The 447145-nt window shown below is 57.9% G+C and carries 342 protein-coding genes and 84 pseudogenes; 195 read left to right on the top strand and 231 right to left on the bottom strand.

The window, feature by feature from the left end; translation table 11 throughout:
* The 3 genes from repC to repA form a co-directional block, all read right to left on the bottom strand.
* Positions 1–1209, bottom strand: a complete 1209-nt coding sequence (gene repC, locus AMK05_RS27610; protein WP_064842837.1) for a plasmid replication protein RepC — start codon at positions 1207–1209, stop codon at positions 1–3.
* A gap of 155 nt (positions 1210–1364) precedes the next feature.
* Entirely contained in the window at positions 1365–2390 is a 1026-nt protein-coding gene (gene repB / locus AMK05_RS27605; protein ID WP_064842834.1) for a plasmid partitioning protein RepB, read from the bottom strand.
* Positions 2387–3601, bottom strand: a complete 1215-nt coding sequence (gene repA / locus AMK05_RS27600; protein WP_008534005.1) for a plasmid partitioning protein RepA — start codon at positions 3599–3601, stop codon at positions 2387–2389. The genes repB and repA overlap by 4 nt, the downstream gene beginning before the upstream one ends.
* Positions 3602–4029: 428 nt before the next feature.
* On the opposite strand from repA, the pseudogene AMK05_RS34115 reads away from it, so the two are divergent.
* A pseudogene (locus AMK05_RS34115) lies at positions 4030–4648 on the top strand (acyl-homoserine-lactone synthase).
* Positions 4649–5001: 353 nt separating this feature from the next.
* Positions 5002–6093, top strand: a complete 1092-nt coding sequence (locus tag AMK05_RS36025) for a zinc-dependent alcohol dehydrogenase (RefSeq protein ID WP_335725712.1) — start codon at positions 5002–5004, stop codon at positions 6091–6093.
* Positions 6094–6099: 6 nt separating this feature from the next.
* Here the strand turns inward: AMK05_RS36025 and prs are convergent, their stop codons facing one another.
* From prs to AMK05_RS27555, 7 genes are all read right to left on the bottom strand, one after another.
* Positions 6100–7041 (bottom strand): ribose-phosphate diphosphokinase, encoded by a 942-nt coding sequence (gene prs, locus AMK05_RS27590; protein WP_081278605.1) that lies wholly within the window; start codon positions 7039–7041, stop codon positions 6100–6102.
* Between the two features lie 2 nt (positions 7042–7043).
* On the bottom strand, positions 7044–8159 hold the full coding sequence (locus tag AMK05_RS27585; RefSeq protein WP_064842832.1) for a nucleotidyltransferase family protein: 1116 nt from the start codon (positions 8157–8159) through the stop codon (positions 7044–7046).
* A 29-nt stretch (positions 8160–8188) separates the two neighbouring features.
* Entirely contained in the window at positions 8189–8518 is a 330-nt protein-coding gene (locus tag AMK05_RS27580; RefSeq protein ID WP_064842829.1) for a hypothetical protein, read from the bottom strand.
* Between the two features lie 5 nt (positions 8519–8523).
* Positions 8524–9018 carry a hypothetical protein gene (locus AMK05_RS27575; protein WP_064842827.1) on the bottom strand — a complete coding sequence of 165 codons (495 nt, stop codon included), beginning with the start codon at positions 9016–9018 and terminating at the stop codon, positions 8524–8526.
* 80 nt (positions 9019–9098) lie between these two features.
* A complete protein-coding gene (locus AMK05_RS27570; protein WP_064842825.1) occupies positions 9099–10367 on the bottom strand; it encodes a radical SAM/SPASM domain-containing protein in 1269 nt (422 codons plus the stop codon).
* A 31-nt stretch (positions 10368–10398) separates the two neighbouring features.
* Positions 10399–10953 carry an adenine phosphoribosyltransferase gene (locus AMK05_RS27565; protein WP_004672710.1) on the bottom strand — a complete coding sequence of 185 codons (555 nt, stop codon included), beginning with the start codon at positions 10951–10953 and terminating at the stop codon, positions 10399–10401.
* 290 nt (positions 10954–11243) lie between these two features.
* On the bottom strand, positions 11244–11699 hold the full coding sequence (locus AMK05_RS27555) for a phasin (protein ID WP_064842820.1): 456 nt from the start codon (positions 11697–11699) through the stop codon (positions 11244–11246).
* Between the two features lie 898 nt (positions 11700–12597).
* Between AMK05_RS27555 and AMK05_RS27550 the strand changes: the two genes are divergently transcribed.
* Positions 12598–13371, top strand: coding sequence for an aquaporin (locus AMK05_RS27550; protein WP_064842817.1), 774 nt, complete (start codon positions 12598–12600; stop codon positions 13369–13371).
* Between the two features lie 873 nt (positions 13372–14244).
* Positions 14245–15357 carry a nodulation factor fucose acetyltransferase NolL gene (gene nolL, locus AMK05_RS27540; protein WP_335723780.1) on the top strand — a complete coding sequence of 371 codons (1113 nt, stop codon included), beginning with the start codon at positions 14245–14247 and terminating at the stop codon, positions 15355–15357.
* A 645-nt stretch (positions 15358–16002) separates the two neighbouring features.
* Here the strand turns inward: nolL and istB (AMK05_RS27535) are convergent.
* The gene (istB, locus tag AMK05_RS27535; protein ID WP_064842772.1) at positions 16003–16899 is read right to left on the bottom strand and encodes an IS21-like element helper ATPase IstB; all 897 of its coding nucleotides are present in this window, start codon (positions 16897–16899) and stop codon (positions 16003–16005) included.
* Positions 16896–18411: pseudogene (istA, locus tag AMK05_RS27530) on the bottom strand (IS21 family transposase). Before istA (AMK05_RS27530) ends, istB (AMK05_RS27535) begins: the two are co-directional and overlap by 4 nt.
* Before the next feature lie 848 nt (positions 18412–19259).
* Here istA (AMK05_RS27530) and nifH (AMK05_RS34915) point away from each other — a divergent pair.
* The 4 genes and pseudogenes from nifH (AMK05_RS34915) to AMK05_RS27515 all read left to right on the top strand — a co-directional run.
* Positions 19260–19429: pseudogene (gene nifH / locus AMK05_RS34915) on the top strand (nitrogenase reductase); the annotation flags it as partial.
* A gap of 257 nt (positions 19430–19686) precedes the next feature.
* Positions 19687–20172, top strand: coding sequence for a NifX-associated nitrogen fixation protein (locus tag AMK05_RS27525; protein WP_004677039.1), 486 nt, complete (start codon positions 19687–19689; stop codon positions 20170–20172).
* Positions 20173–20972: 800 nt separating this feature from the next.
* Positions 20973–21170 carry a hypothetical protein gene (locus tag AMK05_RS27520; RefSeq protein WP_064842794.1) on the top strand — a complete coding sequence of 66 codons (198 nt, stop codon included), beginning with the start codon at positions 20973–20975 and terminating at the stop codon, positions 21168–21170.
* On the top strand, positions 21160–23223 hold the full coding sequence (locus tag AMK05_RS27515; protein WP_064842796.1) for a recombinase family protein: 2064 nt from the start codon (positions 21160–21162) through the stop codon (positions 23221–23223). Before AMK05_RS27520 ends, AMK05_RS27515 begins: the two co-directional genes overlap by 11 nt.
* 23 nt (positions 23224–23246) lie before the next feature.
* On the opposite strand, the pseudogene AMK05_RS27510 reads toward AMK05_RS27515, so the two are convergent.
* The 4 genes and pseudogenes from AMK05_RS27510 to AMK05_RS36020 all read right to left on the bottom strand — a co-directional run.
* Positions 23247–23644: pseudogene (locus AMK05_RS27510) on the bottom strand (DDE-type integrase/transposase/recombinase); the annotation flags it as partial.
* A 108-nt stretch (positions 23645–23752) separates the two neighbouring features.
* A complete protein-coding gene (locus tag AMK05_RS27505) occupies positions 23753–25900 on the bottom strand; it encodes a peptidase domain-containing ABC transporter (RefSeq protein ID WP_064842809.1) in 2148 nt (715 codons plus the stop codon).
* Positions 25901–25927: 27 nt separating this feature from the next.
* Entirely contained in the window at positions 25928–27013 is a 1086-nt protein-coding gene (locus AMK05_RS27500; RefSeq protein WP_008533948.1) for an HlyD family secretion protein, read from the bottom strand.
* Between the two features lie 114 nt (positions 27014–27127).
* Positions 27128–27253 (bottom strand): hypothetical protein, encoded by a 126-nt coding sequence (locus tag AMK05_RS36020; RefSeq protein ID WP_004676277.1) that lies wholly within the window; start codon positions 27251–27253, stop codon positions 27128–27130.
* 730 nt (positions 27254–27983) lie between these two features.
* Between AMK05_RS36020 and AMK05_RS36285 the strand changes: the two are divergent.
* Together AMK05_RS36285 and AMK05_RS27485 are read left to right on the top strand one after the other, a co-directional pair.
* Positions 27984–28345 (top strand): annotated as a pseudogene (locus tag AMK05_RS36285) (Tn3 family transposase); the annotation flags it as partial.
* A 454-nt stretch (positions 28346–28799) separates the two neighbouring features.
* Positions 28800–29817: pseudogene (locus AMK05_RS27485) on the top strand (IS3-like element ISRel21 family transposase); the annotation flags it as partial.
* A 23-nt stretch (positions 29818–29840) separates the two neighbouring features.
* On the opposite strand, the gene AMK05_RS27480 reads toward AMK05_RS27485, so the two are convergent.
* The 3 genes from AMK05_RS27480 to AMK05_RS35410 all read right to left on the bottom strand — a co-directional run bounded on the left by AMK05_RS27480 (position 29841) and on the right by AMK05_RS35410 (position 33463).
* Complete coding sequence (locus AMK05_RS27480; protein ID WP_064842796.1) at positions 29841–31904, bottom strand: recombinase family protein; 2064 nt, start codon at positions 31902–31904, stop codon at positions 29841–29843.
* Positions 31894–32091, bottom strand: a complete 198-nt coding sequence (locus tag AMK05_RS27475; RefSeq protein ID WP_064842794.1) for a hypothetical protein — start codon at positions 32089–32091, stop codon at positions 31894–31896. Before AMK05_RS27475 ends, AMK05_RS27480 begins: the two co-directional genes overlap by 11 nt.
* A gap of 829 nt (positions 32092–32920) precedes the next feature.
* Positions 32921–33463 carry a hypothetical protein gene (locus AMK05_RS35410; protein WP_064842878.1) on the bottom strand — a complete coding sequence of 181 codons (543 nt, stop codon included), beginning with the start codon at positions 33461–33463 and terminating at the stop codon, positions 32921–32923.
* Between the two features lie 353 nt (positions 33464–33816).
* Between AMK05_RS35410 and AMK05_RS27465 the strand changes: the two genes are divergently transcribed.
* A complete protein-coding gene (locus tag AMK05_RS27465) occupies positions 33817–34512 on the top strand; it encodes a DUF6875 domain-containing protein (RefSeq protein WP_064842807.1) in 696 nt (231 codons plus the stop codon).
* An 85-nt stretch (positions 34513–34597) separates the two neighbouring features.
* A complete protein-coding gene (locus AMK05_RS27460) occupies positions 34598–35119 on the top strand; it encodes an aminoacyl-tRNA deacylase (RefSeq protein WP_004677747.1) in 522 nt (173 codons plus the stop codon).
* Between the two features lie 155 nt (positions 35120–35274).
* On the opposite strand, the pseudogene AMK05_RS34085 reads toward AMK05_RS27460, so the two are convergent.
* Positions 35275–36019: pseudogene (locus AMK05_RS34085) on the bottom strand (transposase); the annotation flags it as partial.
* 486 nt (positions 36020–36505) lie between these two features.
* On the opposite strand from AMK05_RS34085, the gene AMK05_RS27445 reads away from it, so the two are divergent.
* The 3 genes from AMK05_RS27445 (at position 36506) to nodD3 (ending at position 39005) form a co-directional block, all read left to right on the top strand.
* Complete coding sequence (locus AMK05_RS27445) at positions 36506–36823, top strand: hypothetical protein (RefSeq protein WP_064842800.1); 318 nt, start codon at positions 36506–36508, stop codon at positions 36821–36823.
* Positions 36824–36919: 96 nt separating this feature from the next.
* Positions 36920–37945: an LLM class flavin-dependent oxidoreductase gene (locus AMK05_RS27440; RefSeq protein WP_064842798.1), complete on the top strand. Its 1026-nt coding sequence runs from the start codon at positions 36920–36922 to the stop codon at positions 37943–37945.
* A 151-nt stretch (positions 37946–38096) separates the two neighbouring features.
* The gene (nodD3, locus tag AMK05_RS27435; protein WP_004677763.1) at positions 38097–39005 is read left to right on the top strand and encodes a transcriptional regulator NodD3; all 909 of its coding nucleotides are present in this window, start codon (positions 38097–38099) and stop codon (positions 39003–39005) included.
* A 408-nt stretch (positions 39006–39413) separates the two neighbouring features.
* On the opposite strand, the gene nodD2 is transcribed toward nodD3, so the two are convergent.
* Both nodD2 and AMK05_RS27425 read right to left on the bottom strand, forming a co-directional pair.
* Complete coding sequence (gene nodD2, locus AMK05_RS27430) at positions 39414–40370, bottom strand: transcriptional regulator NodD2 (protein ID WP_004677768.1); 957 nt, start codon at positions 40368–40370, stop codon at positions 39414–39416.
* 343 nt (positions 40371–40713) lie between these two features.
* Positions 40714–41700 (bottom strand): SidA/IucD/PvdA family monooxygenase, encoded by a 987-nt coding sequence (locus AMK05_RS27425; protein WP_225881187.1) that lies wholly within the window; start codon positions 41698–41700, stop codon positions 40714–40716.
* Between the two features lie 763 nt (positions 41701–42463).
* Here AMK05_RS27425 and AMK05_RS27415 point away from each other — a divergent pair.
* A pseudogene (locus tag AMK05_RS27415) lies at positions 42464–43481 on the top strand (IS3-like element ISRel21 family transposase); the annotation flags it as partial.
* 23 nt (positions 43482–43504) lie between these two features.
* Here AMK05_RS27415 and AMK05_RS27410 read toward each other — a convergent pair.
* From AMK05_RS27410 to AMK05_RS27400, 3 genes are all read right to left on the bottom strand, one after another.
* Complete coding sequence (locus tag AMK05_RS27410; RefSeq protein ID WP_064842796.1) at positions 43505–45568, bottom strand: recombinase family protein; 2064 nt, start codon at positions 45566–45568, stop codon at positions 43505–43507.
* Positions 45558–45755, bottom strand: coding sequence for a hypothetical protein (locus AMK05_RS27405; protein WP_064842794.1), 198 nt, complete (start codon positions 45753–45755; stop codon positions 45558–45560). Before AMK05_RS27405 ends, AMK05_RS27410 begins: the two co-directional genes overlap by 11 nt.
* A 732-nt stretch (positions 45756–46487) precedes the next feature.
* Positions 46488–47402, bottom strand: coding sequence for a hypothetical protein (locus AMK05_RS27400; RefSeq protein WP_064842791.1), 915 nt, complete (start codon positions 47400–47402; stop codon positions 46488–46490).
* A 937-nt stretch (positions 47403–48339) separates the two neighbouring features.
* On the opposite strand from AMK05_RS27400, the gene nodA reads away from it, so the two are divergent.
* Entirely contained in the window at positions 48340–48927 is a 588-nt protein-coding gene (gene nodA, locus AMK05_RS27395; protein ID WP_004679687.1) for a nodulation N-acyltransferase NodA, read from the top strand.
* A 410-nt stretch (positions 48928–49337) separates the two neighbouring features.
* Here nodA and AMK05_RS35405 read toward each other — a convergent pair.
* A pseudogene (locus AMK05_RS35405) lies at positions 49338–49796 on the bottom strand (GDP-mannose 4,6-dehydratase).
* Between the two features lie 231 nt (positions 49797–50027).
* On the opposite strand from AMK05_RS35405, the pseudogene AMK05_RS34045 reads away from it, so the two are divergent.
* The 10 genes and pseudogenes from AMK05_RS34045 (at position 50028) to AMK05_RS27330 (ending at position 58998) form a co-directional block, all read left to right on the top strand.
* Positions 50028–50970: pseudogene (locus AMK05_RS34045) on the top strand (IS630 family transposase).
* Between the two features lie 250 nt (positions 50971–51220).
* The gene (nifH, locus tag AMK05_RS27375) at positions 51221–52114 is read left to right on the top strand and encodes a nitrogenase iron protein (RefSeq protein ID WP_004675840.1); all 894 of its coding nucleotides are present in this window, start codon (positions 51221–51223) and stop codon (positions 52112–52114) included.
* 106 nt (positions 52115–52220) lie between these two features.
* Positions 52221–53723 (top strand): nitrogenase molybdenum-iron protein alpha chain, encoded by a 1503-nt coding sequence (nifD, locus tag AMK05_RS27370; RefSeq protein WP_010023084.1) that lies wholly within the window; start codon positions 52221–52223, stop codon positions 53721–53723.
* Between the two features lie 123 nt (positions 53724–53846).
* A complete protein-coding gene (gene nifK, locus AMK05_RS27365; RefSeq protein ID WP_004677342.1) occupies positions 53847–55388 on the top strand; it encodes a nitrogenase molybdenum-iron protein subunit beta in 1542 nt (513 codons plus the stop codon).
* 58 nt (positions 55389–55446) lie between these two features.
* A pseudogene (locus AMK05_RS27360) lies at positions 55447–55725 on the top strand (nitrogenase component 1); the annotation flags it as partial.
* 57 nt (positions 55726–55782) lie between these two features.
* Complete coding sequence (locus tag AMK05_RS27355) at positions 55783–56268, top strand: NifX-associated nitrogen fixation protein (RefSeq protein ID WP_064842782.1); 486 nt, start codon at positions 55783–55785, stop codon at positions 56266–56268.
* A 24-nt stretch (positions 56269–56292) separates the two neighbouring features.
* Entirely contained in the window at positions 56293–56496 is a 204-nt protein-coding gene (locus tag AMK05_RS27350; RefSeq protein ID WP_009991124.1) for a CCE_0567 family metalloprotein, read from the top strand.
* On the top strand, positions 56493–56810 hold the full coding sequence (fdxB, locus tag AMK05_RS27345) for a ferredoxin III, nif-specific (RefSeq protein WP_040111886.1): 318 nt from the start codon (positions 56493–56495) through the stop codon (positions 56808–56810). The genes AMK05_RS27350 and fdxB overlap by 4 nt, the downstream gene beginning before the upstream one ends.
* A gap of 194 nt (positions 56811–57004) precedes the next feature.
* Positions 57005–58194, top strand: a protein-coding gene (locus AMK05_RS27335; protein WP_089152671.1) for an IS3 family transposase whose coding sequence is annotated in 2 segments (ribosomal slippage) — positions 57005–57254 and positions 57254–58194 — 1191 coding nt in all. Because the reading frame shifts where the segments join, the coding sequence is not laid out codon by codon here.
* Positions 58195–58542: 348 nt separating this feature from the next.
* The gene (locus AMK05_RS27330; RefSeq protein ID WP_010024976.1) at positions 58543–58998 is read left to right on the top strand and encodes a phasin; all 456 of its coding nucleotides are present in this window, start codon (positions 58543–58545) and stop codon (positions 58996–58998) included.
* Between the two features lie 13 nt (positions 58999–59011).
* Here the strand turns inward: AMK05_RS27330 and AMK05_RS27325 are convergent, their stop codons facing one another.
* Positions 59012–59242 carry an NAD(P) transhydrogenase subunit alpha gene (locus tag AMK05_RS27325; protein WP_257784968.1) on the bottom strand — a complete coding sequence of 77 codons (231 nt, stop codon included), beginning with the start codon at positions 59240–59242 and terminating at the stop codon, positions 59012–59014.
* A gap of 478 nt (positions 59243–59720) precedes the next feature.
* On the opposite strand from AMK05_RS27325, the gene hemN (AMK05_RS27320) reads away from it, so the two are divergent.
* A complete protein-coding gene (gene hemN / locus AMK05_RS27320; RefSeq protein ID WP_064842780.1) occupies positions 59721–61073 on the top strand; it encodes an oxygen-independent coproporphyrinogen III oxidase in 1353 nt (450 codons plus the stop codon).
* 963 nt (positions 61074–62036) lie between these two features.
* Here hemN (AMK05_RS27320) and AMK05_RS27315 read toward each other — a convergent pair.
* Together AMK05_RS27315 and AMK05_RS34020 are read right to left on the bottom strand one after the other, a co-directional pair.
* Entirely contained in the window at positions 62037–62480 is a 444-nt protein-coding gene (locus AMK05_RS27315) for a pseudoazurin (protein ID WP_064842777.1), read from the bottom strand.
* 306 nt (positions 62481–62786) lie between these two features.
* A pseudogene (locus AMK05_RS34020) lies at positions 62787–63095 on the bottom strand (helix-turn-helix domain-containing protein); the annotation flags it as partial.
* 183 nt (positions 63096–63278) lie between these two features.
* Between AMK05_RS34020 and istA (AMK05_RS27305) the strand changes: the two are divergent.
* The 12 genes and pseudogenes from istA (AMK05_RS27305) (at position 63279) to AMK05_RS27250 (ending at position 75324) form a co-directional block, all read left to right on the top strand.
* Positions 63279–64794: pseudogene (gene istA, locus AMK05_RS27305) on the top strand (IS21 family transposase).
* A complete protein-coding gene (gene istB, locus AMK05_RS27300; protein ID WP_064842772.1) occupies positions 64791–65687 on the top strand; it encodes an IS21-like element helper ATPase IstB in 897 nt (298 codons plus the stop codon). Before istA (AMK05_RS27305) ends, istB (AMK05_RS27300) begins: the two are co-directional and overlap by 4 nt.
* Before the next feature lie 705 nt (positions 65688–66392).
* Positions 66393–68015: a cytochrome-c oxidase, cbb3-type subunit I gene (gene ccoN, locus AMK05_RS27295; RefSeq protein ID WP_064842770.1), complete on the top strand. Its 1623-nt coding sequence runs from the start codon at positions 66393–66395 to the stop codon at positions 68013–68015.
* 8 nt (positions 68016–68023) lie between these two features.
* Positions 68024–68758 (top strand): cytochrome-c oxidase, cbb3-type subunit II, encoded by a 735-nt coding sequence (ccoO, locus tag AMK05_RS27290; protein WP_037145525.1) that lies wholly within the window; start codon positions 68024–68026, stop codon positions 68756–68758.
* Positions 68759–68766: 8 nt separating this feature from the next.
* Positions 68767–68919: a CcoQ/FixQ family Cbb3-type cytochrome c oxidase assembly chaperone gene (locus AMK05_RS27285; RefSeq protein WP_037145527.1), complete on the top strand. Its 153-nt coding sequence runs from the start codon at positions 68767–68769 to the stop codon at positions 68917–68919.
* 1 nt (position 68920) lies between these two features.
* On the top strand, positions 68921–69784 hold the full coding sequence (ccoP, locus tag AMK05_RS27280; RefSeq protein ID WP_037145529.1) for a cytochrome-c oxidase, cbb3-type subunit III: 864 nt from the start codon (positions 68921–68923) through the stop codon (positions 69782–69784).
* Positions 69785–69795: 11 nt separating this feature from the next.
* On the top strand, positions 69796–69981 hold the full coding sequence (locus AMK05_RS27275) for a hypothetical protein (RefSeq protein WP_008536470.1): 186 nt from the start codon (positions 69796–69798) through the stop codon (positions 69979–69981).
* A gap of 167 nt (positions 69982–70148) precedes the next feature.
* Entirely contained in the window at positions 70149–71723 is a 1575-nt protein-coding gene (gene ccoG / locus AMK05_RS27270; RefSeq protein ID WP_037145532.1) for a cytochrome c oxidase accessory protein CcoG, read from the top strand.
* On the top strand, positions 71720–72205 hold the full coding sequence (locus AMK05_RS27265) for a FixH family protein (RefSeq protein WP_064842767.1): 486 nt from the start codon (positions 71720–71722) through the stop codon (positions 72203–72205). The genes ccoG and AMK05_RS27265 overlap by 4 nt, the downstream gene beginning before the upstream one ends.
* Positions 72202–74472: a cation-translocating P-type ATPase gene (locus tag AMK05_RS27260; RefSeq protein WP_064842764.1), complete on the top strand. Its 2271-nt coding sequence runs from the start codon at positions 72202–72204 to the stop codon at positions 74470–74472. Before AMK05_RS27265 ends, AMK05_RS27260 begins: the two co-directional genes overlap by 4 nt.
* Complete coding sequence (gene ccoS, locus AMK05_RS27255; protein ID WP_064842761.1) at positions 74469–74627, top strand: cbb3-type cytochrome oxidase assembly protein CcoS; 159 nt, start codon at positions 74469–74471, stop codon at positions 74625–74627. The genes AMK05_RS27260 and ccoS overlap by 4 nt, the downstream gene beginning before the upstream one ends.
* A 31-nt stretch (positions 74628–74658) precedes the next feature.
* Positions 74659–75324 (top strand): Crp/Fnr family transcriptional regulator, encoded by a 666-nt coding sequence (locus tag AMK05_RS27250; protein ID WP_008536475.1) that lies wholly within the window; start codon positions 74659–74661, stop codon positions 75322–75324.
* Positions 75325–75585: 261 nt separating this feature from the next.
* Here AMK05_RS27250 and AMK05_RS27245 read toward each other — a convergent pair whose 3' ends face one another.
* The 3 genes from AMK05_RS27245 to AMK05_RS27235 all read right to left on the bottom strand — a co-directional run bounded on the left by AMK05_RS27245 (position 75586) and on the right by AMK05_RS27235 (position 77465).
* Positions 75586–75789, bottom strand: coding sequence for a hypothetical protein (locus tag AMK05_RS27245; RefSeq protein WP_008536476.1), 204 nt, complete (start codon positions 75787–75789; stop codon positions 75586–75588).
* A 214-nt stretch (positions 75790–76003) separates the two neighbouring features.
* Positions 76004–76294, bottom strand: coding sequence for a hypothetical protein (locus tag AMK05_RS27240; RefSeq protein WP_237352249.1), 291 nt, complete (start codon positions 76292–76294; stop codon positions 76004–76006).
* A 184-nt stretch (positions 76295–76478) separates the two neighbouring features.
* Entirely contained in the window at positions 76479–77465 is a 987-nt protein-coding gene (locus AMK05_RS27235) for a nodulation protein NodZ (RefSeq protein ID WP_064842756.1), read from the bottom strand.
* 1617 nt (positions 77466–79082) lie between these two features.
* On the opposite strand from AMK05_RS27235, the gene nodB reads away from it, so the two are divergent.
* The 7 genes from nodB (at position 79083) to AMK05_RS27200 (ending at position 84799) form a co-directional block, all read left to right on the top strand.
* The gene (gene nodB / locus AMK05_RS27230; RefSeq protein WP_011053465.1) at positions 79083–79742 is read left to right on the top strand and encodes a chitooligosaccharide deacetylase NodB; all 660 of its coding nucleotides are present in this window, start codon (positions 79083–79085) and stop codon (positions 79740–79742) included.
* 7 nt (positions 79743–79749) lie between these two features.
* Entirely contained in the window at positions 79750–81081 is a 1332-nt protein-coding gene (nodC, locus tag AMK05_RS27225; RefSeq protein WP_064842753.1) for a chitooligosaccharide synthase NodC, read from the top strand.
* 15 nt (positions 81082–81096) lie between these two features.
* Positions 81097–81714 carry a nodulation methyltransferase NodS gene (gene nodS / locus AMK05_RS27220; protein WP_064842751.1) on the top strand — a complete coding sequence of 206 codons (618 nt, stop codon included), beginning with the start codon at positions 81097–81099 and terminating at the stop codon, positions 81712–81714.
* Positions 81715–81749: 35 nt separating this feature from the next.
* Complete coding sequence (locus tag AMK05_RS27215) at positions 81750–82010, top strand: carbamoyltransferase N-terminal domain-containing protein (protein ID WP_016737486.1); 261 nt, start codon at positions 81750–81752, stop codon at positions 82008–82010.
* Positions 82011–82433: 423 nt separating this feature from the next.
* Positions 82434–83384 (top strand): nodulation factor ABC transporter ATP-binding protein NodI, encoded by a 951-nt coding sequence (nodI, locus tag AMK05_RS27210; protein ID WP_074063728.1) that lies wholly within the window; start codon positions 82434–82436, stop codon positions 83382–83384.
* A 3-nt stretch (positions 83385–83387) separates the two neighbouring features.
* On the top strand, positions 83388–84176 hold the full coding sequence (locus AMK05_RS27205) for an ABC transporter permease (RefSeq protein ID WP_064842748.1): 789 nt from the start codon (positions 83388–83390) through the stop codon (positions 84174–84176).
* Between the two features lie 206 nt (positions 84177–84382).
* Positions 84383–84799: a cupin domain-containing protein gene (locus tag AMK05_RS27200; protein ID WP_064842746.1), complete on the top strand. Its 417-nt coding sequence runs from the start codon at positions 84383–84385 to the stop codon at positions 84797–84799.
* Between the two features lie 351 nt (positions 84800–85150).
* Here the strand turns inward: AMK05_RS27200 and nodD1 are convergent, their stop codons facing one another.
* The 6 genes and pseudogenes from nodD1 to AMK05_RS27175 all read right to left on the bottom strand — a co-directional run bounded on the left by nodD1 (position 85151) and on the right by AMK05_RS27175 (position 90940).
* Positions 85151–86089, bottom strand: coding sequence for a transcriptional regulator NodD1 (gene nodD1 / locus AMK05_RS27195; protein ID WP_029532439.1), 939 nt, complete (start codon positions 86087–86089; stop codon positions 85151–85153).
* A 166-nt stretch (positions 86090–86255) separates the two neighbouring features.
* On the bottom strand, positions 86256–86588 hold the full coding sequence (locus AMK05_RS27190) for a hypothetical protein (protein ID WP_064842744.1): 333 nt from the start codon (positions 86586–86588) through the stop codon (positions 86256–86258).
* Between the two features lie 393 nt (positions 86589–86981).
* A pseudogene (gene istB / locus AMK05_RS27185) lies at positions 86982–87675 on the bottom strand (IS21-like element helper ATPase IstB); the annotation flags it as partial.
* Positions 87662–87956 (bottom strand): annotated as a pseudogene (locus AMK05_RS33995) (transposase); the annotation flags it as partial. The pseudogenes AMK05_RS33995 and istB (AMK05_RS27185), both read right to left, overlap by 14 nt.
* Before the next feature lie 75 nt (positions 87957–88031).
* Positions 88032–88688, bottom strand: coding sequence for an FkbM family methyltransferase (locus AMK05_RS27180; protein ID WP_064842741.1), 657 nt, complete (start codon positions 88686–88688; stop codon positions 88032–88034).
* 194 nt (positions 88689–88882) lie between these two features.
* The gene (locus tag AMK05_RS27175; RefSeq protein WP_064842738.1) at positions 88883–90940 is read right to left on the bottom strand and encodes a carbamoyltransferase family protein; all 2058 of its coding nucleotides are present in this window, start codon (positions 90938–90940) and stop codon (positions 88883–88885) included.
* Between the two features lie 1351 nt (positions 90941–92291).
* Between AMK05_RS27175 and AMK05_RS27165 the strand changes: the two genes are divergently transcribed.
* The 3 genes from AMK05_RS27165 (at position 92292) to AMK05_RS35400 (ending at position 94092) form a co-directional block, all read left to right on the top strand.
* A complete protein-coding gene (locus AMK05_RS27165) occupies positions 92292–92966 on the top strand; it encodes a hypothetical protein (protein WP_064842875.1) in 675 nt (224 codons plus the stop codon).
* A gap of 128 nt (positions 92967–93094) precedes the next feature.
* Entirely contained in the window at positions 93095–93634 is a 540-nt protein-coding gene (locus AMK05_RS27160) for a hypothetical protein (protein ID WP_004679185.1), read from the top strand.
* Between the two features lie 173 nt (positions 93635–93807).
* Entirely contained in the window at positions 93808–94092 is a 285-nt protein-coding gene (locus AMK05_RS35400) for a hypothetical protein (RefSeq protein WP_171899866.1), read from the top strand.
* 91 nt (positions 94093–94183) lie between these two features.
* On the opposite strand, the gene hemN (AMK05_RS27155) is transcribed toward AMK05_RS35400, so the two are convergent.
* The 3 genes and pseudogenes from hemN (AMK05_RS27155) to nifH (AMK05_RS27145) form a co-directional block, all read right to left on the bottom strand.
* A complete protein-coding gene (hemN, locus tag AMK05_RS27155; RefSeq protein WP_082935765.1) occupies positions 94184–95530 on the bottom strand; it encodes an oxygen-independent coproporphyrinogen III oxidase in 1347 nt (448 codons plus the stop codon).
* An 88-nt stretch (positions 95531–95618) separates the two neighbouring features.
* Positions 95619–95816, bottom strand: a pseudogene (locus AMK05_RS27150) (hypothetical protein); the annotation flags it as partial.
* A gap of 106 nt (positions 95817–95922) precedes the next feature.
* Positions 95923–96816 carry a nitrogenase iron protein gene (gene nifH / locus AMK05_RS27145; RefSeq protein WP_004675840.1) on the bottom strand — a complete coding sequence of 298 codons (894 nt, stop codon included), beginning with the start codon at positions 96814–96816 and terminating at the stop codon, positions 95923–95925.
* Positions 96817–97339: 523 nt separating this feature from the next.
* On the opposite strand from nifH (AMK05_RS27145), the gene AMK05_RS34900 reads away from it, so the two are divergent.
* From AMK05_RS34900 to AMK05_RS27135, 3 genes and pseudogenes are all read left to right on the top strand, one after another.
* Positions 97340–97690 carry a transposase gene (locus AMK05_RS34900; protein ID WP_082935752.1) on the top strand — a complete coding sequence of 117 codons (351 nt, stop codon included), beginning with the start codon at positions 97340–97342 and terminating at the stop codon, positions 97688–97690.
* Positions 97687–98030: pseudogene (gene tnpB, locus AMK05_RS36280) on the top strand (IS66 family insertion sequence element accessory protein TnpB). Before AMK05_RS34900 ends, tnpB (AMK05_RS36280) begins: the two are co-directional and overlap by 4 nt.
* Positions 98031–98104: 74 nt before the next feature.
* On the top strand, positions 98105–99697 hold the full coding sequence (locus AMK05_RS27135; protein ID WP_064842498.1) for an IS66-like element ISRle3 family transposase: 1593 nt from the start codon (positions 98105–98107) through the stop codon (positions 99695–99697).
* Between the two features lie 513 nt (positions 99698–100210).
* Here AMK05_RS27135 and AMK05_RS27130 read toward each other — a convergent pair.
* Entirely contained in the window at positions 100211–100915 is a 705-nt protein-coding gene (locus tag AMK05_RS27130) for a nitrogen fixation protein NifQ (RefSeq protein WP_064842735.1), read from the bottom strand.
* Positions 100916–102207: 1292 nt separating this feature from the next.
* On the opposite strand from AMK05_RS27130, the gene AMK05_RS27125 reads away from it, so the two are divergent.
* The 9 genes from AMK05_RS27125 to fni all read left to right on the top strand — a co-directional run bounded on the left by AMK05_RS27125 (position 102208) and on the right by fni (position 114127).
* Entirely contained in the window at positions 102208–102645 is a 438-nt protein-coding gene (locus tag AMK05_RS27125; RefSeq protein WP_004673815.1) for a DUF3846 domain-containing protein, read from the top strand.
* A gap of 1813 nt (positions 102646–104458) precedes the next feature.
* Positions 104459–104638: a hypothetical protein gene (locus AMK05_RS35815; protein WP_064842870.1), complete on the top strand. Its 180-nt coding sequence runs from the start codon at positions 104459–104461 to the stop codon at positions 104636–104638.
* A 68-nt stretch (positions 104639–104706) separates the two neighbouring features.
* Entirely contained in the window at positions 104707–105987 is a 1281-nt protein-coding gene (locus AMK05_RS27115; protein ID WP_004673818.1) for a cytochrome P450, read from the top strand.
* Positions 105988–105992: 5 nt separating this feature from the next.
* Positions 105993–107594 carry a cytochrome P450 gene (locus tag AMK05_RS27110; protein WP_004673819.1) on the top strand — a complete coding sequence of 534 codons (1602 nt, stop codon included), beginning with the start codon at positions 105993–105995 and terminating at the stop codon, positions 107592–107594.
* Entirely contained in the window at positions 107581–108423 is an 843-nt protein-coding gene (locus AMK05_RS27105) for an SDR family oxidoreductase (protein WP_018247209.1), read from the top strand. The genes AMK05_RS27110 and AMK05_RS27105 overlap by 14 nt, the downstream gene beginning before the upstream one ends.
* On the top strand, positions 108423–109766 hold the full coding sequence (locus tag AMK05_RS27100; protein WP_018247208.1) for a cytochrome P450: 1344 nt from the start codon (positions 108423–108425) through the stop codon (positions 109764–109766). Before AMK05_RS27105 ends, AMK05_RS27100 begins: the two co-directional genes overlap by 1 nt.
* Before the next feature lie 773 nt (positions 109767–110539).
* Positions 110540–112093, top strand: coding sequence for a hypothetical protein (locus tag AMK05_RS27090; protein ID WP_064842730.1), 1554 nt, complete (start codon positions 110540–110542; stop codon positions 112091–112093).
* Complete coding sequence (locus AMK05_RS27085) at positions 112090–112992, top strand: terpene synthase family protein (RefSeq protein ID WP_004671966.1); 903 nt, start codon at positions 112090–112092, stop codon at positions 112990–112992. The genes AMK05_RS27090 and AMK05_RS27085 overlap by 4 nt, the downstream gene beginning before the upstream one ends.
* A 100-nt stretch (positions 112993–113092) precedes the next feature.
* Positions 113093–114127: a type 2 isopentenyl-diphosphate Delta-isomerase gene (gene fni, locus AMK05_RS27080; RefSeq protein ID WP_064842866.1), complete on the top strand. Its 1035-nt coding sequence runs from the start codon at positions 113093–113095 to the stop codon at positions 114125–114127.
* A gap of 188 nt (positions 114128–114315) precedes the next feature.
* Here the strand turns inward: fni and AMK05_RS27075 are convergent, their stop codons facing one another.
* The 4 genes and pseudogenes from AMK05_RS27075 to AMK05_RS35395 form a co-directional block, all read right to left on the bottom strand.
* The gene (locus AMK05_RS27075) at positions 114316–115245 is read right to left on the bottom strand and encodes a polyprenyl synthetase family protein (RefSeq protein WP_008536525.1); all 930 of its coding nucleotides are present in this window, start codon (positions 115243–115245) and stop codon (positions 114316–114318) included.
* 830 nt (positions 115246–116075) lie between these two features.
* Positions 116076–116224, bottom strand: a pseudogene (locus AMK05_RS35805) (IS5/IS1182 family transposase); the annotation flags it as partial.
* Positions 116225–116310: 86 nt separating this feature from the next.
* Positions 116311–116418, bottom strand: coding sequence for a transposase (locus AMK05_RS34895; RefSeq protein WP_237352247.1), 108 nt, complete (start codon positions 116416–116418; stop codon positions 116311–116313).
* 41 nt (positions 116419–116459) lie between these two features.
* Positions 116460–116792 (bottom strand): hypothetical protein, encoded by a 333-nt coding sequence (locus tag AMK05_RS35395; RefSeq protein WP_171899864.1) that lies wholly within the window; start codon positions 116790–116792, stop codon positions 116460–116462.
* Between the two features lie 1553 nt (positions 116793–118345).
* Here AMK05_RS35395 and AMK05_RS27060 point away from each other — a divergent pair.
* Positions 118346–118849, top strand: a complete 504-nt coding sequence (locus AMK05_RS27060; RefSeq protein WP_010007249.1) for a helix-turn-helix transcriptional regulator — start codon at positions 118346–118348, stop codon at positions 118847–118849.
* Positions 118850–119259: 410 nt separating this feature from the next.
* Here AMK05_RS27060 and AMK05_RS27055 read toward each other — a convergent pair.
* Positions 119260–119718: pseudogene (locus tag AMK05_RS27055) on the bottom strand (DDE-type integrase/transposase/recombinase); the annotation flags it as partial.
* Between the two features lie 63 nt (positions 119719–119781).
* Here AMK05_RS27055 and tnpA (AMK05_RS33935) point away from each other — a divergent pair.
* The 4 genes and pseudogenes from tnpA (AMK05_RS33935) to hisC all read left to right on the top strand — a co-directional run bounded on the left by tnpA (AMK05_RS33935) (position 119782) and on the right by hisC (position 123589).
* Positions 119782–120156 (top strand): IS66-like element accessory protein TnpA, encoded by a 375-nt coding sequence (gene tnpA / locus AMK05_RS33935; protein ID WP_082935783.1) that lies wholly within the window; start codon positions 119782–119784, stop codon positions 120154–120156.
* A 454-nt stretch (positions 120157–120610) separates the two neighbouring features.
* A complete protein-coding gene (locus AMK05_RS33930; RefSeq protein WP_004671987.1) occupies positions 120611–121117 on the top strand; it encodes a helix-turn-helix domain-containing protein in 507 nt (168 codons plus the stop codon).
* Positions 121118–121564: 447 nt separating this feature from the next.
* Positions 121565–122327: pseudogene (locus AMK05_RS36055) on the top strand (adenylyl-sulfate kinase).
* Between the two features lie 158 nt (positions 122328–122485).
* The gene (gene hisC, locus AMK05_RS27035; protein ID WP_064842723.1) at positions 122486–123589 is read left to right on the top strand and encodes a histidinol-phosphate transaminase; all 1104 of its coding nucleotides are present in this window, start codon (positions 122486–122488) and stop codon (positions 123587–123589) included.
* A 441-nt stretch (positions 123590–124030) separates the two neighbouring features.
* Here the strand turns inward: hisC and AMK05_RS27030 are convergent, their stop codons facing one another.
* From AMK05_RS27030 to AMK05_RS26960, 15 genes are all read right to left on the bottom strand, one after another.
* The gene (locus AMK05_RS27030) at positions 124031–124969 is read right to left on the bottom strand and encodes an SIR2 family NAD-dependent protein deacylase (protein WP_064842720.1); all 939 of its coding nucleotides are present in this window, start codon (positions 124967–124969) and stop codon (positions 124031–124033) included.
* Positions 124970–124999: 30 nt separating this feature from the next.
* Complete coding sequence (nifT, locus tag AMK05_RS27025; RefSeq protein WP_004678514.1) at positions 125000–125212, bottom strand: putative nitrogen fixation protein NifT; 213 nt, start codon at positions 125210–125212, stop codon at positions 125000–125002.
* Positions 125213–125216: 4 nt separating this feature from the next.
* Complete coding sequence (locus AMK05_RS27020; protein ID WP_064823790.1) at positions 125217–125534, bottom strand: nitrogen fixation protein NifZ; 318 nt, start codon at positions 125532–125534, stop codon at positions 125217–125219.
* Positions 125535–125598: 64 nt separating this feature from the next.
* Positions 125599–125805 carry a 4Fe-4S binding protein gene (locus AMK05_RS27015; protein ID WP_008536545.1) on the bottom strand — a complete coding sequence of 69 codons (207 nt, stop codon included), beginning with the start codon at positions 125803–125805 and terminating at the stop codon, positions 125599–125601.
* A 34-nt stretch (positions 125806–125839) separates the two neighbouring features.
* Positions 125840–127318, bottom strand: a complete 1479-nt coding sequence (gene nifB / locus AMK05_RS27010) for a nitrogenase cofactor biosynthesis protein NifB (protein WP_064842718.1) — start codon at positions 127316–127318, stop codon at positions 125840–125842.
* Between the two features lie 213 nt (positions 127319–127531).
* Entirely contained in the window at positions 127532–129220 is a 1689-nt protein-coding gene (gene nifA / locus AMK05_RS27005; RefSeq protein ID WP_082935760.1) for a nif-specific transcriptional activator NifA, read from the bottom strand.
* Between the two features lie 220 nt (positions 129221–129440).
* Entirely contained in the window at positions 129441–129740 is a 300-nt protein-coding gene (locus tag AMK05_RS27000; RefSeq protein WP_004678523.1) for a ferredoxin family protein, read from the bottom strand.
* Positions 129741–129752: 12 nt separating this feature from the next.
* The gene (locus AMK05_RS26995; RefSeq protein WP_064842713.1) at positions 129753–131060 is read right to left on the bottom strand and encodes an FAD-binding protein; all 1308 of its coding nucleotides are present in this window, start codon (positions 131058–131060) and stop codon (positions 129753–129755) included.
* A 9-nt stretch (positions 131061–131069) separates the two neighbouring features.
* A complete protein-coding gene (locus tag AMK05_RS26990; protein ID WP_064842711.1) occupies positions 131070–132179 on the bottom strand; it encodes an electron transfer flavoprotein subunit alpha/FixB family protein in 1110 nt (369 codons plus the stop codon).
* A 15-nt stretch (positions 132180–132194) separates the two neighbouring features.
* Positions 132195–133043: an electron transfer flavoprotein subunit beta/FixA family protein gene (locus AMK05_RS26985; protein ID WP_004678528.1), complete on the bottom strand. Its 849-nt coding sequence runs from the start codon at positions 133041–133043 to the stop codon at positions 132195–132197.
* Positions 133044–133219: 176 nt separating this feature from the next.
* The gene (gene nifW / locus AMK05_RS26980; RefSeq protein WP_008536550.1) at positions 133220–133603 is read right to left on the bottom strand and encodes a nitrogenase stabilizing/protective protein NifW; all 384 of its coding nucleotides are present in this window, start codon (positions 133601–133603) and stop codon (positions 133220–133222) included.
* Positions 133604–133942: 339 nt separating this feature from the next.
* Positions 133943–135139: a cysteine desulfurase NifS gene (nifS, locus tag AMK05_RS26975; protein WP_010009901.1), complete on the bottom strand. Its 1197-nt coding sequence runs from the start codon at positions 135137–135139 to the stop codon at positions 133943–133945.
* Positions 135140–136108: 969 nt separating this feature from the next.
* The gene (locus AMK05_RS26970; protein ID WP_009995752.1) at positions 136109–136426 is read right to left on the bottom strand and encodes a HesB/IscA family protein; all 318 of its coding nucleotides are present in this window, start codon (positions 136424–136426) and stop codon (positions 136109–136111) included.
* 528 nt (positions 136427–136954) lie between these two features.
* The gene (gene rpoN, locus AMK05_RS26965) at positions 136955–138406 is read right to left on the bottom strand and encodes an RNA polymerase factor sigma-54 (RefSeq protein WP_010009903.1); all 1452 of its coding nucleotides are present in this window, start codon (positions 138404–138406) and stop codon (positions 136955–136957) included.
* A gap of 75 nt (positions 138407–138481) precedes the next feature.
* Positions 138482–139021 (bottom strand): peroxiredoxin, encoded by a 540-nt coding sequence (locus tag AMK05_RS26960; RefSeq protein ID WP_004678566.1) that lies wholly within the window; start codon positions 139019–139021, stop codon positions 138482–138484.
* An 803-nt stretch (positions 139022–139824) separates the two neighbouring features.
* On the opposite strand from AMK05_RS26960, the pseudogene AMK05_RS34885 reads away from it, so the two are divergent.
* Positions 139825–139914: pseudogene (locus AMK05_RS34885) on the top strand (L,D-transpeptidase); the annotation flags it as partial.
* Here AMK05_RS34885 and AMK05_RS26955 read toward each other — a convergent pair.
* A complete protein-coding gene (locus AMK05_RS26955; RefSeq protein ID WP_064842863.1) occupies positions 139904–140620 on the bottom strand; it encodes a Crp/Fnr family transcriptional regulator in 717 nt (238 codons plus the stop codon). The pseudogene AMK05_RS34885 and the gene AMK05_RS26955 sit on opposite strands and share 11 nt — an antisense overlap.
* Before the next feature lie 574 nt (positions 140621–141194).
* The gene (locus AMK05_RS26950; RefSeq protein ID WP_064842708.1) at positions 141195–141389 is read right to left on the bottom strand and encodes a hypothetical protein; all 195 of its coding nucleotides are present in this window, start codon (positions 141387–141389) and stop codon (positions 141195–141197) included.
* Between the two features lie 306 nt (positions 141390–141695).
* Between AMK05_RS26950 and AMK05_RS26945 the strand changes: the two genes are divergently transcribed.
* The 5 genes and pseudogenes from AMK05_RS26945 to AMK05_RS36130 all read left to right on the top strand — a co-directional run bounded on the left by AMK05_RS26945 (position 141696) and on the right by AMK05_RS36130 (position 145091).
* Positions 141696–142874, top strand: coding sequence for a cytochrome P450 (locus tag AMK05_RS26945; RefSeq protein WP_064842706.1), 1179 nt, complete (start codon positions 141696–141698; stop codon positions 142872–142874).
* A gap of 20 nt (positions 142875–142894) precedes the next feature.
* Entirely contained in the window at positions 142895–143149 is a 255-nt protein-coding gene (locus AMK05_RS26940) for a ferredoxin (protein ID WP_004678571.1), read from the top strand.
* Positions 143150–143353: 204 nt separating this feature from the next.
* On the top strand, positions 143354–143905 hold the full coding sequence (locus AMK05_RS26935; protein ID WP_064842703.1) for a nuclear transport factor 2 family protein: 552 nt from the start codon (positions 143354–143356) through the stop codon (positions 143903–143905).
* A gap of 48 nt (positions 143906–143953) precedes the next feature.
* Positions 143954–144300 (top strand): annotated as a pseudogene (locus AMK05_RS35790) (SDR family oxidoreductase); the annotation flags it as partial.
* 455 nt (positions 144301–144755) lie between these two features.
* Positions 144756–145091, top strand: a complete 336-nt coding sequence (locus AMK05_RS36130; RefSeq protein WP_082935782.1) for a hypothetical protein — start codon at positions 144756–144758, stop codon at positions 145089–145091.
* Between the two features lie 140 nt (positions 145092–145231).
* On the opposite strand, the pseudogene AMK05_RS26930 reads toward AMK05_RS36130, so the two are convergent.
* The 3 genes and pseudogenes from AMK05_RS26930 to speD all read right to left on the bottom strand — a co-directional run.
* Positions 145232–145519, bottom strand: a pseudogene (locus tag AMK05_RS26930) (reverse transcriptase domain-containing protein); the annotation flags it as partial.
* Between the two features lie 138 nt (positions 145520–145657).
* A pseudogene (locus AMK05_RS36275) lies at positions 145658–145756 on the bottom strand (IS630 family transposase); the annotation flags it as partial.
* A gap of 173 nt (positions 145757–145929) precedes the next feature.
* Complete coding sequence (gene speD, locus AMK05_RS26925; RefSeq protein WP_018247191.1) at positions 145930–146415, bottom strand: adenosylmethionine decarboxylase; 486 nt, start codon at positions 146413–146415, stop codon at positions 145930–145932.
* A 54-nt stretch (positions 146416–146469) separates the two neighbouring features.
* On the opposite strand from speD, the pseudogene AMK05_RS26920 reads away from it, so the two are divergent.
* A pseudogene (locus tag AMK05_RS26920) lies at positions 146470–147649 on the top strand (IS256 family transposase).
* Between the two features lie 31 nt (positions 147650–147680).
* Here the strand turns inward: AMK05_RS26920 and AMK05_RS26910 are convergent.
* A complete protein-coding gene (locus AMK05_RS26910) occupies positions 147681–149015 on the bottom strand; it encodes a radical SAM protein (RefSeq protein ID WP_237352246.1) in 1335 nt (444 codons plus the stop codon).
* 559 nt (positions 149016–149574) lie between these two features.
* Here AMK05_RS26910 and AMK05_RS26905 point away from each other — a divergent pair.
* The 12 genes and pseudogenes from AMK05_RS26905 (at position 149575) to AMK05_RS26845 (ending at position 163208) form a co-directional block, all read left to right on the top strand.
* Positions 149575–150278 (top strand): annotated as a pseudogene (locus tag AMK05_RS26905) (transposase).
* Positions 150279–150296: 18 nt separating this feature from the next.
* Positions 150297–150970: pseudogene (locus tag AMK05_RS33895) on the top strand (IS3 family transposase); the annotation flags it as partial.
* Positions 150971–151389: 419 nt separating this feature from the next.
* Positions 151390–152283: a nitrogenase iron protein gene (gene nifH / locus AMK05_RS26895; protein ID WP_004675840.1), complete on the top strand. Its 894-nt coding sequence runs from the start codon at positions 151390–151392 to the stop codon at positions 152281–152283.
* A gap of 106 nt (positions 152284–152389) precedes the next feature.
* Positions 152390–153892, top strand: coding sequence for a nitrogenase molybdenum-iron protein alpha chain (gene nifD / locus AMK05_RS26890; RefSeq protein ID WP_010023084.1), 1503 nt, complete (start codon positions 152390–152392; stop codon positions 153890–153892).
* Between the two features lie 123 nt (positions 153893–154015).
* Positions 154016–155557 carry a nitrogenase molybdenum-iron protein subunit beta gene (gene nifK / locus AMK05_RS26885; protein WP_004677342.1) on the top strand — a complete coding sequence of 514 codons (1542 nt, stop codon included), beginning with the start codon at positions 154016–154018 and terminating at the stop codon, positions 155555–155557.
* A gap of 58 nt (positions 155558–155615) precedes the next feature.
* Entirely contained in the window at positions 155616–157106 is a 1491-nt protein-coding gene (gene nifE / locus AMK05_RS26880) for a nitrogenase iron-molybdenum cofactor biosynthesis protein NifE (protein ID WP_064842698.1), read from the top strand.
* 9 nt (positions 157107–157115) lie between these two features.
* Positions 157116–158471 (top strand): nitrogenase iron-molybdenum cofactor biosynthesis protein NifN, encoded by a 1356-nt coding sequence (gene nifN, locus AMK05_RS26875; RefSeq protein ID WP_064842695.1) that lies wholly within the window; start codon positions 157116–157118, stop codon positions 158469–158471.
* Positions 158468–158962 carry a nitrogen fixation protein NifX gene (gene nifX, locus AMK05_RS26870; protein ID WP_008536565.1) on the top strand — a complete coding sequence of 165 codons (495 nt, stop codon included), beginning with the start codon at positions 158468–158470 and terminating at the stop codon, positions 158960–158962. Before nifN ends, nifX begins: the two co-directional genes overlap by 4 nt.
* Before the next feature lie 3 nt (positions 158963–158965).
* Positions 158966–159454, top strand: coding sequence for a NifX-associated nitrogen fixation protein (locus AMK05_RS26865; protein WP_064842693.1), 489 nt, complete (start codon positions 158966–158968; stop codon positions 159452–159454).
* Positions 159455–160117: 663 nt separating this feature from the next.
* On the top strand, positions 160118–160270 hold the full coding sequence (locus tag AMK05_RS36125) for an IS66 family transposase zinc-finger binding domain-containing protein (RefSeq protein WP_196411598.1): 153 nt from the start codon (positions 160118–160120) through the stop codon (positions 160268–160270).
* A 227-nt stretch (positions 160271–160497) separates the two neighbouring features.
* Entirely contained in the window at positions 160498–161430 is a 933-nt protein-coding gene (locus AMK05_RS26855) for a cation diffusion facilitator family transporter (RefSeq protein ID WP_004675922.1), read from the top strand.
* Between the two features lie 588 nt (positions 161431–162018).
* A protein-coding gene (locus tag AMK05_RS26845) for an IS3 family transposase (RefSeq protein WP_094447650.1) occupies positions 162019–163208 on the top strand; the annotation gives its coding sequence in 2 pieces (ribosomal slippage) (positions 162019–162268 and positions 162268–163208; 1191 coding nt in all).
* A 92-nt stretch (positions 163209–163300) separates the two neighbouring features.
* On the opposite strand, the gene AMK05_RS26840 is transcribed toward AMK05_RS26845, so the two are convergent.
* Positions 163301–164029 carry a carbonic anhydrase gene (locus AMK05_RS26840; protein ID WP_064842862.1) on the bottom strand — a complete coding sequence of 243 codons (729 nt, stop codon included), beginning with the start codon at positions 164027–164029 and terminating at the stop codon, positions 163301–163303.
* A 628-nt stretch (positions 164030–164657) separates the two neighbouring features.
* Between AMK05_RS26840 and AMK05_RS26835 the strand changes: the two are divergent.
* Positions 164658–164858 (top strand): annotated as a pseudogene (locus tag AMK05_RS26835) (biotin/lipoyl-containing protein); the annotation flags it as partial.
* Between the two features lie 222 nt (positions 164859–165080).
* Positions 165081–166502 (top strand): ISNCY-like element ISRel10 family transposase, encoded by a 1422-nt coding sequence (locus tag AMK05_RS26830; protein ID WP_064838507.1) that lies wholly within the window; start codon positions 165081–165083, stop codon positions 166500–166502.
* Positions 166503–166508: 6 nt separating this feature from the next.
* Here AMK05_RS26830 and AMK05_RS26825 read toward each other — a convergent pair.
* Positions 166509–167245 (bottom strand): annotated as a pseudogene (locus AMK05_RS26825) (hypothetical protein).
* A gap of 310 nt (positions 167246–167555) precedes the next feature.
* On the opposite strand from AMK05_RS26825, the pseudogene AMK05_RS26820 reads away from it, so the two are divergent.
* Positions 167556–168923 (top strand): annotated as a pseudogene (locus AMK05_RS26820) (ISNCY family transposase).
* Between the two features lie 229 nt (positions 168924–169152).
* Here AMK05_RS26820 and AMK05_RS26815 read toward each other — a convergent pair.
* From AMK05_RS26815 to AMK05_RS26805, 3 genes and pseudogenes are all read right to left on the bottom strand, one after another.
* On the bottom strand, positions 169153–172233 hold the full coding sequence (locus tag AMK05_RS26815; protein ID WP_064842688.1) for a Ulp1 family isopeptidase: 3081 nt from the start codon (positions 172231–172233) through the stop codon (positions 169153–169155).
* Between the two features lie 444 nt (positions 172234–172677).
* Positions 172678–172899 (bottom strand): annotated as a pseudogene (locus AMK05_RS34865) (hypothetical protein); the annotation flags it as partial.
* Between the two features lie 460 nt (positions 172900–173359).
* The gene (locus AMK05_RS26805; protein WP_237352244.1) at positions 173360–175795 is read right to left on the bottom strand and encodes a Ulp1 family isopeptidase; all 2436 of its coding nucleotides are present in this window, start codon (positions 175793–175795) and stop codon (positions 173360–173362) included.
* Positions 175796–176362: 567 nt separating this feature from the next.
* Between AMK05_RS26805 and AMK05_RS26800 the strand changes: the two are divergent.
* The 4 genes and pseudogenes from AMK05_RS26800 to AMK05_RS26780 form a co-directional block, all read left to right on the top strand.
* A pseudogene (locus AMK05_RS26800) lies at positions 176363–177521 on the top strand (IS256 family transposase).
* Between the two features lie 605 nt (positions 177522–178126).
* Positions 178127–179014 (top strand): hypothetical protein, encoded by an 888-nt coding sequence (locus AMK05_RS26795; RefSeq protein ID WP_040111827.1) that lies wholly within the window; start codon positions 178127–178129, stop codon positions 179012–179014.
* A gap of 111 nt (positions 179015–179125) precedes the next feature.
* The gene (locus AMK05_RS26790; RefSeq protein WP_064842684.1) at positions 179126–180457 is read left to right on the top strand and encodes an IS1182 family transposase; all 1332 of its coding nucleotides are present in this window, start codon (positions 179126–179128) and stop codon (positions 180455–180457) included.
* Between the two features lie 2339 nt (positions 180458–182796).
* A pseudogene (locus AMK05_RS26780) lies at positions 182797–183354 on the top strand (radical SAM protein); the annotation flags it as partial.
* Positions 183355–183556: 202 nt separating this feature from the next.
* On the opposite strand, the gene AMK05_RS26775 reads toward AMK05_RS26780, so the two are convergent.
* The 10 genes and pseudogenes from AMK05_RS26775 to AMK05_RS26740 all read right to left on the bottom strand — a co-directional run bounded on the left by AMK05_RS26775 (position 183557) and on the right by AMK05_RS26740 (position 197094).
* Entirely contained in the window at positions 183557–184567 is a 1011-nt protein-coding gene (locus AMK05_RS26775) for a LysR substrate-binding domain-containing protein (RefSeq protein WP_040111826.1), read from the bottom strand.
* Positions 184564–184707: a hypothetical protein gene (locus AMK05_RS33865; RefSeq protein ID WP_004678808.1), complete on the bottom strand. Its 144-nt coding sequence runs from the start codon at positions 184705–184707 to the stop codon at positions 184564–184566. The genes AMK05_RS26775 and AMK05_RS33865 overlap by 4 nt, the downstream gene beginning before the upstream one ends.
* Positions 184708–184759: 52 nt before the next feature.
* Positions 184760–185086, bottom strand: a pseudogene (locus AMK05_RS33860) (carbamoyltransferase N-terminal domain-containing protein); the annotation flags it as partial.
* An 827-nt stretch (positions 185087–185913) separates the two neighbouring features.
* Positions 185914–186160, bottom strand: a pseudogene (locus tag AMK05_RS35775) (SIR2 family protein); the annotation flags it as partial.
* Positions 186161–186260: 100 nt separating this feature from the next.
* Positions 186261–187877 carry a hypothetical protein gene (locus AMK05_RS26770; RefSeq protein ID WP_064842681.1) on the bottom strand — a complete coding sequence of 539 codons (1617 nt, stop codon included), beginning with the start codon at positions 187875–187877 and terminating at the stop codon, positions 186261–186263.
* Positions 187878–188173: 296 nt separating this feature from the next.
* Entirely contained in the window at positions 188174–191779 is a 3606-nt protein-coding gene (gene tssM / locus AMK05_RS26760; RefSeq protein ID WP_064842679.1) for a type VI secretion system membrane subunit TssM, read from the bottom strand.
* Between the two features lie 9 nt (positions 191780–191788).
* On the bottom strand, positions 191789–193078 hold the full coding sequence (icmH, locus tag AMK05_RS26755) for a type IVB secretion system protein IcmH/DotU (protein WP_012489524.1): 1290 nt from the start codon (positions 193076–193078) through the stop codon (positions 191789–191791).
* Complete coding sequence (locus tag AMK05_RS26750; RefSeq protein ID WP_210293546.1) at positions 193078–194298, bottom strand: type VI secretion system-associated FHA domain protein; 1221 nt, start codon at positions 194296–194298, stop codon at positions 193078–193080. Before AMK05_RS26750 ends, icmH begins: the two co-directional genes overlap by 1 nt.
* A 7-nt stretch (positions 194299–194305) precedes the next feature.
* Entirely contained in the window at positions 194306–195661 is a 1356-nt protein-coding gene (tssK, locus tag AMK05_RS26745; RefSeq protein ID WP_064842673.1) for a type VI secretion system baseplate subunit TssK, read from the bottom strand.
* Between the two features lie 483 nt (positions 195662–196144).
* Positions 196145–197094 (bottom strand): annotated as a pseudogene (locus AMK05_RS26740) (IS481 family transposase).
* Positions 197095–197322: 228 nt separating this feature from the next.
* Between AMK05_RS26740 and AMK05_RS33845 the strand changes: the two are divergent.
* Both AMK05_RS33845 and AMK05_RS26730 read left to right on the top strand, forming a co-directional pair.
* Positions 197323–197870 (top strand): annotated as a pseudogene (locus AMK05_RS33845) (transposase); the annotation flags it as partial.
* 1354 nt (positions 197871–199224) lie between these two features.
* Positions 199225–201504: a hypothetical protein gene (locus tag AMK05_RS26730; RefSeq protein ID WP_064842859.1), complete on the top strand. Its 2280-nt coding sequence runs from the start codon at positions 199225–199227 to the stop codon at positions 201502–201504.
* A gap of 1291 nt (positions 201505–202795) precedes the next feature.
* On the opposite strand, the pseudogene AMK05_RS35770 reads toward AMK05_RS26730, so the two are convergent.
* Positions 202796–203181 (bottom strand): annotated as a pseudogene (locus tag AMK05_RS35770) (IS3 family transposase); the annotation flags it as partial.
* Positions 203182–203274: 93 nt separating this feature from the next.
* On the opposite strand from AMK05_RS35770, the gene tssA reads away from it, so the two are divergent.
* The 7 genes and pseudogenes from tssA to tssG form a co-directional block, all read left to right on the top strand.
* Positions 203275–204267 carry a type VI secretion system protein TssA gene (gene tssA / locus AMK05_RS26725; RefSeq protein WP_064842670.1) on the top strand — a complete coding sequence of 331 codons (993 nt, stop codon included), beginning with the start codon at positions 203275–203277 and terminating at the stop codon, positions 204265–204267.
* Between the two features lie 35 nt (positions 204268–204302).
* Entirely contained in the window at positions 204303–204857 is a 555-nt protein-coding gene (tssB, locus tag AMK05_RS26720) for a type VI secretion system contractile sheath small subunit (protein WP_064842668.1), read from the top strand.
* Between the two features lie 2 nt (positions 204858–204859).
* A complete protein-coding gene (gene tssC / locus AMK05_RS26715) occupies positions 204860–206347 on the top strand; it encodes a type VI secretion system contractile sheath large subunit (RefSeq protein WP_064842666.1) in 1488 nt (495 codons plus the stop codon).
* Between the two features lie 114 nt (positions 206348–206461).
* Positions 206462–206995: an Hcp family type VI secretion system effector gene (locus AMK05_RS26710; protein ID WP_064842664.1), complete on the top strand. Its 534-nt coding sequence runs from the start codon at positions 206462–206464 to the stop codon at positions 206993–206995.
* A gap of 86 nt (positions 206996–207081) precedes the next feature.
* On the top strand, positions 207082–207585 hold the full coding sequence (gene tssE / locus AMK05_RS26705) for a type VI secretion system baseplate subunit TssE (protein ID WP_064842662.1): 504 nt from the start codon (positions 207082–207084) through the stop codon (positions 207583–207585).
* Positions 207585–209471, top strand: a complete 1887-nt coding sequence (gene tssF / locus AMK05_RS26700) for a type VI secretion system baseplate subunit TssF (RefSeq protein WP_064842660.1) — start codon at positions 207585–207587, stop codon at positions 209469–209471. Before tssE ends, tssF begins: the two co-directional genes overlap by 1 nt.
* Positions 209435–210406: pseudogene (tssG, locus tag AMK05_RS26695) on the top strand (type VI secretion system baseplate subunit TssG); the annotation flags it as partial. The gene tssF and the pseudogene tssG, both read left to right, overlap by 37 nt.
* Before the next feature lie 105 nt (positions 210407–210511).
* On the opposite strand, the pseudogene AMK05_RS36115 reads toward tssG, so the two are convergent.
* Positions 210512–210649 (bottom strand): annotated as a pseudogene (locus tag AMK05_RS36115) (CoA ester lyase); the annotation flags it as partial.
* Positions 210650–211198: 549 nt separating this feature from the next.
* On the opposite strand from AMK05_RS36115, the gene AMK05_RS26685 reads away from it, so the two are divergent.
* Positions 211199–213226: a type VI secretion system Vgr family protein gene (locus tag AMK05_RS26685; RefSeq protein WP_064842654.1), complete on the top strand. Its 2028-nt coding sequence runs from the start codon at positions 211199–211201 to the stop codon at positions 213224–213226.
* A 473-nt stretch (positions 213227–213699) separates the two neighbouring features.
* Here AMK05_RS26685 and AMK05_RS36015 read toward each other — a convergent pair whose 3' ends face one another.
* Positions 213700–213828 carry a hypothetical protein gene (locus AMK05_RS36015; protein ID WP_010068000.1) on the bottom strand — a complete coding sequence of 43 codons (129 nt, stop codon included), beginning with the start codon at positions 213826–213828 and terminating at the stop codon, positions 213700–213702.
* A 130-nt stretch (positions 213829–213958) separates the two neighbouring features.
* Here AMK05_RS36015 and AMK05_RS26680 point away from each other — a divergent pair, with 130 nt between their 5' ends.
* The 3 genes from AMK05_RS26680 to AMK05_RS26670 all read left to right on the top strand — a co-directional run bounded on the left by AMK05_RS26680 (position 213959) and on the right by AMK05_RS26670 (position 216049).
* The gene (locus tag AMK05_RS26680; RefSeq protein ID WP_064842651.1) at positions 213959–214930 is read left to right on the top strand and encodes a hypothetical protein; all 972 of its coding nucleotides are present in this window, start codon (positions 213959–213961) and stop codon (positions 214928–214930) included.
* A 525-nt stretch (positions 214931–215455) separates the two neighbouring features.
* Positions 215456–215761 carry a hypothetical protein gene (locus AMK05_RS26675; RefSeq protein ID WP_004680432.1) on the top strand — a complete coding sequence of 102 codons (306 nt, stop codon included), beginning with the start codon at positions 215456–215458 and terminating at the stop codon, positions 215759–215761.
* Between the two features lie 69 nt (positions 215762–215830).
* Entirely contained in the window at positions 215831–216049 is a 219-nt protein-coding gene (locus tag AMK05_RS26670) for a hypothetical protein (protein WP_237352243.1), read from the top strand.
* Positions 216050–216947: 898 nt separating this feature from the next.
* Here the strand turns inward: AMK05_RS26670 and AMK05_RS26660 are convergent.
* The 4 genes and pseudogenes from AMK05_RS26660 to AMK05_RS35760 all read right to left on the bottom strand — a co-directional run.
* Positions 216948–217403 carry a phasin gene (locus tag AMK05_RS26660; protein ID WP_064842643.1) on the bottom strand — a complete coding sequence of 152 codons (456 nt, stop codon included), beginning with the start codon at positions 217401–217403 and terminating at the stop codon, positions 216948–216950.
* The gene (locus AMK05_RS35765) at positions 217400–218161 is read right to left on the bottom strand and encodes a helix-turn-helix domain-containing protein (RefSeq protein ID WP_225881192.1); all 762 of its coding nucleotides are present in this window, start codon (positions 218159–218161) and stop codon (positions 217400–217402) included. Before AMK05_RS35765 ends, AMK05_RS26660 begins: the two co-directional genes overlap by 4 nt.
* Before the next feature lie 91 nt (positions 218162–218252).
* Complete coding sequence (locus AMK05_RS26650) at positions 218253–218711, bottom strand: hypothetical protein (protein WP_011053402.1); 459 nt, start codon at positions 218709–218711, stop codon at positions 218253–218255.
* 136 nt (positions 218712–218847) lie between these two features.
* Positions 218848–218988, bottom strand: a pseudogene (locus tag AMK05_RS35760) (hypothetical protein); the annotation flags it as partial.
* A 37-nt stretch (positions 218989–219025) separates the two neighbouring features.
* Between AMK05_RS35760 and AMK05_RS26640 the strand changes: the two are divergent.
* From AMK05_RS26640 to AMK05_RS34850, 3 genes and pseudogenes are all read left to right on the top strand, one after another.
* Positions 219026–220215 (top strand): IS3 family transposase gene (locus AMK05_RS26640; protein WP_094447650.1). Its coding sequence is split into 2 segments (ribosomal slippage): positions 219026–219275 and positions 219275–220215, totalling 1191 coding nucleotides; the frame shifts between segments, so codons are not numbered across the junction.
* A 475-nt stretch (positions 220216–220690) separates the two neighbouring features.
* The gene (locus AMK05_RS33825; RefSeq protein WP_010068053.1) at positions 220691–220885 is read left to right on the top strand and encodes a hypothetical protein; all 195 of its coding nucleotides are present in this window, start codon (positions 220691–220693) and stop codon (positions 220883–220885) included.
* A gap of 58 nt (positions 220886–220943) precedes the next feature.
* Positions 220944–221054, top strand: a pseudogene (locus tag AMK05_RS34850) (IS630 family transposase); the annotation flags it as partial.
* 209 nt (positions 221055–221263) lie between these two features.
* Here the strand turns inward: AMK05_RS34850 and AMK05_RS35755 are convergent.
* Both AMK05_RS35755 and AMK05_RS26630 read right to left on the bottom strand, forming a co-directional pair.
* Positions 221264–221441: pseudogene (locus tag AMK05_RS35755) on the bottom strand (IS630 family transposase); the annotation flags it as partial.
* A 173-nt stretch (positions 221442–221614) separates the two neighbouring features.
* Positions 221615–222526, bottom strand: a complete 912-nt coding sequence (locus tag AMK05_RS26630; protein WP_064842637.1) for a LysR family transcriptional regulator — start codon at positions 222524–222526, stop codon at positions 221615–221617.
* 242 nt (positions 222527–222768) lie between these two features.
* On the opposite strand from AMK05_RS26630, the gene AMK05_RS26625 reads away from it, so the two are divergent.
* From AMK05_RS26625 to AMK05_RS26610, 4 genes are all read left to right on the top strand, one after another.
* Complete coding sequence (locus AMK05_RS26625) at positions 222769–223434, top strand: ABC transporter permease subunit (protein ID WP_016737469.1); 666 nt, start codon at positions 222769–222771, stop codon at positions 223432–223434.
* 4 nt (positions 223435–223438) lie between these two features.
* Positions 223439–224188, top strand: coding sequence for an ABC transporter permease (locus tag AMK05_RS26620; RefSeq protein WP_016737468.1), 750 nt, complete (start codon positions 223439–223441; stop codon positions 224186–224188).
* 57 nt (positions 224189–224245) lie between these two features.
* Complete coding sequence (locus AMK05_RS26615) at positions 224246–225088, top strand: transporter substrate-binding domain-containing protein (protein ID WP_064842634.1); 843 nt, start codon at positions 224246–224248, stop codon at positions 225086–225088.
* 80 nt (positions 225089–225168) lie between these two features.
* Complete coding sequence (locus tag AMK05_RS26610; RefSeq protein WP_064842632.1) at positions 225169–226404, top strand: CapA family protein; 1236 nt, start codon at positions 225169–225171, stop codon at positions 226402–226404.
* A gap of 79 nt (positions 226405–226483) precedes the next feature.
* Here the strand turns inward: AMK05_RS26610 and AMK05_RS26605 are convergent, their stop codons facing one another.
* The 5 genes from AMK05_RS26605 to AMK05_RS26585 form a co-directional block, all read right to left on the bottom strand.
* Positions 226484–226969 (bottom strand): helix-turn-helix domain-containing protein, encoded by a 486-nt coding sequence (locus AMK05_RS26605; protein ID WP_064842629.1) that lies wholly within the window; start codon positions 226967–226969, stop codon positions 226484–226486.
* Between the two features lie 380 nt (positions 226970–227349).
* Positions 227350–228756: a hypothetical protein gene (locus AMK05_RS26600; protein WP_064842626.1), complete on the bottom strand. Its 1407-nt coding sequence runs from the start codon at positions 228754–228756 to the stop codon at positions 227350–227352.
* A gap of 2 nt (positions 228757–228758) precedes the next feature.
* On the bottom strand, positions 228759–230015 hold the full coding sequence (locus AMK05_RS26595) for an MFS transporter (RefSeq protein WP_064842624.1): 1257 nt from the start codon (positions 230013–230015) through the stop codon (positions 228759–228761).
* A gap of 70 nt (positions 230016–230085) precedes the next feature.
* On the bottom strand, positions 230086–230937 hold the full coding sequence (locus AMK05_RS26590) for a helix-turn-helix domain-containing protein (protein WP_237352260.1): 852 nt from the start codon (positions 230935–230937) through the stop codon (positions 230086–230088).
* Positions 230934–231227 (bottom strand): hypothetical protein, encoded by a 294-nt coding sequence (locus AMK05_RS26585; RefSeq protein ID WP_054185335.1) that lies wholly within the window; start codon positions 231225–231227, stop codon positions 230934–230936. Before AMK05_RS26585 ends, AMK05_RS26590 begins: the two co-directional genes overlap by 4 nt.
* Between AMK05_RS26585 and AMK05_RS26580 the strand changes: the two genes are divergently transcribed.
* Together AMK05_RS26580 and rctB are read left to right on the top strand one after the other, a co-directional pair.
* Complete coding sequence (locus AMK05_RS26580) at positions 231226–232239, top strand: class I SAM-dependent methyltransferase (protein ID WP_064842619.1); 1014 nt, start codon at positions 231226–231228, stop codon at positions 232237–232239. The genes AMK05_RS26585 and AMK05_RS26580 overlap by 2 nt on opposite strands.
* 338 nt (positions 232240–232577) lie before the next feature.
* Positions 232578–232874 (top strand): SMa0974 family conjugal transfer regulator, encoded by a 297-nt coding sequence (gene rctB / locus AMK05_RS36270; protein ID WP_425349963.1) that lies wholly within the window; start codon positions 232578–232580, stop codon positions 232872–232874.
* Positions 232875–232979: 105 nt separating this feature from the next.
* On the opposite strand, the gene traA is transcribed toward rctB, so the two are convergent.
* The gene (traA, locus tag AMK05_RS26570; RefSeq protein WP_064842617.1) at positions 232980–237656 is read right to left on the bottom strand and encodes a Ti-type conjugative transfer relaxase TraA; all 4677 of its coding nucleotides are present in this window, start codon (positions 237654–237656) and stop codon (positions 232980–232982) included.
* A gap of 177 nt (positions 237657–237833) precedes the next feature.
* Here traA and AMK05_RS33820 point away from each other — a divergent pair, with 177 nt between their 5' ends.
* The 3 genes from AMK05_RS33820 to traG are packed head-to-tail and all read left to right on the top strand — an operon-like array spanning position 237834 to position 240260.
* Positions 237834–238121, top strand: coding sequence for a TraC family protein (locus AMK05_RS33820; protein ID WP_082935780.1), 288 nt, complete (start codon positions 237834–237836; stop codon positions 238119–238121).
* Positions 238111–238350 carry a conjugal transfer protein TraD gene (locus AMK05_RS26560; protein WP_064842612.1) on the top strand — a complete coding sequence of 80 codons (240 nt, stop codon included), beginning with the start codon at positions 238111–238113 and terminating at the stop codon, positions 238348–238350. The genes AMK05_RS33820 and AMK05_RS26560 overlap by 11 nt, the downstream gene beginning before the upstream one ends.
* On the top strand, positions 238341–240260 hold the full coding sequence (gene traG / locus AMK05_RS26555) for a Ti-type conjugative transfer system protein TraG (protein WP_064842610.1): 1920 nt from the start codon (positions 238341–238343) through the stop codon (positions 240258–240260). Before AMK05_RS26560 ends, traG begins: the two co-directional genes overlap by 10 nt.
* A gap of 8 nt (positions 240261–240268) precedes the next feature.
* On the opposite strand, the gene AMK05_RS26550 is transcribed toward traG, so the two are convergent.
* Together AMK05_RS26550 and AMK05_RS26545 are read right to left on the bottom strand one after the other, a co-directional pair.
* Positions 240269–240538 (bottom strand): type II toxin-antitoxin system prevent-host-death family antitoxin, encoded by a 270-nt coding sequence (locus AMK05_RS26550; RefSeq protein ID WP_008536018.1) that lies wholly within the window; start codon positions 240536–240538, stop codon positions 240269–240271.
* 154 nt (positions 240539–240692) lie between these two features.
* Positions 240693–241175: a hypothetical protein gene (locus AMK05_RS26545; RefSeq protein ID WP_064842608.1), complete on the bottom strand. Its 483-nt coding sequence runs from the start codon at positions 241173–241175 to the stop codon at positions 240693–240695.
* A gap of 503 nt (positions 241176–241678) precedes the next feature.
* On the opposite strand from AMK05_RS26545, the gene AMK05_RS26540 reads away from it, so the two are divergent.
* Complete coding sequence (locus AMK05_RS26540; RefSeq protein ID WP_012489498.1) at positions 241679–241984, top strand: WGR domain-containing protein; 306 nt, start codon at positions 241679–241681, stop codon at positions 241982–241984.
* 81 nt (positions 241985–242065) lie between these two features.
* On the opposite strand, the gene AMK05_RS35380 is transcribed toward AMK05_RS26540, so the two are convergent.
* The 4 genes and pseudogenes from AMK05_RS35380 to AMK05_RS26520 form a co-directional block, all read right to left on the bottom strand.
* Positions 242066–242233 carry a hypothetical protein gene (locus AMK05_RS35380; protein ID WP_004676096.1) on the bottom strand — a complete coding sequence of 56 codons (168 nt, stop codon included), beginning with the start codon at positions 242231–242233 and terminating at the stop codon, positions 242066–242068.
* Positions 242234–242578: 345 nt separating this feature from the next.
* Positions 242579–242902, bottom strand: a complete 324-nt coding sequence (locus tag AMK05_RS26535; protein WP_004676095.1) for a DUF736 domain-containing protein — start codon at positions 242900–242902, stop codon at positions 242579–242581.
* A 607-nt stretch (positions 242903–243509) separates the two neighbouring features.
* Positions 243510–243908 (bottom strand): annotated as a pseudogene (locus AMK05_RS26530) (type II toxin-antitoxin system VapC family toxin).
* Positions 243905–244171, bottom strand: a complete 267-nt coding sequence (locus AMK05_RS26520) for a type II toxin-antitoxin system Phd/YefM family antitoxin (protein WP_004676093.1) — start codon at positions 244169–244171, stop codon at positions 243905–243907. Before AMK05_RS26520 ends, AMK05_RS26530 begins: the two are co-directional and overlap by 4 nt.
* Between AMK05_RS26520 and AMK05_RS34845 the strand changes: the two genes are divergently transcribed.
* Complete coding sequence (locus AMK05_RS34845) at positions 244170–244448, top strand: hypothetical protein (protein ID WP_143535762.1); 279 nt, start codon at positions 244170–244172, stop codon at positions 244446–244448. The two genes, AMK05_RS26520 and AMK05_RS34845, sit on opposite strands and share 2 nt — an antisense overlap.
* Positions 244449–244555: 107 nt before the next feature.
* Here the strand turns inward: AMK05_RS34845 and AMK05_RS35750 are convergent.
* Positions 244556–244815 (bottom strand): annotated as a pseudogene (locus tag AMK05_RS35750) (toprim domain-containing protein); the annotation flags it as partial.
* Positions 244816–245125: 310 nt separating this feature from the next.
* Between AMK05_RS35750 and AMK05_RS26515 the strand changes: the two are divergent.
* The 3 genes from AMK05_RS26515 to AMK05_RS26505 all read left to right on the top strand — a co-directional run bounded on the left by AMK05_RS26515 (position 245126) and on the right by AMK05_RS26505 (position 247769).
* Positions 245126–246316, top strand: coding sequence for a DUF1173 domain-containing protein (locus AMK05_RS26515; RefSeq protein ID WP_064842601.1), 1191 nt, complete (start codon positions 245126–245128; stop codon positions 246314–246316).
* A gap of 510 nt (positions 246317–246826) precedes the next feature.
* Positions 246827–247273: an excisionase gene (locus AMK05_RS26510; RefSeq protein WP_007636161.1), complete on the top strand. Its 447-nt coding sequence runs from the start codon at positions 246827–246829 to the stop codon at positions 247271–247273.
* Positions 247263–247769: a PIN domain-containing protein gene (locus AMK05_RS26505; RefSeq protein ID WP_237352259.1), complete on the top strand. Its 507-nt coding sequence runs from the start codon at positions 247263–247265 to the stop codon at positions 247767–247769. The genes AMK05_RS26510 and AMK05_RS26505 overlap by 11 nt, the downstream gene beginning before the upstream one ends.
* A 113-nt stretch (positions 247770–247882) precedes the next feature.
* On the opposite strand, the gene virB11 is transcribed toward AMK05_RS26505, so the two are convergent.
* The 13 genes and pseudogenes from virB11 to AMK05_RS26445 form a co-directional block, all read right to left on the bottom strand.
* Positions 247883–248911, bottom strand: a complete 1029-nt coding sequence (gene virB11 / locus AMK05_RS26500; RefSeq protein WP_064842596.1) for a P-type DNA transfer ATPase VirB11 — start codon at positions 248909–248911, stop codon at positions 247883–247885.
* 8 nt (positions 248912–248919) lie between these two features.
* Positions 248920–250092 (bottom strand): type IV secretion system protein VirB10, encoded by a 1173-nt coding sequence (virB10, locus tag AMK05_RS26495; protein ID WP_064842594.1) that lies wholly within the window; start codon positions 250090–250092, stop codon positions 248920–248922.
* Positions 250093–250100: 8 nt separating this feature from the next.
* Positions 250101–250958, bottom strand: coding sequence for a P-type conjugative transfer protein VirB9 (virB9, locus tag AMK05_RS26490; protein ID WP_064842592.1), 858 nt, complete (start codon positions 250956–250958; stop codon positions 250101–250103).
* Positions 250955–251626 carry a virB8 family protein gene (locus AMK05_RS26485; RefSeq protein WP_064842590.1) on the bottom strand — a complete coding sequence of 224 codons (672 nt, stop codon included), beginning with the start codon at positions 251624–251626 and terminating at the stop codon, positions 250955–250957. Before AMK05_RS26485 ends, virB9 begins: the two co-directional genes overlap by 4 nt.
* Position 251627: 1 nt before the next feature.
* Positions 251628–251917: pseudogene (locus AMK05_RS35745) on the bottom strand (hypothetical protein).
* Between the two features lie 39 nt (positions 251918–251956).
* Complete coding sequence (locus AMK05_RS26480) at positions 251957–252889, bottom strand: type IV secretion system protein (RefSeq protein WP_064842587.1); 933 nt, start codon at positions 252887–252889, stop codon at positions 251957–251959.
* 2 nt (positions 252890–252891) lie between these two features.
* Positions 252892–253125 carry an EexN family lipoprotein gene (locus tag AMK05_RS26475; RefSeq protein WP_064842585.1) on the bottom strand — a complete coding sequence of 78 codons (234 nt, stop codon included), beginning with the start codon at positions 253123–253125 and terminating at the stop codon, positions 252892–252894.
* Positions 253122–253823, bottom strand: a complete 702-nt coding sequence (gene virB5 / locus AMK05_RS26470; RefSeq protein ID WP_064842582.1) for a P-type DNA transfer protein VirB5 — start codon at positions 253821–253823, stop codon at positions 253122–253124. The genes AMK05_RS26475 and virB5 overlap by 4 nt, the downstream gene beginning before the upstream one ends.
* Entirely contained in the window at positions 253820–256186 is a 2367-nt protein-coding gene (locus tag AMK05_RS26465; RefSeq protein WP_064842580.1) for a VirB4 family type IV secretion/conjugal transfer ATPase, read from the bottom strand. Before AMK05_RS26465 ends, virB5 begins: the two co-directional genes overlap by 4 nt.
* Entirely contained in the window at positions 256179–256517 is a 339-nt protein-coding gene (locus tag AMK05_RS26460) for a type IV secretion system protein VirB3 (RefSeq protein WP_064842577.1), read from the bottom strand. Before AMK05_RS26460 ends, AMK05_RS26465 begins: the two co-directional genes overlap by 8 nt.
* A gap of 5 nt (positions 256518–256522) precedes the next feature.
* The gene (locus AMK05_RS26455; RefSeq protein WP_040111788.1) at positions 256523–256822 is read right to left on the bottom strand and encodes a TrbC/VirB2 family protein; all 300 of its coding nucleotides are present in this window, start codon (positions 256820–256822) and stop codon (positions 256523–256525) included.
* Positions 256819–257487 carry a lytic transglycosylase domain-containing protein gene (locus tag AMK05_RS26450; RefSeq protein ID WP_064842574.1) on the bottom strand — a complete coding sequence of 223 codons (669 nt, stop codon included), beginning with the start codon at positions 257485–257487 and terminating at the stop codon, positions 256819–256821. Before AMK05_RS26450 ends, AMK05_RS26455 begins: the two co-directional genes overlap by 4 nt.
* A gap of 3 nt (positions 257488–257490) precedes the next feature.
* Positions 257491–258027: a hypothetical protein gene (locus tag AMK05_RS26445; protein ID WP_040111786.1), complete on the bottom strand. Its 537-nt coding sequence runs from the start codon at positions 258025–258027 to the stop codon at positions 257491–257493.
* Positions 258028–258125: 98 nt separating this feature from the next.
* On the opposite strand from AMK05_RS26445, the gene AMK05_RS26440 reads away from it, so the two are divergent.
* Entirely contained in the window at positions 258126–258497 is a 372-nt protein-coding gene (locus AMK05_RS26440; RefSeq protein WP_064842572.1) for a hypothetical protein, read from the top strand.
* Positions 258498–259267: 770 nt separating this feature from the next.
* Entirely contained in the window at positions 259268–259450 is a 183-nt protein-coding gene (locus AMK05_RS26435; protein WP_016737443.1) for a hypothetical protein, read from the top strand.
* Between the two features lie 110 nt (positions 259451–259560).
* Here AMK05_RS26435 and AMK05_RS26430 read toward each other — a convergent pair whose 3' ends face one another.
* On the bottom strand, positions 259561–260481 hold the full coding sequence (locus AMK05_RS26430; protein WP_064842570.1) for an ArdC family protein: 921 nt from the start codon (positions 260479–260481) through the stop codon (positions 259561–259563).
* A 294-nt stretch (positions 260482–260775) separates the two neighbouring features.
* Here AMK05_RS26430 and groEL point away from each other — a divergent pair.
* A pseudogene (gene groEL / locus AMK05_RS35740) lies at positions 260776–260999 on the top strand (chaperonin GroEL); the annotation flags it as partial.
* Positions 261000–261745: 746 nt separating this feature from the next.
* On the opposite strand, the gene AMK05_RS26420 reads toward groEL, so the two are convergent.
* The 10 genes from AMK05_RS26420 to AMK05_RS26375 form a co-directional block, all read right to left on the bottom strand.
* Positions 261746–264544 carry a sensor domain-containing protein gene (locus AMK05_RS26420; protein WP_064842564.1) on the bottom strand — a complete coding sequence of 933 codons (2799 nt, stop codon included), beginning with the start codon at positions 264542–264544 and terminating at the stop codon, positions 261746–261748.
* A 175-nt stretch (positions 264545–264719) separates the two neighbouring features.
* Positions 264720–266981, bottom strand: coding sequence for a methyl-accepting chemotaxis protein (locus AMK05_RS26415; RefSeq protein WP_064842562.1), 2262 nt, complete (start codon positions 266979–266981; stop codon positions 264720–264722).
* A 292-nt stretch (positions 266982–267273) separates the two neighbouring features.
* Positions 267274–268239, bottom strand: coding sequence for a helix-turn-helix transcriptional regulator (locus AMK05_RS26410; RefSeq protein ID WP_008534397.1), 966 nt, complete (start codon positions 268237–268239; stop codon positions 267274–267276).
* Positions 268240–268535: 296 nt separating this feature from the next.
* Positions 268536–269801, bottom strand: coding sequence for an NAD(P)/FAD-dependent oxidoreductase (locus AMK05_RS26405; RefSeq protein ID WP_004671504.1), 1266 nt, complete (start codon positions 269799–269801; stop codon positions 268536–268538).
* A 63-nt stretch (positions 269802–269864) separates the two neighbouring features.
* Positions 269865–270176 (bottom strand): putative quinol monooxygenase, encoded by a 312-nt coding sequence (locus tag AMK05_RS26400; protein WP_064842559.1) that lies wholly within the window; start codon positions 270174–270176, stop codon positions 269865–269867.
* Between the two features lie 12 nt (positions 270177–270188).
* Positions 270189–271292, bottom strand: a complete 1104-nt coding sequence (locus AMK05_RS26395; protein ID WP_004671507.1) for an NAD(P)-dependent alcohol dehydrogenase — start codon at positions 271290–271292, stop codon at positions 270189–270191.
* Positions 271293–271350: 58 nt separating this feature from the next.
* Positions 271351–272349 carry an ABC transporter permease gene (locus AMK05_RS26390; RefSeq protein WP_026188838.1) on the bottom strand — a complete coding sequence of 333 codons (999 nt, stop codon included), beginning with the start codon at positions 272347–272349 and terminating at the stop codon, positions 271351–271353.
* A 5-nt stretch (positions 272350–272354) separates the two neighbouring features.
* A complete protein-coding gene (locus AMK05_RS26385; protein ID WP_004671512.1) occupies positions 272355–273296 on the bottom strand; it encodes an ABC transporter permease in 942 nt (313 codons plus the stop codon).
* 12 nt (positions 273297–273308) lie between these two features.
* Entirely contained in the window at positions 273309–274838 is a 1530-nt protein-coding gene (locus AMK05_RS26380; protein WP_170964873.1) for a sugar ABC transporter ATP-binding protein, read from the bottom strand.
* 55 nt (positions 274839–274893) lie between these two features.
* Positions 274894–275982 carry a substrate-binding domain-containing protein gene (locus AMK05_RS26375; protein WP_004671515.1) on the bottom strand — a complete coding sequence of 363 codons (1089 nt, stop codon included), beginning with the start codon at positions 275980–275982 and terminating at the stop codon, positions 274894–274896.
* Between the two features lie 255 nt (positions 275983–276237).
* On the opposite strand from AMK05_RS26375, the gene AMK05_RS26370 reads away from it, so the two are divergent.
* Positions 276238–276867: a 2,3-bisphosphoglycerate-dependent phosphoglycerate mutase gene (locus tag AMK05_RS26370; protein WP_064842555.1), complete on the top strand. Its 630-nt coding sequence runs from the start codon at positions 276238–276240 to the stop codon at positions 276865–276867.
* A gap of 363 nt (positions 276868–277230) precedes the next feature.
* The gene (locus AMK05_RS26365) at positions 277231–278337 is read left to right on the top strand and encodes an NAD(P)-dependent alcohol dehydrogenase (RefSeq protein ID WP_064842553.1); all 1107 of its coding nucleotides are present in this window, start codon (positions 277231–277233) and stop codon (positions 278335–278337) included.
* 235 nt (positions 278338–278572) lie between these two features.
* Here the strand turns inward: AMK05_RS26365 and AMK05_RS26360 are convergent, their stop codons facing one another.
* From AMK05_RS26360 to AMK05_RS26330, 8 genes are all read right to left on the bottom strand, one after another.
* The gene (locus tag AMK05_RS26360) at positions 278573–279853 is read right to left on the bottom strand and encodes a bifunctional 3,4-dihydroxy-2-butanone-4-phosphate synthase/GTP cyclohydrolase II (RefSeq protein WP_082935757.1); all 1281 of its coding nucleotides are present in this window, start codon (positions 279851–279853) and stop codon (positions 278573–278575) included.
* Between the two features lie 16 nt (positions 279854–279869).
* Entirely contained in the window at positions 279870–280388 is a 519-nt protein-coding gene (locus AMK05_RS26355) for an NAD(P)H-dependent oxidoreductase (protein WP_064842551.1), read from the bottom strand.
* Between the two features lie 359 nt (positions 280389–280747).
* On the bottom strand, positions 280748–281146 hold the full coding sequence (locus AMK05_RS33805; RefSeq protein ID WP_008534386.1) for a GFA family protein: 399 nt from the start codon (positions 281144–281146) through the stop codon (positions 280748–280750).
* 11 nt (positions 281147–281157) lie between these two features.
* Positions 281158–282453 carry a pyridoxal phosphate-dependent aminotransferase gene (locus AMK05_RS26350; protein WP_442966271.1) on the bottom strand — a complete coding sequence of 432 codons (1296 nt, stop codon included), beginning with the start codon at positions 282451–282453 and terminating at the stop codon, positions 281158–281160.
* Entirely contained in the window at positions 282453–283622 is a 1170-nt protein-coding gene (locus AMK05_RS26345; RefSeq protein ID WP_008534383.1) for an ABC transporter substrate-binding protein, read from the bottom strand. The genes AMK05_RS26350 and AMK05_RS26345 overlap by 1 nt, the downstream gene beginning before the upstream one ends.
* A gap of 123 nt (positions 283623–283745) precedes the next feature.
* Positions 283746–284867: an LLM class flavin-dependent oxidoreductase gene (locus tag AMK05_RS26340; protein WP_011053356.1), complete on the bottom strand. Its 1122-nt coding sequence runs from the start codon at positions 284865–284867 to the stop codon at positions 283746–283748.
* A 60-nt stretch (positions 284868–284927) separates the two neighbouring features.
* Positions 284928–285335 (bottom strand): carboxymuconolactone decarboxylase family protein, encoded by a 408-nt coding sequence (locus AMK05_RS26335; protein ID WP_008534380.1) that lies wholly within the window; start codon positions 285333–285335, stop codon positions 284928–284930.
* Between the two features lie 72 nt (positions 285336–285407).
* Entirely contained in the window at positions 285408–285917 is a 510-nt protein-coding gene (locus tag AMK05_RS26330) for a flavin reductase family protein (protein ID WP_008534378.1), read from the bottom strand.
* Positions 285918–286050: 133 nt separating this feature from the next.
* Between AMK05_RS26330 and AMK05_RS26325 the strand changes: the two genes are divergently transcribed.
* The gene (locus tag AMK05_RS26325; RefSeq protein ID WP_064842546.1) at positions 286051–286818 is read left to right on the top strand and encodes an SDR family oxidoreductase; all 768 of its coding nucleotides are present in this window, start codon (positions 286051–286053) and stop codon (positions 286816–286818) included.
* Between the two features lie 271 nt (positions 286819–287089).
* Here AMK05_RS26325 and AMK05_RS26320 read toward each other — a convergent pair.
* From AMK05_RS26320 to AMK05_RS26275, 10 genes and pseudogenes are all read right to left on the bottom strand, one after another.
* Positions 287090–288384: pseudogene (locus AMK05_RS26320) on the bottom strand (IS256 family transposase).
* 203 nt (positions 288385–288587) lie between these two features.
* Positions 288588–289817, bottom strand: a complete 1230-nt coding sequence (locus tag AMK05_RS26315; protein WP_064842544.1) for an alpha/beta fold hydrolase — start codon at positions 289815–289817, stop codon at positions 288588–288590.
* Between the two features lie 129 nt (positions 289818–289946).
* Positions 289947–290636, bottom strand: a complete 690-nt coding sequence (locus AMK05_RS26310; RefSeq protein WP_064842542.1) for a GntR family transcriptional regulator — start codon at positions 290634–290636, stop codon at positions 289947–289949.
* Positions 290637–290756: 120 nt separating this feature from the next.
* On the bottom strand, positions 290757–291551 hold the full coding sequence (locus AMK05_RS26305) for an N-acyl homoserine lactonase family protein (RefSeq protein ID WP_082935756.1): 795 nt from the start codon (positions 291549–291551) through the stop codon (positions 290757–290759).
* Entirely contained in the window at positions 291551–292678 is a 1128-nt protein-coding gene (locus tag AMK05_RS26300) for a zinc-dependent alcohol dehydrogenase family protein (RefSeq protein ID WP_064842540.1), read from the bottom strand. The genes AMK05_RS26305 and AMK05_RS26300 overlap by 1 nt, the downstream gene beginning before the upstream one ends.
* A gap of 12 nt (positions 292679–292690) precedes the next feature.
* Complete coding sequence (locus AMK05_RS26295; RefSeq protein WP_064842538.1) at positions 292691–293575, bottom strand: MBL fold metallo-hydrolase; 885 nt, start codon at positions 293573–293575, stop codon at positions 292691–292693.
* Between the two features lie 351 nt (positions 293576–293926).
* On the bottom strand, positions 293927–296485 hold the full coding sequence (locus AMK05_RS26290; protein ID WP_064842536.1) for a sensor domain-containing protein: 2559 nt from the start codon (positions 296483–296485) through the stop codon (positions 293927–293929).
* 432 nt (positions 296486–296917) lie between these two features.
* On the bottom strand, positions 296918–298117 hold the full coding sequence (locus tag AMK05_RS26285) for an ABC transporter substrate-binding protein (RefSeq protein WP_064842533.1): 1200 nt from the start codon (positions 298115–298117) through the stop codon (positions 296918–296920).
* Positions 298118–298300: 183 nt separating this feature from the next.
* Positions 298301–300814, bottom strand: a complete 2514-nt coding sequence (locus tag AMK05_RS26280; RefSeq protein WP_064842531.1) for a methyl-accepting chemotaxis protein — start codon at positions 300812–300814, stop codon at positions 298301–298303.
* Between the two features lie 211 nt (positions 300815–301025).
* Complete coding sequence (locus AMK05_RS26275; protein ID WP_225881153.1) at positions 301026–301667, bottom strand: SDR family oxidoreductase; 642 nt, start codon at positions 301665–301667, stop codon at positions 301026–301028.
* Between the two features lie 1302 nt (positions 301668–302969).
* Here AMK05_RS26275 and AMK05_RS33800 point away from each other — a divergent pair.
* A complete protein-coding gene (locus tag AMK05_RS33800) occupies positions 302970–303998 on the top strand; it encodes an AraC family transcriptional regulator (RefSeq protein ID WP_082935755.1) in 1029 nt (342 codons plus the stop codon).
* Positions 303999–304068: 70 nt separating this feature from the next.
* Here AMK05_RS33800 and AMK05_RS26265 read toward each other — a convergent pair whose 3' ends face one another.
* Positions 304069–304254, bottom strand: a complete 186-nt coding sequence (locus AMK05_RS26265) for a hypothetical protein (protein WP_004673279.1) — start codon at positions 304252–304254, stop codon at positions 304069–304071.
* Between the two features lie 521 nt (positions 304255–304775).
* A complete protein-coding gene (locus AMK05_RS26260) occupies positions 304776–306785 on the bottom strand; it encodes a HAMP domain-containing methyl-accepting chemotaxis protein (RefSeq protein ID WP_064842524.1) in 2010 nt (669 codons plus the stop codon).
* Between the two features lie 403 nt (positions 306786–307188).
* On the opposite strand from AMK05_RS26260, the pseudogene AMK05_RS26255 reads away from it, so the two are divergent.
* The 3 genes and pseudogenes from AMK05_RS26255 to AMK05_RS35735 form a co-directional block, all read left to right on the top strand.
* A pseudogene (locus AMK05_RS26255) lies at positions 307189–307649 on the top strand (helix-turn-helix domain-containing protein); the annotation flags it as partial.
* A 276-nt stretch (positions 307650–307925) separates the two neighbouring features.
* A protein-coding gene (locus AMK05_RS26245) for an IS3 family transposase (RefSeq protein ID WP_089152671.1) occupies positions 307926–309115 on the top strand; the annotation gives its coding sequence in 2 pieces (ribosomal slippage) (positions 307926–308175 and positions 308175–309115; 1191 coding nt in all).
* A 121-nt stretch (positions 309116–309236) separates the two neighbouring features.
* Positions 309237–309397, top strand: a pseudogene (locus AMK05_RS35735) (group II intron reverse transcriptase/maturase); the annotation flags it as partial.
* Positions 309398–309465: 68 nt separating this feature from the next.
* Here the strand turns inward: AMK05_RS35735 and AMK05_RS26240 are convergent.
* The 11 genes from AMK05_RS26240 to AMK05_RS26190 all read right to left on the bottom strand — a co-directional run bounded on the left by AMK05_RS26240 (position 309466) and on the right by AMK05_RS26190 (position 320024).
* Positions 309466–309651, bottom strand: coding sequence for a hypothetical protein (locus tag AMK05_RS26240; protein WP_064842519.1), 186 nt, complete (start codon positions 309649–309651; stop codon positions 309466–309468).
* 284 nt (positions 309652–309935) lie between these two features.
* The gene (locus tag AMK05_RS26235; RefSeq protein ID WP_064842517.1) at positions 309936–311423 is read right to left on the bottom strand and encodes an NAD-dependent succinate-semialdehyde dehydrogenase; all 1488 of its coding nucleotides are present in this window, start codon (positions 311421–311423) and stop codon (positions 309936–309938) included.
* Positions 311424–311446: 23 nt separating this feature from the next.
* The gene (locus AMK05_RS26230) at positions 311447–312466 is read right to left on the bottom strand and encodes an ABC transporter permease (protein ID WP_004668632.1); all 1020 of its coding nucleotides are present in this window, start codon (positions 312464–312466) and stop codon (positions 311447–311449) included.
* An 11-nt stretch (positions 312467–312477) separates the two neighbouring features.
* A complete protein-coding gene (locus AMK05_RS26225; protein WP_008534336.1) occupies positions 312478–313452 on the bottom strand; it encodes an ABC transporter permease in 975 nt (324 codons plus the stop codon).
* The gene (locus tag AMK05_RS26220; protein ID WP_064842514.1) at positions 313449–315002 is read right to left on the bottom strand and encodes a sugar ABC transporter ATP-binding protein; all 1554 of its coding nucleotides are present in this window, start codon (positions 315000–315002) and stop codon (positions 313449–313451) included. The genes AMK05_RS26225 and AMK05_RS26220 overlap by 4 nt, the downstream gene beginning before the upstream one ends.
* Before the next feature lie 91 nt (positions 315003–315093).
* Positions 315094–316260 (bottom strand): ABC transporter substrate-binding protein, encoded by a 1167-nt coding sequence (locus AMK05_RS26215; RefSeq protein ID WP_064842512.1) that lies wholly within the window; start codon positions 316258–316260, stop codon positions 315094–315096.
* A gap of 25 nt (positions 316261–316285) precedes the next feature.
* Positions 316286–317182, bottom strand: a complete 897-nt coding sequence (locus tag AMK05_RS26210) for an alpha/beta fold hydrolase (protein ID WP_004668623.1) — start codon at positions 317180–317182, stop codon at positions 316286–316288.
* Complete coding sequence (locus AMK05_RS26205) at positions 317179–317562, bottom strand: hypothetical protein (RefSeq protein ID WP_004668622.1); 384 nt, start codon at positions 317560–317562, stop codon at positions 317179–317181. The genes AMK05_RS26210 and AMK05_RS26205 overlap by 4 nt, the downstream gene beginning before the upstream one ends.
* Before the next feature lie 77 nt (positions 317563–317639).
* Positions 317640–318068, bottom strand: a complete 429-nt coding sequence (locus AMK05_RS26200; RefSeq protein ID WP_004668619.1) for a carboxymuconolactone decarboxylase family protein — start codon at positions 318066–318068, stop codon at positions 317640–317642.
* Positions 318069–318145: 77 nt separating this feature from the next.
* Positions 318146–319030: an NAD(P)-dependent oxidoreductase gene (locus AMK05_RS26195; RefSeq protein WP_011053340.1), complete on the bottom strand. Its 885-nt coding sequence runs from the start codon at positions 319028–319030 to the stop codon at positions 318146–318148.
* A 313-nt stretch (positions 319031–319343) separates the two neighbouring features.
* Positions 319344–320024 carry a GntR family transcriptional regulator gene (locus AMK05_RS26190; protein WP_004668612.1) on the bottom strand — a complete coding sequence of 227 codons (681 nt, stop codon included), beginning with the start codon at positions 320022–320024 and terminating at the stop codon, positions 319344–319346.
* Positions 320025–320620: 596 nt separating this feature from the next.
* On the opposite strand from AMK05_RS26190, the pseudogene AMK05_RS26185 reads away from it, so the two are divergent.
* Together AMK05_RS26185 and AMK05_RS35730 are read left to right on the top strand one after the other, a co-directional pair.
* Positions 320621–320954, top strand: a pseudogene (locus tag AMK05_RS26185) (helix-turn-helix domain-containing protein).
* Positions 320947–321113 (top strand): annotated as a pseudogene (locus tag AMK05_RS35730) (type II toxin-antitoxin system HipA family toxin); the annotation flags it as partial. The pseudogenes AMK05_RS26185 and AMK05_RS35730, both read left to right, overlap by 8 nt.
* A gap of 301 nt (positions 321114–321414) precedes the next feature.
* Here AMK05_RS35730 and tnpC read toward each other — a convergent pair.
* The 6 genes and pseudogenes from tnpC to AMK05_RS26160 all read right to left on the bottom strand — a co-directional run bounded on the left by tnpC (position 321415) and on the right by AMK05_RS26160 (position 326356).
* Positions 321415–323070 carry an IS66 family transposase gene (tnpC, locus tag AMK05_RS26180; protein ID WP_064842507.1) on the bottom strand — a complete coding sequence of 552 codons (1656 nt, stop codon included), beginning with the start codon at positions 323068–323070 and terminating at the stop codon, positions 321415–321417.
* A gap of 44 nt (positions 323071–323114) precedes the next feature.
* Positions 323115–323462, bottom strand: a complete 348-nt coding sequence (tnpB, locus tag AMK05_RS26175) for an IS66 family insertion sequence element accessory protein TnpB (protein ID WP_064842504.1) — start codon at positions 323460–323462, stop codon at positions 323115–323117.
* The gene (tnpA, locus tag AMK05_RS26170; RefSeq protein ID WP_064842501.1) at positions 323459–323869 is read right to left on the bottom strand and encodes an IS66-like element accessory protein TnpA; all 411 of its coding nucleotides are present in this window, start codon (positions 323867–323869) and stop codon (positions 323459–323461) included. Before tnpA (AMK05_RS26170) ends, tnpB (AMK05_RS26175) begins: the two co-directional genes overlap by 4 nt.
* 129 nt (positions 323870–323998) lie before the next feature.
* Positions 323999–325591 (bottom strand): IS66-like element ISRle3 family transposase, encoded by a 1593-nt coding sequence (locus AMK05_RS26165; RefSeq protein WP_064842498.1) that lies wholly within the window; start codon positions 325589–325591, stop codon positions 323999–324001.
* A gap of 74 nt (positions 325592–325665) precedes the next feature.
* Positions 325666–326009: pseudogene (gene tnpB / locus AMK05_RS33780) on the bottom strand (IS66 family insertion sequence element accessory protein TnpB).
* Positions 326006–326356: a transposase gene (locus AMK05_RS26160; RefSeq protein WP_082935752.1), complete on the bottom strand. Its 351-nt coding sequence runs from the start codon at positions 326354–326356 to the stop codon at positions 326006–326008. Before AMK05_RS26160 ends, tnpB (AMK05_RS33780) begins: the two are co-directional and overlap by 4 nt.
* A gap of 114 nt (positions 326357–326470) precedes the next feature.
* On the opposite strand from AMK05_RS26160, the pseudogene AMK05_RS33775 reads away from it, so the two are divergent.
* Positions 326471–326781, top strand: a pseudogene (locus AMK05_RS33775) (type II toxin-antitoxin system HipA family toxin); the annotation flags it as partial.
* A gap of 223 nt (positions 326782–327004) precedes the next feature.
* Here AMK05_RS33775 and AMK05_RS26155 read toward each other — a convergent pair.
* The 6 genes and pseudogenes from AMK05_RS26155 to AMK05_RS26140 form a co-directional block, all read right to left on the bottom strand.
* Complete coding sequence (locus AMK05_RS26155; RefSeq protein WP_064842496.1) at positions 327005–329395, bottom strand: DUF3141 domain-containing protein; 2391 nt, start codon at positions 329393–329395, stop codon at positions 327005–327007.
* A gap of 402 nt (positions 329396–329797) precedes the next feature.
* Positions 329798–329994, bottom strand: a pseudogene (locus AMK05_RS35725) (IS21 family transposase); the annotation flags it as partial.
* A gap of 65 nt (positions 329995–330059) precedes the next feature.
* A complete protein-coding gene (locus AMK05_RS26150) occupies positions 330060–331589 on the bottom strand; it encodes a hypothetical protein (protein ID WP_064842853.1) in 1530 nt (509 codons plus the stop codon).
* Between the two features lie 482 nt (positions 331590–332071).
* On the bottom strand, positions 332072–332527 hold the full coding sequence (locus AMK05_RS33765) for a hypothetical protein (RefSeq protein ID WP_082935751.1): 456 nt from the start codon (positions 332525–332527) through the stop codon (positions 332072–332074).
* A gap of 31 nt (positions 332528–332558) precedes the next feature.
* Positions 332559–334070, bottom strand: coding sequence for a tyrosinase family protein (locus AMK05_RS26145; RefSeq protein WP_064842494.1), 1512 nt, complete (start codon positions 334068–334070; stop codon positions 332559–332561).
* A gap of 767 nt (positions 334071–334837) precedes the next feature.
* Positions 334838–336096, bottom strand: a pseudogene (locus AMK05_RS26140) (IS256 family transposase).
* A gap of 266 nt (positions 336097–336362) precedes the next feature.
* On the opposite strand from AMK05_RS26140, the pseudogene AMK05_RS35720 reads away from it, so the two are divergent.
* From AMK05_RS35720 to AMK05_RS26120, 4 genes and pseudogenes are all read left to right on the top strand, one after another.
* Positions 336363–336487: pseudogene (locus AMK05_RS35720) on the top strand (IS481 family transposase); the annotation flags it as partial.
* Between the two features lie 878 nt (positions 336488–337365).
* Complete coding sequence (locus AMK05_RS35715; RefSeq protein WP_011053330.1) at positions 337366–338499, top strand: phosphoribosyltransferase domain-containing protein; 1134 nt, start codon at positions 337366–337368, stop codon at positions 338497–338499.
* Positions 338500–338613: 114 nt separating this feature from the next.
* Positions 338614–339714: a cysteine protease StiP domain-containing protein gene (locus tag AMK05_RS26125; protein WP_064842491.1), complete on the top strand. Its 1101-nt coding sequence runs from the start codon at positions 338614–338616 to the stop codon at positions 339712–339714.
* 158 nt (positions 339715–339872) lie between these two features.
* Complete coding sequence (locus AMK05_RS26120; RefSeq protein ID WP_064842488.1) at positions 339873–340622, top strand: hypothetical protein; 750 nt, start codon at positions 339873–339875, stop codon at positions 340620–340622.
* Positions 340623–340691: 69 nt separating this feature from the next.
* On the opposite strand, the gene AMK05_RS35710 is transcribed toward AMK05_RS26120, so the two are convergent.
* Together AMK05_RS35710 and AMK05_RS35705 are read right to left on the bottom strand one after the other, a co-directional pair.
* Positions 340692–340841 carry a hypothetical protein gene (locus AMK05_RS35710; protein WP_010025771.1) on the bottom strand — a complete coding sequence of 50 codons (150 nt, stop codon included), beginning with the start codon at positions 340839–340841 and terminating at the stop codon, positions 340692–340694.
* 51 nt (positions 340842–340892) lie between these two features.
* A pseudogene (locus AMK05_RS35705) lies at positions 340893–340982 on the bottom strand (DUF4334 domain-containing protein); the annotation flags it as partial.
* On the opposite strand from AMK05_RS35705, the gene AMK05_RS33755 reads away from it, so the two are divergent.
* Positions 340944–341168 carry a hypothetical protein gene (locus AMK05_RS33755; protein ID WP_237352263.1) on the top strand — a complete coding sequence of 75 codons (225 nt, stop codon included), beginning with the start codon at positions 340944–340946 and terminating at the stop codon, positions 341166–341168. The pseudogene AMK05_RS35705 and the gene AMK05_RS33755 overlap by 39 nt on opposite strands.
* On the opposite strand, the gene AMK05_RS26110 is transcribed toward AMK05_RS33755, so the two are convergent.
* Complete coding sequence (locus tag AMK05_RS26110; RefSeq protein ID WP_237352256.1) at positions 341165–341548, bottom strand: hypothetical protein; 384 nt, start codon at positions 341546–341548, stop codon at positions 341165–341167. The genes AMK05_RS33755 and AMK05_RS26110 overlap by 4 nt on opposite strands.
* Before the next feature lie 459 nt (positions 341549–342007).
* Here AMK05_RS26110 and AMK05_RS26105 point away from each other — a divergent pair, with 459 nt between their 5' ends.
* A complete protein-coding gene (locus AMK05_RS26105; protein ID WP_064842850.1) occupies positions 342008–342505 on the top strand; it encodes a helix-turn-helix domain-containing protein in 498 nt (165 codons plus the stop codon).
* 4 nt (positions 342506–342509) lie between these two features.
* On the opposite strand, the gene AMK05_RS26100 is transcribed toward AMK05_RS26105, so the two are convergent.
* Both AMK05_RS26100 and AMK05_RS26095 read right to left on the bottom strand, forming a co-directional pair.
* Positions 342510–342923 (bottom strand): hypothetical protein, encoded by a 414-nt coding sequence (locus AMK05_RS26100; RefSeq protein WP_064842484.1) that lies wholly within the window; start codon positions 342921–342923, stop codon positions 342510–342512.
* Between the two features lie 9 nt (positions 342924–342932).
* Positions 342933–343481 (bottom strand): hypothetical protein, encoded by a 549-nt coding sequence (locus AMK05_RS26095; RefSeq protein ID WP_008534289.1) that lies wholly within the window; start codon positions 343479–343481, stop codon positions 342933–342935.
* A 254-nt stretch (positions 343482–343735) separates the two neighbouring features.
* On the opposite strand from AMK05_RS26095, the gene AMK05_RS35370 reads away from it, so the two are divergent.
* The 4 genes from AMK05_RS35370 (at position 343736) to AMK05_RS26080 (ending at position 347872) form a co-directional block, all read left to right on the top strand.
* Entirely contained in the window at positions 343736–343903 is a 168-nt protein-coding gene (locus AMK05_RS35370; protein ID WP_007636000.1) for a hypothetical protein, read from the top strand.
* An 88-nt stretch (positions 343904–343991) separates the two neighbouring features.
* Positions 343992–344960: a SctD/MshK family protein gene (locus AMK05_RS26090; protein WP_064842482.1), complete on the top strand. Its 969-nt coding sequence runs from the start codon at positions 343992–343994 to the stop codon at positions 344958–344960.
* A 23-nt stretch (positions 344961–344983) separates the two neighbouring features.
* Positions 344984–346915 carry a flagellar biosynthesis protein FlhA gene (locus AMK05_RS26085; RefSeq protein ID WP_064842480.1) on the top strand — a complete coding sequence of 644 codons (1932 nt, stop codon included), beginning with the start codon at positions 344984–344986 and terminating at the stop codon, positions 346913–346915.
* A gap of 42 nt (positions 346916–346957) precedes the next feature.
* Complete coding sequence (locus AMK05_RS26080; protein ID WP_064842478.1) at positions 346958–347872, top strand: pectate lyase; 915 nt, start codon at positions 346958–346960, stop codon at positions 347870–347872.
* A gap of 60 nt (positions 347873–347932) precedes the next feature.
* Here AMK05_RS26080 and AMK05_RS26075 read toward each other — a convergent pair whose 3' ends face one another.
* The 12 genes from AMK05_RS26075 to AMK05_RS26020 all read right to left on the bottom strand — a co-directional run bounded on the left by AMK05_RS26075 (position 347933) and on the right by AMK05_RS26020 (position 358501).
* Positions 347933–348730 carry an EscU/YscU/HrcU family type III secretion system export apparatus switch protein gene (locus AMK05_RS26075; protein ID WP_064842476.1) on the bottom strand — a complete coding sequence of 266 codons (798 nt, stop codon included), beginning with the start codon at positions 348728–348730 and terminating at the stop codon, positions 347933–347935.
* Entirely contained in the window at positions 348717–349526 is an 810-nt protein-coding gene (locus AMK05_RS26070) for an EscT/YscT/HrcT family type III secretion system export apparatus protein (protein ID WP_064842474.1), read from the bottom strand. Before AMK05_RS26070 ends, AMK05_RS26075 begins: the two co-directional genes overlap by 14 nt.
* Positions 349527–349536: 10 nt before the next feature.
* Entirely contained in the window at positions 349537–349806 is a 270-nt protein-coding gene (locus AMK05_RS26065) for a flagellar biosynthetic protein FliQ (RefSeq protein ID WP_004672590.1), read from the bottom strand.
* Positions 349807–349871: 65 nt separating this feature from the next.
* Entirely contained in the window at positions 349872–350525 is a 654-nt protein-coding gene (sctR, locus tag AMK05_RS26060) for a type III secretion system export apparatus subunit SctR (protein ID WP_064842471.1), read from the bottom strand.
* Positions 350525–351544: a type III secretion system cytoplasmic ring protein SctQ gene (gene sctQ, locus AMK05_RS26055; protein ID WP_064842469.1), complete on the bottom strand. Its 1020-nt coding sequence runs from the start codon at positions 351542–351544 to the stop codon at positions 350525–350527. Before sctQ ends, sctR begins: the two co-directional genes overlap by 1 nt.
* On the bottom strand, positions 351541–352860 hold the full coding sequence (locus AMK05_RS26050) for a FliI/YscN family ATPase (RefSeq protein ID WP_064842467.1): 1320 nt from the start codon (positions 352858–352860) through the stop codon (positions 351541–351543). Before AMK05_RS26050 ends, sctQ begins: the two co-directional genes overlap by 4 nt.
* Positions 352853–353416: a type III secretion system stator protein SctL gene (gene sctL / locus AMK05_RS26045; protein WP_064842465.1), complete on the bottom strand. Its 564-nt coding sequence runs from the start codon at positions 353414–353416 to the stop codon at positions 352853–352855. Before sctL ends, AMK05_RS26050 begins: the two co-directional genes overlap by 8 nt.
* Complete coding sequence (locus AMK05_RS26040; protein ID WP_064842463.1) at positions 353413–354042, bottom strand: hypothetical protein; 630 nt, start codon at positions 354040–354042, stop codon at positions 353413–353415. The genes sctL and AMK05_RS26040 overlap by 4 nt, the downstream gene beginning before the upstream one ends.
* Before the next feature lie 2 nt (positions 354043–354044).
* Entirely contained in the window at positions 354045–354875 is an 831-nt protein-coding gene (gene sctJ / locus AMK05_RS26035) for a type III secretion system inner membrane ring lipoprotein SctJ (protein ID WP_064842460.1), read from the bottom strand.
* Positions 354872–355348, bottom strand: a complete 477-nt coding sequence (locus AMK05_RS26030; protein ID WP_064842458.1) for a hypothetical protein — start codon at positions 355346–355348, stop codon at positions 354872–354874. Before AMK05_RS26030 ends, sctJ begins: the two co-directional genes overlap by 4 nt.
* Positions 355349–355398: 50 nt before the next feature.
* Positions 355399–355656, bottom strand: coding sequence for a hypothetical protein (locus tag AMK05_RS26025; RefSeq protein ID WP_064823761.1), 258 nt, complete (start codon positions 355654–355656; stop codon positions 355399–355401).
* Positions 355657–355960: 304 nt separating this feature from the next.
* Complete coding sequence (locus AMK05_RS26020; protein ID WP_225880281.1) at positions 355961–358501, bottom strand: hypothetical protein; 2541 nt, start codon at positions 358499–358501, stop codon at positions 355961–355963.
* Between the two features lie 25 nt (positions 358502–358526).
* On the opposite strand from AMK05_RS26020, the gene AMK05_RS35700 reads away from it, so the two are divergent.
* Complete coding sequence (locus AMK05_RS35700; RefSeq protein WP_004672580.1) at positions 358527–358817, top strand: hypothetical protein; 291 nt, start codon at positions 358527–358529, stop codon at positions 358815–358817.
* Positions 358818–359025: 208 nt separating this feature from the next.
* Here the strand turns inward: AMK05_RS35700 and AMK05_RS26015 are convergent, their stop codons facing one another.
* The gene (locus AMK05_RS26015) at positions 359026–361635 is read right to left on the bottom strand and encodes a hypothetical protein (protein WP_064842453.1); all 2610 of its coding nucleotides are present in this window, start codon (positions 361633–361635) and stop codon (positions 359026–359028) included.
* 323 nt (positions 361636–361958) lie between these two features.
* On the opposite strand from AMK05_RS26015, the gene AMK05_RS26010 reads away from it, so the two are divergent.
* From AMK05_RS26010 to AMK05_RS36010, 4 genes and pseudogenes are all read left to right on the top strand, one after another.
* The gene (locus AMK05_RS26010; protein ID WP_064842451.1) at positions 361959–362168 is read left to right on the top strand and encodes a hypothetical protein; all 210 of its coding nucleotides are present in this window, start codon (positions 361959–361961) and stop codon (positions 362166–362168) included.
* A gap of 121 nt (positions 362169–362289) precedes the next feature.
* On the top strand, positions 362290–362883 hold the full coding sequence (locus AMK05_RS26005; protein ID WP_064842448.1) for a DUF6088 family protein: 594 nt from the start codon (positions 362290–362292) through the stop codon (positions 362881–362883).
* A pseudogene (locus tag AMK05_RS26000) lies at positions 362876–363893 on the top strand (nucleotidyl transferase AbiEii/AbiGii toxin family protein). The gene AMK05_RS26005 and the pseudogene AMK05_RS26000 overlap by 8 nt, the downstream one beginning before the upstream one ends.
* Positions 363894–363986: 93 nt before the next feature.
* The gene (locus tag AMK05_RS36010) at positions 363987–364112 is read left to right on the top strand and encodes a hypothetical protein (RefSeq protein WP_257784634.1); all 126 of its coding nucleotides are present in this window, start codon (positions 363987–363989) and stop codon (positions 364110–364112) included.
* 181 nt (positions 364113–364293) lie between these two features.
* Here AMK05_RS36010 and AMK05_RS25995 read toward each other — a convergent pair whose 3' ends face one another.
* Positions 364294–364623 carry a hypothetical protein gene (locus AMK05_RS25995; protein ID WP_010068837.1) on the bottom strand — a complete coding sequence of 110 codons (330 nt, stop codon included), beginning with the start codon at positions 364621–364623 and terminating at the stop codon, positions 364294–364296.
* Between the two features lie 962 nt (positions 364624–365585).
* Here AMK05_RS25995 and istA (AMK05_RS25990) point away from each other — a divergent pair.
* From istA (AMK05_RS25990) to AMK05_RS36265, 5 genes and pseudogenes are all read left to right on the top strand, one after another.
* Positions 365586–367091, top strand: coding sequence for an IS21-like element ISRel5 family transposase (istA, locus tag AMK05_RS25990; RefSeq protein WP_064842446.1), 1506 nt, complete (start codon positions 365586–365588; stop codon positions 367089–367091).
* Positions 367088–367317 (top strand): annotated as a pseudogene (gene istB / locus AMK05_RS25985) (IS21-like element ISRel5 family helper ATPase IstB); the annotation flags it as partial. The gene istA (AMK05_RS25990) and the pseudogene istB (AMK05_RS25985), both read left to right, overlap by 4 nt.
* A gap of 58 nt (positions 367318–367375) precedes the next feature.
* A pseudogene (locus AMK05_RS34815) lies at positions 367376–368325 on the top strand (IS481 family transposase).
* Positions 368316–368987 (top strand): annotated as a pseudogene (gene istB, locus AMK05_RS34810) (IS21-like element ISRel5 family helper ATPase IstB); the annotation flags it as partial. The pseudogenes AMK05_RS34815 and istB (AMK05_RS34810), both read left to right, overlap by 10 nt.
* Positions 368988–369433: 446 nt before the next feature.
* Positions 369434–369511, top strand: coding sequence for an integrase core domain-containing protein (locus tag AMK05_RS36265; protein ID WP_125460997.1), 78 nt, complete (start codon positions 369434–369436; stop codon positions 369509–369511).
* 283 nt (positions 369512–369794) lie between these two features.
* Here the strand turns inward: AMK05_RS36265 and AMK05_RS25970 are convergent, their stop codons facing one another.
* Entirely contained in the window at positions 369795–372239 is a 2445-nt protein-coding gene (locus tag AMK05_RS25970; RefSeq protein ID WP_064842440.1) for a beta-glucosidase, read from the bottom strand.
* Positions 372240–372707: 468 nt separating this feature from the next.
* Here AMK05_RS25970 and AMK05_RS36260 point away from each other — a divergent pair.
* Positions 372708–372891, top strand: a pseudogene (locus AMK05_RS36260) (hypothetical protein); the annotation flags it as partial.
* Positions 372892–373294: 403 nt separating this feature from the next.
* On the opposite strand, the gene AMK05_RS25965 reads toward AMK05_RS36260, so the two are convergent.
* From AMK05_RS25965 to AMK05_RS25950, 5 genes and pseudogenes are all read right to left on the bottom strand, one after another.
* Complete coding sequence (locus AMK05_RS25965) at positions 373295–374161, bottom strand: ISAs1 family transposase (RefSeq protein ID WP_237352255.1); 867 nt, start codon at positions 374159–374161, stop codon at positions 373295–373297.
* 59 nt (positions 374162–374220) lie between these two features.
* Positions 374221–374265, bottom strand: a pseudogene (locus tag AMK05_RS36255) (hypothetical protein); the annotation flags it as partial.
* A gap of 183 nt (positions 374266–374448) precedes the next feature.
* On the bottom strand, positions 374449–375354 hold the full coding sequence (locus tag AMK05_RS25960; RefSeq protein ID WP_064842438.1) for a LysR family transcriptional regulator: 906 nt from the start codon (positions 375352–375354) through the stop codon (positions 374449–374451).
* Positions 375355–375690: 336 nt separating this feature from the next.
* A pseudogene (locus tag AMK05_RS25955) lies at positions 375691–376433 on the bottom strand (SDR family oxidoreductase).
* Between the two features lie 11 nt (positions 376434–376444).
* Complete coding sequence (locus AMK05_RS25950) at positions 376445–377227, bottom strand: SDR family NAD(P)-dependent oxidoreductase (RefSeq protein ID WP_184345398.1); 783 nt, start codon at positions 377225–377227, stop codon at positions 376445–376447.
* Positions 377228–377694: 467 nt separating this feature from the next.
* On the opposite strand from AMK05_RS25950, the gene AMK05_RS25945 reads away from it, so the two are divergent.
* From AMK05_RS25945 to AMK05_RS25930, 5 genes are all read left to right on the top strand, one after another.
* On the top strand, positions 377695–378546 hold the full coding sequence (locus AMK05_RS25945) for an SDR family NAD(P)-dependent oxidoreductase (protein ID WP_064842431.1): 852 nt from the start codon (positions 377695–377697) through the stop codon (positions 378544–378546).
* Between the two features lie 31 nt (positions 378547–378577).
* Positions 378578–379279 (top strand): RibD family protein, encoded by a 702-nt coding sequence (locus tag AMK05_RS25940; protein ID WP_004674381.1) that lies wholly within the window; start codon positions 378578–378580, stop codon positions 379277–379279.
* Positions 379280–379301: 22 nt separating this feature from the next.
* Positions 379302–379424, top strand: coding sequence for a hypothetical protein (locus AMK05_RS36005; RefSeq protein ID WP_009982859.1), 123 nt, complete (start codon positions 379302–379304; stop codon positions 379422–379424).
* A 480-nt stretch (positions 379425–379904) separates the two neighbouring features.
* Entirely contained in the window at positions 379905–381854 is a 1950-nt protein-coding gene (locus tag AMK05_RS25935; RefSeq protein WP_064842429.1) for a multicopper oxidase family protein, read from the top strand.
* Positions 381855–381880: 26 nt separating this feature from the next.
* Positions 381881–382273, top strand: coding sequence for a hypothetical protein (locus tag AMK05_RS25930; RefSeq protein ID WP_064842427.1), 393 nt, complete (start codon positions 381881–381883; stop codon positions 382271–382273).
* 42 nt (positions 382274–382315) lie between these two features.
* Here the strand turns inward: AMK05_RS25930 and AMK05_RS33725 are convergent.
* The 4 genes and pseudogenes from AMK05_RS33725 to AMK05_RS25915 form a co-directional block, all read right to left on the bottom strand.
* Positions 382316–383018, bottom strand: a pseudogene (locus AMK05_RS33725) (IS66 family transposase zinc-finger binding domain-containing protein); the annotation flags it as partial.
* A 47-nt stretch (positions 383019–383065) separates the two neighbouring features.
* Positions 383066–383500 (bottom strand): hypothetical protein, encoded by a 435-nt coding sequence (locus AMK05_RS25920; protein WP_225881160.1) that lies wholly within the window; start codon positions 383498–383500, stop codon positions 383066–383068.
* A gap of 179 nt (positions 383501–383679) precedes the next feature.
* Positions 383680–383907: pseudogene (tnpB, locus tag AMK05_RS36000) on the bottom strand (IS66 family insertion sequence element accessory protein TnpB); the annotation flags it as partial.
* 224 nt (positions 383908–384131) lie between these two features.
* On the bottom strand, positions 384132–384599 hold the full coding sequence (locus tag AMK05_RS25915) for an avidin/streptavidin family protein (RefSeq protein WP_064842422.1): 468 nt from the start codon (positions 384597–384599) through the stop codon (positions 384132–384134).
* Between the two features lie 195 nt (positions 384600–384794).
* Between AMK05_RS25915 and AMK05_RS36250 the strand changes: the two are divergent.
* From AMK05_RS36250 to AMK05_RS33705, 6 genes and pseudogenes are all read left to right on the top strand, one after another.
* Positions 384795–384968: pseudogene (locus AMK05_RS36250) on the top strand (transposase domain-containing protein); the annotation flags it as partial.
* A 169-nt stretch (positions 384969–385137) separates the two neighbouring features.
* Positions 385138–385806 carry an FAD binding domain-containing protein gene (locus AMK05_RS25910; RefSeq protein WP_237352254.1) on the top strand — a complete coding sequence of 223 codons (669 nt, stop codon included), beginning with the start codon at positions 385138–385140 and terminating at the stop codon, positions 385804–385806.
* Positions 385803–386276 (top strand): annotated as a pseudogene (locus tag AMK05_RS35685) ((2Fe-2S)-binding protein). Before AMK05_RS25910 ends, AMK05_RS35685 begins: the two are co-directional and overlap by 4 nt.
* The gene (locus AMK05_RS25905; protein ID WP_064842420.1) at positions 386273–387034 is read left to right on the top strand and encodes an N-acyl homoserine lactonase family protein; all 762 of its coding nucleotides are present in this window, start codon (positions 386273–386275) and stop codon (positions 387032–387034) included. Before AMK05_RS35685 ends, AMK05_RS25905 begins: the two are co-directional and overlap by 4 nt.
* Positions 387031–387355 (top strand): annotated as a pseudogene (locus tag AMK05_RS33710) (xanthine dehydrogenase family protein molybdopterin-binding subunit); the annotation flags it as partial. The gene AMK05_RS25905 and the pseudogene AMK05_RS33710, both read left to right, overlap by 4 nt.
* Positions 387356–387572: 217 nt before the next feature.
* Positions 387573–387978 (top strand): annotated as a pseudogene (locus tag AMK05_RS33705) (transposase); the annotation flags it as partial.
* A 761-nt stretch (positions 387979–388739) separates the two neighbouring features.
* On the opposite strand, the gene AMK05_RS25890 reads toward AMK05_RS33705, so the two are convergent.
* A complete protein-coding gene (locus AMK05_RS25890; RefSeq protein WP_064842414.1) occupies positions 388740–388994 on the bottom strand; it encodes a BON domain-containing protein in 255 nt (84 codons plus the stop codon).
* Between the two features lie 154 nt (positions 388995–389148).
* A complete protein-coding gene (locus tag AMK05_RS25885; RefSeq protein ID WP_008534154.1) occupies positions 389149–389358 on the bottom strand; it encodes a CBS domain-containing protein in 210 nt (69 codons plus the stop codon).
* A 270-nt stretch (positions 389359–389628) separates the two neighbouring features.
* On the opposite strand from AMK05_RS25885, the gene AMK05_RS25880 reads away from it, so the two are divergent.
* On the top strand, positions 389629–390681 hold the full coding sequence (locus AMK05_RS25880; RefSeq protein ID WP_064842412.1) for a type III polyketide synthase: 1053 nt from the start codon (positions 389629–389631) through the stop codon (positions 390679–390681).
* Between the two features lie 220 nt (positions 390682–390901).
* Here AMK05_RS25880 and AMK05_RS35360 read toward each other — a convergent pair.
* Both AMK05_RS35360 and AMK05_RS25875 read right to left on the bottom strand, forming a co-directional pair.
* Positions 390902–391048 (bottom strand): annotated as a pseudogene (locus AMK05_RS35360) (hypothetical protein); the annotation flags it as partial.
* 627 nt (positions 391049–391675) lie between these two features.
* A protein-coding gene (locus tag AMK05_RS25875; protein WP_089152671.1) for an IS3 family transposase occupies positions 391676–392865 on the bottom strand; the annotation gives its coding sequence in 2 pieces (ribosomal slippage) (positions 391676–392616 and positions 392616–392865; 1191 coding nt in all).
* A gap of 37 nt (positions 392866–392902) precedes the next feature.
* Between AMK05_RS25875 and AMK05_RS25865 the strand changes: the two genes are divergently transcribed.
* Positions 392903–393805: a response regulator gene (locus AMK05_RS25865; RefSeq protein ID WP_064842410.1), complete on the top strand. Its 903-nt coding sequence runs from the start codon at positions 392903–392905 to the stop codon at positions 393803–393805.
* Here the strand turns inward: AMK05_RS25865 and AMK05_RS25860 are convergent.
* From AMK05_RS25860 to AMK05_RS25850, 3 genes and pseudogenes are all read right to left on the bottom strand, one after another.
* Positions 393771–394454 carry a BON domain-containing protein gene (locus AMK05_RS25860; RefSeq protein WP_064842844.1) on the bottom strand — a complete coding sequence of 228 codons (684 nt, stop codon included), beginning with the start codon at positions 394452–394454 and terminating at the stop codon, positions 393771–393773. The genes AMK05_RS25865 and AMK05_RS25860 overlap by 35 nt on opposite strands.
* A gap of 83 nt (positions 394455–394537) precedes the next feature.
* Entirely contained in the window at positions 394538–395893 is a 1356-nt protein-coding gene (locus AMK05_RS25855; RefSeq protein ID WP_064842408.1) for a trypsin-like peptidase domain-containing protein, read from the bottom strand.
* Positions 395894–396001: 108 nt separating this feature from the next.
* A pseudogene (locus AMK05_RS25850) lies at positions 396002–396884 on the bottom strand (zinc-binding alcohol dehydrogenase family protein); the annotation flags it as partial.
* A 136-nt stretch (positions 396885–397020) separates the two neighbouring features.
* Between AMK05_RS25850 and AMK05_RS25845 the strand changes: the two are divergent.
* On the top strand, positions 397021–397320 hold the full coding sequence (locus tag AMK05_RS25845) for a hypothetical protein (protein ID WP_029875516.1): 300 nt from the start codon (positions 397021–397023) through the stop codon (positions 397318–397320).
* Positions 397321–397613: 293 nt separating this feature from the next.
* Entirely contained in the window at positions 397614–397724 is a 111-nt protein-coding gene (locus tag AMK05_RS35680; protein ID WP_237352252.1) for a hypothetical protein, read from the top strand.
* Between the two features lie 426 nt (positions 397725–398150).
* Here AMK05_RS35680 and AMK05_RS25830 read toward each other — a convergent pair.
* Positions 398151–398605 (bottom strand): annotated as a pseudogene (locus AMK05_RS25830) (pyridoxamine 5'-phosphate oxidase family protein).
* A gap of 129 nt (positions 398606–398734) precedes the next feature.
* On the opposite strand from AMK05_RS25830, the gene AMK05_RS25825 reads away from it, so the two are divergent.
* Positions 398735–399556, top strand: a complete 822-nt coding sequence (locus tag AMK05_RS25825; protein WP_064842404.1) for a universal stress protein — start codon at positions 398735–398737, stop codon at positions 399554–399556.
* Here the strand turns inward: AMK05_RS25825 and AMK05_RS25820 are convergent.
* The 4 genes and pseudogenes from AMK05_RS25820 to AMK05_RS25805 all read right to left on the bottom strand — a co-directional run bounded on the left by AMK05_RS25820 (position 399553) and on the right by AMK05_RS25805 (position 403253).
* Entirely contained in the window at positions 399553–400476 is a 924-nt protein-coding gene (locus AMK05_RS25820; protein WP_237352251.1) for a P-type ATPase, read from the bottom strand. The two genes, AMK05_RS25825 and AMK05_RS25820, sit on opposite strands and share 4 nt — an antisense overlap.
* 191 nt (positions 400477–400667) lie before the next feature.
* Complete coding sequence (locus tag AMK05_RS25815) at positions 400668–401762, bottom strand: nucleotidyltransferase family protein (RefSeq protein WP_012489416.1); 1095 nt, start codon at positions 401760–401762, stop codon at positions 400668–400670.
* Between the two features lie 135 nt (positions 401763–401897).
* Positions 401898–402451: pseudogene (locus tag AMK05_RS25810) on the bottom strand (hypothetical protein).
* Between the two features lie 127 nt (positions 402452–402578).
* Positions 402579–403253: a hypothetical protein gene (locus AMK05_RS25805; RefSeq protein ID WP_064842402.1), complete on the bottom strand. Its 675-nt coding sequence runs from the start codon at positions 403251–403253 to the stop codon at positions 402579–402581.
* A gap of 690 nt (positions 403254–403943) precedes the next feature.
* Here AMK05_RS25805 and AMK05_RS35675 point away from each other — a divergent pair.
* The 3 genes and pseudogenes from AMK05_RS35675 to AMK05_RS25800 all read left to right on the top strand — a co-directional run.
* Positions 403944–404036, top strand: a pseudogene (locus AMK05_RS35675) (hypothetical protein); the annotation flags it as partial.
* 369 nt (positions 404037–404405) lie between these two features.
* Positions 404406–404588, top strand: a pseudogene (locus AMK05_RS35670) (non-homologous end-joining DNA ligase); the annotation flags it as partial.
* Positions 404589–405093: 505 nt separating this feature from the next.
* A complete protein-coding gene (locus AMK05_RS25800) occupies positions 405094–405567 on the top strand; it encodes a helix-turn-helix domain-containing protein (protein WP_064842841.1) in 474 nt (157 codons plus the stop codon).
* A 269-nt stretch (positions 405568–405836) separates the two neighbouring features.
* Here AMK05_RS25800 and AMK05_RS25795 read toward each other — a convergent pair whose 3' ends face one another.
* From AMK05_RS25795 to AMK05_RS35660, 3 genes and pseudogenes are all read right to left on the bottom strand, one after another.
* Entirely contained in the window at positions 405837–406184 is a 348-nt protein-coding gene (locus AMK05_RS25795) for a hypothetical protein (RefSeq protein ID WP_064842400.1), read from the bottom strand.
* 101 nt (positions 406185–406285) lie between these two features.
* A pseudogene (locus AMK05_RS35665) lies at positions 406286–406378 on the bottom strand (exodeoxyribonuclease III); the annotation flags it as partial.
* A pseudogene (locus tag AMK05_RS35660) lies at positions 406371–406524 on the bottom strand (DUF3606 domain-containing protein); the annotation flags it as partial. The pseudogenes AMK05_RS35660 and AMK05_RS35665, both read right to left, overlap by 8 nt.
* A gap of 116 nt (positions 406525–406640) precedes the next feature.
* On the opposite strand from AMK05_RS35660, the gene AMK05_RS35995 reads away from it, so the two are divergent.
* Positions 406641–406766: a hypothetical protein gene (locus AMK05_RS35995; protein WP_257784967.1), complete on the top strand. Its 126-nt coding sequence runs from the start codon at positions 406641–406643 to the stop codon at positions 406764–406766.
* Here AMK05_RS35995 and AMK05_RS25790 read toward each other — a convergent pair.
* From AMK05_RS25790 to AMK05_RS25775, 4 genes and pseudogenes are all read right to left on the bottom strand, one after another.
* On the bottom strand, positions 406760–406993 hold the full coding sequence (locus tag AMK05_RS25790) for a hypothetical protein (RefSeq protein WP_064842398.1): 234 nt from the start codon (positions 406991–406993) through the stop codon (positions 406760–406762). The two genes, AMK05_RS35995 and AMK05_RS25790, sit on opposite strands and share 7 nt — an antisense overlap.
* Positions 406994–407114: 121 nt before the next feature.
* Complete coding sequence (locus tag AMK05_RS25785; protein ID WP_064842396.1) at positions 407115–407588, bottom strand: hypothetical protein; 474 nt, start codon at positions 407586–407588, stop codon at positions 407115–407117.
* Between the two features lie 50 nt (positions 407589–407638).
* A complete protein-coding gene (locus tag AMK05_RS25780; RefSeq protein WP_064842394.1) occupies positions 407639–408067 on the bottom strand; it encodes a hypothetical protein in 429 nt (142 codons plus the stop codon).
* A 166-nt stretch (positions 408068–408233) separates the two neighbouring features.
* A pseudogene (locus AMK05_RS25775) lies at positions 408234–408544 on the bottom strand (response regulator).
* 316 nt (positions 408545–408860) lie between these two features.
* Here AMK05_RS25775 and AMK05_RS33655 point away from each other — a divergent pair.
* Positions 408861–409077: pseudogene (locus AMK05_RS33655) on the top strand (hypothetical protein); the annotation flags it as partial.
* Positions 409078–409760: 683 nt separating this feature from the next.
* Here the strand turns inward: AMK05_RS33655 and AMK05_RS25765 are convergent.
* From AMK05_RS25765 to AMK05_RS25755, 3 genes are all read right to left on the bottom strand, one after another.
* Entirely contained in the window at positions 409761–410060 is a 300-nt protein-coding gene (locus tag AMK05_RS25765; RefSeq protein ID WP_064842839.1) for a DUF982 domain-containing protein, read from the bottom strand.
* Positions 410061–411502: 1442 nt separating this feature from the next.
* A complete protein-coding gene (locus tag AMK05_RS35990) occupies positions 411503–411631 on the bottom strand; it encodes a hypothetical protein (RefSeq protein ID WP_257784983.1) in 129 nt (42 codons plus the stop codon).
* Complete coding sequence (locus tag AMK05_RS25755; RefSeq protein ID WP_335725714.1) at positions 411628–413349, bottom strand: PAS domain S-box protein; 1722 nt, start codon at positions 413347–413349, stop codon at positions 411628–411630. The genes AMK05_RS35990 and AMK05_RS25755 overlap by 4 nt, the downstream gene beginning before the upstream one ends.
* A 929-nt stretch (positions 413350–414278) precedes the next feature.
* On the opposite strand from AMK05_RS25755, the gene AMK05_RS25750 reads away from it, so the two are divergent.
* Positions 414279–414584, top strand: a complete 306-nt coding sequence (locus AMK05_RS25750) for a response regulator transcription factor (protein ID WP_064842389.1) — start codon at positions 414279–414281, stop codon at positions 414582–414584.
* Positions 414585–414671: 87 nt separating this feature from the next.
* On the opposite strand, the gene AMK05_RS25745 is transcribed toward AMK05_RS25750, so the two are convergent.
* Positions 414672–415088, bottom strand: a complete 417-nt coding sequence (locus tag AMK05_RS25745) for a response regulator (RefSeq protein ID WP_064842387.1) — start codon at positions 415086–415088, stop codon at positions 414672–414674.
* A 1077-nt stretch (positions 415089–416165) separates the two neighbouring features.
* On the opposite strand from AMK05_RS25745, the gene AMK05_RS25735 reads away from it, so the two are divergent.
* The 11 genes from AMK05_RS25735 (at position 416166) to AMK05_RS25685 (ending at position 432429) form a co-directional block, all read left to right on the top strand.
* Positions 416166–417554, top strand: coding sequence for a hypothetical protein (locus AMK05_RS25735; RefSeq protein WP_064842382.1), 1389 nt, complete (start codon positions 416166–416168; stop codon positions 417552–417554).
* 24 nt (positions 417555–417578) lie between these two features.
* Positions 417579–420314 carry a UvrD-helicase domain-containing protein gene (locus tag AMK05_RS25730; protein ID WP_064842380.1) on the top strand — a complete coding sequence of 912 codons (2736 nt, stop codon included), beginning with the start codon at positions 417579–417581 and terminating at the stop codon, positions 420312–420314.
* Positions 420315–420553: 239 nt separating this feature from the next.
* A complete protein-coding gene (locus AMK05_RS25725; RefSeq protein ID WP_237352250.1) occupies positions 420554–424075 on the top strand; it encodes an AAA domain-containing protein in 3522 nt (1173 codons plus the stop codon).
* A complete protein-coding gene (locus tag AMK05_RS25720; RefSeq protein ID WP_064842375.1) occupies positions 424072–425895 on the top strand; it encodes a phospholipase D-like domain-containing protein in 1824 nt (607 codons plus the stop codon). Before AMK05_RS25725 ends, AMK05_RS25720 begins: the two co-directional genes overlap by 4 nt.
* A 182-nt stretch (positions 425896–426077) precedes the next feature.
* Positions 426078–427019, top strand: a complete 942-nt coding sequence (locus AMK05_RS33635) for an HNH endonuclease (protein ID WP_082935744.1) — start codon at positions 426078–426080, stop codon at positions 427017–427019.
* 286 nt (positions 427020–427305) lie between these two features.
* Complete coding sequence (locus AMK05_RS25710) at positions 427306–427836, top strand: helix-turn-helix domain-containing protein (protein WP_064842371.1); 531 nt, start codon at positions 427306–427308, stop codon at positions 427834–427836.
* Positions 427833–428696 carry a DUF3800 domain-containing protein gene (locus tag AMK05_RS25705; protein WP_064842369.1) on the top strand — a complete coding sequence of 288 codons (864 nt, stop codon included), beginning with the start codon at positions 427833–427835 and terminating at the stop codon, positions 428694–428696. Before AMK05_RS25710 ends, AMK05_RS25705 begins: the two co-directional genes overlap by 4 nt.
* 226 nt (positions 428697–428922) lie before the next feature.
* The gene (locus tag AMK05_RS25700) at positions 428923–429489 is read left to right on the top strand and encodes a hypothetical protein (protein WP_064842367.1); all 567 of its coding nucleotides are present in this window, start codon (positions 428923–428925) and stop codon (positions 429487–429489) included.
* 417 nt (positions 429490–429906) lie between these two features.
* Positions 429907–430803: a hypothetical protein gene (locus tag AMK05_RS25695; protein WP_335725713.1), complete on the top strand. Its 897-nt coding sequence runs from the start codon at positions 429907–429909 to the stop codon at positions 430801–430803.
* A gap of 15 nt (positions 430804–430818) precedes the next feature.
* Complete coding sequence (locus AMK05_RS25690; RefSeq protein ID WP_225881156.1) at positions 430819–432033, top strand: phospholipase D family protein; 1215 nt, start codon at positions 430819–430821, stop codon at positions 432031–432033.
* Positions 432034–432036: 3 nt separating this feature from the next.
* Positions 432037–432429: a hypothetical protein gene (locus tag AMK05_RS25685; protein WP_064842361.1), complete on the top strand. Its 393-nt coding sequence runs from the start codon at positions 432037–432039 to the stop codon at positions 432427–432429.
* 207 nt (positions 432430–432636) lie between these two features.
* On the opposite strand, the gene AMK05_RS25680 is transcribed toward AMK05_RS25685, so the two are convergent.
* The 3 genes from AMK05_RS25680 to AMK05_RS25670 form a co-directional block, all read right to left on the bottom strand.
* Positions 432637–434442, bottom strand: coding sequence for a UvrD-helicase domain-containing protein (locus AMK05_RS25680; RefSeq protein ID WP_064842358.1), 1806 nt, complete (start codon positions 434440–434442; stop codon positions 432637–432639).
* Positions 434442–436577: an ATP-dependent nuclease gene (locus AMK05_RS25675; RefSeq protein WP_064842356.1), complete on the bottom strand. Its 2136-nt coding sequence runs from the start codon at positions 436575–436577 to the stop codon at positions 434442–434444. Before AMK05_RS25675 ends, AMK05_RS25680 begins: the two co-directional genes overlap by 1 nt.
* Positions 436578–436709: 132 nt before the next feature.
* Complete coding sequence (locus tag AMK05_RS25670; RefSeq protein ID WP_064842354.1) at positions 436710–437495, bottom strand: AbiJ-NTD4 domain-containing protein; 786 nt, start codon at positions 437493–437495, stop codon at positions 436710–436712.
* 109 nt (positions 437496–437604) lie between these two features.
* Here AMK05_RS25670 and AMK05_RS25665 point away from each other — a divergent pair, with 109 nt between their 5' ends.
* A complete protein-coding gene (locus AMK05_RS25665) occupies positions 437605–439023 on the top strand; it encodes a DUF6035 family protein (protein WP_064842352.1) in 1419 nt (472 codons plus the stop codon).
* Positions 439024–439168: 145 nt separating this feature from the next.
* On the opposite strand, the gene AMK05_RS25660 is transcribed toward AMK05_RS25665, so the two are convergent.
* Positions 439169–439831, bottom strand: a complete 663-nt coding sequence (locus AMK05_RS25660) for a hypothetical protein (protein WP_064842350.1) — start codon at positions 439829–439831, stop codon at positions 439169–439171.
* Positions 439832–440161: 330 nt separating this feature from the next.
* Here AMK05_RS25660 and AMK05_RS25655 point away from each other — a divergent pair, with 330 nt between their 5' ends.
* Positions 440162–441028 carry a hypothetical protein gene (locus AMK05_RS25655; protein ID WP_064842348.1) on the top strand — a complete coding sequence of 289 codons (867 nt, stop codon included), beginning with the start codon at positions 440162–440164 and terminating at the stop codon, positions 441026–441028.
* A 35-nt stretch (positions 441029–441063) separates the two neighbouring features.
* Here the strand turns inward: AMK05_RS25655 and AMK05_RS25650 are convergent, their stop codons facing one another.
* Complete coding sequence (locus AMK05_RS25650) at positions 441064–441303, bottom strand: hypothetical protein (protein WP_064842346.1); 240 nt, start codon at positions 441301–441303, stop codon at positions 441064–441066.
* Between the two features lie 17 nt (positions 441304–441320).
* Positions 441321–442457: an RHE_PE00001 family protein gene (locus AMK05_RS25645; protein ID WP_064842344.1), complete on the bottom strand. Its 1137-nt coding sequence runs from the start codon at positions 442455–442457 to the stop codon at positions 441321–441323.
* Positions 442458–442976: 519 nt separating this feature from the next.
* Between AMK05_RS25645 and AMK05_RS25640 the strand changes: the two genes are divergently transcribed.
* Positions 442977–443894, top strand: a complete 918-nt coding sequence (locus AMK05_RS25640) for a recombinase family protein (RefSeq protein ID WP_064842342.1) — start codon at positions 442977–442979, stop codon at positions 443892–443894.
* Between the two features lie 856 nt (positions 443895–444750).
* Here AMK05_RS25640 and AMK05_RS25635 read toward each other — a convergent pair.
* A pseudogene (locus tag AMK05_RS25635) lies at positions 444751–445520 on the bottom strand (integrase core domain-containing protein); the annotation flags it as partial.
* 319 nt (positions 445521–445839) lie between these two features.
* Between AMK05_RS25635 and AMK05_RS35655 the strand changes: the two are divergent.
* Together AMK05_RS35655 and AMK05_RS34750 are read left to right on the top strand one after the other, a co-directional pair.
* Positions 445840–445968, top strand: a pseudogene (locus AMK05_RS35655) (transposase); the annotation flags it as partial.
* A gap of 504 nt (positions 445969–446472) precedes the next feature.
* Positions 446473–446691: pseudogene (locus AMK05_RS34750) on the top strand (DDE-type integrase/transposase/recombinase); the annotation flags it as partial.
* Between the last annotated feature and the right edge of the window lie 454 nt (positions 446692–447145).

Raw genomic sequence — 447145 nt, 5'->3', positions numbered from 1 at the left:
TTACCCAGCCCTCAAACCACCTTGCCCGTTGGCCTTCAACAACGCCATTATCATCGGACCAAGCGAGAATTCACCGCGCTCACTTCGGCGCGTTAGATCCCGCAGATAGCCTCCAGGAGAGTTGATGAAGTTAGCCCTTTCCAGGATGCACGCAATTGCCACCGCAGCATTCTCCGGTCCTAGCGCCTCGCAGGCATCCTGGTAGGCGGAAGGGCTTACCCCCAGCATAGATCGAACCACCACAGCGGCAGACATCAGATCTCGCCAGCTCCCCACGCCGCGCGGTGCATAGTCGCTGATCATCGGGCACGCCTTGAGCACCAATCTCAACGGGAACGCCCTTTGCGATTCATTCTTCGGCTGATGGCTCAAGCTCGCCTTTGCCCCCTGCTCCTTTTCGGAGCGTGGTTCAGATTCATTATCGGATTCGGGTTTTGAATTCTGTATGTGCTGCTCGATATGAGCAGCATTGGTGCTAATTTTTTCAGCATTCTCGAGGTTTTCCAAACGATTAAGCACTTCCTCACGGAGCATCTCCATTTCATTGAGAACGCTAATGACCCCTTCAAGGGTCGGAACGCGCGGAATTCTGCTCGCGAGCGCAATGTAGATGTCCTCGGTCGTCTTCCAATCGCCGTCGGCGCCCTCGACCATTGCAGCAGTAATAAGTTTGCGAACATCCCGCCGGCAAATTGTAAGGCTCTCTTTGGCTTTCCTGAGCGAGGCTCTCTCGGCCGCCACTCTTTGCGCCAACATCGCCAACTCTTCCGATCGCGCCAGGAGGGGCGACAGGTCGAAGCCAAAAGCATTCTCGATCTGGCCATCGTCGCCCTTGCGGGCGAACCGCTTGCCATTGGCGCTATCCTTACGGACGATCAACCCCGACTCCACCAGAATGGCAATATGCCGCCGCAACGTTGCGCCCGCCATTGCATGCGCCCGAAGCGCCAGTTGGGCATTCGAGGGGAAGACAATCAATTGTGCATCCTGACGCAACTCATTGTCAGGATAAAAGCTCAAAAGTGCGTCAAGAACAGCCAGACTGTTCGACTGGATCCCGAGCAGTTCCATCGCGGCGGAAGCGTCTCTCAACACTTTCCACTTATCGGCAGCTTTTCCAGGCTTGATTTCCATTGCCGCCTGGCGCCGCACGAGCGCAAGCGTCATTGGCCGCCGCCCGAACGGCGTCGCTACATTCCCCGACTGCATTGTCTCTCACCTTTCAGCAGGCAAAGGAAATCCGCTCACCAAAACGGCGCCAAAGACTCTTGACGAGGATTCGAGGAAATGCGATTCTGTTCTTGCTACAGAGACAGAAGGGCTTCCACGACGGCGACGTTGAGGGAGCTCTTTTCTTTTGCGGGTTACACTCCCTGTTTCCGTTGATGCTTTGCGCGATGCTCCTGGTAAAGCGCCGGCAAATGCTCGAGTACGAAAGCCGCGAAATCCGGCGTGGCTTTCCTGTCAATGGTAATTTCGAGCTTGCTCTTGCTCTGCGTGACCTGCGCAAGCCTGTCGCCATCGGGGGTCGACAGGACGTCTGGCAACCCGCGCGCAGTCCGACGCGGTTTCAGATGGTCGATCACTGCCTTGAACCGTTCCGACGACGGCAGCGCCTGCACCTCCTCCGAGGCAGCATATTTCGCAGCGCCTGCCGGAGGCGATGCTTTCTCAACCAGCTCTGCCAATTGCTGCCAACTTGGGCGTCCAACGCCTGGAGCGGCGCCGATGGCATCGATCAATTCAGAGGGGAGGGCGTCAACAAGCAGGAGCATCTTCGACAAGTTGCTTTTATCGATTGACATAGCCGCGATGACGATTTCTCGTGGAAACTGCTTGTTTAGCTTGTGTGCGAAACGTGCCTTTTCGATGAAGGTGAGGTCTTCGCGCTCATTGTTTTCCTGACCCTGTGCGACAACCAACTGCTCGTCCGTCAAGTCTCGAACAACCGCCTTGACCGGCAGTCCTAGCTCCGAAACGGCGCGCAGCCGGCGGTGTCCAAAGGCAACTTGGTAGTGCGCGGGTTTAACGGGATGAGGTCTCACAAGGATTGGGACCTGCTGTCCTTGCTCGCGGATGGATGCAAGAAGTCCTTCGATATCACCTTGCATGCGATCCTGAACGAAGGACGGCTCGATTGACGACGCGTTCAGTTCAACCACGGCCTGACCTTCGGCGAGACGCCGCTCGATCTCCTCTGCACGACCAAGACGATCATTTTGCTCGCGCAACGCGTTACCGATGTTTGCAGTCAGCTTCGTCGCTGGATCTCGTTCTTTTCTGGTCACGCCGAGAAGCGGCATGGAGCGAGTCTTTGCCGCTCTGTGTTCAGCAGCTGATGAGCTGTCGGGCGCGTCCGGGGTGACGTCAAGGAGGTGCTTCCGACTCATGTGGTTCTACCCCATGCTTTTTTGATTAGAGTTTCGATCTCGTCGTTGACGGCGTTCATCGCCTCTAAGGCCCGATCATAGGTCGAGCGCGTGAACTGTCCGCGCTCAACCTCAAAGAGGGTTTGATTCGTCAGGCCAGCGTCCGAAACGGCGGTCGTCTTGAGCATCGGAAAATTGAGAACATTTTCGCCGAAGATCGAACGCAGATAGCCCACCATCTGGTTCTGCGGGCCATCGCTCGGTTCAAAACGAGTGACGAGGTAGCGCATCCAATTGAACTTGAACTGGGCGCCTGCGTTCTCGATTTCCCGAAGGAGATTCGAGGTCATCGCCAGAAACTGGTTCATCGACATTACATCCAACATCTGGGGATGGACGGTGACGAGGATCGAGGTTGCGGCGGTCAGAGCTGAAAGCGTGAGATAGCCAAGTTGGGGAGGGCAATCGATAACGACGACATCGTAGTTGTCCGCGATGTCTTCGATGACCTGACTGATCCGACCGTAAAAAAGCGTGTCACCTTCCTTCCGGTTCATAAGCGCGCGCGGGGTATCGTGCTCGAACTCCATCAGTTCAAGATTGCCAGGAATTAGATGAAGATCCGGGATGTACGTTCCTCGGACAACCTGCTCGATTGGGACCTGCTCGTCATCATACCGGATGGCGCCATAGAGTGTTTCGTTCGGACCAACGTCAGTTTCTGGCTGACTGCCGAAGAGTGCGGAAAGGCTTGCTTGGGGATCAAGATCAATCGCGAGAATCCGGTAGCCACGCATTGCCAGGTACTGTGCCAGATGCGCGGCTGTCGTCGTCTTGCCCGAGCCGCCTTTGAAATTCATCACCGAGACGACTTGAAGCTGCTCCCCCGTGCGACGATGGGGCAGGTAGCGCCGGTTCCCGCGGCCAATCAGGTCCAGGTGCTTACGGATTGAATGAATATCTTCGATCGTGAACGTGCGTCGACCGCCAGGGCTCATACTAACGTGCAGTTCAGGCATTTCCGAAGCAGTTTGTCTAAGATAAGACTCACCGATGCCAAGCAATTTTGAGGCTTCTGACGGTGCAAAGGATCGAATGCCCTTTTCGGACGTCGGCGGGAAGACCTTGAGATGATGTGCTTGAAGTTGGCTGGAGAGAGCGTCAGCATGACGCTCCATCAATGCGGTCAACCCTTCGACGACCGGCGCTGTTTTTGCTGCGGTTTTCGCCATCTCAAAATCCATTTCCTGCAAGTGGCGGAACTTTTCGCGAAACCGCTAAAGTTCCGCCACTAGCTATTAGAGCCGATTCTGCATTTTGAGCAAGGGGTTTTAGGTTAACGAAAGGCTAACGTGGATAAACCCGGAACGTAGAGTAAATGGATTTTTCCGTTTATATCCTGCAGCTTAGCAAGACCGCGGCACCGATTGGTCATGGTGTGTTTTATTGTGAATCCTACAAATGTGCCCCGGCGATTTAGACGAAAAGCAGAAGACCTCGGCAAAGTCGGTGATCCCCTTGCCGCCTCGCACAAAACCGTAAGCATTCGACAACGGACGCCCGATTCCAATTCGTGCAGAGTTCCCGGCGCCTAACGGCGGCGGAGAAATTCATGCAGGTATTCGCGATCTCGACACCAAAAATTTACTACGAAGCGTAGCTGTTTCAGGACGATCATAGGCTACGTGCGAGGATCTTTTCCACTCGCATTTGGGATGTAGAAGTAGTCGACGAGTGCGAGGCAGATGGGGTTGACGCTCTCGCCCCGACTGCCATCCTGGATGTCACCGCGGCTGGACCACTTGCAGGATGTGCACGCGATTTGTCTGCGATGGGACCGACCATGCTGGTAGACGTATTTCCGTCTCTGCTCCCGAAGGGCCGCCTGAACGCCAATCCCCTGATGGTCTAGAGTTCTCGCTTTTGCGTCGACACCTCGAAGAGGGGAGGGGAGGGGAGATGGTTCCGTTCACGAGGCAACGCTGACCTTGTTCGCCGGCATCGTAGAATGGTGCCTGGGAGGTGGTCTCAGCGAAGTCGTTGCGGTAACGGATATCAGGTTCGAGCGAACTCTTGCTAGCGTCGAATGGCCTCTCCCGCGCTTGGGGCAGCCAGAGAAGATCGTTGCCACCACCGCCATCGCAGGCACGCGTCCAGCAAACGCTGAGACCTTTCTGATGTTGCGGCCGCCCAATTACCGATCTAGTTGCCGTCATCCTTCTCGGTGCGACTCGGATTGTTGGTCTGTTCGGTTCGAACCGGTGCGCCACGAAGGATGAAGCTTTGGACGATGTGGCGATAGGCTCTCAGGAGGGTTCGCGCGGGCAGATGAGGGAAGGCGACATGGCATCTTCGCAGAGATGAGGATGCATCGAAGAACGGGCTGGTAAACCGCGGCTCGTGTTTGAGGCTGGTGGCATTGACGCGGCCCAAGCGCTCCACTCTACCTTCAATAGTTTCGTCGCTCCTTGCGCAAGGGAACACTTCTGCCGCTTGAAACGTCCTTTGCCGTTTGCGCCGACGATATCTCCGAGAAGCTTGTCAAGACCCAGGACATAAGCAAGCCCGCCAGCAAGGCACGTGATTTCATCAGCTTTCTGACTGCCGCCTGTGGTTGTTGGCTAGATTCTGGATGCAAGTAAGTGTACATATTAGGACAGTCGGTGTGTCGGGGAGCGAGAGGTCTCGTATGGAGGTTCGTGGACTCGTAATTACTTGCCCCCGCAAGGTTGAAGAATGGACATTGTCGGTTCCACTCGCCGTATCGTCCGAAGTCGGTGTGCGGATAGAGTTGTGTGGACTCTGCACACCGGAGCAACGCGTTTATCGGGGCGCCAAGCCGACTTACCCCTATTGGGGCGGGCACGAGTTGTCAGGCACGATCGTGTTTCTGCCGGACGATGTACCGGATGGCCTGCGCGTAGGAGACCGCGTTGCGGTGCTTTTAATGCGCAGATGCGGCCAATGTCGTGCCTGCCGCCTCGGACTGGACAACCACTGTGCATATTTAAATCCTAAAGCGAGAGGAGGGGTGCCGCAGGGGCCGGGGGGATTGGCCAATTTTGTGGGCGTACCCGCCTATCAGGTTTTTTCCGTACCTTCCTTTTTGGCTCCCGAGCGTGCCGCGTTAGTTGAACCTGTCGCCTGCGTGGCACGCGGCATAAATAGGGCGCGTGCAAAGGCTGGAGACACTGTGGCCGTCATCGGCGGAGGCACGATGGGCCTTCTCCATTCGATACTTCTGACAACCAAAGGATGCGACGTTTACCTTTTCGATGACGACGTGGCAACGCATGGGCCTGTGATGTCGACCGGCGCCCATGCAACGGGGTCAGTTCATTCTCTGTCTGATCCGAAACTCGTCGAGAAATTAACGGATGGCTGGGGCTTCGACTGCATCTTTTGCACGCGCTTCGGTGTCAGAGGCATTCAGGGGGCCATAGCTGCGGCGTCACGCGGTGCCAGGATTGTACTCTACCAATCGATTCCGACGTCCGATTTGTTATCGGTAGGCGCTAACTTTCTGCATTACCGGGAAATTGAACTGATCGGCACCATAGCCCAAAGCGCGGACGACGTGAGAAATGCCATCCGAACCATCGTTGAACACGCCGCACGCTTCGACGTGCTGCAGGTCAATCTTTGGCCCTCGTCAAACGCCCAAGAGGCATTCGAGCAGGCGCTCGATCCACGTGTTAATCGCGTGATGCTAGATTTCAGGTAATGCTTCTCAGCGTGCCTGCAGCGCGCCTGCAATTTCGTTGCCGATCGAGACTACTTCGACACTGTCGGGGAAATTGTCGGTACGTCCGACGCTGTCGGTCACAACGATGCGGTCGATCTGAGACCGTCCCCAGTTTTCGTTCAGCGACGGCGTGAATATGGCATGGGCTGCGGCAAGGGTTATCTTGCGAGCGCCTGCCGCTTTGAGATGTGCGGCGGCTGAAAAAGCCGTCTGACCACTGTTGATTTCGTCGTCAATCAGGATGATCGTCCGGCCAGCAACGTCCCCCAGAATCTCGACGCTCTCCCGAAAGTCATCATCGTCTCTGCGGTGCTTGCGCATGACAGCGAATGGGCAGCCGAGCAGGGCCGCCAAGTGCTCAGCTCGCTTCGCTCCGCCGAAGTCCGGTGAAACGACCATGTCGCCATCGACGGCCGCAGAACCGAGATGGCGAACTAGGGCGGGAGCGAACTGAAGATTGACGACAGGACAGGCAAATGCGGCGCACAGCTGAGGAACATGGAGTTCGAAAGTTATCAGCCGATCTATACCGAGCGTTTCGATAATCCCCGCAAGGATTCGCACCGGTACAGGTCCGCCGTCGAAGGCAGGGCGATCCGAACGCGAATATGGGAGGTAGGGAAGAACAGCGGTAATCGTGCGGGGACCCCGCGCCCGCACGGCACCAAGCGCTAGGAACAACTCGAAAAGACGATCATGAACGCTGTCAGGAAATGTTTGCACGACCACCACATCTCCGCCAAGCCCGCCGTCGCGCGGAGTGACAGCCATCTGGCCATTGCTGAACACCTGCGTGTTTAGGATCGTTATTCCTGACCGCGTGAGGGCCCGATGGACTGTTGACGCAAACTTTGCAGAGGTTTCGGTTGCTGCGATACGAAGGTCGTTCGCCGCAGGATCTGTACGATATGGTGACTCGGGCGCCATATTTACGCCAGCTCAAGATCGTTAACAGTGGGAATAGACAGCAGTTTGGGCAACACGTCGCCCCAATCATGTTGAAGTGGTACCTCGGTTTGATCAGGTCGAATGAGCTCTAGGAACTCGGACGGTATGTCTATCCCACAGATGCGCTTCATCTGCGTCAGGACGAAATATAACGCCGGCCTCATCTCGTATTTGTAACCTATCGCAGCGACCTCCGCCCAGCTAATATTCGCCATTTCTTTGTGTAGAACCGCATGAAGATCGCCGAACATCAATAGTCGAAGCGAATTATAAAGGAAGGCCTCGTGATAAAGCCTGGCCGAAAGGAACCAGACGGCGCCAGTCGCGGATTGGACCTGCAATATGCGGCCTAGACCGTTTGCAAGACGCACGCCTGACCATATGTCTTCGACATCGATGCCGACGGAGAGATTTACATGCATATCAATGAAGATGGGCATGTGCAGCTTCTTCGCGGAATCGATGTATCCCTTTACGTGGCGGTAGCGCAGCTGGCGTGGCACCGCGGGACCAGGGAACGGAGATTCAACGGATTCTATCCTTACAAACACCGGCAAGGAATAGCTTTCGCGGAAGGTTTCGTCATCGAGTTCCTTTCGTTCCGGATGCCAGTTGCCATTTGAAGGGTCGAAAATACCGTGCCGGTAGCCGAGATCGAACATGAGCCGCTGCACGCGCTGCGCGTCAGCGGGCTTGACCATGATGTCGAGATCGGTCATCGGCCGTAGGAGTGGATCGGGATAATGGAGAAGCGCGAGATCTGGTCCCTTCACCAGGAACCAGGCGATGCCGGCCCGATCCAGCGCATCCATGATTTCTGGCAGATTGCGAAATTCGAGTGCGGACCTGACCTTTGACATGACAGTCCAGCACTGAACGTAATGCGCCGCCTCAGTGGGCAATAGTGTCAACAAATCGAGGCGGCGCAAGTGCTTCTCAAGCAGCGGCACCGTCCGATTATGCTCGGCGCGCCATACCACATAGGGCCAGTTGACAGGCTCCTTGCAGAGACGGACCAAACGCTCTTCATCCTCGGGTCGTAGGTAGGCCCGGCAGGTGATCAGCAAAATAGAGTCTTCTGGTGACAACCGAAGCATCGCGGAGACTCCTGATACGGCTGCGTGATTTATTTCGAACTTTCCGAGCTGCTGAATTCGGCTAGTGTCTGCCTCAGGTCGGCGAACTGTTGTTCGAAGGAAGCGAAACTCTGGTCGACGTTTTGTCCAAGCAACTGTTCAAGGCTGACCGTTTCTTCAGCGCGTTCCTCTTGTCCAGACATAAGCTTGTAAACCGAACTTACCGGCAGCAATCGCGACAAGAGTTCACCACCGCGGCCCGTCTGGGCGCTGTCCCGAATTTGCCGGATGCAACTTTCGGCAAGCAATCCGTCAATCACGATTACCAGCTTGCCATCCTCTTCGTCAACGGCGTAGCCAAACAGTCGGGAACTAGCCATTGCCGCTACCTCTGAACCTTCTTGAGGTCTTCCACTTCACTGCGTATCTGCAGCAATTGTGCCTGAGCCGAGAGAAGTTTGGCGAATGCGGCGGTAACCGCCTTTGCCGATTGTGTGTCGGAACCAGTCATCCTAACCGGTCCTCGCCCAATGCGGCGTCCTACAAGACCTGAATCGGCGGCGCGCGGCCAATTGGCTTTGCCAAATTTCTTCGAGGCGGTTATATCAACGTAGTAGTCTTGTAGTTCGCCGTTAGCAGCGAGTGAGCCGGATTTCGACCGTTGCGATCTGCGTGACACCTTTAGCGATTGCTCTAATTTTACAAGGCCAGCCGTCAATTGCTGAGCTTGGTCATCCAAACCCGCCTGCAGCCGGGCGAGTCCTTCCGCGAGACGAGAAATCACCTGGGCTTGCTGGGCGGCTGCTTTGTTGCCGGATAGTATCGCGTTGTTCGCAAGTGTGTGCGCCACACCCGCCGCACCTCGGAAAGCTCTGCTCATCCCCAATCCTCCACGTTATTTTTGTTGACCTGGTTAAATTACGTCGTCGACACAGCAATTATTACGTCGCGCCTCCTGCGTTAGTGAGTGTGTTGCGCAGCAGCCGCGATTTCCTCAGAGAAGTTATAGACAGGAGCTTCGGCGGCGGGCCGACGCTCTTTCGCTATAACTCCGCGGCGGTAGGTGGAATCTTTCGTCGGGTCCACCAGGGCGTACTCCGGAAAACCTCCGTTATTGTAAAGTTCCTGGCACAGCGGATAGGGCGCGTCCTTTTCACCATAGTGCGACCAGCTACTCATCTTGCAGACGCCGCGACAGACTGGATAAAACACGCAGTTGCCGCAGACGCCCTTAACCTCGCCACTCACCACCTCGCGTAGCTCATGGAAGAACGGGCTGTTGCGCCAGATTTCCATCAAGGGCATTTCGAAGGCATTGCCGGCGATCATTTCCGGATCATCGTAGGAGGCACTGCACATCGAAACTTGTCCGTTCGACAGTATGCCCAGTACGTTGTCGCCCCAACCGCAAGTATGCACGCCGTTCAGATACTTGAGAGGCATCAGAGCCGGCGGCAGAGTCATGTATGCAGCGCCACTCTCAAAATGGGGAGATTTCAAAAGATCGCCTATCAGTAGCTCGCATTCCTCCAAGCTTATCGCATTGTCCTCATGGCTGCGCGCGTTGCCCATCGGATGTATGTTGAGCAGCGTCCGATGCTTCTTGATGCCCCAGCCGAGCACCAAATCTATAATCGAAATCACCTTGTCATAGTTGTTGCGATAGGCAGTCGTCGTTACCACTGTAGAGATGTCAGTTTTTCCAAGCCGCTGCAGGACAATCGCAGTCTTGGCGAACGCACCCGATTTTGCTCTGAAAGCGTCGTGCGCCTCTGGGTCGAAATGGTCGAGGCTGATGAAGACCGTCAAATTGGGGAGCCTACTTAGCTGCTCGATCGTGAACTCGTCAAAGAGGGTTCCATTCGTCTCGAAAACCAGCTCCTTCAGCCCACAGGATGCGAGATATTCCATGACTGCCATGAATTCCTTGTGAACCATCGGTTCACCCCCGGAAACCTTAACCTTGCGCAGCCCATTGGGTAGTGCTTGCTCGATCAGTCCTTGGATCGTCTCCAGGTTGAAATCAATGCCCTTGGCCTTGGACCCGACGCCTGCGATGTAACAGTGGTGGCATCCCAAATTGCACTTGCGTGTTAGAAACAGATAGATCGTTTTAATTTCGTTTTCCGAGACGACTCGTTTCGAAAGTTCACTTGTGACGAGGGCCTGTAGCGTCTGACTGGTTACATGCACGTCCTGCGGTGTCGAAAGCCAATCAGGGGTATTCATGCGCTTGCCTCCTCACGTCTATGCTGCTGCGCTAGCACGTCATCGCACTGATCACTGGTGCGTCGTCCAATTGACGCCTGCCTTTCAAAACTTCGATTTCGAGTATGAATGCGTATCCGGCGATCTCTCCGCCTTGGGACTTGACAAAATTCCCAGTCGCCCGAGCAGTGCCACCCGTCGCTAGAAGGTCATCAGCAATCAGGCATCGCAGGCCGTCACCGATGAGGCCGGCAGTTACCTCCAGGGTTCCGGAGCAGTATTCACAGCTGTATTCAAATGAGAGGACGTCCCCCGGCAGTTTACCGGGTTTCCTTACCATGATGAAACCGCAACCAAGCCTATCAGCCAATGAGGCGCCCAAGATGAAACCACGCGCATCAACCGCCAAAATGGCATCGATTTCTGTTCCCGACACTTGGCTTGCGACGGTAGAAACGACTTCGCCCAATGCACCTCTACCAGCCAGCATAGGCGCTATATCCTTGAACAAGATCCCGCCTATCGGAAAGTTGGGAAATTCTCGTAATGCTTCTACACCGGATTGGTTAATCCGTGACGCCCCGCTATTTGGAACAGCTACAATCATTTTACTATCCCCCACATGTAACCATCTAAGAGCCTCGTAAGGTGCGATGGCCTCGCGCACTTTGTGGCCAGCCACCAGATGCCATGGGCCCTGGCAAGCTTATCAGCGGCGGCGGCCGCCGCGCCTACCACGTTCCTCCGGGCCGGCACGGGTCCGCTCTCTGACCAGATCACGCCGAAATTCGCCAGCGCCGCGAACAGATGAAACATCAGTCGGCCGCATAATGTTGTCTCCTCGAAAGAAGCTCCGATCATGATTCGTCCAGCCCTGATCTTAGTGCCGAGTCAACTTTACGTCGCTTTGGGGTTCGTCAGGACCTTGTCAAAAGCATCCTTGACCGGCTTTGAGATTTCCTCCACCGCCCTGCTTGAGAGCACCCGGACTTCCTTGGCGTACTGCAAACTTGTCTCAACCCGCTTGCTAAGGAAGGTCGACTGCAGTTCGAGGATCTGCGACGGCGAATTCGCGCCCAGCAAAGCTTGCAAATGTGAGAAGCTGGCCTCGGCGTCGGCCTGCAGTGCAGCGATCGTCTTCCACCACAATTCGTTGCCGAATAGACTTGTCGTTTCGAGGATCGGAGGCAGCATTTTCTGTGTCGCTTCAGCGCCGGACGCAAATTTCAAAAAAGCCTCTGTCACCTTCTTGTTCCCCTTTTCAACAGATGCGCCGAACTGATCTGGCACCTTGAGCGGCGATGACGCCGGGTTTTCGATCGTTTCAAAGGATCTTTCGGAAATCTTGGTCATTGCATTTTCCTTCTCTTTGAGTTGGTTGCAAGCTGTGACATCGGGATTGACCCCTTCCGCCGGCGGACTATGCATGGCCGCTTGGTAGAACGCGGATCCGATGACGAACGGTCAGGTGACCTCCGTTCCGTTCGTTTCATGAACCGGCATAATGCAGACTGCTTTCTGCCGCTGTAACCAGGGATCAGCAAACACCATGCCAACTGCTCCGACGCGCCAAGAAGATCATTTCGTTTATCGATGGGCGGGTTGAGGGCAGGTTGATGTGTATTTGACGGAGAGACCGGCGAACAAAACGTTCCAATCACGACAAACCTGACAAAAGTGGCGGATGCCCGACATTTGCGAGAAATGTCGACGGTTGCGCTGGGGACAAGGGAATTCACGTGGACTTCAAATCGCGCCAAGGATCATGTGCCTGTTCGTGGCTAAGGGGCGTTACCCGGATTCTCGTGAACGTCCCTGGCGGTCTTATCAACCCTTGTCCTGGTTCCTGCTTTGCACCACCTTCCGCTTGGAGCCATGAAGAGGGTCTTTGTTTCGATAATTTGAGGATGGGCTGCTTGGCGATTTGTTCGTAGCCCAGCTCGGGTCCATACGTCTCGGTACGGTTCGCCTGCCTATCCTGTTCACGGCACTTTCGAACATAAAGACCGAACGTCACCAGAGCGATCGCTGTGATGCGCAACATATTTCATTTGGTACGACGTTTGCTGGTGATCGGTGACGCTGGTTGACCATAGGCTCTGATGCCGATCTCGTCGGACAAGGACGCAATTGAAGTCAACTACGGAGGTTTTCGGGACCTGACACGATGATTGGTTCGGTGCATGCGGAACGCTTGGCGGCACGAGGATGACACCGAAAAGTACGTGGGGTCTAATCAATGGAGTGAAAAATGAAAAAGTATGTTTGCGAATTCTTCGGGACCTTCACACTTGTCTTCCTCGGCTGCGGCACATTGCTTTATATGCGTCAAGAGGTGGGCCTGTTGGGTGTCGCTTTAGCCTTCGGGACGACCGTGGTTGCAATGGCCTACACGATTGGCCCAGTCTCGGGCGCGCATCTCAATCCGGCGGTCAGCCTGGGTTTCCTCGTGTCGCGCCGATTGAGAGTGTGGGACTTTCTCGCGTATGTCTCCGCCCAATGTGCAGGAGCTATCGCGGCGGCAGGCACGCTCTACCTTATCGCTATGAACAAGGTCGGCGGTTACGATATCACCCTAGAAGGTTTCGCCCAAACCGGCTGGGTAGTCTACGGATGGAGAGCTGCGTTCCTATTCGAGTTTATCGCCACGTTCCTGTTCGTAACTGTATTCCTCAAATGCACGGCTGGACGCGGCGCTGTTGCACGATTGGCGATTGGACTTGCCTTAGTTGCGATCCACCTTGGCGGTATCACCGTTTCGGGTTCTTCTGTGAATCCAGCACGATCGATCGGCCCAGCACTTTTCGCAGGAGGGGCGGCACTCTCTCAACTCTGGCTTTATATATGCGCGCCAATGCTCGGCGCTATTGCGGCCGGCCTTCTTCAGCTCAGGGGGATCCTCGCGTCAAGCGAGCCGCAAAGTCTGCGCCAATTTGAATCGCGCGATATGACCAGCGACATATCCAGCCCGGTTTCATTCTTTCGCCACCGAAGGAGAGGTATCCCAAAAAGGGAAAGCCACTGATCGAGGAGGGGGTCTCGACCTTAGCAGGGGAGCGCATCCTCAGACATTGGCCGTTGCATCCCGCATATTTTGACGCTTACTGCGATCTTCCAACGGATTGGGACCACGGTCGTCTCTGACGTATCGACAAACGTCGCATACGGATCGACAATCGCAGCCCAACGTCCAGCGATCATTCGCGGCGATCCAAAACGGCGGCGATCGCGGCCAAAGCCTCGTGTATCGCGATACTCACCGACCTTCCGCTCAAGGTTGTCAAGGGTCCGCGATACTCATCCATACCGCAGATGCGTGTCATTAGGAGCATGAATTTTACAATGGTGAGGCTGCCATATAGGACACGTTGGGCGGCGGATCTAATGGAGCAAATCTCCAGCGTCTGGGGGGTTGCGCTGGGGTGCCGATCCACACCCAAGCGCCGGTAGGTGATAGACGATATCCACAGCGGCTAGGAGCCATTGAATCGGCAATATGTTCTTTTGATACGGTGTCGCGTAAGTTTGGTATGGAGAATCATATGCAATCGCAACAATAGCCGAGTGCAGAGTCAAGCAGCGCTACTTGCATACGCGCAAATGTCCGTGAGAAGATTTCGACGACGTGGCAGCCCAAGCAGTTGCGCGGCAGCGAGTTTAGGCGGGGCGTAGGTTGCGGCGAAAAACAGCCAATGGACACGCCGAAAACGGCTACTGGGCCTAAGTCGCCACGGTCGCCCTGTGAACTTGGAACCCAGGCAAATTGTATGACCGTTGGCCGTCGTTCAGCATGCCGAAGTCGGAGCGCTGATCGGAAGCTGGATTAGCCTGCATGATGAACGAGAGGTTGGGAAATGCCGCTTTCAAAGGCTCCCGTAGGCATCGTGAGATGGTGAGAATGCGAGCAAGAATTGTAGGTGGAAAGACAGTGCCTGAGGCGCCAGAGGCCGACGATCGCGATCTAGCTTTAGACTTCGCCAAAGGAATACTCATCGTCTTGGTGATTTTCGGTCACCTGATACAATATATCTTTTACGAGGGTGATGGCTTCTGGGATTCGGCATGCTTCAAATCGATCTACATGTTTCACATGCCTCTCTTTATGGCGATAAGCGGATATCTCTCTAGATCAGGGCTACTAGGTAAATCGTTCAGGCAAGCCATCGGTGATCGCGCGCTGCAGCTCCTGGTGCCGACGCTGTTCTGGTGCACCCTTTTGGAGGCAGTCAAATTGCTTATGTTTCCCCGGCCGCCGGACGCACCTGGCAACCTTTTGCAATTCATGCACGATTTCGTCGGCACATACTGGTTCATCTGGGCTGCGTTTGCTTCTTTGCTTTTGGTCAAACTTATTTCGATCTTCAACTCCGGGTCGGCACGCTCTTTGCTTGTCTCATCCATACTGGTCGCAGTTGCCCCCGTGACGTTTTCTATATTCCCTCTCATAAAGTACACCTATCCCTTTTTCTGCATGGGATTTTCATTTGCGCAGTCGAGAGATTGGTGGACGAGCATAATGCGGTATCATAAGCCACGCCTGATGATGTCCGCCTCTATCGCGGCTAGCTTGTGCTTTATGGCGTGGCGCGAGGACACCTATGTCTACAACAATCTCGCCTTAATCCAGGATCTGCAGTCGGCAAAAGATATCCTTCTGATGTTTTTTGGCTCGACAGTGGCCTCTGCAGTGATGATCGAGATTCTGCTTCAATCCTGGAAAATTGGACGCTCGAACCGGGTGGTTCGCTTTATCGCCGTGGAAGTGGGGCAGAGCACGCTCGTGTTGTACCTGGTGCAGGCTACGGTATTCCGTCTCATGGATTTGATACAATACGGAGAACAATGGGCTCCCACAATGAGGTCTGGCGCGGCGGGAATTCTCGGGACGATGATCATTGCCGTAGCACTAGCAGTTCGCTGGAGCGTGCGCGACATTCCCTATCTGTCCCAGATCATGCTTGGAACGCCACCCCGCCTCGTTCGTTTGCCGAGCAATCCTGCGAATAACTAGCGGTGTTCAATTCTCAACCTAAACTTCGTCAGCAAGCAACATGCCAAGGCACGCGTTAAGGGGCCCATTTTTAAAGGATCCTTTTGCACGAAGATTGGCTGAGGTCCGACTGATGTGCCAATCACGTATCGAGAATCCGCAAACCCCTCCGCGCCCGATGCTCCGCGACGACGCGGGCGCTTGACCGCCAGGGTATCGACTCCACCCTCTTTGAGGTTGCCAAAGATTCGGTTTGCTTCGCACTTGTTCGGGGTCCGCTGCCGCCAGGTCCCGTTGTCCCTGCTAAAGTCGCAAGCGTTCGCTAAGGTACTAGAAACGCTTTTCCGGCCTGTGCCAAGCAATATGACCGGAAACAGCGAGCATCGCCTCAGCGGTCACACCGAGGCAGCACTGCTCCATGACGGCCGCTGCCACAGTCATCCTCTTGCCGGCGCCGACGGTACCGGCCAGCTAGGTCGTGCCAGCAGCATGATCCCCCGGGGGCCGTGTTCTGGTGCGGATAGAGAGTGAACGCGGCCGACGCACGCCGGCAACTTAAGATACACGCCGCCGAGGCGCCCAGGGGCTGGTTGTTGAAACGGTCCTAAAACCTTGTTATAGCGCGACGATCAGGATGAGACGGCGGCGACAATCTGGATGAGACTCTTATGTCGCGGTCGGCATGAAGGTATCATGCTGATTGTCGCTGGCAAGGGTCGGATCGGATTCTGATTGCCGCTCCGCGACAAACGGGGAAGAGCTTTTGATTGTCGCGAAGGCGGCAGGTCTGCCGCGCTGGCGTTTGGCTTCCATGGCGGAACGTCGCCGGTAGCTTTCGACGTTCATTTCGAAGATCGTTGCGTGATGAACAAGTCGGTCCACCGCGGCAAGCGTCATAGCCGGGTCCGGAAAGACGCGGTTCCATTCTCCAAAGGGCTGATTGGCGGTGATCATGATGGAACGCCGCTCATATCTTGCGGAGATGAGTTCGAAGAGCACGCTGGTCTCGGCCTGGTCCTTGGTGACGTAGGCCAGATCGTCGAGGACAAGCAGATCGAACTTGTCGAGCTTTGTGATGGCGGACTCGAGCTGGAGTTCACGCCGTGCGACCTGAAGCTTCTGGACGAGGTCGGTCGTGCGCGTGAACAGCACCCGCCAACCGTTCTCGATCAGCGCGAGGCCGATGGCGGCAGCGAGATGGCTCTTTCCGCCGCCGGGCGGACCGAACATGAGGATATTGGCACCTTTGGCGAGCCAGCTATCGCCGGCGGCAATGGCCATGACCTGGGCCTTGGAGACCATGGGCACGGCGTCGAAAGCGAAGCTGTCGAGCGTCTTTCCAGGCGGCAGATGCGCCTCGGCGAGATGACGTTCGATCCTGCGATGCGCCCGTTCAGCCAGTTCATGCTCGGCGATAGTCGAGAGGAAGCGAGCCGCAGGCCACCCTTCACGATCGGCCTGTTCGGCAAATTGCGGCCACAGCGTTTTGATCGTCGGCAACCGGAGCTCATTCAGCATGATGCCGAGGCGGGCTTCGTCGATGGTGTTGTGGACGTTCTTCATGCCGCTTCTCCCGAATAGGCAGACTCCATCAGGGCTTCATAGCTATTGAGCGATGCGAGTTGCACATGAACGATCGGCAACTGATCCGGATCCGGGCCGAAGATCGCTCTCAAGGCCACCAGGTCGGGCAGTTTGTGGGCGTCGAGCGTTCTGGCAAGCTCCTCGGCCAGTTCACGCTCGCAACCGCGATCATGAGCCATGGGCCAGCAATTCGACGGTGATCTTGCAAGCCTGCCGGTCAGGCAATTGCTCGAGGAGAGCGTCGAAAGCCCTTCGATATTCCGAACGGGGGAAGAGCTTGTCGCGATAGACCAGGTTGAGAAGCGCCATGGGCTTTTTGCGCAGAGAGTGGATCACGTGGTGATAGTTGACGACCTGATCGTGCTTGCCACTCGCGTGGGCGCGACCCCGCGGCAACGTCAGCAGATGCGTGCCGCCGATGAAGACGTCGAGGCGATCGTCAAACAAACGCACACGCAGCCGGTGGCCAATCAAACGGGAGGGAACCGTGTAGAAGACCTTGCGCAAGGCGAAGCCGCCGGTGCGCGACACGGTGACGACCACCTCTTCGAAGTCGGTGGTGCGGCGATCGGGAAGCGCCTGCAGATGCGGGCGCTCGGCATCTATGCGCTTGCCGTGCGCGGCATTGCGACGGCTGACGATCTCATCGATGAAGGCGCGGTAGGAGCCCAGATCGTCGAAGTCTCGGGTGCCGCGCATCAGGAGTGCATCGCGGACCGCGTTCTTGAGATGGCCGTGAGAACTTTCGATTGAGCCGTTCTCGTGGGCGACGCCCTTGTTGTTGCGAGTTGGCGTCATCCGGTAATGAGCGCACAGGTCCTCATAGCGGTTTGTGAGATCGACCTTGGCATCGGCATCGAGGTTGCGGAAGGCAGCCGACAGGCTGTCGCTGCGATGATAGAGCGGCGAGCCGCCAATGGACCAAAGCGCGTTCTGAAGTCCCTCCGCTAAGGCGACGAAGCTTTCGCCGCCAAGAATGACATGGGCGTGCTCAAAGCCCGACCAGACCAGCCGGAAGTGATAGAGCAGATGGTCGAGCGGCTGACTGGCAATCGTAACGCCGAGGCTGCCCATGTCGGTAAAATCCGACAGCCCTAGCCGGCCAGGTTCATGCGTCTGGCGGAAGATCACCTCCTTTGCCTCACCGTGAACGGCCCGCCATGACCGTATGCGCCGCTCAAGTGTGCGGCGAATGCCCTCGGGCAGTTCCGGATGACGCCGCAGCATCTCGCCGTAAACGGCGACCGCGCGGATGCCGGGAGCCGCCTCAAGGAGTGGAACGACCTCCGCATCAAAAACATGCTCAAGCGGATCGGGGCGACGCCGACCACGCGGCGGCTTGTTCTGCGACGGAAGGCGCTGCTCCTTCTCGATACGGAATGCCGTCGCCCGGCTGATCGACGCCTTCGCGGCGGCGACCTCAACAGAATGCGTTTGTCGATACTTCATGAATAATCTCGTCTGATGATCGGTTACATGGCGACCCGGCACAAAGGTGATTCTCCATTCCAGAAAACCACCACCGTAGCGGGCCGACCGCGATCATGAGACGCCTAAAAATTGCGCCGCGGCGGGGGTGTAACTCCGGTCGGGCTACGCCCTCCCTTCGTCACACCCCCGCCGCCGAGTCTCATCCTGATTGACGCTGAGTCTCACCTTGATTGCCGCCGCGCACCTTGCAGCCGGTCGATCCGGTGGGCATCGGAACCAGGACCCGGCCCTGAAGGGCCATCTGATCTTCGTGAGCTTCCCCTTTGCCGGCTTACGTCTAACAGCCGTTCACTGTGGAAATTCAGAGCGTTGTTGAGCTGTCGCCGGCGTCGCGGGGGCCGATGCCGCATTCCATTTGCCCGCGGCATTCCCCCCAAACGACGGCGCTAACTGTCGAGGAAGGGAGCTCCAGCCAGTGATGCATGCGGGTCTCGGAGTCCATCACTGGGAGGCGCTGTGATCGCCAAGCAAAGAAGATCGACCGGCTGCACCTCGGCAAGCGGCCGGACATTGCGCCCAATCTGCGAATTGAGAGCGGAGCGGCTTCGGCGGGTGTTATTTGTTGCTGACGTGGCCGGAGATAGGCTTCCGCCGCTGCACCGGGATGGCATTTCTTCGATCCCCACCGCGTCTTGTCCGGTTCACGACAACGTTGTCCTCGATCAATTCTTCATGGGCTAGCTAAGAAGCTGGAAACAATACAGATGCCGTGTTCCGGACCTCAGCGGAGGAGACTGGCATGAGTCTTGAACTCCCAGAACTACGCGGCGGGCAATCGCCTGGTGGAACGTGTGGCGTCCGGTCGAAGTCGATTTGAACCTTGAAGGGAAAATACATGGCAGGTCTGCATCAGTTCGCACGGAAAAGGGGGTATCGGCAAGTACACGGCCTCTCAAGATACTCTCACTGCCCTTGTCGACCTCGAAAAGCTGATTCCACCCCCCGCCTGATCCTCAATTCGAAAGCCCGAGACACGGTTTTACACCTGGCGGCGAATAGGTTGCTTGAGGGTGGAGTTCGCGGCGAAACCTACCGCCACTGGACTATCGCGACGGGAATCTCGCTTGTGAAGCGCTTTTCGTCAAGCCCGCCAGCGTTGCCCGCCGCTTGCCGTTGTTGTTGCGGCCGCCCCGTTTCGAGGGGCCATGTCATTCGTCCGGGCCAAGTTGCGTCGCCACAGGTCCCATCTGCCGCACCATTTTAAGGGATGGTGTTACCGGAAGCGGGTGTGGCCCTTAGTCAAACCGCATCCAACACTCAGGAGGATTTTAACTGATGTCAAACGTCACCCCTGTCCCCAACAATGCTCGATTAGATGAGAAAGATGCTCTCGCCACGCCTTTCATTAAGTGCCTCTTGCGTCTGATGCGTGCTCAAGACACCTTTGAATTGTGGCAAGAGAAATCGGACACCGATTTGCTCTGTGATTTCATCGTGACGAGGCAGCAGCGTAGGGCGATTCCTCTCATCGGGGGACCTGACCTAGAGGTGCAGTGGCGGCTTGAGATCTTCTATGCCGCCGTAGCACTTGCTATAGAGGAGCAGTCCGGACTGATGGCGTCACCGGTGTTGACTGTGAACCATGAGGGATTCGGTCGGATATTACTCACGGCGGGGCGGCTCGTAGTACTCTCGAAGACGCTCCGCGACGTACATCGATTTGGCTTCGACAACCTCCAAAAGCTCGCCGAGGCGGGAACTGGCCTGGTCGATAATGGCTTAACAACAATTAAGACCTATTCAGATGTAGCGCGCGTTTAAGTGCGGTTGAAACGGCTCATATAGGGCGGAATTCTTCGCTAATCTGCCCAGCAATCAAGCAATCCGGGGGTGTGCCCTAGCGTTCTTGGCGCGGGGGGGGGGGCGACATGGAGGAACCTGCATGACAGTGCGTTCACTACTCACTACGGCTCCTCTTTGGCTCCGGCGTATCTCACAAGCACTGATCAAGCGACGTGTATTGGCTGCGCCCCTTGTTTTCTGGTCTGCCAGTGTTCGGCAGGATGGTAGGTGGTTGGCCTTCAAATGACCTGCCACTGAATTTTCATCCGGCGTCTGACCTGCCACTGAGAATTTCTGAACCGCTCCCAAACGTTGGACCACCGGATGCTAGAGTTTTCCGGCTTCATTCAGGGAGGCGGGCTGGTTGCGCCTCCCGAATTCACCAACGAGATCGGCACCTTGTTGCCGATCGCACCATGAGGTCTTTCCTCATTGTACAACAGGGCGACGGAACACCCACGGGACCGAGGTTCGCGAGCTTTTATATCCGTGGCATCCCTGGTCTGGGCGGCTTATCCATATCCATGGATTGGTGGACAAGGGGTCTGCTGTGTTCCGCTGCAGCCTTTCGGGTTCGACGTCATGTCGGTTGCTTGAGGTCCCGGTGTGGATGTTTGACCGAACACTGAGTGCGCGGTGGTTGGCCTTACCAATTGCGTATGCCGATTTAGCTTGCCTGCTTGCTTTGGCAAAGTTGCTGGAAGAGGCAGGCACTCCCTCACAGGGCGCGGATATGAGCGCAGCATTGATCTCTCACGAAACGAGTCGGGGAGATGTCCATGCCACGCCAGTTTACGACATATCAGTTCGATCTGTTCTCGAGTGCCCACAGCGGGAAGACGCCAGCGATGCCGCAATGGCAGACGTTGCCGGAAGGAACACAACAGGCGTTGACGGCGCTCATCGTGCGGCTGCTCGTCGACCACTCAAACGGCGAGAGCGCCTCCCAGTCGAAGGAGGCCAATCATGATGCATGAGAAGATCAGCGCCCACCATCTTGAACGCAAGGCCATTCTGTACGTCCGACAATCGTCGGCTCATCAGGTTCTGCACAATCGCGAAAGTAGCGCGCTTCAATACGCCATGCGCGACCGCTTGAAAGCACTTGGCTGGGCGCAGATCGAAACAGTCGATGAAGATCTAGGCCGTTCGGCCGCCGGAGGCGTAACCCGCGCCGGTTTCGACCGGATGGTTGCCGAGGTCTGCCTTGGAAAGGTTGGAGCGGTTGCAGCACGAGAGGTATCGCGCTTTGCCCGCAACAGCCGGGATTGGCAACAGCTCATTGAGATGTGCCGCGTCGTCGACACCGTTCTGATCGACCAGGAAGCGGTCTATGCACCGCGCCAGGGTAATGACCGCCTGCTTTTGGGGCTGAAGGGTAGCCTCAACGAGTATGAGCTGGATCTCTTGCGCCAACGCTCCCTTTCCGCCCGCTATGAGAAGGCGCGCCGCGGTGAGCTTGTCGTTACTGTCCCGATTGGATTCTTGAAGGCCGGCGACAGGATCGAGAAGGATCCCGACCGGCGCATCCAGGAGGCCATTGCGCTCGTCTTCAACAAGGTTGCCGAACTCGGCAGTGCCAGGCAGGCGCTACTATGGTTCCTCGAGCAAGGCCTGGACCTGCCGGTCAGGCGCGCCAACGGCGAGGTCACCTGGCGCAGGCCCAATTACGCAACCATCCATCGGATGATTGATAATCCGATCTACGGAGGCGCGTATGCTTATGGTAAGAGTCGCTCCATGCCGGGATACGATGGCCGATCCGGAATTCGCCGCAAGGCGCGCGCTGAATGGCTGGCCTTGATCCCGGATGCCCACGAAGGCTACGTCAGTTGGGAACGGGCGGAGGAGATCCGCAAAATGGTCAGCAATAATGTGCCTGCCAGCCGACATCACGGGGCGCCGAAGCATGGCGACGCTCTGCTTGCCGGCCTTTTCCGTTGTAAGAGGTGCGGGCGGAAGCTGACGGTCCGCTACACTGGAAACAATCATAACATTCCGCGCTATTCCTGCTGGCGTGGCCTGCTCGACAACGGTGAGCCTCGCTGCATCGCCTTCGGTGGCCTGCGGGTCGACGATGCGATCGAGGAGATGCTTCTTGGCGTCGTTGAACCAGGAGCCATTGCTGCTAGCGCTGAAGCAGAACGCAACATAGCCAACCGTCGTGATCAAGTTCACGACGCCCTTCAGCGAGATCTCGAGGCGGCGAGCTTTGCGGCCGACCGGGCATTCCGGCAATATGACACTGCTGATCCCGAGAACCGGCTGGTGGCATCGGAGCTCGAGGCGCGCTGGAACAAGGCTCTCATTCGCGTTGGCGAGATCGAGAATAAGATTGCCAGCCACAAAGCCGCGATACCGCAAGTGTCGTCGTATTCCATGTTGGATATAGCTGCTCTTGCCGGGGACCTTCGTGCCGTCTGGTCGGCGCCAACAACCGATACCAGGCTTAAAAAACGGATCGTGCGCACGGTCATTCATGAAGTGATCGCCGATCTCGACGATGTGGCTTCAGAGATCGTCCTCGTCATCCATTGGGCTGGTGGAGTTCACACCGAACTGCGACTGCCGAAACGACGTCGTGGACAAAGAAACGCGACCCCCGACGACCTCATTGAGGCAGTACGGCAGCTCGTGCTCATTGCCAATGACGACCTTATTGCCGGGATACTCAATCGCAATGGATTGGCCACCGGCAATGGCAATCGCTGGACAAGGGAACGTGTCACAGCACTCCGGTCGTACCGCAAGATCCCGGTCTACCGGCCGCAGTCAGACGGGATAGAGCCTTGGCTCAACCTGGGAAAGGCGGCGAAGCTACTTGGCGTTACGCCAAAAACATTGAGAATCGCCGCCGAAACAGGTGAGATCGAGGGCGTGCATCCCTTGCCGGCAGGCCCATGGATCTTTAGTCGCTCAAAGCTTGAACTCCCGCAAGCAAAACAGCTCGTCGATCGAGTACGACAGAACCCCAGACACCCCGCGGGATCGCCTCAAAATCAAGGAAACCTATTTACTTCAACAACATAGAAAGATGGGCGTTATGAAACAGGATTGTAGTATCTACGCCAATCCTCCATCTTTTCGCGGGCATCCGCAAGGGTCAGGAACCAATCCTGGTTCAGGCATTCTGCACGGAAGCGGCCATTGAACGCTTCGATGAAAGCATTATCAGTCGGCTTGCCGGGGCGTGAGAAGTCCAACGTCACACCCTTGGAATAGGCCCACAGGTCCAAGTCGCGCGACACGAACTCGGTCCCTTGGTCGACACGGATCGTTTTCGGATAGCCGGCTTTTTGGCACACCGTTCAAGGGTTTGCACAACGTCTTCGCCTCTATAGCTATGACGCGGATCAAGCACCGGCACGTAGCGCGAGAAGGTGTCGACCACCGTCAGCACGCGCAGTTTCTTACCCGTTGCGAGTTGGTCGTGAACGAAGTCCATCGCCCACGTTCCGATCACCGCCGCTTCAAGTTCACAGCCGACAATGTTGCCATGCTGCTTAACCGTGACGTTCACAACCGTTTTCAATCCTCGAGCCGACAGGGCCTACACGGATCACGACCTTGGCGCCCGCCATAATCGAGCGTAAGGGCCATCAGTTCTCACTAGGTCAGCGTGCTTTCCCTCCTCAATGACCCGCCCCTTGTCCAGGACCACAATATTGTCCGCCCCACGAACGGTGCTCAACCGATGAGTGATGACTATGATGGTCTTCCCAGCGCGAGACAGATCCTCAACAACCCGCAGCACAAATTCTTCGGCTGCTGAGTCCAGAGAGGAGGTCGCTTCGTCAAGGATTAGAACGTCGGGATCCCGGTACAGGGCCCGAGCCAATGCGAGGCGCTGCTTCTCACCTCCGGAGAGGCGAACCCCGTTCTCGCCCAGATGGGCCTGGAACCGCCCGGGCCAGCGCTCGATGCACTCCCGCAGTCCTATTCGATCACAGATGCGTACGATCTTATCGAACTCCGGTTCGAACTCGCCCAGGGCGATGTTCTCGATCACGGAACCGGAGAAGACGTCTATCGATTGCGGTACTGCAGCCATGACCTTGTGCAGTGATGCGCTCGAGAAATCCTGGAGGGCATATTGGCCGATCCGAATGCATCCATCCTCAAGCTGGTAGACATTCTGCAGCAGAGCCGCAAGGGTGCTTTTGCCCGAGCCGCTCTCACCCACGACGGCCGTCAACTCTCCTTGGCGAAAGGAGACGCTTAGATCGCTGAAAACCTCCGCCTGCGCGCCATAGCGGAATGTGACGTTCTCCAGGCGAATATCTCCGAGATCGGTCTTCGTAGCATCGATGCCGCTGCTGCTTGCCGACTCCAGTTCAAAGATCTCGAAAAGTCTATCCGCCGCGATAAACGCGTCTTGAACGATCCGGTTGGTCTGGATCAGGCGGGCGACCGGCCGGGTGATATAGCCAAGCAACGTATAGCAGGACAGCAATTCGCCGGGCGTGACGGCCTGTTCGAGCGCAAGCGTGGTTCCAAACCACATCAGCACGATGGTGAACAGGACCGACAGCAACGCCGAGGCGTTGTCGCCGCAGATTGAGATCAGCCCGGAGCTGTAGACGGAATGCAGCATCTTTACGAAGCGGGTCTCCATTTTGAAGTTTGCGAAGCTCTCGACGCCGGAAGTCTTAATGGTGGAGACAGCTCCGAGTGATTCTACCAGTTGCGCCTCGAGTTTGGCGTCATTTTCCATGATGACTCGTTGGAGATTTCGATTCATCCGATTGATGGCCCAATATACCAGGATGTACATTGGAATGGCGAGCGCCACGATCAAAGCAATATTCCAGGAATAGATGAACATCATTCCGAACGAGAACAGTATCATTAAAATGTCAACAAACATGTTTATCGAAACGTCGTTCAGGAAGCTCCTGATTTTCACAGCGTCGTTCATGCGCGACACGATTTCTCCCATGCGCATGCTATCGAAGAACTTCTGGGGCAGGGCCAGGATGTGATTGTAATAACCGAGGATCAAGCATACGTCGATCTTCTGCCCCGTCTGCAGGACGAGTCGGCCTCTTAGGAGGTTGATCAGGATCTGTATCGCTAGGATCAGCAGCATTGCGATGCTCATCAAGTTGAGCAGGTTGCGGTTTCCCGCTGGGATCACGTGATCAACGATCTTCTGAACGTAGATCGCCGTCGAGAGACTGAGGACGGTCGTCACAAGAGCGCCGACGAGAGCCTGCGCCATCACCGTGCGGTGTGGCGCGAGTAGGCGGGCGAATCGGGCGAGGGGCGACGTGGTCTCGTCTCGACGATTGAATGTGTCTGCCGGAACCAGCAAAACCAGAACGCCGGTCCATTGCTCCATGAATTCCTGATGCGGCACTTTGCAGATTTCGCCCAAGGCCGGGTCCATGACGATGACCCACTTGGCGTCGATCGCATGGACCACTACGAAATGGTGCAGGTCCTCCTTGACGACGTGCGCGATAGCGGGCTTGGGGATCTTGTACAGGCTGTCGAAGCCACCTTTGACGCCTTTCGCGATGAAGCCCAGCTTCTGCGCCGCTTCCGTGAGCCCCAGCACACTCGTACCGGAGCGGTCGGTCGACGCATACTGGCGGATGCGCGCCAATGGCAACTTGTAGCCATAGAAGGCTGCGACAGATGCGAGGCTGGCGGCGCCGCAATCCGTGATGTCACGCTGTTTGAACTTAATGGCCTTACTCGACATGGAGGCTCGCTGGCTGTTGGGACAATATTAGCGCCCCGCCAGCATCGGGTTGAGCCAATCGTCTGCCTCGTCGTAGAGCAGTTGCAGGAGAGTGCGATTGGCCAACAGAAAGCGAGCCCGCACGGTCATGCCTTTCTTCAGGTGGCCGATGGCCCCGCTTTTCAGCGCGAGTTCGCTGCGAGAGAGCGCGCACTGGACCTTGAAGACCGGGTTCCCGTCATGCAGAGTGAAGTCCTGCGCCACCTCGACCACCCTTGCTTTGATGACACCCCATTGGTTGTAGTTAAAGGCATCCACTTGGAGCCGCACCGGCTGACCAGGCTGCACAAAGCCAATGTCGTTGGGGGAGACGTAGATTTCCGCCACCAGATCGTCGTTCGGCGAGATCCAACCAACGGTTTGCCCGCTCTGCACGTAGCTTCCGTGCGCGAGGCCGGAGAACTGCTCGAGAGCACCCGATACTGGGGCGCGGATGCGGTGCAGGTCCCGTTCGTGCTCGAGCTGATGCAAGGTGGCCGTGAGTTCCTTTAAGCGCAGGTTAGCATCAAGGAGCTTCTGGTTCCAATCAGCGGTTTTGCGTCGCACGAGGATCTCGCCTTGGACCTCGATATTTTGGAGAGCGAAAGCCTTCTCGTCAACGGTCTTCGCCGGCGCCGCAGCAGCCGAGACAAGTCGCTTTGCGCGGTCGAGTTCCGCCGCGGCGTTACTGCGCGCATTTTGGTTCTCGCGCAGCAAGTTGAGAAAATGCACCCTTTCAGCCGTCGCGGATTCGGTTTGGAGGGGGGGCGAGACGCTGAGCCTTGCGCCGGAAGAAATGAGCGTTTGGAAGTCATGGGCAAGATCGCTCTTGGCATGAATGTCGGCTAAAACCCCGCTGAGCTTTTCCTCGATTACATGATCGTCAAAGGCGATTATTTCCTTCCCCTTAGCAACGACATCGTTCTCAAAGGCAAGGACACGGGAGATGCGTCCGGAGACGGGCGCTATCAGGGGCGTCTTCTCCACGATCGGGCGAATAGTACCGACACTCTGCATGGAGACCGGTATGGTAACGAGTGGCAGTGAGCCAAATGCCGCGGCGACGAAGAGCAAGATCGCCCTATAAATGCTCAAGGATCGTCCTGATCGTCGCGCCAGTATGCTTTCTGCGGTGCAGCTGGCCGTTTCAGCAGAAAGGGGAACTGCTAGTCTGTAGTCACTAGGAGCCATCGAGAGCCAGCTCGCTTATCAACCAAACAAGTGTCCGTAACGTCGCAAAAACAAGTAAACCCAAAAATACCAACCTCCGGAGGTTTCAGCTGCTTCTTGAGGGGTTAATTCGGTTACACGATAGGCTGCCATGTTGTTCATCATTGGTGTCTCCGTTCAGAGCTGGATTGAGAAGATGCCAAGGCCCCCGTTGGGAGCTCCTAGCGGCGCGCAACAAAAAGGTTCAAGATTCGTGCCAATGCAGAAGGAGCGAAAAGCATCAGAAAACTGTTCTGTATGTTATTCAATGGCTGCCCTAGAGCGCCGAGACGTGCCAAACCGCACATCACGCTGTCGCAAGCACGACAAACCGAGTAGGGTTCTGAATGAACGTCCTGAACAGGATCGACAGCTCCAAAGTTCGGTGGCGACGGTACAGTTGAGACTCGGCGCTCAGTAAGCGCGCCCCCATCCGCGTAGCCCCCATCGAGTTTGCCGTCGATTTTTGTTGCTGCTGATGCACTCTGAAACCTGGTGAATTGTTAGTGGCCCTCCGCACGTTAGTGGGCGCGGATGCGCCGCTTGGTGCCGCGGGCCTTGTCCCTATTGGCAGATGCTATGGCCGGATGTGTCAAGTAAAAGATCCACCGGATGCGAAAAGAAACACGAGACACCTATTGGGCAATGCTTGGGCGGGTCCCGACGCTATGGCGATCTCAGACCTGCACTTGTTCCGGCCCAGGCTGTGGCCGACAGCGATCGTCTCGCGGGGCCGTTGCGACAGGAGGATAGCTGGCAAATCTCAAGCTCACCTCGACATCCGGTTACGCGAGCTTGGCCGCGCCAGCTCGGGCTGTTACGATTCCGGGCGGCTCGATTGCGAAGGCGACGTCCAGACGTGGATGCTGCGACTGGCTTCTGCGAAGCATTCAGTCATCTGCGTACAGGAGCGCCCTGCGATGAACGTCATCCTCGCAGAAGAGACTAGCTTTGGCCTGCGCATGATGGCCGATGCCACAGACACCCACACCTTGTGGGTGTTAATCCGTGTTCGACAGTGGCATGTCGAGAGCGAAGCCTACGACCGGGCGCTAGCCAGGGTGGTCGAGGCGCAGGCGGGGTTACCGATCCATGGGCACTCCGGCTTCGAGCGACGGCCTATTATTTGCCGCCACAGCGCAAGGCGACGCCCTGGTAAACGTGAAATACGGCAGGATGCTAGGCCTTCAGGCCTACAGCCAGGTCTCGGATCGATACGGGTCGATCCGTCTGTCGTCCTCGTCGATCAGACGCTTGAGCCATTCCAGCGCCGCGATGGCGGACCCGATGTGCTGCATTGTTCCGGAATTCGAGCAGGCTCAGCAGCCTCGGCAACATGCGTGGATAATGAAATGCCGTAGGAGGAACGTGGCACCGCCTGGGCTCGCTGCTTAGGAACCGCCAGTCTTGTATTTGCGGACCAGAGCCGAAAGTATCGCCTGTTCGGCAATTTCGGCACCGCTCCGTCGAGGGCCTTGATCGCGGACCCGGCGATGCGAGCCAAAAGGCGCTCCTCGCTGGCCCCTTTTCAATTTCTTGGCGATCGAGGCGACGACCCTACGTTCCCATTCGCCACCATCTTGTGCACTTTGATCTGAACCCTTCAAACTGGACCAGTTTTGGTTAGAGTTTTCCGGTGCATTTTCCTGGCTGGGAAAGGGACCAGAAGACGATGAAAGCATCGCAGTTTTCGGACGCCCAGAAGGCGTTCATTCTGAAGCAAGGTGATGAAGGCGTGTCGGTTGCTGAAATCTGCAGGAAGGCGGGGATCAGCCAGGCGACTTATTTCAACTGGAAGAAAAAATACGCGGGCATGCTGCCACCGGAGATGAAGAGGCTGAAACAGCTCGAGGACGAGAATTCGCGCCTGAAGAAGATCGTCGCGGATCTGACGCTGGACCGCGAGATGTTGCAGGATGTCATCCGCCGAAAGCTCTAAGGCCTGCTCGGAAGCGGGAGATGGTGAAAGGCATGTGCTGCGATTGGGCGATCTCGATCCGACGTGCTTGTGGAGCGTTGAACTTCGATCGATCAACTCACCACTATACCTCTCGCCGCGCTGATCAGGCCGGTCTGGAACGTCGTATTCGCGAGATCTGCGAGATCCGTGTGCGGTACGGCTATCGCCGCGTGCATGTGCTGTTGGAACGCGAGGGTTGGGGCACCAACATCAAGCGAACCTACCGCATTTACAGGGACTTGGGGCTACCGTTGCGGAACAAGACACCGAAGCGGAGGGTAAAGGCCAAGCTTCGCGAGGATCGGCACATGGCCGTCGGACCCAACGACGTCTGGGCGATGGACTTCGTTCACGACCAACTCGCAACGGGTAAGAAACTGCGCGTGCTGACGGTGGTCGACACCTTCTCGCGCTACGTGCCGGTGCTTGATCCGCGTCATAGCTATAGAGGCGAAGACGTTGTGCAAACCCTTGAACGGTGTGCCAAAAAGCCGGCTATCCGAAAACGATCCGTGTCGACCAAGGGACCGAGTTCGTGTCGCGCGACTTGGACCTGTGGGCCTATTCCAAGGGTGTGACGTTGGACTTCTCACGCCCCGGCAAGCCGACTGATAATGCTTTCATCGAAGCGTTCAATGGCCGCTTCCGTGCAGAATGCCTGAACCAGGATTGGTTCCTGACCCTTGCGGATGCCCGCGAAAAGATGGAGGATTGGCGTAGATACTACAATCCTGTTTCATAACGCCCATCTTTCTATGTTGTTGAAGTAAATAGGTTTCCTTGATTTTGAGGCGATCCCGCGGGGTGTCTGGGGTTCTGTCGTACTCGATCGACGAGCTGTTTTGCTTGCGGGAGTTCAAGCTTTGAGCGACTAAAGATCCATGGGCCTGCCGGCAAGGGATGCACGCCCTCGATCTCACCTGTTTCGGCGGCGATTCTCAATGTTTTTGGCGTAACGCCAAGTAGCTTCGCCGCCTTTCCCAGGTTGAGCCAAGGCTCTATCCCGTCTGACTGCGGCCGGTAGACCGGGATCTTGCGGTACGACCGGAGTGCTGTGACACGTTCCCTTGTCCAGCGATTGCCATTGCCGGTGGCCAATCCATTGCGATTGAGTATCCCGGCAATAAGGTCGTCATTGGCAATGAGCACGAGCTGCCGTACTGCCTCAATGAGGTCGTCGGGGGTCGCGTTTCTTTGTCCACGACGTCGTTTCGGCAGTCGCAGTTCGGTGTGAACTCCACCAGCCCAATGGATGACGAGGACGATCTCTGAAGCCACATCGTCGAGATCGGCGATCACTTCATGAATGACCGTGCGCACGATCCGTTTTTTAAGCCTGGTATCGGTTGTTGGCGCCGACCAGACGGCACGAAGGTCCCCGGCAAGAGCAGCTATATCCAACATGGAATACGACGACACTTGCGGTATCGCGGCTTTGTGGCTGGCAATCTTATTCTCGATCTCGCCAACGCGAATGAGAGCCTTGTTCCAGCGCGCCTCGAGCTCCGATGCCACCAGCCGGTTCTCGGGATCAGCAGTGTCATATTGCCGGAATGCCCGGTCGGCCGCAAAGCTCGCCGCCTCGAGATCTCGCTGAAGGGCGTCGTGAACTTGATCACGACGGTTGGCTATGTTGCGTTCTGCTTCAGCGCTAGCAGCAATGGCTCCTGGTTCAACGACGCCAAGAAGCATCTCCTCGATCGCATCGTCGACCCGCAGGCCACCGAAGGCGATGCAGCGAGGCTCACCGTTGTCGAGCAGGCCACGCCAGCAGGAATAGCGCGGAATGTTATGATTGTTTCCAGTGTAGCGGACCGTCAGCTTCCGCCCGCACCTCTTACAACGGAAAAGGCCGGCAAGCAGAGCGTCGCCATGCTTCGGCGCCCCGTGATGTCGGCTGGCAGGCACATTATTGCTGACCATTTTGCGGATCTCCTCCGCCCGTTCCCAACTGACGTAGCCTTCGTGGGCATCCGGGATCAAGGCCAGCCATTCAGCGCGCGCCTTGCGGCGAATTCCGGATCGGCCATCGTATCCCGGCATGGAGCGACTCTTACCATAAGCATACGCGCCTCCGTAGATCGGATTATCAATCATCCGATGGATGGTTGCGTAATTGGGCCTGCGCCAGGTGACCTCGCCGTTGGCGCGCCTGACCGGCAGGTCCAGGCCTTGCTCGAGGAACCATAGTAGCGCCTGCCTGGCACTGCCGAGTTCGGCAACCTTGTTGAAGACGAGCGCAATGGCCTCCTGGATGCGCCGGTCGGGATCCTTCTCGATCCTGTCGCCGGCCTTCAAGAATCCAATCGGGACAGTAACGACAAGCTCACCGCGGCGCGCCTTCTCATAGCGGGCGGAAAGGGAGCGTTGGCGCAAGAGATCCAGCTCATACTCGTTGAGGCTACCCTTCAGCCCCAAAAGCAGGCGGTCATTACCCTGGCGCGGTGCATAGACCGCTTCCTGGTCGATCAGAACGGTGTCGACGACGCGGCACATCTCAATGAGCTGTTGCCAATCCCGGCTGTTGCGGGCAAAGCGCGATACCTCTCGTGCTGCAACCGCTCCAACCTTTCCAAGGCAGACCTCGGCAACCATCCGGTCGAAACCGGCGCGGGTTACGCCTCCGGCGGCCGAACGGCCTAGATCTTCATCGACTGTTTCGATCTGCGCCCAGCCAAGTGCTTTCAAGCGGTCGCGCATGGCGTATTGAAGCGCGCTACTTTCGCGATTGTGCAGAACCTGATGAGCCGACGATTGTCGGACGTACAGAATGGCCTTGCGTTCAAGATGGTGGGCGCTGATCTTCTCATGCATCATGATTGGCCTCCTTCGACTGGGAGGCGCTCTCGCCGTTTGAGTGGTCGACGAGCAGCCGCACGATGAGCGCCGTCAACGCCTGTTGTGTTCCTTCCGGCAACGTCTGCCATTGCGGCATCGCTGGCGTCTTCCCGCTGTGGGCACTCGAGAACAGATCGAACTGATATGTCGTAAACTGGCGTGGCATGGACATCTCCCCGACTCGTTTCGTGAGAGATCAATGCTGCGCTCATATCCGCGCCCTGTGAGGGAGTGCCTGCCTCTTCCAGCAACTTTGCCAAAGCAAGCAGGCAAGCTAAATCGGCATACGCAATTGGTAAGGCCAACCACCGCGCACTCAGTGTTCGGTCAAACATCCACACCGGGACCTCAAGCAACCGACATGACGTCGAACCCGAAAGGCTGCAGCGGAACACAGCAGACCCCTTGTCCACCAATCCATGGATATGGATAAGCCGCCCAGACCAGGGATGCCACGGATATAAAAGCTCGCGAACCTCGGTCCCGTGGGTGTTCCGTCGCCCTGTTGTACAATGAGGAAAGACCTCATGGTGCGATCGGCAACAAGGTGCCGATCTCGTTGGTGAATTCGGGAGGCGCAACCAGCCCGCCTCCCTGAATGAAGCCGGAAAACTCTAGCATCCGGTGGTCCAACGTTTGGGAGCGGTTCAGAAATTCTCAGTGGCAGGTCAGACGCCGGATGAAAATTCAGTGGCAGGTCACACTGTCTCGACCAAGAGATGGAGGACCGCGTCAGCGGTTTCCGCCTCGCCTAAAAAGATAGCGTAAATGCCAAGGTGATAAGGCTGAGGATGCCGCCGAACTTCCCGCGCAGTTTCTTGGCCGAAACGACGATACAGCCGCTCCCCCTAGCAGCGCCTGCACCGGCCGTCAGGCCGGTTAAGCGAAGCGGGTTACCTCGATGAAGCTTGTTTACGGATGAAACATTTGATTGATGAAAGGATAAACGCGCGCGAGACCGGCTTCTTACTTTTGCTTTCCCACAATAAAACTCGCTAAAATTTCCTGGCTTTTCGATCGACTCTCTTTTGAGAGGAACCCACAGGTGCCCCAGAAGACGCTGGCGATTTATCAATAGATGAAGAACTTGCCGTTGCCATCCCTTCCTCAGGAAGCGTAGCTACTTGAGCGGCACTGTCAATCGCTCTACGGCAGTCATCAAGGAAGTCAGCTATATATTCATTGACATAGACAACCAACGGCTCCTTTGGAACAACAATCAGACGCCGTTTGTCCGTTTTATCCCGAGTGATGTCGATGAACCCACGCAAATGCGCTGCCTCGACATACTTTTGGCAAACAGTCTGGTTTTTGAAAGGCAGATAGCGACACGCCTGCATCTTCGTCATGGGTTTGTTATTGGCGTCCATATGATATACTTTAAGCATCAATCCAAGAATATTCCTCAGGAATAGTTCTTCTTCGGAATTTTCGCTAAAGAGATCTGACAAAAACGAGTCAATTTTCTCAAGCTTATGCTTTACGCCGACGTCGATCTGTTCTGGCGTATATATTTCTCTTCGTGTTGTCTTCGCCACGGCCACGCCTCTGCGCAATGGGTCGTTCTGTTTTCACCCAAAGCCTGTTACCGGATCCCATCGCGGCGACATTTATCATATGTATGTCTTCATAACTACGACGAATATAAGAATTTGCGGGCGGTCGTGAGACTAACCTTCATCGTGCACGAGCCCCCGCTCTTGTTTTCACATCCATTTAAAAAAACAGTTACACAAGTGTAACTACGAGTGCTACCAAAATTCGGGAGCTTCGCTTCCGATGGAAGGTCGGCCTCTTGATTGGCCCCCGACCAGCTCGCCCGCCGCCCGAGCTGGCATGCAAGAGCCCGACCTTCCGTTTTGCACGTGGCTTTTCGAACCAGGGATCCGAAATGAATAAAGAGATTTGGAAAGATTACAGCCAACCTTTCGGGACGATTGGTCCATTGATGACAGTGGGCGAAATTCTGGAAAAGAATATTGATGCGGGATACAACGCCTATGATGAGTATGCAAACGCAGCTCTTCAGAAATTTGCTCGGTATGCCTCAGAATTCCTCTCCAATCCACATCCTCATTTAGGTCGGGACGGGAGCGTTTGCCCTTTCGTTCCCGAGGCTCTGACGAAGGGGCTTTTACGGGTTGCCGCGTCGCAAGCTGTTGCAGTTGACGAAATCGAAAACGATTTGGCGCGTATGCTCGCCGTCTTCAGCCAGATGAAACCCGTAAAGTCCTTCAACGATCGAACGGGCGACTGGATCTATAAGGCCATTATCATTGCCCTTCCTGGAATACAGGATGAAGGAGAGATCATCAGGATTGGTCAACTGCAAAAACGGCTGAAGCCCGACTTCATTCAGGAAGGTTACATGATCGGTGAATTTTATCCAGGTTGCCCGGAGCCCGGTTTGCACAACAGGATGTTTCGACCGCTCGACACAACGGTTCCAGCCTTGGCTATTCGGCATATCACCAAATATGATGCTCCTTTCATGCTCGATAGCGATAAGTGCCTGGAGGCTTACTTCAGTATTTTTGGGAACGAGGGTCGCCGCCGCATTAGGCAGCTTTTGGAGCGAACCGCCTGAAACTTACTCGCAAGAGGGCTGTACTCGCAGTCGCTGAAACAGCTATCCTCGATCGTCCTACCAGGTGAACCGGAAGGAAACGACTATGTTGGACGTTCATCCGAACGTACTTGCTGAACTGCACCAGATCGGAGCTTCGACGGTACGATTGTGGCGCTATAGTGAGTTCGCCACCCCTATTACATCTCCTTCCGATTTAGCCTCCGCTATCGGCGTTCCCGTGGGGCGCGTTGCAAAGACGATGATTATTGCCGAGCAGAAAGCGAACGATGTGATGCGCCGGTCTCATCCTGCGCGCCACCTTTGTGCCGTTTTGCTGCCATCACCTTCAAAGATTGACATGAAAGCGGTTGCTGGCACGTATGGATGGAAACGAGCCGAGCTTGCTCAGAAAGAACAGGTACTCGATCTCTTCGGCTACCCGTCAGGAAGCGTATCACCATTCGGTCTCCAGAAGATCGCTGTACTGATCGACACCGCCCTTTTTTCTTATCCTACCGTAGTCACAGGTGCGGGCAAGGTTGGAGTCGAGCTTGAGATCGACACAAGCATGCTTTGGAAGATCGGGCAGCCGTTACAGACGCGTGGACGGGCCAGTCAAACCTAACGCCTCGTCACCTTTCATAGAGATGCCGTGAGGTAGGTTATTTCTTCGGGAAAGGAAATGCGGTTCCACGTAACGGCGCCTCGATTAGAGAATGAGGGTTCAATACGTATGTTGCGTAATCGGACTCATAGTGCGCACTATAACGAAAATCGTCACACCCGTCCCAACGTCTGCACGACATCTTCACCTCGATAGCTGTGAGGCGGATCAAGCGCGGGAACATAGCGTGAGAAGGTGGCGACCACCGTCAGGACCCGCAGTTTCTTTCCGGTTGCGAGCTGGTCGTGCACGAAGTCCATCGCCCACACGTCATTTGGTCCGACAGCCATTTGCCGATCCTCGCGAAGTTTCGCCTTAACACGGCGCTTCCGAGTCTTATTCCGCAGCTGCAGTCCCAAGTCCCTGTAAATGCGATAGGTTCGCTTGATGTTGGTGCCCCAACCCTCGCGTTCCAAAAGCACAGGCACGCGACGATAGCCGTAGCGCACCCGCGCTCACAGGTCTAGACCGGCCTCGGCGCGGCGAGAGATGTAGTGATCGGTCGACCGATCGAAGTTCAACGCGCCACAGGCACGCCGGATCGAGATCGCCCAATCGCGGCACATGACACCACCTCCCGCTACCCCTCAGGCCTTAGAGCTTTCGGCGGATGGCGTCCTGCAGCATCTCACGGTCCAACGTCAGATCCGCGACGATCTTCTTCAATCGCGAATTCCCGTCCTCAAGCTGCTTGCGCCTCTTCATCTCTGGCGGCAACATGCCGGCGTACTTTTTCTTCCAGTTGAAGTAAGTCGTCTGACTGATCCCCGCCTTCCTGCAGATTTCAGCAACCGACACGCCTTCATCACCCTGCTTCAAAATGAACGCCTTCTGAGCGTCCGAAAACTGCGATGCCTTCATCGTGTTCCGTTCCTTTTCCCAGCCAGGAAAATGCACCGGAAAACTCTAACCAAAATTGGTCCAGTTTGAAGGGTTGAGAGCAATTTCCCTATCGTAAAACCTGTGATCCTATGAAGTTAAGATGGGGAATGTTAAGGACATATAACAGCGTGCACGAAAGACGCGGAAGCCAACTGCGTCACATCTATTTCTGGTATCGGCGCTGTTGCGCTGCGGCCAAAACCGCACTGGCTCCTGATTCTTCCACCTTCGGAAGGGGCCGTGATCTCGCCTGGGTCGACCGTATGCTAGTTCGATCAGCAACCCTTTGACGGTGAAGATTCCTGGTTATTCACCTGGTGGATCAATGCCATACAAACAATCAATTTTACGAAGCCATGGGATGTTATTAAACACCTCGATTATGAATTGGGGACCCCATGATGTTGCTCCACCGAGAGCAGCCGAGGGCAAGGTCACAGACCTGGCCGGTAAATGGAGACGAACATGGCCAACGTGGAACTGCAGAAGGCGCTCTCGTCTGCCAATCAAGCGCCGAGACATAGCTCTGGGTCCTTTCTTCGCCTACTGCAGGAGCCTCGTCGCATTAAACCGAATACCAGCTTTAACACATTTGGGTCGCCACAAAAGCTGAACAACCACTATCCGATCTTGCCAATCCTTGGCTTCTCAAAAGTGAACGGAGCTGTGGGTATGCGAGATGGGGTGTTACCCACCGCGAAGTCATACATGAATACGAATGATTCAATGTCATTTCAACGTGAGCATTATGATCAGCTCATCGGCGTCAGCATCGTTTTTTAGAACCAGCAGCTTTTCGATGATTCCTGGCGAAAGACATCGGGGCCACCCTCCGGTCTTGGTCACCGAAAATTCGCCGCCAAACTTGGAGACATTTAAATGAAAAACTCTCTTCCCGCAAAGCTGATGGTTGGTATCTTCGACCATTTGGACGAAGACGGAAGGGAGATTGCGCACCAGTATGAAGATCGGATGAAGTTGGCAGAGGTCTGCGATCGCCTTGGCTTTTATGGATATCACGTCGCAGAGCACCACTGTACTCCCCACGGCAGAGGACCTTCGCCGAATCTATTTCTAGCAAGCGTAGCTCAGCGCACGCAGCATCTTCGTCTCGGTCCTTTGGTTATGCTGTTGAACCTTTATCATCCGTTACGTGCGTTTGAAGAAATTTGCATGCTGGATCATCTGAGCGGTGGCAGGCTCGAGTTGGGCATGGGGCGCGGCTCCTTACCAATCGAATGGAGCTTTTTCGGTATTGATGAGGAGGTGGCGACATCGCGCTATCTCGAAGCCAGCGAGATCGTCATCCAAGCGATGAAGGAAGGAGCTCAGGCTCTTTCCTACAAAGGCGAACACTTTGAACTAGACAAAGTCCCGTTGATGTTGCGGCCACACCAACGTCCTCAGCCTCCGACATGGATTACAACCAGTCGTCCTGAGGTTGCGCGCTGGGCGGCTGAGAACGATACAAATCTTGCCTGCGGGGGCCCTGCTTCTGCTGTTCGCCAGATCACTGATGCCTACCGAGCACACGAGAGACGTACCGCCGGGGGCAGGAAACGGGCGCCGTTCCTTGGGTTGGTCCGAATGGTGGTGGCCGGCAGCACGACGAAGCATGCCATTTCGCTCGCGGCCCCGGCTTATCAACGGTGGCTTCGGAGCTTTAGGTTTCTGTACGAGATTAACGGGATACAGACTCCTCAGAACCTCCCGCCGGATTTTGATGCAGCAGTAGACTGTCAGTTGTGCGTAGTTGGTACTGCTGCTTCAGTTAGGCAAGATCTTCTCGATCATGTCGAGGAAGCAGGTGCTAATTATCTTCTTTGCCAGCTGGCGTTTGGTGATTTGCCATTGGAGGCTTCCTATTACACTGCAACGAGCGTTCACTCTGGAGTTATGGCTTAATCTGGACTGGCCTCAGGTTGCTTTCCGATCACAGAGATTAAGTCTCTGTGGCCGCGCCCTCAAATCGATTGAGGAGCGCCAAGGCGAATTCAGCCATCGCCGTAGGAACAGCCATTGTGGAATGGGCTGCACTATTGGATAGTTAAAAGATATGCGATTTAAGGGCCTCGATCTAAATCTCCTTGTCGCGCTCGATGCACTAATGATTGAGCGCAACCTTACTGCGGCGGCACGTAGCATTAATCTGAGCCAGCCCGCAATGAGTGCAGCCGTCCGCCGGCTCCGCTCCTATTTCCGCGATGAACTATTTACGATGCGTGGTCGTGAGTTCGTTCCAACTCCGCGTGCGGAAGACCTCGCGCCTGCGATTCGTGAGGCTTTACAGCATATTCGGCTCAATATCATACCCTGGGATAAATTTACTCCTGATCAATCAGATCGTCATTTCCGAGTAAGCTTATGCGATTTCGTTACAGTTGTTCTTTTTCAGAAGATACTGGAGCGTCTTGCGCGGGAAGCACCCGGCATTAGTTTTGACTTGCTGCCTCTTACTGACAATCCAGACGAGCTATTGCGACGCGGCGACGTAGACTTCCTTATTAGCCCACCGCTATTCATGTCGAGCGCGCACCCTAAGATAGATCTATTTCAGGAACGACTGACTTGCGTCGGCTGCAGTAATAACAAACAACTTGAGGAAGCCCTTACTGCCGAGGAGTATTCTTCAATGGGGCACGCGGTAGTTAGGTTCGGTCGGACGCAGCAGCCTACCATAGAAGATTGCTTCTTGCAGGAGCATGGCCTCAAGAGGCGGGTCGAAGTCGTTGTTTCAAGCTTTAGCATGATCCCCGCCGCCCTAATGGGCACCGATCGCATCGCAACCGTTCCGTTACGACTAGTTGGGCTTTTTGAGGACACGATACCATTGCGGATGACTGCGCCCCCGATAGCGCTGCCGACATTCACCGAGGCAGTCCAATGGCCGGTACTTCACGACAAAGATCCGGCAAATATCTGGATGCGGGATATAATGGTTCAGGAGGCAGCGCGATTGCCGTGACCATCCTGAAACCTAGGAAGCTGGGCTGCATTGGGAGCGACGACCCGCGACGCGGCCGATTAGCTGAAGACGGCACCACCTGTGAGTGACCCGCAGGCCATTTTATCGACGAAGCTGAGCGCTACGTCCGTCGCCGATCGGCCGCCCTTCGGACGATTGCGCGACGTGCTGTCTAGCACCTTCGGCGGCAAATCGAAGGGTGCTGGGGGACCACAATTGCTCCGCACCGCAACCCGCCGCTACCGCCGCAAATACAGCAACCCAAAACCGTCGGAGCGAACTCAAAACTGGATAAAACTTGGGAGCAAGGTCAGCGGCCTTCCCCGGATGGATACCTTTGAAAAGCCTCTTTGGTGGCTGTTGAACTTATTCGGGCTCGGGCGGATCTTACTCAAGCAGGAACCTTGGTCAGGAACCGGATTGTTGTAGCAACCCATGTATTTTAGGTGCGTTGGAGGACATCATACGGGAAGCTTCCTCAACCAATATCTCCCTGAACCAGATGCTCCCTGGATCGGCATTATGGAGCGCTGGCCATTGAACAGCTTCTGTGAAGACGGGGAGCGGTAACGGAAGGTTGATGATCCGCAAAGGGAAAGTACTTTCGTAATGCTCGACTAAGCGAAGCGGTAGGTTAGCTATGCGGTTCGTGCCACGCAGGACTGGTGGTATTAAGCTAAACCCTTGCACGACGACCTCCACCCGCCTCTGAATACCATTCTCGAGCAAGAACCAGCCCTCGACCGATGGCTTCAAAAAGCGCCCAAACGCGGCAGCGACGTGTCCCGTGGAGACATATTGCTCGATCGTCAGCGCTGAAGGTAGGTCCACATTTGTCGAACAGGCTACACATACAAACTTCTCTGTGAACAGTTTTGCGCTCGGGTGTGCGCCCGAGAGAAAAAATTCAGGCACGATGAGGAAGTCGACGTCACCGCGGCTAAGCATCTCGTACGGATCACTATCCAAAGGCAGCAACTCAAAGCTGACTGCGGGCGCTTCTCGAGCAACTCGCTCAATGATTTTATTGAAGTATATCAGCATCATGAAATCGGACAGAACTATTCTAAAGCATCTGTCAGACTTCGACGGGTTAAACGGCTCCCAAGAGATGATTGAGCATTGTACCTGCAAGAGAGTTTCACGCACTGCCGAGGCAAGTCCTTCGGCACGGGGCGTCAGCCGAAGTTCTCGACCATTCATTGTAAACAATTCGTCGCGGAAATAGTCCCGAAGCCTACCAATGGCGGCACTCATTGCTGGTTGACTTAGATTGATACTACGTGCGGCAGCCGTTAGGTTGCGCTCGGTCGTGAGCGCATCCAATGCAACGAGCAGGTTTAGATCAAGGCCCTTGAAACGCATCTTTAGTCACATCCAAACAACGGATATTTTATATCCAAACAATCGATTTTTCCAGTACAGAACCTTCCAGCATAGATCCAATGAAGGTTCGTCAAAAAGGCTTAGGTTAGTTTGGTGACCAATTAAGTAGGCCGCATAGTTACGATAGACGTTATAGTTGCAGATAATCCACTTTAAATATCGAATGGCACCTTAGCAATAGGCGATGTGGAGCGGCGTCACCGAGCGACATGAAATGCTAGTGAACGGATGGGCGGAAGTAGGTTCATCATATCGCGATACCGGAGAGGCTTTGCCGTACGCTGGCTATCGACTGGCGGGCTCCTTCTGTTTGGAAGCATGTTCAAGATATTGGTGGCGTGCCAGTAATTTGTGATGAAAAGATCAACGCGCCTGAAGGCGCTTGAGGAAGAGAACGCCACACTGAAGAGACTGCTCGCCGAGCAGATCCTGGATACATGACGACTGCGGGTAGCAGTTGAATGACATCGTCAATATTGCCAGTCGCGCTGCGGTGATAGATAGTTTCGTAAATGCGGTTGCTCAATTCTGCTGAAATGCCGTCACTGGTGAGTTTTTCGTCGTCGACAATAGTGCGACGTTTTTTAAGTGGCAGCGAATGAAAGCGCTGGCTGTAAGACGGCGTGTATGACACGTTGATAAAAGAGCTGTCATCCCTCGTGAACAGGTTCCCGCGTGACGTCACCCATGTAATTTTACCGATACCCGGACTGCCCAATAGGTGTTCAACAACCTCCGCACCGCTCTGCCCCCCACCAACGACTAATACGCGTTCACCGATGTCGATTTGTGGCCGATCCAGATAGCTCGCCACATGGTAGACCTTCTCGCCCAGCCAAGGTTTGGCGCATTCGGGAATTGTTGCAACGACACCGACGCCAATCGCAACTGAGCGTGCATGGTAGTGATCTCGAGTCGTCGTCACGCGGTAACCCTCGTCTAATCTGGTTACGTCGGTAACCTCCTCCCCAAACCGGAGTTGTGGCAACTGATGCGCAACCCATTGGAAATACTGTGTGAACTCTCTTCGCGACGTGGTCGCGTCGCACCGGTTTACGAAGCTGTACAGCCGTCCATGCACCGCGAGGTAGTTGAGAAACGAAAACGGACTGGTCGGATCTGCAAGTGTCACACAGTCCTTCAGCGGAGATACCTGCAGGCGACTGTTGGGCAGCAGCAGCCCAGGATGCCAATCGAAGCCGCTTTCCTTTTCGAAAAAGGCAGTGCGCAGCGGCGTCGGACACGCGAGTGCTGCAAGACTAAGATTAAAGGGTCCGATGCCTATACCGATGAGATCCAGCACTTGCATAAACACACTTCCTTTGGTTGGGCGGGCACGTGGGCAGCGATACGGAAATCATTATCGAAGGACGTCTGTCTCCTACACCGCCCTCCACAATGTCTGACTGGCGATTGCGATGTTGAGAGCGACCAGACCCGCCATCACGAGCATGGCAACGTCGATGCCATAAACAGCAATTAATGTGCCACCGAGATACGGGAATTCGAACGAACCCACGAAAATAAGCGAGTGTAAAGACTTGGGAGGCCGTTGAGATTGACAGACTACGTTCGCCAGCGAGGTTCACCACCATCGCATTCAAGGTCGAATAAGTGAGACCGTAGCCTGTCGCAAAGAGAACGGTGGCGACGACGTACAGCAGCTCGCTTCCCGGGTTCAAAACCAAAAGTCCGATCCCAATCAGTGTCGTCACGAAGAGGGTGAGTGCTAGGCGCCCAAGCGGCAACTTACCGATCATACCCGCGACGGAGAATCGCAATGTGACAGTCGTGACGGTGAATGTCAGAAAGAAGACATTCGGTGAGAGTCCGCGCGTTTCGGCATATATGCTTTGAAACGTGGACAGGCCTGCGAACGTACAAGCACCGATCGCCAACATGACCACCGGCAACACCGTTCTCCCCCACAAAATAGACATGGTCGTCGGATCGGATAAGCGACGGCGCTGGTAGAAAGTTGCGGCTGATGCTGATCTGAACCCTTCAAACTGGACCAATTTTGGTTAGAGTTTTCCGGTGCATTTTCCTGGCTGGGAAAGGACCAGAAGACGATGAAAGCATCGCAGTTTTCGGACGCCCAGAAGGCGTTCATTCTGAAGCAAGGTGATGAAGGCGTGTCGGTTGCTGAAATCTGCAGGAAGGCAGGGATCAGCCAGGCGACCTATTTCAACTGGAAGAAAAAATACGCGGGCATGCTGCCGCCGGAGATGAAACGGTTGAAGCAGCTCGAGGACGAGAATTCGCGCCTGAAGAAGATCGTCGCGGATCTGACGCTGGACCGCGAGATGTTGCAGGATGTCATCCGCCGAAAGCTCTAAGGCCTGCTCGGAAGCGGGAGATGGTGAAAGGCATGTGCTGCGATTGGGCGATCTCGATCCGACGTGCTTGTGGAGCGTTGAACTTCGATCGATCAACTCACCACTATACCTCTCGCCGCGCTGATCAGGCCGGTCTGGAACGTCGTATTCGCGAGATCTGCGAGATCCGTGTGCGGTACGGCTATCGCCGCGTGCATGTGCTGTTGGAACGCGAGGGTTGGGGCACCAACATCAAGCGAACCTACCGCATTTACAGGGACTTGGGGCTACCGTTGCGGAACAAGACACCGAAGCGGAGGGTAAAGGCCAAGCTTCGCGAGGATCGGCACATGGCCGTCGGACCCAACGACGTCTGGGCGATGGACTTCGTTCACGACCAACTCGCAACGGGTAAGAAACTGCGCGTGCTGACGGTGGTCGACACCTTCTCGCGCTACGTGCCGGTGCTTGATCCGCGTCATAGCTATAGAGGCGAAGACGTTGTGCAAACCCTTGAACGGTGTGCCAAAAAGCCGGCTATCCGAAAACGATCCGTGTCGACCAAGGGACCGAGTTCGTGTCGCGCGACTTGGACCTGTGGGCCTATTCCAAGGGTGTGACGTTGGACTTCTCACGCCCCGGCAAGCCGACTGATAATGCTTTCATCGAAGCGTTCAATGGCCGCTTCCGTGCAGAATGCCTGAACCAGGATTGGTTCCTGACCCTTGCGGATGCCCGCGAAAAGATGGAGGATTGGCGTAGATACTACAATCCTGTTTCATAACGCCCATCTTTCTATGTTGTTGAAGTAAATAGGTTTCCTTGATTTTGAGGCGATCCCGCGGGGTGTCTGGGGTTCTGTCGTACTCGATCGACGAGCTGTTTTGCTTGCGGGAGTTCAAGCTTTGAGCGACTAAAGATCCATGGGCCTGCCGGCAAGGGATGCACGCCCTCGATCTCACCTGTTTCGGCGGCGATTCTCAATGTTTTTGGCGTAACGCCAAGTAGCTTCGCCGCCTTTCCCAGGTTGAGCCAAGGCTCTATCCCGTCTGACTGCGGCCGGTAGACCGGGATCTTGCGGTACGACCGGAGTGCTGTGACACGTTCCCTTGTCCAGCGATTGCCATTGCCGGTGGCCAATCCATTGCGATTGAGTATCCCGGCAATAAGGTCGTCATTGGCAATGAGCACGAGCTGCCGTACTGCCTCAATGAGGTCGTCGGGGGTCGCGTTTCTTTGTCCACGACGTCGTTTCGGCAGTCGCAGTTCGGTGTGAACTCCACCAGCCCAATGGATGACGAGGACGATCTCTGAAGCCACATCGTCGAGATCGGCGATCACTTCATGAATGACCGTGCGCACGATCCGTTTTTTAAGCCTGGTATCGGTTGTTGGCGCCGACCAGACGGCACGAAGGTCCCCGGCAAGAGCAGCTATATCCAACATGGAATACGACGACACTTGCGGTATCGCGGCTTTGTGGCTGGCAATCTTATTCTCGATCTCGCCAACGCGAATGAGAGCCTTGTTCCAGCGCGCCTCGAGCTCCGATGCCACCAGCCGGTTCTCGGGATCAGCAGTGTCATATTGCCGGAATGCCCGGTCGGCCGCAAAGCTCGCCGCCTCGAGATCTCGCTGAAGGGCGTCGTGAACTTGATCACGACGGTTGGCTATGTTGCGTTCTGCTTCAGCGCTAGCAGCAATGGCTCCTGGTTCAACGACGCCAAGAAGCATCTCCTCGATCGCATCGTCGACCCGCAGGCCACCGAAGGCGATGCAGCGAGGCTCACCGTTGTCGAGCAGGCCACGCCAGCAGGAATAGCGCGGAATGTTATGATTGTTTCCAGTGTAGCGGACCGTCAGCTTCCGCCCGCACCTCTTACAACGGAAAAGGCCGGCAAGCAGAGCGTCGCCATGCTTCGGCGCCCCGTGATGTCGGCTGGCAGGCACATTATTGCTGACCATTTTGCGGATCTCCTCCGCCCGTTCCCAACTGACGTAGCCTTCGTGGGCATCCGGGATCAAGGCCAGCCATTCAGCGCGCGCCTTGCGGCGAATTCCGGATCGGCCATCGTATCCCGGCATGGAGCGACTCTTACCATAAGCATACGCGCCTCCGTAGATCGGATTATCAATCATCCGATGGATGGTTGCGTAATTGGGCCTGCGCCAGGTGACCTCGCCGTTGGCGCGCCTGACCGGCAGGTCCAGGCCTTGCTCGAGGAACCATAGTAGCGCCTGCCTGGCACTGCCGAGTTCGGCAACCTTGTTGAAGACGAGCGCAATGGCCTCCTGGATGCGCCGGTCGGGATCCTTCTCGATCCTGTCGCCGGCCTTCAAGAATCCAATCGGGACAGTAACGACAAGCTCACCGCGGCGCGCCTTCTCATAGCGGGCGGAAAGGGAGCGTTGGCGCAAGAGATCCAGCTCATACTCGTTGAGGCTACCCTTCAGCCCCAAAAGCAGGCGGTCATTACCCTGGCGCGGTGCATAGACCGCTTCCTGGTCGATCAGAACGGTGTCGACGACGCGGCACATCTCAATGAGCTGTTGCCAATCCCGGCTGTTGCGGGCAAAGCGCGATACCTCTCGTGCTGCAACCGCTCCAACCTTTCCAAGGCAGACCTCGGCAACCATCCGGTCGAAACCGGCGCGGGTTACGCCTCCGGCGGCCGAACGGCCTAGATCTTCATCGACTGTTTCGATCTGCGCCCAGCCAAGTGCTTTCAAGCGGTCGCGCATGGCGTATTGAAGCGCGCTACTTTCGCGATTGTGCAGAACCTGATGAGCCGACGATTGTCGGACGTACAGAATGGCCTTGCGTTCAAGATGGTGGGCGCTGATCTTCTCATGCATCATGATTGGCCTCCTTCGACTGGGAGGCGCTCTCGCCGTTTGAGTGGTCGACGAGCAGCCGCACGATGAGCGCCGTCAACGCCTGTTGTGTTCCTTCCGGCAACGTCTGCCATTGCGGCATCGCTGGCGTCTTCCCGCTGTGGGCACTCGAGAACAGATCGAACTGATATGTCGTAAACTGGCGTGGCATGGACATCTCCCCGACTCGTTTCGTGAGAGATCAATGCTGCGCTCATATCCGCGCCCTGTGAGGGAGTGCCTGCCTCTTCCAGCAACTTTGCCAAAGCAAGCAGGCAAGCTAAATCGGCATACGCAATTGGTAAGGCCAACCACCGCGCACTCAGTGTTCGGTCAAACATCCACACCGGGACCTCAAGCAACCGACATGACGTCGAACCCGAAAGGCTGCAGCGGAACACAGCAGACCCCTTGTCCACCAATCCATGGATATGGATAAGCCGCCCAGACCAGGGATGCCACGGATATAAAAGCTCGCGAACCTCGGTCCCGTGGGTGTTCCGTCGCCCTGTTGTACAATGAGGAAAGACCTCATGGTGCGATCGGCAACAAGGTGCCGATCTCGTTGGTGAATTCGGGAGGCGCAACCAGCCCGCCTCCCTGAATGAAGCCGGAAAACTCTAGCATCCGGTGGTCCAACGTTTGGGAGCGGTTCAAGACCGCCGAGGCTCTAATCGCCGCCGGATGAAAATTCAGTGGCAGGTCATTTGGTCTCGATGTTGCACAAGGAGCCAATTCCAGCGGCCACGAAGTACTTGGTATGCACCCGTGGGAACAACATGGGCGCTTCAATTGAACGGAAACTCAAATTTATGGCTGGCTCTGACAAATTACGGACGATCAGCGATAGTTCGGGTCTCCAGCGGGATTGCAGCATGAGGCCGGCAGTCAATACCAAAGGACATTACTGCGACTTCGCCGAATGCCGGTAATAGACATCCGCCAGAATGTGGTGGTCATGGCGGTAGACTTCGGCCATGATATTATAGAGGCTTGGATCGTGAGCCTCGAAATCTTCTGATGTGGCAATGGTGAGATTGCCTCGGCTGTAAGCCAAGTTCGTATTGAACCAAAATCGCGTGCCCTCGGCCCAATACTCATCGACGTTGTTCTCCATATAGGAACACGCCCAGAAGCCTTTCTCGTAGGCGTGCGAATAGGCACGTTCAACTCGTGCAACGAGATCAGGATCTACCGTGCGCAGCGCGTTGAAAATATTATGTGAGAATTCGTGAACAAGAATGTTCCCGCCGTAATACCGCGTGCCCGGCACGCCCATCAAATTCTCCACAGCTCCCGTCGTGTAGAGCCCGCCCATGCCGCGCGCCCTTTGTGCCCAGTAGTCTCGGGCAGTCATCTTGCCGATCGTGTTGGCGTAATCCCGCCGCTCGTCAGGGGTGAGACGTGGATCATCGGGAAGAGGCTTCTTCCAATCCCGCTGCTCGGGAATATCAGTCGTCGTCTCGTCAATTGCCATGACGCCCACCCGCGCTCCAGCCTGGATTAAAGCATCGCGGACATCACGGCGTTCTGACAACATGTAGAGGACAATGTCACGTGAGATCAATAGTGCCGTGTCTGGAACCTTGTTTGACGAAATAATAGGTATGCCCGCTGCGTCAGCATATTTGGCATAAAATGGATCCAGATTGAGTGATGTCGGTGGGCTGCGAACTATGAAAGTCTCGAAACTCGATACATCAGCCGCGGACAAAGGCGAGTCAGATAAGACATTCTCAGCGCCGCCGAGTCTGCCTGCGGATGCAGCAAGAAGGTACCCACCGCACAACACCATCCCCATCGAGCATACATCCATCATCGTGACCTCTCGTTAACGGCTGTCTTTCGTGAGACGACGCAACAACCGTGCCAGTCACTAAGTATTTCCTCGGGGGCTCATCGGCGCCGCCGGCTCTGTACCAGACCATGTGCGTGACGATCGGCATCCGGTGACCAGGGTATGACGATCACCTCATACCGTTATCTAGGAGAAAATTGCGATCTCGCGGCCGCCTCGCCAGTCCTGGGAGACGTTTGCTGTGTCCGGGGTCCTAAAAGCTTGCACCGGAAACGCACTGATCTGCGAATCCATTCCTGTACCCATCATCTTCTCCCGAGGTCGGGATCGCCAGGCAAGTATGTCCTCTGGCAATCTTCGCCGATACCCAGCGTGCCGGTCCATGGGCTGCGATAGCCAAAGCGAACCAGGGCGTTTTGCGAGGGGAACCCCTTTCAGATTCAACAGGAGAATGCTGCTGCCTATCGCCGCGTCCCATTTTGTGTGGAATCAGACGGGCGCAAACCGAACATTCCGAAAAAACCCCTCCGCCAGGTCGGGTCGTTCGACGACTTTCGACGCCGGGATAGACCAGCCCGGTTCCGCCGAGGGTTCTAATGTGATCTCGACAATTTGCCTGATTATCGCCGAAAACGTCTTTGGCTTGCTTCTGCCTGAGTAGCGAGCCTCTCAGTCATGGTCAACTTTTCAGTTCAATGTCCTGGATGCCTGATCAAGATGATCCAGCATGATGGACAAGGCGGCATGTTCACGAAGAAGTTGGAGCCCGGCCGCTTCATCTGGCGTCGGCAGCCGATGGCAGGCCGATTGATTGGAACGCATCCATTGGACGGATGAGTTCCATCCAAACAAATGATTTCACCAGCTTATACCAGTGCCATTAGAAGCGCCCCAACGAGTGCGTATCAAGTAGTTGCTCTGTCGACGCCTGGACAGAGTATTAAGTGGAGGTTTAGGTATGAGCCCTCAGGTGCGGTGGAAAGTGTGCTGGGAAAACGAGTTGGAGCTCTCTGACCACACGGAGCTCGCAGATTTCTTTCGGAAGACCTATGGGCCAACTGGAGCTTACAACGCCCTTCCATTCGAAGGTGCTCGTAGTTGGTCAGGAGCTAGGCCCGAGCTTCGCGTAATAGGCTATGATGCGCACGGTGTGGCCGCTCACATGGGGTTGTTGCGTCGTTTCGTTCGGGTTGGCGAGGTCGATCTACTCGTATGCGAGCTTGGATTGTGGGGCGTGCGTCCAGATCTTGAGGGGTACGGCATTAATTCGATGCGCATTGTTTACCCAGTGCTGCAGCAACTTGGCGTTCGGTTTGCGTTCGGCGGTGTTCGGCAGGCGTTGCGCAACCTTGTTCTCAGGCTCTGCCGAAATGGTCTTGCGACGGTTTTGGAAGGGGTACGCGTGCGATCCACCCTTGCCGATGTTTATCTCAACCTCCCGCCGACGCGCTGTGAAAACGTAATTTTGGTAGTATTCCCAATAGGATGCTCAATGAGTGATTGGCCATCGGGGACCTTGATCGAGCGGAATGGCCCTGAGCTATGAAAGAGCATGGTCCCATAGCTGAAGTTATCCGAAGAGACGGTGGCGGCCCAGTGATCGGTGCGTCTATTTAACCCTCGATGACGGACCGACCCACACGATGACACATCCCGCACCTTTCGATCTGCGAACGCTTAGACGTCAAGCGTGAGATATTCGAGACAAGCAGGACCATCAGGAACATATGCCCCGAAGCCTCGGTACCGCAATCCGGGCACCTGGTGGAAGTATGAACATCATCGGCTAATGCCGTATTTTTGCGCGCTCGCGGGTTCACGATCCGCGCTCCTCGTTCGACCCGCTAACTGACGCCACTGCCGCAGAGCACGGCATCGGAGCCTGCGCACAAGCGCACTGCCGACCATACTGCGATGGCCGACAACCCAGATCTTCTTGTTGGACAAGTCGTACACTCAGAGCTCTTCCCGGCTGTTCAGGGCCTTCCAGTGCTTGACATCCTCGCGCACCATCTCGGCGACGAGCTCCTGAACCGGGGCCTTGTGTTGCCAGCCCAGCTTCTGGCGGGCCTTGGTCGGATCACCGGCAGAAGATCAACTTCCGTCGGGCGGAGGTATCGAGGATCGACTTCAACAAGGCAGGCACCGGACGCGGAGTCGTAGCCAGTCGACGTCGGACGCCTTCCATTCCAAAGTAATGTTCACGTCGGCAAAAGCCCGCTCGAGAAATTGGCCGACACTCGTCGTCTCGCCGGTCGCCAAGACGTGGCCATCCGGTTTGTCCTGCTGCAGCATGCGCGACATGCCCTCGACATACTCACGTGCGTGGCCCCAGTCGTAGCTCCTGGCGCTGTTTTTGGCCAGCTGTCGGGCGCGGCGGGCCTGCGCGATCGAAGTTGGCTTGTTCAGCCACAAGGCGAAGCTCTATCACCTGGGCGCTCGCAGCGTCTCCCGTGCGATACGCCATTTCTCTCTTGGCTACAGGGATGTGCGATTGTCTCCTGTTTTCAAAGCTCTTTGTCCTGCTGATAGTCGCGGTCGCGCTGGCGCGCGGTCGACCTAGACATGTCCTGCGATTGATGAATCGATTGTGAGGTGACGGGGCCGGTCGAAGCTGATTCAACATCCACAGCGGAGAGGTGGATGATGGGACAGGCCCTGAGCGATGATCTCCTAATACGGGTTTTGAAAGCGTCTGCGGCGGGCATGTCGGCTCGACAGGCTGCGGACGTTTCGGAGTTGGGATTTCGACGGCGATCCGCTGGATTGCAAGAGCGAAAGAGGGTGAGTTAACTGCTCTGCCACAGAGCTGGAGACGACCTTCGGCAGTGGATGCACACGAGGAATTCGTTGTCGCGTTGATCGACGAGCGTAGGGATGTGACGCTCGATGAGATGGTTGAGCGCTTGTCCGTCGAGCGGCAGGTGAAGATCAGCCGCAGCGCACTTGGCGCCTGGCTTCGAGGCCGTGGGTGGACCTTTAAAAAAAGACCGCACACGCACTGGAGCAGGACCGACCGGACGTCCTGAAGCGCCGGCGCGCCTGGTTCGATGGTCAATTGGACCTCGATCCGGAGAAACTGATCTTCATCGACGAAACCGGCCTCTCGACCAAGATGTCACGTCTGCGCGGACGTGCATTGCGAGGTGAGCGTTGCCGTGCCGGCGTGCCGCACGGCCATTGGAAAACAACGACTTTCACCGGTGCGTTGCGCCTCAGCGGAATGACCGCACCATTCGTCTACGATGGCGCGATGAACGGCAACGTCTTCCTTGCTTATGTCGAACAGGTGCTGGTGCCGACCCTGGAGATCGGCGACGTCGTCATTATGGATAACCTGCCTGCACACAAGATAGCCGGTGTCCGCGATGCCATCGAACGTGCCGGCGCCAAGCTCATGTTCCTGCCGCCCTATAGTCCGGACTTCAATCCCATCGAGAACGCATTCTCGAAGCTGAAAGCCATGTTGCGAGGCCGAGCCGAGCGAAAGATCGATGCTCTATGGGATGCGGTCGGGGCCTTGATACCTCGCTTCACTGCGGCAGAATGCGCAAACTACCTTAAGGCCGCTGGATATGACCCAGATTGAGCAGGATTTGCTCTAGCGGTGCAAGTGATGCCATCACGACACCGTCTGTCGGCTTTGTCTGATCGGCGACATTAGGTTTGTTTGGCAGTTTCCTGTGGTGGTTCGGAGTAACTTTCTGAAACCCAACAAAAAGATCTTTCCTTTGGCTCGATCGGCCCACATGGCACGGGTTTTGAAGATTGCCATGCGAGGCGGCGCGAGCTGCCTGCCTTTTACTCAGCGATGGATGGAACGAAAGAAGGAAGGCGATATGTCAGATTTGCGTCAAATCGCATTTTACGGCAAAGGGGGGATCGGCAAGTCCACCACCTCCCAAAATACGCTCGCAGCGCTTGTCGACCTCGGGCAGAAGATCCTGATCGTCGGATGCGACCCGAAAGCCGACTCCACCCGGCTGATCCTGAACGCCAAAGCACAGGACACGGTTCTGCATCTGGCAGCGCAGGAAGGTTCGGTGGAAGACCTTGAGCTCGAGGACGTGCTCAAGGCCGGCTACAAAGGCATCAAGTGCGTGGAGTCCGGCGGTCCGGAACCGGGCGTCGGCTGCGCCGGGCGCGGCGTCATCACCTCGATCAATTTCCTTGAAGAGAACGGTGCATATGACGATGTCGACTACGTCTCCTATGACGTGCTCGGCGATGTGGTGTGCGGTGGCTTTGCGATGCCGATCCGTGAGAACAAGGCCCAGGAGATCTACATCGTGATGTCCGGCGAGATGATGGCGCTCTATGCCGCCAACAACATCGCCAAGGGCATTCTGAAATATGCCCATTCCGGCGGCGTGCGGCTCGGCGGCCTGATCTGTAACGAGCGCCAGACGGACCGCGAGCTCGACCTCTCCGAGGCGCTGGCTGCCAGGCTCAATTCCAAGCTCATCCACTTTGTGCCGCGTGACAACATCGTTCAGCACGCCGAGCTCAGGAAGATGACGGTGATCCAGTACGCGCCGGACTCCAAGCAGGCCGGGGAATATCGGGCGCTAGCCGAGAAGATCCATGCCAATTCGGGCCAAGGGACCATTCCGACCCCGATTACCATGGAAGAGCTCGAAGACATGCTGCTCGACTTCGGCATCATGAAGAGCGACGAGCAGATGCTGGCCGAACTACAGGCCAAGGAGTCAGCGGTGGTTGCGGCTCAATAACTGCCGCTGTCGACAGGACGCGCTGGCCCTTGCGCCAGCGCGTCCTTCCAAGAAAGCCGCTTCGGCGACGACGACCTAACCCGAACCTTGAAAGGGGCAGGGGCCCATGAGCCTTGATTACGAGAATGACAGCGTTTTGCATGAACAGCTCATTGCGGAAGTGTTAGCGCAATATCCAGACAAGGCGGCGAAGCGCCGCAAGAAGCACCTCAGCGTCGCAACGAGCGGCGACGAGCCTGGCGATGAGCCGAAGGCCCTTTCCGAATGCGACGTCAAATCGAACATCAAGTCCATTCCGGGCGTGATGACGATCCGCGGCTGCGCCTATGCCGGTTCCAAAGGCGTGGTATGGGGGCCGGTCAAGGACATGGTCCACATCTCGCACGGGCCGGTCGGTTGCGGTCATTATTCCTGGTCGCAACGCCGCAACTACTACGTCGGCCTGACGGGCATCGACACGTTCGTGACGCTGCAGTTCACCTCAGACTTCCAGGAAAAGGACATCGTGTTCGGCGGCGACAAGAAGCTTGAACAGGTCATCGACGAGATCGAGGAGCTTTTCCCCCTCAACAACGGCATCAGCGTGCAGTCGGAATGCCCGATCGGGCTGATTGGCGACGACATTGAGGCGGTGTCGCGCAAGAAGGCCAAGGAGCACGAAAAGACGATCGTGCCGGTGCGCTGCGAGGGCTTCCGCGGCGTCTCGCAATCGCTCGGCCACCACATCGCCAACGACGCCATCCGTGACTGGGTTTTCGACAAGAACGAAGTCGAGTTTGAGACCGGCCCTTACGATGTCAACGTCGTCGGCGACTACAATATCGGTGGCGACGCGTGGGCTACGCGCATTCTATTGGAGGAGGTGGGGCTGCGCGTGGTCGGCAACTGGTCGGGTGATGCCACGCTCGCTGAGGTCGAGCGCGCGCCAAAGGCCAAGCTGAACCTCATCCACTGCTACCGCTCGATGAACTACATCTGTCGGCACATGGAGGAAAAATACGGCATCCCGTGGATGGAATACAATTTCTTTGGTCCGTCCCAGATCGAAACCTCCCTGCGCGAAATAGCCAAGCACTTCGGTCCGGAAATCGTCGACAAGACCGAGGCTGTCATCACCAAGTACCGGCCCCTGGTCGATGCTGTCGTCGACAAGTACCGGCCGCGCCTCGAAGGCAAGACGGTGATGCTCTATGTCGGCGGCCTGCGTCCTCGCCACGTCATCACGGCCTATGAGGACCTCGGCATGCGGATCGTCGGCACCGGCTACGAGTTCGCCCACAACGACGACTATCAGCGCACCGGCCATTATGTGAACAAGGGTACGCTGATCTATGACGACGTGACCGGTTACGAGCTGGAAAAGTTCATCGAAGGCATCCGCCCCGACCTTGTTGGGTCCGGCATTAAAGAGAAGTATCCGGTGCAGAAGATGGGCATCCCCTTCCGCCAGATGCACTCCTGGGATTATTCCGGCCCGTATCACGGCTATGACGGCTTCGCCATATTCGCCCGCGACATGGATCTGGCCATCAATAATCCGGTGTGGGATCTCTACGACGTCCCCTGGAAAAAAGAGGCCGCGCCAGCTGAGGCGGTTGCGGCCGAATGAGAGCCTGGCCTGTCTTGGGAAGGGGCAGGCCAGGCTCTTCCCATCGGACTTGATCCGCACTCGTGACAGATGACATCCCATTGCCGCCACCGGTGCGGCGCGATGAAAAGAAAGGTGCTTACTATGCCGCAGTCGGCGGAAAAAGTTCTTGACCATGCTCCCCTGTTCCGCGAGCCGGAATACAGGCAGATGCTCGCCGAGAAGAAAGCCAATTTCGAATGCCCCCACCCGGATCAGGTCGTTGCCGATCAAAACGACTTCACGAAGACCTGGGAGTATCGCGAAAAGAACCTGGGCCGCGAAGCCCTGGTCGTGAACCCGGCCAAAGCCTGCCAGCCGCTCGGTGCCGTCTTCGCAGCCGCAGGCTTTGAGCAAACGATGTCCTTCGTCCATGGCAGCCAGGGCTGCGTCGCTTATTACCGTTCGCATCTGTCGCGTCACTTCAAGGAGCCTTCATCGGCGGTCTCGTCCTCGATGACGGAGGACGCGGCAGTGTTCGGCGGGTTGAAGAACATGGTCGACGGGCTCGCCAATACATACAAGCTCTACGATCCAAAGATGATCGCCGTCTCGACCACCTGCATGGCCGAAGTCATTGGAGACGACCTCCACGGCTTCATCGAAAACGCAAAGAACGAAGGGTCGGTCCCGCACGACTTCGATGTTCCTTTCGCCCACACGCCTGCCTTCGTCGGCAGCCACGTCGATGGCTATGACGGCATGATCAAGGGCATTCTGGAGAACTTCTGGAAAGGCAACGAGCGGAAGGAGGTTGCTCAAGCCATCAACATCATTCCCGGCTTCGACGGCTTCTGCGTCGGCAACAACCGCGAACTGAAGCGCCTGCTCGACATGATGGGCGTATCCTACATCTTCATCCAGGATGCCTCCGACCAGTTCGACACGCCGTCTGACGGTACGTACCGCATGTATGACGGCGGCACGAAGATCGAGGACTTGAAAACGGCGTTGAATGCCGAAGCGACCCTGTCGCTGCAGCACTATAACACGCGCAAAACGCTGGAATATTGCAAGGAGGTCGGTCAGGTTACGGCTTCGTTCCATTATCCGCTGGGTGTTCAGGCGACCGACGAATTCCTGATGAAGGTCTCGGAGATTACCGGCAAGGAAATTCCTCCGGCAATCGGCCTGGAACGCGGCCGTCTCGTCGACGCTATGGCAGATAGCCAAGCCTGGCTGCACGGGAAGAAATACGCGATCTACGGCGATCCTGACTTCGTCTACGCCGTTGCCCGGTTCGTCTTGGAAACCGGCGGTGAGCCGACCCACTGCCTTGCTACCAACGGCACGTCGGCCTGGGAAGCCGAGATGAAGGCGTTGCTCGCATCCTCGCCCTTCGGCAAGGATGCCCAGGTCTGGGCGGGCAAGGACCTGTGGGCGTTGCGCTCGCTGCTCTTTACCGAGCCGGTTGATCTTATGATCGGCAATTCCTATGGCAAGTATCTCGAGCGCGACACCGGCACCCCATTGATCCGGCTGACCTTTCCGATATTCGACCGGCACCATCACCACCGTTTCCCGCTCATGGGCTACCAGGGCGGCCTGCGCGTCCTGACGACGATCCTCGACAAGATCTTCGACAAGCTCGATCGCGAGACGAGCGAGCCGGGTGTGACGGACTATTCTTACGACCTGACCCGCTAGGAGCGGCGGCGGTCGGCCTTGCTAGGCCGGCCGCCTTCATCTGAACTTGGAGACCGCAATGCCCTTGCTCAATGCTAAAGTCCAGGATGTCTTTGACGAGCCTGCCTGCGAGAAGAACCGCAGCAAGGATTCCAAGGCGCGCAAAAACGGCTGTTCGAAGCCGCTGATCCCCGGGGCGGCAGCCGGCGGATGCGCTTTCGATGGCGCCAAGATCGTGCTGCAGCCGATCACCGACGTCGCGCACCTGATCCATGGGCCTCTCGGCTGTGAGGGCAATTCCTGGGACAACCGCGGATCGGCTTCCTCAGGTCCAACGCTCTGGCGCACGAGCTTCACGGCGCTGACCGACGCAGGCGCCATTGAAAAGAAGCCTTTCGATGAGGAGGACTAGGACATGGGTACATTGACAGGAAGTACGAATGGCCCTGCTGTCAACGAAGGGGATCTCGCCACCCCTTTTCTCAGATGCCTGATAAGGCTCATCCGCGCTCAGGATGCCCATGGGGCGTGGGAAGGCAAATCGGACGCTGACCTGCTGGCCGACTTCATCCTCACCAAGGAGCAGCGCCGTAAGATCCCGATCATAGGCGACCCGGATCCTGATGTGCTGTGGAGGCTACAGAATTTTTACAGTTGCGTGGGGCTTGTGATCGAAGAGTGCACAGGCCTGTTGGCATCGCCGATCATGACGATCGGCCATGAGGGCTTCGGCCGCTTGCTTTTGACGACTGGACGGTTGGTCGTTCTGTCGAAGACCCTGCGCGATGTCCACCGGTTCGGCTTTGAGACGCTAGGCAAGCTCGCCGAGACCGGCACGAAAATGGTCGATGACGCTATTGAAGTTATCGAAACCTATCCCGACGTGGCGCGGGCATCATGAAATCAATTTTCGAGGAAAGAGATCATGTCAGACATTGTGGAGCAGCTGAAGAAGGTCCGCAAGCTGCAGTCCCGCGCCGCCGCTGCGAAGATGGAGTTGCACGATCTTGCCGAGGACCTTCCGATTAATTGGGCTAGAATCAAGACCATTGCAGGAGAGACGTTCGACGCCTTCGCCGAGTTGAACGCTGCGAAGGAAGAGCTCGCTGCATTGGAGAATTCACGATGACTGGCCCTTTCGTCACGCGCGACGGCTCCAGCTGGGTGCCGGAGTACCTGACCTGCATCGATGCTACAACCTGCATCGGCTGTGGCCGATGCTTCAAAGCCTGCTCTCGCGAAGTCATGCACCTCTATGGCGTCGGTGAAGCGGGTGAAATCCTCGGCATCTGCGACGACGAGGAGGAAGACTTCGATGGCGAGCTCAATCGTATGATCATGGTTGTCGATGAGGCCGGCCGCTGCATTGGTTGCGGCGCCTGCGCGCGCGTCTGCCCGAAGAACTGTCAGATCCATGTCGCGGCAGACAAGGTTACTGCGTGATCTCGCGAACAAGTCAACGCTGTTACCTTCAGATCGTTTGTTGTCTCCTGCTGCTCGTCGTCTGCGCAAACGAACGAACGTAGTTACTTCGTGTGGCATTCCATCCACAAAGTTAGCGCTGCGATGGTGGTGACCTTGCCCCGTCGAGATAATCCATTTTGAAGTAAGCTCTGGCCCATTGAGAGGACCAGAGAATGAAGCGCAACCGTTTCACAGACGAACAGATCATCGGGATTCTGAAGGAGCACGAGGCTGGCACGCCGGTCTTGGAGCTTTGCCGCAAACACGGTGTCAGCGATGCCAGCATCTATAAATGGAAAGCGAAGTTCGGCGGCATGGAAGTGTCGGAAGCCAAACGGCTGAAGACGCTGGAGGACGAAAACACAAAGCTGAAGCGGCTTCTGGCAGATGCCATGCTCGACAATGCCGCTTTGAAAGACCTTTTGGGAAAGAAGTGGTGACGCCCGCAGCAAAGCGGCGAGCTGTCGCGCATCTGGTTGATCAACATCAGATGAGCGAACGGCGGGCGTGTAAAGCCATCGGCTATTGTCGGATGACGATCCGTTACGAAACCAGGCGCGGTGACGACCATGACCTTCGCGATCGGATGAAGGCGCTGGCCCATGAACGCCGCCGCTTTGGCTATCGACGTCTTCATGTGCTGCTCAGACGTGAGGGACATCTTGTGAACCACAAGCGGCTCTTCCGGCTCTATCGAGAGGAAAAGCTGGCCGTGCGCAAGCGCGGCGGCCGCAAGCGAGCGATAGGCACACGAGCGCCGATGCTGATCCCGATGGCAGCCAATGATCGCTGGTCGTTGGACTTCGTGTCGGATCAGTTCACCGATGGGCGCAGGTTCCGAGTGCTGACCGTGGTCGATGATTGCACCAGGGAGTGCCTGGCGCTCGTCGCCGATACGTCCCTTTCCGGCCTGCGGGTTGCTCGTGAGTTGGACCGGATCATCGAGGGGCGAGGCAAACCGAAGATGATCGTCAGCGACAATGGCAGTGAGTTCACCAGCAACGCGATCCTGCAATGGACGGATCGGACCAAGGTGGAATGGCACTACATCGCGCCCGGCAAGCCGATCCAGAACGCCTTCATCGAAAGCTTCAATGGGCGGCTGCGAGACGAGTTCCTGAATGAAACGCTCTTCTCGTCACTGGCGTATGCTCGGTCAGCGCTTTCAAACTGGTGCAGCGATTACAACGATCATCGACCGCATTCCGGCCTCGGCTGGCTGACACCGGCCGAGTTCGCCCAGACCATCAACCCGCGACGTGATGCGGTGCTGCGCAGCCGGAATGGCTCCGCACCGCAACCCGCCGCTACCGCCGCAAATACAGCAACCCAAAACCGTCGGAGCGAACTCAAAACTGGATAAAACTTGGGGGCAAGGTCACCGCCACTTTTGTCAGGTTTGTCGTGATTGGAACGTTTTGTTCGCCGGTCTCCGTCAAATACACATCAACCTGCCCTCAACCCGCCCATTGATAAAAGAAAATCATCTTCTTGGCGCGTCGGAGCAGTTGGCATGGTGTTTGCTGATCCCTGGTTACAAGCGGCAGAAAGCAGTCTGCATTATGCCGGTTCATGAAACGAACGGAACGGAGGCCACCTGACCGTTCGTCATCGGATCCGCGTTCTACCAAGCGGCCATGCATAGTCCGCCGGCGGAAGGGTCAATCCCGATGTCACAGCTTGCAACCAACTCAAAGAGAAGGAAAATGCAATGACCAAGATTTCCGAAAGATCCTTTGAAACGATCGAAAACCCGGGGTCATCGTCGCTCAAGGTGCCAGATCAGTTCGGCGCATCTGTTGAAAAGGGGAACAAGAAGGTGACAGAGGCTTTTTTGAAATTTGCGTCCGGCGCTGAAGCGACACAGAAAATGCTGCCTCCGATCCTCGAAACGACAAGTCTATTCGGCAACGAATTGTGGTGGAAGACGATCGCTGCACTGCAGGCCGACGCCGAGGCCAGCTTCTCACATTTGCAAGCTTTGCTGGGCGCGAATTCGCCGTCGCAGATCCTCGAACAGCAGTCGACCTTTTTCCGCAAGCGCGTTGAGACAAGTTTGCAGCACGCCAAGGAAGTCCGGGTGCTCTCAAGCAGGGCGGTGGAGGAAATCTCAAAGCCGGTCAAGGATGCTTTTGACAAGGTCCTGACGGACCTCAAGGCGACGTAAAACTGAGGAGACCCTAGAAATACCGCGCGGTGATCTGCCCGGTGAAGAAACACCTGAAGTTCGCACTCGCTTCGATGACCGCCCGGTAACCCCGATCTTTCCCATTCATCTTCTGTGCACGGCTGATGCGCGGGACCATGTCTATGGCGCTTATATTCGCGCCCGAATGCAGAGCCCGCTTGAGCAACTCATTGTTGGCTGCGGGATAGAAGAAAGCGACTAGCGTCTTTTCAGGCGACAGCAGGGCGACCTCATTGATCGAGGCGCACCTTGACGATCACGTCGGCGGCCGCGGCGAGGGCCTGTGGAATTGGAAAACGACCACGACTTCCGCGTTTCGGTAGGCTTCGCTCGAGATTCCCGCCGTTAGGCCGGCACCAGTTCCACTGGCGATCAACAAACTATCGCCGGGGGCCAGCGCATGGAGCGAGCCGAAACCGTGGGATGGCTCGACCGGCGACAGCACGCGGACACCAATTTGTTTCACCCGTTTTGCGTATCAGTCATTCTTGCTCATTTCCTTGTGGCACGTCTCTTCGAACAGCCGGGACCGCGGCTCGACCCATGTCAGAACGAGATGTTAGGCGGGTTCGAAAGTGCCGACTTTCACAGCGGACAAAGATCCGGCTGATTCTGGCCTGAGACGTCATCATTGATTTGGGACAAGGAAGCCGGCGCGGCCGGAGGTCATAAAGCATCCTGTTTTGAAAAGGGATGCGAAAATGTCTGATGATCTGATCGCCAAATACGGCGATGCGCGGGTTCCGCGTTATACGAGTTACCCGACGGCGGCGGCTTTTTCTGCAGCCGTGGGGCCGGATGAATATGCCGGCAATCTCGCCCATATCGCCGCGGCTGGCCCAGTTTCGGTTTATCTCCACGTCCCGTTCTGCCGTTCGATATGCTGGTACTGCGGCTGCCACACGACCATCACCCGGCAAGACGCTCCGGTCGCCGACTATCTCGACGTGATGAAGGAAGAGATCGAGCTCGTCTCTTTTGCGGCCGGAAACGACGTGCCCGTCAAGTACGTGCATTTCGGCGGCGGCACGCCGTCGGTCATGAAGCCGCAGGAATTTTCGGCTCTAATGGCAAAGCTCAGGAGTGCCTTCACGTTTGAAGCGAAAGCCGGCGTCGCAGTCGAGATCGACCCTCGCACATTGGTCGCCCCCATGATCGATGCGCTCGCCGAAAACGGCGTCGACCGCGCAAGCCTCGGCGTCCAGAGCTTCGATCCGATCGTGCAGGCCGGTATCAAGCGGCTGCAATCCTTTGAGCAGACGGAAAGGGCGGTCGCCGGGTTGCGCTCAGCAGGCGTCAGCAGCATCAACTTCGACCTAATTTATGGCCTTCCAAAACAGACTGTCCAATCTTGCATCGAGACGGTCCGGCTGGCTGCAGAACTGCGTCCCGAACGTTTCGCCGTTTTCGGTTACGCTCACATACCCGCTTTTAAGAAACATCAGCGCCTGATCGACGAAGCATCGCTGCCGGACGCAAAACAGCGGAACGAGCAGGCGGAAGTGATCGCCGAGGAGCTCCAGAAGGCCGGATATCTGCGCATTGGGCTCGATCATTTTGCACTGCCGAACGATCAGTTGGCGCTCGCCGCGCGCAACAGAGCGCTGAGGAGAAACTTCCAGGGCTATACCACGGATGATTGCGATAGCCTGATCGGCCTCGGCGCATCTGCGATCGGGCGGCTGCCGGCCGGCTATATGCAGAACCACGTGCCTCTCGGCCTCTATGCCGAGCGAATTGCCTTCGGGGTGCTGCCGACCGCCAAGGGATATCTTCTCAGCGAGGAGGACAAGCTTCGGGCGAGGGTCATCGAGAGGCTGATGTGCGATTTCGAAGCCGATCTCGGCCAGTTGAGCAGCGGATCGGGTTTCGACACCGGCTTCCTTGTCGAGCGCAACGACCGTCTCGACGAGCTTATGGCCGACGGCGTCGTGACGATCAGCGGTGAGCGGATTGTCGTATGCGAGGAGGCGCGCTTCATGGTCCGTGCAGTCGCGGCGGCATTCGACGCCTATTTTAGCTCGCACGGGCACACGCACAGCAAGGCAGCCTAGTACTTGTCGCCGGAAGTGTGCATCGGTTCCGGCGACACGAAACGCATCAAAGCCGCGCGAGAAGACATCGAGTTCCCGTTTCTCGATCGAGGACCCTGCAGTTATCTTCCCAGGAGTCCCGTCGACAACGGCACGTCGAGGAGGATCGACGTCGCAAGTTCGTGTGAAGCAGGGCGGGCGCACTCACAAATACGGTCATCGGGCCGCCCTGTCACAAGTAGATGGGCGCCCGTATCACCGCCTGGACGTCGAGGTCGTTATCGTCGAGCTTTTCGGCTCATTCAAATACAGCTCGATCTCGGCAGGCCCCGGCCCAGGGTATCGTTGGCGACTGACGTCGAACCTTTAAGGTGGCGTGGGCAAGCGCCGGTCCGCAGAGTTGTGCCCATCGCGATTATGGCGGCCGCGCAGGCGCCTGAAGGAGCCTTGTCGCGAGGTGAGCTACCGAGCGCCACTGATCGACGGCTCTCGCCCTCTCACGAACGCGGTTGTTCGAGCACGTCGAAGGACGAGGCAGGGGTCTCGTAGTTGTAGGACTTGCCTGCCGCGGGGATTTCGATCAAACGTTCGACTGCGCCTTCCGTGCAATTCTTGGGTAACCAGAACGAGACCCCGGGTTTTGGCTGGCATCTCCTTCACGACTGCCGCGCAAAAAAACGACCTCGTTATATTCGTCGTCAGCGAGATTGCCGCCGGGCTAGTGATCTTGCCCACGCGTTCCTTCACAGGTCTGCCGTGCAGATCATAGCTCTTTTCACAGGCCACATTCACTTTCTCGACGGTCCCACCAGGTTTCGGCATCGGCTTTGCCGACAACCGTGTCCGACCACTGCCTTGGACGTCTTGCCTGACAGCGCCTGGCTGTGCTCGATGCTCACTGAGCATCAGCTGCTCCTGGCGAGGCAAACAGCTGCCACGAAAGCCATCGTCATGGGCTGCGCGGTCATCCGCACCTGCTGTGTCTCACTGGGTGATGTTTGTGAGGTCGGCATCGAGCCGCTTGCGCACCATGTTCGGCACCTTTGCGGTCTTGATCGCTTCGAGATTGGGCGGACTGTCACCCACCTGGATCAGGGCAACCATGCCCATGCCGGAATGTGGGGTGCATTTCAGGACATAGACGCCTGGAACATCGAATCTCGCGCGATATTGCTCATTCGGCTTTGACTTGAAGTCGGCAACGCCATCCGGAATGAGGCCTTTGAAGGTTTCGACGTTGTGGCCCTTGTCGGTGGGGATGAAGGTGACGGTGTCGCCTGGGGCGATCTTCAGGAAGCCAGGCTCGAACACCATCGCGCCTTCCGTGCCTTTGTTGAGCATCCGAACCTGGTGATCGGCCGCCATCAACGGCGCTGCCGAAACAATCAAGGCTGCCGCTGCAGCGATCAGACCGAATTTTAACCGCATTTGCAAGCTCCTGTTCTGCGAGACCCAATCAGCCTCATGAATGTGTCTTAGCAGATGCCGGAATTGGGCTCTTTGACGCCCGTCAAATTCGAGGAAAAAAGGCAGAAGGTCCCAATTTTTGCCTGCTTGCCCAGCGCCCTTGCGAGGGACATGGCAGCCTGCAAGCGATGTAGGAATCACCGAAGGACAAGCACGCTCGGCGAACATCGGCGCTGCTGAACAGCTTGGGATTGCCGTGACTGAGCTCATATCGCGTCGAGAAGTTCGCGGAGGGCATGAATGTCGATCCCGCGGCTTGTCGCGTGTGTTGAGGTTTACCCTCTGACAGAAATCCTCGGAAAAATCATCAGTGTCGCCCGATAACCGTACCAGCGGACAAGATTGACGTTCCGCAGGTCGTGCCTGCCCTCGGGAATAACGATGTTGCGCGACGCAAGTTTCGTAACGGTGTGGGCCAGGGTCTCAATGGTCAGGCCGAGATGATCCGCAATGTCTTGACGATTCATGGAAACGCGCAACGGACCTTGGCGGACGCGGGTTGCGCCGGAATGCAAGCTTCACGATGAAGCTGCAGGGGCGCTCCTCGGCGTTCTTCTTCGGCAACAGCACCATCTGTGCGCGGCGGCAATCAAGGTGAGACTCAGCGTCAATCAGGATGAGACTCGGCGGCGGGGGTGTGACGAAGGGAGGGCGTAGCCCGACCGGAGTTACACCCCCGCCGCGGCGCAATTTTTAGGCGTCTCATGATCGCGGTCGGCCCGCTACGGTGGTGGTTTTCTGGAATGGAGAATCACCTTTGTGCCGGGTCGCCATGTAACCGATCATCAGACGAGATTATTCATGAAGTATCGACAAACGCATTCTGTTGAGGTCGCCGCCGCGAAGGCGTCGATCAGCCGGGCGACGGCATTCCGTATCGAGAAGGAGCAGCGCCTTCCGTCGCAGAACAAGCCGCCGCGTGGTCGGCGTCGCCCCGATCCGCTTGAGCATGTTTTTGATGCGGAGGTCGTTCCACTCCTTGAGGCGGCTCCCGGCATCCGCGCGGTCGCCGTTTACGGCGAGATGCTGCGGCGTCATCCGGAACTGCCCGAGGGCATTCGCCGCACACTTGAGCGGCGCATACGGTCATGGCGGGCCGTTCACGGTGAGGCAAAGGAGGTGATCTTCCGCCAGACGCATGAACCTGGCCGGCTAGGGCTGTCGGATTTTACCGACATGGGCAGCCTCGGCGTTACGATTGCCAGTCAGCCGCTCGACCATCTGCTCTATCACTTCCGGCTGGTCTGGTCGGGCTTTGAGCACGCCCATGTCATTCTTGGCGGCGAAAGCTTCGTCGCCTTAGCGGAGGGACTTCAGAACGCGCTTTGGTCCATTGGCGGCTCGCCGCTCTATCATCGCAGCGACAGCCTGTCGGCTGCCTTCCGCAACCTCGATGCCGATGCCAAGGTCGATCTCACAAACCGCTATGAGGACCTGTGCGCTCATTACCGGATGACGCCAACTCGCAACAACAAGGGCGTCGCCCACGAGAACGGCTCAATCGAAAGTTCTCACGGCCATCTCAAGAACGCGGTCCGCGATGCACTCCTGATGCGCGGCACCCGAGACTTCGACGATCTGGGCTCCTACCGCGCCTTCATCGATGAGATCGTCAGCCGTCGCAATGCCGCGCACGGCAAGCGCATAGATGCCGAGCGCCCGCATCTGCAGGCGCTTCCCGATCGCCGCACCACCGACTTCGAAGAGGTGGTCGTCACCGTGTCGCGCACCGGCGGCTTCGCCTTGCGCAAGGTCTTCTACACGGTTCCCTCCCGTTTGATTGGCCACCGGCTGCGTGTGCGTTTGTTTGACGATCGCCTCGACGTCTTCATCGGCGGCACGCATCTGCTGACGTTGCCGCGGGGTCGCGCCCACGCGAGTGGCAAGCACGATCAGGTCGTCAACTATCACCACGTGATCCACTCTCTGCGCAAAAAGCCCATGGCGCTTCTCAACCTGGTCTATCGCGACAAGCTCTTCCCCCGTTCGGAATATCGAAGGGCTTTCGACGCTCTCCTCGAGCAATTGCCTGACCGGCAGGCTTGCAAGATCACCGTCGAATTGCTGGCCCATGGCTCATGATCGCGGTTGCGAGCGTGAACTGGCCGAGGAGCTTGCCAGAACGCTCGACGCCCACAAACTGCCCGACCTGGTGGCCTTGAGAGCGATCTTCGGCCCGGATCCGGATCAGTTGCCGATCGTTCATGTGCAACTCGCATCGCTCAATAGCTATGAAGCCCTGATGGAGTCTGCCTATTCGGGAGAAGCGGCATGAAGAACGTCCACAACACCATCGACGAAGCCCGCCTCGGCATCATGCTGAATGAGCTCCGGTTGCCGACGATCAAAACGCTGTGGCCGCAATTTGCCGAACAGGCCGATCGTGAAGGGTGGCCTGCGGCTCGCTTCCTCTCGACTATCGCCGAGCATGAACTGGCTGAACGGGCGCATCGCAGGATCGAACGTCATCTCGCCGAGGCGCATCTGCCGCCTGGAAAGACGCTCGACAGCTTCGCTTTCGACGCCGTGCCCATGGTCTCCAAGGCCCAGGTCATGGCCATTGCCGCCGGCGATAGCTGGCTCGCCAAAGGTGCCAATATCCTCATGTTCGGTCCGCCCGGCGGCGGAAAGAGCCATCTCGCTGCCGCCATCGGCCTCGCGCTGATCGAGAACGGTTGGCGGGTGCTGTTCACGCGCACGACCGACCTCGTCCAGAAGCTTCAGGTCGCACGGCGTGAACTCCAGCTCGAGTCCGCCATCACAAAGCTCGACAAGTTCGATCTGCTTGTCCTCGACGATCTGGCCTACGTCACCAAGGACCAGGCCGAGACCAGCGTGCTCTTCGAACTCATCTCCGCAAGATATGAGCGGCGTTCCATCATGATCACCGCCAATCAGCCCTTTGGAGAATGGAACCGCGTCTTTCCGGACCCGGCTATGACGCTTGCCGCGGTGGACCGACTTGTTCATCACGCAACGATCTTCGAAATGAACGTCGAAAGCTACCGGCGACGTTCCGCCATGGAAGCCAAACGCCAGCGCGGCAGACCTGCCGCCTTCGCGACAATCAAAAGCTCTTCCCCGTTTGTCGCGGAGCGGCAATCAGAATCCGATCCGACCCTTGCCAGCGACAATCAGCATGATACCTTCATGCCGACCGCGACATAAGAGTCTCATCCAGATTGTCGCCGCCGTCTCATCCTGATCGTCGCGCTATAACCATCTGTTCATGCGAAGCGGCCGCCTCCTGCCAGAGCAACGAGAGCTAGGTCGAGCGAGCGCATTAGGCCGAGCGACTTCGCCGTGGACACTCATGTGCGATATCCGGCGGATCTTGCATTCGTGACGGCCTCAGACGTAAAAAGGAAATCGTTTTGCAGCGACGCGCCGTCGAGATTGCCGGCGAATTGAAGCGATTATCACGCGACGATCTTCGCCGATGATACGAAGCAGGCGCACGACACCTTCTTCCACCTGGACAAGATGGTTGCTTATCACCCTCCCACCAAATCGCCTTACCGGCTGCGACGGCCTCGGCCGCCGAGCCTACGAACAGCGAAGAGAGGGATTGGCCGGCATGTATGGCTTCGCGCCCCTTCTCGCCATTATCAAACGCGTGGTTGTTCTGCACAGCATCTTCATCGCCCCTTGTGGCAGTGGGTGCGGTAGAAAGCAGCTGCGTCACACGGGAATAAGCGGGCGGTGCCAAAGGGGGGAAGTTTGCAACAGAGTGTAACAACGCCGGTTCGTCCACCGCTTCCAGTCCGCTTGTTGATGTAGATCAAGGAGCCGTTCCCGTCTTCGTGACAGTCCTGCCTCGAAATCCGAGAAAGCCGGCCGCGAGGCGGTCGTCTGCGCACTGGAGACGACATCATGAATTACACGACAGAAACGATGGTGATCGCGGTCGCAGCGTTTCTGGCGCTGCTCGCGGCCGCATTCGCGCACGATCATCTGTTTGCGGTCCATATGGGTATACTTTGCCTCTGCCTGGTTGCGGGAACGCTGCTGCTTGTCAGAAACGCAGAGTTTTCGCCGACGGGCCAACAGCGCAAAACAGAGCTTACGGGCTATTGCGACGAGGTAATCCGCTACGGCCTGATCGCTACGGTGTTCTGGGGCGTCGTCGGCTTCCTCGTCGGCGTGATCATCGCGCTGCAGCTCGCCTTTCCCGACCTCAACATCGCGCCCTATTGGAATTTCGGAAGATTGCGGCCGGTTCACACATCGGCGGTGATCTTCGCCTTCGGCGGCAACGCGCTGATCATGACATCCTTCTATGTGGTGCAACGCACCTGTCGCGCGCGTCTCTTCGGAGGAACACTCGCCTGGTTCGTCTTCTGGGGCTACCAGCTGTTCATCGTGATGGCTGCCACCGGCTACGTGATCGGCATCAATCAGTCGCGCGAATATGCCGAGCCCGAATGGTACGTCGACCTGTGGCTTACCATCGTCTGGGTCGCCTATCTGGCCGTCTATCTCGGAACGATCCTGAAGCGCAAAGAGCCGCATATTTACGTGGCAAACTGGTTCTATCTCAGCTTCATAGTCACCATTGCGATGCTGCATGTGGTCAACAACCTCGCTGTTCCGGCGTCGTTCCTCGGCTCCAAGAGCTATTCTCTCTTCTCCGGCGTCCAGGATGCACTCACCCAATGGTGGTACGGCCACAACGCCGTCGGCTTCTTCCTCACCGCCGGCTTCCTGGGGATGATGTACTATTTTGTGCCGAAGCAGGCCAACCGGCCGGTTTATTCCTACCGGCTGTCGATCATCCACTTCTGGGCCCTGATCTTCATGTATATCTGGGCCGGCCCGCATCATCTGCATTACACGGCGCTGCCTGACTGGGCGCAGACGCTCGGAATGGTCTTCTCCGTCATGCTCTGGATGCCCTCCTGGGGCGGCATGATCAACGGTTTGATGACCCTTTCGGGCGCTTGGGACAAAATTCGCACCGACCCGATCATCCGGATGATGATCGTCGCCATCGCATTTTATGGGATGTCGACCTTCGAAGGCCCGATCATGTCGATAAAGGCGGTCAATTCGCTCAGCCACTATACCGAATGGACGATCGGTCACGTGCATTCCGGAGCACTTGGCTGGGTGGGTATGATCACCTTCGGGGCGATATACTACCTGACGCCGAAACTGTGGGGGCGCGAGCGCCTCTACAGCCTGCGGATGGTCAACTGGCACTTCTGGCTTGCGACGCTCGGGATCGTGATCTACGCCGCGGTGCTCTGGGTCGCGGGCATCCAGCAGGGACTGATGTGGCGAGAATACAATTCCCAGGGCTTCCTCGTCTATTCCTTCGCTGAAACGGTCGCGGCGATGATCCCCTATTACGTGCTGCGTGCCGTCGGCGGAGCACTCTACCTAGCGGGTGGCCTCGTCATGGCCTGGAACGTGTTTATGACGATCCGCGGCCACCTGCGCGACGAAGCGCCAATCCCGACCAGTTTGTTGCCCCAGGCACAGCCTGCCGAGTGAGGTGAGACATGGCATCGTTACTTGATAAACATAAGACCCTCGAGAAAAACGCGACGCTTCTTCTGGTCGGCTCGCTGCTGGTCGTCAGCATTGGCGGCATCGTTGAAATCGCACCGCTGTTCTACCTGCAGAACACGATCGAAAAAGTCGAAGGCATGCGGCCCTACACGCCGCTAGAGCTCGCCGGACGGAACATCTACATCCGTGAAGGCTGCTATCTCTGCCACAGCCAGATGATCCGGCCGTTCCGTGATGAGGTCGAACGTTACGGCCATTATTCGCTCGCCGCGGAATCGATGTACGACCACCCGTTCCAATGGGGATCCAAGCGGACAGGGCCCGATCTGGCCCGCGTCGGGGGGCGTTACTCGAACGAATGGCACGTCCAGCATCTCGCAAATCCGCGGGCCGTGGTGCCGGAATCAATCATGCCGAGCTACGCCTTCCTCGAAGAGAAGGAGGTGACGGTCAGGAGTGTCGGAGAGGACCTCAAGGCCAATGAGGACGTGGGCGTGCCTTACAGCGACGACATGCTGGCGAATGCCGAGACCGACATGAGAGCCCAGGCCGATCCGAACGCGGACACGGCGGCTCTACTCAAGCGCTACCCAAATGCGAATGTCGGCGATCTCGACGGCGATCCAACCCGGCTGACCGAGATGGACGCGCTGGTGTCCTACCTGCAGATGCTCGGAACGCTGGTTAATTTCTCGACCTATGACGACGCGACCGGCTACCGGTGAGGTGATCCATGGAAACTTACACTGCAATGAGACACTTCTCCGACAGCTGGGGCCTCCTGGCAATGGCCGCATTCTTCGTCGGCGCGGTCATGCTCACCCTTCGCCCAGGTAGCAAGCAGACGGCCAAAGATGCCGCCGTTATTCCCTTGAAGGACGATTGAGATGTCGCAAAAGCATATCGATGAACTGAGCGGCGTCGAAACGACGGGTCATGAATGGGACGGCATCCAAGAGCTCAACAATCCCATGCCGCGCTGGTGGATCTGGACCTTCTACGTGACGATCCTCTGGGCGATCGGCTACGCCATCGCTTACCCGGCCATCCCGATGATCACTTCCGCCACTTACGGCTATCTCGGTTATTCAACGCGCGCCGAGCTGCAGCAGGACCTCAATCTCGCTAAGTCATCGCAGACGGAGTTCCATGACCTGATCGCTGCCAAGACAGTGGAGGAGATCGACGCGGATCCTGCTCTTCGTAAATTCGCGATCGCTGGCGGCGCATCCGCTTTCAAGATGAACTGCGCGCCCTGCCATGGATCGGGAGCGAGCGGCGGTCCGGGGTTTCCGAATCTCAACGACGACGACTGGCTGTGGGGCGGGGATCTGAATGCCATCCAGGCCACGATCTCGCATGGCATCCGCTTCGACGGCGATACGGATAGCCATTCCTCCGAAATGCCGCCCTTTGCCGGTGTTCTGGAGCCCATCCAGATGAAGCAGGTCGCCGCCTTTGTCTGGGGGCTGACCAATACGCCCTCGGATGTCGGTCTGGCGGCGGCCGGAAAACAGGTTTTCTTAGACAATTGCGCCCCATGTCACGGCGAGGACGCCAAAGGAAAGGTGGAAATGGGTGCGCCGGATCTCGCCGACGCAATCTGGCTGAAGTCGCGGGGTGAAGACGCCATCCTTCGTCAGGTTGCCTCTCCCAAACATGGCGTAATGCCTGCCTGGGCAGCGCGCCTGGGGGACACAACGGTCAACGAGCTTACTATTTTCGTTCATGCGCTCGGCGGCGGCATGTAAGGAGAAAAGACATGACAGCCCACGACCGCAATCCGATCCTCCGTCTCTACGGCGCGCCGCGTGCTGTTATCCGATCGCGTGTCTCAGCCCGCGCCCAACAGATGCCTGCGTCTTCGGAGCAGGACGACCCGGCAAAAATCGGCAATTCGATGGTGAGTTTGATCTGCCTCAAAGACCACAAGCAGACGAGCCGATAGTTTCAGCTCCTGTGGAGGACGTCCCAGCGGTTTCTCCGCCGCTGTCCTCCGGCCACGCCCTTACTCTGGGGCGTGGCCTTTTCGCTTCTGCACGGTCGTTCTTGATCTGCATCAAGGAACGGATGCGCCACGGCTGGGAAAAGAGTGGTGAAAATCGGACAGGTCCTATGAATCTCTATACCCGCCCTAATCTAAATGACATTGACCACGTTCGCGTCGAACCGGTCAACGCCCGGCGCAACCGCCAGCCTCTCTATGCGCCGCGCAAGAAGATCTTTCCGAAACGAGCCGAAGGGCCCTTTCGCCGGTTCAAATGGGTCTTGATGCTGCTCACGCTTGGCACCTATTACCTCGCGCCGTGGATTCGCTGGGACCGCGGTCCCTATGCGCCCAATCAGGCAATCCTCGTCGACCTCGCCTCGCGGCGCTTCTTCTTTTTCTTCATCGAGATCTGGCCGCAGGAATTCTACTATGTGGCGGGCCTGCTCGTCATGGCGGGCTTCGGCCTCTTTCTCCTCACCGCCGCTGTCGGCCGCGCCTGGTGTGGCTATGCCTGTCCGCAGACCGTCTGGGTCGATCTCTTTCTCGTCGTCGAACGCGCTGTCGAAGGCGACCGAAACGCTCGGATGAAGCTCGATGCCGACCCCTTCACTTTCGACAAGCTCAGGAAGCGGGTGATCAAGCACGCGATCTGGCTGCTGATCGCCGTCGCCACGGGCGGAGCATGGATCTTCTATTTTGCCGACGCGCCGAGCCTGGCGGCTTCACTGTTTGACGGCAGCGCTCCTGCCGCTGCGTATGCCACGATCGCCACCCTGACCGCGACGACCTATGTGCTTGGCGGCCTCATGCGCGAACAGACATGCACCTATATGTGTCCGTGGCCGCGCATTCAGGGCGCGATGCTGGATGAGAATTCGCTTGTTGTCACCTACAACGACTGGCGGGGCGAGCAGCGGTCGCGCCATGGCAAGAAGGCTCAGGGTCTGCCGGTGGGCGATTGCGTGGACTGCAATGCCTGCGTCGCCGTCTGCCCGATGGGGATCGACATCCGCGACGGCCAGCAGATGGAATGCATCACATGCGCCCTCTGCATCGACGCCTGTGGCGGCGTCATGGACAAGCTCGGAAAGCCACACGGCCTGATCGCCTATGCGACGCTCAAGGAATATTCGAGCAACATGTCGCTTGCTACTGACGGAGGACGGACAGCCATCCAGCCCTCCAATGTCCGAAACGACGACGGAAGCTTCATGCCAGCTGTCCGGAATTTCGACTGGCGCATCATCTTCCGCCGAAGAATCGTCTTCTACGGTGTCGTCTGGGCATCGATCGGCATCGCCATGGTCGTCCATCTCACCTTCCGCGATCGGCTCAGGCTCAACGTTATCCACGACCGGAACCCTCAATATGTTCTGGAAAGCGACGGCTCCATCCGAAACGGCTACACGCTGCGTGTCCTCAACATGGTGCCGAAGCCGCGGGACGTGACCATCACCCTCGTCGGGCTGGAGGGGGGCACAATGCGCATTCCCGAGTTCGGCAGGCAGGATGCCCGCAGCTTCACCGCTCACGTCGAACCCGACGCCGCCACGACGCTCAAGGTCTTCGTTACGCGCGCCCCAGACGGGGCAGAGATCAACGAATTCCTCTTCGTCATCGAAGATATAGGTCAAGACGCAGGTCAAGCCGACCGGGCGAGCTATCGCGCGGCGTTCAACGCGCCGGGAGACGTGAAATGAAGACTTCTACTCAGGGCTTTACCGGCTTGCACGTGCTGCTTGCCACCTCGGCATTCTTCGCCGTAGTGATCGCCGTAAACGCCACCATGGCCTTCTATGCTGCGTCCAGCTGGAGTGGCATCGTCGTGGAAAACACCTATGTGGCCAGCCAGGAATTCAACACCAGGGCGGCAGCGATGAAGGCAATGGCCGCCTCCGGCGTCGAGGGCGCGCTCGTCGTTAAGGGCAGCCAAATCCGTTACGACATCCACGACAAGGCCGGCACGCCTGCGATCATCGATGATGTCACGCTGAACTTCAAACGGCCCGTCGGCGATCATGAGGATTTCCGCGTGACGCTCCGGAAGACGGGCGAAGGGCGGTTCGAAGCCGATCACCAGGTTGTCGCCGGCGACTGGATCGTCGAGGCCATATCGAGAATGAAAGGGGCGGTCGTCATGCATGAGGCCAAACGCTTCGACACCACGGAGTTCCGCCAATGACCTGCTGCTCGATGGATGCGGAAAGCGTTCTCGGCCTCAGCGCGACATCCGCCAGCGCCGAGGAGGTATGCCTTGCAAGCCACCCGCTCGGGGCTGGGTTACGCCAAGTCGACCTCAGCGTGCCCGACGTCCACTGTGGCGGCTGCATATTGACCCTCGAAAAAGCGCTGTCGGCGCTTGCGTTCGTCAGGAAAGCCCGGGTCAATCTCACCGCCAGGCGTGTCACCTGCGTCTATCAGGAAGAGATCGAGGCGAAGGCGACCGATCCCTCCGAAATCCTCGCCGCGATCACCTTGGCCGGATACCGCGCCCATCTCATCACGTCGACAGCACCCGAAACCGACAGGATCCGGAACCAGCTACTGCTAGCGATTGGAGTTTCCGGCTTTGCGGCCGCCAACATCATGATGCTCTCGGTGTCGGTATGGTCGGGCGCCGATGCGGCCACGCGCGACATGTTTCACTGGATCTCGGCGATGATCGCGGCGCCGGCGCTGGTTTATGGTGGACGCTTCTTCTTCAAATCGGCCTGGAGCGGGCTCAAGCGTAGGCGCACCAACATGGATGTTCCGATCTCGCTTGCAGTGACGCTGTCCTATGCGGTTTCCCTATGGGAAACCATGCACCATGGCGAACATGCCTGGTTCGACGCGTCGGTGTCTCTGCTGTTCTTCCTGCTGATCGGCAGAACCCTCGATCATGTAATGCGGGAAAAAGCCCGCGCCGCGATCAACGGGCTTGCCAGACTGGCGCCGCGCGGGGCGCAGCTGATGATGCCGGACGGGTCGCGGCACTACATCCCGGTCGAAGAGATCGCCGTCGGGGATAACATCGCGATTGCCGCCGGCCGACGCATTCCCGTCGATGGCATGATCGTCAGCGGCGAGAGCGATGTTGACCTCTCCATCGTCACCGGTGAAAGCAGCACGGTCGCCGTCGCCGCAGGCAGCGCGCTGAATTCGGGTGCGATGAACCTGACCGGTTCGCTCGTCCTGCGGGCGACCAAAGTGGCAAGGGATTCGCTTCTTTCCGAGATCATCGGCCTGATGGAAGCGGCCGAGGGCGGCAGGGCTCGTTATCGCCGGGTCGCCGATCGCGCCGCAGCACTTTATTCTCCCGCCGTGCACCTGTTGGCGCTGGCCTCCTTTCTCGCCTGGGGCTTGCTTGGGGGCGATTGGAAACAGGCCATGCTGGTCGCGGTCGCGGTGCTGATCATCACATGCCCCTGCGCATTGGGCCTTGCTGTACCGGTGGTCCAGGTGGTCGCCGCCGGCGAACTTTTCCGCAGGGGCATCGTGGTGAAGGACGGTTCGGCGCTCGAAAGACTGGCCGACGCGGACATGGTGGCCTTCGACAAGACCGGCACCCTGACGATGGGCCGGCCCCGCCTCGTCCGAAGCGACGCGATCGCGGGCAACAGCGCCATCGTTTGCGCAATGGCGGCGAATTCACGGCATCCGCTTTCCCAGGGTCTGGTGCGGGACATAGACATCTCTTACCCCTTCGCCTTCGACAGGGTCACGGAAATCGCCGGCGGGGGGCTGGAAGCCTGGAAAGGAGCGGACTTCTATCGGCTCGGCAACCGGGCCTTTGCCTGCGGAACCGGGCTCACGCCCGCGGGCGATACTCCGTTTTCGGAGGTGGTCCTGTCGAAAAACGGCGTCGATCTCGCCCGTTTCCTGTTTGACGACACGCTTCGTCCGGGCGCCGCGGAGGCTTTCCGCCAGCTCGCTGCAGCCGGTATCGAAACGCTGATAGTATCCGGCGACAGGCAGGCCGTCGTCGACAACACAGCGCGGGCTCTCGGTATCGGCAAAGCTCTGGGCGACCTGGGGCCGAAACAGAAGGTCGAGGAACTCCAGAGGCTGGGGGCCGAGGGCTATCGCGTGCTCATGGTCGGCGACGGGATCAACGACGCACCGGCGCTGGCCGCCGCGCAGGTCTCGATGGCGCCCGCAACCGCATCCGACGTCGGCAGGCAAGCCGCCGACCTTATCTTCTTCAACGATCGTCTCGATGCCGTTCCTGAGGCAATCGCCGTTGCACGAAGATCCGCCAGCCTCATTCGCCAGAACTTAGCTCTCGCCATCGGTTACAACGTGCTTGCGGTACCGATCGCAATCGCCGGCGGGGCAACGCCGCTGATAGCGGCGGTGGCCATGTCGACTTCGTCGATCATCGTCGTGACGAATGCGCTGCGATTAAATGCCTTCGGCCTATGGAGCGAGCCGCTTGCCGGCGGACGTGCGGAAGTTGAAACCACATGAACATGCTGATCTATCTGATGCCGATCGCAATGCTGATGGGGGGAATGGGTCTCCTGGCGTTCCTCTGGTCGCTGTCGAACCGCCAGTACGACGACCTTGAAGGAGCAGCTTGGCGAATCCTCGTCGAGGACGAAACCGATTGCAAAAGACCTTGAACCGCTCACGGCCGAAACGAAAGGAAGATCGATGCTATCGAGACATCCCATACTTTTGCGATCTGACCTGTTTCACGGCCTGGACAAAGCAAGGATAGAAGAACTGGCCGACACGGCTCAGTTCCAGAGCTTCGCACCGGACGAGCGGATCATCGCCGAGGGCCAGCAGGCGTCGTTCGTCTATTGCGTGATGCGCGGCTTCGTGCGACTTTCGAAGTCGGAATCCGCGGGGCGCCAGGCAGATATCTGCATCTGCGAACCGGGCGAGACGTTCGGTGAATATCTCCTGTCGGGAGGCGGCTCCTACACCTACAGCGCATGGTCCGCCGACGGCGCAGAGGTCGCGTTGTTCGACCTTGTGGAGTTGCGGGCGCTTGCCGACCGGGACCCCGTCATGCGTCGCAACGTCATGCGCATCATGGCCCGGCATCTGCTCGGTGCCATGGATTGCATAGCGGGAGACCGGCTGCACACGGCTGCACAGCGTGTTGCGAATTACCTCGTCAGCCGCTGCCCGGCCTCAGCATCGCAGGCCACCTTTCGCCTGCCTTACCGGAAGAGAATTCTGGCCGGCAAACTCGGGGTTGCGCCCGAAGCCCTTTCGCGGGCTTTCGCTGCCCTCGGTCCTGCAGGGGTCGAAGTCAGAGGCAGGGTCGTCGTGGTCGACAGCGTCGATCTGCTGCGGAAGGCGTGCTGACCTCGGGGCAGGGCGATAACCGCGCCGGAATTCGACAACCGTCAATATGGCGATCGCTTGCTCCGTTATGGCCAGGCGCAAAAATGCTCTAGGACGGATTGTTTTTGTCATCTCGACTGTCTTCATCGCTTGCTTCAGGCCTTGTCCGCATCAACGGTGGCGCTGACGACACATGCGGATACCGTCGGACTGGCGGGCTTATAGGGAAGTGCAGACGAACGGGCGCAACGAGCACCAACATGCGACGGAGAGCGTCTGGCGCTATTCTTCGAGGAGCAGGGCCGTCGCGAGGTAACCCATGCTGATGGTGCTTGCGAAGAGGTAGATGAACAGGCCCTGCGCGAGATAATCCTCAAGCGTGCCTGCCGCGGCAAATCCATTTTGCCGAACGAAGAAGCCCACGGCGGATCCAATTGCGAACCCCGTCGCCAACCGCGTGAGCATGAACCTGATCATGCGAGGCATGGCACCACCTCAGACTTAATCATTACAAATGGCCGGGCAACGGGAATGATGGCTGGCCAATTGAGTTTTGTCAACGACTGGCGCAAGCCGTCATCCAAGCAGCGGCGGGAGCCGGAGACTACAGCAGTGCGTCTTCTGTCTTTCGCAGCCGGCGTTATCACGCCTGCGAATGCGTCGAGGCTGAGTGAGTTGCGAGTTGCAAGGACGATGCGCGCTAAGGACCTAGCGCGGCGGCGGCTTCTATGGTCGCGCGGTTTGCCAGACGTGTCGGGATGCGGGAATAAAGAACGGCACCGGCCACGCCCACGACCGCATAGCGCACGAACATCAGCTTGATGGCGATCTGTCGACCAAGCCCGACGAACGCCCTCGCATCAGGCAGGGCGTCGGCTAAGGCGCCGATGAGGCTGTGGCGCGCGAACGTCCTCGTCCCATCGGAATCGCCAAAGTGCGAGCTTGCTATGCCAATGATGCGGGTCGAGCGCGCGGTGCCGTTTCCATTCACCGAAGGCGCCCAATACCTACCCTTCACAACAATGATTCGGCAAGCCTTTGGACGCGCGAGACGCTAGGAGAAGATGCGCCCCGACCTTGTCTCGTCGGGTGCTGCGCCCACGTCGCGATCCAGTGAACACCTCTCCTCAATCCTGCGAGGGCGCCGAGAATTTGTTCAGCGGAGTGCCGGTCCATCAAGCCAGCTCATGCTCGGACGATTCATCAGTCAAGATCAAGCGAGTCGGATTTTTCAAGTCGAACTCAATAACACGTGGCACGAAGAGACGGGCATAGCGCGTAAAGGCGCTGGTCGGCGGAAAGCGAATTACCGTATCGCATCGGGCGAGAAGGTACATCTCTGTAAGAGCAGAGATACCACCTTCCACTCCCAGCGATGCACTGTGTAATGGCCCGGCCTGGGCCGCCTGGAAGCATTTCGGGATAGTGATTAGATCGGGAAACACATCGAGCAAATGGTCCCGTACCTGCGCGCTGTCCGTACACAAGAAAACCATCACAGGGCGTCGATGCGGTAGCGCTTTGGCCTTCTCGATGGCAGTGAACACCTGGCGTAAGGCCAACTCCGGATCGGCCCAGTAGGGCGTGTGGTCCATTATATCTTCGCCATTGCCATGCCGTACGTGCACACCGATGATACTGCGCCCCTTGAAGTGCTCCTGATAGATGGCGTGAATACGAGCCCGAATTTCAGGTCTAAGCTTGAGGCTCTGAAATATCTGGCGTTCGGCAGCTTGGTCGCACCGCCACATTAAACAGGCATCACAGACTACCGTGTTGGCATCAGTATCGTCCTGGGCTTGAAGAAGCTCGGTCAGTTCGTCACGTTCCCGGAAAATTTGCTCATCGGGGCGGTAAACGCTCTCGATTGAGGGCTTGTTCCACCATGATGGGAAGAACGGTCCCGGAAATGAGAACTGGTTGATCTGGTCATCGCAAATAACCCGTACGCCAGCAATATCTTGAATCGGCTCGAAGAACACCGTAAAAGCGTTCGTAAAGGGTTGATTGAGATAGCAGGAGCCACGCCAATCGATGGCCAGCGTCCGCCCCGTTCGCTGTGCATAGCGCCAAGCTGCCGCCAGCGACCAGAGACAATCACCGAAACCAGTCCGCCGTCGAGAAACAACATACCGATCCCTCTTCAGGTCGCCAGCGAGCATGTTCGTTGCCTTGTTCTGGAAAAGCGCATCGGCTTAAATTCTGCTGAAATTTTGCATATCAATTCCCGGACCTGCATCAGCGCTCGTGATTCTCGCCAATTTTATGCATGACCCTTCGTCGCACAGATTTACCATTTTACGCCAGACTGGAAGTTGCGGCGCCATACGCCTTTTCAGTCCGGGCATTGAAGCCGCCGCATAGCCCTCCGTCATCGTTCAGTCGTTTATCTCGCACCCGATCCAACCCATCGGCATCGCACTTGGCTCGGAGCGAGAGGCCGGAGCTTACGTTGCGGTACGGCTCATGTTGGCGCGCTTCGCCGATTGATCGAGGGTGGCGCCGATCTAGCCAATTCCCGTCCTTTCCCGCTACCTGATCTCTATTTCATGCGTCTTCTGGAGCATCCTGGGGAATCCGTAAAATCGATTGTTTGGATAATCTCCATCCGCTTGATGGATAAGTGTGGCCACCATTGCGTCACAGCTGCCACCGTGGCGATGCTGGCGAGTCTCACAACTGCTGCTCGCTGGACAAGCAGTCGATGATCGTGCCGCGGCCCAGGTTGTTGATTCAGACGAGCTCGGTTACCTCCACTTGGAGGCCCATCGCGCCCGTTTGTTTTCCAAATGTGTCCCGCGCTACGACAACAGCTCGATCCATAGTCGGGTGGTCGTCACAGCATTGTTGGACCGCCTGCTTTCACCTCTCGACGGTGGTCACCATCCGGGCGACAGTTATCGGCTTAGCCAAAAGCGACGCTCCGACCGTCTGCGGAAGATTGGGGCCAGTGCTCGGATCTAACGAAACGCAAACCGATGGGGTCCGTTCTTCGATTCGGCAAGTGGGACTAGTTCCTCGAGTCGTTTGACAGCCATAGCCGACCAATTCTATCCGGCGCTTTCAGGCTTCCGGATGGTTTCAATCTGCTCCGGAGCTTTACCCAGAGTAGGTTAGAAAGCCGCCAATGCCGAGCCATGATAAGTTCGTCAAGGGAGCGACGACGGAAATCCGGCGTCAGCCACGACAACAGGGCTCGGTCCGTTAGCAGGAACTGTGGAGCTCGAATTTTATCTATGGCGTGGATGGGTATCATCCAAACAATCGATTTTACGAATTGAATGGCATGATCCATTAGACGAGCATCTTGACGGAAATCAAGTCGTCGATGGCGCGCCAGTGGTGTAGAGGGGTCAAATGTGTGGCTTTGGAATGTAATGCTAGCATAAGCGTTCGATCAGCCCATTGTCTTTGCCGATTTGCCAAAACGTTCGATCTTGCGATCAAAGTGACGATTGGTCGCGAACCCCGACCTGTCGACGATTGCAAGATGATGCGGTCGGAGTTGCGATTCCTTTTTCGCAACGGTTCCCAACGCACGTTAAATCGCATGCCATGTCGAGGGAATTTACATTCGCACTCGGTACAGTCCGCAACGAGCCGCGGTATTGACAGATTCAAACGAGGCGGTCTGGTGACCGCTATTTTGGGAAACGGCGTACGCTACACGCTGCCACACGCGCGTTTCGACCTGCGTCCACGCGCGGCGTCATCATCCTACCTTGGGCGCCCGGTCTCCGAATGGCCACCAGGATAATTTACCGGAAAGGACGAGAGCAATGACGCACCTCGATTGCTCGTGCGAAGTGCACGGTGAGCGCGATGACGGCACTGGTCGTCACAGCGTTTATTTGACGTTCGACGACGGTCCGCATCCATTTTGTACACCGGAGATTCTCGATATTCTGGCTGAACACCGGGTGCCGGCAACATTCTTCGTCATCGGCGAGTTCCTGGCCGATCAATCGAAATTGATCCAGCGAATGATTGCAGAGGGGCATGAAGTCGCCAACCACACAATGACGCATCCAGACCTGTCTGACTGCGAACCCGACGAGGTGCAACGTCAGATACTCGAGACAAACAGAGCCATAAAAATGGCGTCGCCTCAGGCGGTGGTGCGGCACATCCGAGCTCCTTACGGCATCTGGACCGAAGAAGTGCTCAAGGCTTCGGCGAATGCGGAACTCACTGCCGTGCACTGGTCGGTAGATCCGCGAGACTGGTCTCTTCCCGGGGCCGACGCCATTGTTAATGATGTGCTGCAGTCTGTCCGGCCGGGGTCAATCGTGCTCTTGCACGACGGTTGTCCCTCCAGTGAAATGCAGCAAGGAGCTGACCACAGTCTGCGCCACCAGACTATCATGGCGTTATCTAGCATAATTCCAGCTTTGCATGATCGCGGCTTTGTATTTCGCTCGCTTCCTCGGGAGTTCTGAAGATCCGATGGATATGCTTGACACAACCAGCACTGTCGCCGTCTCGCTTTATGCACTTCTATCGACTGCATATAAAAGCATGCAGGCCGTTTATTCTCTGCCGACCGATGTTTCATTGGCGTCCCACGGCTTGGGCGGCTTTGACGAGCTGCCCAGCGTAGATGTCATCGTGCCAAGCTTCAACGAGGATCCCCGCACGCTTTCGGAGTGCCTAGCTTCTATTGCGGGTCAGGAATACGGGGGAAGGCTGCAGGTGTACCTAGTTGATGACGGTTCCGAAAATCGCGAGGCTTTGCAACTTGTGCACGAGGCCTTCGCACGAGACCCCAGATTCAATATTCTCGTGCTTCCCCAGAATGTCGGCAAACGGAAGGCACAGATCGCTGCGATACGCCGCTCTGCTGGAGATATGGTGTTAAACGTCGACTCCGACACAATCCTCGCATCTGATGTCATCAGGAAGCTCGTGCCTAAAATGCAAGATGCGGCTGTCGGCGCGGCCATGGGACAGTTGACGGCCCGCAACCGAAACGACAGTTGGCTGACCCGTTTGATCGACATGGAGTACTGGCTGGCTTGCAACGAGGAGCGTGCGGCACAAGCTCGCTTCGGTGCCGTTATGTGCTGCTGCGGTCCATGTGTTATGTACCGTCGCTCTGCCCTCGCTTCGCTGCTTGACCAGTACGAGTCACAGTATTTTCGGGGAAAGCCAAGCGATTTCGGTGAGGATCGGCATCTCACCATTCTCATGCTGAAGGCAGGCTTTCGAACGGAGTACGTGCCGAGCGCCATCGCAGCGACAGTCGTTCCGAACAAGCTAGGACCGTATCTGCGCCAACAACTACGCTGGGCGCGGAGCACGTTCCGGGACACGTTGCTTGGGCTGCGCCTGCTGCCCAACCTCAATCGCTTCCTTACGCTCGACGTCGTCGGACAGAACCTCGGACCGCTGCTTCTGGCACTATCAGTGCTGACGGGACTCGCACAGCTTGCATTGACGGGCACCGCGCCTTGGTTGGCAGCCCTGATGATTGTGGCCATGACGATGATCCGCTGCAGCGTTGTAGCGCTTCGGGCCCGCCAACTACGGTTCCTCGGGTTCTCTTTGCATACATTCATCAATATTTTTCTGCTACTGCCCTTGAAAGCCTACGCGCTGTGCACGCTGAGCAATAGCGACTGGCTGTCGCGCAGCTCTGCTGGCAACTCGAATCAACATCCGACGACTGATGCACGCACTACAGAATGTTCTGGACATGCGACAGCGCCTCGAAGGCTCAAGCCCGCCCGCCATCCTGCCAGGCGAGCGACGTCTGACTGCATGTGCAGCGACGAGTAAGATCTATTTACCGAGGTGAACGAGTTGACACAGAGCGACAATTATCAATTGCTGAATCGGGAACTGGCTGCACCCGATCCATGGGGACTCGACGCCAATCCATTCGAGCGTGAGCGTCACACGCAAATGCTCCGCTTGGCGCTTGCCCAGGGATCCATCTCAAGTGCGCTCGAAGTGGGATGCGCTGCCGGCGCATTTACGGTGCAGCTAGCCCCCCACTGCAAACGGCTCACCGTGATCGATGTTGTGCCTCAGGCTATAGAAAGATCGCGTCGACGCATAAGGGATTCTCCGCACATCAGCTGGATAGTCTCTGATGTTCAACAGTTTTCACCTGACGAGAGGTTTGATCTGATCGTTGTGGCGGAAGTGCTCTACTACATCGGAGGAATAGCCGAGATGAGAGGGGCTGTTCGGAATTTAGTGCGGATGCTTGCGCCAGATGGATATCTGGTTTTCGGATCGGCGCGCGACGCCAACTGTCGTCGCTGGGGCCACGTTGCTGGTGCTGAGACGATCCTCGGCATGCTGAACGAAACTTTGCTCGAGGTAGAGCGGCTTGAGTGTCGGGGTGAGTCGGTCAACGAAGATTGCTTGCTCGCCTGTTTCCGAAATCCGTTTTCTGCCTCCTAACGGCTCAACCCTCGACGTTCAGACATGGAGACACTATGCGCATCTGTGGTATCAAATTGACCCATGACGGAGCGGACGCGCTTGTCGAGGATGGGTGGCTCGCCTTCTGCGTCGAGCAGGAGAAGCGGGGCAGCAACCCGCGATATGAAACTGTCGACAATCTCGACGCGATTGGCGCCGCTTTGGCGCAACACGGTCCGGATCCACGCGTTCTTGATCAAATCATCATCGACGGCTGGGGTGCAATGCTGAAAGTTCTCTCGAATCCGTCGAGGGCTCCGGTCTCGTTCCAATGACAGGGCATTTCCCTGCAAGAACTATCCTCGTGACAGGTGCCGCGCGGCCACCGCAGCCCGTGGCTCGGCCTCGTGGCGCCGATCTGCCTGGAGGACCCGTGCGCCTTATATAGTCAGCCCTCGAACTCCGGATTGCGAAATGTTGTTTAAGCATCAGACGCGGATGAGATGCCAGGACAGAATTCCGGCTGTTGTCCATCTCGATGAATCTGCACGATTGCAGACCATCCCAGGCACTCTCTCCGTGAAGTCGCCGAGCTACTCTTCGAATGTAACAAGCTCAGGGACATTCGGCTGCTCTGCAACACGAGTGCCAATTACCACGGACGAGGCGTTTTCCCGGATGCTGCTGCGGCCCTTTAATGGAGACGCAATGAACACATACGGTGCGATGGACCAAGAAGAACACAACCAACCGAAGAAATGCCAGTCAACGGCGCCCGACGGTCAGATGAGCGCATGTTCATGTCCGCAATAGATTTTTCCGATGTAAGCAAGACATATGGCGACAAGGCCGTGGTCAACGCGCTATCGTTCCGCGTTTCTCCGGGGCAATGCTTCGGGCTGCTTGGACCGAACGGCGCGGGCAAGAGCACGATCGCACGCATGATCCTTGGCATGACAGCCCCTGATGCGGGGAAGATTACTGTGCTCGGCGTGCCGGTGCCTGCCCAGGCTCGCTTGGCGCGAAAGGGTATCGGTGTGGTGCCGCAATTCGACAACCTTGAGCCTGAATTCACTGTGCGCGAGAATCTGCTGGTCTACGGCCGCTACTTCGGCATGAATACACGCAAAGTCGAGGCGGTCATGCCGTCGCTCCTTGAGTTTGCACGCCTAGAGAGCAAGGTGAATGCGCGTGTGTCTGAACTTTCAGGCGGCATGAAGCGGCGCCTGACGCTAGCGCGTGCGTTGATCAATGACCCGCAACTACTTGTCATGGACGAGCCGACCACCGGTCTCGACCCGCACGCGCGCCACCTGATCTGGGAGCGCCTGCGTTCCCTCCTTACGCGCGGCAAAACGATCATCTTGACCACCCATTTCATGGAAGAGGCCGAACGGCTATGCGATCGACTCTGCGTACTCGAAAGAGGTCGCAGCATTGCCGAAGGGCGTCCGCATGACCTGATCGATGAACTGATCGGGTGCGAAGTCATTGAGATCTACGGCGGCGATCCGCATGAATTGGAATCGCTGGTCGGGCCATATGCCGATCGCGTCGAAATTAGCGGCGAGACCCTTTTTTGCTATGTGTCCGACCCGGAGCAGGTGCGTGTGCGGTTGCGGGAGCGCGCGGGCTTGCGCATTCTGCAGCGTCCGCCGAATCTTGAGGATGTGTTTTTGCGGTTGACCGGGCGCGAGATGGAGAAGTGAACGATGGGTGAAGGTTGTGCCGCGGCTCTGCCCGCCAACGCTTTTAACTGGATTGCGATATGGCGACGCAACTATCTGGCATGGAAGAAAGTAGCACTTGCGTCAATTGTTGGAAGTCTGGCCGATCCTATGATCTACCTTTTTGGCCTCGGCCTTGGCCTCGGAATTATTGTGGGTCGCGTTGACGGCACAACTTACGTTGCGTTCTTGGCGGGCGGCATGGTGGCGACAAGCGCGATGACCTCTGCGACGTTCGAGACGATTTACGCGGCCTTTACGCGAATGCACGCCCAACGCACCTGGGAAGCCATGCTCTACACGCAAATGACACTTGGGGACATCATCCTGGGTGAGTTGGCATGGGCAGCGAGCAAGGCATTTCTTGCCGGTACGGGAATCATAATCGTCGCCACCGTGCTAGGCTATGCGACGTGGCCATCAGTCGTCTATGTGCTGCCAATTATCATGCTCACTGGATTTGCATTCGCGAGCCTTGCGATGGTAGTCACGGCGCTTGCGCCCAGTTACGAGTATTTCATTTTTTACCAGACGCTCGTCCTCACACCAATGCTGTTCTTGTGCGGCGCGGTATTTCCAATCACGCAACTGCCCCAGACTTTTCAGCAGGTAGCGCAGTTCTTGCCTCTAGCGCATGCGATCGACCTCATACGCCCGGCAATGCTTGGGCGCCCCGCGAGCAGCATGGGCCTGCATATAGGCGCGCTTTGCATCTACGCGCTTTTGCCGTTCTTCCTGTCGGCAGCGCTGTTGCGTCGGCGCCTGATGTCTTGACGCCACTCGCCACCACGCCAGGAGGGGTATTGCGATGCAGTGTCTTGAAAGGACCCGCAGAGCTCTGAAGATAATCATCATAGTCCGGGAACAAACGAACCCATGTCGGCGCCGGCGAGACGATGCAGGTTTTTCGCTCTGCAACTGGCCGAACTCGGAAGCAAACACCCTTCAGGAAGATCCGGCGTGTATCAGGAGAAAAGCAAATGAAGGTCATCTCAATCGCTACGGCGCTCTTTGCTCTGGCGTGTCCCGCGAACGCGTTCGAAAACAAAGCGGTCGCGGCTACGCTTATCTTAAGGACCGATCGTACGATTGCCGGTCAGCCCATCATCGTTCCACGGAAATACGTCGAGGTCATCGCTTCGATTTATGAGATTGCGCCCGGTGCGACGTTGCCAATTCATCAGCATCGCTATCAGCGCTATGGCTATGTGCTTTCGGGGGAGATCACGGTCACCAATACAGAATCTGGGAAAGAAAGCATTTTCACGGCAGGGGATTTTATCGTCGAGTCCTGGGGCATATGGCATAAAGGGGCGAACAACGGCACCGAGCCGGTAAAGCTGCTCGTGATCGATCAGGTGGAAAAGGGCAGTGAGAATGTTCTGCCGCAAAAATAAAGACGTTGAGGTGTTACCGGAGGGCAATCTGGCGCCACGGCTCGGATGTGGTGAACCCGTCCCATATTAGGGTTGGTTTGCCGCTCCTTGCCAATGTCGATTGGAGCTGCGTGAACCTTCGACTTGCGTCGTCGACAAACTGTCGAGGAGGTTGTTTCATCGGTCGGTTGAACGGCGGGCGTAAGAGAGCATCTGTCCAGTTCCTCCATACTTGGTCGTCAGTCAGCGCGGCTGTTGGGCCAGCGGCGACAGGATGATCGATCATCCGTGAGACTGTAGCGGCGGCGTTTCAAAGAGGCTCCTCATTCCGACGCCATGAATCACGCCGAACGACAAAACCACGAAAGAATGCTAGGAAATCCTGAGACGTCTCATTACCTCATGGGGCGAAGGCATGCGGGATGCTTCCTGGCATAGCACGTCCCGCATCCAGAGGCTTGCCTGATCACTATTGTGAAGCGCGGGCCATTGGAGGGCCTGTGTGAACGCGGGCAAAGGTAGCGGAAGGTCAGCGATCCGCAGGGGTATTGTCTTTTCGAGCTGCTTGACCAGGCGTAAGGGCATTGTCGCTATGCGCTCGGTCCCTGAAAGCATGAACGGAACCATGCTGAAGCCCTGCACGACTACTTCGACATGTCTCTTAAGCCCGTGCCCAAGCAAACACCATTCCTCGATGGAAGCAGCGTTCCCAAACTTCACCACAACGTGTCCCATCGACATATACCTCTCGAGTGTAAGTTGCTCCGAGAGTAGCTTGTTCGAGCGGCAGCCCACGCACACGAGGGTCTCCTCGAATAACGCCACCTTAGGATGTGCGCGCGACATGAGCAATTCCGGAAAGATGAGAAAATCGGCGTCACCGCGCCTCAAGTAATCATCGTAGTTATCGGCGATCGGCAGCAACTCGAAGCTGACGGCGGGCGCTTCTCGGGCGACACGCGTCACGACCTTTTCAAAAAAAACGAGTGCGGCGTAATCGGAAAGAATGACTCTGAAGCAGCGATCCGATTGAGCAGGGCAAAACGGATCCCAGGATATGATCGAAACCTGGATGTGAAGCAGAGCCTCGCGGACCGAAGGCGCGAGCCGCTCCGCACGCGGGGTTGGAACGAGTTCGCGACCGACCATGGTAAAAAGGTCGTCATTGAAATAGGTGCGTAACCTGCCGACGGCCGCGCTCATGGCCGGTTGGCTCAAGTTGATGCTGCGCGCTGCCGCCGTGAGATTACGCTCGGTCATCAAGGCGTCGAGTGCGACGAGGAGATTCAGATCAAGGCCCTTGAACCGCATGTCTTCATCCATAGCGAGGTGGCGAGATAAAAGGTGAAAAGGCTTGGTCTCGCAGTGCGGCGCCACGAGAGATCAGCAAGCAAAGGGTCGCCTAAAATTGAGAAAGTATCGATGTTCCAGCCGCCGTGGCTTTGATGGTCTTACTGCTACCTTCAACCGACACGATTCAGTGGTGCCTGTTCATTCTGGCGAGTAGCAGTGTTTTCCGCGGATAAAGGTTTCGGTCTGCGACGTCGATCACTTCGGCGCCTTCAATATGTACTTCGGGGGGTAAGACGCACTCGTAGCACTCACCTTCTTCGGCAGGAGTATCTTGGCAATTGAAGTCTTGAGTGTGCTCCGCTGAATTGGCTTTGTCAGCACCATTCAGGTTTGCGCGGGGGTCACTTGCCGCCGGGCCGCAATCTTGGTTACGATCATCTGCTGCAAGTGACGGCCCGGCCCGCAATGTCAATGCGAGCAACGCTGCAACGATGACGTAGTAACCAATAACCTTCATGAGACGTTTCCTTTCTTCGGCTAAGGCCAGGCGATACCAGGTAGGATTGATGCCATTCCCGCCGCCAGTGCTTCGGGGCTACAGGCGTTGTTGGATTGGTTGAGAGCCTTTCAACGGATCATACCCGGTGGAGTGGAGACGGCCGTCTATGGAGCATCCGCGAAAATTGGTGAAATCTATTGTTTAAATGCGAGTCATCCATTTGATGCATGTAGACGACGTCTTGCCTGCCCGAACCAACAAGTGTCGCCAAACCCACTGTTTTCAGGGGCGCCTTTTCACCCAGTCCTTCTATCCTCAGTGGGCTTGCGCATGTCGTTGCCGCCATCCCCTTCATCCGGGATAGCAAAGGGCGCCGCGTGCGGGAGGGACACCCCTGCGTCTCCCGTCAGGCTACGACATTTTGTTCGATCGGCTGCCTTGTATGGAGAAAGACCGGATTCCTGACGTTTCAGTGTCATCGTTTTGCAATGAGATAGAGGTAATGGCCGCAAGCCGGCTGGGTCGACCACGTTTGGCTTCCATCGCGGAACGTCGCCATTAGCTTTCGACGTTCATTTCGAATGATCGTAGCGTGATGAACAAGTCGGTCCACCGCGGCAAGCGTCATGGCCGGGTCCGGAAAGACGCGGTTCCATTCTCCAAAGGGCTGATTGGCGGTGATGATGATGGAGCGCCGCTCATATCTTGGGAGATGAGTTCGAAGAGCACGCGGGTTTCGGCCTGGTCCTAGTGACGTAGGCCAGGTCGTCGAGGATAAGCAGATCGAACTTGTCGAGCTTTGCGACGGCGGATTCGATCTGGAGTTCACGCCGTGCGACCTGCAGTTTCTGGACGAGGTCGGTCGTGCGAGTGAACAGCACCCGCAACCGTTCTCGATCAGCGCGAGGTCGAGGGCCGCGGCGGGATGGCTCTTTCCGCCGCCCGGCGAACCGAACATGAGGATATTGGCACCTTTCGCGACCCAGCTGTCGCCAGCGGCAATGGCCATGACCTGGGCCTTGGAGACCATAGGGACTGCATTAAAATCAAAGCTGTCGAGCGTCTTTTCCGGTGGCAGGTTTCGCCTGGGCAAAATACGCCGACGCTTTGCGCAGAATCTCGTTGGCCTGACGAAGCTCGCGGCTCTCCCGCTCAAGAGCCTTCATAATCTCGGCGACATCGTTCGGCCGGCCTGCTCGCTTACCGCTATCGACCTCGGTCTTCTTCACCCATTCGTGCAGCGTGCGTGGCCGGCGAGCAGCCGATCTTGGCCGCGATAGATGAAACGGCAGCCCACCGCGCGGGGTGCTCGGCTTCGTGATCCAGCACCATGCGGATGGCACGCTCACGGACTTCAGGCGAGAATTTGTTCGTTGTCTTGCTCATATCGGCTCCAATCTCTCATGAGTTGAAGCCTCCGGCAAACTCGGCGCGGTTCTTGAATCTCAAAAAGGGAACCGGCTATAGGCTTGTGTTTTTAAGCAAAACGTCACCCTCCACTCCTCGGGGATACTCAACTACCATCTGGAAGGAAGGTAAGAGCTCAAGAATGGCGCGCAGGGGAAGCTGGCCTTCATAGAGCTCATGATCACTATACTCAGTATATATGTAACGCGTTCTCATCAGGATCTGATTGCCACCGGCAATAACGTCGGCCTCGGCTCCCTGCACATCCATCCAGATGAGATCTATGTTCTCTAGGCCAGCTTCGCTGCACCAGTCATCCAGCCTCCTAGTCTCAACCGAAATCGGAGGGTCAAACCGAACCCACTCGTACTCAGAAAGATGGTTCTTGGGACGGCGTATCGAGCCCGAGAGATCCCATTCCTTAGCGCTGTCATTGCCATTGCTGGGATGAAACTCGATCATCCCGTTCCGGTCGCTGATCGCAACCTCGGATAGCCTCATCCGATCCCGATCAGAACCCATTTTCTCCTTGAAGCGTGCAGCGGCTCTGGGGTCTGGCTCAAAGCAATAGAGCTGGGCGCTCGGAAGAAGGCGCAGAAAGCGTTGAGCATCGCTTCCGTCATTGCACCCAATGTCAAAGACTACAGGGTTAGGCTTATCGAGAAGCGAAACGATCTGTCGATGTACGTTTAACTCACACACCGGATCCATCACAGTCTCCTTAACTTTTCGAAGTGCCCCTGCTGAACGAGCTCGGGCAGGATATCACTGAAATACCGAGCCATTTGGCCCTTCTTTCGACATGGTTGTTGACGCGTCGCCGTGCGATTAGGTGGGCACGGCGCATTGTCGGTCGCGGGCTTTGTTATTCGCGAGTTTGTTTGGCGTAACGAAGCGACCCCAAGCTATGCTGAAAGCCCACTAGTCACCGAGGCCTCAGCGGGGACGGATAACTGTGATTTGCGGCCACGTACCGGGCTTAAGCATATGCAACGCTGCTCCCAAATCTGCCGAAGTTCATTTAGGAAAGTCTCACGACTACCTGAAACAGGCGCGATTCCATCCAAAATGTCGCCAACCAGGGCTTCTCCCTCAATCCTAATTAGCTGTTCAAACAACTCCGGTGAAATACGCACGGCCTGCAGGCTGGAGGCGCCTGTGCGGATCTCACATACAGTCTCTTGCCGATCCAGGGTGGAATATGCACGCGCCTGATGGAGACTTGCGTAAGGTGGCAAGGAAACTGCTAGTTTATTCCACTCCTCCATCGTTGAGATTCGCTTCTTGACGAGAAATGGACCGATCACAAGTGCATCCAGGTCGGTCGTCAAAAAAGTCGTTACGGCATCCCTAACCGAATCCACTACCGGCTCGGCGTTGTTGTTAAACGACGTGTTGAGCAAGATCGGAACGCCGGTTCGCTTCCCGAAAGCATTGATTAGCTCCCAATATGCGGGATTTGTCTCGCGTGACACTGTCTGCAAACGAGCCGTACCATCTACGTGCGTGATGGCGCCTAGCGAACCACGCTTGGGTTCGCGCACAGATACTACGAAATTCATAAAAGGAAATTTGCGCAAGGTACCTGGCAGATCAAAAAATTCCACGGCGTCCTCCTCCAATACCGAGGGAGCAAATGGGCGGTAGCCTTCCCGCTTCTTGACCATCATATTAATTCGATCCTTGTTTGACGCCGGCCTCGGATCAGCAAGAATACTCCGGTTGCCTAGCGCCCGTGGACCGAACTCCGAACGCCCCTGCACCCAGGCGATCACGGCGCCATCCGCAATCCATTCGGCTGCTTTGCCTGTCACGTCATCACTCCGTTCAATTTCGAGATGCTGGCCCCAAGCAAAAAGTTCCTCCTCCACGCTTCCTTCGCTCTCCAGGTCGGGTCCCCAATAGACGTTTTGCAAACGCTCACGAGGTGCCGGATGCCCCAGATCAAGAGACGCCATCAATGCGGCGCCTAGTGCGCAGCCAGCGTCATGGGCAGCCGGTTGCACGAAGATGTCGTCAAACATCCCCGAGTACAGCAGCTTGCCATTCAAAGTGCAGTTGTGAGCCACTCCTCCGGCCAAACACAGTCGTTCGATGCCCGTAACCTTGGTGTAATGCCGTAGGACGTGGAACACGATCCGTTCCAGTGCTTCCTGCAGTGAAGCACTCACATCTTTATGCTGCTGCGTGAACGGCGTGCCTTTCTGGCGTATTTGAATGTTACTGAGCAACGTAGGACCAACTCGGTCGAGATGGACCCGATAACCACCGTCGTCTAGGAGTTCGTAAAATTGTTCGAAGACCTCGCGGTACGAAGCGGGATTGCCGTAAGGTGCCAGACCCATGATCTTATATTCATCGAACGCGCCATAACCTAGGTAGCGGATCGTTTCCAAGTATAGCAGCCCTAGAGAATCATTCTCCGGAAATGTCACGAGTGGCTCAATCTCCGTGCTGGAACCAATCGCCAAAAGCCCCGAAAGAAAGTCTCCACCGCCGTCAATTGAGAGGACCAAACTTCGCTCGAAGCCCGACATGAAAAACGAGCTCACCGCGTGCGACATATGGTGGCTCACGAACGACACGCGTGAGGGATCAATTTCGGCACCAAATTCTTGCCCGAGTAATCCGCACAACAACAGTCTCGCATCCGGTATTGGGGTGCTTGGGTGAGAGAGGCGCACGCGCTCGAGCACAGCGTTGCAATAGGCCTCGGTCGCATAATACGCGATGCGGTCGATGTCGCTCAGGTGAACACCTGCAGATGCGAGGCAATATTGAATCGAACGCGTTGGTAACTTGTTGGAGTGCTTGATCCGGTTAAGGCGCTCCTCCTCGACCGCCGCTATCACTCGCCCGTCGCGAACGAGAACCGCAGCCCCATCGTGCATAAAGGTGTTCGGTAGATCGAACGAATTTTCGTAGACTCTGCTTAGACCGCCACTGAGCCCTAGACACAGCATGTTGCTCTCCAGTTCGTTTCGAAAGGTAGGTCGCTCTGGTCTGGCCACCGGCTTTCGTAGTTTCATAGGGTGGCGCTTGACAGTGCAGCTAGAGCTCACGGGTCGAAGCCGAAATCAGATCGTGACCGGATCGGTGAGATTGCGGACAATCGGCGCTAACAGAGCCCCAGACCGAAGCATTTGCGGCAGTAACGCCGCGTAACGTATCCACATTACCCAGTCCTTCATCTTTCCGCCCGACAGCCACAACGACGTTTGGTGGTCGCTGCAAAGGTCGCAGACCGTATCCTTGCAGCGGCGAGTGCGCCTGCGTTGGCTCCGAGGCATAGCACACAGAATTCCGCCGCCGGCCTCCGTCATTCGCATATGCGCCAGTACCGAACTCAGCTCCCACGCGGTGGGGCCGCCATTGATAATCATGTCGAACGGCGCCCACGGCGTGAGAACCGATCTGCAACAACGCTAGAAGGGGAAGCAGTAGAAAGATGACCAGCGCGCGGTGAAGACGAATAGGAGGCGGCATCGACCGGGGCAAAAGTGCGTCCCGTGAGAGCCCACTGAAACGTCGAGAAGCAACGACCAAGATTCTACCCGATCAAGTCGAGCGCAAGATAACGATCGAGACCAGGCAGCAGACCGACTGCCTCATCTCGTTTTCCCAGCACAGTCTCCACGGCACCCGAGGACCCATTTTAAGAACTCCGAATTACGGCTTTTACAAAACGCTTCTTCAGCGTCTTCTAATGGCAACCGTTTCGATCAGTAAAATCGATTGTTTGGATGGAACGCATTCACGAAAACGATGGCGTGACTCAGCAGTGAAGCGAGCGGCTACCCCATCCTTCTCTCTATGGCGGCCGTGTGCAAGGCAGATCCGCCTATGACATTCGACCGACAAACTCCTCGTGTCTTGTCATAAAAGCAACACTCCTTCGCTACTCTTGTTTCAGCCGACAAAGCCAAGCCGCATGTTCGTCTCGGCACATCAATGAGCCTAATGGCGGCGCTAGCTGCAAGGAAACTGCGTTCGGTCTTGGTCAGCACCGCCGCTGCGAGTGCCGCGAAACGTGGGCCAAGCGCTTCAACATTTTCCCCGGCGTAAGTGCGCAGCATCTGGTCTTTGAAGCGCCAGCCGACGAAGGAGAAGCCTGGGTTGGTGCGCGGCTCCTTCACCACTTTAGGGACCGGGACGATAAATCGGCAGAGGCCGCGGTAACTCCAAAAAATAACGCGGCGCTAAAAAATTGGCCTCAGGCTAGACCGTGGGTATAGACTGGTAGTCCGGTAGGCGCTATTCGTGCTGTTCCAGCATAACATCAGCCACCCCGTGGATTCTCCAAGGCCTCTTATATTGAAAAAAGTGCAACGCAGTTTTGCCGTCGAGTACAAGAACGGCAGGCGAAAACTTGATGCCAGATCGAACTCGATCTGGGGCAATGTGGATCTAAAGTCAGTCGCGCGCGATCTAGAGGAAGAGGCATTGCCTTTTCTGTCAGGTAGCTCTCAGAGTGGCAAACCCGACAGCGAAATGTCTTTGCCGGAACAAGATCAGGCCGAGCAGTTGTTGACAGCGCCTCTCGGGCCGTCGACAACTGCATCAGATACACAGGAGATGAGCATGGCCGACGAGACTAATACGACAACCAAGGTCGATGGACAGACCGTTGTCGAAACGCCTAATGCGCCGAAGAAACAGCGCAAACCGCGCGCCAAAAAAGTCGCGGCACTCGCGACCGCGTTAGCTGACGCTACGGCAGAGCCGGCAGCTGCGCTGGCCGGGGACGGTGGTGTGAAGAGGAGAGGGCGCAAGACAAAGGCTATCGAAGCCACGGCGAGCGCCAAACGCGCACCTGTGCGCCGTGCTCCAAAGGCTGTGCAGGCAGCGCCGGCTGCCCCGATGACGGCGAGCGATGAAATGGCAGACCTTTTGCAGTTGGAAGAGGAAAATCAGCGGCTGCGCAAGCTTCTTGCTGAAAAACTTCGCGCTGAAAATGAAGATCTGCGCAAACGGCTCAAGCTCGATTGATATAAGCAACCGGTCAATAAGCGACCGTATCTACATTCTTATCGAGACAAACAATTCGGCAACGGTAATGCTGTTGCCGGACCCCAAACTCACTGCCTGCTTGCGGGATAAAACGCGAGGTCGGATAGATGGCGTCTCCCTGGAAACTTCTTGCCCGACTGATCTCACCGGGTCGCGAACAAAAGCGAGAAAACGGCTCGGACCAGAAGGTTACGCCGGACACATTGGCCATTGCCGGTCCGACCGAAACGCCTGCCGAGAAGAGCCTGATAAGCGCCGTTCGACCGGCAAGCGAGGGGCCTCCCCGTCACGGCCATTCTCCTGCAATTTCCACCGAGTTTGTTGTTTCTAAGGAAGTCGGAATCGGTGGCCACGATCAGGTCGAAGGCCAAGATGCCAAAAACGTTGAGGCGGCCGATCCACCTCCATTCGGCGGGCTTAGTACCGACATCGCCGCTGGGCACGATGCTACGAGGCTCGAGCGAACTCTCGAGGTCGCCCCGCGTAAGAAGGCATCAGCCGCGATTGCAAACGCTGCCCCGGCAGTTCACACTGCGGACCAGATGAGCCTCGACGAAGACATCAGGGTGCTCAGGAGGCAGCTAGCCAGAAAGCTAAGGCTGCAAAACGCGCAGTTGAGAACAATGCTGGAGCGGTTTGAACGGTGACCTGTCGCAGTGCAACAACCTGTCGCCCTGGGCATGTAGTGGGGCCAGCGGCAGCATCACTTGTGTACGGCAAGGACAAAAATTGGGGTCCGAACACGGTCCCATTTCGTCGAGATCAACGACAAGAGTGTTTAGGCCATGTTCTAGGCATTTAACCGCGCTCGATCGCCACCGTGAACATCGAGCCTGCCGCAGGTTTCCTGGATGCGCGTCTCCGCCGCCTGCGCAATCGAAGCCGCATTGGTGGCGTCAAGCTGAACTGTCCGGGCGTCTGGTCCGTTTTGAACGAAGGTGTCGCCTGCTTCAAGTTGGCGCGCGCAACCGAGCCGGTGAAGCCGTGCTGCGCCAGACCTTTCACGATATTTGACGGCGGATTTCTTTACCAGTGGCGAGAGCTGAACTGTGACGCGATCGAGACCGACACATGCCATGGACTGCGAATTCAGCGATCGATTTAAAATCGAGCAATTGGGGGCTTGCCTCCTGCCTAACATCTCGACGAACTCGAGCTCGATTAAGTGATCACTCCAAGGCCCTCCGTTTGCCAGTCTAGATCGGCTGGCGGCCAAGATAAGCATCGAACGCGGCAGCGACATGGCGAAGGGCAGAGCGACGTTCGTGCCGCACACGGACTAAACCGTTGTCAAACTCAACGATCCCATCCTCAGCCAGAATCTCTAGCTGCTTAGCTGAACTCACTAGATGGGTTTGATCAAATCCCTGAGCCGTACAGATTGCTGATATGTCCGCCTCCAAGTAGCACATGAGCTGTTCGATGATTGCAGCTCTTACGCGATCCTCGGTAGTTAAACGGTAGCCCCTTGAGATCGCCAAGCGGCCGGATGCTATGTGCCGGTTATAACAGCTTTGCGTGAGATCGTTTTGAGCGTAACCGTCGCCGCAACGACCAATGGCGGACGCGCCCAAACCGATGACAGTTGAGCAGGTTTCGGCAGAGTAACCAAGCGAATTTCGGCGCAGACGACCAGCTCTCTGTGCTATTGCAAGCTCGTCATCCGGCAAAGCAAAATGGTCGAGACCAATTTGCAGATAGCCTGCTGCAACTAACGTATCGGCCATGGCTGAGGCCTGCTCAGCTCGCGCGGCTATATCGGGCAGTGCTGCTGTGTCAATCAAGCGCTGATTTTTTCGAAAAGATGGAACGTGGGAATAACCGAAAACCGCGAGGCGGTCGGGACGCATCGCAATAGCTAACATAGCGCTCTCGAGACAGGACTGGACGGTTTGGTTCGGCAAACCGAACATCAAGTCGAAATTGATACGCCTGACCCCATGCAGGCGGAGGTTTTCGACGGCAGTCGTCACTTGCGCCTCGCTCTGAATCCGGTTGATCGCTTTTTGTACGACGGGATCGAAGCTCTGCACACCGACGCTTGCGCGATTCACACCGGTTCTTTCTAGGGCTTCGGCCATATCGGTGGTGAACGTGCGCGGGTCGACCTCAACGGCAATGGTTGCACCTCGCTCAAGCGCAAAACGGCCGCGCAGGAGTTCCATTAGCGACAGGAAGTCTGCCGATGGCATAATGGTCGGGGATCCGCCGCCAAAGTGCACGTCACCCACGGAGAGTGCCTGCGGCACTTGCTCGGCGACCAGGCGGATTTCCTCGCGCAGCATTGCTAGATAATCGGTTATCAAAGTGTCCCGACGAGTGATGCTAGTCGGAAAACCACAATACCAGCACATCGAGCGGCAGAATGGAATGTGGAGATAGAGCGAGACAGCGTCATCAGTTCCCTGGCTTCTCAGCCATTGCTCATAAGTGTGGGCGCCGATTTCTGGAGAAAACTCCTGTATTGTTGGGTAGATAGTATACCAAGGCAACTGCACTCCGCTTTTTGTGTTCGGAACGAAAATCGACGACGGTGCGCGCAAAGACTTTCGCCTGCAGTCCGTGTCACGTTCACATACAATATTTGACACGTTTTTTTCCTTCGAAAGCTTGGTCCTATTGGGCACATGCCACGCCCGGAATGGACTTGATGTTCGATTTGACGTCGCATTCGGAAAGGGCCTTCGGCTCATCGCCAGGCTCGTCGCCGCTCGTTGCGACGCTGAGGTGCTTCTTGCGGCGCTTCGCCGCCTTGTCTGGATATTGCGCTAACACTTCCGCAATGAGCTGTTCATGCAAAACGCTGTCATTCTCGTAATCAAGGCTCATGGGCCCCTGCCCCTTTCAAGGTTCGGGTTAGGTCGTCGTCGCCGAAGCGGCTTTCTTGGAAGGACGCGCTGGCGCAAGGGCCAGCGCGTCCTGTCGACAGCGGCAGTTATTGAGCCGCAACCACCGCTGACTCCTTGGCCTGTAGTTCGGCCAGCATCTGCTCGTCGCTCTTCATGATGCCGAAGTCGAGCAGCATGTCTTCGAGCTCTTCCATGGTAATCGGGGTCGGAATGGTCCCTTGGCCCGAATTGGCATGGATCTTCTCGGCTAGCGCCCGATATTCCCCGGCCTGCTTGGAGTCCGGCGCGTACTGGATCACCGTCATCTTCCTGAGCTCGGCGTGCTGAACGATGTTGTCACGCGGCACAAAGTGGATGAGCTTGGAATTGAGCCTGGCAGCCAGCGCCTCGGAGAGGTCGAGCTCGCGGTCCGTCTGGCGCTCGTTACAGATCAGGCCGCCGAGCCGCACGCCGCCGGAATGGGCATATTTCAGAATGCCCTTGGCGATGTTGTTGGCGGCATAGAGCGCCATCATCTCGCCGGACATCACGATGTAGATCTCCTGGGCCTTGTTCTCACGGATCGGCATCGCAAAGCCACCGCACACCACATCGCCGAGCACGTCATAGGAGACGTAGTCGACATCGTCATATGCACCGTTCTCTTCAAGGAAATTGATCGAGGTGATGACGCCGCGCCCGGCGCAGCCGACGCCCGGTTCCGGACCGCCGGACTCCACGCACTTGATGCCTTTGTAGCCGGCCTTGAGCACGTCCTCGAGCTCAAGGTCTTCCACCGAACCTTCCTGCGCTGCCAGATGCAGAACCGTGTCCTGTGCTTTGGCGTTCAGGATCAGCCGGGTGGAGTCGGCTTTCGGGTCGCATCCGACGATCAGGATCTTCTGCCCGAGGTCGACAAGCGCTGCGAGCGTATTTTGGGAGGTGGTGGACTTGCCGATCCCCCCTTTGCCGTAAAATGCGATTTGACGCAAATCTGACATATCGCCTTCCTTCTTTCGTTCCATCCATCGCTGAGTAAAAGGCAGGCAGCTCGCGCCGCCTCGCATGGCAATCTTCAAAACCCGTGCCATGTGGGCAGCAGCATATAAAACAGTTGTTTTGCTGATCTTCAGCTATTTAATTCCAAACTTTCGAAGGCAGGATCGACAAACTCTTGTCTCGAAACCGCCAAACTGGATGAAGCGGCTGCGAGGTCTTGTCGGTTGGAAATCGCTTGCGTCAAAGATCAACAAATCTCGTCCGTATCCTTACATCTCAGGCGAGGGACAGAAGTAGTGTGGCAAGTCGTAGAGCCAAACAGATCGGTACCGCATTGACGGCCAATCGGCTTCGCACCGCGCGTCGGAATTAAGGCCGGATGATCAGCAGAACGCATATGAAGGCAGTAAGCGACAAGCTGACCCCATCTGGCGTCAGTAGCGTTGGCCGCTGTATTGCGGACAGACGATTCACAAACTGTGAGCTTCTATGTCTGCGCCTAGCTCTGGAACTAGAAACTTCCATATGATCGAGGCTGTTCCGGAACGGCTTGAGGGCGCCCCACGGCAATTTCGGCGCCGCTGGTCCGATGATTTTAAAGCGCGGGCTGTGGCTGAGGCAATGGAGCCCGGCGCAAGCGTCTCAGCCATCGCGCATCGCATCGGCATACATCCCTCGCAGCTATTTGGCTGGCGTCGTGATGCTCGTGACGGACAACGATCCTCCTCGCAAGATCGGGCTGGTCAGACGGAGACTGGGACGATTGGCACACGTGCGATGATCGAGCTTATCATCGGCGACGTCGTTATCCGGGCCGACGCAGATATCGGCGAAGCACACCTGCAGCGGGTGATCCGAGCGGTGCGGTCGGCATGATCCCGTCCGGCGTGAAGGTCTTTCTTGCGAGCCATCCCATCGACTTCCGAAAGGGGCCGGACAGCTTGCTTTCGCTGGTACGGGATGCTGGCAGTGATCCGTTCAACGGTGCACTTTATGTCTTTCGGGCCAAGAGAGCAGACCGAGTCAGATCGTGTGGTGGGATGGTTCCGGCGTTTGCCTCTATGCGAAGCGGCTGGAAAAAGCACAGTTCTGTTGGCCACGCATCGGCCATCATCGCGTCCAGCTCAATCATGCCCAGCTTCTGGCTTTAGTCGACGGAATGGACTGGAAGCGGGTTCGATCCACGCCGGTGAAGCCTCCCGAGATTGTTGGGTAAAACCGCTGCGGCGAAGTGAATCAGGTCCCTGAAACCATGGGCGGATCGCGGCAAAATATGCTCTGATCATACCCATGACGCGACCCGATATCGAGCTCCCGGATGATGTAGAGGCTCTGAAAGCCATGGTTCTTGCCATGGCCGCAAAAGCAGCCCGCGTCGAGGCTTTGGAGAAGCAGGTTGACGATCTAGAGGCCCGCAACGCGGACGCCAATGAGCGCATCGAGCGGCTGACGCAGATCCTGAAGGCTTTCGATCGCGCCCGATTTGGCCGACGCTCGGAAAGGCTTGCATCATCCACCGTCGATGACGAGCAGCATGCCTTTGTCTTCGAAGAGATCGAGACCGGCATTGCGACGATCAAGGCTCAGGTCACGAAAGGCCGCGGTAGCGCGGACAGCAAACGCGCTCCGCGGCCACGCAAGGGCTTTGCGCCTCATCTTGAGCGCGTCGAGGTCGTGATCGAACCGGAAGAGCTTCCAGAACATGCAGGTAAGACCAAAATCCTGATTGGAGAAGACGTCTCCGAGCGGCTGGATGTCGTGGCAGCGAAGTTCCGTGTCATCGTCACCCGCCGGCCGAAGTATGCCTTTAGGAACGAGGATGGTGTCGTCCAGGCGGCGGCTCCGGCACATATCATCGAAGGTGGCATTCCGACGGAAGCACTTCTGGCCCAGATCGCCGTTTCCAAATATGCCGACGGGCTGCCACTCTATCGCCAGGAAGCCATCTACGCACGCGACAAGGTCGAACTCGACCGCAAGCTGATGGCTCAATGGATGGGCAAGCTGGGGTTCGAGCTCAATATCCTCGCCGACTACATCCTCGATGAGATCAAGAAGGCCGAACGGATCTTTGCCGACGAAACGACCTTGCCCACACTTGCACCTGGTTCCGGATCAGCGAAGACGGCATGGCTATGGGCGTATGCCAGGGATGACCGGACTTTTGGGGGCAGCGGTCCACCGATGGTAGCCTATCGCTTCGAGGACAGTCGAGCCACCGAGTGTGTCGCACGACACCTGAGCGGCTATCGTGGAATCCTGCAGGTCGACGGATATGCCGCTTATAACAAGCTCGTCCGGAAAGATGGAGGCAATGACAGCGCCATCCTGGCCGGCTGTTGGTCGCACAGCCGGAGAAAGTTCTACGAGTTGCATGTCGCAAAGAGCTCGAAGGTCGCTACAGACACCGTCGAGCGTATGGCGAGGTTATGGGAGATCGAGGAGCGTGTGCGCGGCCAAAGCCCTGAAGCTCGTGTCGCTGCACGCCAGGAGATCTCCGCAGCGATCGTCCGTGACCTCTTCACTCTCTGGCAGGCGACCCTGCCACGGGTCTCTGGAAAATCCAAACTCGCCGAAGCTCTGCGGTATGCCATCTCGCGTCGAGACATCTTCGAGCGCTTCCTGACCGACGGCCGCATCGAACTCGACTCCAACATAGTCGAGCGAGCAATCAGACCCCAAGCGATCACGAGGAAAAATAGTCTATTCGCTGGAAGCGACGGTGGCGGCCGGACTTGGGCGACCATCGCGACGCTCCTGCAAACGGCAAAGATGAATGCAGTCGATCCGCAAGCTTGGTTGACCCAGACGCTTGAGCGCCTTGCGAATGGATGGCCCAGCAGTGAAATCGACGCGCTCATGCCATGGAACTACGCCGCCTGAACGGCCACGGCTTGTCGCTTACTGAAGGCACAGTAGAGATTGTCGCTTACAACAAGCTCGCTGTTATGCTGTCTCCATGAACAAATAGGAGGAATGCCGACAGCTTGGCAGCTGAAGTCTTGCAGGCCCGGATTGTTCCGCCATTGGCGAGATTGACAACGGAGCCGGTTTCGATTGTCAGCGGGCCAAATTCTGGAGGAAATGCTCGAAGGCTACAGCAAAGATCGTGAGCAAGCTATCAAGTTAAAGCGCTAGTCGCGGATGCTTTTTTCCGGCCGCACGCTCAGCTCCGACAAATTGTAGATCGCGTAGTCGAATATGGCGAAGAGCTTAAGGCAATTTTAGTAGGCGCTATAGAATGGACCGATGATCATTATCCGACGACGACATCACCGCTCATATTTAGGAAAGTGACATTTGCGCGTGCCCGCACAGTCGCAACATCGGGAGCAATAATCCCCCGTATCGGTTCAACGTCGCCGGACAAGCCCGCCAAGATTGCATCTGTGGCCTTTACGTTTTCAAGATCTCGCGCCCGACGAACTCTGCCGCTCCAGAAAGACTTCCGCTTTCCTCAGGGAGAAAGCATTCATTAAAATCGCCGCATTCCTTGCAGCTGGGAGCGCTACAAAGGGAAAAGCCTTCAGCTTCGCAAATCTTGCGGTAGAAATATTTTTTCCACCTCATGTTGCTGGTGTTGCCTGCCGCCAGCGCCGGAAAATGCGCGAACAGCAATCTCCTAAGTTCGGCTTTGTCATGCAAGCCGAGATCCCGCCAGAGGTGGTCTTCACGCATGGAACGTCGCGCAATGATCTTAGCAAAACGCACGCCCTCAGGGTCGCCTGGCCGCACATGCGCTAGGAGCATGTCGCGCAACAGTTGCTCCTCCGCATCAGGCACGCAATCACTCGCCTCTTGCAGGGCAAAGGCGCGGATAAGCCTTGCCGGGAAACTGCGGGTTGTATCCCGCAGCTCCCTAAGCGAAAGGCCGGTTGCCTCGGTCGCGGTGGCAATCCCCATCTCAATTTCTTCAAGTGCGCGCGAAAAAAAGCGGAAGAGCACATAGTCATCAAATAACTTGAGACCCATCTGGCATGGTCGGCTGAAATAGAGTGTTTGGCAATCGTCGCAGTGGTCGACGGCTATGCCGGTTTGACGTGCGGCGTCCACAGTTGGTACCGCTACCGTCAAGACCCCGATGTGATGCACATTTGGCATGCGCTTCGTCGCTTTCTCCAATAATCGAATTCAGTTGGCTGCTTTGGTCCCCGGAAGGCGAACATTCAAAGGTTGTGCCAACTTGAGCAAGTGACAATTGAAGCCGGCTTTTCAATCACTCGATCGCCTGTGCAGCGGGAGGCGATCCCGCCTCCCGCTGTCGTCAAACGGACAAACGCAGGCTTTCAATCTGCGGCGCCGATTGAGCAGTCTGAGTGCGGCAATCTGAGGGAAGATCGAAGATCAACTGCTGCGCAACGACGCCTTAGCCGTCGATGAGAGTTATCATATGTCTCTTCGATAGTCCTCAGAGTAGTTGGAGACCGGGCCTGTTCGCCACACTCCGAGGGCCGCCGCCATAGCGAGCAACATGGCGGCGGCAGTATCTCTCCGGGATACGCAATAAAATCTGCCGCTTCCTATCTATTGCATTTTTTTACGTTCTCCGCTGACGTCGCGATCACCTTGTTTGGTTAGACGCTTTGATCATGCACCAAGGTCGCTAATCAGGAAAAATAGATTGATTGGATGCCGTCATCCGCGTTTTGAATAGCACTAAAAACGCGGCACCAAAAACGCCTGGGGACCGAGCGCGAACTCGCGACCGCGGCACTCAGCACACTTTAAGTAAGCCAACAGTGAGCGCGGCTGTTGCCCCGGTTGCGCTAGCCAAATGTCGTGATGCTCGGATGGAACTTGCCGATTGCAAATTTTCTTTCTGCTTTCAGCGTCGCAAGGGGTGCCTTGATAGAAGCTCCACTCGTCAGCTTCTCGCGTCTGCAGCATGAGAGATGATTTCCAATTCTGCCGGGGTATTCGTACAGCGTACAGCTCTCGTCAAACTTGGAACACGCACCCGTTTGCATAGCCTGCCCAAGGTCGGGATCCCGTTCCGCAAATTTGGGACAAATGTCGAGCCATACGAGCGGCGACGCCGATGGCCGCCACGTTCGATTGCTGAACTCGCCTTAGTCCACTGCGCGGCTGCTGGTATGGTCCAACATCGTCGCGTATATGTTTGGCGCGGAATTGGTATGGGGGCGCGCCGGAATAAAACCACGCGTATTCAAATATCTAAATAAAGTCAACGAGATGGGTGACATTGGAGCGACACGTCCGGAGCGTGACTTGAATTGAACCGAACCGAATTGGCGCAGGACCATTTACACAGCACGCTGAAATCTGCATATTGCCGCGCGTTGTCGCTATCCCGAGTTGATGCACGAGTCGCTTTCGCTCCCGTCAAAAGCAGCTGGGCACGGGCTCTTTTCAAGAATTTAGAAGGCAAGGATATGGAAAATTTTGTGTATCTGTTGGAGCCGGAAAGTGCGATCTTTCGCGCCGCTGAGCTCCCTGATCGCAACAGCATTGCATCGATCTCCGGTTTAATTGGCAGTGATCTTATTCAGATGATCCGCTTCGACGACATGCACTCGCTATTTGTTGGGGAAGAAGCTTTGCGAGTTGGGTTAACCGCCTTCACGATCTTTGACGGGTACCCGATCCCTCTTGCCGGGCAGATAGCGCTTTTGGGAGGCGACGGTAGTAAACCTTATCGTTCACCGTCAATAACGATGACGGAAGCCGCGCGACGTTTTGAATGTTGCCGGCCGGTGCTTGATCCTGTGTTTGCTCCGATGGACCGAGTGGCGAACAAGGGCCTCATCGTTGCGGGCGCACTGGAAAGCCTGCAAGTGCGTATTGATCGCCGCTCCCCGGTGCTCCTATGAGCGCAATGACGAATGATAGGATCCAGGTCGCGCCGATTCGCTCAGAGTCCGCGAGCGTGCCGACATGGGCTCGAGAAACGGAAGCTGACGCCTCAAAGCGGCGTTCATTACGGTGCCGAAGGCCTCCCGTTCAACTGGACAAAGGTCAACACTGAAGGGCGGAAGACGTTCAGTGCATTTGCCGAGTTGGAAGCCGCGAAGGAAAAAGTCGCCATTTTGGCGTGTTCGCGCTGACCCGGCTTTTGGCAACCTATGGCACCAGCTGAATGCCGAAGTAGTTGATCGCTGTCGACGGCGCAGCCCGCTTTGCTTGCAGACGCTGTTTCAACGCCTGCTCTCGGCGAAGTCATGCACGTTCATGGCGTAGACGAACCGGGCGAAATCGTCGGCGTCGACGCAGTTGAAACATTGGACGAACGAACGGGAGCAAGACCTTGCCCTTTAGAACCTTTTTTTGCATCCTGCTGCTGGTCACGTGCACCAGCGCTGTTTCGGCCTACGCCGCCTCGCTTTCCATCTTCAAAGCGTTCGCCGTAACCTTAGCGGCTTCGGTTTTCCTTCAGGTCGTTTATTTCTTGAGCCTGCTATTTAGGTCCTTCCGGCCCACGCGCGAGAGCGACAGATCGATACATTCAGGAACTCGGCAGGCAGACCAGCCACAAAATCGTGATCGCGATAAAACAGAGCAGTCCAACGTCCCCAAGCTTGACCCAAGGCGTAAACGGCGCACCCCTTAGCGGTGTAGGTATTGACCGAATTCATCAGGCGTAAGCTCAATTCGATGTCATGGAACTATTCAACAACCTCCAGCAACCGAGGACCGCTTTCTTCACCACGGTGCGGCGGTCCATGAGATGCTGCATTGGTCTCCCGATTGCTTCATCTTCGGCATGGATCGGGCATCGTCTGGTTTAGAAGGCCTCCTACTAAGGCGACTGCTGCCGACCGCCGCTTCTGATTAGATGACATGTTTCCGGAAGAGAACATGCCTCGAAATTTGATCGTTTCCCGTTGCCTTTTGGACCTACGCCGATCGAGAAGCTCGACCGTCTCGGTAAGCGCGGGGGTGGAAAAATTGAGAACAACGTCAACGAGATGACTGCAAGCTCGGAACTTGCATCTGGCGGAAATAAGCTCCGCAAACTTTATTACCGGAGGGTCGAGGCGGGTCCAGTCAGATTTGCCCAAAGCCGGCGCTTTTAACGCGGCCGCGCAGTCGACGACGTTCCCGCCCATGGGACGAAAACTGGCGGGGCAACTTCGACGTCGAAGATGGCGCGGATTGTTGCACGATAGCTCGCCTCGGGGCATCCCATGCAGGTCGCCGACTGTCGGACGCAGACCGGCGTTAGAGCAGGCTTTTGTCAGACATGTACTCCGCGGTTGTCGGCATTGAGACTGAATGGCGGGAGCTTGACACTACGCGCTGCTACGAAATGCCTGCTGAGCCCACGAATTCACTTCGGCACGCGATTTGCTCTGGTCACGATATGTCGCCAATCGCAGCGCGATGGTCTTCGGGCGGCGCGTCGCTGTTCGCGTCCCGTGAGGTCCGATGGTTTGCTGTGGCAATGATAGTGGCTCGGTTGTGCGCCGGGAAAATGTGAGGAGTGTTGGATGCGATCTAGAGTTCTTCGTTTGCGAGCCACACACGTCGCGAGCGGTACAGCCAAAGCGGCGGACCTTGAGCCAGGCGGGAAGCCGGGCGTGTGGGACTGGTTTGGAAGTTATGTTTGCGGACGGGTCGGTGGGCGGGTGGGGTCGAACCTGCTGCGCGAATTCCTACGGTCGGCCGACCTGTGGCGTTACCGACATGTTCGATTTCAACCGGCTGCAAAACCCGCACCTGCCCCTCGGCCAGGGGCCGCATCTGTGCGTGGGCGCTGCGCTGGCGCGCCTGAAATTGGGGAGTGCCTTCCCCCCGCCGTTCGTGCGGCCGGAGGATCTGGCGGTGGCAATCGCCGCGGAGGACGTCGTCTACACGCTGTCTTAACTCATTTGCTGCCCGCAGTCTGCCCGTCATCTTCCGCCCCTTCCGGGCTTAGAGAGTGAAGCGTCACCATGTCCGAACAATCCTTGCCGACGCTGCCGATGTGGCGGGTCGATCACATCGAGCCCTCGCCCGAGATGTTGGCGCTACGCGCCAAAGGTCCGATCCACCGCGTGCGTCTTCCGTCCGGGCACGAATGCTGGTGGGTGACAGGCTATGACGAGGCCAAGGCGGTGCTGTCTGACGCGGCATTCCGGCCCGCGGGAATGCCTCCGGCGGATTTCACCCCAGATTCGGTCATTCTCGGTTCGCCGGGATGGCTGGTCTCGCACGAAGGGGACGAGCATGCTCGGTTACGCACGATCGTGGCGCCGGCCTTCAGCAACAGCAGGGTGAAGCTGCTTACGCAGCAGGTCGAGGCGATCACCGTGCAGTTGTTCGATACGCTGGCGGTTCAGCCCCAGCCCGCAGACTTGCGACGCCATCTCTCCTTTCCGCTTCCGGCCAAGGTAATCAGCGCGCTGATGGGCGTGCCCTTCGAGGAACACGCCTTTTTCGCAGGGCTCTCCGACGAGGTGATGACGCACCAGCATGAAAGCGGCCCGCGCAGCGCGTCCGGCCTGGCCTGGGAAGAGCTCCGCGCCTACATCCACGGCAAAATACGGGGCAAGCGACAGGATCCGGGCGATAACCTGCTGACGGATCTGCTAGCCGCGGTCGACCAGGGCAAAGCGACCGAGGAAGAGGCGATCGGCCTCGCGGCGGGTGTGCTGGTGGCGGGGCACGAGAGCACCGTCGCGCAGATCGAATTTGGCCTGCTGGCCATGTTTCGCCATCCGCAACAGCGCGAACGCCTGGTCCGCGATCCTTCCCTGGTGGACAAGGCGGTGGAAGAAATACTGCGCATGTATTCGCCTGGCGCGGGGTGGGACGGCATCATGCGTTATCCCCGGACCGACGTTAACATCGCGGGCGTGCATATACCCGCGGAGAGCAAAGTACTGGTCGGCCTGCCGGCGACTTCGTTTGATCCGCGCCATTTCAAAGACCCGGAAGTCTTCGACATCGGACGCGACGCAAATCCCCACCTGGCGTTCTCCTACGGGCAGCACAATTGCATCGGGGCGGCGCTGGCGAGGCTGGAACTGAAGGCCATATTCGGTTCGATCTTCCAGCGCTTTCCCGCGTTGCGCCTGGCCGTGGCGCCCGAAGAACTGAAGTTGCGCAAGGAGATCATCACCGGCGGGTTCGAGGAGATGCCGGTGCTCTGGTGCGGACGCCCCCCGGCATCGCAATCTTCTCATTTGGCGGCGCCTGGCGCGCACCGGTCAGATCAGCCACTCGACAGGTAATCAAGATGGACGTGCAAGACACCACGGCAGCATGCCACGACGCCTTCGCCGAGCTGGCGTCGCCAGCATGCATCCAAGACCCGTACCCGTTCATGCGGTGGTTGCGAGAGCACGATCCGGTGCACCGCGCGGCGTCGGGCCTCTTTCTGTTGAGCCGCCACGCCGACATCTACTGGGCGTTCAAGGCTACGGGCGATGCGTTTCGGGGGCCGGCGCCATCCGAACTGGCGCGCTATTTCCCGCGTGCGGCGAGCAGCCTGTCGCTCAATCTGCTGGCGTCTACGCTAGCCATGAAGGAACCACCGACGCATACGCGTCTGCGCCGGCTGATTTCGCGCGATTTCACCGTGGGCCAGATCGACAACCTGCGGCCGAGCATCGCGCGCATCGTCGCAGCTCGCCTGGATGGCATGGCGCCCGCACTGGAGCGAGGAGAGGCGGTGGACCTGCATCGGGAATTCGCACTGGCCTTGCCCATGCTTGTCTTCGCTGAATTGTTCGGCATGCCCCAAGACGACGTTTTCGAGCTCTCAGCGATCGTCAGCGCCATTCTAGAAGGCCTGAGCCCGCACGCCAGCGATCCACACCTCGCCGCGGCGGACGTGGCCAGCGCCAGGGTGAAGGCCTATTTCGGCGACCTCATACTGCGCAAGCGCGCCGATCCCCGCCGCGACATCGTGTCGACACTGGTCGGCGCACACACCGACGACGCCGATACGCTCTCGGACGCGGAGTTGATCAGCATGCTGTGGGGCATGTTGCTGGGCGGCTTCGCCACCACTGCTGCGACTATCGACCATGCGGTGCTGGCGATGCTGGCCTACCCCGAGGAGCGGCACTGGCTGCAGGGAGACGCCGCAGGGGTGGAGGCATTTGTAGAAGAAGTACTGCGCTGCGAGGCGCCGGCCATGTTCAGCTCCATTCCGCGTATCGCCCAGCGCGACATCGAACTGCATGGCGTGGTGATCCCGAAGGACGCGGACGTGCGCGTGCTGATCGCGGCCGGCAATCGCGACCCGGACGCTTTCGCTGATCCCGACCGCTTCGATCCGGTGCGGTTCTACGGCACCAGGCCTGGCATGTCGAGCGACGGAAAGATTATGCTGAGCTTCGGCCACGGCATCCACTTCTGCCTAGGTGCTCAACTCGCCAGGGTGCAACTGGCCGAGAGCCTGCCGCAGATCCAGGCTCGCTTCCCCACGTTGGCCTTGGCCGAGCAGCCGACCCGGGAGCCCTCAGCGTTCCTTAGGACGTTCCGCGCGCTGCCGGTGCGGCTGCACGCGCAGGCGGCGGCTGAGGTTCGCGTCGTGGTCGACCAGGACCTGTGCGGAACCACTGGTCAGTGCGTGTTGACGCTGCCGGGCACCTTTCGTCAGCGCGAGCCGGACGGCGTGGCGGAAGTGTGCATGGCGACGGTCCCGCAGGCGCTGCACGCCGCCGTGCGCCTAGCAGCCAGCCAGTGCCCGGTCGCGGCCATTCGGGTGATCGAAAGCGAAGCCGGCGATGACCATTGCACCAACCCCGGCCCTACGCCCTCTCCGGCAGACGCTGAGCGACATGCAGCGAAAGACCTACGCAATCCAGGAGAACATGATGGAACGATTTAAAGGCAAGGTGGCCGTGGTGACCGGCGCCGGCGCCGGGATCGGCAAGGCATGCGCCCTCGCCATCGCGCGCGAGGGCGGCAGAGTGGTGGTGGCCGACATTGATGGCCCCGCTGCCATCGCCTGCACCGCACAGATCGCAGCCGAAGCGGGCCAAGCGCTGGCCGTGGCCATGGACATCGCAGATGCGCAGGCGGTGGCAGAGCTGTTCAAAACGGCGAAGCGGCGCTTCGGTGGGGTCGACGTGCTTGTGAACAATGCGAGCGCCATGCATTTGACTCCGCACGACCGCGCGATCCTCGACCTGGACGTGGCGGTCTGGGACCAGACCATGGCGACCAATTTGCGCGGCACGCTCCTTTGCTGCCGGCAGGCCATCCCACAAATGATCGGCCGTGGTGGTGGCGCGATCGTGAACATGTCATCGTGCCAAGGGCTCAGCGGCGACACCGCACTGACGTCATACGCCGCGTCGAAGGCCGCAATGAACATGCTGTCGGCCTCGCTTGCCACCCAATACGGACACGCGAAGATCCGCTGCAACGCGGTTGCGCCAGGTCTTGTCATGACTGAACGTCTCTTCGCCAAGCTGGACGAGTGCATGCAACGGCATCTACACCGGCACCAGCTCCTGCCGCACGTCGGCCGCCCCGAGGACGTAGCCGCGCTGGTCGCGTTCCTGCTCTCGGAGGAGGCTGCGTTCATTACCGGCCAGGTGGTGTGCATCGACGGCGGCATGTTGGCGCATGTTCCAACCTACGCCGACGGTGGCAACAGCGCGGCTCGGCCGGCCGGTGACGCCGCCGAAGCAACCGCAGCGTCGCATTGGTGATGGACATGCTGCTCAACCCGCTGAACCGCTGGCGCCGGCTACGGGACGACATCCCGGTCATGCCTGGCGCTTTCCCCCTGGTCGGGCATCTCCCCGCCATCGTCTGCGATCTGCCGCGCCTGCTGCGGCGCGCGGAAAGGACCCTAGGCAGCCACTTCTGGCTGGACTTCGGCCCGGCCGGACACCTGATGACATGCCTGGATCCAGATGCGCTCGCATTGCTCCGGCACAAGGAAGTGTCCTCGGCACTGATCGAAGAGATGGCGCCCGACATCCTTGGCGGAACGTTGGTCACTTTGGACGGTAGCGCGCACCGGCAGGCGCGCGATGGGATAAAAGCGGCGTTTCTGCCGAGGGGTCTGACCGAGGCCGGCATTGGCGAGCTGTTCGAACCAATTATTAGGGCTCAGGTCAAGGCGTGGCGCGACCGCGGTGAAGTCGCTATCCTGCCAGACACACGCAACCTGATGCTCAAACTCACCTTCAGTCTCATGGGCATCCCCGCTCAAGACCTGTCGGAGTGGCATCGCAAGTACCGGCAACTGCTGCAATTGATGGTCGCGCCCCCGATCGACCTGCCGGGGATGCCCTTGCGACGCGGCCGCGCCGCCCGCGATTGGATCGACGCGCAGTCGCGCCAGTTCATCCGGGACGCGCGCGCGCGCGCCGCGCGCACCGGGTTGATCAACGACATGGTGAGCGCCTTCGATTGCAGCGATGGCGCGCTCTCCGATGACGTCCTGGTCGCCAATATCCGCTTGCTGCTGCTTGCCGGCCACGAGACCTCCGCCTCGACGATAGCCTGGATGGTGATCGAGCTGGCGCAGCATCCAGAGCTGTGGGACGCCCTGGTCGAAGAGGCGCAACGCGTGGGCGCGGTGCCGACCGGGCACGAGGACCTGGCGCAATGTCCGGTCGCAGAGGCGCTGTTTCGGGAGACGCTACGAATGCATCCGGCTTCCTCGCTCGTACCGCGTCGCGCGATGCAGGAATTACAACTCGGCCAGCGGCGCATTCCTGCGGGCACTCATTTATGCATCCCACTACTGCATTTCTCGACCTCGCCGCTGCTGCACGAAGCGCCCGATCAGTTCCGTCTGGGGCGGTGGCTGCAACGCACGGAGCCGATCCGGCCGGTGGACATGCTGCAGTTCGGTGCCGGCCCACACGTCTGCATGGGCTATCACCTTGTATGGCTGGAGCTGGTGCAGTTCAGCATCGCCTTGGCATTGACCATGCAGGAGGCCGGGGTGCGGCCGCGATTGATGAGCGGCGTCGAAAAAGGCCGGCGCTATTACCCGACCGCACATCCGTCCATGACAGTCCGCATCGGATTCTCATGAGCTGGGATCCTCTGCCCCGTGTCAAGAGGCAGCGGCGAAGACGATGGGCGGCATTGCTGCATTCGGCGCGCGCGCGCGGTGCGACGCCGGCAGCACCGCGGCGGCTCGCCGCTCGCCGCGGCATTCTCTGTCAGGTAGAAGGAGATGAACAACATGCAGAAGGGTTCCACGCTAAACGGCGACCGAACTGGCGTTTCCCCGTTCGGCGGATCGGGCGCGCAGGCGTGCGGCGGATTGCCGGTGCGCGCGTCCATAGGCATGGGCGCGCTATGCGCCGTCGCGGAGGATGCCGCGCGTTACGCTGTACCGCGCACTGGATCGCTATCGCGCCTGTTTCGGCCTTGTATTGTAGGTGGTCGAGGATGACATGCCAGCGGATGACGCGACGCTGGGCAAGCCGCCGGCAAGCATGCGGCGGAGAAGAAAGCAACCGGCGTGCCGATCACCAAGCTGCATGCAGCGCCCCAGTCAGTGCCGGGCCTATGGCCAGAGGCCGAGGAAGCCATCACCTCGATGCGCCCGCGTGCGGAGCGGTTGGCGCAGGCCGTGCAGCGGGCCAAAAGGGTATCTGTTCAAGCACGCGCCGTGCGCATTGGCGCCGGTCCGCACGGAGGCGCCGCCGTAGCGCTGCGATCGGCCGGCGGCACCGCTAGATGCTACATTGTGTTCGATTCCACGGCGCAGATCGGAGCGGTTGCCCACCGCGGACCGCCGCCAGCATAGGTGCGCTTCGCCGCGCTTCTCGTCAACTGCCTGCAGAGGGAACATCCCGCATGAGTGCGCTGTCCGAACAGATCCTTTCTGAATTGCGCCACTTGCTGAACGAGACGCGCGATGGCGGCAGCGTGAGTCCGTCCGTTTACGACACGGCGCGCGTTTTGCAGTTCAGCGGCAACGTCACCGGTCGGCAGAACGGATACGCGTGGCTCATGGCGCAGCAACAGGCCGATGGCGGATGGGGAAGTGCTGACTTCCCACTGTTCCGCCATGTACCCACGTGGGCGGCGTTGCTTGCATTGCGGCGTGCCGATCCTCTTCCCGGCGCTGCGGACGCAGTTCAGGCTGCAACGCGGTTCCTCGAGCGCCAGCCGGATCCCTACGCGGATGCGGTGCCGGAAGACGCGCCGGTAGGCGCGGAGCTGATCCTGCCGCAGATCTCCGGCGAGGCCACATCCTTGGTGGGCGACGTGGTGTTTCCGCGCTACCCGGCGCTGTTGCCGTTGCGGCAAGCGTGCCTGGTTAAGTTGGGGACGGTGGGACCGCTGCCGAGCGGCCATCCGTTGTTGCACTCCTGGGAAGCCTGGGGGACGTCGCCGACCAGGGCATGCCTGGACGACGATGGCAGCATCGGCATCAGCCCGGCGGCAACCGCCGCGTGGCGTGCGCACGCCCTCACACAGGCGAGCGCGCCACAGGTCGAGCGTGCCGACAGGTATCTTCAGGCCGCATCGCGCGCGGCGCGCAGCGGCATCGAAGGTGTCGTTCCCAGCGTCTGGCCGATCAACGTGTTCGAGCCATGCTGGTCGCTGTACACTCTGCATCTGGCCGGGTTGTTTTCGCATCCCGCGCTCGCCGAGGCGGTGCGCGTGATCGTCGCGCAGCTCGATGCCTGTCTGGGCGTGCGCGGTCTGGGTCCGGCCTTGCACTTCGCGGCCGATGCGGACGACACTGCTGTTGCGTTGTGCATCCTGCGCCTAGCAGGACGCAACCCGGCTGCCGACGCGTTGCGCCACTTCGAAATCGGCGGGCTGTTCGTTACCTTCCCCGGCGAGCGCAATGCCTCGGTGTCGACCAACATCCACGCCCTGCATGCGTTCAGACTGTTGGGAAAGCCCACCGCCGGTACCAGCGCTTACCTTGAGGCCAATCGCAACGCGGATGGTCTATGGGACAATGACAAATGGCATGTTTCGTGGCTGTATCCCACCGCGCATGCAATCGCTGCGCTCGCGCAAGGCGCGCCCCAGTGGCGCGACGAGCGCGCGCTGGCGGCGCTGTTGCAGGCGCAGCGCGATGACGGCGGCTGGGGCGCGGGTCGCGCGTCAACATTTGAGGAAACCGCCTATGCGCTGTTCGCGTTGCACGTGATGGATGGGCGCGAAGAGCCGACAGGGCGCGCCCGCATCGCGCTGGCGGTCGCGCACGCGCTGGAGTGGATGCTCGCTCGCCATGAGGCGCATGAATTGCCGCAGACGCCGCTGTGGATCGGCAAGGAATTGTATTGCCCGACCCGGGTCGTGCGCGTGATCGAACTCGCCGGCTTGTGGCTGGCTCTTCGTTGGGGGCGGCGCATCCCGACCGAGGGAGCAGGAGGAATAGCGCAATGATCCCGACCGAAAGCGCGCTGCAGCAAGTACTGGAGTGGGGGCGTTCCCTGACCGGATTCGCCGACGAGCATGCCGTAGAAGCAGTTAGGGGCGGACAGTACATCCTGCAGTGTATCCAACCGAGCTTGCACGATATCAGCGCCCGCACCGGCCGAGATCCGCAGGACGAAAAGCTGATCGTGGCGTTTTATTGCGAGTTGGCGCTACTGTTTTGGCTCGACGATTGCAACGACCTTGGCCTGATCGCGCCGGAGCAGCTGGCCGCGGTGGAGCAGGCGCTGGGGCAGGGCGTGCCATGCGCGGTCCCCGGTTTCGAGGGCTGCGCTGTGCTGCGCGCTTCCCTGGCCGCGCTCGCCTACGATAGGCGCGACTATACTGAGCTTCTAAACGATACCCGGTGCTACTGCGCGGCGCTGCGCGCCGGACACGCGCAGGCGGCGGGGGCTGAACGCTGGTCGTACGCCGAATACTTGCACAATTCCATCGATTCGATCGCCTACGCGAACGTGTTCTGTTGCCTGTCGTTGCTATGGGGGCTGGACATGGCGACCCTGCGCGCGCGTCCGGCGTTTCGCCAGGTGCTGCGGCTCATCTCCACGATAGGGCGCCTGCAGAACGATCTGCATGGATGCGCCAAGGATAGGGCGGCGGGAGAAGCCGACAACGCTGCCATCCTGCTCCTGCAGCGTTATCCGGCTATGCCTGTGGAGGATTTCCTCAACGACGAGCTGGTCGGCCATGCGCGCATGCTGCACCGAGTGATGGTGAAAGAACGCTTTCCTGCACCATGGGGACCGTTAATCGAGGCCATGGCGGTCATTCGCGCGAAGTACTACCAGACCTCGATCAGCCGCTACGGCAACGATGCGGCGGGGGGAGGCCAGCGTGCGCCGGCGTGAACGCGCGGGAGGCGGCGGCGTGCGCGCGGCGCCCTCGGTCCGATCCGACGCAACGCCAACGCCCAATACGGCGGATCGAGCGAGCGGGTGCGACGACGCCCTGACCCGGCGCAAGGACGACCATCTGGACCTCGTGCTGGATCGGCGAACGGCGCCAGCCACGGTCGCTGCCGGCTGGGAGCAAATCCGGTTCGAACACTGCGCACTGCCCGAGCTGGACCTGACGCAGATCGAACTGCGCACATCGCTGTTAGGCAAGCCCATGCGTGCGCCGCTGCTGATCAGTTCCATGACCGGCGGAATGCCACGCGCAGAGGCCATCAATCGGCACCTGAGCGAGGCGGCGCAAGCCTTGGGGATCGCCATGTGCGTCGGTTCGCAGCGCGTGAGCCTGCAATCGCGCAATTCCCAGGGGCTGACGCGCGCCCTACGCCGCCTGGCGCCTGACATTCCCTTGCTGGCCAATATCGGCGCTGCGCAACTGCGCGAGGCCGACGGCCTTGATCTGGCGCGCCGGGCTGTCGATGCGCTGGAGGCTGATGGGCTGATCGTCCATCTCAATCCGCTGCAGGAAGTGCTACAGCCGGATGGCGACCGCGACTGGCACGGCGTACTGGCGCAGGTGGCTCGCGCCGCGCGTAGCGTGGGCGTGCCGATCGTGGCCAAAGAAGTCGGGTGGGGCCTGTCCGCCTCGGTGGCCTGCGCGCTCGTCGAGGCGGGTGTTGAGGTGATTGATGTCGCCGGAGCCGGCGGCACCAGTTGGGCCGCGGTGGAGGGCGAGCGCGCCCGCGATGCCGCCGGCCGTGCAGTGGCGATGGCGTTTGCCGATTGGGGGATCCCGACACCGGCCAGCTTGCAGGCGGTCCGTCGGGCACTGCCAACGGTGAAGCTTATCGCGTCCGGCGGGATCCGCGACGGCGTCGACGTGGCCAAGGCCATTCGCCTCGGAGCGGACATTGCCGGGCAGGCAGCCGGCGTGCTGCCGGCGGCTACGGTATCGACCGAAGCGGTCGTTGCGCATTTCGAGGTCGTCATCCGCCAGTTGGCCGTCGCCTGCTTTTGCACCGGCTCACCTGATCTGGCGACGTTGCGGCAGGCGCGCTTGTTGCCCTCCGCGCATCCGCCAGTCGGATGATGCCGGCGTCGCCCGCTCTGTCGGCCGGCCCTCCAAGCTGGTTGCAAAAACCGTTAACGCTAAAGCTAGACCTCTAATCCACCTTGGCCCAGCGGTTCGATGCAGGGAACGAAGTGTTCATGAAGCAGCTGTTGACGATGAAGCGGTAATGATGCCGCCGGCTAGGTTATGCGTACCGTAACTCGGGCTTACAAAGGCGCGCAATCCAGCGCCGTTTGTTGAATCAGACCGGCTTTTCCCGGTCCAGCCACGCCTTTGCAAAGTGCATGATTAAGCCAGTCAACGAAGGACCGTTTTTGAGGGCTGGCAGGAATGGTGTCACCTATCTGTTCGAGATACGCATAAAATCTGGCGGCTGCGCTGTCCAATCCTTGGCCGCGAACGATACTGGGTCGATTCAGCTGCGTGTCCACGGCAGGCAATTTGCCAAGCACTTCTGCGCGGCCGACTGTATCTGCGATGTCGTCGGCGATCTGATACGCGTGCCCGAGCAATTCCCCCACCTTAGACCATGGGGCCGGATCTGCACCACTTGCCAGGGCACCGCAAGTGGCCGCCGCGACAAAGAGGGAGCCGGTCTTGTAATGGTGATAGCGGTCGATTGGGACGTGCGTCATTGCCTCCATCGACTGTCCGGCGATCAGTCCGTGACTGGGGCCGACCGCCTCCGCAACCACCTCGATCATGCGCGCGCCCAACTCAGGTGTTAGCGCAGCCTGCAAGCTGAGGTATTTGAAAGCCATCACAATCAAGGCATCGCCGGTCAAAACGGCGATAGGCTCTCCGAAAAGCCGGTGCACCGTTGGTCTGCCGCGGCGTAGCGCCGCGTTATCGAAGCAAGGCAAGTCGTCATGCACCAACGAGGCACAGTGCAGCAATTCAATTGCTGCCGCGGCTCTTGTCGCCAGCTCAGGATCTTTTTCGCCGCACACATAGGAGACTTTCAAGCAGAGCTTGGGGCGCATCCGGGAGCCCCCTGGAAACACTGCCGCGTCCAGCGCTCCACGCAGGTGAGCCGGCGCAGCCGGACTTAGAGCAGTATCCATGGCAGCTCGCAGTGCTTGCTCGATGAGCTTGTCGCTATCGCCAACCACGTCGGCTTGGTGATTCGAAATCATATCGCATCTCCACTTTTGAGACGAAAACGAAAACGGGCCTAGTCCAACCGGTGCCAAACAAAAGGCCGATTTAGCTGTGTCTCTTCAGGTTCTAGGGCACCGTTAAGTTTAGCGGATTGCGGCGGCCAACATGCGGCACCGGCGTGACCAATGAAACCGTGTGCCAGTGGGAGCCTTAACTCGGCAAGGCGATCTCCCACTGGAATCCCTTGAAGCAGTCTCATTCGCGGCGACATGACATCTGAACGTCGGTTACTTCGATCGCGCGCGAAGAACATTGGCTCCGGCGGCGCTGTCGGCCAGAATGGCATCGCTCTCAACGTCTTGATCCAAAGCTGAAGAGGCTCCCGCGCTGAGCAGTGGCTGGTGACAAAGCTCTTTGGATCGGCTGCACGCCGCTGCGCGTGATGATCGCTGACGAGCTCCGTTCGTACGGTACGACATGCGCGAAGATGGGCCTTACATCTAAAGGTGTTGGTCATCGTCGATAGTAGCCACTGGAGCTTGGACCGGAACCATTGCCGGCAGAGATCTGGGCTCCTACAAGCAATTGGTGTGCCACCAGATCATTGTTAGTGAATGTTTCAATGGCGACAGAAGGCGCCTTCCGGTGCTCACCGTGTGTCGGGAGTCGCGGATTGTGCCACTCCGCCTAGTATTTGAACAGCGTCAACCTTGCGAGCGATCCGTCCGAAGGCCAACCCAGCATTGGAGTGATTTGGGTTGAGGTCACAATGCACGTCGGCGCTTGCATCATGCCAGCCTGTCAATGTGCGCGATCGCACACGACTGTCAGCTTTGCGTCAATTACGATCGAACCGATGCTTTTGACGTTTCACGAGGTTACGCTGCCGATAGACCCCGCGTGAGAAGACGACTGAGCCCTTCCAGTTGTTCTTCGGCGCGATGTTGCCGAAGCCTTACACTCGACCGGCTTGGCGAGGATTTCAGCGCTGCCGTAGCCCTTGTCGGCCGGCAGGAAACCGCTTCGAGAAGTCGGTCCCCTACCGCCTTTTGCTAGCGGACTAAAAGGGCGGAGCAGGTGGATCTTTACAGCGCTTTCTTTCAAAGCCCTGGTTGCGCCTTGTGTTCGTCAGCGATCAGGAGCGCCTTCGGCTCGACATGCTTGGCCACGGCCGCCCATGCATCCTTGCCGTTCTCGTCCAGGATCACCCGCGTCACCGTTCTGTTCGGTGCATGGCGGTTGGCCTCCCTCAGCGCCAGAACTCACATGCGCTTGCCGTTCTGATTTTCCTTCTTGCGCCCGTCCTTGCGCTCTTCCTTCTTGTCACCTTGCGGAGGACGCCGCCCACATACTTGCCGTCGATCTGCACCGTACCGTGCAGCTTGATCGCATCACGGCGAAGGTCGGCTGCCTCCCGGAGCTTCTGCAGCAGGAAGTAGGCGGTCTTGTACTGGACGTTGACCTTGCGGCTCAGATGAGTGCCGCCATGCCCTTGGCGGCCGTGATCTCCTCCCAGATTGCCATGATGATCTTCTTGAATGAAAGCTTGCGGTTGGCGAAAACCGAAAATTCGGCGCGGCATTCCGGCTCCGAGCATCAGAACGACGACGCCGTACGGCTCCAGGCAGCCACAGCGAGGGCAATATGGCTTCCCGACGTTCTTGGGCCAACGGAAGTCGACGAACAGGCCGTAGGTGTCGTCCTCGGCTGCCCGAAGCCTCTCTCGGGTCAGGCCAGGCGCACTGGTCGTATTTCGAACCTCCGGTCTCCTGCGGAGAAGGCGTCGTAGGAATTCGGTCTCAGGATGGGAATTCGCTCCTGCAGCATGTTCAGGCTTCCGGTCGATACGCGAGACATAAGCAGACAACTCCGTCGTAAGGACGGAAGCGAAAGGTCAGTGCTCTATTCGTATCGATTTGAACATGAAAGGACCCTTACCAGGAGAACGAAACCACGTTCAGGGGTTAGCACTTTCGTAAGGTTGTCAAACCCGTGCCCTTATATCGGGAGAAAATTCAATGTCTCAGAGCCAGACTACCCAGCGCAATCTATAATCCAGTTCAGTGAATGGGTCCAGATCGTGAGAGCTGTCTTCGGGTGACCGCGCCTCATGACGACTATTAACGACTCGTTCCCAACAATCGAACATCCGCAAGGTAGATTCACGTTCGAGCATCTTGTGCCTACCTCTGTATGCCTTACTGGGCAGGTAACCTTGCCGTTTCAGGCACTGTCCTGACCTCTGGCCTTAATAATCTTGTTGTTTATTACCTTTTCCCGAGCAGATCAGACGAACACAACGTAGAACTGGTGGTAAAAAGCGCTGATCAGAAAGAAATTAATTTCAGCCGCATCAAGCGAAGGTGTAGCGTCTGCCAACTCGTAAAAAAGGCTCATTTCCAGCAAATAAGGGTGCCCTAGAAACAAAAAAGGCCCCCTAAAGGAGCCTTCCCATGGCGTTTCCGCCGAACGCGTGTGCCTTACCGTGGTGTACCGACCTCTAAGGGTGCACCTGCAACAGCGACCTTTCGGGAGCCTCGTTGTCTGCTGCTTACAATGATGTAACCCTCACGGTCGACTATTTCAAGCCCTTTGTGTGGATGCGATAAGGTGGCGGCTTCGTTTAGCAAAGTTCACGTTTGTGGCACTTGCTCCATGATGCCGGAATTTTCAGAGAGCATCGAACCTACACGCTAGCGGGAGCGGTAACCGATATGGGTTCTTGGCTGAGGGATTTCCAGCACGGCGGAGCTTTCCCAGCTAGCCAAATGGGATATCGTGGGACGGGGAAATGGATCGGTTTTCGAGGATTATGTCTCGTCCTCAACGAAGACCGCTTAGAAGATGTTGAGCATTGAATGTGAATTTTCGCTCAAATTCGACGCAACCTAGATGATTCAGTGGCGGGTGCGGCCATAGCCGACTCATCTTTCATGGAACTGGGCCACCGGTCTAGCGAGACTGTTTTGAATGCATTCATGAAGCAATTTGGCTAAACTCTCAAATATTTGCTATAACGCAAAAAATGCCCAAAATGGGTATTTAAAACGGTTGTAGTGTGGCGATGACAAGTGGTTCAAATCGGTTCAGGTTGGCTCAAGCCTACAACGAGTGGCAGGAAAACAGGGACGTGCGGTGACGGAAGATCTAGCAAGCTACAGAAGTTCGAGAGGCCTCGTCAGCACCGCCGATCCGGAGGTTGACAAGGCGATCTATCGAAAGCCAGGTTTCGGCGGCGAAATTACATCGTTGGGTCACATGGAGGAATTGATCAGCGCGTTCCTGAAAAAGACACGCGAAGCGCAGGGCCTGTCTCGCGCAGACGTTGCTCCAATGCTTGGTCTGTCCATCCCTGTATACGGACGCTACGAGCGGGCATTTTCCAAAATGACTGTTACTCGGATGATCCATCTGTGTGAGATTCTTGGCTTCATGCCTATCGATATGATCTTTGAAGCTGCGCCACATCTTTGGGGCCGCACATCGGAGGAGGCCGAGGATTGTCTCACACTGGCGAGGATTCTTAGGAGACTTCCGAACGGCACGACGCGCGATCTTATTCGGCTCCTGCAGCGAATGATCCCCGATGACGACGAGAGCGACAGAGATATCAGTGATGTAGCGGAGCCCGTGAAGTGAGCTGGGTTTGTCTATGACGCCCCCAGTAGTTAGCAGTATTGGTGATAGCTGTCGCAGCCGACGCGCTGTCGTCGGTGTGCAGACACCCGCAATCTCACAACTAAGTTTTTCACTCGAATTTCCGTCTGATCAACAATACGCGCCGATTGCGCAATTTTTCGATCTATGGTTGGCGTTGATCTCGCTCGATGCTCGAGCGATTCGTCGGCGAGCGACGCCAAGTCTATTTGCATGCGCTTTGCTTCGACAGTAGGGTCTGTGTTAAACTCCCTCGTTGGGTTTTCCCGCTCAATGCCATGTGGGTATTCGAGCCGCCGGCGCGCATGCTTTGATTTCGATTGCTGAATCTAAGCCCGTCCTCTCCGCGCCTCCGTTCCATCGCGCCGATCCTTTTTGCCATTCGGCTCGGTCATCCGTTCGACCTGTCCGTTGGTCCAGGGATGCTTCACCTTGGTCAGGCGATGCTCGATGCTGTGATCGTCGCAGACCCAATCGAAGATGTGCTGGAAGGCATTTCGATCACAAGCTCGGTTGGTGAACTGAATGCCATTGTCGGTCAAAACGGTGTGAATGGTGTAGGGCACTGCCGTGATCAGATTGCGCAAGAACTGAGCGGCATTCATCTTGCCGGCTTTGGTGTAGAGTTCCGCGAACGCGAACTTGGATGTTCGGTCAATTGCGACAAAGAGATAGAGCTTGCCCTCGGCCGTCTGCACCTCGTCAATATCGATGTGGAAGTAGCCGATCGGATAGCTTTTGAACTTCTTCTTCGGCTCCTTGTCGCCTCTGACCTCCGGCAGACGTGAAATGCCGTGGCGCTGCAAACACCTGTGCAACGACGAACGCGTCAGATATGAAATGGTCGGCTGATGGTACCCATCCGGCGAAGGCCGTCTGTCCTGACTTGCTGATTGGCTTTAAGGCCATGCCTTATGCCATGCGCTACAATCATTTCCCCCATTGAGGTCTTGTCCGTCGACGATCTTGGTCGCCGACGGGATTGGTCGGATGAAGAGAAGGTTCGGATCGTCGAGGAAAGTCTACAAGGCTTTCGGAAAGGCTCGGTGACGGCGCGGCGATATGGATTGTCACGGTCATTGTTGACCCGTTGGCGTCGGGAATACCGTAGTGGTCTTCTGAGCAGTTCCGCTACAACGGGCTTCGTGCCACTTACGATTTCGCCACCGGCGGCGGCATCTTGCGAGGTAGCCTCACGGCCGCGATTTGGAGACGACATGACGATCGAGATCGGCCTGCCGAATGGCCGACGGCTGGATTGCCTCTGTCGTCGTGGCGCTCCCGTGTAGAACACGGCCCATAGTGCTTCCCTCCATGCCAAGGAAAATATTGCACCATCAAATGCCGGAACCAAACACCAGAGCAGCCAGCGCGCGGAGCCGTGATTGGTTTGCCGTGAACCGAGAGCTCCGCGTGCAGGACAAAAGGCCACCATGCCCGCACACGACGTCCCGGGAGCTAGACGAGGAAATGAAGCGACCGTTATCACCAAAATCACTGAGGGTCATAGCCAATTTGGCGCAAGTGGATAATCCTTGCGTGAAGCGATTTCGGTGTGATCTATGTCTATGTACTTGCAATCACTGATATATTTTGGTGAGCGATAGCTATCGGGCGAGGTCCGCGTGGCCCACAATGCGCCAAATGAGATCGAAACGAAACATTGGTGGTTCCAAGCACATCACTTTCCGTATAAAGAGCTTCGGCGCATTTACCTCAGTCGGAGCAATGTCAGGACCACCATTGAAGCAATGGATTAATGAACTCGGTTTGCAACAAGTCGATGATCCAGGCATAGACAAGCCGGTCTATCGAAAACCTTTTGACGGACGGATTGCACTTAGCGCCGAACTCGAAAACTTGATCAGCATCAGCCTTCGCGAAGCCCGCGATAAGCGAAAACTCCCGCGCTCGAAACTGGCGCCCTTGCTTGGCATCACTAAGCAGGTCTACGGCCGGTACGAAAATGGAGTATCCCGCTTGACCGTGAGCCGACTGATTCATCTGTGTGAGGTTTTGGATGCCACTCCGGAAGAGATTATCGCCCCGGCGGCACCTTATCTTTGGGGCGAAACGGAAACCAAAGCGGTTCTGCTGCTGGCTACTATCGTGAAGTTGCGGACTTTCGATGAAGAGATCTTGCAAGATATTTTCAGCTTACTAAGCCGCATAGACGAGACCGGTAGCGATAGCGGCGATCGTGCCATGAAAGTCGCGTCTACCAGCGCCACTGCAGACGATCGCGAATAGGACGTAGATCGCTAGCTTCAATAAACAGAACGTGCGTCCCTGATGAAGTTCCATCAGAAACCGCGACCAACCGCTCGCGCCGTTGCAGGTTGCCGAAGCGAGCTTTGCGCAGGCGGTTAGGACTAGCTGGCGACCGTTCATCGCCACTCCGGGACATAGGTGGGTAAACCGGGGAGGGCGCAGTTGGGTCAACTGGTCCAACGCATCCCTGCTTTCGGCCGCTGGAGGGGACGCGCGGTCGTCTTTACGCCGCGAGTGCCAGGGAGGTCACGTCAAAGTCTAAGAAACCCGTATATTCGACATACAAAGCATCGATAATTCCATTCATACAATCCATTTTACCAATCTCCCGTGATGATGCATTAGGAATGATCTCAGACGCGAGTGACGGCGAAACATTTGACGATCCGGACTGGCTATAGCGCGAACCCGAGCAACGGCGCCGACATGCATCGGGGTGGCCACTGCTTCGATCGCACAGTGCGTGCTTCAAAAACAGCAGCAGGAAATACCCGAGGAGGTCTTTGCATGCGTTCTGAGGTGCGGTGGAAGCTGTGCTGGGAAAACGAGCTGGAACTCATCGACCACGTCGATCCTCCCGAGCTCTTTCGCAAAGCCCAAGGGCCGACCGGGGTCTTCAATTTCAGTGGCAGCCAAAGCTGGGCAAGGCGCGCCGACAACCTGCATTGGCAGGCGACCGACGCTGACAAGGGCGCGCGCGGCGATGAAGAGTCAGCAGCCAGCCGTCCTTTATGCACTGGACTTTCCGGCTCCGGCAAGTCGACAATCGCCAATGCGCTCGACCGGCTGCTGCATGCCCACGGGAAGCACACCTACATCCTCGACGGCGACAACGTGCGCCACGGGCTCAATCGCGACCTGGCTTCAATCAACCCGATCGCGTCGAAAACATCCGCCGCGTTGCCGAGGTCGCCGAGCTGATGGAGGAGGGGAGCTTATTGAAATCCTCGTCGACACGCCGCTTGAGGAATGCGCGCGACGCGATCCGAAGGGGCTTTATCGGAAGGCGCTCGCCGGCAAGATCGCCAATTTCACCGGCGTTTCCTCGCCGTACGAAATCCCTGAGGGCGCTGAATTACATCTCGAAGCGGTTGGCCACGACCCTGCGGCGTTGGCGTTTGAGATCGAACAGTTCCTCGAAAGGCGAATGGAGCAAGTGACGCATGAGTGTGAGAGTGGGGAGGCTTGACCATTGGCGGCTTGAAGCGGCCGCGGCGGTCCCTGGCCTATTAACTACGCGGCGACCGTAGCAGCCCGCAGGCGGGCCGCGCCAACGTCCGATGTGGCTTCAACAGGAGACAGCCGATCACGCGCTCACGACTCGGCTTACTGAAACGGAGAAAAGATATGGCTGATGCAAAGCTGCAAGCCGTGCTTTCGGCTCTTTCGCCGATGGCGAGACAGCTAAATGCGCTACCCTCCAATCAACCGGGGCGAGATGCGAACTGCGTTAAACTAAACACGAATGAGAATCCGTTTCCGTTGCCGATGATGGTGATGCAAAGTGCGCTGGCGGCCCTCGAACGGCATTATCTGTATCCCGAAGATGACAATCTGAGCTTGCGCGACGCAGCCGCCAGCGCGTATGGCCTCTCCCAGGATCAGGTGGTCGCCGGGAACGGCTCGTCGGAGCTGCTTGGGCTCATCTACAGAGCATTCCTCGACCCGGGAGATAGCGTTGCGATGATATCGCCAGGTTTTTCCTTTAACCGCAAACTGGCCAAGTTGCAGGGTGCCAGATTTCTCGAAATCGAATGGGGCGAGTCTTATTCTCTGCCAATCGAGCAGCTGCTTCTTGGTCCAGCAAAAGATGCAAAATTCATACTGCTGGCCAATCCGAACAATCCAACGGGAACATTCGTTCCGGTGGCTGAAATCGACCGCCTCGTCGCGCAATCGGACCAGTTGATAGTGGTGGATGAAGCGTATGTCGACTTTGCACCCGATGATGCCCTGCGCCTTGTTGATCGTCATCCAAACCTTCTAGTATTGAGAACACTTTCGAAAGGCTTTGCAGCCGCGGGAATTCGCGTCGGTTTCGGCTTTGGTCATCCTGAACTTATTGGGAGGCTACGCAACCTGCAAAATGTCTTTAACATGAACGTGATCGGCCATGCGGTGGGCATTAGTATCCTTTCGCACCGCGCCGACTACGACGAGAACCACAGATATATTAAACATGAAAGACACAGAACGACCACTGCCTTGTCTCAATTGGGCTTTTCTGTCATCCCCTCCCACACAAACTTTTTGCTAGCTCGGGTGCCACCCGGACGAGATGGCAAATGGTGGCAAGCGTCTTTGGATAGGCAGAACATACTTGTAGCCGTCTTTCCCGATGCCGGTTTGGAAAATTTTATCCGCGTCAGCATCGGCACCAGAACCCAAATGGACGCGTTCCTTTCAGCCGCCAGGGACATCATTTCTGGAAGTATGAAGACGCAGAGCTAGGCGGTTAGAATTATTGGCCACACTGCTTGTCACTTGGAAACACCAAGTATCGAAGTCCATATTGGGATAAAGATCACAAATAAGCGCAAGACCGTAAAGCGTGTGCCGTCTCGATCCCGTTGATTACGCGTGTTATTGGCGCACGAGTGGCACCCGGTGGCCGATGCGAGGCTTATTTCTGGCGATTCCGGCCGCGGCTCTGCCGCTGTATTGGGAATGGTTTAGGTTTCTTCATAATCGGTCCTTCGCATTGACATTGAGCGAACAGTAACCTGCGGTCGTCGCCGATCTTCCGTCGATCACCTGCGACAGAACCTCGATCCGCTAAAGATCACGCTCGCTCATCGCCATTGATCCCACCCGCAATCCCCTACGCCAGCAAACGTGGGCAGTATGGCATTCGAACTTGGCAGAAACAGAACGTTTTCAATCTGCGGCACTCTAGCCGCTACAGAGATTCGAAGCGGAAGCCGTGCGGCCATGGTCACCATCCGCCTTGCTACCAAATGGTACAAGCAGAGCCGCGGCTTCGCCGATCGGCAGGTCGACCACCGTGATTCCGCTTGCTGCAAGGAAACGGCGCTCGTTTTTGGTAAGGCCTTCCGCATCAAGTACTGCAAAGTGGGGGCCGTGAGAGCGCTTGATGATCTGTCGAGCGTAGATCCGGAGCATCTGATCGTTGAAGCGGCAGCCAATGAAAAGAAAACCGCGATCTATACGCCGTTCTTTCACCATTCCAGGTATTGGCGTCTGGATATCGATTTCGGTTAGGACTTCCACGTAATCGGAATCGGACACCAGAAAGTTCGAAGCTGGTATAACACTGCCGTACGGCGCATAGAGGACCGTCTTTGGCGCTGAGACGCATTCGACGTCTCTCCCGGCCAGATCGTAAGTTTTTGTCCAAATGTCGCCGCCGCCGTTTGCACGCGTGACGCCCTGAATCTCGACGACATCCGTTCGACCGGTCTTCGCGAAAGCCGCACGCATTGTCCCGTCGTACCAACCGTCGACGATAAGGGAGAGCGGCAGCGTTGCGAGCCAGTCGTGGAGGGCGGTCGGCGCCACGGGTGCTCCAAATATTTCTGCCATCCAGGCCTGAAGCGTCCGGCGATGCCGTCGCTGTTCAATAAACTGCGCGACTGACCACATATTGCTGCGTATCCTGGAAGGGGCAGGTGTGCGTTCGTTGAGTGCCGCGGAGACGGCTTCCGGGGTGTCCGGTACAGGTGGTTCCGTGGATTGCAGCCGAAGGAGATCCGGACCGAGATAGGGAACGATCCGATCCGCAGCGAGCGCTTCCTGAAGCAGCCTAAGTCTTTTTTCGGCGTCACCGTTGCGAATGATCAGGAGACGGTCCGAGGTCAAAATTTTATTCATGCTGTTTTCTCTTACCTCTCGTTTGCAGCATCAGTCCTCGTCAGGAATCTTCCTTGCGTGGACGGTGATCGGCAGAGGCGTATCCCGCGATAGCTTGGGCAAGACGAGTCTCCAGCCGTTCCTGAGAGTGATCGTGCCGCCCCACATGTCATCAGCCTCGACATCTACGATCGGCTCTTCGAGATCTTTCTTTGGTACGTAAGCCGACAAGCCGGCGCTCGTTCTCCGAATCATTATCTTCATGTCGCTATTCCTTCGTTGGGGGCCCCGCGATTTCAGCAGCGCCGCAAGCAGCGGCGTTGTCTAGACTCGTCAGTTCACGGGCACGCATGCCGACGATAGTGCCACGTTCGACCCATTCGACGGCATAGATGTAAAACTGCTGGAGAAAGGTGCCGATGTCGCGCACATAGCCTTCGTCGCCCTTCCGCACCAAATTTTCGCCAATTTTTTTGCCAGCATAGGTGCCGTCATTCTTTACGTGAAGTCTGGCCCGCACCCGCTCGCCGGGTGTAAATCGTGGAGGCCTGTGGATTTCGACCTCCTGTTCACGTCCAAGGCCCATGGGCATTCCTCCTTGCAGGATATCATTGAAGGCTTCTCCGCAGGAGCCCCGACCATGCTGAAGGTCAAATCGCAGGTGCGGCGGGGACGCAGGTCTTCGGCACGGGGCAAACCTCCGCGCATTGCTGCGTTTCGAAGGTACCCTTGCATTCGGTGCATTTTTCCGGATCGATAACGTAGATCTCACCTTTGAACCTGATCGCACCGGAGGGGCATTCGAACTCGCAGGCACCGCACTGGGTGCATTGGGACGCTATGATCCTGAAGGCCATTTTTAAACTCCTGAAGATGTTGGATTAAGAGCGCTCACGCCGTCGCCGCTTGTGGTTCGACGCCAAACTTGTCGGCGTAGAGGGTGCCGATGGCGGTCTCGATGTAGTCATAGCAATAAGCATCCGTTGCCCGAACCCCGGCCTCCATGAGCTTAGTCTTAGGGCACTCCCCGATCTTGGCGCATAGCACGACGTCAATACCGACCAGCGCAGTTATGATGCCGTCGAGGGTGGCTTCCTCGCCCCTGCCTCCGAGGCAATACTGTTCGATCTTGCGATGCCCGACGTAGGTGATGCCTCTCGACGAAGCTTCGTATACTTGGAACTCCTTCGCATGGCCGAAGTGCTCGTTGATGCGACCGCCACCCTTTGTCGCGACCGCGACGTGGAGGGACCCATCGCCGGCTGCTTTGACTGTCTCGATTGCCTCGCTCTTGGCGGTCGCGTGATCGCCGCGTTCGCGGGCGATCACTTCCCGATAGGCCTCGCGCTTACGGGCGTCATAGGTGATCTCTCCGGGAAGCTGGTCGAGTGCGAACTCCTGGCCCCGATCATCCCCAAGCAGGCCGACGGCATCGGCCCTACACTGCCGGCAATGGCGCATTAGCTTTGCGCCGCCTTCGAGACGATCCTGGAGCGCCTTCAATTCGAGCGCCCGCGGGCCGCGCTGTCCGGTCAAGCCGTAGTAGGTGCCATGGGCCGGATCGGAAATAAGCGGCATGACGTTGTGCAGGAACGCCCCCCGCTCCTTGACCCATTTATTTACCTCGACCAGGTGTTCGTCGTTGACACCAGGAATCATCACCGAATTGACTTTGGTGATGATGCCGCACGCGGTCAGCATCTCCAGGCCCACCATTTGCCGCTCGTGCAGAATTCTCGCAGCTTCGATGCCGCTGTAACGACGGTTGCGGTAAAAGATCCAGGGATAGATCTTTGCGCCGATTTCAGGGTCAACCATGTTGATCGTAATTGTCACGTGATCGACATTCATGTCGACAAGTTCGGCGACGTGATCCGGCAGCGCAAGCCCGTTGGTGGAGATGCACAGCTTGATGTCGTCGATCTCCCCCGCAACTCGTTCGAACGTTTCCTTTGTCTTCTTCCAGTCGTAACAGGCATCGCCCGGTCCGGCGACACCCAGCACGGAAAGCTGCGGCACTTCGTTGGCGACGGCAATGACCTTGCGCAGCGCCTGGTCTGGCGTCAACTTTTCCGAGACGACCCCAGGGCGGCTTTCGTTGGCGCAGTCATATTTACGATTGCAATAGTTGCACTGGATATTGCAGGCTGGTGCGACCGCGACATGCATGCGCGCGAAATAATGGTGAGCCTCTTCTGAATAGCAGGGGTGGTTTTTGATCTTCGCCCAGATAGCCTGGTCCACGTCGGCCGGTTTTGTGGACACGCCACATGACGAGGATGTGCAGCCACTCGGTTTCGCGGTCGCCAGCAATTGATCCAAGGATGTCGTGCTGGTCGCACTTTCAAGCGAAATCATCGGTGCGGACATTGAGTGCTCCGTTGCTAGTTGACGTCGCCTTTCAAAACGCAAAAGCCATGCCATCCCAAGGACGGGATTTGCTTTAAGAATTTGCATTTATTGCCCGATTCCGACCGGGTTCGGACACAGACTTGTCAAGCTTCCGACAGTCGACAAAAGAGTTGTCCGTAAGCCACCAAACCAGGCATTGGAGATCGAGAAGGTCCAACATCACCCAGGCGCTTAAAGCTTTTTCACCTCGATGCGATGCTGGCGTAGAGCATAGCCGACCTGACGAGGCGTAAGGCCGAGAATACGAGCCGCTTTGGCCTGAACCCACCCGGCCTTTTCCATCGCCTCGATCAACCGGTCCCGTTGCGTGAGGCGCGACTCCATTGCGGGACAACCGGAACCGTGCGGATCACAAGCCTTGACGGAAGATACCTCGTCCGACGCACCGATGCTCCCGCCCGAGCGCGGCGATGAAGTCGGCATCACATTGCTCCGGGCATGCCCATCGACGGTGATGCCGCCGGGCGACCCGTCGGTTTTCCAGAGGAGCGACGAAAGGCACTGGCTGTTCTTGCAGGCAAAATCAGACGAAACGATCGAGCTTGAACGCGCAAGGGTGGCAGTCCTTCGCACGCAGTTTTCGAGTTCCCGGACGTTACCTGGGAAATAGCATTGCGACATCACCTCGATCGCCGACGACGAAAACGTCAGCTCGCGTTGGTTCTCCTTGTTGAATCGGTCAAGAAGAGCGTTCGCAAGGCGTGGAATATCGCCGGGTCGCTCTCGAAGCGGCGGCAGGACAATTGGAACTACGCTGATGCGGTAATACAGGTCGGCCCTGAATTCGGCGTTTGCAACAGCCATCTCGAGGTTCTTATTCGTGGCGCATATGAGCCGGACGTCGACCGCAAGCGTCTTGGTTCCGCCCACCCTCTCCAGTTCGCCTTCCTGCAGGACGCGCAGCAGTTTGGCTTGAAAGGCGGGCGAAATCTCGCCAATCTCGTCAAGCAGAAGCGTTCCGCCATTTGCCAGTTCGAAGCGTCCGGCGCGCTGCGCGATGGCCCCGGTGAAAGCCCCTTTTTCATGCCCAAACAGCTCCGATTCCAGGACGCCTTCGGGCAGCGCGGCGCAGTTCAATTTGACGAACGGCTTGTTTTTACGAGGGGAAAGTTCATGGATCGCCTGTGCAAAAAATTCCTTGCCGGTGCCGCTTTCGCCCCGCAGAAGCACGGTGGAATTCGTCCTCGCCACCACCGAGACGGTTTCAACCACCTGCTGGAGAGCCGGGCTATCCCCGATAATCCCGTCGATTTTGACGGGTGGATGTCGGCCTGGCGCGCCCCTTTGCGCGATGATCGGCTTCTCCGGTCTCTCTTGTTCGCCGATAGGTCGCCGACCCTCCAGGTTCAGGAAACGATGAAGCCTGATCGTCCGACTGACCAGATTGGCGACCATGGTCAGAAAGCGAACGTCCTCGTCGGCGGGGAAGGGGGCGGCGTCGTTCCTGACGCGATCGATCGATATTGTGCCAAGTATTTTATTATCGGCTTTTACCGGAACGCCAATAAAAGAAATTGGGACGGTGCCGCTGCTCCAAGGCGGTTGCGGCTCAGCCTGAAATAATTCGGACTTGCTGACATCCTTTACGATTAAGGGCATACCGGTCGTCGCGATATGGTCGATTACGGCCTTAGGTATAACGCCTCGAGCGGCTGATTGAGAGGATGGGGGGATGTCGCCAGTTGCGGCAATGTCGGGCTGACCTTCAGCGTCTAGAACAACGATTGCTCCGCATCGAATCTGCAGAAAGGAAGAGAGGACGTTCACGACGTTGGCAAGCGTAATCTCTAGCCGGGCGGGGGCAGTCAGTACCTTTGATATCTCGTAGATTCCGCTGCGCTGCGTGCCTGCTTGGCGCATAGGTCCAGCAGGTAGCGCAGATAGGGGTTCCGCTCCATCGACCGGTCGGGCGGGCATGTGGGTCATTATATGGCCTTGGGTTGTCTAACGTTTCTTATAACCCTTGCTTGCATGTATATATAGTAATTTCTAATGCCAATCTGCAACGCGCACCTCTGCAAGTTTCCGATGCGCCCGTCTGCAAACCCAAGTTGATTCTGAATCGTGGAGTTGCAAACCTTTATCCGAACTTGAAGAGAACGCCGAAACCGCCTCTCGGATAGTTCCACTCGATATCTCCACTTGCCTCGCAGAGTACGCGGCACGTGCCGCACTCCATGCACCCGTCGGCGATAACCTCCACTTGGCCCTGGTCATTCAATTCGTAGCACTTGGCCGGACAGACACTTGTGAGGGCATACAGATTTACGCTTGGCCAATCGTGTGGACGCACCCTAATATGCGGGCGTCCGGCATCGACCACGTATCGATTTTGGTAAAGCTTGTCCTCTACGCGTATGTTCGTCACTGCAACCGTCATCTCATCTCTCCTTTATCGCCACGCGCGCGCCAAGCGAACCGCGTCACCAAACAGCCCCCAGCGGGAGCGTGCCTTGATGAAGGTGTCCGTGGTCGCCCGTTCCTTGTCGATCTTCGGGGTGCCATCGACTCGCACAAAGTTCTGTGCGGCCTGCGACAGCAACCTTGGATAAGTCGTGAAGAAATTGCGGGAATTGGTGTGCAGCAGGGCAGGCATGTCCTTGTATTTCCGCAAGTCTTTGATAACGAACGACTTTTCAAGCATCGACTTGTAAAGGGAGAGGTTCTCCTTGACCATCGGCTTTTTGCGATTCTTGATCTGGACGATTGCTTCGCCGGCGATGCGCCCCGACGTCATGGCGAGGTTGGACCCCTCGCGGTGCACCGCATTATTAAGTTGTGCCGCGTCGCCGACGACGACCCAGCCGTCACCAAAAAGCTGCGGAATTGCCTTGTAACCACCTTCTGGAATGAGATGCGCCGCATATTCCTTGACTTCCGCTCCTGCGATCAGCGGCTTTACCGACGGATGGCTTTTGAATTTTTCGAGCAGATCATAAGGACTTTCCATTGTTGCCGCGAATTCGGAGACAAGGCAGCCAATGCCGATCGAGATCGATTCTTTGTTGGTGTAGAGGAAGGCAAGCCCGGCCATGTTGCGAGAGATCGTGCCAACTGCCTCGATGACGCAGCCTTCATTGGCCTTGAGGCCGAACCGCTGGTCAATTACCTCTTCGGCCAGGAAATGCATTTCCTTGACGGCGAGCGCGACAGTTTCCGGTTTCGGCGTGTCACGCAATCCAGCACGCGTGCCGAGCAGCCCATTGACGCCCTCTGCGAGAACGACCACGTCAGCAAGAATCACGTCGCCGGCGCGGTCGGTGCGAACGCCAATCACCTTGCCCTTTGGATCACGAACGAGTTCCGTCACGGTCGTCTCGCATAGAAGCGTCGCTCCGGCCTCGCGCACCTTGCGTGAAAACCATTTGTCGAATTGGGCGCGAATGACCGTGTAGCGATTGTGTCTCGACTCGTTGAAGTCGTCCGACCGGTATTGCATACCGATGTGGGACGAGTCGTCCATCATCCAGAAGCGCTGCTCGACTAAGTGCCGCTCCAGAGGCGCATCATCCCGGAAATCCGGCAGGATTTTCTCCAGCATGTCCGCGTACATGATGGCGCCCTGCACATTCTTGGAGCCCGGATACTCGCCACGCTCCAACTGCAGCACCTTCATGCCGCGGTTCGACATCGTGTACGCAGCTGCGTTTCCGGCCATGCCGGCCCCGATAACTATGGCGTCGAAGTTTTCCTCAGTCATGGGGCGCCCTCAGTTTGCAAGCTTATCGCGACTGTGCGGCGACAGTCGATGGGTGAAGAGTTCCGTTAATGACGGCAGTAAACGGATCGCATCGGTGACGACGCCGAGGTGGGCGAAATCAAAAATCGGCGCGTTAGGATCGGTGTTAATGGCTAAAATAAGATCAGCTCCCTCGACGCCAACGCGATGCTGGATGGCGCCGGAAATGCCGGCTGCTATGTAAAGCTTCGGCCGGATAGTTTTGCCAGTTTGGCCGATCTGCCGATCAGCAGGCATCCAGCCCTTTTGGACGAGGGGGCGCGAACAGCCATAATCGGCCCCGATCGTCCGCGCGAGTTTCTTCATAAGCTTCACGTTCTCCACCGCGCCGAGACCGAGGCCTCCAGCAACCACGACGTCCGCATAGGCGAGATTCGCCGTCGCCGACTGGCCATCGGACAAGAAACCGAGGACCTTAGTGACGATCTCTTCCTCGATCATCGACACTTTGTGTTGAATGACGCGTCCGATCTTATTATTCCCGCGCGGAGGCATGGCCATGACCCTCGGCCGGACCGTTGCCATCTGCGGCCGGCAGTTGAGCGTGTAGATCGTGCAAAGCAAGGAGCCGCCGAAAGTCGGCCGGGTCGCCGCAAGCGAGCCGTCCGCATCCACATCAAGTTCGGTGCAATCCGCCGTGAGCCCTGTCAACAAGGTCGTCGCCACGGAACCGGCAAGGTCGCGCCCGAGCGTCGTTGCCCCTAAAAGAAGGATTTCCGGTTTGTAGTTAGTAACCAGATCCGTCAATGCTTTGGTGAAAGGCTCATTTCGGTAGTCGGCGAGCAGTGGGGCCTCGACGATGTAGGCCAGGTCGGCGCCATAAGCAAAAGCCTCGGCGATGGCAAACCACGTGGCCTCTCCCGGTGGTCCGAGAACGACGCCGGCAAGCTGGACGCCCAGCTTGTCGGCGAGCTTGCGGCCTTCGCCGAGCAGCTCGAAGGAGACGGGATGCACCTGATCGCGCTCCAGCTCGATGAAGACCCAAACGTGCCGATGGTCCTTAAACTGATCGGGCAGCTCTTTCTTCATGGCGGCACGGCCAGCGGCTGGAGGAGGGCTCTCTCGATTCGTGCTCAACATCGTCGCTCCTTGCCTTCATTCGCCGTCAAAGGCGAGTTCGCTTTCGAGCGCCGGCTGGCGCAAAAAGATCCCAGCGATCAACTCCTCCGCGAGATCGCGCGGTGTTTTTTCCGCGGTGTCGATCTGCTCCGCCTTTTCCGCCCGCTCAGGAGGGGCAAAGACCCTCTTAACGACGGTTGGCGAGCCACGCAGGCCGCACTTGGTGAGGTCCTCTATGCCAGCGTCGGCCGCATTCCACTTCACGATCTGGCTGCGCGCGGCCCGTAGCGCGTCATCGAGCGAGCCGCGGCGGATTTCGTTTGTGCCTTCGAGCATTGTAATTAGGCAAGGGAGCTTGCTCATCAGCGTCTGCGTGCCCCCTTCCGAGCGGCGCTCCACCGTAATCTCGCGCCCATTGATGTCGACAGAGACGATTTTGGCAACGTAGGTGAGCTGCAGGAGGTCGAGGCGCTTGGCGATGCCAGGCCCAACCTGGGCGGTATCGCCGTCGATGGTCTGTTTGCCCGTAAAGACGATATCGGGCGTACCGAAGGCCTCTCCGATCTTCGCGATGGCTCGCGAAAGAGCAAACGAGGTCGCCAGAGTGTCGGAGCCGGCAAAATGACGGTCGGTCAAGAGTACGGCGCGGTCGGCGCCGTAGGTGAGCGCCTTGCGCAACGCGTCCTCTGCCATGGGCGGCCCCATGGTGAGCACGGTCACCTCGCCGCCATGGCGGTCGCGCAACTGGAGCGCCTCTTCAAGGGCGAACAGATCATAGGGGTTGATGATGGTTGGCACCCCCTGACGCATGATTGTGTTCGTCACCGGATGCACTCGTATTTGTGCGGAGTCCGGTACCTGTTTGATACAGATAACTATGTGCATGGCGGTTTCTTACTCCCTCCCTCTATGGGTGGCGGGCTTGTCAGTACACATGCTTGCGTGCATCATTCGTGCCAACCGTTTGGCGTTCTCTATCACATTGAAATGGCTTCGATTCCGACGTTGCTAGCATATGACTGAATTGTAAGCTTCCCGACATTGTCGTGTCGCAACCGTGCTCATTTCTTTTCGAACGGCTTCAGGAAAGAGTCTAACGGGACAACGGTGCGGCCGGGTGTGACAGGTCTGTTCGGATTGTGGTCCTTGAGCACCTTGAAGACCCGGTGCGAGAGCGGCGCGGAGGTCGCGAAATCACAGTAGGCCCTTTCCAGTATGGCACGGGCACGAGCAGCGATTACCCGGTCTGGGAGATGGGAGAAGTCCTCTGCCGCGAGGTATTGGCCCATACGCTTCATGATATGGAGTCGTGAGACATCGAGAACCTTCGGGTCATAGGGGACCCCTAGGGCTGCGAAGAACTCCTCCGCAGCCGAGAGAGATTTCAGCCGATTGAGGATGTCTTTGACATCGACGGGACTGCTGTCAGCGGAGCAACGGCACATAAGATTCCCCCTGGTCGTGAGCGGTGATCGCGAGATCGTTCTCCCGTAGCTTAAGCTGCAACGTACGGAATGCGTGGTTCGACGCGGCTAGGCGCAAGGCAGTCGCGTTGCAACTGGAGTCGGCATAGGCTGGTGGTCGGATGCGATCCACCGATGGTGTCGAGAGATTGATTAAGATGATATGGCGCTGGGCCCCCTCCATGAACACGCATGGGCGGTGAACCGGCGATCTATGTGACTGAGAGCCCCGGCTTTTACCTGATCGTTCATACGATGCCGGTGCCGTCATGCAGGTCGTATCGGTGAAAAGGAATTGCCGTTTCATGAGCGTGCCTGCTCCTACTCCCCTGAACGAACCCGGCTGCTCGTGTCGGCCACGTGGCCGGAACGGGATTGGCTCCGGAGCCTTTCAACGATGCCCGGTAAAACTTCGAGCACCCGGTCGACATCCTCGTCACAGTTATCGCGCGAGAACGAGAAGCGGATTGTTCCGTGCGCCATAGCATGAGGGATATCCATTGCCCTCAAGACATGGCTCGGCTCCAGCGAACCGGAGGAGCAAGCAGAGCCGGAAGAGCAGGCGATGCCATAGCGGTTGAGAAGAAGGAGCATACTGTCTCCTTCGACACGTTGAAAGGCGATGTTCGCCGTGTTCGGCAACCTCTTAAGCCTATCGCCGGTTACGAAGGCGCCTGGAACACGCTGGATAATGCCGTTCTCCAATCGATCTCGGAGCGACTTTAATCGGGTCCTCTCGTCGTCTATTGATTTCAGGGCGAGTTCGGCAGCCTTGCCTAAACCGACAATCCCGGCCGTATTTTCTGTCCCTGCGCGTCGGTCGCGCTCCTGATGACCTCCCTTGATCAGTGAGGAGAAAGATAAGCCCCGCCTGAGATAGAGTGCACCAATGCCTTTTGGTCCATGGAATTTGTGTCCGGACAACGAAAGCATGTCGATTGCAGTAGGTTGGAGGTCCATTGGAACCTTGCCGACCGCCTGGACCGCGTCGGTGTGGAAAAGTGCACCGATTCTCTTGGCCATCTCGGCAAGCTTAGCGACCGGGAAAATGGTTCCCGTCTCGTTGTTCGCCCACATGATCGAAGCAATCGCTACACGATGAGTGAGGGCGGTCTCATAGGCGTCAAGATCGAGACGTCCATGTCGATCCACTGGGATCCTGTGTACCTTAATGCCGCGCGTCTTCTCCAGATGGCCGCAGAGTGTCAGCACCGCTGAATGCTCGACTGCGGAAGTCACGATCTCTGTGCGCTCAGGCATCACCTCCAGCGCCGAAAGGATCGCCGCATTGTCGCTTTCCGTCCCCCCCGAGGTGAACACGATCTCATGATCGAACTCGGCGCCGATCAGCGCTTGCAATTGCCGGCGCGCCTTCCTCACCGCCTCGCGGATGGAGGAGCCAAAAGCGTGCGTCGACGAAGGGTTTCCAAACTGATCCGCAAAGAACGGCAGCATGGCTTCAACCACTTCAGGATGGACTCTGGTCGTTGCATTATTGTCGAGATAGATCGCTCTCATGGGTGGATCTCGACTGAGGGGAAGCGGTGACAATGCTGCGGCGTCTTGCACATGCTGTTGTTTGCTAGCCTCGGGCAAGCAGCGCGGGGTGGAGTCGTGCGATGGCGCGTCACGCGATCTTGTTGGCATCGATAACGTCGCATAGCCGCCATCAGTAGGAAGGGAAGAACGTTGTGCGCTCGCGCCTTTTCCAACGGTTGGATTCGCCGCGGCTGCTTAACTAGATGGGTCGCCAGCTTAGCTTGTCGCTGAGAACTGAACTGTTGCAGGCTGCGGCGATTTTTAGACCCTGTCCTACGCGATTGCCGGCTACAACATCGATTTCGACCCTGCCAATTTCTCCAGGCCTCAGATTTCTGTTGTGACGGTCTGATCGTCCTCCTCTGCCGGAACGAGGCTTTCGACGACCAGTACTGTATAAACCGCTGACACGTCTTCGACGGCTTGAACGAGTGTCGTCCGTCTACTGCCAGATCTAGCGAAGTGAGCGACTTGGTCATGAAATCAAGCCTCTTGACACGCACGCGTCTTCGCTCACCTTTCCTCGGCGCGGAACTGCTTGCAGAGGGGGCGTCTCCTTTGGAATCCTGGCCCGGATGCCCGCCAAAAAATTTTGCTGCCTCAGGATAATCCGTTGATGAGCAGACCTTTTTCTCCGGCAGCAAACCGCTTAAAAAGCCTGCTGTCTCCTGACGGACGGTTTGAGGCGCTTCGGCGGGCTTTAGGGTTATGAGTTCGGCCAGCGCTGGCGAGAAGGCGGTCGCTGGGTTGGAACGCAAGGACGACGGCGTCACCAGAAACGCTTCCACCGTTGGATCGACTCCAATTATCAATTCAGGCCCTCTACCGTAGGAAACTGCCCCGGTCTCGCTGAGGGGATTTTCCTGCACGCCGTCGTTCTTCGGATTGAAAAAGGAAACCATGACCTTTTCGCAATAATTCCGCATGGCTCTCTCGCTTTCTCGGTGATCAGCCGAAGGATTTGCCGCAAGTGCAGTTCTGGTGCGCATTGGGATTGTCGAAGACAAAACCGGAGGTTTCTGGTCCCGTCACGAAGTCGATCGTCATGCCGTTGATGTGTGCTTGGGAGTCTGCGTCAACGAACACCTTGACCCCATTTGTTTCGATCACCGCGTCGCCCTGGCCCTGGACGCTTTCTAGCCCCACCAGGTATTTGTAGCCGGCGCATCCACCTGCCTCGACCGCGATGCGAAAGCCTTCCGCCTGCTCGGCTCGGGAAAGCGTTACGTTCATGATGGCGGCGGCATTCTCTGTGAGCTTGATCATGGGATGATTCCTTTTTGTTCGATGGCGCATTTTCGGATTACCGTGCATGCGTCGTGCCAAGCGGTGAGGAAGGCCAAGAGTTCGATCAGCCCGCGTGTTGTATTCCTGCGTCGTCGAACATCGGAGATCTCGAAAGCGCGCCAACTCCAGAACGTCTGCCCGCGTATCTCCGTCTATCATTTTCGGTTGAGGCTCTCGTTGCCGCCGCACCGAAATCCCAGCGGTTCGGCGAAAATGAATGGGAGGCGACAACTGCTTCTAGATTTGTCGCTTGCGCGACATAAAAATTCTGCACGAGTTTCGTGATTAACTGCTTAGCCCCTAAGCGCTTGGGCTATGGAACAGACATCTAATCTTTTCTGGAACGTCAGCTTAAGCGGCCGGAACAACTTTTGAAGCTCCCGTGACGAGGCTGCGGTCGCCAGCCCATATGAAGTCGATCCTCCATGGAGAGGACTAAGCACAATGTCACATGTGCCTCAGTTCCGCGGTTTTTGGGAAAAGGGCATCACCTACGGTACAAAGGACTTATCCCTCCGCGGCCGCCAGTACAAACCGTTTCTCCCGCCGGCGTTGCGCGGACGAGGGGATGTTCATCGCCTCGCGATATTTGGCGACTGTGCGGCGAGCAATGTCGACGCCTGTTTCCTTGAGCTTGGCAACGATGCCATCGTCGGACAGCACATCATGGAGCGTCTCTGCGGCAATAAGTGCCCTTATCTGATGGCGCACAGCTTCGGCCGAGTGCGCGTCACCGCCTTGTGAGGACGGGATCGCGACGGTGAAAAAATACTTGAGCTCGAACACGCCGCGGGGCGTGAGAATGTATTTGTTCGACGTTACCCGACTTACAGTGGACTCGTGCATGTCGATCGCGTCAGCGATGGTCTTAAGATTGAGAGGGCGAAGATGAGCAATGCCATCTTCCAAAAAGACATCCTGGTGGCGCACGATTTCGGTCGCCACCTTAAGGATCGTCGTGGCGCGCTGATCGAGACTCCGAACCAACCAGCTCGCGCTCTGGAAGCATTCGTTGAGGAATGACTGATCTTTCGAGCTTTGGGCGGTTAGGCGAGTAACTTGCGCAAAATAGGTTTGGTTGATCAGTACCTTGGGCAAAATCTCCCGATTAAGCTCGACGTGCCATCCGCCTCCCGGCGAGGGTAGGACGAAGACGTCGGGTATGATGGATTCCGACCTTGCGGACTGGAACTGGTTTCCAGGCTTTGGGTCAAGTGCACGAATTTCGTTCAACATATCGAGAAGGTCGTCTTCATCGACCCGGCAACGTCGCTTCAGTGCTCGAAAATCGCGTCGCGCAAGCAACTCGAGATTTGCGACCAGAGCTGCCATGGCCGGGTCGAACCGGTCTCGTTGGCGCAACTGAATCTCGAGGCATTCGCCCAGACTTCGCGCAAATATGCCCGGCGGGTCAAATAGCTGCAAAGCCTCAAGAACCCGCTTCACTCCAGCCTCAGGGCTATTTAGCCTCTCTGCTAGCTCCTGAAGGTTCACTTGCAGATACCCAGTGTCATCCAGATGGTCGGCAAGCGCGCCAGCAATCAGCCGCTCCTGGGGTGTGAAGGCAGTGAGGGCGATCTGATGGGCGACATGTTCGTGCAATGTCTCAGTTGAGGCGGCGAACTCATCCAGGGAAGGCCTTTCCCCCGGCGAAAGGTTGCCTGTGTCACGGATTGATTTCCAGGGACTAGACAGCTCAGGCATGTCCGTCCTGGCCGGTCCATCAACGTGGTCTTCGCGTGCGCTGATATTTGGATCATCCCCCGCAGTTGGCGATACGCCAGAAGCCCCGCCGTCATTCGACGCCAGGTCGAGAAATGGGTTCTTCTCGATTTCCTGTTCCACGAACTGATTCAGTTCGGTGTGCGCCAGCTGCAGCAAGCGAATAGACGCGATGAGCTGGGGCGTAATAACCAGCGATTGCTGCTGACGCTGATGAAGGCTTGTAAAGGACTTCATGGTTCGAGCAAAACTCCTATCATTCGGCGCAGGTGTGCACGACAAGTCGTAGCTGCTGGTCGTTGGCTTCAATGCTCATACGAAGGCTGGGGCCTTAAGGCATTTCAAAATGTTTTGCGGCGAAGAAACGCCATACGGATCGGTCGCGCAGTTGTCGCCAAAGCCTTCTTCCTCGAACCACCCCTCCACGACGCCATTATTGATCACGGCAGCGTAGCGCCAGGAGCGCAGACCGAAACCGAGATTGTCCTTGGCGACGAGCATACCCATTTTCCGAGTGAATTCTCCCGAACCGTCCGGGATAAGCTTGACATTTTTCAACCCCTGAGACTTGCCCCAAGCATTCATGACGAAGGCATCGTTGACGGAGAGACAGTAGATGTCGTCAATGCCATTCTTCTTAAACTCGACATAAAGACTTTCGAAATCAGGCAGTTGGAAGGTGGAGCAGATTGGCGTGAAGGCGCCCGGCAGCGAAAAAAGGATTACCCGCTTACCGCTGAAATAGTCGTCGGTCGTCTTGTCTTCCCAGCGGTAGGGGTTGGGACCGGATATAGACTCGTCGCGAACCCGCGTGCGAAAGGTGACAATAGGGACCTGCTTTTCCATCGTCATCAATGAAGCTCCTCCAGGAAAATTTATTTGCGGCCTCTCAGTCACGGCTAACACGAATCCGACCTCGGCCCACACGCCAGGGCAAGCAAGCGTCATGCCATTTGGCCTGAAGGAGATGGACTTGCGGTCAGCACAGGGCCTTCGTCGCCGCACCCGTGCGCTGCTCGTGCGGGCGAGCGAATTGTGAAGCCGTTGTGCCGCGCTGACGGCCGGGCGCTGTTTCGGCTACTTCCGACCGCATCTCGATCAAGGTTTCTCTGCCGCCTTTTAGAACCTTAGCATACTGCCCGCCAGTCCGGTCGCGGCGGGAAGGCGCGGGTCACGGGGTTTGAGGTTCTGCTCGTGCGTATGTCTACCCGCGCACGTTTTCTTGTTTGAAACTGCACAAGAAAGTTTGAGGTCCGACAAAAAGGGGGCGCCAGGCTCGGACCGCGCATCGAAAAATGGTGAAACGCAAACGGCTCCGATAATTTCGTCACAGAAGACGACGATGGCGGATATCCGCAGGTTGGGGGCGTGAAGAGCTCGCAGCCGCCAATATCGATCGGCTGATGCCGACCGGCACCCGGGTCGCGCTATGTAGCCTTTGGCCTACGAGCATTTGTTGCTCGGCTGACGTCGCCGCGGAGCTGATATTTTGTTCCTCTCACCACTCACCGCTCAGCTCGCTGGCGACGTGCTGGGCGCCCGGCGCCGATGGCGACGCCACCCACCTGCCCGGCGGCTATCCCGAGCTGCAAGCCGGCGGCTCCGGGACTAGAAGTTTTCTCGCCCGGAATGCTCGATGTGGTAGCGCCCGGCACGTCCGTCTGCATCCCGACAATGCCGCCTAGTTCTTTACGCTGGCGCGCCAGGCTGGCCTTTCCAATACGCGGGTGGTAATTACCCGCTGATTTTCTTTGCGAGCGCATCCATGTCGGGCACGGTGATATGCCGGATGTTCTCGATGCGGATGACGCCCTCTTTGCGAAGCCGGGTCAACTGGCGGCTGACGGTTTCGATCGTCAGCCCGAGAAAGTCGGCAATCTCGGCACGCGATAGCGGCAGATCGAAGGCAGTGCTCGTCGCCGTCTCGGCGTGGGCGGCAATGAGGTGGAGCAGGCTTGCGACCTTCTCCTCGGCGGTCCGCCGGCCGAGCGTCAGCATCCATTCGCGCGCGGCATCCAGCTCGTTCAGCGCCTGAGCGTGCAGGCTACGCTGCAATTCCCTAGTCTCCAATATCATGCGTTCGAGCAAATTGCGGGGGAACACGCAGATCTCCGCATCGGTCGCGGCCTCGGCCGACAGCGTGCTTTCGCGCACGAAGGGGCGGCCGACGAAATCGGGGGCGAATTGCAGGCCAACGATCTGCTGGCGCCCGTCCGACATCACCTTGCAGAGCTTCACCACGCCGCGCGTGATGTTCGAATAGAAAGAGTTTTCCGATCCTTGTGCAATGATCTCGCAGCCTGCGTCGACCTTGCGGCGCAGCGAGTGGCGGCCAAGTTCGCTAAGCTGGCCAGCCGACAAGGCGCCGCAAACGACGCCGTGCCGCGCCTGGCAGGAACGGCAAGCGACGGAAGTGCTAATCACGAGAACCTCACTGCGTGCGACGTCCATGTCCTGATCCCTTCGAAAACCGCCTATGCCGGACATGCCCGAGACGACCACGCGGCCGTTGCGACTTCGGCTATCCCTATTTCTTCCAGCGCGTCTTTGATGGCTATCAATTTCATCGGGATTGCGATTTGATCCAGATCAAATCTCCGTACCCACGCTCTTGCCGTGCCAGGCAGGGCAGTTTTGTGGATTTGTTTCGGACGGCATTTTCGGCCCGCCGCTTGAGCGGGCTTTCTGCGGCCATCGCCTTCCGTCTCGGCGGACGGTAGGCCACCATATCCATTGCTGTCAGGCAACACCCAATCGGCAGATTGCCGCCGACTCTTAGGGTGGTGTCGTCGGGCCGGTAGAACTGACATTCAGGACAAAGGAGTAGCACGCTTCGAGCTGTTCCCGGAATTCCGCCGCTAGCTCGATGCCACAATTCAAAGCTACCCACCCTCAAGCTATCCCACTGCATCGCAGTACATCAGGACATTCGTTACTCGTCGCGCTGTCTCTGGCCCCCGGCTGTGGTGGCTGGAAAAAAGTCGCACCTGAATAGATGGCATCCGGCACCTGATGTCGGGTTTTGTTAGATACGCGACACGGCCTTGATCAGCCAATCTTTGTTCTGCCTTGAGCCAAAGCGCTGAAAGGCAATTGAAAATTTCTTTCCGGCCAAATCAATCAAATTGGCATGAACTTTGAAGTTCTTCTTGCGGGGCGGCAAGGACTGTCGGCCGGTTTCTTTGGTGACCGCCATGGAGCGGAGGAAATCAAAATGCATCTGTGCTCAGAACGCATTTACCGGAAGAGAGGTACCCGTGAAAATCCGATGTCGACCGGAAGGGCGGGCGAGGCATCCAAGAAATTTCGACTTCGGCCAACAAAGCAGCGTGGATTTCGAGCCGCACGGCGATCTGATCGCTGCATCGCATGTCATTGGCGCCTCGCGCTGCTGAGATTGGAAATCTGGCGCTCAACGATTTTGCTCGCTCCCTCTCCGAGGAGAATTCGTTCTCGGCGAAGGGGCTTTGATGACAGGAGAAAAGCAGTGGCTACCATTAGGGTTCCAGAACATGTCCCTCCCGAAATGGTGAAGGACTTCAGCCTGTTCACGTCGCCCGGCATGGAGCGCATGCCAAATGGGGATCCGCACGCAGCTGTCGCTTGCCTCCATAATGGACCGAGAATCTTTTATTCTCCCTGCAATACGCGCGATGGCCGAGGTACCTGGGTCATCGTTCGCGCTCAGGACCAACGCAAATTGCTGCAGGACACCGGAACCTTTTCCAGCCATCGGAGCCTTTTCGCCTCGGCGCTTGGCGAAAACTGGCCGCTGATCCCGCTTGAACTCGACCCCCCGGCTCACAGCGTGTTTCGCTCACTTCTCAATCCGCTGCTTTCGCCCAGGCGGATAATGGAGCTTGAACCGGCGGTCCGTGATGGGGCGATTGCGTTGATTTCCAAGATTTCCGCGTCGAGCACAAGCTGCGACATCTTGACGGACTTCGCCTTTCCTTTTGCGGTTAGTATCTTCCTCCGTTTGCTCGGCTTATCCGATGAGCGCCTCAATACATTCGTGGGCTGGGGGAAGGACCTGCTCCACGGCGACGGCATCAGACGAACCGCAGCCGCCCGAACAATTTTGGCGTTCATCGATGAACTTGCAGCGATGCGCCGCAAAGAACCGGCCGACGATTTCATGACCTTCGTCGTGCAGGCAAAGGTCGACGGCCGCCTGTTGAGAGACCAGGAAATCCATGGAATAGGCGTGCTTCTATTCGTCGCGGGACTGGACACCGTGGCAACGGCGATCGGCTTTGACCTGGCCTATCTCGCGCGCAATCCGACAGAACAGGAATTGCTGCGGAGCAAACCGGATCGAATTGTGCTCGCAGCCGAAGAACTGCTTCGCGCCTATTCGACCGTGCAGATGATCCGTGTGGCGACGAAAGATATCAATTTCGAAGGCGCGCCGATCCGTAAGGGGGACTACATTTCCTGCGCCACGATGATTGCCAATCGTGATCCGGTGGAATTCGAAAATCCGAACACGATCGATTTGGCACGAGAAGACAATCGCCACACCGCTTTTGCGTACGGTCCCCATCGCTGTCTTGGATCACACCTTGCCCGGCGAGAGATCGTCATCGGCCTGGAGGAGTGGCTGTCGCGCATCCCTGACTTCCGTATCAAGGATGGTACGGCGCCCATCACCTATGGGGGCCACGTGTTTGGAATGGAGAATCTGATCCTGGACTGGTCCTGATAATTGAGAGGAGGAAAGACATGGAGTACCGTATGCGCGTCATAGTGCACACTTCCAAATGCCAAGGTCATGCAAGATGCTGGGCCCAAGCGCCCGAAATATTCAATCTTGACGACGAGGGATACATACTGCCCGGTGCAATCGATGTCGAGGAGAGGGACGAACTGTTCGCGTCGCGAGGCGCTCGATCCTGCCCTGAACGTGCGCTGGAGATAGATTGCGTTTCGGATGCGTTGCTCGATCGCCTTTTGTTCAACCAACATTGTGGGGGTTGAAACGCAACGCAACTGGTGCATGACGGCGCCGTCGCTGTCCAAACACCTTACCCGCAGCTCTCCCATTGGTGTCTACTTCTAAGGGCAGTTGTTTACATGCATGCCTAAGCAGAGGGAGGGTTTTTCCTTACGTCAGCCGAGCAGTTGAAAGCTGGCTGCGTCACTGGATGGGTAAGCGCCCCGATATCAGATGTGCGACAAGCGATGAAACACAAAAAAATTACCGAATTGCTCGACCGCGAGGCGCTCCGCGACTGCCTCTATCGGTATTGCCGCGGGATAGACCGCGCCGATGAAAGGGCGCTGCGCAGTTCCTACTGGCCCGATGCACGTGACAATCACGGGACCTATTCCGGTTCGGCCGAGGGCTTCATCGAGTTCGCCCTTGGTGTCTTCAAGACGGGACCGCGCAACATCCATCAAATCACGAACATTCTGATCGAGTTCAGCAGCCCGGAAAAAGCCGCCGTCGAAAGTTACTTCGCCGCACTGCAACGCGCACCGAACAAGGCCGGAACGCTAAGTCAGGCCCTGATCTGCGGCCGCTATTGCGATCTGTTCCTGAAAAAGGGAGGGGATTGGAGAATTGCCGAACGGACGGTGGTCTATGATCTAGTCGAGGAGCAGATCTTGGCCGCGGCATCCGAGACTGAGCAGTTCGGCCACCGGCAGCCGATCGGAGCATCATGTCCCGATGACCCCGTCTACGCATTTAGGAAGACTGCATTCCTTCAAGAGGATGAAAGTGAGACTTGATCGATCAGGATTCAGCCTCGAGATCGTCAACGTTGGTCAGGGAACTTTTACGTGCGCATGCCGATGGTTTCGGAACTTGAACGCGCGGGCAAGATAGACCTCATCGCGGTGCGCAGCCGGGTGCCAATGGGTCGCGTGGCGCGTCCAGACGAAATTGCCCGAGCGGTGCGCTTTCTCGCCAGCGCGCAAGCGTCACCGGGTCTGTGGTGACCGTCGACGGTGGCTGGAGATCGTTTAATAACCGGGGTAGGCGCACCCGCCATGCCCGGGACGCCACGAGCCGAACTCTTCCCTCCTGCCGAGCACTCCACCGCGCGCATTGCGCTTGTCATGGCGGGGCGGACTGCATAGGCGCTGCCGTTGTGCGCCGCTTTGCGGAAAACGGCGACGCGCTTACCAGAACACTGCCGGAGCTGCTCGGAGTTTTCTCCCTCGTCTGCGGTTGATTGGCGCGCATGCGGCGCTGCCGATTTGTTGAAACGCGACGCGATATTGTTCGGGCGCTGTTGATGCAGTTGCATTTAGGCTCCGAGCAAATAGGAAAACTTTTCCTAGGCTCTTTTTGCAGCTGGCACGATTTTTGGATCTACCACATGCCGAGAGATTGGAGTTTTGTTTATCAGCAATGGGCGCCGAGTCGACCGTAATGGTGAAGTGGGGCTTCATACGACCGTATGGGCCTCCCGAAGCCGCCTTATACTTCTTGACAAGCTGGAAAACCGCCAGCGATGGGTTGGGCCAAATGAAAGGCTCGAAGAGGAGGAAAAGAGCATGAACGGCGTTATGTTTCGGACCGTCCACCGCGGTTCTGCCATTGGCGAAGAAGACGTCAAACTGCAACAAGGGCGACGTGTGTCTGTCCTGGCTGCAAATTCAGGTGCGATGTCGCCCCTCGTACCGAGTGAGGTCGCTCGTGCACTACTTTAAGCCGTTATTAAAGCGTTCTCATCAGGTGTTTGTAGCCGACGACGGGAGTATCTGGATCGGGAAGGAATCCCAGAAATCAAGAAAGATCATCCAATCTCCTCCGCCTTGGGTCGCCGGTTTGGTTTCGAAACTGGACGGCGAGCATACACTACCAAGGATACTGAGCGAGCTTAAATCAGAACGGTATGACGTCACCAAATGCGACGTTCACGATTTCGTCTCTGCCCTTGCTAGCTGTGGCCTCATTGAAGAGAGCTGAGCCACTTAAGTTGGAGACTGGCGTCAATCGGGCAATGGTTGCCCCATGTCCGGCCGCGGCGTTGGAACTGGCTAAAAGGGTTTCTCATCAAGGGCGATCACGCAACGAGCGTTCGACGACAAAATGGGGTTTCGATGAAAGAGATCATGCGGAAGATTGTCGAACAGCCCTTTGATGTCGAATTCCAGAACCCAATCGTACTTCCAGCACCGCTGACGCGTTACCCCAACGGCATCCAAAGCCGACTTCATCGGCCTGTAGCCATAGGAGTCTGGCAAGAAGAGCGGCTCTAAATCCGGCTCAATCATCTGCTTGACCACCATCTGCGCGATCCGATCACTGACCGTCGGCACACCCAAAACCCTTTCGCCTCCGGTCTTCTTTGGAATGGAGACGACGCGCACCGGCGGCGGAAAGTAAGCCCCAGCCACCACGGCTCTTTATCGCAGCAGTTCGGACTGGTTTGAGACCCGCTCCTGAAAGCCGATCCCGGAGGGCCATCCTCCATCATTCACGCAGCTTCACGTTACGGGGTTAGCTCATACTGAACTCCTTCCGTGCCTCTGCAGCACACTTTCGTCGATGAAGATCAGCTGTTCTGGATCGAGATTCAGTTGGCCGTCGAACCAGACACGCCGGCGCTTTAGGACATCCGGCTGGTTCCGCAAAGCCAATTTTTTCGCCGATACCAAGCTCGACGAATACCTCAAAGCCCTTTTCTGTGTAGTACGGCACTTCATTCGGCACGATCATAGTGCGGAATTCAGAAGGGTATTTTTCGCGCACGAAAACGATTTGTCTAGACATGTTCCGCCTCGATTTCGGAGAATACTTTCGGTTAAAGCGCTTCCACAATATTTGGATGCGTTATTCTTGTTCCAAGAAGACGCTTGTGCTCGCTAATATCGATCCGGGATGGACGAAATACGTCGCGCAACGCGGTGATACTCGCGTACGGGTCTAGCGAACCACAAAAAAATACGTCTATCGCGACCATGCGTTCTTCGTGCCAGGTATTTACGCAAATGTGCGATTCAGCGAGAATTGCGAAGCCCGTGACGCCCCCATCTTCGCTATATTTTCTATAACTCGATTCCAACATCGTTGCGCGGCAGTCATGAACGGCTTGCGCTACCGCCGCCTCAATCGCTTCAGCATTTCCCGTATTTTCTGCATCCCACATATCGATAAAGAGATGGGTTCCGGCGCATACTCGGTCTGAGCTAGGGTAATTTATTCCGCCTTTAGGCGCTCCGTTCAGCATATATATGCTCCGCTTCTTGATCGTGTCCAATGGAGTGGTGTAGCTGGATTTCATAGCCATCGGTGATTTCCGGTAGGGTCGGGTTGCTTAGAGCCAACCTGAGGGACACCACCGATGACCGACGACATGATGAACCTGCGCTCACTCGTTCAGAAGAGCGCCGATGCCGATTTGCTGCGCGAGATGATCGGCTTTACTGCCGAGAAGCTGATGGCGCTGGAGGTCGGCACGAAGACCGGCGCGGGCTATGGCGAGAAGAATGGCTTCCGACTGGCCCAGCGTAACGGCTATCGCGACCGGGATTGGGAGACACGGGCGGGCACCGTCGAGCTGCGCATTCCCAAGCTTCGCACAGGCAGCTATTTCCCGAGCTTTCTCGAACCACGCCGGATGGCCGAGAAGGCCCTGACGGCGGTCATCGAAGAAGCCTATATCCAAGGCGTTTCGACCCGATCCGTCGATGACCTCGTCAAGGCCATGGGCATGAGCGGCATCTCCAAAAGCCAGGTATCCCGGCTGTGCGAAGAAATCGATGAGAAGGTGAAGGTCTTCCTCGACAGGCCCATCGAAGGAGAATGGCCCTACCTGTGGATCGATGCGACCTCCCTCAAGGTTCGGCGCGGTGGTCGTATTGTCTCCGTCGCCGTAATCATCGCCGTCGGCGTCAACACCGACGGTCGACGCGAGGTGCTCGGCACGTCCGAGGCCGAGGCGACCTGGACGGAGTTTCTTCGAAAGCTGACCAGGCGGGGTCTGCGTGGCGTGAAGCTCGTTGTCTCCGATGCGCATGAGGGCATCAAGGCCGCAGTATCGAAGGTGCTCTCCGCCACCTGGCAGCGCTGCAGGGTCCACTTCATGCGCAATGCCTTGGCCCATGCTGGAAAGAGCGGACGCCGAGTTTTCTCCGCCTTCATTGCCACGGCCTTCGCTCAGGACACGCCGGAGGCGGCAAGCACTCAGTGGCGCAACGTCGCCGACCAGATCAGGCCAAAGGTACCGAAGCTCGCCAGTCTTATGGACAGCGCCGAGCAAGACGTGCTCGCCTACATGTCCCAAGCAGCATTGGGCCAAACTTCACTCGACCAACCCGATTGAGCGATTGAACGGCGAGATCAAGCGGCGGACAGAGGTCGTCGGCATCTTCCCCAACGACGACGCCATCGTGCGCCTGGTCGGTGCGCTGCTGCTCGAACAGAACGATGAATGGGCCGTCCAGCGATCCCGCTACATGACACTTGAGACAATCGCCACAATGAGCGATGATCCCCTCATCAGCCTGCCAGCAGCAAGCTGACACTCATCCGGCTGGGATGAGCCGTGGTCGTCTAAGCTACACCACGTCCTGGGACATGATCCGCTTCTTGCTTTTGCATTGGGTGTGCAGGCGGCATAGCCATGATCTCCGTGGTGGCTTGGAGAATATCCTTTACGGAGGCTTCGTCTGGGCTTGTACCGCCGGCAATTGGATAGATCTCAGAGGACTCGCCAAAATTCCTTAACAACGACAGCATGGGACCGGGCGACACCGCCCAATCCAAATAGGTATATTCATTCCCCTGAACCGTGTTTCTCAAAGGGTGTTGGACGGCCCAGTTCATGCTGATTGTGATCAGAGAGCCCGTTTTCCGCCAGCTTTCTAAGGCCGAAAACAATTGCTGCCTTTCAGCAGCTCCCTCGCCCATGCCAAATAGGAGGGATACCCCAACCTTGATTCCGGCTTCGGACAAGATCTCAACTGCTTTGTCCGCGCGTTCCATCCACGAACCCTTCTTGGTGGCGATGTTCTTGTGAAGACCTCCAACAAGTTCTGGGCGCGGTGTCTCGACCCCGATGAAAAGATATTCCAGGCCCATGCGGCCTAGTCTTCGTGCAAGGGCTGGGTTATTGACAATTTGGTCAATGGTCGCTTGTCCGCCAAGCCGCACAGGATTTTCGAGTGGGTCGAATACCTTTTCAAACTGGGCTACGAGGGCCGAATTCCATCCAAGAAGAGTTGAGTCTTCAATGAACGCCGAGACAGGAAAGTTTTCGCCGTAATCTGCCTTGACTACGCGGCGGGCTGCTGCGAGTTGGCCGCATAACCGGTGGGGGCTTATCTTGAACTGTCGAGGAGGCCCGACAACGCTGATCCTCTCACTGCAGAAGATACAATCATAGATACATCCACGCCCGATGTCGCTGAAGACGTGCGCGGTAGGCGCGCCACCAAACACGTCAAAGCTAGTTGTAATTCCGAACATTTCGGCTGGGGATGGCATCCCATTATAATCGAGCGGCATGCCCGAAGAGCACACAGTGTGGACCTGATCGTCCATGATTGTGCCGGCGATCCAGTGCCCCGGGGTGGTCGTCAGGTGGCCCAATGAGAATTTCGCCTCCCTTGGCGAAAAACCTCTTGCTTCCAAGGAAGCTACGACGCACCCAATTTCCGCCATAAAGTGTTCACCATCTCCGGAGAGCACGATGTCGAAACAGCTGGAAACTTTTCCGTCAGCAATTAGCCGCAGAGGGGACGCTAGATGATGTCTTACACGATTTTCGTCATCCCGATATATTGTTTCGGTGGCGTGGCGACCGCCAAGAACGATACAAACGTCATCGCCTAGAAACTCTCTGATGTATTTCGCTGTCTCAATCGCACCACGGAAGCATATCGACATCGCTCCTATGAGAACTAAATTGGGCCGGACCCGGACTAATAGCGGCGTTAGCCTTCGCTGCACATCGTCCATGTCAGATAGCAGAAGCGTTGATTGTCGCCTGTCACTCCTGGTGCCGCGCCAATTGCTTTCGCCCCATGCACCTTCCGCCTTGGATGCCAGTGACGCAGCATATCTGCAGGCATTGTAGAGGCTTGCCGGATCGGCGCTTGATAATGCCATTTCGCCCGCCTCGCCGTGAGAAAACTGGGGAGCAGAACACGCGATTACACGTAAGCCCACGGGCTTCCTCCACTATCTGTAATATTTTTTGAAATGATTCGGGCGGTTAAGCGATCTTTTCTCCGGTATTAGACTCGGTCGTATCCGATGGCATAAGTATTGATACAACAATAGGGCTAGTATAACCGCGAAGCACGCAGAATACACCAAGTGGTAATGCCCGGTATATTTGATAATCCGTCCTCCGCCGAAATTGCCTAAGAGCCCGATTTAAAAGAAGTTGAGCGATAACAGGCAGTTGTGATTCCCTATTGGTGCTGCATCAAATGGGGTTTCGATGAGCTGGACTGCTATCGCTCGCCGTGAGCATAACCGAGACGTGCTTCGTTTTCCAAGTGATTTGAAGGACCGGGAATGGGCGTTGATCAAACCGCTGATCCCGCCAGCGCGTCGTGGCGGGCGGCGTCGGACGACGAATATGCGCTCGGTCGTGGAGGCAATCCTCTATATCGCCTCGAGCGGCTGCCAATGGCGCATGCTGCCGGGCGATTTTCCGCCGGTTTCGACAGTGCGCGGTTATTTTTATGCTTGGCGCGCGATCGGACTGTGGCAGAGCATCAACCAGCTTCTGGTGATGGCGGCGCGGGAAATCGAGGGACGGGAGGCGCAACCGACGGCAGGGATTATCGACAGCCAAAGCGTTGCGACGGCGCACCCCATGTCCTCAAGGCGATCCGCCGCCGTTTTCCGTGGCTGCGCCACATCTTCGCCGATGGTGGCTACGCCGGAGCCAAGTTGAGGCGAGCAATGTGCGGCCATGGTGACTGGACGATCGAAATGGTCAAGCGTTCGGATCACGCCAAGGGCTTCGTCGTCCTGCCCAAGAGATGGGTGGTGGAAAGAACTTTCGCCTGGCTTGGACGCTGCCGCCGTCTCGCCAAGGATTGGGAGAAATCGATCGAAAGCGCAACCGCATGGGCGCAAATCGCTTCAATCAGAATGCTCACAAGGCGCATCGCAAGATATTGGATATACGAATGAACTTTTGAATCGGGCTCTGAGACGCGGGTGCGCTACGGCTATCGTCGCGTGCATGTGCTTTTGGAACGCGAGGGTTGGGGCACCAACATCAAGCGAACCTACCGCATTTACAGGGACTTGGGGCTACAGTTGCGGAACAAGACACCGAAGCGGAGGGTAAAAGCCAAGCTTCACGAGGATCGGCACATGGCCGTCGGACCCAACGACGTCTGGGCGATGGACTTCGTTCACGACCAACTCGCAACGGGTAAGAAACTGCGCGTGCTGACGGTGGTCGACACCTTCTCGCGCTACGTGCCGGTGCTTGATCCGCGTCATAGCTATAGAGGCGAAGACGTTGTGCAAACCCTTGAACGGTGTGCCAAAAAGCCGGCTATCCGAAAACGATCCGTGTCGACCAAGGGACCGAGTTCGTGTCGCGCGACTTGGACCTGTGGGCCTATTCCAAGGGTGTGACGTTGGACTTCTCACGCCCCGGCAAGCCGACTGATAATGCTTTCATCGAAGCGTTCAATGGCCGCTTCCGTGCAGAATGCCTGAACCAGGATTGGTTCCTGACCCTTGCGGATGCCCGCGAAAAGATGGAGGATTGGCGTAGATACTACAATGAGGAAAGACCTCATGGTGCGATCGGCAACAAGGTGCCGATCTCGTTGGTGAATTCGGGAGGCGCAACCAGCCCGCCTCCCTGAATGAAGCCGGAAAACTCTAGCATCCGGTGGTCCAACGTTTGGGAGCGGTTCAAGACCGCCGAGGCTCTAATCGCCGTCAGTGGCAGGTCAGGATCGAAAGCTTCAACATTTTTCGATTGGGAGCTGGGTGCGATTGTCTCCAGTTTTCGGATCCGTTGTCCTGCTGATAGTCGCGGTCGACCTAGCGGTGCAAGTGATGCCATCACGACACCGTCTGTCGGCTTTGTCTGATCGGCGACATTAGGTTTGTTTGGCAGTTTCCTGTGGTGGTTCGGAGTAACTTTCTGAAACCCAACAAAAAGATCTTTCCTTTGGCTCGATCGGCCCACATGGCACGGGTTTTGAAGATTGCCATGCGAGGCGGCGCGAGCTGCCTGCCTTTTACTCAGCGATGGATGGAACGAAAGAAGGAAGGCGATATGTCAGATTTGCGTCAAATCGCATTTTACGGCAAAGGGGGGATCGGCAAGTCCACCACCTCCCAAAATACGCTCGCAGCGCTTGTCGACCTCGGGCAGAAGATCCTGATCGTCGGATGCGACCCGAAAGCCGACTCCACCCGGCTGATCCTGAACGCCAAAGCACAGGACACGGTTCTGCATCTGGCAGCGCAGGAAGGTTCGGTGGAAGACCTTGAGCTCGAGGACGTGCTCAAGGCCGGCTACAAAGGCATCAAGTGCGTGGAGTCCGGCGGTCCGGAACCGGGCGTCGGCTGCGCCGGGCGCGGCGTCATCACCTCGATCAATTTCCTTGAAGAGAACGGTGCATATGACGATGTCGACTACGTCTCCTATGACGTGCTCGGCGATGTGGTGTGCGGTGGCTTTGCGATGCCGATCCGTGAGAACAAGGCCCAGGAGATCTACATCGTGATGTCCGGCGAGATGATGGCGCTCTATGCCGCCAACAACATCGCCAAGGGCATTCTGAAATATGCCCATTCCGGCGGCGTGCGGCTCGGCGGCCTGATCTGTAACGAGCGCCAGACGGACCGCGAGCTCGACCTCTCCGAGGCGCTGGCTGCCAGGCTCAATTCCAAGCTCATCCACTTTGTGCCGCGTGACAACATCGTTCAGCACGCCGAGCTCAGGAAGATGACGGTGATCCAGTACGCGCCGGACTCCAAGCAGGCCGGGGAATATCGGGCGCTAGCCGAGAAGATCCATGCCAATTCGGGCCAAGGGACCATTCCGACCCCGATTACCATGGAAGAGCTCGAAGACATGCTGCTCGACTTCGGCATCATGAAGAGCGACGAGCAGATGCTGGCCGAACTACAGGCCAAGGAGTCAGCGGTGGTTGCGGCTCAATAACTGCCGCTGTCGACAGGACGCGCTGGCCCTTGCGCCAGCGCGTCCTTCCAAGAAAGCCGCTTCGGCGACGACGACCTAACCCGAACCTTGAAAGGGGCAGGGGCCCATGAGCCTTGATTACGAGAATGACAGCGTTTTGCATGAACAGCTCATTGCGGAAGTGTTAGCGCAATATCCAGACAAGGCGGCGAAGCGCCGCAAGAAGCACCTCAGCGTCGCAACGAGCGGCGACGAGCCTGGCGATGAGCCGAAGGCCCTTTCCGAATGCGACGTCAAATCGAACATCAAGTCCATTCCGGGCGTGATGACGATCCGCGGCTGCGCCTATGCCGGTTCCAAAGGCGTGGTATGGGGGCCGGTCAAGGACATGGTCCACATCTCGCACGGGCCGGTCGGTTGCGGTCATTATTCCTGGTCGCAACGCCGCAACTACTACGTCGGCCTGACGGGCATCGACACGTTCGTGACGCTGCAGTTCACCTCAGACTTCCAGGAAAAGGACATCGTGTTCGGCGGCGACAAGAAGCTTGAACAGGTCATCGACGAGATCGAGGAGCTTTTCCCCCTCAACAACGGCATCAGCGTGCAGTCGGAATGCCCGATCGGGCTGATTGGCGACGACATTGAGGCGGTGTCGCGCAAGAAGGCCAAGGAGCACGAAAAGACGATCGTGCCGGTGCGCTGCGAGGGCTTCCGCGGCGTCTCGCAATCGCTCGGCCACCACATCGCCAACGACGCCATCCGTGACTGGGTTTTCGACAAGAACGAAGTCGAGTTTGAGACCGGCCCTTACGATGTCAACGTCGTCGGCGACTACAATATCGGTGGCGACGCGTGGGCTACGCGCATTCTATTGGAGGAGGTGGGGCTGCGCGTGGTCGGCAACTGGTCGGGTGATGCCACGCTCGCTGAGGTCGAGCGCGCGCCAAAGGCCAAGCTGAACCTCATCCACTGCTACCGCTCGATGAACTACATCTGTCGGCACATGGAGGAAAAATACGGCATCCCGTGGATGGAATACAATTTCTTTGGTCCGTCCCAGATCGAAACCTCCCTGCGCGAAATAGCCAAGCACTTCGGTCCGGAAATCGTCGACAAGACCGAGGCTGTCATCACCAAGTACCGGCCCCTGGTCGATGCTGTCGTCGACAAGTACCGGCCGCGCCTCGAAGGCAAGACGGTGATGCTCTATGTCGGCGGCCTGCGTCCTCGCCACGTCATCACGGCCTATGAGGACCTCGGCATGCGGATCGTCGGCACCGGCTACGAGTTCGCCCACAACGACGACTATCAGCGCACCGGCCATTATGTGAACAAGGGTACGCTGATCTATGACGACGTGACCGGTTACGAGCTGGAAAAGTTCATCGAAGGCATCCGCCCCGACCTTGTTGGGTCCGGCATTAAAGAGAAGTATCCGGTGCAGAAGATGGGCATCCCCTTCCGCCAGATGCACTCCTGGGATTATTCCGGCCCGTATCACGGCTATGACGGCTTCGCCATATTCGCCCGCGACATGGATCTGGCCATCAATAATCCGGTGTGGGATCTCTACGACGTCCCCTGGAAAAAAGAGGCCGCGCCAGCTGAGGCGGTTGCGGCCGAATGAGAGCCTGGCCTGTCTTGGGAAGGGGCAGGCCAGGCTCTTCCCATCGGACTTGATCCGCACTCGTGACAGATGACATCCCATTGCCGCCACCGGTGCGGCGCGATGAAAAGAAAGGTGCTTACTATGCCGCAGTCGGCGGAAAAAGTTCTTGACCATGCTCCCCTGTTCCGCGAGCCGGAATACAGGCAGATGCTCGCCGAGAAGAAAGCCAATTTCGAATGCCCCCACCCGGATCAGGTCGTTGCCGATCAAAACGACTTCACGAAGACCTGGGAGTATCGCGAAAAGAACCTGGGCCGCGAAGCCCTGGTCGTGAACCCGGCCAAAGCCTGCCAGCCGCTCGGTGCCGTCTTCGCAGCCGCAGGCTTTGAGCAAACGATGTCCTTCGTCCATGGCAGCCAGGGCTGCGTCGCTTATTACCGTTCGCATCTGTCGCGTCACTTCAAGGAGCCTTCATCGGCGGTCTCGTCCTCGATGACGGAGGACGCGGCAGTGTTCGGCGGGTTGAAGAACATGGTCGACGGGCTCGCCAATACATACAAGCTCTACGATCCAAAGATGATCGCCGTCTCGACCACCTGCATGGCCGAAGTCATTGGAGACGACCTCCACGGCTTCATCGAAAACGCAAAGAACGAAGGGTCGGTCCCGCACGACTTCGATGTTCCTTTCGCCCACACGCCTGCCTTCGTCGGCAGCCACGTCGATGGCTATGACGGCATGATCAAGGGCATTCTGGAGAACTTCTGGAAAGGCAACGAGCGGAAGGAGGTTGCTCAAGCCATCAACATCATTCCCGGCTTCGACGGCTTCTGCGTCGGCAACAACCGCGAACTGAAGCGCCTGCTCGACATGATGGGCGTATCCTACATCTTCATCCAGGATGCCTCCGACCAGTTCGACACGCCGTCTGACGGTACGTACCGCATGTATGACGGCGGCACGAAGATCGAGGACTTGAAAACGGCGTTGAATGCCGAAGCGACCCTGTCGCTGCAGCACTATAACACGCGCAAAACGCTGGAATATTGCAAGGAGGTCGGTCAGGTTACGGCTTCGTTCCATTATCCGCTGGGTGTTCAGGCGACCGACGAATTCCTGATGAAGGTCTCGGAGATTACCGGCAAGGAAATTCCTCCGGCAATCGGCCTGGAACGCGGCCGTCTCGTCGACGCTATGGCAGATAGCCAAGCCTGGCTGCACGGGAAGAAATACGCGATCTACGGCGATCCTGACTTCGTCTACGCCGTTGCCCGGTTCGTCTTGGAAACCGGCGGTGAGCCGACCCACTGCCTTGCTACCAACGGCACGTCGGCCTGGGAAGCCGAGATGAAGGCGTTGCTCGCATCCTCGCCCTTCGGCAAGGATGCCCAGGTCTGGGCGGGCAAGGACCTGTGGGCGTTGCGCTCGCTGCTCTTTACCGAGCCGGTTGATCTTATGATCGGCAATTCCTATGGCAAGTATCTCGAGCGCGACACCGGCACCCCATTGATCCGGCTGACCTTTCCGATATTCGACCGGCACCATCACCACCGTTTCCCGCTCATGGGCTACCAGGGCGGCCTGCGCGTCCTGACGACGATCCTCGACAAGATCTTCGACAAGCTCGATCGCGAGACGAGCGAGCCGGGTGTGACGGACTATTCTTACGACCTGACCCGCTAGGAGCGGCGGCGGTCGGCCTTGCTAGGCCGGCCGCCTTCATCTGAACTTGGAGACCGCAATGCCCTTGCTCAATGCTAAAGTCCAGGATGTCTTTGACGAGCCTGCCTGCGAGAAGAACCGCAGCAAGGATTCCAAGGCGCGCAAAAACGGCTGTTCGAAGCCGCTGATCCCCGGGGCGGCAGCCGGCGGATGCGCTTTCGATGGCGCCAAGATCGTGCTGCAGCCGATCACCGACGTCGCGCACCTGATCCATGGGCCTCTCGGCTGTGAGGGCAATTCCTGGGACAACCGCGGATCGGCTTCCTCAGGTCCAACGCTCTGGCGCACGAGCTTCACGACCGACCTCACTGAAACCGAAGTGGTGATGGGGCACGGCGAGCGGAAACTTTTTAAAGCAATCCGCGAGATCAAGGAGGCCTATGCTCCACCGGCGATTTTCGTCTATTCGACCTGTGTGACAGCATTGATCGGCGACGACATCGAGGCCGTCTGCAAGCGGGCCGCGGAAAAATTCGGCCTTCCGGTGGTGCCGGTCAACGCACCGGGCTTTGCCGGCTCCAAGAACCTTGGCAATAAGCTCGCCGGTGAAGCGTTGCTCGATCATGTGATCGGCAGCGTAGAGCCGAACGACGTGACCGCCTACGACATCAATATCATTGGTGAGTTCAACCTATCCGGCGAGTTTTGGCTGGTAAAGCCGCTTCTTGACCGGCTGGGGATCAGAGTAAGGGCCTGCATTCCAGGAGACGCCCGATATCTTGACATTGCTTCTGCGCATCGCGCCAAGGCGTCCATGTTGGTGTGCTCGACAGCACTCATCAACCTCGCCCGCAAAATGGAGGAGCTCTGGGATATCCCGTTCTTCGAAGGCTCCTTTTACGGAATTACCGACACCTCGGAAGCACTCAGACAGATAGCCAAGCTGCTCGTGATGCAGGGGGCGGATCCCGAAATCCTCGAGCGCACCGAGGCATTGATCGCGGAGGAGGAGGCGATTGCCTGGATGAAACTCGCAGCATATCGACCAAGGCTTGAAGGCAAGCGCGTGTTGCTCAACACCGGCGGCGTCAAGTCCTGGTCGGTTGTCCATGCGCTGATGGAGGTGGGCATCGAGATCGTGGGCACCTCGGTCAAGAAATCCACGCCTGAAGACAAGGAACGTATCAAGCAACTCCTGAAAGACGAAAACCACCTGTTCGAGTCGATGGCGCCGCGCGAGCTTTATAACATGCTCGCCGACGGTAAAGCCGACATCATGTTGTCTGGCGGGCGCACGCAATTCATCGCGCTGAAGGCCAAGACACCTTGGCTCGATATCAACCAGGAACGCCACCACCCCTATGCCGGCTATGACGGCATGGTGGAGCTCGTTCGCCAGATCGATCTTGCTATTCACAATCCGATCTGGATGGAGGTGCGGGAGCCGGCACCGTGGGAATGCCAGCATGCGGTGGAAGAAGAACTGACGAATACCAAGAGCGAGAACGAGACTGGGTACGTCTTGCAAAACTTTGTCGGCGCGGTCGCCGGCAGCTTCGGCAAGCGTTGAGGAAAGCCGATGGTTCAAGTCTTTCCCCAGACCAAATCAGCTGCGGTCAATCCGCTGAAATCGTCGCAGCCGCTCGGCGCCGCGCTCGCCTTTCTTGGCGTCGAGCGTGCCGTGCCGCTGTTCCACGGCAGCCAGGGCTGCACCAGCTTGGCGCTGGTACTTTTAGTCCGGCACTTTAAGGAAGCCATTCCCTTGCAGACAACGGCATTGAACGCAGTGGCGACGATTCTTGGCGGCGCAGGCAATCTGGAAGAGGCGATCCTAAATCTCAAGAGGCGCGCAAAACCCAAGCTGATCGGAATTTGCACGACAGCCCTGGTGGAAACCCGCGGCGAAGATTTCGCAGGCGATCTCGCCAACATCAAGCGGGATCGTGCCGATGAGCTCGCGGGTACGGAGGTTGTGCTGGCGAATACCCCGGATTTCGAGGGAGCGATCGAAGAGGGATGGGCGAAGGCCGTCATCTCTATGGTCGAGCGCATCACCACTCCAGGCGAGCAGAGCCGCCACCAAAAGAAGATTGCGATCCTACCAGGATGGCATCTGACAGTCGCTGACATCGAGCTTCTGCGCGAAACGGCCGAAAGCTTCGGTCTGAAGCCGGTGATCCTGCCGGACATTTCCGGCTCTCTCGACGGCACGGTGCCCGGCGATCGTTGGGTTCCGACCACCTATGGCGGTACTCCCGTCGACGAGATACAAGAGCTTGGCACGGCGGCGCAATGTATCGCGATCGGCGAGCATATGCGCCGCCCCGCAGAGCTACTGCGGACCCGGACGGGAGTCCCTTACGCATTGTTCCAGTCGCTGACAGGATTGAAACGAGCCGACCGGTTCGTCTCGTTTCTTTCTGAGATTTCTGGTGCGCCGGTGCCAGCAAACATCCGCCGTCGCCGAGCACAGCTGCAGGACGCCCTGCTCGACGGACATTTCCATTTCGGAGGCAAGAAGATCGCAATTGCTGTGGAGCCGGACCAGCTCTACCAATTCGCTACCTTCTTCACCGGCATGGGCGCCGAAATCGCGGCAGCGGTCACCACGACCGGCACCTCAAAAATACTCGCGGAAATGCCGGCCGAATCGCTCCAGGTCGGTGATCTTGGCGATCTCGAAGAACTTGCCGTCGGCGCTGATCTTCTCGTCACGCATTCGCATGGACGACAAGCGGCGGAGCGCCTTGGGATTCCGCTCATGCGGGTGGGCTTCCCGATATTCGACCGACTCGGCAGCCAGCATAAGCTCACAAGTCTCTATCAGGGAACGCGCGACCTGATCTTCGATGTTTCCAACATCTTCCAGGCCAATCAGCGCGCGCCGTGTCCTGGATCGCTTGATCCCTCCCGCAAAGGAGAACTGCCTAGATGATCGCCGCTCGTCGCCTTTCCCTCGTCCCTGACGGGGTTCACTCGTCAGCTCCAAAACGGAAGGCTGGCGCGTTGCGCGTCGCAATCGCCACTCAAGATATGAAATCTCTCGACGCCCATTTCGGATCGGCAAAACGTTTCGTCGTCTATGATGTGAGTCCCGACGACTGGAAACTGGTGGAAGTCCTGGACTTCGAAGACGTTTCCGACCAGAGCGGAAAGCATCGGAACGAGGACGTCGATCGTATTAACCCGAAGGTGAAGGCGTTGGAAGGTTGTCACCTATTGTTCTGTCTGGCGATCGGTGGGCCATCGGCAGCCCGAGTTGTTTCGGCCAAAATCCACCCAATTAAAGTATCCGATCCTCAACTGATCGAAGATGTTTTGTCGCGAACTCGGGCGATGCTCAGGACTACTCCGCCACCCTGGTTACGCAAGGTGCTAACCGAAGCAGGCGCCATTGAAAAGAAGCCTTTCGATGAGGAGGACTAAGAAATGGGTACATTGACAGGAAGTACGGATGGCCCTGCTGTCAACGAGGATGGGGATCTCGCCACCCCTTTTCTCAGATGCCTGATAAGGCTCATTCGCGCTCAGGATGCCCATGGGGCGTGGGAAGGCAAATCGGACGCTGACCTGCTGGCCGACTTCATCCTCACCAAGGAGCAGCGCCGTAAGATCCCGATCATAGGCGATCCGGATCCGTACGTGCTGTGGAGGCTACAGAATTTTTACAGTTGCGTGGGGCTTGTGATCGAAGAGTGCACAGGCCTGTTGGCATCGCCGATCATGACGATCGGCCATGAGGGCTTCGGCCGCTTGCTTTTGACGACTGGACGGTTGGTCGTTCTGTCGAAGACCCTGCGCGATGTCCACCGGTTCGGCTTTGAGACGCTAGGCAAGCTCGCCGAGACCGGCACGAAAATGGTCGATGACGCTATTGAAGTTATCGAAACCTATCCCGACGTGGCGCGGGCATCATGAAATCAATTTTCGAGGAAAGAGATCATGTCAGACATTGTGGAGCAACTGAAGAAGGTCCGCAAGCTGCAGTCCCGCGCCGCCGCTGCCAAAATCTCAGCATTTGCAATGGCCAGAACGAGAGTTCGATGGTGAGCTCACTGGCATGATCATGGCTCTCAACCACGCGGCGGTTGCCGCCTGAAGAACTGCCAGACTCTCGTTGCCGCAGACGACATTGCTGCGCAATCTCGCGAACAAATCAGGAGAACGGTGTTGCGTTTCACAATCTTTTGCGGCCTCCTGCTGCTCGTCGTCTGGGCGAAGGCACTAACGAGTTACTTCGTCTGGCATTCCATCCACGAAGTCATCGTTGCAATGGTGGCTAGTTTGTTGCTTCTTCAGTGGGCGTATATCGCAAGCCTGCTCTTTTCCATCTGGCAATCCAGCCGTAATTACAGGAGTCGCCAAAGGGCTAGACGATCCGATCATCGCTAGACTAGAACGTGGTCAGCCACAGCCTATCATGAGGGCGAAAACCTCGGCGTTCTTTGGAACGCCTCTCATCAAATCAGATCCAACCATGAGTCAACGGAATTCGAACCTGCCGGATGACGTGGATGCGTCGAGAGCCCTATCGCCGCGCAAGCTCTGCAACCTCGGCCGTGCCATGATGACGTGTAACAGGTGGCCTGCTCATGCCCTATCTGTGGTGGCTCCGACTTCATTCGCGGCGGCGAGACCGTCAGCGAAGTGCTGGACTATGTTCATGCGTCCTTCCGTGTCGTGCATCATGTCCAGCCCCGCTTTACCTGCAAAGCAAAATTGGCCCTTGTTTAGATAGTCGAGGCCGCACTGCCAGAACACAGCGAGGCGATTTTGTCTTGTGGCCAGGTATGTGAAAGACGCTCATGCGAGCCAGCAGCACTGGACAGGAGAGGTCAGCATTTGAATTTAAAAAGGGTACCTTGATCCAAAAGTGGATGTGCTCGCTTCAGTAGCTGAATTGGATGGTCTGTACCGCGTCCAGAGGACCATAAAGAAACGTAAGTTATAAGGCTGAGCCTATGAATTTCATGAGAACGGAGCAGGGGCTTCTCTGCGTTTCAATTGCCGTTACCATCCTCCTTGCCTGCATCGGCATTTTGTTCGGGATCATTTCAGGTTCGTTCGCAATCATATTCGATGGTGTCTACGCATTGACGGACGCTGCTATGACTGTCGTAGCTCTGCTTGTTACAAAGCTCATCGCGTCATCCGAAGCGCCCTCCAGCAAAGGAAAACTTATCGAGCATTTCACGATGGGGTTCTGGCATCTTGAGCCCATAGTCTTGGCTCTCAACGGCATTCTCATAACCGGGTCGGCTGTTTACGCACTTGTCAACGCAATCGGCAGCATATTGCATGGGGGACGTCCGCTCAACTTTAGTCAAGCGATCGTCTACGCCGTCGTAACACTCGGTGTGACAGCCACCATGGGGGTTATTGGTGATCGAGCTAATCGTAAGATCAAATCTGATTTCGTTGCCCTGGATACGAAAGCTTGGCTGATGTCCGCCGGGCTAACGATCGGGTTACTCGTCGCGTTTGCCATCGGATATTTCATTCAGGGGTCTTCTTACGAATGGATCTCGCCGTTTATTGACCCGGTCGCGCTGGCATTAATCTGCATTGTGATCATTCCCATTCCGGCGGGCACGGTTCGGCGAGCGCTCGCCGACATACTGCTTGTTACGCCATTAGATCTCAAACAACAAGTTGACGCGGTCGCCAAAACAATCATCGAACGACATGGATTCATATCCCACCGGGCTTATGTGGCCCGGGTCGGCCGAGGCCGGCAAATCGAGCTACATTTCGTTGTCTCAGAGGACCTCCCGGCGAGGAAATTGCAGGAATGGGATAAGATCCGTGACGAAATCGGGCTCGCGATTGGTAACGAGGGTCCGAGTCGTCGGCTCACCATCGCCTTTACAACCGATCCTGAGTGGGCGGATTAGGATTTTGAACCGAATTTGGAGCCCTGTATCGCAGGCATTCCATAACGGGCGTGATCCTCGAACCGGATGCATAGCTCGGCGTTTTTTCCAGCCACCATGCGTCAATTTCACGGTTCGTACCAATCTTCGATCAATGCGGCCAGTTTCGATGCCGTAGTTTTCCGTTATGCCTCCAGGCGCGATACTCGATTCAGCGAATAGGGTTGGCTGAACCCAGATCGCGCCTTTGCGTTCAAGCTCCACAGGCGGTTTCGCCGTCTTGATCTTGTTGAGATCCTGCCGGAGGCCGATTGTCTCGCGTTCTTTGAAACGAGCGACGCCTATGTCCTTGTACTGGCTCAGGAGGGCGCGGCCCAGTTGCCCAGGTTCCGATAGATGTCATCGCGCAGCTGTCGGACCTGTCGATTGAGCTCACCAAGTTGCGCAGGCGTATGGTCGGAAATTTCCAGAAGAGCGTCGCCCAGGCAGCCAGCTCGCGACCTCAGCTCCGGCCCGCGTAACCCGCCGGGTGATGCTGCGGGCGGTGACCTTGCCCCGTCGAAATAATCCATTTTGAAGTAAGCTCTGGCCCATTGAGAGGACCAGAGAATGAAGCGCAACCGTTTCACAGACGAACAGATCATCGGGATTCTGAAGGAGCACGAGACTGGCACGCCGGTCTTGGAGCTTTGCCGCAAACACGGTGTCAGCGATGCCAGCATCTATAAATGGAAAGCGAAGTTCGGCGGCATGGAAGTGTCGGAAGCCAAACGGCTGAAGACGCTGGAGGACGAAAACACAAAGCTGAAGCGGCTTCTGGCAGATGCCATGCTCGACAATGCCGCTTTGAAAGACCTTTTGGGAAAGAAGTGGTGACGCCCGCAGCAAAGCGGCGAGCTGTCGCGCATCTGGTTGATCAACATCAGATGAGCGAACGGCGGGCGTGTAAAGCCATCGGCTATTGTCGGATGACGATCCGTTACGAAACCAGGCGCGGTGACGACCATGACCTTCGCGATCGGATGAAGGCGCTGGCCCATGAACGCCGCCGCTTTGGCTATCGACGTCTTCATGTGCTGCTCAGACGTGAGGGACATCTTGTGAACCACAAGCGGCTCTTCCGGCTCTATCGAGAGGAAAAGCTGGCCGTGCGCAAGCGCGGCGGCCGCAAGCGAGCGATAGGCACACGAGCGCCGATGCTGATCCCGATGGCAGCCAATGATCGCTGGTCGTTGGACTTCGTGTCGGATCAGTTCACCGATGGGCGCAGGTTCCGAGTGCTGACCGTGGTCGATGATTGCACCAGGGAGTGCCTGGCGCTCGTCGCCGATACGTCCCTTTCCGGCCTGCGGGTTGCTCGTGAGTTGGACCGGATCATCGAGGGGCGAGGCAAACCGAAGATGATCGTCAGCGACAATGGCAGTGAGTTCACCAGCAACGCGATCCTGCAATGGACGGATCGGACCAAGGTGGAATGGCACTACATCGCGCCCGGCAAGCCGATCCAGAACGCCTTCATCGAAAGCTTCAATGGGCGGCTGCGAGACGAGTTCCTGAATGAAACGCTCTTCTCGTCACTGGCGTATGCTCGGTCAGCGCTTTCAAACTGGTGCAGCGATTACAACGATCATCGACCGCATTCCGGCCTCGGCTGGCTGACACCGGCCGAGTTCGCCCAGACCATCAACCCGCGACGTGATGCGGTGCTGCGCAGCCGGAATGGCTCCGCACCGCAACCCGCCGCTACCGCCGCAAATACAGCAACCCAAAACCGTCGGAGCGAACTCAAAACTGGATAAAACTTGGGGGCAGGGTCATCAGCGACTATGGTTCCGCGAACGCGACGAGGCGCCCGCGGATAGCCGTCGGCAACATGAAGTCGCCTCGTAGGTCAGACCTTGTGCAGAAAATCGACCACGCCGGTATCGAGATCATAATAGGCGGGCACGATCTTCACCTTGCCTTCCTCGACCAGGCGAGAAACAATCGCACTTTCGGTGAGGATGCGCTCGGCGCCGTTGAAGGCATTGGCATGGACGGTCTTGTCGACAAAATTGTCGCCGCGATCGGTCTCCGCCAAAGCCACGGGCAGGATCGGCTGGGTCATCTTGCCGATTGAGCCATCGAGCTTGGTGCCCTTGGACACGACCTCGCAGGCGGCGGAGACCGCCCCGCAACGCTTGTGGCCCATGACGACGATCAGCGGCGCATGCAGATGTTCGGTGCCATATTCGATCGTGCCGAGCACATCGGTGTCGACCACGTTTCCGGCATTGCGGGCGACGAAGAGTTCGCCGAGCGTCACGCCGCCGAATACAAGTTCCGGCACGACACGGCTGTCGGAACAGGTCAGCACGATCGCCCAAGGTGCCTGGCTCTTGGCGACGTCCTGCCGGCGCTTGGAAATATTGGCGGCGCAGGCTTCCGTGTCGGCGACGAATTTCTTGTTGCCTTCCTGGAGTTTTGCCAGTGCTTCATCCGGCAGGAGGGCGGGAGCGTTCGAGGCGAATGCCGGCATGGTGATGTCAAAGCCTGCAGTCATGACGGCCACGCCTCCGATGCCGGCAAATTTCAGCAGGGAGCGACGGCTGAGTGGGGAGGAATTGCATTCAAAGCACATGGTATCGGTCCTTTTGCAATATCCGGGATGGCTGCGGAGAAATGGCACCTGCTCCAAGTCATGTCCGGCAATTCTCCGGGAATCGGAGAATGGCCGATTGGTTATGCCTTGATATGGCACTCATCAAGCGGAATTTTGACGCATCGGAGGAGCTAAGCCAATCCTGGAGTATTGCCCCGGCCGTACGGTAGATCAACCCGGCCCTGACGGGTTCTGGCGAGGGATGCTCATGCGCGGCATATTGGGTTGCAAGGGACCCTTTGGGCGCTGCCTTCTGCTTCTTTAGTGGCTCCGCTGCCGCCGGCGGGATCGCATTCATTAACTCACTCGGGAACCTAGGAGCATTTGTGGGGCCGTTCGTTATAGGGTATCTCCGTAGTCAGCCCGGAGGTTTTCCACAGGCCTATACGCTTTGGCAATCATGGGCCTAGCCGCGACAGTCATGTTGATTTTCCTCCTGCGCCTCCTGCGCCTCCTGCGCCAAACTCGATAGAAACAACCAGATGTTCTTGTGTTTGTTGTCACGTGAACCGAGCCGGTTAGGTGCACAACGAGATGCGGCTCGGGTCCGCGAGGAACCAACAGCAAGAGCTCGCAAAATTCCTCAGCGTCACCGGCCGCCGTCTTCGCACCCAAGGCCGAACCCGGCAATGCCGCTCATGTCGGCGCACCGATGCCGGGCGCCATCTCGCGCGTCTTTGTGTCGCCCGGACAGGCGATCAATGCCGACGATGTGCTGGTGTCGACCGAAGCGATGAAGGTGGAAACGGCAATTCACGCCGAGGAGAACGGCACGATCGCCGAAGTTCTCGTCAAAGCCGGCGACTAGATCGATGCCAAGGACCTGCTTGTAACTATCGCGGCCGGTTCAGCGTAAAGTTCCATAACGTGCATTATGCTATTTGGTGCTGTAGCGGCTATTTAGTAATGCGACAGTTGGGCCAGTTAGAGATGCGACAGTCTCGCCTCTCGACGCACTGGTCAAAGCCAACGTTGGGAGCAAGGATGACGATCTTCAGCCTGGTCGAGACCATGAGCGGTCGGAGTCGTCATGTCCTTTATGATCACTATGTCGCAGAAAGAATTGCATCGCCTCGAACTCATCCAGAAGATCCGTGACGAACGCCTGAGCGTTGTGCAGGCCGCCGAACGGCTCGACCTCAGTCGAAGTCAGGTCCATCGGCTGCTGCAGGCCTATGACCGGGATGGTCCGGCCGGGCTTGTTTCCAAGAAGCGATCGCGACCGAGCAACCGGCGCCATAGCGAGGAGTTTCGCAATGCGGCGCTGAATCTGATCCGTGAACGCTATCTGGATTTCGGTCCGACGCTGGCGCGTGAGAAGCTGATCGAGCTGCACCGGATCTCGGTCGCCAAGGAGACCCTGCGGCAATGGATGACCGAGGCCGGCATCTGGGTCTCGCGTCGGGAACGCAAGAAGCGGGTTTTCCAGCCACGCGGCCGACGTGATTGCTTTGGCGAACTGGTACAGATCGATGGCTCGCATCACTGGTGGTTCGAGAACCGTGGGCCCAAATGCGCCCTGCTCGTCTATATCGACGACGCCACCGGCAAGCTGCTGCATCTACGGTTTGCCGGCTCGGAGAACACCTTCGACTATCTGCACGCGACCAAGGCCTATCTGCAGCAATGGGGCAAACCGCTGGCCTTCTACAGTGACAAGCACGGCGTCTTTCGTTCGACCCATGCGTCGGAGAAGGACCGGACGAGCGGCCTGACACAATTCGGCCGCGCGCTTTATGAGCTGAACATCGACATCATCTGTGCCAATACCCCGCAGGCCAAAGGCCGCGTCGAACGTGCGAACCAGACACTGCAGGATCGGCTGGTCAAGGAAATGCGGCTGCGCGGCATCGACACGATCGAGGAAGCCAACGCCTATGCGCCTGAGTTCATTGCGGATTTCAACGCGCGTTTTGGCAAACAGCCGCGTAATCCGAAGGACATGCACCGGCCGTTGGCCGACCACGAGAACCTCGATGGCGCCATGTGCCGCAAGGAAGTTCGCACGCTGTCGCAGGCTTTGACGCTGCGCTATGACAAGGTGCTGTTCATCCTTGATCCGACAGATCTTTCCAGGTCCCTGGCGGGTAAGAAGGTCGTCGTTTGCGACTATCCGGACGGGCGCCTCGAGATCATGCACGAGAGCTTTGCCCTGCCCTACCGAACCTTTGACACGTTACGCTCCGTGCATCGCGCCGAGGTCGTCGATAACAAGCGGTTGGACGACATGCTGTCTGTTGTCGCCGAGCTGCAGGCTGGGCGGGAGCAGCAGCGCAGCAAGGGCGGACCACGGCGAACTGGGCAGACGGACCATATGTTCGGCATTCGCGATGGCAGCACGGGGAACGGCTACCAGAAGCGTGGACGCAAGCCGAGAACGGATTACATGAACGATCCGGCGGTGATCGCACGGCGGGAGAAAGCGTTATTGAGGCAGCCGGCTGCGGAATAAAGGGCGTCAATTCACGCCGATATCGCTTTGCGTATCTGACTCCAATTGCAGGCAGGCGGACCAAAGCGCGTCTTGTGGAAGGCTCCGTCTTGAAGAAGCGTGAGCCCTTCTCGTGCCTCATAAAGCAGGCCCAGCCAGCACAGGCGCCGCAGGACGCCATATTGGAGATCGGATTTGAGCTCCCAGGCTTCCAGGGTCATTTCGGTGGCGGACAGAGGTGCCGTGTCTGGATAGAGGATCTTCACGACGTCCAAAGGCGTACAGCCTTCTCTCGCCTTGATATTGAGAAGATTGAGGAACATGCGCCACCAGCGTAGGCGCGCTTGCACCTCAGCTTCCCGCTCGGTGGCATGGACATACGAGTAGAGATAGTCTGTGGCCACGAGATCGAAGAAGGCTTGCGGGTTCACCAGAAACTCCCGGCCGCGTCTGGTTGGCAGCAGCACATCCTTTTTCCGGCGAAGAAGCTTCAGATGGCGGGTCATGTCCCGCACGACCCAGAGCGGCGGCATGTCGCTTTCGTTCAGCACTTTGTTCATGCTGTAAAGGTCTTCAGCTGTGAAGTCGGGCCACAGGAAGTTCACAGCGGCCCAATGTACGAATTTGCGGTTCATAGCACCGGTCGCGGTCAATCCTATGCCACCCTCACCGTCAGCATAGGCAACGGACAGAAGCATGCCGCGAAGAAGAGGTGACAGCGCGGCGACATCGACGTCACCCTGCAGCTTGATTTCCGGAAGCATCGTGCAGCTTTGATCCCTACCCGCTCAATTCAGATAAAAGCGAGTATCAGCCGGCGACTGAACAATTGCTATTGAGAAAGCTAAAGCCGAAGAGGTGTTCTTTCACCCGCCCCCGCTCCGCCCTTTCAACCCGGCCCAGCCGGTCGGATCGGGGGCTGATCATCGGTGCCAGTGTCGCGTTTCTAACTGGCTGACAATGTCGCAGCCCTATTCGGCTTTGACAACTACTGTAGCCGCAAAGTTGAAGTGTCCTGTTTCTGCAAAGTTGGAATGTCACACTCCCCGCATTTGCTGACGTGGGAGATTGCGGATGGGATTGATTGCGATGAGCGAGCGTGATCTGCAGCGGATCGAGGTTCTGTCGAAGGTGATCGCTGGCCGGATGACGATGGCGTCGGCGGCGCATGTGCTTGCTCTCAGCGAGCGCCAAGTGCGGCGGCTGTTGGATCGCATCAGCACCGACGGCGCGGCGTCGATCCGCCATAAGGCGATTGGTCGGCCGTCGAACAACCGGATCAGCGACGGGGTTCGGGATTATGCGGTGACGCTGGTTCGTGAACGTTATGCGGATTTCGGTCCGACGCTGGCGGCCGAGAAGCTTGCCGAGCGCGATGGCTTGCGTGTGTCGCGCGAGACGTTGCGCGGCTGGATGACGCAGGCCGGATTGTGGCTGTCACGCAAGCAGCGGCGGACGTTTCATCAACCGCGGTTGCGGCGCGAAGCCTATGGCGATCTGGTACAGATCGACGGGTCCGAGCATCGCTGGTTCGAAGATCGTGGAGATCCGTGCTCGCTGTTGGTGTTCGTCGATGATGCGACGGGCCGGTTGATGCAGCTGCGCTTCGTGCGCTCGGAAAGCGCCTTCAGCTATTTCGACGCACTTGAGCTTTATCTGAAGCAGCACGGGGCGCCGATCGCCTTTTATTCCGACAAGCACTCGGTGTTCCGGGTGACGAAGAAGGATGCCAAGGGTGGCCAGGGCATGACCCAGTTCGGGCGGGCACTCTCGGAGCTAAATATCGAGATTCTCTGTGCAAACTCCAGCCAGGCCAAAGGCCGTGTCGAGCGGATGAACCGGACGCTGCAGGATCGTCTGGTCAAGGAATTGCGACTGGCAGGCATCGACACCATGGAGGCAGGCAATGCGTTTCTGCCGGGCTTCATGGTGGACTACAATGGGCGGTTTGCGATTGTCCCTGCCCGATCCGATGACCTGCACCGGCCGGTAAATCTTGCACCGGATCGGTTGAAGGAGATCCTGTGCAAACGCGAGCAGCGCTATGTCGGGTCGCAGCTGACGTTTTCGTTTGAGCGCAAGCGGATCATGCTGGCGGAGAGCGACGTGACGCGCGGATTGGCTGGTCGCTATGTCGAGACCTATGCCTATGCCGACGGCCGGCTCGATGTGCGGTGGAAGGGACACTCCCTGCCCTAATTCGACAAGGACCAGCGGGTGACGCATGCGGCGATCGTCGAGAACAAGCGGCTCGGCGATGTTCTGGCCTATATCAAGGAGCGGCAGGAGCAGCAATCGAAGCCTGTGGTAAAGAGCAATAGCGAGAAGAACGGCTATGTGCGACGGGCTCACGGTCCGGGACGGCGGAAGGATTTTACGAACGATCCGGCCGTCATCGAACGCCGTAAAGCTGCGCTGGCAAAGCGCGATGCTGCCGAGTGAGGCGTCGATCGCATCGTCTTAAAGCTAAAGCCGATGGGTGCCCCTCACCCGCCCCCGCTCCGCCCTTTCAACCCGGCCCAGCCGGTCGGATCGGGGCTGATCATCAGAGCCAGCGTCGCGTTTGTAACTGGCTGACAATGTCGCCCCTCTAATCAGCTTTGACAGCAATTGTAACCGCAAAGTTAGAATGTAAGAACGACTGGCATCTATTGCTCGATCCATCTCCACCCTATTGCAGGAAAAGGTAAATGTCGCTCTGCATGCCTGATGGCCCCAGAGTGGCCGTGTAGGGCACACCATGGATACTGAAGTTGGTGGGTTTGTCCGCGCTCGGCAGCAAGTCAAACAAGTACATTGCAGGCAGAAGGTCATCTGGTACCGGTTGATTGCCGTGTTGCCAGCTCGGAGGGACAAATCCTCCCAAGTCGTCCACAGGCAGCGTGTACTGTGGGGTGCCGAAGATCGATGCCCCCAAGCTTTGCTCCCATGGTGCGTCTGGCGGATTGACGCTTTGCACCGGTGAATAGGCGGCTAACGGCAAATCCTGCCGGAAGGTTGCTGTATTCCAGCTATCGGGAAGCTGGCCTGGTTGAGCCACTCCATGCCAAAACTCTGCGGGATCGGCGATCTGTGTGGAGGACTCCGGTCCAGCCGCCGCAGCCCCCGCTCGATCACCGTTGGGCGCGGTGCTCAGACGTCGTTGGAGTTGCTCCCGATCGGCGACGAGGTTGTCGAGGTGCAGCACGGCTGGCCGGTCTCTTCGTGCCAGTCGTCTAACGAGCGCCCGCGTGCCGTCAACCACGAAGACTCCGCAATCATAGTCGTTGCGCTGTTGGGTCATGCGGACGGGCTCCAGACGGGTACCCAACCTTTGTGCGAGCATTGCTGCAAACTCGTTGTTCTGGCCCCGGAAGGAGTCATAGTGATAGGCAGCCGGCCCCTCGCGGTTGCGACGGTCAACGAGTAGCAGCGACCAATGGGTGCCGCGGTGATCAGGATCCGAAGCACTGGCATCGCTCACTGGAAGGAACAGGAAGTCGGCTGTATCTCTTCCATTCTGATCATTAACGATGCGCTGGAAAGCGCTCAGCGCGGTGCTCTCATCGCCCAGGCGCAGATGATAATGGGCTATAAGGGGATCGATAAGCCGCGTCCTGGCGGCGAGATCCGGATCGTTTCGCTGCAAGTCCTGCATTAGCAGCTCATAATCCGTCTGGATATGCTGGTCGCCCAGCCATTCGGTATGGTCGAGCGACAATCCGCTGCGGCTTTCGATCGGTGGATCAACCTGCTGCAGCGGCGAAGTTGATCTGAACTCGGCACGTGGATCCGAACGGCCGTCCAGACCGGCCGGTTCCCGGCCACTTGCCTGCTCAGGGGACAACCCCGACGCTGCGTTCGCCTCAACGACTTGCTGGTACTGCCGAAGCCGCTTGAAAGAGATAGTGTGTTTTCCCATGGCTTCGGTGAAGTCTTGGTAATCTTTTTTCAACGACCATTGCTGCTGATCACTGCCGTTGAGCCGGCTCGCTATGCTCTCCCTACCCTTGGTTTGCAGCCAATTACTAAACTTTCGTTGATTGCTGGCCAGTCTCCAGACGACTCTCCTCTGCGAAGTCGAGTCCGATCCGAGCTTGCTCAGCTCTTCGTTGGCCAAGGCATCAATCATGAGGGCGTCGTCGGGATAAGGATGATGCTGTTTCAACTGCGACTCAGCGCCTAGATACTGCCGCAGCCGATCGAGACTCACGTTTATTTTTACTTCAACGTTAATAGTAAATTCCCTAAAATCGTCCTTCAACGACCGTTGCTGCTCATCACTGCCAGTCAGGCGACTGCTTATGCTCCCCCGACCATTCTTTCGGAGCCAATTACCAAACCTCCGTTGATTGCTGGCCAGATTCAAGACGCCTTTCCTCTTGGAAGTCGACTCCGGTCCGAGCTTGCTCAGCTCTTCTTTGGTGAAGCTATCAATCATGCGGGTGTCGTCGGGATAAGGATGATGCTGTTTCAACTGCGACTCGGCGCCTAGATACTGCCGCAGCCGATTGAAACCCACGCTTATTTTTACTTCAACGTTAGTAGTAAATTCCCTAAAATCGTCCTTTAACGACCGTTGCTGCTCATCACTGCCAGTCAGGCGACTGCTTATGCTCCCCCGACCATTCTTTTGGAGCCAATTACTAAACCTCCGTTGATTTATCGCCATATTCTGGACAACTTTCCTCTTGGAAGTCGAGTCCGGTCCGAGCTTGCTCAGCTCTTCGTTGGCCAAGCCATCAATCATGAGGGCGTCGTCGGGATAAGGATTATGCTGTTTCAACTGGGACTCGGCGCCTAGATACTGCCGCAGCCGATCTAAACTCACGACCACTTTTCCCTCGGCCTCGGTAAATTTCCTAAAATCCTCCTGCAACGACCGTTGCTGCTGATCAGTACCCGTGAGTCGGCTGACTATGCTCCCCCTACCCTCCCTTTTGAGCCAATCGCTAAACTTTCGTTGGTTACTGGCATTTTTCTGAGAAATCGAGACCGGTCCGAGCTTACTCAGCTCTTCCTTGGCCAAGGCATCAATGACGCGGGCGTCATCGGGATAGGGATCATGAATTCGGCGGCCCATCAGGCGCGGCCCAGCTCCAACGGCTTGGAGTTCTTGCCCCTCAGGTCCGAGCCTCCTGAAATGAGACAGCGCTGAGTTAAGACGGTTCTGATCGTCCTCACCGCTTGCCCAATAATCCGCGATATCAACGGCTAGTGAATCTGGATCGTTTAAAAACCGAGAAGCCATCGAATCTCTGTTTGCTGCTCGGAGCCAACGAGCGAACCTCCTAAGAATCCCTAAATTGTTCTCGACGGTAGCCTCGGGAACCCTTCCGTCCCCTCGGCCGATGCTACCGTCGGGTAGAATTTCATAGCCTCGGACTGCTTCCGCGAACTGGTTGATGCGGGTCTCGTCATCGGGATGCATGTCCCGGTCGGCGGGGCGACCACGCTTTCGAACCTTAGTTGAGACCACGTGAGTCTCCGTTGCGGCATCGACGTCTTGCTGCCCCGAACCCCTCTCCGGCGCCAGCGACTGCGGCGTCACTCGCATCGAACCGCCCACGGATCTGCGACGCGGCACACGGTCGCCGGCGTCACTATCGTGCGAACCGAGGCGCAAGTCGCTCGGATCCTGTTCCAGGTCTCGGCTCTCTGAATAGTAGTCGTCGATCCAGGCGTCCGTATCGAAAGCTCCGGTCACGCCTTCGATCCACCCACTTACTTCGCGAGAATCGTCATCGCGCGGCTGGTTCCGTCTTGGGTACATCGATGCCGGTCCTCCGGAAATCAAATTTGGAACCTCGATCCTAATGCCTGCCGACCGCCGCCCAGCATGCTAAAGCCAGATCCAATCATGCCCTCAAGGCATGGCCGAACACCATATGGCGACGGCTTGCCGACAACTGCACTCGACCATCAGGCCGGCACATGGCTTGAGAGGCTCGCCAGCTTGCCGCTTGCCATGCGGAGCCCGCTAGAATTGGCCTTCATTTAAGCAGTTCGAGTGATGTGTTGGACATGCAGCGTGAAGGGTGCCGTCAGGATTTCCGGTTCCAACCAATCCATCCGCCGGCCTTTCTGATTTCGCCGCCTCAGGCAACGGAACCATATGCGGTGTAGCTGCTGACAGAACCCGTTGCGCGCTTGATAGTTATGCGACCTATGGCGCGGCGATCAGGATGAGACGCGCGCGACAATCTGGATGAGATTCTTATGTCGCGGTCGGGATGAAGTTATCATGTTGATTGTCGCTGGCAAGAGCTTCATCGTGGTCTGATTGCCGCTCCGCGACAAACTGTGCGGTGCCTTTGATTGTCGCGAATGAGGCTGGCCTGCCGCGCTGGCGTTTGGCCTCCATGGCGGAACGTCGTCGATAGCTTTCGACGTTCATTTCGAAGATCGTTGCGTGATGAACAAGTCGGTCCACCGCGGCACCCGCCCGCAGGCATAGTTTGATAGTTGCAGGATACGGGGTCGGCATCGAGCACCCAACTCACACGTTGGTTCATGATCGCCGTATGAAATGCATCCGGCGCCATGGGCGGGTTTCGTCCGGGCCTGAAGCCATAGTAGAACCCGCAAAGGATAGGCCGTCATAGACGGCACTAAGCACTTCAGCGACCGCGCCAGCATCCTTCGCCCCCGAGGCTCTTCCCGCATCCGTATCTGTCTACACTTCAGATGCGACAGCCGTCGCCTCTTGGGATGCTGGCCAAACGTCAACGTTTTGAAGGAAGACTGGCGACGTGCACATTCGATGTTGCCCCGGGCACTGGGGATCGTCTCATCTGGGTTGGCGCGCTGCACGTGGCCGCGTAAAAACGGATTCTCCCTCAACGGTTTGGGTGTTTTTTCAAGAACGACTGGCATCTATTGCTCGATCCATCTCCACCCTATTGCAGGAAAAGGTAAATGTCGCTCTGCATGCCTGATGGCCCCAGAGTGGCCGTGTAGGGCACACCATGGATACTGAAGTTGGTGGGTTTGTCCGCGCTCGGCAGCAAGTCAAACAAGTACATTGCAGGCAGAAGGTCATCTGGTACCGGTTGATTGCCGTGTTGCCAGCTCGGAGGGACAAATCCTCCCAAGTCGTCCACAGGCAGCGTGTACTGTGGGGTGCCGAAGATCGATGCCCCCAAGCTTTGCTCCCATGGTGCGTCTGGCGGATTGACGCTTTGCACCGGTGAATAGGCGGCTAACGGCAAATCCTGCCGGAAGGTTGCTGTATTCCAGCTATCGGGAAGCTGGCCTGGTTGAGCCACTCCATGCCAAAACTCTGCGGGATCGGCGATCTGTGTGGAGGACTCCGGTCCAGCCGCCGCAGCCCCCGCTCGATCACCGTTGGGCGCGGTGCTCAGACGTCGTTGGAGTTGCTCCCGATCGGCGACGAGGTTGTCGAGGTGCAGCACGGCTGGCCGGTCTCTTCGTGCCAGTCGTCTAACGAGCGCCCGCGTGCCGTCAACCACGAAGACTCCGCAATCATAGTCGTTGCGCTGTTGGGTCATGCGGACGGGCTCCAGACGGGTACCCAACCTTTGTGCGAGCATTGCTGCAAACTCGTTGTTCTGGCCCCGGAAGGAGTCATAGTGATAGGCAGCCGGCCCCTCGCGGTTGCGACGGTCAACGAGTAGCAGCGACCAATGGGTGCCGCGGTGATCAGGATCCGAAGCACTGGCATCGCTCACTGGAAGGAACAGGAAGTCGGCTGTATCTCTTCCATTCTGATCATTAACGATGCGCTGGAAAGCGCTCAGCGCGGTGCTCTCATCGCCCAGGCGCAGATGATAATGGGCTATAAGGGGATCGATAAGCCGCGTCCTGGCGGCGAGATCCGGATCGTTTCGCTGCAAGTCCTGCATTAGCAGCTCATAATCCGTCTGGATATGCTGGTCGCCCAGCCATTCGGTATGGTCGAGCGACAATCCGCTGCGGCCTTCGATCGATGGATCAACCTGCTGCAGCGGCGAAGTTGATCTGAACTCGGCACGTGAATCCGAACGGCCGTCCAGACCGGCCGGTTCGCGGCCACTTGCCGGCTCAGGGGACAACCCCGACGCTGCGTTCGCCTCAACGACTTGCTGGTACTGCCGAAGCCGCTTGAAAGAGATAGTGTGTTTTCCCATGTCTTCGGTGAAGTCTTGGTAATCTTTTTTCAACGACCATTGCTGCTGATCACTGCCGTTGAGCCGGCTCGCTATGCTCTCCCTACCCCTGGTTTGCAGCCAATCACTAAACTTTCGTTGATTGCTGGCCACATTCCGGGCAACTTGCCTCTTGGAAGTCGAGGCCGATCCGAGCTTGCTCAGCTCTTCGTTGGCCAAGGCATCAATAATGAGGGCGTCGTCGGGATAAGGATGATGCTGTTTCAACTGCGACTCGGCGCCTAGATACTGCCGCAGCCGATCGAGACCCACGCCGCCCGTTTTTCCTTCATCGCTGGTAAAGGCCCTAAAATCGTCCTTTAACGACTGTTGCTGCTGATCAGTACCCGTGAGTCGGCTGACTATGCTCTCCCTGCCCGTCCTTTGGAGCCAAGCGCTAAACTTTCGTTGGTTACTGGTATTTTTCTGAGAATTCGGGACTGATCCGAGCTTGCTCCGCTCTTCGTTGGCCAAGGCATCAATAATGAGGGCGTCGTCGGGATAAGGATCATGTATCTGGCGCCCCATCAGGCGCGGCCCAGGTCCAACGGCTTGGAGTTCTTGCCCCTCAGGCGCGAGCCTCCTGAAATGAGACAGTGCTGACTTAAGACGGTCCTGACCATCCCCACCGCTTGCCCAAAAATCCGCGATATCAACGGCTAGTGAATCTGGATCGTTTAAAAACCGAGAAGCCATCGAATCTCTGTTTTCTGCTCGGAGCCAACGAGCGAACCTCGTAAGAATCTTTAAATTGTTCCTGAGGGTACCCTCGGGAACCCTTCCGTCCCCTCGGCCGATGCTACCGTCGGGTAGAATTTCGTAGTTTCGGACTGCTTCCGCGAACTGGTTGATGCGGGACTCGTCATCGGGATGCATGTCCCGGTCGGCGGGGCGACCACGCTTGGCGTAATCGACGCGAACCTTGGTTGAGACCACGTGAGTCTCCGTTGCGGCATCGACGTCTTGCTGCCCCGAACTCCGCGACGACGTCTTGCCGCTGCTCAATCCGAACGCCTTCTTGAACCCTGACGCCATGCGCGACGTAAATCCGCGGCGTTTGCCCTGCGGCGCCGCGGCGACTTCGCCCGCCTCCGCCATATTGCTCGATGTCTTGCTCCCCGAGCCGCCGAATCGCAAGCTGCTGGAGCCCGCCCGAGAGACGTCTATGCTGTGGCGGGCGCCGCTCAACGAGTTCTCCGGCGCCAACGACTGCGGCGTCACTCGCATCGAACCGCCCACGGATCTGCGACGCGGCACACGCTCGCCGGCGTCACTGTCGTGCGAACCGAGGCGCAAGTCGCTCAGATCCTGTTCCACGTCTCGTCTCTGTGAATAGTAGTCCCGGATCCAGGCGTCCGTATCGAAAGCTCCGGTCACGCCTTCGATCCACTCACTTACTTCGCGAGAATCGTCATCGCGCGGTTGGTTCCGTCTTGGGTACATCGATGCCGGTCCTCCGGAAATCAAATTTGGAACCTCGATCCTAATGCCTGCCGGCCGCCGCCCAGCATGCTAAAGCCAGATCCAATCATGCCCTCAAGGCATGGCCGAACGCTATATGCGACGGCTTGCCGACAATCGTCTGCACTCGACCAGATCGTGTCCCAGTACGTGGCGTAGGTGACGGTAGGGAGTAAAGCCGAGTGCCCGCGCGCTTCTCGTTGCGCTGTAGCGGGTGATCGGCTTTGCGGGCGGCCATCAGTGTTTTCCGCTAGGGTCGGGTTGTTCAAGACCAACCTGACGGAAAGACCACCGATGACCAATGACATGATGAACGTGCGCTCCCTTGTTGAGAAGAGTGCCGATGCAGATTTGTTGCGTGAGATGATCGGCCTTGCCGCCGAGCGGCTGATGGAGCTGGAAGTAGGCTCGGCTACGGGTGCAGCCTTCGGTGTGAAGAACTCGATGCGGCTCACTCAACGCAATGGCTACCGTGACCGCGATTGGGAGACGCGGGCTGGCACCGTCGAGCTTCGCATTCCGAAGCTGCGCAAAGGCAGCTACTTTCCGAGCTTCCTTGAACCGCGCCGGATGGCAGAGAAAGCTCTGACGGCCGTTATCCAGGAAGCGTATATCCAGGGAATCTCGACCCGTTCTGTCGACGACCTGGTCAAGGCCATGGGTATGAGCGGCATCTCCAAAAGCTAGGTGAGCCGTCTATGTGAAGAGATCGACGTCAAAGTGAAGGCGTTCCTCGACAGGCCGATTGAAGGTGAGTGGCGGTACGTCTGGGTGGACGCGACCTATCTCAAGGTCCGGCGTGGCGGCCGCATCGTCTCAGTCGCCGTCATTATCGCGGTCGGCGTCAATAACGACGGTCGGCGCGAGGTCCTGGGTATGGAAGTTGGCACCTCGGAGGCCGAACCGATCTGGACGGAATTCTTGCGCAGGCTGACACGTCGAGGATTACGTGGTGTGAACCTTGTTGTCTCTGATGCACATGAGGGCATCAAGGCTGCCGTTTCCAAGGTTCTCAATGCCACTTGGCAAAGGTGCCGGGTTCACTTCATGAGGAACGTGCTCGCGCATGCTGGAAAGAGCGGCAGGCGGGTCGTATCCGCCTTCATCGCGACGGCCTTTGCCCAGGAGACCCCGGAGGCAGCAAGCCGCACAATGGCGCAGTGTCGCCGATCAAATCAGGGCGAAAGTGCCGAAGCTTGCCACCATCATGGACGACGCTGAAGAGGACGTGCTCGCCTACATGACCTTCCCGAAAGAGTACCGGGCAAAGCTGCACTCGACGAATCCAATTGAGCGTCTCAACGGCGAAATCAAGCGACGCACCGAGGTCGTCGGCATCTTTCCGAACGACGAAGCCATCGTCCGTCTCGTCGGCGCACTGCTGCTCGAACAGAATGATGAATGGGCCGTCCAGCGTGCCAGGTATCTGACACTTGAGACCATGGCCAAATGAGATGAGCCCCAAATCAGCCTGCCCGCTGTGGCACGCTGATATCCCCTCCGACCCGACCTCGGAAAGCACGGCAATCAGCCGTCAGCTACCCCACTCCCATGGACACGATCGAAAAAACACTGATGCCCACCTACTCCTCAGAACCTTCACCACCTAAGGGGTCTACGTGGCTCCGCTTTTCCAAAGCATTTTAGAATATCGATTTTGCATGATGGCGACCAGTCCGGTTGCACTAGCATATGCGTAATCTGCAATTGGAGACCAACAACGGTGAAAACAGAACAGGCCCGCGGGGCGGTAAAATTTTCCGAGACGCCTCTAACATTCAAGCTAATCTTAGCCCTGCCGCGGCGCAGACACCTCCGACGGACTGTCAGCCGATTCGACGATGGTCTGGCGAAGGGAGCCACGCTTTCGCGGATCCTCGAGGCTTGGGCTGAGGTAAAGGGATCAGGAGCGGCGCATGCAACGCGCACCGCCCGCTTCATCGAGTCTAGCAGTCACGTATCCGCTTTATAGGCCGGACATGTGAGCGCACCGTTCCCATGTGAAGCGACTGAAAAGAATGCGCTTCATCACACCTTTCACTCTCAGGAGAGACCGCCATGGATAACTCAGAACGATCGCTGTGCTACAACATTTCCGAGGAAGATGATCGCACCCGGGCCATGGCGGGGTGGATCGAGAATATGACCGGGGCACAAACGCTTACGGGCATGCCGTCCCGATCAACGCCAGATCCCCATGCTCTTTCGCCTTCGTCGCCAACGCGACCATACTCGCTCTCTTCCGAACCTCCAATTAAGGTGCTCGACAGATCGACATTTGCCAGAAAAGTAAGGGAATTTTACGGTGATGAAATCAAGCACATTTCCGTCAATCCACAAGAGTACTCGCCCTTCGTGTCCTCTAAAGCCCTGCGTACGGCTACCATCGCTCGACTCTACGGCGGCACCGACAATGATACGCCCAGCGCGCGATATTTCAGCTATGATCTGGGAGAACGAAGCGTTGGGCTTTTAAGAACAGAGGATGGATTTAGCATCGAAAACGAGCCGTGGCGGGAACTATTTCCCGGTCGAAAAAGAATCACGTCGATTGTAGACCTTCGCGTTACTCATCCGCTTGTCGAGAACGCAGGCGATATTCTGCTCGAACATCAACTTCAACTCGACGGCGAACAGCCGTTGATCATGTCACGTCCCGCTACGCCGGAGATGGGAACCCGTCTAGAGCAGATGGGTTTCGTTGATGTGGGTGAAAATCGCTGGGTGCTCGACCCTACGCAACATCCCGACAAGTGGACAAAGAATAGCAAGGGTGGATGGCAGCGCGCCGACAAACCTTGGAGTTATCTCTCTAAAACCGTGGAGTATCTTAGCGACGATGAAGCAGGTGTCGAGGAGCATTCGAGTGACGCCAGTGTCGAGACAGATTCATCCGATGATGACCCGTCTTGGTACTTCGAACACCTCAATTTGAACCGCGGCTAAAAGCTTGCCTCATCGTGAGGACTTTTTGCGCCGCCGGCTGAGAGCCTGTGAATGTTTGGTGGCGGAGGCGATTGGATTGTGATTCTGTTGGGTCGTTGATTTGCTTGGAGGATGATGGTGGGCGACGACCTGTTCGAAGGATTGCCGGTGCATGGAGCGCGGCGAAGTGCTCAGGTGGGGCGCGGGGCGGCGCGCATGCGTGAGCCGGTGCGCGATCAGGTCGAGTTGCGTGCCGTCGATATCGACAGCTTGATCGGCCAGGATCACGCGGTGCGGGTCATTTGGAGCTATGTCGAGGGGCTGGATCTGAGCACGCTCGAAGATCGGATCAAAGCGCGTGAGCACCGGCCAGGCCATCCACCGATTTCGCCACGGCTTTTGCTGGCGCTGTGGCTCTATGCCAGCAGCGACGGCGTCGGCAGCGCGCGGGCGCTGGAACGGCAGTGCGGGAGCCACGACGTCTATCGCTGGCTGTGCGGCGGTGTCTCGGTGAACTATCACACACTGTCGGATTTTCGGGTTGGTTGCGCCGATTTGCTCGACCGGCTGCTTGCCGAGCATCTGGCGGCGCTTGCCGGTGCCGGCCTCGTCACTCTCGATTGTCTGGCGCAGGATGGCGTGCGGGTCCGGGCAAGCGCGGGTGCGGCCTCGTTCGGCCGCAAAGCGACGCTTGATCGGCATCTTTCCATTGCCGAGGCGGTTGTGGATCAGCTCAAGCACGAGGTCGATGCGCGTTCGGATGCCAGCACTCGGCGCATCGAGGCGGCCAGGGAGCGGGCGGCGCGCGAGCGCGGCGAGCGGCTCAGAGCAGCCCAGGTCGCTCTTGACGAGATCGAGCGCCATCGCCAGGCGCGCGAAGAAAAGCGCGGCAATGGCAAAAAGCCGAAGGAGCCGCGCGCCTCCAGCACGGATGCACAGGCGCGGGTGATGAAGATGGCCGACGGCGGCTTCCGCCCGGGTTATAATGTGCAGGTTGCGAGCACGGCCGGTGAGCAGTTCGTGGTCGGGCTCGAGGTGACCAATGCCGGCTCCGATCGCGGCCTCATGCGGCCGATGCTGGAGCGGTTGCGCGCGCTAAGCGGCCATCTGCCGCGGCGCTATCTCGCCGATGGCGGCTTTGGCAGCGCTGAAGATATCGAGTGGGCGCACGGCGAAGGGGTTGAGGTCTTTTGTCCGCCCACTCAGTCCAAGCACGGAACCGATCCCTTCTTGCCGCGGCGCGGCGACGGTCCGGGTGTGTCGGCCTGGCGAGCCCGCATGGCAAGCGAGACCGGCAAGGCTCAGTACAAACCCCGCTCGATCTGCGAATGCATCCATGCCCGCTGGCGCAACTGGAATCTGCGACAATTGACGGTGCGCGGCATCGAAAAGGTCCAGGCCGTCGTGCTCTGCTACGCACTCACCAACAATATCTTGCAAGGCCATCGGCTCGCCAACGGCTAAGCCAAGGCCATCACCCAGCGCCCACACGCGACCATCCGAACGCAGCGCGCAATCGTCTGACGCTCGACTGCATCGGCCAGCCAAGACCGGCCAAAACCGCACCATCTCAAAAGCTTCACAAGCTCTGAGTTGATACGCCCTTGTATTACGGGAGGACGCAGGCGAAGATTAGAGACTGCAATAATTGCTGCGACTCTCTGCGACGGCCCGCCTCATGCTGCACTCCGATCCTGCCGCGATGCAGATTGGCGGGGCTGGCTTCTGGGTGGTCCGCAACGATATCGCCGTTGGGGGTATCTTCTGATAATGGCCGTCGGGTTCGAAAACCTTCTGGTTGAGCCCGTAAAAGATCACCCAGGTACTCCCCAGGCGCCTCATGAATAACGACACCGAAGCGCTTGAACTCGAATCGCTCGTATCCGGACCCGTCGCCAAGCCCAAGGCGACCGTCCGACACGATGTCGATGAATGATCAACGTGCGAGCTGACCGGAAACCGCACGGTCCGGTCGACATCATCGGGACGCGCCCATGGGCCCCATCGGCACGCGTCGGCGAATAGCGGCGAGATCCGTCTCGTCGGCGCGTTCCAGTTCTCGACCATCGGCGTGCGCACATAGCCGAGCTCTTATGGCCGTCAGGCCCACTCGACGCGACGCCAACTCGCATGCCAAACTTTTCGTGATCAAGATCAGGCCCCTTCCAGGCAGCGTAGCCGTTGCGTCTGGGATCGCCCAGCAACCCGCCCAGCGAGGCCACATTGAAGATCACAGGGCCGCGCGGCAACGCCGCACCGCACCGTTCCGCTTCCAGGAAGATCCACGGCAACGACAATGTCGCCGTTTGTCGCAAAGGCATCGACCAGAGCGCGGCCAATCCCGCCTGCAGCGCGTGTAATGACGGCGGGTGTCTGCTTGCTTCATGGATTAGCTTCTCCTGCTCCGGCGTATGCGATCTAACGCTAAAGGAGCCAGATGACAGCAAGTTAGCACCACGTCCCGGAAAAGAAGAGTTCGGCACCAGCTGAACGCGCCGCTATTCCGCCTCGGCTTTCATGCTCTTTGCCGCTTCCGAGCGTATAGACCGGGTCGTTAGAATGCGATGTTCCGATCGGCTGCCTGAAACCGAACCGCTCAATCTCTGGCGACGCCGCCTGCTGTGTCTGCTCCTCGAGCCAATCATAGACCACTGTGCGGTCGGCAATTCTCCACTCCCCTTCCCTTTTCTGAAAATGGTCGCAATATCGACCACATAGGAGAAACCTGGCAACGTATGATCCGGCCGCAGTCCGGCCCTCGTTGGAGCGCAGTGAAGTAGCTCTCGACAGCTGCTTCAGTCGGGCTGATAAACTCAATCAGAACGTTGGTGATCTGGTGGATGTTGCGCGGTTCGGTCTTGAAGACACCAAGCGTGAACTCAATGAATCCCTCGGCGGAGCCCGTATACGCTCCGTGAACGTCCTGCGCATCAGGCCAGAAGGAGCTGCGCAGCCCCGCCTCGTCCGCCCGTCTATCCCGCGGCAATACCGATAGGACAGTCGCGGATCGTTTCGCGATCATGCAATTCGACCCATTTTCGTGGTCCATGGCCCGTCGCAAGTCTGGTCTTGAGTTGAAAATGGCGTTCTATGCATCTGCGAACGGACATTCGCGCCGTCGGCGCTTGACTTGGTCTCGCAATGCCACTTCCCAGGGAACGTCTGTGAACTCAAACAGCGTGCGTAGGACAGCAACTCCCGCGCAATCAAGGACCATTGGTGCGTTGGATTTTGTCTGCAAGAACAGCCAGGGCCTCTCTGCGCTTGTGTGGAAGGTAGCTAACGGTCCATTCGGCGACAATGCGATCGACGAGTTCGCCAGAAAGAGCCCAATGTCGACTGGATCCCCGTTTGCGGCCGCCGGGGCTGCCGGTGCCTGTCTCGGCGAAGTCTCCTTCAAAGCCTGTGATCCGAACGATCCTGCCTGGCTCCCAATCGGGCTCGTCTGACCGAGCGGGAGCGGCTGATCGACGCGAGGGAGAAATCTGGGGCCAGGCGGCTCGCCTCTCGGCGTCACCCCACGTTAGGCTGGTTATGCCATCCGCGGGCATCAAATCGGGGTGAAAGAAAGTTCTAAGCCTGGTGTGGTCGAGCGGCCCGACCTGCCCTCCTCAACTCAAGCACTCGAGGCGAGCCGCCATTTTACCGGTGTAGGTCTATTGTCGAATGCCTGACAACCCTATGTCGGGTCGCAAATGGAGGGAACCGGACAAAAAACGCTAACCAATTGAAAACCTAAGCAATTTTCATTGGCATGGCCCTTGCTTCTTAAACCGCGACGTTAAGCAGCAACGGAGCCTTTAATGCCCCCACCAATGATTTCGCTCAAGAACCTGACCAGCACGACAACTATGAACCAACTGCTGGCCACAGCGAAGTCCACTGCTTGCGCCGCGTCATTGTGCGGTTCGTCCGCAAAGCCGCACCACGTCGAGCCGGCTGTCTGGGAGAAAATCACGGACCTTTCCTGCTATTTAGAAAAAGCGCACTACTATTTCGCGCGCATGCACGTCGTAGCCGCACCAGCTTGCAATATCCAGTGCAACTACTGCAATCGTAAATACTGCGCCAACGAAAGCCGGCCTACGCCTGACCAGGCGCTGCGAAAGGTCGTTGCGGTCGCCAATGAAGTCCCTCAGCTTTCCGTGCTCTTTATCGCCGGACCAAGCGATGCCTGTTATGACCGGAAGAAGACAAAGGCGACATTTGCACGCGGAGCCACAGAGGTCCCCGATATCAAGCTGTGTCTTTCAACCAACGGTCCGGCAGTGCCAGACCGTGTCGGCGAGCCTGCTGACATAAATGTTGATCACTTGACGATCACCATCAAAATGGTCGATCCGAGAGCCGGCGCGAAGATATCCGCGCCACTGCAGGGCCGAGCCGCAGCTCAGCAGAAGCCCGGATACAAGCAGACCCCGCGAGCACTCCAAGTCTCGATATTCGTCCAACATGCCTGGCACTCACGGGCGCAGCAGCGCTGAGCCCCTGGTCATCTCCCCGCGCAAAATCCCGTTTGCTCTCTTTGATGCTTCGGGAGCATCCCGATCACCGCTTCTTGTGTCAGTCTGCTCCCGTCTCCAACGCTGCGGCGACCTCCTTGCGCAGCCATTTATGCTGCGGGTCGTGATGGCACCGCTCGTGCCAGATGAGCATGACCTTGTACGGTGCCGGCTCGAGGGGTGGATCAACAACCCTAAGCGGCAGCATCGCGGAAACTTGGGTCGCAACGCGGCGCGGGACGAGCAATACCAAATCCGTCCCCGAAGCCACCACCGCTGCCGTGAGAACGCTGGAAAAAAGTATGGGACTACGATCCTCTCGCAAGTTGGGCAAGTGGTCGTAGATCGGGCCGAAATGGTCGGGGGAGTCCGTACTGATGGCAGCGTGACGCAAGGTCGCGAAGTTGTCGATCGTCCATTCCTGCGCCAGCGCGGGATGGTCGTGGCGCAACAAACACGCGAAGCGGTCTGTATAGAGACTGCGCCGAAAATAGCCAGGCAGTTGCACGTCAATATGCCCAACGGCCAAATCAATATCACCTTGCTCAAGCCCCCGCACGGCACGATCAAACGGCAAACAGGCGAGTGTGTCGAGATGAGGGGCACGCTCGCGTAACCACGGCAGGAGGCGCGGTAGTACAGCCAAAGCTTGATGATCGGGGATCGCCAGCGTTGCCCCCCTCCCCCATTCTTTTGAGATTACGCTGCGGCTTGTCACCATCTCTCGGATCGTACGCAGTGCCGACGGCAACCTTTGAGCCAAATGTTCGCCTTGCGGCGTTGGGATCAAACCCGTTGAAGACCGCACCAGGAGATCATCATTGAACAAGCCGCGCAGCCTTCCCAGTGCCCGGCTCATCGCCGGTTGACTCCGCCCGATGTGCTGGCCCGCGTGCGTCACGTTCCGGTATTCGAGCAGAGCCTCGAGCGCCACCAGGAGGTTGAGGTCTATTGATGCTAGGTTTATCTGGTGTCCAGTGAGGCGCTCTCCTCTCCAATCTTGCAACATCTTTCGCCTATAAGCGAGTTGATCCGTCACCTCTTTTTCTACATTGCGTTTCATGAAGTTCATTCCTCAACAATCAATTCCGGGTCCAACGTTTTCGAGTTCATCTCGGCGGTGGAGCGCGGGTGACAACCTCCATGGCATTGTGCCATCACGCGTCCAATGGGCGGCCAGATCTGTGTGACGATGGCGATCACATGGAACATCGGGGTGTCCCACAGGAATATAGAGCCCGTGTCGACCTCCCCGAGCCCGTTGCAACAGCCTCGCATCCGATACTGGGGTGCTTGGGTGAGAGAGGCGCACGCGCTCGAGCACAGCGTTGCAATAGGCCTCGGTTGCATAATACGCGATGCGGTCGATGTCGCTAAGCTGAACACCTGCAGATGCGAGGCAATATTGAATCGAACGAATTGGTAGCGTGTTGGAGTGCTTGATTCGGTTAGGCCGTTCCTCTTCGACTGCCGCTATCACTCGGCCGTCGCGAACGCGAACCGCAGCCCCATTGTGCAAAAAGCTGTTCGGTAGATCGAACGAATTTTCGTAGACTCTGCTTAGACGCCCACTCAGCCCTAGACACAGCATGTTGCTCTCCAGTTCGTTTCGAAAGGTAGGTCGCTCTGGCCCGACCGCCGGCTTTCGTAAGTTCAAAGCTTGTGTTTGACGTGTCAGATAGAGCTCACAGGCGAAGCCGATACTAATAGCGACCGGCTCGGCGACATTGCCGACAATCGATGCCGCGCAACCTTCTTGATGCTATAGTTGCGACGCCGCACGGAAACCCTGACCGAAGCATTTGCAGCAGAACTGCCACGTAACCTATCCACATTACTCAGTCCTTCATATTTCGGCCCGACAGCCGCAAGAAAATCACGAGGTTTGGTGTTCCTGCAAAAGGCGCAGATCATGTCCTTGCGGCTGCGAGCGCGCCTGCTCTGGCTTCTAGTCATTGTGAGGGATGCACTCACAGATTTAGTCGACCAGGCAACAGTGCTTCTTGTGAGAGCCCATTAGCACTGAAACGGCAGAAGCAACGGCCAAGATTTGGCCGATCACGTCCAACGTGATAACAATCGAGGCCAGGCAACTGACAGAGTGCTCCAACTCGTTTTCCAGCACAGTCTCTACCGAACCTGAGGACCCATTTTTAGAACTCCACACAATCGTTCTGCACAGCGCTCTTCAGCGTTTTTTCTAAGGGCAATTGTTTTGACCAGTAAAATTGTTTGTTTGGATGGAATGCGTGCAAAAAAAGGATGGGTGGATTCATAGCAAGGCGAGCGGCACTTTCAAACAGCGGCCGTGATGATCAACGTTTACGGCAAATCCGCCTCCGACGTCGGTGCCGACGACCGACCTCCGAAATCCTCGTGTATCGTCGTACCCGCAACACTCCTTCTCTACTCTGGTTTTCAGCCGATAAGCCTAGCCGCAGCTTCGCCAGTCGGCACGTCGATAAGCGTGATCGGGCTTGCTGCAAGGAAACGGCGTTGGTTGTTGGTCGGCGCTGCCGCATCCAGCACCGCAAAACGTGGTGCGTTGGATCGCGTCATGATCTGTCGGGCGTAGGTGCGCAGCATCTGGTCGTTGAAGCGGCAGCCGATGAAGAAGAGCCGAAGAGCCTCTGTTGGTGCGCCGCTCCTTCACCGCTTCGCTGACCCACCTGAGCGGCGGAACTCCTTCCGTCGCTGATGAGGCCGTTGATGGCCTGCTCGCCCGGCCTTCCGGTGGGTCGGCCGGCATCGAGAACAGGCGATTATTACGCGGCGGGCGCGGCGCGTGAGGTTTCGATGCGCTTCAGTCCATCGGTGATGGCCGCGAGCCCTTCCCGCAGCGTCTGCCCTATAGTGCCCGGACCGATGTCGATTGGAGGATTGTCAAGCATGGCTACAATGTCGCTGCCGTTGAGATAATCGAGCTTCTTCTGGACTGTGGTTCGGACACGCTCGGTCGCGCTCGACAGTGCCTCACCGTTGCGTTCGGTGATGGCGGAGAGCTGATCTGAAAGCTCTCCTCCGAACTGCAGGAAGATGTCGTCGACATACCTCCACGTTCCGCCGCGGGCTTCCACATCGACCATCTGGTTGATCTTGCTCTTTACCTCATCCCGCAGCGTCAAGGCAGTGTCGAGATGAGCCTGCCATATAGCTATGATACTTTCGACCGAGTTCTCGATGGATTTGGTCCGTTCGGGCTGGTCTGCGATGCCAAGAAGGACCAGAAGTTGATCATCGTTACCGGGCCGCGGGACCACCGCTGCGATCAGACGCTCCACAACCGCGCGCCTACGGGCTGCATCGCCTAGTTCCTTCGGCCATTGCGACGACACTATCTTCGCAATCCTCTCAGAATTCGCGTTCTCTAGCGGATAAGAAAGCTGTCGCTCCTGAGCCTTTGCCTTGATCAGACGGAACAAGGACTCTACTACCTCGTCTTGATCGAGAGCGCCCGTTGGAACTCTGTTCAGATCGATCCCATTCACCACGACCTCTTCGCGGCGGTCGCCGTTTGTCTCGCCCTGCCCCGCCCCATCGGGCATGTCATCCACATATTGAAGATTTCGCAGATTCTCAGGATAGGCCAGCATCAACAGAAGTCGGCCGGCGAAGTTGTGCAGCGTTGCCTCCTGCTCTTCCGGAGGCGTCGCAGCCAGCACACGTTGCAGCCAATCCGCGATCTTCGTGGTCAGATGGGACAACTCTGCGGTCTGTCCCGCGCCAATTTGCGCGCTGAGACTTACTGCGTGATTGGAAATGGTCGCGGCCGCGGCGGCAATGCCCTCCTTCACTTCCGGGAGAAGCTGCTCCAGGAGCTCAGCCCCGCCTTCACGCTTGCTTCTCTCTTCAGTTTCTTCAACACTCCCTGCAGAGTTCCCTTCCGCGCTATCGAGCGCCGTCATCGGCCGATTGAATTCTTCAGAGTCGTCGGGTGGAAGAAATTGGGAGTTCTCCTCGGCGTTCATCTCAAACTGCTGAATGTCTTCTTCAGTTAAGATTCCTGCTTCCTGCATGTCAGGCAACCTCATGCGGAAGTTCACGAAATACTTCTTCATCACCTTTTGGACCTGCGGGAACCCGGCCTTTCCACCATCAGCCAACTTGACGAGGATAACGCCGTTTTCGTTCATCCTGCCCGTGCCTCTCCGCAGAAGCGAAAAGTTCTCCTTACTACTATCCTCATCATCTTCAAAAGGCATGTTTTTCAAAGTTTGTGCCAATCCATTGAGCTTTTTCTTACTCACCAGGACAGCAGGCTTCCGCAGATCGCCAACCGTGCCAACCGCAAAGCAGAACTCCAAATCCGCTCTGTTCTTCGTCTGGTCGATCAACTGCAGAAATTTCTTCGCTCTTGTCCTATTGTGCTTCATTCCGGCCATTATATCTCTCCAGTTTCCTGTTCTAGATCAGTGTACGTCGGTTGATAGGGTGGGACAGGATCTGATCACCCAACTTCCCGAAGATCTGCCTGATGGAGGTGACCGCGCTCTCCAGCGGTCTAGTCGAGCGGGAAAGCGGCGCGCCGAGATCAAGCGACGATCGCCGCCAGTCGCAGCCGTGACCGCCTCCGATCCGGCCGGCAACCGACATGCCGAACTCTCCCGCCGCAGACCTGCGTGGGCGTCTCGTGACCCCATAGGGCTTTCCCAGCGCCAGTCGGATGCTATCCCGGCGTTCATAAGAAATCTGGACATCGGAATTCTGACAGCAGATTGCGGGACAACGGGCTCATCACGCTGTCAGGCTGGAGGTTAAAAACCGCCCAATGGCGACCGGACACCAGTCGTACCTGAATAAGGTCCCCTCCTCCCAATGGCTGCTTATCCGCCTCATTTAAGAGGCGAAACAGCGCCCAATGGCCGCTCTTGGAGAGGGTGGCGCCTTGAAAACCGATGAAAGCGACGGAAGCGCCGCCGACGCCGCCGGCCGTAGGCCAATGGAAATGCATGGCCGCGGCGGCCGTTCCTTGTCGATGTTCGAGGCGCTGGCCGTCGATGTCTACCACCACCTGGTCTGTCAACGGATCGGTCTCGGCGACGGTGAGCAGGAATCCAACTGACACCTGGCCGGCATCATCGAACATGGTGTCGCGGATCGTGGCTGCCCGTTGGAACTGGGCCAAGGTATTGCGGCCGATAGGGAAATCGAAACCGCTCGTTGGCCGAAACTGCCACGAACCTTTGGATTTGTCGACGAATGGGGAAAGGTTCTCGGCGAAGAAAGTGTCGATCTCCGCCTTGCGGCCGAACAGCCGGGCGAAATCGCTCAAAGGGATATCCCGGCGGGATCCGCTCGCGAAGGGATACCGTCCTTCGGTAGCCCGTCGGCACAAATCGCCGGGGCCGCCCGCCCAACCGCTCGCCAACCCGCGCCTCATGCCGCTGACGGTTAGGTCCGAGCTGTGGCGGCTGAGGCCGAGGATCCATTGCCGGATGGGTTCGGGCAGATCGGCCGCCCCCGCCTCGATCTGTTGGATGGCGACGCCCGCCTGCCCGTTGTGTTCCAAGATGTTCGAACCCGCCAGCCCCTGCGCCTGGCTGAGGGAGCGATACAGTTCGCCGAGATCCCGGAGAGCACTGTCGATCGGCGCCTGCGCGCCCGCTTGGCTGTTCGACGGCACTTCGACCAGCTGGTGCAGCCACCGGAAATGATCGCCCATATAGAGCTGGACGTGAGCTTCAGGCGTGTCCGCGGCCGGTTGAGACCGGAAGAGTGCCTCGAGCTCGCTTGGCAACACCTCGCCCTGGGGGACACTGTCACCTTTAGTCAAGCCGTCCTCGGGAGCCGGTGGTTGCTTGAGCTTTAGCTCCTGCGCCGCCGCGAAAAGGAACAGGCGCATTGGTGACGTCGGCGCGGACAGCGTGTTCAAGGTGCGCAGCGCGTCATCGATACCCCCAGACGGGCGGATGGACATATCGCCAATGAGCTGGTCCCAGTGCAACGCGAACTCCTGAGCGTAGAGATCCGCCGCCGAACGCCGCAGCTTCTGGCTCACATCACCGGCTGCAATCGGCGCGACTACCTGTGAGTCGAGAACCCAGCCTTCTGCAGCGACAGCGTCAGCCACTTGCGGCAGCAATCGCAGGAAGGTTCCGTAAAACCCCGCCCTCGTGTAGATGCCAGGAACCCCCTCGCTGAGCGGCTGTCCCGATTTGCGAGCCAAGACGCCCTGCGCCAGCGGCCCGGCATGGTCGGCCAGACGCCAGGTTGGCGCCCGCGAGGCTTCGGGACTGGTCGCGATGATGTCGAGGACGCGGCGCGCCATCGAGACGGTCTGGAGCTTCGCGCGGCTCCTCTCGATCAGTTCGCCATTAAGCTCACTATGGGGCAGCGGCCCTTCCATGAGTGCATCCAGGTGATCAGCGAGCGCGCTGCGCAGGCCGGCATCGGCTTCGGCCGGAAACATCACTCGCCAGTCGGCAGCCATCCAGTTTTTGACGACCGCGCGCTGGAGCGGACCCTGCTGACCCAGCATCAGGTAAACCTTTAACGCCTGGTAGACGAACTGATCATCGTCGTGCCGCTCGACCAATAAGGTTTCCAACCGGAACATCAGCCGCGGCAGCAGGATGGTGTTCACGGCGCGGCGGTACGCCGCGAGCGTCTGAACCTTGATTTTCTTACTCTGGTCGAGACCCGAACTTGATAGGCGGCCGCCCGCGCTGTCGCCGTTGGCATCACGCAGCCGCTGAAGCAGTGGCAGGATGGGTCGAAGATCGCCACTCTCAACCCGGTCGAGCTTCAGCTTTTCGGCCCCTCTAGCATAGCTGCCAGCCATTAGGCGAACGCTCTCGATCAGCTGAACATTCCGAATATAGCTGAACGTCCATAAGACGCTGGCGGTAACAATGACCGCCGCTATCATCGTGTAGGCGCCATACCGGATCCGCCGCTGGCGCCGATCGAAGCGGTGATTGGCATCGACGAGCCCAGCTTCGGCGAAAACGACTTCGCGCAGCAGCCGGCTGATGAAATAATTACGGCCCGGGCCACGAAGCGCTGTACAGGGCGGCTGAGCGATCTCGAAGGTCTGAGATCTGGCGTTCGCAACTCGATCGAAGGGCATGCCAATTTGCGTGCCGCTTAAGAAGTAGACGCCGCGGAGCATAAGCGGTTCCTGGAACGAATTCCCGCCAAAGGCTTCCTTCAAGAACTGTTGCGTCAGGTGCTTGAGGCTAGCGACCTGCTGTGGGAAGCCGAACATGAGCGCGCGACGCTGGAGGTTGCTTTCGTGCTGCATTCGTTCAAGCAGCCTTTCGTTTAGGCGGCCAACAAGCGCATCGTATGCTGCGGCAAACGCCATCGGATCGCCTTCGTCCTCCGACGCCTCTTGCGCATAGGTGAACCCCCACACCGCCTCCCGCCCCTCGCGACCCAGATCGTCGAAGAATTCAACAAATCCCGCCAGCAGATCGCTCTTAGTGAAAAGCACATAAATCGGCAGTTGCAGGCGAAGCTCCCTGTACACTTCGAGGAGCCGCTCACGGATACAGCGCGCGCGATCGGCGAGCACTTCCTCGGATGTAGAATTCAGCTCGCTGATTGCGATCGTGACTAAGACACCGTTCAGCGGCTGCCGTGGCCGGGAGCGTCTGAGCATATGAAGCAAGCCACGCCAAACCGCTTTGTCCCGGTCTGCATCACCCTCCTGTATCGTGTAGCGCCCAGCAGTGTCGACGAACACCGCGTCATCGGTGATCCACCAGTCGCAGTTTTCCGTACCCGCTAACCCACCGGCGGCTCTCAGACCGGACCTCGCCGCCATCGGAAAGCTGAGCCCGGAATTGACTATTGCTGTGGTCTTCCCCGAGTTGGGCGGACCGATCATCACATACCAGGGCCGCTGATAGAGCCACCGCCTGCTGATACCTCCTGCGTAGCGGCGCCCCTTGAGTGTGGTAAGGGTCTCGCGGAAACGATGACGAATCGCCTCCAGCTCTCTTTCAGCAAGCGTGCTGGCTTGCCCCACACTTCGGTCGGAAGGCCTTGGGTCTCCCTTCTTCTGCTCGGCCCCACCCGCGTCCAGCGCTCCCGACACTCGTGATTGGACGAGGTCTTCAAAATAGGCCTGAACCTTGTAAAGCTGGGACTGGATCAAGTAGATCACGGTGTATCCGACCGGAATCAGCATCGATGCCGCGATCTGGCTGCGAAGGCTGTCAAGCGGCGCAAATCCTCCGACCGAGATATGCGGTCCGAGCGTGAAGATTAAGGCACATACGATCGCCGCCCCGCCGACACGGAGCCATTGCCACCTAAGCGCTTTCTTGATTGACTGCATGGCTTGTCTTCATTGTGTCTTTGTGATGATGATTTGAATCCGACGGTTCCGCGCGCGGCCCTCGGGCGTGTGGTTCGAAGCGACCGGTTCTCCGCTCCCTCTGCCCTCTTCTCGCACGCGGCCTGGGTCATCCATCATGGATTTGATAATCTCGGCAGCTGCGCTCGCACGCGCGAGCGAAAGGGAATCGTTTGAAGGGAAGGCGAGTGATTGCACCGGAATGGCGTCGGTGTGCCCGGTCAGGAGGACCGATCCCGACTCACCGTTCAGAGAACGACCAATTCGTAAAAGAAGCGGCAGGAACATTTTCTTCACTTCCGGACTAGCAGAATCGAACATCCCGGAGGCGCGAATGATAACGACGATCTGCTGTGGGTCCTCGGACACAGTGACAAGCCCTTCGCGGATTTCGGGCTCGAGGAAGTTACGCAGTCGGTCGCTGCTCATAACAACCTTTGGTGGCAATGCGATTCTCGCCGATCTGACAACGCCGTTCGGCGGCAATGTCGCGATATCGTTGAAGACAGCGTCGGCGCGGGCATTTAATGCATGCAGGAGTCCGGTATAGATCGAGAGGAGTAATCCTGCCCCAAACGCTACGACGGCCCAGATTGGAACGATTGTGCGGCGTGGCTTCGGATTATTTGAGTTCCTCCGCCAGTGCGGGGATAGTTCGCGCTCGAAGTCACCACGGGCTGCTCGGATCAGGCGGTAGACGTCTTCGCACAGCACACTGAGCTCTGCGGCTCCTCCCGCAGTGACGCGGTAGCGGCCTTCGAAGCCCAACCTCATGCAGTAGTAGAGCAGCTCCAGCAGTTCTATATTGATGGCCGGTTCATTTTTCAATTGCGTCAGCAGATCGAAGAAGCGCTCGCCGCCCCAGGTATCGCTGAACAGCGATCCCACCAAGCTGCGCGTCGTCCAGACGCTGTTGCTGCCCCAGGCTGTGTTCAGAACGATGTCATCGATGGTCGCGCAGAGGGCGTATTTGCAGACCTTGATCGCTCGCGAGGGCAATCCGAGCGGCGTGATCCGACGCTCAAAAGCATCGATCTCCCGCAGCACCCTAAGGCGCAGTGCTTCAACGTCGATATGGCTAGCACTGCTCTTGAGCTGAGCGCTGAGACCCAGCAGCGCCGCCGCGGCCGCGACCAGTGGATTAAGTCGGTCGAGCGCAAGCATCTCCCAGGTAAGTTCGTCCGCCACTGGCGATGACGGCGAAGGGACAGCCAACTGCTCCTCGGCGTGAAGGAGGACGAGTGGCTGGGATTTTGGCATCGTTTCCTCAATCACCATCATCAACCCGCCCACTTCCCTTCGGAGCGGACGCTCTCATCGTGGGATCGGCGGGCGGGTCGACTACGCTCTCGCACTGGGCGCGCGAAGTCGGCGCCGAAGCTCCGGAGCAAATCGGTTTCGATGCTCGATACGACGTCATTGAAGACGCGCACGTACGCGCTCCGGTTTCGCGCCTTATGGTTGCGGTGCAAAAGGGAACGGGGCCGCCCCATCGCCTTCTCGATCCCTGCTAGGGACAAGCGTGCACGAACGCTGGACAGAGCCTTCTGCACAGCCGCGAATGACGCGTCATGCGTCCCACGGTCGGTGAAGGCTTGCTCAACGGCCAGGTCTCCGCGGAGGAACCCGCTGGAGTCATTGCACAGAACTGCGAGCAACGCCTCACCGACATCGGGAACGAGACTCAGGGTTTTTTCGTCGGAACTCTTATTTCTGAATAATTGTTCGCCAGCTCTCGCTCGGAGAGTATGCTGTGCAGCGCGGCGGAATACAGAAGCATTTTCCCTGCACGATCCAGCACGCTTACGATGCCGGCATTCCGGACATCTGCCAATGATAAGCCGCAGGCGGCAAGGAAAGCCGTGACCGCCGCTCGATGATTCTTGGCGAGATGATTGCTCCACCTTGGGTTGCGTCAAGATGGGGGCCCGATCTGGCACACTGTCTGCGTAGATATCCCACGGACTTCTCATCATGCCCGCCAGCGCGTCTAAACGAGTGCCTAAGAACGGCAATGGTAGGAACTCGCCGTCCCTCAGGTCCAGCAGCGCTTCTTCACCCCGGGTGCAATTGCCCGCCAGGAGCGACGAGGCCGTTTCGAGGGGGCCAAGAAGACTCAACTCCTCACTTGTCGCTGCAAGTTGTCCCTCCGGTTCGGCGGCACTCTCCGCAATGGATATCGAAGGCGACACCGCGACGACATCGGTCCTATAGGCGCCGATCTGAATAACATCGCTGGTTTTCCGGGCGACCGGCGCCTCTGACGGAAGCGGCACCGCCTCGTCATTTTGACATGTGTCGTCGCGGCCTCGGTCGATCAGTACGTATCGCCGTGCCATGCACTCGATTGAGCAGTGGGATTTCGAGACCATCTGTTGATCATCCGGCAGAACCAGGCTGTTGCCTGCTCGGCTGGTAGTCAGTCCACCAGCCGCGTCGCCCGGCACGAGATATTCCGGAAAACTACATCTATTGCTGTGTACACGTAGCGTGAGGGGCATTGGTGGGCTAACTCAAATGTGGGTTCTGTCCGGCTCGGATGGCCCAGAGAGCCATTTCGAGATTTGGGAAGTCGCCAGCAACGTGCAGCGCCAAGCCGGCGGATTGGGGCATCTCCTTCCAGAAGCGGCTATTTTGATCGATCTCGAAATAGCTGAATCCAACATGGAACGGGATCTGACGCGGCGCGACCGGTAGGGGATTGATGATAATGCCGGGCAGTGCGACATTGACGAGTTCCGTGATTTTCTCCGCCGGGCCGATCTTAATCTGAGACGGGAACTCGCGCCGGAGGCGCTCGACCTCAATATCAGCCCGAGCAGCCAGCACGAAGCTCGAGGTCGTAAAGAGAGAGCGGTCGGCCACCTCAGCCACATGGACACCGTATTTTTGCCGCTGCAGCGGTACGGGGACCGCAGTCTGCTCAATCACTGCACCCAGCGAAGCCCGGATCGACTGCATCACTGGCAAAAACGCCTCCGCGAGAGAGTCGTGCTTGTAAACACCAAGGGTCGGGGCACGTTTATCGACGCGGGCGAACGTGGCTAGTTCACCCGCCAACTGGAGCATGACAACATACAGCGATTCCGGATTTACAACGGCGGCCTTGGACAGGTGGCAGAAGTACGGCTCGTACCGATTGATCGCCTGCAGCAGAAGGAAGTCCGCGAGCTCTGCAACCCGGTTCGTTCCCGACTGAGAGACCCGAGTGGCCAGAGCTTCACCACGATGGTGAAGCAGGCCGGTGATCTCAGTGATGTAGTTCGAGAGGACCCGGGAGCTGGCGCAGTCGGGGGTTGGCGGCACGTGCGTTTCGTCCAGAATGATCTGTCGGTCGGCCCGGACCTCTATGATACGGGCGATTGGGATGCAAGTGTAGCCAGACCGGTCTGCCGCGTCCGGCAGCAATCGAAAATCCAGCCTCGCTACGTCGATGGAGGCGCTGCCTCGCTCGCCAGCGTTGGTGTCGACAACATCCTCAGTGGAGACTGCGAAGCGGATAGGTACGTCAATTCCCGCTTGCGCGTCGGTTTCAAGAGCGCCGGGTTGATAAAACGGTACCGCCAAGTGAATAAGCGAATCTCGAAAATCCGGCGGAACGTCGTAGGGAGTTGGCTGGTTGGCTTCGTCAGGAATACTGAAGGGCATCCCGTCCTCCAAGACGCCGCGAGCCGCTTCGATGGCGATCTTACCGAGACCAAGCAGCTCTCGATTGAGCCGCAGCTCGCTGATACCCCACCCGTACCCATGCAAAACCGCCGTCCTGCTGCGCACCAGCTGTTCGACGTGACGATCGGCCTGCTGAAAATGCTGCGGGCGGAGGAACAAGCCCTCCGACCAGACGACCCTATTATTCCACGACATTCAAGACTCGCCTCGCGTCCACCTGACAGAACGGCTTTCTCCGTAAAAGTAGCAGAGCTTCACTGCCCCCTTGCATGCACATCTGATATCCAACAATGCGCTGGTAGAAGGGCATCGCGTGTCGGGACAGCTCAGATATGCAAGCGCCGAAGCTCATCAGGATTGGTCATGAGCCCCCTTGCAGCGCGACAAGCAAGGGGTCTCATCTAGACTGTCGCTCAGTAGCCCGTTGCCCTCAGAGCCTTATTGGTCGTTCATGTTCACACTGACCTACAACGCGCCAATTCGCCTGTCCTGTCACTCGTACGGGATGAATCTCGCAAATGACCGCCCGGAAGCCTTGAGAGCCGGCGCCGCAAGTACGGGGCCAAAAGAGCAGCGCAACAGGCAAGGTGACACGTGATGCGCATTGCCTCGTCGAAAATGTTCCTGAATACGCTGAGGCAGTGCCGCCGCCAACATCGTCTTCACGCGCCGCCGCCCCTAGGTGTTTAGTCCCGGCATTTGATGGATGGGGTCGATGATGAATCGATCCGGCTCCAAAGTCCATTGTCTGCAGATGAACTCGTAAGGCGTAAGGCCCTTTAGCGTCTTGAGCCGGCGCCCGAAATTGTAGGCGTCGATAAAGTCAGCCAGATGCTTTTTCAATTGCGCATGATCGTCGTAGTGGAAGCGCTTGACGGTCGCCTCCTTGATCGTTCGGTTCATCCGTTCGACCTGTCCGTTGGTCCAGGGATGCTTCACCTTGGTCAGGCGATGCTCGATGCTGTGATCGTCGCAGACCCAATCGAAGATGTGCTGGAAGGCATTTCGATCACAAGCTCGGTTGGTGAACTGAATGCCATTGTCGGTCAAAACGGTGTGAATGGTGTAGGGCACTGCCGTGATCAGATTGCGCAAGAACTGAGCGGCATTCATCTTGCCGGCTTTGGTGTAGAGTTCCGCGAACGCGAACTTGGATGTTCGGTCAATTGCGACAAAGAGATAGAGCTTGCCCTCGGCCGTCTGCACCTCGTCAATATCGATGTGGAAGTAGCCGATCGGATAGCTTTTGAACTTCTTCTTCGGCTCCTTGTCGCCTCTGACCTCCGGCAGACGTGAAATGCCGTGGCGCTGCAAACACCTGTGCAACGACGAACGCGTCAGATATGAAATGGTCGGCTGAAGAGCGTAGAGGCAATCATCGAGCGGCAGCAACGTGTGCCGGCGGAAGGCGACGATAACGGCTCTTCTTCGAGGGAAAGGGTCGTCGAGTGCGGGTCCTTTGGGCCTGTAGGAAGGTCGACCAACGATGTCCGCTTCTTCCATTTCGCCACGGTTTTCTGGTTGATCCCGTATCGCTTCGAAAGCGTTCTCAGGCTCTCTTCACTATTTTGTATTGCTCGACGGATTGCCTCTGTCGTCGTGGCGCTCCCGTGTAGAACCTGGCCCATAGTGCTTCCCTCCATGCCAAGGAAAATATTGCACCATCAAATGCCGGGACTAAACACCTAAAGCGCCTTGACGACCAGCTTAGCGATTAGACAACCACCTCCTGGACACGATCCACGAACCGGTTGCAGTCCCGGTTCGCGCCAGGTGCGGGATAGCAGCCCTGGCGGCATGGATCATTCATGCGGCGAAGATAGGCATTTCCACATTTGGTGATGCCCAATAGCTAGCGAATGGGATATGCGCTGCGCCTCATGTTGGCGCGCGAGCACATGCTAGATGGCACGGTGGAGATCGACCGTTTTCATCTCGGTGAGCGACCGAGAATGGATCCGGACGGTCTACCGCCTGGACGGGGCCGAAAAGGCCTTTCGATACATGCAGGGCGCGCGACGGCGAAAGGGATCGAACCGCAACCTGCCTGATGGGCGGTGAGGCGTTCATGGCGATTGGCAAGAGCTTTGCTACGCATGAGAACGTAAAGCATTCGAGCCGCGAATTCGTCCAAGTCGCCGTCCACTCGGTGGGAGGTTTCAAGGCCCGGGTCCGCCGCACCATTGCCGGCGTCTTTCATCATATCAGCCCGCAGCATGCCTTGTCTTTCCACGAGATCGGCTTCCGCTGGTCACAGCGCATTGTTACGGGCCAGGCAGTGCGGATACTAGTCACGGCTGCCGCCGGCGCTGCGATTGCTGCAAGTCTTTCGCGCTATTACCGGCCGGCAATGCGCAGAAGTCCGGATGCCGGGATCATCGTTAAATCTCCCAGCCTTTTGTGATAAGGCCGCGTTGTTTAGCGGAAGCCAGCAAGGAGTTCGAAGACGAAGGCCGACCTCACTGGCGCCGCAATTGGCGACAGTGCCACTACCCAGGTATCGGTGGGCCAATCCCACCATAGAAGAGATCATGTCGATGTTTCGTCGTAACCGGCTTGCGCGGCACCGGCGGCCGTCAGCGTTGATAGCAATCCGTGCCGATCGCCACATCAAGCGCGGACCTCCGGTCTGGAGAACGGGTCGTCGCTGCATCTCTCGAAGGATCGCCGCTGTTGTTATGGGTTCACGCAGGAGCTGCGCCATAGCCGTTCACTAACCGGATGCGAGCATATCACCTGTGCATGCAACCCAATACCGGGACTGCGCTAGTTTGAATCGCGGGCTCTTCTCCGTGGTTTTCGAGGTTCTGCTGCAATGATGCGTTTACGCTACCAGTTATCAACGGCCTGGCCATGTCTTCGGGATCTGCCGGCCTCCCGTCACCTGAGCTCGATTCCGCAGAGCCGCCCCATGCCACAACAGCAAAAAACGGGACCCACGGTGATTAAGCGGCGTCCGAACGAGGCTCGGCAAGCTGGAGCGGTCGATGGTCGCAGTCGCGCCCCTTGCACTCTGGTTAAGTCGCTTGAGCCCCTGATAAATTCTGACCTTCCGTCAGCAGTCGGTGCTCGACAGCTGACCCCTTGTTTCCTGAAGGCCATATCCCAGGGGGGTGAGCATGGTTGACAGGGGGCCTCGGACTAAGGGGCAGTGCTCTTCGCGGCCGGATGAGGGCCGGCACCCAGCGGATCAAAAAGCGCAGTCTTCAGTGGCGCGTGTCGATCAAGTGGCCGACAACTTCAATTCGGACGACATCTGGCAAGAGAATTCTGTATTGCGTTACGTGGAAAGGCTAAGCGTCGACCAGCCAAGCCCGCCGACCGAGCTTCAAAGCCCTGAAGAACAAACCCCGCAAATGATGGCTGACATGACGGAACTGACGAGAGTTCCGGTCGTCCCGGCAGAGACCGCGTTCAACCTCACGAGGACAACAGATGAATACAATAATGCCGATCGCACTATTCACCTCGTCGAGGGCCAGCCGCTGGAGACTGGCCCTCAGCGCGGGGGGCTGCATGGCCTTGGGAATTTAGAAGCCTCAGCGGTTGCCGGGCCCACCGAGGTGCCGGGTGGAAGAGAGGAGCATTCGGCCATGTCCGAGGTGCCCGCGGAGCCCAGCGATCCGACCGGTGGCGGGCGCAAGAGGCGGACTACTGAGAAGGACGCAGATCCCAGGCCCAGCCGCAGGCAGACGTTATATGCTCAAAGGCCGCAGGCGTTGGCGCCTGATCTCAGCGCCGCGAATGCCGGCATAATCGTGGGGGCCTCAACGGGCGATCTCGTCAATCGAGCGGCGTTCCGGACGGTGTCGGCCCAGGACCAGGCGAGGCTGGACGAAATCGCCAGGCAGACACCGCGGCAGTCGAGGCAGAGCAAGGGGGCGTGGGCGGACGCGCTGAAGGCGGCCCATCCCGATCTCAGCGCCGCCGATGCCGCCGTAATCGTGGGCGTCGTAAAGCGGGTTATCGCCAGGAGGGCGGCGTATCGAACGGTGTCGGCCCAGGACCGGGCGAGGCTTGACGAGATCAAGGCGGCGACACCGCAGCTGCCGGGGCAGAGCAAGGGGGCGTGGGCGGACGCGCTGAAGGCGGCCCATCCCGATCTCAGCGCCGCCGATGCCGCCATAACCGTGGGCTCTTTTAAGGACGATATTGCAAGGAGGACGGCGTTCCGGACGGTGTCGGCCCAGGACCAGGCGAGGCTGGACGAAATCGCTAGGCAGACACCGCAGCTGCCGGGGCAGAGCAAGGGGGCGTGGGCGGACGCGCTGAAGGCGGCCCATCCCGATCTCAGCGCCGCCGATGCCGCCATAATCGTGGGTGCCGTAAAGCAGGATATTGCTAAAAGGGCCGCGTTCCAGACGGTGTCGGCCCAGGACCAGGCGAGACTGGACGAAATGGCGGCGGTGACACCGCGGCTGCCGGGGCAGAGCAAGGGGGCGTGGGCGGACGCGCTGAAGGCGGCCCATCCCGATCTCAGCGCCGCCGATGCCGCCATAATCGTGAATGCCGTAAAGCAGGATATTGCTAAAAGGACAGCGTTCCAGACGGTGTCGGCCCAGGACCACGCGAGGCTGGACGAAATCGCCAGGCAGACACCGCAGCTACCGGGGCAGAGCAAGGGGGCGTGGGCGGACGCACTGAAGGCGGCCCATCGCGATCTCAGCGCCGCCGATGCCGCCGCCATCGTGGGCGCCGTAAAGCGGGTTATCGCCAGGAGGGCGGCTTTCCAGACGGTGTCGGCCCAGGATCAGGCGAGGCTGGACGAAATCGCTAGGCAGACACCGCGGCTGCCGGGGCAGAGCAAGGGGGCGTGGGCGGACGCGCTGAAGGCGGCCCATCCCGATCTCAGCGCCGCCGATGCCGCCATAATTGTGGGTTCCGTAAAGCATAATATTGCTAAAAGGGCGGCGTTCCGGACGGTGTCGGCTCAGGACCAGGCGAGGCTGGACGAAATCGCTAGGCAGACACCGCAGCTGCCGGGGCAGAGCAAGGGGGCGTGGGCGGACGCGCTGAAGGCGGCCCATCCCGATCTCAGCGCCGCCGATGCCGCCACAATCGTGGGCGCCTTAAAGGACGATATCGCCGTGAGGGCAGCGTTCCGGACGGTGTCGGCCCAGGACCAGGCGAGGCTGGACGAAATCGCGGCGGTGACACCGCGGCAGGGGCGGAGCAATGCGGCCTGGGCGGACGCGCTGAAGGCGGCCCATCCCGATCTCAGCGCCGCCGATGCCGCCACCATCGTGGGCGCCGCAAAGGACGAAATCGCCAGGAGGGCGGCGTTCCGGACGGTGTCGGCCCAGGACCAGGCGAGGCTGGACGAACTCGCTAGGCAGACACCGCAGCTGCCGGGGCAGAGCAAGGCGGCCTGGGCGGACGCGCTGAAGGCGGCCCATCCCGATCTCAGCGCCGCCGATGCCGCCGTAATCGTGGGTGCCATAAAGCAGGATATTGCTAAAAGGGCGGCGTTCCGGACGGTGTCGGCCCAGGACCAGGCGAGGCTGGACGAAATCGCGGCGGCAACACCGCGGCAGGGGGGGAGCAATGCGGCCTGGGCCGATGCGCTGAAGGCGGCCCATCCCGATCTCAGCGCCGCCGATGCCGCCACCATCGTGGGCACCTTTAGGGACGATATCGTCAGGAGGGCGGCGTTCCGGACGGTGTCGGCCCAGGATCAGGCGAGGCTGGACGAGATCAAGGCGGCGACACCGCAGCTGCCGGGGCAGAGCAAGGGGGCGTGGGCGGACGCGCTGAAGGCGGCCCATCCCGATCTCAGCGCCGCCGATGCCGCCATAGTCGTGGGTGCCGTAAGGCGCGATATCGCCGTGAGGACGGCGTTCCAGACGGTGTCGGCCCAGGACCAGGCGAGGCTGGACGAAATCGCTAGGCAGACACCGCAGCTGCCGGGGCAGAGCAAGGGGGCGTGGGCAGACGCACTGAAGGCGGCCCATCCCGATCTCAGCGCCGCCGATGCCGCCATAATCGTGGGTGCCTCGAAGAAACGGATAGCCAGGAGGGCAGCGTTCAAGGTGATATAGGACGGCTCACGACTCATCACCACATTCCCTAGGAACTGCACCATCATGTGCGTTGGTTGTCCACCACGGGATTGCATGAGCATGTGAGAGCGCCGAATTTTTCTTCAGTCTGGAGGCCAATACCTGGCTCGAGATCGATATTTAGGGGCACGACGGCCGGCGCATTCCGGCTGACTAACACGCCGAGAGCGACCTCGTCTTCGACGGTCGGGATCGCAGAATGTCGGCTCGCATGCCGCTGCGACCATCAGCCCGCTCCTCGCAAGATTGGCGCCAAGGCCGCCGTCGAACGATGGCGAGGAGGCAAGTTTTTCCAAAACTTTCTTTAGCATAGAGGTAGAAGGATCGCTACAGCGGGGTTGCAGTGCGCGGGCGGCTAGGGTGACTAAGTGCGTGCACTCCACGACCGTCAAACGGGGTCGGTGTCCGTCAATTCGAAATCGTAGGGATCTGCACGAGAGACCGCGTGGTTGCCCTGCACGACTAATGGAAGCAGGGTCGACAGTCACGTTGGGATGCGGTAGGTGCGCGATAGAACGGGAGATTGGCGGCGGGACTCGATTCTTTTTAGAAGATCACGCAAAGCCGCATCACACCCATTGTCAAAAGTAAATACCGCGACGATGGTTATTAAACTTCGACTTCCGTCGAAAACGGCAATGGCGCTCACGAAGGATGCCGGCCGCTGCGAAACCCCGCCATCTCCGCACCCCACTCCTTCGCTCCAACTGGGAGCAAAATGAATGAGGCAACGTGCGAATCTCGGGGAGCATCGTTACATGCGGTCAATACGGATCTCATCCAGATTGTCGCCCTATATGCCTCGTGCGGCGGTCCGGCGGAGCGCAGGAGATATATGCCGTTGAAGTGCTCGAGCCGTTCTACCACTGACGCCGGGGTCGCTGCACGCGCGATGGACCCGCCGGCTGGCCGCTCGTTCGATGAGGGTCCGCGCGCCGACACCCCCAAGAGCGATCGCCGAGGACGCCATCCACCTTATGCAGCAACTGGCGCGGAGGCGGCCGCGCGAAGACTTTGTAGTTGGAGGCCTTCAGGCTCACGTTTCCAACGGTACTTCGCAGGTTGCCCTTTGCAACGACTGCCCGACGATGTCAATTCAATCTGGCTGAGCTTGTACCGTCAAGTTTATCCAGTTTGGGGTTCGCTCCAGCGGTGGGTTGCGCATCTGCGGCGGCATCGGCGGATTTAGGTGCGGAGACCATTCCGGCTGCGCAGCACTGCATCACGTCGCGGGTTGACGATCTGGGCGAACTCTGCAGGGTTAGTCAGCCGAGGCCAGAGTGCTTGGCTTGCCACGCTCCTCGATAACCCGATCCAGTCCACAGGCGACCGCAGGCCGGAGAGCGAAGTATCGGCGACGAGAGTCCGGCTTTCCTCACGACCATCAGAAGCCTGAACCCGCGCTATAGGTGAGTTGATCCGACACGAAGTCCAGCGACCAACGATCATTGGCAGCCAGCTGGATCAACACCAACGCTTGCCTTTCGCTTGTTTCCGGCCACGGCGCTTGCGCATCGTGAGCTTCTCCTCCCGATGGACCCGGAAGAGCTTCTTGTTGTTCACAAGGTGTCCCTCGCGCCTGAGCAGCACATAGCTGCGTCAAGATCCGAAGCGGCGGCATTCACGCCCCAAGCATTCACGACATATACGAATGTCGATTGTGCATGAGCAATCGCGTCTGCTCATTGCTAAACATTGAGAAACAGAGGCGCGACGATCTTTTATGTCGGGAAAACTGGGATTTGGGTCATGCTCGATGCGGATCATCTATTAAAACCGATCAGCGACGGCAACGCATGCGGGGATGCTCTCGATTACGATTTGAGCTTCCTGGAGCTGGAGATAGCGTCGCATGGCAAGCCGCACCAGCAGATAGGCGACTCCATCGCCACCGGGGAGGCTCCCGATTGGACAGAGGTGTGGCGGCTTGGCCTCGACCTTTCTGCCCGCACTAAGGATCTAAGAGTCGGCATCTTGCTCACACGATCCGCCCTCAGTCAGTTCGGCTTCTCTGGTCTAAGTCGGGGGCTTGAGCTGCTCGCGGCCTATGTCGAGCTCTACTGGTCAGAGCTACATCCGCGACCGGATCCAGAAGATGACGAAGATCAGACCGTTCGCCTCAACGCTCTAGCGAGCCTCTGCGATCTCTCCGGGCTCTTGGCAGAAATACGCCAAGTTCCACTCACCTCCTCCAGGCAATTCGGGACTTTTACGCTCCGCGATTGGGCTGGTGCGCTACGGTCCCAATCTACGGAAATTGATCGTTCGACCATCGAGCACGCCTTCATCGACACCGATCCACTGCAGCTCGAGCAGATCAGCACTGGTCTCCACGCCAGCCTGGCAGCCGCCACCCATCTAGACGCGAGTGTTCGGCAGCACGTCGCGAGTGACGAGGCCGTTCGATTCGACCCTCTGATAGTGCTACTCACCCAGGCCAAGGATCTGGTCGACGCCCATCGGAAAAGGGCCCAGCCTGCAGCCCCGGCATCTCCATTGCCAGACTCTAGCGAGGCCTCTTACCCCGAAGTGATCCGCAACCGCGATGACGTTGTCGAAATTCTTGGCCGCATTTGCCACTGGTACCAGGTGAATGAGCCCGCGAGCCCGCTGCCAGCCCTCCTGGAGCGCGCGCAGCGACTTGTCTCGAAGGACTTCATGGCTCTTATCAAAGAGTTGGCGCCAGAAGGGGTTGCCCAATACCGTTCGATTGCCGGTCTGGCGGTCGGCGAGGGCACGTGACGTGCGCAATCTTCCCTATCAGGAGAGTGGAACACATGACAAAGGCGAGTAGTCAAAAGTTCATCGCGCGGGTTCGTCCGCCTCGCGTACAGATCGAATACGACGTCGAGACCTATGGCTCTCAGAAGAAGGTTCAGCTTCCCTTCGTGGTCGGCGTGATGTCCGACCTCGCCGGCAATGCTGCCGAGCCGCTTGCCCCTGTCGCGGAGCGCAAGATGATGGAGATCGATATCGACAATTTCGATGATCGGCTCAGATCGCTGAGGCCCAGGGTGGTGATGCGGGTGCCGAACCTATTGACTGGAGAAGGCCAACTCGCTGTCGACTTGACGTTCGAGCGGCTCGAAGATTTCTCGCCGGCGGCCGTGGCGCGCAAGGTCGACAGCCTTAGCAGGCTGCTCGAGGCGCGAACGGAGCTCTCCAATCTGCTGGCCTATATGGACGGGAAGAACGGTGCCGAAGAGTTGCTCACCCACTTCCTCGCGGATTCGGCACTGCTAAGCGCCCTCGGCAATGGCATGGAGACTGAGAAGCCTGATGCAGTGGTTGCCGCTCCGCCATTGGCATCCCCAGACACAGAGGAGAACTGATCATGATGCCTGCAGATGCCACAGATGTACAGGTCGCCACCGTTGATCTCGGCGATTTCACCCGCATGCTTCGATTCGAGTTCAAGATCCGCTCGGACCACTCCCGTGACTTGGTGGAGAGTGCCGTCCGAACACTGGCCGAGCAGGCACTTCAAAACACGTCGCTGATCAGCGACGATGTCGTCACGACTATCCAAGCAATGATTGCTTCGATCGACCAGAAGCTTTCTGCACAACTCAACGAGATCCTCCATCACGAAAATTTCCAGCGCGTGGAATCAGCTTGGCGGGGCTTGCATCACCTTGCCAGCAACACCGAAACCGATGAAACGTTGAAGATTCGCGTTCTCCCAGTTTCAAAGGTGGAGATGTCCCGAACTCTGCGGAAATATAAGGGTGTCACCTGGGATCAGAGTCCGCTATTCAAAAAAATTTACGAAGACGAATACGGCCAAATCGGCGGTGAACCCTATGGCTGCCTGATTGCCGACTACTATTTCGACCATACCCCACCGGACGTTGAGTTGCTTTCGGGACTGGCGCAGATCGCGGCGGCGAGCCACTCACCGCTTATATCTGCCGTCTCACCACATCTGCTGCAGATGGATTCTTGGCGTGAGCTTGCGAACCCGCGTGACATCACAAAAATCTTCCTCACGCCCGAACATGCCCCTTGGCGAGCGTTCCGCGAGAGCGAGAACTCTCGATACGTGGCCCTGACCTTACCACGCACCCTTGGCCGGCTGCCCTACGGGGCCAAAACCAACCCGGTCGATGAATTCGCCTTCGAGGAGGACACAGACGGCGGCGACAGCGAGAAATACCTTTGGACGAACGCAGCCTACGCCATGGGCGTAAATATCACGCGCTCGTTCAAGCTCTATGGCTGGCTCTCCAGAATTCGTGGCGTCGAATCCGGCGGCCTGGTCGAGGGTCTGCCGGTACATACCTTCCGCAGCGACGACGGTGGCGTCGACCTAAAATGCCCCACTGAGATCGCGATCAGCGACCGCCGTGAGGCCGAACTGTCCAAAAACGGTCTTCTACCGCTGTTGCACCGCAAAAACACGGACCTCGGCGTATTTATTGGCGCTCAAACTATTAACAAGCCGGTCAAATACGAAGACCCCGACGCGTCAGCGAACGCCGAACTCAGTGCCCGGCTACCCTACATCTTCGCAACCTGCCGCTTCGCACATTATTTGAAGTGTATGGTCCGGGACAAGATTGGCACGTTCAAGGAGCGCCACGAGGTCGAGGAGTGGCTCAACCAATGGATTCAGGGCTATGTCCACCCCTCGCCCGAGCTTGGGAGCGAAGAGAGTAAGGCACAGCAGCCGCTCTCCTCAGCCGAGGTCAAGGTGGAAGAGGTCGAAGATAATCCCGGATATTACGTTGCGAGATTTTACATGCGGCCACACTACCAGCTCGAAGGCCTAACCATCTCTTTGAGACTGGTCTCGCGCCTGCCATCCGCCCGCAAGGACTGAGAAAACCCGCAGATGATTGTGCTCCGTTCTCGGCGCCAAACTCCAGAATAGCTGCCCTGGGCTGGCCGATGCAATCCAGGCCCAATCAGATCAACGAGAAAAGGAAAGTCCATCATGGCGTTCGACGCGGTTATAAAATTCACGCAAGCGTCCAAGGACGGCATTTTGCCCAAGGGCGAATCTATCATTCTAAAGGACGGTATCACCCTAGCGGACGAATGGAGCTTTTCACTCGAAAACAAGCTGAACATTGGGCCTCATACCGCCGGGGCGGGCGCGGGCAAGGCCGAATTCGAGGTCTTCACTATCAAGAAGCAGGTGGATACGTCATCGCCCTCTCTGTACGTTGCCTGTGGTCGCGGCGCCCACTTCAATAGCGTCGAACTGAAACTTTTCAAAGCGACGGGGAGCGGACAAGCTACATCAGAATCGAACCTGTTCTTGCACTGGAGTTTCAACATGCTGGTAGTCGAGAAGGTCGAGTGGTCCTATGCGGAAGACGCCCCCGAGGAGACGATCACATTCCGGTTCGGCGCCTGCAAGGTCATTTATTACAGGCAGGATGAAAAAGGCGCTCTTACCAAAGCTGGCGAGGGCATCTGGAACCAAATCGCGAACAGCACCGACTTTAATAGGCTCGTCGGCTGATGGGGCCATCGGCAACCCGGGAATATTCGGGGCTGCGCGCGAAAACGACGGATCGACTCGTCGCTATTGCACCTGGAGATTGTAACATGGGCAGAGATGTTAAGCGGGATCTCGTGCAACCATCCCTCCTGGACCGGCTTACGGACGATGAGCCGCGCAGCTCGTGTGAAGCGCAGGACAAGCGCAGCTTCTCTGTTCGCCAACTGGAAGAGGTGATTCTACGCGATGTTTCCTGGTTGTTGAACACCAATCAATTGGGTGCAACCGTAGATCTACAAGCGTACCCTCACGTAGCGGCCAGTGCACTTAATTATGGTGCCTGGCCTCTCAGCGGACAAATTCGCGAAGGCATGGATAAGAGCGCATTGCGCGAAGCGATAATCGAGAGCCTTCAGCGCTTTGAGCCGCGTCTCTTACCGGACACCCTGAAGGTCACGGTCCTGGACGATGGTCAGGGTTGCGGCACTTTTCGCTTTAGGATCGAAGCCGATCTGTGGGCGCAGCCATTGCCGGTGCGAATGGTGATGCGTACGGAGGTAGATTCCGAGCTCGAATCCGCCCGCGTTCATCTCGGTACAGTGATAAGCTGATGGATCCCCGGCTCCTGCGACTGTACAACGACGAACTTGCTTATATGCGCGAGATGGGGGCCGAGTTCGCCCGCGCATTCCCGAAGGTCGCCGCCCGGCTCGGGATGGAATCAGCGGAGGTCGCCGACCCCTACGTCGAGCGGCTTCTGGAAGGCTTCGCTTTCATGGCGGCGCGGGTGCAATTGAAGCTTCAGTCTCGCTTTCCGGAATTCACCCAGCACCTCCTGGAGATGGTCTATCCGCATTTTCTACCGCCGCTCCCCTCGATGACGATCGTCCGTTTCGAGCCCGACCAGGATGCCGGACGACTTGAAAATGGATACCTCGTGCCGCGGGGAACCAAGCTTTTGGGCCGTCTTGCTCCGGGCGCCGTCACACATTGCGAGTTCCGCACGGCCCATGATGTGCATCTCTGGCCAATTGTGGTGAGCGCTGCCGATTATTTTTCGACGCCGGGGCAGATCGCCGCACTGGATCTTCCGGCCCGGCAAGATGCGAAGGCTGCTTTGCGACTACGCCTTCGCACCACCAATGGCATGCCGTTCAATAAACTCGGACTAGAGGCTCTCACACTGCACCTAACAGGCCCCGGTGGCATCGGCGCCGCACTCGCCGAACAGCTTCTCGGTGACGCATGCAATATCATAGCCCGTCCGGTCGGCCGGCCTATCCCTTGGCAGGAAAAGATTCCGGTTCATGCGCTGCAGCAACGCGGTTTGGAGCCGAGCTGTGCTCTCCTGCCCGAGGTGCCACGCTCTTTCGACGGGTACCGTCTCCTACAGGAGTATTTCGCCCTCGCGGAGCGGACGTTGTTCGTCGAGGTTAGCGGGCTGGCAGACGCAGTAGCCCTGTCAACTGCCGAGACCCTTGAGATCGTCTTCGCACTCAGACGTGTCGAGCCACGGCTGGAACGACAGCTCGGACCCCAAAATATCGTTCTCTTCGCAACGCCCGCGATTAATCTCTTCGAACGCCAGGCAGATCTCGTCCACGTGAGCGACAAGAACACCGAGCATCATGTGATTGTTGACAGGATGAGGCCGCTCGACTTTGAGGTCCACTCGATCCTCGAGATGAGCGGAGACGGGGCGAAAAACGAAGCGGCTCCCGTGAGGTTCTACCCGTTCTATAGCATCAGCGCGCACGGTCAGGAGGAGCAGCATTCCAGATACTACGCGATCCGCCGGGAGCAGCGCCTCATGTCGGAGCACCAGCGTCTAAATGGCGCGCGGACTGGCTACATCGGCAGCGAAACGTTCGTTTCTCTAGTTGATCGCCAGGCGGCTCCTTATTCGGCGGAACTCCGGCATTTGTCTGTAAACTGCCTGTGCTCGAACCGGGATCTGGCGCTGCTGCTGCCGATCGGCCGGGACAAGACAGACTTCACCCTGGAAATCGGCGCTCCAGTTACCGCCACCCGGTGCGTATCGCCCCCGAGCCGACCGCGCCACTCCTTCGCCAATGGCGATATCACCTGGCGATTAATTAGCCATCTTTCACTGAACTACCTCTCGATCAGCAATTCCGATAGGAACGACCACCGGGGCGCAGAAGCGCTGCGTGAACTCCTCCGCCTCTACGTCGATCCAGTCAATGCCTTCGCCTCACGGCAGATCGACGGGATCCGGGAGATTCGGTCCAGGCCTGCGGTCAGGCGATTGTCCAGCGGTGGACAAGCCGCCGTAGCACGTGGGATTGAGGTTGGTATCATCCTGGACGAAGCGGCCTTCGAAGGCGTTGGCATCTTTCCGCTCGCCTCCGTGCTCAACCAGTTCTTCGCGAAATACGTATCCATCAACAGCTTCACCGAGATGGTCGTCTCGACGCTACAGCGCGGGGAGGTAATGCGATGGCCGACGATGGCCGGCCGCCGGGCGATCCTTTGATTTCGGGGGCACTCGGCGACTTCCTAAGCTCGCTCAGGGCCGAACCGCATGCCTGCGACTTCTTCCAGGCTCTGCGGCGGATCGATGCAATCTGCTCAGATCGGCCTCGGCTGGGAGAATCGAGCGGTCCCAGCCTGGATCGCGTGCGGATCGCCCAGCAGCCCTCCCTTGCATTTCCGCCTCGATCGATCGCGGGCGTGACTGCGCACGAGCAGAACGACCCCGTAATCTCCACCTACGCCTTCGGCTTGTTTGGACCCCACGGTCCCCTCCCATTGCATCTGACGGAGTACGCCCTTCTCCGGCAGCACAACGCCGCGGATGAGACGCTGATCCGATTTGCTGATACCTTTCATCATCGAATGGCCTCGTTCTTCTTCCGCGCATGGGCGGAGGGCGAACCGACCGTGAGCTATGACAGGCCACAAGAAGATCGATTTGCCCTTCAGCTCGGCGCGCTAGCCGGCTTCGGGATGACCTCCCTGCGCGCGCGGGATGCTATGCCTGATCTGGCCAAACTCCACTTCACCGGCCGTCTCGCCTCACACACCCGCAACGCCGAGGGGCTCGCTGCCATCCTCGCCAGCTTCGTCGAGGCGCCGGTTGATATCCGTGAATTTGTCCCAAAATGGGTGGATCTGCCCCGCATATCGCTCTGCCTCCTGGGCCGCGACCCGGCCACGGGCACGCTGAACAGCAACGCTATTGCAGGTGCGAGGGTCAGAGTGTGGCACCATCGGTTCCGACTCATTGTGGGTCCCCTCAGCCTGGCTCATTACGAATCGCTTCTGCCCGCAGCTCCCGGCCTTAAGTCGATAGCGGAGATCATCTGCAACTACCTTGGAGATGAACTTGACTGGGAGATTAACCTCGTTCTCCGTCAGGAGCAGGTCCCGGAAGTGCAGTTGGGTCGCTGCGGCAGACTCGGATGGTCCAGTTGGATGGGCAAGCGGAAAACGCGCCAGCACGCCGATGACTTGACGACTACCCCGACTGACCGGGGCCCACCGGCTCCCGCATGGCACTCTCCTGAAACGGACATCCATGATGCGGCGGGCCCGCTCGACCTTCTTTTCGGGCGGGGAGAAGATCTCCTTGGCGAGATCGATCTGGAACGGATGAATGGCCCACGTAACCTCGATACCAAGTGCGGCGGCACGGCGGGCGGCGGCTTGGAAGGCCCGTTATGACAAGCATCGGAAGCTCGACTCTCTTCAGTAAGCTCAACGCAAACTGCAATGGGACCGCCAAGGCCCTTTGCAAAATTCGCCGTGACGCCTCTTTGGAACGTTCTCGCCATTTTGACGCCCTTGAGGCTTCAGCAGCGGAGAGGCCGATCGAGCCGACGATCGCGGCGAAACTCGACCACCGTGGTTGTCCGCTCGGGCGCTGCGCCCTGGGCCTGGTTGAATCTTCCAGGAGACACGTCGTCGCTAGCACCGCCGGAATCCGCCGACTCATCGATGTTACAAGGCCGCATGGCGAGATTTGGGTGGGACTGAGCGTGGGTGAGTTCCAAGAGACCCACACGCTTTCTTCGCCCCGCCCTCCCCCGCTTGGCTCTGACGATGCGGGCCAGCAAGACATCTTGGCTGAGCAACGGTCGGCGATTTCGATGCACGAAATAAACGCTTTTCTGCATCTTCGCCGATGGCTTCGGCAGCATCCTACTCACGCCATCGGGCGCAACCGCGCCTTCTCATCAAATCTGCGGAACACACACCACCATGGTCGAGTCAAGAATCGAGAGTCTCTTAAGGCACAATCGTTTTGTTGCGGTCACTTCGGCCGCGTCCGAGTTGAATGAAATCTCTCTCCGACGGCTCAGTGGCACCGAGCGACTGGGGGAACCTTTCCTCTACGAGGTGAAGCTCGCCAGCCGCGATCCAGTTCAGAACTTTGCTACGATCCCCGGTCAAAGCCTGACAATCGGCCTTAAGCTCAAGGACTCGCAAACGCGCTTCTTCAACGGTGTTGTTACGCGCTTCCAATATCTCGGCCTCGACGATACCGAGCACCTCAACTACATGGCGCAGGTGCGGCCGTGGATTTCATTGCTCGAGCATCGCTCTAACAGTCGGGTCTTTCAGAACAAGACGAGCATCGAGATCATCACCACGATTTTTCGAGAACATAAAGGCAATTTCAAGAATCAGACCGCCCGACGGTTCCCACAGCGCCCATATTGCGTCCAGTACGATGAAACGGATCTGGCCTTCGTCAGCCGCCTCATGGAGCAGGACGGCATCTACTACTATTTTGAACATGCTGAGGACCAACATGACCTGGTGCTGGTCGACAACGCCGCGAGTCACATGGCCTGCACGCCTGAGATCGTAGAGACCCACCACAATCTCAGGCCTGCCCGAAGTCTTTACCAAGAAGATGTCATCCTGCATTGGGACGAGGTCGTATCGCTACAGCCGAACAAGGTCGTTCTCGGGGACTATGACCATGAGAAGCCGATGGCAGAACTGACGTCTGTCGCGCGTGTTCCTCCCGTGAGGACAGGCGGCATTCCGCCATGCAAGCTCACGGGAAGCGCCATCACCCGACCGCGGGAGAGCGTGGCGGTCAGAACGGGCGAGACCTCGTCGGCAAGCAGCGGCTGCACGGCAATGCGGGAGGTCTTCGAGTATCCAGGCCAGTATACAAAAAAAAGCGATGGCGATTTCTACGCCACCATCCGTGCCGAGGAACTCGCCTGCAACGCTTATCGCGCGCGGATCGAAAGCACTGCGCGCCAGATAACGACCGGGTCATTATTCAAGGCCGCAAATCCCTTCTACTACGGCCAGATCGGTTCCCGGCCGAAACCCACCGATCGCTTTCTGGCAGTCGGACAGGACTTCACTGTCATCGGTGAGGTGGGGGACGATCTCACTGCGGACACCGTGGGGGGGAAGGGCGAGCGGTTCCTCTATCACAGCAACGTGGAGATTATCCCCGCGACCACCCAGTACCGCCCGAGGCGCCGCACACCGGCGCGGTTGATTCACGGACCGCAGACGGCCGTCGTCGTGGGCCCCGAGGGCGAGTCGATCGCGACGGATAAGTACGGCCGTGTGAAGGTTCAGTTCTTCTGGGACCGAGAAGGCGGAAAGAACGAGAACAGCTCCTGCTGGATTCGGGTGGCCCAGAACTTCGCTGGTAAGGGTTTTGGCAACCTGGTCGTCCCACGGATCGGCCATGAGGTCGTGGTTGATTTCATCCACGGCAATCCCGACACGCCCCTGGTGACCGGCGTCGTATACAATGGCTCAAATCTGCCGCCTGAAACCCTGCCGACTGACAAAACGCGGTCGACCTTCCGGACGCATACCGATGGCGGCGCCGCTAATGCCTACAATGAACTGCGCTTTGAGGACAAGCAGGGCCGTGAGGAGGTCTATTTGAAGGCCCAGAAGAATCATACCGTCGAGGTCGGGAACATCTACAGCATCGACGTCAAGAGACACTTCCTCCTGACCTCGGGCGGCGCCGCGCCCGACTCCCCTGCCGCAGCGGCCTTAGGTAGCCGCGTCGAGGTAACACCCGACAAGATCCGCCTTGTAGTATCGGGCAGAACCGGCCCGCAGGCCATCGAAATCAGCGGCGATGGGATCGCCATTATCGGCACGATGATTGGCGTTATGGCAACGCCTCCGCGGCTCGGGTCTATCGTCTCCATGCCGCCGCCGACACCGGGTCCACCCACGCCGTCGATAATGAAGCTTATTGCGACACTCGGGCTGCCGCCTGTTACGCCAGAGTGACACGATGTCAAGGTGAACTGGTTCTCGGCCTCGGCTGTCCGGAAGTCGTTGCCTTTAAGTCGGCAGGGCCCTGCAGGCGTAGAGAAAAAGCGTAACGGCGTCGGCGTCGTAAGCTGACCTACCAAATCAACGTGACACTGCGAGATTGCCCGAAAATGAGGAAAGGTTATCGCGCGTGAGCGTTTGTTCCGGGAACTTGCGCCTCAGTTAGATGGAATTGCCACGCGAAATCGGCCGAAAGCGGCTCCAAATGCGTCTGGTTTAGGTCTCCACCAAGCGGGAACTAGTGTATAGCCCATCGATGGGGATGAAATACCTTTATCACTCGGCGTCACGAAATTGCGATCAGGGCGCGGGCGGCGCAAAAATCAGCGTTCTCGATCTTGGCGTTACAGCGCTGCTTTGCAGGGCGGGCTCTCGCCTCGAAGCGCTTCTGGCGGAGCGTGGCCGCCTCGAGCAGCAGTCGAAGCCTTTCACCATGCTCGAAGGTGTCTCGCTTCTATTTGCGTTTCGAGTTCCTGATAGGCGCTGGCCATGCCTGTCAGGCCGAGTTTGCGCAGCATGTCAATGGTGGGATTGTTCAACGTCGCGATAAAAATCATGCGCTGTCCAGCTCGAGGAAGGACGCTGGCCATGCCCCCGAAGCATAACGGGATACGAATTTGGCATTGGAAGGAAAGGTCGCGACGGAAGTAACATCAGCAGTGACGCAACGACCTAAGGAACGACGCAATGTACGGCAGAAGGCAGGGGCGTGTTGGCAATAGTTCCGAACAAGGCGGTGAAGACACCTTTAACTGGGTTGAAGGCTTGACTGGCTCCTCGTCCAGCGAAGCGGCACTGAAAGAAATTTTACTGGCCTGGGCGGAAGACGGGCAGCAGGAGCAGGACGAGGACCGGCACGAGGCAATGGCACGGATCGAGGCCTGGACGGAAACCCGCAATTTTCGTGCCCCCCTGAACTTAACATCGCTGTCCCTAACGGCACTGCCCCCCACCTTACCGGCCGGCCTCCAGCGGCTCAACGCCAATGACAACCGGTTGGGCAGGCTGCCCAACAACCTCCCGCCCGGTCTGCGAAAGCTCTCTGCCTGCGACAACCAGCTGACCACGCTGCCTGAGGTTCTTCCGGACATGCTCGAGACGCTCTACGTCGACGGCAACCGGCTGACCAGATTGCCGAACGAGCTTCCTTCCGGACTAAAGTATCTCTACGTCAACCACAACCGGCTGACCAGTTTGCCCGATAACCTGCCGCCTGAGCTCAGGGAGCTTCATGTCACCCGCAACGAAATCGCGCACCTGCCGGAGAATCTCCCCCTCGAATTGACGGATCTCCGCGCCGAACTCAATAATATAATTCGCCTGCCCGAGCGCCTTCCTGCAAAGCTCACGAGGCTCGAAGTCCCTCACAATGAACTGACTAGCCTACCCGAGGACCTCCCGGCCACCCTAAAGTGGCTCAGCACCGACAGTAATGAACTGACCCACCTGCCCCCTAACCTGCCGAGGGGGCTGGAGGAGCTTAGCGTTCGTGGAAACAACCTGAGAGGACTTGGCGACGGGCGAACTGCACTGCCGTACATTCTGTCGCAGCTTCCGCCTCATTGCAAAGTGTACCTGAATAACAATCCGCTGCCAGATCGACTGCGGGCGCACCTGAGCGCGCAAAGCGGGACGAGCCTTCCGCAGATCTTTTTGTGATGCTGCCTGACAAACGGGCCAAACTAGGTCCCTGCGTTTTGAGTAAAAGGCCTTTTGCCGAAGCCATGGCGGTGGGGTGCAGGCCAGGTATGACGCGTGCGGATCAAAAACAATGAGTTTGCAGGTTTATGCCGCTCGCCGGAATGTGTTGAGTTGTGGAAGCAACAGACGTCTCACTGAAGACTATGGCCGGAAAGCCCAGGCTCGGCACTTGTGTCCTTCGGGCGACCTTGCATGCGAGCCAGTTCGTACAAAGGATTACCCGCTATCGCGTACCAGGAGGTGCGACGCTTACGGCCTAGAGGCATTGCCGCCGGTTGGAACGTTCGGAAGCTGGACCCAGATTTCAACAGGCCTCAAGCGCATCCACCATTTCCACATGGTCCACCCCCAGCATCGCGTATTCGTTGATCTAACTACCCGAGACTCCAGCCTACGGGCCTATTTGCATTCGTCGGCGATCGACGACTCTGTCGCCTATTAGTTGAAATAGGGTTTCGTGGCGAGCCAGCAGAGGAACAGCCCATGGATGAGAAAAACAGCCCCATTGTTTGCATCTCGGGTGTAGACGAACGAAAGCTCGGCGCCGCTCTAATCGCGGTCCAATCGGCATTTAGTGTCGCGATTGCGGAACTATCGAAGCTTCACAAAGGGAACAGTCCTCAGTGGTTCGAAGACCTGGAGGAGGTGGTAATCGCTAACGCAAAAGGCACAGTCACCGAGGGCATCTCGCTGGATGTCGAGGTGGAAAGCCTCAAATTCGGCATCGACGTCCTTCGGGCGATCTTAGATGTCAGCCGCGTTGAGCTAGGCTTTGCAGCAAAGGAATAACCTTTCGCCCAAACGAGGTCTCGATGCTATTTGGCGCCGGAGATGTTCGATGCACACTCGAACCTTCGCATGAGTACCGCGCTCGTCGCCAAAGTCGCCCGCATCGTCACCAAATGGTACGGTCGTCGGACAAACCAGGAGGTCTTGCCGCAGATGATCGACGATACGACCTATGCATGGCGCACCGGCGTTTTTGAGGCAACGCGCGTTTTCCATGCGGAAGACCCGGGCGGACCAACCTTCATCGGGGGCAATTTGCGCAAGCCGGACTCCCATGGAAGACAATAACTTGTCGGACGCTGGGCGCACGAGACTGAGGGACTCAGCGTTGAAGATGCTGCCGACAAGCTCGGCATTAGCGATGCACCCTGTATAGCGGGCAGCGACCGCCTTGCCATGCTTGAAGATGCCCTGAGCCGACACGCCCACAGTTGATAAAGATGTTGACTCAGTACCGCCGGCCGCTCCTCACCTTCTACCTTGCTGAGCCGCCAGCCATTGCGGCTCGTGGCAAGGATTTTTCGGACTCTTCCCGAGAATATGCACAACGCGACGCAGCGCTTGTCGACCCGCTGTTTCGTGAAGTTCGCGCTCGCCAGGAAATGGTGCGTGCTGAGCCCTTTGTAAGAGTCACCCTTGCGCCGGCAGTCCGAGACCTCCCCGTTCATCTGGTTCGTCGTTTGGAATCGCAATCGATCGATGATCGACCTCCGCCCCTTCGTCGCAGGGATACACATCAAGTGGATTTGACCTGGACAGCGACCGCTCGCGCTGGAGCGCCGAATACCGGCGGCGCATTTCACCGGACGCAATCGACCCTGCCGTCCAAAGAGCGACCGGTTCCATGAAACCCGGGTCTTCATCGATCCGGATTCTTCGCGCCTTCCAACGCGCGATGACCCGCTCGGCTATGTCCCTGTGTGAATCCATTACCACTTCCCTGCCGCCTGCCGCCTACGTGGTTAGATACCAAGCTGGTGGGTTCTTCGCCAGTTCAAACCGTCCAATATGTCACGCCGGCCGCCCGCGATCCGTTTTCAGGAGCTTGTTAGCTGGAGCTACCGAGATCGCAGGACACACTTTCCAGCTCTCTCCCGACCTGATGGTCCCCGTCACCATCTTTTCCGTCCATGAATAAGGTAGGCCGCCCCCGATCAGTCCAGGCGATTTAAGTGCGAGTCCGCTTTTACGTCGCCTTGAGGTCCGTCAGCACCTTGTCAAAAGCATCCTTGACCGGCTTTGAGATTTCCTCCACCGCCCTGCTTGAGAGCACCCGGACTTCCTTGGCGTGCTGCAAACTTGTCTCAACCCGCTTGCGGAAAAAGGTCGACTGCTGTTCGAGGATCTGCGACGGCGAATTCGCGCCCAGCAAAGCTTGCAAATGTGAGAAGCCGGCCTCGGCGTCGGCTTGCAGTGCAGCGATCGTCTTCCACCACAATTCGTTGCCGAACAGACTTGTCGTTTCGAGGATCGGAGGCAGCATTTTCTGTGTCGCTTCAGCGCCGGACGCAAATTTCAAAAAAGCCTCTGTCACCTTCTTGTTCCCCTTTTCAACAGATGCGCCGAACTGATCTGGCACCTTGAGCGGCGATGACGCCGGGTTTTCGATCGTTTCAAAGGATCTTTCGGAAATCTTGGTCATTGCATTTTCCTTCTCTTTGAGTTGGTTGCAAGCTGTGACATCGGGATTGACCCCTTCCGCCGGCGGACTATGCATGGCCGCTTGGTAGAACGCGGATCCGATGACGAACGGTCAGGTGACCTCCGTTCCGTTCGTTTCATGAACCGGCATAATGCAGACTGCTTTCTGCCGCTGTAACCAGGGATCAGCAAACACCATGCCAACTGCTCCGACGCGCCAAGAAGATCATTTCGTTTATCGATGGGCGGGTTGAGGGCAGGTTGATGTGTATTTGACGGAGAGACCGGCGAACAAAACGTTCCAATCACGACAAACCTGACAAAAGTGGCGGATGCCCGACATTTGCGAGAAATGTAAAGCTGGATGATCCACGGCGCTCCGGTGCATAACTGGCGAGCGGGAAGGACACCGCTGCTGACCATCCGGTAGGCGGTAGCTCGACTCACCTTTAGAATGTCGGCGGCCTCGTCGAGGGTTCTCTCACCGCGTTCGGCCCGTTCACCTTCTCGATAGACGGAGATGCCGTGGATGTTGCGAAGACTGCAGACGTGGCTTCGCGTCCAGCTGGCGCCATGCCCTGTCCGCTTGCCGGATCGATTCAAGATCGCTGCGATCGACAAATCGGGCAACTGCCTCGCCAAGTTGCGAACGAGATCGACAACATCAGCCTTAACTGCCCAGCGGGTCTGGCCGATCTTGTTTTTCTTCACCGTCATCCGGGTGTGATCGCCACCCTGCCAATGAATGACGAGCGCCAATGTGTCGTCAACGGTATCGACAATGATTTCTTTGATCAGCAGCCGAATGATCTTTTCGCGTTAGACGCGTCGGGACCTGTCCCATGCCTTACTATAGATCGCTACCGAGCATCATCAATCTTGTACGGTCGTCGGCCGATAAAGCAGGCGTGTTACGGTCGGTCGAGAGCATCTCGAACTGGACCTCGAGATCACGCAATAGGATCAGCTTCTCATTCCAGCGCCGCTCCAGTTCGCCGGCGACCAACCGATTGCCCGGATCGACAGCATCATACTGGCGGCGCGCCCTGGCAGCCTCGTATTGTGCTTGCTTGATTAAGTTCTCGAGTTGCTGTTGATTGTCGCTATGACGCTGCGTGTGCGCCTCCATTGCCCGCAAGGCCGCCTCGATTCCCAGAGGTTGCAATCGCTCGAGCACCTCCTGCGCCACGGCCCGATCGACCCGCATGCCGCCGAACCCGATACAGTTGCCGACCGCCATGGCGCCGAACGTGCCGCGACAAACATATCGCTGCGTATTGCCGCCTTTCCCGGAGTATTGAATGTGCAATCGGCGACCGCAGCGACCGCAACGGAATAGTCAGGCAACAAAGCTTGGCGCGCAGTTCAACGAGTTTGGTTGCCGAAAGGCGCGGCGCAGCTACGATCTCGATCGAACTTGCCGCAGGATCAAACATCCATGCCGGAATTTGAAATGAACCACCGTGTGCCAGAATGAGCAGATAGTGAACGCCTTCGTGCTCATGGCTGCCGGTTACCAAGACGGTTTGGTCAACCAGTGGATGGAAGGGATAGGTGACTGACCGTGCCCCGTCGAAATAATCCATTTTGAAGTAAGCTCTGGCCCATTGAGAGGACCAGAGAATGAAGCGCAACCGTTTCACAGACGAACAGATCATCGGGATTCTGAAGGAGCACGAGACTGGCACGCCGGTCTTGGAGCTTTGCCGCAAACACGGTGTCAGCGATGCCAGCATCTATAAATGGAAAGCGAAGTTCGGCGGCATGGAAGTGTCGGAAGCCAAACGGCTGAAGACGCTGGAGGACGAAAACACAAAGCTGAAGCGGCTTCTGGCAGATGCCATGCTCGACAATGCCGCTTTGAAAGACCTTTTGGGAAAGAAGTGGTGACGCCCGCAGCAAAGCGGCGAGCTGTCGCGCATCTGGTTGATCAACATCAGATGAGCGAACGGCGGGCGTGTAAAGCCATCGGCTATTGTCGGATGACGATCCGTTACGAAACCAGGCGCGGTGACGACCATGACCTTCGCGATCGGATGAAGGCGCTGGCCCATGAACGCCGCCGCTTTGGCTATCGACGTCTTCATGTGCTGCTCAGACGTGAGGGACATCTTGTGAACCACAAGCGGCTCTTCCGGCTCTATCGAGAGGAAAAGCTGGCCGTGCGCAAGCGCGGCGGCCGCAAGCGAGCGATAGGCACACGAGCGCCGATGCTGATCCCGATGGCAGCCAATGATCGCTGGTCGTTGGACTTCGTGTCGGATCAGTTCACCGATGGGCGCAGGTTCCGAGTGCTGACCGTGGTCGATGATTGCACCAGGGAGTGCCTGGCGCTCGTCGCCGATACGTCCCTTTCCGGCCTGCGGGTTGCTCGTGAGTTGGACCGGATCATCGAGGGGCGAGGCAAACCGAAGATGATCGTCAGCGACAATGGCAGTGAGTTCACCAGCAACGCGATCCTGCAATGGACGGATCGGACCAAGGTGGAATGGCACTACATCGCGCCCGGCAAGCCGATCCAGAACGCCTTCATCGAAAGCTTCAATGGGCGGCTGCGAGACGAGTTCCTGAATGAAACGCTCTTCTCGTCACTGGCGTATGCTCGGTCAGCGCTTTCAAACTGGTGCAGCGATTACAACGATCATCGACCGCATTCCGGCCTCGGCTGGCTGACACCGGCCGAGTTCGCCCAGACCATCAACCCGCGACGTGATGCGGTGCTGCGCAGCCGGAATGGCTCCGCACCGCAACCCGCCGCTACCGCCGCAAATACAGCAACCCAAAACCGTCGGAGCGAACTCAAAACTGGATAAAACTTGGGGGCAAGGTCAGTCGGTCCTTACGAACGGGCGCCGATTCAATAAGTTCCGGCCTCCGTTATGGTGAGGCGCGCTTCGGCGATGTCGCGGACGCGCTGCACATGGCCTCGGGCGAGATGGTTCACTTCGACGATGAGATCGCGCAAGGCATATCTGCGACCGCAGTTAATCAGTAGCGGACAATTCTTCCCAGGCAGTTGGTACGGCTCGTCGTGTGCCTATGAGCAAACCCATGGATTGATTGTCATAGAAAGCAGGACTAGAACAACAGCGCTAATGCAGGAGCGCTCGGCATCCGAACGCAGAACAAGATCGCGGCGGAAGCCACGCAAGAGCGTCGTCTGCGAAGAGAAACCAAGCGGCTCGGCAGGTTGCGGCTAACCTCTGACCGAGTCGGCACCACGAAGGAGCCAACCCATCGGGGACAGATCCCCCTCAGCCGCTACATCAACGTGATTTGGAGTTTGGAATGGATCAATTTGCTACCGCCGACAACACCTCCGCAGCCGCTCGTCGCCGCGAAGCCAGGATTGCGAAGGGCTACAGCCTTGAGGACCTGGCCATCGCCACCGGACTTACGGTCGAGGAAATCGCAGCGGCCGAGGAACCCCTTCAGATCGTGCCTCAGCACCACCTCGAGCGCATTGAGCATGTGATCTCATAGCTTCCGTCGCCACCGGCACGCGGTCCCGGTTTAGGGGCCGCAGTCAACCACGGAGGGCGCGGAACGAAAGATCGATGCTCTATGGGACGTCCTAGGCGCATTGATGCTCCGCTTCACGCCGACAGAATGCGCAAACTACTTCAGGGCTGCTGGATATGACCCGGATTGAACAGGATTTGCTCTAGTCGATATTGCGTCCAATTGAAGTGTCATCCGCCATTTTAAGATAACTGCAGAATCACTTAAAGAGAACATGGCACCAATGATCGCACAAACAACCGGTCCGCTTCTGCCAACCGACGCAGTTCCGATTGTCGCGATGTTCTTCTACGATATGGCGCAACTATCTGCTCGGTGGCTTAGGTAAGCCACCGCCGTTCGCGGCTTGTGGCTACTCATCCTGCCGGGCTGCGCTGTCCGTCGCGTCACGCGCCGCACCCAATCGATCGCGATGCTGATGCCAATGCGGAAGCGCTTGGACGCCGCCCGGCACCACACCCCTCCTGTATCACCGCTTCTACAACTTCTCGCGGTTATTCGAAACAGGTCGCGCCATCCAGCTCAGCCTCCTGACCGGCCAGAAGGATGAATCTGATTTGCGTCATAGGGAATCCTTCTCACGGGTCTACCTAAAATCATCCCGCTCTAAGCTTACGCGCACAACTCGCGGTTCAGCATGAACTCGCAACATCTGTTTTCCGGTACGAGGGTCATACCTCGATGCGATCGTCAAGCAGCCCGATCTGTCAAAGCCGCGACTATCTCTTCCAATGCAAATCTTAGGCTATCACTCAGCTTTCGATCTTTTTGCCAAACGACGACGTAGTGATATGTTGCCCCTGGCTGAAATTCGCGGAATGCAACGTCGAATTCAGCATATTCGCTCGCAATAATCTCGTTCGTAATCGAGACGCCGATCCCTGCCATGACATAGCCAATGTCATTGCCATTGGCGTCATATTCCACGGCGATGTCAGGAGCGGTTCCCATATACCGAAGGGCATTGACGCTCATTTGGTGAGAGGCAAATTGCGGGTCGATGTCGATGATCGCCTCACCGGCAAGATCTTCGGCAGTAACAAGCTGCTGTGCCGCAAATCGATGGTTGACCGGGAAAAGACATACGTTGGTGGCTGAGCCGACCGGCATCCAATCAAGAATGCGCTCATCAAGAGGCAATCGGGAGATGCCAAGATCCGAGCGGCCGTTTAACACATGATCTGCAATTTGCTGATAGGTTCCTGTTTTCACCTGAACGGCGTAAGAGCGGCTTCTCTCCCGAAGCCTTTTGACCACTTTCGGCAAGGTCGCGAAGGAGAAAGCGCTTGGCGCCGCGATGCCGATCATTCGCGTATCGTTGCTCCGCAGGAAGTCGATTGACGGTCCGATCCGATCAAGTCCGGCAAACGCCGCGTCGATTGTGCGTAGAAATTCCCATGCCTTGACGGTGGGGATCAACCTGTTGTTTTCCCGGCGGAAGAGTGCGAAGCCGACAGTCTCCTCTAGCTGCTTGATGTTTTGGCTGACCGCCGGCTGGGTTATTCGCAACATCTGCGCTGCGAGCCTTTCCGAGCCGGCGCGCATAACCTCCCGCAATATTTGAAGGTGGCGGATCTTCACTCCGGAGTCGGTGATTTCCATGGCCGGGAATCTCAATCGTGGTCGAGCGACGCGCCTCATAAGTTGCGCTTATTAAAACTTCCTGAATCTTATAAATTGACGGCGGCAAGTCAAAGTATATTTTTGACATACGCCAAACTTATAGCGCTGGTTAAGCTAATAAATCCAATCTACCCTCGGTTAAATCTCGGCAAGCTCTTAGTATACGTCGGGAGAATACCTTTCCGATTTCGGTGCGCTCGCAAGAATATTGGAGACTTGCATTGTACGCATTTGTAGATCAATTTTTATCTGGATTGAAGAACACACTTTTAGTGTTTGCCTTGAGCTGCGCTTTCGGGACCCTATTAGGTTTGCTTATTGCCGTTCTCCGCAACTCGACCCGCAAGTCGGTTTCATCGTGCATGCGGGCCTACACGGGCATCATCCGGGGTGTTCCGGAACTTCTGATCATCCTCCTAACGTATTTCGGCGGAACCGCCCTTTTGAGCGCGATTGCCGGTGGTTACATCGAGATTAATGCATTTGCGGCCGGTGTCGCGGCACTGACCGTCGTGTTCAGTGGGTACGCCGCGGAAATATTCCGTGGTGCGATCAACGCGGTTGCACCAGGCCAACGAGAGGCTGCAGCGGCGCTCGGGCTTTCGAACGCGCAGATTTGGTTTCTGATCATCATTCCCCAGATGATCCCGATCGCTCTGCCGGCATTCTGTAACCTCTGCATCTCCTTGATAAAGGATACATCGCTGATTTCCGTCGTCGGGCTGACGGATGTCATGCGCGTCGCCTATATAGGCGCAGGCTCACTGCGCGCTCCACTCCCCTTCTATCTCGCAGCGTCTGCAATCTACCTCGCCCTCACAAGCCTGTCGCTTCTTTCGTTCCGGTTATTGGAGCGCCGCTATTCGCTCCCGGCGATGAAAGGTTGAGGCAATGAGCATGACCATCGCGCTTGAAGCGTTTCTCACCCTTCCCCGCGGCCTTCTTCTCACTCTGGTTCTGACATTCGCATCGCTTGCCGCAGGCTTCGCCGTCTCGGTCCCGCTCGCCTTCCTACGGGCATCATCAAATCCGTGGGCTTCCGCGCCCGTGCTGGCATATACCTATGCGTTCCGCGGCACGCCACTTCTGGTTCAGCTTTTCCTGATTTACTACGGGATTGGCCAGCTTCCCCTCGTCCGCCAAAGCTTTCTATGGGCCGTGATGCGAGAGCCATTCTGGTGCGCCTTCATTGCTTTCACCCTGAACAGCGCCGCCCATACGACAGAAGTTCTGCGCGGCGGGATCCAGGCGGTCCCGCGTGGGCAGATTGAAGCGGCCAAAGCCTTGGGCCTTTCCCGTTTCCACACTGCCCGTCTTATCGTGTTCCCTTTGACCCTCAGGATCGCTCTTCCCGCCTATGCAAATGAGGTGGTTGGAATGCTGAAGGCAAGCTCCCTTGCAAGCACCATCACGCTGCTTGAGGTGACCGGGCTCGCCCGACAGCTGGTGTCGGAGACATTCGCCCCATACGAGGTCTTCATTGCCGCGGGGGCTTTCTATCTGCTGCTTACCCTCTTGATCACGCAAGGTTTCCAGATGCTGGAGACGCGTTGGACGCCGACGGCAAACCGTCCACCGCCGGCGCAACCTGTACCTCGAAGAGCGAACGGAAAGCCGCCTCTCGCCTCGGCTGAAACTTGACGCCGGCCCACATCCCGGACGCCAACAATCAAACTCAGCAATGAAAGGAACATCGTCGTGAAACGAACACTTCTGCTTGCCCTGTCTCTTGTCGTCTGCGCCAACAACGCGGGAGCAATAGACAGGAAGACACTGAAAATCGCCTCTGAAGGTGCTTCGCCGCCCTGGAATGCCATCACCCCCGAAGGGGAGCTCGCCGGCTTTGACATCGACGTCGGCCGCGATCTTTGCCAGAGGATGAAGTTCGAATGCACTTTCGTGCCTCAGGACTGGGACGGAATCATACCGGCGCTCACAGTTGGGAAGTTCGATGCCATCCTGTCCGGCATGGCGATAACTGAGAAGCGGAAGAAATCGATCGCTTTTTCCAAGCCCTACGCCGGAGGTTTCAACCAACTCGTCATGCGCAAAGATCTCAATCTTCCGCCGACGGATACGTCGGCCGAGCTCGATCTCACAACCATCGACCCTGAAAAGCAGGCAAAGATCGAGGAGCTTCGAGCCGCTCTCAACGGCAGAACTCTAGGCGTATTGCGATCATCGAATTCGGAAGCGGTGCTCAATGAACTGTTCGGAAAGGTCGCGACGATCAGGAGCTACGATTCCCAGGACAACATGCATCTCGATCTCGTAGCTGAGCGCATCGATGGCGGCCTTGCCGACTATTTCACCTGGAAAGCCTTCCTCGACAGCACGGATGGCGGGATTGCAACGCTCTACGGCCCGCAGCTCTCCGGTGGCCTGTGGGGCCCGGGTGTCGGCGTCGGGCTTCGGCAAGACGACGGCGAATTGGTTGCGGCATTCGATAGCGCCATCGAGGCCGCCACGACCGACGGAACCCTGAAGCGGCTGAGCGAGCAATGGTTCAAGATCGATGTTTCGCCGCAGACATCGCACTAGACACTGGCTCTACGACACGCATTCCCCCGAAGCCATAGCGCGTGAGCAGTCGGCAGTCCCAAAGATCGAAGGTAGACCACATGTCCGCACCCTTTTCCATTGCTGTCACCGGCCAGTCGCTCATCCGTCATGATCTTCGAGCGATCGGCGATCCACGGCTCGCTGAGATCGCCGAGATCCTCAAAGCAAGCGATGTTGCCTTCACCAATCTCGAGACGACTATCTATGGTCGTCATGGTGGATGGCCGCTCAAAGGCAGCTATTTCGGCGCTGCAACGCCGGATGTCTTGGCCGCGTTGAAGGAGCTTGGTTTCAATAGCCTGGCTCTGGCAAACAACCATGCTTTCGATCTTGGACCGCCGGGGATCCTCTCGACGCTGGAGGAGGTTGCGGCACACAATTTCCTGCATGCCGGCATCGGCCACAACAAGCATCACGCTTCCACGGCACAGAAAATGACGTTCGGATCCCGAAATGTTGCGCTGATTGCCATGGACGCTGGGCCAGGCCCGTCTTTCATGTACGCCGAGGACGCAACTGAGGGCAGGATAGCAAGGCCCGGCATCAATAGGCTGAAGGTCTCCAGGGTATTCGACCTGGAAACGGGAACATTCAACCTGCTTCGCTCCATTCAAGAGCGTCTTCTAAGTTCGCCCTTGGAGCGCGCGAACTATGCCCAGCCGGAGAATCCGCCTGATCTTCATGGCCAAGACGAAATTGATTTCTATGGAACCGTGTTTCGCAGATCAGATGAGACGGCTCGCCGCATCGTCGTGGACCGGCACAGCGCCTGGGCTCACCTTTCGGCGATCGCGGAAGAAGCGGGCCGCGACACACTCGTCATCGTGTATTTGCATCATCACCATTGGGAGCCGAACTGGCAGCAAGTCCCCGCCTGGGTGCGAGAATTTGCGCACGATTGCGTGAACGCGGGCGCAGGCCTCTTTGTCAGCCATGGCGCTCCGGTCCTTCAAGCGGTCGAGATATATCGGAATACGCCAATTTTCTACGGCCTTGGCAACTTCCTCTTCCATACGGAAAAGGACGAACAGGAATGGAGCCCGCCGGAGGTGTGGAGAAGCGTCATCGCGACCTGCAATTTTGAATCTAGCGGACGGCTGGAGAATATCCGCTTGCGCCCGATTGTGATCGGGGGAACCGAGGCATTATCCAATCCTGCACGCGATCGCCTCCCCTTCCCTGTGCTTGCCGATGGCAGAACGGCGGCAGATATCCTTGACGATCTTGCCGACCGCAGTACCGGTTTTGGCACTGTGCTTGACCGAGAGAAGAACGTCGGCCAGATCGTTTTTTAGATGCGGAATAAACCTGCAGTGCGCGACGAGAACTTTACGAACCGCTGGCCAATTTGCGGCCGCGCTCTTGTTGGTCTTTTCATGGGGAAACGTCCTTGTGTTCTCCCATCTCTTCATCGACAATCGAGCTGACGAGGGCAACGACCCGGCTGCGCACACGCGGAGAAAGGAGCAAAACGTCGTCTATCAGACGCCGTCCCTCCGCCGTGGAAATGTAGGCAATCTTCTCATCGATCTCTGTTATGATTTGCTGGCCCTGAGTGGTTTCGGGATCTGGAAGACCTTCGAAAAACCTCGAAACAGGGATCTTGAGGCAATTGGCAAGCTCGTAGAGCATCGAAGCGCTGACGCGGTTCTTACCGCTTTCATATTTTTGTACCTGCTGCAAACTGACCCCGATGCCGGCGCCGAGATCCCCTAGGGATACATTCGACTGCATTCGGCGGATACGGATTTGCTGTCCGACATGCCGATCAACTGGATGCACCAACTCGCCCGCTAAATTCGACTGTTCGGCTTGCGCAGGCCTCGAAGTCCGGACCTGTGCTGCTGCATAGCGCTTCATGGTGGACACCCCGATGGAGAGTTTCACGCGGTGCGCCCCCGCGGAATAACTCGCTCAACCCACTGATCGGGGAGTTAGAACACCGTGCTAGACGGCCCTGTGGCCTTTAGTTCCGAGGAACCTGGACATACGCCACAGGCTCCTCGACCGAAGGTCAAGGAGTGTGGTGCCGAATCGGCCGACACCAACCGCTAACAGGGGGTTCTACTCCCCAAGGCAGCGCGTACTGCCTCGCTGCCAAAGTTAGTTGAAATCCGCCCGCCGCGCAACCGAATTCTTTACAAGATTCAATAGCTTCGCTTTACGCGCGGACACTTGTCTCAAAAGCGAGAGGTCACGCTTCGGGCGGTAAAGTGGTCAGAAAACCAAAGGAGGTGCGATCAGCGGAACGCCGATTGCGAGGATTGTCTGCCCACTCTCCCGGAGGAATAGGCTACCGCAAGCTCCGCCCATAGGGGGTCCTGGGTGAAGCTGGAAAGGGGCCCGCAAGCGTCGATAATGCTCATCTTGCCGAACTGCCCGAGAAGCGTTTCAATTCCCCCACGGCTAAAAGCATTCAACAGCGAAAATGGCTCGCACGGCGAGGAGATGATGCGATGGCCCCAAACCCCCGGCCGTTCGTCCTTTGACAGTGCGTTGAGAAGCTGTGTGTCACGATGGTTGTTCCTCAACGCCTCGCAGAATGCCCAGCGCATCAACGGATAATAGATCGTATGCCGACTTCCCCCCAGGACACGCACGCCAGGCAGGATCGACGTAACGATGAACATCAGCAGAAGGTTCGGAACGATCCGGCCAGTTCTCAGGGCCTCCACAAGACTTGGCGGCGAGAATTCAACACAGACATCATCTGTCTCCTTCGACCGGAGGACCCTGCCATCCAGCCAAAGTGGAAAAAGCCGCCCTTCAATGCAGCCCCAGAAAAAATGCGTCGAGTTTTTCAGCCAGCCTCGCCAAGCCGTGTCAGCGAGTTGATCGATGAAATGGATGAGGCGCATCGCGAATGCTCGGTCCTCGATCAACGAGGCTCGCAGCCAGGACCGGCCATCGGAAAGGTGGTCCGCGACCAGATCGGCAACGTCGCTATCATCAAGCTGAAGAAAGTCCACCTGGCTCTCAGAATACCGCTTCCAGAGGCAAAGATTTGCCGCTTTGATCGCCTCTGCCGCCGACTGGAATTCGCCAAGAGGCAAAAGGTCTCGCAAGTAGGAAATTGCCTCCGAGTCATCACCGGGCCTGTCGACGTTTTGAAGATGGAATCTGTAGCAGCCGTTTCTGCCAAGAATGCTGTAGGGGATCATTTTGCTGCGCGACAGGCCGAAGACATTGACTGCATCGCCATCGACGTGGAGCCAGGCCGGACCCTTGCGACCGCGTTCTACGAACTTCACTGTCGAGCAAGCGTAGGAGATATAGGATGTCCTGCCATGCGCGCGAAGTCCCATCAGGGAGAACAGATGGGTGTAAAATGCGTCAGGCTCGATCAACAGGTGGAGGTGGGGGCCACACTGCAGCACCGGAGCGACTTCGATTTCGGTTTGAAAGCGCGTCACGGCCCCTGCTGAATAACCCTGACGTTGCGCGACGGCCGCCACGCGTGACCGCAATAGAGACATTGCCTGGCTTCGCGCGACGCACCCCGATTGATCCGATCCAACCGAGAAAGCCGCCTTTGCGTAGTCGTTCAGCGATGCCTGCTCAAACTGACGCAACCAAGGGAATAATTCAAAAATGAGGGCCAACACCTCACCTTTTGAAACCAGGTCGCTATTGGGCGACGTCTCCATCCTCAGACGAACCGGCTTTCCGCCGGCGCTCCCCGATCCATGTTAAAGTAAAAGAAGAGCGCGACGGTCACCATCAGCGCCCCGAAGAGGCCGAAAATCCCCGAAGGTGGAATTGCGTCTCCGATCGTCCCGATGATGCCATACGCAAGAAGCCCTATCGAAACACAGATCGTGTGGATCTGGCTTCGCGCCCGCCCCAACATGTCAATTGAAACGGTCGATTGAACCCGTACATCGATCAGGATCCGCGTGACATTGTAGCAGAAGCCAAGCAACACCAGTTGAACGAGCCCGGACAAAAAGCTCTGGAAAACAGGAAAACCCAACAGAACAATGCCAGCGAGCGCCGACTGGAAGAGGATGCTTTGTCGTCGCGAACGCGCCCTTCTGAGAAGAAGGGTTGAACAGCCCGCAATCGAACCGAGGGCCCAACCTGCCTCGAGATAACCGAACTCTAGCGCCGACCCCTTGAGTTCGCGGGTGACATATGCGGCGCCCAATACACTCACGAGCATGCCCATCGCATAGGTCAACGCATACATGACGGCGATGGTCTTCAGTGGGTGAACGACGAAGGTCGTCGGCAACAGATCCATCCGACGAATGCTCTTTGCCTGCAAATCCGATGGAGAACGAGAAGGCGGCTGGCGGCCGAGCAGTGCCGGCAGCCCCAACAGTGATAGGGCGAAAAAGGCGCCAGGCAAGACCGACGTCAGATTCATCCCGATGGCGTTTAAGCTGTAACCGGTGACGATGGCGGCGATGAGATTGCCCGCCTGCATCGCAATATAAGACGCCGAATTGAATGAAGTGAGGTTCTTAGGACGCACGATGTCTGGAATGATGGCCTGCAGCGCAGTCGAATAGGTTCTGTCGATGAACGCGAAGATGGTCCACGACAGGCAAAGAACACCAAGTGGGTCACCGAACGAGAGACCAATGCCCGTTGAAAATATGAGGATCAACCTGGATAAATCGCAAGCGATACAGACGAAGCGACGATCAAATCGATCAACTAGAACCCCACCAACATTGCTGGTGAGCAACTCAGCGGCACTGCCGAGCGCCAAAAGGATGGCGAGAGCGCTCGTGCTCTTGCTGACATCTGTCGCAACCCATGCCGCCAGCACAAAGTAGACATTGCGGCCGGTGGCCGACGCCAGAACACAGAAGAGATAGATGCCGCGAGAGGCATAATACCCTATGCCGCTGCTTTCTGTCGCGCCCACTTCATCCACACTCCCTACTGGCAGGTTCATGGGGACATGCTATTCTTCTGAACAGCTGGCGGCTTTCATGAATTTGATATTATCTCTCGTCCAGAACCAGCTACTCTTTCCAGAGCGCCCGGTACTCGGCAGGGGAAAATCCCGTCTCTCGGCGAAATCTGGTCGAGAGGTGGCTCCCGCTGGAGTAGCCACAGGCGATGGCGATCTCGGTCACACTGATCGCAGTCGTGCGGAGAAGGTCGGTCACGCGTTCAAGGCGGCGCTGGTTATAGAAGCCATAGGGCGTCGAGCCTTGCGACTGCTTGAAAGCGCGGGAAAAATGCTCGTAGGTCAATCCCGCCTCTTCAGCCAGAGCGCGCACGCTCGGAGGTCGATCGATGTGAGCTTCAATTCGCCCTATCACCCGCTTGAGAACCGTAGGAGACAATCCTCCTCGAGACAATCTGCCAGATGTGCCGGAGCGGCGCTGCAGAAGTCCGAAGATAGCCGCTAGGTGCCCTTCAACGATAAGACTCCCTACGGAATCGTCGTGTGAAAGTTCCCCGGCGATCTGCCGCGCCAAGCATTGGATTGGCAGATCTCTAAATCCAAGCTCCGGACGTAAGGTGCCTACGCGCGGGAGCTTGGTCGTGAGGTTGGAAAAAAAATCCTGCGTCACGGTTATCATAAGATAACAACCCTCAGCATCGCCTTCATCCCAACCGCTCCAATGGCAACCGGGCGGAATGTAAACAAGCGAGCCGTCTGGACGCGGACTGAACTCGACTCTTCGTCCGTCCACAAAATTTTCGCCGGATGCCGCCGTACCCCTTATGTTGAGGAAGATCAGGTGGTCATCCGCGACAACGTCGATAACCTGTCGCCCGAGACTGCGCCGGCGAATGACATCTGCGCGGGCATGGCTCCAATGGCCTTGCTGGTGAAGGGTGATCTCCCCTTGTGACTTCTTCATCCTCTCGGGGTGAATTGATGGAATGATCCCCACTCGACAGCTGCTCCCTTGAAAAACCGGCGTGGTAGCGACCCTACCTCACCCCAAGTTGTCAACAAGCCAGGCTTTAACCTCAGGTCGAATTTCATGTCAATTTCATGAAAACCAATCAAAATCGTGGATGCGAAAACATGATGTTCGCGATCATCTTCTGCCGACATCATCGCTGACGGCACAATCTTTTCGGGATGCGCGATTTCCTCCTGAATCCCAAAAACGCGATGGTGCGAGAGAAAGGCAGGCTTTCGCATGCGTGAATTTGCCGACTTCATTGAGGAGTGCGACCGCGCCCCTCGTCTTAACGAGCTTACTGAGTTTTTTTCGACGACCGCATCCGGTGGGGCCGGAATGCCTATCCGTCCGCCTGAGCTCGATCGCCGCTTGTTCCCAGTGGACATGACGTTCAGGCGCTTTTCAGCCCTTCATCCGCTGCGCCAAGGTCCGTTTGATAAGCACTACTTGAGCAGCATACCCTACCGGCTCGAAGAAGAGTGCCGTTTAGGCAGCGCGATCCTCAAATACGCGCGGGCCAGAAAGGGTCAACTGCAGCTCTACACGCTAGGTACAGCCGAAGGGACGATGGCTCGTGTGATCGGCGAACTTGGTAATGGCAGGATAGAAACACTGTCCTGCAGTCCCAACGTCGAGAACCTCAGAAGCTTCTATGCCTATGGCGTTCCTCCTCACGCCATGTTTTTTCACGGACCATTTCATCATTTGACATCGCAAAGGGTCCAAGAAGACGTGGAGCTCCGAAAGTTTGGCAGCGGTTTCGATATCATCCTCGAGGACACGACTTTCCAGATGTATTCGCCAAATCGCTTCGATCAGATCCGTTTCGTCTCGCAGCATCTCAAGACCAACGGGCTCTTCATGTTCGTCGAGAAGTTCAGGCATGAAGACGACGAGGAATATCGGCGGCGGGAACGCCAGAAGGACCATAGCTTCAAAGCTCGCTTCTTCAGCGCGTCAGATATTCGCGCGAAGGAAGACACGGTGCTGACGCGAATGGATCGAAACGAAGTCACCCTTTCGGAGATGAGCGCAACACTACGCCGGTTCTTTGGACACTCATTCGTCACCTGGAACAGCGGCAATTTCTACACCCTTGTCTCCAGCAACAGTCAGCAGAATCTCGACCTGTTCCTATCGAAGCTGTCCCCACCCGCGATTCCGGCAGAATATGTCTATGCGGACCTTCCTTACCGCCTTTACCCGGAATCCGAAGCAAGGCGGCTATCGGGGCGATCCTGGACCCTTTAGCGGCTCCTCATCTTCACCGTCGCGTGAGCGCAACTGCGTCACGTCTTCACGAGCCTCAACTGGAACAACGTTCGTGTCAGCAGAAAGCGCTCCATCACGTTGAGCAGCCCTCAGCGCTTTGCCATCTCGAAAAAGCCTTTTTTCTCCAAACAGGCAGGAACAGCATGAAGAAATCGATTGGCGAAGTCCGTCACTTCGTTGAGCTGAGCCCGCCGGGCAACGCGCATCTGGTCCTGCCACGAGCGCCATCATTCGCGGGTGAGGAAGATGTTCCAAAGTGCGTACACGTCGCCGAAGCGTGTGTCGCTATCTCGCGCACGCAGCACGTTGCCGACAAGATCTGCACGCAAATCGAGGACTTCTACCAATCCCTCGTCTCCGTGGGACCTGACAGGTTTCTAGCTTTCGAAGGTGGAGGCGCGATCATAAGGCCGACTAGTGAAAGCTTGTTCTTCAGGGTCTCAGCGCGAGACCACGTCACCTTCTGTGGCATCCGCGCGCTGTTGGAAGCAGGCTTGTTTCTGGCCACGTCCGTGTCCGAGGGGGCTATAGAGTGGCGTCACGCAGACGACACGCGATCTGGTGAGACCTGCAATCGCCTCCACAACGACCGCTGCGGAAGCGACGAACAATAGCTTCGTCCAACTTCGCCACCCAAAGGAAAATCGATCTCGGGACAATCAGGTCGTAATGCTTTTCCAATCTACCAACCATTTCGTCACCCCGCTTTTCTTCGAGTCTCAGAGGTTGATGCCGCGAGCGCGGCTAGCAGCCCTTTGGCGCCGCTCCGCTATGATCTGCTCACTGCTCTGCAGACGGACAGTCTGCTGCAGGACCTTCAACCGCTCCTGCATCGCCGCGAAAGCTCGGCGCTGCGGTGGCGGCACGCGGTTGACAAGATCCTTGTCACCTCGGACGAGGGCATTGCGACCAAAGCGCTCGTCGAGCGCCCGGCTGACGGCCGCAAACTCCCGGCCAATGCCCGGATCGAGGGACGCGGCGGAGACGCCGAGCCTTCTGCTGTCCTTCCTCGCCTCGGCCGTCAGGCGCACCAGCGCCTCTTCCGCAGCTTTCGAAAGAGCTGGAATGGCAACCGCCATGCGCCGCCGTTCGTCCGTGATAGCCTGGTGTTCGGAATCGAGGGCATTGAGGTAGGCCGCACCGAGCGCGCGCAGACGCGCTGCAGCTTCCGGCACGGTCCGCGTCGCCTCTTTCCGCTCTCGGCCAGAGGCCAGCATCCGGTCTACGAGACGGTCGGAACCGCGCAAGGCCGCGTAGGCCGCCGGGTCATTGGCCACAGCGGCAGCGATGCGATCGGCGGCAAAACCTTTCCCGAGCAAATCTTCGACCTTATCGACGAAGTCGGCGGGATCGGGCCATATCATTCGTGCCGCCACGGCCAGCGCGGCGCGCTGCTGGCGATAGAGAGGCGAAGCAAGAGAACGAGATCGCGCCTCGTCGTCGACGGGAACCTTGAACTCGGTGACGGCGGCAAACATGGGCGCCATGGTGACATTCTCCTTTCCTGGCTCTTTCCTCAAATCGGCGCTCGCGCCGGCGACGACTTTCGAACGATCCCGACGCTCGGCGAGGTGCTGCTCCTCGGCAAAGCGCCGCACGGCTTTGAACAAGCGGGTCAGCTTTCCGCGCCGTTCATCCGTGAGGTCCTCCGGCATGCGCTCGGCGATATTGCGTTCAGCGATCGCATCCGCCTTCGCGCTAAATGCGCTCCAGCCAAAGCGGTCCGTCAAAGCTTCGCTCACCGCCTTGATCTCCTGCACCACCGACCGATCTTTGGCGGCGAGCGCGAAGGCCGTCTTATAAGCATCGTCCCCGCCCTGGCGGCGCACCGCCTCGATTTCCATAAGACGCGCCATGGCGCGTTCGGAGAGCGCCGGGATCGACAATGACATATGCGCGCGGCGCTTCTGCTCGCGCAGTTCGAACCGTTCGGCGTTCCTGCGGAACTCGGTCGCATGGGCGCGGGCCATCGGAAGCAGTTCCTTCACGGCCGCCACAGCGAGATTGCGCTCTTCACGCGCCGCGCGTCCGTCGACGATCAGCTCGGAGCCACGCAGCCGGCCAAGCCGATCAGGGGCTGCGGCAAGATCGTCGGCGAGCCTGCGAGGTTCGACCCCGATATCCGACGCCAGTGCATTCAGCGAGACGAGCGCTGCATCCGGATCCCTGTAGATCGTCTCCAGCAGCGGCCGCAGGATCGCCTCCCGCTCGATCCAAGCCGGCGACGCAAGCTGCGCCAGCCGCGCATCCTCCTCGGCGCTGCTGCCGAAGAACGTGGCCGGCGGCATCAGATAGCGTGTTTCATCAGCGCTTGCGCCCGAGACGGAGTGGGATGCAGTTCGCGCGTCACTGGATGTCGCTTCGACCATCGTTTGGCTCCGTTCTTCATTGTAGGCGACCCGCCGTTCCCGCTCGATGGCAAAGCCGAGCGCCACGCTTGCCCTCTCCCAGAGCTTTTCCACCTGCTCCCGTTTCGCGGCAATCCACGCCCAGCGCTGGGTAAGGTTTTCCTCCAGCTCGGCTGCGGCAAGGGAGAGATGATTGAGCCCGCGGCGCCGGGCGAAGTCTTGCGCCTGGGCGCGATAGCCGGCCTCTCTTTCAAAATCGAGCGTCGTCGTCTTGGCACCGGAGCGCGACAAGCGTTCGACAAGCTGCTTGAACACATCCGGCCGATGACTTTCCCGCGCGATGCGCTCCTGTCGCGCTCTCGCGTTCTCGACCTGTTGCGCCGTCCAGACGTTGCGATCGACCTCCCTCTCCTCGTAACGCTTGTGACCTGTCGCCTCGTCGACAACGGCAATCCGGACCTTGACCCGCTCGACGCCATCCTTTCTGAGCGTCACCGTGTCGGCTTCCTGGATGCCGGCCTCCTCGAGTGCCTTCGGCAGGCTCACGCCCCAAAGCCGATGGACGGTTCCGTCGTCCGCCCTGACGTCGGCATAAGGGCTGTCGTCGGCATCCTCGTCATCAGGCCGGAATTTGGCTTCGCCGGTTTCGACAAGCTCGCCGGTCACACCCGCGGCATGATCGACACGCGGCTTGCGTCCCCATTCAGGTTTTGCCGCAAAATCTTCTTTGGCCGCATAAAGATCGACGCGGTCGCGATGCCTCGTCATCGACACATAGGTCAGATGCTGGTCCATCATGCCGGTTGCCAGCACGAAGGTGCGATCGACGGTAGCGCCCTGCGATTTGTGGATCGTTGCGGCATAGCCGTGGTCGACATTGCGATAGCTGTCCTCGCTGAAGACGACCTTGCTGCCATTGTCCAGACGCACCGACAGCAGAACCTCGCCTCGCTCGTCGCCAGTGGAAACGACCGTGCCGAGCATGCCGTTCTTCGTATATTGCGGGCCGAGACGCTGGGCGCGCGGCTCGATGAAACGCGCATTTTCGAGGAAGATGATGCGGTCGCCGGCGGCAAACTCCCGTGCGCCCCGCTCGGTTCGGAAAGTGCGGCTCTCGCCAAGCGCGCCCTCACCCGTCATCACCGATCGCAGCGCTTCGTTCAGACGTTTGACGTCCGCGTTGGTATGGGCGAGCACGAGCAGCTCATCGCCGCGAAGACTACCGTCCCTGCCCTCGGAAACAGATCGACCGATCGCCTCTCTGCGCGCACCGCTCCAATCGGCAACGATGCGATCGACGATCTCCTGGCGCGTTTCCGCCTCGACCAGATGGTCATGCCGGGCATAGGCATCGAGCCCCTTCTCGACCTCCCCGCGGGCAAACAGATGCGAGGCACCGCGTGCCCAGGCCTCACGCTGGCGGCGCACGCCCGCAAGCTCGGCAAAACCGATCCGTTCGGTAATTGCCCGGAAGGCAGCACCGGCCTGGATCGGCTGCAGCTGCATCGCATCGCCGACCAGCACGACCTTTACCTCAGCCTCCTCGGCAATCTTCAGCACACGGGCCATCTGCTGCGAGGCCACCATGCCGGCCTCGTCGATCACCAGCACATCACCGCGATGGAGCGTATCGCGCCCATTGGCCCAGGCCAGTTCCCAGGAGGCAAGCGTCCGCGACTTGATGCCGGAACTGTCTTGCAGCCCTTCCGCGGCCTTGCCGGCAAGGGCTGCACCGATCACCCGGTGTCCCTCGCTCTCCCAGGCAAGACGTGCGGCAGCAAGCAGCGTCGATTTGCCGGCGCCGGCAAGGCCTACAATAGCGGCAATGCCACCATCACCGGTGACATGACGGACAGCATCGACCTGCTCTGCATCGAGCCGAAACGGATTCTTTGGATCGCCGCTCTCCACGCGTTCGATCGCCACCGTCACATTCCGCTCGGAAACACCGAAGCCGCGGCGCTCCGACAAAACCCGCGCCGACTGCGCCATGTCGTATTCGATGCGCAGCATCTCCCGCGTCGTAAACATCGCGGGCTCCGACACCTTTCCTGTCTCTGCCTCGATCTCCTGCGGCCTCAGTATGACCAGCTGGTCCGACGCCATCAGCCTGGCGCGGATGTTGGCAAAATCGGTGGGATCGTCGACATAACGATGCAGCGCCCTGGCGATGTCGCGCTCGTCGAAGGTAGAGCGTTCATTGCCGAGCTGCTTCAGCAAAAGCTCGGGCTCGGCCAGCAGCCGATCGGCCATCTCCTGGCGGCGGGCAAGATCGGAGGGGGCGAAGTGGAACTCCCTGCCCTTTCGCGCGAGCGCCGCCTTCTCCGGCCCGAGATGTTTTTGCGCAATACCGTCGAGGCCCTGTTCGGCATACGAGCGACCATCGAGGCGGATGTCATGTCCGGCCAGCGCCAGATGCCGGTTGGCAGCTTCCGCCCAGGCGATCTTCCACGCCTTCATCGTTTCCTTGTCGCCCGCCCAGACCTTATAGACGATCTTGCCGTTCGGACGATCGGGCGTGACGACACGCAGCGGCTTGCCATCCTCTCCCAGAACGGCGACTTTCTTCGGCCCGAACCCCTCCTCCGTCAGCGGCCGAAGCGTCGTCATCAGATGGATGTGCGGGTTACCGTCCTTGTCGTGATAGACCCAATCGGCGACCATTCCTTTCGAGGTGAGATTGTCGCGGACAAATTCGCGCACCAGCGCGATGTTCTCGGCGCGCGTCAGTTCTTCCGGCAATGCAATAATCAGCTCACGGGCGAGCTGCGCATCAGCCCGCGTCTCGAAGGCATCGACGGCATTCCAAAGCGCCTCGCTGGCGCCGGCGACCGAATGGCCGTCGATCGCATTGTGCAGCCAGGCGGGGATCTGTTCCGGCAGCGCCAGTTCCTCATGCGTCAGTTCACCCGCTCCGCCGCGATAGCTGAACGACGTTCCCGCCTGCTCGTCCATCATCCGGGCCCGGTGACGATAGGCAGCCGCCGAGACGATGCTGCGTCCCGCTCCCCTGCTGATCACCTGCGCTCTGACGAACATGATCGCCACTGGCGTCTCCAGACTGGCCCAAGCACGTCGCGACAGCGACGTATATTGCGCCCTCAAACCGATCGGACCGTAGGGCCGATGCCGTTTTTCCGGTTGCACGCTAACGCATTTTACTATTTTATTCTAGTTAGTATAATGGCATCGGTGCGATTATCTGAAAACGGAAAGGAACTGGCGGTGGCTGTAAAATCATCGATTTCCGATCTCGACGCCCAGATCGAAAAGCTGCGCGAACGCAAACGATTGTTGATAGTTAAATCGGCCGAGCGGTTTGCCCGCGCCGCGACCAGAACCGGGCTTGCGGAGATGGAGATCGCCGACGAGGAGGTCGATCGGATCATCGAGGAGATCGCCGCGCGATTTCGAAAGGGGGAAAGGAAAGGCGCCGCTGGCCCCGCTCCTCAAGCGCGTCGATCTGGAGATAGCGGCGCTGGAGCGCAGGGGCAGGTGCCAAATGACGGCTGAGCGCAAGCGCGACGCGCGCGAGAAGTTCCTGCTCGGCGGAATCGTCGTCAAAGCCGGGCTGTCGAAAGCCGATCGGGCATTCCTGCTCGGCGGCCTCATAGAACTGGCAAAGCTCGTCCCAGGCTCCATCGAGCATCGGCGGCTGCGCAATATCGGCGAAGAGGCTTTCAAGGCCCCCTCGCTGAGGAACGGTTCATTGCATCTCGAGGAGAAGGTGAGATGGGCCTAAGAGGGAAACCGCATCCGAGCCTGTTACTGGTTTTGGTGCCGATCGCCGTCACCACGATCACAATCTACATTGTTGGCTGGCGGTGGCCGGGACTCGCCGCCGGCATGTCGGGAAGGATGGAATATTGGTTCCTGCGAGCAGCACCTGTGCCGCCTCTACTGTTCGGACCTCTTGCCGGGCTTCTGACCGTGTGGGCCTTGCCGCTGCATTGGCGAAGGCCGGTCGCCATGGCAAGTCTTTTGTGTTTTCTCGGCGTTGCCGCCTTCTATGCGCTGCGCGAATTCGGCCGGCTTGCACCGACTGTGCAGGCCCGGGTCGTTCCGTGGGATCGAGCGCTGTCCTATCTTGATATGGTCGCAGTCATCGCCGCCGTCGCCGGCTTCATGGCAGTAGCGGTGTCCGCCCGCATCTCCGTCGTCGTGCCAGATGAAATCAAGCGTGCCCGGCGGGGAATATTCGGAGATGCCGATTGGCTGCCGATGGCGGCAGCAGGAAAATTGTTTCCGCCGGATGGGGAAATCGTCGTCGGCGAGCGCTATCGGGTCGACAAGGAAATCGTCCGTGCGCTTCCCTTCGATGCAAACGATCGTAGCACCTGGGGACAGGGCGGGAAGGCGCCATTGCTCACCTACAGACAGGACTTCGATTCCACCCATATGCTGTTTTTCGCGGGATCGGGCGGATACAAGACCACCAGCAACGTCGTCCCGACGGCGCTGCGCTATAGCGGGCCGTTGATCTGCCTCGATCCCTCCACCGAGGTCGCACCAATGGTGGCCGAACACCGAGCCCGCGCCCTCAAGCGCGAGGTCATGGTGCTCGATCCGACGAACCCGATCATGGGCTTCAACGTGCTCGACGGGATCGAAGCATCCAAGCAAAAGGAAGAGGACATCGTCGGCATTGCCCATATGCTGCTGTCGGAAAGCCTTCGCTTCGAAAGCTCGACGGGATCCTACTTCCAGAACCAGGCGCACAACCTCCTGACCGGTCTGCTCGCCCATGTGATGCTCTCGCCCGAATATGACGGCCGGCGAAGCTTGCGCAGTCTCCGCCAGATCGTTTCCGAACCGGAGCCCTCGGTGCTCGCTATGCTGCGCGACATTCAGGAGCATTCCGGTTCGGCCTTCATCCGCGAAACGCTCGGCGTCTTCACCAACATGACCGAGCAGACGTTTTCGGGCGTCTATTCCACAGCATCGAAGGATACCCAGTGGCTGTCGCTCGACAGCTATGCCGCGCTCGTCTGCGGCAATGCCTTCAAATCGAGTGATATCGTTTCGGGCAAGAAGGACGTCTTCCTCAACATCTCCGCATCGATCCTGCGCTCCTATCCGGGCATCGCTCGTGTGATCATCGGCTCGCTCATCAACGCCATGGTGCAGGCCGACGGCGCCTTCCAGCGCCGGGCGCTGTTCATGCTCGATGAGGTCGATCTTCTTGGCTACATGCGCGTGCTCGAGGAGGCGCGCGACCGCGGCCGCAAGTACGGCATCTCGATGATGTTGATGTACCAATCGGTCGGGCAGTTGGAGCGGCATTTCGGGAAGGATGGCGCGACGTCATGGATCGATGGCTGCGCGTTCGCCTCTTACGCAGCGATCAAGGCGCTCGACACGGCGCGCAACGTCTCTGCGCAATGTGGCGAGATGACGGTGGAGGTGAAGGGCAGTTCCCGCAACATCGGCTGGGACACGAAGAACAATGCATCCAGGAGATCCGAGAACGTCAACTTCCAGCGCCGGCCGCTGATCATGCCGCACGAGATCACCCAGTCGATGAGGAAGGACGAGCAGATCATCATCGTCCAGGGGCATAGTCCGATCCGCTGCGGCCGGGCGATCTACTTCCGGCGAAAGGAGATGGATCAGGCAGCTAAGGTCAATCGTTTCGTCAAACCGGTGCTATGATCGTGGTTTTATGAGCGGCCCACCTCGTCCTCGCCGGCATAGGCGTCGACGGCGTTTTCGAGTTCGGCAAAAAGCTCATCGGGCATCGTTTCGATAGTGCCGACGGTGCGTCGGTCTGCCTGCCTGATCAGTTGCTGATAATCTTCGATATTGAGGAGAACCAGCCGGGGTTTGTTCCGCTGGGTGATCGTCACCGGATGACGCAGCGCCTCGGCGATGATGTCGCCGGATTTACGTGAGAGGTCACTGGTTGAATACGTCCCGCTTGGCTTCGGCATTGGGCTTCCTTGCTATCGCTGGAATTTACAGCATTTACAACATTACTGCGATTGTTGTGAAACTTCGCAGCCGTCCTTCCTCTGCTCACTTGAGGGCCATCGGCAACTGAGAGGCAACCTCGTCTGTCGCCTCTCAGTATGTGAGATGGTGCTGCTACCACCATGACCAAACGGCGCGCCCCGCATAGACCGGGATGCGAGTTGCCAACGTGATATCCTTGATGATCGGCGCCAGCGAGCCGAGTTCGTCCGCAATCAGCGCAACGAGCTCAGGATAGTTGATATCGACGCCAGTGTCGTCGGCAGCCCAAGCGCTCATCCAATCGCCGCCGTTGACGCGGAATTCATGCGTGTCGTAATCAAATTCGAGTTCGTCCAGCAGATTGATAGTGAAGCGCCCGAAAATCTCGATCTCGCCCTCCAGCTGATATTCGGCGAATTCATCCTCCCCGATGAGAACACTTCTTTCCAATTCCATGATGACGCGGATCCGATCGATTGCCGCGTCGAGCCCCTCAACCAGGCGATCGTGAAGCTCTCGTGAAAAATCGCTGTCGCAGCCGAAGCGGTTTGCCAGGACGACGAGCCGGAAGCCGGCAAGCTTGGTGTAGAGCATGAGGTTCTGATCGGTTGTCATAATGTGATCTCCTTCATCTTGATGACGGAGATCGGCCACTCTGTTGCAAAGAGGGGTCAAGGACCGCGGAACGCGGCTCGCAAGCGGGGGAACCGATTTTTCCAGAGCGCAGTGAAACGCAGCAGCGGAAAAATTGGGGGAGACGCGCCGTCCTTGACGCCGGATTTGCTGGAGTAAAATTGGACGTCAGAGAGAGAAGAGACCCGCGGACCCGAAGGGGACGCGACCGTTTCCGGCGTGAGCCGGCAGCAGGTATCGAGGATAGAACCCCGCCCTGCGGCTGGGCAATTCGCTCACGTCATTCCGCGAGAGGGGGCGTGACCGGAGGCGCAGACGGTGTTCGGGCTCCGTGAGCGGAGCGAATAGCACCCGGCCGGCGATTGGCCGGCTCGCCCAAATTTATGATCTTCGGCTTCGACGATCATCACAAAAATGAATCGGTGTGGGCCGACCGATTCATAAGTGTCGTTAGACGCAAAGGCTGGAAGAGGCGACTCTCCGTCATGCTCACTCAACCCTATCAGCTCTACATCGAACGCACGGACGCGACGAAAAACATGGCGCGCTTCTACGCGCTCGCAATCGAACCGACGTTGTTCGGCACACCTTGCCTGACGCGGCGATGGGGACGCATCGGAACGATCGGACAAGCCATGGTGCATCACTTCGACAGAGAGGAGGATGCAGTCCGTATGTTCCTCGAACTTCTCCGATCAAAACGTGCGCGCGGCTATAGGCCGAACACAAATGCCGGGCGGGAACCCATGGTCCGGGCTGTCCGCGGAAGTCTTCCTGGTCCTTGCCGGTAATTATCGGCGTGAAGCGTAGCTTCGGGTCGACGCGCCGGTCGATCCGGCGCGCCGGCCCAGGCGAGGAGGCACACGCCGCCCTCAGAAGGGTGGCGCGGCGTCGATGGCGCCCTCCTGCTCGGCGATCGCTACCCTCAGTTCGGCCCGAGCGATCTCCAGCTCCGCTTCGATCTGGCGGCGCTCAGCCGGATCGGCGTTCCTGAGCTCGGCCCGCAGTTCCTCAACCTGAATTTCGAGTGCAATCGTCATCGTCGTCATCTCCTGAAATGTGAAAGATGACGCCCGGGGTCGTGAGGATCGGGCCGGGTCAAGGATCGCGTCAGCGACCGGCGGAGCCGGCGAGCGGAGGAACCGATTTTCTGACGGTGCCCTTCAGGGCGTCGGCTGAAAATTGGAGGGGCCGCGAAGTCCTTGAGGCGGCACGAGCCTCACGGCAGACTTCAAGTATCTGATCAGACAGTGTCCTTGGTCTCGTGTGGCACGACAGGAGGATTGAAAGCGGGCTCGATGCCCGCTTTCAATCCCGCTATTGCGCGCAAAACCTGAGATACGGCGAAGCCGGCCCCGATTGCTCGGGGCCGCTCGCTTTGTTCTTCAGTTCGGGCTGTTCCAGAGGATCACCTTCTTGCTAGGATCGCCGCCGGGTGCCGGTGCGAGATTGCCGAAGATCACACCGATCTCGGGAGCCTCAAGCTTCACTGAGAGGTATTCCTCGCCGGTCTGCCGCGCGATGCGGTTCCAGGCGGCGCCGATCTCGAAGCCCGTCTTGCGGTGGATGACGCGGTAGTCGGGCGCTTCTTCGCTTGCCTTGCTGGCATTTGGGACGATGGCGATCGGGGCGTTGACCCGGATCGTGGCGAAGACGCCTTCGAGGATGCCGTCGGTCTTCTGCGTGAGCGTTGCGATCGTGGTGGCCATGGTTGTTGTCTCTTCGGTTGCTCGGGACCATTCCCGATGGCGCACGAAGAGACGGCCGACCTGCTGCGGTCAGCTCGCCTGAAAATTTTGCAAAATTCTATTTTCCACCAGGACAAGCGAACCGAAATCGAATTTTGCAAAAATTTCGGGCGAGTCTTACCCCTTCAGGGGTTGGCCGCAAAAGCAGGCGGTCGTCTATATGAGCGACATAAAACGGGAATGGTTCGGGGCAATCGAAGGCTGCGACAAACCATCATGGCCCCCCGGTCCAAGCACTGGGGGATATTGGCCGCGCACTCCACGGACGCTTCGCCCGCATGTCGATCAACATAATCCCTCGCCCGCTCCCGGCTGCGGCAGGCTGTGAGCACCTCGATAGCATTTCTGCCGATCGGCGAGGTCGCCGCGGCACCGCATTGCCGTCTGCAGACCGTGCTCCAATCCCGGGTGAAGCTGTTCACGCGGGTGTCGAATGAGTGATCTTCCCCAAACGTGCCCGCTCCCAAGCACCTGAGCCGCCGATGGGTCGCCAGGTACATCGCCATTGGCAAACACGCAACCGGAACGATCTGAGCCGGCTTCATCCGCGGAGCCAAGCTCGGTGAGATCACAAGGCAACAGGATCGGAGCAAGTCACAAACGGAATGCCATAAAGCGCGGCATTTTGATCGTCCGAAACCAAATACGCTCCCCCCGCCACGGCTTGCGCCATGAGCAGATGATCGAAAGGATCGCGGTGATGAAGTGGAAGAGCAGCGAGAGCGATAAGATGCGCGTCCGAGATATCCAGCCGGTCGAAACCTTGATCCGGCAAAATCGCAACAATCTCTTCGATATCGGCATCAAGTTTGCCGATGCGCAGCTTCACAGTGATTTCCCAAAGCGAGACAGCACTGACGAGGACATCATTCTAGGGATCGCCGATAAGGCGACGCGCATGGTTCCCTAGCTTCTCGTCGTCGTTCAGCCACCACAGCAAGGCATGTGTATCGAACAGCAGCCTCACGTCCCGTCTTCCATGGACTTCAAAACATCCGCCGGCAGACCATCGAAGTCATCGGCAACTTTGATCTTTCCGCGCAGCGCGCCTGGTTTCCGCATGACGACGCCGGCTGACGGCGGGCCGATTTCGGCGACAACCTTGTGATGCGACGTCAGGACGAACCGCTGGCCGTCTTCGACCTGCTTGAGGAAAGACGTCAGGTTGCCGCGAAATTCCCGCACGCCGACACGGCGGGGAGATGGTATTTGCTGCCGAGATTGGGTCATGGCGAAGCTCCGTTTCAACGGCAAATGTGTACACAATTTTTACGAAATGCAAGCATCTCCTTCAGCCGTATGGACAGATGGCTTACGCGCCATCTCCCGCCGCTTGCCAAACGGAGATGCCAAGTCGGCGGGCCTTGTCGGCCAGATTGCCGGTAATGCCGGAGCCGGGGAACATGACGACGCCAGCCGGCATGACCGAGAGCATGTCGTCATTGCGGCGGGAAGCCAGGGGAAGAAACCTGAGCGACCCGCTGAAGGCCCGCCCGCCGCATGGTAAGGGTCGCCTCTCGGCAGGCCCGCGGGCGGGCGCCTACCCGTGCGGCGACCGGCAGAGACCGGCCATCCTGTAGGCCCTCACGCCCTCACCTTCCCCGTCCGGCTCGATCATGCGGGCAGAAAGGCCAGAGCGTTTTCCAGAACGAGCTGCGCCCTGAGATTAGCGATGAGCCGTTCCGGGCTGAGCCGGCGCAGATCCTCGTTGAAGTCGCCGAGCTCCGGGGCAAGCACTAGCGGCAGGATCCCCAGCGCCTGGGCGCGGCAGCTCAATCCCTCGATACGTGCCGGCCGGCCGCATCGGCGTCAGCTGCGATGTAGAGACGCCGGCAGCCATCGGGCAGTCCGAAGGCGGCAAGGTGATTGGCGGTTCAGCGCCGGCCGGCTCGAAGGGCTGGGTAGCCCGCGATTAGAACTCACTTTATGCTGGCGCAGCCTCTACATTTTGACGGGCTGACGTCTAATCAACGCACCGTTGACTTCTAATTATCATGATCGTTAATTTTAATTTTTGGAGGCTGGAATGCACGTATCTTCTTTCCTGCCTATGGCGTTGAAATCGGCCCCAGCGGCCGTAACATTTATATACTAACTAATTTGCGCTAGTAAAGTCCGCGAAGCTCATGCTACGCCTTCCTTTTACGGCTCGATCAGCCTTTGGTCAGGCAAGGGAGGAACGACGTGCGACAGTTTTTGATCGGCAACCAGGCGTTCGACGACAGTTCTCCAGAGTTTCTGCCGCAGCTCGAACGCGCTTACGAACAGAAGCTCAGGCCATTTTGCCCGTGTCGGCAACCGCCGGTGCCGATGTACATTGCCCGGATGGATGGCCAATTCCTGATCAAACGCATGCCGCTCTCAGGCCGGCAGCATGATCCCGGCTGCTCGTCTTACGACCCGCCGTATGAGCTATCCGGCCTCGGGCCGTTGATCGGCAACGCCATCCAAATCGACGCGGCGACCGGTGCGGCAACGCTGAAACTCGATTTTTCGCTGTCGAAACGAGGGGGCCGATCGACGTCGACATCGCCTTCGGAGCCGTCGGAGACTGTGCGAAGCGAGCCCAAGAAGCTCTCGCTCAGGGCGATGCTCCATTATCTCTGGGACATGGGGGAGCTGACGGAATGGACCTCGCTATGGGCCGGGAAACGCGGCTGGGGGCGCGTGCGCAGCAGTCTGGTGAACGCGGCAAAGCAGATGATCGTCCGCGGTGGCCCTCTCAGCGATATCTTGTTTGTCCCGGAAGTGTTTCATCAGGACGACAAAGAGGGGATTTCAGCGCGGCGTGCGGCTATGTTGGCCGGTGCCCAGTTAACCGGTCCCGGTCCGCGGAAACTGATGATGACCGTCGGAGAGGTAAAGGAATTTTCCTCAGCGCGCGATGGCCAGAAGATGCTGGTGCGCCACCTGCCTTTCCCCTTCATGCTCGATGAGGGTGCGTGGAAACGGTTGAATGCCCGATATGAAACCGAACTGGAACTGTGGCGATCCAACGAGGGGTTTCATCTCATCGTCATCGCCACCTTCGGCATTTCGGGAGCGGGGATAGCTTCGGTCGAGGAAGTGGCGCTGATGGTGGTCAACGAGAACTGGATCCCGTTCGAAACCATTCATGAACAGCGTCTCCTGGAGCGGCTCTCAAGCCTGAAGCGAAGGAGCGTGAAAGGACTCCGGTTCGATCTTTCGCGCAACCAACCGATTGCCTCCGTGACCTTACCGGAGGCAAGGCCAGCGCCGATCGCCATGTTCATTGTTCCGACAACGGCCGACGAAGACTATGAGGTTGCACTGAATGAGATGATCGCCGCGAGAGCCGAGATGACGCCGTGGATCTGGCGTGTGGCCGACGGCGAAATGCCGCGGCCGCCATGATCCACACCAGCCTCCTTGGTCAGCGACGTAGGCGCCCCAAAAGGAAGGAATCGCGGGCGATCCCGACTGCGTGTAGCTATATCCCGGTCAAATAGGCCCAGAGAACCCTCTGCCATTTCTGCATAGCTGCACTGCACAAAAAATGTTTTACCAAGCGGTCAAAATATGAGCATATTGCCTCCAGTTGATGCAGTCGATGGATTTCCTCCCAGTGCCATCGCATCAGCTGTTCCCCTCTGAAGGTTATTGACCTTCGCACCTTAAAGGGCCCTGGTTTTCCAGCGGCCCTATTTTTCTGCATAGTTGGTGAGGCGGTCCCTTTGCATTGCACGATCACATCGAAAGCGGAGCGCTTGCCGTTGGCGGTAACCCACGCTTCAAGTTGGCGGCTCGAGCTCGTTCGCCGCGCGCTCCTATGGCACCCAGAAATCGGAGATGGAAAGCGGAGGATATTTCAGTTATCGCAGTTATGAGCGACTTGCCCTATATACATGGTCAGAGGTGTTCGCCATGACCAGCCATGTTCTTCAATTTACCAAATTGTCGGATCGCGACCGCAAGGCCGTCGCGCCTATGCCAAATCTGGCGGAGGGCGACCAACTGGAACTACGGATTCGCCGTGAAGGTGGACAACTTCAAACCCTTTCTCTCCCAGCCTCGGCTCTCGCACCTGTCGAAGCACTCCTCGATCATCTGTTGCGCGGCAAGCGTGTTGCCGTGCTCACGGAAGATCAGGAATTGAGCCCGACCGACGCCTCCACCATCCTCGGCATCTCACGTCCTCTCGTGGTGCTGCGCATGGATCGCGGCGATCTGCCCTTCCGCTATGTCGGCAAGCACCGCCGAGCAAAGTTGAAGGATGTTCTCGCGCTCAAGGCCAAGCTCGATGCTCGCCAGAAAAGCCTCGACGCGCTGGCCGAGGACACAGAGGATCTGATCGTCAATCATGGCCTCTAAGCCGCCTGTCGCGGTCTATGATGCCTGCGTCCTCTACCCTTTCCATTTGCGTAATGTCTTGGTCCAGTATGCTTTCGACGGTCTCGTCGACGCACGCTGGACCGACGACATCCACGCCGAGTGGATTCGCAATCTGGCCATCGGCTCACCCGAGATACCCTTCTCCCGTCTGGAAGCGACCCGTGATCGGATCAAGGAAGTTTTGCCCGATGCCGATGTCGGCAACCACCGAATTCTCATCCCCGACCTCTCGCTACCGGATCCGGATGATCGTCATGTTTTAGCTGCAGCCATCGCCGGAAAGGCTTCTGTGATTGTCACGTGGAATCTCAAGGATTTCCCAGCCGCGGACCTTCGGCCTCATGGGGTGGCCTGCGCATCGCCAGACAATTTCCTCGTGGGCCTCCATTCCACCTTTTCGAGCGCATTGATCGACAGCATCAGGCGCCCGGTTGAATTTACGGAAGACGGTGCCGGCGGTTCACGAATTCATTGATGCACTGGACCATCAGGGGCTCCGCGCGTTTTCAGTGGTCCTGCGTGAGAAGGCCGCACAATTGGACTGACGGTCGAGACCGACAGAATTGTTAGAGGCCCGGACGCAACCCGTTAAGCTCGATCCGACGAAGAGCGGCCGAGGTCAGTCGCGGCGTCTCGATAGTAGATCTCGCTCACCCGAAACCGGCCGTCGATCCGCTTGCATTGGATGATGATGTCGACCGCGATCGTCAACATCTCGCGGATGTCGTGCCGTTCGAGGTCCCCACCACCCTCCGACTCCTTGACCAGCAAAGTCAGCTGCTCAAAGGCGAGGCGGGCCGAGTCGGCATGGACCGTGGTGATGGAGCCAGGATGGCCGGAGTTGACATTGCGGATGTAGTAGAATGCCGTCCCGTCCCGCAGTTCCTGCAGCAAAATGCGGTCGGGCCGCATGCGCAGGCAGGATTCGAGCAGGTCCTTCGCGCCGACCTTGGCGAGCCCCTGCCCGCCTTTGGAATAGAAGAGCCGAACATGATTGGGCTGCGGGACGACCAGCTCCGGTGTGTCCTCGATGGAAATAATCCGCTCATTTTGCGGAATGTGGCGGATCAGCGCTTTCGATAGAGTTGTTTTTCCCGACCCGGTTGCGCCGGAGATGATGATGTTCTTTCTGGCGAACACCGCCTCCCGGAGAAACGCCTTGTAGGCGCCGATGCGATAGTATTCCAACAGCCTGTGGTCTGATCGTCGCCCGTCGTCTTGGGCCGGCAAGACATCGGCGAACAATCCTCCATGATCGAGATCCTCCAGGGTCAGCGACACGGAGGACGGCTTGCGGATGGTAATGCTGACGGTTCCCTTCGTCGTTGCCGGCGGGATGACGATCTGGATCCGCTCATCATCCGGCAGGGTCGCCGACAGGATCGGCCGCGTCTCGTCGATCGATTGATCGGAGAAGCTCGCGACGGCGCGGGCGAGACGCATCAGCCGGTCGAACGAAAGTTCGGGCATCTCATAGGTCTGCCATCCGTCCCTACCCTCCGTGACGACCTGTCCCGGCCGGTTGACGATGACCTCATAGAGCGTCTTGTCGCGTAGGAAGCGTGATAGTGGCGAAAGCAGTTCGCGCACGACGCCGGAGTCGGCAGCTTCAGTCATTGTCGAACCTATTTTGTCACGAGCTTCGAGGAGGGGCTGAAATCCCCGAGGACAGCACGGTCATAGACACGATTGCGGGGCTCGGTCACACGAAGCCGGTAGACGCTTGAGAAATCGAGGTCGCGTGCGACGAAGATCGAAACGAGCTCGCCCTGATGTTTCATCAGGGTCGGGGGAATGTTGATTGACTGCTCGACGGCGATCGCCGCTGCCTGCTGACCGGCGCTGGTGGTATTTTGCGCTTCGACGTCGCTGTCCTGCAGCCGGCTGCTGGCATAGGAACTGGCATCACCGACGATCGACAAGAGCATTGCGCTGCCGAACCGCTCCCACCAATGGGTGTCCACATAGCCGTCGATGCCCGCCCGGCCAAGCGCATCGGTTGCCGGCGATGCCAGAGTGATGATCACGCCTTTCGGCGTCTTCGCCCGGTTCCAGAGGACAAACAGGCGCTTTTGCCCGCGGCGAATGCCGCCGCGATATTCGCCGACGACCTGCGTACCTTTTTCCATCAGCACCACGCGGCCGTTATCTGAGAGAACGTCCCGGTTGATGACGCAGCTCGTGAACCCCGGCTGATCGGAGGAGAGAGCCGTTTCCAGAACGCATGGGATAGATGTCCCCATCGCGACGATAAAATCGCGGTTGCCAAGCGTGCCGGCGCGCGATCCCTGCAACGGCGTCGGCGTCAGCAAGCGGTTGAAGCGCTGATCTTCGTTTTCGCCCTGCGATCCGAGGGCTGCTTGATTGTTGCCGAGCGACACATAGCTCGAAGCCTGATCCGCCGCCGCATTCTGATCCTGGCGCCGTTTCGCCGGCGATTTCTCGCCGCCATAGGCAATGACCGGCGCACGGCGGCCAGCATCGAGCAGCTTGTCATCGTCGGTCGGCGCCTGCTCGGCGGCGACAGGCGTCGGGAGCTGGACCTGCGGCGGCGGCGCCACCGGCTGTGGCTCCTTCGCCGGTTCGAAATCCGATGTCTGCCGGATGACGACCCGCTCCTGCTGGGCACCGTCTGACGGTTTGTCCTGCCCTCGCATTGACCAGAGAGCAAAGGCGACAAAGACGACGATCGCCAAGGCGACAGCGCCGCGTTTGAGGATCGGGTTATTGTCGAGCCGGCCACCGGCCGACGTCTCGGCGCGCTCGCCCGGGATCTGGGTCATCTCTTCCTCGGCCATGTCACCTCCTATTGCGCCGCGCCGGGCGGCACTTTGACGACGCGCTCGACCGATGGTGACGTCGTGTTGGTCTCGGGATTGATGCCGACGCGATCGTAGGCTTCGTTGAAGACGCAAAGCACGTCGCCGCCCCGGCGCAGTATGAACTTGCGGCTGATCGCGTGAACGAGGACGAGATTGCCGTCGACGGACTTCGGAACCAGGCTTTCGCTGCCGTCGGAGTTTTCCATATAGATCGCCGGCATTTCCTGGTTGCCGGCAAAGGCGAAGGTGGTGACCTTGCCGTTGTCATAGACCGCTTGCGGTTCGAGCGCCTGGGATCCCTGCACCGAATAACGCCAGTTGCGCGGTCCATAGGTTTCGTGAAGGGCAAGCACGCGATCGGCCTCGCCGGCCTGTGCCGCCTGCGCGCGCGCAGCTGCTTCCTGGCGGCGCCGCTCCGCCTCATCAGCGGGATAGCGGTATTTCACATAGAAATAGGTGTTCTGACCGGCTTCGACGCTGCCGTCACGGACGGTGAGTTCCATCTGATAGCTGCGGGTCGATCCGTCCCGTCGCGTCGTCACCACCGAGATATTCGTCACCGGCTGGTTTTCCCTGGGCTTCAGGAACAGGATGTTGCCGGCCGGCGCCACTTCCCAGGCGACGCTGTTGCCGAGAGCGACATGGGCGATTTCCTCCTCGGCTGCGAACTCGATCTGCACCAAAGACCGGAGCGTGCCGACGACTTTGGTGATGTCATAGGGTTGGTAATCGACGAAGCGGATGCGGCTGTCCTGCGCGGCGCCGCGTGGCGTTTCGAGGGCAAGCGCCGCCGAGGAAAAGCCGACAGCCAGAATGAGCGGAAGGAGAAAGTGCGGTCTCAATTGATGGCCTCCGGATCGGCGCGATATTCGCTGACGACGAAGCCGAGCGGATTGATCAGCCGATCGGTCGAGGACATCGGAGCGTTGGCATAGGAGAAGGTCAGGGTCGCAACCCAGTGCGTGGTGCGCACCTCGTCACCACGGGTCACGGTTCTCATATAGCGGACTGACGCCACATTGGCGTTGATCAGCGAGATGGAAACGATGTTGATCCGCGAGGTGGCGCTGCGGCCATAGATGTTCTGCGGGGATTCCGGATTGCTGCCGCGATAGACCGCTGCAAACCGCGTCTGTTCCGGCTGTGTCGACAGCAAGGCGACGCTGCGGAAATTCTCCTCGCCCTCGCTCCAGACATAACCTTCGCGGGCGCGGACATATTTGGCGGCAAAATACTTTGTGACCGCCTCGTCGTAGGTGCCGGCGGTCGATGTCAGCGCCGAGACCACATCGACGATGCCGGTGGAATTATCGACCCGCACGACGAAAGGTTCGACGGTTTTCAGAGGCGTGAGGCCGGCGACCGCAAATATCGAGACGCCGGCAAGGACGCTGGCGCAAACCGCGACGAACCAGGCAATGCGGGCGGAGCGTTCAACTTGGATCATCCGGTCCTGATCGAACCGGCGGGCCTTATCGAAGTAACTTTTGAGGCTGTCCGTAGTCACCATGTCACCTGCCCTCGCATGGATGGTAGGAGCCAGCGACATCGAAATGGCCGAAGGCGGCCGACATCGCCGGGGGCGGCTCCTGCACATAGGCGCCGGCGTGACTGGTCGGCTCCGTGGCAACAGCACCGGTGGTCGGCTGCTTTGTTGCCCCACTATCCGGTCTTGCCACTGCCACATCGGCCGGTTCAACGGCCGGCGGGAATAGCCATCACATTTGGGCAGCGGGTGGGAAATCGAACCGCAGCCTACGAGACCGGCGGTCAGCAAAAACGACAAAACGATACGAAGCATCGAAAAAACCTGTTCAATTGTCTGAAGCGTTGGTGACCGTCATTCGGTCCGGCCTGGCGTCAGGCGGCGGCCGACGGAACGCGCGCCGCGGCCGACCGCTCTTACTGTGTGGGATGTCGCCCAGGCGAGCGTGCTTTCGTGCGCATCGCGGGCGGCGCCGTAGCCGTAGGTGAGCGACGCCCCGCCCGCCGCAAGAGCCGAAGCAATGCCGGGCAGTTGGTAGAAGACGTAGAGGGCGGCAACGCAAATAGCGCAGAGCGCGATCGGCCGCATCAGCACGTCGCTATAGTTTTCGATCGCCGTAAACGTCGTATCGATGCAGGTGATCAGCAGCGAGCCGATGGCAACGACCAGGACCTGAAGGATGACGAAATTGACGAGCTGGCCGATCCAGGATTCCGTGAACCGGCGGGTCGACTGGAACATGGCGAGCGCGATGAAGATCGGACCTATTGCCAGCACGATGGCAAGCGCCAGCCGGGCATAGAGCGAAACTATATAACCGATCGCCGCGACAAGAAAGCTTGCGCCGATAACCAGTAGGCCGCCCACGCCGGTGACGATATCGATAGGCCAGGAGCCCCGCGACCATATCTCTTTGGCGCATTTCTGGCCCTTATCGAGCAGGCTGTCGAAGGTCGACGCGCTCGGCGCCGTGCCCGAATTCAGCGCCTGCGAGATTTCGCGCGGCAGCGCATCGAAGAAGATATTGGTGACGTAGGTCTGATAGTCGCCGGCGTTCCTCACCAGCATGACGATGATGGCGAGCTTCATCGCCCGGAAGGCGAATTCGAGGATCGGTTCCTGCACGGAGCCGCGCAGAACGAGATAGCCGTAGAGCACGACATAGAGGGTGAGTGCCGCCGTCAGCGGGCCGCTGACCCAGCTGGCGATATTTGAGGTGCCGGAGGAAATGAAGTTTTCCAGCGGTGTCTTGAACTGTCCGTCGACGAAGCTGAAGACCTGATACATCGTCAGCCTCCCAACGATTTGCCCATCCGCTCCAGCCGCAGCTTGCCGTCGGCTGCCTCGGCGTTGCGGCAATTGGGCGTATCGCGGAGTTCTCCGGGATTGTTACGGCATTCGCCGATAATCCTAGCGAGCAGACCATCGTCCGTCATGAGCTCATCGACGGTGTAAATCTTATCCGCCTGTGGGGAGCAGGCCGCCAGTAAAAGCATGGCTGCGCTAGAAAGAAGCCACTTCATTTCAGCGCCGCTCCCATCGTGTCCATTCGCTTGCGCCAGTCCTCAGCCTTGCGTTGGTCATCGACCTGCACCTGAGCCTGCTGGACCATCTGCAGGCCCTGCATGCGCAGGACGTCGGTTTGCAAGAAGGCGGTCTCGGCCTGGAGGCGGGCCTGCAGATCGGCGATGTCCTTGGCGTCGGCAGCACTTGAGATTTTCTGGCGAAGCTCATCGATGCCGTCGATGCGCTTGGTCGCCGCATCGTAGATCTGCTGGCCGAGGCTCATCTGCCCGGCGTTCTGGTTCTGGATGCGCGACAGCTCCTGGGCATAGAAATCGTCGGCATCTGTGCGATAGCTGGAATTATCCTGGCGGAATTTCGAGGCGGAACTGCCGAAGACACCGCTGCCGGAACCTTTGAGCAGCCCCTCGATCGCGTTGAAGTCCTGTGGAAGCGCCTCGCGGATCGACGGATCGTTCAACAGGTTGGCGACGTCGGCCATGTTGGTGATCTTGTTCAGCGAGCCGTAGAGCTGCTGGGCTTGTTGGAGCTGCTGGTTCAAGGCGTCGAGCTGGGACTTCAGCTGTGTGATGCTCTCGATTTGCTTGGCGATCGATGTCTGATCGATGACGGGGATGCCCTGCGCCCATGCTAGCATCGCCGACGCCAAAAGAGCGGCCGATACAAACAATGGCCGCATCGTTCCTGTTCGGATCATGCTGTCTTCCTCCTCTGATGAAACACGGCAAGCCAGTCCTCCCGTCCCTCGCCGATCTCCAAACGGATAGCATCGGCAAGCTCGACATTGGCGGTCCGGCCGGAGAGGATGGCAAGTTCGTCATCGAAGCCGTTGAGGTTCAGCTCGGCGACAACGCTGTTGTGCCCCTGCTTGACGATGAACCGGCGGCTCTCGACGGAGAGTTCGCGCGAGACGAGCTCGAATTCGCGCTCCGTCAGCTTGAAGCCGTCGACATAGTCGGCGCGGTCGCCGCGCGGGTTCGGAAGAAAGATCTGTGTGGGGCACTGCTCGATGATTGTGTGGGCGATCGGAGATACGATTGCGTCGCGCGGGCTCTGTGTCGCAAACAGCATAAGACCGTTCTGCTTGCGGATCGTCTTGAGCTTGTTCTGGGCGAGATCACGAAAACCATCGTCCTGCAGCGCCTTCCAGAACTCGTCGATGACCATGATGATGCGCCGACCGTCGATCAGCTGCTCGATCCGATAGAACAGGTACGCCATCAACGGCGTGCGGATCTCCTCGTTGTCAAGGAAATCGGTCATGTCGTAGCCGATGAACCTGGCGCCGATGCCAATATCGTCGGCTTCGTTGTCGAAGACCCAACCAAGCGGCCCGCCCTTCTCCCATCGCCTGAGACGTGCGGCAATGCCCTCGGGATCGGTGTTGTTGAGGAAGGTGCGCAGGGCGCCGATGGAGCGACGCTCCACCGGCAGGTCCGCCACCCCGTCGACCGCCGAGGCGATATCGCGCAACTCGGTGATCGATAGTTCGCCAGATCCGGACCGGACCAGCTTGGCGATCCAACCGGTGAGGAATATTTTGTTTTCCGCAGTGAATTCCAGTGCTTTCAACGGCGCGCAGCCGGTGGCGACACCATTCCTCAGCGGCAGATAAGTACCGCCGGCCGCGCGTACGAAGAGATCCGCGCCGCGGTCCTTGTCGAAAAAGACCATATGCGGATCGTGCTTTTCGAGCTGCGACAGCATGAAGTTCAACAGCACCGTCTTGCCCGCACCCGACGGGCCGCAGACGAAAGTGTTGCCGAGGTCGCCGTGGTGAAAGTTGAAATAGAAGGGTGAGCCGGACGCGGTCTTGAGCATGGCGACGGCCGGTCCCCACTCGTTGCCGTCCTTCTGACCTGTCGGATAGGAATGATAGGGAGCAAGGGCTGCGAAGTTGCGCGACGTGATCGCTCCCGAGCGCGCGCGATAGCGGAAATTGCCCGGCAATTGCGCCCACCAGGCAGCCTCGAGCCCGAGATCCTCGCGGGCGACGACGGCGCCGCCGCTGGTGAGGTAGGTGCGCGCCTTGGCCATGTGATCGGTCAGCTCCTTGACCGAGGGCGCGAAGACGGCAAGTGCAAGGTGATGCTCTCCGAGGACGAAGCGATTGGATTCGAGATCGTCCATCGCCTCGCCGAGTTCCTCGATCTGCGAAGCCGCCTTGTCGCCGGCGCTGACCATCTGGTTCTGCTTGCGGCCCATGATTGTGCGGGCATCGGCCTTTGAGGTGAAAGCGAAGGACTGCGTCAGGATGAGCTCGAAAGGTGCGGTCAAGATAGCGTCGAGCATGCCGCTGCGCGTCGTCGCCGGATATTCCTTGAAGCCGAACATGCCGGCATAGCGGCTGTCGGCCTCGTGACGGATTTCAATGGTCTCGCGCCCGAAAATGACCCGGTCGGAATAGATCGCCGAGGAAATTCGTCCCTCCGTCAACGGGATCGGTTCCCGCCGGCCGCCGACGATCTGGTGGAGCACTTCGCTCGGCTCGGAGAACAGAATGCCGTCCTGCTCGTGAAGGGTGAGCAGCCGCGGCTCGAAGCGCTGAAGGCCGGCGACGACATCAGCCACGCGGTCACGCAGATGCTTCAGGGCCTGCCCGTCGAGCTCGGTTTCGGATCGGCGGGCCTTGCGCAGCCGGGAGAGAAGCTTGGCCGCCTTTTCGGCAGGATCCCGGCCGGGATGCCAGACAAGGGTGAGGTAAAGATCGTTGCGAAACAGATCTTCCCTCACCATGCGCTCGCGGTATCGCGCGTTCAGACCGTCGGAGAAGGGATTGGCGAAGCGTCCCTCGGGATAAGCATTGTCGCGGCGGCGCACCACATGCGTCCAGAGCGCCAGCCGCTCGTCAGCGATATTGCGATAGAGCGTGTTCAGGCTGCGGTGCAGGCCGTTGAGGTCCCTGACGTCTGATGTCTCGAAGGAAACGCCGTCGAGAGCGATCATCGTCATCAACGCTCGGGATTCGAGCGCAATGGTCGTCTCGTCGACATGCCTGACATAGGGGATGAAGGTTTCGGGCCCGAGCTCGCGCGACCGGAGCGTTGCAATGTTAGACAAAGCTGAGATCCCTTTCGTCATAACGTCGGATGAGCGCCAGGGGCGAGAGCGTGGCCCCGCCCCAATAGGCGGCATTGCGGGAGCGGCCGCGGGTTTCGATCCACGCAATGAGGATCCGAAACATGTTGTGGTCGTGCTTGACGAGCGCGCGAAACAGGACATGGAAAACGATACCGACCAGCGCGTAGGCGATTGATCCCGCAGTGATATAAAGGATGGTCGTCAGCATGATGTTGACGCCCATCGCCTCCATCGTCACGCCAGCGATCATTGCCGGGCGCGTGCAGGCGAGAAACAACGTGTCGTCTTCGAGACTCGGAATGCTCGCCATAGCGCTCAATTCCCCACGATGGTATTGACCAGCTCGGTGGCGCCGAAAATGCCGCCGATCCCGATGATCCAGAAGCCGGCCCGCCTCAAATCCATGTAGCCAAACATCCAGGCAATGCAGATGATGATGACGGCGATAACGGCCAGCAGACGGGCGATATTGCCGGTCAGCATGTCGACAATATTCTGCAGCACGGTTTCGATGCCGGCGGCCTGGGCGAAGGCTGGCTCGACCAGGCAGATGACAATGGCGGCCGCCATGAGCGTGGATGCGGCAAGGGGGCGAAGTCTGGCTTTGAAGATCATTCACTTTGCTCCGATCGATCATTTTGGAAAACGAGAACCGAGGATTGCCGCCTTGAGCTGAACACGTCCCAGGATGGGGCCTCGACGGCTTGGGAGGGTTGTAAAGGTGGTTCGGGAAGTGCTGGTACCACCTCATCCTGTGGCTGTCCGCCCGACCCGGCCTGGTCAGCGCGTTCGCCAATGGTGAGCGAGGCAAGCGTTGGCGATAACTGCTTTGCTTCCTGGCGTACCTGCTCGTCATATTTGGCCATGGCGCCGAGGGATGGATCATCGCGGCCATAATAGGACTGGAGCATCACCCTTTCGGCCTGAGCCGGATCCCCCGCGCGTAATGCGGCGCGGTAGTATCCGTCGAGAAGCGTGGCCGTGGCCTTGAGGTTCCGGCAGGGATCGAAGGCGTCGGCGACGGATAGCTTTAGTTTCTGAAGGTGCTCGATGCCAAGGCCGCCAAGGCCGATCTGGATATCCTGGCGATCGGCAATCAGGGACGTGGCAACCTCGATCGCCTCCGCCTTCGATACGGGTTGAGCGGCCAGCGGCGGGCCCGTGTTGATGCGGATGGCGAAGGGCTGAAACCGGCTCTCGAGGCTGACAATGCCGGCCAGCGTCTCGACCTGAACCATCGGCGCACAGGTTTGCGCGATTTCGACGAATGCAACACCCATCGGTCAATACCAAACGCGCTGTTTACCGGCGCCGTCGATGGTGACATCGACATAGTGCGGCTGCGATCGCACATTCGGACGACTTATCGGATAGCCCATGCACTGGCGGTGCCCGTCCACGCGCTGCCAATGTGGCGACAGGACCGAATTGTCGCGGGAAGTATAGTCGTTCCCATCCCAGCAGAGGCTGTTGCTCACCGGCTGCGGCGATGTCGACACGCAGGTTGCTTGCCGACCGCCGCGACCGCTATCAGTCGTGAGCTTGTACCCCGCATCGCAATAATAGGGTTCATAGCCCGGCCGCGAACTCTGAAAACCGACGCCGCTACAGGTCGGGAATAAGTGCCCCTCGGCAAGCTCCCGCCACAGCTTCTGGATCGGCGGCCGGCATTCGGCATATTGCGTCGGCCCGCCGGGATTGGAAAGGCATAGGATAACCTGGCATCCCCAATCCTCGGCCCGCGCGTTACTGCCGAAAATAAGATAGGGTGGCGCAACGAAGCAGACCGTAAGCAGTGAATTCAGGAGAAGGCTTTTCATGAACAGGATCCTTCGAGACGATGGCGCCCTATTGCGTTTCGGGAGACTCAATCTGCCTGCCCGCGTTTATACTGTCGTATATAACATAGTTAAATGACATGACAAGCGCGATTAAAACGCAATGGCACAACCTTGCCTTCTCGGGACTCATTCTCCATGAGATCCTCGACCATCCGCTGGAGGACGAGACCCCGCAGGCGAGGCTGAAGCAGATCGGCATGATGACGATCCTCTATACGATGACCCAGGCCCATCAGAAGCTAACCCTCTCTAATATAATTGAGATTACCGAACTGACACGCAGCGGCGTGAAGGAGACGGTCGACCTTTTGGTCAAGCGGGGAATGCTTTTGGAGACGATGGGGAAGAACTCCATGGGCCGGGGAACGGCGCGGCAATTCGAGATCTCGCAGGACCTCCTGAGCAAGCTGAGTTCTTTCCGCACCAGCCAGGATGCGGGGTTAAACTGACTGATTTTCGATGATTGATGAGGCGAGATGGCGAATCACTCACAACTCCCGATCGCATGGCTGCCGGCAGCCATCAGGGACGATCGGGCAACCCGCCCGCAGGCGGGTTCAATCAAACAATGAAGAGTATCGGAGAAATCAGCATAGCGGCGCCGTCAGGCGGATTTCGGGAATTCTCGCCACGCTAAGGGCGGAACAAGGGCAGCCGCAGGAGCCTCAGCATAGCGGCCGTCAAGGGAGGCGGGACCGACTGCCCCCGCCCGTGCGTTCCCTATCTCCGTCGCCGCTCAGCATATGGAGCGCGTTGCGCACCGGCGAACTCGGCTGGAACATGACCTACCGGTGAGGGCGCCGATGGTTGGCTCTCCAGTGTCTATCCGGCATTACGCGCCAAGCGAAAACAGATTTCATGAACGGGTCCAACGCGTTTGGACGGAGAGATCGCTAATCCCAGGCAGGATCTGACGAAACAGGAAAGACGTTGTTTGCAGCTTTTATCCGACGGCGATAGTGACGGTGCTATCCATAGGAGACTGAAACTTATCCATTCAAACCGTCCGCCTCCATCTTTCCAATGCGCGCCAGCGGCTGCAGGCACCCGCTCGTGTTGAGGCCGCGGCCAAAGCTGTCAGCGCAAATTTATCAAAGCAATATTTTTTGCTAGTTCCAAATAGATCATCCGACGACCCGCTGTCATCAACGCTTCTCTCGATGCTACGCACGACGACTCGTTCGCGCGGGACATCGTTCTCGTTCGCCCTCGGCGGACGATGGCTTCCGCCATCGCGATGCTAAGGGAGGATCTGCCGGAGGAGGTTGCAAGCCTGCACAGTCGCGTGATTTTCAGCATCGACGGTCGAGGGGATGCGCTGGTTCTCACCACGGGCCGCATGACGACGCCGTCGGAATACTTCGCGCGTCACTTCAATATGCCGGTGAACACGCCCCACTAGCTGCGCGAGGTCAATGCCTGACGATTTTAGACGCTGGTTCGCGGGATAGGAGCTTGCGGCCGTCGGGTCGCGGCAGTGGGCGGCGTCCGGGTGGCTAAGAAGGAGACGGCTCACGCCGCCTCCTCCTCGTTGAGGTCCGGCTGCAAGTCATGCAGATAGTCGACCGCGCGCTGGGCATGAGCTGCCGCTGAAAAGATGGCACGCTTGTCGCTGCCGAGAACCTTGAGCCAGTCATCGAGATAGCTTGCATGGTCGGGGCGTGGTTCGAGCTCGGGGACGATACCAAGATCGGCGCAGAGAAAGCAGCTGCCGAGTTCGGCAATGAGCTCTTCGCGGGCGCGTTCGCTCCTGTCTTTCGCATAACGGCTGAGATCCCGATCGAGCCTTCGCGGTGCAGCGGTCCAGTGCGTCATCTCGTGACTGAGAACGGCGACATAGGATGCATCGTCCCGGAAGGCGTCGAAGCACGGCATCTGGATGTAGTCACGGGCAGCAGCATAATAGGCCGCCGATCCTCCATGGCGGATCAGGGCGCCGGTATTGGCAAAGAAGCGGCCGGCAGCACCGATGCGGCTCATCCAATCCTGGTCAGGCGCGATGGAATGGGCAAGGCCATCAAGGCCGGTGATCTGGTCGGTGTTGAACACGGTGTAGGTTTTGAGGAAGGGGATGTCGCGTTCGATTTCGGCGCCTGTCTCCGTCGTCTCGGCGCGGATGAAAGAGCTGGCGAAGACGACGGTCGTGCCGGTTTCGCCCCTGCGGACGGCGCCGCCGAGCTCGATTGCCTGGCGAAACGTCATCCACCTTGGTGATGCAAAGCCGCGGGCGATGGCTTCAGACCAGAGGAGCAGAGCATTGATGCCGGTGTAGGGTTGGCCATTGTGGCGCAGTGGCCGGCTGACCTCGGCTGTCCAGCCTCCCGTCGTCCATGGCTTGGTCCATGGACGGACGCCCTGTTCGAGATCGGCGATGATCTTGGTGGTGATGCGGCTGTAGATATCGGATCGTTGATTGGATTGCTGCCTGTTCATCTCTGAACCTCCGTTCGAGGTCGCGGCCATCGCGACCTGCTACGGCGGTCCAAAAGCCAGGCTGCAAGTGCGGCCAGCACCCGCAGGGCCGCAACGAAGTGAAGGACGGCAAAGCCGTTGCGGGCAGCGCGAGCCTGGCAGGACCAAAAGCCGGGGCAGGACGGGATGCAGCAACACCACGGCGAGACAGGTTTGAAACCCAGGCAGAAATGAAAAATCCAGTCTATTACGCAAGGCGGGAGCGTCCGGGATGAATCGATGGACCCGAAGCGTGGCATCGACCTTGCGCGGCCGTTCCTCGTCGACGCAATGGAGAAGGTTAGCAACGAGAGTGCCATTTCGTCGAGGAAGCCAAGACCGCCGAGACCAAACTCGTAGTCTTCGCGCGCATGCAATTCGACCCGCACCTCAGCCCCTACTTCGTCGCCAACCAGGACAAGATGCGGGTAGAGTTCGAGGATCCGTATATCCTCATCCACGAAAAGAAGCTATCGAACCTGCAGTCCTTGCTGCCGGTAAGTTGAGGACTGATGGAGCATTCGAATCGGCCGACCGCCTTCAGCAAATAGGCAGAACCATTACGAAATCACGGCGCAATCGCTGGCGTTTTTTTCCGCCACCCGTTCAAATGGCCGAAAGTTTCGAGTTGATCGAATTGAAGCTCCCGTGTTCGGGAAGTGGTGGGATCCGGGAACGTTTGGCAAGATTCAACGAACCACTGGCCGCCACGCCCAGAGAGGGTCATAGGGAATACGATGACAAGCGCGGACGCTCAGTCGTTCAGTCAGGTTGCGAGCACGTATCAGCTTGGGATCGGTATGACTCACATAGCGCCTCCAACTGATTTACGGCACTAGCCAAATCGTGAAGTTCCGATTTCAGCGATTGGATGATGTCGAAATGTCCGGAGCCATTCGAATTCGCAGTTGAACTTTTCAAATCCGCAGAATTTCTATTCGGATGGGGAAATGGGATGAGCTTTTGCACGGTTATGCTTTTGACGATATTGACGCAGAATAGTAGATTGTACTGGGCAAGTCTTTGCAATGGCAATCGAAAGCGAAAACACGTCAACGTATGTTTCGTCGCGCAATTCGGTACAGGGCCTGCATATTTCGGAACATCAAAGCACCTGAAGTTTTAAGTAGTTCCTATTGGTCCGCGTTTTATCCAATCGCCCAGAGTATTTGGGCTTCCGTTGGATGAGTGCGGTATAAACAGCGCCGCAGGTGGCGTGGATCCTGCGCGCTGTTAGCCGTAGGCTTCACGCGGTTCGGGTCCCAACAGATGCGGGAGGCAAGCGCATGAGTGCCACCCCTTCCTCTGCGGGCATCGGCGTAAGATGGGAATCACCGCGAGAGAACTCGGGCACTGCGTTTGCAGCGAGAAGTTCGGACTTCGGGATGGGCTTGCTATAGTAGAACCCCTGTGCCACAGCGCAGCCGCTTTCAGCCAAGAATTTTTCTTGATCGACCGTCTCCACGCCCTCAGCGACTACATTTTGCCCTAGGCAGCGCGCAATTGAGAGAATTGCCTTGACCAGTTCTCTACTTCGCTTGTCGGATCGATTGATGAATGACCGGTCAATTTTGAGGGTATCAATGGGAAAGTTAGCCAAATAGCTCAGAGATGAGTAGCCGGTGCCGAAATCATCGATCGCTATGGAAATTCCGCTCGCATGCAATTGAGAGAGTGTCGTCGAAACGCCCTCGCAGTTATGGAGCAGGAGACTCTCAGTTATTTCAACCTCGATCCACTCCGCACGACAACCGGTTTCCTGCAATACGTCCGCCACCGTTTGCGACAAACGCGGGCATTGAAACTGCTTAGGAGACAAATTTATCGCAATCTTGTGCGGGGGCAGTCCATCTGCATTCATGACGGCAGCCGTGCAACACGCCTCATGCAGCACCCATCGTCCAAGATCGATGATCAATCCCGTTTCCTCGGCGACACCTATGAATTCTCCCGGAGGGATCATTCCCATCTTCGGATGATGCCATCGTAGCAGTGCTTCTGAACCGATCACCTTTCCGTTGTCCAATAGGACCTTTGGCTGATAATGGAGTTCAAGTTGCTCATGTTTCAAAGCTAGGCGTAGGTCTGATTCTAGCGCTAGGCGCTTTTCAGCCCCAATCGTGAGATCCTTTGAGTAGAAGCGGAAGTTGCCACGCCCCGAGCGCTTCGCCAAATACATCGCAGAATCCGCATATTTCACCAAATCGTCGGGAGCGTCGCCGTCATTTGGAAATACCGATATCCCGATGCTGCAGGATACAAAGATCTCCCTGTCGGAAAGCATGAAGCGTTCGCCGAATGCGGCAAGCATTCTGCTGGCAATTTGAGCCAAATCGTCATTGTCCTGAACATTGGGCAGCAAGACTGCAAATTCATCTCCACCGAGTCTCGCCACGGTGTCGCTGGCACGGACGCCTTTTTTCATGCGTGTCGCCACCTGCCGCAGCAACTCGTCACCGACGGGATGTCCCATAGTGTCATTGATCGCTTTGAAATGGTCCATGTCGATCAGCATCACCCCGGCTCGCTGGCCCGCCGAAGCCGCGTCCCCGATCATCTCGCGTAGCCGTTCATTGAAAAGTGTCCGGTTAGGCAGGCCGGTCAGAGAATCGTAGAATGCCATCTGATGGATTTTCTTACGGGACGTGTCCAGTTCGGTGATATCGCGGGCGACGCCGAGGATCCCCATCAGCTTTCCCCCCGTGAATACCGGAACCTTACGAGTCTCCAAAAGCGTTGATCGACCGTCCTCGTGAGCGGTAAACCGTTCCTCATTGATGAGAATACGGCCGGCTTGCATGGCCTCCTCATCCTTGTCACGAAAAAACTGGGCGAGTTCGGGAGTAAACAGGTCATAATCCGTTTTCCCGACGATTTCCGCTTCTGCCTTGCCGACCAATTCTTCGAAGGCATGATTGCACAACAGATATTTGCCTGTTACGTCTTTCAGCCATACCATATCCGGAATGGTCTGCAGGACACTTAGGAGGCGAGCCCGAGCTTCAATAGTCGTGCCCTCGGCGTGCTTTCGTTCGGTAATATCGCGAGATAACACCAGAAAAGTGACGGTTGAGTGATTGCTGCTTGGTCGCCTTGCGACCGACAGTTCAAACCAACGGGATTCGCCGTTTGGTAGGGCTATACGGACACAACGACCGTAGGAGGCGCCGGTTTCATCGGCTTCTTCAAGAGCCAGCATAGCGATGTCGGCCTGATCTGGAGGGAGCACATCGCGGACAAGCTTGCCGAGCAGCACTTCTTTTCGCTGCGCCAGGATCTCCTGATTCCTTGCCCAGACCTGCAGGTAGCGACCGTCCGCATTTACCTCGAACAGAACGTCAGGAATGGCGGCAATAATTCCCTCTGCGAATTCAAGAGCCTCTTTGAGATCATGCTCCGCACGTTTTCGCTCTGTGATGTCCAACATCGCGCCAACCAAGCCGATCCTGTTACCAGCGATATCAGTGATTGCGGTCTTGCTGAGTAAAAGATCAACGACACCACCATTCTCGGTGGTGGCCTTTGCTTCATATTGCTGAACACCGCCATTTGCAAAAAGCGCCTCGTCCAACGCGGCATACGTCTCGGCTATGGGTGCGGGCACCAAATCGAAAACGGTTTTTCCGATAATATCTCCCTTTGAGCGGCCGGAGAAGCTTTCGAAGGCCCTGTTGCAACCAAGGTGTATCCCATCTCTGTTTTTGAAGAAGACGGGTAACGGGATCGCGTCGAGTACGACGGCACTGGACATCTCTTCGGCGTTGAATGGCAAGTCGACGTTTGTCGCAGGATGCCGGGGATTCGCCCGGAAAGCCTTCTCAAACGGTTGCTTCAGACTTGCGACATCTGCGTCGTGACCGTGCGATGGCCGGACAACGGAGGCTTCCGAAAATGGCGGGGCCGTGCCCGTGGCAAGCGGAGGGCTGGCATTGACCGCGTTGCGGAAGGCTCCACGCCCCTGGTCGATTTGAGCATCAGTCAACATCTGCACTTCCACAGGCTGTTCGGGGCGGGATGTGCGTTCCGATTGACGTACGTGTTTCATGTGCCTGTCCTGCTTTGTCACGTGGCTGAGCAATCATGCGTCAAGCCAGCATTTTGTTAGGACCGCACAAGTCATTTGGCGGAGTACCATGCCGCTACCCCACCGGGATATCGCTCTCATTCAGAATCATCAAAGACGTGTATTTGCATGTGGTCGGCGACGCCGCCCATATCATTTAGAACGCTTGCCAATCATCATTCGAAGGCGCGAGCACCAGGTTACCACGGCGCATCGGATAGTCTCCGCGGTCAACCATTGTCTGACCGGGCGGGAAGCTCTTCCCAAGTTCGCCCGTGACCTTCTGTGGCTTCCCGCTCTCGTCTTTGAAGTGGAAATGTTTCAACAGTGCGGCTAGGCTTTGGCTCTCTTGAGCGAGGTGCGATCCTGCAGTATTCATCTCCGCGACCATGCTCGCATTTTCTTGAGTGGCATGGTCCATATGGTTAACCGCGCCGTTGATCTCGCGCAGGCCCGACGATTGTTCCTGGGAGGCCGTTGCGATTGCGTCCATATGAAGATTTACATCCTGCACAAGCTCTTCAATCGTTCTCAGGCCCGATCCGGTTTCACTCACGAGCTTTACGCCTTCGTCGACGGCAAGAGCTGAATTGCCGATGAGATCCTTGATTTCTTTTGCCGCTGTCGCTGAGCGCTGTGCAAGCTCCCTGACCTCCTGGGCAACAACCGCAAAGCCTTTTCCCGCGTCGCCAGCACGCGCTGCTTCGACGCCGGCGTTCAGCGCCAGGAGGTTCGTTTGGAAGGCGATCGCGTCGATGACGCTGATGATCTGGGAAATCTGCTTGGAGGAGTTTTCAATGCGATTCATGGCGCCGATAGCATCGCGTACAACCCGACCGGACATTTCCGCATGATCTCGCATCTGTTGGACGGCTCCGCGCGCCTCAGCCGTCCTCTTCGTGGTCGATGCAACGTTGACGGTTATCTCCTCCAACGCCGCTGCAGTTTCCTCGAGCGAAGCCGCCTGCTGCTCCGTGCGTCTTGAAAGATTTTCAGATGCGGCCGAGACGCCCGAGCTGCCATTCGTGACCGTTTCGACTGAATGGCCGACGGTAACAAGCACGTCCCGGAGCTGACGAATGGAAGCGTTGAAATCCCTGCGCAAACTTTCAAACTGTGGCGCTAACGGCTCCTCAATCTCATAAATCAAGTCTCCATCCGCCATCCGCTTCAACCCGGTTGCCAATGCCGTCGTCGCTCGGATGAGGCGCTCTTCTGCTTCTTTTTCCGCCCTTACCTGAATATCCAGCTTCTCTTGGTCAGAACGAATGCGCTCAGCTTCCGCGGATGTCTCCAGGTTACTTTTCTGTATGGCCGCGCCGCGGAAAAACTCAAGGCAACGCGCCATGTCCCCGATCTCGTCGCGTCGGATCGTCAAGGGCACCGGCGCCGACGTATCGCCTTCTGCGAGTGCCTTCATTCGGCTTGTCAGAGTCCGAATGGAGCTTGAAATTCTCTGAACGACCGAAATGCACAAAATGAGTACCGTAGACATGATCAGAAGCGTGGCGCCGGAGTAGCCGATAAAGGCATTGCGAAGATCGGCGTAACGCTGAAATGCCATCTCGTCCAACTCGTCGCCGGTGCGCATAATGAGTGCGGTCAACAAAGCAGCCCGCTGTTGGGTGATTTCATTCCATCGATCCAACGTCTCGGGGGGGAAGGAAACGCCCGGCTGGTTTGCATACATCTGATCGCGAACGCCCGCGATGAACTTGCCTGCGGCGCTGGCCTCGAAGTCGTCATAAGATTTGACGAGATCGGCGGGGAGAAATTCCTGCATCGCAGGCACATAAAGCTGCTTTAGATTTTTTGACTGTAAGAGGGACGAAAATAGATCGACGGACATGGCTGAATTTTTGACGTAGGCTCGGCCGGGCCTGATCTCCAGCAAACTAGCTTCCGTGATCTGCATGAGCGCGTGAAAACCGGTAATTTGGCGTGCTAAATCCAAATCATTGACAGTCGCCCCAGTGCGACGGACGAGCTCCAAGCCCGCAAGGGCAGCTGGGCGCAAAGCAACAGCTCCCTCCGCCTCGCTAGCCGTTCCGTCATCGACGCGCCGGCGGAAGCTATCGATATTGTCCCGCCTTTCACGAATGATCTGTACCGCCCGTTCTATGGCCGGATCGTCGAATGCCTTTTTCCAAGAGTCGTAAGCGGAAAAGACCGCTGTAAAAGCCCTGTCCGATGCAGCTTGCTTTGCCCGACGCACGTCGGCGCCTGCAAACGCTTCCGCCGCTATAGCTTGGGCGAGGAATCCGCCTTCCCGCCCAAGTCGCTGCGTTGTTTGTGCGCTGCGGAAGGTAGAGTATTCTCGGTAATATCCCAGTGATGTTGATACTCCGATGATTACGAACGCCGTCAACGGGATAATTGCCAAAATCATTAAAAGTAGAGATAGCGGCAGTCTCGACATATGTTCCTCATAGACGACTATAAATTACACCGGCTTCCATTAGCGACGCGGTCCAGAACATTGCGACATTGACCGCTATGTGTGAGATGACCTCGGCATAATTACTATAAGATTAACCCCTGTAGTGGTCTTGAACTGCGTTGCGCAGATCGGAACATCGTCGCGTTCAGGGGATCATCTGCAAGACAGATCTTGGGCCGAGGCAGTCGGCTTTTCTGGAGAGTGCTGTTGCTACAAGCCTTGAGGACGGTCGAGCGTGCCGGCTGATCGTAGCTCGGTCGGCGCAATCTGCTTATGATATACGCAATGTTTCCGAGGGAAGTACCCCATAGCGCTTGCGATAGTCCGCAGAAAATCTGCCTCTATGCACGAAGCCCCATTTCAGAGCGACCTGCGTGACCGAGAGGCCAGGTTCGCCTGTCATCAGTTCCTGATGCACTAATTCCAACCGTAGGTGCTGCAGGAATGCCAGAGGGGTCGTATTCCGAAAGTTGCGAAAACCGCTTTGAAGAGTGCGTCGGCTTACGCCACAAGCCGTTGCGATTTCCTCAAGAGATAGCGGCCGAGTAATATTGGCACGCATATAGTCGACCGCCCGCTTAACGGCCTTGGGTAAGGGTGATTCAGCAACGCGGCATAACTCAGATGAGTAGCGATGCTGCGCAGCTTCGATCAAAAGCTCCATCGTCGTTTCAGTGAGGTGATGAAGTGCTATCGGTGATTGAAGGAGGGTTCCGTCTCGTAATCCAGCATACAGCACTGGTACCAGTTGAACCAAAAGGGAGCCGAACCCGACCGATAGGTCGATTTCTGGCGAAAAATCGAGGCTGCCTCTTATTGGCGTATTGAGCCGACATCCCAAACGGCGCGTCAGCTCATCATGGGCGATCCTAAGCCCCAAATGTTTCCTGGGCCCAATGAATTGGGTCGTACTCGCCGACATACTGTTCACGAAAACGCCCCGCGTTCCCTCTGACGGGATTTGTCTGCCGTCAACGGTAACGACCGATCGCCCATGTAGTGGAAGCATGATGATGTTTGCCTCCGCCGGTCCCCGGTGCTGGACCGTTAGGTCGCCCTCGTAGTGCGCGGCAATAACTGCAATCGGACCATTGGTAATCGCATGTACATCGTAGGCGATCGTCTTATCGCCATGTACATGCGCTTCAGATTGCGGGGAAAGCCTCGAAAGCGCTGCCGCGAGTTCCTCGCTGCAGGTACCTTTGAGCGAGAAATGGTCAATCTTAGAGGGGGACACTCTCAACTCTCCACATCATCACTTCCTTCCCGAAACGGTATTCAAGCATGAGGCCCGCCTATCGCTAACGACAGGCGGACAGGGCAATTGACTTGTCGCGGCCAGTCCTCGCCGTGAATTCGACGCAGTCGAAGTCGCCTAAGTTGATAGTGCGAAGATCAATCATTGTTATATATGGAACTCCGACAGAATTGTTACCTGCTGCCAACCATCGCTTCGCAACCGATTCCCAAATGTCTGGCCTTTGATGGTCTCCATTCACGGCCCAGCAGACTCGGGCGTGCTCGCGCTAGCGACTAAACCTCATCCTTTAAGGTTTCTTTTTGCGTGATCAAACGTGCGGAGTGATGGCCGGAAACAAAGATCCATAGCCAGCTTAGTCCAACTGCCAATCTGCTCCTCGTACCTATCAGGAAGTAGATATGGGCAAGCCCCCAAATCCACCATGCAATTCCGCCCTTGAGCCGGATCTTCCCGAAGTCGATAACAGCCGAATTCGGCCCGATGGTAGCCAGGTTTCCCAGATGCCTATATCTGAACGCACTTGGAGTGGGTGTACCCAGACGTCGTGCTTCAATTACCGAAGCGACATATTTGCCTTGCTGTTTGGCGGCGGGAGCCACTCCGGGGACGGGTGTTCCATCAGCGGCCTTCACGGAGGCAGTATCTCCAATAATAAAAATCTCGGGCTTACCGCCAACAGTCAGATCTGGCTGCACGACCGCCCTACCCGCCCTGTCCTTTTCAGCACCGACCCAGGCGGCGGCGTTCGACGCTTGCACCCCCGCAGCCCAGATGACGGTCCGGCTTGAAACGAACTCATCTCCGATCGCGATGCCGTTCTCGTTGCATGCCGTCACGGGAATGCCTGTTCTCACTTCGACGCCCATCTTGATTAGCGACTGCTCGGCATATCTCGAAAGTGCTTCCGGGAACACGGGTAGGACACGTGGACCTGCCTCGATGAGAAGGATGCGCGCCGATCTGGTGTCGATGCTACGGAACTCCTCAACAAGGGTTCGTTGGGCCAGTTGCGCTATAATCCCAGCCATCTCCACGCCTGTCGGGCCTGCTCCGATTATGCTGAACGTGAGCATTGCCTTCCGCCGTTCGGGATCAGCCTCCAATTCGGCCTTCTCAAACGCGAGAAGAAGCCGCCGCCGGATGGTCGTCGCGTCTTCGAGTGCCTTTAGCCCGGGCGCAAACGGCTCCCACTCGTCCCGGCCAAAATAGGCGTGCCTTGCACCTGTCGCGAGAACGAGCGTGTCATAGGGAATAGCATTCCCATCCTTGAGCGATACTACGCGTGCCTCGGTATCAACGCCAACAACCTCGCCCAGCAGCGTCGATACATCCTTTCGTCCTCTGAACAATGCTCTGATGGGCCAAGCTATCTCCGAGGTTGCCAATACAGTCGTGGCAACTTGGTAGAGGAGCGGTTGAAAGAGGTGATGGTTGCGCCTGTCGACGATCGTTATGGAAGTGTCGGGACACTTGAGGTCCTTCGCTAACTGGAGTCCGGCAAAGCCACCGCCGACTACGACAACTCGATGCGTATCCATTTCGTCTCCCTCAAACCTGCGCGCTCGGGGCGCGCGCCTCGTAGAAATGGCCATTGCGCCCGATCAGTCGCTGATACGGGTATTTACATTAATCGACGGTGGACTCACCAACAGTGGAATAAGAGGCTCCAGCACCCGCTTGACATTAGGATGTTCGCCATGGCCAACGACAGCCGCCTCATTCTGCCAGCCGTCTAAGATGATGAAAGTGTTCGGATCGTCCGACCGCTGGTAGAGGTCGTAGTAGAGACAACCAGACTCTTCGCGGGCGGGTCCAATGAATTCCTGAAGGAGTTCTTTTACGCGGTTTCGATTTTGGGACGTGGTTTTGAATTCCACGACAAGGTGCTGTTCCTCTGACTTCTTCGATGTCATTTGCGCTGGCTCCTAGTTGAAAACGACGACCGGCTTGATCACTCGCCCGGCTTCGGCGTCCGCGATCGCTTCGTTGATCTTCTCGAAGGGATACTTGGTGATCAATTTTTGGAAGGGGAAAAGCCCAGCCTGATTAAGATCCATCATCTGCGGAATGAACAGCTGTGGAATCTGATCACCAAGGATCGCACCCTGGATCTTGCGATTGAACACCATTAGATCGAGGGGGATGGGAATGTCGTTACCGAGCGCGTCGAGGCCGAGCAAGACAACGTGCCCGCCGGCACGGGTGCACTTGATCGAGTTCAGAATAACCGGAATGATGCCAACTGCGTCGATCGCGAAGTCGGCACCGCCGCCCGTCAGCGCATGGATCTGGTTGACTACGTCGGGATCTTTGCCGTTGATCGCATGTGTGGCACCAAGCCCCATGGCCATGTCTAGCCTCTGCTGATTCAGATCTATGATGATAATCTTGCTGCACCGACGAACTTTGGCGGCCATCACGGCGGCCATGCCGACAGCACCTGCGCCGAAAACGGCTATCGTCGACCCTATTTCCGGCTTCATCGCGTTTATCACTGTTCCTGCACCCGTTGCCATGCCGCACCCGAGTGGCGCAGCGTCGGTAAGGTCGAGGTCTGTTTTCGGCAAAAGCGCTGCATTGTTTTCAGTCGCAAGGATATGCGTCGCAAAGGACGACTGGCCCACGAAATTGCTGCCAATGCCAACTTCATCGCAGAGCAATGCCTTCTTACCATTCGGACGAAGCCCCGTAAGATTGTACTGGGTATAGTTTTGGCAGTTCATTGGGTGAGAACGGCGGCAGTCGGCGCAGAATCCGCATGAGCTCTGGCTCAGTGCGACGTGATCACCCACTTTGAGGCTCTGAACTTCCGGTCCGACCGCCTCGACGACGCCGACGCCTTCGTGCCCCGGGATCACCGGTGCCGGCGGGCCAAAAATACCGTCGCGAAGCAGCAAGTCCGTGTGGCAGATCCCGCTCGCAACCGTGCGAACCAGGATCTCGTTGCCTTCGGGGTCAGCCAGTTCGAGTTCACGGAATTCCAGCGGGCTCTTTGGCTTCACGGCGACAGCCGCAGTGATCTTCACCATTATATTCTCCTGCGTTCTCCCGCAATTGCTACGGGAATGACTTGATCGGTCCGACGGACTAGACGCGACCCGCGCGCGCACCGTAGATGATTGCGGCAAATGCAATGATCACGCCCTGGACGATAAGCTTGCCCGGCTCCTGGATGCCGAAGACGGTCAGCATCGCGAACAGGAAGCTGAAGGCAACGACGGCAACGAACGGCCCGGCGACGCCGCCCCGGTCGACGCCGAACGTCACACCGCCGAGGATCGTGGCGGCGAGCGCATTCATGAAGGTGTCGAAGCCTGGCTTGATGGTGCCGACCGCCAACGCGGATACCTGGACCAGGGCCGCGATGCCTGTCAGGGCGCCCGCGAGCGTGTGCGAGACAAAAATCGTACGTGCCAACGGAATTCCTGTAGTTTCCGCCGCCCTCGGATTGTCGCCGACGGCCCTGAAGTAACGCCCGACGATGAGAAAGCGAAATGCGATAGAAATCAGGGCGGCGATGACGATCCACAGGACCACGGAATAGGAAAGGCCGTGGATATTGCCGCTCGTAAGTATTCGAAGCCAGCTTGGCGTTGAACCGGGCGCGCGGCCGGCGCTCATGTATTGGACGATCCCAATCAGAATGGCCGAAACACTTAGTGTGGAGATAACGGCAGAAGCGCGCACGTATGCTACGAGTATTCCGTTTACACCCCCCACAGCTAGCCCAATCACAACAGGCATGAGGACGGTCATTAGCGGTGGATAGTTGTTGAGCTGGCCCGAGCTGGCCAGATAAATCGCGAAGGCGAAAATACCGCTGACAGAGAGATCGATGGATCGCACCCGCATGACAAGCGACTGGGCGAGCACCGCGATCCCGAGCGGCGCTGACTGCTTGAGGATTACAAACCAGTAGTTGGGATTTATGAGCGTGGCGCTCACTGCTGGAGCAACCGCAACCAGGATTGCGAGCACATAGTATGCGGGCGGTAGCCCGAGTATCCACGAAATGGCGCTCTTACCCCTCAATGAGCGAGATGGTGCTTCAGTTTTCGAGTCTGATGTGGTCATCGAGAAGTCCATCTCTTTCAAAGTCCGATTGTTTTGCGTCGCTGCGAAACGACGAGTACGAGAAGCAACACACCCTTGACGACCGACTGAAGAAATGCAGAGACGTTGGCCAGATTCATCACATTATTCACTGTCCCGAGGATCGCCGCGCCAACGACGGTTCCCACAATGCTTCCGATGCCCCCGGCGAGGTGGACCCCACCCAATGCTGCAGCCGTTACAGACTCAATCCCGAATGAAGCGCCGCCCTTAGGATCACCCGATGCAAGGCGACCTGCAAGAAACATCCCCGCAGCGCATGCGAATAGAGCGGAAAGAACATACGCTTTGATGATGGTGCGCTCGACGGGAACACCGTTCATCCGTGCGTTGAAGTCATTGCCGCCGGAAGCGAAGAGGTAGAGGCCGAAGGGACGACGATAGAGAATCCAGGATGCGAAGAGCGATGCCGTGATCAACCAAAACAATGAGTTAGGTACGGGGCCGATGGATCCGGCTACCGAGCCGGAAAGCCACTCCGGAACGCGCCCACCTGGGATTGGCAAAATGATCAACGCGATACCTTGGCCGATGCCCATTGTTGTCAGCGTCATGATGATTGGATGTACATTGAGGCGCGCGACACCGTAACCGTTCGCTACTCCGAACCCCATCGCCACCGCGATGCAGATAAGCACGCGGGTTATCTCAGGAAGATCAAGCGTCATGATCGTCGTCGTTAGACTGATGACGGACCCAACCGACACGTCGAGGCCGCCAGTGAGAATGACGAACGTCTGACCGAGAGCCGAGATGACGAGCACCGTCGATTGCGCCAGGAGATTAGACAAATTCTCCGGATCCATGAAGTCCGGCAATAATATTACCGAGGCGACAACCATCACCAGGAGCGTTCCAATGGAAAGCCCGATCGCTCCCGCGCGATAAGGGAGCTTCAGGCGACTGGCAAATGAATTCATAAGTTATCCTCCTCAATGCACCGCAGCACGGGGATCCGGTGACGCACTCGCCCCCAGCGCAGTCTCGAGGATTCTTTCCTCGGTCGCCCCCTCTGCGGACATCTGCCCGACGATCTTCCTGTCATGAACGACCAAAATGCTGTCGCAGAGCCCTATAAGCTCAGCGTGCTCGCGCGACGAAACCACGACCGCACCGCCACGATCACTGAAGTCCCGCAGCAATCTGTAAATCTCTGCCTTTGCACCGACGTCGACGCCGCGCGTGGGCTCCTCAATAACGAGGATGTCCACTCCGGAGAGCAACCAGCGGCCCAGCAGCACCTTCTGCTGATTCCCGCCCGAGAGTTTACCTACGGGCGCATTGGGATCGGCGGCCGCAACTCGTAGCGACTTGATCACCTCGCGGACCCTCGACACCGATCGCCACGCAACGCTTGCCATATTCCGATTGAGCTGTTTTCCCAGCGCGATGTTGTCGTAGATAGGCAGGCGCAGGAACAGCCCTTCCTGCTTCCTGTCTTCAGGGATAAAACCGATTCCTGATGCGACCGCGCGAGCGAACCCTGACCCTACATTCACCACGTGCATGCTGTTGTCGAGGCCGGCACGCCACACGGCGATGGCCTTTGGCGATTCAACGCCCACAATGGCACGCATTATCTCTCGCTGGCCCTGTCCTTCGAGCCCTGCCAGCCCGATGATTTCACCTTTTCTGACAACGAAAGTGACTGTCGAGCTGCTGTCGTCGAGGCGCAAGTCCGAAACCTCCAGCATTGCCGCTCCGGTGGCCTGCGAGCGCGGCGGAAAGAAGTTCTGAAGTTCGCGACCAACCATTGTCGCTACCAGCGTTTGCAAGTTGAAGTCCTGCGCTCTTGCAGTCCTTACCCAAGCGCCATCTTTCATGACGGTGATGGTGTCGCATAGTTCGAAGACTTCATTCATGCGATGAGAGATGTAGACGACAGCCTTATGTTGAGCCTTAAGGTCGCGGATAACCTTGAAAAGATGCGCGACATCGGTCGAGTTCAACGCCGCCGTTGGCTCGTCGAAGATGAATACGTCCGCGTTCGACGTAAGTCCCTTCGCGATCTCTACTGCCTGCTGCTGCGCGACAGTCAGTGTCTCGACGATCGCGGTTGCGTCGAGCTGTGGAAATACGTCAGCCAGCAAAGCGCGAGCGCGTTTCACTACCTCGACGCTATCGATCGAACCGTCAATGCGACGAGGTTCGTGGCCCAGGAACATGTTCTCAGCAACGGTGAGATTGGGGATCAGGGTAAACTCCTGAAACACCGTCGACACTCCCGCCAACCGTGCCTCCTTAGGGGAACGGAAATTGACTTCCTCCCCGCGGAGCCGAACACTTCCTGCGCCCGGCTGATATACCCCCGCCAGAATACGCATCAGGGTGGACTTCCCCGCGCCGTTTTCCCCCATCAGAGCGTGCACGGAGCCACGTTCCAGGGAAAAGCGAACGTCCGAAAGGACTTTCGTGAAACCAAACGATTTGTTGATGCCGACCATCTCGACAAGCGTGCTCATGGGAATTTCCATCTTCGACAGGGATACGGGCACGAGTGATCGTGCCCGTAGTTCATCAAGCCTTGAAATAATCAAGGAGCTTTTCGTTCGGCATTTCGGTCGGCGCCCAGTACGCATCAGTGAGATCTGCGCGATAGAACTGGGAGAGCGTCTCGTCGGTGATCGGCTTGGGGCGGTTCGTCCAGTTACGCTGAATCGGCTTCCCATCAAGCAAGGCGAAGGCGGCCCGTAGCGCGGCAGTAGACAGAGCGGGTGGGCAAATCGGACCGATCGAGGAAAGTTTTTCGTCATTCCAACGACGCATCCAGCCGTTAAGTGCTTCGCCCGTGATTGGCGGGATCGTTGAGGCGCCAGCCTCCTGCAAGGCATCCAAAACGCCAAGAGACATGTTGGCTCCATCGGTCCAGATGCCCGCGACATCGGGGTCGGAGAGATACAGGCTTTCGGCGATCTTCTTTGAGTCCTCATAAGACCAGCTTCCGTGCTGGGTCGACGTGATCTGAAGTCCAGACTTGCTGAAGACTTCCATGGCGCCTGCATAACGATCTGCATCGATGGGATGCCCGGCGACGCCACGCAGAACCCATACCTTGCCCTTGTTGCCAAGCTTGTCGACGAGGAACTGAGCCATCACGCGCCCGAAATAGAAGTCGTCGCCCTGGACCTGAACCGTAAACTCCTCGGTGTCGACGCGTCCGAGATAGACTACGGTTGGAATGCCAGCAGCCTTTGCCTTCTTGATGCCCTCGACGGCGGAACCGGTGGTTAGCGGTGCGATGATGATCGCATCGACCTTCTGGGCGATCAGATCCTCGATATCGGCAACTTGTTTGGAGGCATTGAGATCAGCGCTCCGGAACTGGTAATCAGCGATCCGATCCTTGTTCTTTTTTATTTCATATTCGGCTTCAAACGCCGTCTGGTAGGTATGCGTTGAACCAGCGAGGCCGTAGTGGCTGTGTCCGATCTTCCACGGGCCTGACTTCTTGAACTTACCCGCGTCGACAATTGGGTTGGCGCCTTCGGAGGGCCAAGTGTCAGGTAGGAGACTGATCGCGTCGTCGGCGCGAAGAATCCCCGGCATTCCGAACGTGCCGGCTACAGCAATTGCCCCGCTCGCTTGTAGAAATGTACGTCTCTTCATGAAAATTCCTCCTCCGGCCGCTCTGGGCGGCATTGTCTGTTAAGGCGAGAGCCTTGCCTTCCCAAGCCGTGCCGGACTCTCCTCAATACGGCGGAGTGCATTGGTATGAGCTATCAGACAATCTGTCAATAAATATAAACTTCGACGTTTATTTTTTCGGCATCGTTTTGTTTTCACTTGCACATAGTCGCACTTGACGGATTGTCCGATAGTGCGACAATATTCGTGTTCGCTAAATCGATGGGAGGGTTATGAATGTCCACTCTGGTGATTGTCCGGCATGGCCAAAGCGAAGGGAACGCGCGCGGGGAGTTCTCGGGTACGAGCGACGTTCCGCTCACACAGGAGGGCTGGTCTGAGAGCAGGCGAGCCGGCTCACTGCTCGCGAACCTCGGCATCTCGTTCGATATTGCGTTTAGCTCTGCCCTCTTGCGCACAGTTGACACTTGCAGAGCGATTTTGAACGAAACCAACGGCGATCTGCTGGAGCCAATCAGGAGAACCGAGTTGAACGAACGCGACTACGGACAGCTCACCGGCATCAACAAGAACGTGGCACGTGAGCGGTGGGGCCAGGATGTTGTCCAGGTTTGGCGCCGCTCGTACAGCACTCCACCACCTGGGGGAGAAAGCATACGGGACATAAGCGCGAGGGTTCTGCCCTTTTTGATAAGCGAAGTGTTCCCCCCCTTGTTGAGAGGGAAATCGGTTCTTGTGGTGGCCCACGGGAATACGATCAGGTCACTAAAGCAGGGCATCGAACGCCTCACTATCCAGGATACGCTCGCTATTGAGTCACCGACCGCCGCGCCAACTGTATACCGGATTGCGTCGGACCTCTCGATCATCGAGAAGACTAACGTCCTGGTTGGTACTGTCTGTTAAGCCTGGCTGGCACTAGCATCGTTTGTAGTCGGTTAAACTTGGCAATACCGGTGTCTCGAAGCTGTCGATAGCCTTCAGAACCGGCTCGACGTCGGCAAGCGACGCCATCCGGCTCGCCTCACACGTTGCTACTAAATTTTCGTCTGCCGATCTTTCAGCCCAAAGCGGGACAAGACGCATGCTCCCTTTCGAACATGCACGGAACCCTTTGATCACTTCAAATCAGCGTTCACTCGTGACTTTGCAAAAATGCAGCCCTGCTCCGGTTGAACTGATCTAATTTAACAGAGTAATTATTGACTGATTGTCTGACGATGAGTACGTTCGCGCGAATTGCGTTGTGAGCCTTGGAGGAACAGTTACATGAAGCAGGCATATGCGGCGGTCTCGCGCGAAAAGGCGAAGCCCTTGATCTTGGAGTGCATAGGGATTGAGGAACCTCGTGCAGACGAGATTTTGGTCCGCATCGTCGCATCGGGGGTATGTCATACCGACCTGGTGGTCAGGGACCAGGGATATGACGTACCTCAACCTGTTGTGTTGGGACACGAAGGCTCTGGCGTCGTCGAGGCCGTCGGGAGCGCAGTTAAAGATCTTGTGCCAGGTGATCACGTTGCTTTGAGCTACGCCTATTGCGGCAAGTGCGAAAACTGCCTTTCCGGTACACCTTTCTACTGCGAGGACTTCTTCGGTCGCAATTTCCGCGGCACTCGTCCGGATGGCACCTGCCCGATCCATGATTCTCACGGGAAACAGATTAGTGGCTGCTTCTTCGAGCAGTCGTCATTTGCAACCTACGCCATCGCCAGCGAACGAAACGCCGTGAAGGTTGCAAAGGATGTTCCACTCGAGTTGATTGGACCGCTCGGGTGCGGGCTTCAGACCGGTGCTGGCGCGGTACTGAATTGCCTCAAGCCGAAGCCCGGCTCGTCAATAGCAGTGTTCGGTGCTGGTGCGGTTGGCATGGCGGCTACGATGGCCGCGAAAATCGCCGGATGCGCGACCATCATCGTGATCGACTTGAACGATGAACGGCTGGAACTTTCGCGCGAACTCGGGGCGACGCACACGATAAATGCCCGCAAATTGGACAGCGTTGCCGCGATCAGGAAGATCGTCCCCGCAGGCGTTGATTTCAGCTTGGAATGCACGAGTTCGCCACGAGTTTTCCGTCAGGCAGTCGACTGCCTTGGTACGCCGGGAACATGCGGTCTCGTTGGCTCGTCCGCTCTCGGCACTGAAGGCACGATCGATATCGGGAACTTCCTTTTCGGCCGCACATTGATCGGCGTTGTCGAAGGACAAAGCATTCCGTCCGAGTTCGTCCCGCAGTTGATCGAGTATTGGCAGCAGGGACTTTTCCCGTTCGACAAACTGGTTCAGTTCTATGACCTCGACCAGATCAACGAGGCGATGGCTGATTCCGAGAGCGGCAAAGTCATTAAGCCGATCCTTCGCATGAAGCATTAGTTTGCGAGACTTTTCGAAAGACAAGACGGACCGCGATTAAATGCGATCCGTCGGAACAGCCGTGCTCAAGACGAGATATGGTCGAACGCTGCTTTCGATGCAATCGCGGGCCACATCACTCCGATACGCCTGCACGAATGATGTGCTGGCAGGGCCCACGCAAAAGCTCTAGGACTCTGCCGGTCAAAGGCGGCCCCCTACAATCGCCGGCAGGTAAGTGGCGAGGGCGGCTCCGCTACCCAAGGGGTCCAGAGAACACCTGCGCGCCAAACACTGAAAAGACGTTGTTCCGGCCGACGTGTTCAGCTGACGTGTCCTGGTCCAACAGGTGGCCAAACCGATCGCGCTTTGTCTTAAGATAAGTGATGTTGGACGCGCTAGATGCGGCGATCAGACTCTGGCGAGACGACACGATGACGCCTGACGTTCGCAGCGCCTCTATTTTTGCAAGATTGTTGGTCAGAAGCCGAACGCTGCCGATACCGAGGTCGCGGATGATATCCGCCGCTGCGTTATATTCGCGGGAATCAGATGCGAAGCCGAGTTCCCGATTTGCCTCAAGAGTATCACGACCATGATCCTGCAGGCCGTAAGCCGCAATTTTGTTTCCTAAGCCAATGCCACGCCCCTCTTGCCCACGCATGTAGATCACGCAACCAGCGCCCGCTAACTGGACCGCCCGAAGAGCCATTTCGAGCTGTTGACCGCAGTCGCATCGCATGGACCGGAACGCCTCACCTGTCAGACATTCAGAATGCACCCGTACCAGAACGTCTTCCTTCTCGCACAACTCGCCAAGTGTCAAAGCTAAGTGTTCCGTTCCCGTCAAACTATCGCGATAAGCAATTGCCTTGAAATCCCCAAACCGCGTTGGCATAAAGGACTGCGCGTAACGCTTTACCCTCGTATCACGACTCCTGCAGTACTCAATCAAAGCGTCGATCGTTACTATATGCAGGCCATGTTCGATTGCGAACTTCTCGAGATCTGGCAGTCGAGACATGGTTCCGTCGTCATTGGCGATCTCGCAGATTACGCCAGCCGGCGCCAGGCCGGCCAGTCGTGCAAGATCCACGGCAGCTTCGGTGTGGCCAGGACGGCCCAGGACACCGAGACGATTTGCACGCAAAGGAAAAATGTGACCCGGCCGCGATAGGTCTTCCGGCCGCGTCTGCGGATCGATGAGCGACTTGACGGTTGCTGCTCGATCTTCGGCTGAAATCCCTGTCGTTGTGCCGTGTTTGCAATCGACGGAAACGGTAAATGCCGTCTGCAGTGAGTCCGAATTACGTGTGACCATCAGGGGGATCTCGAGTTTGTCGAGACGTTCGGCTGGAAGTGGCACGCAGATAAGGCCTCTCGCATATTTCATCATGAAAGCGATGTGCTCAGCTGTTATTTTTTCGGCAGCAACGACTAGGTCGCCTTCATTCTCCCGATTTTCGTCGTCGACCACGATAACCATCTCGCCCGCTTCGATCGCCTCGATCGCCTCATCTATGCTCGAAAAAGACATGGAATCCTCCTCCTTATTATGGGCTGACGGCGCGACGCGCGGAATCGAGCTCTCTGTCGACAAGCGCGCGCAGGTTCTCAGAAAGAGCATCGTTCTGAAAATCTTCATCGAGAGCGAAAATGAAACGGCTATGTATTTGCGCTTCGAAAAAGTCGAATAAGGCTTCCATCGAGGCTTCGACGAGCGGCTTGTGACTCGATGCTTTACCGGTTGCAAAAGGGATCACATAGCGGCCCTTAAGCGCTTTCATGTCGACAAGGTCGAATAAATGCTTCAGCAACCCAGTGTAAGATGCTTTGTAGACCGGACTACCAACAACTAGCACGTCACTAGCCAAAATATCGTTGAGTGCCGCTTTAACAATCTCAGCGGCGCTGGAGGGCAACACTGTTGCCCCAAGGTGCGGATGAAGGTCGACAAGGTCCCAGCAGCTTGCTTCGTTGCCGGACGCGCGCACCCGATCCACCATGAAGTCTGCTACGGCCCGGGTTTTCGAGGGGCGCGATAAATTCCCCGTTATTACAACAACTTTCATGTCACAGGACTCCCAACATTCTCGCATAAGACAATCTTACAATTTTCACTCACACCGCAATGGAGGTCGTTGAGGACCCGTGGGGGCAAAAATAGTCCTGCGGTGTCCTGAGCCCTCACAACCCGTAATTTCCGAACCTCGAAGGCTGGATTGCTTCGCAGAAGTCTTCTGTCTCGTACGACTTTATTCTCTCAATGGGTGGGCTCGCCGTGCAAGCGAACCTATTGTCTCCAATCCCTGCCGCTTTTACCGACCCAGCACGTTTGCGTTAGAACCTCCTGGACAGGAATGAGGCGTTGCCGCTTGATATACGGTCGCCGTGGCTCCACCTCAGTTACGACAGGTAGTATCCCGGTCACTTACGGGAACTCTGGTGAGCTTGCCTTCGATGGATCATGGGCGAGCCAAGGTTTCGCATGCGATACCCATACGTTTGACATCGGCACACTTCCAGGATCGGTATCGAACGTGCCGGCTCTAACGACTTTGAGCTCCGGGCTGGCCGGCCGCTCCGCATAAACGTGCGAGCCACATACCGAACAAAACCACCGCAGCTTTCCAGGCGTCGATTCGAAGCTATGAAGCGTATCTTGGCCTGTAAGGATCTTGAAGTGCTCGCTTTTCACCTTCGCAGCGGTATTGTGATCAGCGGCGTGGGACTTCCGGCATGTTTGACAGAAGCAATTCCACATGGGTCCATCAATTTCCTGAACCTGGTACGTAACGGCTTTGCATTGGCATGATCCGAAGATTGGCATCGGGTATCCTTTCACTGATTCATTACGTTGATTTCAAATTTCTCGTCGCCGCTAAGCCAGCGTTTGATGTTGCGCGCAGCCTGGCGGATGCGGTGTTCGTTCTCGACCAGCGCCAGACGGACGTAGTCGTCGCCCATTTCGCCGAAGCCGATACCCGGGGCAACGGCGACGTCGGCCTTCTCGACCAGCAGCTTGGAAAATTCAAGCGAACCGAGGTGACGGAACTTTTCCGGGATCTTCGCCCAGGCGAACATGGTGGCAGCCGGCGGCGGCACCTCGAAGCCAGCCTTGCCGAAGCTTTCGACCATGACGTCGCGGCGACGCTTGTAGACGTTGCGAACCTCCGCAATGTCGGAACCGTCGCCGTTCAGCGCATGGGTCGCGGCCACCTGGATCGGCGTGAAGGCGCCGTAGTCGAGATAGGACTTGACGCGGGTGAGCGCCGCGATCAGCCGCTCGTTGCCGACGGCAAAGCCCATGCGCCAGCCGGGCATGGAAAAGGTCTTCGACATCGAGGTGAATTCGACGGTCACATCCATTGCACCAGGCACTTCGAGAACCGATGGCGGCGGAGCGCCGTCAAAGTAGATCTCGGAATAGGCAAGGTCGGAAAGCACGATGATGTCATGCTTCTTGGCGAAGGCGACGACGTCCTTATAGAAATCGAGCGTCGCGACGAGGGCCGTCGGGTTCGACGGATAGTTGAGGATCAGCGCCAGGGGCTTCGGGATCGAATGCCGGACCGCCCGCTCCAGCGGCGGGAAAAAGCTTTCGTCCGGCTCCACCGACATGGAGCGGATCACGCTGCCGGCCATCAGGAAGCCGAAGGCGTGGATCGGATAGGTCGGGTTCGGGCAGAGGATCACGTCGCCGGGCGCCGTGATCGCCTGTGCCATGTTGGCGAAGCCTTCCTTGGAGCCCAAGGTGGCGACCACCTGGGTATCCGGGTTGAGCTTGACGCCGAAGCGGCGGGCATAATAGGCGGCCTGGGCGCGGCGCAGCCCCGGAATGCCCTTGGAGGAGGAATAACGGTGGGTGCGCGGATCCTGCACGACCTCGCACAGCTTGTCGACGATCGATTGGGGAGTCGGAAGGTCGGGGTTTCCCATGCCGAGATCAATGATATCGGCGCCGCCCGCTCGCGCGCTTGCTTTCAAACGGTTGACCTGTTCGAAAACATAAGGCGGCAAACGTTGAATTCTGTGAAAGTCCAGCACACTATTTCCAATCAAATCGCAGATACCTCCCGCGCCGATTATAGAAACCGACGCGGGAGGCTGGGAGGTCTCCTTCCGGAGAACATTCATTACTTCTTCGGCCGCCAAGCTAACGGATCTTCAGGACGTTCGAAGTAGTTTGCAGCGACGTCTGCAGGCCACCAGCCGTTGTTCTTCGGCTCGATCCAATCCGTAGAATTGGGATCGCAATCTTCCTTCAGCACTTCCTTCACGTCATCAATGGTGTAAGGAAGCGCAGGACGAAGAATCGACTGGATCTTTGGTCCCTGGCCTTCGAGCGTTCGCATCATGACGTCCCACACAAGGCGGGCATCAGACCGCGGCGGCCAGAAATGGAAGCTCTTGCTTATGAAATCAGGGTTCTTACGCCAGTAGCAGGCTGCGGAAGCCTCACCCCCGAGCACGATAGGCATCATGTCGCGGCCGGATTGCTGTACTGCGTTCACGACACCGTTTTCTGAAGCGGACTGAACGAGAATGCCATTAACCTCAGCAAGATTGGTGGCAAGAAACTTCTGAACCTCAACCTGGGCGACCTGGTCGGTCCATTTGCCAGCTATCGTGCCTACAATTTTGATACCGGGGAATTTATCGAACGCGTTCTTCGCGCCGATGTCGAAGCTGTCCGATGATGCGAAACCGGGGATGCCCGATACCATCAGGACGTTGCCTTTTTCACCGATTTCCTTGGCAAGCCATTCAGCAGCCTTGTAGCCACCGTCGGTGTTATTCTCTGTGGCATTGATTGCGTAGGGTGATGTGACATAGCCCGAGACTGAGAAGACTGGCACGCCTTTCGAATGAGCATACTCTATGGTCTTGTTAAGTGCGGTGATGTTCGAGCAGCAAATGACGATCGCATCAACACCGTCGTCAACCATCTGCCGCATCTGCTGGATTTGGACAGCGTCTTTGAGGTCAGACTGCGTGACGATAAGATCGGAGACTAGGCCTGCTTCCTTATATTTCGGAAGCAATACGTTGGTGAATTCGTCCAGGATGTTCGCGCGCCAGGTATTACCGGCATATGTGGATGCATAACCAATTTTCCACGGCGGTGGACGTTTTGGAACAAAATCTTTGTACACCGTCCCCCCGAGCGGAATGGCGGGATCGATATTCTCGTAAAGCGCCTTTTGGTCCGGCGGCAACGAATCGAGGCCGTCAGCCTTCGCCACGCCGTTCATGTGATAAAGGCTCGACAGCGTAAAAAGCGCTGCAACGATTTTCTTCAGCATTCAGGGCCTCCTCCCCTTGTGGTTCCGCTCAACCGCCGGCCCCTTTGGCCGCCAGCCGCGAAAATCCTGCCAGAATCTGGCAGAGTTCGTGTCGGGACGGCAATCGCCGTCCCGAGGACTGGTTCAGTTGCGCAGACCGGCTTGCTTGAGCAGCGGCATGACACGGTCGTTAAAGAAGGGAAGTTCCTCGTTGTAATCGACCATTGTCAGCAAGGCGCCGTTGACGCCTGTATTGCTGAGATCCACGAGCTTGTCGGCGACTTGTTCTGGATTGCCGACGATCGGGTATCCACCCCAGCCAGCGACGAAGCGTTCCTTGAATTTTTGATACATTTCGGCAGAATGGTTTTGAGATTGCACCTGCAGAACTTCACAGATGTTCTCGCATGCCTCCCAGTCACCCTTCTGGTTGACGTAGTAGTCGTAGTATTCCTTTGCTTCCTTCTCCGTTTCGCGAACGATAACGGGGCAAGCTGTGAATGTGCCAAGATCACGGTTATATTCAGTACGCGCCAGGTCCTTCACCTTTTTGACCCAGGCAGCGCCGGATTCCATGTCTTGCATGAAGCCGAAGTTGAAGTCGCAGAACTTGGCGGTGAAATGCAGTCCCTTGCCCGAGGCGCCGGCGCAGATCAGGAGCGGGCGACCCGCCTTGTTGTAGGGTTTGGGTTCACTGAAGGCGTCTTTGACTTTGAGGAACTCGCCTTCGAAGGTAACGCCATTGCGTTTCCAGAGCGTCTCGACGATATCCATCCATTCAGTGGCGTATTCATAGCGGGTGTCGTGCTCCATCATAGGAACTCCGAACATTTCCATTTCGGGAGTGAACCAGCCGGTAACGAGATTGAGGCCGTATCGACCCTTCGAGATGTGATCGATTGTTGTCGCCATCTTGGTTGCAACAATCGGGTTTAGCGTCGGAATGTGAGTCGTTGAGAAGAACTGGAGCTTCGTGGTGACCGCCGCGAGAGCGGCCGCCCAGGTGAACGTATCCATGTTCACGCCATTGAAGTTTGAAGGACCGCCAAAACCACGCCAGCGTGCAATCGGCACCATGCATTCCCAACCGGCTGCCTCAAGCTTCTTTGCAATCTCGACGTTGTGGTCGAAGGTAGGTTCGAACGTTGTCTCAGCGAGCGTAATCGCGCATGCATTCGAGCAATTCGTGCCAAATACGCCGAGCTTGAGCTTGTTATCATTGAACATTGGGTTTCCGGCAGCGCGGAAATCGTCTTGTGCGGTCACTGTAGTCCCTCCTCGGGCTGGCAACGGATGATGCTCAGCCCACTCAAATGCGTTGAATAACTAGATGCCCATCTCGTCGAAAACTTCCGCTGCCACGCGGAAGCTGTCGATGGCCGCAGGAACACCGCAGTAAATCGAAACCTGGAGGAAAACCTCCCGAATTTCCTCTTTGGTAAGACCGTTGTTGATTGCTCCGCGAACATGCAGTTTCAGCTCATGCGGACGATTGAGGGCCGAAATCATCCCGAGATTGAGGATGCTGCGCTGCTTGCGCTCCAGGCCCGGCCGATTCCAAATCGCGTCCCAGCAGTATTCCGTGACGAGGGTTTGCATCGGCCAATTGAAGTCGGTGGCTTTGCTGACCGACGCATCAACATAGGCCCCCCCCAAGACTTCGCGCCGGGTCTTTAGTCCGCGCTCAAAGCGCTCTGTGACTTCACGTCCATGAATTTCTCTTGCGGGTGCCATATTGCTCACGCTTTTCTCCTTGCCGCCCTTGGGCTTTCGATGAGTGATGTGATTGGTGGTTAAAGCCACCTACTATGCGGCCGATCCACTGATGGACGACGACCTGACGAGTTGACCGTTTTCGTAGAGAAGCGGCGCGATTGACTCGATGAACCGTGCTTCGAGCACTTCTCCGAGCACAACATCATGCGTTCCAACGTGAACGACATCTTTTAGCTTGCAGACAAACGCTGCCTGCGCATCGGACAGGACCGGCATGCCGTCGAGAGACAGCCACTCGCCGTAATGAAAGCGCTCTTCACCCTTCAATTGCCCACTGAACAGCGGCACAAGATCGGCATGTGAAAGATGCAGCATGTTCACGGCGAACTTCCCGGAGATCTTCAAAGGCTGATTCACCGAAGCCGATTGGTTGATGCAGACAAGAACAGTTGGTGGGTCCGCGGTAACCGACTGGACCGCGGTGGCGGCCATGCCATGACGGACCCCGTTGAGTTCGGTCGTGATCAAGCAGATGGTTGATGTGAACCGACGCATAGCTGCCTTAAAAGCCAACTGCGCCTCAGTGCTGGTATCGGCCATATTGTCCTCCCACGGCCAAATTCGATCGACCCTAGATAAACAGATCAGCAGACAATCTGTCAACCGGATTTTCACAATTGACAGATTGTCTGCTAAAATGTCTTCTAAGGCACCCAAAATGAGGAGATGGTCGATGGATCTGGATCAAAGGGTTTGTATCGTCACAGGGGGCGGCAGCGGCATTGGTCGTGCGACCGCCGAGCTTTTCGCAAAGAACGGCGCCTATGTGGTTGTTGCTGATGTCAATGAAGACGCCGCGATTCGTGTGGCGAACGAGATCGGCTCGAAGGCTTTCGGTGTTCGCGTCGACGTCTCGTCCGCCAAGGACGCGGAAAGCATGGTTGAGAAGACGACCGCAAAGTGGGGCCGGGTCGACGTGCTCGTCAATAATGCCGGGTTCGGAACGACGGGGAATGTGGTGACCATTCCTGAAGAAACTTGGGACCGGATTATGTCCGTAAACGTCAAAGGGATCTTCCTTTGCTCAAAGTACGTCATTCCTGTTATGCGACGGAACGGCGGAGGTTCGATCATCAATACAACTTCTTACACCGCAACCTCAGCAATCGCGGACAGGACTGCCTACGTAGCATCGAAAGGAGCGATATCTTCGCTGACGCGCGCGATGGCCATGGATCATGCGAAAGAGGGAATTCGTGTCAACGCGGTCGCTCCAGGGACAATCGACTCTCCTTACTTCACGAAAATCTTCGCCGAAGCGAAGGACCCCGCGAAGCTTCGCAGCGATTTCAACGCCCGTGCCGTCATGGATCGGATGGGGACAGCTGAAGAGATTGCTGAAGCAATGCTTTTTCTTGCGTCCGATCGTTCGAGGTTCGCGACCGGTAGCATTCTGACGGTCGATGGCGGCTCCTCGATCGGAAACCACCTGGTCAAGTGAAGGAAAGGGCGGCACTCGTCATGCCCTTACATTTGAGGCAGGAACACCGGGTATAAGGCTCCAGCCTCGTTGATCATTGACGTGTTCGCAACCCGTCAATGACAGCACAGAGCTGTTGGCCTAGGCGCAGCTCTTGTCGGACTTGCGGCACGCTCCAGCAAATATGATAGAGAAGGAGAAGGACTGCCGGCGACAACTAGATCTAACAGCGGAAACTGGATCAAGGACATTTCGCAATTTTTGTCGACTCCACGATGTCGGTCAGATGACGTCATGCGAGTGCCGACCTTCCGGAATAGCCGCATGCTGGTTCCGAATGCCCTCTATCGCAACGCTGTCGGCATAAGTTTAGTCCGGAATACAAGGTGATACGATCGTGTCCCGGGAGGTGGTGTAGGTCGCGGCTGATGGCCGTGCTTTCCCGACATGGGTCGGAAGGGGATATCAGCGTGCCACAGCGGGGCAGGCTGATTTGGGGATCATCGCTCATTTGGGCCATGGTCTCAAGCGTCATATACCTGGCGCGTTGAACGGCCCATTCATCATTCTGTTCGAGCAGCAATGCGCCGACGAGACGGACGATGGCTTCGTCGTTCGGAAAGATGCCGACGACCTCGGTGCGTCGCTTGATTTCGCCGTTGAGACGCTCAATTGGATTCGTCGAGTGCAGCTTTCCCGGTGCTCTTTCGGGAAGGTCATGTAGGCGAACACTTCCTCTTCAGCGTCGTCCATGATGGTGGCAAGCTTCGGCACTTTCGGCCTGATTTGATCGGCGACACTGCGCCATTGTGCGCTTGCTGCCTCCGGGGTCTCCTGGGCAAAGGCCGTCGCGATGAAGGCGGATACGACCCGCCTGCCGCTCTTTCCAGCATGCGCGAGCACGTTCCTCATGAAGTGAACCCGGCACCTTTGCCAAGTGGCATTGAGAACCTTGGAAACGGCAGCCTTGATGCCCTCATGTGCATCAGAGACAACAAGGTTCACACCACGTAATCCTCGACGTGTCAGCCTGCGCAAGAATTCCGTCCAGATCGGTTCGGCCTCCGAGGTGCCAACTTCCATACCCAGGACCTCGCGCCGACCGTCGTTATTGACGCCGACCGCGATAATGACGGCGACTGAGACGATGCGGCCGCCACGCCGGACCTTGAGATAGGTCGCGTCCACCCAGACGTACCGCCACTCACCTTCAATCGGCCTGTCGAGGAACGCCTTCACTTTGACGTCGATCTCTTCACATAGACGGCTCACCTAGCTTTTGGAGATGCCGCTCATACCCATGGCCTTGACCAGGTCGTCGACAGAACGGGTCGAGATTCCCTGGATATACGCTTCCTGGATAACGGCCGTCAGAGCTTTCTCTGCCATGCGGCACGGTTCAAGGAAGCTCGAATCCCGATCGCGGTATCCGTTGCGTTGGGCTAGCCGCATGGGGTACTTCTCGCCGAAGTCTGCACCCGTAGCCGAGCCTACTTCCAGCTCCATCAGCCGCTCGGCCGCAAAGCCGATCATCTCGCGCAATAAATCTGCATCGGCACTCTTCTCAACAAGGGAGCGCACGTTCATCATGTCATTGGTCATCGGTGATCTTTCCGTCAGGTTGGTCTTGAACAACCCGACCCTAGCGGAAAACACTGATGGCCGCCCGCAAAGCCGATCACCCGCTACAGCGCAATGAAACGCGCGGGCGCTCGGCTTTACTCCCTACCGTCAGCTACACCAGGTGCTGGGACACGATCGGTAGACTGGCCAACGCGGTTGCTTTGTGATCAGCCGTTATCTTCGACGAACCGAATCGCGTCTTGCAAGAAGCTCCGGAAATAGTCAGGATTTTCGCACATCGGAAAGTGCCCAAGCCCCTCCATAACGACATGACGGCTGCCAGGAATGAGGGCCGCTAGCGCTGCTCCGTCTGCAGGCGTCGCAGAGTAGTCATAGGTCCCGGAGAGAAGAACGGTCGGTGTTCGCTTGGCATCAATCTTCGGACCGACGACGGCACCGTCGAACTCGTCGCTGTAGAACGAAAGATCGCCGGGATAAACTCCAGGAGCACCCTGCGAGTAGATCCAACTGGCGCGGCGTCGCTCTTCTTGCGGGCTGAGCGGGCTCATGATTCCGCGGACATAGGCTGAGTTATGAAGCGACCCATGAACGTTGACGTTGTGTTGAAAGGGGTTGCGACGGCCCTTTGACTTCAACGGCGGCTCGACCGCAATTACACCCATTAGACGTTCCGGTCGCTCCGCCGCTAGCACCATGCACATCGCCGCGCCCATAGATCCTCCAACGACGATAGCTCTGTCTCCGACGAGCTGGTCGAGTATCGCCGTGCACCAGGTCAGGTAGAGATCCGTTGTGAGTTGATAGGGCGAGCCGTCCCAAGTTAAAGGAGGCATCGAACGTCCGTGAAACGGCAGATCAACTGAGATCAATCGGTTCGTACGCGCAAACCCAGTGTCGGAGAGTTGCGGTAGAAACTGACGGCCGTCTGCGCCAGCCGTATGGAGGAAAAGGATAGGAGTTCCTGCACCGGCTTCCTCGTAAAAGATATCGTGTTCTACGCCGCCGACCTCTACCCGCTTATAGCGTCCGATGACCTGTTCAATATTTCGATCTACCTTCGGCGCAACTAGGGGCGGAGACGCTACGACGATCTCGAACAGTCGCTCCAGAGCGGGACGCGCTTGAGCGATTGCTACGGGCGAACCAGATAACGTGAACTCAGGGTTAGCGAGTTGAAAGGCGGTGAACGAATGGTAGGTTGCCGGCGGCGGCACCTGCATAACCTTTTCCCAAGCTTCTTCTGGGGCACTCAGTATGACGTCAGCATTTTCGTCCGCGCCATCCAGTGCGACTATCCCGCCTCCCACAGCAAGTGATGACTTTTCTGGTCCAACTTGCAACGAGATCCGTGTTATAAGACCTGGGGTCAGTCGCGGTAGCTCCGGATCTTTGATCGCCAGGGTTACGCGTTTAATCAGCTCGGCATGGGCGCCCATACGTCCTCCCTAACAAAATGATGTTGTTGGGAAGCCGCACTTCGTGTGTCTCACCTCCCATAAGAGAGGTAAGCAGATTTTCAGACAATCTGTCAACCTTAGCCTTCGCCTGAACTTAGTTTTGTGGAACTACTCGGAGGTTTCGACGGGGTTCTTGCTCAAGTAGTCCAACGCCACCTTAGCCGCGATTTCGATATGGCGCTTGCAAAGTGCGGCTGCCCTGTCGCCATCACGCAACGCAATAGCGGCCGCAATCTCTCTTATCTCGCAAACGCTGTTCTGCAGCCGCCCTGGCTGGGTCATCGATGTCATCCGCAACAATGTGACCCGGTTGTGCAACGACGTGAGCATTTGCTTCACAAACACGTTCTTGCTGCCGGTCATCAAACAATCGTAAAAAGCGGTCTTGGCTTCGATGATCCGCGTTCCGGAACCGCTCTTGGCTGCGGCTTCGAACGCTTCCACGGTCTCGAGGAGAGCAACGATCTCTTCATTTGAACCGTTCTCGGCGAACTCCTGGCCGGCAAAGCTTTCAAGCAGCGCGCGTACACTATAAAGCTGCCTAGCCTCCTCGTAGCTGATAGTGCTGACAACCGGCCCCCGATGCGGATAGCTAGTAATAAGCCCTTCAGCTTCTAACTGGCGTAGCGCCTCGCGAACTGAAGTTCGGCCAACCCCGATGAGTTCGCACAACTCGCGCTCCACCAGCCGCTGCCCGGGCTTGAAACGGCCACTTGAAATAGCCTGCCGGAGCTTATCCTCAACAAGGATTCGAAGGGAGGCGTTTTGACGTGTAATCTGGAGGTCGATCGTTCCCATTCACAACAAACCTTCGATGAAATTTCTAGTGACGCACAGAATCAATATACTGCCGGAGCGTTTCGTAGGACAACCCGATTGTCTGCAAACAGCAAAAAATTTCAATCGGTTTATTGTGAGTCACAGGAGAACTCTAGCGAACTGGAGGTCTGGCGCAAGGGGAGAAAATTTCTGTAGCACCTCAGGGTCATGACCCGGAATGATGAGTCCGTTTGATCCGGCAAGGACGCGGAGCTTGTTGTAACCCTCGATGACGTCTAGGTAATCTGCAAACAGGGGAAACGCGCCATCATTTTCAAGATAGTGCTGGAAATGAAGCGCGTCGGAAGCGATAATCAGCAAAGCGCCGCCTGTTGCCACCGTAACAACTTGCAAACCTTTCGAGTGACCGCCAACCAGATGCACCCTGCATCCAGGAACAATTTCCCCATCCCCATCATGGAACCGTACCCGTGACTGAAAAACGAGCCGGACCGCGTCGACGACACCTTCTGTAGCAAAAGGCCGACGCATTCGCTCATGGCACATACACCGCCCCGTTCCATACGCCATCTCCCGATCCTGAATGTGAAAAGTGGCGTTAGGAAAGGCCGGGAGATTTCCGGCGTGATCGTAGTGCAGGTGTGTCACAACGACATCAGTAATATCGCTGGATTTGATGCCAAGGCTGCTCAGTGCTGCCACCGGATGGATCAAGAGGGTCCGCCCTCTGGCCGCGCCCTCTCCGGCTTCGAAACCAGTGTCAACAAGAATTAATCGGTCCTCGAGACGGATCAGCCACACGAAGTAGTCGATTTGTGATGGACGATCATGAATGTCATCCGTCTCTAGTATCAGGTCACTTACTGGTCTTTGCGCGGTGCCGTAATGGATGGCGAGCACTGTCCACTCGTTCAAGAGAATTCTCCCCGCCATCAGTCCATCAAGACTAGGTGTCGATTGATCTCGGCCCTGTCAAGACGGTCGAAAACCTCATTGATCTCATCAAGGGGGCCAGTGCTCGACAGCAATTTGTCCACTGGCAGCTTACCTTTGAGGTAAAGGTCGATATAGCGGGGTATGTCGCGCGATGGCACGCAGGAACCCATATAGCTGCCCTTGATCGTTCTCTCCTCTCCGACCAACGGCAAGGGCGAAACCTCGAAACGGGAATTTGCGCTGGCCAGTCCGGCCGTAGCGGTCATCCCTCCGCGCCGGGTAATCTCATATGCAAGCTCGAATGCCTTTTTGGATCCAGCCATCTCTATCGCGTAGTCTACCCCGCCGCTTGTCGCGCCTTTTACTTGGGCAACAATATCCGGCGAGGTGGCCAAAAAAGTCTTCGTCGCTCCCAGCTCCTTGGCAAGATCCAGCTTCGCTTGGATTAGGTCGATCGCCACGATATCGCTTGCACCGCTCGCAACAGCGCCAAGTATCGCCGAAAGGCCTACGCCGCCGAGCCCGATTACCGCCACACTACGGCCTGGGCGGACCCCACACGTGTTCATCACAGCTCCAACGCCGGTCATAACGGCACAGCCGAAGAGAGCAGCTGTCGCCAAATCGATATCTTTGGTCACTTTGACTACCGAGCTCGCCGACACGACAGCATATTCGGAAAACGCAGAAACGCCGCTATGGTGGTTAATTTCGTATCCTCTCAAACGGATGTGCTTGCCGCCGGATAGAAGCGTTCCTGCAGCATTGGCCTGGTAGCCCGGTTCGCAGAGGCTGGCGCGGCCTTCAGCGCAATATGAGCAATGGCCACAAACCGGCAGAAATGACATGACTACATGGTCACCAACCTCAACCTTCTCGACACTCGGTCCGATTGCTGCGACGACGCCAGATGCCTCATGGCCTAGAGCGACTGGAAGCGGACGCGGTCTGTCCCCATTGATTGCGGACAGGTCAGAGTGGCAGACACCGGCAGCCTTGATCTTGACCAACACCTCCATGGGGCCAGGCGGCGTCAGTTCCACAAGCTCAATCTTAAGAGGTTTCGAATTTGAATAGGGCTTCGGCAGACCCGACTCCCTGAGGATTACCGAACGTATCTGCATCTTTGAAATTCCTTATCGCTGTGCAAGCAACTGCATTGGAGCGGGGATGTAGCGGAATCCGTCTCCGTTTCGCACCACATGCCCGGCACCTGGCCATGCGAAGTGATAGGACATTACCGCAATGCGATCTGTCGCCAGCATATCAAGCACGCGCGTGCGGGATCTAGCTGACAGCTTCGGGTCCGTGTCGTATCGGAATTCCATCATCGGCCTCTCCATCAACAGGATATGATGATGCGTAAGGTCGCCGAGAAAACAGAGGCGATCGTTTCCCGACTGCAGCATAAAACAATGATGACCGAGCGTGTGGCCGGGGGCCGAAATCGCGTGAACGCCCGGCAAGAACTCCTCGCCGTCTTTGAAAAAGAAGGTCCGATCCTTGTGGGGAAGCAGGTTTCGCCGAGCGTTATCGATTTGAAATTGAAATGAAGAATCGATCGACGACCCGTCCGTCCAGTCCGTGAAGTCTCGCTCACTGATGAAGATGTCGGCGTTCGGGAAATTTAACCTTCCATTGGCATCGCACAGACCGCCGATATGATCGATATGGGCGTGCGACAGAACCACCGCATCGATCTCCGTCGGATCTCGACCTGCCTCCCTCAGGCTGGCTAGGAGCCGACCTGTGGTGGGCCCGAAAGCTTTGGAAGACCCCATCCCGGTATCAAATAGAATTGTTCTTCCATTTATCTCAACAAGCGGCACGTTTTGCTCGAGTACAACTTTGTTCGTTGGCAGGAAATTGTCCTCTAGCATCAGGCTGACCGTGCGTGGCTCTACCCCCAAGAAGTTCAGGCGAGGATCTCCTAGCTCTAACGGCCCGTCGGACAGTACCGTGATTTTTCCATCGCCAAATTCGAACGGATAAAAATACGGAAGCTTGGCCAGGTGATGCATACTAAGAGACACTGATTTTCCTCCCATCAGGTGCTTGGCGACATTTTTGGCAGATTGTATGATAATCTGTCAAATATTTTTGAAGAAAGCCATATCGAGAGCGACTGCCTTGCTTTAGGAGCCGGTGTACCGCGTTTTCCCGGCCTACCGAATGCCGCGCAGTAGGAGCAGAGCATTCGAGAATGCGGCTCGCGGGGCCGCACAACGCATGGTCGTTGACCCAGCGTTGCCCCCTGTTCCGCGAAAAACCGCAGACATTCAGAGATTGACGAGGCTCAAGTTGAGTTGTCTCACAGCGCGCACCGCATCACCGTCCATCAGACAGGTGACATTTTCCCTTATTCGCGCTCATCATCGCGAAGCGGCGTAACGATCTGAAACGAAGCCGGTGGCGGACGCGCGCATCCAAAGAGCGATCAATTCCATCTTCGGCAGGGCCTTGCTGTAAAAGAAGCCTTGCGCCGAACCGCATCCGTTCGCTGCGAGAAATGCTGCCTGCTCGGCGGTCTCAACACCTTCCGCCACCACGTCCTGTCCAAGACATTGTGCAATGGACAGAATCGCTTTGACCAATTCTTCGTTCCTTTTGTCCGAGCTATTTATGAATGACCGATCGATCTTCAGCGTGTCGATCGGGAAGCGGGCTAGATAGTTGAGCGCCGAGTAACCGGTGCCAAAATCATCGATAGCAATCGAAAATCCCATTTGACGCAGCTTAAGAAGCGTCTGCAGGGTCTCGCCCTTCCGATCGAGAAGCAGACTCTCCGTGATTTCGATTTCGATCCATTCCGCGCGGCAACCGGTTTCACCGAGGATTGCAGCGATCTCGTTTACCAACCGTGAGCATTGGAATTGCTTACCCGAAAGGTTGACTGCAATCTTGTGCAGGTGGTGGCAATCGGCGTTCAGCTCCTTCGCCGTCTTGCACGCTTCACGCAGCACCCATCGCCCGAGTTCAACGATCAGCCCGGTATCCTCAGCGACCGGAATGAATCGAACCGGCGGAATCATGCCCATCTCGGGATGAGGCCATCTCAACAACGCTTCCGATCCTATCATAACGCCGCTGTCCAGAAGCACCTTGGGCTGGTAGTGCAGCTCCAATTCTTCGCGCTCGATAGCGCGGCGCAATTCAGATTCCAACTGCATGCGCTCCTCCACGCCCACAGTCAAATCCTTCGAATAAAAGCGAAAACTGTTTCTCCCCGAGCGTTTGGCAAGATACATCGCAGAGTCGGCGTATTTCACCAGATCGTTGACATCTGTGCTGTCGTCGGGCGAGATCGCGATGCCTACACTGCATGACACGTAGACTTCCTTGCCATCCAATAGGAAAGATTCCTTGAATCTCTCGAGGATCGAGCACGCAACCCAATCGAGATCGTCGGTTGTCTGGATTTCCGGCAACAGAATCGCGAACTCGTCGCCGCCGAGACGCGCAACCGTGTCGAGATCGCGGACAGATTTCTTAAGCCGGGTAGCGACCTGGCAGAGTAGTTGATCACCCACAGGGTGACCCATCGTATCGTTCACGACTTTGAAATGGTCGATGTCAATCAGCATTACCCCTGTCCGCCGACGTTGAGACGACGCGTCACTGACGACCTTTTGCAATCGCTCGTTAAACAGCAAGCGGTTCGGCAAAGAAGTCACCGGATCGTAAAAGGCCATTTGCCTGATTTTTTCCCGCGAGGCGTTCAGTTCCGTGACATCGCGAGAGACCCCGAGGACTCCTGTAACCTCTCCCCCGGCGCCGAGGACCGCAAGTTTACGTGTTTCGAGAAGAATGGACTGACCGTTCTCCGGGGAAACCACCCAATTCTCGTCGATAAGTATGCCACCGGCTTCGATCGTGGCCTCATCAGATTTTCCGGAAATGTGAGCTCTCTCAGCCCCGAACAATTCAAGGTCCGTTTTTCCAACGACCTCCGCCTCCGATTTCCCGGTCAGCCGCTCAAATGCATGATTGCACAACAGGTGTACGCCATCGACATTCTTTACCCAAACCATGTCAGGAATGGTTTGCAGCACACTTAGCAATTGCGTCCGCACGGAGTTGATGGCGTCTTCCGCCTGCCTTCGTTCCGTGACATCACGCGAAAATGCCAGGAGCGTGGTGGCGGCGTCAGGATCGGCGCTTGGTCGTCTAGCCACCGACAACTCGAACCATCGGGTCTCGCCGTTTGGCAAGGATACGCTAATGCATCGACCGTAGGCAACTCCTTCACTGCTTGCAGTTCGAAGCGCCTCCATTGCAATAGCCGCTTGATCAGGCGCAAGAACTTGGTCGACCGTCCTACCCAGTAGCATTTCCCGCTGCTGGGCTAGTAGTTCGGGATTTCTGGTCCAGACCTGAAGATATCGCCCATCCTCGTCGACCTCAAACAGAACGTCTGGAATAGCGGTGACGATCCCTTGGGCTAGTTCGAGAGCGTTTTTGAGTTCCTGCTCCGCCAACTTGTGTTCGGTTATGTCGATGATAACGCCAATCAGACCCGCGGGCTCGTCGTCGTGACCTCTGAAAACTGCCTTGTTGCAGACAACATCCAGGATGGCGCCGTTTGCGAGAGCGATCTTACGCTCGGAGACTTGGGCTCCACCCCTTTCAAGAAGGCCTTTCTCTTCAATAGAATAAATTTCCGCCAGTTGCGTTGAACTGAGATCAAAATCTGTATTCCCGATGATCTCGTCGCGCGAGCGACCGAGGAGATCTTCGAAAACCTTGTTGCAACCGACATAGCGACCGTGCAGATCTTTGAAGAAAATTGGGAGGGGCAACACGCCGATCAATGCTTCAAGCAGCGCTCCTCGGTCGGCTGAGGTATCATGATGCAGCGCTTCGTCTCTCCGGCGATTGCGCCTTTTCTGAAAAAAGGAGCGTTGCCAAAGCGGTTGTAAAGTCGAATTCATCGTGAAGCTCCTTACCGAGGGCCAAGACAGGATGCATCATCCATCCGATCAGGAATTCCGGGAACGCCACCCAAATCATTCGAGCAACAAATTGATGCAGATATGTCAGTAAGGCGTCGAACCGCGCGTCGGCCTGAGCCGGATAGTGCGGTCGGAAATGAACTTTGCTTTCACATTCGAAGCAACAACCTTCGCGGCAGCACGTAGATTGATTGGCGCATAGAGTATGTTGTCCCGTTTGGCGAGAGGAGGGCCGGAGGAAGAATGCTACCGCGGAGCAAATATGTTCGTTGGAACCGGATCGCTTGTCTCATGTCTCCTGAGGCGACCCGGGCATTTCCCAATTTGAACTGTCATTCCTTAGCGCAGCCTACCTTGCACGAGAGCCGATCATGAAGGCACCGCATTCCACACAGACCCCGCATGCGATCTTCAATCGGCCGGCTTCCAGGAGAGCGGATCCGCTGGGTTATCGAAATATTTAGCAGCAGCGCTGGCAGACCACCAAGCTGTATTCTTCGGCTCGATCCAATCCTCAGAGTTAGGATCGCAATCAGCTGGCAAATCCGCCATTACATCCTCTATGGTACTGGGAATTGCTGGCCGCAGGATTGTCTGAATTTTGGGGCCCTGTCCCTCAAGAGTTCGCATCATTACGTCCCATACGAAACCCGCCTCAGAGCGCGGCGGCCAGAAATGAAAACTCTTGCTTACGAAGTCGGGGTTCCGTCGCCAGTAACAGGCTGCCGAAGCTTCGCCTCCTAGAACGATTGGGATCATGTCGCGCCCGGACTGGCGCACCGCGTTGATAACACCATTCTCAGCTCCCGACTGAACGATAATACCATCAATTCGACCGGGATTCGCTGCAAGGAATTTTTGCACCTCGGCCTGCGCGACCTTGTCTGTCCACTTCCCTTCGACATGACCTACGATCTTTATCTCGGGATAATACTCCAGAGCCTTCTTTGCGCCGACGTCAAAGCTGTCCGAGGAGGCAAAGCCGGAGATCCCCGAAACGAGAAGCACATTGCCACTTCCTTCGATTTCTTCAGCGAGCCACTTCGCCGCCTCAAACCCGCCTTGCATGTTGTTCTCAGTTGCGTTGACGGCGAACGGCGATGTTACGTAACCAGAGTACGAGAACACAGGCACTCCTTTTGAATACGCATACTCTATCGTAGGATTAAGCGCCGTGAGGTTCGAACAGCAGATAATAATTGCATCAACGCCGTCGTCTACCATCTGCCGCATCTGCCTGATCTGGACAGCGTCTTCAAGATTTGACTGGGTGACGATGAACTCGGAGACCAGCCCCGCTTTCTTGAAAGCTGGAACAATCTTGTTTGTGAACTCATCAAGAATACTCGCACGCCAAGAATTGTCAGCATATGTCGATGCGTACCCAATTTTCCACGGCGGTGCTCGCTGTGCCTTAAACGTGCGGAAGACAGATTCACCTGTAGGCAACTTTGGATCGAGCAACTCGTAGGTTTTTCGTTCCTCCCGCGGCAATTCCGTAAGGCCACCGGCGGCCGCTACAGAAGGGATCACCAAGCCGGTGATTAGAATAATGGCTCTTGTAATTTCACGTATGCGCACGGATTTGATACCTCTCGTGTCTCTGAGCATTGCAAAGCAGTTGATCTCTTGAAGGTTGATCGGCTCTAGGTGGGTTTTTACAGTCAGACGGGCGACGAAAGGGAGACCAAGCGCCTAAGGCCGGATTTCGCTTCCGTAAGCGGATTTCCCTTCAGTAGAACGCCGCTATCACAGTGGCCATCCGACGCGTGGCAGTCTCGTTCGATGCGCAGCTTACGCCACTAACCTAACCCGACGCGTCGCCTTATCTTCGGTCAATTTGAATGAAGCGAGCCGCTCGCTGAGTTCGTTAGTCTGATCCGAGAGAGTCTTTGCCGCGGCATTTGTCTGCTCGGCCATGGCAGCGTTTTGTTGTGTTCCCTGGTCAAGTACATTGACGTTATTGTTGATCTCGGCGAGGGACGCCGCTTGCTCGCGGCTCGAATTGACGATTTGATCAATCCGATCGGAAATCTTCAAGATCGACGCCGTTATGTTGTGCAACGCCTCACCTGCTTTCCCCACGTAATCTGAGCCGATCGCCACCTCCGAAGAGGATTCCGAAATCAGGTGGCGAATCTCGCGGGCTGCAGCTGATGATTTCTGGGCAAGTTCGCGCACTTCCTGGGCTACGACTGCAAAACCCTTTCCGGCATCTCCAGCACGAGCCGCCTCGACACCAGCATTTAGTGCCAAAAGATTCGTCTGGAACGCAATCGTATCGATCAAACCAATGATTTGGCCGATCTTGTGGGACGCGTCTTCTATTCTGCCCATTGCGTTGATCGCATCGGTCACAATGGTTGCCGCACCCTCGGCGTGTTCTTTAACAACAGACACGAAAGCCTGGGTTTCATAGGCATTCTCGGATGATTTTCTGACCGTGACCGTCACCTGTTCGACGGCGGCCGCAGCCTCCTCCAGTGAGGCGGCTTGCAATTCAGTTCGCCGCGACAGATCATCTGAGGCTTTGAAAAGCTCGCTGGTTCCCCATTGAATTTGATTGGTATTCTCGTCGATATGAGACACTGTCTCTCTCAGGATCGAAAGCGAGTGATTGAAATCGCGCCTCAGCGGCTCAAGATTGGGATGGAATTGGCGGTCAATTTCTTGAGAGATGTCGCCACGCGCCAATCGAGATAACGCCTCTCCTAGAATGGTGACGGCAGTTGCGACCTCCTCCTCCATCTGAGCGCGTTCGCGTTCACGATCCATCCGCTCCTGTTCAACGGTTTTCCTATCGGCTTCCGTTCGTGTCTCGATGTCCATCTTCGAGACAGCATTTTCACGGAAAACCTCGAGTGCGCGAGCCATTTCACCTATTTCGTCTCTCCGGTCACGCCCGACAATCTGCGATCGAAGATCGCCCTTTGCCAGCTCTTGCATGCGCTTCGCGATCCGTTCGATCGGGGCGCGAAGTGTCGCCATCAGGCCGGCGCCAGCCGCCAAGGCTACCAAGACGCCGGACACTGTGGCGATAGTTGACAGCAAGCGGGCAAGATTGCTTTCATTGCGAGCATCGTTTTCCTGAGTTGCTGCAAAGGTTACGAGGTTTTTCCAGATCTCCTGGCCGGTTTTGTCCGCCTCAGAATATTGCGCTTGGCGGGCTTCCGCTATCTTGACCAGCTTCTCTGTGTTCTCTTGGATAGAATCCACCTGGGCGAATAGATCTTCCTGCATTTTATCGAAGCCAGATATCGAGCTGGCAACGCCTCCAACTGCCACGGTGTCACGCGCCAATTTTGTAAGTTGCTCAACGAGGCGCTGCTGATTCTCTGCGTTGGCTGTACGGAACAGGTTATTGATTTCGATTTCGATCGAATCGGCGTCCTGGCCGATCGTTGTCGCCGTCGCAACAAGCATTTCGGAATCCGTCAACGCTTTATCCAACGCCCGGATCGCATTTGTTCCTTCAATCATGTGCTGGATCGCATCCACTCGCAGGTTCGTCGCAAAGCTCTGTAGGTCAGAGCCGGCAAGCCGTGTGGAAGGGTCGACAAATTCGGGGTTGGCGATTAGCTTGGCGATAGTCCTCTCTATTTTAGTAACGGCCTGCTCGTCAGCAGTCGAGACTACCCGCTTAACTGTTTTTAGCGACTTTTTGATCACAAGCCCTTGCTGGGCGACAGTCGGAGGCTGCTTCGCTCCGTCCGGCAAGCTCACCAAGTCTTCCGCCATGTGTTGCATAACTGATGCCGTATCGAGTGAGCGGGTAGCCTCCCGGAGCATGGTTTTCCCGGAGTTCTCCTGATTGCGTACTTGTGAGCGCACATCAACCGCAGCCAATTTAAGGGCGCCTCCGACCTCCTTGATCTTCGACAAGTTGGAAACAATGTCGCTGCGAACGGATTCCTCGTCATTATGCAAAGACCACATGCGGCCGATGCTGCCCGAGATAACGGACATTGCCGATACACTGTTTTCGAGCGCACCAGTATCGCTCCCGCTACCTGCCGCCGCTTCCTGGAGCGACTGCATGGTTGCACTCTGCCCGTTTAAACTTGTCAGCGCCTCATCTCGGTACTCCGTTGAGCTTTGCGCCAAAAAGCGGTTCATGCTTTCCGCGACACTTCGAAACCCGCTCAAGGTCTGAAGAACCTCATTTGAAAGCCGAAGACGAGACTGAAGCAAGCCAGTTGCTTTTAAGCCGACCCCACCAACTGCCGCCAATATCAGGATCAAGGGTACAAGTACCAATAACACCTTTGCTCTTATGGTAAAGGTGGACAACAGGCGATCGACGAACATACTTACCTCCAAAGGGCTCAAACGGTGCTGGGGCCTCGCTTTTGGAATAGTAATGTTTGAGCCTGAACGAACATGGATAAGAGTTTCACTAAAACAATCGAAACTTTTTTACGTGTTGTTAGGATTTGACCTCTTACCCATTGCGTCTTTCGAGAAACTTAACGGAAGGTTAATACCTGCAGATTTGCCGGATCAGAACGTGGGAGTGGATCTATCTGCACCGAGGATCGATCTCCAGCACGTTCCCTGTCAGCTTTCCGGACAGTTCCGAATTCGCCAGGAATTGCACGGCGTGGATCATTGTTCGAAGCACGTCATTTTCGCTTGAAGACGTAGAATTCACATCGCTGGCGTGTACAGCATTTATCCTCAGCCCGGAACCGAAATATTGCCTAGCAATTGCGGAGGTAGTAGTGCGCAGCGCCGCTTGAAGGACGGCTTCTGCTTCCAGCGAGGTCGTCTCTTCGAACCATGCGACGTCCACTACGGCAAGCTCCGCGCCCTGAAGTCGAGAGCTAAAGGCACCTGTAACTCTGATTAGATTGGATACGGCATCAAGCCCCAGATTCGCGCTGGATAGCGATCCCGTTACAGTTTGGGTTGTTTCATTTCTGCGGAAAACTATGTTCACCAGAACGTCGACCCGTCTCCAGCGCAAATACACCTGGTCAGCCATTGAGTTGACGTAAACGTCTCTGTTCGGGTTGACTTTGACCGGTAAAAAATTGTTTCCCTGGCCTTCAGCCAGGGAGGCGAAGTCGGCGGGATTGGCGTCGCCTACGGCGACCCGATAGCCTTTTTCTATAAATGAGCGCGCCAAACAAAGACCAACAGGATTTGACGCGCCTATCAAGACACAGACTTTTTCCCCAGGAGAAATGTTGGCGTCACTGTCACGTTCAACCAGTACCTCGGTCGATGGAGTATGACACGCCTTGTGAGTCAGAGACGCTTGTATCACGCGCCGGTCGCCGCTTCCGGCAGATTAAGAAGGTCGACAATTTGTGCATTTTTGGCCAAGTTTAGCACTTATAACTCCCGGTCCGTCGCTGCGTCTCCCGCGAACAAGCAGTGCGCGGGCGATATAGTAAAATTTTTGTCCGACAATCTGTCAATTCCTTTTTGCGATTTTCGGCGGACACATGTCGAGACCGGCGTCATTTTGAGGCCTCATGCCCGCAATGCCGTAAGCATCGGTATTCCGACATCCGGTTGAGTTTGATGTGGTCTTTCCTGTTAGTCTTCTCTCGCCGCCACGTTCCGATTTGATCGCGCTTTTCGCGTTCGCGCGGCACAGACAACAGCACGCCTATGGCAGCACAAGCTGTTTGACCATCATCAGGTTTCGTCCTTAAGCTCTTCTTTTGCCCAATCAGACGCCCGGAGTCCGTACCCGCTAAGAAGAGCGCAAAGTCAACTCAATGCGACGAGGCGCGGCTTACGCATTGATATTTGCCGCGACCGCCTCGCTTAGTAGGCCAAAAGAACTCGTCGACGTCTTTGCGTCTCCGAGTGTTGAGCCTGGAGCGTGCCTCTCTTATACGTCATAACCGAAGTATGCTGATGCGCAGGTTAAGAGGACCAGCGTGTGGCGAAATCGTGGGGCCATCCTACAGCACAATCATTTTTCTCCGTGTCGACTCAACGGCCTCCAAGGTGGGTTGGCGTAGGTTCTCTCCCACTCACAGCACTCCCACCCTTCCCGTGACGGGCTGCGATCGAAAGCAGCCCGTCACCCTCGCCTTGGGAGGCATCTTTAGATTGATTTCCCGTGCGGGAACTCCACTAGAACCGTGGCAGATTTCCCTAATGCTGCCTTGCCTTTGATCAGGAATAGCATTAACGTATATCAGACAATCTGTCAATCTGCTCGACGCTTGTGGAAGCCAGTCATCGCATCATTAGAGGCTTCCCAACTGCAGCGCTGAAAAACTAGGAGGCCATCTCGAGCGGGAGAACGTGGATGTCGGTGCTGGTGATGATCCGCCATGACGAAAGCCTAGGGAATGAGAGATTCAACCGGCCTCCACAAAGGTCCGAATCGGTCATGTACGCGATCAAAATCGCTCGCACGCCATCCGGTCTCGAGCTTTGAAGGTTTGGAAAACTAGTCCCGGCATGTGCGAGTTGGTGTTCATAGATAGGTTTATATTGGATGACCGAAAGTTTGTTCAACAAGCCCGATGAAGGGACCTTAGTGAAAGACAACTTTATCGAGGGCTCCGATCCCGAACGTCTTTTGCCTTTGATATCATCGCCCCTGGCGTCCTCTGACCTTGCTCAACACGACAGTAGATCGCTTAACTCTCGCTGCAGTCGAATTTCCCTTTTTGGCGTTGCGGATGCCTATCATGAAGAGGCGTTCTCGGTCATGATAGATTCCCCAGTTGACGTCGTAACGGTCTTCCTGCCGGCGTCCGGGAATGCAGTCTTTCATTGGTCTGGGCAACAGGTAGAGTCGCCGCATGTTGCAAATGCTCCGCTGAATGCCCGACAAGATGGCATAAGATCTCAACTGTCATTGACGATCGATACGCAATCCTTGCGTGACAAGCTTTCTCGCATGCTCGATCGGACGATCAGCGGAAATCTGCAAATTCAGCCGACCCTTGATCTTGCATCGAGCGCGGGAACGCTCATGCGAGAACTAGCCCTGTCTGCCCATCGCGGCCTCAGTGCCGGGGGGGCTCTGCGACAATGCCCGTCGGCCTATAGCTCGCTCCTCGACGCGATAGAGTACCTTTTGATCGAAAGCTGTATGCATCGCTATACCGATGAACTTCGTCGTCCGGCTCCGTCTCCCACGCCTCGCCACGTGAAACGGGCAATGGAGTTTATGGAAGAGCATATGGCTCAACCCATTTCCCTTAACGATATCGCCGCTGCGGCCAAGGTCAGCGTGCGGACTTTGCAGCACGGCTTCCGACAATTTCGTAATACCAGCCCCACAATGCACCTCCGAGACTTGCGTATGTGCGCAGCTCGACAGGAACTGCTGCAAAACGGCGCTAAAATCAGCGTTTCGGAAATAGCGCTTAAGTGGGGCTTCACACACCTCGGCCGTTTTGCTGCAGAGTACAAGAGACGTTACGGCGAACTGCCATCTAAAACAGTGCATATGAGCGATGTTCTGCCGCATAGGCGATCTATGTGTGCTTCGCAGGCCTCTCCGCCCGAAAGCTGACCCGGAAATAGCCCTTCGCGATGGCGCTGTGGTTCGCAGCGCTCCACCGGGCTATACCATCGCTGCGCCCTTAATTTTTCGGTCTGTCGCCACAGACGGTCAGCAGCCGAGCGTACAGTGCTTCAAGGTGATTGGTGATTTGGATCATTTGCAGCCGCTCTTGCTCCAGGCGCTGCGACTGTGCATCTTCGTGGCTTTCTAAGTGGGTATCTGTCTTAGCCTGTTGCCCGAAATTGATTGCGATAACTTTGGACATCTTCGAACTCTCGTTGAATTTCGTTAATACTCCGCGTCTTGAAGGAAGACAGTCGCGGAAGGTGAAAAAGCAAAAGTCTGCTAGGCAGCTGCGATGCGTCCTGATTGGTGCCAAACCTTTGCTCAAAACTAAGGAAGCATTCCATCCCTTGTTCAAGCGGAGTGATTCCGTAGCTGAAGGTTGGGTCGAAGTCGCGCCTAAGTGCGAACCGGTTGGATCCGATCGCCGTTGATCGATAGAATGCCAGAGACCTGATCGACGACCGGGCCGATGATACCATCTGCTACCTCAACGACGACAATGGCGCTGTGGCTAGACCGATGGCATTGGTTATCTCGGCAGCAAGCTCTATCACCGGAATGACAGAACCGGCAGATCCCTGAACCGAGAACATGCGTTAGGGGCAGCGGCGTCGCCTCTGCTAACCCCCGGATTTCCGGGATCAACGTCGTCTTCATGCAGAACTGCTGGCTGCCAGATGGAAACCGATAATATCCTGCGGTGAATTATGACATGATTCATTAAAACTCTTCCCATTCCTTAGTCACGACAGCGGCTGTAGTACGTCCGCCGAAGGCGCCGGCAAGCTTCTGGGAGAGGGCACGCGCTGGCGAGGCGGCCGGCTTACCGTTCTGGTGGGCAACACGCCGTACAGAAGTCGAACCGTCGAGCCTGAAGCGCGCAATAAGCCGCGCCAGATTGGAAGCCTCATCCGCCAACCGGTTGGTGGCCGCCGTCGATTCTTCCACCATCGCCGCATTCTGCTGGGTTGTCTGATCCATCTGGTTGACCGCAGTGCTGACTTCCGCCAGCCCGGTCGATTGCTCTCGTGCCGCCGTCGAGATCGTATGAACGTGCTCGTTCACCTTGATCACGTGGCCTCGGATTAGACCAAGGGCATCGCCTGTGGCCGTTACCAGCCTGACCCCAGTTTTGACCTCGTCGCCGGACCGGTTGATCAGCGCCTTGATATCCTTGGCGGCAGTGGCGGAGCGCTGTGCCAGTTCACGCACCTCCTGAGCCACAACGGCGAAACCCTTTCCAGCGTCACCCGCACGCGCCGCCTCGACGCCGGCGTTGAGGGCCAAAAGATTGGTCTGGAAGGCGATCTCGTCAATGACGTTAATGATCTGGCCGATTTCATCCGAGGCCTGCTCGATGCGGCCCATGGCGGCGACCGCGTCTTTGACAACCGCGCTCGACTGCTCGGTGCTTCTGCGTGCCTCATCGACCATATGGCTGGCTTCCGTGGCTCTTTCTGTCGAGCTTTTTACCGCCACCGTGATTTCCTCAAGCGCCGAAGAGGTCTCCTCCAGAGCCGCGGCTTGCTGTTCCGTGCGCTTTGAAAGGTCGCCTGAGGCGATGCGCATCTCGCCGGCTCCGCCGTTGATCGTGTCGACGGCGGAGCGAACCTCGCCTAATACGGATCGAAGGGCTGCCATGGTGGCGTTGACATTACTCTTCAGTTCACCAAAGGCTCCCTGAAACTCGCCGCACATGTTTTCCGTCAGATCCCCATCGGCAAGCGCTGAGATAACGCGGCGAGTTTCGGCGATGCCCCGGTCAACAGAGGTGACCAGCTCGTTGACGCTTCCTGCAAAACGGTCGAGAGCCGCATCGCCGTATTTCTTGGTGATGCGATGGGTGAAGTCACCGGCTACGGCGGCTGACACCACCTCGGCAATGCTCGACTGCAAGTCGGCGCTCTTGGCCTGCAACGCGGCCTCCTGCGCGTTCAGATCGCGGGCCTTGATGCTGTTTTGCTTGAATACCTCAACGGCTCTCGACATCTTGCCGATTTCGTCGGCGCGCATTGCGAAAGGAACCTCAGTGTCGAGATTACCATCTGCCAGTACGCCCATCGTGGTAGTCAACCGCGAGATCGGATCGGTAATCTTCCGGATGCAGTAAAGCAGGGCTATAATGCCCGTCGTAGTTGCCAGCGCCATGGCGAGAATGGTGACCAAAACCGTCGATGAAACGGCGCCCATCGTGTTTCCGACGGCCGCGACTCCACCACGCTTGTTAACTGCGACATCCTGGTCAAGGAGCGCTCCGCTATCATTATACAGTTTCGTCGTGGCGTCACTCGTTAGAAGAGCAAATGCTTCATCCTTCTTGCCTGCCTGCATTAGTTTAACAATCCGCTCGCCATCCTCCTGATATTGCGTCCACAAAGCGGAGAACGCGTCATAGGCCTGACGCTCCTCGCCGGAAGTCACCATCGGCTCATATTCACCACGGGCATTCGCGAGATCCTCCATCTTCTGGCGGAAGGTGGTGATATTATGCGCAAGGCTCGTCGAATCTGATGAGTTTGTCACCAGCCTGAACTGCAGGATGCGGTAGTCCCCGGTGATCGTATTGATCCGATTTATCACATCGATCGATGGCAGCCAGTTGCTGGCAACTTCGGATATATTGCTCCTAATGGACAGCAGCTTGACGATACTCACGATGCCCTGGCCCGCCGCGAGAAGAGAGAGCAGAACAAATATCAAAGATAAAGCGAGTCTAATGGACTTGGGCATAAAGGCAAACCTTTTAGGTGAGGTGGACGATCGACTTGTCTACTCAAATCTTCCAATTGCCGTTTCATTCATTCGAACGGCAGATCAATCTTGTGGGTCTGTGACATAGCTGAGAATACCTATTGGTTGCGTTGGTTAATGAAGCCTTTCCTGCTCGTCTCGAATGCAAAAAGACGACGTTTTAAGGATAGTCAGGCGCCCAATGGATCGTCCGCGCTTACAAGGAGGATGCAGCCGGCAAAATTTCATTTGGCGCCGTTCGAAGAGCATCATCGTTTTCAGCAACCGAGTTTCGCCCCGCCACGAGCCCCCGACCTAGAGCAAGTCCTGCGATCGATGAATCGATTGTGATGTGACGGCGTCCATCGAAGCTGATTCAACATCCACAGAGAAGAGGTGGATGATGGGACAGGCTCTGAGCGATGATCTCCGAATACGAGTTTTGAAAGCGTCTGCGTCGGGCATGTCGGCTCGGCAGGTTGCGGCTCGTTTCGGTGTTGGGATTTCGACAGCGATCCGCTGGATCGCAAGAGCGAAAGAGGGTGAGTTAACTGCTCGGCCACAGGGCTGGAGACGACCTTCGGCAGTGGATGCACACGAGGAATTCGTTGTCGCGTTGATCGACGAGCGTAGGGATGTGACGCTCGATGAGATGGTTGAGCGCTTGTCCGTCGAGCGGCAGGTGAAGATCAGCCGCAGCGCACTTGGCGCCTGGCTTCGAGGCCGTGGGTGGACCTTTAAAAAAAGACCGCACACGCACTGGAGCAGGACCGACCGGACGTCCTGAAGCGCCGGCGCGCCTGGTTCGATGGTCAATTGGACCTCGATCCGGAGAAACTGATCTTCATCGACGAAAGTGTGCTGCAGAGGCACGGAAGGAGTTCAGTATGAGCTAACCCCGTAACGTGAAGCTGCGTGAATGATGGAGGATGGCCCTCCGGGATCGGCTTTCAGGAGCGGGTCTCAAACCAGTCCGAGCTGCTGCGGTAAAGAGCCGTGGTGGTGAGCGCCGGATGAAAAGTCCGGACGAGATCCGAGCAGGTGCGTGTCCGAAAGACGAACGAAAGTGAACCCGCTGACCTTGCCCCGTCGAGATAATCCATTTTGAAGTAAGCTCTGGCCCATTGAGAGGACCAGAGAATGAAGCGCAACCGTTTCACAGACGAACAGATCATCGGGATTCTGAAGGAGCACGAGGCTGGCACGCCGGTCTTGGAGCTTTGCCGCAAACACGGTGTCAGCGATGCCAGCATCTATAAATGGAAAGCGAAGTTCGGCGGCATGGAAGTGTCGGAAGCCAAACGGCTGAAGACGCTGGAGGACGAAAACACAAAGCTGAAGCGGCTTCTGGCAGATGCCATGCTCGACAATGCCGCTTTGAAAGACCTTTTGGGAAAGAAGTGGTGACGCCCGCAGCAAAGCGGCGAGCTGTCGCGCATCTGGTTGATCAACATCAGATGAGCGAACGGCGGGCGTGTAAAGCCATCGGCTATTGTCGGATGACGATCCGTTACGAAACCAGGCGCGGTGACGACCATGACCTTCGCGATCGGATGAAGGCGCTGGCCCATGAACGCCGCCGCTTTGGCTATCGACGTCTTCATGTGCTGCTCAGACGTGAGGGACATCTTGTGAACCACAAGCGGCTCTTCCGGCTCTATCGAGAGGAAAAGCTGGCCGTGCGCAAGCGCGGCGGCCGCAAGCGAGCGATAGGCACACGAGCGCCGATGCTGATCCCGATGGCAGCCAATGATCGCTGGTCGTTGGACTTCGTGTCGGATCAGTTCACCGATGGGCGCAGGTTCCGAGTGCTGACCGTGGTCGATGATTGCACCAGGGAGTGCCTGGCGCTCGTCGCCGATACGTCCCTTTCCGGCCTGCGGGTTGCTCGTGAGTTGGACCGGATCATCGAGGGGCGAGGCAAACCGAAGATGATCGTCAGCGACAATGGCAGTGAGTTCACCAGCAACGCGATCCTGCAATGGACGGATCGGACCAAGGTGGAATGGCACTACATCGCGCCCGGCAAGCCGATCCAGAACGCCTTCATCGAAAGCTTCAATGGGCGGCTGCGAGACGAGTTCCTGAATGAAACGCTCTTCTCGTCACTGGCGTATGCTCGGTCAGCGCTTTCAAACTGGTGCAGCGATTACAACGATCATCGACCGCATTCCGGCCTCGGCTGGCTGACACCGGCCGAGTTCGCCCAGACCATCAACCCGCGACGTGATGCGGTGCTGCGCAGCCGGAATGGCTCCGCACCGCAACCCGCCGCTACCGCCGCAAATACAGCAACCCAAAACCGTCGGAGCGAACTCAAAACTGGATAAAACTTGGGGGCAAGGTCACCTCCGAAGACGCGCCGTTATGAATATAAGCGTCGTCGAAACCAGGACTGTTTCGTCATCCTGGGACAAGTCCGCCGGGTGCCTGATGATTGGGCAAGGTCACTACATCGAAAGATGGTTGACCGCGCCTATGGAAAAGAACGGAGAAGTCATTGAGCGGATGCGTGGTACCCCGCAAGGGGGCGTGGTCAGCCCGATCCTATCGAATCTCTCCTGCATTACGCGTTTGACGTCTGGATGACCCGGACGCATCCGGATCTACCATAAAGGCCTGGCGCCGGCGAAGATCGGCGGCTACGTCAAACCGACACTGAGGGTGCGGCCGCCGACAACTACACCTTGACGCGTCGCTGGTCGACGCGAATGGCTTTCGCTTGACCCTCCACGCTGGCACGTGCAGCATCGTCGGCCTGATCGATTTCAGGACGAACGCGTGCATCGATCGGGTGGTGATCATGCTCCTGCTCAGGACTTTGATACGTTGAAACGACAACGCCACGGTGCAACAGCTCGTTCATGTCGTGTTACCTCTTCGAAGGCTACAAGCTATCTGGGAAAGACTTACCTTGTAGGGCATTGGCGGAAGGATCGACAATCGAAAAGACAGGCAGAAATCTCGTCTGCAAGGCCCTCCCCAGAAGGGGTCGGAAGGGAAGATCCGTAGGACAGTTCCCGCGAAACCTCTAGAAAAGTCCGGCCTTTTGAGACCTCGCAACCGGCGGAGAGGATGTTGCTGTCCTGCCTCTATTCAACAGACCTCTCCCCCTTTAAGTTCAGTCGGCGAGCGACCCTTGGGCGATCGCTATGCGCCGATCCCGCCCATGCAGACGTATTTCATGGATAAGAAGTCATCCATTCCGTACTTTGAGCCCTCTCGGCCGAAGCCGGATTGCTTGACGCCGCCGAATGGCGCTAATTCGGTGGAAATCAGACCCGTGTTCACGCCAACCATGCCGTATTCCAGCGCCTCTGTGACCTTCCAAACGTTCCTGAGGTCGTTGGCGAAAAAGTAGGCTGCCAAGCCGAATTCCGTATCGTTCGCGAGTTCGATGACTTCCTCGACAGTATCGAACTTGAACACCGGAGCCAGAGGCGCGAAGGTTTCCTCACGCGCAACCTTCATATCCTTTGTCGCACCCGAGAGAAGCGTTGGTTGAACGAACGTGCCTCCGCGAGCATCGCGGTCACCACCAACCACGACAGTCGCACCCTTGGTCACAGCGTCATCGATATGACCATAGAGCTTTGCTACCGCTTCATCGTTGATCAACGGGCCGATCGTCGCCCCGCTCTCAAACCCGTCAAGAACCTGCAAGGCACTCACGCGCATTGCCAGCTTCTCGACGAACCTGTCATGGATCCCGCTCTGTACGTAAATACGGTTCGCGCACACGCAGGTCTGACCCGCGTTACGAAACTTAGAAAGCATAGCCCCCTCGACCGCCTGGTCGAGATCTGCATCGTCGAAAACGATAAACGGCGCATTGCCGCCGAGTTCCAGGCTCAGCTTCATGATCTTCTGGGCGCCTTGCGCCATCAAGATACGGCCAACTTCGGTCGAACCGGTGAAGGTCAGTTTCTTGACGACCGGGTTGGAGCAGACCTCCTCGCCAAACATTCTTGCATTATCCGTCGGGAGGACGCTGAACAAGCCATCGGGTATTCCGGCACGCTCCGCGAGGATCGCCAATGCAAGCGCCGATAACGGAGTCTCGGCAGCAGGCTTGAATACGATCGCGCAGCCGGACGCGAGCGCCGGCGCGATCTTGCGGCACACCATCGCCGACGGAAAGTTCCAAGGAGCGATGGCGGCCACAACGCCAACCGGCTGCTTGATGACAAGCAGTCGCTTGTCGGCCTGGTGACCTGGAATGGTGTCACCATAGACACGCTTGGCTTCCTCACCGAACCATTCGATGTAGGAAGCTCCGTAAGCAATCTCGCCACGCGCTTCCGCCAGTGGCTTGCCCATTTCCGATGTCAGAATTACGGCCAGGTCTTCAGCGTTAGCCACCACCTCTTCGTAGAACTTCCGCATGATCAGCGAGCGTTCCTTCGCCGAAACCTTAGCCCACTTCTTCTGTGAAGCCTTTGCAGCATCGATAGAGGCTCGCACTTCAGCAAGGCCAGCGCTAGGCAGAGAGGCAAGGACGTCCATCGTGGAGGGGTTTAGCACGTTGATGCGTGTGCCGTTTACCCCTTCGCTCGACCACTTTCCTCCAACCAGCATCTGCTCGCGAACGAGAGTCTGGTCCTTTAAACGGCCTAGCAGGGTGCTGGAGATTGCCATGGATCTTCCTTTCTATGCATTGATCATATCTGATTTCGAATGTGTGGTGACCGTGCGTATATCGCTACCATCGGAACGATGAGCAGACCGACGACAGCCTGCTGCGCCGGAAAGTTCAGTCCGAGGCCAACTAGAAGCGAGGTCAGTACAGTCAGGACAAGAACACCGAGCACTGTCGCGCCATAGCCGCCCGCCCCACCAAGAAGCGACGTCCCTCCAATCACCACCGCTGCTACGGTGGTGAAAAGATAAGGGTCGCCCACGCCGACGAAGCCACCACCGGAAAACCCTAGTAGCAGCATGCCCGTGATTGCAGACATGGCACCGCTGACGCTATGGATGACGGTCCAGACCTTGAACTCGGAGATCCCGAGGCGGGCGGCCGCCGTCCGGCTTCCGCCGACGGCGTAAATGCTGCGGCCAAACCAGGTGTTGTACATGAACCATCCAAGCGCGATGGCGACGATAGCCCAGATCACGATGACCGGAGGCAGCGACAGGCCGAAAAACTTTCCGTTGAACGCCGAAATGTTCCTCAGCCATTCGGGTACCGGAGCAAACACTGTACCACCAAACGCCGAGCCGAGTGAGGTGTAGATCTGGACCGCACCGACGGCCGCGAAGCCAACTCCGAGCGACATGATCAGCGCTTGCCCTTGGAGACGGAAGCTCAGGGCGCCATTGGCGGCCCCGACAAGCGCACCGAGGAGCATGACAACCAGCATCGCGAGGGGAGCGGGAATACCTGCGACCATAAGGCTGGGAAGGAGGATGTTCGCGCCTCCAATAATATATGGTATCGAAAGATCGAGCGCACCGACCAGAGCGCACAGCGTCTGGCCAATGGAGGCAAGCCCCAGAAACGCTGCGAGAAGAAGGATTGAACGCGCGTTTTGGGATGATACGAAGCCGGGGACCAGCAATGCACCGAGTGCTAAGAGAGAGGCCAGAAGAACAAAGCCAATGACGATGCTCCGATGAGCCTTGAGCGGGTTAGACTTCTGAGCCGATTTGATTTCGGAATTCATAACTGTCGCGACCATTATCTTGCTCCTTACACAACCGCGCGGCGACTGATGACAAAGACGTTCACGAGAAGTGATCCGACGAGGATTAAGCCGAATGCCATCTGGGTAACGAACCCCGAAACCGTGCCGAAGTTGAAGGTGGAGAGGAGATAGGAGATGAGGAACATGTTGATCGCGCCAAGCGTAGATCCAAGTGCTCCACCACGACCACCGGAGAGGCTCGCACCTCCGAGAACCAGGGCCGTAACAGCCTGAAGGGTGTAGGTGCTGCCCTGCGTCGGATCACCAGAGGAGATCAGCGCCGTGTAGCTGAGGGCGGCAAGTCCAGCGAATGCTCCACCAACAACGTGGGCGATGATGCGGACTGCGTCCACTCGAACGCCGCTCGTATATGCCATGCGCTCATCCGCACCCGTCATGCGAAGGTTGCGGTAAAACATAGTCCCCCTGAGAAGGAGCCATAATGCATACGCTGCAACCAGCAACAGCAAAACAGGTGACATGATGTCGGTCCCCGCCCCCCAGCTAAGCATCCAGTCGGGCGCGACTCCACCCGGTCGGGACATCACCATCAGGTTCAACCCGGAGAGGACAAGAAAACCCGACAGCGTAACGATTATCGGAGCGACACGCACATAAATGATAACCAGCGCCTGGAGTAGCTGGAATGCCGCTCCCAGGCCGACTGCCCATACTATCACTGCGATAGGGTTGGTAATTCCGTTACCCACAAGCCAGGTAATAAGGGTAACGTTGATGAACCCCATCAAGGGGCCAACTGAAAGGTCCACTGCTCCACGACCCGCCATGACAATGGGGGTGAGGGCAAGCGCCGTTAGAATCAAGGGCGTGGCGACAAGGATTGCACCTGCGAGGCCGTTGTTCGTGAATAGCCCGTGTCCGCGTAGGGCAACGGCGACCAAAAGGACAATGAATAGGCCGGCCGGCACGAAGAGGGAACGGTCCTGGGTGATTTGACGGAATGCGATTCCAGACATCATGCAGTCCTTTCCAGATCGAACTCGATGGAGGCGTTTGGCGATTTTCCAAACATTGCGGCCAAGATTGGCTCTTCCGCTATGTCCTCGCCCGCTAGCGACCGGAAAAGCCTTCCAGCAAAGAAGACGTCGACGCGGTCCGCAAAGCCGATGAACTCTTCGATTTCGCTTGATAGATAAATCACGCTGCCACCCTTCTCCGTGAACAGGCGCAGTTCGCGGTAGAGATCGCGCTTCGTTCCGAGGTCGACACCGCGAGCGGGATCGTTAAGGACGATGACGGACGGTTCGTTTGCAAAGGCACGGCCGATCAAAACTTTTTGCTGATTTCCGCCCGACAGTGAGGTGATCTTGTTCGCCGGACTTCCAATCTTAATCCGGAGCCGATCCACCTCGCGTTTGAACATGGGTTTGAGGCCGGCCTTATTGATTATACCAAGAGGACCGAGGTTCTTGCGATAGACGCCGATGGCAAGATTTTCGAAGATGCTCTGCTGAGGGAAGATACCTTCACGCTTGCGGTCGCCGGAAATATACGAGATTCCTGCTTTGGCAGCGTCTTCGAGCGATGCGACCTTTTTCATTCTCTCGGTGCTGGATGACCAGACTTGGACATTACCACCAAAAGGCTGGATGATACCCGCAACGGCGCGTACGAAAGCGTCCTGCCCCTGCCCGTCGAGTCCTGCAACACCGATGATCGCTCCTTTCGGTAGATCGAAATCGAAGGGCGCTGCCGCGCTGTGAGTAACGAGGTCTCTTACCGCTACCACGGCCGGCGCGGCGGCGCCTACTTGCTTTGATTCGTACGCCTTCGCGTCGCTTGCGTTTCGGTCCGCGGGCGTCATCATTGAAAGCAGGTTCTCTTCAGTTATTTCATGCTTCTCGAGCGTACCAATGGTGACGCCGTCGCGAAGGATCGTGGCTCGATCGGCGATGCGGACAAGTTCAGCGATCCGATGCGTTACGATCAGCACGGTCGCACCTTCCCTACGGAGACGATCAATTTCCTCGTGGAGGCGGATCGTGGAATCGAGGTCTAATGCCGCAGACGATTCATCGAGGATGAGGACCTTCGGCCTGCGCAAGACCGCTCGCGCAATAACTATCCATTGCTTGACGCTCAGAGGCAATGCCCCAACGTTCTGATCGAGATCCACGGGCTTGCCGACGAGGCGTTTCAGGATCTCCTCAGCCTCGGTACGCCGACCACTGCCGCCCTGCGAGCGGAAGATGCCGTCGCGCCCGACATACAGGTTTTCCAATACACTGGCCTCGTCGGCCACCAGCACTTCCTGGAAGATCGTTGTCAGCCCGATGCGCTTGGCGTCAGTCGGAGTCGAAATCTCTTCTCCAAGGACCGAAACGCTCCCGGAATCTGGGTGCAACACTCCAGACATGATCTTCGCCATCGTGCTTTTGCCACTTCCATTCTCTCCGACGATGGCGTGCACTTCTCCGGCCCGGGCTTCAAAATCACACTTCTTTAAGGCCTTAGTCTCGCCGAAAGACTTGGCAACATTGATCAACTTGATCGTAGTTTGGTTTTGCATCGGAGATCCTCTAATCCCAACGGCCGCGCGAGGCGGTCCTCCCACAAGAGAAACTTCTGTCCGGTGGCAAGACCCACCGGGCAGAACAGTTTCACTTCGACACAGGCTTCCAGGGATCAGCCGGGCGTTCGAAGTAGTCTGCAGCAATCGCAGCAGGAAACCACCCGTCCGCCTTGGGCTCCACGAAGTCTGTCGAGTTCAAGTCGCAATCTTCTGGTATTGCCGCGCGGACTTCATCGATGGTGTAAGGCAAGACGGGTCGAAGGAAGGACTGAACCTTAGGGCCTTGTCCCTCCAATGTGCGGAGCATGATCTCCCACATCTGTTGCATCTCGCGACGCGGCGGCCAAATATGGAAACTCCTGTCCACAAACTCGGGGTTCTTGCGCCAGTAGCACGCGGCGGAAGCTTCCCCCCCGAGAGTAATCGGGATCATGTCTCGACCTGACTGCAGCATTGCGTTGAGAACGCCGTTCTCTTGGGCCCCCTGCGTGAGGATCCCATCAATCTTCGTCGGGTTCGTCGCAAGAAACTTCTGAACTTCGACCTGGGCCACCTGGTCGGTCCACTTCCCTGCAACTTCACCGACGATCTTTATGTCGGGGTACTTAGCAAGTGCTTCCTTAGCCGCTTTGTCAAAGCTGTCCGAAGAAGCGAAACCGGGAATACCAGAAACGAGAAGGATATTGCCCTTCTTTCCTATTTTTTCCGCCAGCCACGTCGCCATCTCGGCACCGCCCTGCGCGTGATTGGCCGCGCCATTGATGGCGTATGGCGACGTCACGTAGCCCGAAAATGAGAACACCGGCACACCGGCTTTGTAGGCATATTCGATCGTCTGATTAAGAGCCGTGACGTTCGAGCAGCAGATGATGATTGCATCGACGCCTTCGTCCACCATCTGACGCATCTGCTGGATCTGAACGGCGTCTTTAAGATCCGACTGGGTGACCACGACATCAGACACCAGGCCCGCAGCCTTTGATCGCGGTAAAAGATCGCTCATGACCGCATCGAGAGCTGCGGCTCGCCAGGTGTTGCCAGCGTAGCTGCTTGCATAGCCGATCTTCCACGGAGGAAGCTTTTTGGGCTTGAAGTCTTTGTAGGCGCTCGCCCCCAATGGAATCTGCGGATCTACAGTTTCATAGATCTTCTTTTCTGTAGCCGGTAGCTGATCGACACCATCCGCGTAAGCGGTTGTCGCCAGGGCGCTAACCGAGATCAGCGCCCCAAGTGTGACATTCAGAATGCACCTCATTGAAGTTCTCCTCCCGAGAAAAGGATCAGGCAACCTTAGACCGGGCTGCTGATGACTGTTGGATCTCCTCAAGAATCGGCAACAGATACTTCCGGAACTCGCTATAGTCCTCAGTAACGGGAAAATGTCCGAGCTTTTCCATTGTCCAAAACTTGGAGCCTTTGACCAGGTCTGCAGCAATCTTGGTATCGGCCGGGGACGTGTTTGGATCGTATTCGCCCGTGAGGAAGTATAGCATACATTTCGACGTATCGATTTTGCTGGCTTCTTCTGGCGACACATCGTGGTCGTAGTAGTAGTAATAAAGATCACCCGCGAAGATTCCCGGTCCACCGCAGCTGTATTCCCACTGGATTTCACGGACATTCGCTTCTGGCGAGTACGGTGAGATATTCAGCATCATCGCCGCACCGATGGAGGTGCGATTGACGTTTGGATTGTCGAACTCCCTGCGGATGCCAGCCATACCGACGTCGACGTACTCCGCCGCCGAGCGCAACGCACCTTCGACCGAGATCGTGGCGCGGAAGTTGTCCGGATAGTTCGATGCCAGGTCGATCGCGAGATGGCCGCCCATGGAGCTGCCCAAATAAACGGGGCGGTCTAGGTCGAGCGCTTTTGAGAGTTCGAGCTGGAAGTCCATCATGAACTTCTTGGTCATGTTGTATTCCTTCTCCCACCAGCGAACGCCGTAGGGGGGAAGGGACTTGCCGTGATACGGCAGATCGAACGCGATGACGCGAAAATTTTTCGTCACGTCGGAATCGCAAAGCATATGACGGTATTGGCGACCGTCGGACCCTGCCGTATGACCGACGAGAAGCGGAATCCCCTGGCCCGCTTCTTCGTAATAGACGCGGTACTCGATACCTTCTACGGTGAGATAGAGATAACGGCCGATAATGGGGTCAAACTTGGTCATGCTGCTGCTCCTTCAGAACGGGCATTGCGCATCAGGGTGGTCATGCGGTTGAGAGCAGGCAGATACGCGAAGGTTTCGTTGTTACTGCTAAGGTAGAGGCCATGCTTGATGTTTGATGACTGCAAGCACTGATAAAACGGCAAGGGTTTGTGCTGAAGCAGCGCCTCCCACTGTGAACCGGTCCCGCGTATGACGATAGTGCACTTGTCGTCGTCGTATTCGGCCTCTTCCACCTTTAGCAACGTACCGTCCTCGAAATGAAGCGCTACACTGCGGGTAGGGAAATCGCATTTTAATATACCGTTAAGATAACGAGTTTCGCGCTTGAACTCGAAATCCTCACGCACGAATTCTATGAATTTCTTGAGATCTATCGCCATTTTAGGCTCCTCCCTTGTTGATAAGCGCTGAGAACTCCGCGCATGTTGTACATGCCCCCTCACGGGACAGCACATTCTCAAATGCCCATTTCGGTGAATACTTCCTGGGCATGCCTGAAACTGTCGATGCCTGCTGGCACACCAACGTAGATAGCCACCTGAAGGAAGATCTCCTGGATCTCCTGTTTCGTAACACCGTTGTTGATGGCGCCGCGGATGTGGCCTCTGAGCTCGTGCGGTCGGTTTAAAACCGCTATCATTCCAAGGTTGAGGATCGATCGAGCGCGACGGTCGAGGCCAGGTCGGTTCCAGATATTGTCCCAACAATACTCGGTGACGAGTTCCTGCATCGGCCAGGTGAAGTCGGTCGCCTTTCCGAGGGCCGCATCAACGTAAGCGTCCCCCATCACCTGCCGACGAGTAGCAAGTCCGCGCTTGAACTGCTCCGATGGAGCTGTTCGCTCGCCGGCCTTAGACCCCTTATCTTTCCTGTCCAAAGTGGCCATTGGGTTTCGCTCCCTTCATCATATTTGACAGATTATCAGACAATTTTCAACTGTCAGTTTGGCGTAGTTTTTCGCGGTCAGGCCTGATCTTTCACGAACTGCGCAATTTTCGTATGGTCGACATCGGGGCCTAAAGCATGCCGAGCAGCATCCCAGGCATCAGCGGTACCGGCCAATGTCGGCAGCTGGAGATTGAGCGCCTTCGACAAGTCCGCTGCAATCCTAATGTCTTTCGCCATAAGCCCCAAAGCAAAACCAGAGCCAAAAGTCTCCGAGAGGATGAACTGCTTCATCTTCACTTCTGTTGCGTTGTTCTTGCCAGACGACGAGTTGAGAATATCGACGATCGTTCTAGGATCGAGACCAAACGTTCGGCCAAGAAGAACGCCTTCGATAGCTGCCAGAACCCCGGCTCCCGATACGAAATTGTTGATGGCTTTCATGGCGTGCCCTGAGCCGATCGGGCCTGTCCTAAAAATCTGGCCGCCCATGGCGCACAGGATGGGATCAGCTTGATCGATATCGTCAGAAGCACCGCCTGCCATGATAGTAAGAGAGCCTTCGACGGCTCGCTTCACTCCGCCTGACACGGGAGCATCGACCAGCCGCAAGCCCTTCTGATGCAAGCGCTCTGCGAGCTCACGAGTATCATTGGGCGCCGATGAGCTCATGTCGATGACAAGCGCGTCAGCACTCAGGGATTGCCAGGCCCCATCCTTGAAGAGCGCGTCTTGAACAATCTTGCCGTTGGGAAGCATGGTAACCGCAACATCGGCGCCATTGAATGCTTCCGCTACCGTCTCTGCCGGAACGCCGCCGACGGCCGCGAACCTTTCCCTAGCCTCGGCCGATAGATCAAAGCCAGTGACTTCGAATTGAGCCGACAACAGATGTTGTGCCATCGGCCCGCCCATTGCGCCGAGACCAATAAAGGCGACGCGCAGATTTTTTCGTGGTGACAACGTCCCGCTCCCGAATGTGAGGCAAGCACAATCAGCTACCTCCGTTAGTGAGGAGTAGTTAACGACCTATCAGACAATCTGTCAATCGGAAAATTCATGCTTGGGCCGGTGCGCCCTCGCTACGACGCCAATTTTGCTGTCGCTTCTTCAATCACCTCACTTAAAATGACCGTGCAAGCAGCACCCATCTTATCGTCCGATGGACACCAGAGAGGTTGTTGCGTTGTCAAAAGCACCGTGCCTGAAGGATTTGATTACACCCGGCCACCTACAGCATCAGACAATCTGTCAATTTTCGGAAAATCTTATGGCATCAGCCTGAGGTGTTGTTGCGCAGGTACTCGAGTGCGACTTTCGCAGCCATATCAATGTGGTGCTTACAAGCGGCCGCAGCCCTGGGTCCGTTGCGATTTTGGATCGCTTCGGCAATCTCTTTGATTTCTGCAATGCTATGTTTGAGGCGCCCCGGTTGTGTCATCGAAGTCATGCGCAGAAGATTGATCCGGTTGTGCAGCGATGTTAGCATTTGCCTGACGAAGACGTTTTTGCTGCCATCCATCAAGCAGTCATAGAAGGCGTTTTTGGCAGCGATGAGCCTGTGTCCCACGCCGCTTTCCGCCGACGCTTCGAATTCTCTAACGGCATCTTGCAAAGTGGCAATATCTTCCGCCGTTCCATTTTCGGCGAACTGCTGACCAGCAAACCCCTCGAGCAGCGCGCGGACGGTGTAGAGCTGAGCGGCCTCCTCATAGGTTATGATACTGACAACTGGACCCTTGTGGGGGAAGCTTGTGATCAATCCCTCTGCCTCAAGCTGCCGAAGCGCTTCACGGACGGACGTGCGACCCACGCCGATCATTTCGCAAAGCTCGCGCTCGACGAGCCTTTGCCCCGGCTTGAACTTGCCCGTCGCAATAGCCTGTCTGAGCCTTTCTTCGACTTGCACTCGAAGAGAGGCATTTTGCCGAGCGACCTGCAGCTCCACATCTACCATGATCAATGTCCTACGTAGCACTAATGAATTTGAGCTAAATATATGGCTGCTTCGCGGGGAACTTTCAATCAGATTGTCTGATGAGCGGTCATTAGCAACTATTCTCGAGGATTGAGCCCGCTGTGTAGAGGTCGGCTTCCCGATCCATGAGGAACCGATCGGTTGGCGCGCCATAAGTGGAAATTCTAGTCCAAATGGCCTAGTTCAATTGGTGTCCTGATGGCCGACAATGTCCGCCCGCCGATTTCTCAAAACCAGCCACGGTTGCGACCCTGATCGACGAGGTGTCCACGGTCACCGACACCACCGCATCTTCCAGGAGCACCCGTTCGACTAAGGGCCGGGTGCAGCTTGGCAATCGGCAAAAGCCGCATCAGCAGACGATAGTGGTTCCGATCGCGCCTCCAGTCCGGAGGCGGCATCGATCTTGAGCGCCTCAAGATCCGCCATCTTTCTTCGCCTGCCAGCCTGGCTCGTACTTGCGCTATCGCTCCCGCAATTCCCATTCTAACCACTTTTCTCTCTGACCATCTCTCTTGAAAAATTGTAACCTTCGTGCTACATATCTAGTGCAATCTGTAGTGCGAAGGTGACAAATTCCGACACCTCACAACCCTCCGGCCGCTGTGCGGCGCGCTGCGCAAACTGGGCGCAGACATCCACGACGCACGTCGACGTCGCCGCCTGCCTATGGCGGTAGTAGCCGAACGTGCCTTCACCTCACGCTCAACGCTTCAAAAGATCGAGGCCGGCGACACCAATGTCAGCATCGGCATCTATGCAGGCGTCCTCCAGGCACTCGGCCTGCTAGATGGGCTGAGCCAAGTCGCCGACATCGGTAACGACAGCGTCGGCCAGTCTCTGGCCAATGCAGAGTTGCCCAAGCACGCTCACCCAAGGCGATCACCGGGATCGTCACGCGATGGCTGATTTCGAAGTTCATCTCGACCTTCACGGCCGCACACGTCCCATCTGGCCCGGAGCAATCGCGCCCGTGGTGCCGAAACAATCGTGTTTGAGTATGATCGTGCCTGGCTCGAGGACCCCGGCCGCTTCTCGCTGCAGCCCGCTCTAGCTCTGAGCTGGGGAGAAAAATCGTAAGCATCCGGCGAAGGCCGCTTTCCTGGCCACTTAGTTCTCCGTGACCAATGGAGAAGGCAGGCACAATGCTGTATGCATTGGGTAGGCGAATAATTTTCTTGTCGCGGTAAGGGGTGCGCAATGACCTACAGGACTGGCTCCATTGCCACTGTCTGCCCACGATGCGGCAAACCCGCCCTACAATCCCCAAGCAAGGGGATTTGGTGCGTTCACTGCAAGAACGGATCAAGGAAGTAGGTAACGGCGCTTGCTCGCAATGGATCGGGAGCCGACACGCAACCGCTGTCAGTCACGCCGCTTGAGCGTCTGCAGCCGGCGATTTCCAATTCCATGGAAGCAGTTGCTCCAGCCTGGTAATCGGCGTGTCTGCGATACGGGCAAGGACGTCGGCAAGCCATGCCTGCGGATTGATGTCGTTGAGTTTTGCCGTCATGATCAGCGTGGCCATGAAGGCGGCACGGTCAGCGCCGCGATCCGACCCGGCAAAGAGCCATGATTTTCTGCCGAGTGCGAAGCCTCTGAGCGCCCGCTCGGCGGCATTGTTCGTCAGGCAAATCCGGCCATCCTGCAAGAATGACGTGAATCCATCCCAACGCTTGAGCATGTAGTCGATCGCCTCTGCGACCGGAGAACTGCGTGACAGCTTCGACCGCTCGGTTTGAAGCCAAGCCTGCAGATCGTCGACGAGCGGCAGACTGTCTCTGCGGCGACGCTCCAGGCGTTGATCGGCGGCAAGCCCGTTGATCTCCCGCTCGATATCGAACAGGGCATCGATGCGTTTGACGGCTTCGAGCGCCATAGGCGAGATCGGCGTAGCGTTCTTTCCACGCGTGGCGTTTGCAGCAATGTCCGCGAGTACGAAGAATTTGCGACGCGAGTGCGCCCAGCACAGTGCCTGCGTCAGGGGATCGGGATCACGATCAACCTTGAACAGTGGATTGTAGCCGCCGTAGGCGTCCGCCTGCAAAATGCCGGTGAAGGTCTTCAGGTGGCGCTCTGGATGCTCCTGCCGTCGGTCCCGCGAGGCATAGTAAAGGGCCGCCGGCGGAGAGAGCCCTCCGAACGGCCGATCGTCCCTGACATAGGTCCAGATGCGGCCCGTATCGGTCTTTCCCTTGGCCAGGATCGGCACGGTCGTGTCGTCGCCGTGCAGACGTTCGGCAGCAAGGACATGCGCCTCGATCAGGGAGTGAATGGGCTTCAACGCCGCGGCACATGCTCCGACCTGGTCGGCCAGCGTCGACAGGCTGAGGTCGACGCCCTCGCGTGCATAGCGTTCGCTTTGGCGGTTGAGCGGCTGGTGCTGGGCGAACTTCTCGAACAGGATCATGGCCAGCAGGTTCGGCCCGGCAAAACCGCGGGGCGTCACATGGAAGGGTGCTGGCGGCTGCGTGATCTTCTCACACTCGCGGCAGGTGAACTTCTCCCGCACCGTCTGGATGACCTTCCACTGGCGTGGGACAACCTCCAGGGTTTCGGTGATGTCCTCGCCGAGTTTCGACAGTTTGGTCGATCCGCAGCAGGCGCAATTCGCGGGAGCGGCGATAACGACGCGTTCACGCGGCAGATGCTCGGGAAACGGTTTGCGAGATGGACCCTTGCGCTCGAAGGTTTTGACTCCTGAAGCTTTGGCTGCGATCTCCGCGACCAGTTCATCTTCACCGGCGTCTGCCTCAAGTTCTTCGAGCTGCAGTTCCATCTGCTCGAGGAGCCGCGCTTTGCGCTCGGACCGGCTGCCGTAGAGTTCACGGCGAACCTTCTCGATCTCCAGCTTCAGCCCGGCGATCAGCGCCTCGGAATTCGATACGAGTGCCTTTGCGCTGGCGGCCTCAGTCTTGGCGACCGCTGCTTCTGCTTCGGCTGCAACACGTCGAGCGCGTTCCTGGGCCAGCAGTGCAAGCGCACTGGCAAGGTCGTCCGGAAGTTCTTCGGTCGCGTTGCTCATGACAGGATGGAATCATATTCGACCCCGTCATTCCAGTGTTTTGCTCATCCGACCGACGTCGGCCGCCAGGTCTTTTGCGGCATCCGCCAGTCGATACCTTCCAGCAGATAACCGAGCCGCGCAGGCGTGATCACCACCGTGCCATCGGCTGCTGATGGCCAAATAAAGCGTCCACGCTCCAGTTTCTTCGTGAACAGGCAAGCTCCTTGACCGTCATGCCAGATCACCTTGATCAGGCCACCGCCTCGGCCGCGGAATACGAACAGGTGCCCAGACATCGGGTCACGCTTCAGCGCCTCCTGCACCATCAACGACAGACCGGGGAAGCCTTTGCGCATATCGGTGTGGCCCGTCGCCAGCCAGACCTTCACCCCACTCGGAACCGGGATCATCGAAGACCCAATACGCAATCGAGAATCCGGCCAAGCGCTTCCGTTTCGATATCGCTGTCCACCCGGACACGCCGGCCCCGACCCAGCTCAATCGTTACGTCGCTGCGCTTCCGTCTCGCATGGGATGTAGTGGGCGGCTCCGGTTGAACGGGAGAGGCTGCCGGCGCGGTCTCCGACACGATCACCGGCACCAACGTGGTTCCCACCTCGGTCTTCGGCTCCTCGATCCGGCACAGCTCCTTGCGCCAACGGAACAACTGGCTGACATGGATACCGGCCGCGCGAGCAATCTCAGAGATAACCGCGTCCGGCTCAAAGCAGGCAGCGACGAGGCGCTCTTTGTCTTCGCGTGACCAGCGCCGACGGCGCTCTACAGACGTGATCACCTCAATTGGATGCTTCGTCATATGACTACTCCTAGTGTTACCACTAGGACTGACAGTCAGTAGCCTGTCATCGCAAGACGGCCGTCACCGTGGGATTACGAAAAATCACGGCTTTCTGTGGCTCAATAGTAAGCGACAAGCCGTGGCCGTTCAGGCGGCGTAGTTCCATGGCATGAGCGCGTCGATTTCACTGCTGGGCCATCCATTCGCAAGGCGCTCAAGCGTCTGGGTCAACCAAGCTTGCGGATCGACTGCATTCATCTTTGCCGTTTGCAGGAGCGTCGCGATGGTCGCCCAAGTCCGGCCGCCACCGTCGCTTCCAGCGAATAGACTATTTTTCCTCGTGATCGCTTGGGGTCTGATTGCTCGCTCGACTATGTTGGAGTCGAGTTCGATGCGGCCGTCGGTCAGGAAGCGCTCGAAGATGTCTCGACGCGAGATGGCATACCGCAGAGCTTCGGCGAGTTTGGATTTTCCAGAGACCCGTGGCAGGGTCGCCTGCCAGAGAGTGAAGAGGTCACGGACGATCGCTGCGGAGATCTCCTGGCGTGCAGCGACACGAGCTTCAGGGCTTTGGCCGCGCACACGCTCCTCGATCTCCCATAACCTCGCCATACGCTCGACGGTGTCTGTAGCGACCTTCGAGCTCTTTGCGACATGCAACTCGTAGAACTTTCTCCGGCTGTGCGACCAACAGCCGGCCAGGATGGCGCTGTCATTGCCTCCATCTTTCCGGACGAGCTTGTTATAAGCGGCATATCCGTCGACCTGCAGGATTCCACGATAGCCGCTCAGGTGTCGTGCGACACACTCGGTGGCTCGACTGTCCTCGAAGCGATAGGCTACCATCGGTGGACCGCTGCCCCCAAAAGTCCGGTCATCCCTGGCATACGCCCATAGCCATGCCGTCTTCGCTGATCCGGAACCAGGTGCAAGTGTGGGCAAGGTCGTTTCGTCGGCAAAGATCCGTTCGGCCTTCTTGATCTCATCGAGGATGTAGTCGGCGAGGATATTGAGCTCGAACCCCAGCTTGCCCATCCATTGAGCCATCAGCTTGCGGTCGAGTTCGACCTTGTCGCGTGCGTAGATGGCTTCCTGGCGATAGAGTGGCAGCCCGTCGGCATATTTGGAAACGGCGATCTGGGCCAGAAGTGCTTCCGTCGGAATGCCACCTTCGATGATATGTGCCGGAGCCGCCGCCTGGACGACACCATCCTCGTTCCTAAAGGCATACTTCGGCCGGCGGGTGACGATGACACGGAACTTCGCTGCCACGACATCCAGCCGCTCGGAGACGTCTTCTCCAATCAGGATTTTGGTCTTACCTGCATGTTCTGGAAGCTCTTCCGGTTCGATCACGACCTCGACGCGCTCAAGATGAGGCGCAAAGCCCTTGCGTGGCCGCGGAGCGCGTTTGCTGTCCGCGCTACCGCGGCCTTTCGTGACCTGAGCCTTGATCGTCGCAATGCCGGTCTCGATCTCTTCGAAGACAAAGGCATGCTGCTCGTCATCGACGGTGGATGATGCAAGCCTTTCCGAGCGTCGGCCAAATCGGGCGCGATCGAAAGCCTTCAGGATCTGCGTCAGCCGCTCGATGCGCTCATTGGCGTCCGCGTTGCGGGCCTCTAGATCGTCAACCTGCTTCTCCAAAGCCTCGACGCGGGCTGCTTTTGCGGCCATGGCAAGAACCATGGCTTTCAGAGCCTCTACATCATCCGGGAGCTCGATATCGGGTCGCGTCATGGGTATGATCAGAGCATATTTTGCCGCGATCCGCCCATGGTTTCAGGGACCTGATTCACTTCGCCGCAGCGGTTTTACCCAACAATCTCGGGAGGCTTCACCGGCGTGGATCGAACCCGCTTCCAGTCCATTCCGTCGACTAAAGCCAGAAGCTGGGCATGATTGAGCTGGACGCGATGATGGCCGATGCGTGGCCAACAGAACTGTGCTTTTTCCAGCCGCTTCGCATAGAGGCAAACGCCGGAACCATCCCACCACACGATCTGACTCGGTCTGCTCTCTTGGCCCGAAAGACATAAAGTGCACCGTTGAACGGATCACTGCCAGCATCCCGTACCAGCGAAAGCAAGCTGTCCGGCCCCTTTCGGAAGTCGATGGGATGGCTCGCAAGAAAGACCTTCACGCCGGACGGGATCATGCCGACCGCACCGCTCGGATCACCCGCTGCAGGTGTGCTTCGCCGATATCTGCGTCGGCCCGGATAACGACGTCGCCGATGATAAGCTCGATCATCGCACGTGTGCCAATCGTCCCAGTCTCCGTCTGACCAGCCCGATCTTGCGAGGAGGATCGTTGTCCGTCACGAGCATCACGACGCCAGCCAAATAGCTGCGAGGGATGTATGCCGATGCGATGCGCGATGGCTGAGACGCTTGCGCCGGGCTCCATTGCCTCAGCCACAGCCCGCGCTTTAAAATCATCGGACCAGCGGCGCCGAAATTGCCGTGGGGCGCCCTCAAGCCGTTCCGGAACAGCCTCGATCATATGGAAGTTTCTAGTTCCAGAGCTAGGCGCAGACATAGAAGCTCACAGTTTGTGAATCGTCTGTCCGCAATACAGCGGCCAACGCTACTGACGCCAGATGGGGTCAGCTTGTCGCTTACGCTCAATAAAGCCAGCTGGTCGTTGTCCCCTGCCTATGACCTCAATCCAGTGCCTACGGATGTCAAGGCGCGCGCGCTGACGACAAACATTGATCTTGATGAAGGCACCTGCTCCCTTGACCTGCTGGAAGAAGCTGCAGAGCTCTACGCCCTAACGCTCGCCGAGGCTCGCGCGATCATTAAGGAAGTCGCGACACCGCAAGGTGGCGCGAGACCGCCAAGGCGGTCGGTGCGCGGTCAGCCGAGATCAACCGTATGGCCAGTGCGTTCGATCACGATGATTTGCAGCGAGCGCCAGCCCTATGACGAGAGCCTTCCTCCACAGTTTCAATCCGCCCTCTGCCGGCCCGATCACTGAACCGGATTACGGCATCGTTGCGTTGTAAAGGACGGATGTCCAATGGCAATTTTCCGATCTGCGGTCCTGGCTGGATTTGCGATGGAATTGTTTCAAGCGCCTCCGTGACCAACGAGCGAAAACCAATAATTATGTGATTCGGTGAGATCGAGACGCTACTCTACGAACAAACTATGTCACTGCCAGCGGATCCTCAATCACATCGACGATCGATGGCTGGCCAAGCACGTCCGCGAAGCGCTGTAGCATGGCAACAGTACTCGATGACATCTCCGCCCTGGAGCCCGGGATATAGCAAGCGGCTGCATAAGCGAGTTGCCGTTGCCTCGGTTCCGTTAGCAACAGCGGCAGCGTCTCGATTGCTTGCTCCGGCTCAAAGGTGACGATAGCCGTCTGCACGCGAGTGATTTCGGCCAAATGATCAGCGCTTAGTGAGCGGAAGGGCTCGTCCTCGGTCAGCACCCGTGACCAGCGCGCCAGGCGGTCGCGTCGGATCCCGCCACGATCGCTCACCAGGAGTACGACCATACGGATGATGGCATCGGCGAGTCCGCCGATCGCGATCCTCCTGAGCGCATTGGCGATGTCCGGCTGCCATCTCATATCGTCAAGTGTCGTCCCTTTGCGGTATGCTTCGTGGGGATTGTCAAAATATCGCTGCCAAGGGTTGTTCCAGATCATGTGAAACGCGAGCTCATAACCCATGTCGCGCCAGTCGCGCATGACCACGATCGCCTGTTCGACAGCCTTGAAATAGAGCGCTTCCGCAGCCAGGAAAGGATTTTCCGCTGCTGCGTTCGCCCGGGAGTTCCGTACCTGCTCTGAAATTGACTTATAGCCAACCATGATCGGATTCTGAGAAGACAGCAGCGATCGCTCCAGCCGCTTTGGATGGAACATTCGGCTGGCGTCTGCTGAGATGTCTGTGACCGCGGCCTGCACAAAGGGGCGGGCAACTGTGTGATAGATCTGCGCTTGCAGTTCAGAGACGCGGGCGACGGCAGCGAAGGGACCTCCATCGTCATGGCCGTCGTTAAACTCACGGATATTCTCGAAGGTGCGCTCGATCAGTTCAACACTATAGCTCTTGTGTCCAGCATCTTCTTGAATGTCCGTGATGCGCATCTCGTAAAGGCCAGGCAACAACGCCTCAATTGCCTCGAGCGTGCTTGCAACCTCATTGTATTCTTTGTTGATTACTCTCGAGGAAACGAATGTACCGAGGTGACCGACGTCGTTGTGTACCATATAAATAATGTGCTGGCCGAGAAGGCGGATTTCCTCCTCGTTGTCATAGATTTCGGGGATCCAATTCAGCGCCTGCTGCGGCGGCGTGACATTGTCGCCATGACTGGCAAATATGATAATAGGCGCCCTGATCTTCTTAAGGTCGAAATGCCGCCGTTCCGGCTCCCCATACGCCTTGTTGTGCGCCAGTCGATTACCAACAAAGAGGTGCTCAACTATCCAGCGGATCTCGTCTCCCCGCATCAGGCAGAAGCCGCCCCACCACTTCTCAGCCTTAAGGAAGGCTTCGCTCGCCGCATCCACATCTCGGAACAGTTCGACATACTTCAGGAATAACTGGCGCTCGGGATTGAGCGTTTCGAAATTCTGTACGAGATGGGCGCCGTCGAAGATGCCTCCGCCCAGATCTGACAAAAACATGGTGATCCAAGCTCCCCCGAAGAGGCCCGCCATGTAGCGGAGGGTATTTTCGCCGATATTTCCCGAGGTAGGTGTCACCGGCGATCCGTTGAGGATGATCGGGCCAGCTAAGTCGAGATTTGTCGCAACCATCAGAAGGGTAGCCCAGCCAGCTTGGCAGTTGCCGACTACGACTGGAAGGCGGGCCAGCGGATGCAGGCGCATGACCTCACGAACAAAGGCCGCTTCCGCATACGTGACATTAGAGAGATACTGCCCCCCCTCTGGCTCTCGGCGGAAGGACACCAAATAAACCGGGTGACCTTCCCGGAACGCCACGCCGACCTGGCTGTCTTCTTTGTGGCCACCGACGCCGGGACTATGTCCGGCGCGCGGACAAATGATTATAAAGGGGCGCTTCGTGTCATCGACGTTAACACCTTGGGGCGGAATCATTCGGAGTAACACGTAATTGGATTTCAAGGGCAGATCGTTTCCATCCATAACTGTTTCGTAGTCGCAGAAGAAAACCGGCGGACAGCCTGCCGCTTCATGTTCGAGGAAGATGTCGCCGCGCTGTCGGAGAAGATCCATGCACAATATGGCGCGCTCACTAGCGTCGCGCAGGTATTCCGCCCAAGCGTGGCCCAAATTCCCATTGTCGTGCACCTCGCGTAGACTCTCGGCAAGACGTTCGGCCTCAGTAAAGAGCTTTCCCTGGCGGGTAGACTGGCTGTCGCACATGACTTGCACGCGGCGCAATAAGGCAACCTGCAGAATTTTAGCGGTTTCAGCGCCCGCTTCCGCCAAGCGTTGGAACATCGGGAATAGACTTTGGGTCACTTGGCTGTCCAGTTCCGTGGATGGCGCTTCAATCCACCGGAGCGGATTTAGAGATGTAAGAATGTCCGCCATCGTTTCAACTCCTCTATGGTTATGATCCCGTACGCATACATACGTGCCAGATCGATCGTGCTTCCGTCTGGCGAGGTGCTCGGTAGGCAATGCCGACGCCTAGGAAAGCAGTTTGACGACTTCCGACCCCAACGAGTTACCGCCGCATTCATCCCCTGCAATGTCTATGCCAAGCACTGGGTCAGCCAGCTACGCCGGGAGAGGGGGCAGCAAGCTCGTCGCCAGGGAATGCCACACAAAGTCTTCATTCAGCCTGGATCAGCAGTTTCTCCCAGCTCGTTGGAGACTATCGCAGGACAGGAGGTGATGGATTCGCCTGCGGTGTGGGATCCCCACCAACTAAGATGTTTCGGCGGCCGTCCGCGTGGCTTTGGTGGTGGGGCTAAGGCTGGTGGTGGCACGGTTATAAACGATGCCTTCTGTCTGACGCTCACCGATGACGGCAGTCTTCATCCGGTCGCAAAGCACTCCCGCGGAGCGCCGCCGAGAGCCTCGAAGGCCGCGACGTGGAAACGCAGGCCGGTCATCTGATGCATGACGAAGCGTGCCCAGATGGGACGGCTATGACCCGGCACTATCGTGAACAGCCAGATGATCCTCGGCGCCAGTTAAAGTGCCGACCGCGTGACGCCGCCATTTTCGCTGGCGTTAGTGTTGGTCAGTTTTACAGCAGATCACCGATAACAGTGGACAGGTTAAACGGAACAATTCCGATCTCACCACGCGGCATCGTGTCGAGCAAGTCGACCGTGCGGGCAAAGGTTTCCACTTGCTGAAAGGCGTAATCAGGGTCGAGCCGGTCCAAGCCTCCGCCCGGCAAGACCTGGCAAAGATAGTCCGGTATCGGACAGCTTGATATCGTCGGAATTCCTGATGCGTATAATGGCTGGCCTTCGCCCAACATCACCTGCGCCGCCGCTGGGGCGACTATCAGCGCGCGTACCTTTTTGCGCCCGCGTGCGGCAGCGATATACACGTCACTCATCGACTTATTACTGGTATAGATCAAATCGAGCTCCGGCTTCCCGGTGGGCGCGGGGTGCCCTTTTGCAAAGTCATCTCGCCACTCGGTACATCCAAGATGCTCAATCGTAGCTCCTGCAACGGCTTTAGCATGGCCGGGTTTGCCGTCCCACAATTCTGGATGCATTTCGAGCCAGGTCGCCGTCGCCTGATTCCCGTGGCGGCCGAACTGGGGAAGCTGGAAATGACCCGTGACGAGTACGAAGACGAGGCTTCGGTTGCGGGCAGATTTCGGTAGCGAGGAGAAATAATGCGCCAGAGCGAGTACCCCAGCACCGCCGTTCTCTTCGCACGCATTAGGTCCATCGGTGTGGGTGTTGATGATGATTGTCTCAAGCAGGTTGCAGCCCGGCAAAACCGCATAAATCGTATCGGTCGCAACGTCTTCCAACGTGCCATCCAAGGTCAGGCGACCGCTCAAACCGTGCTTGATCGCGGCTTTGATCCGCTCTCCTTCAGATTGCGCCACCCATATTGCAGGTAAGCCCCAATACGGTGTGGTGAATGGCAGCACCTGCCCCTTCAACTGCACTTCCGAGACGCCTTCGAAAATGCAAACGACGGCTAAAACCCCTGCTTCACGCGCCTTGTCGATCGGTACGCCAAGCAAACCGGTGATAAGCGGCGTGGTTACGGCTTTGGGAAAGTCTATGCCTTCCGGCAGGCTGCCGCGTCGATTGGTCACCAGTTCGAGGAATGCCGCCAGATCCCGACGCTTTACCGTCACCACCGCAATTTTGCCGCGGGCTTTCTCAAACGCCTGAACCCGACCGTTGAAAAGAACCATCTTACCCGAGATACCGCCGGGAGGTGTAAGCCCGGAATACGGGAACGGCGCCGCTACCTCAATTACTTCACCATTTGACAGTTTGAACGCGGTGGTTCGTGGCATCCACCGGCGCATCGTGAGTTGATCGCGCTTCACCTCAAGGCCCATCCCTCTCAACTCACCAGCAAGATAATCGATTGCCCGTGCTTGCGCCGGGCTGCCGGTCAATCGGGGGCCGAAACTGTTGAGCCTTTTGATCCAACTCCAAAGTTTCCGCTGATCAGGGAGTGCGGGGATGGACGGCTTTCGCTGCTCACTGAATCCGGTGCTGGGAAAAGCCGGGAATACGATCCCGGCGAGAAGAGCAGTGAGCCCAACAGTCGAAAAATCTCTTCGTTTCAAGACTAACCTCCGCGCCTCTCTATCACGAATGGAAGCGATACCTATGGCCGCACGCCGCCCGTGTCCTTGCAAATCCAGTGCCATTAAAAGCACACGTCTAATCTTCAGTTTTGAATTGAACGCGCAGTCTGAATCGGTTTTGGACCGCGTGCGAAGTCAATGCAGCTTTCGGACAGACTCCGCGCAAGCATCTGAAGTGGTTGAAGAGTCACTTTACTGATCTAGGAACGCGTCGTTGGTTCAATGCCTTTAAGAGCGACTTTATCTTGAGCCTAGTCTCGGGTCGGCCAAAAACCTTTGCCTGCTTGCAGACGACCATCAGTCGCAGAATGCAGCGGCAAGACTGTAAACTGTTGACCACGATAGGCGCTGCGCGTTGGACCTTTGTCACAACAACCTATCAAAACCCTCTATTTTATCCGGCGGACTTTCATTGCCGCCAAGGTTCTGGAGCTAGCGGCAAATCAGCCCCGACTGCCAATCTATCCGATGCTTGCGTCGCTGATAGTGATGCTGGCGCCCGAACCGCCGCCTGTTTGAGGCTCCAGCCGGATAATGACGGTCTGTGGCTGACGGCAAGACGGGTCATCGGGCAAGGGAAACCCAAATCGTTGAGGCTTTGCCCCGTCCAATACCGAAAACGCCTTGTTCGGAAAAATACCAAACCTACCAATTTCGCGAACGTTACTGCCGCAGTCAAGCGAAACGACCGTCGTCACTGGTCCTGAAGTCGACGGTTCATAACCAGTGACAGTAAGGACGACCCGCGCACTGGTATCAGCCGATGAGTGGACTGCTCTGCTCGATATGGTTATCGTCGCGGGCTTACTGGTCGTTGCCCGCATGTCGCTCTCGTTAGCTTGAACCGGGCTGACGATGCGCAGCATCGATAATGCCGCCGCACGAATAGCGATAAGCACCCAACGATGATAGCGCATCGATGTCTCCACAACCCAGCCAGTCCGGATGTTAGGCGGACACTATGGCTATTTCTAGCTTTGCGGGCTCTACGGCGCCGGGTTTGCCCGCTCCCGATCCGACAGGAATGAGCTGCAGGTCGATGGCCTCGCCATCCGTCTGCCCCCTTCCGCCGTAAACCCGCTGGATCGCGTCCGTCAGATCGAGGACGAAGGATGGTTTGCGATGATGGTCGCCGTCATGACCGAGAACGGCGAAAGAACCGACGTAATGGGGATCGGTGACGGGCGTATCGGCCTTAAGGTCGTTCTTGCCGAGAAACACCCGAACGCTGGTCGTGCTGGCACTGGTGATCTCGACATCGCGCAGGAATGCCAGCACACGAGGAGCGGAGGCCGCCTGCTCCTGTGCCGCGCCGAAATCCATTGTATCCATGCCGGATGGCAGAGGCGGTTGGCGGACGATCTCCTGCAATGCGCCCGCCGGGATCTTGATCGGCAGCGAAAGCGGCACGTTTTCCGTTGCCGCCTTGCTGTTGTCCGTGGAGGTGGTCGTCACGCCGGCGATTGCAGCATCGGTCGCCGTCGCCGCGATCACGGACGTGAGTTTATCGTTCAGGGCCAGCGTTTTGGCGCTCGCCGCCGCGACCTTGAAGTAGGTCCGGAAACCATAATTGTATCCGAGTTCCTCTGGAACATAAAGGTCAGAGACCTTCGGGGACCAGAAGTTGCCGTCGACATCGTAGAAATTGTCGGTGAACGGCATGTCGGCCCAGAGCCGATCCGTGCTGTTGGCGTTGCGCAAATTCCACGTCGCCCAGATGCGGTCGATGTTGCAATGATGCATGAAGAAGATCGGATCGCGGGGCGACGACATTTCCGGCATCCAGCCACCGATATTGTTGTGCACCTGATTGTGCGGTGTGTATTCCAGCGTCCCCTGCGTGCCGCTGCTGGTGGTGACCCAGGAAGGATCGAGTGAGTTCTGTCCCTCGGGGCGGGTGGTGCCGAAGACCTCGTATGGCTTCGCCGTTAGGATGGTGTTGAGAACCTGTGGCCCAACTATATTGTCCGGCATCGGCTGCGTGATTGGCCAGGTGCGCGACGAAACATAAAGTGGATTGTCCTTGCCGTCGGGCGTCTTTTGCATTGTGACCACTTCGGGCAGGTACGGATTGTCGGTCCAGTCCCAGAACGGCATAGCGAAATCGTTGTTCTTGGTCACGTGCCGAACGATGCGCTCGTACATAGCCGTATAGGCCCTGTGCCACGGCAGGAAATACCAGTTGCCATGCGGGCAGTATTTGACGACGTCACCGCTGCCGTGAAGTTTCGAGAGGTTGACCCAGTTGAATTTGTCGCTGGCGGGAAGGGCGTTGAGAAGGCGCACTGCGTCGCGATAGGTCTCGATGATCGGGTCGTTCCAGGCCAAGCCCTGCAGTGAGCGCCGCCAAGGGATTGACGGTATCTGCGCGAAGGCTTTTGTCCCCGGTAGGCCGCTGGCGAGCAGGCCTGCTGCAATGACGCCACCCTGAACGATGACATGTCTGCGTGTGATGCTCATCTTACTCTCCCTTGGATTTGAATTGTCCTTCGCCAAGATTAATGCCGCTTTTAGGCCGGTTCCGCGCCGTCTGGGCGCGGGAGCAGTGGGCAATTCGCACCACCATAGAGCTTGCGTTGGCTCTTTCTGAGTTTCGGTGAATCGGCGGCACGAGAAATGAAGCAAGCGACGTGCCACTCGAAAATGCAGCGTAAAATGCGAGCTAAAAACGCTACTACCGATCGTATTCCTGCATTCCAGTTGGAATCCAGATTCCGGAAAACTTAGTATCGCATTCCATGATCGTTCGAGCGACGGCTTGCCGACCAGCCACGGCAAGCACGTTCGGTTGCGAAAACCTCAAATGATCAAGCTGAAACAGTTGTTCAGACCGGTGAGAGGGCCCAAGATGCTGAAAACGCCCTGTGCGACGATAGAGAAGCACGCATCTCGAACAGGCTTTCGCTATCGGACCCCCAGCAATGACGGAGCCGTAGCCCGCTCGCTCTCAAATTCAAAACTGCGAAGCAGGCACCACTCCGTGGCTTGACGGGTGCGTAGAGCAGAGCGGGACAAACCGATTGTCGTGATCTCGACAAATGCGACAAAGGGCGGCGGCTGTCCGACATTTGCGAGAATAGCGGCGGGATCTCCGCGCGGGAACAACGGGCTCACCAAGTGATCCCACTTTCAGTCCCATTGTGCCCACTCATTCGGGCTTATTGTCGGACCCTATCGAGACCTCGCCGCAGCTGCGAAGCCCCACTCATATCCGTTTGAATTTGGCATCAAGGCTTGACGCTTGCCGTCCACACGGGGCAATTCGGGCAGTGTATTAGCCTGCTGTCCCGCTCGTTTCCTAACCCGACATCACAGCGGGGCAGGCTGATTTGGGGATCATCGCTCATTTGGGCCATGGTCTCAAGCGTCATATACCTGGCGCGTTGAACGGCCCATTCATCATTCTGTTCGAGCAGCAATGCGCCGACGAGACGGACGATGGCTTCGTCGTTCGGAAAGATGCCGACGACCTCGGTGCGTCGCTTGATTTCGCCGTTGAGACGCTCAATTGGATTCGTCGAGTGCAGCTTTCCCGGTGCTCTTTCGGGAAGGTCATGTAGGCGAACACTTCCTCTTCAGCGTCGTCCATGATGGTGGCAAGCTTCGGCACTTTCGGCCTGATTTGATCGGCGACACTGCGCCATTGTGCGCTTGCTGCCTCCGGGGTCTCCTGGGCAAAGGCCGTCGCGATGAAGGCGGATACGACCCGCCTGCCGCTCTTTCCAGCATGCGCGAGCACGTTCCTCATGAAGTGAACCCGGCACCTTTGCCAAGTGGCATTGAGAACCTTGGAAACGGCAGCCTTGATGCCCTCATGTGCATCAGAGACAACAAGGTTCACACCACGTAATCCTCGACGTGTCAGCCTGCGCAAGAATTCCGTCCAGATCGGTTCGGCCTCCGAGGTGCCAACTTCCATACCCAGGACCTCGCGCCGACCGTCGTTATTGACGCCGACCGCGATAATGACGGCGACTGAGACGATGCGGCCGCCACGCCGGACCTTGAGATAGGTCGCGTCCACCCAGACGTACCGCCACTCACCTTCAATCGGCCTGTCGAGGAACGCCTTCACTTTGACGTCGATCTCTTCACATAGACGGCTCACCTAGCTTTTGGAGATGCCGCTCATACCCATGGCCTTGACCAGGTCGTCGACAGAACGGGTCGAGATTCCCTGGATATACGCTTCCTGGATAACGGCCGTCAGAGCTTTCTCTGCCATCCGGCGCGGTTCAAGGAAGCTCGGAAAGTAGCTGCCTTTGCGCAGCTTCGGAATGCGAAGCTCGACGGTGCCAGCCCGCGTCTCCCAATCGCGGTCACGGTAGCCATTGCGTTGAGTGAGCCGCATCGAGTTCTTCACACCGAAGTCTGCACCCGTAGCCGAGCCTACTTCCAGCTCCATCAGCCGCTCGGCAGCAAGGCCGATCATCTCACGCAACAAATCTGCATCGGCACTCTTCTCAACAAGGGAGCGCACGTTCATCATGTCATTGGTCATCGGTGATCTTTCCGTCAGGTTGGTCTTGAACAACCCGACCCTAGCGGAAAACACTGATGGCCGCCCGCAAAGCCGATCACCCGCTACAGCGCAGCGAGAAGCGCGCGGGCACTCGGCTTTGCTACCTCCCGTCAGCTACACCAGGTGCTGGGACACGATCCGCGTTGCCGGTTGCTCACACCGCGCCACTTGGCGTATTCAAAACCGCCGAGGCTCTAATCGCCGCTGGATGAAAGTTCAGTGGCAGGTCACGCAGGCTCAAGACCCTCAAGGGCCTCACACTACGAGTTCGTCTGCAAGACATAGACTTCGCAGCCTGAACGTTTCACCCTCGATCCGCTCCATGGAAATGCCGGGACTGAACAACGACGGCTGAGTGCAGGCATCAAGACTTAAGTCTGTCGTAAAGCAGACAAAGCGAATACAAACGTGGTGCGAACTGTCGGCTATTGGCTGACACGAAGATGCAGAACCCTCGACGTGCTGGAGGTGCCCCAGGCACCTGCTATCATCGCAGGTTGGGGCCAAGGCTGGCCTGCTCTGATCCCCGGTAGTGGGCGGGGTACACCCTGCCGATTTCAATGAAGCTACGCCTTTTTTCCCGGCTGATCTCGTCCACCGTTCAAAGGCCCAACCGCCACGTCAGCAGCGTTTAGGCGAATATACGCTCCAGCATCTCTCTTAACTGCAGCGCTTCGCCGCCATCTGAGGTTTCGCGACCGCACGCGCTTGCCATGGCAGGTCCCGCAATCCGTCGCCCAAAGCCGTTATGGATGCAATACGAAATTTCCCGGCAATCTGGACATCTGCCGCGTGAGACCTGGAATGCAATATTCGAGTTCTGGTGCCTATTCAGCTCGCATTCGTGCTGCATGTCCGAGTGGCACGTCCCTTGCTTCACTTCATGCTACTGATTCACCGCAGAGAGCGAGGATGAACTGACGTAAACTCTATTTCTATCGCCCCAGTCGCTTTGTCGGAGATGGGTCACGAGCCGCATCGACGGGGCAGGAAGGCCTCAGATCGGGATTTAGCCCCAACGAAGCTGAAACCAGGGAGGCGCTCGCGCCGTGCTGGCCTTCGCGCCAAGGGCCGGCGAATTCTCCTGCGATATCGTGGCGCGGATGCACTCTGAGCCTCGAGAGGTAAGTGCTACCCTGCTCGTCAACGAGACGCCAATGAGCGTGCGGCGTCACGGAAACATATGGCACGGATTTTTTCCACGGTAAACGTCCGTACTTTCGAAAGCTGGCAATGGTGAATCCTTCAACATACTCTGCGCAACTCGCCGACGGCACTATCTCGGTTCACGTGGATCGAAGCCTTGTACCCCCCATCGAGATGTTCGGCTTCGGGCAGCGAATCAACCCGAACCGCTCGTTTCTGTTTGTTTCCAAGGTTCTTGGTCGATTCCTGCCGATCCGCCCTTCGGTCATGGGAAATGCATTCGACCTCCTTGCACGTCAGATTCCTGCCGATATTCCTGGTCCGGTTTTGTTCATCGGAATAGCCGAAGCGGGCATTGGCCTTGGTGCGGGTGTCCATCGGCGGTTCCGCGAACTCACTGGTCGCGGCGATGCAATATATATCTGCTCCACTCGCCATGATCTTAAACTGCCGCTGCTGTGCGAATTTGAGGAAGAGCATAGCCATGCCCCGCGGCACCTCCTGCACGAACCATGCGAGGCAAGGCTCCGCGACTTGGTTCATGGTGCGACCGGCTTGGTACTCGTTGACGATGAGGCTTCGACAGGTAAGACATTTGCCAACATCTTCGCTGCCCTTCCCGCAAAAATTCGTTTGAAGCTGAAGCACACAGTCCTACTTACGCTTACCGACTGGTCAGAAGGCGCTGCCCGCGCGGAGATCACGGGAACAGTCAGTGAGGCTACTATCGTTTCCGGACGGTACAGTTGGACTCCGCGTGGGGATTTCACGGCAGCTACTCCGCAGGTCCCTTCCTGTGACCGTCCTAAGCGGCCCGAGGTCTGTCCCGACGTCGCTCGAGACTGGGCGCGTCTCGGCGTCGTCGATCACTTGCAGGGTCTCAATGCAAACGCTGCCGATGACGGGATTACCCTCGTACTCGGAACGGGCGAACACGTGTGGCAGCCCTTCCTGCTTGCGGAGCGCTTGGAAAAGGAGGGCGCTGAGGTTTTCTATTCATCCGTGACGCGTTCTCCCCTGTCGAAAGGCCACGCGATCGGTTCAGTACTTTCGTTCTCCGACAACTACGGCGGAACGGTTCCACATTACCTCTACAACGTCGATCCAGCGCTGTACTCGAAAATTATACTCTGCTCGGAGACAGGCCCGGAAAATGTCTGTGCCAGCCTGATGTCCGCACTGGGCGATCCCATTGTCCTTTCAGACGTAGAAGGTGAATGAAGCCGCCTTAGGCCATGCGGTCTGCCGCTTCGAAATCGGCTCACTCGATCGGACATTTCCGCCAGTCCACAGCGACACAACACTGCTGTCGCGTTATCTAAGGACATCACTCCCATGGGGGATACCTATGACAGCATCGCCTCCCCTGCCATACTAGGCTCCTACGCCGAATACGACGTGACGCTCCTTCTCAAGAGAGTGGATATTCAGCCTACTGACACGGCCACGAGGGAAGAGGCCATCCAATCCGGGCGGCGGCATTACTCGGAAATGATTTCCGCCGAGATGGCCCCGACCCGCGAATACATGGAGCTGTTTGCTAAGGCCATGGCCACTGGTGGCCCGCGCATGGGCGCCGAGACGGCACGCCTCGCCCTCGCGATCGTGCAGTCGGTCGAGGGTCCTATTACCCTTGTCAGTTTGGTCCGCGCCGGCGTGCCCTTCGGCATCCTTCTCAAGAGGGCCATCGCCTTACTCGGCCGGGACGTCGGACACTACGGGTTGTCGATCATTCGCGACAAGGGCGTTGACGACGAGGCTATGCGCCACATTCTTGCCAGGCGTCCTGTCGAGAGCATCGTCTTCGTAGATAGCTGGACGGGCAAAGGAGCAATTGCGAACCAACTCGAAAAGAGCTTCAAGGACTACTCAGACCGGCCTGCGCGGCTAGTTGTATTGGCCGACCCCTGCGGCTGCGCATGGCTCGCCGCATCGGGCGACGACTGGCTTATTCCCTCCGGAATGCTAGGATGCACCGTATCCGGGCTTATCAGCCGCTCGATCCTCAACGCTGCCCTCGTCGGTCCCGGTGACTTCCACGCCTGCGTCCAGTGGGATAATCTCGCGGAACACGATATTTCCCGATCATTCGTGGATGGTATGTGGAATGATGTCTCCACTGTGATTGCAACCGAAATCCCGAGCGTCTGGAGTATCGAGACCCGCCGGGCGCATCGCGATGCCGCCGCCGCTGCCGTCGCCTGGGTGATGGGGGAGGACGCCGTAACGAACATCAACCGAGTAAAGCCGGGCATTGCGGAGGCGACCAGGGCCATCCTGCGACGTGTGCCGGAAAAGGTGTACGTCTCGTCGCCAACCGATCCGGAACTCGCGGCCCTCATGTACCTGATCGACAACAAAGGCGTCCCGTATGTCGTCTCCCCTAGAAAGATCGCCCCTTACCGCGCCGTCACGCTGATCCGGCACGTCTCCTAATCTCCACGTATGTCTACTTACGAGCTCGGCGCGCAGGTCAAGGAAACTGAGATGTGACAAATTCCGTATCGTAAAATTCATTGCCAATGGAGAATCCGCGAAAGCTCACATCTGGCAATCGATCAGATATTTAACCAGTCGCATTTTGGAGTACGCATATGAAGCCCATTGCTCTGGTGGACCTCGACGACACCTTGTTTCAAACCAAGAAAAAGATACCGGAGATTGCGGAAGCCGATCTGGTATTGGTGTCCAAATCCATTAATGGAAGCAACTCCTATATGACGAAGATTCAAGCTGCCTTTGTCGAGTGGCTGCTCGTCTCCACGGAGGCCATCCCGGTTACGGCGCGCGGCTCTGAGGCTCTTTCGCGCGTTACGATCGCGTTTGAAAGCTACTCAATCGTATCGAACGGTGCCGTCATCCTCAAAAAGGACGGCAAGCCTGACGCCGAATGGCATGAGGTCGTCGCAAGGGAGCTCCGGCCGCTTGCCGGCTTTTTCGATAAGCTCCTCGATGAGGGCAGGACCAAGGCGAGGGAACTTGGCGTCCACATCCGGTGCTGGTCGGTGATGGAAGCTGATCTCGCGACATATGTTGTCTTCAAAGAGATTGACGGAGACGGCTCACGCCTTGAAGAGATTGTGCCGATCATTCGAGAAAAACGGGGTTGGGTTCGACACCACAACGGCAATAACCTTGCGCTAGTTCCGCCTGCGATCTCAAAACGGGTGGCCTCACAATTTCTGCTCAAAAAGCTTCGGACGGAGCATCCAGGTCGCCCAGTGATCGGCTACGGTGACAGTGTGAGCGACTTCTCCTACCTGTCCCTCTGCGACTGGTGGGGCGCTCCGGGTAACTCTCAAATGACAGACCTTGTCGTTTCCGCTGTTGCGCGTGAGAGATAGGTGACACGCGTACTGCGAACGTGGTGATATGTGAGGAGGGTGCAGGAATGATCCTGCACCTCCAGTCTTTTAGTAGAAACTTCCTATGGGTAAAACGCCGCGCCATATCGCGGTAAGAACCATGGCAAGCGCGGCGAGGATCGCGAGATTCCCGTCGGCTTTTACCACGAGTACGTAGAGCTTGTATTTCAGCATGATATGACCTTTCGATGAGCTCATTAGGAACTGCCGTCTCGACGGTTCGTGCCTTACTTGCGCAGAGCGAAATTTCGCGCCCATGATCCTCTCGGCGTCGATCCGCCGGAAATGGTCGACGATGGGTTGATCGTCATAGACCATGGCCGCGCTCTTGACGCAGCCGCCCCTGATTTTGTCGGCGGCTCTGCCGCTGTTACAGAGTGGAACCGCTACAACGTCAATTTCGATATCGAAAGCCCCAAGAAGGCCGTGACAGTTCGCGGCGGCCCTGCCGTCATGGAAAGTAGCGCCGCTGGAGACGGTAGCCGGCAGCTAAGCTGGATCGGTGCGGTTCGCGACAGTCATTAGGGGACACCCGGTGACAGACAGTATGAAGTGGCAGTCGCTCCCAGAAGCGCAAGATGTTCTGCGGGTATGTTTTCACCGTTAAGACCCGGCTGTACAATCCCGATCCGGTACTCGATGAACTTGCGTCGGGCAGCCTTTCGAAGCGTGGCCAAGTCATTCAGGCTGCCTCGAATGAAACGGGCCCGGCCCTTAAGATGTGATGTTTCTCTCACGGTCAGGTGGTTGATGAGGTTCTTCAAGCTCCATGTCCCCTTCACCCCCTTCTGTGCTTGACCGCAAACGAGGTAAAGATCGTCCGCCCAGCGCCCCATTACTGCCTGCGAGTATTTCAGATGCCAGAGAAGTACGGTGACGGTATCGTCCGTCTCCTCGATCGCCACGACGTCCGCGCTCTCCCAGGTGTCATCGTCATCTCTTCCGGGAGAGTGGGCAGACAATCCTCGCAATGGGCGTTCCGCTGATCGCACCTCCTTTGGTTTTCTGACCACTTTACCGCCCGAAGCGTGACCTCTCGCTTTTGAGGCAAGTGTCCGAGCGTAAAGCGAAGCTATTGAATCTTGTAAAGAATTCGGTTGCGCAGCGGGCGGATTCCCGCTATCTTTTTCGATAGGGCAGTACGCGCTGCCCTGGGGTGTGGAAACCCCTACACGTGGTTGATGCCGGCCGTAACGGCATCACACTCCTTGACCTTCGGTCGAGGAGCCTGTGGCGTATGTCCAGGTTCCTCGGAACTAAAGGCCACAGGACCGTCGTGTACGGTTTCCAACTCCCCGATCAGTGGGTTTAGCGAGTTTTCAGCGGGGGCGCACCGCGTGAAACTCGCCATCGGGGTGTCCACCATGAAGCGCTATGCAGCAGCACAGGTCCGGACTTCGAGGCCTGCGCAAGCCGAACAGTCGAATTTAGCGGGCGAGTTGGTGCATCCAGTTGATCGGCATGTCGGACAGCAAATCCGTATCCGCCGAATGCAGTCGAATGTATCCCTAGGGGATCTCGGCGCCGGCATCGGGATCAGTTTGCAGCAGGTGCAAAAATATGAAAGCGGTAAGAACCGCGTCAGCGCTTCGATGCTCTACGAGCTTGCCAATTGCCTCAAGATCCCTGTTTCGAGGTTTTTCGAAGGCCTTCCAGATCCCGAAACCACTAATGGCCAGCAAATCATAACAGAGATCGATGAGAAGATTGCCTATATTTCCACGGCGGAGGGACGGCGTCTGATAGACGACGTTTTGCTCCTTTCCCCGCGTGTGCGCAGCCGCGTCGTTGCCCTCGTCAGCTCGATTGTCGATGAAGAGATGGAAGAACAGAAGCCGGTTGGTTCATCTGCTGGTTCTTAGCTCCCTACCGGTCGATTTTCTCCGCTGCTTCAAGCGAAAATTCGACGCGCAATACCGCCTTCTGTGCTCGCGAAAAATCGGCGGCGACGTGTTCTGCCCGCTCTTGCGCGGCGCGCCGGGCGGCTTTGTGTTGCGCAAGCGATAGGCCGGCATCGGCTTCATGGCTGCGCAATACGGATTGTCGCATCAGCGCGTCCTGAAGCTCGGCGGCGGAGATAGCGCCGCTCTTGCGCAATGCGTCGACGACAGGATTGCCGGCGGCCCGGCTTGCCGCGATGTCGAGCGCTTCGGAGGCTTTCGTTTCCCGCTCCCGCGCGCTTTCGGCATCCGCCCGCGCCTCGGAGAGGCTGCGGGAAAGATTGTCCGCCCGCAGGCTGCGGATCTGCAGCAACTGCCTGAGAGATTTCAACGCCTTCATATCAGCCGCTCAGGCACCGTTGTTCGTCGTCAGGATTTCCAGCTGGCCGCCCTTGATGACCTTGATGCTGTCGGCTTGCTGCCGGCTCAGCACGTCTTCGACGGCCTTGGTGAAGACCGCGGGCCCGCGCACCAGCACCAAGCCGCTGGCGGGATCTTCACGCAGCGCATCGTCCGGCAGCAGCGGGAACAGCGCGCGAATGGCGTTTTGCTCGGTCTTCCAGCTGCGGCCGCCGCGATCGAGGACGACGGTGGAGACCTCTTGCTTCGGCGCGATGATGATGCGGCTGCCGTCATAGGCGACGAAGAGATTGCTGGCATCGCCAAGCTTGACGAAGGCCTTGGCTCCGCTTTCCCGGACGGACCAGTGCTCGACCTTGCCGCTCAGTGTCCCGACTGTCGTGACCGGGATGCCGGACATGAAGGACAACGTCTGGACAACATCGCCAAGCGGCAGGGAGACGACATCCAGGCGCACCTCCCGCTCGCTGGCGCCGGCCGGTGGAGGAAAGGAGGCCAGCAGTCCGATAGCGGCCATGTAAACAAAACGCGCAAACATCTGAGTTTACCTCACGATCCGGATATCGCCCGACAACTAATGAACGAATGAAGGCAGGGGCTGCGAAATCCAATCTATTAATAATTATCTGATCTACTGTTGCAGATCATCGGTCCGCTGGGAACAGGACGGATATCCATTTCGCGCATTTGTTGTACATATCGCGAATTAATAACTTTTTAACATAAGCTATTGAATTCGATCTTGAATTCTGCAAGGTTCTGGCCGCCAAAACCATGCAAGGAGTTCAAGACATGGCTACCAGCACTAGTACTTCGACACTTGATGCGGGCATCGGCTCGGCGATTTCCGCCTTCAAGTCGGCCCAGAACGAAGCGACCGCGCAGAGCCTGCAGGTTGCAACCGAAATCACCAAGATCAATGGCGTCGCAAACGCCATCAAGAAGATCGGCCCAGGCTGATTGAAACAATGGCGAGACGGGTTCGCCCGTCTCGCTTCCCCGCTCTCGAAGACAATAAAAGCCGCTCGACGGACGGTTCGGGAACAAGATGACCATGGATCTAGATCCCTCTTCGCCGACATTCAGAGGTAACGCCGGCAACACTGCGTCAGGCAGCGGCGGACCGGTCTTGCGCATCACGCGCGCCGGGCGCAGCTCCATTCTGCCGTTGACGGCGGAGCGGCAGGTGGTCGGCGGCAGCGCCGATTGTGACCTGATCATCCTAGGCGCCAAACCGGAACCCGCCTTTGCCATCAGTCTGCAGCGCTCCCGCGGCTCCGACACGGTGTCGTTGACCGCGCTGCGGGATGACGTCGTGATCGACGGTCGTTCCATCCCGCGCGATCGGACGATGACCCTTACGAAGAGGCAGACCATCTCCTTCGACGGCACGACCTGCAAACTCGAAGGTCTCGGCGCCGGGCGCGTGCGGTTCGCGCCGCGCCGGATTGCGGCTGCCGGCCTTCTCGGGTTGGCGGCGTTGCTTCTGCTGGCCGGCCTTTACAACAGCGATGCGCCGGTTCACGAAGCCCCGCTCGTCAGGGTTTCCGCCGCGCCCGAACCGGCGCCGTCATCGGCGGCGATCGCTGCCGAAATCCGCCAGGCCATTCGTATGGCGCAGCTTCCCCAAGATCTGAGCATCGTCGCCACCGCCGACGAAATTCGCATCGGCGAAGGATCGCGGCCTCTCGGCCTGCCCGACAAGACCAAGCTGCGCAGCATCATCGCCTCGATGAGCCGGCGCGGTTCCGTTTCCATCGTCGATCTCACGACCCTCTCTTCCGGTCTCGACGGCTTCGTCGCCGCCGCCGGCTATACGCCGGTCAGGTTCATCATCGGCTCCGACGGCCGCCGCTACGAGGAAGGCGATGTCGTTGCGAGCGGCTGGCGGATCAAGGAGATCGGCAACGACCAGATGATCGTTTCCCGCGACAGTGAGGACGATACGGTCAATTTTGCCTCCGCCAGCAGTGCCGAGCCGAAGCTCGCCGAAATTTCCAGCAGCGAACAAGAATAGGCGATGGCGTCGGAAGCCGGATCATGAAGGTAAGGTCATCCGCCATCACCATGCTTGCGCAGCGCACCGATATGCTGCTTGCGGTGTTTTTCGCCTCCGTCGTGACGATGATGGTGCTGCCGCTTCCGACAATCGTTCTGGACGTGCTGATCGCTTTCAATCTCTCCTTCGCTTTCGTGGTGCTGATCACCACGACCTATCTGAAGAGCGTCCTTGAAATCTCGACCTTTCCCGCGGTCATTCTGATCGGCACGCTGTTCCGCCTGGCCTTGACGATTTCCTCGACGCGGCTCGTGCTGGCGGACGCCGATGCCGGCGAGATCATCATGGCCTTTGGCGATTTCGTCGTTGCGGGAAATGTCGTCGTCGGGCTGATCATCTTCCTGATCGTGGCGCTGGTGCAGTTCATCGTGGTGACGAAGGGCGCCGAGCGCATCGCCGAGGTCGGCGCGCGTTTCACGCTCGACGCCATGCCCGGCAAGCAGCTCGCCATCGATAGTGACCTGCGTAACGGCCATATCAGTACGGAAGCTGCGCAGAAGCGCCGGTCGCGTCTCGAACAGGAGAGCCAGTTCTTCGGGGCGATGGACGGCGCCATGCGCTTCGTCAAGGGCGATGCGGTCGCAGGATTGGTGATCGTCGCCGTCAATCTCATCGGCGGCCTGGCGATCGGTATCTTCCAGAAGGGCCTGAGCTTCGCCGAGGCCGCCCATCTCTATACGCTGCTGTCGATCGGCGACGGTCTGGTGTCGCAGATTCCGTCCATTCTGATGGCAGTCTCGGCCGGTATCGTCGTGACCCGCGTGTCCGATGACGGCAACGGCAGTCTCGGCAGCGATATCGGCCGCGAACTCTTCCGGGAGCCCCGTGCATTGGCGATTGCGGCGGCGCTGACGATCTGCGCGGGCTTCGTGCCGGGATTTCCCACAGGCGTGCTCGGCGCGATCGGCCTGTGTCTGGCGGGCCTTGCCTTCATGGTGCATCGCCGGCGCGCGGGCCCGGCCGCGGCCGGATCGGCAAATGCCGTGGAAAGCGCCAATTCCTATCCGCTCGACAGGACGAAATATGGCGATCCCGTCATCGCCACCGTCGCGGTGGAAACGCTGGCGCGGCTTGAGGCGATGCGACTCGGCGAAATGCTGGACGGGCGGATCCGCATGGCGGCGCGCGCCGTCGGCGTCTCCGTGACGGTGCCGACGTTCAACGCCGATCCCCGCATGGCCGAGGATCTGATCCATCTTCAGGTCGAAAACGTGCCCGCCGGTCTCGTCAGTTGCGGTCCTGAACGGACGGACGAACAGATTGCCGACGACATCGTGCGCATCGTCCGCCGCCATATCGGCGCCCTGTTCAGCGTCGACGACGCGGCACAATGGCTGGGCAGCCTTGAACCGCGTCTCGGCAAACTGGCGATCGACGTCGCCATCCAGGTGCCGCTGATGCTGACGGTCGCGGTCGTCAGACGCCTGCTGGATTCCGGCGTGACGCTTTCCCAGCCGCGCGGACTGCTGGAAGTGATGCTGCACGCCGGCACCGATCACGCGCCGGATGCCCTGGCCGAAATGGCGCGCGCCGCGCTGGTCAAGCAGATCGCCTTCGGGCTTCTCGACCGGCGCGGATTGCTGCCGGCGCTGGTGCTTCCCGCCGAATGGAACCACTTCATCCGGTCCTATGACGCCGCTGGAGCGACCGAGAAGATCGAGATAGCCGAAAGACTGCGCCTGCTGGCCGAGAAAGCCAGACAGGCTCTCGAGGACGCCAACGAGCGGGGATACGATCCCGTCATCATCGTGCCGGGCGAATGGCGCCTGCTCACCCAGACGCTGATGATCCACCACAACTGCCGCATTCCGGTGCTGGCGGCGGAGGAGATCGACAGGGATATAACGATCGAAACCATCGGAGAGATCGGGCAAATCCGGAACGCTGCCGGCTCCAAACAAAGGCCGGGCTGATAGAGCAAGTGAAGTAGACGAGACCAACTGGGGATGAATGCAATGTGTGGCGTAGATGGACAAAGGCCCATAGACTTCGACAGAACCTCCCGTTTCGACCTTGAGTCCGGTTGCCTTGGCGGCAGCAATAGGGCCGACACGGATTTCACCGCCATCCGAACCCGCAAGGTCTCGCCCTTCGAAGATTTCTCCGGTAACCCGCCGATGCTGACCTCCTATGTGCCGAAGTCGCGGGAAACGTCGGAAAACGGCATGGATTCCGATCCCAAGGATGTGCTGCGCAAGCACATCAACTGGCAGTCCGACTCCAAGAAGGCGGATCCATCCGACGAGAAACAGGCCACGACTTTGCAGACCACGACGGAAAAACCCGACCTCTCGAAAGAGGGCAGCGTCATCGTCGTCAATGAGCCGATCGTCGTGGATGGTGGCGTGTTCGACGGCAAGGGCGCGACCTATACGGCCTCGTCCAAGCTCGGCGATGGCGGCCAGTCCGAAACCCAATCGCCGCTGTTCATTCTCAAGAACGGCGCCACGCTCAAGAATGTCGATCTCGGCGAGAATGGCGCCGACGGCATTCACGTCTATGGCGGCGCGACGCTCGAAAACGTCAATTGGCAGAATGTCGGCGAGGATGCGCTGACGGTAAAAAGCGCCGGCGACGTCACCATTCTCGGCGGTTCGGCCAAGGGCGCAACCGACAAGATTTTCCAGATCAATGCCGATACGCATTTCTATCTGAAGGATTTCGTCGCTGACGGCTTCACCACGCTCGTGCGCACCAATGGCGGCAAGCAGATCGACGCCGACGTCACCATCGATGGCGGGGCGTTCTCCAACGGCAGCAACGTCTTCCGCACCGATAGCTCGCTTGCCAGCGTGACGTTCCTGTCCGATATCACGCTGGACAAAGTGAAGAACTGGACGCGTGTGGGTGACAACCAGTCGGGCGTCTGAGACGCTTGAGCACCGGGATGACAAAGTGAAGAAAAAGCGGGCGCCTCAAGCTCCCGCTTTTCATTTCTGGTGTGGCCCTTGCCTGCGCGGCGGGCTGCTGCGCATTTCTGCGCCGATCTGCCGGCGCGCCGATTTAAGCTTCGGGTCCCCCTGGGTATCCTTGTATTCGCGCCGCGCCTCGGTCTTGGTCATGCGGTGTTCGTGCCTGAACAACGCGCGCGAAATGCGGATATCGAAAAACGCCGCCGCCACCATGATGCCGGCGGCAATGACGAGGATCGAGCCGAGGAGATGGGCTGTCGTGGAGAGCGTGCATGCTTCTCCGCAAAGAGGCGACCAGAATATGCTGTTGAGGAAATAGAGGATCGCACCGCCGCCGGCGGCGGCGAGCAGGACAAACTTGACGAGCCCCTTGACGAACTCGGCGATGCTCGCGAGCGAAAAAAGCCTCTTGATGCCCTCGAACGGATTGAGCCGGGTGAAATCGAAGCTCATATGTTTGAACGATACGGGAAACCCCTGCCCGTCGAGGATCGACACCAGGATGGTCGCGGCAAGACCCATGGCAAGCGGCAGCCAGATGAGATCGAGCAGCGCCACGCCGGTTTCGCTCAAGCCGACAGTGACGGCGTCGGAGAGGTCGGCCCGTCCGGCGGACTGCAGGCCGCTATCGAAACTGCGGGTGAAATCCTCGAGGATATCAGGCAAGCCCCAGGTGACGTAGACGGCGATGGCAAGAACGGAGATCGCAACCGGGATTTCCTTCGAGCGGGGAACCTGGCCCTCGCGGCGGAGCCGATCGAGCTTCACCCGGCTCGGCGGCAGGGTTTTTTCCTCGGTATCGTCATTTTTGGCCATGGGTCACCTCCAGCATGGCTTTCACCTCATTGAATCCATCGATCCAGAGATCGTGGAAATAACTGGAGATGAAGGCCGTGTAGATGACAAGAATGACCACGACCGCGAAGTTCTTGATGGCCGGCAGGCTATCGTTCAGCGGGAATTGTTTCGACGAGCGGCCAACGAAGGCCAGCGACAATTCGAGCGCGCAGGTGACGATCATGAACGGGGCGGCAAGCAATCCGGCCGCTTTGAACAGCCGGCCGAAAACACCGAGGATCATGTCGAGCGGATCCTCGGGCATGGCGGGCATGAGCTTGAAGAGCGGCCAGAGTTCGAACGACTTGTAGAAGATCGCGACCAGATCGATGATGCCGCCGGCGCTGACGAAAATCACCAGGGCGATCGACATCATCAGCGAACCGAGCGGCGCGGTTTCCAGTGCGTTGATCTGGTCGAAGAGATTGGCGGCATTGGCACCGCGATAGACATCGGTCATATCACCCGCCGCCTGGGCCGCCCAGAAGGGAATGCCGAGCCCCATGCCGACAAGCGCCCCGAAGCAAAGTTCCTTCATCGAAAGGGCGGCCAGATCGAACCAGGACGTATCTCCGATAGCCAGCACCGAATAGGCGAAGGCGACGGAGGGCGCCGAAAGGCCGATTGCCAAGCCGAAACGTAAGATACCGACGATGCTGAACAGCGAGAAGATCGGGAAGATCAGCAGAATCCCGAGCGCGCGGGCGGCGCCGAGCATGGCTGCGGCCGGTGCCGCGACCTCGATGCCGACGAGCGGAAGATGATCCGGCCCCATCCGCCCCGCCTCACTGAACCATTGTCGGGAAGTCGTTGAGGATATGAACGGAATGTTCGATCAGCGGCGTTGCCAGCACCCGGCCGAACAGCAGCAGGGTGATGGAGATCACGAAAATCTTGACGATCTGCGCGATGGTCTGCTCCTGGATTTGCGTTGCCGCCTGGAAAATGGCGATGATCAGCCCGAGAAGCGCGGCCAGGCCCAGAATGGGGCCGGCCAAGGCGAAGGTCGCCATGACGGACATGCCGATTTCGGCTGCGACCTGGTCTTCACCCATGACGGCAGGCCTTTCGCGTGGGCGCGGCAGGCGCTCGAACCGGGGCTTTCGTGAAGGCGCGATGCTCACTGCGCATAGGATAGCACCAGACCTTCCAGCAATCGCCGCCAGCCGTCGATCGAGACGAACAGCAGCAGCTTCAGCGGTGTCGACACCACGGTCGGGGACATCATCTGCATGCCGAGCGCCACCAGAATGGCGGAGACGGCGAAGTCGATCATCAGGAAGGGCAGATAGATCAGAAATCCGATTTCGAAGGCCCGCGTCAGTTCCGAAACGAGAAAGCTCGGCGTCAGCACGGTGATATCGTCGGAGGCAATGGGGGTAGCCGGCGCATTCGCCCAGATCTTCTGCGACGCCTGCACGAAAAAGTCGCGCACCTCGGCGTCGGAAAATTTCAGCATGAAATCCTTCAGCGGCGCCGCCACTTTGATCATGCCGTCCGCCATGCCACTGACCGTGCCGAAATCGCCGCTATGGGCGAGCAGCAATTGCCAGCTGTTTTGCAGCACCGGGTTCATCACGAAGGCCGAGAGCACGATGGCAATCGCAAAGACCAGGAGATTCGGCGGCGTCTGCTGGATGCCGATCGCGTTGCGCACGATCAGCAGGACGACCGAAATCTTGGTGAAGGAGGTTGCGATCACGGCAATGACCGGCAGCATCGAGATCGCCGCCATTGCCGCGAGGCTCTGGGCAAGAGGAAAGCTCTGTCCCATCAGTCGTGCAGCGCCGTGACGCGAACGGCGCTCAACCCATCCACGGAAATGATTTCGCCCCGTCCGATAATGCGGCCCTGGGCGATGATATCGACGGCGTCCGACAATGGCCTGTCGAGGTTGAACACATAGCCTTCACCGATCGTCTCGAGTGTGCGCAGCGGCAGTTCCAGCCGTCCTGCATCGAAGACCAGCTTGATCGGGATGCTGTCGACGGGCGACGGACGCGGCTCGCCCTGCAATTCCTGATCGACGGTTTCATTCGTCATGAAATGCCTCATTGGTCCGGTTGGCGTCGACAGGAGTGGTTCGGTGAGGACCGCGCCTTTGTCCGATCGCATGCAGGTTGCAAGGTAACGTTCACCCATGATCGCGATCACGGTCTCCGGTGCCCCCCCATCGATGACGATCCCGTCCCCCAACCGCAGGGATTTGACCTCACCGACCGACAGCACGGCATAACCGCGCCGGATGTTGACCGCCGTCGTCAGGGCATTGAGCGTGCGGCGCGGCAGGCGGCTTGCCCAACCGACCAGCCCGGCAAGGGCGGTTTCATCGAAGCGGCCGCTCAAGAGCAGGCTCATGCCGTGCCAGCCGATGTCGAAGCCGAAATTGCCGCTGACATCCGCCAGCGGCTCGGCGCCGATCTGCAGCAGCGACAGGCTGATGCCGATCTTGTTCTCGATTGCCTCGAAAGCCTCGGCGAACTGATGTTCGACCACCGCAGCCTGTTCATGCGGCGACAGTTTTTCCCAGAGGAGCAGTGGTTCCAGCCTTTCGGCCAGCAACCGCAATGCGCCGGCCGAAGCAATCAGCATCTGCTGCCGTTCGCCGACGCGGCAGAGAATGCCGACCGGATCGGCTATCCGCCCGGCTGCGATATCGGGGGACAGTGGGCGAACGGAAAGTGTCTGCTCCCGGACCGGAATTTGCCAGGCGGCGCGCATCGTCGTGCCCGAACGGGAAAAGAAGCCCTCGGCCATCGACGACCGGGGCCATGCGGGCGCGGCGATATTCATCGGACAAGCTCCTCGAGCGCTTCGACGATCGCGCCGAACGGCTGCGGCTTGCCTTGGCCGTCAAACAGGAAGCGCTGGATGAGCCCGTGTTTGGCGACGGCCTCGTCGACGGCGGCATCGCGCCCCTGGCGATATTCGCCGACGCGGATCAGCAGTTCCACCTCGTCATAGAGGGCCAGCAGGGCGCGCAGCCTCTCGGCTGCCTGGCGATGGCTCTCGCTCACCACCGCGCTCATCGTCCGGCTTCGGCTGGCCAGCACATCAATCGCCGGAAAATTGCCCGCCCTGGCAATCTTGTCGGAGAGCACGATATGGCCGTCCAGCAGCGATCTGGTTTCTTCGGCAATCGGATCGTCCTGCTCTTCACCTTCGACGAGGACCGTATAGAAAGCTGTCATCGTGCCGTTTGCGCTGTTGCCGGCGCGCTCGAAGATTTGCGGCAGGACGGCAAATACGGAAGGCGGAAAGCCGCGTCGCACCGGCGGTTCGCCGGCAGCAAGCCCCACTTCGCGCAAGGCGCGGGCCATGCGGGTGACGCTATCGATGACGAGCAGCACATGTTTTCCCTGCTCGCGAAAATATTCGGCGATCGCCGTTGCCGTCATCACCGCCTTGAACCGCTCCAGCGCCGGGCGATCGGATGTGGCGACAACCAGCGCCACATTCGAGGGGACGCCTTCCGGCATGTTGCCGGCAACGAATTCGCCGACCTCGCGTCCGCGTTCGCCGACCAGGGCGCAGACGATCACATCGGCCTTGTTGTTGGCGACGATCTGGGACACCAGCGTCGACTTGCCGGCGCCAGGCGCGCCGAAAATACCGATGCGCTGGCCCTGGCCGCAGGTCAGCAATCCGTCCAGGGCGGCAATCCCCGAGGTAAACGGCTGGCGGATGGGGCGCCGCGACAGAGGATCGACCGGCTGGCCGTAGAGCGGCTGCAGGAAACGCGCGTCCTCGCCGGCGGGGTTGGCGGAGGGACGCAGGATATTGCCATGTGCGTCGACGATCGCGCCGAGCAGGAAATTGCCGACGGCAGCGGCCGGTTCCCGGCCGGTCGGGACGATTTCCGTGCGCTGGGAGATGCCGCGGGTTTCGCCGTGAAGCGAGAGAAGCGCCGTCTCGCCGTCGATGCCGACGACATCGGCAAGGCCGATGCGACCCCTACCCGGCTCATGCAGTTCACAAAGCTCGCCGATCCTGACCGAGGGGATCAGCGCTCGCACCAGCAGGCCCGAAACACTCTTTACGCGCCCGCTCTGCCGCCGCACGTCCGTTTGTTCGAGTGTCCGCTCCATCCGAAGCAACGCGTCAACCATGGACGAGGGCCTCGATCACGGTGGCGAGCTGGTCTTTCAAGCCGATCTGGCTTCGTCCCGCCGACGTCTCCAGAATAATCTCGCCGGCAGACATCAGCGGATCCGTCTCGATAGTGATGCGATGATCGATATCCGCAATTGCCCGGGCGATCATGGCGGCATCGTCGGGGGCGACATGCAGGGCGATCTGCTGGGCCTCAGCGGTCTGGGATATGGCGTGGCGGACCAATCGCCTCGTGCGCTCGTCGGCCTCCATCGATCCGAGGATCAATCCGACCGATTTCAGAACCACCGCCTCGACCCAGCTATCGAGATGGGCAATTTCCTGTTCGGCTTTTCCGAGCGAGGCGGCAAGCCGTGCGGCGGCATCGCGAACGCCTTGTTCGAACCCGTCGCGATAGCCGTTTTGGGCGGCCTGCTCGCTGGCGACGGCAAGTGTCGCCTGCGATTGGGCGGCGTCCTGGCGGGCGGCCTCCAGAATGTGCGCCGCCTCTCTGATCTGGCCGAAACTCTCCGCCGGAATGATGCGGTCGTGGCGTGCAAATCCCGAGCTCATCGTCCGGCGCCTTCCTGTATGGAGGCGACCTCGTCGACAGCGGCCGTCGCCAGAACGAGCGCCGGGCTCTTCAAGAGGGAAGCCGAGCCGTTTTCGGCCATGTCGCGCCAGCCCGCCCACCGCCATGCTGCAGAGATCCGGTATTCGTCTGCCAGAAGCGTCAGCATCGACCAGCCATCGGCCTCGACGACATGCCTTGCCTGCTCGCTCAACAGATCAAGCGGCGGCGTTGCCGTGGAAAGATCGGCGTGGCCGAGGGCGAATGCGACCGCTTCCTCGCCGTAGACGGCCTTGAGCCTCGCAAGGGTCGGGCGATCGACCGCGGGGCAGAAGGCTGCGAGATGATAGGCGAGGCCCGCCCGGAGCGCGGCCGTTGCGTGTCCGCCCGCGTCCATGGAAATCAGGCGGCGGGCGCCGTCGGCAAATGTGGCGGGGTCGCCATGGGCTTCCGCGATCTCAGTGAAAAGCCGCCGATACAGCCGCGGTGACAGGGTAGACCCATCGGCAAGGAGCGGCGCGGTCCCATCCCATCGGGCGGCCGTCAGCATATCCGCGGAAAGCAGCGCTGCTTTGCGGATCCTCGCCGCATCCGAGATCGCCTCGCCGTCCGAACGCGGCGTGCGCATGCTCAGCGCTCCTTCCGCTGCGGCAATAGCAGCAGCAGGCATGCCCCGATGGCGAGAACGATGGCGCCGATCACGGCCAGATTGGGGCCCTTGAAAGCCGAGAGAGCGCTTTGCACCATCGAGAATGGCGCTTCAGCGGGTACCGGCGTCACTGGTGCCGCTGGGGCGGGCGCTGCGGCTACGGCAGGAGCCGCCGGCGCGCCGACCTCCGACCAGGGGCTGACCACCACCGAAACATCTTCATATGAGAGGTCGCGGATGCTGTTGACCAGAACGGATCGGCTCTTCATGTCGATCTCGTTGAGATTGGCGCCGGGGCGATATTGCAGCACGGCCGCCGCCCTCGCCTTCTCCTTGATGAGCCCGCGGCCGTTCTCCTCCGGCAGCACCACATGGACGCGCGCCGTCGCCACGCCGTCAAGCCCGGAAAGCGTTTCGGCAAGCTGCTGCTCGATGGCGTAGCTCATCCGGGCTTTCTGTTCGTAAGGCGTCACAAGGAAGCCGTTGCCGGGAAAGAGTTCGGCGACATTTCCGAACGACTGACGCGGCAGACCGGCGCCCGCCAGCAACTCGATCGCCCGGGCATGATCGGCTGATTCAGCGGCGATCGCATAGGTCCCGCCCTTTTCGCTCTTCATGGTGACGGAGATGCCGGCGCGTTCCAGCAGGACCTGAGCATCCAGCGCATCGCGCTGATCGAGTCCCGTCAGCACGTCCTGGCTGCAGGCGGCAAGGAACAGGCAGAGGGCGAGCGTGGCGGCCTTCGGAAGGACTTTGCGCGCGGGCGAAGAGATCGATGATCTCGCAAGGGCCGATGTGATCATGATATTCACTGGCCCTGCGTCAGCCGTTTGGACGACGACATCACCGACTGGGTGAGTGACGACAGCAGCGTCGTGCCGGTCGCGAATTGCTGTGATTTCTCCAGCCGGTCGATCGATGTCGTGATGTCTTCGATCTTCGGGCCGCTGTGATCCTTGTCCGCGGCAAATCGCACCAGCGGCGTCTCCGGCTGGCCGTTCCCGGCCACCGGCATGAAGAATGCCGACAGCCGGTCGAGAATGCTGGAGGGCCTGGTATTGCCTTCCGGTGAATAGGAGGGCGGGACGGCGTCGGACTCAGGCGCGATTTTGCGGCCCTGGGTGTTGGGAATAGAGGTGAGTTCGGTTGGCCGAAGGCCGGCGAAATCCGCCGGTTGCAGTCCGATCCGCTCCGCCACGATCTCCGAGGTCTTCAGCACATTGCCTGTCGATACGCCGTCGACGGGCGGCGTGAAAGCGCGGCCGCAAAGTTCTTCTCCACTCATTGCAATTCCTCAACTCGGTACACGTCAACTGCAAACGATGAACGGGAACGCTACTCGTCGCTGCCTTCGTCGATCGCCTCCTTGGCGAAATTGAAAAGCGAATTGTTCAGCATCAGGGTGTTGGAAATCATGCCTGGCAGAAACGCGTCCACGGCAGCGGAGAGTATCTCGCTCTCGCTGTTCGGATCGACCTTTTTCGTCGTGCTGCCGGTGGTGTCCTTGGAACCCGTCTTATCAGTCGTCAGCTCCACCGAGACAGGGTTTGCAGGCGCCAGGTTCAGGTCGGAATTCACTGCATCTACGGCCATATGAGCACTTCCATCAAGGAGTTATCAAAATGAATGCATGATTTGATATGGATAAAAAAACGGCCGGTCAATTGTTTAAACTTAACCGATGGTTAATTTTCGGAACTTACAATCGGCATTGACAACTTTCTCGACCTTTATATTAAAATTGAACGTTTTTATCCATAAAGCGCAGCAGATATCCAGATTGCGCATGAAATTCATACTTAAATTTATTGCTATCAAATATTCACAGGCCCGACCGCCTCTACGCCAACCGGGCCTGTGAGTACCCAGATATTTGGTGTTGCGAAAGCGTCCCGGATCAGCCCACCGCCGTACCGCGGCGCTTCTCGATATCGGCGATGATCGCGTCCCAGTTCTCAGGGGTCAGCTCGCGCTGTTCCGGGTCGCGGGGCGCGGGGGCGACGCCGCCCTTGGCGCCGACGCGCTGACCTGTTTTGGCGTAGATGCCGACCGTGTCGTTGACAGTGCGCTTAAGCATGTCGTTCATCATGTCGGTCTGCTTGTGGAAGGCTTTTTCCTGCTTGATGCTCTGGTAGATGGCAAAGCCCGCCCAGGCCGCCCAGGACACCGCGCCGGCGATCGCGAAGGCGAGCGAGAAGCCGCCGGAGACGAGCGCTACCGTTGCGCCCGTGCGCCCGAGGAAGGTGGAATTCACCAGCATATTGGCAACGCCTGCGATGCCCTCGATCGCGCCGACCGTGTCCGCCGCGGTTCCGATACCCATGAAGATGAGATCGACCGGATCGCCCTTGCCACTGGTGAGCCCCTGCAGGAACTGGTAATATTCCACCGGCAGCCAAGCGACGCCGGCAACGGCGCCAACCGTCGTCCCGGTATTCTTGAAAAAGGCGGAGAGCACGCTGCGCTGCGCCCGCGCCAGCTCGTCGGAAACGCCGACGAGTGAACTGATCCCATCCAGCAGCGAAAAATTCGAGGCTTTGATCGCCGAGCCGAGCGCACTGCCCATGTGCGCGAGAGCGCCAAGGGCGTGCAGAACCACGATGCCGATGCTGTCCCAGGTCGGGCTCGTCATGTTGAGGCCGGCATAGATGGAGCGGGATGCGGTAAGCACCGACATCACGCCGGAAGAGAGCGCCGCCTTGTATTTGACAGGATCGACCCCTGCCGGCGCCGCCGTCGCGGTCTTGTCGATCAGCTTGGCAAGGTCGGCCTTGATCGTTTCGACGCTGCCGCCCGGTCGCATCGTCGCCCAAAGCGCGGTGAAGATCGTCGTGAAATTGGTCTTGTATTGCGCCATGGCATCGGCATTGCCCTTGAACAGGGTTTCCGCCAGCGCGTCGAGGCTCGGGGCGATGATCTTCTTGATCGCCTCTTCGGCGGTCTTGCCGTCGACGATGATTGGATCGATCACATCCGTGCCGGGCATCAGCGTCTTCATCAGGCCTGACATGGAAAGTCCCATGTCCTTGAGGCTCGATGTCAGATATTCGCTGTCGATATAGGGCAGATCGAGACTTTGGATGGTCTTGCTCCAGCCATTGTCCTTGGTGGCGAACATGCGCTCGGCGATCCAGGCGTCGCCCCCGCTGCCGGCGAAGAAGCGCCCGCCGTCTGAGCCGTTGGCGGCAATGCCCTTGCCGGCCAGCCCGGTGCCGATCATGATTGCCGCCATGACGTCGTTGAACGAATAGCTGGCGAGATTGCTGGAGGGCAGCGGCGAGACGCTCTTGTCCCACTCGGCATTGGCCGGCAACTTCGAGACCAGGCTGGCGCCCATGACGAGCCCTTCCAGCGCGGTCTGCACCGCATGGCGGTAGCCCAAGACCTCCTTGCCGCCGGGTGCGCTCAGGCGCGACGTCAGGCGCTCCAGATTGCCGGCGAGATCGCCGATGCCGATTTCTCCGGCGCCTACCTTGTCGAGCAGCGGACCGAGAAGCGCCTTGACGTCGGCCTTGAACTGATCGCGCACCTCGGGGCTGTCTGACCCGTAAAACTGGTTGGCCATCGCCTGGATGGTCGGGTTGAACAGGTGGGTGATATTGTTGGGAACGGTGCTGCCGAATTCGGAAGCGGCAACCTTTTTCAAACCGTCGAGGTCGATCTTGAGATCGGGGAACAGGCTCCCGCCGAGCCCGAGCGACTGGTCGAAATCCACAACCGGCAGGATGGAGCCGAGCCCCTTCAGTTCCCGCTCGGTCTTGTTGCCGGCCAGTCCCATGCGGATCAGGCCATCGAGCGCCGTCGTCGGATCGGAGATCGTCGGCAGCACGTTCTTGTCGAAGAATTCGGCATAGGTCTTGTCGGCAATCGCCGAGCGCTGCTTTACGAAATCGTCGGGAAGCACCATGGAATAGAAGCCGAGGGCGGCATTATATTCCTTGAGAATGGTGGTGACGTCCTTGCCGGATTTCAGACCGTCATTCAGCAGGCCGCCATTGACGATGTCGCGCTCAAAGGCATCCTCGACCTTCGTACGCAGGTCCTTCATCTTCTCGTCACGCGTTATCGTGTCGTTGATGATCTCGGAAGCGTCCTTGTTCGTATCGGCCGGCGCGACGCGATAACCGGAGAAGATCAGCTTGAAGGCCTTTAGCGCCTTCTCCGTCATCAGCGAGTTGACGTCGGGGTCCGAGCCCAGGATGGCGATTGACTTGTCGAGATCCTTCAGGATCTCCTGGTCGTTGTAGATGCCGCGCTGGTTGTCGCCGAGGCTGTCCTTGTATTGGCCGAAGGTCGCCTTGGTCTGAAGCAGATCGAGATACATGATCAGTTTCTGCTCGGCAGTGTAATTGTGAGGGTTTTTGACGACGTCGATGCTCTCGAAGGATTTGTCCTTGTCCTTCAGCCCTTCCATGAAGCCCTGATTGATCTCGCTCATGAAATCGGAATTGAACAGGAGATCGATGACCGGCTGGATCGGCGCGGTAGGGCGGGACGTGCCATTCGACGTGGCGGCCAGCGAAACGAACTTCGGACTGCTCGTCTGCGCCGATATAGAGGAGAAAATCGTCAGGGCTGCCGTCGTGGTCCCGTCAGAGGCAAAAGGCGATGCCTTCTTGACCGTGGTGCTCGTGGTTTTGCCCTGGCTCGTGGAATTTTCGGACTTCGGATCGGAATTGGCGTTTAGCCGGAGAAATGAAACCGTATCGATATCCGAAGATGCTGGTGCGATCGATGACATGCGTTCCCTTTGATTTTCTTTTTCCGCTTTTCGCGGATGACGTCGTTTACCTTACGTTAGGCATAAGATCGACCTTTGCGTGATAATTCAAGCCCGATCGCGACATCGCGGTTGCATAAAATGCAGCGGCCTCGCGCCTGGAGATCAAAAATCACATTTTTACCGAGGGGTCGCAGGGTATTTCCCAGGCTGTGGCGGTCATCGTTGCCGCCCCTCTGCCTCTACCAGATGAATGACGGGTCTGGCCCAAATTCGAGATGCACGGACTCGCCGGTGTAGCGTTCAAGCTTCTCGTTCAGCTGCTTTTCCATTTTGTCGAGCTTCTTCACGCCATTGGCCATATCCCACAGACCAAGCGCCAGCCCGACGGCCGAGGCAACGAGGCCGGTGACCAGTCCGGCCGCGGCAAGGCCGGTTTTGGCGGCGCTGCTGAAGATGGTCACGACTTCCGGCGCCACCGTTCCGAGTCCGGAAAAGGCACGGGACATGGCATTGGTCAGATAAAGCATCGCCTCGGAGAAACCGATCAGCGCGTTGCCGGTACCGGCAATGCCGCCGATTATTTCGAGCGCGCCCTTGGCGCGGTCGCCGGCCTTCATCGACCGCGACGCCGAATAGAAGCCGAGGCCGGCCATGGCGAGGCCGCCGGCCGCGCCGAGGATCTTGCCTGCCGCTTCCATCGTCTTCGGCGAGAAGTTCATCGAGATCCCCTTGCCCCAGCTGCCAGGCTGATTGCCGAAGGCGCTGAACGGTTTGCCGGCAACGTCGAGGTTCTTGCCGAGACCTTCCATCGTCATGCCGACGATCTGCGTCGCCGAGCCGACCGCGGCGGCGATATCGGCCGGCGTCCACTTGCCGCCGACGCCGAGGCCGCGCGCCACCAGCACGCTCGACATCGTCAGCATCTGCACGGCGTGCACCAGACCGGCCTTGTACACCTCGGCATCGATGCCGGCAGGTGTCCGGGTCTGGCGCGGCAGATCGAGCGAATCCTTGAAGGAGGCGAGCGCATCGTCGAGCTTCATACCGCCGCGCACCATCCGCAGAACGCCGTCGACGTCGCGCGCTATATCCTGCGCCAGGTTCTGTTTCAGCGTTTCGCCGCCATCGGCCGGGCCGTTTTTGCTGATGAAATCCTCGGCGAACGTAGTTGCCAACTGGCTGATGGCGTCATTCGTCGCCCCGGGCTCGAAGGTGTCATCCGGCCCCGACAGCAGCGGCTCGAGATCGACACCCTGGCCGTCGCCGATATAATGTTCCTTGACGATATTGGCGAAGGTGACGTTCGCGGCGTCGAGATGCGCATCGATATAATCCTGGGGCAGGAGATCGACGAGGGTGTTGAGTTCGGAATAATAATCCTTCAGGGCATCTTCGAAGCTCTTGCCGGCGCTCAGCGCCCGGTCGATCGCCTTGCCGCCGCCGATGTCGATCAGATAGGCGTCCTCGATGTTGGTGAGCAGATCGGAATTCTCCGGTCGCTGCAGATATTCCTTCATGCCGCTCGCGAAGATATCCGAGAGATGCTGCTGCGTCGCCGGATCGGCCGTCAGCTTTTCGATCCGCGCATCGAGGTCCTTGCCGACGCACTCGCCATCGGGCACGCTGTCGCCATACTGGTTCATATAGCCATTGAACTGCTGTTTGATCTCGATGAGATCGTAGAGCAGCGTCGCCTTCTGTTCCGGCGTCAGCTGGTCGAGGTCATCCATGTTGTCGGGCGCGACGAAATCCCGGTTCACGTCCTTCACGGCGTCGCCGAGAATGCCGTATTTGAGTTCGTCGAGCTTCTTCAGCGTCGGCTCATAGGCGGTCGACGGAGCGTAGCCGCGCAGCACCTTGCTTTCCAGGATGTCGTTCTCGTCGATCGGGCGCTCCACGACCGGCTCGATGGCATCCGAGCCCGACATGACAAGGTCCATCTTCTTGAGGCTGGATGTCAGATAGTCGCTGTCGATATAGGGCAGATCGAGACTTTGGATGGTCTTGCTCCAGCCATTGTCCTTGGTGGCGAACATGCGCTCGGCGATCCAGGCGTCGCCGCCGCTGCCGGCGAAGAAGCGCCCGCCGTCTGAGCCGTTGGCGGCAATGCCCTTGCCGGCCAGCCCGGTGCCGATCATGATCGCCGCCATGACGTCGTTGAACGAATAGCTGGCGAGATTGTTGGAGGGCAGCGGCGAGACGCTCTTGTCCCACTCGGCATTGGCCGGCAACTTCGAGACCAGGCTGGCGCCCATGACGAGCCCTTCGAGCGCGGTCTGCACCGCGTGGCGGTAACCCCAGACTTCCTTGCCGCCGGGAGCCGCCAACTGCGACGTCAGGCGCTCCAGAAGGCCGCCAAGATCAGCCTGACTGACCTCTCCGGCACCGACCTTGTCGAGCAGCGGACCGAGAAGCGCCTTGACGTCGGCCTTGAACTGATCGCGCACCTCGGAACTGTCTCCCCCGTAAAGCTGGTTGGCCATCGCCTGGATGGTCGGGTTGAACAGGTGGGTGATATTGTTGGGCACGGTGCTGCCGAATTCGGAAGCGGCAACCTTCTTCAAGCCGTCCAGGTCGATCTTGAGATCGTTGCCCGGGTCGGTTTCGGGCGTGCTCACCTTTGCATCGACCAGGATCGCGGTGGCGCCGCTTTTGCTCTGGGTAAACCCGACGAAGCCCCGCGCAGCGGAGATGTCGAGTGCCTGCCCGTTACCGCTCGGCGCGATCTTTCGTATTTCGCCGGCGTCGATGGTTTTTGTCGATCCAGAACGGCCAGTCACGTCTTTCTGGCCGAGGTCCACGACCAGGGTTTCGACCTCTTTCGATCCGCTGCCAACACGTTCCAACATGATTTCGTCACTCCTGATCGACGGCCGCACCCTGAACGGAGGCCCGGAAAGCCTCGTTAGGTCAGAAGTTTTTCAGTGATATGACAAATGGGTGCTATCGGAGCGGCAAAATTGAACCATTGACCCCCACATAGCGCTTCCAAATTATACCGCAGTACAAATGCTGGTGACACCGCAGTCGCCAAGGTGCGGCGCAATAGAGCACGGTCCCGTAGGGAATGCGCTCACGAGACAGATCGAAGTCGGTCCTCGGGCTCGGTTTTCAGACTGCATTGTCCGGCAAATCGGTATAAGCCGTCCTCTCGAACAAATCAGGAGACAACATGGAAACCGTGGAAATCAGCAGCCGCAGCGACTTCGGCCTTTGGGCAATTGAGCGGGCGCGGGAAATCGTAACGTCCGAGGGAACTGCTTTTGCGATGGCCGCTCGCGATATGGACGACGAGGCGCTTGCAAACGCTGCAGCCGCGCTAGGCAAGGCCATCAGCGATGCGATGGTGGAAGTGTTTGACGGCCTGATAGATGAATTGTGATTGTGAAGAGACAGCGGGTCACTGACCGATAAAAATTGGTCAGCACCGTCCGGGCTCGCCGTCTTCCCCTCTCATTGCAAACTGTCAGAAACTTGCATATATTTCTGACAAGAGAAATGCCATGCAAAAGCTGACATCGCAAATCATGGGACATGCTGAACGACTGCCGGAAGGATCCGCGCTTTCGGCAAAGAGCTTTTTGCATCTCGGAAATCGAGCCGCCCTGGATCGGGCTCTGTCGCGCCTGGCCGAGCGTGGCGAGCTCGTCCGGGCGGGCCGTGGTATCTATATGCGGCCCGTCAAAAGTCGCTTTGGCAGTCGGCCGCCGACGGTCGAACAGGCCGTAGAGGCGGTGGCGCAGCAGCGCGGTGAGGTCATCGTCTCGAATGGCGCCGCCGCGGCAAATGCCCTGGGCCTGACCTCCCAGGTCCCGGTCCGCTCCGTCTACCTGACATCCGGCCGTAGCCGGACGATGACCCTTGGACAGCAGACGGTCGAGCTCAAGCACGTGCCGCGCTGGCAATTGGCCTTGGCAGATCGACCTGCTGGCGTGGCGGTCCGCGCACTTGCATGGCTTGGGCCGGAGAGGGTCGATGAAGCACTGTCGCGGATCAAGCGAAAGCTGCCGCCAGACGCGTTCGGCGAGCTGGTGGCGGCGGCTCCGCAGTTTCCGACCTGGCTTGCAAGAAGCGTAGGAAAGGCTGCGCATCGCTGATCTGTTTCTGACCTTGTCAAAGGATAACCGACGCGAAGCCTTGGCGGTGGCGGCCGACCGCACCGGACGGCCCATTCATCTCCTCGAAAAGGATGTCTGGGTCGTCTGGACGCTGCAGACGCTCTTTTCGTCCAAGCTCGGTGAGCATCTCGTCTTCAAGGGCGGCACTTCGCTTTCGAAAGCCTACGGTGTCATCAAAAGGTTCTCCGAGGATGTCGACCTGACCTACGATATCCGCGCCCTGGCGCCGGACTTGGTTGGCGGCAATGACGAAGCACTGCCGAAACCCGCAGCGAGGAGAAACACTGGACCAGCGAGGTGCGAAAGCGGCTTCCGGTCTGGGTGGCGGGCTCGGTGGAGCCGGTTATGGCGCGTTGCGCGTTCAATCTCTTCCGGCGGCAATCCGCCTCGAGGACGATACGCTCTACCTCGACTATGAAGCGGTGAGCAGCGGATCCGGCTATGTCGCCCCGAGCGTCATGCTCGAATTCGGAGCGCGGTCGACCGGCGAGCCGGCCAGTATCCGCGATATCGACTGTGACGCGTCGGGCCAGGTTGATGGTGTCGAATTTCCGAAAGCGAGTCCCCGCGTCATGCACGCGGAGCGGACGTTCTGGGAGAAAGCGACCGCCATCCATGTCTTCTGCCTGCAGGAGCGCCTTCGCGGCGATCGTTTTGCCCGCCACTGGCATGATGTCGTCCGGCTGGACGATGCTGGTTTCGCCGACAAAGCATCCGCGGATCGGCAACTCGCCAATGCCGTGGCGAAACACAAATCCATGTTTTTTGCGGAAAAGGCGGCCGACCGCTCGCCCATCGACTACGCCGCAGCCGTCAACGGCAATCTGGTTCTGACGCCATCCGGAGAAGGTGTGCGTGCGCTCGGCGAGGATTACGCGCGCATGGTCGACGACGGCCTGCTGCTCGGCGATTCCGAGCCGTTCGAGCACCTGATCGAGCGATGCACGCAAATTCAGGCGCATGCCAACAAAAGCGACGCGTCAAAATAAGCAATTGCCGGCCCACAGCCGCACCTGCCCATTACTGTGAGTGCCCTGTCACCGACGCGGTTTGGCTTCGCGCCAATTATTAGGCGTTTGCTCGTGGCAGGCACCCTTGATGTGATGAGAGTGAAGCTCGGACCCGGTTATTCCGGCTCCGGCCTCGGCGAGGATGTGGCCAAATACCGCACGGGTGCGGGTTCGTTTGAGGAAAGTTGCGCCACGTAAAATGAAGATCCGGTGTGTTTGTAGTGAAGGCATTCTAATTCCCAATTTCAATCTCGCCGGAAGCCCGAGCAAGCTCAAAATCGCTGACGCGAGAATCGACGCGGATGTTCCACTTGCCGCAACGGCACGTTCTCGCGCCAAGTGCCGTCCTCCCACTGGCGCGCCGCACGCTTGATTGGCTCTATTCCCGCAGGGGGGTCGACAAGACGAAGGTCACTTCCTTGGCGTCCAGCGGATCGACGTCGCCTTTCATCAGGAAGGCCGCAATCTCGACGGGGCCAGCCCGGGCGTGACGATGATTTTTGCCATCGCCTTGTCTGAATGAAGATGTGTCGAAGCCGGCTGTGCTGCCGCAGCGATAGGCGCGCGGTGGCGGCGTGAATCGCCAAGTTGCCGCAACGGCCAGCACGAGGAACTCGACCAACGTCTCGGCGGCGAGATAGCGGAAGGTGCATTCCGGTAAACCACGGCGATCGAAACTTAAATCCGTCGCAATCTTCTCGACACTCACGTAGCATGAGCCTCGCGAACAAACGCCGCCACGCCACTATGGCAATTTCACTTCTCCTCCTCGGGATGAAATGGGACCATTCCTGAGGCGCTCTATTCCATCTCGAATACGGAGGATCCGGCATGCCTACGGTGTTGTTCAGACACGACCTCGCTTAACGATGTACTGAAGATTGCAGTCTACACGAAGCACGTTGCAGGCAGTGCTATGAAGTGTTCGCGGAAGATGGTTCGAGGTCTCGTCGGACGCTCTGTCGCGGCGAGCGCGGGACGTGTCTGATGCCCTCGATTTCAGTGAAGAACCATATTTCACGTGTTGCCCACCTGCCGACAACTTCCACCATCGCAAAAATGTACGTCCGCCTACCGAAGCTGAACGCTAACGATCCCCAAATGAGCTCAAAGATCACCTGTCGGCGGCAGCGGCGGAATTGGACTGATGAGGTGAGGGCACAGATTCTTGCCCACAACGTTCTTCAACTCGGCCCAATCCGGCGATATGTTCCCTCATCCTGGTTTCAGGCATGCCTTCAAGGCCCTGTCGGCTCGACACTTGGATTTTACAGGCGCCTGGCTGCTGGCCGACTGCCGCGCCCATTCCGTGATGATAAAAGTATTGTGCCGTGTTGGGTTCTTCACAAATATGTCCAGCACCCGACGTAGTTCTCTGCTCGGAAGCGGTTGAGGTCTGCGCCTTGACGCCGAAGATGGCCCTCTACAAGTTGGGTGACAATGTCCCGAGAGTTCTGCTCGCATTGGTTAGACGGGCAGGCTGGCTCTTTTATGCGTAGCGGCGATCTCGATGAGATTCGGCGTCAATCAGGATGAGACTCGCGCCGGGGTGTGACGGAGTGAGGGCGTAGCCCGATCGTAGTCATACCCCGGCGTGGCGCAGATTTTCGGCGTCTCATGATCGCGGTCGGTCCGGTACATTTGCGGTTTTCTGGATTGGAGAACCAGTTTGTGCCGGGTCGCCATTTAACCGATCATCAGATGAGACTCTTCATGAAGTACCGACAAACGCATTCCGTAGAGGTCGCCGCGTCAAAAGCGTCGATGAGCCGAGCCACGGCATACCGCCTCGACAAGGAGGTACAACTGCCTTCTCAGAGCAAAGCGCCGCGCGGACGCCGCCGCCCTGATCCCTTAGAGCTGATATTCGAGACCGAAGTCGTCCCGCTCCTGAAGGCCGCACCCGGTATCCGTGCCGTCGCTGTCTACAACGAGATGCTGCGCCGACATCCAGAACTCTCTGAAGGTATCCGCCGCACGCTTGAACGACGCATTCGGTCGTGGCGTGCTGTCCATGGCGAAGCGCAGGGGGTCATCTTCCGCCAAACGCACGAGCCAGGCCGGTTGGGCCTTTCGGATTTTACCGACGCCGGCGGTCTTGGTGTGACCATCGCCGGCCAGCCGCTTGATCACCTGTTCTATCACTTCCGGCTTGTCTGGTCGGGCTTCGAACATGCCCATGTCATTCTCGGCGGCGAAAGCTTTGTCGCGCTGGCTGAAGGGCTTCAAAATGCCCTGTGGTCCGTGGGAGGTACGCCGCTTTATCATCGAAGCGACAGCCTGTCGGCGGCATTCCGCAACCTCGACGCCGATGCCAAGGTCGATCTCACCCACCGATACGATCAGCTTTGCTCCCATTATCGAATGACGCCGACGCGCAACAACAAAGGCGTCGCGCATGAGAACGGCTCTATCGAAAGCTCCCATGGCCATCTCAAGAACTCTGTTCATGACGCCCTGCTGATGCGGGGGGCCAAGGAATTCGACGACCTCAGTTCTTACCGCGCCTTTGTCGATGACATCGTCAGCCGTCGCAACGCTGCCCATGGCAAGCGCATTGATGCTGAGCGATCCCATCTGCAGGCGCTGCCCGAGCGCCGGACCACGGACTTCGAAGAGATTGTCGTTACGGTGTCCCGGACGGGCGGCTTCACCTTGCGCAAGGTCTTCTACACCGTGCCATCCCGCCTGATCGGCCACAGGTTAAGAGTTCGCCTGTTCGACGATCGGCTGGATGTCTTTGTCGGCGGTACGCATCTGATGACGTTGCGCCGAGGACGCGGCCATCCCGACGGCCGACACGACCAGGTCGTCAACTACCACCACGTCATCCATTCCCTGCGCAAAAAGCCGATGGCGCTCCGCGGCCTCGTTTATCGCGACAAGCTCTTCCCGCGTCAGGAATATCGCAAGGCCTTCGAAGCCCTCATCGAGCATCTTCCCGACAAGCAGGCTTGCAAGATCACCGTCGAACTCCTGGCGCTCGCGCATGACCGTGGTTGCGAACGCGAACTTGCCGAAGAATTGGCCAGGATACTCGATGCTGGTGACTTACCCAATCTGGCTACCATGCGAGCGCTCTTCGGTCCGGATCCAGCCAAGCTGCCGACCGTTCATGTGCAACTCGCATCGCTCAACGGTTATGAGGCCCTGATCGGGACGGGAGAAGCGGCATGAAGAACGCCCACGTTATCGATGAAGCACGCCTCGGCATCATGCTCAACGAGCTCCGGCTGCCGACGATCAAAATGCTGTGGCCACGATCTGCCGAAGAGGCGGACGGGAAGGATGGCCGGCAGCTCGCTTCCTGTCGGCTATTGCCGAGCACGAGCTGGCAGAGCGTGCCAATCGCAGGATTGAACGGCATCTCGCCGAAGCGCACCTGCCGCCCGGAAAGACCTTAGGTGTTTAGTCCCGGCATTTGATGGTGCAATATTTTCCTTGGCATGGAGGGAAGCACTATGGGCCAGGTTCTACACGGGAGCGCCACGACGACAGAGGCAATCCGTCGAGCAATACAAAATAGTGAAGAGAGCCTGAGAACGCTTTCGAAGCGATACGGGATCAACCAGAAAACCGTGGCGAAATGGAAGAAGCGGACATCGTTGGTCGACCTTCCTACAGGCCCAAAGGACCCGCACTCGACGACCCTTTCCCTCGAAGAAGAGCCGTTATCGTCGCCTTCCGCCGGCACACGTTGCTGCCGCTCGATGATTGCCTCTACGCTCTTCAGCCGACCATTTCATATCTGACGCGTTCGTCGTTGCACAGGTGTTTGCAGCGCCACGGCATTTCACGTCTGCCGGAGGTCAGAGGCGACAAGGAGCCGAAGAAGAAGTTCAAAAGCTATCCGATCGGCTACTTCCACATCGATATTGACGAGGTGCAGACGGCCGAGGGCAAGCTCTATCTCTTTGTCGCAATTGACCGAACATCCAAGTTCGCGTTCGCGGAACTCTACACCAAAGCCGGCAAGATGAATGCCGCTCAGTTCTTGCGCAATCTGATCACGGCAGTGCCCTACACCATTCACACCGTTTTGACCGACAATGGCATTCAGTTCACCAACCGAGCTTGTGATCGAAATGCCTTCCAGCACATCTTCGATTGGGTCTGCGACGATCACAGCATCGAGCATCGCCTGACCAAGGTGAAGCATCCCTGGACCAACGGACAGGTCGAACGGATGAACCGAACGATCAAGGAGGCGACCGTCAAGCGCTTCCACTACGACGATCATGCGCAGTTGAAAAAACATCTGGCCGACTTTATCGACGCCTACAATTTCGGGCGCCGGCTCAAGACGTTAAAGGGCCGTACGCCTTACGAGTTCATCTGTAGACGATGGACTTTGGAGCCGGATCGATTCATCATCGACCCCATCCATCAAATGCCGGGACTAAACACTTAGACAGCTTCGCCTTTGACGCTGTACCCATGATCTCGAAGGCGCAGGTCATGGCAATCACCGCCGGCGACAGCTGGCTTGCCAAGGGAGCTAACATCCTCATGTTCGGTCCGCCCGGCGGAGGAAAGAGCCATCTTGCTGCTGCCATCGGCCTTGCGCTGATCGAGAACGGATGGCGGGTCCTGTTCACCCGGACCACCGATCTTGTGCAGAAGCTTCAGGTCGCCCGAAGGGAACTGCAGCTTGAGTCTGCCATCGACAAACTCAACAAGTACGACTTGCTCATCCTCGATGACCTCGCCTACGTCACCAAGGACCAGGCGGAAACAAGCGTGCTATTCGAGCTGATCTCGGCACGATACGAGCACCGGTCGATCCTGATCACCGCCAACCAGCCGTTCGGAGAGTGGAACCGGGTCTTTCCCGACCCTGCCATGACACTCGCAGCAGTCGACCGGCTCGTGCACCATGCCACGATCTTCGAGATGAACGTCGAAAGCTATCGCCGCAGAACTGCGCTTGAGGAAAAACGCCAGCGCGGCCGACCGGCCTCGTTTGCGACAATCAGGACATCAACGCTGTCTGTCGCGGAGCGGCAATCAGAAAACGACGAAGAACTTGTCAGCGGCAATCAGCATGATAATTTGATCCCGACCGCGACCTAAGAATCTCATCCAGATTGTCGCAAGCGTCTCATCCTGATTGCCGCGCTATACTTTTAGCTATTTTGCATCGATGGGCAGGCTCAAGGTTCTCTTGGAAGTCAGCATTTAGCTGCCTCACCATGGCGTTGAATAGGCTGAGTCGACCAAAGTGCTGCGCCCATTACAGAAGATTGCGATGAGGCATCAGCGTCCTTCAGCAATCTTGCCAAAGAATGCAGGCTTGCGAGATCGACGTGCGGGACCGCCAGGCTGCGCCAACAACCACTCATTGATCGGTCGAACATCCACGATGGGACCTCAAGAAGTCGACCAGAAGAAGAACCAGAAAGGCTGCAGCGGAAATATGCTTCCCTTTGGACACCGCCTCATGCACGTGAACGGGTTGCCCGGACCAGGGATGCGATACAAAAGCTCGCGAACCTCGGTCCCGTGGGTGTTCTGTCGTCGTGTTGTACAACCATTTCCGGCCGCACTCATCGCTCGGATACCAGACCCCGGCCGAGGCTCTAATCGCCGCCGGATGAAAATTCAGTGGCAGGTCACTTCTTCCATCCCTTGGTGTCCACCTATTTTGGTGGACACCTCATGCCAAAGCTCACTCAATTGCAGAAGGTGCGGGGAAAATCGCGCTTACGATCGTTCAGAAAACATTGCCTGTTTTTGGAGGCGCAGGCGGTGTTTCGCCATGCCATTAACCAAGTACCGGTTTTGAGGCATTCTCTCACTCAACTCACCCAGCTTCACCGCCAAAACCGCATACGTTGGAACTCAACCACTGCCCAATGTGGTCATTGATTTGCGGCCCATTCAGAGCGCCAAGACAGCGCCCTTTTGCGTGACAGTTAAACTCAAACGGATGTCGGTGGCCGAGAACCCAGCCATCACTGCAAATTCCCCCGCCTCTATCCGCCAACGCCGCTCGGTCGTGTCGAAGAAGGCAAATGTTCGGGCGTCAAGTATGAAACGCAACCTTCGTTTCTCACCGGGTTCCAGGGCGATTTTCGAGAAGGCTTTCAGCTCTTTAACCGGTCTGGGTACAGATGCTTCAACATCGCCGACATAGACTTGCACCACTGCCGAACCTGGCCGCTCGCTGATGTTGGTCAATCCCAGTGTCACTGTCACCGCGCCGGCAGCGTCCGGTAGCGCTACCGTCAGGTCCGACATCGCAAAGCTTGAATAACCGAGACCATGACCGAACGGGAACAGCGGCTTAATGCCGTGGCGATCGTAGTGCCGATAACCGACGAACACACCTTCGTCATAACGCACATGGCCATCCTTGCCTGGATAGACCGCGTCATCCTCGGTATGTGTGGGATTGTCACCCCAGCGCACGGGGAAGGTCTGTGCCAGTCGGCCCGAGGGCTCGGCCTTGCCGAGGAGCACATCGGCGATCGCGTTGCCAGCCTCCTGTCCGGGATACCAACATTGCAGTACTGCACGAGCGCCCGAAAGCCAGGGCATTTCCACCGGTCCACCGGTTTGTAGTACGACAATCGTGTTCGGATTGGCCGCAATTACCGCCTCAACAAGCTGGTTCTGCAAACCAGGAAGTGCAATGCTGCGGAGATCGGAACCCTCGGTATCCCAGTCGCCCGTTCTGCCCACGAAGACTACCGCATGATCAGCCTTTGCGGCGACGGCTGCTGCCTCGGCAATCTCCGCTTCGGCCGAAAACCTGCCTATTCCTACCCGAATTGCGGCGATATAGAGGTTGACGTGATCGTGCCGGGCGTACTCGGCGACGACCTCATATGTACGGCCGGCTTCGAGCGTGATTTCACCCACGACCTCTTCGCAGCCTTCTTCAAAGAATGTGGTACCACGCGTCCAGGAAGCCCAAGCGTCCACCACAAGTCTGCCGTCCACATAGACCCGGCCAAGCCCGGCGGAGGTTAGTCCGACGCGATAGACGCCGGCTTCCGAGGCTGTGAAGATGGTGCGCATTCGGGCCGAAAAGCGATGCGGATCGACGAGGCCCTCGGCCACGGGGGGCAACCATACACCAAGGCTCGACGGTTCCTCGAGGACCTTCACCGGTTCGCCAGCTAGCTCCCTTCCTTGGAAAAACTCGAAGGTTGTGGGGTTTTCGATTAGCGGCTGAAACCGATAATTGTTGCAACCCTGAGCGTAGCACAGATTCTCCTCACCCAGCGCGTCCACCAGCCCCTGCCACGGACTGATGACATAGTGAGGGTTCAACTGCGCCGAGCCGCCTCCCATCACCTGCGCGACCTTGGCATTGGGTCCAATGATGGCGACCATACCTTGCTGAGCCAATGGCAGGATCCCGTCATTCTGTAGCAGAACTGCGCTTTCCGCTCCCGCGCGCCTGATCAATGCCCTATGTTTCGGTTGATCAATGGCGTACTCCTTAAACTCGCGATGATCGTTGATAGCGCCGGTGCGTTCCATCAAAGTCAGGATATTGCGCACACAGGCGCGGATCGTCTCGACACTAACCTCGCCGCCTTCGACCGCAGCCAGTAGCTTGGAGCCGCGATCGCGAGTCGGGCCCGGCATCTCCAGATCCAGCCCGGCATTCACGGTGGGTGCGGTCGAACGCGAGCCGAACCAGTCCGACATCACCACGCCGTTAAAACCCCAGTCACCGCGCAGAACCTCGTTCAACAGCCAATGGCTTTCCGCCGTGTAAGTACCGTTTAGCTTGTTATACGAAGACATCACGGCCCAGACCTTTGCCCGCTTCACCGCCGTCTCAAAGGGTATCAGGTAGACTTCGCGCAGCGTGCGTTCATCGATATCTGAAGAGATGGTTGTACGTTCAATCTCGGACTCGTTGCCGACGAAATGTTTTATCGTGGCACCGACTTTCGTGGACTGCAGACCTTCGATATAGCCGACTGCAAGTTCCGCCGTCAGGATCGGATCCTCAGAGAAGCACTCAAAGTTGCGGCCGTTTGTGACGCTACGCTGGATGTTAACGGTGGGGGCTAACGAGACGTGGGCACCTTTTGAAAGAACCTCGTCACCTAGGGCACTGCCGATTTCCTTGGCTAGATCCGGGTTCCAACTCGCTCCGATGGCGATGCCCACCGGGAAAGCCGCTGCAGTCACACCTCCGACAAAAGACCCCGCCCCGCGGGCGCCGTTGGGGCCGTCGGTCAAGCGCAATCTCCCTATCCCTAGGCGGTCGATGGGCGGTAAAGACCAGAACGTATCGCCGGAAAGTAGCGAGACCTGCTCCGCCAAGGTCATATTATCGAGCAATGCTTTCTTATCAATCATCTTCTCTGCTTCTTGAATCTCAATACTTACCTGTCCCAGATCAACATCTCGAGATGCATATCGGGGAAGCTGGTGATCTCGGCGCCATGGAGCCGTCCATCGATAAAAAGGACGCCCGTTTGTTCATCAAGGCGTCGCGTCCCGCCGTCGCGAGGACGACGACATGTTCGAAGCCTTCACATAGCCGAGATGCGGTCACCGCTTTCCATTGAAAACAAGGAACATCGCGGCAATCGATTTCAGCAGTGAAAGTTGTGCCGGCTGCGGCAGCGCCGGTTCTGTTACGGAGTTATTCCTCCGCAACTTTGTGAGACAGTTTGAACCTTAGCAAGCTTTATCAGACAATCTGTTGACAGACAACCTCGGTCGCGCAGCTTTCGTGTCGTCATTGATGATTCGATGCTTCCCTCGGAGGCGGATCCCGATTGATGAAGTTTCTTCACCGCCTATGGACAAGCATCGACCACAATGGACAGGCTGTTGTCCCGTTTCCGGCTACAGAGTAATCATTTTCGTACTGTCTTTCATAATCAGCATTTGCGCGGTGGGGTTTTCGGGGCACTACGCCGCGGGTCTCCTACAAGGCCGCCTGGAAACCTCGAGCGAGGTGATGCAGGTGCTCTCGGGTTTCCGTGACGTCTCCGCCTCCGTCTGCATCGCCCTCACGCCGTGCTTGAATCCTCCCTACATATGCAGGCATTCCCGGTTGATATCGATCCAGATTGTCTGAGAGCTACCAGTATTCGTTGATCCTGCCGTTATAGCTTTGCCTGCTCGTCTGCACAAATTTAGATATCGAGAGATCAAAAACGGGCGCCTGGAGGAGAGCCGTGGCAGTACCGCATTCGTACCGGCTGGTCGTGTCAGACAGCCGAAGACTTGCGGATTCTCTACCATCATGGATGGCCTCGGCTCAGAGAGGGATCGGAGGCTGTCACGTATTTTTTTCCGCTTTCGGCATGTTAAAGGATGCCAGGCGATCTTGCTGCCAATTATTTTTCTGGCTGCGAGCGACCGCTTTCTGCCGGCACTCAAATTCCCCTGGTGAAGCAGGGCTATCGCATATGGGCGATGATAGAGATGAGGAACTGATCGTCCCACCCTGCCTTCTTGATCTTTCGACGAATGGAGGCCTTATCTGGATGGGCTCGGATGAGGTTGAGGGCAATCTTTCGTAACAGAGCAATGTTTGCCGGTCCGTGATCCTTACGGTTTCTGGCGGCATCCTCGCGGAACTGGACGTCGAGCACCCAGTGCAGTTTGTTTTCGATCTGCCAATGAGTTCTGGTTACCTCGATCAGGGCGGCAGCCGACATGACGGTGGAGAGCAGGAAGTAGCGGACATGGCTGGTCAGACGGCCATCGGCATGACGGCTTGTGGCCTCGACGGAGCCGATGGCCTGCAGGCCGGGGAAGTCGATGTCATTGACGGCGACGATGCAGGCACGGCGTCTTTCGCAGCGGTCATGGTCATTCTCGGCGGCGGTCTGGATGCCGAGTGGCTCGACGTCGTCCAGACGAGCAATCGTCTGTGCCAGGAGGCCGGGCTGATTGGCCTTCAACGCCAGGGCATAGTCGCCGCCGGCGGAAAGGATGGCATGAGCGGTATCGGCGCGGCAATGCAGGGCATCGGCGGTGACGATGGCACCTTCCAGCGACAAAAGCGCAAGCGCATCGAGCGCCCCTTGGACCTCGTTGCGGCCCGGCGCGGTCTGTTGGCCGATGACCAGGCCGCAACCGGCAGCCCAGACCTTGACGAGGGGCAGCGGCGTCGCCTCGTACCGCCTTGCCGTCGACCGCCACCACGCCTTCCATGCCCTTTGCAAAGGCTTCGGTAAAGCGGCTTCGAAGGCAACCTGATTGAGGCAGCGGAAAACGGTGGAGAAGGTGCCATGGCCGGCGATGCCATAGGGCAGCGGCACGATCGTCTTGAGCCACTTCTTTTTGGAAACGCCGAATCGGCCATGTCGGCGCAGCTTTCGGCGCCGCAAACGATCGCGGCAATGGCAATGAACAGGATCGACATCAGCGGATGACGTGTGTTGCGCCCCCGAGGGTCGGGCAGATCTTTAAAACAGGTGGCAAATCGATTCATCCGAACCTCCAAATTATCGGAGAGTTCTTGAGTCGATTTGCCTCAGCAAAACAACTCCTTACCATCCATATGCGATTCTCCTGCCTGGTGAAGCTGTCTCGTCTGGCCGTCACTTCAATCGCCCGCAACCGGCGCCTTAAGGTAGTAGAGAAACGTCCGGAGAGCGGACGGCACCTGTCGATGCGAAACGTAGTATGCATGAAAACCCGGCCCGGTAGAGGTCCAGTCCGGCAGCACGACTTCGAGTGAACCGGCCGCAAGTTTGTCCTCGACCCGGGCCTGCAGGCAATAAAAGAGACCGCCTCCCTCCTCCGCCATGCGGATAGATAGTTCCGAATCTCCGAGCGTGAGAAGTCCCGGAACGTCGAGAGAAACCATGCGATCGCCGTCGCCAAGTTCCCATTTGCAGAGGTGATCCGTACCGGTTCGGATCCGGATGCACTCGTGCGTCAAGAGATCTTCCGGCCGCGCGGGCCGCCCTCGTTCGTTGAGATAGGCCGGAGAACCGACTACGATCCATTCGAGTTCGGATGTCAGACGCGACGCGATCATCCCCTCGGGAACCGTTCCCCCATAACGGATGCCCGCGTCAAAACCTTCGGCGACCATATCGATGAAGCGATCCTCGACGCTGACTTCGACCTCGACATCTGGGTAGCTCTTGCGAAAACTGTGCAGTCGAGGAGCGATCAGCAGCTCGGCGGCGTCACGCAGGGTGGTCACTCTCACTCTGCCCGTAGGCCCGCTCCTGAAACTGTCTAGGAGATCCATCGCAGCTTGAATGCCGAGGAAACGGGGCTCCAGTTCGGCAAGCAGCACTTCGCCGGCGGCGGTGAGACTGATGCTCCTGCTTGTCCGATGAAACAGACGGACGCCCAGACGGGCCTCCAAACCCCTGATCGAGTGGCTGAGGGCAGACCCGGAAACGCCGCGAAGCGCGGCGGCCTTTCGGAACCCCCCCGCACGCGCGATCGCGACGAAAGGTTCAAGGTCGGCCAGATCGGCCCGCGTTGATACCATGAGTTATGGATACTCGCACTTGTACTGAAAAAGATCGCCCTTGCCGGCGCCGACCTTGCTTCAGGCCGGCCGGCACCTTCAATCCTTATTTAACTGGCCCTGTATTTGGTATGTGATGGCCGAGGAAGCAGTCAAAAATTTGACCTAGTGATCCATGTTGGATCCTGCGAAGGACGGCGGAGATGGCCCGGTCGCTGAAAAACGAAAACGTCCGGGATTAGATCGTCATGCAATGAAGATCTTCGTGTCCACAGCCACGAGAGACGGCACCGGTTGGTTCCGCGAGGCGGTCTAACAGTCCCGGAGGTTCTAGTTCTGAGCTCTCGAAAACGCGGGCTACCAGTCCTGCCGGGTTGGATGGACGAAATGTCGTTGATCGTGATCTCCGGGGGCTGGTCTAGTGCATAGACCACGGCTTCAGCCACCGACGACGGCGGAATACCCTGCTTGTTGAGCTCTCCGGCGATCTTTCTGCCCGTCTCGTCATGAACCTTGTCGGCCCAGCCGGTATCGATCACGCCAGGGCTGATCATAGACACTTGGATCCCGCTACCCACGCCCACCTCCTTCCTGAGGCTTTCGGTAATACCGCGTATGAAGAACTTCGTGGCTCCGTAAACCCCTGCCGCCTCGCCGACATGAACGCCGGCGATAGAGCTCATATTCAGGATGCGGCCGGACCGGCGCTCCAACATCGACGGCAGCACCGCGGCGATCGCATGCAGATAGCCACGCAGGTTGGTATCGATCATCTTGTTCCAATCGCCGACGGCGGCATCCTTCCAATAGGAAAAGAGCATGAGGCCGGCATTGTTGACCAATATATCGACCGGGCCGTACGTCGTTGTGGCGAACGCGACGAGGGCCTTGGTACTCTCAAAATCCGTGGCATCAGCAACCTTGTAGCTGGCAATATCTCCCGAACCGGTGATGTCTTCGACGATCTGACTGAGGCGTTCCTCATTGCGGCCGGCAAGGACGACGCGCGCACCTTTTTCCGCCAATCCTCTGGCGGTCGCCGCTCCAATGCCCGAGGAAGCCCCTGTGACGATGGCGACCTTGTTTTTCAGATGTGACATGACGTGCTCCTTCACTGCGGTTGGGTCAATTCGGCTTGCCGCGCGGCTTTGACGGGCTCGGGGGTCGTCCGGTTTTCCAACACCTGGCGCTTGGTTTCCTGATCTCCGCCGACGATATGGTCGATGCCGTTCATGAGAGCCTCGAACCCCTGCTGGGCGACGAGCGTCTTGTCGTTTTTTTGTTGGCCACCGAGCTTCGTACCGCCCATTCCAGCGTTCGCGTGGAAGTCGCTGTTGGTGGCGCCCGGAAGGAGTGCCGTCACCGTGACCCCGGTCGAGCGCAACTCCTCGCGCAGAGATTCCGCGAACATATAACCAAATGCCTTCGACGGGCCGTAAACGGTTTCGTATGGCGTGGGCAGGGTCGCCGAAACCGAGGAGGTGATGAGAATCCTGCCGCGGCCGTTCTTGACCATATGTTGGACGACGCGTTTGGCCATATGGACGGTCCCGGTTACATTGATCGCAAGCAGGCGAAGCTCATCCTCGAGATCGTTATCGACAAAGGCGCCGCCAATACCGATACCGACGTTCAGAGCCGCGGCTTCCAAGGGGCGCCCCAGCCCCTGCGTAAAGGCCCAGAACCTCTCGACGCCATCGTACGTCGAGGCATCCGCTTTGAACGGATATGCTTCGGCATCAAGGCTTCGTAGCGCATCGGCGGCCTCGTTCACCTTGTCGCTTGAGCCTGAAATGGCGACATCGAATCCATTCTTGGCGAATTGTTTGGCAAGCTCGAAGCCTATTCCAGATGAGCCGCCCGTGATCATTGCGAGTGGTTTATTCCCTGTCATGATTTCACTCCTTTGGTTTGGTCAGCACCACGATCGTCTCGAGGCGCTGGTGACCAAATGCCCGTGGAGCCGATTGGTTACATGAGCAAAATTGATCGGGGCGGTGAGTGAAAATCATCCACCGATCTGGCAGGGACCAGGAGTGCGTTACCTTTTTGGTCCCGTCCGCGGTCGAACTGGCCAGGCATTCCCTACGTCACGAAGGCCCTTGAGTGAACACGGCTCATCGGTGCGTGCGATCCCGCTCACTTCAAGTAGCCGTCGCGCTACCCTATTCTTATAGTGCGATCGAACGGTCGTTCGCAGCCCGCGGATATGATCCGACGACCCAAGCGCCTGAGTAGCGTTGATGGACTTCTCTGCGCTGGTGCCATCGGCCGGCACGCTTCTCGGAGAAAAATTCCACGGCGACGGCTTGTCCGGCACACCTTCCAGCGGTGACGGTCCAATGACGGGAAAGACAAAAAATGAGCGAGAGAATGAACAGCGTCGTTGCTCCTGGCCGCGTTGCGGTCATCACGGGAGCTGCGAAGGGCATCGGCTTGGCAATCGCGAGGGCTCTCGCGGCCCGCGGCATGAAGCTCGCGCTGCTGGATCTCGACGCCGACGCACTTGAGGATGTTACTTCGACACTCGACACGGACATCCTGATCGTGAGCGGCGACGTATCAGATTTGTCGGCACTGACCAGGTTGCGGGACGAAACGATTTCGCGGTTTGGCGACGTGGCCGTCCTAGTAAACAACGCGGGCATAACGCAAGGAGCCGGCCCTTGGGACAATCCTGCAAAGTGGCGACGCCAGATCGATGTAAACTTCGGAGGTGTTCTGGCCGCGCAACACGTCTTCGTGCCCTACATGATCGAAGCCGGTCGCCAGTCGGCCGTTGTCAACCTCGGCTCCAAGGAAGGTATTACGACTCCTCCAGGTAACGCCGCATATTCGGTGGCGAAGGCAGCTGTCAAAGTCCTGACCGAACAGCTGTCGCACGAGCTTCTGAAGGCGACGGGAGGTCGTGTTTCGGCTCATCTCCTCGTCCCTGGCTACACGTGGACACCCATGAACATCGCACTCAAGCCGCAGGGCATTGCGAAACCCGATGAGGCATGGACCGCAGAGCAACTGGTGGAATACTTCCTGGTCCGTCTGCTCGACGAGAATTTTTACATCATCTGTCCGGATAACGCGGTTACGTCTGCGATCGATGCCAGAAGGATCCGCTGGGCGGCCGACGACATGATCCTGAACCGGCCGGCGCTTTCACGCTGGCACCCCGACTGGATGGATAAATTCGCAGCCTGGTTGAAGTCAGGTCACTGACGGTGGAATGTTTGTAGAGGAGAGTAATCCAATGCCCAGACCCTATGTAATCTGTCACATGATGTCGCCGCTGGATGGCCGATTGATCGTCAATGATTGGGCCGAGGCAACCGGCCATTCGGTCGATGAGCTCGTGAAGATCTATGACGGCCTGCATGAGAAGATCGGTGCCGACGCCTGGCTTTCGGGAAGAGCGACGGGAGAAGAGTTCGCGGACGCCGTCGACCGCCCCTATCAAGCAACCGGCACAGCCGCGCGACCGATCCATATCGCCAACCCGGACGCCGGCGAGTTCGCTGTCATCGTGGATAAGGACGGTCGGCTACGCTGGGACAAGAGCGACATTGAGGGAGCTCACCTTGTGGTCCTGACAGGATCTGACGTGGATGATGCTTACCTGGCGGGCCTCACCCAGGCTGGCGTTTCCTATATCGTCTCGGAGAAAGATGGCGTCGATCTGAAAAACGCGCTTGACCTTCTTGGAACCGAGTTCGGTGTGAAGCGCTTGATGCTGGAAGGCGGGGCGCAAACCAATGGCCATTTCTTGAAGGCGGGTCTTGTTGACGAGGTCAGCCTGGTCATCTTCCCTGCGATCGGAGGCAAGTCGAATACACCGGCCATATTCGAGGGCGGCGAGGATGGGCTTGCCGGCAGGGCGAGGCTCACGTTTATCAGCGCCGAAGCCGCTGGCCTCGGCTCCGTGCATCTGAGATATCGCGTTGGACGTCCATAAGAGACGTCCATAGGAGAAGATTGTGGAAGGGCTCCCTCCTGCCGTCGTCGAAATGATCGTCGAGGAGCAGGGCGCGATACTCCTGAGCAAGCAACCTTGTTTCGAGATCATCGCGCAGCGCAGAGAGCCGGAAGAACTGGCGTAGTCTGCCTGTGGTGTCTCTCCGATTAGGCGGTGTGATGAACGGTATGTGACGCCGACATTAATGCCCGCGGCGGTGACCGCGATATGAGCGTCAAGGCGTTGCTCGAGTGCAGCTCGACAAACAAACAAGGTGAGACGCGTATTGCCGCACGTAACGATGCTCCCCACAAAAATGTCGGGCCTACTACACCTGCTGTCAGGTTTGTCAGGTGCGCGCCATGGTGCTGTTCCGCCCGACTTCCTACCGCGCTCTCGTGGAAGTCCTTGAAGCATAGGCACAAGATTCCTTCTGAGGCTCGATCCGGCCAGAGTGGCATGAGTCTTGAAACTTTCTCGTCGCGCGGCGGCAGCTGTCTTCTCCCGAGAAAGCGCGCGAGTCAAAGTCGAATTGCAGGTGAACGCATGGTGACGCAGTAGAACTTTGTGGATGCGGTTCGACCCGGGGAGAACAAAACTCCGGGCAGAGGTTTGGGAGGGCTGTTTGTCTGTGTCTGACAAAATTGCGATCTTCGGTATGGCGAGCGTTTTTTCGGTCACCCATGCGCTATTCGCAGTCGCTCAAGAGGCCAGGGCCGTGACTAACCCCCTGGCCTATATGCTGCAACCTATCACAAAATCCCAGGGGATGCTGAAAACCTTCGAACAAAGCCGGGAGACATTTCCGGGCGAGGTTCTGCTCGATATGAACGCTACCTATCTCGACCGACAGATCTACAATCCGGCCACGGCGCGCTACGACCACGTTAAACTGCGCGGCTATCAAGACGCCCGCCAGACCGGCTTATCCGGTGCCGACACGCCATTGGTTGGACCGACCATCGATCTACGGCCCGGTCAGACGGTGCGGGTAACGCTTCACAACCTGTTCCCTCAGGATTCCACCTGCGGCATCGGCGGTGGCAGTGCCAATACCCCCCATTGCTTCAACGGTACCAACCTGCATTCGCACGGTCTCTGGGTAAATCCGTCTGGCAATGGCGATAATGTGCTGATCTCAATCCGTCCCGGCGTTTCGTTCCAATATGAATACAACATCGCCGTTGAGCATCCCGCCGGCACCTTCTGGTATCACCCACACCTACACGGATCAACCGCATTGCAGGTGTCGAGTGGCATGTCCGGGGCGTTGATCATCCGTGGCGATCGCATGCCTACACCGACCGAGACTGGCGATATCGACCGCCTATTGAAGCAGCCGGGCGGCTCCGATATCGCCGAACGGGTTTTGGTGCTACAGCAGATTCAATATGCTTGCACCGATAACAATGGCGACATCACTTATGATTGCCAGCCAGGACAGGTGGGCGGCATCGAAAGCTACGATCAGTTCGGACCTGGCAGTTGGCCGGCTTCGGGCCGCTTCACCAGCGTCAACGGCCAGGTGCTTGGTCAGTTGGCATTAGCGGAGGCTGGCTCGGTCGAGCGGTGGCGGATGATACACGCCGGGGTTCGCGACACCATCAATTTCGAAATCCGGCGCAAGACCGGGACGACCGCGTTCCGCACGCTTGCGGCAGCGGACACCGACAGATGGATCGACCAGAATTGCGGCAAGGATACTATTCCGTATGGGGTGGTGGCCCAGGACGGGCTGACAATGGCGCAGGTGCAGATGCGGCAGCAAGCGATCCTGCAACCGGGCTACCGCGTTGACGCGCTGGTGGTGTTGCCAGGAGCGGGTGACTACTGCATCATCGATGGCGCCGCACCGGCAGCGGCCAGCGTCAACCAGGAGGCTCCAAGCCGACGGCTTCTCGGCATAGTCACTGCAGTAGGCGGCCATGCCGTCAATGGCGAGATCGGCACCTATCTGCAGGATTGGCTGATTTCGGCGGCTGAGCGCACGATGTCACAGAATGTCGCCGGCAAGGTTATCGATGACCTCAAGAACGAGATGTCGCTCTCAAGCTTTATTCCCCATCCGGACATCGCCGCGGGCGAGGTCACCGGCGAGCAGCAACTGGTGTTTAACATCGATGTGAAACAGCCGGGTGCCACCTTCTTCGAGGTTGACGGCAAACCTTATGATCCCAACCGCATCGACCGGACGTTGCCGCTAAGCGGAGTCGACGAATGGACGCTCCGCTCGGATTTCGTCGGCCACCCATTCCATATCCATGTCAATCCGTTTCAGATCATCAAAATTGTCGATGCGGCCGGCAACGATGTCAGCGCGCTTGGCGCCGATGACGACGGCGATCCGCAATATCCAGGCTTGAAAAATGTCTGGAAGGACACGCTGTGGATCAAGAATCCCGGCACCGATCCGTCGGCGCGCTACACGATCACCGTGCGGACGCACTACCAGCGCTATATCGGCGAGTTCGTTCTGCATTGCCACATCCTCGATCATGAGGACCAGGGCATGATGCAGAACATCAGGATCACCCTGCCGGACGGCCAGGGTGGCACCGTTTCCGGCCATCATTAGGGCGTCGATCGCCATTGGGAGGAACTATGAGCTTCACTGGCACTTGGAGTTATCGCAGCCTGATCAACAATCCCGATTTATCGGTTGATTTCAATGCACTGGAATTTGGCCAGGGAACGCTGGTGCTGACCGAGTTGGCTCGGCGCAAGGTCGGCGGAACCATTGGTGGGCCCGGGTGGTCGCTGGAACTGACCGGTACGGTGCGTCCGGGAGACCCTGTCGAGCTGCAATTCACTGGAAAGGGCGATGTGGCCAGCGAGACCTGGATCTACAGCTATCGCGGCTACATCGTGCCGAACTGGCTGAATGGCGTCGATCAAAGGGACGCCATTGTCGGTAGCATCGTCCGCGACGTCCCGCATTCCCATGGGGTCGCCGCAGCCGGCTACGTTGCCTCCTGGTATGCTGTGCGACAGTGATGCTCCAGCATTTGCCGCAGCTCGAAGACATTCGGATCAACATTCACCGGCCAGGGTCTGGGTCGACGGACCGATGCCTCACATTTGAACCGCGTGCTCTGGCGGTCCAGCGGGATGTGCTGCCCGAACTTGTCGAACACGATCGTCGCCAGCAACTGAGGGCCGATGAAGCCGCGCGGGCGTCGCATGGAACGGTGCGGGAGCCTGACTGATCGCCTCGCAATCGCGGCAGGTAAATTTCTCGCGCACCGTCTCGATCACCTTGAATCGGCGCGGGATATCCTCCAGCGTTTCCGTCACATCCTCGCCCAGCTTCGACAGCCGCGAGCCGCCACAGCAGGCACATGCCGTCGGCGCTTCGATGACGATGCGTGCGCGCTCGACGTCTTTGGGCCACGCCTTGCGCACTGGACGCTTGCGGGCGAAGGCGCGCACGGACTGCGTTCTGGCCGCGGCCTCTTGGACGCTCAGTTCGTCCTCGGCGGCCTACGCCACAAGCTCTTCGAGCTGCAAATTCCAACTGATCGATCAGCCGCTGCGTGCGCTCGCGGCGCGGCCCGTGCTTCTCGCGCTCCAGCTTGCCAATCAGCAACTGCAAATGCACGTTGAGCGCCTCAATGCTCGACAGCCGCGCCTTCGCGTTGGCCGCGTCCGCCTCAGCTTGCAGCCCCGCAGCACGTTCGGCCAGCAGCGCCGGATGAGCGCTGGCAAGGTCCGATGGCAGGGTAAGCGGCGGCAATGTCATAACGACATTGAATCAGATTTCTCAACAATCTCAATGCAAAAATTCAGTCAAACCCGGCTGGGGCGCCAGGTTTCCTGCCGTGCGCGCCAGTCAATTCCCTCCAGCGACAACGCATGTTGATGCCCCTCCTGGTGAGGCTGAATGATTCTCAGATCGAGTTGATGAATGGTACGGTTGCGAAGGTCGCGAACCGCGTTGACGACCGCCGGGGAATTTTGGAACAAATATGCTCCGGTTGATTGCTGGTCGATGAGCAGGCGCTTCCGCCTGATTTGAACGTAAATCCAATTGACGGGAGTATCGAGCCTGGCGGCAAGTTGTACGGTGCTGAGCAAACTAGGTTCGTGTGTCCATCTGTTGCGCTGTGCCTTTACCTTGATGCCCGCTGCAAGGCGGAGGCGTTGCACAGTGATTGGCAAAACCTTCTCCTCACAATTGGGCGAATGGTGTCCTTCGCGCGTCAGTATTTCAGGCTTCGACATATCCCTGTGTCGCAGACACGGGTATCAGCAAGGTCGATCCACTACGAGGTTCAACCTCATACGACGGCGCGAAGTTGCCGCCTCTACGTCCCACCTCACGGATCACATTAAAGGAGCGTCCAAATAACGGATGGCTCGGATCCAGCACCTAGATCTTGTCCGGTGATGATTCGTCAGACTCACAAGCAGGCATATTTCTGTAGACCTTCGAGCAGATAACCGAGCTGCGCCGGTGTGATCACCACCGTGCCGTCAGCGGCTGACGGCCAGATGAAGCGGCCGCGCTCCAGCTTCTTCGTGAACAGACAAGCGCCCTGGCCGTCATGCTAAATAAACCTTCCTCGCTCCAATTTTTTCGTGAACAGGCAGGCCCTCTGGCCATCGTGCCAAACGACCTTGATCAGATCGCCGCGTTTGCCCCAAGGCGGCGCATCCTCGGATGCTTACTTTTGTCCGGAAAGCTTGCCGTTTTGGGCCGCATTGAACTCATTAAATAAGGATTTGCGCCGCGCGGACGAGCACGCGGCGCTTTTATTCGGCAGGGAAAGCAGCTTCGTCTAAGCCTTTGGCCATATTCGATGAATTCGTGCTCCACAATCTCTGACGGGCAGCGCCGGCAGGGCAGAGGAGATTAATCCTTCAAGAGGCTTTTGTTCTCAGTCGTCGGCACGTACTGGAAAGTGTCTTGTCCTTGCTCAATGGCCGGACCGGAGCCGCCTTCGTAAGCGAGGTTCCAGCTCGTGACTATCTCAGTGTTGTTGCCGTTGACCTGTGCGTAGCCGGTCCATCCGGTTGCCGAATTGCAGTTCTCCGTCGAATTGTTCCAGCCGACCGAAAATGCGATGAACGTCCCGTTTACCCTTCCTGTTAGCGGATAGGGCGAGTTCTGGCATCCGGTGCCCTGGGCTCTGTTTACATATTGGCCGGAGACATTTCCGAACGAGTCGACTTGAATGATCATCGTCGAGCCGGACTGGTTCTGCCAACTGCTGGAAGCCGATGCGATGCTTGAAAAATCCTTGAAGTTGCTTGCATCGAAAGCAAGAGCTGAGGTTGCTACAGCAAACACAAGTGCTGCAACTGCAGTAGTACGGATCATGGTTTTTCCTCCTGATGTGCGCCGACCGTCGGCGATCGTACCGAAGGTTGCATATAATCTTGCAATAATCAATCAATCCGAGTAGCAATTTCCCGGGTTGAGAAAACCGAAAGACGGGCCGCGCGTTGCGCGGCGCGGCCCGAGAACGAGCATCAGGAGTGAAGACTTACACGATGCAAATTACGAACGAGATAGCGCAACGCTAATATCTTGACCATCATTGGAACGGACAAATTGCATGGCCGCAACCCCGAGAGCTACCTCACGGACGTCCTAACCCAGATCAAAGATTAACCGGTAGATAGGCTTGAAGACCTGTTGCCGTGGAATATGCTTCCGACGGTCTCCACTTCGCAAAAGGCCGCCTGATGGCTCGTTCGATGCATATCTGCACGATCGAAGACGTGGCCACCATGACCGGCGAGAACCTCGAACTGCTCAGAGAGATCGTATCCATCCGAGCAGGGCCGCGGGATTTTGGGCACCGCGCGTAGTAACGTCGGTTCATGGAGATCGGATCGAACTGCACGGAGATCGGGTGAGAATCGGCGCCGACGGTACGCCATCACATGACCGCGACATCCGCCAACACTTGCCAATCGTGCATGAGGCGATGCATCACGTCACCCATATGACCGTGCGCAACCGCGGCACCTTCGGCGGCAGCGTCGCGCATGCGGATCCAGCGACCGAGGTGCCGATGATGACACGGTTCCTCGGTGGGACGGTCATCGCCTCCTCTCAGCGCGGCAGACGCGAAATACCTGCAGCCGATTTTTTTGTCGGATCGCTGGTCAGCTCGTTGGAACCGGACGAGTTTGTAATTCGCGTCGAGCTCGACGCGATGAGACCGGATGCCGGATGGGGATTTGAGGAGTTTGCAAAACGCCACGGGGACTTCGCACTCGCTTGCTTTGCGTCGACGCTGCATTGTGTAGATGGCAGGGCGTCTGACGTTCGCGTTGGCATGATGGGCGTTGGTGAAACCCCGCTGCGGCTTGAAGAGATCGAGGGCATCATCGAGGGGACGGATGTTTCCGAGCCGGTTCTCGATACGGTGGCGGATCGCCTGGCTGGAATCCTCACGCCCAACACGGATATCCATGCCTCTGCAGATTACCGCAGGCATCTCTCAGGCGTCCTTGCCAAACGGGCCCTTCGCGCCGCCTGGAGCCGCGCGAACCACGAAAGGCTTCAAGCAAGATGAGTGAGAAGACGATCACCGTCAGCGTCAACGAAGCGTATATGACGCGCACGATCGAAGCACGAACGCTGCTGAGCGACTTCCTGCGCCAGGATCCTTTGCCTGACCGGAACCCATGTCGGGTGCGAACATGGCGTTTGCGGTGCCTGCACCGTCATTCTCGATGGAAGGAGCGCACGCTCCTGTCTGATGCTTGCAGTGCAGGCAGACGGGAGCGAAATCGAAACCATGGCCAGGGAAGCGTCGATACTCGGACGAATCCAAGGAGCGTTCCGCCAGCATCATGGCCTGCAATGCGAATTTGTAGGCCCAGTTTCATCGTGGCGATCATCGACCTTCTTCGCCACCATCCGCTGGAAACCGATCAGAAGATCAGGGAAGCGCTCTCAGGAAACATCTGTCGTTGTACGGGCTATGAAAACATCGTCAACGCCGTCCGCGAACTGGCTAGCAAGAGAGGACCTTTAAGATGAAGATGCATTTTCTCGAGGCCGGCCGGCTTCGTATGCGCCGGTCCATCTACGTCCCTGGGGCGCTGAAGGAAGAAGCGATTGAATTGCCGGTTCACGCCACCCTGATGCGCCATCCCCAAGGCAACGCGCTGTTCGATAGCGGATGCAATCCAGAGGCCGCCATCGATCCAGGCGCGCGATGGGGTGGGTTAAGCAAGGTTATGACCCCGATCTTTTCGCCAGAGCGGACGGTCGTTCATCAGTTGAAGACTCTTGCTCTCGATCCCGAGGACATAGATGTTGTGATCTGTTCACATCTGCATCCCGATCATTGCGGCTGCAACGCGTACTTTCGGCGCGCAACGATCCTCTGCCACGAAGCGGAGGCGCAGGCCGCCACGGCAAGCGGTGCAGAAAATCAAGGCTATCTTCGAGGAGAATGGGACCCGCCCCAGGGTTTCCAGACCTTCAATGCCGAGCATGACGTCTTTGGCGACGGGCGCATCGTCTTGCTGCCCATGCCGGGTCATACCCCCGGAATGACCGTCGCCCGTGTCGAGCTGGAAAAAGATGGTTCATTTATACTCGCTTCAGATGCTGCCCCGCTCCGGGCGAGCGTCGACACCGGTATCGCTCCGAGAAATACTTGGAACATCGAACTCGCCGCAGAGGCACTCGCTCGCCTGAAAGCTCTTCGGGAGCGGGGAGCTTCTATCATTTTCGGCCACGACGACGCGCAATGGCAAGAGTTGCGAAAGGGTGTGGAGTTCTACGAATGAGCCAGCAGGACCATTCCGTCGAGCTGCGGCCCAAACTTGTCGGCAAGCGGGACAAGCGCACCGAAGATCCACGTCTGCTGACGGGTGTTGGTCAGTATGTCGATGACATGGCGCCGCGGTATGTTGCATATCGCATCGCGACGCTCCGACCAGCCACATGCCCGAATCCTGAACATCGATGTCGGCGATGCGTTCTCGGTGCCCGGCGTCGTCGCGATCTATGACGCGAGCGACCTGGAAGGAGAGATCAAACCTGCCATACCGACCTCGCGTATGCCTGGTTATTACACCACCCCCATATGGCCACTTGCACGCGGGAAAAGGTGGCCGTTCTACTGGATCGTGTCCCAGTACGTGGCGTAGGTGACGGTAGGGAGTAAAGCCGAGCGCCCGCGCGTTTCATTGCGCTGTAGCGGGTGATCGGCTTTGCGGGCGGCCATCAGTGTTTTCCGCTAGGGTCGGGTTGTTCAAGGCCAACCTGACGGAAAGACCACCAATGACCAATGACCAATGACCAATGACCAATGACCAATGACCAATGACCAATGACATGATGACGTGCGCTCCCTCGTTGAGAAGAGCGCGGATGCAGATTATCGCGTGAGATGATTGGCTTTGCCGCCGAGCGGCTGATGGAGTTGGAGGTCGGCTCGGCTACGGGTGCAGACTTCGGTGTGAAGAACTCGATGCGGCTCGCACAACGCAATGGCTACCGTGACCGCGATTGGGAGACGCGGGCTGGCACCGTCGAGCTTCGCATTCCGAAGCTGCGCAAAGGCAGCTACTTTCCGAGCTTCCTTGAACCGCGCCGCATGGCAGAGAAAGCTCTGACGGCCGTTATCCAGGAAGCGTATATCCAGGGAATCTCGACTCGTTCTGTCGACGACTTGGTCAAGGCCATGGGTATGAGCGGCATCTCCAAAAGCCAGGTGAGCCGCCTAACATCGGGACGAACGCAATCTGCGGGGCGAAGGTGGCTGCGACGGCCATCCTCATCAGCGGCTGGAGATAGATCAGATACCCGCCCACGGTGACAAGGATGCCGATCTGGAGTAGCGGCTCGGAGATGCTGGTCCCAACGAAACTGCCCACCGGTTCCGCTTCCGCAAAGACGATCGACAGCTCAACCCCCTCGAGCGTGGAGTCCGATGGCGGCGTCTCGGCCCGATGCAGAACGCGCGCCCGAGCCAAAGCGTGCTTTTTTCGCCCACCCAGCTTCTTTAGAGTTTGGAGGTGAATTTTATCGCGCCCTTCAACACTGCGACCGCGAGATAGAGGGAGACGAGAAAGAGAAGAGACCGGTATGACGCTTGCTCGGTCGCCTCATTGACGATCCGGCGCTGGAGTTCGAGAGGCGCCGCGCCGATAACGAAAGAGCCAGGGACAGCCCTGCGACCAACGCCTGATGATGCCTTCCCATCAGCCAGATGAAGCCGAATAGTTCGGAGAGCATCGAATCCGTCGCGCCTCCGGTCTTTTGCGGGACGCGGCCGGACAATTAAATCCTGGAGGGCCAGATGTTCATCGCGCACTCACGGGTCAGAGAGAGCGCTCGACGCGCGGATGGCCTCACCAGTAGGACGCTCACGACCGTCCCCACCATGAGGATCGGGATGACGAGGAGAAGCCTCGACACGACGGCGTCTGCGATAACCCTGACAAACATGATGGAAACTCCAGGGACGATTTCATAGTTTGAGAGAGCTCACCATGCGGTAGCCAGGGTGATGTTGTTTACCACGCCGCCGACGCCGCGGATGCTTTCCGCCGCCACCCTGGCCGCCGAGCATTCCAGCTCCGTCTCGACCTCTCCCCTCAGGGTCACTGCCCCGTTGGAGACGGTCGCATTGACGATGGGGAACCTTATTTCGAACTCGGTTTCCAGGCCACGAACGGCCGTCCCTAGGGCCTCGTCGCCGGAAGCAGTACACTGCCGTCGAACATCGAGAAGCGCTCGCATCAAGTCGTGACGGCTGATTATGCCGGCGAGTCTGCCGTTCGGTGTTTGATGTCGTGGGCCTGCAGGAGTTCTGCGAGCTGGCTCGCGGTTGCGCTCAGGGCGGCGCTGACGACGGGCGTCGACATCACGTCCTTGACGCGCCAGCTTCGGGCCTTCACATAGTCCGCCAGTGCATCTTCGCGGTCGCGCGTATGCGGTACCGCCCGTCTCGCCCAGGATGACGCCACCCGGCGCAGCAGGTCTCCCCGGTGACGATGCCGGTGAGCCGCCCTTCGCCATCGATGACGGGCACCGCGCCGATCTTGCTGGCGTTGACGATCTCGACGGCTTCCCTGACGTTGTGTCCCTCGTCGAGCGTCGTCACGGGGTCGTCATGATGTCTCTAGCAAGCATCGCGCTGTCTCCTTTTCGATCGGACAATTACGGAGCCAACTTGTTGAGCGCATTGACGTGGATCAAGGCAGACACGAAGCCGCGGGAGGCATTCTTCACGCGTCGTCGTCTCTGAAGCCTTCCGACGAAGTGCGGCGTCAGGCTCGCCCGCATTGCAACTTATTGAGGATCGAGGCGTTACGGTTCGGTCTCGTCCTCGCGCGGCGTACCAAATTCTTCCCGCGCCGTCGCAAGGAGTCTTATGCAGCAATCCGTCAAGCTGGTATCCGTCGGCACCGCCGTTCCGCCACATGTCATCGACCAGCGTGACGCGGCGCGAGCCTCGCACACCGCGTTCTCATCGCGATTTGGCGATTTCGAAAAGCTGGCAAGGGTGTTCGAAACCTCGGGAATTCGGCGCCGCTATGCCGTCCCGCCGATCGAGTGGTATCTCGAGACGTCGGGATGGCCCGAACGAAACCTCGCTCATATCGAGGGCGCGGGTGCAATGTTCGTCGCCGCCACCAGCAAGGCTCTCGTGTCGGCGGGCATTGCAGCAGGCGATGTCGACACGATCGTAACCGTCTCCTCGACTGGTATTGCGACACCTAGTCTGGAAGCGAGGGTAAGCCGAGAACTGGGCTTCCGGGACGATGTCGAACGGGTTCCCGTGTTTGGCCTCGGCTGTGCCGGCGGAGTCTCTGGGCTTTCAATCGCGTCACGGCTGGCGGCATCCCGGCCAGGCTCAGTCGTGCTGGTGGTCGCCGTCGAGACCTGCACGTTGGCATTTCGCATGGACAAGCTTACGAAGGCGAACATGGTGGCGACCGCCCTCTTCGGCGACGGGGCCGCCGCCTGCGTGGTGCGTGCTAGTGAGACCGGTCTGGCCGAGGTCGAACTTGCAGGCCAGCATACGTGGCCCGACACGCTAGAAATCATGGGATGGAGCGTCGATCCGGAGGGTCTGGGCGTGATCTTCGATCGTGCGATACCACCGTTCGCCGAAACTCATGTGCTGAAGGGCGTAACGTCCATACTCGCCCGATCAGATCTTGCTCCTGCCGACGTTGACCGGTTTGCGTGCCACCCCGGTGGATCAAAGGTTATCACCGCCTTGGAATCGGCGCTTAAACTAAGCCAGGGAACCCTCGACCAGGAACGTGAGGTTCTCTCGGACTATGGGAACATGTCCTCGCCAACCGCGCTGTTCGTACTCGAGAAGCTCCTTGCGCAAGGACTACCCAGGAGAACTGTCCTGACGGCGATGGGACCGGGCTTCACCCTTAGCTGCCTCTCATTGACGGCTGCAGCATGACCCGGCGATCATTCTCCAGGACGTTTTAAGATCGCATCGTTTGCAGCACGAACAGGGCTCGAAACAGGTAGCTGACGCTGCAAAGGCTGCGATTGCCGTGGGACACCCCAAGTCGAAGGCGAGGTTGCCACCTCGCACTCGAATCCTTTCTCCTGCGTGCCGGCGTAGCTGCGGCAGTATGGCTGGTGGTAGTCGCTACCCAATCCGGTCATCTGTCGCACTAGGAGGAGCGTGCCCAGCGCCAATTCTGGATTTCCGGCAAGTCTTCTCCACGCTCCCGCACGAACGCCCGGTGCTCGTCGAGCTTTGCATGCAAGGCTGCCGTCACATCTGGCACCTTTTCGGCGAGGCCGGGCACGCGCGCGATCGGTCGCGATGTCTATCTGCGTGTATCTGAACCATGCGATCCAGCCATGGCACTGAATGTGCATCGGCAAACAAAAGCGGATTTACAACCAACGTTGTCAGATACGTCTCCCCCAAGCGGCATTGATGTCTCGGAGGCCAGTGTCTCTCGATTACGCCTGTCATCGATCGCCGACCTCGGCAGGCCACAAGGAGTGGGAAACTTTGATCTCCTACGCACTTTGCTCATCGCTTCCCATTCCTAGCTGCATTGAAGCGTATCTGGGGCAGAGTGACTTCAAATAGGCGCTTCAGCGGAGTCCACCGACCGAGGCACTGGATGTTCGCAACCAACTGCCGCTTTTCCGGAAGATGATGAGTTAAGGTGGCAGGAAACGGAATAAGACTGGTTGACGAGAAGCCCGGGAAAAACAACAGAAACTGGTTCGAAAGTTCTTGTTCGTTCATCAGCGCTTTTTGTTGGATTGTGAGAGCACGGATCCTGCCAACTGCTTGGTAGCAGTGCTGTATTTCGTGCTCGATAGAACCTGCGAAGCCTTGTCCTCCATCGCAGCTCCTGTCTGCTTTGAGGTGCCCGCCTGCAAGGGCTCTGTTGCAAGATCGACTCCGATGACCTTGCCCCCAAGTTTTATCCAGTTTTGAGTTCGCTCCGACGGTTTTGGGTTGCTGTATTTGCGGCGGTAGCGGCGGGTTGCGGTGCGGAGCCATTCCGGCTGCGCAGCACCGCATCACGTCGCGGGTTGATGGTCTGGGCGAACTCGGCCGGTGTCAGCCAGCCGAGGCCGGAATGCGGTCGATGATCGTTGTAATCGCTGCACCAGTTTGAAAGCGCTGACCGAGCATACGCCAGTGACGAGAAGAGCGTTTCATTCAGGAACTCGTCTCGCAGCCGCCCATTGAAGCTTTCGATGAAGGCGTTCTGGATCGGCTTGCCGGGCGCGATGTAGTGCCATTCCACCTTGGTCCGATCCGTCCATTGCAGGATCGCGTTGCTGGTGAACTCACTGCCATTGTCGCTGACGATCATCTTCGGTTTGCCTCGCCCCTCGATGATCCGGTCCAACTCACGAGCAACCCGCAGGCCGGAAAGGGACGTATCGGCGACGAGCGCCAGGCACTCCCTGGTGCAATCATCGACCACGGTCAGCACTCGGAACCTGCGCCCATCGGTGAACTGATCCGACACGAAGTCCAACGACCAGCGATCATTGGCTGCCATCGGGATCAGCATCGGCGCTCGTGTGCCTATCGCTCGCTTGCGGCCGCCGCGCTTGCGCACGGCCAGCTTTTCCTCTCGATAGAGCCGGAAGAGCCGCTTGTGGTTCACAAGATGTCCCTCACGTCTGAGCAGCACATGAAGACGTCGATAGCCAAAGCGGCGGCGTTCATGGGCCAGCGCCTTCATCCGATCGCGAAGGTCATGGTCGTCACCGCGCCTGGTTTCGTAACGGATCGTCATCCGACAATAGCCGATGGCTTTACACGCCCGCCGTTCGCTCATCTGATGTTGATCAACCAGATGCGCGACAGCTCGCCGCTTTGCTGCGGGCGTCACCACTTCTTTCCCAAAAGGTCTTTCAAAGCGGCATTGTCGAGCATGGCATCTGCCAGAAGCCGCTTCAGCTTTGTGTTTTCGTCCTCCAGCGTCTTCAGCCGTTTGGCTTCCGACACTTCCATGCCGCCGAACTTCGCTTTCCATTTATAGATGCTGGCATCGCTGACACCGTGTTTGCGGCAAAGCTCCAAGACCGGCGTGCCAGCCTCGTGCTCCTTCAGAATCCCGATGATCTGTTCGTCTGTGAAACGGTTGCGCTTCATTCTCTGGTCCTCTCAATGGGCCAGAGCTTACTTCAAAATGGATTATCTCGACGGGGCAAGGTCAGTCTACGGTTTCGCAAAGCGATCCGCAGGGCACCTGCAGCTCTACAGCAAACTTGGCGAAGGGACGACGGTGCGCCTCTTTCTTCCACGCGCCGACGCCGGAAAGGATTCTCATCCGAACGAGCAGCGGGCTGAGGAAGCCCCGCCTCGGGGCACGGAAACTATCCTGGTGGTCGAGGACGACGCGAGAGTTCGCCGAGTGACGGTCAGCCGCCTGCAGACGCTTGCCTACTTCGTGATCGAAGCTACGAACGGGATCGACGCGTTGAAGGAGCTGGAGGCGGGGCATGGCGTAGCGCTCCTGTTCAGTGATGTGGCCATGCCGGGAATGAACGACGACGAACTGGCCCGGAATGTCCGGGAGCGCTGGCCGAGGGTGAAAATTCTCCTGACGTCGGGCTTTTCTGAACCCCATGCCGCGGAAAAGGAGATCGAAGCGGGCGCCGGCTGGCTGAAGAAGCCGTACACTGCATCAGAGATGTCGACCCGTCTCAGGCTGCTGCTCGCCGCGAGGCCTAATAGCGATTCTGCTCGACAGCAGGATTTCAATTTAGAAAAATCAAACCCGAACCTCAATCGCGCTGCCGTAGCGGGGACTCATATCTTTCTTCGCGGAAGATCCCAGCCTACGTCGCCACCCAAGGTCGCTCTCCAAGAACAACAATGGTCGCCTTGTGCTCGCGACGGGGGCTCTGCAACGGGTGGTGCGGAATTTCGTTCCGAAGACGAGATCTGCGCGCAAGTCGATCAAGGAAATTGGGCTCTATGCGAAGGGCGCTCAGCGGCGCCCTTGCTGCTGAGTGTGGGCAGAGCAGTAATGTCTAGCCAATCCCGATATTCGATCACCCGACCGTCAGTCGGTCGTCGAGAGTGCTGATCCCTGGAGCGGACCATGCAGCGCGCTCCGCCGCCTGCCGTTCCGACCAGGTCTTCACCTTGCCGGAGAGGATTACCTTTCTGCCTTGGACGTCGATTCTGATTGCATCGGCCTCAAGAGCGGCGTCGCGCTGGAAAGCATCCTCGATGCGTTTCTTGACATCCACCGCCGTAATATGCGGCTTCAGCTCCACTAGGTTGGACACCCCTACTACGCCGGCGAGATCCCGCACGGCGTCGTAGGCCGCGTTCTTTTGATATTGCCACTCGACCTCTCCCCGCAAGGTGATCCACCCTTTGAGGACCCGCACCTGCACCGAATCCTTTGGCACGGAAACGTTCCAGTCGAGCATTTTGACAGCTCGCCGGGCGATGTCGTCGTCGTCTGTTTCCTTCGGCCCGAAAATCCGGACCTCGATATCGGCAGCTATTCCGCGCACGCCCTTGACGCGACTAACCACGCGCTCTGCGGCTTCTTTCTCCGCGTAGGTGCGCACGTGACCAGTCACTGTGACGATCCCGCTATCGACCGCGACGCCGATATCAGCCGCGTCGATGCTGGGCTCGAATTCCACTTCGTCGAGTTCTGTCTGAGTTGAATGTCGTTCATGACAACCTCCTTCAGGTTTGCGACGTGCCGATCGTGACAGCGCCGCAGATTTTCGTCGTTGATCTTCATCAAGCACCAGAGCGACCTTGGAATTTCAGCGGACAGAACACGGTCTGCGGGCTGCTACTGGGTCTGCACGTCAGCGGCCACGAAGAGGCGGTGGCCGTTCCTCACGACGGTGATGAGAGCACGGGCATGCTCCTTCACGAGTATTGAGAGGAGTTGCCCGACGTCCGTCAGCGGCTGCTGGTCGAGAGCGACGATAACGTCGTCCGGCTGCAGGCCGGCCTGTGCCGCGACCGAACCCTCGGCGACGACGACGACGCGGGCGCCGGGACCATCGGGAGAGTTCGCCATCTCGGCGTCGGCGAGAGGGCCGCGGGCGATATGAATGGTACGCGGAGCGGCCGGTTCGGCAACCGGTGCGTCGGACACCACGGGAAATGCTTCTATCCTTCGGCTCGCGCGGTCGATCTGGAAGGACGGCTTGGACTGCAACGGTAGCGATCCCACAAGCCTTCGAACGTCGGACGCGCCGCGCACCGTCCTTCCGTCGACCATCCGAATGACGTCGCCCGGCTGAATTCCTGCATTTGCCGCCGGCGAACCCGGAAGGACTTCGCTGACCAGCGCGCCCGCCCCTTCATCGACGCCGAACGCCTTTGCGAGACCGGGCGTCAGGTCCTGCGTTAAAATTCCCACCTCGCCGCGTACCAACTTGCCGGTCAGGATGAGCTGCCGCATCACGATGCCGACAGTCTCGGCTGGGACCGCAAAACCGATGCCGATGCTTCCTCCGGCGGGGCCGATGATCGCGCTATTGATCCCGACCACGACGCCGTCCTCGCTTACAAGCGCGCCGCCCGAATTGCCGGGATTGGTCGACGCGTCCGTCTGAATGAATCCTTCGTACCCCTCCGATCCCACGGCACGGCGCCCAAGCGCGCTTACGATGCCCATCGTCGCGGTCTGGCCCAGGCCGAAGGGATTCCCGATCGCCACGACGACGTCGCCGACGTGAAGCAAGGACGCGCTTCCAAACTCGGCTTGAACAAGATGATCAGGTGGAATTTGAACGACAGCGACATCCGTCTCGGGATCGGCGCCGACAAGTTTCGCTTGGAAGCGTCGGCCGTCGGAGAGCGCCACCTCGATTTTTGAGGCGCTTGCTATGACATGCTGGTTGGTGACGATGTAGCCGTGGACCTCGTCGATGACGACACCCGATCCGGCCGATTGGAAGCTGTGCTCTGCCGGCGCAGCGTCGTCAGGTAGTCCGAAGAACTTTCTGTAGAAGGGATCAGCAAGCGTTGCATCCGCGTCGTCGAGTTCCCTGCCCTGCACCGAGATGCTGACGACGCTCGGCACGACACGCTGGAGCATCGGCGCGAGCGACAGGCTGCCTGCAACGGCTGGAGCCGACAATAGGCTCTCACCTGCGATGAAGAGCGCCGCCAAGGCGAGCAACGAACGCGACATCTCTGATCTCCTTGCGGAAGCGCCGCCGGTTGTCGGCGGACGTCTTGACGAAGAAGCTTCCGTGTAGCGCAAGCAAAGCGCATTGATCCTTGTCAAGGGGAACATCGGCTACGGAACGATCACGGCGGCTCCAGAGACGCGGCCTGCGCGCAGATCGTCGAGAGCCTCGTTCGCATGCTCGAGGGGGTAGACGCTGGTGAAGCATCTGACCCCTGCCGCCTTCCCGATCGAGAAGAATTCCGCCCCGTCGCTCCGCGTCAAGTTCGCCACCGAGACGACCCGCCGCTCGCCCCAGAGCAGACGATAGGGCATGCTCGGAATGTCTGACATGTGGATGCCGCCGCAGACCACCGTTCCGCCCTTCCGCGCCACGTCGAGCGCCATTGGCACGAGCTCGCCGGCCGGCGCGAAGATGATGGCGGCGTCGAGCGGCACCGGCGGCCTTTCACCGGAAAACCCGGCCCAGACGGCGCCAAGATCAAGCGCGAACTTCCGTCCGGCCTCGTCACCGGGACGCACAAACGCATAGACGCTCTGGCCTCGATGCTTGCACACCTGCACGAGGATGTGGGCGGCCGCGCCGAACCCATAGATGCCGATCGTCCTCCCCTCGCCCGCCATCTTCAGGGATCGCCACCCGATGAGGCCCGCGCAGAGAAGAGGCGCGGTCGCCACCGGGTCCGCATCTTCAGGCAGTTCGAACGCGTAGCCCGCCTCGGCCGCCGCATGGGCAGCAAAGCCGCCGTCGATGGTGTACCCGTGAAGCCAGGATCGTTGCACAGGTTCTCGCGACCCTCTCGGCAATTGCTCAGTGCCCGCAGGTGTGGCCCAGCCAAGGTACCCCGACTTTTTGACCGACAAGGCGACGAGGAAGGCCCTCGCCCGTTGCGATCACGGTTCCGACAATCTCATGCCCTGGAACGAGAGGAAGCTTTGGCTGGGAGAGGTCTCCTTCGCAGACGTGAAGGTCCGTCCGGCAGACGCCGCAGGCCACAGTCGTATCGCCACCTTCCCCACCTTGGCTTGATCCCGGTCAAACATCCGGATTGATGCTCGTCAAAGACAAACGCCCGGGGACAGATAGGCTCCTGGACACAGCGCCACGACCTCATCCAAAGGAGACGGACATGCGCGAACAAGAAAAGACCGGCAAGACAGAAACGAACGCTGCCACGACCATTCCTCCCGTCGAGCGAACGTCCGCAGACCTTGTTCTCGGACGTCGGGACGAGGATCGCTGGGAAGTGACGGCGGCGACGCCGCGAGGCCAGGCATGGGCGAGAGATCACTTCTGCTGCGCCCTGCGGCAATCCTTCACGGGCACCATGTGTCTCGACATCATGAGCGCCGATCGGCTTCTCAAGGAAGCGCATGACGACGGACTGACGACCGAGTTCGTTAGCCTGTCTGGCAAGGACATATACTGACATGTTCGCCACGGCGCCGTCGGCCGAGGATCCCGGCAACGCATGCTCCACCTCGTCGAAACGGCCCACGCGCAAATCGCGCCCAACGGAAGCCTCCACCTCGTTCACGCGGTGGAGGGCCTGCCCTCGTCGGCCTCGCCGAACGATTGGGCGGTTGAGGTGATGGGAGCCTCCGAGACCAGACTTTCGGAAGCCCCGCGGTCGACCGAGACTCCTGCTTCTATACACGTCCGAGCGGGCAACCCGTCGCAGCTCATCGTCGCCATCGCAAAGGAGATGCCGCCGATCTCGCCGTGATCGCCTCTCGCCGCGACGACGTGCTCGACCGCGTCTTCGCCTCGGTCGTGGGCCACGTCGTGCAGCGCGCACCATGCTCCGTGCTCGTCTTGCGAACCATCCGATGAGCCGCGGGCTTCACACGACCGTCTTCGCTTCAGCCTCGTTGGCCTGACCGGCGGCGACGTCGCGACACATTTCGGCGGCGTGCGACAACGTTCGTGACCCGGCCTCACACAGTCGCGCCACCTCTCTAGGATACTCCTCCAGCTCGCCCTCGACATAGTCCGAAAGAACCTCGACCGCATCACCGTGGTCGATACTGCGGGCAAGTCGAGTCAGAAATTCAAAGCATCGAAGCCCTCGCCGGGCGGCGGACGCCGTCAAATCCGCAGTGACCGCGGCCGACCGGCAAAGATCTCGTCTTGAATCAGAGCGCCCGCGCGAAACGCGGGTGCGAGGTGAAATTAGATGTGGCGCTTGGATATAGGCCGCGTAGATATGGCATGTGGTGCTCCGATTGTGGGATGCGGGTTCGGCTCGAGCATCGACGGTCATTCCGTTCTGACTGCACTGCGTCCCGACACGGCCGTGACGGCAATGCCGTAGAAGACATGAGGAGAGCCATCGGGCATGGGGAACTCCTGGGGCTTCATAGAGCCGATTTCCCACCAGTCCGAATACTTTTGGAGAAGACCACGCGTGGAGCCGTTCGCTTTGTCGCGCCTCGCTGTCAGGAAATTCCTCGAACCTGCCTTCGACGACGATGCTCGTCCACCCGCCGGCGCTCGAACGCTGCTCGATGTGTAGGCAGACCTTGTCGTTCCCCGCATCCAGTCGAGCTTCTTGCCGGGCATGGTGAAGCTATAGGCGACGCCATGGAAAAGGCGAAATAGATCGCCGCCACGTAGAGCTGCCCATCCTTGCAGCATGCCAGATGACCGAAACGCTCGTTCTCCAGGATGCGGTAGCACTCACCGGGGTTGATCTCGGTCAGATTGATCGTCATGGCCGTGTCCTCCAGCTTCGATGAAGGCGCGATTATAGGAGCTTCATTGCGCCGCGGCCTTGACCAAGCGCAATGCGAACTCTCTCAGCGGCATGCATCATGACGGAAGTTTAACCTCAGGAGGCAAGCATGAAGCCGCAGTTCCATCTCCCGTTGTCGACCTATCCCGACGCGAGGTCCTTCGCCATAATCGACAATGCTATCGGCCTCGCTAGGCAGAATGACGCCCATCTCGTCGCCAGTATCCCACAAGTCCGGATCCCCCAGGTCCATCCGCCCTTTCCCACCGTTATCGATGTCGAGACATGGCGGGGACAAGCAGAACGGTATAGCCGGGACAGCGGGACTTCGCTGCGGGGACACATCGCCGACGCTATTTCGGAAACTGGCTTCGAGGTGCGAATCCACGGATTCGAGGTCAGGGAACCGTTCGTCTATGAACGCTTTTCTGAAATTGCCAAGTGCTACGACCTTTCCATCGTCGAAGCCTCGGAGCTCTCCCGGCAACTCTCCGAAACGCTGCTATTCGGAAGCGGCCGTCCGCTCGTGCTATTTCCAGCCACCAGCGTCTACTCTCGTGTGGACACGATCGCCGTCGCCTGGGACGGCAGCGCCACCGCAGCGCGCGCCCTTTCCAGCGCACGGGTCTTCATCGAACGCGCGATCAAGGTGCAGGTCATCTCGATCACCGACGACAAGGAGATCGACGAGGCGAACCGCGCCCTCCTGATCTCTTCGTTGAAGCATTCGGGACTCGACGTGGATGACGTATCGATCCAGGCAGGCGGCGAGACCGCGACAGGCGCCATCCAATCGGCCGCGCTGGAACGAAAGGCGGACCTTCTGGTCGCGGGCGGATTTGGCCATTCGCGGCTTCGTGAGTTCATCCTCGGCGGCGTCACTCGAGAACTTCTCGTCAAGGCCGAGCTACTAGTGCTTCTCGCCCATTAGAGGGCGCGAAGGGCGTTTAGAATGACCGCGACGTCGATGGCCTCCTGAAGCAATGCCCCGCCGACTGGCGGAAGGTATTGAAGCCGGTCTTCGAGCGTGATCGTGCCAGCCGGCGTGCCGTCAAACACTACCTTGACACGCATTGCGCTGCCTGACCCGTTAGGCCCGGACGGCGGCGCCTCTGCGAAATAGGCGTCTCCTCCGACGCCAACGCGCACGCCATCGACGATTCCGGATCCCGCGGTCTCGGTCACCTCCGATGGGCGGCTCACTACCAACCCACGTCTATGCGCCTCGTCCACCAGCGCGCGTCCGACCACATGGCCCGACGCCTGGTCCAGCGAGGCGGCCAGCCGCAGGATCCTGTTAGGATGCTCCGATCCCTCGATGTGGCCGACTTCGGGCTGTCCCGCGGTGAGCGTCCCCGTCTTGTCGAACACCGCCACGGTGGCCTGGACGAGTGCCTCGAGAGGTCCCGCATCCTTCACCAGAACGCCCTCCTTCGCAAGTGCGACGGGTACGGCCAGGATCAACGGACAGGGCGTGGCGACGACCAGCACGGCCACGATCCTTGACGGTCTCCGGACATGAACGCCGAGACGCCTGCAATCACTACCGTGGCGAACAAGAACCACACCGAGAACCGGTCGGCCAGTCGCATCAGCTTCGCCTTGGAGCGCCTCGATGCTTCCACGAGCCTCACTATTCCGGTATTCTGGCATAGGTGCTGTCTCGGCGCGACTTAGAACGCGGATTTCGATCACGTCCCCCTCGTTCGTAGCGCCACTTGAAATGTTGCCATCCCTCGCGATGCGCACCCTTAAGGGCTCTCCGGTCAGGACCGCCTGGTCGATCGTCGCGACTTCGCTGACGAGAGCCCCGTCGGCCGGTACGACGTCGCCCTTGCGTATCAGGAGCACGTCGCCGACCGCGATCTTCTCGATTGACCCCCTTGCTATGTAGATCAGCGCTTCGCCTGCCCGACGCTGGCCGGGGCCAGATCTGAGACCGTGCGATGCAGATATTCGGCACAGGACCCCGCAGGACCATATTCATCTTCATTGTCTTCACGACTTCGAATCAAATCAACTGCTTAGCCTTGAAAGACGGCCTATTCTCCAAACGGAAGTTCAATTTCTTCGCCGTTTCTTTTTCCGCCCTCGGTCAGGACCGTGTTGAGCCGCTCGGCATCTTGTGCTGGCAGCATTCCCGCCCCGGTTCGAATACCTTCTCGCCATGTAGGCCCGCGCCTCCATGCTTCGTTGTAGACGAGCGCCAAGTCAGTAGATCGCCTTGTCTGCTGCAGCGCTTCGAAGAGCAGCGCAGCTTGTCGGATGTCCTTCTCACGCTTCGCCGGCCCCTGCCCGTCCGTGTTTCGGCGGCTGGCGACTATTAGCTTGTGGACGGCATACCGGGACGGATCAGGGACGACGACCGGAACACCGCTTCGGTGGAGCAGCATTGTCCTGACGGGTTCCCTTATGAGGAAGTCGAGAAAGCGCAGTGGATCCGCGCTGGCGCCACCAAGAGCGGGCATCTTCGCCGGCTGATCGATGTAGTCATCCGAACCACGGTTCGACGTCAGGAACTCAACCCTGTAGCCGTCGGCATTCTGAAACGCTGACGAGACCGCGGCTCCCGATCGATGTGGAACTGGACGAAAGCTGGCGTCGACGCCCTGCAGCAACTCAAGGATCGGAGGCAGACTATCTTCGACCTCCCGACTGATGGCATAGTCCTGGGCGATGTCAGCATCGCCGGTCAGGATCGCAGCCATGGGAAGACGGACACCGAGCAGCCCTGAATAGCACTGAAAGGCCACCGTGCCTATGAGAATACCCCGGAGCCGAAAGAGACCGCCATCGGCAAGAGCCTCGACGATATCGCCCGACATGGCGTCAGGGGCGATCATCCCGCCTTCGCGGGTCAGGGTATTTACCAAGCGCCTGCGAGCGCGTAGATCGTCCTTGTCCCGCTTATGATCAGCTACGCGCTGTGCGATAACCGGATCATCAGCGGAACCGACGTAACGACGTTTCGTACCACCATGTCCATCCGGGATGTCGAAATACCAGTACTTGCGCCCCTTGATGTTTGCCGGGGTGAACCGACCCTCCGGAGGGAAATCGGCCGTCCAAGCGGCGTCGAGCGAGCGCTGACCGAGCTCAGCGAGCATCGTCTGATACATGAGGTCGATGGACTTCATAGCTCGACTCCAGGGTTATACTGTTTTTCAAAAACAGTATAACCGTCGTGAGGATAGGTCGCAAGATAGGATGCCGCCTCTATCGCCTTGAAAGGACACCTGCAACAAGCTTAAAAGGCAGGCAGCGCGTCACGCTCATCGTTCAAACCGCTCCAGCATTTTTCTCAACTGCGCGTTTTGCAACGTTAGCTTTCTGGCCAGCTGATCCCTGAGCATCCTGATCTCGTCATCGAGGCTCATCCCGTTTGCAGTTTGGATAAATTGGGGATCGTTTGCAATCGCCACCGCTTCCTTGCTGCGGCTCCTTTGCTCGCGCGGTGCGACTCGGCAATTCGCTTGAGCCTAGCGGCATCATTCGCAGCGGTGACGTCGAAACCAGTACCACCTGACATAGCGGGATCAGCGACCTCCACGATTTCGGCAACTTCGCCGTCGACCTTGTCGTGGACATCGCTTTCGGCTTCTTCGGAATGCACAGGCTTGAGGGAAATTGCACCGGGTTGACCGTGACGAGGTAGCTCCGCGCCTGCCGGCCGACCATCGCTATTCAGGCTGTCCTCGGCAGGCGTTTCAGTCGGACCAGAACTAGGCAACGCCTCCGGCGAAACCTTCTCGGTCGAGCCGTTTTTTCGCTTTTGTTCGCGTCCCGGTGAGACCAGTCGGGCAAGAAATTTCCAGGGAGACGCCATCTATCCGACCTCGCGTTTTATCCCGCAAGCAGGCAGTAAGTCTTCATTCCGGCAACAGCTCACCGTCGCCAAATTTTATCTCTTGATAAGCATGGAAATGCGGCCGGCGATTGACCAGCTGCTTTTATCAATCGAGCTTGAGCCGTTTGCGCAGATCGGCATTTTCAGCGCGAAGTTTTTCAGCCAGAAGCTTGCGCAGCCGCTGATTTTCCTCTTCTAACTGCAGGAGGTCCGCCATTTCATCGATCGCTGTCGTCGGCGCGGCCGAGGCTGTCTGCACCGCCTTCGGAGCACGGCGCACAGGTGCGCGTTTGGCGCTCGCCGCAGCTTCGATCACCCTTGTCTTGCGCCCTCTCCTCTTCACACCACCGGCGCCGGCCAGAGCAGCTGCCGGCTCTGCCGTAGTGTTAGCTGACGTCGTCTCGAGTGCCGCGGCTTGCTTGGCCCTGGGTTTGCGCTGTTTCTTCGGCGTAATTGGCGTTTCGACAACGGCCGGCACATCGGCACTGGTTGCAGTATCAGTCTCGTCGGCCATGCTTATCTCCTGTGCATCTGATGCAGTTGTCGACGGCTCAAGAGGCGGTGTCAACAACGACTCAGCCTGATGTGGTTTTGGTAGAGAATTTTCGCTGTCGGATTTGCCACTCTGAGAGCTATCCGACAGAAACGGCATTGCCTCTTCGTCTAAGTCGCGAGCGACGGACTTTAGGTCCACGTTGCCCCAGATCGAGTTCGACCTAGTATCGAGTTTTCGTCTGCCGCTTTTGTACTCGACGGCAAAACTGCGTTGCACTTTTTTCAATATATAAGGCCTTGAAAATTCACGGGATGATTTGGTGATGGGGCGGTATATCCGAAATAACGATTACCGGGCTGCCCGTCTATAGCCACGCTCAAATGTCCACCTCACCTTTCCAGGAGCAGAATTCGTGGCCAGTCGAATGGGGGATGAGACGGGTGAGGCTACATTGGCCCTGAACGAAGTCAAACCGTACTGATCCAAAAGTTGCACGTGGGCAACTTATCGGCGAGCTTCCTTGTTGTGCATCGCCGGAGTTTTAAAAGATTTTCCGCCAACCCCGACGCGGTCTATGTAGCGCATCCAGAGCGCCGGCGTTGCCAGCGCGCACGGGCGAAGGCCCGATCGATCGGCACCACCGTCGTCACGCATGAACTGCCGAACCCTCAATCGAAGAAGCAATGCGCCTGTCAACCTTGTCTTTCTTTGCTCGCCTGCCGGGCCAGTTCCCTTCGATCCATTATGCGATCTTCCTCGGCACCACAATCGGCGTGGTGACGAAGCTGATAAGGAAATGTCGCTGGGCCGGCACAGTGTTGTATCTTCAAATATGGAAGCCAAGATCGTTGCGACCCCTTGGGCAGAAGTGGGGCGGAGATCGACCATGATCGTCCCGTACCGCGAGGAATGCCGCCAGCTCCAATCATCGATGCCTATAACCCGCGGATTTCCGACGAAACCACTGAGAAATGGGAAAGTAAGCCGCTTTACACCTTCGCCGGAGACAGGAAGCCCGGCGATATGACCGGCGATGGCGTCGGCGGCGTTTGGCATGTCGCCAAGTAGTCCGGCGCACTGGAGCCTTTTACGGCAAATCGAAAAGCTCAAACTGGGATGAGGGCGATGATCCATCCGCGTGCGCGCCTTCCCGGCCCAATATCGAGACACCCCCCCTTCACCGGCGTTTCCGGAACCGGCGTCAGCGCCCCTCCCAGCCGATGCGAGGTGTAGCAGAAGCACGGCGTTCGGCGATTCGAGCAGCGAAGCCGGCACACTCGCTTGTCGGATATCGTCCCGCCGAGCAGCCGCCCAGAGCGGCGAGGCCATTACCCTGACGCCTTCTGCGCCGCGCTCATCAATTCCACAGCCGATGGGTTTTTATGCGCCGGCACAGATTGTGTGATGCGAGAGCACACAGCGTCGAGGTTCGGTCGGTCTGCATCAACGGGCTTCAAGGAAGCCGAGGCCATCCGATTGCGGAAGATGCTGGACAAGCTGCGCTGGAAGCGAAAGCAGCCGCCCCTGCCCTATTCCTGAAGTGCCGCTAGTCGAGCCGACCCTGGTCGCCGAGAGCGAGTTTCCTGGACAGCTGATGGGAAACTTCGCCATCCATCCTAACAAGCGGAGGTGGCGCCTAAGGTGAAATACGCCGACTTCAACCAGATCACTCCGCAGCAAAAAGGTTCCGACGACCCTTCCGGCCATTGCGTACGGACCCAGAACAGATCGTTAGCCTGCGGCTGACGCCAATCGTTCGGCCGCGGCTCACACAGCGCCACTTGGCGTATTCAGGAGCGCCGAGGCTCTTCGCGGAGCGTTGGAAGAGCGAAGCCATTGAATCTTGTGAAGCATTCGGTTGCGCGGCGGGCGGATTTCAACTAGGTTTCGCAGCGAGGCAGTACGCGCTGCCTTGGGGTGTGGAAACCCCTACAAGCGGTTGGTGTCGGCCGATTCGACACCACACTCCTTGACCTTCGGTCGAGGAGCCTGTGGCGTATGTCCAGGTTCCTCGGAACTAAAGGCCACAGGACCGTCTTGTACGGTTTCCAACTCCCCGATCAGTGGGTTTAGCGAGTTTTCAGCGGGGGCGCACCGCGTGAAACTCGCCATCGGGGTGTCCACCATGAAGCGCTATGCAGCAGCACAGGTCCGGACTTCGAGGCCTGCGCAAGCCGAACAGTCGAATTTAGCGGGCGAGTTGGTGCATCCAGTTGATCGGCATGTCGGACAGCAAATCCGTATCCGCCGAATGCAGTCGAATGTATCCCTAGGGGATCTCGGCGCCGGCATCGGGGTCAGTTTGCAGCAGGTACAAAAATATGAAAGCGGTAAGAACCGCGTCAGCGCTTCGATGCTCTACGAGCTTGCCAATTGCCTCAAGATCCCTGTTTCGAGGTTTTTCGAAGGTCTTCCAGATCCCGAAACCACTCAGGGCCAGCAAATCATAACAGAGATCGATGAGAAGATTGCCTACATTTCCACGGCGGAGGGACGGCGTCTGATAGACGACGTTTTGCTCCTTTCTCCGCGTGTGCGCAGCCGGGTCGTTGCCCTCGTCAGCTCGATTGTCGATGAAGAGATGGAAGAACAGAAGTAAGCATCCGAGAGGGCCACTCAGGCGGCTTGATCTGTCGGTGGCGTAAGAGGTATTTGTGGAACTTCAGTGGCTCAGCCGTGGCTGGGTAGGTTCGATTGGTAGCGGTCCGTCTGTGGATACAACCGACACGATATCTGTATAGTCATTTATTGGTGGGTTGTTATGACGATAGGGCTGGTTCGACTCTTGCTATGGGCGAACGTTCTAGGCTGTGTGATGCAGACAATTGGCTGTAGGTTGTCGGCGTGAGAAACGGTTGAGCGTAAAGTCTACAAGGCACCTCTGAGGCTAATAGCCTCGACGACTGTGCGTTCTGTTCGATGGCCGTAAACTCCGATCAACATCAGCGATGTGACAATCGTCGTGGTTATCGTCGATGTGATGAGGCTCCGCCTAACTTTGTCAGGCGTTCGAGAAATGACAAAAAGTGCTCCCCCGATCAACAATCCAAAGATCGTTTGAACACCGATCCCGCCGATCAGTTCACCGAAAAGGAACCAGAAACCGAGGTAAGGCTCTGTGAACATCGAGTCATCGCCCCAATGCAACCGCATCAGCTCGAGGACTAAGAAGGCGACAGCCCCAAACATAAAAGAAAGGCCGACAAATCTCAGCATTTTACCCTCCATACGAGAACGCGACCTTAGCTGCAACTTGCTTTGAATCTATGAAGAGAAATGATAAATTGCCGAACTGGCCAAGAACGTGAACACCATGGCAGCAGGCAGACGTCCCGCGCGGTCTCCCCAATCCACCGAAGCAGGACTTCGAGACGGCCATTGACGTCGTTCACGTTGTAACTGGCGATCAATCTCGGCCTCGACTTTTTTGCGGCTGTTACCGGCAGACTTGACCGGTATCCTTCGAAACGTTTTCCTTTTTCGCCTCGTATGCGACTTCATGCTTCTGACCGGCGGCGACGCGCGCCCGGTCCTGATTTCGTCCACGAACGCGGATTCAAGAAGTTCCGGCCAATTCGTGCGGTGCAAGACATTCGTCGCAGGTGCCGCAACCGGGTGACCTCGATCCTGCACCGCAAAGACCTCCGCGGTGTCGCTCCGGCCGACTGGTAGTTGCTGGCTTTCAAGGACGATAACGAAATCGAAGCTGCTGAGCACGTCTCTCCGCTGGGCGGGAAGCTGTCGATCAGCAAGGTGCAGGACGAAATCGGTTATCCCGTCGACTCGGCAGCTCAGTGAACGGCAGCCGACGTCGGCGCGTTTACACGTGTTGCCCACCTGCCGACATAGGTGCCGATGAGCAGCGTCGTGACATCCTCTAACGATCTCGCGCCGTCGTTGAAGAACTCGATGGCGGCCGAGCACAAGGTTTGCGACGCCTGGTCGTCGGGTTCGACCTCGTAATAGCGGTACCAAGCCTGTACCGCTTCCGAAAGCATGCGGAAGTGTTTGTCGTGCGTTGGCATGTGACATCCTCCAGCTATCGACATAGCGGAGGAGCGATCTACAACAAGACCTCAGTCTCCAACTCTTCGGGATCCTGACGGCGGTCGTTCCCCACTCAAAGGACGCCACAGTCGAGAACGGTCACCTCATGCGGCTTCGGAACATGTCCAAGACGAGAGAACCGGTGAGGACTGCTGCGGTTGCGGCGAACATGGCTGTGAAAGCGGGGCTTGGTTCGAGCGAGCGGGCGATCATCCCCAATATAGGGGAAGACGAGGCCATGCCGACAAACCCCAGGCCGTTCAAGACGCCCAAGATCATGCCACGCCTTCGGGCGGAGATGTGCTCTTGTGCTTCCGCTAAGGCAATCGTGTGGCAGTTGCTAATCGAGTACAAGGTGGAGAGCACGATAGCGGCGACGAACACATTCTGCGCCGGATCGAACGCGAGGGCGGTAGCCAGTACGATTGCTACCCCATAGAGCGCCCCGACGATCGATCCCGCCGACCAACGCTTCATTGCCAGAGCTAGAACGACACCCGTCAACGTGCCTGCCGCGCTCACCGCGGCAAAGGCATTTGCCGCCTGCTGGGAAGAAACCTTGACCACCTCCATGAGGTAGGGCGACGCCCAGGCACTCCTGAACACGGTACCTAGAGATGCACTTAAGAGATAGGTGACAGGAAGATCAGAAACCCGACATTGTTCGGAGAGCGGCTTGCCTCGTCGAGCATCGGGTTTTCCTCGTTTCGATCGGTATTGACTGAGATATAGAGCAAGCCCGATGCCAAGGTCATACAGCACGCCGACGCCGCGACCGCGTATCGCCAACCGAGCATTGAAACAAGCAGCTCGAGCGGCGTTGCGGAGACCAAAGCTCCAAGCGATCCGATGGTGGCGACCGTGGTCGCGACCCGCGCCGCCTTCTGCCACGGAAGTGCCTGCCCATAGTGGAAATAGATCCCCATAATAGCTGGAGCGCAGCCCATTCCGATCAGCCCCTGTCCCAGCAATGCATGTGCGAATGACGTCGCCGTCGCGATCATCGCCGAGCCCACAGCGCCGCGGCGAGCGCTGTCATCGGCAATCGGCATCCGAAGCGATCGGAGAGCAAGCCTACTGGCAATTGCATTGCGGCAAAGCATGCGAAGAATGCCGAGGACAGAACACCAAACTGGCATGGAAATAGTAGGAGATCACGTGAGGATGGGACGACAGATGAACTTTGTCGTCGACCCACATGTTCCATGCGCACTATTCCTATGCCGCCATCTTATGAAGCTGGTCGGTGACCTTTCTGGTGTCGTAGGGCTTCGGAAAAAATACGCTGTGATCGGGCATGTCCCGTGCCGACGGCTTCTGCTTGCCCGGCACGACGATGATTTGGATGGGCGGCCATCTGTCGCGCACCGCCGCAGCGAGCATCAGGCCGTCCATGCTGCGGGAATGTCGATGTCCGTAAAGAGGATGCGGATTCCAGGCGTCGCCTCGAGGATCACGATCGCCTCCGACGCATTGCCTGCCTCGAATGCCTCGAATCCTGCAGCTTCCACCAGATCGACCGTCATCATCCGCAGGAGCGGCTCGTCCTCGACTATCAATCCTTATGCTTCACTTGCCTACCCGTCGTAACCAGCCCGCACTGGTGAAACTTCAAATGCCGGATCGGGTTCCGCTGAGAATGCGATCTCGAAGACCAGGCCCTCCGGGCGGAAGTCCGAACTGCTTCGGGCGCTGGCCTTCGAGGGGAAAGCGCGCTCAATGACTGCGTGGCGTGGCGCAGCGGTATCGTCTTTCACCGTCCCGGAGCTTCTTGCAGCAGATTGCAGCGCAATGACGATCGAAGTGAGGGTATGCCGGCTGAACTTGATTTGGGACTCGAAGCTTATGCTTGACCGCCCCCAACAGAAGACAGTTTCCTTTGAACGGCGCTGACCGACTGGTGGTGGTCGCAGCCGCAGTCTTTCCGTGAGCGCGTCAATCGGTCGGCGGCACGGCATGTTTTCGTGCAGGTTATACGGCAGGCAAGCAGACCACTGGACGCTTCGTCTTCAGATCCGGCCGCATGCGCATCACCGTTTGGGCAACAGGCATCATGGAAGCGCCGCCAGGCAAGAAGAGCGTCGTCTGCGAAGAGAAAACCAAGCGGCTCGGCGTTGGCGGCTAACCGTTAACCAGCGACACCACGAAGGAGCCAGCCCGTCGGGGGACAGATCGCCCCCTCAGCCGCTTCATCAATGTGATTTGGAGTTTGAAATGGATCAATTCGCTACCGCCGACAACACCTCCGCAGCCGCTCGTCGCCGTGAAGCCAGGATTGCGAAGGTTACAGTCTTGAGGACCTAGCCGTCGCCAGCGGACTTACGGTCGCGGAAATCGCAGCGGCCGAGGGACCCCTTCAGATCGTGCCTCAGCACCACCTCGAGCGCATTGAGCATGTGATCTCGTAGCTTTCCGTCTGGGTCCATCGCCGCCTTTGCGCAGATCCGACCTGCAAGGAGCGGCATGAGGGCGAGCCACTATCCAGGTGCGGCAACACGAGGCCGCGCGGCAGGAGCGCGACACTAAGCCCTCTTACCGGGGCGTGGCACAACAGGGCGCGATGTCGCTCGAGAAGTAAGCGCCGTCAACGCGAACCTTGCCCCGGAGACCATGGAACCAGTGGGCCTGGCAGCTCGCCCCACGTGAAGCCGAGAAGACAGTCGCCGAACAACGGCGGTCGCGGGCCCAGAACGGCCAACTCGATCGTTGGCCGCGGCTCAAGCTGTCGCCATCATCGGCTGTATCTCAGTACAGCTGAGGACCCCTGTCCCGCGACATCCGAGAGACAGCAATGACCTGGTCTTCCGGCACCAGCAAATCGTGTTTTTCAGCGAAGGCAGCGTACAGGCCGCGTGCCGTCTCCGGCTCGATCTCCCCGCGGAGCGCGGCACCGCAAGCCTTGAGAGCGATGGAATGCGCACTATCCCGCAACGACGCCGGCCATTCGGCGAGATGTCGGTAGGCGTCCATCACGCTGCGGACCTCAACTGGAAATCCAAGACCAACAAGAACCGAAACAGGCTGTCTGAACATATCGGGCTTCATCATTCTCTCCTTCCCTAGCCGCGATGTTGATGAGCGCCATCGCGCTGGCGCCGTTTGACGTCTTCGCATTCGAACGTCGCCTGCGCTGAAACAGTCGACGGCATTCGATTTGGTTTTTGGCTTTTTCGAATTCAAGAGGAATTGCAAAATAGCTCGTCCTCTCCTGGCACTGATCCGCCCAGTGCCATGCGGTCGCTTTCGTGGCGCCTCTGCTGAAATCAAGGCTCGACATCGTCCTGATCCAGCGAGCTCCGACGCATGGCTCAGGCGCTGGATTTATGACATCCACGACGAATAGCTCGGACTTGAACCCGATTCTATTCGTTTTGGTACGGTGCCGGACACGGTAGCGATGGGAACATGCAGTTCGGAACTCTCATGGATGCCTGGTTTAGGCCTCGCAAAGACAATCAACCACAAAGGTGAACTCATGACTTTCAAGATCCTTGCGACGTCAGCACTCGCTCTTGCTCTTGCGACATCTGCCATGGCTCAATGCTCCGGAGGCTCTGGCGGCTCAGGAAGTTCCAGCGGCGGCGCATCGTCGGGCAGCGGTGCGTCCAGTACCAATGGCGGCGCATCGGGCACCAATGCGACGGGCGGCAGCAATATGAATGGCAGCAGCGTTGGTAGCAATTCCACCGGGTCTGGAGCTGACGCCGGCAATCCAACGGATAGCAGCAGCAACTCTGGCGCGTCCGGTGGTGATCCGAACGACTGCCAGCGCGCAGCGGGAAGTGGCACCGGCAATCCGACTCCCAATAGTTCCGCACAATCAGGCGCGGCCAATGCTTGCTGAAGTCATCCAGTCTGGCCGGTAGTAGCAAAGGTGCTCCAGGGACAAACGCAGGCTCGCCAGCTTTCGCGGGCCTGTGTGCCACTAGCGACCGCTTTTGAACTACCTTGTTGATCACGCCGATCGCGATTGCGCAAAGCTGGGCGTCCGAACTCGCCTCACAGAAACGGAGAAAATCTAGAACGTCTTTTGCGGTAGTGGATATGCTCCCAATTACCCTGCCTGGCGCCCTGCAGCCTAACGGCTTCGATCTTGTCACGAAGCCACGCTCAGTCGCCCGCGATGCTGTGTCGGCATGCCGAGCGTTACTAGCAGCGCTGCCCGCATCGGCGCAGTATCTTGATGAAGGCGGCCCGGAGCAACATGCGGCGAGCGTCCTATTCGTCGTTCAATAGGGCGATTAAGTCGAAGATCCCGTCCCCTGCTTTATCAAACTAACCACCCGCGCTATCTCCACGGGCTTGTCGAGGCGCTCTACAGTCTTAAATCGCGGAGGGATCCACTGGAACCGTAACCAGTGACGAATGCGAAGGGTGCGTTCCGAGCCGCCAGCGCGTCTGCGATCGGGATCGCCGACTCTCCATCGAGATTCAGGTCAAGTATAACAAAGTCCAGGTGATCCGTTTCGTCGAGAAGTGCCAGCGCGTCACTCAAGGCGCCGACCGGCCCAACCACCTGCACCGGCACGGGAAAGCGAGCTCGCCAGTTCGTCGGCGATGAAATAATCATCCTCAACAACGAGGATCGCCAGGCCAGTAAGGGTTTCGATGGTCATCCTGGACTATTTCTTCCGAGGTCGAAAGCTATGGGAGCGAGAATTGTGCAGCGGATGCCGCCGGCGCCCATTTCATAGGTGGTCTTAGCTTTGAGTTGATACGGGAGCGCGCGCTCGATGAGCTCCCGCCCATAGCCAGAGCCCTGCGCCGGCGCGTCGTCGCTCGGCACGTTTTCAACCCCGGTTTCCACCCACTCCAGGAGCAAGGCCGGCGATCGGCCGTCAGATCCATTTTGCAGACGCCATCGGATCGTAAGACCGCCTTGTGGAGCTGCCAGCGCTCCGTATTTGACAGCGTTGGTCGCCAGTTCATGGAGCGCCGGAGCGAATGTCTGGATCGCTCGCGATCGCAAGCGGATCCCCGAAGGCCCGTCCAGCGTTATCTTTTCCCTGTCGCTGACATGCGCGGCCAATTCCGCCTCAAGCAGATCATCGAACGTAAGCCGTTCATATTCGCACAAATGCGAGAGAAGACTTTGGACTCTAGCAACAGCGGCAAGCCTGTGCCCAAAAGCCTCGGCGAAGTCTTCCAACGTTAGGCTTGACTCGATCGTCTTGAGCGACAGCGACCGTATGACCGCAACGATGTTGCGGGTGCGATGTTGGAGCTCCGCCAGCATCACCTCCTGGCTGCTCTGCAGTTCCTTCAGCTGCTGTACATCAGTGCAGGTCCCCAGCCATTCGAGCCCCAAGCCGCTTCCTGGAAGCGAGCGGCTGTGGTGCCAGATATATTCCGCATCCGAAGCGCGAAGGATACGATACTCGCATTCGAGGCCACCCTTGGCTTCCGCCTCCCGCCAGGCCGCAGTCACCAAGTCACGGTCTTCGGGATGAATGGCGTTTAGCCAACCCATCCCGACGCTGTCTTCATCACGCTGTCCTGTGAACCGTTCCCACTGCGGGCTTGACCAGATGCGAAGGCCAGCGGCTCGCGCCCGCCAGACCAGTTGCGGAACACCTGCTATGAGCGATCGCTGCAAGGCTTCGCTCTCCAAAAGCCGCTGTTCGGTTCGATGTTTTTCGGTAACATCCTGGCCGATCTTGAGGAACCCTCTTACCGAACCGTCGGGGTTTCGCAGGCACACGGTCGAGCCGTCGACGAAAACCCGCGAGCCGTCCTTGCGCACGTGCCATCGCACGTCGGGAGCCGAACCTTCCCGTCTGGCCGTCTCGATCTCCTTGCGATCCTCGCCCTGCGCCCGATCTTCGGGAGTGAAGAGTTCGCTGCAAGACATTCCGGCGGCCTCCTCCGCCGTCCATCCGAAGACTTTCTCAGCACCCTTATGCCAGTCGACGATCCGATCCTGCGGGTCCGCGACGAAAATCGCGTAGTCGCGGGCATTCTCGACGACCAGTGCGAAACGTTCCGCCGCCGATTGAAGGGCCTGCATCTTGTGGAGCCTGTCGATCACCGGACCAAGGATCGTGGCGTAGGTTCTGAGGAATTGTGTGTCTTCCTCGCCGAAATCCCTCGGCTCGACGTCGTCGACCTGAAGCAGACCGAAAGTACGGTTGCCCGGTAAGAAGATCGGGACGTTGGCGAGCGCGGCGACACCGGCCGCTCGCATGAAATCGGGCGTTTTGAACCGCTCTTCCTTTGTGATGTCCTGAGTGATTACCGGCTCGCCGGTCCGGATTGGATAGGTCTCGGACGAATGGTCCTCCATGTCCAGCTCGAGACCGACGATGTCAGGCTGCCATCCAACTGCCGCTCGCACGCGCAGCTTCTGACCACCCTCCTGAATTTCCAGTACCTTGGAGCGGCGCGTTCGACAGCGTCGCTGACCAGACGACAGGCCTCGCTCAGGACCGCATCCAGATCGTCGGAGCGAAGCGCAAATTCGCCGAAATCGGCGAGGACTTTCTGACGCTTGATTAACTGCCCATGATCCAGCACTTGCTTCCTCGGGCCTGTCATTTGAATTCCCCCGAACATCCTTATAGACGATCAGTTCCCGACGATGCGCGGCCAGCAGCTGGCATCATTCGCCTGGAAACTGATTTAGCGTTGGCACGGGATTTAGCTAGTCAGGGAAGGATGCCCTCCCAATCGTATGGCCACTGAACTCGTCTTCGGGACTTACTCAGAGTTATCTGCCCGAGATAAGCGAGCGTCGCCAAATCTGCGGCGACACAGCTGTCCAGTCTCCCCCGCACCCCATCTACAATCCAGTCCTCCTCCCTCGCCGACCTTGGGAAACCAGACGCCGCGGCGTCGTTACACTCTCGGACCGCACGAAAATCAGTCTCCTGTACGCTGCGCCCCATATGGCAGTGGTCGTGCGGTCCACCACACCTAAATCATTCGATCTCGCGATTGGTAGGAACTTGCGGGAACTCTCGACACTGACGGTGGTTAGGCGCTTGGATTGTTGGACAGCGCATGCCCTGCGCTCTTCGCGATCCACCCCTCCGCAGGGGTTCGGGCCGCGCAGTGGCAAGCTTTGGTCCCTTCCCACTTCGACCGCTGCTGCGCGGCCGCCTATTCATTTTCTCCTTGCACGTGGCCAAATTAAGGAACATATCGACCACCTCGACATGCTAAAGTCGAAGCTTGGTTGAGGATCACGTTCGGTGATGACGGATGTGCTGGCACCGGATCCTTTCTCCGCCTTCTCGGAAACCTGTACATCCCGGGAGCACGCGCGTGAGCTTCTCTGATCTGGTGGGCAGACACGTCCTCGTCGCAGAGGATGATTACGATCAAGCCCAGGACATGGCGCGCGCGATCGAAAAGCATGGTGGTGACGTCGTCGGTCCCTACCCCGATATCGAGGCAGCGTTTCTGGCGCTCGGAAAGGCGGCGATCGACGCCGCGGTGCTCGACATCAGGCTGAATGCCGAGGACGTATTTCCACTTGCGGACGTTCTTCGCGAAAAAGCATCCCTTTCTTCTTTGTTACCGGGTTCGACAGGGACGTGCTGCCGAAGCGATTCCGCAAAGAGCAAATAATTCGGAAGCCGGTTGCGCCCTTCGAAGTTCTGATCGAGGTGGCATTAAGAATCTCGCGTAAGGCGTCGCGACATTGACAGAAAAAAGTCAACTGCCTGGCCTCCTAGTCGGCCGGCGCGGCGGGAGCTCGGACCGAAGTTGCGCGATCGCAAGCGCCAGGGCCGTTGGGGCGTCCCTTCCGACGAATGGCTTCAGGTAATGCGGGACCCATTTGAACCGCGGCGGGATCATCTCGCGATCGTAACCTGTCAGAAAAATGAAAGGGATACCGTCGCGACAGAGGCTTTCCGCAACGGGAAACGAGGTGACGTCGCCGACTTTGACGTCGAGAATAGCAGCGTCGATCACATCCCGCCCGCAGGACTGCAGCGCTTTTTCGACCGTCGGGAAAGGGCCGATGACATCGGCGCCGTGCTCCATTAAAGCGTCGGCGATCGTCCGAGCCTGAAGGTACTCGTCCTCGACGACGAGGACTTTCTTGCCGTTGAGGTTTCCTTGCGACATTAAAGGCATCCTCCTGCTCCACCAACCTTTAAAAGCCGTGGCGGTTCCGCATTCACTCGGCTTTCGAGCCGGGCTCGCTGCGAGGCAAGATTACTCCCGGTGGCCCGCCGGAGCAATTGTGGTTCCAGTACACAGTCATCGAGCGACCTGGTCTGAAATCGACCGCCTTGAAAGGATTAGAACCCACGACCCTGCTGTTAGAAGAGACCTCCGTCTCAAATTCTTCAACAAGATAGATCGGTTTGACCTCGATGTACTGACCGATTTGATGCAGACTGGCTACTTCCGGAATGTGGTCGTCATCGGACGGCCGAAACTCGATCTTCGGGGTTCGGTGGAGCCGCGGCTGGTCAAAGCAAAGCGGCGACAAGGTGCGGTGGAGTAGAGCACGTTCCCGTAGGCATGCTATCGCAACGGTCGCCATTCAAATGGCTTCCGGCTTCGAGCGCCACGACGCTGTCCGTCGTTCCGGAAAGCCACGCAGCTGCGGCCTAACGGCGAGAATGGAGAGGATATGTGGATCGCGTCAATCCGTTATAGACACAGGGCAACGCCAGTTCGCAAAATTGCCTGGGCCATCGTTGCGGCCGCCGACATCGCCACATTCCGACGGTATGACCCAATAGATAACCCGCCCCCGCCACAAGAAAGGTCAACAACACGGCAACGATTGCAAAGCGCCCATGGGCGCCTGCTTTGATGCCGAGGATTTCGAGGAAGAGAGAGTCTTTGGGGTCCATTGCGCAGTCCTTTCACCAAAAGAATATTGGTGGGCTGCTACTGCTACGCAGTTTAGCAGCCGCTGGAGGCTTGCCAAGTGGCGGCGCCCAAAGTCGGCCTAGATCAGATTTTCTAAACTACTGATTTCGCGACAAAGTATTTTTGCTGGCAGGCTCTTCCGTCTAAACTGCTGTCCACGGGAGCGTACCGGCGCGCATAATTCCGAACCGCTCCACCCCCACACGGTTTCCCTGAACCCGCGCGTACAGCCTTTTTTGCCCGATGCGGAAAAGAATTTGGGCTTCGACCTCAAAATCGTAAGATTATGAGCAGTGATTTGGTCATTCGGGAACAGCCATGAATAATAGGGCGCAGCAGCCACAAAGAGAGCACCACTTTTTCGTATCGATTGCGAAGTTTCTTTTTCATCACCCTCAGCATGGCATCGTCGCTGTCCGCGATCCCATAAGGCTTGCCGATGCGAAGCGACGCAAGCTGGATCCCATCATACTCTACGGCATCACCGTCGCCGGCTTGCCAATCCGTTGGCTGACATTCTCGAGCGTCGGCCAGCGTAAATCGTTGCGCGCGGTGCTGTTGGCAGCCTGGAGGGACGCGGAGGGGTTGCGTGGCATGCCGGATGTTCTTCGCGTCAACCGCTATGTGGCACAGGCAGATCCCGAGCTGGTGGCGGATCTCGCCAGGATCGACGTGCGCCTTGAGGTTGCCGACGCCAAGGATAAGACGGTTCCTGCATCCCTGCGCTCGGCTCATGATGCCTCCCGATGGTTGTCGCGACGGCACGACCCGGTCGATCTGTCGCTGGCGGCATCCGTGGAAGCGCTATGTCTGGATGCACATGCAGATCATGATTGGCGAGCGAGCCGCAGTCCTCGCGGCCTGAGCAATCGAAAACTGGAGGATGGCATCGAGCGATGGCTGGATTTGCCGATGCGCAACCCGTCATCTGTTCCTCTCGAAGAGATGGATTGGGAGGCTGGCCCATGGCTGTCATCCTGGGAGACGTCGCTCCCACCAGATCAGCCCCGTTATTTTCATCACGACGGCATGAGCCGAAGAACTTGGCTGCTTCTGGGAGAGGAGCCGTCGGAGGATACCGATGACGACGATGACGAATTCCCAGTCTACGAAGAGCACGACAATACCCCTGAAATCGCCAGGAACCTGGTAGCCTGCTGGCCTAACCCGTCGAAAGAGGTCGCAGCCGAAGCCGGGATCACCCTGCGCCAACTCCAGTGGTTTACCTCAGAACGCGCAACGCTCGCCAAGTCGACCCACTACGACCTGCGGCATCTACTGGGTATCGAATACGATGAACGGATGGGCGGCTATACGCCCGCGGGACCTTACGTTCTGATCGCCAGAAAAGCCCAGGCGATCGAAGCAATCTATCAGGAGATCTCCGGGGGCGGTGATGCCTGCCCCTGCGAGCTCGTTCCAGCTCAGGGACAGGCCGATCCGAGCTGGAGGTACGTCTTGATCAATGCCCATAGCACACCGCCGACTATTATCATGGCCCCTCGCGGCGAGACGATCACGGAACGCCTTCCCGACCTGATTGTGAACTACGAAGGCATCCGGCCGGTTTCGCCTGCGTTTTACCGCGATGTGGTTACCACCTGCGCCCGAGCTTGCCAGACACCTCGGGCGAATATCCAGGAGATGACGGAATTCGCGAAACGATACGAGCGACACTGGATCGATTGCGCGTGGCTTCCGGACTGAATGTTCTGGTAGAGCGTAGCCCTGATGTCTGATCGTGTTCGAACATACCGGCCTGGATTCTTTGCGCGCTTCCTTCCCCAGGGAAAATGGACGGTAACGCTGCGCCCGTCTTTGCCGGCGACGGTACAAATTAGACAAAACGGCGCCAACCATCTCGCCTGCCTGGATATTGCAGCCATTTCCGTTGGCAAGGCGTTGCTCTGGCATTCGGTCGAAGTCCGGTCTCGCAACAATGTCTACAGCCTGCCCTGCCTTGGAGAAGAGGCCGCAACCCGGCTCGCGGCCGATCTCTACAGTTTCATTAACAACCACCTCTTCGATCTGATCGGCTCCGATACCGAGCATCTGAACGCGGTGGATACGAAACTGATGGGTATAGTGGAAGGTCAACGCCAATATCTCGCCCAAGCTGACCTTGCGCGTGCTATTGCCAGTGTGGATGGTGAAGCCGCAGTCGCGCTTTCGCACCCCCTGTTTGATCCGGAATTGATGACGACCACCTTGAAAGCGACGCTTCCCCGATCGCTCGCCTTCATCACCGATCCGGATGTGCGCCATAGATATAACGATGCGTTTGTCTCGGCCGAGCTGGCGAGATACCGATCGTTCTTCGACGATCTGGACGGTCGGTCCTTGTCCGATCAGCAGCGCGAAGCTTGCATTCGACTGGAAGACAACAATCTTCTTGTCGCCTCCGCCGGCTCCGGTAAGTCCGCCACGATGGTCGGCAAGGTCGCCTATGTCCTCGACAAGCAGCTTTATCGCCCGGAGGAGATTCTCGTGCTCGCCTTCAACAAAAGCGCAGCCGACGAACTGAAGGAGCGAATAGCGCGGCAGCTGGCGGTCGATCCGGACGATCTGGAAAGCAAGGTGACCACGTTTCATGCGCTTGGTCGCGGCATTATCGAAGAGGTGGAAGGCCGCCCGCCACAGCTGGCTGACTGGGTGGAACACCCCGCCGGCGAAGCCAAGATCATCGAACAGATCATTGACGAATTGCTGCGATCGGACCCGGAATTCGCCCGGCTCTGGGTCAATCTCCTCGTCCTTCATCCCAAGGCGGATATTCCGGCAGAGGCGTTCGATTCCAAAGCAGACTACGACCGCTACCTCTCAACCCGTCGACGGAAAGGCAATGCGACTATTGGCACGATGGCTGGCGTCTATGTGAAGTCTCTCCAGGAGCACGCCATCGTCAACTGGCTCTGGCTGCACTCCGTCGAATTCGAGTATGAACGTCAGATCCCCATTGAAGAGGATATTGGCGAGATCCGACATGTGCATCCGGACTTCCATTACCCTGCCAGCAACACCATCCATGAGCACCTCGCCATCAATGCGGACGGTTCCTCTCCGTTCGAAAACTACGTCACCCATGCCGAACAGAAGATGACCGCATACCATAAAGCCGGAATGGACGTATTCCAGACAACATCGGCGCAAGCGCGCGACGGATCGCTGCTCACAGTCCTACAGGAAGAAATCACGAAAGGAGGCATTCCGCTCGAACAAAGAAACTACACGGCAATCGTCAAGGTTCTCGAGCCTGTGGTCATCAAGCATTATCACAAGCTGGTTGCAGTCTGCATCAAGCACATCCGCGCCAGCCATCTGACCCTCGACATGCTGCTTGAACGTGCCAAATCGCTCCATGACCGGACCCGCGCCCAAGAATTCGCTCAGGCGATCTGGAAGATCACGGAATCCTATTCCCGGAAGCTGGAGGAGGACAATCGCATCGATTTCGACTCGATGATCGCTAATGCCACACGGCTCGTTGAGACGGGGAAGTGTCAGAGCCCCTACTCCCTGATCCTCGTCGATGAGTTCCAGGATATCTCGGAACCCCGCGCGAACCTGATCAAGGCGCTTAAACACCAGAAACCGTTCACCAAGATCTTTGCCGTCGGTGACGACTGGCAGTCGATCTATCGCTTTGCCGGCTCGGACATAACCATCTTCACGCAGTTCGAGGCGAATTTCGGAGCGAGCTGGCAAGGTCGTCTGGAGCAGACTTATCGTTGCAATCAGCTGATCGCAGAGACGGCCGCCAGTTTCGTGCAGAGAAATTCGGCTCAGCTAAAGAAGTCGGTACGCTCGACACGAGCGGCTATTCCGCGGTCGATACGGGTCATTCCGATCAGTGGTGACTGGAGCAAGCCGGATTTCGGCAAGGCGTGTCACCAGCTATTGCGACGTCTCGATACTTTCCTCGGCGGGATTTCGGGGCAATGGCGGAGCGATGGACGCGGAAAGCTCAAGGTGATGGTGCTGTGGCGCTACAACCAACTCGATCCGTTCAGGGGTGCACCGCCAAAACTTGAGCACATCGAGGTTTCGGGACTGTCATTCCATCGCGCCAAAGGGCTTGAGGCCGACTACACGATCCTGCTCGATGTCAGCGAAGGCGATTACGGGGTGCCGAGCCGGATTGAGGACGACGAGCTTCTCAATCTGGTCATGCCACGACCAGAAACCTTCGAGTTTGCCGAGGAGCGTCGCCTCTTCTATGTCGCATTGACCCGCGCGAGCCGGGGTGTGTTTCTGCTGACGAACAGCCGCGAGCCTTCACGATACATCCGTGAGCTCTCGGAAATTGCCGGCGACAATCTACGATTTGAATCCATCGATGGCGAACCCCTGCATCAATGTCCTAAATGCCGTATCGGCCAGTTGGTCGAGAGGAAAGGCCGCGATAACGGCGGGTTTCTTGGGTGCAATCAGTATCCCGAATGTGATCACACCGCGCGATCGCACTAACCCCTCCGTCTCCGCCGGCTAAAATTAGTAGTATCGAACACACCGGAGCGTTCCAGTCTGTGTAAAGCGGTGAAATTGCAGTCTCGATAGCACCCGAAACAAAGAAAGATATGAGAGAGGTACTACCTGCCGTCGTATTATCTATTTCGAATTCTTGATTCGGGAGCGTGCGTCACAACATGGCTGGTGGCAAAAAGCCGAAATCGAATAGACCCACCTTGGAGGATAGGTTCACTTTCGTGGGCGATGCCGTCGCACCGGGGAACCGCGCGACGCTGCGCTCTGCCATGTTCGAGGTCGAGGACAAAGTTACCGGTCAAGAACGAGTGTTGAAGCTGTGGCACAAGACCGGCACGGACGTCGATGACGACCTGCGCGGCCTCTGGCGTCACGAGATGCGCCAGGTTCAACGCGTGATGGCATATACCAGTGCACGCGAAGTCATCGTCGATATTCTGGAGTTTGTCGAAGACGACGAAAATTTTGGTGTCGTTCTTGAACGGGTCGGGCGCCCCTTGGATGAACGCCTAAAGCGTGCGCCGAAAAGCCATTGGGTGCGTAACCTGGGGGCGCCCAGGCCAAGGACCTTGCTTTGGCGCAACATCCAGCGTCTCGTAACCGCCCTTGGCATCGTCCATTCTCAGGGGCTTGTTCATGGTCGGCTGACCCCGGAAGTGATCATGACTGATCTGGCCGATGAGCCGGATTTCCAGCTTGGCGGATTCGAGTGGAGCCTATGGCTCAATGCCGACAGTGATGATCGATCTCATGCAAAGATCGCGGCCCCGAATGTAGCCCAGACCCAGAGAGCAGAGAGTTACTCTTTCGCCTCTGACTGGCGTGCTTTGGGTCTGCTGATCGCGCATTGTTTTGGGCTGGAGATGACAGAAAGTGGAGATGTCGGCCTCCGGTCGGACATCGACTCCCCAATCGCACTTCAAATCTCGGAACGTGTCCTCTTGAAGCGCCTCATTCGTCCCGCACGAATGGAGCAGCTGGACGCAGAATCCATAAGTCGCGCCATCGATGATCTGATCGTCAGTTTGGGTCGAGCGACGACGGCACGTGCTGGCACTTTCGTGCTGATCTTTGATGCCTCCGCAAAGCTTGGAGCTGCTGTCTATGACGCTACCGACGGCGAGATCGCCGTTGACGAATGGCGCCGTCAGCTTCAATGGGCACAAGCCGACATTGATGGCGGGGCGACGCTATTGGTGCCAAAATCCTTCGATCCGCAGACATCTTCGATTCGCCTTGTCACTGACAATATGGTGTACCGCCTTCACGGCTTTCGTGACGATGGCGCAATGCGTTGGGACATTGCGATCTGCCGCGGTCTTGAAATCAGGAACGGACGACTGAGCCTTAACGAGGTCGATGAGCACCGCATTACTCAGCGTGTGACTGTTGCCCTGAACAGTCGGGACGCAAAGGAAACTGCAGCGCGGATCGGTCCCGACATTTTGGACTGGAGCGCGTTTGCGGTTGCGGCCAAGGACGCGCCTATCGACGAGGTGGGCGCCGTTCGTCAGGCGCTCATCCTGCTGCAGGCAATAGAAGCCGTCGTGAAGGCTTTAGACGTCTTTCCGGTCCAGATACTCGACAGGACGCGCGCTCAGGGACGCCGGTTTGTGATCTGTCGAGCAGAACCCAACAACGACAGAGACGCTATCGGGAAGAAAGTCGGGCTTCACGACAGTGGAAGCGCTCTTCGGCGCCTTTTCGAAGAGGAGCACCAGGATGCCGATGCCAAGTGGCGATTCAGCCAGGCCCCCAGTCTCGGAGCAAATCGGCTGGACGACGTTGCTGCAAATTTCGTTGATCTTGTGGAGCATCGAGGCCGCCGCGCTTATCGGTTTGAAGTGGATGAGGACCTTCCTCCAGATGGCCCATATTTCCTTCGCATCGAGCGTGATGCAGGCACCGAAAAAGTCATCGCTCGCCGGCTGCGCAACATCAAGGCTTTGAACACGCGCGCGGATCTCGCCGAGATGTTGGCCGACCCCTGGCGGGTTCGACGCTCGAGTCGAGAGGCGTTGAGCGATGCGGAGATGCAGGATCCAGAATTTCTGGATCTCGACGTTCCCAAACAAAATGCCTTCAAGGGTCTCTGGTCCACTCTGCCTGGCTATTTCGTGGTTGGACCGCCTGGCGTCGGGAAGACGAAACTGGCGACGGAAGTCGTCCGACGTCGATTTGTATCGGACAGGTCGTCACGCCTCTTGGTGAGCGCTCAGGGTCACGACGCTCTCGACAATCTGCAGGAAAAGATAAAGGAAACATTGGCTGCGAACGCACTCAACGCTCTCCTTGTCGTGCGTTCGGCAACTGGGGAGAAACGCCCGACGAACGATGACGAGGTGCAGAAGGTCGGACTTGGCTATATCGCCGGCCTCGACAGCAGCAATATGGCGAAGAGCGCGCCGGCGCCATTGCGGGAGCGGCTTTCCATCTTGCACAAAGCCGCGAAACGGCGCGAAGCCGAGAAAAATGCTCTGTCCAAAGAACAGCGATCGGATTTGGGCGCGGTCGCCAACCTAGTTCTCGACGCAGCGAACATCGTGATCTCCACTGCCAACTCTCCCGACATCGAGCGTCTGGTGGAAGCGCGCGCCCAGTTTGACTGGGTCTTGGTGGAAGAAGCTGCGAAAGCAACAGGCCCAGAATTGGTTGGTCCGCTCATGCTTTCAGGACGCCGCCTTTTGATCGGAGACCACAATCAGCTGCCGCCGTTCGATGCGGAACGTCTCCTGAAGGTTTTGAGCGATCACAGCCTCACGGAGCGCGCTTTGGGGTTGGTGGAGACGCTCGTTGCACCTCTCTTGCGGGATGGCGAACTCGACGAGTTGCAAGAGATCGCCAAATCCGATGAACGACTACGAGATACTGCGAGCTTGGCAGTGCGACTGCTCGAGCCGTTTCGAACTGCAGTCACGGAGGACGAAAATCGCGCGCTCGCCAACCCGGGGCATCGCGCCATCGCCGCGACGTTGTCCGAGCAACGCCGAATGGACCCGGCCATTGCCGAGATCGTCTCCAAGGCGTTCTACCAGGGTCGGTTGACGACGGAGGCACGGCGTGCCGAAGCCGCAGAATTGAAGCCCGCGCCTGTGACCCACCTCAATGGATTGCCTGCATCTCCGGTCGTGGTCATCGACGCCCCTCATGTGAGCGCGACTGGCCAGGCAGAGCCGATGGAAAAAGGGTCGCCTCGATGGCACAATCCGAGCGAGGTCAAGACCGTCGTAGCGGTGCTGCAGCATCTGCGGGCTCGCGACCCTTCGAAACCTCCGACGCTGGCCATACTTTCACCCTATAACGCGCAGGTCGACAAGCTGCATGAAGCCGTCACTCGGGAGCGGAGGCATTCTCTTCAACACCTGGATGATTTTCGATCCGTCCGGAGCAACGGGGCGTTCGTGGGAACAATCGATTCCTTCCAAGGGGGTGAAGCTGATGTCGTCGTTCTCTCGCTCGTACGCAATAATCCAATGTCTGGAGGGCGTGCCCTCGGGTTCCTGCGCGATCATCGCCGCATGAACGTCGCTTTGAGCCGAGCGAAATCCCAGTTGATTATCGTCGGCAGCCTGTCTTTTCTCCGGGAAGCGGTTCGGGGTGTGAATCCAGAAACGGAGACGCATAATCTATCCTTCCTGACAACCATCACCGATACGATCACCGACCTTGAGACGCGTCTTCGGTGTGATGTACCGCTCGCCACCGTGATCCCCCTCGCTAAATTTCTCGGGACGACGAAATGAGTGTTCTCATCGCCATTCCCGTCTTCCGTGTCTCATGCAAGGTCGGCATCGACCGGGTCCGGGGCTGGAGCGTCATTGAAGAAATGGTGCTTTGGTCGATCGCGAGAGATGCAAAAGCGGTCCCTGAACTTGTGGCGGAGGCCAATATACCGTCTCAATTGATCATCGCCTCAATAGCGCGATTGATGCGTTTCCGCCTCGTCGAGGTAACGGTCAATAATGGGGCAGTTGCCTTTCGGGCAAGCCCCTTCGGCTTCAAGGCAGTCAGCAGTGGCGAGCCGTTGCCGACTTTCCCGCAGCGCATTCCGCGACGGGTGAGTTTCGTGGTGGAATGGGCCACCGGAGATTTTTTTCCCACTGGTCAGATCTGGCTGCACTCTCCTTCCAAGCTCGAAATAGCGCGTCAGGGGGGAGCGGAAGTGCGGGTGATTTCGGTCGAGGGAGGCGGACCTTCAATGTCGCATTCGGCAAATTTGGATCGGCTGTCCGATATTGCCGCCCGCGGCTGGGATGAACAAGTGGCTCTGGTGGATGGCCGCACCGCGGTTACTCGTGATGACGAGTATATGGTTCTCAAGGTCATCGATGGGGTCGCGCAAGGGCTGCCGGAGTCGGCCGGCCCCAGACTTAACAAGATCGTCGCCGATGCGGCTCGAGCGCGAGCCGGCACAACAAAGGTTTCAGTTAGCTACGTCGGACCGCAGGATGCGCTTCAGGCAATCCCTCTCGTCCATCCTTGCGATTTCCGGCCCGATGACCTGATTATTGGAGGAAGTGCTCAGGGCGTGTGTTTTGAACAGTTGCTTGCTCAGGCGCATCGGCGGGCCATTATTCATTCGACGTTCCTTGACGCAAAGCGTTTCGTGGCATTGTCTCCGGCAATAAAGGCCGCATGTGCACGAGGCATCACCTTCGATCTTTTGTGGGGCGCTCAGAAAGACGAAGAAACCGAGCAGCGTAACGCAACCCAGGCCTTGCAGATCGCAAATGCAGTTCGAGATGATCCTGATCTGCGGGATCGGTTTCGTATCCATATGCGTTCGACTGGCTCTCACGCCAAGCTGATCCTCATAGATACACCTCACGACGGTTGGATCGCGGCCGTCGGTTCGTGCAATTGGCTATCGTCTCCCTTCCAGGCAACCGAACTGACTGTTGTCTTGCGGGATCAACACGTTGTTGCGGATGTTGCCGCCGCACTCCAGAACATGGTCGGTCGTCGAGGTCTCGCCGATCCAATCGCGAACGAGATGGGCCTGACCGCGCGCGAGCTGCGCCGGACACCACGGGGAACTGGAATAGCAAACGCGTCGCTGGTCATCGGCGACGCCCATGATCGATTGATCCGAGAAGGAAGTGGCTCGGCTCAGCAGCGTTTCATCGTCGGGAGCAATTTACTCGGCTCGACCGCCCGACCTGGTGCGATCATGCAGGGTGAGACGGCCGCCGGTCGCACTGGCGTGGAAGCAGTCGTTATCTATACAAAGCCCACCGGGCCGCTGAAAAATCGGCATACCCGAGCTTTGGCTGAAGAGGCCGGCTCTAACGGGCTGGCCCTGGTGAGAACGAAGAAAATACCGCTCCACGGAAAGTTCGTCGCCTGGGATGACGATAATCTCGTTGTCACCAGCTTGAATTGGGCTTCTGCCTCTGCCGATCCAGATTTTCCGTGGGGCGACATCGGCGTTCACATCTGCGCTCCCGGCATAGCCATGAGCGCGATCACAAGGCTTCAAGCCATCTACCCGGAAATGGTCACATCTGACCGCTCGATGTCCCCCGAAAATGACGAGCCGACTATGTCACAGGCTGACCAATGACGTCCTGACAAGTTCTCCCCATGCGAACCGCCGAGTAGTTCTGAGTAGAGGGATACTGACCAAAAAACTAATACATTTCCTGGTCAGGAGGTGACCATGCCAAGCCTAGCATCAGATACCGCACCCGCATCCACAGCCCGGCTCGCAACAGCTGCGCCGTCCGGCGTTTGACGGCTCAATCTATGAATACAGATGAAAACGAGTTTGAAATGGACGAGCCGGCGACCGAGACCCATACGCCGCCCGGCTGGCCGATTCAGATCCTAGAATTGACGCCCAGCGGAAATGCTCCGAAGAAATACGGGTCTGGGACGTTTCGTTTCGGTGCTTCCCTGACGCTAAGCGTCATACTGCCTCGGCGCGGATGGACTCTGGTTAAGAAGACAAAAAATTATGTCTACCTTATCCCGCCGGGGGACCAACCGTCTCCCCCATTCAGGATCAGCATCGCCGTCCCGACACCTGAGCACGTGATGGGCATCGCTGTTCGCAGCTATCGACGGGGCAAGTCGTGGTTGGGCCAATTGGGAGAGTGGCCTGCGTGGTACTTCCACGAACGCAACACAGATATGCGCGAGATTTGGCGAGACGCCACGACAGGCGAGATGCGGTCACTCGTCCATTCGAATCCTCCGCAATCGAGCCTATCGATCGGAGAGTTTGGTGTCTGGAACATTGACGTGACAGGGGTGGCAGGGGAGTTCACTTTTGGGGTTCTGCCTCCACCACTTGTTCCGAAGGAGGCTCCGACCGTTACAGCACCACTCTTCGAAGGGGCAACGCGAGCGCTGGAACTGACAACATATGAACGCAATGAAGTGGCCCGCAGGTTATGTCTCGCCCACTACGGTTTGCGCTGCCAGGCGTGCGGCATGAGTTTTGAAGAACAATACGGCACGATCGGCGCTGATCTGATCCACGTTCATCACGTAGTCCCGTTGGCGACAAGACAAGGCGAGTACGAAGTTGATCCTATTCGCGACCTCGTACCCCTGTGCGCGAATTGCCACCAAGTAGTTCATCGACGCGCACCCCCCTACTCCGTCGGCGAAGTTCGCAACGCTCTCCGCCGACAAGATGTAATTGTTCCGGCCCGTTTGAGTGCCACAGACCTGGAAGAGTGAGAACAGAGCCGGTCGCAAGTAGGCTCGGATCAAAACGGCGGCGATTTGAGAAAATTGGCGCGACCCACCAGTCATCAACGTCCACTGGTGAAATGTTACTCGTTTATCTGCTATCCCGCTTCATCTGCGATTAGCATTACGTCTTTCTTCGGCGGTCACCCTTGACCAGTGCCCATGAGACGCCTATGTCTAGTTCCCACTAGACGTATATGTCCGTATGTCGAGCCTTGAAACCTCAAAAGATACAGCGCATTTGTGTCCCACAGCCGATTGAAAGGACACTAACATGACCACAACAAATTCTCAAGAAGCCGACGCAACACCCGCACCCACGATCAAGACGAGCAAGGCATCCGCCGACAAGTGGGGCCAGCAAGTCATTGAGCTTGGCTTTTGCCTCGTTCCGTCGCTTCTGCTGCGCGCGCAGCAGCGGATCGGGCTCAATCCGACGCAGCTCGCCGTGCTTCTGCAGCTTTGCGATTTCTGGTGGGACAAAGAGCGCAAACCCTATCCGAGCAAGGAGACCCTGGCACTCAGGCTCAGTCTCAGCGAGCGGCAGGTTCAGCGATATATCGCCGAACTCGAACAAGCTGGCCTCGTCCGGCGTATCGAGCGCCGTAGTGCCAATGGCGGAAAGCTCAGCAACACTTATGATCTGAGCGGCCTCGTCAAACGCCTTCAGGAGCTTGAACCGGAATTTCGCGAAGCTGAAGAGTCGGCGAAGGCCGCTCGTAAGGCCGTTGAGAAGCCGGGCTTCAGACCGCGACCAAAGGGCAAACAGCCATCCAATGCACAGCCGGCGGCGAGAGACGCATGAGCTGGGCCTTGTTCATTGATGAGTCTGGCCAAGACCGGCGAAACTCGCCCTATGAGGTGCTTGCCGGCGTCGCAATCGAAGACCGCAAGATCTGGCCGTTGATCCGGCAGTTGTCCGATGCGCAACAGCACATTTTCGGCATGCGCCTGTATCAGGCTTATGGTCAGGAAGCCAAGGCAAAGGAGCTGCTCAAACAGAAGACCTACAAGCATGCAGCGCAGTTGCCACCGTTTGACGTGAACGAGCGCAGTCACCTCGCTCGGGAAATCTTGACTGACGGAACCGCTGTGACCCGGGAAAGGCTGACTGCTCTCGCGCAGGCGAAAATCGCCTACTGCGAATTCGCGTTGGATCTGGCTCGCGGCCATGGGGCACAGGTGTTCGCCACAATGGTTCCGCAAGAGGCTCCCCGGCCGCCGAGTGACGATGCCATGCGCAAGGACTACGCCTTCTTGTTCGAGCGGTTTTACTATTTCCTGAATGGATTGCCCGGTGATCCCATGGGATACCTGGTATTCGATGAACTCGACAAGGCGCAGAGCCACGTGCTTCTGGGCCAGGTTTCGAACTATTTCATCAGGACCCGGAACGGCAGAGTGCGGTCGCGGCTTATTATTCCGGAGCCGTTTTTTGTCCACAGCGACCTTACAACGCTGATTCAGCTGACCGATATCGTCGCCTACGTAGTCAGTTGGGGCTTGCGCCTGAACGGGATGACCGCGCCCGCGCGCCCGGAATTGGAGGGGTTGGCAAACCGCGTGAAACGAATTCGGTTCAGCCGCGAGACGGAAGGGGGCGAGAAAATCTGGGGGATAAAGCAGATCAAGGATCTAAGGCCGGCCGTTCGAAACGGCCAATAAAAAAGGCAATGCCCGCGTTGCCGCGTTCAAAGCCTCCGAGGAGACATATATGTCGCCAGGTGGGGGATGTCAACGTACGCGGACTGACGGCTTGTCTTTCGAGCTGATCTTGCTGCTTGGCACATAACCGTGAACGTTCCAACATCATACTCAAGCGATACAGTTTGAGATTGACCGTAGTAGGCTTACGCCCTATGCTCTCCCGTAGTCGCACTACGGAGCTTGCATGACCGACAAGACAGTCACCGACCGCATGAAGCGACAGCGCGAGCTGCGCGCCGCGGAGGGATGGCAAAAGGTCACCGTATGGGTGCCGACGGCGGCAGATGCCGCAGATGTCAAGAAACTCGCTGCCGAGCGCCGGGCCAGGGCCGAAGCGCTCACCAGCCTTAGCGAAGAGGTGCCGAAAGTGAATGTCGAAACAGCAGAACGGATTGCCCAGGCGATCGCCGAACATGGCTCCAAAGCTTACAATACGCCCTCAGGCGCTGTCTTGGAACTCATGAAGGAGCTTGCCAGCGAAGATGATCTGGTGAGTTTCGCGAATGCCTTCGTCATCGTGGCGAGGGCAAAGCCGGCCAATGCGAATTTCATTACCGCACGCGTACCGGCCATGATTGGCGAGTTTCTCATCCGCCACCGCGGAATTGGCCAGGGTATGATGGCAAAATGGAGCACATCGAAACCTGGCTGGGCTGACGAGCTCAAGTCAGCGGTACGCGATCCGGAACGGTTCCCGCAGGTTGTCGAGGCGCTGGCGCAGACCATCAGGCACAGTCAGGCGATGCAATAATCGGGACGTGGTCGGCGAGCACGCTCCCAGCCACGATGTCCGAAATCCTGGACGCGGGACCGCCTTTCGGCAGCACACTCGGAGCAACTCTACTGCTTGCGACCGTGTGAATCACATCTTAGAAATTGAAACACCAGGTGAGGGCTGGCCTGACCTGGTGCACAAAAAATCGATGTCGAAGGCGCATGGCAAGCCAGTGGGGCCTGTTCGACTGCTTGGGGTGGTTATCTACGCAATATGGCAGAAAGTCAAGTTCCTTTTCCCTACCTGCCGGCGCAGCTGCAGGCCATCCGGGCCTCGATTTCAGAGCCACGCTTCGCAACCTACCTCGCAAAGGGGGGCAATCACGAAGAATATGCGATGGCACTGTACCTCTACAATGCCCGGGTCGCCAAGGCGTTCCTTTATCCGCTGAATGTGGCGGAAGTGACGCTGCGAAACGCCGTCGACGATATCCTTGTCGCAAGGTTCGGAGCGAGCTGGCATCAGGACGCCACCTTCCGCGATCAGACCCTGACGGGAAACGGGCTGGCGACGCTCGACAAGGCAATACAGAGGGCAGGCGCCAACGCGCCGCGCGATCAGATCGTCGCAACACTCACCTTCGATTTTTGGTCGAACCTCTTCCGGCCCGAATACGGTGCTCTCTGGCGCACCACCGTCAATATCGCCTTCCCGAATCTGCAGCACGGCCAAAGCCGCCAGGAGATCCAGAACCTGGTGAAGCCGATCAATGTCTTCCGGAATCGCGTGGCCCATCACGAACCGGTTCTCGATCTGAACGTGACCGACATTCACGCCAAGATCGTGCGGCTGATCGAATTGCGATGCACGGAAACGGCATCTTGGATGAAGCATTACTCAACTCTGAGCACGGTCGTGAGAACGCGCCCTCGCCGGGACGGGACCAATGCCAATACGCTGGCCGCGAAGCTCGACCCTGCATTCGTGCCGGTCAAACCGGAGACGGGGTTGGGCGAACTGGCCGAACTGCTCGACGAAAAGCACCAGGCAATCATCTGCCTCGATGACAAGGGGCGTCCGACCGCAGCGTTCACCGTGGTCGACGCCATTCGCTTCATCTCGGAACGCGCCAAGGGACTAGGCGGAATGATCGATCTAAAAGATCACACTGTTTCGGACCTGCTCAAGATCGCCAACCTCGTGGATAGATGGACGCAAATGGACGACGCCACCCCGCTCGCTTTGGCCGTGAAGGAACTCCAGAAACCTCGCATCCAGATCCTCGTCGGGATCGAGGTCGCATCAGGCAAGGCGACGGGCGCGATTTTACGCGCACACCGGCGGTATTGACCGGGAGGATTGCCCTTGAGCTTCAGATTGGTGGATTCTGGATGGTCGGACGAACTGGATGCTGGTATGTGGGAAAGACCCGAAACGGTGTCGATCGTGTGTCCCTTCATCAAGAAGCGGACCGTGGAGCGCCTGGTTTTCGCCCATCGTCCCCATGATATTCGCGTCATCACTCGCTTCGACCTCAACGCCTTCAATGCAGGGGTAAGCGATCTGGACGCGCTGGATCTCCTCCTCCAGAGCGGAGCGAAAATCCGCGGGGTCATCGGCCTCCATTCCAAAATGTATATCTTCGGCGCCAGGCGGGCGATCGTGACAAGCGCCAATCTCACTGAAGCTGCCATGTTTCAGAACAAGGAGTTCGGCTTTACCGCTGATGACCCCGCTATCGCCACACAGTGCCAGAGTTACTTCGATCGCCTATGGTCCAACACCAAACACGATTTGTCGAAAGCCCAAATCCAGCAATGGCGTCAAATTCTCGCCCCGTACCGTGTCGGGACGAGAGATAGCGTTTCTCTGCCCGACTTCGGAGAGACCGTGAACGTTGCATCGCCCTTGGTGCTGGAGTCTCCGACGGATGCGCCTGTCCAGTCTTTCGTGAAATTCTTTGGAAGGGCGGACAACCGCGCGTCGCTATCCATGCAGATCGACGAGGAAGTTATTCGTTCCGGTTCGCACTGGGCTTGCACGTACCCGAGTGGAAAGCGGCCCCGCCAGGTCCGAGATGGGGCCATCATGTTCATGGCGCGCATGGTTCAGGCACGGAGCGACTACGTCATCTACGGCCGCGCCATCGGGAGGGAGCATAGGCCAATTCTGGATGACGCCACGCCAGCCGACGTGTCAGTGAGAGCCTGGAAGGAGAATTGGCCGCACTATGTTCGCGTCCACGATCCCGTCTTCATCAACGGACCGCTTTCAGCGGGGGTGTCCATGGCCGACATGATGGCCGAACTCGGTCCGAGTTCTTTTGCTCCAACGCAGCGCAATCTGAACGCCGGGAATGGTGGCAATCTCAATCCGCGACGGGCCATCATGAGAAAACCGCATATGGAGCTCACGCCCCAAGCCTATAAGTGGATATTCGGTCGGCTTGAGAAGGCGCTGATGCGGCATGGCGCGCTGGATCTCACTGATCCGCGTTTCGACCTTCCTGCGGAGCAGGAAAACTCTCCCGGTGTGCTTGCGAAAGCCTCGCAGGCGCCAATACGACTACCACAGGAGTAGAAAATGGATATTCCGCATGTCTCTCATCAGCCACCCAAGACCGGTAGTCGAGTGAAAATTTACTTTGATCGCAAGTCGGGCGATCTCATCATCGAGACACCTGAGGGACAGCGCTGCACGGATTTTATGGGGATTTGCATCGGCGACGCTGTTTTCGACACCGAGCGCACCGCGAGGGGCAGCACGCGCTGCATCGTGACAGGAACTTTTCTCGCGGTTCCGGGCACACACGAAAGCCGCGGCATCGAGTCGGAAATCCGCGCGCAGGGCAGATCGCATCTGGAGTTTTACTGGTGGCGCGACAAGACGTGGCCACTCCGTAAGGCGCGCCTAGCGTTCATCGCGAAGCCACACGGTGGTTTTCCCACCTCAATGGTCGTTGACGGAGAAGTCTGACCGAGGACGCTTTGGCACCATCCGAATTCTACAGGCCGCAGGTCTTAAGGCCGGGAATTGCTATTTGGCCATTCCCACCGATTATTTGGGAAGTCTCGCTGCAAAAGCCTGCCGGCCGCTATCGACAATGGCCATTACGCGTGTCGGCCGTCTATGATCGAAAATCCAAAAGCCGAGGCCTGGTTTATGCGGCGGTCTTGGTAACGCCTACTCAATGGCTTCCATCAAGTCATAACCGAAAACGTACTCGGCAAGGATATTTGTCGTCTCGTACGGCTCGCCGATCCCATTGACCCGCCCGACCTCGGCAATCAAATGAAGGTTCTTTCGCGGGCGCGATGCAATCACATATAGGAGCTTCTTGGCGCTATCCAGCGCATTAGGATCAGCGAAATGCGGAACCATGCCTTCGAGCAGCGCAAATGCTATCACGGAATCGAATTCAGCCCCTTTGACACCGTGAATAGTTGATATCGTGATTCCGGAGCGCGCCGCGAACACGCGCCTGAACATCGCAATGTTGGATACCGCTTGCACGCCGGCGTTTTCCAGCCGTTCGATTTGGATTCTCGACCGTTCGAAAAATGCCGTGCGATGATCATCGAGCGATGGAAACAGCGCAATGTCGATCCCGAGCGCCAGCAGCAGCTCGTCAAAAAACAGCTCTAGGTATTCGAGGCCATCGTCGATCAGGATCTCAATTTGATTGCAGTGGCGCAAAAGATCCCGTCGAGAGGTTTTCGACGTGTCGATGCCTACAGACCGAAAATGCTCCAGAACCTCGCCGGCCCAGCGCATCCTTCGAACGAACATTTGTGGCTCTGGCCTAGTCAATGCAAGCCGAGATATCTTGAACCAGATATTGTCTTGGTCTCGAGAAAACGGCGCCATGCCCGGGCCGTCAAAATTGTATTCGGGTAGCGCCGCCACGAGGCGTCGAGTTATCGCCGCCAGTTGCACCCATTGCGGTCCTACAACGCAGATTTCGTGCGGCGAAATTCCAAGCGTTTCGATATTATGGCGAATGAGCCGCACGATCTCATCATCCAGCTCTTGGTGATTGATCTCCTGGTCGAAGGAAATGAAGCTTCCGTAGTCGCGGTCTTTGCCGACAGCCTCAATGACCGCAGGCACGACACAGTAGTTCGAGAAATAGCCGACGATCCTTTCGGAGGAGCGGTAATTGTTCGACAGGCTTTTCTCGGCGAGATCGATGCCGGCGCGCGCCGCGAATTCTGCCAGAGTCATCGCATAGCCGCCCAAGGACCCGTATATTGCCTGGTTGGGGTCCCCGACGATAAACGTTCTCGTGTTTCCGGCCGATGCCCTTAGAATGGCAGCAACAATTGCGTACTGGATCTCTTTGGTGTCCTGATATTCGTCAACAAGGATGTAGCGGAATAGAGATCCGAGCAGCACGGAAATCGAGGGATTGCTGGCGATCAAGTCATGCGCGCAGCTCAAGATCATCTCGAAGTCCAGTTGCCGGTGTTCCTGAAGCCGATCCCAGTAGCGTTGCAGGACGGCTGTCGCTGCTGCTCGGCGGTTCGGATTTGCTCCCTCAAGCTCGAAACCAGCGGTCGTGAAATAATATCGACAATCCAGGGGGCGGACGAAATTCGGAGATTGCTGGCAAAGATCCGTCAGGATGTCATCGGTTTCATGCTGGTCAATCACCCGGAACCCGTTGGCAAGCCAATCGTGATAGACAGCGTAGGGCCGAATAATCCAGTCGAGACAAAATGAATGGATTGTGCCGATCCAGAGGCGGTCGGTCGAGACCCCCAGTCTCTCGATACGGTCAGCGATCTCTTCGGCGGCACGATGCGTGTAGGTGATGGCGACCACCCAATGGCGTTCACTTTCCAGCTTCGAGAGCTCGAGAGCGATCTTGTAAGTGAGAGCTCTTGTCTTGCCGCTCCCTGGACACGCAGCGAGGAAAACGCTCCCGTCATGAAGGACGGCATCCGTCTGCTCATCATTTAGGTCGCCGTTTTGCCATACGAAAACCATCAGGCATGTCCCATGACGTCGATGATGACGTCGCCAGCGACCGCACCGATCAATGCTTCGCGGAGCGGCTCTATCGCCGGCTCGCCAGCGCGGAATGATCTTACCTGCTCCCTGAGCTGGGCAAGCTGTGCGTCGCCGATCACCGCGGGATCCTGGCGAAATTTCAGGCGGTGCTCGATCATATTTGCGAGAACAGCGCAACCGATCGGTCGATGGGCGGAAAAGATCGCTTCGACCAGATAGTCCGGGATGCGCGTCGAGGAGGATACCTGCTTGGCCATCTGGATTGCGAGCCAACCCTTCCCGGCATAATCCGCCATGGCGAGGATTCGACGGCCAAACACTGCCGGATCGTTGGATCTCAATTCCGCAGTTGCAGCAACTATCGTCGCATTGTCCTTATAGACCGAGTTCAAGACTGAAACAGCGAGTTCCGAGTTTCCCGCCGCCACGAAGTCGACTTCGAAGGTTCTCGGAGCATAATGGACGGACACCCAGTCGTTGCCGTCCTTGAACGCCGTCAGTCTTGCCCGTCGGGCGACCCCGGCCGCCTGGGCTCCGATTGCTTTTTCTTTCGCGCCCTTCATCGCCTTCGTATCGTCCTCGGCGGGCTCCGTATTGAAGAACGTCGCGTCGAGGTCGGTGACGATGGCGCAGCGTCTTCTTATTCTAAGGTCGTGGAAAAGCACCGCGACATTCTCAAATCCGGTGCTGCGGATGTTGATCAGGCTTACGCCCAGTTCATCGAGGCTCACCCCGAGAACTTCTTTGACGAGGACAGGTACGAGGATTTCTTCCGCGTCGCCTTCAACAAGGATGACACTTTTAGCGAATAGGAGATTGCTTCTAACCGCATCGAGATACCGTTGGATGCTTCTGATCTCCGGCTCATCCAGTCCCGCACTCGGACGGAATGCCTCGCAGCGTGACCCGCTGCGCCCCAAGATATTTACGTTTTCCACGTTGCTGACTTCTGAGATCTGGGTCGAGTGGGTGGAATAAATCACCTGCGTATCGGGGTAACTCAGGCGGTCAAACAGAGTTTTCTGGATATGCGTGTGGATATGGGCCTCGGGCTCCTCGATCACCAGAAAGTTTGCGCAGGCCTGTTTGGCTTTCTGGTATTTAAACTCAAGGAGCTTCAGCGTCAGGTAGATCAGGTTGGCGCCACCGAGGCTCAACTCGTTGATGGCTCCCTCATAGTCGTCGTCCGTTTCGCCGACGAAAAGCTTCAATGATTGGAACAGCCGGTCGGCTTCGTCGGGGACCGCCGACCTGACCGCCAAGCTTGCAGGCGAATATGTTTCTCCCGCTGCATCGCGGATCGTTTGCCGTATATCGGCTCTGATTTCGCCAACATCGGGAAGCGCTTCGATCTCGTTATTAAGCGCTTTGACGCGCTCGGTGATCGGCGCCAATGCAGCGGGGTCGATTTCGCCGCTCTTGCTGCGCAACAGCGTCAGCAATGGATTGGTCCGCTGCCCCTGGAACTCGCTGACAACATCCCGCAACGCTTGGACAAAAGTGAAGCAGACCTCCTTGCTCACGGACATGATCCCTGGAACCCGACCGCCGAGGCTCGCGGGATGAAGCTCCTCTGGAAACTGCACTGTCGCAAAGTCGCCAACCAACGCCTGATAGACGGCTGGATCGGAGAAATCAGCAGTGCTTTTACCGGTGAAGACCGTCTCGTAATCGTCAAGGGTGATCGTGTTCAAGATCCCCGCGAGGCCGGTATGATCCCCCTCAGCGAGTTGGCTGAGAAGCGTGCGCGTCGCGGCGTTAGGTCGGAAAATCAAATTATAAGTGGCTCTCGCGACGGCGTCGTTTTCGATGACGCCGGTGCCATGGAGGAAAAGCGCCTGGATTGCTTCCTCCTGGGACACCTCCGCAAACTCAATGCTGATGATGATCCAATGCCCACGCCAATTGCCGAGGCCGCGGTGAAAGTCACCCTCTTCAAGTCGGTACGCCCAACGGAGGAAATCATCGTCGAGCATCAACCGCATTGCGCGGAACAGGTTCGTCTTTCCTGAACCGTTCTCGCCGATGATCGTATTAATGCCTTTGTTGAAATGAAAGTTTGCCCGCTCGAAATTACGATAGTTTACCAATTGAACGCGCGAGATATGCATCGTGGATCCTTCGAGACTCGTGGTTCCGCGAATATACCCGCAAAACGAGAGAAGACCATCGTTCCACGACTGTGACAGCCCTCTATCCCACAGGCATAGTTGTTACCCTCACAGAGCGATTTGCCGCAGGTTTTAAGTCCGCCTCAGCAGAAATACGGCGAGGCTGCAAGCAACACTGACAACGAGCTCGGCCTCGGCGGCCGTCGCGTCTCGGCCTTCCTGCACATGGCGTCCATTCTGCGAGGCGTAACCCCATAACTTATGGACGGCATCCCCCAAAGGGGGAGTCAGGGCCAGACCGTTGATAATCTGGCCGAGGTTCAGATTAGGGGCGTTTGTCATGTCTCGAGCAACGCATTCGAGCGCAGCCATCGAATGCTGAATCGCGCCTGTGCGGTCCGGATCCGGACGACGTGAGATATCCTTCAGCGCCTCACGTATTTCGCCGGCCGCCGTGTACCTACCGCTCTGCGCAAAAGCATCGACCGCCTGCTCAGTCGCAATCGCGAAAGTCGGATCACCACGAAACACTATTCCATCCGGATCTTTGAGATCCCAACCGATCCCTTTCTCGCGGAACACCCTGTTCAAATCGTCTTCGAAGCGCCGCTGTTCGTCTGGGCGGTATTCGAAGTTGCGCCAAAGTGCTTCAGCGACGTCATAGACCTTGTACCAGTCGCACCCTGTCAACAAGCCGAGGACTTCATCCCAGATGTCTGGGTATGCGCTACAGTTGCGAGGATCTGGAACCTCGAGCAAGATATCGCATACGATGGTCCGGATAGCTGTCGGGCTTAGACCGCAGTTTCGCGCGATGCTCGCGACCTGGAACCGCAGAAAGTCGGGAGCATCCTCGCGGATCGTGATTTCCGGTTCCGGGCCACGATAACCATGTCTATCGGAAAAGGACCGATTCATTTCTCGCGCCTCACCTACACTCTTTCATCAAACGTAATTCTTCATTTTGCGTGCATGAAAGCAACCGAATCTGCCTATCTTCGACTGATTCGTAAAACCAGGTGCGATCATGCAAGGAAATGTCACCTTTGACCCACTGGCTTTTGCCGAGCCTGTCGAAAAGCCTGAGATCACCGAGATTCTCGATTTGGAGAGCGGGGAATTCTTTGAAGCCACAGCTTTTATCTCTCAAAAGCGCTATGATCGGTTGGTCGCGGAGCGCGTTTCGATCCGGGAAAATCTAGCGGACAAGCCGCTTTTCGCATGCGGGCTTTGCGCGACACCCGTCTATCTGGTTGCCTCTCGCGAGAAGCGTTTCTTTTTTCGCCACTGCCGAGAGGATGGCTCTTGCCCGTCGATCACCCGTTCGGCATTGAGCCGCGACGAGATCCGGGCGCTCAAATATGATGGCCAGCGAGAAAGTGTCGCTCATCGAAAGATCAAGGAACGGCTCCTGCGCAGTCTTGCTGCCGACCCCTCGAACAGCGAAATCCTCTCTGAGAGGCAGTGGCGCTCTGCCCGAGACTCCCGCAGCCGACGCCAACCCGACGTACAGGCTCTCACCACCTTTGGCCGGGTGGCTTTCGAGGCGCAACTTTCGACGACTTTCCTCGACGTGGTCGCGGGACGTCGGTCATTCTATCGTAGCGAAGGTGCTTTGCTTATCTGGGTGATGGCAGAATTTGATCCCAACTACCGGCGCATGACAACCGACGACCTGCTATTCTCCAACAACTCCAACATTCTCGTTGTCGATGAAGAAACGACGGCTCTGTCCGAAAGCAGCGGCATGTTCTATCTCCGCGCGCATTACCGCGTGCCCGAACTGATGTCAGGCGTTATCACAGATCATTGGGCGTCCCAGATCGTCGCTTTCCGCGATTTGAGCATAAATCTGGAATCACAGTCAGCTTGGGCCTTCGACTACGAAGGCCAATCTCGGTTGCTCTTCGAAAACGCAAGGATCGAGGTGGAAAGACGGGATCGCGACCTGCGAGAAAAGATCTGCTCATTCTGGTTGGCGCGTAATCAGCACACTCCTGATCCACTGTCCGCTGAAGAAACGTGGCAGGGCTTGACTTCGGAGCTGTCCGGCCGCGGCGTTACACCTCCGACCAACGACCGACACGACCGGGCCGTTACCGGTCTCATGAATGGCGTCCTGAGCGCGCGCGAAAAGCGTCCGATCGGTTGGGACTTCAAACACCTCATCGAGGTGGCCCACCGCATTTGCGACGGATATCCGGAACACGCGCTCGCGATGGGATTTGCCCTCAAAGAATACGGGTGCGAGGAATTGATCAAAGCCCAGGACAAGAGCGGAAAATGGGAAAAACGCGCCCGCACGATTCGGGAGAACATCCGGCTAGGTGATCAGCGCTATCTACCCGATGAAGATACGCTACCCTTCCTCATGTTCGTATTCCCTGAGATCGGCAGCAAAATTGAAAAGTTCCTGTCGTCTCGTCTCGCCCAGTCCAAGCTCTGAGGTGCCAGCGTCGATTTCCCATTCGGTTCTGCCTCTCAGGATTTCGGGTGCGAACGCGGACTGCCGAAATTCGGGCCGAAGGACCAGAAGGTGCGAGTAAGTGTGGGGCCGCCATCGCTGTCATCAATGACGGTCCCGACCTCAGTCACGCGGCATCATCGTCGAAATAGGAGTCGTCGACGCTGCCACCTGTATCGAATTCAGGCTCTCGATAGGCCACGCGTCCGGCCACGAGATCGAAAGTCACAGAGGTCGTGAAGTTGATCTTGTCGCCTGAAAACGCCCTTTCTTGATCCTGCTCGCCCTCGGCGGTACCCGTAAGCGTCACTGTCAGGCCTTCATCGTTCGACGATACCTCTGCCTCATCGATATAGAAGCCATCGAAGTAGGCATTTGTCGTCGCCATCTCTCCTGAGAGCTCGTCAAGGATTGTCAGCGGGTTTTCATAGGCGTACGCGCTGACTTCCTCACCGATGTTTCTGTTGCTCCAGATCTTACCCGAAAAATGTCCGGCTTCGAAAAGAAACTCCGAAATTTGCGCTGCAAGTTCATCGACAGTTGGCAGGTCGCCAGGAATTCCCTGCAGTTCAGCAATTCTCTGATCCATAACCGCGAGCGCCGGCATCAGAACCTCAGCTTCTTCGAGCAAGGTAAGTGGATATTTCGCTTCAGCGCGAAGTGCTGCCGCAGTTCCATATCCGAAATAGGCGGCAACGATTTCGTGGGCGTGCCCCGCGACAAGTTTGTTCCCCGTCAACGCGCGGTACTTCGCACGCAGGGCGTCAACGCATTCTTTGTGGATAGACATGACAAATCCAATTCACTCCAGCGTCTGATACGGTGAACACAAGCGCTTCATGTCACCTTGCGCCGGCTGATTGGTTGCCGTTTAGGTGAGGACTGCTATCTCTCAATTGCCGCCTTTAGGGTCGCTTGCAGCCCTGGCGATCGGCTCCGAACAGGATCATATCCGATTCCATCGGTTTTGGAAGCCAGGCGACTTGCCTCCGGAAGAAATTCTGGGCCGGCGCATGAGAATGAACCTCTTGCCGAATGAAAAGCGCACGGTAGCGAATCATAATGGCCGCGTTCATTCTAATTCCACCGCATCTCGCGGAGCCTGAAATGGGAGGAGCTTATGGAGATTTACTGCAGGGGAACGGCTCAAATTAGGCATGGTGAAACTGGCGAAATCTACGAAATCGAAAGCGACGAGCTGGATTGGGACGCAGTCGGTGGTGATGAACGGCAGATGGGATCGGAAATCCACTATGAAGCTGACATCGATCACCCGGAACTTGGAGAGCTAAGCTGGGGTCTGTGGGAGTATCCCATCGGTATCGAGAATTACCATATCACCAATGCAGGACCGCACGAGGTCATTCAGGATTTCGATTATGGGCTGGAGCACGGTGAGCCGGAACCTGACGAATGGGTCGATTACTCTGTTCCGGATGATCCGCTAACAGTCTTCATGAGCTCCTACCATCATACAGGCGACCTGCTCGCGGACTATGGAGGCGACAGTGGCGGTCACCTGGTCAATCGGATGATCTTTTCGCATCAGATCACTGCGATGGAAGCCTATCTCGCCGACCGCCTGATAAATGAAATCGAGAGCGATGCGCACGCCGTCGAGCGGCTGCTTCGACAGGACGAAGACCTTGCGAAAGAAAAATTCACGCTCGCCGAATTTTCGAAGGACGCCGATCTGGTCGGTAAACGGGTCCGCGAGCACCTGCGGTCGATCCAGTATCACAATCTCGCCAAGGTGGATGTTCTCTACCATATCGCGCTTGGAATCCGCATCCTGAACCTGGCCACCGACAAGGCGAGCCTCTTTAGGGCGGTGCTGCTGCGTCATGACTGCGTCCATCGCAATGGGTTCGACAAAGACGGAAACGAACTGAAGATCTTCACCAAAGCATTCGTTCAGGAAACTGCCGATCTGATCAGAACCTTTATAGAGAGTATCGAAAGAGCCCTGCGAGCGCGGTCCTTGTAAGAGCTTTGACGCGTCATTCCCCATCGGCTTCTGGGTCAGCGCAGAAAAACGCCATCGATGTAGACATTGCGTGAAATCTTGCGCCAATCAGGGTTCATCCGCACGCCGCTGCGAGAATTGGCACGAAGGAAGTCCGCGACGTCGTCTAAACTCGCACAGGGCACTGGATCTACATTTGATCCGAAATGATGGCAGGCATAGTTGCCGTCGGCCCCGCGTTCGACGCGGCTGATGACCCGACCGCCGACAATTCGTTCAATTCTTGTGATTGGCATCGATTGCCTCCTCGTTGTCAGACTATACCCCACGCCCGAAACCTCCCCCTCCCCGTCATCTCCCGGAGCCCCAGTTCCAAAACAATCCTCCGCGCCGCCTGCGGCGTGACCTCGAGCGTCTTCACGACCATGCCGGCCGAGACGAGCGGCTTTGCCACGACGAGCTCGATCAGCTCCGGCATTTTTGACGACGTCCGCCGGCCGGTGAGCTTTCGCTCCATCATCTGCCGTGCCAGCGCCAGCCGGTCATGCTCTTTGAGGCCGATCTCGGCCGCTGCGATCAGCCCTTGCGCGATGGCGAGCAGCCGGGTCTCGCGATCGCGATGCCGGCGCCGATCGACGGGAATGGTTTTCAGGCCGAGGTTGATGGCAGCCAGATGGGCGCCGGTGGTGACGCCCGCCTGGCGCAGGATGGAAGCGGCAAACAGCCGGCCGAGCCAGGGCGCATGCTGCAGGACGGCCAGCTCATTCCACGCATCGAGGGCGACGATCGCCTGCAGCACAGCGGGCAAATCCTGGACCTGCCGCAGGACGCGGCGCCATTCCTCCAGCCGCGCATCCTCGTCCCAGTCGAGATCATAGACCAGTGCGTCTCTGTGTGCCGCGCTGGCGCGGCCGGGCCGCGTTGCGTCTTTGATCGCGGCCTCCGATCGGGCAAGTACCGCATCGATGTCGGCATAGTCGACACCGGGAAGGCCTTCGCCGCCGTCAGCTTCGTCCCCCTCCCCTATCGACTCGACACCGACAGGCTGCCTGGCGCCGGTCGCCTCCGTCGCGTCAGCGTCGACCGGCATGATCTCCGAGGTCTGCCGCAGCGTCCGAAGCCCGTCGGTGGAAAAAGCCCAGCCGGGTGGTTGGGCGGCGATGCGCCGGCGGGTTCGCAGCACGTCGCGGGCAATTGTCAGCTCATGGGTCGGTGTGCGAATATCGCGGGTATCGTCGTGCAGCACCAGGTCTTCGAGATGGACGAGGTCGCCGTCGATCCACAGCGAGGCGCAGGCATCTGCAAAATGGGCTCGCTCGATCCACCCTTGCCCGACCGGCGAGCGGGCTATCCGCTCGTCGAGACGGGTCAGAGCGACACCTGCTTCAAAAGCAGGCCGCATCAGGCTCTTCAGCGGAAAATTCCCGAGATCGTAAGACATTGAAATCATAGTAAATGATTTGCTAATCGAACTCTATCTGAAAGTTAGGGTTCCTCACTGGGCATATTTGATAGTTTGGTGTCTCGCTTCCGATAAGTAATGCTTATCGGAAGTGATTGCTATAACGCCGCAAATCAGCGTGTCGGTCACCATGGATCGCCGGAAATGCGCGGTTTTCCGGGCTTTTCGGCCGATTTCGGCTGGGATGACCGGACTCGCCGAGACAGAATTCGGCCGCCGCAAGTTGCCCCGCATAATCCCGACCCTTCTTCTGGCATGATGCGCCGGCGTCCTCCTGAGGGCCCCTGCTCTCGCGGCATCTCCAAAACGGTTGTTTTTCCGGCCTTTCCGCCACAGGAGCCCGCTGGCGCGGGTTTGTCAGTGCGGACGCTCCGTTGCTCATCTCGGGGTGGCGATTTGGGTCTGGCGGGCCCCTATTTGATGCTTAAAACACGCTTGCAACTGTTCGATTTCTAACGCATGCCTTATCTGTACAAACTACTTCGAGACAGGGCCGTTACAAGCGCGATGGCAAAGCCACAAACATTTAACAACCAACAATCTCCCAAGCGGCTGATCGGTTATGCCCGGGTGTCGACGGATGAACAGGTCCACGATGCCCAGTTGGACGAGCTGCGTGCAGCCGGCTGCGATCGGATCCATCAGGAGCATGGTTCCGGAGCATCGCGGGCTCGACCGGTGCTGACGCGATTACTCGCTGAGCTTAGCGCCGGCGACGTCCTCATTGTCGTGCGCCTCGATCGACTGGCCCGATCCGTCAGTCATCTCTTGTCGGTGATCGAGGACCTCGAGGCGCGCGGCGTGCATTTCCGGTCGATCCGCGATCCAATCGATACGTCGACCCCGCAGGGCATGTTTTCCCTTCAGGTCCTCGGCGCCGTCGCGCAGCTCGAGCGGGCGCTAATCGCCGAGCGTACCAAAGCCGGCATTAAGGCGGCGAAGGCACGCGGCAAGCTTCCTGGAAATCCGGGTCTGCGAGAACGACGGCCGGAGGCGATCAAGGCAATCTCGCAGGCACGGGAGAAGCTCTATCTCGATGAACTCATTGCATCGGCGCAGACGTGGCTGCCGATGGTGCGTCAACTCCGGCCGCAGCACAGTTGGGACAATGTCGTGCGGGTTCTCAATCGCCGTGGCCACGACTGGACCGTCGAACGCCTTCGTCGCGCTGTTCATCGCATGGTACGCGAAAAGCTCGCGGAGAAGGAACTCCTTGCTCGATCCCCTCGTCGCGCTCCCGAAGACTATCTGATGAAGCTGGTGGCGGCAATTGCCATTGCCGATCCCAACCTGTCGCTGCGCGACATTGCCGCGCAACTGGACCAGATGGGAGAACGGCCCGTGCGCAGCGGCAACAAGTGGCAACCGTCCTCGGTGCGGGTCCTGCTGGACGAAGCCCACAGATTTGGCCTCATTCGCCATTGAGGGCATGGTTCATCCGACGCCCGATGGCAGAGAGTCTTTTCTTGTCGCTATTCGACTGCATAATCGTCAGGTCCGGCCTTTGGGGATCTGTAGCGCCAGGACCGCTAGTCGCTATCGCTCCGCGGTTTCAGCTCAGCGCCTACACTCGCCCGCGGAGCCGGCTTCCTCCGCCTGCTCGCCCCCTCCCCCGGAACGTGCTGAAGGCTTCAGCCGCGGTGATTATGATCCGCAGAGGCGCGCGGGCCATGACCCTCGGTGGCGCGGGTAAAAGCAGAGGACAGCCCCTCCCCTCGCTACCAAAAAGCCGTCTCGGCTGCACGAAGAATTCGGGCGCGAGCCGCGACTCAGTCAGACAGTATTTGTTTCTTTTACAATCCGTCCGCGTTTCGGCGTTCTTTCAAGGATGCTCGACAATTTAATTGAGCCATTTGTCCGCGCCGCCAGCTATATTTCCTACAAGAATGATTACGACCGAAAATCTGCAAACATTCGTTTTACGACCAGCAATTTCGACTGTCCTCGAAGCCTAGGAGGTCTTCGTCCTGAAGCATCCTGCGGAGACCGCCGTTAAGATTACAAAGCAATGTCTCCTTTCAGTCGTGACAAACACCGCCATTGTTCGTTCGAACACGAAGCCGCTCAATCGGGGACGGTACCTATCTCTACACAACCGATCTTGTGAGAGGTCGCGCGAGGAGCGGGTCATGCGACGTCCATAGTAGCGCCCGAAAATGTCGTTTCTTTTCAGAGTGTTGGAGCTGTGGTCAGCTGACCACCGGAAAAGCAGCTGTTGGCAGTGCGTCCACCCCAAAAAACTTGCTGGCCCACGACAGCAGAGTCTGGCGAAAAACCTCGATCAGTGGACCCGCTGACCTAGCACTCGATCCTCTCCAGCGGCGACTAGAGCCTGCGCGCTCCGAGTACGCCAAGTGGCGGAAACGCGAAGCTTTCATCTCGCGCAGCGTTGGAGCCGGTTGCGGCAATGGTATCTGCATCACTTGCCCAGGTCTGGTCCGAGCGATGAGTGCGGCCGGAAGTGGTTGTAATCGTCGGCCCAGCAATGGCGCTTCGGGCATAATCGCAGCCGAGGAACAGGCTTTGGTTGACCATCTCGTCCCGCATCCGGCCGTTGAAGCTCTCGACATTAGCGTTTTGCATCGGCTTCCCGGCGTGATGCCGTGCGACTCGACCCTATGATCCTTCGACCTGGCAAGGATGGCATTCGAGGTGAATTCCGTGCCGTTGTCGGAGACGATCATCCCCGGTTTGCCGCGCCGTTCGATGAGGACCGACAGTTCGCGAGCGACGCGACGACGCAAGATCGAGGTGTCCGGGATCGCCGCCAGGCATTCGCGGGTCACGTCCTCGACGAAGTTGAGCACGCGAAACCGCCTTCCGCAAGCGAACTGGTCGTGAACGAGATTCAGCGAGCATCGGGCATTGGCCTTCGCTTCGACCAGGATCGGGCCACGCGTGCCAACAGCGTGCCGCCCCGGCTTTTCTGCTTGCGAACGGAAAGTCCTTCTTCGCGATAGAGCCCGTAGATGCGGTCGACCCCAACGGCGCTCCCTCCCGCCGAAGCCGCCGGTCGCCGAAACGCCATCGCTCATTGGCGAGGTCGCGCAATAGGGCGACTTCTTTATGATGTGGGCGCGCCTGCCCGACCAACGCTTCGATCTTTTGTCGCGCGTCATGCATGACCATGCACTCATCGGCGGCTCTAAACTGCGTGATGTCGTAGAGACAGTTCGGTTCTGCGACACCCAAACGATCGAACTGCGCGAGCGCGCCGACCGTCCGACGCGGCAGGCAACGTTGTGCCTAGAGCTTCGGCCAGGCGACGATCAGGCGGCCGCAAAACCTGCGCGAAGAAGGGCTGCCCGACGGGGTTAGGCTCAGTTGGGTCGAGGTCGTCGAACCGGACGCACCCGACGGTGTCGAGCCCTTGCATTGGCTGCTCTTGACCACCCATGCGCTCTCCAGTGCGACTGACGCCTGGCAGATCGTCGCTTGGTACAAGCAGCGCTGGATGATCGAGCAGTTCTTCCGGGTGATGAAGACGCAGGGCTTCAAGATCGAGGACAGCCAATTGCAGTTAGCGGCGCGGCTGGAAAAGCTCGTCGCCATCGCCGCCAAGGCCGCGGCAATCGTCCTCCAACTCGTGCAGGACCGCAGTGGCGGCGATCCTCACCCGGCAAGCCTGGCAGTCAGTCCCCAGGAGATCAACACGCTCGCCGCCCTCGAAAGCCGCTTCAAGGGCAAGACCAAGCTGCAATCCAATCCCCATCCCAAAGCTTCGCTCGCTTGGGCCGCTTGGATCATCGCCAAACTCAGCGACTGGAACGGCTATGCCTCCTCCAAGCCGCCTGGACCCATCACCTTCTTCAACGGACTCAAATACTGTGCCGATGGCTGGGCCTTGCGAGATAGGTATATGCCTCAGTCGTTCGGTGGAGAAATGTTCCACTGGATCATTTGCTTTTGGTCACGAACAAAATCCAGCGACCAGCGGGCAGAGCCTTCGCGTTGGCCAGGATCGGTGCGCGCGTGCCTGCAAGTTCGCTTACGGAAGGGGGTTCGCGTGCTCAACATCGTCCATGACGCGACGCGAGAATGCCTCGCGGCGATCCCCGGACACCTCGATCTCCGGTCGTCGCCTCGCTCGAGAGCTGACGACGCTGATCGAATGGCGCGGCAAACTCGCAATGATCTCTCCGACAACGGCACCAAACTCACCTCGAATGCCATTCTTGCCTGGTCAAAAGACCATAGGGTCGAGTGGCTCATTGCGTCACCTCGCCCAAGATAGCGGTTGATGAATTCTCCCAGTGTTGTGGAAGTGCCGCCGCGAAGCAGCCCCGTAGATTCCGGCGCTGCGGATGGCAGCAGGTAGTTGTTCCTATTGCGTCCTATCCATGCGGCGCCATCGCCCATTCGCGATTAGCCGGCACAGCCGGCCGCCTTGCGATTTGCTGGCCGCGCCGGTGCCAATGAATTGATGAAAGGCGGCTGCCATTTCGTGCGAAGACTTCGCTCCTGGTCTAGTTCGTGCGCGACCTTGGGCGCGTTCGTATTGAGATCACGGTCTACTGTTCCCCTAAGAGGCGTCATTTGGCTCGGGAGCCAGACGGTAACCGGCACAATGCCTGCGACAAGCCGCCTTTGAAAGTTGGTGTTTTCCAAGGGGTTAGCTTGGTGGTCAGCTGACCACAACCGAAATCCTCAACGGCCGGAATAACGATCAGCCGCAC

The sequence above is a fragment of the Rhizobium sp. N324 genome (assembly GCF_001664485.1).
Taxonomy (GTDB): domain Bacteria; phylum Pseudomonadota; class Alphaproteobacteria; order Rhizobiales; family Rhizobiaceae; genus Rhizobium.
The sequence above is the reverse complement of the archived record's forward strand: the minus strand, read 5'-3'. Positions and strand labels throughout refer to the sequence as shown.

What these genes read in the sequence shown, in the direction of transcription:
- repC (WP_064842837.1), bottom strand. Translation starts at nt 1,209, where the DNA reads ATGCAGTCGGGGAATGTAGCGACGCCGTTCGGGCGGCGGCCAATGACG.
- repB (WP_064842834.1), bottom strand. Translation starts at nt 2,390, where the DNA reads ATGAGTCGGAAGCACCTCCTTGACGTCACCCCGGACGCGCCCGACAGC.
- repA (WP_008534005.1), bottom strand. Translation starts at nt 3,601, where the DNA reads ATGGCGAAAACCGCAGCAAAAACAGCGCCGGTCGTCGAAGGGTTGACC.
- AMK05_RS36025 (WP_335725712.1), top strand. Translation starts at nt 5,002, where the DNA reads ATGCAAGTAAGTGTACATATTAGGACAGTCGGTGTGTCGGGGAGCGAG.
- prs (WP_081278605.1), bottom strand. Translation starts at nt 7,041, where the DNA reads ATGGCGCCCGAGTCACCATATCGTACAGATCCTGCGGCGAACGACCTT.
- AMK05_RS27585 (WP_064842832.1), bottom strand. Translation starts at nt 8,159, where the DNA reads ATGCTTCGGTTGTCACCAGAAGACTCTATTTTGCTGATCACCTGCCGG.
- AMK05_RS27580 (WP_064842829.1), bottom strand. Translation starts at nt 8,518, where the DNA reads ATGGCTAGTTCCCGACTGTTTGGCTACGCCGTTGACGAAGAGGATGGC.
- AMK05_RS27575 (WP_064842827.1), bottom strand. Translation starts at nt 9,018, where the DNA reads ATGAGCAGAGCTTTCCGAGGTGCGGCGGGTGTGGCGCACACACTTGCG.
- AMK05_RS27570 (WP_064842825.1), bottom strand. Translation starts at nt 10,367, where the DNA reads ATGAATACCCCTGATTGGCTTTCGACACCGCAGGACGTGCATGTAACC.
- AMK05_RS27565 (WP_004672710.1), bottom strand. Translation starts at nt 10,953, where the DNA reads ATGATTGTAGCTGTTCCAAATAGCGGGGCGTCACGGATTAACCAATCC.
- AMK05_RS27555 (WP_064842820.1), bottom strand. Translation starts at nt 11,699, where the DNA reads ATGACCAAGATTTCCGAAAGATCCTTTGAAACGATCGAAAACCCGGCG.
- AMK05_RS27550 (WP_064842817.1), top strand. Translation starts at nt 12,598, where the DNA reads ATGAAAAAGTATGTTTGCGAATTCTTCGGGACCTTCACACTTGTCTTC.
- nolL (WP_335723780.1), top strand. Translation starts at nt 14,245, where the DNA reads ATGCGAGCAAGAATTGTAGGTGGAAAGACAGTGCCTGAGGCGCCAGAG.
- istB (WP_064842772.1), bottom strand. Translation starts at nt 16,899, where the DNA reads ATGAAGAACGTCCACAACACCATCGACGAAGCCCGCCTCGGCATCATG.
- AMK05_RS27525 (WP_004677039.1), top strand. Translation starts at nt 19,687, where the DNA reads ATGTCAAACGTCACCCCTGTCCCCAACAATGCTCGATTAGATGAGAAA.
- AMK05_RS27520 (WP_064842794.1), top strand. Translation starts at nt 20,973, where the DNA reads ATGCCACGCCAGTTTACGACATATCAGTTCGATCTGTTCTCGAGTGCC.
- AMK05_RS27515 (WP_064842796.1), top strand. Translation starts at nt 21,160, where the DNA reads ATGATGCATGAGAAGATCAGCGCCCACCATCTTGAACGCAAGGCCATT.
- AMK05_RS27505 (WP_064842809.1), bottom strand. Translation starts at nt 25,900, where the DNA reads ATGTCGAGTAAGGCCATTAAGTTCAAACAGCGTGACATCACGGATTGC.
- AMK05_RS36020 (WP_004676277.1), bottom strand. Translation starts at nt 27,253, where the DNA reads ATGATGAACAACATGGCAGCCTATCGTGTAACCGAATTAACCCCTCAA.
- AMK05_RS27480 (WP_064842796.1), bottom strand. Translation starts at nt 31,904, where the DNA reads ATGATGCATGAGAAGATCAGCGCCCACCATCTTGAACGCAAGGCCATT.
- AMK05_RS27475 (WP_064842794.1), bottom strand. Translation starts at nt 32,091, where the DNA reads ATGCCACGCCAGTTTACGACATATCAGTTCGATCTGTTCTCGAGTGCC.
- AMK05_RS27465 (WP_064842807.1), top strand. Translation starts at nt 33,817, where the DNA reads ATGAATAAAGAGATTTGGAAAGATTACAGCCAACCTTTCGGGACGATT.
- AMK05_RS27460 (WP_004677747.1), top strand. Translation starts at nt 34,598, where the DNA reads ATGTTGGACGTTCATCCGAACGTACTTGCTGAACTGCACCAGATCGGA.
- AMK05_RS27445 (WP_064842800.1), top strand. Translation starts at nt 36,506, where the DNA reads ATGGCCAACGTGGAACTGCAGAAGGCGCTCTCGTCTGCCAATCAAGCG.
- AMK05_RS27440 (WP_064842798.1), top strand. Translation starts at nt 36,920, where the DNA reads ATGAAAAACTCTCTTCCCGCAAAGCTGATGGTTGGTATCTTCGACCAT.
- nodD3 (WP_004677763.1), top strand. Translation starts at nt 38,097, where the DNA reads ATGCGATTTAAGGGCCTCGATCTAAATCTCCTTGTCGCGCTCGATGCA.
- nodD2 (WP_004677768.1), bottom strand. Translation starts at nt 40,370, where the DNA reads ATGCGTTTCAAGGGCCTTGATCTAAACCTGCTCGTTGCATTGGATGCG.
- AMK05_RS27425 (WP_225881187.1), bottom strand. Translation starts at nt 41,700, where the DNA reads ATGCAAGTGCTGGATCTCATCGGTATAGGCATCGGACCCTTTAATCTT.
- AMK05_RS27410 (WP_064842796.1), bottom strand. Translation starts at nt 45,568, where the DNA reads ATGATGCATGAGAAGATCAGCGCCCACCATCTTGAACGCAAGGCCATT.
- AMK05_RS27405 (WP_064842794.1), bottom strand. Translation starts at nt 45,755, where the DNA reads ATGCCACGCCAGTTTACGACATATCAGTTCGATCTGTTCTCGAGTGCC.
- AMK05_RS27400 (WP_064842791.1), bottom strand. Translation starts at nt 47,402, where the DNA reads ATGATGGATGTATGCTCGATGGGGATGGTGTTGTGCGGTGGGTACCTT.
- nodA (WP_004679687.1), top strand. Translation starts at nt 48,340, where the DNA reads ATGAGCCCTCAGGTGCGGTGGAAAGTGTGCTGGGAAAACGAGTTGGAG.
- nifH (WP_004675840.1), top strand. Translation starts at nt 51,221, where the DNA reads ATGTCAGATTTGCGTCAAATCGCATTTTACGGCAAAGGGGGGATCGGC.
- nifD (WP_010023084.1), top strand. Translation starts at nt 52,221, where the DNA reads ATGAGCCTTGATTACGAGAATGACAGCGTTTTGCATGAACAGCTCATT.
- nifK (WP_004677342.1), top strand. Translation starts at nt 53,847, where the DNA reads ATGCCGCAGTCGGCGGAAAAAGTTCTTGACCATGCTCCCCTGTTCCGC.
- AMK05_RS27355 (WP_064842782.1), top strand. Translation starts at nt 55,783, where the DNA reads ATGGGTACATTGACAGGAAGTACGAATGGCCCTGCTGTCAACGAAGGG.
- AMK05_RS27350 (WP_009991124.1), top strand. Translation starts at nt 56,293, where the DNA reads ATGTCAGACATTGTGGAGCAGCTGAAGAAGGTCCGCAAGCTGCAGTCC.
- fdxB (WP_040111886.1), top strand. Translation starts at nt 56,493, where the DNA reads ATGACTGGCCCTTTCGTCACGCGCGACGGCTCCAGCTGGGTGCCGGAG.
- AMK05_RS27330 (WP_010024976.1), top strand. Translation starts at nt 58,543, where the DNA reads ATGACCAAGATTTCCGAAAGATCCTTTGAAACGATCGAAAACCCGGGG.
- hemN (WP_064842780.1), top strand. Translation starts at nt 59,721, where the DNA reads ATGTCTGATGATCTGATCGCCAAATACGGCGATGCGCGGGTTCCGCGT.
- AMK05_RS27315 (WP_064842777.1), bottom strand. Translation starts at nt 62,480, where the DNA reads ATGCGGTTAAAATTCGGTCTGATCGCTGCAGCGGCAGCCTTGATTGTT.
- istB (WP_064842772.1), top strand. Translation starts at nt 64,791, where the DNA reads ATGAAGAACGTCCACAACACCATCGACGAAGCCCGCCTCGGCATCATG.
- ccoN (WP_064842770.1), top strand. Translation starts at nt 66,393, where the DNA reads ATGAATTACACGACAGAAACGATGGTGATCGCGGTCGCAGCGTTTCTG.
- ccoO (WP_037145525.1), top strand. Translation starts at nt 68,024, where the DNA reads ATGGCATCGTTACTTGATAAACATAAGACCCTCGAGAAAAACGCGACG.
- AMK05_RS27285 (WP_037145527.1), top strand. Translation starts at nt 68,767, where the DNA reads ATGGAAACTTACACTGCAATGAGACACTTCTCCGACAGCTGGGGCCTC.
- ccoP (WP_037145529.1), top strand. Translation starts at nt 68,921, where the DNA reads ATGTCGCAAAAGCATATCGATGAACTGAGCGGCGTCGAAACGACGGGT.
- AMK05_RS27275 (WP_008536470.1), top strand. Translation starts at nt 69,796, where the DNA reads ATGACAGCCCACGACCGCAATCCGATCCTCCGTCTCTACGGCGCGCCG.
- ccoG (WP_037145532.1), top strand. Translation starts at nt 70,149, where the DNA reads ATGAATCTCTATACCCGCCCTAATCTAAATGACATTGACCACGTTCGC.
- AMK05_RS27265 (WP_064842767.1), top strand. Translation starts at nt 71,720, where the DNA reads ATGAAGACTTCTACTCAGGGCTTTACCGGCTTGCACGTGCTGCTTGCC.
- AMK05_RS27260 (WP_064842764.1), top strand. Translation starts at nt 72,202, where the DNA reads ATGACCTGCTGCTCGATGGATGCGGAAAGCGTTCTCGGCCTCAGCGCG.
- ccoS (WP_064842761.1), top strand. Translation starts at nt 74,469, where the DNA reads ATGAACATGCTGATCTATCTGATGCCGATCGCAATGCTGATGGGGGGA.
- AMK05_RS27250 (WP_008536475.1), top strand. Translation starts at nt 74,659, where the DNA reads ATGCTATCGAGACATCCCATACTTTTGCGATCTGACCTGTTTCACGGC.
- AMK05_RS27245 (WP_008536476.1), bottom strand. Translation starts at nt 75,789, where the DNA reads ATGCCTCGCATGATCAGGTTCATGCTCACGCGGTTGGCGACGGGGTTC.
- AMK05_RS27235 (WP_064842756.1), bottom strand. Translation starts at nt 77,465, where the DNA reads ATGCTCGCTGGCGACCTGAAGAGGGATCGGTATGTTGTTTCTCGACGG.
- nodB (WP_011053465.1), top strand. Translation starts at nt 79,083, where the DNA reads ATGACGCACCTCGATTGCTCGTGCGAAGTGCACGGTGAGCGCGATGAC.
- nodC (WP_064842753.1), top strand. Translation starts at nt 79,750, where the DNA reads ATGGATATGCTTGACACAACCAGCACTGTCGCCGTCTCGCTTTATGCA.
- AMK05_RS27215 (WP_016737486.1), top strand. Translation starts at nt 81,750, where the DNA reads ATGCGCATCTGTGGTATCAAATTGACCCATGACGGAGCGGACGCGCTT.
- nodI (WP_074063728.1), top strand. Translation starts at nt 82,434, where the DNA reads ATGCCAGTCAACGGCGCCCGACGGTCAGATGAGCGCATGTTCATGTCC.
- AMK05_RS27205 (WP_064842748.1), top strand. Translation starts at nt 83,388, where the DNA reads ATGGGTGAAGGTTGTGCCGCGGCTCTGCCCGCCAACGCTTTTAACTGG.
- AMK05_RS27200 (WP_064842746.1), top strand. Translation starts at nt 84,383, where the DNA reads ATGAAGGTCATCTCAATCGCTACGGCGCTCTTTGCTCTGGCGTGTCCC.
- nodD1 (WP_029532439.1), bottom strand. Translation starts at nt 86,089, where the DNA reads ATGCGGTTCAAGGGCCTTGATCTGAATCTCCTCGTCGCACTCGACGCC.
- AMK05_RS27190 (WP_064842744.1), bottom strand. Translation starts at nt 86,588, where the DNA reads ATGAAGGTTATTGGTTACTACGTCATCGTTGCAGCGTTGCTCGCATTG.
- AMK05_RS27180 (WP_064842741.1), bottom strand. Translation starts at nt 88,688, where the DNA reads ATGGATCCGGTGTGTGAGTTAAACGTACATCGACAGATCGTTTCGCTT.
- AMK05_RS27175 (WP_064842738.1), bottom strand. Translation starts at nt 90,940, where the DNA reads ATGCTGTGTCTAGGGCTCAGTGGCGGTCTAAGCAGAGTCTACGAAAAT.
- AMK05_RS27160 (WP_004679185.1), top strand. Translation starts at nt 93,095, where the DNA reads ATGGCGTCTCCCTGGAAACTTCTTGCCCGACTGATCTCACCGGGTCGC.
- nifH (WP_004675840.1), bottom strand. Translation starts at nt 96,816, where the DNA reads ATGTCAGATTTGCGTCAAATCGCATTTTACGGCAAAGGGGGGATCGGC.
- AMK05_RS34900 (WP_082935752.1), top strand. Translation starts at nt 97,340, where the DNA reads ATGATCGAGGCTGTTCCGGAACGGCTTGAGGGCGCCCCACGGCAATTT.
- AMK05_RS27135 (WP_064842498.1), top strand. Translation starts at nt 98,105, where the DNA reads ATGACGCGACCCGATATCGAGCTCCCGGATGATGTAGAGGCTCTGAAA.
- AMK05_RS27130 (WP_064842735.1), bottom strand. Translation starts at nt 100,915, where the DNA reads ATGCCAAATGTGCATCACATCGGGGTCTTGACGGTAGCGGTACCAACT.
- AMK05_RS27125 (WP_004673815.1), top strand. Translation starts at nt 102,208, where the DNA reads ATGGAAAATTTTGTGTATCTGTTGGAGCCGGAAAGTGCGATCTTTCGC.
- AMK05_RS35815 (WP_064842870.1), top strand. Translation starts at nt 104,459, where the DNA reads ATGTTCGATTTCAACCGGCTGCAAAACCCGCACCTGCCCCTCGGCCAG.
- AMK05_RS27115 (WP_004673818.1), top strand. Translation starts at nt 104,707, where the DNA reads ATGTCCGAACAATCCTTGCCGACGCTGCCGATGTGGCGGGTCGATCAC.
- AMK05_RS27110 (WP_004673819.1), top strand. Translation starts at nt 105,993, where the DNA reads ATGGACGTGCAAGACACCACGGCAGCATGCCACGACGCCTTCGCCGAG.
- AMK05_RS27105 (WP_018247209.1), top strand. Translation starts at nt 107,581, where the DNA reads ATGGAACGATTTAAAGGCAAGGTGGCCGTGGTGACCGGCGCCGGCGCC.
- AMK05_RS27100 (WP_018247208.1), top strand. Translation starts at nt 108,423, where the DNA reads ATGGACATGCTGCTCAACCCGCTGAACCGCTGGCGCCGGCTACGGGAC.
- AMK05_RS27090 (WP_064842730.1), top strand. Translation starts at nt 110,540, where the DNA reads ATGAGTGCGCTGTCCGAACAGATCCTTTCTGAATTGCGCCACTTGCTG.
- AMK05_RS27085 (WP_004671966.1), top strand. Translation starts at nt 112,090, where the DNA reads ATGATCCCGACCGAAAGCGCGCTGCAGCAAGTACTGGAGTGGGGGCGT.
- AMK05_RS27075 (WP_008536525.1), bottom strand. Translation starts at nt 115,245, where the DNA reads ATGATTTCGAATCACCAAGCCGACGTGGTTGGCGATAGCGACAAGCTC.
- AMK05_RS35395 (WP_171899864.1), bottom strand. Translation starts at nt 116,792, where the DNA reads ATGCCGCGCCGAATTTTCGGTTTTCGCCAACCGCAAGCTTTCATTCAA.
- tnpA (WP_082935783.1), top strand. Translation starts at nt 119,782, where the DNA reads ATGCCATGCGCTACAATCATTTCCCCCATTGAGGTCTTGTCCGTCGAC.
- hisC (WP_064842723.1), top strand. Translation starts at nt 122,486, where the DNA reads ATGGCTGATGCAAAGCTGCAAGCCGTGCTTTCGGCTCTTTCGCCGATG.
- AMK05_RS27030 (WP_064842720.1), bottom strand. Translation starts at nt 124,969, where the DNA reads ATGAATAAAATTTTGACCTCGGACCGTCTCCTGATCATTCGCAACGGT.
- nifT (WP_004678514.1), bottom strand. Translation starts at nt 125,212, where the DNA reads ATGAAGATAATGATTCGGAGAACGAGCGCCGGCTTGTCGGCTTACGTA.
- AMK05_RS27020 (WP_064823790.1), bottom strand. Translation starts at nt 125,534, where the DNA reads ATGGGCCTTGGACGTGAACAGGAGGTCGAAATCCACAGGCCTCCACGA.
- AMK05_RS27015 (WP_008536545.1), bottom strand. Translation starts at nt 125,805, where the DNA reads ATGGCCTTCAGGATCATAGCGTCCCAATGCACCCAGTGCGGTGCCTGC.
- nifB (WP_064842718.1), bottom strand. Translation starts at nt 127,318, where the DNA reads ATGTCCGCACCGATGATTTCGCTTGAAAGTGCGACCAGCACGACATCC.
- nifA (WP_082935760.1), bottom strand. Translation starts at nt 129,220, where the DNA reads ATGCGCCAAGCAGGCACGCAGCGCAGCGGAATCTACGAGATATCAAAG.
- AMK05_RS27000 (WP_004678523.1), bottom strand. Translation starts at nt 129,740, where the DNA reads ATGACGGTTGCAGTGACGAACATACGCGTAGAGGACAAGCTTTACCAA.
- AMK05_RS26995 (WP_064842713.1), bottom strand. Translation starts at nt 131,060, where the DNA reads ATGACTGAGGAAAACTTCGACGCCATAGTTATCGGGGCCGGCATGGCC.
- AMK05_RS26990 (WP_064842711.1), bottom strand. Translation starts at nt 132,179, where the DNA reads ATGTTGAGCACGAATCGAGAGAGCCCTCCTCCAGCCGCTGGCCGTGCC.
- AMK05_RS26985 (WP_004678528.1), bottom strand. Translation starts at nt 133,043, where the DNA reads ATGCACATAGTTATCTGTATCAAACAGGTACCGGACTCCGCACAAATA.
- nifW (WP_008536550.1), bottom strand. Translation starts at nt 133,603, where the DNA reads ATGTGCCGTTGCTCCGCTGACAGCAGTCCCGTCGATGTCAAAGACATC.
- nifS (WP_010009901.1), bottom strand. Translation starts at nt 135,139, where the DNA reads ATGAGAGCGATCTATCTCGACAATAATGCAACGACCAGAGTCCATCCT.
- AMK05_RS26970 (WP_009995752.1), bottom strand. Translation starts at nt 136,426, where the DNA reads ATGATCAAGCTCACAGAGAATGCCGCCGCCATCATGAACGTAACGCTT.
- rpoN (WP_010009903.1), bottom strand. Translation starts at nt 138,406, where the DNA reads ATGAAGTCCTTTACAAGCCTTCATCAGCGTCAGCAGCAATCGCTGGTT.
- AMK05_RS26960 (WP_004678566.1), bottom strand. Translation starts at nt 139,021, where the DNA reads ATGACGATGGAAAAGCAGGTCCCTATTGTCACCTTTCGCACGCGGGTT.
- AMK05_RS26955 (WP_064842863.1), bottom strand. Translation starts at nt 140,620, where the DNA reads ATGGACGTCGCACGCAGTGAGGTTCTCGTGATTAGCACTTCCGTCGCT.
- AMK05_RS26950 (WP_064842708.1), bottom strand. Translation starts at nt 141,389, where the DNA reads ATGCATTTTGATTTCCTCCGCTCCATGGCGGTCACCAAAGAAACCGGC.
- AMK05_RS26945 (WP_064842706.1), top strand. Translation starts at nt 141,696, where the DNA reads ATGGTGAAGGACTTCAGCCTGTTCACGTCGCCCGGCATGGAGCGCATG.
- AMK05_RS26940 (WP_004678571.1), top strand. Translation starts at nt 142,895, where the DNA reads ATGGAGTACCGTATGCGCGTCATAGTGCACACTTCCAAATGCCAAGGT.
- AMK05_RS26935 (WP_064842703.1), top strand. Translation starts at nt 143,354, where the DNA reads ATGAAACACAAAAAAATTACCGAATTGCTCGACCGCGAGGCGCTCCGC.
- speD (WP_018247191.1), bottom strand. Translation starts at nt 146,415, where the DNA reads ATGGCTATGAAATCCAGCTACACCACTCCATTGGACACGATCAAGAAG.
- AMK05_RS26910 (WP_237352246.1), bottom strand. Translation starts at nt 149,015, where the DNA reads ATGTCGATATGCTTCCGTGGTGCGATTGAGACAGCGAAATACATCAGA.
- nifH (WP_004675840.1), top strand. Translation starts at nt 151,390, where the DNA reads ATGTCAGATTTGCGTCAAATCGCATTTTACGGCAAAGGGGGGATCGGC.
- nifD (WP_010023084.1), top strand. Translation starts at nt 152,390, where the DNA reads ATGAGCCTTGATTACGAGAATGACAGCGTTTTGCATGAACAGCTCATT.
- nifK (WP_004677342.1), top strand. Translation starts at nt 154,016, where the DNA reads ATGCCGCAGTCGGCGGAAAAAGTTCTTGACCATGCTCCCCTGTTCCGC.
- nifE (WP_064842698.1), top strand. Translation starts at nt 155,616, where the DNA reads ATGCCCTTGCTCAATGCTAAAGTCCAGGATGTCTTTGACGAGCCTGCC.
- nifN (WP_064842695.1), top strand. Translation starts at nt 157,116, where the DNA reads ATGGTTCAAGTCTTTCCCCAGACCAAATCAGCTGCGGTCAATCCGCTG.
- nifX (WP_008536565.1), top strand. Translation starts at nt 158,468, where the DNA reads ATGATCGCCGCTCGTCGCCTTTCCCTCGTCCCTGACGGGGTTCACTCG.
- AMK05_RS26865 (WP_064842693.1), top strand. Translation starts at nt 158,966, where the DNA reads ATGGGTACATTGACAGGAAGTACGGATGGCCCTGCTGTCAACGAGGAT.
- AMK05_RS26855 (WP_004675922.1), top strand. Translation starts at nt 160,498, where the DNA reads ATGAATTTCATGAGAACGGAGCAGGGGCTTCTCTGCGTTTCAATTGCC.
- AMK05_RS26840 (WP_064842862.1), bottom strand. Translation starts at nt 164,029, where the DNA reads ATGTGCTTTGAATGCAATTCCTCCCCACTCAGCCGTCGCTCCCTGCTG.
- AMK05_RS26830 (WP_064838507.1), top strand. Translation starts at nt 165,081, where the DNA reads ATGTCCTTTATGATCACTATGTCGCAGAAAGAATTGCATCGCCTCGAA.
- AMK05_RS26815 (WP_064842688.1), bottom strand. Translation starts at nt 172,233, where the DNA reads ATGTACCCAAGACGGAACCAGCCGCGCGATGACGATTCTCGCGAAGTA.
- AMK05_RS26795 (WP_040111827.1), top strand. Translation starts at nt 178,127, where the DNA reads ATGGATAACTCAGAACGATCGCTGTGCTACAACATTTCCGAGGAAGAT.
- AMK05_RS26790 (WP_064842684.1), top strand. Translation starts at nt 179,126, where the DNA reads ATGATGGTGGGCGACGACCTGTTCGAAGGATTGCCGGTGCATGGAGCG.
- AMK05_RS26775 (WP_040111826.1), bottom strand. Translation starts at nt 184,567, where the DNA reads ATGAACTTCATGAAACGCAATGTAGAAAAAGAGGTGACGGATCAACTC.
- AMK05_RS33865 (WP_004678808.1), bottom strand. Translation starts at nt 184,707, where the DNA reads ATGTTCCATGTGATCGCCATCGTCACACAGATCTGGCCGCCCATTGGA.
- AMK05_RS26770 (WP_064842681.1), bottom strand. Translation starts at nt 187,877, where the DNA reads ATGGCCGGAATGAAGCACAATAGGACAAGAGCGAAGAAATTTCTGCAG.
- tssM (WP_064842679.1), bottom strand. Translation starts at nt 191,779, where the DNA reads ATGCAGTCAATCAAGAAAGCGCTTAGGTGGCAATGGCTCCGTGTCGGC.
- icmH (WP_012489524.1), bottom strand. Translation starts at nt 193,078, where the DNA reads ATGATGGTGATTGAGGAAACGATGCCAAAATCCCAGCCACTCGTCCTC.
- AMK05_RS26750 (WP_210293546.1), bottom strand. Translation starts at nt 194,298, where the DNA reads ATGCCCCTCACGCTACGTGTACACAGCAATAGATGTAGTTTTCCGGAA.
- tssK (WP_064842673.1), bottom strand. Translation starts at nt 195,661, where the DNA reads ATGTCGTGGAATAATAGGGTCGTCTGGTCGGAGGGCTTGTTCCTCCGC.
- tssA (WP_064842670.1), top strand. Translation starts at nt 203,275, where the DNA reads ATGCTCGATGCGGATCATCTATTAAAACCGATCAGCGACGGCAACGCA.
- tssB (WP_064842668.1), top strand. Translation starts at nt 204,303, where the DNA reads ATGACAAAGGCGAGTAGTCAAAAGTTCATCGCGCGGGTTCGTCCGCCT.
- tssC (WP_064842666.1), top strand. Translation starts at nt 204,860, where the DNA reads ATGATGCCTGCAGATGCCACAGATGTACAGGTCGCCACCGTTGATCTC.
- AMK05_RS26710 (WP_064842664.1), top strand. Translation starts at nt 206,462, where the DNA reads ATGGCGTTCGACGCGGTTATAAAATTCACGCAAGCGTCCAAGGACGGC.
- tssE (WP_064842662.1), top strand. Translation starts at nt 207,082, where the DNA reads ATGGGCAGAGATGTTAAGCGGGATCTCGTGCAACCATCCCTCCTGGAC.
- tssF (WP_064842660.1), top strand. Translation starts at nt 207,585, where the DNA reads ATGGATCCCCGGCTCCTGCGACTGTACAACGACGAACTTGCTTATATG.
- AMK05_RS26685 (WP_064842654.1), top strand. Translation starts at nt 211,199, where the DNA reads ATGGTCGAGTCAAGAATCGAGAGTCTCTTAAGGCACAATCGTTTTGTT.
- AMK05_RS36015 (WP_010068000.1), bottom strand. Translation starts at nt 213,828, where the DNA reads ATGATTTTTATCGCGACGTTGAACAATCCCACCATTGACATGCTGCGC.
- AMK05_RS26680 (WP_064842651.1), top strand. Translation starts at nt 213,959, where the DNA reads ATGTACGGCAGAAGGCAGGGGCGTGTTGGCAATAGTTCCGAACAAGGC.
- AMK05_RS26675 (WP_004680432.1), top strand. Translation starts at nt 215,456, where the DNA reads ATGGATGAGAAAAACAGCCCCATTGTTTGCATCTCGGGTGTAGACGAA.
- AMK05_RS26670 (WP_237352243.1), top strand. Translation starts at nt 215,831, where the DNA reads ATGAGTACCGCGCTCGTCGCCAAAGTCGCCCGCATCGTCACCAAATGG.
- AMK05_RS26660 (WP_064842643.1), bottom strand. Translation starts at nt 217,403, where the DNA reads ATGACCAAGATTTCCGAAAGATCCTTTGAAACGATCGAAAACCCGGCG.
- AMK05_RS33825 (WP_010068053.1), top strand. Translation starts at nt 220,691, where the DNA reads ATGGATCAATTTGCTACCGCCGACAACACCTCCGCAGCCGCTCGTCGC.
- AMK05_RS26630 (WP_064842637.1), bottom strand. Translation starts at nt 222,526, where the DNA reads ATGGAAATCACCGACTCCGGAGTGAAGATCCGCCACCTTCAAATATTG.
- AMK05_RS26620 (WP_016737468.1), top strand. Translation starts at nt 223,439, where the DNA reads ATGAGCATGACCATCGCGCTTGAAGCGTTTCTCACCCTTCCCCGCGGC.
- AMK05_RS26610 (WP_064842632.1), top strand. Translation starts at nt 225,169, where the DNA reads ATGTCCGCACCCTTTTCCATTGCTGTCACCGGCCAGTCGCTCATCCGT.
- AMK05_RS26605 (WP_064842629.1), bottom strand. Translation starts at nt 226,969, where the DNA reads ATGAAGCGCTATGCAGCAGCACAGGTCCGGACTTCGAGGCCTGCGCAA.
- AMK05_RS26600 (WP_064842626.1), bottom strand. Translation starts at nt 228,756, where the DNA reads ATGGAGACGTCGCCCAATAGCGACCTGGTTTCAAAAGGTGAGGTGTTG.
- AMK05_RS26595 (WP_064842624.1), bottom strand. Translation starts at nt 230,015, where the DNA reads ATGAACCTGCCAGTAGGGAGTGTGGATGAAGTGGGCGCGACAGAAAGC.
- AMK05_RS26590 (WP_237352260.1), bottom strand. Translation starts at nt 230,937, where the DNA reads ATGAAGAAGTCACAAGGGGAGATCACCCTTCACCAGCAAGGCCATTGG.
- AMK05_RS26580 (WP_064842619.1), top strand. Translation starts at nt 231,226, where the DNA reads ATGCGTGAATTTGCCGACTTCATTGAGGAGTGCGACCGCGCCCCTCGT.
- AMK05_RS26585 (WP_054185335.1), bottom strand. Translation starts at nt 231,227, where the DNA reads ATGCGAAAGCCTGCCTTTCTCTCGCACCATCGCGTTTTTGGGATTCAG.
- AMK05_RS26560 (WP_064842612.1), top strand. Translation starts at nt 238,111, where the DNA reads ATGACGGCTGAGCGCAAGCGCGACGCGCGCGAGAAGTTCCTGCTCGGC.
- traG (WP_064842610.1), top strand. Translation starts at nt 238,341, where the DNA reads ATGGGCCTAAGAGGGAAACCGCATCCGAGCCTGTTACTGGTTTTGGTG.
- AMK05_RS26550 (WP_008536018.1), bottom strand. Translation starts at nt 240,538, where the DNA reads ATGCCGAAGCCAAGCGGGACGTATTCAACCAGTGACCTCTCACGTAAA.
- AMK05_RS26545 (WP_064842608.1), bottom strand. Translation starts at nt 241,175, where the DNA reads ATGACAACCGATCAGAACCTCATGCTCTACACCAAGCTTGCCGGCTTC.
- AMK05_RS26540 (WP_012489498.1), top strand. Translation starts at nt 241,679, where the DNA reads ATGCTCACTCAACCCTATCAGCTCTACATCGAACGCACGGACGCGACG.
- AMK05_RS35380 (WP_004676096.1), bottom strand. Translation starts at nt 242,233, where the DNA reads ATGACGATTGCACTCGAAATTCAGGTTGAGGAACTGCGGGCCGAGCTC.
- AMK05_RS26535 (WP_004676095.1), bottom strand. Translation starts at nt 242,902, where the DNA reads ATGGCCACCACGATCGCAACGCTCACGCAGAAGACCGACGGCATCCTC.
- AMK05_RS34845 (WP_143535762.1), top strand. Translation starts at nt 244,170, where the DNA reads ATGGCGAAGCTCCGTTTCAACGGCAAATGTGTACACAATTTTTACGAA.
- AMK05_RS26520 (WP_004676093.1), bottom strand. Translation starts at nt 244,171, where the DNA reads ATGACCCAATCTCGGCAGCAAATACCATCTCCCCGCCGTGTCGGCGTG.
- AMK05_RS26510 (WP_007636161.1), top strand. Translation starts at nt 246,827, where the DNA reads ATGACCAGCCATGTTCTTCAATTTACCAAATTGTCGGATCGCGACCGC.
- AMK05_RS26505 (WP_237352259.1), top strand. Translation starts at nt 247,263, where the DNA reads ATGGCCTCTAAGCCGCCTGTCGCGGTCTATGATGCCTGCGTCCTCTAC.
- virB11 (WP_064842596.1), bottom strand. Translation starts at nt 248,911, where the DNA reads ATGACTGAAGCTGCCGACTCCGGCGTCGTGCGCGAACTGCTTTCGCCA.
- virB10 (WP_064842594.1), bottom strand. Translation starts at nt 250,092, where the DNA reads ATGGCCGAGGAAGAGATGACCCAGATCCCGGGCGAGCGCGCCGAGACG.
- AMK05_RS26485 (WP_064842590.1), bottom strand. Translation starts at nt 251,626, where the DNA reads ATGGTGACTACGGACAGCCTCAAAAGTTACTTCGATAAGGCCCGCCGG.
- AMK05_RS26480 (WP_064842587.1), bottom strand. Translation starts at nt 252,889, where the DNA reads ATGTATCAGGTCTTCAGCTTCGTCGACGGACAGTTCAAGACACCGCTG.
- AMK05_RS26475 (WP_064842585.1), bottom strand. Translation starts at nt 253,125, where the DNA reads ATGAAGTGGCTTCTTTCTAGCGCAGCCATGCTTTTACTGGCGGCCTGC.
- virB5 (WP_064842582.1), bottom strand. Translation starts at nt 253,823, where the DNA reads ATGATCCGAACAGGAACGATGCGGCCATTGTTTGTATCGGCCGCTCTT.
- AMK05_RS26460 (WP_064842577.1), bottom strand. Translation starts at nt 256,517, where the DNA reads ATGGCGAGCATTCCGAGTCTCGAAGACGACACGTTGTTTCTCGCCTGC.
- AMK05_RS26455 (WP_040111788.1), bottom strand. Translation starts at nt 256,822, where the DNA reads ATGATCTTCAAAGCCAGACTTCGCCCCCTTGCCGCATCCACGCTCATG.
- AMK05_RS26450 (WP_064842574.1), bottom strand. Translation starts at nt 257,487, where the DNA reads ATGGGTGTTGCATTCGTCGAAATCGCGCAAACCTGTGCGCCGATGGTT.
- AMK05_RS26445 (WP_040111786.1), bottom strand. Translation starts at nt 258,027, where the DNA reads ATGAAAAGCCTTCTCCTGAATTCACTGCTTACGGTCTGCTTCGTTGCG.
- AMK05_RS26440 (WP_064842572.1), top strand. Translation starts at nt 258,126, where the DNA reads ATGACAAGCGCGATTAAAACGCAATGGCACAACCTTGCCTTCTCGGGA.
- AMK05_RS26435 (WP_016737443.1), top strand. Translation starts at nt 259,268, where the DNA reads ATGGCTTCCGCCATCGCGATGCTAAGGGAGGATCTGCCGGAGGAGGTT.
- AMK05_RS26430 (WP_064842570.1), bottom strand. Translation starts at nt 260,481, where the DNA reads ATGAACAGGCAGCAATCCAATCAACGATCCGATATCTACAGCCGCATC.
- AMK05_RS26420 (WP_064842564.1), bottom strand. Translation starts at nt 264,544, where the DNA reads ATGAAACACGTACGTCAATCGGAACGCACATCCCGCCCCGAACAGCCT.
- AMK05_RS26415 (WP_064842562.1), bottom strand. Translation starts at nt 266,981, where the DNA reads ATGTCGAGACTGCCGCTATCTCTACTTTTAATGATTTTGGCAATTATC.
- AMK05_RS26405 (WP_004671504.1), bottom strand. Translation starts at nt 269,801, where the DNA reads ATGGATACGCATCGAGTTGTCGTAGTCGGCGGTGGCTTTGCCGGACTC.
- AMK05_RS26400 (WP_064842559.1), bottom strand. Translation starts at nt 270,176, where the DNA reads ATGACATCGAAGAAGTCAGAGGAACAGCACCTTGTCGTGGAATTCAAA.
- AMK05_RS26395 (WP_004671507.1), bottom strand. Translation starts at nt 271,292, where the DNA reads ATGGTGAAGATCACTGCGGCTGTCGCCGTGAAGCCAAAGAGCCCGCTG.
- AMK05_RS26390 (WP_026188838.1), bottom strand. Translation starts at nt 272,349, where the DNA reads ATGGACTTCTCGATGACCACATCAGACTCGAAAACTGAAGCACCATCT.
- AMK05_RS26385 (WP_004671512.1), bottom strand. Translation starts at nt 273,296, where the DNA reads ATGAATTCATTTGCCAGTCGCCTGAAGCTCCCTTATCGCGCGGGAGCG.
- AMK05_RS26380 (WP_170964873.1), bottom strand. Translation starts at nt 274,838, where the DNA reads ATGAGCACGCTTGTCGAGATGGTCGGCATCAACAAATCGTTTGGTTTC.
- AMK05_RS26375 (WP_004671515.1), bottom strand. Translation starts at nt 275,982, where the DNA reads ATGAAGAGACGTACATTTCTACAAGCGAGCGGGGCAATTGCTGTAGCC.
- AMK05_RS26370 (WP_064842555.1), top strand. Translation starts at nt 276,238, where the DNA reads ATGTCCACTCTGGTGATTGTCCGGCATGGCCAAAGCGAAGGGAACGCG.
- AMK05_RS26365 (WP_064842553.1), top strand. Translation starts at nt 277,231, where the DNA reads ATGAAGCAGGCATATGCGGCGGTCTCGCGCGAAAAGGCGAAGCCCTTG.
- AMK05_RS26360 (WP_082935757.1), bottom strand. Translation starts at nt 279,853, where the DNA reads ATGTCTTTTTCGAGCATAGATGAGGCGATCGAGGCGATCGAAGCGGGC.
- AMK05_RS26355 (WP_064842551.1), bottom strand. Translation starts at nt 280,388, where the DNA reads ATGAAAGTTGTTGTAATAACGGGGAATTTATCGCGCCCCTCGAAAACC.
- AMK05_RS33805 (WP_008534386.1), bottom strand. Translation starts at nt 281,146, where the DNA reads ATGCCAATCTTCGGATCATGCCAATGCAAAGCCGTTACGTACCAGGTT.
- AMK05_RS26350 (WP_442966271.1), bottom strand. Translation starts at nt 282,453, where the DNA reads ATGAATGTTCTCCGGAAGGAGACCTCCCAGCCTCCCGCGTCGGTTTCT.
- AMK05_RS26345 (WP_008534383.1), bottom strand. Translation starts at nt 283,622, where the DNA reads ATGCTGAAGAAAATCGTTGCAGCGCTTTTTACGCTGTCGAGCCTTTAT.
- AMK05_RS26335 (WP_008534380.1), bottom strand. Translation starts at nt 285,335, where the DNA reads ATGGCACCCGCAAGAGAAATTCATGGACGTGAAGTCACAGAGCGCTTT.
- AMK05_RS26330 (WP_008534378.1), bottom strand. Translation starts at nt 285,917, where the DNA reads ATGGCCGATACCAGCACTGAGGCGCAGTTGGCTTTTAAGGCAGCTATG.
- AMK05_RS26325 (WP_064842546.1), top strand. Translation starts at nt 286,051, where the DNA reads ATGGATCTGGATCAAAGGGTTTGTATCGTCACAGGGGGCGGCAGCGGC.
- AMK05_RS26315 (WP_064842544.1), bottom strand. Translation starts at nt 289,817, where the DNA reads ATGGGCGCCCATGCCGAGCTGATTAAACGCGTAACCCTGGCGATCAAA.
- AMK05_RS26310 (WP_064842542.1), bottom strand. Translation starts at nt 290,636, where the DNA reads ATGGGAACGATCGACCTCCAGATTACACGTCAAAACGCCTCCCTTCGA.
- AMK05_RS26305 (WP_082935756.1), bottom strand. Translation starts at nt 291,551, where the DNA reads ATGGCGGGGAGAATTCTCTTGAACGAGTGGACAGTGCTCGCCATCCAT.
- AMK05_RS26300 (WP_064842540.1), bottom strand. Translation starts at nt 292,678, where the DNA reads ATGCAGATACGTTCGGTAATCCTCAGGGAGTCGGGTCTGCCGAAGCCC.
- AMK05_RS26295 (WP_064842538.1), bottom strand. Translation starts at nt 293,575, where the DNA reads ATGCATCACCTGGCCAAGCTTCCGTATTTTTATCCGTTCGAATTTGGC.
- AMK05_RS26290 (WP_064842536.1), bottom strand. Translation starts at nt 296,485, where the DNA reads ATGAATTCGACTTTACAACCGCTTTGGCAACGCTCCTTTTTTCAGAAA.
- AMK05_RS26285 (WP_064842533.1), bottom strand. Translation starts at nt 298,117, where the DNA reads ATGCTCAGAGACACGAGAGGTATCAAATCCGTGCGCATACGTGAAATT.
- AMK05_RS26280 (WP_064842531.1), bottom strand. Translation starts at nt 300,814, where the DNA reads ATGTTCGTCGATCGCCTGTTGTCCACCTTTACCATAAGAGCAAAGGTG.
- AMK05_RS33800 (WP_082935755.1), top strand. Translation starts at nt 302,970, where the DNA reads ATGACCGAAAGTTTGTTCAACAAGCCCGATGAAGGGACCTTAGTGAAA.
- AMK05_RS26265 (WP_004673279.1), bottom strand. Translation starts at nt 304,254, where the DNA reads ATGTCCAAAGTTATCGCAATCAATTTCGGGCAACAGGCTAAGACAGAT.
- AMK05_RS26260 (WP_064842524.1), bottom strand. Translation starts at nt 306,785, where the DNA reads ATGCCCAAGTCCATTAGACTCGCTTTATCTTTGATATTTGTTCTGCTC.
- AMK05_RS26240 (WP_064842519.1), bottom strand. Translation starts at nt 309,651, where the DNA reads ATGAACGAGCTGTTGCACCGTGGCGTTGTCGTTTCAACGTATCAAAGT.
- AMK05_RS26235 (WP_064842517.1), bottom strand. Translation starts at nt 311,423, where the DNA reads ATGGCAATCTCCAGCACCCTGCTAGGCCGTTTAAAGGACCAGACTCTC.
- AMK05_RS26230 (WP_004668632.1), bottom strand. Translation starts at nt 312,466, where the DNA reads ATGGTCGCGACAGTTATGAATTCCGAAATCAAATCGGCTCAGAAGTCT.
- AMK05_RS26225 (WP_008534336.1), bottom strand. Translation starts at nt 313,452, where the DNA reads ATGATGTCTGGAATCGCATTCCGTCAAATCACCCAGGACCGTTCCCTC.
- AMK05_RS26220 (WP_064842514.1), bottom strand. Translation starts at nt 315,002, where the DNA reads ATGCAAAACCAAACTACGATCAAGTTGATCAATGTTGCCAAGTCTTTC.
- AMK05_RS26215 (WP_064842512.1), bottom strand. Translation starts at nt 316,260, where the DNA reads ATGAGGTGCATTCTGAATGTCACACTTGGGGCGCTGATCTCGGTTAGC.
- AMK05_RS26210 (WP_004668623.1), bottom strand. Translation starts at nt 317,182, where the DNA reads ATGACCAAGTTTGACCCCATTATCGGCCGTTATCTCTATCTCACCGTA.
- AMK05_RS26205 (WP_004668622.1), bottom strand. Translation starts at nt 317,562, where the DNA reads ATGGCGATAGATCTCAAGAAATTCATAGAATTCGTGCGTGAGGATTTC.
- AMK05_RS26200 (WP_004668619.1), bottom strand. Translation starts at nt 318,068, where the DNA reads ATGGCCACTTTGGACAGGAAAGATAAGGGGTCTAAGGCCGGCGAGCGA.
- AMK05_RS26190 (WP_004668612.1), bottom strand. Translation starts at nt 320,024, where the DNA reads ATGGTAGATGTGGAGCTGCAGGTCGCTCGGCAAAATGCCTCTCTTCGA.
- tnpC (WP_064842507.1), bottom strand. Translation starts at nt 323,070, where the DNA reads ATGAGCAACGCGACCGAAGAACTTCCGGACGACCTTGCCAGTGCGCTT.
- tnpB (WP_064842504.1), bottom strand. Translation starts at nt 323,462, where the DNA reads ATGATCCCGGTTCCGAGTGGGGTGAAGGTCTGGCTGGCGACGGGCCAC.
- tnpA (WP_064842501.1), bottom strand. Translation starts at nt 323,869, where the DNA reads ATGACGAAGCATCCAATTGAGGTGATCACGTCTGTAGAGCGCCGTCGG.
- AMK05_RS26165 (WP_064842498.1), bottom strand. Translation starts at nt 325,591, where the DNA reads ATGACGCGACCCGATATCGAGCTCCCGGATGATGTAGAGGCTCTGAAA.
- AMK05_RS26160 (WP_082935752.1), bottom strand. Translation starts at nt 326,356, where the DNA reads ATGATCGAGGCTGTTCCGGAACGGCTTGAGGGCGCCCCACGGCAATTT.
- AMK05_RS26155 (WP_064842496.1), bottom strand. Translation starts at nt 329,395, where the DNA reads ATGGCGGACATTCTTACATCTCTAAATCCGCTCCGGTGGATTGAAGCG.
- AMK05_RS33765 (WP_082935751.1), bottom strand. Translation starts at nt 332,527, where the DNA reads ATGCGCTATCATCGTTGGGTGCTTATCGCTATTCGTGCGGCGGCATTA.
- AMK05_RS26145 (WP_064842494.1), bottom strand. Translation starts at nt 334,070, where the DNA reads ATGAGCATCACACGCAGACATGTCATCGTTCAGGGTGGCGTCATTGCA.
- AMK05_RS35715 (WP_011053330.1), top strand. Translation starts at nt 337,366, where the DNA reads ATGGTGAATCCTTCAACATACTCTGCGCAACTCGCCGACGGCACTATC.
- AMK05_RS26125 (WP_064842491.1), top strand. Translation starts at nt 338,614, where the DNA reads ATGGGGGATACCTATGACAGCATCGCCTCCCCTGCCATACTAGGCTCC.
- AMK05_RS26120 (WP_064842488.1), top strand. Translation starts at nt 339,873, where the DNA reads ATGAAGCCCATTGCTCTGGTGGACCTCGACGACACCTTGTTTCAAACC.
- AMK05_RS35710 (WP_010025771.1), bottom strand. Translation starts at nt 340,841, where the DNA reads ATGAGCTCATCGAAAGGTCATATCATGCTGAAATACAAGCTCTACGTA.
- AMK05_RS26105 (WP_064842850.1), top strand. Translation starts at nt 342,008, where the DNA reads ATGAAGCGCTATGCAGCAGCACAGGTCCGGACTTCGAGGCCTGCGCAA.
- AMK05_RS26100 (WP_064842484.1), bottom strand. Translation starts at nt 342,923, where the DNA reads ATGAAGGCGTTGAAATCTCTCAGGCAGTTGCTGCAGATCCGCAGCCTG.
- AMK05_RS26095 (WP_008534289.1), bottom strand. Translation starts at nt 343,481, where the DNA reads ATGTTTGCGCGTTTTGTTTACATGGCCGCTATCGGACTGCTGGCCTCC.
- AMK05_RS35370 (WP_007636000.1), top strand. Translation starts at nt 343,736, where the DNA reads ATGGCTACCAGCACTAGTACTTCGACACTTGATGCGGGCATCGGCTCG.
- AMK05_RS26090 (WP_064842482.1), top strand. Translation starts at nt 343,992, where the DNA reads ATGACCATGGATCTAGATCCCTCTTCGCCGACATTCAGAGGTAACGCC.
- AMK05_RS26085 (WP_064842480.1), top strand. Translation starts at nt 344,984, where the DNA reads ATGAAGGTAAGGTCATCCGCCATCACCATGCTTGCGCAGCGCACCGAT.
- AMK05_RS26080 (WP_064842478.1), top strand. Translation starts at nt 346,958, where the DNA reads ATGTGTGGCGTAGATGGACAAAGGCCCATAGACTTCGACAGAACCTCC.
- AMK05_RS26075 (WP_064842476.1), bottom strand. Translation starts at nt 348,730, where the DNA reads ATGGCCAAAAATGACGATACCGAGGAAAAAACCCTGCCGCCGAGCCGG.
- AMK05_RS26070 (WP_064842474.1), bottom strand. Translation starts at nt 349,526, where the DNA reads ATGGGGCCGGATCATCTTCCGCTCGTCGGCATCGAGGTCGCGGCACCG.
- AMK05_RS26065 (WP_004672590.1), bottom strand. Translation starts at nt 349,806, where the DNA reads ATGGGTGAAGACCAGGTCGCAGCCGAAATCGGCATGTCCGTCATGGCG.
- sctR (WP_064842471.1), bottom strand. Translation starts at nt 350,525, where the DNA reads ATGGGACAGAGCTTTCCTCTTGCCCAGAGCCTCGCGGCAATGGCGGCG.
- sctQ (WP_064842469.1), bottom strand. Translation starts at nt 351,544, where the DNA reads ATGAATATCGCCGCGCCCGCATGGCCCCGGTCGTCGATGGCCGAGGGC.
- AMK05_RS26050 (WP_064842467.1), bottom strand. Translation starts at nt 352,860, where the DNA reads ATGGTTGACGCGTTGCTTCGGATGGAGCGGACACTCGAACAAACGGAC.
- sctL (WP_064842465.1), bottom strand. Translation starts at nt 353,416, where the DNA reads ATGAGCTCGGGATTTGCACGCCACGACCGCATCATTCCGGCGGAGAGT.
- AMK05_RS26040 (WP_064842463.1), bottom strand. Translation starts at nt 354,042, where the DNA reads ATGCGCACGCCGCGTTCGGACGGCGAGGCGATCTCGGATGCGGCGAGG.
- AMK05_RS26030 (WP_064842458.1), bottom strand. Translation starts at nt 355,348, where the DNA reads ATGAGTGGAGAAGAACTTTGCGGCCGCGCTTTCACGCCGCCCGTCGAC.
- AMK05_RS26025 (WP_064823761.1), bottom strand. Translation starts at nt 355,656, where the DNA reads ATGGCCGTAGATGCAGTGAATTCCGACCTGAACCTGGCGCCTGCAAAC.
- AMK05_RS26020 (WP_225880281.1), bottom strand. Translation starts at nt 358,501, where the DNA reads ATGAGCGAGATCAATCAGGGCTTCATGGAAGGGCTGAAGGACAAGGAC.
- AMK05_RS35700 (WP_004672580.1), top strand. Translation starts at nt 358,527, where the DNA reads ATGACCGGCTGGATCGGCGCGGTAGGGCGGGACGTGCCATTCGACGTG.
- AMK05_RS26015 (WP_064842453.1), bottom strand. Translation starts at nt 361,635, where the DNA reads ATGTTGGAACGTGTTGGCAGCGGATCGAAAGAGGTCGAAACCCTGGTC.
- AMK05_RS26010 (WP_064842451.1), top strand. Translation starts at nt 361,959, where the DNA reads ATGGAAACCGTGGAAATCAGCAGCCGCAGCGACTTCGGCCTTTGGGCA.
- AMK05_RS26005 (WP_064842448.1), top strand. Translation starts at nt 362,290, where the DNA reads ATGCAAAAGCTGACATCGCAAATCATGGGACATGCTGAACGACTGCCG.
- AMK05_RS25970 (WP_064842440.1), bottom strand. Translation starts at nt 372,239, where the DNA reads ATGATTGATAAGAAAGCATTGCTCGATAATATGACCTTGGCGGAGCAG.
- AMK05_RS25960 (WP_064842438.1), bottom strand. Translation starts at nt 375,354, where the DNA reads ATGGTATCAACGCGGGCCGATCTGGCCGACCTTGAACCTTTCGTCGCG.
- AMK05_RS25950 (WP_184345398.1), bottom strand. Translation starts at nt 377,227, where the DNA reads ATGACAGGGAATAAACCACTCGCAATGATCACGGGCGGCTCATCTGGA.
- AMK05_RS25945 (WP_064842431.1), top strand. Translation starts at nt 377,695, where the DNA reads ATGAGCGAGAGAATGAACAGCGTCGTTGCTCCTGGCCGCGTTGCGGTC.
- AMK05_RS25940 (WP_004674381.1), top strand. Translation starts at nt 378,578, where the DNA reads ATGCCCAGACCCTATGTAATCTGTCACATGATGTCGCCGCTGGATGGC.
- AMK05_RS25930 (WP_064842427.1), top strand. Translation starts at nt 381,881, where the DNA reads ATGAGCTTCACTGGCACTTGGAGTTATCGCAGCCTGATCAACAATCCC.
- AMK05_RS25920 (WP_225881160.1), bottom strand. Translation starts at nt 383,500, where the DNA reads ATGTCGAAGCCTGAAATACTGACGCGCGAAGGACACCATTCGCCCAAT.
- AMK05_RS25915 (WP_064842422.1), bottom strand. Translation starts at nt 384,599, where the DNA reads ATGATCCGTACTACTGCAGTTGCAGCACTTGTGTTTGCTGTAGCAACC.
- AMK05_RS25905 (WP_064842420.1), top strand. Translation starts at nt 386,273, where the DNA reads ATGAAGATGCATTTTCTCGAGGCCGGCCGGCTTCGTATGCGCCGGTCC.
- AMK05_RS25890 (WP_064842414.1), bottom strand. Translation starts at nt 388,994, where the DNA reads ATGCGAGCGCTTCTCGATGTTCGACGGCAGTGTACTGCTTCCGGCGAC.
- AMK05_RS25880 (WP_064842412.1), top strand. Translation starts at nt 389,629, where the DNA reads ATGCAGCAATCCGTCAAGCTGGTATCCGTCGGCACCGCCGTTCCGCCA.
- AMK05_RS25865 (WP_064842410.1), top strand. Translation starts at nt 392,903, where the DNA reads ATGGATTATCTCGACGGGGCAAGGTCAGTCTACGGTTTCGCAAAGCGA.
- AMK05_RS25855 (WP_064842408.1), bottom strand. Translation starts at nt 395,893, where the DNA reads ATGTCGCGTTCGTTGCTCGCCTTGGCGGCGCTCTTCATCGCAGGTGAG.
- AMK05_RS25845 (WP_029875516.1), top strand. Translation starts at nt 397,021, where the DNA reads ATGCGCGAACAAGAAAAGACCGGCAAGACAGAAACGAACGCTGCCACG.
- AMK05_RS25825 (WP_064842404.1), top strand. Translation starts at nt 398,735, where the DNA reads ATGAAGCCGCAGTTCCATCTCCCGTTGTCGACCTATCCCGACGCGAGG.
- AMK05_RS25815 (WP_012489416.1), bottom strand. Translation starts at nt 401,762, where the DNA reads ATGAAGTCCATCGACCTCATGTATCAGACGATGCTCGCTGAGCTCGGT.
- AMK05_RS25800 (WP_064842841.1), top strand. Translation starts at nt 405,094, where the DNA reads ATGAAGCGCTATGCAGCAGCACAGGTCCGGACTTCGAGGCCTGCGCAA.
- AMK05_RS25795 (WP_064842400.1), bottom strand. Translation starts at nt 406,184, where the DNA reads ATGCTGAGATTTGTCGGCCTTTCTTTTATGTTTGGGGCTGTCGCCTTC.
- AMK05_RS25790 (WP_064842398.1), bottom strand. Translation starts at nt 406,993, where the DNA reads ATGCCAACGCACGACAAACACTTCCGCATGCTTTCGGAAGCGGTACAG.
- AMK05_RS25785 (WP_064842396.1), bottom strand. Translation starts at nt 407,588, where the DNA reads ATGGAGGTGGTCAAGGTTTCTTCCCAGCAGGCGGCAAATGCCTTTGCC.
- AMK05_RS25780 (WP_064842394.1), bottom strand. Translation starts at nt 408,067, where the DNA reads ATGCCGATTGCCGATGACAGCGCTCGCCGCGGCGCTGTGGGCTCGGCG.
- AMK05_RS25765 (WP_064842839.1), bottom strand. Translation starts at nt 410,060, where the DNA reads ATGAAGCCCGATATGTTCAGACAGCCTGTTTCGGTTCTTGTTGGTCTT.
- AMK05_RS35990 (WP_257784983.1), bottom strand. Translation starts at nt 411,631, where the DNA reads ATGACCATCGAAACCCTTACTGGCCTGGCGATCCTCGTTGTTGAGGAT.
- AMK05_RS25745 (WP_064842387.1), bottom strand. Translation starts at nt 415,088, where the DNA reads ATGTCGCAAGGAAACCTCAACGGCAAGAAAGTCCTCGTCGTCGAGGAC.
- AMK05_RS25735 (WP_064842382.1), top strand. Translation starts at nt 416,166, where the DNA reads ATGAATAATAGGGCGCAGCAGCCACAAAGAGAGCACCACTTTTTCGTA.
- AMK05_RS25730 (WP_064842380.1), top strand. Translation starts at nt 417,579, where the DNA reads ATGTCTGATCGTGTTCGAACATACCGGCCTGGATTCTTTGCGCGCTTC.
- AMK05_RS25720 (WP_064842375.1), top strand. Translation starts at nt 424,072, where the DNA reads ATGAGTGTTCTCATCGCCATTCCCGTCTTCCGTGTCTCATGCAAGGTC.
- AMK05_RS33635 (WP_082935744.1), top strand. Translation starts at nt 426,078, where the DNA reads ATGAATACAGATGAAAACGAGTTTGAAATGGACGAGCCGGCGACCGAG.
- AMK05_RS25710 (WP_064842371.1), top strand. Translation starts at nt 427,306, where the DNA reads ATGACCACAACAAATTCTCAAGAAGCCGACGCAACACCCGCACCCACG.
- AMK05_RS25705 (WP_064842369.1), top strand. Translation starts at nt 427,833, where the DNA reads ATGAGCTGGGCCTTGTTCATTGATGAGTCTGGCCAAGACCGGCGAAAC.
- AMK05_RS25700 (WP_064842367.1), top strand. Translation starts at nt 428,923, where the DNA reads ATGACCGACAAGACAGTCACCGACCGCATGAAGCGACAGCGCGAGCTG.
- AMK05_RS25685 (WP_064842361.1), top strand. Translation starts at nt 432,037, where the DNA reads ATGGATATTCCGCATGTCTCTCATCAGCCACCCAAGACCGGTAGTCGA.
- AMK05_RS25680 (WP_064842358.1), bottom strand. Translation starts at nt 434,442, where the DNA reads ATGGTTTTCGTATGGCAAAACGGCGACCTAAATGATGAGCAGACGGAT.
- AMK05_RS25675 (WP_064842356.1), bottom strand. Translation starts at nt 436,577, where the DNA reads ATGCATATCTCGCGCGTTCAATTGGTAAACTATCGTAATTTCGAGCGG.
- AMK05_RS25670 (WP_064842354.1), bottom strand. Translation starts at nt 437,495, where the DNA reads ATGAATCGGTCCTTTTCCGATAGACATGGTTATCGTGGCCCGGAACCG.
- AMK05_RS25665 (WP_064842352.1), top strand. Translation starts at nt 437,605, where the DNA reads ATGCAAGGAAATGTCACCTTTGACCCACTGGCTTTTGCCGAGCCTGTC.
- AMK05_RS25660 (WP_064842350.1), bottom strand. Translation starts at nt 439,831, where the DNA reads ATGTCTATCCACAAAGAATGCGTTGACGCCCTGCGTGCGAAGTACCGC.
- AMK05_RS25655 (WP_064842348.1), top strand. Translation starts at nt 440,162, where the DNA reads ATGGAGATTTACTGCAGGGGAACGGCTCAAATTAGGCATGGTGAAACT.
- AMK05_RS25650 (WP_064842346.1), bottom strand. Translation starts at nt 441,303, where the DNA reads ATGCCAATCACAAGAATTGAACGAATTGTCGGCGGTCGGGTCATCAGC.
- AMK05_RS25645 (WP_064842344.1), bottom strand. Translation starts at nt 442,457, where the DNA reads ATGATTTCAATGTCTTACGATCTCGGGAATTTTCCGCTGAAGAGCCTG.
- AMK05_RS25640 (WP_064842342.1), top strand. Translation starts at nt 442,977, where the DNA reads ATGGCAAAGCCACAAACATTTAACAACCAACAATCTCCCAAGCGGCTG.